Raw genomic sequence first — 446,976 nt, forward strand, 5'->3', positions numbered from 1 at the left:
CAACCCGGTGTGGCCGACGGATCCGAACAAGTGCCTGCGGACGCGCGACGTCGCCGAATGCGACGGAGCCCGCGCCGACGTCCTCGTCGCGGAGGACCCGCTGAGGGACGCCGCGGAGGGTCTCGACGGAGTCACCCTCATCGACGCCACGGACGCGTTCTGCGATGACGAGGTGTGCTGGCCGGTCGTGGGCGGTGCGAACATCTACCGCGACCAGGATCACCTCACGGTCACCTTCGCCGATTCGCTGGCCCCGCAGTACGCGGCGGCGATCGAGGAGGCGCTCCGCGCTCGCGCACCGTAGGGTTCGGTCATGACGATCGCCCCCGATGCCACCGTCCGCGCCGTCTCCGGCCGCGAACCCGCGCTCCATCCGACGGCCTTCCTCGCGGACGGCGCCCGCGTGATCGGGGGAGTGGAGCTGGCCGAGGGAGCGAGCGTCTGGTTCAACGCCGTCCTCCGCGCGGACGGCGACACCATCACGGTCGGTGCGGGCTCGAACCTGCAGGACAACGTCTCCGTTCACGTCGATCCCGGTCATCCCGTGGTCATCGGCGCGGACGTCTCCGTGGGACACAACGCCGTCGTCCACGGCTGCACGATCGACGATGCCTGCCTCATCGGGATGGGCAGCGTCATCCTCTCGGGCGCGAAGGTCGGTCGCGGGAGTCTGGTCGCGGCCGGCGCCGTCGTGCTCGAGGGAACCGTCGTCCCGCCCGGATCGCTCGTCGCCGGTGTCCCGGCGAAAGTGCGCCGGGACCTCACCGAGGAGGAGCGCGCCGGGATCCTGCGGAACGCGCGGAACTACCGGCGGCATGTCGCCGATCACGTCGAGGCGCTGAGCGCCGATGTCGGTCGATGAGAAGGTGGAGGGGCTGACGAGAATCGAACTCGCATCATCTGTTTGGAAGACAGAGGCTTTACCACTAAGCTACAGCCCCGCATTTTGAGTTATCGGTCGGGGTTCTCGGATGGGGCCCGCGACCTCCCACAGTCTACGTCACCGTGCGCGCGACTCCGAACCGCCGGGCGCCGGGCGGCGGTCGGCTAGACTGCACGGGGTCATCAGGCGCACGCGAACGTGCGGATCCGCCGGGGCGTAGCTCAGCTTGGTAGAGCGCCCGCTTTGGGAGCGGGAGGCCGCAGGTTCAAATCCTGTCGCCCCGACCACGATGCCGGCATCGATCCGGTCGACACGGGCCGATTCGGCCGCATCGGATAGACTTGCGGGCGGCCCTCGTCGCGCTCCTCGCTCCGGCATGGAGTTCCGCGCGAGCCCCAGAGGCCGCAGGCTCCGATCCTGTCGCCCCTCCCGGCCCCGCAGATCCCGCGAACAGACCTTCCCACGCCGCGCACGCGCGCGGTCCGATACGAGGAGAACGAACAGGCATGGTCAACAGCACCGTCGAGAAGCTGAGCCCCACCCGGGTCAAGCTGCACATCACGGTCACCCCGGACGAGCTCCGTCCGAGCATCACCCACGCGTACGAGCACATCGCGCAGGACGTGCAGATCCCCGGCTTCCGCAAGGGCAAGGTGCCCGCGCCGATCATCGACCAGCGCATCGGCCGCACGGCGGTCCTGGAGCACGCGGTGAGCGAAGGACTCGACGGGTTCTACCGCGAGGCCGTGACGGCCAACGAGCTGCGAGTCCTCGGGCGCCCGAGCGCCGAGGTCACCGAGTGGCCGAGCGACAAGGACTTCTCCGGCGACCTGGCCGTCGAGGTCGAGGTCGACGTGCGGCCGGACTTCGAGCTGCCCGCACTCGAGGGGACCACCCTCGAGGTCGACGCCGTCGAGGTGGACGAGGCCGCCGTCGAGGAGGAGCTGGACCGCCTGCGCGCCCGCTTCGGGACCCTCGTGACCGTGGACCGCCCGGCCGCGAAGGGCGACTTCGTCGAGCTCGACCTGGTCGCGACGATCGACGGCAACGAGATCGACCGCGCCGAGGGCGTGTCCTACGAATTGGGGTCCGGCGAGCTGCTTGAGGGCATCGACGAGGCCATCGACTCCCTCACCGCGGGCGAGGACACCACGTTCCGCTCGAAGCTCGTCGGCGGCGACCACGCCGGCGAGGAGGCCGAGGTCTCCGTATCGGTGAAGGCCGTCAAGGAGCGCGAGCTGCCCGAGGCGGACGACGACTTCGCCCAGATCGCCAGCGAGTTCGACACGATCGCCGAGCTCCGCGAGAGCCTGGTCGAGCGCGTCAGCCAGCAGTCGGTCTTCACGCAGGGCTCCGCCGCGCGTGACAAGCTCATCGAGCACCTCCTCGCCAACGTCGAGATCCCGGTTCCGCCGCAGCTCATCGAGGACGAGGTGCACAACCACCTCGAGGGCGAGAACCGCCTGGAGGACGACGAGCACCGCGCCGAGGTGACCGAGGCCAGCGAGAAGCAGTTCAAGACGCAGATGCTCCTGGACAAGGTCGCCGAGACGTTCCAGGTCCAGGTGTCGCAGGAGGAGCTCACCCAGTACCTCGTGCAGTCCGCCGCCCAGTACGGAATGGCGCCGCAGGAGTTCGTCAACGCGCTCCAGCAGGGCAACCAGCTGCCCGCCATGGTCGGCGAGGTGGCCCGGAACAAGGCCCTCGCCGTCGCCCTCGGCAAAGTGACCGTGGTCGACACGAACGGCAAGACCGTCGACCTCACCGGGTTCGTCGCCGTCGAGGACGACGCGGAGGCCGAGGAGGACGTCGTCGAAGAGGCGGAGGAGATCGCGGACGCCGCGGCCGACGCCGACGCCGTCGTCGAGGCCGAGGAAGCCGCCGCCGAGGAGGCTCCGGCCAAGAAGGCACCGGCGAAGAAGGCCGCAGCCAAGAAGGCACCGGCGAAGAAGAAGGCCGCCGACAGCAAGTGATCACAGTTCGAAGGGGCGGGTGCCGCGGCATCCGCCCCTTCGGCGTTCCGCGACCTCGACCGGTGCGTCCGCGGGCGGCACGGACACGCCCGATCCGCCCGCGGCGAACACGGCATCCGCCCTCGAACCGCGCCGGTAGATTCGTTCCAGATCACCGGAAGAGGAGCACACATGCCCGAACCCCTTATGGCAACGAGCGTCTTCGACAGACTGCTGAAGGACCGCATCATCTGGCTCGGTTCGGAGGTGCGCGACGAGAACGCGAATGAGATCTGCGCGAAGATCCTTCTCCTCGCCGCCGAGGACCCCGAGCGGGACATCTACCTCTACATCAACTCCCCGGGCGGCTCCATCACCGCCGGCATGGCCATCTACGACACGATGCAGTTCGTCCCGAACGACATCGTGACCGTCGGGATCGGCATGGCCGCCTCGATGGGCCAGCTGCTGCTGACCAGCGGCACCAAGGGCAAGCGGTACATCACCCCGAACGCCCGCGTGCTCCTCCACCAGCCGCACGGCGGATTCGGCGGGACCTCCAGCGACATCCAGACGCAGGCGCAGCTGATCGTGTCGATGAAGAACACCCTCGCCCAGATCACGGCGGCCCAGACGGGGAAGTCCGTCGAGCAGATCAACGAGGACGGCGACCGCGATCGCTGGTTCACCGCGACCGAAGCGTTGGAGTACGGCTTCGTGGACCACATCCGCGAGCACGCCGCCGACGTGGCCGGTGGCGGCGGAACCGACGCCAAGTGACGGATGCGAAGGCGAAAGGAACCTACACGCACATGAACACGCCCACCGCCGGCATCCCGCAGGGAATCGCCCTGCCCCACAGCCGCTACATCCTTCCCCAGTTCGAAGAGCGCACCGCCTACGGGTACAAGCGCCAGGACCCCTACAACAAGCTGTTCGAAGATCGCGTGATCTTCCTCGGTGTCCAGGTCGACGACGCCTCGGCGGATGACGTCATGGCGCAGCTGCTCGTCCTGGAGTCGCAGGACCCCGAACGCGACATCGTCATGTACATCAACTCGCCCGGTGGCTCGTTCACCGCGATGACGGCGATCTACGACACGATGCAGTACGTCTCACCGCAGATCTCCACGGTCGTCCTCGGACAAGCGGCCTCCGCCGCTTCCGTGCTGCTCGCGGCCGGCGCGCCGGGCAAGCGTCTGGCGCTTCCGAACGCCCGCATCCTGATGCATCAGCCCGCGATGGGGGAGGCCGGCCACGGTCAGGCGTCCGACATCGAGATCCAGGCGCAGGAGATCCTCCGCATGCGCACGTGGCTCGAGGAGACGATGGCCCGCCACACCGGCAAGGATGTCGCGAAGATCAACAAGGACATCGACCGCGACAAGATCCTCTCCGCGAGCGAGGCACTCGAATACGGCATCGTCGATCAGGTTCTGACGACGCGCAAGCGGACCACCGCGGCGCTGACCTCCTGACCGACCTCGACGGCGGCCCGGTCCTCGGACCGGGCCGCCGTCGTCTTCGGCATCACGACATCGTCCGACGCAAATCCCGTCGCGTGTCGCCGCCACAGGTTAGGCTCGGAGCATCGCCCGGATCTGACCGGATACGACTGGAGGAGCCTGATGGCACGCATCGGTGAGAGCGCCGACCTCTTCAAATGCTCCTTCTGCGGCAAGAGCCAGAAGCAGGTGCAGCAGCTGATCGCCGGTCCCGGCGTCTACATCTGCGACGAGTGCGTCGAGCTGTGCAACGAGATCATCGAAGAGCGCATGGCGGAGTCGTCGGACGGCGAGGTCGCGGATTTCGATCTGCCGAAGCCTCGCGAAATCTTCTCCTTCCTCGAGGAGTATGTCATCGGGCAGCGCGATGCGAAGCGTGCGCTGTCGGTGGCCGTCTACAACCACTACAAGCGCGTCCGGGCGCGCGGCACGATCCAGTCGGCCGAACAGCGCGCCGACGAGATCGAGATCGCCAAGAGCAACATCCTGCTGCTCGGCCCGACCGGGTGCGGCAAGACCTACCTCGCGCAGACACTCGCGAAGCGGCTGAACGTCCCGTTCGCCGTGGCGGACGCGACCGCGCTGACCGAAGCCGGCTACGTCGGCGAGGACGTGGAGAACATCCTCCTCAAGCTCCTGCAGGCGGCGGACTTCGACACCAAGCGCGCCGAGACGGGGATCATCTACATCGACGAGGTGGACAAGATCGCGCGCAAAGCGGAGAACCCGTCGATCACGCGTGACGTGTCGGGGGAGGGCGTGCAGCAGGCCCTTCTGAAGATCCTCGAGGGCACGGTCGCCTCGGTGCCTCCGCAGGGCGGCCGCAAGCACCCCCACCAGGAGTTCATCCAGATCGACACGACCAACGTGCTCTTCATCGTCGCCGGAGCCTTCGCGGGGCTCGAGGAGATCATCTCCTCCCGCGTGGGGAAGCACGGCGTCGGGTTCGGTGCTCCTCTGCACAGCAAGGGCGATGACCTCGACCTCTTCAGCGAGGTGCTGCCCGAGGATCTGCACAAGTTCGGGCTCATCCCGGAGTTCATCGGTCGCCTTCCTGTCGTCGCTTCCGTCTCGCCCCTTGACCGCGAGGCACTGATGGAGATCCTCACGGAACCGAAGAACGCCCTGGTGAAGCAGTACCAGCGGATGTTCGAACTCGACGATGTGACCTTGGAGTTCGACACCGGTGCCCTCGAGGCCATCGCGGAACTCGCCGTCGCACGGAAGACCGGCGCGCGTGGTCTGCGGGCGATCCTCGAGGACGTGCTCGGCCCGATCATGTTCGAGATCCCCTCGACCGATGACGTCGACAAGGTCGTGGTCACTCGCGCTTCCGTCGAGGAAGGCGCGGCACCCACCTTCGTCCTCCGCGAGAAGCGCAAGAGCGCCTGACACTGTCGGACGTCGGGGTTACCGTGCCGGTATGGGCACGATCCGTTACGACACCGCCAGCACGTTCACCGGCTATATCGCCGATGACGCTCACTCCCTCGACTGGCTCTTCGCCGTGCCGGGGGGCGAGGAACCCGATCCGAGCCTGATTCCCGACGCAGCCGTGTTGGTGATGGGCTCGACGACCTATACGTGGGTCCTCGAGCACACCGGTGCGCGGAACGACCCGCAGTCCTGGCTCGCCGAGTTCGGCAACACGTCGGTGTTCGTGTTCACCACCCGGGATCTCGACGCTCCGGAGGGTGCCGACGTGCGCTTCGTCTCCGGCACGGTACGCGACGTCCTGCCCGCGATCCGCGCCGCCGCGGGGGACGGGGACATCTGGATCGTCGGCGGTGGCGATCTCGCGGGGCAGTTCTACGATGCCGACGCCCTCGACGAGATCGCCGTGTCGATCGCACCCGCCGCCCTCGCATCCGGCGCCGCTGTCTTCCCGCGGCGGGTCGGCGCCGACCGCCTTGCGCTCATCGAGGCGCGGGCGGTCGGCGCCTTCGCGCGGGTGCGCTTCAGGGTCGCACCGGCGTCCTGACGCCTCCCGTCAGCCCGTCAAGCCGCGACGCTCGAGGAGCGGAGCGATCTCGGCATCCCGTCCTCGGAAGTCGCGGTAGGCCTCGAGCGGATCCTTCGATCCCCCGACACCCAGCAACCGTTCCCGGAATCGATCGCCGTTCGGGCGCGTCAGGCCGCCGTTCTCTCGAAACCATTCCACGGTGTCCGCGTCGAGGACCTCGCTCCAGATGTAGGAGTAGTACCCCGCGCTGTAGCCGCCGGAGAAGACATGGGCGAAGTACGTCGAGGAGTATCGGGTGGGAACCGCGGGATCCTCGAGCCCGATCTCCGCCAAGGCGGCGGCTTCGAACGCCTCGACGTCGTCGATCTCCTCCGCCTGCCCGGCCGACAGGGAGTGCCACGCCTGGTCCAGCCAGGACGCCGCGAGGTACTCGCTGGTCGCGAAACCCTGGTTGAATTGTTCGCTCGCCGCAAGGCGCTCGACGACGTCCGCCGCAAGCGCCTCGCCCGTGTCGACGCGCTTCGCGTACGAAGCCAAGACCTCCGGCCACGAGATCCACATCTCGTTGACCTGACTGGGAAACTCCACGAAGTCGCAGAAGACGTTCGTCCCGGCGAAATGAGGGTACGTCACGGTCGCGAACAGCCCGTGGAGCGCGTGCCCGAACTCGTGGAAGAGCGTCGTGACCTCGTCGAAGCTGAGGAGCGTCGGCCGGCCGTCGCCCGGTCGGACGACGTTGAGGTTGTTCACCACCACCGGTGCGGTTCCGCGGAGGCGCGACTGATCGACGATCGAGTTCATCCATGCGCCTCCGCGCTTGGTGTCCCGTGTGTAGAGGTCGAGCACGAAGAGACCGAGAGCCGAACCGTCCTCGTTGAAGACTTCGAAGACGCGCACATCCGGGTGGTACGCGGGGATGTCCGTTCTCTCGGTGAAGGTCACGCCGTACAGCTGCGTCGCGGCGAAGAACACGCCGTCTCTGAGGACGCGTTCGGCCTCGAACCACGGCCGCAGAGCCGTGCGGTCGAGGTCGTAGGTCGCCGCGCGGACGCGCTCCGCGTAGAACGCCCAATCATGGGCGGCCAGGCGGAAGGGGGCGGCCTCCGCGTCGATGATCGCCTGGAGTGCAAGAGCCTCCTTGCGGGCGTTCCGCGCGGCCGGTCCGGCGAGCTCGCGGAGGCGGGCGTGAACGGCCTCCGGCGAGCCGGCGGTCTCATCCGCGGTGATGTACGCCGCGTGCGAGGCGTATCCGAGCAGCTCGGCCCGTCGCGCGCGAAGGCGGGCGATCTCCAGAACGACGGGACGGTTGTCCCAGGCGTTGTCGCGGCGCCCTCGGACGCGAGAGGCCTCCATGATGCGACGCCGGCTCTCCCGGTCCGTCAAGGAGGACAGGTACGGATGCCCGGTGAAGAGGGTGAGCGTCACCACGAACGCACCGGAGAGCCCCCGTTCCTCGGCGGCACGTGATGCGGCGGACAGCTCGCCGTCCGTGAGGCCGTCCAGCTGCTCTGCCGAGTCGAAGACGACCGCGAGGTCGTTCGTGTCGGCGAGGAGGTTCTTCTCGAAGGTGTTGCTGAGCGTCGACAGGCGCGCGTTGAGCTCGGTCAACGCCTCCTTCTCCGCGGCATCCAGCGACGCACCGGCGTGCGTCATCTCCCGGTAGTGGCGCTTGACGAGATAGCGCTGCTCTGGGTCGAGGCCCATGTCATCCAGGCCCGCGTGCAGCGTGGAGATCCGACCGTAGAGAGCCGCGTCGAGCTGAATCGCATCCTGGTGAGCGGACATCAGGGGCGCGAGTTCCGCCTCCACGTCCTGGATTGCGGGAGTCGCATCGGCCGAGGAGACCGTGTAGAAGGCGCGTGCGACATCCCCCAGGAGCCGTCCGCTGCGCTCCAGCGGGATCATCGTGTTCTCGAACGTCGGCATCGACCGCACCCGGGTGATGGCGTCGATTTCGGCGCGATGCTGCGCGAACGCGGCACGGAACGCCGGCAGATAATGCTCCGGCTCGATGGCAGGGTAGTCGGGCATCCCGTACGGGTGGGGGGAGGGATGGAGGAGGGGGTTCTCGGTCGACACCATGCGCTCCACCCTAGGTCGCCGGAGGGCAATCACCAAGACCCGTTTGCAAACACAGTGTTGCAACCTTTTGTTTGCACCGTTACGCTCGACGCATGGACATCTCGGATCACGACGATGCAGCCCGGAGTGCTGCGCGCCACGAGCAGGACCGCGTGCTGGACACCAGCGCCCTGCGGGCCCTTGCTCACCCCCTGCGGGTTCGGATGTACGACATCCTGAGCCAGTACGGCCCGCAGACCTCGTCGTCGCTCGCCGTGCGGCTGGGGGAGTCCAGCGGTTCCATGAGCTACCACCTGAGGGCCCTCGCCAAGCACGACCTCATCCGTGAGATCCCGGACCGCGGCACCGTTCGGGAGCGATGGTGGGAACGCCCACCCGGGGGCGTCACGTTGGGGCCTGTCGAAGCAGCCGGCACACCCGCGGGTCGAGCGGCCGTGCAACTCGTCACGCACGAGGTGATGCGCAACCGGAATCAGCAACTCGCGGACTTCCTCACCAGCGGTATCGATGACGAGGATGAGACGTGGCGGGATGCCGCACTCGTCTCCACCGCCACGACCCGCATGACGCCGGCCCAGACCGCGCTCCTGCGCGGACGCATCATGGCGCTCATCGACGACGCCGTGGACACGTACCGCGATCAGACCGGCGACGATGTGCGTCCGGTGACCATCCGCGCGGACATCTTCCCGCTCCCCGACCTCGGAGGCGACGTATGACCACCCTCACCGCACCGCACCGCGTCCCCGGCCTCTCGCTGCCGGACCGGGCGCTCCTCGACCTGGCCCGACGGCTGGAGGCCTACGTCGCACGTCGCGCACATCGCGACCGCGACGGCGCGCGCGAGGCCGCCGAAGCGGCGTACGCCGAGGTCCGGGCAGCCGCCCGGGCATCCGGCTCGCTCGGGCTCCTCCCGCGCTGAGCAGTCGCTCAGGCGAAGTCGTCCTCGTCGTCGTGCCGCACGACCGCGGTGCCGTCGTCGTCCAGTTCGACGATGACTCCGGTGTCGAGTTCCGCGATCGGACGCCCCTCGAGCCAGGTCAGCGTCCAGCGCGGCCGAGGCTGACCGAGGTCATCGACGGGCAGGAGCGCGTCGACCCCCCGGATGCCGTCGCGCAATGCCGCCGGCACCGCCCGGGGCGGTTCGTCTCCGGATGTCCAGCGCGTACCGACCTGCATCTCACACCTCCGTCTGAGCGAGCTCGATGCCGACCACGGCGGTCGTCTCGCCCTCGATGAACTCGATCTCCTCGATGCGTCCGACGGCCTTGAGGTCGCCTTCTGCAGAAGCGAGGGCCCGCAGCGCAGCCGGTGCGCCCGCGATGACCGCCCGCCGAACCGGGGTCTTCTGCGAGGCCTTCGCCTCGGTCTTCGCACGACGGATGCCGACGAGTGCCTCCCCGACGGCGGAGAGCACCGCGGGGTCACCGGCGACGCCGGACTCCACCGGCCAGGCCGCACGGTGCACGGAGCCTTCGTTGAACCAGGACCAGGCTTCCTCCGCCGCGAACGCCAGGACCGGCGCGAACAGACGCAGAAGCGTCGAGAGTGCGGTGCGCAGCGCGGCGACCGCCGACGCCTGTCCAGGGTGGCCGGCGTCGTACGCCCGCTCCTTCACGACCTCGAGGTAGTCGTCGCAGAACGTCCAGAAGAACGCCTCCGTGACCTCCAGCGCCCGCGCGTGATCGTACGCCTCGAACGCACGGGTCGCCTCGCGTACCACGCCGTCCAGCGTCGCGAGCATCGAGACGTCGATCGGCTCGGTCGCGGTTCCCTCTTCGTCCGACGGGAACGACAGGACGAACTTCGCCGCGTTCAGGACCTTGATGGCGAGCCGGCGACCGATCTTCACCTGCGTCGGGTTCTGCGGATCGAAGGCCGCATCCGCGCCGAGCCGGCTGGACGCCGCCCAGTAGCGCACGGCATCCGTTCCGTGCTGGTCCAGGATGTCGGCCGGTGTGACGACGTTGCCCTTCGACTTCGACATCTTCTTGCGGTCCGGATCCACGATGAACCCCGAGATCGCGGCATCCGACCAGGGAGCACGACCGTCTTCCAGGGCGCTTCGGAGCATCGTCGAGAACAGCCAGGTCCGGATGATGTCCTGACCCTGCGGGCGGAGATCGAAGGGGGCCACGGTCTCCCACAGCTCAGGGTCGCGCTCCCATCCCCCGGCCAGCTGCGGGGTGAGAGACGATGTCGCCCAGGTGTCGAAGATGTCCCGTTCCGCGTCGAACCCGCCGGGCACGCCGCGCTGATCCGCGGAGTATCCGGACGGCACGTCGATCGTCGGGTCGATCGGGAGATCCGCGACATCCGGGACGATCACCCTCGCGTAGTCGCGCTCGCCGGCGTCGTCGAGGGCGTACCAGACCGGGATCGGCACGCCGAAGAACCGCTGGCGGGACACCAGCCAGTCACCGGTCAGACCGTTGGTCCAGTTCTCGTACCGCACGCGCATGAAGTCCGGGTGCCAGGACATCCCCGCGCCGAGGGCGATGAGCTTCTCGCGCAGCTCCGCGTCGCGCGCCCCGTTGCGGAGGTACCACTGACGGGTGGAGACGATCTCGAGGGGACGGTCGCCCTTCTCGAAGAACTTCACCGGGTGCGAGAACGGCGCGGACACGGCGCGCAGCTCGCCGCTGTCCTGCAGGAGCTCCACGATCCGCTTCTTCGCGCTGAACACCGTCTTGCCGGCGAGTTCGCCGTACGCCGCCAGGCCCGTCTCGGAGACGATCGCGTCGGGTGCGTCGGCGACCACGCGACCGTCAGCCCCGAGGATGGTGCGGTTGGGAAGATCGAGCTCCCGCCACCAGATGATGTCGGTGACGTCGCCGAACGTGCAGATCATCGCGATGCCCGAGCCCTTGTCGATCTGGGCCAGCGGGTGGGCGAGCACCGGCACCTCGACGTCGAACAGCGGGGTGCGCACGGTGGTCCCGAAGTACGGGGCGTACCGTTCGTCCTCGGGGTTGGCCACGAGCGCGACGCACGCCGGGAGCAGCTCCGGACGAGTGGTCTCGATCTCGATGTCGCCCGACCCGTCACTCTTGGCGAACGCGATGCGGTGATACGAGGCCTGCTGATCGCGGTCTTCCAGCTCGGCCTGCGCGATGGCGGAGCGGAAGTCGATGTCCCACAGCGTCGGTGCGAGGGCCTGGTAGGCCTCGCCGCGCTCGAGGTTGCGCAGGAACGCGAGCTGGCTCGTGCGGATCGTGTCGTCGGAGATGGTCCGGTAGGTCTGCGTCCAGTCGACCGACAACCCCAGCTGACGGAAGAGGTCCTCGAAGGTCTTCTCATCCTCGACGGTGAGCCGCTCGCACAGCTCGATGAAGTTCCGGCGGCTGATCGGCACCTGGTCCGCGGCACGGCTGGACTTGTTGTCCCCGCCCTCGAACGGCGGGGTGAAGTCGGGGGTGTAGGGGAGCGAGGGATCGCACCGTACCCCGTAGTAGTTCTGCACGCGGCGTTCGGTGGGCAGGCCGTTGTCGTCCCAGCCCATGGGGTAGAACACCGTCTTGCCGCGCATCCGCTCGAAGCGCGCCTTCAGGTCGGTGTGGGTGAAGGAGAAGACGTGACCGATGTGCAGGGAGCCGGATGCCGTCGGCGGCGGGGTGTCGATCGAATAGACGCCGTGGCGACCAGAGGCGACCGCGGCCGCGCGATCGAAGAGGTAGGTGCCGGCATCCGACCAGGTCCGGTCCCATTTCGACTCGAGGCCTTCCAGGGCGGGCTTGTCGGGGATCTGCGCTTCGGCCATGGTGCTCCTCGAGCGATATGTGCGGCACTGTGTGAGCGTGCCTGAGTGTGGGACGCCCCCGATTCTACGGGAGCACAATGGTCGGCATGCCGCGCTTCCCGCCCTCCCGCGCCGAATGGTCGGCCGCGCAGGGACGGCACCGGACGCACTAGAATCGTCCTCACAGACATCGATCCGGCCATCACCGGGGAGTCTTCGGAAGAACCGGGCGCGAGCCCCCAGTAGAACCGAACGGGTCAGGCCCGTCACAGCCGCAGTGAAAGTGGGTGGGTGTTCCCGCCAAGGCAGGGTGGTACCGCGGCTCGCGAGAGTCGTCCCGGCGTGATCCGTCCGACCGGCTGCGAGAGTGCGATGACCTACCCACAGAATTCCGACGAATTCGTCGTTCCCAGCCCGCGCCTGCCCGAGATCGAGGCCGACACGCTCGCCTTCTGGCGGAGCGACGACACCTTCCGCGCTTCGATCGCCGCGCGCGAGGGCGCTCCGGAATGGGTGTTCTACGACGGCCCTCCGTTCGCCAACGGACTTCCGCACTACGGCCATCTGCTCACCGGCTACGCGAAAGACCTCTTCCCCCGCTTCCAGACCATGCGCGGCAAGCGCGTGGACCGGGTCTTCGGCTGGGACACCCACGGTCTTCCGGCCGAGCTCGAGGCGATGAAGCAGCTCGGCATCACGGAGAAGAGCGAGATCGAGCAGATGGGGATCGCGACCTTCAACGCGAAGGCGCGCGACTCGGTGCTGGCCTACACGCGCGAGTGGGAGGACTACGTCACCCGACAGGCGCGCTGGGTGGATTTCGAGCGCGGGTACAAGACGCTGGACACCGGATACATGGAGTCCGTGCTCTGGGCGTTCAAGAGCCTGTACGACAAAGGGCTGGCCTACGAGGGCTACCGGGTCCTTCCGTACTGCTGGCGCGATGAGACCCCGCTCTCCAGCCACGAGCTGCGCATGGACGACGACGTCTACAAAACCCGCCAGGATCCCTCCGTCACGGTGACCTTCCCCCTGGTCGGCGCGAAGGCCGAAGCCCTCGGGCTCACCGCGGTGCGCGCACTCGCCTGGACCACGACCCCGTGGACCCTGCCGACCAACCTCGCCCTGGCCGTCGGTCCGGACATCGTCTACGCGGTGGTGCCCGGAGGACCGCTCGGCGCCGCCGACGTCCACCGAGACGCCGCCGGGCACCCCGATGAGGCGATCGAGGCGACGGCGCACGAGTACCTGCTCGCCGAAGACCTGCTAGCCGGGTATGCGAAGGATCTGGGCTACGAGACCGCCGAGGAGGCGCGGGCCGCCGTCACCCGCACGGTCCGCGGCACAGACCTCGACGGCGTGTCGTACGACCGCCTGTTCGACTACTACGCGGATGCCGAGACCTGGGGCACCGGTTCGGCATGGCGGATCCTCGTCGACGACTACGTCACCACGACCGACGGCACCGGCATCGTCCACCAGGCACCCGCGTACGGTGAGGACGACCAACGGGTCGCCGAGGCCGCCGGCATCCCGACGATCCTCTCCCTCGATGACGGCGGACGTTTCCTCCCCGCCGTCGAGGATGTGGCGGGCCGGCTCTGGATGGACGCCAACCGCCCGCTCATCCGGATCCTCCGCGACGCCGGTCGCCTCCTGCGCGAAGCCAGCTACGAGCACTCCTACCCCCACTGCTGGCGCTGCCGGAACCCCTTGATCTACAAGGCCGTGTCCAGCTGGTTCGTCCGGGTCACCGAGATCAAGGACCGACTGCTGGAGGTCAACGAGCAGATCACGTGGGCTCCCGAGAACGTCAAGCACGGGCAGTTCGGCAAATGGCTCGAGGGTGCGCGGGACTGGTCCATCAGCCGCAACCGCTACTGGGGATCGCCGATCCCGATCTGGAAGAGCGACGACCCGACGTATCCGCGCGTCGACGCCTACGGGTCGCTGGAGGAGCTCGAACGCGACTTCGGAGACCTGCCGCGGAACGAGGCCGGCGAGGTCGATCTCCACCGGCCTCACATCGACGCGTTGACGCGGCCGAACCCCGACGACCCCACGGGCCGGTCGCGCATGCGCCGGATCGAGGACGTCTTCGACGTCTGGTTCGACTCGGGTTCGATGCCCTACGCGCAGGTGCACTATCCGTTCGAGAACCGCGACTGGTTCGACGAGCATTCGCCCGCCGACTTCATCGTCGAGTACATCGGCCAGACGCGCGGGTGGTTCTACGTCATGCACGTGCTCTCGGTGGCGCTGTTCGACAGGCCGGCGTTCACGGGTGTCAGCTGCCACGGCATCGTGCTCGGCAGCGACGGACAGAAGATGTCGAAGTCGCTGCGCAACTACCCCGACGTGTCGGAGGTCTTCGACCGTGACGGGTCGGATGCCATGCGATGGTTCCTGATGTCGAGCTCCGTCCTGCGCGGAGGCAACCTCGTCGTGACCGAGGAGGGGATCCGCGCCGGTGTCCGGGAGTTCCTCCTGCCCCTGTGGAACGCGTGGTACTTCTTCGCCACGTACGCCAACGCGGCGGGAGGCGCGGACGGCTCGGGCTACACCGCGACATGGCGGACGGACTCGACCGACGTCCTTGACCGGTACATCCTGGCTCTCACCGGCGACCTCGTCACCGCGGTCGCGGCCGACCTCGAGGCCCTCGATTCCACCAGTGCGGCCGAGAAGCTCCGCGACTTCACCGAGGCCCTCACCAACTGGTACATCCGCCGCTCCCGCGATCGGTTCTGGGAAGGCGTGGGGGAGGACCCGACCAGTCGCGACGCGTTCGACACCCTGTTCACGGTGCTCGAGACCGTCACTCGCGTCGCCGCGCCCCTCATCCCGCTGATCGCCGAGCGCATCTGGCAGGGCCTCACGGGCGGGCGGAGCGTCCACCTCCAGGATTGGCCGGATGCCGCCGCGTTCGCCCCGGCATCCGACATCCGTCGTGCGATGGATGCCGTCCGCGATGTCTCGCGGGTGGCCAACGCCCTGCGCAAGAAGGAGGGCAAGCGGGTGCGACTGCCCCTGCCGCGACTGACGGTCGTCCTCCCGGACGCGGCCGCACTCGCGCAGTTCGAGGCGATCATCCGCGACGAGCTGAACGTGAAAGCCGTCGGGCTCGCCGACCTCACCGACGACACCGCGGGGGAGTACGGCATCACCCATCGCCTCGCCGTCAACGCACGCGCGGCCGGACCCCGTCTCGGGAAGAACGTCCAGCAGGTGATCCGCGCCGCGAAGGCCGGTGAGTGGACCGAGGAGGGCGGTGTCGTCACGGCCGGGGGGATCCGACTCGAGCCGACGGAGTACGACCTCGTCCTCGAGACCACGGGACGGCCCGAGGGCGAGGCGCTGGCGCTCCTGCCCGGCGGAGGCTTCGTGCTCCTGGACACCACGACGACGCCCGAGCTGGAGGCGGAGGGACTCGCCCGCGATGTCATCCGCGCCATCCAGGACACACGCAGGGCGGCGGGCTTCGACGTCAGCGATCGCATCCGCCTCGCGCTGGTCTTCCGCGATGCCGAGGACGGCGCCGCGGTCGAGAGCGCCTTCGTGTCCGCCGACATCGCGGGCGAGACCCTCGCGGTCGAGCACTCGGTGTCGATCGCGGGGCGCGACGAGCTCGCGTGGACCGCGACCGAGCCGAGCCCCGACTCCGCGCCGGCCTTCTCGACCGAGGTGGCGGCCGGCACCTACGCCAACCGGGGCGGGTTCCTCGTCTCGGTGACCCGAGTGGAGAACGTCCGATGAGTGAACGCGCCCGTGCCGACGAGGTCTACGCCGAACTGCTGACGCGCCAGGGCGAGCAGTGGGTCGAACCGCGCATCGAGCGTACGCGACGTCTGCTGGAGTATCTCGACGATCCGCAGCGCACCTATCGGGTGATCCACATCACCGGCACCAACGGCAAGACCTCGACCGCACGCCTCATCGAGAGCCTGCTGCGGAGCCTGGGATTGCGAACGGGTCTGTTCACCAGCCCGCACCTCATCCGGTTCACTGAACGCATCGTGGTGGACGGAGAACCGATCGCCGACGCCGCCGTCGTGGCGGCCTGGGACGAGATCGCACCGTTCGTGTCGCTCGTGGACGCGCAGCTGGCGGAGGCCGGCGACGCCCCGCTCACGTTCTTCGAACTGCTCACCGCCCTCGCCTTCGTCGCCTTCTCCGACGCCCCCGTGGACGTCGCCGTGGTCGAGGTCGGAATGGGTGGCGCGTGGGACTCCACCAACACCGCCGACGGCGATGTGGCGGTCTTCACCCCGGTGGGTCTGGACCACACAGACCGTCTCGGCGGAACCCTGGTCGAGATCGCGTCGGTGAAGTCCGGCATCATCAAGCCGGACGCCGTCGTGGTGTCGGCCCGCCAGGATCCCGAGGTCGCGGCGGTTCTGCGCGACGCCGCCGCGGAGGCCCCCGCACGCATCGCCTTCGAGGGCAGCGACTTCGGTCTCGCCGAGCAGAAGCTCGCCGTCGGCGGCCAGCTTCTGACGGTGCGCGGGCTGGCGGGGGAGTACCCCGAGCTCTACCTGCCGCTGCACGGAGCCCACCAGGGACAGAATGCCGCGCTCGCCGTCGCGGCCGTCGAGGCCCTGATCGGCGGCGGGAGCCGAGAACTGTCGGCAGACGCGATCCTCGAGGCCTGGGCGGAGGTGTCCTCCCCGGGTCGACTGCACCTCGCCGGCATCGACCCGACGGTCCTCATCGACGCCGCCCACAATCCGCACGGAGCGGCGGCGCTGGCTGCGGCCCTGCGACAGTCCTTCGACTTCCCGGAGTGGGGTGTCGTGCTGGGCGTCCTCGACGACAAGGACGTGGACGGCATCGTCGACGCCCTCGCGCCTGTCGCCGCACACGTGTTCGCGACCGCGCCGTCCTCGGATCGCGCCTCCGACGAGGACACCGTGGCGGACGCGGTGGAGCGGAGGGGGCTCGCGGTGACTGTGCATCGTGATCTCGACGACGCCGCCACCGCCGCACGGGAATGGGCGGCATCCGCCGCCGGGCGCGCGGTGGTCGTCGCGGGTTCGGTCGTCCTGGCCGGAGAAGCGCTCGCCTTGGCCGACGCGCAGTCGTGGAAGGGCGCCGCCGATGGCGCGTGAGAGGGAGCCGCGGATGCGGCGGGCTCGGGGAGCGCAGGAATCGCTCGCCTCGATCGTGCTGTCCTTCGAGGCGGTGATCGCCTTCCTCGGCGGCCTGACGATCTTCGGGCTCAGGGCTCTTCCCGAATCGGTCCCGGCATGGTGGGGCATCGTCGCCGGTGTCGTCGTCGCCGCACTGATGATCGTCACCGCTCGACTGGTGCGCCACCGGTGGGGGATCGGACTCGGGTGGGCGCTGCAGGTGCTCGTTGCCCTGGGGGCGTTCCTGGTGCCGGCGCTGGCGCTCGTCGCGCTCATTTTCGGCGGCATGTACGCGTATGCGACGATCAAGGGAGGCGCGCTGGACCGACGCAACGCACGGCTCGCCGCCACCCACGACGAAGACGGAACACAGGAGAACACTGAGCGATGACCACCGAAGAGACCCTCGTCCTCATCAAGCCCGACGGTGTCGCCCGCGGCCTCACCGGAGCGATCCTCGCCCGCATCGAGGCGAAGGGCTACGCCCTCGTCGACATCCGTCTCGTCGAGCCCGATCGCGGGCGACTCGAGCGCCACTACGCCGAGCATGACGGCAAGCCCTTCTACGAGCCGCTTCTCGAGTTCATGATGTCCGGCCCGTCCGTCGCGATCCGCCTCGCCGGAAACCGCGTCATCGAGGGCTTCCGATCGCTCGCGGGCACCACCGACCCCACCACGGCCGCTCCCGGGACGATCCGCGGCGACTTCGGACGGGACTGGGGCCTGAAGGTGCAGCAGAACCTCGTCCACGGATCGGACAGCCCCGAATCGGCTGCGCGGGAGCTCGGCATCTGGTTCGCCTGAGCGGGATCAGCCGAACAGGGTCTGCAGGATGTTGGGTATGGCGTCCATCTCCACCTGTGCCAGCAGCAGGATCACGGCGTAGCTGACGATCGCGGCGAGCGGGATCCACGCGCCGAGGCCTCGGGTCGTTCGTCGCGTGCGCGCAGACCCCGGAATCACGCCTCCGGCGAACAGGTGCAGGATCACGGCGTAGAACGTGGGGATGGTCACGGCCCACGTGACCATGCACCAAGGGCAGAGGGTGTTGAGCTCGAAGATGCTCTGACCGATGAGCCAGATCACGAATCCGAACGCGAACGCCATTCCGGCGGCGAACGCGACCCAGAACCAGCGCGCGAACCGCGCGCCGGCGAGAAGCGCGGCGCCGACGACGATCGGTGCGATCCATCCGCTGAGGCCGAGCAGCGGGTTGGGGAAACCGAACACGCTGCCCTGCCAGGAGTCGAGGTTCGCGGTGCACTGGACCAGCACGCTGAAGTCGCAGGAGGCGCCTTCGCCCGGGTTCGTGAGGGCGTGCAGCTTCTCAAGGGTGAGCTGGAACGCCGCCCACCAGCCGACCGCACCCGCCAGGATGAGCCAGACCGCGAGGACCGTGGGACGTGAGCGCGCAGTGTCGGACATTCGGGGATTATTTCACCGCGTGCCGGATGTCCGCTCCGGACGGGCCGTGAGAATGCCCTGCGCCCCTCGCGGCGCTGCCGACCCGCCTGCGCCGCGTGTGGGCAATCGAGACGGGATAGTGCGATAATGGCTCCCGATGTACCACGGCCGCGCCGTGACGTACATCACCGAAGACTTCAAGGGCGACGAACGCCCTTCGCAACGGCAGGTCCCGCCGCGACAGCCGGGATCCCGTTGTAGACCGAGTGAGTTCGCGGCACCGCAGGTGCGGCACCGCACGAGATTTCGCCGGGCGACGCGCGGTGTCGCCCCGCTGGGAGTACGGCAGCGATGGCCGATGGCACATACGACGAAACCGACAACAATTCCGAGACGGGGAGCGAGGCACCCGCGGCATCGGGAGATGTGACGTCCTCGACACCTACGGCGACCGACTCGACATCTACGGCGACCGACGAGGTCGCACCGACCACGTCGGAGGTCAGCCCCGAGACCGCACCGACAGAGACCGAGCAGCCCGAGGCGGAGCAGGCCGAGACCGAGCCGAGCGGCCCGCCGACCGCGGTCAGTCTCGGACTCCTCCCGGAGACATTCGTCTCCGCCGTCAGCACACAGCTGCACTTCTACGCCCCGACCGTCGCGCCGTTACCCGCCCTGCCGAACGATGAGCCCGACTCCGAGGAGCCACGCTCGTCCAACCGCCGTCGCAGCCGTCGACGCGGCGGTGCCGACGGGTCGGAAGACCGGGTGTCCTCCCCTCCCGCACGCCAGCGTCCGGTCGAGGTGATCACCGAGCCGCAGCGGATCAAAGGCTCCACGCGCCTGGAGGCAAAGAAGCAGCGTCGCCGCGACGGCCGTGAAGCCGGTCGTCGTCGCGCCGTCGTCACGGAGGCGGAGTTCCTCGCGCGCCGCGAGGCGGTCGACCGTGAGATGATCGTGCGCTCCAAGAGCGGCCGGATCCAGATCGCCGTGCTCGAGGACAACGTCCTCGTCGAGCACTACGTCGCGCGCAACCAGGATGCCTCCCTCATCGGCAACGTCTACCTGGGACGCGTGCAGAACGTGCTCCCCAGCATGGAGGCGGCCTTCGTCGACATCGGTCGCGGGCGAAACGCCGTGCTGTACTCCGGCGAGGTGGACTGGGACGCGGTCGAAACGGGGAACCAGCCCCGGCGGATCGAACTCGCTCTGAAGTCCGGCGACCGCGTGCTCGTCCAGGTCACCAAGGATCCCGTCGGACACAAGGGCGCACGCCTCACCAGCCAGATCTCGCTGCCGGGCCGCTACCTCGTCTACGTCCCCGGTGGCGCGATGAACGGCATCTCGCGGAAGCTCCCGGACACGGAGCGCGCGCGACTGAAGAAGATCCTCAAGGAGGTGCTCCCGGAGTCGTCGGGCGTCATCGTCCGCACGGCGGCCGAAGGCGCCACCGAGGAGCAGCTCACCCGCGATGTCCAGCGCCTCACCACGCAGTGGGAGCACATCAGCAGCCAGGTGCAGTCGATCTCGGCACCGGCGCTTCTGCACTCCGAGCCCGACCTGCTCGTCAAGATCGTGCGCGACGTCTTCAACGAGGACTTCACCCGCATGCTCATCCAGGGCGACGAGGCGCTGCAGACCATCAGCCGGTACCTCGAGTCGGTCGCCCCGGATCTGCTGGGGCGTGTCGTCGCCTACGAGGGGAACGGCGACCCGTTCGACGAGTTCCGCGTGACGGAGCAGATCGAGAAGGCGTTGGACCGCAAGGTGTGGCTTCCCTCGGGAGGCTCGCTCGTCATCGACCGCACCGAGGCCATGACCGTCGTCGACGTCAACACCGGCAAGTTCGTCGGTTCCGGCGGCAACCTCGAAGAGACGGTGACCAAGAACAACCTCGAGGCCGCCGAGGAGATCGTCCGTCAGCTCCGCCTGCGCGACATCGGAGGGATCATCGTCGTCGACTTCATCGACATGGTCCTGGAGTCGAATCGCGATCTGGTCCTCCGGCGGCTGGTGGAATGCCTCAGCCGCGATCGCACGAAGCACCAGGTCGCCGAGGTGACGTCGCTCGGTCTCGTCCAGATGACGCGAAAGAAGCTCGGCCTGGGTCTTCTGGAGACCTTCAGCGAGGCCTGTGACGTCTGCGCCGGGCGGGGCGTGATCGTGCATCACGATCCCGTCGTCAAACACCGCACGGGCCCCTCGAACGGCACGTCGTCGAACCGCCGCTCCCGCGGAGGAAACGGCTCCGCCTCCAACGGCGCCGCCCCCTCGTCGTCGCAGGGAACGCACGTGATCACGGAGGGCGTCAAGTCGGCGCTGGCCCAGATCGCCGCGTCCACGATCCACCACCCGGAGGAGGAGGTCGCGGTCCACGAGCCCGCCGGGACCGACACCGTCGAACCCGAGGCGGCCCGCGTCGACGCCCCGGCGGAGCGCCCGAAGAAGGCACGGAAGAAGCGGTCCGACTCCGGCGGCCCCAAGACCGAGAAGGACCTGCTCCTGGACTCCGTGCTGAGCGCCCTCCCGGAGCCCAAGGCGCCCGGCCAGGGACGCGGACGTCGTCGTGTCACCACAGCGGCGCTCACGGGCACGCCGGTCGTCCACGACCCCTCGGCCGGCACGGGGGCGTCGAGCTAAAGCCCGCGCCGCTGGCGCGCCGTCACCCTCAGACCCGAGGCGATCAGGCGGCGCACCAGTTCGCGCCCGCCGATGTGTTCCGCGCCGGCGGCGACCAGGCGACGATGGGCCTCGGCAGGGACGTCGTAGTGGTCCCGGTCGAAGCCTCGTCGGGGGATGCCGTTGCGTGCCGCGAATGCATGCAGCTCCTCCAGGTCGGTGTCACTGACCAGGTGTGCCCACAGTCGATCATGCGCGGGCCACATCGGGTCATCGATCAGGATCGCCATGGCCAGATCGTATCCAGCAGGATGTGGAGATACCGCCGCCCGCGACACGCGGGCGGCGGCTTTTGCGGCCGGGCGCGGCATCCGGTAACCTAGACCCTTGGTGCGTCCCGGTCCGTCCTCACCGTCGGTCGAAAAGAGCTTTGCTTCCGCACCAGTGACTTCCCAGTCTCCTAAAGACAACCGGAGCCGAGCGCTCCCAAGACGAAACAGGTGTGAAGTGGTTTACGCAGTTGTGCGCGCCGGCGGCCGGCAGGAAAAGGTCGAAGTGGGCACCATCGTCGTGCTCGACCGTCAGGCCGCCTCGATCGGCGACAAGATCCAGTTGCCCGCAGTGCTGCTCGTCGACGGCGACACCGTCACGACCGACGCCGACAAGCTCGCGAAGGTGTCCGTCACCGCCGAGGTTCTCCGCGAAGAGCGCGGCCCGAAGATCGTGATCCAGAAGTTCAAGAACAAGACCGGCTACAAGAAGCGCCAGGGGCACCGTCAGGACCTCACGCGCGTCAAGATCACCGGCATCAAGTAACCGCGAGGAGACGCAGAGATGGCACACAAAAAGGGCGCAAGCTCTACCCGTAACGGTCGCGACTCCAACGCACAGCGCCTGGGCGTGAAGCGCTTCGGCGGCCAGGTCGTCAGCGCCGGCGAGATCCTCGTCCGCCAGCGCGGCACGCACTTCCACCCCGGCGCCAACGTCGGACGTGGCGGCGATGACACGCTTTTCGCCCTCTCGGCCGGCGCGGTCGAGTTCGGCAACAAGGGCGGCCGCAAGGTCGTCAACATCGTCGCAGCCGCGGAGTGATCCGAGGTTCCACGAACCACATCGGCGAGGGGCGGGCTTCGGCTCGCCCCTCGCTTTTTCCGTACAGACAGCGGCTCGGGCTCGAGCGCAACAGGAAGGAGATGCCATGGTCACCTTCGTCGACCGTGTGACCCTGCATCTGCGCGCGGGCAAGGGCGGCAACGGCTGCGTGTCGGTGCGTCGAGAGAAGTTCAAGCCGCTCGCGGGCCCCGATGGCGGAAACGGCGGCAACGGCGGGGACGTCGTGCTCGTGGCTGACCCCCAGGTCACGACATTGCTGTCGTACCATCACTCGCCGCACCGCTCCGCGGGCAACGGCGGGTTCGGCATGGGCGACAACCGTTCGGGGGCCGCCGGCGAGCACCTCGAGCTTCTCGTCCCGGTGGGGACCGTGGTCAAGGACGCCGACGGGACGCCCCTGATCGATCTCGTCGAGCCCGGAACCCGGTTCATCGTGGCGCCCGGCGGCCGCGGGGGCCTCGGCAATGCCGCGCTCGCGAGCCCCAAGCGCAAAGCGCCCGGCTTCGCCCTCCTGGGCACGCCCGGGTGGGAGGGCGACGTCCTCCTCGAGCTGAAGACGGTCGCCGATGTCGCCCTCGTCGGCTTTCCGTCGGCCGGGAAGTCCAGCCTCATCGCGGCCGTGTCCGCGGCGCGCCCCAAGATCGCCGACTACCCGTTCACGACGCTGCATCCGAACCTCGGCGTCGTCGAGGCCGGTGACGTGCGCTTCACCGTGGCCGATGTGCCCGGCCTGATCGAGGGTGCGAGCGAAGGCCGCGGTCTCGGTCTCGAGTTCCTGCGACACGTCGAGCGCTGCAGTGTCCTCGTGCACGTCCTCGATTGCGCGACCCTCGATCCCGGCCGCGACCCGCTCACCGACCTCGACGTGATCGTCGCCGAGCTCGCGGCCTATCCCGTCCCCGACGGGCAGAGTCCCCTCCTCGAGCGGCCTCAGGTCGTTGTCCTGAACAAGGTCGACGTCCCCGAGGCACGCGATCTGGCGGACCTCGTCCGGCCGGACCTCGAGGCGCGCGGCTACCGCGTCTTCGAGATCTCCACCGTCAGCCGCGAAGGCCTTCGTCCGCTCTCGTTCGCCCTGGGTGAGCTCGTCGCCGCGCATCGTGTGGAGCAGGCCGCGGCTCCGGCACCCGAACGCATCGTCATCCGGCCGACCGGCGCCGACAGGGCGTTCGACGTCCGCGTGGAAGGCGGAACCTGGGGCAACATCTACCGCATCCTCGGTGAGAAGCCCGAGCGTTGGGTGCAGCAGACCGATTTCACCAACGATGAAGCGGTCGGCTACCTCGCCGATCGGCTGGATCGCATCGGCGTCGACGATGCTCTCTACCGCGCTGGTGCGACCCCCGGGGCGACCGTCGTGATCGGGGCCGGCGACGGCGTCATCTTCGATTGGCAGCCGGCGTTGAGCTCGGCCGCGGAGCTGATGACCGCCCCGCGCGGCACCGACCCCCGCCTGTACCAGGGTGGGCGCCGCACGACGAGCGAGCGGCGCGAGAAGTATCACGAACAGATGGATGCCAAAGCACAGGCGCGCGCAGAGCTGGAGGCCGAGCGTCGCGCCGAGCAGCACGGGTGGGATGTGGAGGACGACGCGTGAGTGCTCTCCTCCGCACCGACATCCCGGGCGCCCGTCGCGTCGTGGTGAAGGTCGGCTCCTCGTCGATCAGCGGTGAGAACGCGCACAAGATCGGCCCGATCGTCGACGCGCTCTCCGTGGCCCACGCGCGGGGGACCGAAGTCGTCCTGGTCTCCTCCGGAGCGATCGCCACGGGGATGCCGTTCCTCGCGCTCGACGAGCGGCCGAGTGATCTCGCGACGCAGCAGGCCGCCGCGGCGGTCGGTCAGAACATGCTGATCTACCGCTACCAGGAAGCCCTCCGCCCGTTCGGGATCGTCGCCGGCCAGGTGCTCCTGACCGCCGGAGACCTCGAGAACTCCACCCACCGGTCGAACGCCCGTCGAGCGATGGAGCGTCTCCTGGGGCTGCGGATCCTCCCCATCGTGAACGAGAACGACACCGTCGCCACACACGAGATCCGCTTCGGCGACAACGATCGACTCGCCGCCCTCGTCGCGCAGCTGATCGGCGCCGACGCCCTGGTCCTCTTGAGCGACATCGAGTGCCTGTACACCCGCCCGCCGGGTGAACCGGGCGCACGTCCGATCACGGACGTCGACGTCGGCGACGATCTGCGGGGCTACGAATTCGGCTCCGTCGTCGTCAACAGCGTCGGCACCGGCGGGGCTGCGACCAAGGCGTCGGCCGCGCGCCTGGCCGCGACGGCCGGGGTGGGTGTGCTGGTCACGAGCGCGGATCTGGTCGGTCCCGCTCTCGACGGCGCCCCGGTCGGTACCTGGTTCCACCCTGATCCCACCCCGCGCCCCACGTCCATGACCGGCTCCGTCCGCGCCGTCGATAGGCTCAAGGGATGAGCGTCACCGTGACCACCGCCCGTGAACGGATGGAACTGGCCAAGGCGGCTTCGCGCGGGATCGGCCTCCTGTCGGACGAGCGCAAGCGTGACATCCTCCGCTCGCTCGCCGATTCGATCGTCGCCCGCACCGACCGGATCGTCGCCGAGAATGCCGAGGACCTGTCCCGGGGCCGCGCGAACGGTCTGAGTGACGGCCTGCAGGATCGACTCCGACTGGATGCGCCGCGCGTCGCTGCTCTGGCCGCCGCTGTCCGTGACGTCGCCGAGCTCCCCGACCCGGTCGGCCGCGTCCTGGACGAGCGGGTCATCGGTGGCGGTGTCCGATTGACGAAGGTGAGCGTGCCGTTCGGCGTCGTGGGGTCCATCTACGAAGCCCGGCCGAACGTCACCGTCGACATCGCAGCCCTCGCCCTCCGGTCAGGCAACGCCGTCGTGCTACGCGGAGGGACGGCTGCGGAGCGGACCAACGCCGCACTCGTCGACGCGATGCGCGACGCACTGCGCGCGCAGGACGTGGATCCCGAGGCCATCCAGACGCTCGACGATCTCGGTCGCGACGGTGCACGCGACCTGATGCAGGCGCGTGGGCTGGTCGACGTGCTCGTGCCGCGGGGAAGCGCGCAGCTGATCGAGACCGTCGTCACCCAGTCCCAGGTGCCGGTGATCGAGACGGGCGCCGGCGTGGTGCACATCGTGGTCGACGCCTCCGCGCGCGAAGACTGGGCGCGCGAGATCATCGTGAACGCGAAAGTCCAGCGGCCGAGCGTCTGCAACGCCGTCGAGACCATCCTCGTCCACCGGGATGCCGCCGACCGGCTCGTCCCGGTCATCGTCGCCGACCTGCAAGAGCAGGGCGTGACCGTGCACGGCGACGCCGGTGTGGCGGCACGTGCGACGGATGTCGTGCCCGCCACGGACGCCGACTGGGCGCAGGAGTACCTCAGCCTCGACGTGGCGATGCGGATCGTGGACGACGTCGACGACGCGATCGCGCACATCCGGACGTTCTCGACGCAGCACACCGAGGCGATCATCACGGAGGACGAGGGCAACGCCGAGCGCTTCCTCGCGGAGGTCGACGCCGCCGTCGTCGTCGTCAACGCCTCGACCCGTTTCACCGACGGCGGCGAGTTCGGTTTCGGTGCGGAGGTGGGGATCTCGACGCAGAAGCTCCATGCGCGCGGACCGATGGGGCTTCCCGAGCTCACGAGCGTGAAGTGGCTTGCGCGAGGCGCCGGGCACGTCCGGGCCTGAACGCCTAAACTGAATACGACTGCGCCCCGCGCGGCCGACACTCGAACGGAGCACGCATGACACTCGCCACGATCCTCACCCTCGCAGCGGAGGAAGCCGAACACGGGAACGTCGCGCTCGAAACCGTGGGGTACGGGATCGTCGCACTCGTCGTCTTCGGCGCCCTGGCGCTGGTGACCGTGTCGTATCGCAATGTCGCCAACCGCCACTCGCACAAGGCCGAGGCCTACGCAAAGGCCCACGCGAACGACATCCAGCGTGCAGGACACGGGCACTAAGCCCACCGCATGACGGCGACACGAGCCCCGCGGATCGGGGTGATGGGCGGCACATTCGACCCCATCCACCATGGTCACCTCGTCGCGGCGTCCGAGGTCGCTCAGTCCTTCGATCTCGATGAGGTCGTCTTCGTCCCGACGGGCGAGCCCTGGCAGAAGACCGAGGTCTCGCCCAGCGAGCACCGGTACCTCATGACGGTGATCGCCACGGCCTCCAATCCGCGCTTCACCGTGAGCCGCGTGGATATCGATCGCGCAGGACCGACGTACACGATCGACACGCTCCGCGACCTCGCCGCGCAGCGTCCCGGGGCGGAGCTCTTCTTCATCACCGGCGCGGATGCGGTCGCACAGATCTTCAGCTGGCGCAATCACGACGAGCTGTGGGCGCTCGCCCATTTCGTCGCGGTCTCACGTCCAGGCCACGTGCTGAACACCTCGGGACTCCCGAGCGAGGACGTGAGCCAGCTCGAGATCCCCGCCCTTGCGATCTCTTCCACCGACTGTCGCGATCGTGTCGAACTCGGACACCCCGTGTGGTACCTGGTCCCCGACGGCGTCGTCCAATACATTGCCAAGCACCACCTCTACCGGAGCAAGGAATGAACACACCCGAGCAACCGGCCACCCCGCCCCTCACCCGCAAGCAACTGCGCGAGATCCGGAACACCGGTGCGACACCGGTGATCCTCCCCGCGGAGGCCGACGCGCACGCAGCCGCCACCCGGGAGGAGGCGGCCCCTGCGTCGTCCGAAGACCGTGATCTGCCCGTCGATGGCGATGTCCCCGAGACCGCAGACGCCGGTCCGATCGAGCAAGAGAACGACCTCGATTCCGACTCCGCACCGGCACCGGTCGCGGTGCCGGTGATCGAGGCCATCCCCGCCCCTCTCCCGCGTGCGGCCGACGAGGCGAAGATCGCCGAGACGCCCGCGCCCGATTCCTCGGTCGACCTCGGCGCCGCACCACTGACCCGACGGCAGGCACGTCAGCAGGAGCGCATCCGCACGGCATCCGTTCCCGTCATCACGCCTGAGATCGCCGCCGCCTCGCTCGCCGGCTCCGCTGCGCGCGCCGAAACCGAGCGAGCGTCGGAACGCGCCGACGAGCCGGCTTCGCAACACGACGCCGATCAGCGGGACGCTTTCGGCCAGAAGCTCGACGATGCGGGTGATGCGACAACCGACACCGAAGACCGTCCGGTCGTCGGCGCCGCCTTCGGCGCGGACCTCCTCGCCGGGGAGACCCCCGCCGTCGAGCTCCCGCCGTCGTTCGACCAGCTGCTCGCGCGCTCGTCCAGCGGATCGGCGACGGCGTCCAATGCGCTCATCATGACGCAGACTCCCGAGGTCTCTGCGCTCGTGGCGCCGGTGACCGCCACCGGCGAAGTGCTCATCACGGGAACCTTCAATCTGCCCGAGGGGCTGGGCTCCACCGGACACGCACTCGGCACGGCCGACGGCAAGGATGTCGATGCCGTGCTCGTGGACGGGGAGCTGCCGGCGCACTCGTCACCCACACCGATCGCCGCCAGCGCCGCTGTCAGCACGGTCAAGACGCCGGGAGAGATCATCACCCCGCCGGCGCCCGAGAAGGGCAGCCGTCTGACGCTGATCCTGACAATCGTCGTCGGTGCCCTTGGCCTCGCACTTGCGGGTGTCCTCATCCTCGCTTTCGTCACAGGAGTCTTCGCATGACCGACCGAACCGTCCCCCGCGAGATGCTCGCCGTCGCCGCCGCCGCCGCCGATTCCAAGGGCGGCGAGGACCTCGTCGCGCTGGACGTCTCCGGGCCGCTGCCGCTCGTCGACATCTTCCTCGTCGTCACCGGACGCAACGAGCGGAACGTCGCCGCCATCGCCGACGAAATCGAGGACCGTCTGCTGGAGCACGGCTTCAAGCGCCTGCGCCGCGAAGGACGCCAGGAGTCGCGCTGGATCCTGCTCGACTTCGGTGATCTTGTGGTGCACGTCTTCCACGAGGAAGAGCGCATGTACTACGGTCTCGAGCGTCTGTGGAAGGACTGCCCGGTGGTACCGATCGACCTTCCCGCCACGTCCACGGCGGACTGACGCCGGTTCGGCGGAGCGCTCCGGATGTTGTAAGCTGGGGGAGTTGCCCCGGGAGATCCGGGAAGACGTCAGGGCCTGTGGCGCAGCTGGTAGCGCACCTGCATGGCATGCAGGGGGTCAGGGGTTCGAGTCCCCTCAGGTCCACCGAACGATCCCCCCGGAACACCGGGGGGATTTCGCTTTGCGCAAACGAGATGAGCGTTGCGTCCGTCCACTACGGTGAGCACGTGATCACCACGCAGCCGCGCTGCCCGCACTGTCGCGGGTTCGTCTACCTCGACACCCTGATCTGCCCTCGGTGCGAGGGCGAGCTCGGCTATCACGTCCTCACCCGTCAGTTCTACGGCATCCGTCATGGCCGCGTGGTGATCGACGGCACCCAGTGGTACGCGTGCTCGAACCGGGAGTGGGCCTGCAATTGGCTCGTGAGCGAAAACGCCCCGGCAGGACGGTGCCTTTCGTGTCGACTCACCCGCCGGCGACCGGAATCCGACGACACCGTGGCCCTGGACAAACTCGCGCGCACGGAGGAAGCCAAGCGGAGACTCCTCCTCCACCTCTCCGACCTAGGGCTCCCGATCGTGCCGTGGCACGCGAAAGAGGGGGGACTGGGGTTCGACCTCCTCTCGAGCCTCACAGACGGCAGACCGGTGACGATCGGGCACGCGAACGGCATCATCACCCTGGATCTCGCCGAGAGTCTCGATGATCGGCGCGAGGCGCTGCGAATTCGTCTGGGCGAGCCGTACCGGACGATGCTGGGGCATCTCAGGCACGAGTCCGGCCACTACTACCAGAGCGTCCTCCTGACCGACGACCGCGCATGGCGGGCCTGCCGCGACCTCTTCGGCGACGAACGGTCCAGCTACCGCGATGCCCTCGACCGGCACTACCGGCTCGGCGCCCCCGAGAACTGGCACGAAACGTTCATCTCGGAGTACGCGACCATGCACCCCTGGGAGGACTTCGCCGAGACCTTCGCGCACTACCTCCACATCACCGGCACCCTCCAGACCGCAGCGAGCCTCGGCATCCACCTGGATGCCGAGGCGACGACCTTCCGCGACACGGACATCGTCCCCCTGGCCTCGTATCGGGACGAATCGGTCCAGCGCCTGCTCGATGACTGGGAATGAATCGCGCAGGCCCTCAACCGGACGAATCGGTCCATGGGGCACGGCGACCTGTACCCGTTCACCCTGGTGGCTCCTGTCCGCCGGAAGCTCTCCTTCATCCACGATCTCGTAACGCGGGCACCGCTGGACCCCGACGCTCAGATGGCGATCGCGACGGCGGTATCGGTGGACACCGAGCGGGCGTGATGCGGCGCGCGTACTCTGAAGGGATGCCGTCACCGATCCGCGCGGTTCCCGTCGGACTCTTCCTCGCTGCGAGCGTCGCGCTGGGCTCCCTCAGCCCCGTGCACGCCGCGGAGGACCCGCCGGACGCCACCGCGACGACGGGGGCGCGCGGTACCGCGGTCGCGGGGACATCGGATGATCTCACCGCGCACGCCGAGGCTCTGGTGGCGCGGATGGACACCACCGAGCGCGCGGCGAGCGTCGTGATGGGGCACCTGCCGACGACGGACCCGGTGGCCCTCGAGCAGTACATGCGTGAAACGGGCATCGGAGGGTTCATCCTCATGGGTGCGAACATCCCCGGGTCGGAGGGCGAGCTGCGCGCCATCACATCCGCGTTGCAGGTCGATCCGGAGCTTCCACCGCTCATCGGCATCGACCAGGAGGGCGGCGACGTCTCCCGACTTCCGTGGGACGACAATGCCTCCGCGCGGACCCTCAAGAACGCGCCGATCGCCGACGCGGGCACCGCGTTCGCCGCCCGTGCCGCCCTCGTCGCTCGCGCGGGCGCGACCGTCAACTTCGGCGTCGTCGCCGATGTGACCGACGATCCCTCCATGTTCATCTATCCGCGCGCACTCGGCACGACACCGCAGTCCGCCGCGGATCACGTCGGTGCCGCCGTCCGGGGTGAAGCGGGCCTCGTGCTGTCCACTGCGAAGCACTTCCCCGGCCATGGAGCAGCCCCCGGGGACTCCCATCGGGGGATCCCGGCCACCTCCCTGACCCGCGCAGAGTGGGAGTCCCACGACGGTGCGCCGTTCCGCGCGGCCATCGACGCCGGCGTCCCGCTGGTGATGCTCGGCCACCTCGCCTACACCGACGTCGACACCGCGCCGGCATCTCTCTCCTCCGCATGGCACGACATCCTGCGAGACGACCTCGGGTTCACCGGTGTCGCGATCACCGACGATCTCGGCATGCTCCAGGCCTCTGGAATCGCCGCATACGACGATCCGGTCGCCAACGCGGTGTCCGCGCTTGCGGCGGGGAACGACATGGTGCTGTCGGTGATGTTCACCACGGCCGACACGGCGCCGGCCATGGTGGCCGGGATCACCGCCGCGGTGGAAGCGGGAACCCTGTCCGCAGAGCGGCTGGAAGAGGCCGCCACCCGAGTGATGGCGTTGCGTCTGTCCACCGCCGCGCAGGGCGACACTCTCATGCCCTGCGCGGAATGTACCGCGGTCCTCTAAGAGGGCGCCGACGCGGGAGACGCCGCGATCTCGATCAGGTGGCCTCTCAGAACCGCGCCTCGCTCCGCGAAGATCTGCTGCCGTCGCCCGTACTCGGCTTTTCCCGCGGCCGTCTCGACGGTGATCGCTGCGTAGCCCCAGTCGGTCAGGTCGTAGGGGGAGGCCCGCATGTCGACCTCGCGGATGTCGCGGGCCAGCGCGAAGCAGTCGAGGAGGAGCTCACCCGGGACCAGAGGTCCGAGTTTGACGGCCCACTTGTAGAGGTCCATTCCGGCGTGGAGGCATCCCGGCTGCTCGGTGTCGATCTGGGTGTCACGCGTCAGCGGGAGGGGATTCCGAGGCGCCGCCGCCGGGGTGAAGAACCGGTAGGCGTCGAAGTGCGTGCACGCCAGATCACTCGACTCGACGACCGCGTCGGTGGTCGCCCGACCGAGCCGGAGGGGGATGTCGTGGCGGATGTCGGGGGAGCGGTAGACCATGGCCCACTCGTGCAATCCGAAGCAACCGAACCGCGGTCGCCTGCTCGCCGTGGCGACGAGGAGCGCGTGGATGCCGCCGATGAGCGCGGCCTTCTCGCTTCGGAGCGCGTCCCCGTCCACCACGAGGTCCTCGGCGGAGTCGGCGCGGCGATACCACCGCCACGACGATCGCTCGGTGTCGCCGGCGTCCCGGAGGACGACACCCGCGCCCGGATGCCAACGGCGCAGCAGCGCGGGCTTGTACCCGTAGTAGCGGAAGAGGAAGTCCATCACGGGATGCCGCTCGCCCCGGGCCGCCCGTTCCCGGTGCGCCCGGGTCATGGCGTCCGCGCGCTCCTCATGGCGGCGCTCGAGGTCGCGCCACGCGTCCGGCGCGAGCGACACGGCCGCCCTGCCGTCGACCGCGACGAGGCTCATGCGGCGTCCGGTGCCGGCCGGATGAGCTCGGGACCGTTGTTGCGCACGTTCCCCACAGCGGCCCCGACCACGCGAGCGTCGAGAGTGTCCACCATGCTCGGCGCGGCATCCATCGCGGCGTCCAGGACGTCGCCGACGTTCTCCGTCGACGGGTCCAGCCACGCGTCGGCATGATCGGCGTCGACCATCAGCGGCATCCGGTCGTGGATGTCCGCCAGCGCACCGGCGGAGCTGCGGGTGAGGATGGTGAAGCTCAGCACCCAGCGGGCCGGATCATCGTCGGCGCGACCAGGATCCCGCCACCACTCGTAGAGTCCCGCGAGGAAGATCGGGGCGTCGTCGGCCGCGTGGAGGTAGTGGGGGACCTTGCCCGCAGGACCCGTCTTCCACTCGTACCACCCGGAGCACGGCACGATCGCCCGGCGGGAGACGAGGGCGTTGCGGAACATGGGCTTCTGCTCCACCTCCTCGGCCCGGGCGTTGAATGCACGCGCGCCGATCGAAAGGTCCCTCGCCCAGCCCGGGACGAGGCCCCACCGCGCGGCCTCGACCCGGCGCAGCGGCGGCTCGGACTTCACCGAGTCGAGCACGATCGCCGCACGATCGGTCGGCGCGATGTTGAAGGACGGGACGGGGAGGTCATCGGCGATCACGTCCGCACGGAGCACCGACACCAGCTCTTCACCCGCTCGGGCCACGACGAATCGACCGCACATGCCGGAAAGCCTACGCGCGGGTGCCGACGTCGATCAGCGCGAGACGATCCCCACCTCGCGGAGACGGTCGAGAAGACCCGCGCCGTCGGATTCACTCACCCACGGGACCTCCGCCGCGGCGTGGTCGTTGACCGCGGTGCGTCCACCGGCGAGGACGGCTTCGGCCGGGGAGAGCTTGCGGATCGCCACCGCCGCCACGTTCGCGGGATGCTCGTCCGTGAAGGTGGTGTAGATCTCATCGTCGTGCTGGCCGTCATCGCCGACCAGGAGCCAGCGGACGTCGGGGAACTCCTCGGCCAAACGGCGGAGGTTGGCGAGCTTGTGGGCCATTCCGCTGCGGAACCACCGGTCGTGCGTCGGGCCCCAGTCCGTCAGGAGGAGAGACCCCGGCGGGAACAGGTGTCGGCGGAGGAACCGGTTCAGCGTGGGCGCGACGTTCCACGCGCCCGTGGACAGATAGATGACCGGGCATCCCGGATGCTCGCGGACGACCCGCTCCATCATCACCGCCATCCCCGGCACGGGCTGACGGGCGTGCTCGTCGAGGACGAAGGAATTCCACGCGGCGACGAAAGGCCGGGGGAGCGCGGTCACCATCACGGTGTCATCGACATCCGACACGACGCCGAAGCGCGTGTCGGCGCTCACCACGAACACGCGCAGGGGGATCGGGTCGCCGCCCTCGACCGTGACTTCCACGTTCTGCCATCCGGCGGGGAGCGATGCGGGCAGTCGGGTGTCGATGACACCGCCGCGATCGGCCACCACCTCGTGCGTGCGATCCCCGATCCGGACGGTGACCTGCGCGTAGCCGACGGGGACGGCCACGAAGCTCCGCCACCCCCGCACGCTCTCCCAGCCGCCGGAACGCCGCGCACGGCCGCCCGCCCTCGGCGGAACGATGAGGACCCTCCCGAGCACACGCACCCAGTCCTCTCCGCCGTACCCGGGGAACGGGGTCACGGTCGGGGTGAGTCCGCGCGCACGCGCACGCCGTTCGCGCCACGCGTGGAAGCGGTACTCCCACCGGGCGAGCCAGAGGATGTTAGGACGATCGGGGCGGGGGGCGCGCGAAGCCATCGCTTCAGTCTTCCATGCTCTCGCGCAGCGTCGTGGACGCCTCCGAGCCGTCGTCCCCCGTGTCGAGGTGCTTGCGCTCGACGCGTTCGATGATCTTCTTCGACACGAACACCAGGACGAGGAAGACGAGGATCACTCCGACGAAGAGGTATCCCGCGAAGTGGATCCGGTCGGCGAGTTCGCGGTACGTGCCGGCGGCAGCGGCGGCGACACCGACGTAGAGGAACGCCCAGATCGTGCACGCCGGCACCGTCCAGGCGAGGAAGCGGCGGTAGGGATACCCGCTCATCCCCACGGTGAGGGGGACGAGCGAATGCAGGACCGGAAGGAATCGGGAGAGGAAGATCGCCGGCCCCCCGCGACGTCGGAGGTAGCGCTCCGAACGGACCCAGTTCTCTTCGCCGATACGGCGACCGAGCCGGGACCGGCGGATCGCCGGGCCGAGCCACCTCCCCAGGAAGAACCCGATGGTCTCCCCGGCGAGCGCACCGACGACGACCACGACCCCCAGGAAGATCCCCTCTCCGACCGACGCCACGGCCGTGCCGGCGACGATGACGATGGTGTCGCCGGGAACGACCAGTCCGATCAGCACGCTCGTCTCGAGCATGATGGCGATCCCCGCGACGATGGTGCGGATCGCGGGATCGACGGACTGCACCGTGTCGAGCAGCCAGGTGAGGATCTCGTTCACACCCTCGAGCCTAGATCGCCGGCATCGCCCCTAGCCTGGAGGACGTGACGGCGTCGACGACGGTGGAGCTCCCCGAGTGGGCGGACCCTGAAGCGGTCTTCGCGGTCTGGGAGCAGCGCTCGGACGATGTCTTCTGGCTGGATGCCGGGCCTGACGCGACGACCGGATGGAGCTGGGTCGGGACGGGTAGCCGCGCCTCGGACGAGGCGGTCGCCGCGGTTCCGGCGGGCGGCGAGGTGTCCGCGTCCGTCTCGGCGGGTCCGCTCGCCGGTGGATGGGTGGGGTGGATGCCGTACGACCGGGCCGCCGCGCTGGCCGGCGCTCCCGCGACGGAGGAGCCCGGACTCGCCGCCGGCCGCTGGGTGCACGCCGACGCCGTGGTCGGTTTCGATCACGCTCACCGCCGTGTGCGGATCCGCGCGACACCCGCCGATCTTCCGGATCTCATCGACCTCGTGCGGCGGGCGCCGTCGCCCGCGCCACCGCCGCCCGCGGCGGCGTCACAGGCACGGACACGCCACACTCCGACCCGTTACCGCGCGCTGATCGCCGCGTGCCGCGATGCCATCCGCGAGGGCGACGCCTACCAGCTCTGCCTCACCACACGTTTCGACGTCGACGGCATCGAGGATGCGGCATCCGTCTACCGCCGGTTGCGCGCGCTGACGCCGGCACACCACGGCGGATTCATCCGCATCGGCGACACGAGTCTGCTCAGCGCGAGTCCGGAGCAGTTCCTCGGTGTCCACGGCGGACGGGTCCAGACCCGTCCGATCAAGGGCACGCGCCCGCGAGGTGCCACCCCGGAGGAGGACCGGGCGCTGGCCGCGGATCTCGCGGCGGACCCGAAGGAGCGCGCGGAGAACGTCATGATCGTCGACCTCATGCGCAACGACCTCGCGCGCGTGTGCACGCCCGGCTCGGTGGGCGTGGATCACCTCCTCGAGGTCGAGACGTATCCCGCGGTCCACCAACTGGTGAGCACGGTCTCGGGCGCCCTGCGACCGGACGTCACCGTGGGCGCTCTGATGGCCGCCACCTTCCCGGCCGGCAGCATGACCGGCGCTCCGAAGCTCTCCGCCATGACGCTGCTGCATGACCTGGAGGCGGCGCCGCGCGGCGTGTACTCGGGCGCGTTCGGGTGGGTCGGGGCCGATGGTGCGCTCGATCTCGCCATGACCATTCGCTCGATCGTCGTCACGGGCGCTCGCGCGTACGTGGGTGCGGGCGGCGGGATCACGTGGCGATCGCGGCCGGATGCCGAGGTCGCCGAGGTCGGCATCAAGGCGCGCGGGCCCCTCTCCGCGCTCGGCGCCCCCGTCCCTGACGGCTGGTGAACGGCCCGTTCCGCTAGCCTGGACGTTGCGCTCTCGCGCGACACCCGGCATCCCCCACGATTGGTCTTTCTGTGTCTCACAGCTCCGCACCGCTGCCCGCCGCCGACGGCGGAGGCTACGACGCGCACGCCGTCCAGACGAAGTGGCAGCAGCGATGGGAGGCCGCAGACCCCTTCCGCGCCGGTGGGCCCGAGGACACGCGGCCGCGCAAGTACGTGCTGGCGATGTTCCCGTACCCGTCGGGCGACCTGCACATGGGGCACGCCGAGAACTACCTCTACTCCGACATCGTGGCCCGCTTCTGGCGTCACCGCGGCTACAACGTCCTGAATCCGATCGGATGGGACTCCTTCGGGCTGCCCGCGGAGAACGCCGCGATCAAGCGCGGCGCGGACCCCCGCGAGTGGACCTACGCCAACATCGAGCAGCAGAAGGCGGGTTTCCGTCAGTACGGGGTCTCGTTCGACTGGAACCGGGTCCTGCACACCAGCGACCCCGACTACTACCGCTGGAACCAGTGGCTCTTCCAGAAGCTCTACGAGCGTGGCCTGGCCTATCGGAAGGCCAGCCCGGTCAACTGGTGCCCGAACGACCAGACCGTCCTCGCCAACGAGCAGGTCGTCGACGGACACTGCGAGCGATGCGGCCATGAGGTCGTGAAGAAGAAACTCACGCAGTGGTACTTCAAGATCACGGACTACGCCGACCGGCTCCTTGACGACCTGAACCAGCTGGAGGGCTTCTGGCCGTCGAAGGTGCTGCGCATGCAGCGCAACTGGATCGGCCGCTCCGTCGGCGCCGACATCGACTTCGAGATCGAGGGGCGCGCAGAGAAGGTCACCGTGTTCTCGACACGACCGGACACGCTGCACGGGGCCACCTTCATGGTCGTCGCGCCCGACAGCGACCTCGCGGCCGAACTCGCCGCCGGCTCGACGGCGGAGGTGCGGATGCGCTTCCAGGACTACCTCGAGCGCGTACAGCGCGAGACCGACATCGAGCGCCAGAGCACCGATCGTCCGAAGACCGGCGTCTTCCTCGACCGCTTCGCGATCAACCCCGTCAACGGTGAACGGCTGCCGATCTGGGCGGCCGACTATGTCCTGGCGGACTACGGACACGGTGCGGTCATGGCCGTTCCGGCGCACGACCAGCGCGACCTCGACTTCGCCCGCGCGTTCGATCTCCCCGTGAAGGTGGTCGTGGACACCACCGCACCCATCACGGGTGCCATCCCGGTCATCGAGCTCGACGAGAACGGCGACCCGATCGACCCGACGCTGGACGACCCGTCTCTCGACGACCTCGACCCCGCCCGCACCGGCATCGCCCTGACGGGCGAAGGCCGACTCATCAATTCGGGTTCGCTCAACGGACTCTCCAAGCGCCACGCGATCGCTCGGATCGTCGAGGAGCTCAGCGCTGCCGGGACCGGCCGCGCCGCGAAGTCGTACCGCCTGCGCGACTGGCTGATCTCGCGCCAGCGCTTCTGGGGCACCCCCATCCCGATGATCCACACCGAAGACGGCGGGATCGTCCCCGTACCGGAGGACCGGCTGCCCCTCACGCTGCCGGATGCCGGGGGGATCGATCTCACGCCCAAGGGCTCCTCCCCGCTGGGCGCGGCCTCCGCGTGGATGCAGACGCAGGATCCCGAGACCGGTGCGCCCGCACAGCGCGACCCCGACACGATGGACACGTTCGTCGACAGCTCGTGGTACTTCCTGCGCTTCCTCTCGCCGGGCGATGCCACGCAGGCGTTCGACCCGGCGCAGGCCGCACGCTGGGCGCCCGTCGACTTCTACATCGGCGGCGTGGAGCACGCCATCCTGCACCTGCTGTACGCCCGCTTCATCACCAAGGCCCTGTACGACATGGGTCACCTGGACTTCACGGAGCCGTTCTCGAGTCTCATCAACCAGGGGATGGTGATCCTCAACGGCGCGAAGATGTCCAAGAGCAAGGGCAACCTCGTCCTCTTCCAGGAGGAGCTGGACGCCCACGGCGCGGACGCGCTGCGCGTCGCGCTCGCCTTCGCCGGTCCCGTCGAGGACGACAAGGACTGGGCGGATGTCTCGACGACCGGCGCGACGAAGTTCCTCTCGCGGGCGCTGCGCGTCGCCCACGACGTCTCGAGCGAGCCGGATGTGATCTGGGCCGAGGGGAACCCGGCATTGCGTCGCGTGACCCATCGCCTCCTGGCCGATGCACCGGGCCTGGTCGAGCAGACGAAGTTCAACGTGGTCGTCGCGCGACTCATGGAGCTCGTCAACGCGACGCGGAAGGCGATCGACTCCGGGCCCGGCGCCGCCGACCCCGCTGTGCGCGAGGCAGCCGAAGCGACGGCCATGATCCTGGATCTCTTCGCACCGCACGTCGCCGAGGAGATGTGGGAGGTCCTCGGATACGACGGCTTCGTCGGTCTCGTGACGTGGCGGCAGGCGGATCCCATGCTGCTCGTCGAGGACAGCGTGACGACCGTCGTGCAGATCGACGGCAAGGTCCGGGCGACCCTCGACGTCTCGGCGCGGATCGACGCGGCCGAACTGGAGCGCCTTGCCCGGGCGGATGCGCGCATCGTCAAGGCTCTCGGCGACCGCGACGTCGTCCGGGCCGTGGTGCGGCCGCCGAAGGTGGTCAGCTTCAGCACCCGCTGACCCTCCTCCCCAGCGGGGGATCCGCGCGATGCCGTCCACGGACAGGGGAGGGCGACGGATGCCGTGGCCGCATCCGCTTAGCGTGAGAGCGTGTCCGCCCCTCGCCCCGCGTCCGAAGCGGCGCCGAGCGCGCGACGATGGGGATGGGGAGCGGCAGTCGCGCTGGTCCTGGTCATCCTCGTCGTGACGATCGGGATCGGCATCGTCCGCTCGGCGAGCGCGCCGACGGCGGTGGTGCCGGCCGACCCGCCGGCGGCATCGCACGTCTCCGACCCGACCGGAGACCCCGCCCGCGTGGACGATTCGGAGATCTTCGTCCACGTCTCCGGACAGGTGCAGAGCCCGGGACTCTACGTCCTCGCCGACGGAGCGCGTGTCGTGGACGTCGTCGCCGCCGCCGGGGGTTTCGCCGAGGGCGCCGACCGTGCCGCGGTGAATCTCGCCCGTCCCGCGGTCGATGGGGAACAGGTGCACATCCCGGCACCGGGCGAGACGCCGCCCGACGGCGCCGCGGCCGGCGGCGGGTCCGCGGAGGGCGGGCCTGCGGGCGACGGACCGCTCGACCTGAACACGGCGGATGCCGCGGCGCTGGACACCCTGCCCCGGATCGGGCCCGCGATCGCGCAGCGGATCATCGAGTGGCGAGAGCAGAACGGTCCCTTCTCCAGCGTCGAGGATCTGCTGGCGGTGCCGGGGATCGGCGAGAAGCTCCTGGCCGGGCTCCGCGAACAGGTGCGGGTGTGACGGACGCCGTTCCGCGCCGCCGTCGCGCTCTGCGTCGTCTGCGCGTCGTGCCCGCCGCGGCGTCGGTCTGGGTGACCGCGGGCGTGCTCGTCCACCATCCGGATGGGGCCGCCGGGGCATCCGTCGCGCTGTGGACCTGCACCGTCGTGGTCGTGGCGGCCGCCGTGCTGCGCGTCCGCGCGGGACGGACGGGGGTGGCGCCCGTGGTGCTGGCCCTCTCCCTCGCGCTGGCCGCGGCCGCTGCGTCCCACGTGGCCCTGGCGGAGCCTCAGCGCGACGCGGCTGCAGGGCTCCTGCTCGACGCTCCAGGCCGGCTGGAGGTCACCGCGGTGGTCGTCGGGAAGATCGAGCCCTCGGCCTACGGCGCCTCCTTCGTCGCCCGCGCGACGTCGGCATCGGTGTCGGGTGATGAGCGGCCGCTCGGCGCCGACGTCGTCGTCGCGCTGAGTCCCCAGGATCGCGCGGTTGCCGGCCCCCGGCTCGACGTCGGTGCGACGGTGCGCGTCGTCGGCAGCGCGGCGCCGGCTCGGAGCGGCGAGCGTGCGGTCGTGCGTCTGCGCGCCGTCGAGGCACCGCAGATCCTACGAGCACCGACGGGGGTCACCGCCGTCGCCTCCGGCCTCCGGCACGGCCTCGTGCGGGCGGGTGAGCCGCTCCCCGCGCCCGGAGCGGGTCTGATCGCCGGCCTCGCCGTCGGCGACACCTCAGCGGTCTCGCCCGAGCTCGACGCGGCGATGAAGGCCACGTCGCTCTCGCACCTCACGGCTGTGTCCGGCGCCAACTGCGCGATCGTGGTCGGGATCTCCTTCGTCCTCTCCGCGGCGCTCGGCGCCGCCCGTCGCACCCGAGTCCTCGTCGGCGTGACGGTGCTGGCGGGCTTCGTCCTGCTCGTGACCCCCGAGCCGAGCGTCGTGCGGGCGGCGACCATGGCCGCGGTGTCGATGCTCGCCCTTCTGCTCGGTCGTCCCGCGGCCGGGATCGGGATCCTCACCCTCACGGTCGGCGTCCTGCTCGTCCTCGATCCGTGGCTGTCGGCGTCGCTCGGCTTCGCGCTCTCCGCCGCGGCGACGGGCGCGCTCCTGCTGTTCGCCCGCCCGCTCGCCGAGGGGTTGTCGCGGGCACTCCCGCGATCCCTGGCGCTGGCCCTGGCGGTCCCTCTGGCCGCACAACTCGCGTGCGGACCACTGTTGATCCTGATCACCCCCGAGGTGCCGCTCTGGGGGGTGCCGGCGAACCTCCTCGCCGCACCCGCCGCGCCCGTGGCGACCGTCGTGGGTCTCCTCGCCTGTCTCGCCGCTCCGTGGCCGACGCTGCAGAACGGGCTCACGATGCTCGCGTGGCTCCCGGCATCCTGGATCGCCGGGACGGCGACGGCGCTGTCGGACCTGCCGGTGGGCACCCTGGGCTGGATGGGCGGGATCGAAGGTGCGGCCTCCCTCGCGGTTGTCGGCGTGTGCGTCGGGGTCGTCATCGCGGGCATCCGGGGATCGACGCGCCTCGCGAGGGCGACACGGGTCCTCACCGGCGCCGTCCTGGCGGTCGTCATCGGTCTCGCGGGCGGACGCATCGCCCTCGAATCGGTGATCGGGCCGTGGACCCTGCCTCGCGACTGGACGATCCTCGCGTGCGACGTCGGCCAGGGCGACGCCGTGCTCGTCCGCTCCTCCGGCGTGGTCGCCCTCATCGACACCGGCCCGGATCCCGAGCTGCTGTCACGCTGCCTCGCGCGAGCGGGAGTCACCCGCATCGATCTGCTCGTCCTCACGCACTTCGACCTCGACCACAGCGGGGGGATGGACGCGATCGTCGGGCGCGTGGGCCGCGTCCTGCACGGGCCCGTGGAGTCCCAGGATGCAGTGACCCTCGCGGCACTGGAGGCGGCTGGCGCACGGGTGACCCGCACCGGCAGGGGCGACACGGGTCTCCTCGGCGGCGCCCGGTGGCGCACGGTGTGGCCCGTCCCCGGCGCCGGTGCCGGCGACCCCGGCAACGACGCCAGCGTCGTGCTGGAGATGTCGGGTGGGGGAGTCCCCGACTCCCTGTGGCTCGGCGACCTCTCGGCCGCCACGCAGCGCGTCCTCGGGGCCTCGGGAGCGCTCGATGCTCCGTACGCCCTGGTGAAGGTCGCGCACCATGGGAGCGCCGACCAGGATGCCGGTCTGTATGCGCTCGCCGCGCCCGCCATCGCCCTCGTCCCCGTCGGCGCGGACAACACCCACGGGCATCCTCGCGCCGAGACCCTCCGCATCCTCGACGAGATAGGCGCAACCGTCGCCCGGACCGACCGGGCGGGAGTCGTCGCGATCATCCGCGTCCCCGACGGATGGCGGATCTGGAGCGAGCGGACGGTCGGCTGACGGTCGGACGTCGGCCCCCGCTTGTAGGCTGAGAACCATGCCCGCCGCGCGTCGTCCCGCTGCCCGAGGGCCGAAGAGCGCGATCCCGCAGGTCTCGTGGCGCAGGCCGCAGCCCGCCCCCCTCGTCCTCGTGTCCGGCCCCGAAGAGGTCTGCGCCGAGCGCGCGATCGCCGGCGTCCGCGACGTTCTGCGGGCGGAGGATCCGAGCCTCGAGGTCTCGGATGTCCGCGCGGACGACTACGCTCCCGGCACCCTCCTGTCGCTGACGTCACCCTCCCTGTTCGGCGAACCCCGGCTCATCCGGGTGAGCGGCGTGGAGAAGTGCAGCGACGCGTTCCTCACCGAAGCCCTCGGGTATCTCGAGGCGCCCCAAGAGGGAGCGACCGTCATCCTGCGCCACACCGGTGCGACCGTGCGCGGGAAGAAGCTGCTCGACGCCGTGCGCAGCGGGCGCGGCGGCGGTGTCGAGATCTCCTGCTCCGCGGTCAAGAGGGATTCGGATCGCTTCGACTTCGCCGCGGACGAGTTCCGGTCGGCCCAGAGGCGCATCGCACCCAGCGCTCTGCGGGCGCTGGTGTCCGCGTTCGCGGACGACCTCACCGAACTCGCGGCGGCGTGCCAGCAGCTGATCTCCGACGTCCCCGGCGACATCACCGACCAGGTGGTCGAGCGGTACTACGGCGGGCGCGTCGAGACCTCGGCGTTCGTCGTGGCCGACACCGCCATCGCCGGCCGCTACGGCGATGCGCTCGTCGCCCTGCGGCACGCCCTCGCCTCCGGGGCGGACCCGGTGCCGCTGGTGGCGGCGATCGCCTCCAAGCTGCGCACGATGGCTCGCGTGGCTGGCCATCGAGAGTCCTCGAGCGCCCTGGCTGCGCGCCTCGGGCTGAAGGACTGGCAGGTCGATCGCGCACGGCGAGACCTCAGCGGGTGGAACGAGACCACGCTCGGAATGGCCATCCAGGCCGCCGCGCGCGCCGATTCCGAGGTGAAGGGAGCCTCACGCGACCCGGTGTTCGCCGTGGAGCGTCTGGTCACGGTGATCGCCACGCGGAGCCCGTTCGGTCAGTGAACCGAGGACCCGCGAACGACGAAGGCCCGCTCCGTGGGGGAGCGGGCCTTCGTCGTTGCTGCAGGACGTCAGAGGGACGCGACCTGCTTGGCGATCGCCGACTTGCGGTTCGCAGCCTGGTTGGCGTGGATGACGCCCTTGCTCACGGCTTTGTCGAGCTTCTTGTTGGCCTTGCGCAGAGCGGTCTCGGCCGCGGCCTTGTCGCCGGAGGCGACGGCCTCGCGGGTGCGACGCACCTCGGTCTTCAGCTCGCTCTTGACCGCCTTGTTGCGCTCGCGGGCCTTCTCGTTGGTCTTGTTGCGCTTGATCTGCGACTTGATGTTCGCCACGTGTGGACGTTCCTTCGCTCGGAGTGATGGTGGAGTGCCGGTGACGCGAGAGGGGCGCCGCGGCGGTCGTGCGGTGAACCCACACGCAAGCCAAACAAGGATTCTACCAGGTCTGCTCGACCGTCGCGATCGCCAGGTCCAGCACGGCGTTGAAGACGCGCGGCCGCATCGCGGTGACGAGGTGGCTCGTGCGCGGGACGACGATGAGCTCGGCGTGCGGAGCGACCCGCGTGAACAGACGCTCGTTCACCCTCAGCTGGTCGAACTGACCGTTCACGAACCACAGCGGAACCTCGATCCGCGCCAGGGCCGACAGCAGATCCAGCACCGACAGGCTGCGGAGGGCGACATCCTGGGTGTCGAAGGCATAGCCCCCCGCCCCGAAGTCGGCGCGAGTGTCGCCGGGGAGCGTGAGATCGAGCACCCGATCGGTGAGCCACATCCCGCGGTCGGGCAGCGCGTCGAAGCGGCGCGCGAGGAATCGGTAGGCCGCGAGGCCGGGTCCGCGGGGGATCGCGGTGCAGGATGCCGCGATGAACGCCGCCAACGGCGGCCGCTCCTCCGCGCCGGCGTACTCGATGCTCAACAGTCCCCCCATCGAATGTCCGACGAGGACGACCGGACCCCGCGTCGCGGCATCGCGCACGGCGTTGTCGATGGTGGCGAACGCGCCGGCGACGGAGAACTCCTCCGACATCCGCGATCCGTGGCCGGGGAGGTCCACGGCGATCGCGCCGACACCACGGTCCTGGAGGTGGGCCACTTGGGCGCGCCACATCGTCGCGGACGTACGGATGCCGTGAACCATCACCACCTGGACGACCATGCCGTCAGGCTAAGCCACCACCCCCGTAGAATCGACGAGACATGTCACCTCGCGCCCTGAAGCCTCTCGAGCCGTCCGCCACCCCGCCGGAGCTCATCCGCAACTTCTGCATCATCGCCCACATCGACCACGGCAAGTCCACCCTGGCCGACCGGATGCTGCAGATCACGGGCGTCGTCGCCGACCGCGACATGCGCGCCCAGTACCTCGACCGCATGGACATCGAGCGCGAGCGCGGCATCACCATCAAGTCCCAGGCCGTGCGGATGCCGTGGCAACTGGGCGATTCCGCCTACGCACTGAACATGATCGACACGCCCGGGCACGTCGACTTCACCTACGAGGTCAGCCGGTCGCTCGCGGCCTGCGAGGGGGCCATCCTCCTCGTCGACGCCGCTCAGGGCATCGAGGCCCAGACGCTGGCGAACCTGTACCTCGCCCTCGAGAACGACCTGCACATCATCCCGGTGCTCAACAAGATCGACCTCCCGGCCGCCGACCCCGAGAAGTTCGCCGCCGAGCTCGCCGGACTCATCGGCGGCGATCCCGCGGATGTGTTGCGCGTCTCGGGCAAGACGGGGATGGGTGTGGAGGCCCTGCTCGACCGCATCGTCGAGCAGATCCCGGCGCCGACCGGCAACGCGGACGCGCCGGCCCGCGCCATGATCTTCGACTCGGTCTACGACGCCTACCGGGGCGTCGTGACGTACGTGCGCATGGTCGACGGACAGCTGTCGCCCCGCGAGCGCATCCAGATGATGTCCACTCGCGCGACGCACGAGCTCCTCGAGATCGGCGTCTCCAGTCCTGAGCCGACGCCCACCCGCGGACTCGGCGTGGGAGAGGTGGGCTACCTCATCACCGGCGTGAAGGACGTCCGTCAGTCCAAGGTGGGCGACACCATCACGCACCACCGCGTGCCTGCCACCGACGCGCTCCCGGGGTACACGGATCCGAAGCCCATGGTGTTCTCGGGCATCTACCCGATCGACGGGAGCGACTACGGCGACCTCCGCGAGGCGCTGGACAAACTGAAGCTCTCGGACGCGTCCCTGCAGTACGAGCCGGAGACGTCTGTCGCGCTGGGATTCGGCTTCCGCTGCGGGTTCCTCGGACTCCTGCACCTCGAGATCATCACCGAACGCCTCGCGCGCGAGTTCGGCCTCGATCTGATCACCACGGCCCCCTCTGTGACGTACGAGGTCACCACCGACACCGGTGAAACGGTCACGGTGACCAATCCCAGCGAGTATCCGGACGGACGGGTCGCCTCGGTCTCCGAGCCGATGGTCAAGGTCGGCATCCTGCTCCCGAAGGACTATGTGGGCACCGTCATGGAGCTCTGCCAGGCCCGACGCGGCAGCCTGCTGGGCATGGACTACCTCAGCGAGGACCGCGTCGAGCTGCGCTACGACATGCCGCTCGGCGAGATCGTGTTCGACTTCTTCGACCAGCTGAAGTCCAAGACGCAGGGCTACGCGAGCCTCGACTACGAGCCCAGCGGGCAGCAGGAGGCCGACCTGGTGAAAGTCGACATCCTGCTCCAGGGCGACAAGGTGGACGCGTTCAGTTCGATCGTGCACCGGGAGAAGGCGTACGCGTACGGAACGATGATGACCGAACGCCTGCGGAAGCTCATTCCGCGCCAGCAGTTCGAAGTGCCGATCCAGGCCGCCATCGGCGCGCGCATCATCGCGCGCGAGAACATCCGCGCGATCCGCAAGGACGTTCTCGCGAAGTGCTACGGCGGTGATATCACCCGCAAGCGGAAGCTGCTGGAGAAGCAGAAGGAGGGCAAGAAGCGCATGAAGATGGTCGGACGCGTCGAGGTCCCCCAGGAGGCGTTCATCGCCGCGCTCTCCGGGGATGTCGAGGGCAAGGCCGCGAAGTAGGCTGGACCCCATGCGTCGAGGAAGCTTCCGGGACGACACCGTCGACTATGCCGCCGTCGGAGCCACCCAGGCCCCCGATCTCATGCAGTATCCGCCCGAGCGCAGCATCCCTGCGGAACAGGCGTGGCGCATCGGCAGCGGTGAAGCGCGGTTCCGCTCCGCGGGCGAGGCGCTGCTGTCGTGGACGGCGCAGCGCGGGGCGGGACTCGCCCTGAGCGACGTGCGGCCGGCCGCCGGGCCCACCTACGCCGGTGTCAGCTTCGACCCGGAGGGGGTGCCCGTCGCTCCGAGCAGGAGCGAATCGGACGTCCGATACGACGCCGACGGCACCCCGTACGTCGCCGGGGGGACGACGGTTCGCGTGGCCGGGCGCGTAGGTGGAATGCGGGCGGATGCCGAGCTCCGCGTCATCTTCGCCGTCGACGAGCCGCGCCGGATCGGTTTCGCGATCGGCACCGTCGGCGATTCCGTCGTCAGCGGCGAGGAGTCGCTCATGCTGGACTGGCACGACAACGACGAGGTGTGGTTCACGGTTCGCGCATTCGACGCTCCGAAAGCCTCTCTCCACCGCCTGTTCCCCGCGTTGACGCGACGCCGCCGTCGCGCGCTCTTCTCCGGCTACCTCCGCGCCATCTCGCCTCTGTACAAGACGTCGGCCTGACGTGGGGGCTGCGCTTCCGCTCGGTGACCCGATCCCTGCGGCGGGTCCGCTCGGGGAGGACGCGACGTGGTCGGCGGACGCGCCGTTCAGCGTGTACCTGCACGTTCCGTTCTGCCGTGTCCGTTGCGGCTACTGCGACTTCAACACCTACACCGCTCAAGAGCTGCACGGCGCACCGCAGGACGCGTACGCCGACACCGTACGGCGGGAGATCGCCCTCTCGGCCGCGCAGCTCGCCGCGCGCGGTCCGCTGCGCCCCGCGACGACGGTGTTCCTCGGGGGCGGAACCCCGACCCTTCTTCCCCCAGGCGACCTCGGGCGGATGCTCCACGGCGTCGCCGAGGAGTTCGGAATCGCTCCGGACGCCGAGGTGACCGTGGAGGCCAATCCCGACACGGTCGTCGACGGCACCGCGGAGGCGCTGGCGGCGGCCGGAGTGACCCGCATGTCCGTCGGCATGCAGTCGGCGGTCCCGCACGTGCTGGCGAGCCTCGACCGCACGCACCGCCCCGAGAACGTGCGCTCCGCGGTCGACTCCGCGCGGTCAGCGGGCCTCCAGGTGAGCGTCGACGTGATCTACGGTGCGCCGGGCGAGTCGCTGGAGGATTGGCGGCGCTCGCTGGACGCCGCTCTCGCGCTGGAGCCCGATCACATCTCCGCATACGCCCTCATCGTGGAGGACGGGACGAAGCTGGCCCGTCAGATCCGCCGCGGCGAGGTCGTTCCGCCCGACGACGACCTGCAGGCGGACATGTACGAACTGGCCGACGCGCTCCTCGGTGAAGCCGGATACGACTGGTACGAGGTGTCGAACTGGGCGCGGAACCCCGACAGCCGCTCACGCCACAATCTCGCGTACTGGGAAGGTACCGACTGGTGGGGCTACGGCCCCGGCGCGCACAGCCACATGGCGGGCACCCGGTTCTGGAATGTGCGGCACCCGGCGGCATACGCCGCGCGCCTCGCCGCGGGGGAGTCGCCGGCGGCGGGTCGCGAGACGCCGGACGCGACCGCACGCCGGTGGGAGGAGGTGCTCCTCCGCACCCGCATCCGCGAAGGGCTCCCCGTGGAGCGTCTGTCGGCATCCGGGCGACATGCCCTCGCCGCTCTCATCGCCGACGGTCTGGTCGAGGGCGTCGCAGCGGTCCATGGTCGGGTGGTGCTGACGCTCCGCGGACGACTCCTCGGCGACACGGTCGCCCGCGCGCTGACCTCCTGAGCGCCTCCCGACCCGATCCGGGGCCATCGAGTAGAATTGGCACTCGATTCCGGTGAGTGCCAACGATCGTCCGAGGAGGTGGCATGGTCAGCGAGCGGGGGCTCCAGGTACTGCGCGCCATCGTCCAGGACTACGTCGATACGCGTGAGCCCGTGGGCAGCAAGGCGATCGTCGATCGTCACGCCTTCGGTGTGTCCGCCGCGACGATCCGAAACGACATGGCCCAGCTCGAGGACGAGGAGCTCATCGCGGCTCCGCACACCTCCTCCGGCAGGGTTCCCACCGACAAGGGGTACCGCGTCTTCGTCGACCATCTGGCCGAACTCCGCCCCCTGAGCACCGCTCAGCGGAGCGCCATCGCCTCCTTCCTGGAGGGGTCGAGCGACCTGGACGACGTCCTCACGCGCACGGTGCGGGCTCTGACCAGTCTCACCGGGCAGGTCGCGATCGTGCAGTATCCCTCGTTCGCCCGGGCACGCGTCACCCATGTCGAGCTCGTGCAGCTCGGCGGCGGACGGATGCTGGTCATCATCGTCACCGACACCGGACGGGTGTCGCAGCGCGTCGCCTCCGTGCGCGACGAGTTCGACGACAGCGAGCTCGGCCGGATCCGCGCGGAGCTGGGAACCCTCCTCGTCGGCAGGCCCGTCCGGGAGGGACTCGAGCGCATCGCCGCGCGGATCGCGACACCCGATGAACCCACGATCCCACGGGAGACGGCCACGATCGTCATCGCGAAAGCCGTGGCCGAGGAGCTCGAGCACTTCCGGCAGGACCGCCTCGTCATGGCCGGCAGCGCGAACCTCGCCCGCAGCGAAGCGGACTTCCGCGGCAGCATCTATCCGCTCCTCGAGGCGATCGAAGAGCAGGTGACCATCCTTCGACTGATGGGCGAGATGGTCGCGGACGATCAGGGCCTCGCGGCGAGCATCGGACGCGAGAACGAGCCGTTCGGCCTCGCCGAAGCATCCGTCCTGGCCAGCGATTACGACGTGACCGGTGCGCGCACCCGTGCGCGCGTCGGCCTCCTCGGTCCGACGCGGATGGATTACCCGACCAATCTCGCGGCGGTGCGGGCCGTGGCCCGATACCTCACGCGGATCCTCGAAGAAGACGAGAGCGGCCGCTGACGCCGCTCACCCGACCCCGCGTTCCCCGCGGGCAGAAAGGCCACCGTGACTGACCACTACGAGGTCCTCGGCGTCGCGCGCGACGCCAGTCCGGATGAGATCAAGAAGGCGTACCGGCGCCTGGCCCGCCAGCTGCACCCGGATGTGAATCCGGGAGACGACGCGGCCGAGCGCTTCAAGCTCGTCACTCACGCGTACGACGTGCTGAGCGACCCCGATCAGCGTGCCCGCTACGACATGGGCGGCGACGGCGGCGGATTCGGCGGTGCCGGGTTCGGCGGCTTCGGCGACATCTTCGAGACCTTCTTCGGCGGCGGCGGAGCCCGCGCCGGGCGTCCGCGCTCGCGTCGGGAGCGCGGGCAGGACGCCCTCGTGAAGGTCTCCCTCGAACTCGGCGACGTCGTCTTCGGCGTGCACCGCGACATCGAGGTCGACACCGCCGTGGGGTGCGAGACCTGCGAGGGCTCGTGCTGCCAGCCGGGCACCGCACCGGTGACATGCGACATCTGCCATGGATCGGGGCACGTCCAGCGTCAGGTCCGCAGCCTCCTCGGGAACGTCGTCACGAGTCAGCCCTGCTCGGTCTGCCAGGGATACGGCACGACGATCCCGTATCCGTGCGCCACCTGCCAGGGGCAAGGACGGGTCCGCTCCCGCCGAACGGTCTCCCTCGACATCCCCGCGGGCGTCGAGACCGGTCTCCGCCTCCAGCTTCCCGGCTCGGGAGAAGTGGGGCCCGCCGGCGGCCCGAACGGCGACCTGTACATCGAGATCTCCGTCGCCCCGCACGATGCGTTCAGCCGCGAGGGGGACGATCTGCTCGCCACCCTCGAGGTGTCGATGCCCGACGCGATCCTGGGGACGACCACCTCCATCACCTCGTTGGACGGCCCGGTCGATCTCGAGATCCGTCCTGGAGTCCAAGCGGGCGACGTGCTGACCATCAAGGGACGGGGTATCACACCGTTGCGCGGTTCTCAGCGCGGTGACCTGCGCGTGGGAGTCCACGTCGTGACCCCCACGCGACTCGACGCGAAGGAGCGCGCGCTGATCGAGGAATTCGCTCGACGCACGAAGGCGCCCGCGCCGCGGCTCTCGGAGTTCCATCAGGGTCTGTTCGCGAAGCTCCGCGATCGGTTCCGCCACTGAGATGGCACTGCACTTCGTGACGGATGCCGCCTCCGATGCCGCCGTCGGCGACGACCTCGTCCTCACCGGCACCGAGGCGCACCACGCCGCGACGGTGCGCCGGGTGAAGACCGGAGAGTCCGTGACGATCGGGGACGGCCGGGGCGTCTGGGCGGAGGGCACCTGCACGGAGGTCGGGCCCGGGCGCGTGGTGGTCGAGGTCACCGCGCGCCGCGAGGTTCCGACTCCGCGCCCGCGCGTGGTGCTCGTCCAGGCGCTGGCGAAGGGCGATCGGGACGAGCTCGCCGTTCAGGCGTCGACGGAACTGGGCGTCGACGAGATCGTCCCGTGGCAGGCGGAGCGCAGCGTGTCGCGCTGGGATGCGGCGAAGGCGATCAAGGGTCGTGCGCGCTGGACGACGATCGTCCGGGAGGCGGCCAAGCAGGCGCACCGGGCCTGGATCCCCGCCGTCGCGTCCCTCGCGACCACGCGCGAGGTCGCGGCCGCATTCGCCGGGGCCCACCTCGTCGTCCTCGACCCCGGGGGGTCGGAGCGCGTGAGCGAGCTGCGCTTCGCCGGCGATGAGGACGTCGTCCTCGTCGTCGGGCCCGAAGGCGGCATCTCCGAGAATGAGCTCCGCACGTTCTCCGACGCGGGGGCGACGGTCGCGCGCCTCGGCGACACGGTGCTGCGCACCTCCACCGCGGGGCCCGCGGCGCTTGCGGTCCTGAGCGCATCTCTCGAGCGTTGGTGACGCCGCCGGTCCTCGCAACCCGCGCGGATAGACTGGCCGCTATGGCCGAGCCGTCGATCTTCACCCGCATCCTCCGCGGAGACATTCCCGCGGAGATCCTCGCCGAGACCGAGAACGTCTTCGCCATCCGCGACATCGCGCCGCAGGCACCCCTGCACCTCTTGGTGATCCCGAAGTCTGAGGAGTACCGCAACGTCGTGGAGCTCGCGGCCGGTGCACCCGACATCCTGGCCGAGATGATCGGTCTCGCGTCCTCCCTGGCCGCGGAACACGGCGAGGGCGATTTCCGACTGGTCTTCAACACCGGCGCCGGCGCCGGTCAGACGGTCTTCCATGTGCACGCACACGTCCTGGCCGGTGGGCTGGGGGAGAAGAGTCTCGGTGGCTGACGACACCTCGACAGAACGCATCTACGCCGACGGGGTGGCGATGGTCCAGCTCCTCGGTCCACAGGATCGGCTGCTCCGCGTGGTGGAGCGGGAGCACCCCGGCGTCGACGTGCTCGTCCGCGGGAACGAGATCACCCTCTCAGGGGCGACCGACGACGTCGCGGCAGCGCGGCGACTCGTCGACGAGCTGCTCGAGATGACGCGTGCGGGGCACGACCTCGCTCCCTCGGACGTCTCCTCGTCCAACCGGATTCTCCGCAGCGACGGCGGTCCCCGCCCGTCCGAGGTGCTCGGCGAGGCGATCCTCTCCTCGCGGGGCAAGGTGATTAGACCGAAGACGGCGGGGCAGAAGGCCTACGTCGACGCGATCGAGGATCACACGATCGTGTTCGGCATCGGTCCGGCCGGGACCGGGAAGACCTACCTCGCCATGGCGAAGGCGGTTCAGGCCCTGCAGCGCAAGGAGGTCAACCGGATCATCCTCACGCGGCCTGCTGTCGAGGCGGGGGAGCGGTTGGGATTCCTCCCCGGGACGCTCACCGACAAGATCGATCCCTACCTGCGCCCGCTCTACGACGCACTCAACGAGATGATGGATCCCGAGCTGGTCCCCAAGCTCATGGCGACCGGGACCATCGAGGTCGCGCCGCTTGCGTACATGCGCGGACGCACTCTCAACGACTCCTTCGTCGTCCTCGATGAGGCGCAGAACACGACGCCGGAACAGATGAAGATGTTCCTCACGCGACTGGGATTCGGCACCCGGATGGTCGTCACCGGCGACGTCACCCAGGTCGACCTCCCGCAGGGGGCGTCCGGGCTCCGCCTGGTGACCCGCGTGCTGTCGGACATCGACGACATCCACTTCGCTCATCTGACGTCGGACGATGTCGTCCGGCACACGCTGGTCGGACGCATCGTCGACGCCTACAGCGCCTACGACGAGAAGCGGCTGGCGGCTCGACGCGAGCGCGATGAGGCGAGCGAGTTCGCCAACCGCGCCGACCGACGGGGAGGACCGCGCGGCGCAGGCCCGCGCGATCGCCTGGGCAAGAGGGGGCGTTCATGACGATCGAGATCAGCAACGAGTCGGGAATCGACGTCGACGAGACCGTCCTCCTCCGCCTCACCGAGCACAACCTGTCGGAGCTGCGCGTGAGTCCGGACGCGGATGTCGCCATCCTCCTGGTCGACGAGGGCGCGATGGAATCGCTCCACGTCCAGTGGATGGACGAACCGGGACCGACCGACGTCCTGAGCTTCCCCATGGACGAGCTCCGCCCGGGGACCGAAGACATGCCCACGCCTCCCGGACTCCTCGGCGACATCGTCCTGTGCCCGCAGGTCGCCGAGGCGCAGGCGGTTGCGGCCCGGCACTCGACAGCCGACGAACTGATCCTGCTCACCACCCACGGCCTGCTCCACCTCCTCGGATTCGACCATGCCGAGCCGGAGGAGGAACGGGAGATGTTCGGCCTGCAGCGCGAGCTCATCGCAAGTTTCCACGCGGCCGAACGTCGTCGGCCTCGCACATGACCGAAGCGCTCCTGCTCGTCGGGGCCGCACTGCTGCTCGGCTTCGGCTTCCTGATGGTGGCCCTCGACGCCGCGCTCGGCGTGACGTCCCGCGCCGACCTGGCCGAGCTCGGCGTGGAAGGCCGCAATGCCGTGTCGCTGCGGCGCATCGCGGTCGACCCCGAAGCCCATGCCAACGCCGTCATCTTCATCCGGGTTCTGGCGGAGACGACCGCAGCCGTCCTGGTGACCGTGGCCCTCACCCTGCTGTTCGACAGCATCTGGTGGGCGATGCTCGCCGCGGCCGTGCTGATGACGGGGATCTCCTACATCGTCGTCGGCGCGAGCCCGCGCAGCGTGGGACGACAGCATGCCCGCGGCCTGCTCCGCGCCGCGGCACCCGTCGTGCGCGGCGTCCGCGTCCTCCTCGGTCCCCTCGCACACGGCCTCGCCGCCATCGGCACGCGGGTCGCTCCGGGAGGCGCACGGACGGGCTCCTTCGCGTCGGAGGAGCAGCTGCTGAGCATCATCGACGAGGCCGCCGAGAACGACCTGATCGAGGAAGACGATCGCGAGCTCATCCACTCGGTGTTCGATTTCACCGAGACCTACGTGCGCGCCGTCATGGTGCCGCGCACCGACATGGTGACGGTGGATGCCGCGGCGTCGACGCGCGAGGCCATGGCCATCTTCCTCGACAAGGGCGTCTCGCGGGTGCCGATCGTCGACGACGAGGCCGACGACGTGATCGGGGTCCTCTACCTGAAGGATCTCGTGCAGTTCGGCTTTCGCGACGAGGTCGGATGGCGCGATGCACCCGCCGCCCGCGTGGCGCGGCCGGCGGTGTTCGTCCCCGAGTCGATGCGCGCCGAGACCCTCCTCCAGCAGATGAAGCGCGATGCCGTGCACGTGTGCCTCGTGGTGGACGAATACGGGGGCGTATCGGGCCTGGTCACCCTGGAGGATCTGATCGAGGAGCTCGTGGGCGAGATCGCCGACGAGTACGACCCGCGGGCGGACGAGATCGAGGAGATCGAGCCCGGACACTACCGCGTCAGCGCCCGCCTCGGCGTCGACGAGGTCGGGGACCTCTTCGGGATCGACATCGAGGACGAAGACGTGGACTCCATCGGCGGTCTGCTCGGCAAGGCCCTCGGGCGCGTTCCGCAAGCCGGCGCCACCGCCGAGTACGCCGGCCTCGTCATGATCGGCGGCGCGTCGCGCGGCCGCGGGCGCGGAATCGCGACCGTGTTCGTCGAACGCGCGCCGTCGCCGGTCGACGAGCTCGCGGGGGAGCGGCATCCGCGTACCGGAGAACTGCGCACGGTGGGCACCGGAGGTGCGGAGACCCGCAGCGACGACCCCCGCGAAGGGAAGAACTGAGATGACCACCGACACGTTCCGTTCGGGTTTCGTGACCTTCGTCGGGCGACCGAACGTCGGCAAGTCGACGCTGACCAACGCCCTCGTCGGCGAGAAGGTCGCGATCATCAGCGACAAGCCCCAGACCACGCGTCGGGCGATCCGCGGCATCGTCACCCGACCGGACGGTCAGCTCGTGATCGTCGACACGCCGGGTCTCCACAAGCCCCGCACGCTCCTCGGGCAGCGCCTGAACGATCTCGTCGAGTCGGTCCTCGGCGACGTCGACGTCATCGGATTCTGCGTGCCGGCCACCGAGAAGGTCGGGCCCGGCGATCGTCGCATCGCGGAGTCCCTGTCGGGATATCCGCGGGCCCGCAAGGTCGCGATCGTGACCAAGACCGACGCGGCTTCGCGGGAGCAGATCACCGATCGCCTGGTCGAGGTGGATGCCCTCCGCGAGGACTGGGATGCCGTCATCCCGCTGTCCTCCCTCACGCGCGATCAGCTGGATGTGCTCGCCGACGAGCTTCTGATCATGATGCCGACGGGGCCCGCGCTGTACCCGGAGGGTATCGTCACCGATGAATCCCGCGAGGATCGCATCGCGGAGATCATCCGGGAATCCGCCCTCGACGGCGTCCGGGACGAGCTGCCCCACTCGATCGCGGTCACCATCGAGGACATCGCACGCCGCGAGACCGGCGACATGACCGACATCCACGCCAACGTGATCGTGGAGCGGGACAGCCAGAAGGCGATCATCATCGGCCACAAGGGCTCACGCCTCCGCGACGTCGGGGCGCGCGCCCGCGCGCAGATCGAGCCGCTGGTGGGCACGCGTGTCTTCCTGAAGCTGCATGTGCGTGTCGCGAAAGACTGGCAGCGCGATCCCAAGCAGCTCGGGCGCCTCGGATTCTGAGCCACGAGCCTGCTACCATAGACGCATGCGCTTCGGCGGGCTTCTCCTTCTTAGTCGCCGCGACGAGTCCTCGTTCTAGGACCCTCCTCGTCGCGGAGCTTGTCGTCGGTCCGCACCCATCGGCATCCAGCCGGCCCCTCCTCGGGCCCACGATCTGAAGCGACGAACCATGGAAAACACCCAGCGCCCCTCGGGCATGCCCATCCACAAGTACCGCCCGTTCCACGAGCAGATCCGGGTGGAGCTGCCCGATCGCACGTGGCCGGACCGCCGGATCACCGCCGCCCCGCGGTGGTGCGCGGTCGATCTCCGCGACGGCAACCAGGCGCTCATCGACCCGATGAGCCCGGAGCGCAAGCGGATCATGTTCGATCTGCTCGTCGGGATGGGCTACAAGGAGATCGAGGTCGGCTTCCCGTCGGCGAGTCAGACCGATTTCGATTTCGTCCGTCACCTCATCGAAGACGATGCGATCCCGGGTGACGTCACCATCCAGGTCCTCACCCAGGCTCGCGAGCACCTGATCGAGCGCACGTACGAGGCGATCGCGGGCGCCAAGCAGGCGATCGTCCACCTCTACAACTCGACGAGTGTGCTGCAGCGCGAGGTGGTGTTCCGCACCGACAAGCAGGGAATCATCGACATCGCCCTCGAGGGGGCGCGGCTGTGCCGCGAGTTCGAGAAGCGCATCCCCGAGACGAAGGTCTTCTACGAGTACTCCCCGGAGAGCTACACCGGCACCGAGCTGGAGTTCGCGGTCGACGTCTGCAACCAGGTGATCGGGGTCTTCGAGCCCACGCCCGAACGCAAGGTCATCATCAACCTGCCCGCGACCGTGGAGATGGCGACCCCCAACGTGTACGCCGACTCGATCGAGTGGATGAGCCGGCATCTCGCGCACCGCGAGAACGTCATCCTGTCCCTGCATCCGCACAACGACCGCGGCACGGCCGTCGCTGCGGCCGAGCTCGGCTACATGGCCGGCGCCGACCGCATCGAGGGGTGCCTGTTCGGCAACGGCGAGCGCACCGGCAACGTCGACCTGGTGGCGCTGGGGATCAACCTGCTGACGCAGGGCGTGGACCCGCAGATCGACTTCAGCGACATCGATCATGTCAAGCGGACCGCGGAGTACTGCAACCAGCTGCCGGTGCCGGAGCGCAGCCCGTGGGCCGGTGACCTGGTGTTCACGGCATTCAGCGGCTCCCACCAGGACGCGATCAAGAAGGGCTTCGAGGCGATGGAGTCCCGTGCGCAGGCGCAGGGCGTCACCGTCGACGAAATCGAGTGGGCGGTTCCCTATCTGCCCATCGACCCGAAGGACCTCGGTCGCTCCTACGAGGCGGTCATCCGGGTCAACTCCCAATCCGGCAAGGGGGGCGTGGCGTATCTGCTGAAGAGCGATCACGCCCTGGACCTGCCCCGTCGCCTGCAGATCGAGTTCTCCGGTGTCGTCCAGGCCAAGACCGATGCCGAGGGAGGCGAGGTCACGAGCGAGCAGATCTGGTCGGTCTTCACCGACGAGTACCTGCCCGCGGCCCACGACGACCACCGCTGGGGCCGGTTCGAGCTGCTCTCGACCCGGTCGCAGAGCGACCTGTCCGCGGACGTCGCGCTCGATGTGACCCTCCGCGACGGCGGCGAGAGCGTCGAGGCGTCCGGCCGGGGCAACGGCCCCGTCGCCGCGTTCCTGGAGATCATCCGCGCCCAGGGATTCGACGTCACGCTCTACGACTACGTGGAGCACGCGCTGAGCTCCGGCGGCGACGCGCAAGCCGCTGCTTATGTGGAGCTCCAGGTCGACGGCGAGCGCCTGTGGGGCGTGGGCATCGACAACGACATCTCCACGGCATCCCTCAAGGCCATCGTCTCCGGCGTGAACCGGGCGATCCGCACGCGGACCCACGCCGCGGAACTCACCGCCGTCTGACCCCCCCCCCCCCCGACCGCGAGACTGCATCCTCCGGTCGAGACTGCACGCCGCGCACGCAGTCTGGACGGGAGGATGCAGTCTCGCGGCCAGTGGGGCGGGGATCAGGGCTTGGGGAGGGCGATCGACGAGGTCTCCACGGCCACCTTGCGCCGGTACAGCGCGCGCTGCTCGGGGAGCGAGATGTCGAACACCACCGCGAGCACCCGGATGACCGCGGTCACCGCCACTCCCGCGATCGCGGCGACCCCGGCCGCTCCGCCGAGTTCCGTGGTGGTGGCCAGGGTGGCGCATCCGGCGGCCGCGGCCACGGCGTAGAGCGATCCGACGTGCATGATCGCCACCGGCAGGCCCATGATGATGTCGCGCAGGATGCCGCCGCCCACGGCCGCGCATACCCCCACGAACACCGCGGGGACCGGCGGAAGACCGAGCGCCAGCGCCTTGGTGGTGCCGAAGGCGCCGAACAGGCCGATCACGACCGCGTCGAGACCGACGATGAGTGCGTTCAGGCGTCGGAAGACTCCGGCCAGCAGCATCCCCACGAGCGCAGCGGCGGTCGCGGTGAGCAGGTACCAGTTGCTCTGCAGGGTGACGGGCGGAACGTTCAGCAGCAGGTCGCGGATGAGTCCGCCGCCCATGCCCATGACGATGCCGATGATGGCGACGCCGAGGAGGTCCAGACGACGCTCGCCGCGGAACCCCGACGCGAACAGCGCCCCCTGGATGCCGCCGAGTCCGACGGCGAGGAGGTCCGCCCACAGGGGGATCACGAAGATCGGCTCGTCCACGCCTCCATTGTGCGCGGTCGCAGGGATAATCGAGCAGTGCCCACGTATCGCGACGAGGTGGTGATCCTGCGCACCCACAAGCTGGGTGAGGCGGACCGCATCCTCACGCTCCTCTCCCGCCGACACGGCAAGGTCCGCGCCGTGGCCAAGGGGGTGCGACGGACCTCGTCTCGCTTCGGAGCGCGGCTGGAGCCGTTCATGGTGGCCGATGTGCAGCTCTACAGGGGGCGCTCCCTCGACATCGTGCAGCAGGCGGAATCCCTCGGGTCCTACGGCGCCGACATCGTCGCCCACTACGACCGCTACACCTCCGCCCACGCGATGGTGGAGGCCGCAGATCGGCTGAGCGAGGCGGACGCCACGACGCAGCAGTACTTCCTCCTCGTCGGCGGGCTCCGTGCTCTCTCCCGCGGCGAGCACGCTTCCCGCGCAATCCTGGACTCCTATCTCCTGCGCGCCATGGCGCTGTCGGGCTGGGCACCGGGGCTCGACGAGTGCGCTCGGTGCGGTACCCCGGGTCCGCACGACGCCTTCGTCGCGCAGCTCGGCGGGATGGTCTGTGGGGCGTGCGCGCCCACCGGGTCCGCGCGCATCGACCGTTCGACGGCCGTGGTGCTCCGCGCCCTCATGTCCGGGGACTGGGATGCCGTCGACACGGCGACAGCGGGTGCGACCAACGCCGCGTCCGGTCTGGTGTCGGCCTACGCGCAGTGGCACCTCGAGCGCGGCATCCGCGCACTGTCCCATGTCTCCTCTCGCGGAACGGTCTCATGACACCCAAGCCCTACACGCATCGCGACGCCGTCCCGTACCGCCCGATCGACTGGACCGGCATCCACCCTCCGGCCTTTCCGAAGAAAGGGGTGCCCCAACATGTGGCCATCGTGATGGACGGCAACGGCCGCTGGGCGAATCGACGCGGCCTCACGCGCGTCGAGGGCCACCGCGCCGGCGAAGCGGCTCTTTTGGATGTCGTGGCGGGCGCGATCCAGGCGGGGGTCCGCCACCTCTCGGTCTACGCCTTCTCCACCGAGAACTGGTCGCGCTCGCCCGACGAGGTCCGCTTCCTGATGGGATTCAACCGCGACGTCCTGCACCGACGCCGCGATCAGCTGAACGAGTGGGGCGTCTGCGTGCGCTGGGCGGGGCGCACACCCCGCCTGTGGGGCTCGGTCATCAAGGAGCTCCGATACGCGGAGGAGCTCACCCGCGACAACTCCACGCTGACGTTGACGATGTGCGTGAACTACGGTGGGCGCATCGAGCTCGTCGACGCGATGCGCTCCATCGCCGACGACGTCGCAGCGGGGCGTCTGCGTCCCTCCGCCGTCAGCGAGAAGCTCATCGCACGCCGGCTCTACCTGCCGGACATGCCCGACGTCGACCTCTTCGTCCGCTCCAGCGGGGAGCAGCGCACTTCGAACTTCCTCCTGTGGGAGTCCGCCTACGCAGAGTTCGTCTTCCTCGACACGCTGTGGCCGGACTTCTCCCGCGCCGATCTGTGGCGCGCGATCGAGCTGTACCTCGACCGGGACCGACGCTTCGGCGGCGCGGTCGACACGCCCGAGCCGCCGGCTCTGTGAGCGCGTCGGAGCACGAGACGCCGTCACCGTCGCCGCCGTCACCCAGCTCGCGCCGAGCCGACCGGGAATAGACGCACGCGTTCCCGATGTTCGGTCGAGGGTGACGGAACCCATCAGAATCGACGTGTGGAGCGACATCGCCTGCCCGTGGTGCTACATCGGCAAGCGCAACCTCGAGACGGGGATCGCTCAGGTCGCGGAGGACGGCGACGCGCCCGAGGTGCAGGTCGTCTTCCATTCGTACGAGCTCTCGCCCGACACCCCCGAGGACTTCGACGGGGGTGAGGTCCAGTATCTGACCGCCCACCGCGGCGTGTCCGAGGAGCAGGCCCAGCAGATGCTCGACCGCGTCGGCGCGATGGCGGCCGACGCGGGCCTCGAGTACCGCTTCGACATCCTCCGGCACACCAACACCCTCAAGGCCCACGAGCTGCTCCACTTCGCACGGGAGCAGGGTCGACAGGGTGATGTCGCCGAGCGTCTCATGGCGGCGTACTTCACGGAGGGGCGTCATCTCGGACGCATCGAGGAACTCGCGACCCTCGCGGGGGAGGCGGGGCTCGACTCTGCGGCCGCGGCGGAGGCGCTGCGATCGGAACGGTTCGCCCCGGCCGTCGCCGCCGACAAGGCACAAGCAGTCGCGTACGGCATCACCGCCGTCCCCTTCTTCGTCATCGACGAGAAGTACGGAGTGGCGGGCGCGCAGCCCGCGGACGGGTTCGCCCAGATACTCCGTCGGGTGCGGGACGAGCGATCCGACGAGGTCGTCGCACCCGCGTGAGCGTGTTCGCACGGCGTCGCGGGCCGGTGACGCGACCCTCTGCCGACCTGGGAGAATGGGGCCCGTGAGTATTGCGACCGCGCCGCCGAGCACGTTGCGCATCGGGCCGATCGCCCTGGATGCGCCCGTCGTCCTCGCCCCGATGGCGGGGATCACCAACACCGCGTTCCGACGCCTGTGCCGCGAGTACGGCGCGGGTCTGTATGTGAGCGAGATGATCACCTCGCGGGCCCTCGTCGAGCGCAACGCCACGACGATGCGACTGATCACCCACCACGAGTCCGAGACCCCGCGCTCGATCCAGCTCTACGGCGTGGACCCCGGAACGGTCGAGGCCGCCGTCCGGCTGCTCGTCGAGGAGGACCGCGCCGACCACATCGATCTGAACTTCGGATGCCCCGTCCCCAAGGTGACGCGCAAGGGCGGGGGAGCGGCGCTCCCGTGGAAGCTCGGTCTGTTCCGGGAGATCGTCGAGCGCGCGGTGCGCGCGGCGGGTTCCGTCCCCCTCACGGTGAAGATGCGCAAGGGAATCGATCCCGACCATCTCACCTACCTGGAGGCCGGCCGAATCGCCGAGGGCGCCGGGGTCTCGTCGATCGCGCTCCACGCCCGCACGGCCTCAGAGTTCTATTCCGGCCATGCCGACTGGGCCGCGATCGAGAAGCTCAAATCCGCCGTCACCTCGGTCCCCGTCCTCGGGAACGGCGACATCTGGTCGGCCGAGGACGCGGTGCGCATGATGGCGGAGACCGGGTGCGACGGCGTGGTGGTCGGGCGCGGATGCCTCGGTCGACCGTGGCTCTTCGGTGATCTCGCCCGGGCTCTCGGAGCACAGGATGCCGGGGCCCCCGTCGACGCGGATCTGCGCTTCGTCGCCGCGGCGTTCCGCCGACACGCAGAGCTCCTCACGGAGTTCTTTGAAGACGAGCAACGCGGATGCCGCGATATCCGCAAGCACGTCGCGTGGTACTTCAAGGGCTATCCGGTCGGCGGCGACGTCCGCGCGCGACTGGCGACGGTCTCCTCGCTCGACGAGATCGACGAGCTTCTGGCCCTGCTCGATCTGGACGCGCCGTACCCGGGGGCGGCCGCCGAGGGCCAGCGCGGCCGCGCGGGAACTCCCAAGCGCCCTGCTCTGCCCGATGGCTGGCTGGAGTCCCGTGAGCTCACCGGTGCCGCCTCCACCGCGCTCGCCGAGGCCGAGACGGATCACAGCGGTGGGTGACGCGCAGCCGGCCTCTGTCGCCGGGCCGCCGTCCGGCTATGTCGCCGCCGATGCCGAGCGGTTCCATCCCGAGCAGCACCGGTCGCAGCGTGACGGCTTCGCCCGCGACCGCGCGCGCGTGCTGCATTCGGCGGCCTTGCGCCGGCTCGCCGCGAAGACGCAGGTGCTGAGTCCCGCGAGTCCGGTCGACTTCGCGCGCAACCGTCTCACCCATTCGCTCGAAGTCGCCCAGGTCGGCCGCGAGCTGGCCACCGCGCTGAACCTGTCGCCCGACGTCGTGGACACCGCGTGCCTCAGTCACGACCTCGGCCACCCGCCGTTCGGACACAACGGCGAACGCGCCCTGAACGACTGGGCCGAGCCGTTCGGAGGGTTCGAGGGGAATGCCCAGACCCTCCGCATCCTGACCCGCCTGGAGCCCAAGGTCATAGCCGAGGACGGCCGGAGCCACGGCCTGAACCTCACGCGGGCGAGCCTGGACGCCGCGTGCAAATATCCCTGGACCGTGGACCAACCGCTCCCGGACCCCGGTGGCCGGCTCAAGTTCGGGGTCTACCCCGAAGACGAAGCGGTGTTCCGCTGGATGCGGGAGGGTGCACCGGGGCGCGTCCGCTGCATCGAAGCGGAGGTGATGGATCTCTCCGATGACATCGCCTACTCGGTGCACGATTTCGAGGACGCCATCGTCAACGGCTACCTCGACCCGGCACGGCTGGCCGACCCCGGCGAGCACGACGCACTGCTCACGGCCGTACAGACCTGGGTCGGGTACGACTTCGCCCGCGACGAGCTCGAGGACGCTCTGTTCCGTCTCATGCGGCTGCCCGAGTGGGTGCAGGAGTTCGACGGCACACGGGCGTCGTCGGCACGTCTGAAGAACCTCACGTCCGATCTGATCGGTCGGTTCGCGCGCGCCGCGACCGCCGCGACGCGGGCAGCGGCACCCGAACGCGAGCTCACCCGCTACCGCGCGCACGTGGTCGTCCCCCGCGTCGTGGAAGCCGAGATGGCCGTCCTCAAGGGCATCATCGGGGCGTTCGTGGTGTCGATCGACGGTCGCAAGGAGCTGTACAAGGAGCAGCGGCGTCTCCTGAAGCGCCTGGCGAGCGCGCTGTGGGACTCGCCCGGCGAACTGGACGCGGTGCATCGAGAGGATTTCGCCGCGGCGGAGACGGATGACGCACGCCGACGCGTGATCGTCGATCAGGTGGCGAGCCTCACCGATCAGCTCGCGATCGCCTGGCACACCCGGCTCGTCGGCGAGGTCGGCCCGGCATCCGTGGGGCTCTGGTCCCCTCATATGACGGCGCCGCGCGACGGGAGGCGGTGATGGCGGGCCGCATCCGTCAGGCGGATGTCGAAGAGGTCAAGGCGCGCACCGACATCGCCGACATCATCGGAGAGCGCGTCGCCCTCCGCCCGGCCGGCGTCGGATCCATGAAGGGCCTGTGCCCCTTCCACGACGAGCGCAGTCCGAGCTTCAACGTCCGACCGCAGGCGGGGTTCTACCACTGCTTCGGATGCGGCGAATCCGGCGACGTGTACTCCTTTCTCCGCCGCATGGACCACCTGTCCTTCTCGGAGGCCGTGGAGAAGCTCGCCGGCCGCATCGGCTACGCCCTGCACTACGAGGACGGGGGAGCGGCCCCGGACACCACGGGACGCACGCGGCTTTATGCCGCGAACGCGGCGGCGGCGGAGTACTTCCGGGGGCAGCTCTCCTCCGGGGAGGCGGAGATCGCCCGGCGTTTCCTCGGCGAGCGCGGCTTCGACGCCGGAGCGGCGGCGCACTTCGGCGTGGGCTACGCCCCGCGCGGCTGGTCCGGTGTCCTCACGGCACTCCGGGAGAAGGGCTTCCGCGATGATGAGCTGTCGGCGGCGGGCCTCGTCTCCCAGGGACAACGCGGCGTGTACGACCGGTTCCGCGGTCGTGTCGTATGGCCGATCCGGGATGTCACCGGCCAGGTCATCGGGTTCGGCGCCCGTCGGCTCCATGAGGACGACAACGGACCGAAGTACCTCAACACCCCCGAGACCGCCGTGTACCGCAAGGCGAACGTCCTGTACGGATTGGATCTCGCGAAGCGCGACATCTCGCGCGAGCACCGCGTGGTGGTCGTCGAGGGATACACCGACGTGATGGCCTGTCACCTCGCCGGAATCACCACCGCGATCGCGACGTGCGGCACCGCTTTCGGCGCCGACCACATCTCGGTGCTCCGCCGCGTGATGGGTGACGATTCCGCGGCGGGTGAAGTGATCTTCACCTTCGACCCGGATGCCGCGGGCCAGAAGGCCGCCCTCCGCGCGTTCGCCGACGCGAAGCGGTTCAACGCCCAGACGTACGTCGCGACCGGTCCCGAGGGTCTCGACCCCTGCGACCTCCGGCTGCAGCGGGGCGACGGAGCGGTCCGCGCGATGGTGACGACCAAGGCGCCGATGGTCGAGTTCGTCATCGGTCAGCGCATCGCGGGCTTCGACCTCGCCACCGTCGAGGGCCGCGTGGGCGCGCTGCGGGTCGCCGCACCCGTCGTCGCCGAGCTCCGGGATCCGCTCCTCCAGCCGGAGTACGTTCGCGTGCTCGCCCGACGCCTCGGGATGGACACCGAAGACGTGCGCCGCGAAGTGACGCGTGCGGGCCGGTCCTCGGGAGAGTCCCCTCGCACGGATTCCGCCCCCTCGGGGGCCCCGGAGGGGACCGCCGATGCCCTGCGGCCGACCCTGGCGACGCTGCCCCGCACCCGCGATGTGGCAATGGAACGGGACGCGCTGATGGGGGTCCTCCAGTTCGGTCACCGCATGGACGGTGACATCGTCGCGCGTGCGATCGGCCTCCCGTTCCGGCATCCGGGGCTCGATGCGGTTCGCCAGGCTGTGGCGGGGGTGGACGATCTCTCCCGCCCGGGGTGGGCCGCCGACGCGATCGGGAACGTCCGTGAGCCCTTCCGGGGGCTCGGTGCCGAGCTGCTCGCGGCGAACTTCCCCGCGCAGAACGACGACGAGGCGGTGGCGTCGGCCACGGACCTGAGCAGACGCCTGGTCATGCGCGCGCTGGAAGCGGAGAAGCACGAGCTGCTCGGTGCGATCCAGCGTGTCGCACCCGACTCCGACGGCGGGCGCAGCATCCGCATCAGACTCCGGGAGATCGACGCCGAGCGGGAGCGGATGCTCGTCGAGGAGTGACGGCGCCTTTGGCCGGTCGCTCGGCCTCGGGCATGATGGCACGATGGCCCGACCCCGCGAGACCGACACGGCGATCCGCTGTTCCGACCTGTCCGTCGCCCGGTCCTCCCGGGGGGTCCCATCTCAACGGGTCGTGGACGGGGTCTCCTTCGTCCTCCCGCGTGCGTCGGCGCTGACCGTGATGGGGCCGACGGGATCCGGGAAGTCGAGTCTTGCGACCGCGCTCTCGGGCATCGAGACGGCAGGGCTGTCCATCGACGGCGGGGATGCGGAGGTCGAGGGCATCTCGGTGCGACGCCCCGGACGTTCGCGGCGGGTTCTGACCTACGTCGCCGCCCACCTGCCTCAGGCCGCCGGCGCTCGCCTTCCGGCCCGCCTCACGGTGTCCGAGGTGATCGGTGAGCCGATCACCTCTCGGGATCGCCGCGTGAATCAGCGTGCCCTCGCCGTGCGGGTGGCGGCGTTGCTGGACGAGCTGATGCTGCCGCTCGGCGCCGCAGCGAAGTACCCGTACGAACTCAGCGCCGGGATGCGGCAGAGGGTCGCCTTCGCCCGCGTCCTGGTGCTGCAGCCGAAGGTGCTCATCGCCGACGAGCCCTTCGCGAACCTCGACGTGGAGGTTCGACGGGCGGCGAAGGATGCGATCCTCGACAGACAGAAGGCGTACGGGCTCTCGGCGGTCATCGTGTCCAACGACGCCGATGTGATCGAGGATCTCGACACCGACGTCCTCGTCCTTCGGGGCGGACACACCGTCGCCTACGGTCACGGCTCCGACGGACTCCTCTGGACGCCGGACGAGGGCGACACGCCGAGCCCGGTTTCGCCCTGAGTTCACGAGCACCCTCCGGGTGTTGCTAGGATGATGGGGTTGCCTGCTCCGGCGGGCATATTCCTCGGTAGCTCAATTGGCAGAGCAATCGGCTGTTAACCGATAGGTTCTTGGTTCGAGTCCAAGCCGGGGAGCGAGAAATCCGCGTTCATCTGACGCGGCTCTCACCGAAAGCCCGGGCTTCCACCCCGGGCTTTCCTCGTTTCTCAGGCGTCGAGGTCGTCGACCCCCGGCATCCAGGACTTCCCCGGCCGACCCCAGCCCCGCTTGCGCGCGATCTTCCCCACGATCCGCGCGTCGCCGTCATCGAGCCGATCGACGTAGAGGACACCGTTGAGGTGATCGAACTCGTGCTGCAGGATGCGGGCGCGCCACCCGTCGACCTCGATGCGCACGGGAGCCCCGTCGAGGTCCGTTCCCCTGACCACGGCCCGGTCCGAACGACGCAGCGGGAAGCGCTCACCCGGGAACGACAGGCATCCTTCGGACTCGTCGTCGGGATCCGGATGCCCCGGCTCGGGAGGTGTCATCCACAGCTCGGGATTGATGACGACGCCGCGCCACGGAAGCCCGTCGTCGTCCTCGTATGAGTAAGTGAAGATCCGCAGACCCACCCCGACCTGCGGTGCCGCCAGGCCCACGCCGGGAGCGGCATCCATCGTGTCGTACATGTCCGCCACGAGCTTCCGGATGTCGGCGTCGACGGTGTCGACGGGCGCAGCGGGAGCGTGGAGGACGGGATCACCCATGATGCGAATCGGCAGAACGGCCACGCCTTGAGCCTACCCAGCGGGGTGCGCGGCTAATGTCGTTACGTGATCTGGACCGCGAACGAGCTCGAAGAGTACGGCGAGACCCTCGTCGGGGCGTTCCAGAATCCCGGCATCCTGATCGGGATCCCGTTGGCGCTGCTGGGCGCCGTCTTCATGTCGTTCGGAGCTCAGTACCAGCACCGCGGCGTCACCAAGGTCGAACAGCTCAGCGGCACCGCCGCGCGCCAGGGCCTCTCCGGTTCACACGTCGCGAAGCTCCTGGCGCGGCCGTCGTGGGTGCTCGGCACGGTGATGCTCGGCCTCGCCATCGTCTGCCAGCTCGCCGCCCTGTCTTTCGCCCCCCTGATCGTGGTCCAGCCGCTCGGCGCGATCGCTCTGGTCATCACGACGCTGCTGAACGCGCAGATCAGCGGTCATCGGCCGACCAGACGGTCGCTCGTGGCCATCGCGGCGTGCGTCGGCGGCATCTTCGTCTTCGTCACGATCGCTGCGCTCTTCGCCACGGAGAAGCCTGTGACCGACCTGCAGGTGATCACGATCCTCGTGATCATGGCCGTGGTCACCGTCGTCTTCGCCGGTCTCTGGGTGTGGCTGCGTGCCCGGATCGGGGCACTGTTCTACATCATGGCCGCGGGGATCATCTACGGCTTCGTCGCGACGCTCGCCAAGACCGTCATCACCCGGCTCCAGGCCGGAGACATCGGATGGTTGACCTTCGCGGCCCTCGCCGCGCTCCTCATCGGCACCGCCGTCGGCGCGTACTTCGTGCAGACCGCCTACTCGTCGGGGCCGCCGGATCTCGTCATCGCCGGACTCACCGTGATCGATCCGATCGTCGCGGTCTTGATCGGCTTGTTCGTGCTGCGCGAAGCCGTGGGCGCCCCTCTGTGGGCGTACATCGGATTCGGTGTCGTCGGCGCCGTCGCCGTCTGGGGCGTCTTCCAGCTGGCGCGACACCACCCGCAGATCGTCAGCGACTCGCAGGAACTGCCCATCCCACGGGGAAGCACGGGCGAACCGGCCGCTTCGACCGGCTCGATCCGCATCGCGGAAGCCGTGTCGAAGGTATGGCCGGAGCCGCCGGTGAAGGATCCGGCGGACGATCCCGACCGGACCTGATCGGTAGGGCGGGTGGGACTTGAACCCACGATCGTCGGGTTATGAGCCCGCTGCCTTGACCAGCTTGGCCACCGCCCCCTGCATCGACGAGCCTACCGCCCGGCGATCTCCTGCATGGCTTCACCGATGTAGGAGTACTTCACGAAGACCTCCGGGGCGATCCCGGCCTCGTCGAGAACGCCCTGCACGGCACCGAGCATGTAGCTGTAGTCCCAACCCATGTACAGGTGGTGCCCGTCGTCGAGCGCGTCCCAGTCGCCCGTCCACGACGCCTCCGTGTAGACCGGTCCGCCGTTGCGTTCGCTGAACGCGACGACAGCGGGACGCGCGTCGGCCCAGAGTCGCTTGAAGATCCGGTTGAACAGGTAACGGGCATCCGGCACTTCCCAGTGCTCGCCGCGGTACTCGACGTACGACCACTCGCGCTGCCAGCCGCGGGGCCAGCCACGACGACGGACCGCGTCGAGGATGGGAGTCAGGCCGTCGTCGTCGATCGGGCCGAGGTCGGGGCGCGCCCAGGTGCGGACGACGGCGTCCGCGAGGTGCTCTGAGCGTCGCGATACCGCCGCCGTGCTCCAGACGGCGATGCCCGCGATCTCACGGGTCTGCGGGACCCGGCTGCCGGCGTACGCATCGCGTTTGGCGGGGAACGCGGCGTCGAACACCGTCGCCGCGCGCTCCTCCTCCAGCAGCGCGAGGTTGCCGAGCGTTTCGGACAGCGCCCGGTGGCTGTTCTGCTCGTCCTCGCTGAGCGCAGCCCATACGCGTCCGTCGCCGCCCGTCCAGGCCTCGCCCGGCACGACGGGCGCGATGTGATCGACGTCGTACCCTTCCGCCGAGTCCAGACCCGCGAGTCGGGCGAGAACGAATGCGGGGTGGGGGAGGGGGGAGAACTTCAGCGCCACGCGGATGCGTTCGTCGGACGGGGTGACCCGCGCGATCGACTCGCGGAGCGCCCCATGTCCCTCGTCACGCGCACGGCACAGACGAGGAACGATCCGGTCCATCGACACGGAGACGACAGCCCGCCGGAAGGAGAGCGTCTCGGCGAGCTGCAGGGTGTCGCGGAGCTCGTCGTCCGAGGTCGCCCCTCGGCGGTGGTCGTAGAGGGCGCGCAGAAGCAACGGATGCAGTGCGGAGCCGAACGTCGACAGGCCCGCGAGCCGGGAGGCGAGGGCGGGATCGGCGTGCGTCCGCGGGGAGAGCAATGCGCGGTAGAGCTCGGAATACACGCGCCACTCCTCGGCGACCTCACGGAGCGCGTGGATGTCGAGGCGCGGGAACAGCTGGCGGAACACGTCGTAGACCGCGCGCTGACCGGGTGCGATCTCGCGCCCCGTGCGCTGGACCAGATAGTGCCGCCAGAACGCGGCGATGGACTCGCCCGTGTTCTCCTCGAGTGGGAGCCAGAAGGCCTCCTCGATCTCGCGCTGCTCCGCGTGCGAAAGGCCCATGAGGACGTAGTTGTGGATCAGCTCGTGGTCCCGGAGCGGCTCTCCGGTCGAATTGAGGCTTTCGAAGATCTGCTGGGCGTTCGCCCCCGGGCCGAGCGTGATGGCGACGTGCTCCAGCTTCTGCAGCCCCCGCCAGATGCGAGGTGCCTCGCCGAGACTGATCTGGCTGCGGAAGAAGGAGTAATTGTCGGCGAACCGGGAGCCGAGCCCGTTCTCGGCCTGCGCGAACACGACGGCCTCGAACTTCTCCGCCCACGCGCGATGAGGGCGCAGGCGCGTGCGCGTGGGATCCGAGGGGGAGACCAGCAGCCGCGTGAGTGAGGCCGCGAGGTCATCGACCTGACCGCGCACGGTGTGCTGAAGCGCCGCGGCGAGGAGCATCAGCGTCGTCAGCCTCTGCTGACCGTCGATCAGGACCAGGTCCTGGCCTTCGGCACCGCTCGACGACAGGACCGATCCCAGGAAGTGCATCCGGGAGTCGTCCAGATCCGCCACGGCGCGGATGTCGCTCAGGAGCTGCTCGCACGCCCCGATGTCCCAGCGGTACTGCCTCTGATACACGGGGACGACGATCGAGCGTGAGCCCGAGGAGAGCCATCCGATGGTGTTGACCGCGGTCGCCTCGACATTGGTGGCTGTCACCATCAGCTGTCTCTCACCCTTCCCACGCCGTCCGCGCCACTCGGCGCACCCGGTCGATTCTACGCGGCACGCCCTCCGCCCCCGGGGAGGGGAGACCACCCGGAGTAGGCTTGCCTAAGTTGGGCCTGTAAAAACTTCGCTGGCCCGCTGACGAAAGGCAACCCATGGGTTACATCAAGTCTGCCGCTCTCGAAGAGACCGGCTTCGTCGTCCTCGACAGCTACGATCGCGAGATCGACCCGAAGGAGTGGCTGGAGGTCGAGTACGTGGACTGGAAGTCCTCCGGCGACACCCGCTTCGCCCCGATCGCGTCCGCGAAGGGCGAGATCGAGTGCAACGGATTCTGGAACCACACGCCCCCGCGCACCGACAAGGACGGCGTCTGGATTCCCTCGCAGATGGAGAAGGCGCCCACGCTGACCGAGCGCGCGCAGGAGCCCGGAGCGAACGTCGGACGCTGCCGTATCATCGAGCTCCAGCCCAACTCGTACGCCGATGCGCTCTACAACCTCCACCAGGACGACAACAATCGTCTGAACCCCGACGGGACCGGGTGGGTCGTCCGCGGCTTCTTCAACCTCACCGACGACAAGAACAGCTACTTCGTGCTCCGCGAGAACCGCACGGACCCGAGTATCGAGTATCGCGTGGCCCTGCCCGCCGGCGCCCAGCTGATCGTCGACACCCAGCGCCTGTGGCATGCGGTTCACCACGACGGAGACGAGCCCCGCTACTGCCTCATCACCTCGTGGACCTCCGGGCCGGAACTGGACGCGTTCATCGAGAAGTACCACGGCCGGCCGACGACCGAGTACGTCGACGTGCCGCAGGACGTCCTCGACGCCGGCCAGGCCGAGCAGGCGCGACGCGATGCCGCGCGCGCGGCGTACTACGCCGCGAAGGGCAAGGCGGAGGTCCAGGCGATGAGCGAAGCCTGATCCCAGGCGACTCACGTCCAAGGGGCGGGGGAATCACAGGCTTGTGATTCCCCCGCCCCTTGGCGATAATGGCGGGAGAACTGAAGAGCAGCGCCACAATCCGGTCAGGTCGTTGGGGAAGACGAACCTGACGATCGGAGAAATGATGGCGACAGCACAGACGCGCGGAGTGATCTACGTCCACTCCGCGCCGCGGGCGTTGTGCCCGCATTTGGAGTGGGCCGTAGGCCGCGTTTTCGGCCGCCCGCTCTCTTTCGAGTGGGCGGATCAGCCCATCCTGGCCGGTAGCCGACGCACGGAGCACTACTGGGAGGGCCCCGCGGGTACGGGGGCGGCCCTCGCGACAGCGATCCGCGGCTGGGAGCACCTGCGGTTCGAGGTGAGCGAAGATCCCTCTCCGCGCAGCGACGGAGGTCGCTGGCTTCACACCCCCGGTCTCGGCATCCACTACGCGCAGACGGACTCGGCCGGCAACATCGTCGTGGCGGAGGATCGCATCCGCTATGCGATCGAGGTCGCCGCGGGGGACCCGCGAGAACTCCAGCGCGAGCTCGACGTGGCCCTGGGCGCCGCGTGGGACGAGGAGCTGGAACCGTTCCGTCACGCCGGAGACGACGCACCCGTGGTCTGGCTGCACAAAGTCGGCTGATGCCCAGCGGGCCATGCCCGCCTGAAACCTGCAGCGATCGTCGAGGAAGGGATCGCTGTGAGGACGTAGGAGACGAGGCGCGCGTACCGAACCCCGGAGAGAACTCCCGGGGAGTGGGAGAGCGAATCGGCCCCTCAGAGGAAAGGCCCCGCGCGATGCGCGGGGCCTTTCGATCGTCGACCGCTCAGACGGTCGTGAACGCGGCGACGGCGTTGTGGCCGCCGAAACCGAAGGAGTTGCTGATTGCGAGCTGCGGCCCACTCCCGAGTGCCTGCTTCTCGCCGGAGATCCGGAACGGCACCTCCGGATCCTGCGTCGTGATGTTGATGGTCGGCGGGGCGACGCGGTCGCGGATTGCGAGGATCGTGAACATCGCCTCCAAGGCACCGGTCCCGCCGAGCAGATGACCCGTCGACGCCTTGGTCGCCGAGACCGGGATCTCGTCGACACGGTCGCCGAGCACGGCTTTCAACGCCTGGTACTCGTTCGGGTCGCCCACCGGCGTCGATGTCGCATGGGCGTTGATGTGCGTGATGTCGGCGGGGGAGGCATCCGCCATCGCGAGGGCCATCTCGACGGCGCGAGCCGCACCGTGACCTTCGGGATCGTTCGCGGTGATGTGGTACGAGTCCGCGGTGACGCCACCGCCGACGACGGCGGCGTAGATCTTCGCCCCGCGGGCGCGCGCGTGCTCCTCGGTCTCGAGGATGAGCACCGCCGCGCCCTCGCCCATGACGAACCCGTCGCGGTCGATGCTCCCGGGGCGGGACGCGGTCGCCGGGTCGTCGTTGCGCCGCGACAGAGCCTGCATCGAGGCGAACGACGCGATGGTGATCGGGTGGATGGCGGACTCCGTCCCACCGGCGATCACGACGTCGGCGAGCCCCGCACGCAGGTGCTCGACCGCGTTGACGATGGACTCCGTACTGGAGGCGCACGCGCTGGCGACGGTGCGTGCGTACGCGCGCGCGCCGAAGTGCAGCGACAGATTGCCCGCCGCGGCGTTCGGCATCAGCATCGGCACCGTCATCGGCATCACCCGACGCGGCCCCTTCTCGCGCAACACGTCCCACGCGTCGAGCAGGGTCCACACGCCGCCGATCCCCGTCGCGAAGTCTACGCCGAGCCGCTCGGGAGCGACCTCCGGGGATCCGGCATCCTCCCACGCCTCCTGGGCGGCCACCATCGCGAACTGCGACGCGGGGTCCAGGCGCTTGGAGACGGGCCGGGGCAGGACGGTGTCCGGGCGGACTTTCGCCTGCGCGGCGAAGGTCACCGGGAGCTGGTACTTCTCCACCCAGTCGTACTCGAGGGTCCGGGCGCCGCTGGCGCCGTCGAGGAGGGCGTCCCAGCTCTCCTGTGCGGTCGCGCCGATGGGCGACGTCGCGCCGATGCCGGTGACGACGATGCGGGGGGTGCTCATGGGTATGGGAATCCTCACAACGGATCCGGTGGGGGCATATGCCCCCACCGGGACGGTCTCACGCCTGGTTGGACGTGATGAAGGTGACGGCGTCGCCGACGGTCTTGAGGTTCTTGACCTCGTCGTCGGGGATGGTCACGCCGAACTTCTCCTCGGCGTTGACGACGATCGTCATCATGGAGATCGAGTCGATGTCGAGGTCGTCCGTGAAGGACTTCTCCATCGCGACCTCGTCGGCCGAGATGCCCGTCTCGTCGGTGATGAGCTCGGCAAGACCGGCGAGGACCTCGTCGTTGGTGAGTGCCATGGGTTTCTCCTGTTTCTTCGGGGTTCACGGTCCCGGGCGGGCCGGGAACAGTCTACGGAAGGGGACGCTCGGACTACGGGAGGACGACGACCTGCGCGCCGAACACGAGACCGGCGCCGAAACCGATCTGCAGGGCGAGTCCTCCGCTGAGCTCGGGGTGCTCCGTGAGCAGCCGGTGCGTCGCGAGCGGGATCGACGCGGCGGAGGTGTTGCCGGTCGTCTCGATGTCGCGGGCGATCAGGACGTTCTCGCCGAGGCCCAGCTGCTTGGCGAACTCGTCGATGATGCGCATGTTCGCCTGATGGGGGATGAAGGCGGAGAGATCCTCGGCACGGACACCGGCGGCATCGAGCGCCTGCCGGGCGACCTTGACCATTTCCCACACGGCCCAGCGGAAGACCGTCGGGCCCTCCTGGCGAAGCGTCGGCCACGGCGCGGCACCCTCGCGGAACTCGACGAGCGTGTGGTTCATGCCGACCGCGTCCGCCTTCGAGCCGTCCGACCCCCAAACCGTCGGGCCGATGCCGGGGGTGTCGCTGGGACCGACGACGACGGCGCCCGCCCCGTCGCCGAGCAGGAACGAGATCGATCGATCGGTCGGGTCGACGATGTCGCTGAGCTTCTCCGTGCCGATCACGACGGCGTATCGCGCTGCGCCGGCACGGATGAGCGCGTCGGCCTGCGCGACGCCGTAGGCGAAGCCCGCACAGGCCGCGTTGAGGTCGTAGGCCGCCGCCGGATTCGCCCCGACGCGGTCGGCGACGATCGCCGAGACCGACGGGGTCTGCTTGGGGTTGCTGATGGTCGCGACGATGACGGCGTCGATGTCGGCGGCGGCGACACCGGACGTCGCGATGGCCTCGGCCGCGGCATCCGTCGCCAAGTCGATCGCGTCCGTCCCCGCGTCCGCGCGCATCCGGGTCACGATCCCCGTGCGCTGTCGGATCCACTCGTCGCTGGAATCGATCGGCCCGACGAGGTCGTCGTTCGGCACCGCGTTCTCACCCCGGGCCGCGCCGTACGCGTAGATGCGGGTGTGCGCGGGGCCCGTGGCCTGAACGAGGGTGGGTCGCATGGAGATTCTCCGATCAGGCGCCGCGCGCGAGGTCCGCCGCCGCGGGAAGGTCTTCGGGGGAGGTGACGGCCACGCTCGGCACACCGCGGAGGGCGCGCTTGGCGAGCCCCGTCAGCGTACCCGCGGGGGAGAGCTCGATGAGACCGGACACTCCCGCATCCGAGAAGGCGGCCATGCAGAGATCCCACCGCACCGGTGATGCCACCTGCGAGACCAGCGTCTGCATGAACTCGACGCCGGAGGCCACTGCGGAGCCGTCCCGGTTGGTCCAGATCCGCCGGACGGGATCGGCCGGACGGACCCCGGACGTCGCGTCCCGGAGCGTGTCGACCGCCGGCGCCATGAAATCGGTGTGAAAGGCTCCGGCCACCTGCAGCGGGATCACGCGCGTCTTGGCGGGCGGGTCCGCGGAGAGCGCCGTCAGCGCCTCGGCCGCGCCGGCGGCGACGATCTGGCCGCCGCCGTTGTGGTTCGCGGGGGTGAGCCCGAGCTCGGCGAGTCGCGTCAGGACGGCCTCGGCGTCGCCCCCCAGCACGGCGGTCATGCCCGAAGGCTCGGCCGCTGCGGCCTCGGCCATCGCCCGGCCGCGGATGCCGACCAGGCGGAGAGCGTCCTCGTCCGACAGGATCCCGGCGGCCGCGGCGGCGGCGAACTCTCCGACCGAGTGGCCGGCCACGCCGGCGATGGCGTCCCGATCCTCCAGCGCCCGCCAGGACAGCAGGCTCGCCGCCACGATCAGCGGCTGTGCCACTCGGGTGTCGCGGATGCGATCGGCGTCCCACTCCGTTCCTGCGGCGAGGAGATCGACGCCCGCCCACTCGGAGTAGGCCGACAGTCGCTCCCGCGCGTCCGGCAGGGCGAGCCACGGGGTGAGGAAGCCGGGCGTCTGGGCGCCCTGACCGGGGAAGACGGCGATGATCACCCGTCTATCCTGCCAAGGAACCACCGTGGGCAACTGGCGCACCTCTCCGAAGAATGCGGGGATGCTTTGTCGATGAACGACGATCAGGCGCCGCGTCGAGGTGCTCCGCCCCGGCGCCGCGTGGCGTCCGTGCCGATCGATCCGAGCACCAGCGCCGTCTGCAGGATGAGAGCCTCCCGCGGACCCGTCGCGTCCCAGCCGATGACCTCGGACACGCGTTTGAGGCGGTAGCGAACCGTGTTCGGATGCACGAAGAGCTCTCGCGCCGTGGCTTCGAGGGAACGCCCGTTGTCGAGATAGCTCCACAGCGTCGCCACGAGGTCCGTGCTGTGCGCCTGCAGCGGTCGGTAGATGCGCTCGACGAGGGTGAGCTTGGCGAGGGGATCGCCGGCGAGGGCGCGCTCCGGGAGGAGATCGTCCGCCTCGACCGGTCGGGGCGCGTGGCGCCACGCCCGCGCAACGGCGAACCCTGCGAGGGCGGCACGCGCACTCTGGCCAGCGTCGACCAGGGCGGGAACGGTGGGTCCGAGCACGAGGTATCCGGACCCGAAGCCCGGTTCGAGCTGTGACGCGATATCCGCAAAGGGGAGCTCCGCGGGCAGATCCTCTGCGCGCGATGCCGGTTCCGCCCGGCCGACGACCAGGACGAGCCTCGACCCCTGAACGCCGATCAGGACGTCGACGCCGAGTTTGCGGGCGGTGCGGCGGAGCTGATCGACGTCGAACTGCGGCGGAGTCGTCCCCACGATGACCGCGACCTCGCCGTGGCCGTGCCAGCCCAGGGCGGCGATGCGGCTCGGGAGTTCCTCGTCCGCTTCCCCCGTGAGGATCGAGTCGACGACGAGGGCCTCGAGACGCGCATCCCACAGGCCGCGAGCCTCGGCGGCGCGGGCGTAGACGTCCGCAGCCGCGAAGGCCACCTCGCGGGAGTAGAGCAGGATCGCCTCCCGCAGACGGTCGTCCTTCCCCGCCACCCGCTCTTCCGTGACCTCCACGGTCACGCGGATGAGCTGGAGCGTCTGCTGGAGGCTCACGCTGCGCAGCAGCTCACGAGGGGCGGCGGCGAAGATGTCCGCGGCGATCCAAGGGGTCGAATCGGGGTCGTCGAACCACTGGATGAACGAGGTGATGCCCGCCTGCGCGACCAATCCGACGGCGGATCGGCGCGCAGGCGGCATCTCGGCGTACCAGGGGAGGGAATCCTCGAGGCGTTTGATCGTGGCGGTCGCCAGATCACCCGAGATGCGGCGCAGCCACGCCAGCGTCTCAGCCCGATCCATCGAGGCTTTCCGCGACATCGCGACGGGTCAGCTCTCGCCGCCCGCGTTGCCGCTCGTTCCGGCACTGACGTCGTGCAGGCGGTACTTCTCGATCGCCTGAGCGGACAGGCTCCGGTCGACCTTGCCCTCGGCGGCCAGCGCCTGCAAGGTGCGGACCACGACGGACGGGCCGTCGATCTTGAAGTAGCGCCGTGCCGCGGCGCGGGTGTCGGAGAAGCCGAAGCCGTCCGCCCCGAGCGTCACGAACTGCTGAGGCACCCAGGGACGGATCTGATCCTGGACGGCGTGCATGAAGTCGCTGACGGCGACGACGGGACCTTCGGCATCCTTCAGCTTCTCGGTGACGAAAGCCGTCCGCGCTTCGTCCTCGGGGTGGAGGAAGTTGTGCTCGTCCGCGGCGAGACCGTCGCGGCGAAGCTCCGTCCAGGACGTCACAGACCAGACATCCGCCTGGACACCCCAGTCGTCGCGGAGCAGCTGCTGCGCCTCCATCGCCCACGGCACACCGACGCCCGACGCGAGGATCTGCGCGCGCGGGCCCTCTCCCTCCGGCGAGGAGATGCGGTGCATGCCTCGGACGATGCCGTCGACATCGACCCCCTCGGGCTCGGCGGGCTGAACCAGCGGCTCGTTGTAGACGGTGATGTAGTACATCACGTTGGGGTCCGGGTGCTCGCCGCCGTACATGCGCTCGATGCCGGAGCGCACGATGTGGGCGATCTCGTAGCCGTAGGCGGGGTCGTAGGACACCGTCGCCGGGTTGGTCGAGGCCAGGAGGTGGGAGTGCCCGTCGGCGTGCTGGAGCCCTTCGCCCGTGAGCGTCGTGCGCCCGGCGGTGGCGCCGATGATGAATCCTCGGGCCATCTGGTCGCCGGCAGCCCACTGCGCGTCGCCGGTGCGCTGGAAGCCGAACATCGAGTAGAAGACGTACACCGGGATGAGCGGTTCGCCGTGGGTGGAGTAGGACGTGCCCGCCGCGGTGAACGCCGCGAGCGCACCGGCCTCGTTGATGCCGACGTGCAGGATCTGGCCCTGCGGGCTCTCCTTGTACGCCAGCAGAAGCGACCGGTCGACCGAGGTGTAGTTCTGCCCGTGCGGATTGTAGATCTTCGCGGTCGGGAAGTAGGCGTCCATGCCGAAGGTGCGTGCCTCGTCCGGAATGATCGGAACGATGCGGTGGCCGAAGTCCTTGGCCTTCAGCAGGTCCTTGAGCAGCCGGACGAACGCCATCGTGGTGGCGATCTCCTGCGTGCCCGAGCCCTTCTTCGGGAGCGCGTAGGCGCTTTCGTCGGGGAGAGTGAGCCCCACGTGGTGCGAGCGGCGCTCGGGGAGGAATCCGCCGAGCGAGCGACGACGCTCCTGCATGTACTGGATCGTCTCGTCCTCGGCACCGGGGTTGTAGTACGGCGGGAGGTACGGGTTCTCTTCGAGCTGGGCGTCCGAGATCGGGATGCGCATCGAGTCGCGGAAGTGCTTGAGGTCTTCGAGCGTCATCTTCTTCATCTGGTGCGTCGCGTTGCGCCCCTCGAAGTGGTGACCAAGCCCGTAGCCCTTGATGGTCTTGGCGATGATGACGGTCGGCTGACCCTTGTGCTCGGCGGCGGCCTTGTACGCGGCGTACACCTTGCGGTAGTCCAGCCCGCCGCGGCGCAGGCGACCCCAGATGTCGTCATCCGACCAGTCCTTGACGAGGGCAGCGGTCCGCTCGTCGCGCCCGAAGAAGTGCTCGCGGATGAATCCGCCGTCCTCCGCGCGGTAGGTCTGGAAGTCGCCGTCCGGCGTGGTGTTCATCAGGCGGACCAGCGCACCGTCGGTGTCCTTCGACAGCAGCTCGTCCCAGCCGGAGCCCCACACGACCTTGATGACGTTCCAGCCGGCGCCGCGGAAGAAGCTCTCCAGCTCTTGAATGATCTTGCCGTTTCCGCGGACGGGACCGTCGAGGCGCTGCAGGTTGGCGTTGATGACGAAGGTTAGGTTGTCCAGGCCCTCGTTGGCGGCGACCTGGAGCTGTCCGCGGCTCTCGACCTCGTCCATCTCGCCGTCGCCGAGGAAGGCCCAGACGTGCGAGTTCGAGAGGTCCTTGATGCCGCGGTTGGTGAGGTACTTGTTCGACATCGCCTGGTAGATGGCGTTGATCGGGCCGAGACCCATCGACACCGTCGGGAACTGCCAGTACTCCGGCATGAGGCGAGGGTGCGGGTAGGAGGGGATCCCCTCCGGCGCCTTCGACTTCTCCTGCCGGAAGCCGTCGAGCTGCTGCTCGCTGAGGCGGCCTTCGAGGAACGAGCGGGCATAGATGCCGGGGGAGGCGTGCCCCTGGATGAAGATCTGGTCTCCGCCGCTCGGGTCGTCGAGGCCGCGGAAGAAGTGGTTGAAGCCGACTTCGTAGAGCGACGCCGAGGACGCGTAGGTGGAGATGTGCCCGCCGACGCCGATGCCCGGGCGCTGCGCGCGGTGCACGGTGATGGCGGCGTTCCACCGGATCCAGCGTCGGTAGCGACGCTCGAGCTCCTCGTCGCCGGGGAACTCCGGCTCGTTCTCCGGAGCGATGGTGTTGATGTAGTCGGTGGTGGGCACCTGCGGCACATTGAGCTGCAGGTCACGCGAGGCCTGCAGGAGGCTCAGCATGATCTCTCGCCCTCGCCCCGGCCCCTTGGCCTGGACGAGCTGGTGGAGTGACTCCTGCCACTCGGACGTCTCGTCGGGATCGCTGTCCAGCGGGTCCTGCGAGTACGGATCCTGATCGTTGACAGTCACAGAAGACCTTTCGTCGTCCGGCAGATCATGCCAGGGGAACGGCAACACGGGCGGGCACCCGCGTTGTCTCGCGCGTGCGGCACACCCAGAACAGCCTAGCGAGTCGTGCGCCCCGCGGATGCTCCTGTGGCGGGGAGGCGTGCGGTGGGCCCTGCCGGGATCGAACCGACGACATCCACGGTGTAAACGTGGCGCTCTACCAGCTGAGCTAAAGGCCCTCTGCGACCATCATATGGCCGCGCCACGTCGGCGCATCGGCGCCCGTCCCACGGACGAGAGGCCGGCAGCGGGTAGCGTGGAGCCTGTGAACGCCGACCCCGCCGACCAGCGCAAACTGCTCGATCTCGCCGACCTCGACGCCCGGATCCGGCGCGACGAGCACGTCGCGGGCAACCCACCGCAGGCGGCGCAGGTGCGGGAGCTTCTCGCGCAGCGGACCATGTTGGCCCACGAGCTGGCGTCGCGGGCCAACGCACGCGACGACCTGAAGGCGGAGCTCGCCCGCGTCGAGTCCGACGTGAACGTGGTCGACGCGCGCATGGCCCGCGACTCCGAACGCCTCGCTACGGCGACCAACCCCAAGCAGGCACAGGGCTTCGAGAGCGAGCTCGCCTCGCTCGCGCGACGAAAGAGCGACCTGGAGGATACAGAGCTCATCCTGATGGAGCAGCTCGAGGCGGCGGACACCGCCGTCGCCGAGCAGGAGGCGAAGATCGCCGACGCCAACGCACGGGGAGCGGAGCTCAGCTCCGAGGCCAAGCGTGTCGTCGCCGAGGCCACCGAGCGCCTCGAGGCATCGCGCCGCGATCGGTCGGCGATCGCCGGCGGCATCCCCGCGGATCTCCTCGCCCTGTACGACCGTCTGGCCTCTCGCGGGATCGGCGCAGGGCTGCTCCGCGGCGGTGCCTGCGAGGCCTGCCGCATGGTCCTCCCTCCCAACGACCTGGCCGTCGTCCGCCGCGCGCAGACCGACGAGGTCGTGTTCTGCCCGGAGTGCGGTGCGATCCTGGTCCGCACCGAAGAATCGCGGTGACGGACGCTGGCGTCGTCACCCGCTGAGGTCGTCCTCGGGCGGTCGGCAGCAGGCGACGTCGCGCTGATCGACATCGACGCCGCCGGCACACCGGTGTCCACCGTCGACATCGACGCGCTGCCTGCCGCGGTCGCTGCGCGCGAAGGGGCCGGCGACGTCCGGTGGATCTGGAGCGACACGCCGACTTGGTACCCGCGACTGCTGTCGGCGGGGGTCCGTGTCCGCCGTGCCTGGGATCTTCGACTCGTCCACGCGATCCTCCGTGACGCCGCATCCGTCCACGACGATCAGGGTCTCCGCGGACAGACATCGTGGGATGCCGCGGCAACGGCGCTCGACGACCTGGACACGCTCTTCGCCTTCAGCGACCGCGTCGGGCCGCCCGAGGGCGCGGATGAGGCGCTGGCCGAGTACCGGCGTCAGCGCGCCGCGATCGCGGCCGCCCGGACTGCCGGGAGCCTTCGCCTGCTCGCAGCCGCGGAGTCCGCCGGCGCACTGATCGGCGCGGAACTCCACGCCGCGGGGCTCCCCTGGAGCGTCGAGGCGCACGCACGCCTGCTCGAGGATCACCTCGGCCCCCGTACAGCGGGTGGACTCCCCGCCCGCATCGCGGACGCCGCGGCGGCCGTCCACTCCGCCCTCGACGACCCCGGCGCCTCCCTCGACTCGCAGCCCAAGCTCCTCCGTGCGCTCCACCGCGCCGGCATCCTGGTCGAGTCGACCAGTCAATGGGACCTCGGCCGCCACGATCATCCGGCGGTCGCGCCTCTCATCGCGTACAAGAAGCTCATGCGGCTGTACACCGCGAACGGGTGGGCGTGGATGGACGAGTGGGTGCGCGACGGCAGGTTCCGGCCCGTCTACGTCCCGGCCGGCGTCGTCACCGGCCGGTGGGCGTCCTCGGGTGGGGGAGCGCTGCAGATCCCTCGCCGGTTGCGCACGGCGGTGCGCGCCGATCCCGGGTGGACTCTCGTCACCGCCGACGTCGCACAGCTCGAGCCGCGCGTGCTGGCGGCGATGGCGCGCGACACCGCGCTCGCGACTGCGGCATCGGGCCGTGACCTCTACGCCGGAGTGGTCGACTCCGGCGCCGTCGCCACGCGCGCGGAGGCGAAGGTGGCGATGCTGGGCGCGATGTACGGGGCGACGACCGGGGAGAGCGGCCGGCTCGTCCCCCGCCTCCGACGAGCGTTCCCCCGGGCGATGGGACTCGTGGACGACGCCGCGCGGATCGGCGAGGACGGCGGACGGGTGAGCACGTGGCTCGGGCGGACCTCTCCCGCTCCGGAGGACGCATGGTTCGCTCTGCAGTCCCGCGCGAGCGGTGCGGAAGCCTCGGGCGGTGATGAGACGAACGCCCGTCGCGCCGCGCGGGATCGTGGTCGCTTCACCCGCAACTTCGTCGTCCAGGGGACGGCTGCCGAATGGGCACTGGCGTGGCTCGCGGAGCTGCGCCAGCGACTGAGCACGCTCGCAGCGGTCGAGGCGCCCGACGCGGCACCGCGGTCCGGTCCGGCGTTCGCACGGTCACCGCACCTTGCGTTCTTCCTGCACGATGAGATCATCGTGCACACGCCGCTCGTGCACGCCGACGCCGTCGCCGATGCGGTCCGCACCTCCGCGGCATCCGCCGGTCGACTTCTCTTCGGGGAGTTCCCGATCGATTTCCCCCTCGACCTCAAGATCGGGCCCACCGCCGAGAAGGAGTGAGCGGCCCGCGTAGACTCCATCCTGCGAATGGGTCGGCTGGACGGTCGCGTGGCGGGAGACCGCACCGAGGAACGTCCGGGCTCCACAGGGCAGGGCGGTGGGTAACACCCACCCGGAGTGATCCGCGAGACAGTGCCACAGAGAGCAGACCGCCCCGGCTTCGGCCGGAGTAAGGGTGAAAGGGTGGTGTAAGAGACCACCGGGGTCGCGGTGACGCGGCCCGCAGGGTAAACCTCGCCCGGAGCAAGGCCAGACAGGGGATGCCGACGCGGCCCGCCGAGTCCCCGGGTAGGCCGCTGGAGCGTCACGGCAACGTGACGCCGAGAGAGATGACCGTCGATGGGGCGAAAGCCCCGGGACAGAACCCGGCGTACAGGCCGGCCCATTCGCCTCTCAGCCGAGCGCCAACGCCGCGGCGCCGATGATCCCGGCGTTGTTGCGGTGCTTCGCGGGGACGATCGGCGTCTTCAGGTCCAGCAGGTGAAGGAACTTGTCGGCGTGCTTGGACACGCCGCCGCCGACGACGAACAGGTCGGGGGAGAAGAGGAACTCCACGTGGCTGTAGTACCACTGCAGCCGCTCCGCCCACTGCTCCCAGCTGAGCTCCTCACGCTCCATCGCGGAGTACGCCGCGTACGCCTCGGCATCCTTCCCGTGCTTGGCGCGCTGGAGGTGTCCGAGCTCGGAGTTCGGGATGAGGACGCCGTCGTGCAGGAGGGCCGAGCCGATACCCGTCCCGAGAGTCGTGAGGATCGTGAGTCCCGCCACCCCGTGGGCGGCGCCGAAGCGCACCTCGGCAATACCGGCGACGTCGGCGTCGTTGGCGAAATGGATGTCGCGCCCCAGGCCGGTTTCGAAGAACGCCTCGGCGTCGAACCCGATCCAGGTGTCCGACACGTTGGCGGCCGACAGTGTGCGCCCGCCCTTCACGATCGCGGGGAACGCCACACCGAGGGGGACATCGGCGTCGTCCGCGACATCCAATCTCGTGAGCACCTCGCGCACGGCGTCGAGCACGTCGCCCGGTTCGGCGCCCCGGGGCGTGGGGACCTTCACCCGGTCGCTCAAGAGCGTGCCCTCCTTGAGATCGACGATCCCCGCCTTGATCCCGGTCCCGCCGATGTCCACGCCGACCGCGCGCGCCTGTGCTGCCATGTCGTCCACCCTAGCGATGGCGGCGTCCGTGCGTTCCTGTTCCACGGCGGGCGCCGTCACTAGGATCGGAGCACACCACGCCGACGTGCATCGGAGGAGCACCCGTGACGAGCGACAGCGACAAGTTCTGGTACAACCTCAAGACCGGGAAGGTCGAGAAGGGCTTCGAATCCCCCGTAGCCGACCGAGCCGGCCCCTTCGACACGGCAGAGGAGGCGGCCGCCGCACCGGAGAAGCTCAAGGAGCGCTCCCGGCAGTGGGACGAGGACGACGCGGCCGAGGCCGAATGGGGCGACGGTCCCGCATCGGAGCAGCCCGACCGGCACTAGTCTGAGAGGCACGCGCGCGCCCCACCCCGCGGCGCCGCGCGAGACCGGGTAACCCGCGGAGAGGATGCGATGGACAAGCAGCGTGACTTCGTTCTGAGGACGATCGAGGAACGCGGGGTGAAGTTCATCCGACTCTGGTTCACCGATGTCATCGGCACCCTGAAGTCCGTCGCCATCGCCCCCGCCGAGGTGGAGGGGGCGTTCGCCGAGGGCCTCGGCTTCGACGGATCCGCTATCGAGGGTCTCACCCGGTCCTACGAATCCGACCTCCTCGCCCACCCGGACCCGACGACGTTCCAGACGTTGCCCTGGCGGGGGGAGATCGATCCGACCGCACGGATGTTCTGCGACATCACGACGCCCGACGGCCAGCCGGCCGTGGCCGATCCCCGTCACGTGCTCAAGCGCTCGCTCGCGCGCGCCGCCGACGCCGGATTCACCTTCTACACCCACCCCGAGATCGAGTTCTACCTGCTGAAGTCTTCGACCTACGGACCCGATGGACCGGAACCGGTGGACTCGGCGGGCTACTTCGACAATGTCCCCGGCGGCACCGCTCACGACTTCCGCCGACGGTCGGTACGGATGCTGGAAGACCTGGGGATCTCCGTGGAGTTCAGCCACCACGAGGGCGGGCCCGGTCAGAACGAGATCGACCTGCGCTATGCCGACGCTCTCGCGACCGCGGACAACATCATGACCTTCCGCACCGTCGTGAAAGAGGTCGCCATCGAGCAGGGCGTCTACGCGACGTTCATGCCGAAGCCCCTCAGCGGCAAGCCCGGCAGCGGCATGCACACGCACATGTCGCTCTTCGAGGGCGATCAGAACGCCTTTTACGAAGAGGGTGGGCAGTACCAGCTCTCCAAGGTCGGACGCCACTTCATCGCGGGCCTCCTGCGCCACGCGAACGAGATCTCCGCGGTCACCAACCAGTTCGTCAACTCCTACAAGCGTCTGTGGGGCGGCGACGAGGCGCCGAGCTTCATCTGCTGGGGACACAACAACCGTTCCGCCCTGGTGCGCGTCCCGATGTACAAGCCCAACAAGGGCCAGTCCTCCCGTGTGGAGTACCGCGCCCTCGATTCCGCCGCCAATCCCTACCTCGCGTACGCTCTGCTGCTGGCCGCGGGGATGAAGGGGATCGAGGAGGAATACGACCTTCCGCCCGAGGCCGAGGACAACGTCTGGTCGCTCACGGACGGCGAGCGCCGCGCGCTCGGCTACGCGCCGCTGCCTGCGAGCCTGGACGTCGCGCTGGAGTACATGGAGGAGTCCGAGCTCGTCGCCGAGACCCTCGGGGAGCAGGTGTTCAATTACGTCCTGCTGAACAAGCGCCGCGAATGGCAGGAGTACCGCTCGCAGGTGACCCCCTACGAGCTCAAGAGCAACCTCGAGATGCTCTGAGCGCGATCCTGTGACCGGCTCGGAGCGCTCGGGTGCGCGGACTCTCCTCGCACGACTGGGATTCAGCCGGTTGGGGGAGGCGGAGGCGCTGCTCACCGAGCTCACGGCCCTCACCGGTCTGACCCGCGACGATCTCCTGGCTGACGTCGCCGTGTCCGCCGACGCCGATGAGGCACTCGCGGCTCTCACGCGGATCGCGCGCCGTGACGCTGCGCCGGTCCGCGCAGCCCACGAGGATCCGCGCGCACGACGCGCGGTCTGGGCGCTTCTCGGCGCATCGGACGGTTTCGCGGACTTCTACTTCCGGCACCCCGATGAGCTGGCCGACTTGGCCTCCGCGGGAGTTTCCCTCCCGACGGATGCCGAGATGCGCAGCTGGCTGGCGGACGCGATCGACGCGACCGCCGACGGCTTCTCCGCGACGGGTACGGAGAGCGCCTGGGTCTCGTTGCGTGTGCGCTACCGCCGTGTCCTCGCCCGCATCGCCGCCTACGACCTCCTGAGTCCGTCACCGATCGACGAGATCCCGAAAGTGACGGCGGCACTCGCCGATGCGGCCGGCGCGGCGTTGGAAGCGTCGTTGGCGGTCGCCCGCACCCGCGTCTCCCAGGGCGCCGCCGGAGCGGGGCTGTTCCCGCGCGCCCAGGTCGCTGCGACGCGTCTTGCGATCATCGGGATGGGCAAGACCGGTGCGCGGGAGCTCAACTACGTCAGCGACGTCGACGTGATCTTCGTCGCGGGGGTCGATCCGGAGCAGTCCGACGCGCTCAGCGAAAGCCGCGCGGTCGACATCGCAACCCGTCTCGCGGTGCAGACGATGCGAGGGCTCTCCGAGGTCGAGGTCGAACCTCCGCTGTGGGAAGTGGATGCGAACCTCCGTCCGGAGGGCAAGCAGGGAGCGCTGGTGCGGAGCCTCGACTCCCATCTGGCCTACTACGAGCGATGGGCCAAGAGCTGGGAGTTCCAGGCTCTCCTGAAGGCGCGGCCGATCGCCGGTGACCGCGAGCTCGGCGACGCCTACGTGCGGGCCGTGCAGCCGAAGGTGTGGACGAGCGCCGCGCGCGAGAACTTCGTCGACAGCGTCCAGCGCATGCGCGAGCGCGTCACCGACCACATACCCGCGGGAGAGGTGCCCTTCCAGATCAAACTCGGTCCGGGCGGCATCCGCGACATCGAGTTCACCGTGCAGCTCCTTCAGCTCGTCCACGGTCTGTCGGACGACCGCATCCGGCAACGCGGCACGCTCGAGGCTCTGGACGCCCTGGTCACGCAGGGTTACATCGGGCGCACGGAAGCGGCGACTTTCGCCCGCGACTACCACGTCCTGCGTCTCCTGGAGCATCGCGTGCAGCTTCGCCATCTGCGCCGGACGCACCTCATGCCCGCGGATGCCGAGGACCGGCGGATGCTGGCACGCTCGACGCGGCTGGCGGAGTCCGGGGCGCAGATCTGGGACATCTGGGAGGGGATCAAACGCGAGGTGCGGGACATCCACGTCCGCCTGTTCTACCGGCCGCTCCTCTCCGCGGTCGCTGCCCTGCCCGCGGAGGAGAGGGTGCTCTCCACCGAACAGGCGCGCGATCGGCTGGCTGCGATCGGATTCAGCGACCCCGCCGGGGCGCTGCGGCACATCGCCGCCCTCACCAGCGGCCTCAGCCGCAAGGCCAGCATCCAGCGGCACCTGATGCCGGTGATGATCCGATGGTTCGCCGACGGCGTCGATCCCGATTACGGCCTGCTGGCCTTCCGGCGCCTCAGCGAGCGGCTCGGCGACACCCCGTGGTTCCTGCGGATGCTCCGAGACTCCTCCGGAGCGGCGGAGAGCCTCACGCGTGTGCTCTCCGGCTCCCGCTACATCGGCGAGCTGATGGAGTGGATCCCGGAATCGGCGGCCTGGCTCGACGACGACACCCTCCTGCGTCCTCGCAGCGGCGTCGCCCTCCAGCAGGAGGCGCGCGCGATCCAGACACGTCATGCGGGGATCGAGGACGCCATGCGCGCGGTGCGCGCCCTTCGTCGCCGCGAGCTGCTGCGGACGGCGATGTCCGGCATCCTGCAGACCGTCACCATCGAGGAGGTCGCACAGGCGCTGACGACGATCACCGAAGTGACCATCCAGGCCACGCTGCGGGCTGTTCGCCGCGAGGTCGTCCCCGCCGAGGACGACGCTCTCGACTTCTCGGTGATCGCGATGGGCCGATTCGGGGGAGCGGAGCTCGGCTTCGGCTCGGATGCCGATGTGATGTACGTCTACCGCGCCAATGGCATCGACGCCGACCGCGCGCAGCGACTCGCGACGAAGATGGTGTCGGAGCTGCGTCGCCATTCGGAGGACCATCGGGTGCCGCTCGATCTGGATGCCGACCTCCGCCCGGAGGGCCGCAACGGACCGATCGCGCGCTCCCTGGACTCCTACGCCGCCTACTACCGACGCTGGTCCCTCTCGTGGGAGGCGCAGGCGCTCCTTCGCGCGCGCGGCATCGCCGGCAGCGTGAAGCTCATCCGCGCCTTCACCGAACTCGCCGACCAGGTGCGCTACCCGCAGACACCCGACCCCCAGGGCCTCCGCGAGATCAAGCGCATCAAGGCGCGCGTGGAGTCCGAGCGGCTCCCGCAGGGCACGGATCCCTCGCGCCACCTCAAGCTCGGTCCTGGGAGCCTCAGCGACGTCGAGTGGCTCGTCCAGCTGCTCCAGCTGCAGCACGCGCACGACGTGCCGGCGATGCGGACGACCTCGACCATCGAGGCGCTGCGGGCCGCAGAGGCCGCCGGCCTGATCCCCACGACAGCCGCGGATCGGCTCGCGGCCGCGTGGCGACTGGCGAGCCGCCTGCGCTCGGCCAACACGCTGCTGTCGGGGCACACGAGCGATGTCCTCCCGACCGATCGGGGCAAGCTCGACGGCATCGGACGTCTTCTGGACTACCCGCCGCGCTCGGCGACCCAGGTGGAAGAGGACTATCTGGCCACCACCCGACGCTCGCGGCGCGTGTTCGAGAAGCTCTTCTACGGGTGAACGGAGAAGGCCCCGGCGGGTCGCCGGGGCCTTCTCGTTCGCCTGGTGTCAGACCCCGAAGTACAGCTCGTACTCCTCCCGCCCTGTTGGTCGACACTGACAACCGCCGAGATCCGCGTGATTCCGCGGAAGTAGACACCGGGACGTGATGGGCGAGATTGGGCTCCGTGGGACATTCTGCGGACTCGCTGCGGACTGGAGGCGGACCCGTGACCACCACGATGAAGACCTGGCACACCTACGCATCGGCCGCTCGCCGAGTCCGGTCCACCGAGCGCACCATCCACCGGTGGCGCGCCGACGGGATGCCGATGACGTGGCGCGTCACCGGCGATGGCACCCGCGAGCGTGTCGTAGAGGAGTCGATCCTGCTCGAGTGGTGGCGGGAGAAGCTGAAAGCGTCGCCAGCTGCTTACTACCGTCGGCGCCGAATCGCACGGGAGAGGGGTCTGCCCGACCCTGAGCGGCCCGAGAGGTCTGTCGTCCGGTCTACGCGGGCGCACGACGCCGGAGACGCGGCCGAATCCGACAGCGACGACGTCGCTCCGGATGCCGAGTGGATCAGGGAGCAGGCCCGCGCACGTCGCGAGGCGTGGCACGCGGTCCTCGAGGCGAACCGGTTGAGCGCCGGCGGGCCGGAGTACTGGGCGCTGCAGGAAGCGCTCCGACACGAGACGCCCGCGTGCGACGGCGTCACCGCGTTCACCGACACGGCCGTCGACGTCGAGCACCACGAGCAGATGGAAGCGATCTGCTGGCGATGCCCCGTCCGGGATCTCTGCGCCGCTTTCGCCGACGTCGCGCAGCCCGCAGGGTTCTGGGCCGGTCAGCGGCGCTGAGAGTCCACCCACGCCGCGACGACCGCTTCGTCGTACCGCACGAGGCGCCCCATCTTCACCGACTTCGGACCGATCCCCGCGACGCGCCAGTTCGCGAGCGTCCCGACGGCGAGGCCGAGACGGTCGGCGACCTGCGCGGGCGTCAACCAGCGGCGGCCGCGGTCGCGGTCGCGGTCGGCGAGCACACGCTCTACCTCCGCGCGGACCCGCGCCTCGAAGTCGTCACTCTCGGTCGTGGCCACGGCGCCAGCCTACGACCCCCGGTGCGGCTGTGTACGGCGCTGAGGCGGACACTGGACGCGGCGCTCACCGCCCTGTGGACCCGGAATGGGGGTGATCTCAAGGGGTGCTTTTCGTCACACTCGTCACCCCGGAATCCGCAGAATCTCGGGGCAGAACGGCCCTCGCGCGCGCGACCCCCCGGTAGAAACCGTTCGAAGCCGGGGAGGGAGAGCCCCCTTCCCGGTGGTGGTCCCCCTTCCAGTGGTGTGCTGGATTTTAGGCGCGGTGGGGGTCGTGTGAGTTGGGTCGTCAGTAGGCTCGGGCGTCATGACCGATGCGCCCGGCCTCAATCAGTTCACCTGTCCTCGATGCAAAGTGATGAGCCATCATGAACGGCGGCAGCTGCTCATCCAGACGACCAGCAGCAACATGACTATGGACGTCCCCTTCTCCGATGAAGCGGGTCCATTCCGTGTCGACGGCACGCTGATTCGACTAACCAGATCTCAGCCGGAGAACGTCTGGGAGATGACCCTCTGCGTAGCCTGCTCGCAGGCATCTGTATGGCGCGGGGACGTGCTCATCTACCCGCGCGAGAGTGCCGTCCCTCCGCCGCATCCTGATATGCCGGACGCGGCGCGTGAGCTGTACGAGGAGGCGCGTCGCGTACTGCCGGACTCGCGTCGTGCGGCGGCGGCGCTCGCGCGGGCTGCGCTCGAGTCGTTCCTGAAGTCTCAGGATGAGAGCGGCAAGCGCATGAACCTGCAGACCCGGATCGGGAACCTTCGCGGCCTCGTCAACGAGCCATTGTGGAAGGTGCTGACCGCGCTCCGCGTCGTGGGCAATGACTCGCTACACGGCGACGACGACGAGCTCGTGACGATGTACCTATCCGGCGAGGACGGCGGCATAGTCGAGCCGCTATTCGGGGCGCTGAATGCGCTCGTGGAGGAGATGATCACGCTTCCGAGGAAGGCCGAAGCGCTCTACAGCATGATCCCCGACGCAAAGCGATCGGCCGCCGAGTCCGCCGGCTCGTGACCAATAGCGACGCCCCCGGCGCCGCCTCGAGATGAGGGGCGCCGGGGGCGTCTAGGGCCGAACATATTGATGGTCTCGTTCGGGTGGTGAAGACAGACGCGTCAGGCGGCGTAGCTAGACCGGACCCCAAGCGCACTGTCCATGAATGCGACCATTGTGCCCGCCTGGCTAGCGATAGACGCCGTCGAGTGGCCCCCCGTGACCTCCACTCGCGTGACGTTTGCCACTTCCGATGCCGAAGCGTAGAGCGCCTGACCGTTGGCGACCGGATCAATCACGGCGTCATCGGTCGCTATCAGCATCCACATCGGGATGCCGCGGAAGGCAAGGGGGTTCATCAACGCCGGGTCTCGACCTGCCGTCTGAGCGGCGTAGTTGCCTCCCGAGATGCCATAGGCCGATGTGATCGCAGATGTGAAACTGCTGTTTGCGTAGTTCTCGGCGAGGTCAAAGGTCGGCACTGTGCCTACCCATGCGGCAACCCCGGGAATGCCGTCCTGCGAGAGCGCATTGAGCGACTCGATGCTGCCCATGCTGTTTGCATAGAAGCCAAGCGCACCGATGTTGTAGTGGTCGCGCGCGTATTGCCAGGCCCGGGTGTAAGCGTCGATCCCGGCCTGCGCTCCCCAGGTAGACAGGAGTCCCGTGTTTGCCGCTGCGACAACGACGTATCCGCCAGCGACAAACGCGTCCGCGACTGCTCTGGCGTTCCCATTGCTGATCCACGTCTTCTCGTCAGACCCATGCCCGTGGAACATCATCACGGCGGGGTATGACCGCCGTGCGTCATATCCGACTGGCGTCATGATGAGAAACCCGTCACCGTGCACGCTTCCGTGGTGGAGCCCAGGGGCGGCTACCGCCGGGCTTTGTGTGAGCCCTGTCACAAAAGCGTCATAGTCGTCGTTGCCGATCGTCGCTTCATTGATCGCCTCGACGGACATACCGGAGACACCCCGGCTGTCGTTCACCATGATCGAGAGGTTGTTCAGGGGCATCGTTGAATCGTTGCGTGCCCACCGGATTGTTCGCCGCTGTCCCCCGCCGGCCGCTGTCGCCAGCGCGATGGAGAGGTAGTTCTCGTCCACAGTGATCGTGACAGTCCACGTCGAGCTACCAAGGGATGAGTACACGGGGTTCGGAATGTCCTGTACGCCATCGTTGATCGGGTTCACGACACCATCGGTGCTCCCCGAGCCCTGCCGAAAGTAGACGCCAGTGCTATTTGCCGCGCCGGAGGCCGGGGCGCTACCGGCGGAGTCGTGATTGAACCCGACGAAAAGTCCCTGACCGGAGGTCCCACCACTGAGGTAGTTGACAACGAGGACGACTCGAGCAGTCTTACCGGGAGCGACACGGAATGACCGATTCGCGCCGCCTCCGCCGGATACGCCGTATAGCTTGCCGCCGAACACCTGAACAGATGTCCCGCTGACCGCCCATGCAGATAGGTTTGCCCACGATTCCGAGACACGTGTTGCCTTACTCGCTGCCACGGCGCATCGGCCGGAGGAGAGTGCAGCGTCGTAGGCTGCGCGTGCTGCCAAGCGCTGGCGCGTCAGGGCAGAAATCGGTCCGGCTTCCGCAGCGATCGAGGCTCTTTGTTGCGTCGCGAACGCGGAGTCCGGGTCGGCCGCCACGGCGGTCATGATCGCATCGTTCGTGGTCCCGACCGCTTCGGCGGCTTCCTTCGCGGCGAGAGCCTCGTCGCGCGCCGTCTCCGCTCCGCCCTTCGCGGCTTCCGCGCCCGCGACCGCATCGACCGCTGCTTGCACCTGGTCGGCGTCGAATCCGGCTTCGGCGAAGATCCCGAACCGGGACGACAGGAGCGTCGCGAACGATCCGGAACGGATCACGACCTCCGGGAGGTCCCCGGCGACTCGAAACGGGGGCAGGACACCGATGTTGCTCGAACGGAGTGTCGGGATGTTCACGCCTGACGCCGGCTCAGTGAGCGCGAGAGGGTTGGTGAAGGAAACGTCGTCAGGTGCATACACCTGGAACACCGCGTCCGACACGAGCTGCCCCGTGTCGGGGTTGTAGGCGATCTGGGAGGTGTAGAGGTCCGTGATGACCATCAGTTCTGCTCCTCTTCCTGGTCGTCGGTTGTGTCGTCAATGTCGTCGGGAGGTTCAGGTGTTGTGATGCCTGCGAACGCGATGCGCATGATGATCTCTCTGTTCGTTGTTGGGGTGTTGAGGGGCTGACCCCGCCCAGCGTCAGCCCCTCAGGTGTGGGTGCGAGCGTCCCGCGGTGGCGGTCGACCGATGCTCAGCACCCGACCGGATCTCGTAGGCCCCAACCGGAAAGGAACGGCGGGCGGGCCACGAGCCCGGATGATCGGTCAGCGGAGCCCTGCGGCCCGCTCGAGCGACGCGATGCGCGCATGGGCGCTCGCCGCTGATTCGCCCTTGGGGAGTGCGGTGCGCTGCGCGGCGACGCGCGCCCTGATCTTCTCCTCCACCTCCGCGGGGCTGTTCAGGCGCAGGCCGCCGGCGGCGAGCGCGAGCCAGTCGATGTGCGTGCGGTGCTGGTCGAGAACGTACCCGTCGTCGAGTGACCAGTTCTCGCCTTCCGCGAAGCACACCGAGTAGTTCACGGAGAACTGTCCGAACGCCTGCAGGCTCGACGCCAGGGTGTCCCGCGTCGGCGCGATGTCGAAGACTTCCGAGATGCTGCGCCGGAAGCTCACGACCGGAAGCAGTGCCGCCTCGGCGTGACGCAGGTTCCTCCACGCGGCCGCGGCGCCCTCGTCGGCGCGCTCGATCACTTCATCCGACGTCGTCGCGTGGGTGAACCCGTACTCGCGAGCGGCGGCCACGAACGGCCGGGCTGCTTCGTCGAAGACCGGTCGGAGGTCAGCGACCACCTGCTCCAGCTCGGGCAAGACAGCCGTGCGCATCTCGATGAGGAGCTGCTCCGAGAACTGCGCGGCACCTGCGCCGAGACCGTCAGGCGTCATCTCGCTACGGCCTGCGTGGCGGCGAATTGAGAGGTCGACGAGGAGGGGAGCGATCTCGTCGGGAGACAACGACAGCAGGTTGCTGAGCTTCCGGTCTGCGGCGTGGTCGTCGGCGGCGTCGAGGAGCTCAAGGCCTCTGATCAGCGATGCCGGCGGTGCGACGTCGAATGCGCGGCACTCCTCGACGAACTGCTCTACGAATCCGCGGTGCAATCCCTGGGGGCCGCTCTTGCGTGCCATGATCAGGCGCTCTCGGCGGTGTGACCGAACACGCGGCCCCAGAGCGCGTCGTCAGACATGTCGACCGGCTGAGGCGCGGCCGGCTCGCCGCGGCCGTTGATTCGATCCCACAGCTCGTCTTCGTACGACCGTGCCGGGGACGCGGCCGGGGTCGGCGATGCCTTCGTGAGACGCGCGTCGACGGCGGCCAGGACCTCGTCGTTCGATGCATTCGCCGGCAACCCGAGGCGGTCGGTGAAGTCCTGGCGCGTGACCTTCCGGCGCGCGACAGCGGCGCTCGCTTGGTGCGCGATCGGCTGGCCGTTGATGCGGAGGGTGGGATCGAAGTCGATCCCGAGATAGGTGGGGTGATACATGGTGACTCCCGATGGTGAGTGATCCACCTGCCGCGCCGGTCCCAGACCTGTCGCGCGTTGCCCTCGGGGCTCCGTGGCTTCGATCTGAACCAGACGGTGGCTCACGATCGTGCCTTCATCCACTGTAGCGCCGACGACCCCCGCGGCCGGGAAGCGACATCCATCACCGCGTAGTGCGGGCGCTCGTCGAGCAGCTCGTCGACGAGCACGTCCACGCGTCCCCACAGGATCCGGCCGGCGGGGTCGACGAGCTGCTCGATCGGCACCAGGTGCAAGAAGTCCCGCGGATCCTGCAGCCACTCCCGGAGGTAGTAGATCACCAGCGTCCGGTTCGCCTCGGCGAGCGCAGCGCGCGTCTCAGCGTGCCGGCTCTCCTCGTCGCGCAGGGACAGCCGCCACCGCTTCGCCTCATCCGAGAACCGCTGCTCAGGCGTGCGGGTGTCGCAGCGATGCGCGTGCCGGCTCACGGCGTCTCCTCCCGGCGGCCGAGGCGCGCGAGGCGCCGTCGTTCGCACGCCTCGTTGTGACGCCGCCGGAACTCCGCATCACCGTGATACCGGCGCCGATGACGATCGGCGTCCGCTGCCTTCCGCTCGGGCTGCCTGTCACGCCACCGATACCGGCACGTGTCCGAGCAGAACCGACGCCGAGACGAGGCCGATGATGGCAGCGCACCGGCGCACTCGACGCACCGGCCGGTCACCGGCGGACCTCCCGCGCGTGCCGTGGTCGCGCTGGGCGCCCCCGCACGTCGCCGGTCTGAGACGGACCGGAGGCCAGCGAGGTCACCCAGCCACCCTCCTGCTCGCCATCATCAGCCAGCGGCGCCGGGAGGCGGCGCAACAGCGACCACACGGTCACCGCGACCTTGCGGGGAGCGACCGTCGCGGGTCGTTCCCCCCTCCCGTCCCCCTCCGGGGGAGCGTCGAACGGCAGAGCCGTCCGACCCGCGATGGATGATCCGAGGATGGTCATGATCATGGTCAGCGAGCGGAGCGAGCGGCGAGCGCCCGGGAGGGCGCGCACAGCCACGGCAGAGCGTCCTCCGTGACATGTTCTTACTTCGTGACCGGCTGGCGGGCTAGTTGCGAACCTCGAACTAGCCCCGTGAATCGGTCTAGTTGATCGCGTACAACTGGCCCGACTGCCGGGCCAGTTGGGGCACCTCGCCGATTCGGTATCGCGCCGACCGGCCTTGACGTCCGGGCTCGTGCTCTGAGATGGCGTGCACCTCGACGAGACGAGCCAGCGCAAGCTGGACCGTCGAGCGCGCGATGCCGAGATCGGCCGCGATCGTGTACTGCGACGGCCACGCGATCCCGTCGGAATCGGCGCGGTCGACGAGTGCCACGAGCACCCATCCCTCGTGCATCGTGAGGCCGAGCTGGCGGAGGCCTCCGCGCGCGAGCCAGCGGGTAGTGATCCTTCGGGCCACACGCTCACACCTCCCCGTCGACGGGGCGCGCATCCGACGGTGTGCGCCCCGTGAGCGTGAACGGCGCCCACGTCGACGCCCGTGACAGGGTGCCCGCTGGTGTCCGCCACCCTGACGGCCGTGCGACCGGCCACGAGAGCATGACCATCGCGCACCCCGAGCACGGCGGCCGCACGCTCGCGAACCCGTTCTGAGCACCCCACGCGCACTGGGCCGCACACCGGGAGCACAAGCCCGCGCCCTCCGCGTTCCGGCAGACCTGATTCCACGACGCCGCCTGAGACTGTGACTCCGGCTTCGGCGCGCTCACGCGGTTGCCCCCAGTTCGGGGTGAGCGCCGGCAAACTCACGCATCGCCGCGCGAGCCTCCGCGAGCAGGGCAAGGTACTCGTCGATCTCGACGTCAACCTCAGAGAAGCCGATCTCCCAGTCGTCCCACCCGTCGATCGTGAAGCTGGGCGGCTCCACCTCGGGAAAGGACAACGTCGGCTCCTGCAGCCAGAACCGCAGAACGAGCTCCCCCCGCGGACCGACGATGCGCGCCACGGTGCCGAAGTGCGCGGCGATGTCGTCCAGATTCGTCACCCTGGCATGTCCCGTGCACCACGTGAACCGAGGGCAGGGGGCGATGTTGGGGTCGACGGCGGGGGATTCTGCGATGATCGTCATGGCTGGTTCCTCTGCAGGGTTCTGGTTGCTGCCCTCGGCCGCGGTTGCCTCCGCGCCGAGGGCTCCTTCGTTCGACGTGGTGGCCATCAGGACGCCGCCTCGTCGAACGCGGCGCTAATGAATCGGTCGAGTTCGTCCGCGGCGACGACGACGCGGCCGCCGAGCTTGCCGGTCTTGAGTCGCCCCGTGTGGATGAGCCAGCGGACCGACGCCTCCGAGCGTCGGAGTTCGGAAGCGACCTCGGCGACGAAATAGAACCGCGGCCGTACGGTGATGTCAGACATGTCAATCCTCTCCAGTAACGCACCTAGTTGCGTTAGTGGAGACAGTATTGCCAGTTACGCCCTAACGCAAGTAGTCTCGTTACGTGTCCGATCAGAATTCGCGCGAACGCCGCAACCCCATCGGCCCCACGACGCGAACCGTCGGGGAGAACGTCCGTCGCGTCCGCGAAGCATCGCGCCTTACTCAAGCGCAGCTCGCGACGCGACTTGCCGAGAACGGGCATCCAATCCCGGTGTCGAGCATCGGCCGGATCGAGAGTGGCGGCCGGCGCGTCGAGGTCGATGATCTCGTGGCGCTGGCGATCGCGTTGGGCGTCGGCCCGCTGGCGTTGCTTCTGCCTGACTCCCGGCTACCGTCGGATGCCGTCGAACTGACCGGTTGGGGAACGGTGCAGGCCGCGGAAGCATGGATGTGGGGCGCGTCCGCGGTCCCGCTCGTTCTCGACGGGAGCGTCGAGGACATGGAGAGCGAAGTGCACGCCGCTCACCGGATGTCGGGACCATGGTGGCTGGAGGCCCCGTACGTGCGGGTTGCCGACGTCACCTCGCAGGTTCAGAAGGTCCGTCTGAGTCTGCACGACGAGACCGCCGAAGAGGTCTTCCTGCCCGGGCTCAAGGTTGAGGCTCCACAGACGCCGAAGGAGTGACACTGTGGCGTCGATCAAGCAGCGCCCTGACGGAAAGTGGCGGGCAAGGTACCGCGACGACACCGGCAAGGAGCACGCCCGGCACTTCGCGACGAAGCGCGACGGGCAACGCTGGATCGACGAAAACACCGCGGCGCTCGTCACCGGCACCCACGTGGAGCCGTCTCGGGCACGGATGACGCTGGGGGAGTGGGCCGACGTCTGGATCCGTGGGTACGAGCGCAATCGCGCGTCGACGGTCCGACAGGCGCGCGTGCATCTCCGGGTGATCGTCGCCGATCTGGGGGCGCGCCCCTTGCGCGCTGTGCGCCCGTCTGAGGTGAACACGTGGGTCGCGTCACTCGCAGCCCGCGGTTACGCCCAGTCCACCGTGTACGCCCTGCACCGGCGCCTGTCGCAGCTGTTCACGGACGCTGTGCACGACGGTCTCATTCCGCGGTCGCCGTGCTCGAGGCGGACGTCCCCGCCGGCGGCTAAGCAACGCCCCTACGTCGCCACCACAGAGCAGGTGTGGGCGCTCCACGACGCGCTGCCGCCGCACTTCCGACCGGTGGTCCTGCTCGGCGCGTTCGCAGGCCTCCGCGTCGCTGAGATCGCGGCGCTCCGCGTCAGCGACGTCGACTTCATGCGGGGCATCATCACCCCGGCCGTGCAGTACCCGGGTGAGCCGCTGAAGTCGGAGACGTCGAAGACTCCCATCCCGATCCCGACAGAGCTCGCGGTGATGCTGAACGCGAACCCCGTCGAGTGGGGGAGCGACACCATCGTCGTCGGCGCGTTCGGGCGCCCCGTCGCGCCGTACACGATCGAGACGGCATTCAAGGACGTCCGCGACACGATCGACGTGCTCCCGGAGGGCTTCCGCATCCACGACCTGCGGCACTACTTCGCGAGCCTGCTGATCGCCGCGGGCCTCGACATCAAGACCGTGCAGGCCCGACTCCGCCATGCGTCAGCGAAGACGACGCTCGACACCTACGGGCACATGTGGCCCGACCGCGACGAGTCCTCGCGCGCGGCCGTCGCCGCAGCGCTGCGGCCGTCAGTACCCGACGAGCGTCTCGACTTCGCCTAGCTCCAGACCGAACTCGATCGTCACCGACACGTGGTGAGAGACGTTCGAGTTCGACACCGGCGGCTGAGCAACGACGTCGATCGCGCTGACCCTCCCCTTGCCGACGTCGAGCCCGCGGGACTCGGCGAGCAGGGCGAGGAGCTTCTCATCACTGACCGGGACTTGAATGGATGCCATGCCCGGATGCTACCGACAGCAGAAGGCCCGCCAGCGGCATGCCGGCGGGCCTTCTGGGAGATTCTGCGGACTGCCTGCGGACTAACCCCAGGAAAACCGCGGAATCTGGCTACACTCCGAAGTACAGCTCGTACTCGAAGGGGTGCGGACGGGCGTTGATCGGCTGGATCTCGTTCTCGATCTTGTACTCGATCCACGTCTCGATCAGCTCGGGCGTGAACACGTTGCCGCGCGTGAGGAACTCGTGGTCGGCGCGCAGCGCCTCCAGCGAGTCGAGAAGCGAGTTCGGCACCTGCGGGATGTTCTTGGCCTCCTCGGGAGGAAGCTCGTACAGGTCCTTGTCGACCGGCTCGTGGGGCTCGATGCGGTTGATGATCCCGTCGAGGCCCGCCATCATCTGGGCGGCGAAGGCGAGGTACGGGTTGCCGGACGCGTCCGGCGCGCGGAACTCGATGCGCTTGGCCTTCGGGTTCGAACCGGTGATCGGGATGCGAATGGCCGCGGAGCGGTTGCCGGCCGAGTAGACCAGGTTGACCGGCGCCTCGTACCCCTTCACCAGACGCTTGTAGGAGTTCAGCGTGGGGTTCGTGAACGCCAGCACCGCAGGAGCGTGGGCGAGAAGGCCGCCGATGTACCAGCGCGCCGTGTCGGACAGTCCGCCGTAGCCCGCCTCGTCGTAGAAGAGGGGCTTGCCCTCGAGCCACAGCGACTGGTGCGTGTGCATGCCCGAGCCGTTGTCGCCGAACAGCGGCTTCGGCATGAAGGTGGCGACCTTGCCCCACTCGTTCGCGACGTTCTTGACGATGTACTTGAACTTCAGGATGTCGTCCGCCGCGTGCACCATCGTGTCGAAGCGGTAGTTGATCTCCTGCTGTCCACCGGTGCCGACCTCGTGGTGAGCGCGCTCGAGGATCAGTCCCGACTCGATGAGGCGGAGGCTGATGTCGTCGCGGAGGTCCGCGGTCTTGTCGACGGGGCTGACGGGGAAGTACCCACCCTTGTAGGGGGTCTTGTTCGAGAGGTTCCCGCCCTCCTCGACACGGCCCGTGTTCCACGCGCCTTCCTCCGAGTCGACGGAGAAGAACGCGGAGTTCTGCTTCACCTCGTAGCGGACGTCGTCGAAGATGTAGAACTCGGCCTCGGGCGCGAAGAAGGCGGTGTCGGCGATGCCGGTCGAGGCGAGGTACTTCTCGGCCTTCTTGGCGACCTGGCGGGGGTCCTTCGCGTAGATCTCACCCGTGCGCGGGTTGTAGATGTCGAAGACCATGATCAGGGTCTTCGCCTCGCGGAAGGGGTCGAGGTACGCGGTCGAGACATCCGGGATCAGCTGCATGTCCGACTCGTGGATGTTGGCGAAACCACGGATCGAGGAGCCGTCGAACAGCTGCCCCACCGTGAAGAAGTCCTCATCGACGGTGGAGGCCGGGATGTTGAAGTGCTGCTGCACACCGGGAAGATCCGTGAATCGGATGTCGAGGAACTTGACGTCCTCGTCCTTGATGTACTTGAGCACCTCGGATGAATCTTTGAACATGAAGGCTCCAGAGATAGGGCATCGGGAATTGCCACCCGCGTCGCGGGATGGTGGAACGGTATCGACAGGGGATTGCCCGGCAGTGACACCTATGTTTCGGCCATGTTACAGAGGCCTGGATACGCTGGAAGGGTGACCCCACTGTCCGAACCGTATCCCGGCGAACGCCTCGGCCTCCCGCGTGAAGGGCGCGGCGCCATCGGCGGCCTGGGCCGCCGGGTGGGTGCCCTCTTCGTCGACTACGGCGCCGCGTACCTGCTGTCCGGCTTCTTCGGGTGGGATGCGCTGGCGATCCTCATCATCTTCGGCGCGATCCAGATCGTCTTCCTCCCGACGCTGCAGGGGAGTCCCGGCCATCGGCTGTTCGGCCTGACCCTGCGGCGATCCGACGGCGGCTGGGTGGGCCTGTGGCGCCCCGTCGTCCGGACGATCCTGCTGATCCTCGTCATTCCCGCCGTCATCTGGGACAGCGACCACCGTGGTGTCCATGACAAGGCTGCGGGCACGGTCCTCGTCCGCTCCTGAGGTCGGATCGGGTCGGCGGTGCCGACTCAGCGAGGACGCTGCGCCCGCACCTTGGTCGGATCGATGCCCTTCGGAATGGGCAGCGACGTCAGCGACTGCGAGACCGACTCGACGCGCTTGATGACCGCTGCCATCGTCGCGCGGTCGACCGCCTTGGGCAGAGCCTTGATCGTGGAGGCGAGCTTGCCGATGGGGACCTCATCCTCGCCGTGACCGATGTAGAGCACCGTGATCGGAACGCCGGACGCGACACGCTGGACCTTCGTGCGCTCGTCGGCGACGAGCCGGGTCAGTCGGCCGCGCGCGCCCTCGCCGACGATCACCACCCCTCCGCGACCGATGGCCCGGTACACCGCATCCTGGGTCTTCGGGTTGACCCCGACGGGCAATTCGCTCGCCTGCCACCGACGTCCGAGCGAGGTGGAGATGACGTGGCCGGTCGCACCGGGCATCCCGTCGAGGCGGCGGTACATCGCGCGCGTCGACAGCCGCGTCATGGTCATGAGGGACGCCAGGACACCCAGAAGCAGACCGGTGATGCCCCAGAGGATCACGCTCCAGATCGCCACGGGCGGAAGCAGGAAGCCGATGCCGACACCCAGCGCGATCCCGACCAGGAGAATGCCGACCAGAAGGAACGGGAGCCAGGGGAACGCCTTCTGGGTGAAGGTGTAGAGCGTGCGGAGCTGGGAGAAGAACCCCGGACGCTTCTCGGGGCTGGTGGTACGCGCGGCCATGGATCCAGACTACCTTTTCGGCGCCTTCCGCCCCTCCTCCACAGCCGGCGCGCACCTGTGCCGCATCCACAGATGACGTTCCCACCCCGTCGCCGGCCCGCGCGTCGGCTCACGCTGGGGGAGTGAACATCGCACGTGAGCGCCTCCTCTCGCCCTACCGCGCGGTGCGCCGCGTGGGTGCGGGCACCGAGGGACCCTGGCCGGGCCTGGGAGTCGCACTGCAGGACGGGGGCCGAGGGCTCCTCGTCGACGCCCAGATCCTCGGATCCACCTGGCCGGGCTGGGCGGCACGGGACGACGGCCACCTGCTGAGTCCCCTCGACGTCGTACGACGCCCCGATGGACACGATGCGCTCCTTCCGATCTGCCGGCGCCTCGACCGGATGCTGTCGGACCGCGTCTCCGCGGGGGAGAACTTGCCCGCGGGGGAGGCGGTGACCCTCGCCCTCAGCCTTCTGCGCGGACTCCGCGAAGCGGGCGAGCACGCGCGCCTGCCCGGCTCCTGGTGGGTCGATGCGGGCGGACGCCCGGTCCTCGCGATCGGCGACGGCGCCGGCGAGGCGGACGCCCGCACCGCCACCCGACGCTGTCTCGAGCTCGGCGGCGCCTCGCCCGCGGACCCTGTCTGGGCACCGGTGTTCGCTGATCTCGAACGGAGTCGATCGTCGGCTCGAGAGATCCGTGCCGTGGAGGACGGGCTCTTCGCGATCGCCGAACCTCAGCCGCTGTCCCACCCGGGGACGGCACCTCGGCCGATGACGTCCGTCCGCCCGGAACACGACGCCATCGCGACCGTGGAGGACGCACCCCCGCGGATGGTCGCATCCTGGGCGCGGTTCCTCGATGCCGATCTCGCCGATCTGTTCTCCCGGTGGACGACCGAGGTCTGGCGCCGAACTCGACTGCCGCAGAGATCGCGACGATTGCCCGTCGTCCTCGCCGGCGTCACCGGAGCCGGCGTGCTCGCCGCGGGCCTCCTGTGGCCGGCTGCGGGCGCTGCGACCTCGGGCGACGCGCCCGCAGCCACGACGGATGCCGTCGCGTCCGACGCGCCCGCGGAGGTTCCGCAGGAGTCCGCGTCCGCGGCGCCCGCCGCCTCGGACGGCGCGACCGAGACCACGGACATCCCATCCGTGGCCGATTCCCTGATCCAGGGACGCCTGACCTGCGCGGGAGATCCGTCGTGCCTCGCGGGCGTCGTCCTCGACCCGGCGACAGCCTTTCCCTCAGGGGCCGTCGATGCGCCGTCGACCGAGCGGCGGATCACTCCGCTCGATGATCTCGGCGGGGTCGCCGTGCTCCGTCTCGATGTCGACGGACACGCTCCCCAGCTGGTCGTCATCGCTCTCCGAGACGGAAAGTGGCTGTTGCGGGACGTCCACGACGTCCCGCAACAGCCCGAACCGTGATCCGGAGCGGATCAGATCCCGAGGTCGGCCTCGAACTCCGCCGCTTCGAGACGCGCCTTGACGGCGCCGAGGAAGCGCGCGGCATCGGCACCGTCGATGATGCGGTGGTCGTAGGACAGCGCGAGATAGACGTAGGAGCGGACCGAGATCGCGTCCTTCCCATCAACCGTGACGACGCCCGGCTTCTTCACCACGGCCCCGAGACCGAGGATCGCCGACTGCGGCAGGAAGACGATCGGGGTGTCGAACAGGGCACCGCGCGAGCCGGTGTTGGTGAGGGTGAACGTGCCCCCGGCCAGCTCGTCCGGCTTCAGCTTGTTGTCGCGCGTCCGGGCGGCCAGATCGGCGATCTCCCGCGCGAACTGGGCGAGGTTCTTCCCCCCGGCGTCCTTGACGACCGGCGTCAGGAGACCGCGCTCGGTGTCCACGGCGATGGAGATGTTCTCCGTAGCCGGGTAGACGATGTCGTTGCCGTCGACCGTGGCGTTGATGATCGGGAACTGCTGGAGAGCCTCGACGGCGGCCACCGCGAAGAAGGGCAGGAAGGACAGCTTGTCACCGGTCTTGGAGTGGAAATCCGCCTTGACCGCGTCGCGGAACGCCGACAGGCGCGTCACGTCGACCTCGACCACGGTGGTCAGCTGCGCGGTCGCCTGCATCGAAGCCACGGCACGCTCGGCGATGACCTTCCGAAGTCGCGACATGGGCTGGGTCGTCCCGCGCAGTTCGGAGACGACGGGCTCTCGACGCGCCGGTGCGGCAGCCGCCTCGGTCGCCGACGCCGCGGGGGCCTCGGCAGCCTTCAGGACGTCTTCCTTGCGGATGCGGCCGCCGACACCGGTGCCGGTGACCCGCGTGAGGTCGACGCCCTGCTGCTGCGCCAGTCGACGCACGAGGGGCGTCACGTACGGCGTCGCGTCGTCCGCGGAGGGCGCGACGGCGGCGGGGGCCGGCTCCTGGACCGAGGCGGGCTCCGGTGCGGGCGCGGGCGCCTTCTCGGGCTCCGGTGCGGGTGCGCTCGCCTTCGCCGGCTCCGGCGCCTCCTCGGGCTCGGGCTGAGGCTGGGGCTCCGGCGCGGCCTCGGCGGGGGCGCCGTCACCGATGCGGGCCAGTGCGGCGCCGACCTCGACGGTCTCGTCCTCCTGGACGAGGATCTCCTGAAGCGTGCCGGCGAAGGGCGAGGGGATCTCGGTGTCGACCTTGTCGGTGGAGATCTCCAGGAGCGGCTCGTCCACGGCGACATCATCGCCCACCTGCTTCAGCCAGCGCGTGACGGTACCCTCGGTCACGCTCTCGCCGAGTTCGGGGAGGACGACGTCCTTGCCGCCACCGGATGCGGCCGGCGCGGCCGCCGGTTCGGGTGCGGTCTCCGCGGGCGCCTGCTCGGCGGGCTCAGCCTCGGCGGCGGGTGCCTCGGCTTCTTCGGGCGCGGATTCCGGCGCGGCGTCACCGGCGGGTGCACCGGATCCGTCGCCGATCTTCGCGAGGACGGCTCCAACCTCCACCGTCTCGTCCTCTTGGACGAGGATCTCCTCGATGACCCCGCTGACGGGGGAGGGGATCTCGGTGTCGACCTTGTCGGTCGAGATCTCGAGCAGACCTTCGTCGGTCTCGACGGTGTCGCCGACCTGCTTCAGCCAGCGGGTGACCGTTCCCTCGGTGACGCTCTCTCCGAGCGCGGGGAGGACCACGGAAGTGCTCATGGGCTTGTCTCCTTCAGGATTCCTGATGTCGTTCTTAGCTTAGTGATGGGTTGGTGCCGGAATGGTCAGAGCGCGTGCAGCGGTTTTCCGGCGAGAGCGAGGAAGGCTTCGCCCAGCGCTTCGCTCTGGGTGGGGTGTGCGTGCACGAACGGAGCGATGTCCTCGGGGTGGGCCTCCCAGCCGACGGCGAGCTGCCCCTCGCTGATGAGCTCACCGACGCGGTCTCCGACGAGGTGGACGCCGACGATGGGCCCGTCCACGATCCGGACGACCTTTGCGACGCCGCCCGTGCCGATGATCTCGCTCTTGGCGTTCCCCGCGAGGTTGTACTCGTACGCGGCGACGCGGTCTCGTCCGTGCGCGTCGGCCGCCTGTGCCTCCGTGAGGCCGACAGAGGCGACCTCGGGGTGGGAGTAGGTCACGCGAGGGATCTGCGCCTCGGGGACGATGACGGGATCGAGGCCCGCGATCTCTTCGGCGACGAAGACGCCCTGCTGGAAGGAGCGATGTGCGAGCTGGAGCCCGGGCACGATATCCCCGACGGCCCAGACATGCGCGGCATCCGTCCGCAGACGATCGTCGGTGACGACGAATCCGCGATCGAGCGCGACCCCGGCCTCCTCCAGTCCGAGACCGGCGGTCGCCGGTCCTCGGCCGACCGCGACGAGGAGGTAGTCGGCGGTGAGCGACGTGCCGTTCTCGAGGCGCACCGAAACCTCGGCGGGGGAGGCGTCCACACCCGCGACGCGCGCGCCGAGGTGCGACACGATCCCGCGCTTGCGGAACGCACGCTCCAAACCCTTGCTGAGGACGGGATCCTCGTTGGGGACGAGGTGGTCCAGCGCCTCGACGATGACGACGTCGACGCCGAGGGAGCGCCACAGCGAGGCGAACTCGACACCGATGACGCCGCCGCCGAGGACGATGACCCGACGCGGCACCTCCGGAAGCTCGAGCGCGGTCTCGCTCGTGAGGATCCGTCCCCCCACCTCGACACCGGGAAGCGTGCGCGAGTACGAGCCGGTCGCGATGATGACGTCCGCCCCGCGGTAGATGTCGTCTCCGACCGCGACCGCCGGACCGGATACGAGCGTCCCCTCGCCCGCGACGACCGTGATTCCGCGCGCCGCCAGCAGGCCCTGGAGGCCCTGATGCTTCTTGGCGACGATCCCTTCCCGGTAGGCGCGCATCCGGTCGGGGTCGAGACCCTGCACCTCGGCGATGACGCCGACGGATGCCGCATCCCGCGCGACATCGGCAACCTCCGCGACGTGCAGCAGCGCCTTGGTCGGGACGCACCCCCGGTGCAGGCACGTCCCGCCGACCTTGTCCTTCTCGATGAGGGCGACGGAACGTCCGAGCTCGGACAGCCGGATCGCGGCGGCGTAGCCTCCGCTGCCCCCGCCGAGCACGACCGCGTCGAAGACGTGCTCGCTCATCGGGCGGCCTGCGCTTCGATCAGGCGGATGATGCTGCGCACGCTCGCCCCGGTGGCGCCCTTGTCGGTGAAGCCGTGGCCGCCGCCCTTGTTCATGCCTACCCCCGCGATGTCGAGGTGGACCCACGGGATCCGACGCTCCTCGTCGCCCTCGCCGACGGTTCCGACGAAGTGCCGGAGGAACAGGCCCGCGAAGAGCGATCCGCCGGCGGGGTCGCCGACCTTGGCGTTCTGGAGGTCGGCGATGGGGGAGTCGAGCTCCTCGACCATATGGTCGGGCAGGGGGAGTGCCCATGCGGGCTCACCTTCATCGGCCGCCGCGTCGAGGAACGACGCGACCGCGTCATCCTCGCCCATGACTCCGATGTGCCGGGTGCCCAGCGCGATCGTGATGGCACCGGTGAGCGTCGCCACGTCGACGAGGAGGTCGGGGTGCTCGCGGCTGGCAGCGACGAGCCCGTCCGCGAGCACGAGGCGTCCCTCGGCATCCGTGTTGAGAACCTCGACAGTCGTGCCGTCGAGCATGCGCAGGACGTCGCCGGGCCGTGTCGCACGCCCGGACGGCATGTTCTCCGCCAGACACAGCCACGCGCTCACCCGCACCGGCAGCTGAAGCTGGGCAGCTGCGCGCACCACGGCCAGAGCGGTGGCGGCGCCGCACATGTCGTACTTCATCCCCACCATCGAAGCGGGGGGCTTCAACGAGAGACCGCCGGTGTCGAACGTGATGCCCTTGCCGACGACGGCGACGTGACGCGTCGCGTCGGCGGGTGCGTAGTCGACCCGCACGAGTCGGGGGGGACGGTCCGAGCCTCGGCCCACGCCCAGGATCCCGCCGTACCCTCCGTCCTCGAGTGCGACCTCGTCGAGCACGTCGACGGTCACATCGAGCCCCTGCAGCAGAGCGCCCGACCGCTCGGCGACATCGGCGGGTCCGAGACGGTCGGCGGGGATGGAGACGAGGTCCTTGACCACGGCCACCGCTCCGGCGAGGGCCTCGGCGCGGGCGAGGGCGGCGGCGTCCTCGGGTGCGGACGCGTGGACGCTGACGCGGGACGCGCGGGGCTTCGGGGCCTCGCTCTTGTAGCCGTCGAAGCGGTAGCCGCCGAGCCCCGCCCCTTCGGCGATCGCCGGCCAGGTCTCCGAGGCGGCGGCCGGGGCGTGCACCGCGACGTGCGCGAAACCGACGAGCTGACGGATGCCGCTGCCCGCCGCCTCCCTCAGGGCCGAGGCCCCCGGAGCGGGCCCGGTTCCGACGACGGCGACGGGGAGGGGACCGAGCGTCGGCACGTACACGCGCTGGAACGCGCCCTTCACGCCGGTGAACCCGACCGCCTCGAGGGCGTCGGACAGACCGGGCCATCGATCGGCGTCCGGGGTCCAGCTGGACGACGGCGGCAGGAGGAGGAGGACCGCATCGGCGTCCGTGTCTCGAACGGGAGTGGATCGGTGCGCGACGACGGGAAACGACATGCGCTCCATCCTAGGTACCCCGACGTGTTCGCCCTCAGCGGCAGGCCGACAGCCCCTCGGGCGCACCTCGGCTCGTAGCATGGAGCCATGCCGCTGAACGCACCCCTGTACGAGCGATCGGCCTCCGCCCCGCCCGTCCCCCGCGGGATCCCCCTCGTGATCGCCCTCACCGGCTTCACGGACGCCGGCAATGCGGTGAGCCGTCTGGTGCAGTACTTCCGAGACGAAGCGAACCCCGTGCCGATGGTGCAGTTCACCAACGACGTCCTCCTGGACTACCGCGCGCGACGCCCCATCATCACTTTCGACCGCGATCACCTGTCGGAGTTCCGGATGCCCCGACTGGAGCTCTCGCTCGCACACGACGCTTTCGGCACACCCTTCCTCCTCCTCGCCGGATACGAGCCGGACTTCGCGTGGGACGCGTTCGCCGACGCCGTCGTCGCGCTCGCCGACGAGTACGGCGCGTCCACCGTGACGTGGGTGCACGCCATCCCGATGCCGGTGCCCCACACGCGGCCGATCGGCACGACGGTGAGCGGCACGCGCACGGAACTCACGAAGGCGCACTCGGTCTGGCAGCCGCAGACGCAGGTGCCGTCGACGGCAGGCCATCTCCTGGAGTATCGGTTCGCGGCGACGGGCGCGCGCGTGTCCGGGTTCGTCCTGCTCATCCCGCACTACCTCGGCGACACCGACTACCCGGCGGCGGCCCTGGCGGCACTGGACAGCCTCACCGCCGCGACCGGCCTGGTGTTCGCGGGGGAGGACCTCCGGGACGAGAACAAGGAGTATCTGTCGAAGGTCGAGGACCAGGTCGAGGGCAGCGACGAACTGTCGCGGATGATCCACACGCTCGAAGAACGCTACGACGCGTACATGGCCGGGGCGACGCAGGCGACGCCGATGATCCACACGGGCGATCTGCCGAGTGCGGACGAGCTCGCCGCGGAGTTGGAGCGCTTCCTCGCCACGCGGCCGCCGGATGACGACAAGCGCGGCTGACGCCGGGGAATGTCGGTCCGGGCCGAGGCGTTAGGAGAAGAGCGCCCCGCCAGCCGCTTCGTGCGGATGCGCGCGGCGAGTATGAGACAATTGGAGTTCTCGACCCGTTGTCGCCCCGTGTGCAGGCCCGTCCTTCACATCTCGGGGACTTGACAAGGGTCTTACTAGTGTCCGAAATCTCCCGGAGGGCATCGCCCGACGCGCTCCGGTGAAAGGCGAAACGTGACCTCAGGGACGAAGACCACAGCGGCCCCGACCGCAGCGACGGACACGGAGCTGGACGAGGCCGAGAAGGTGACGACGACCCCGAAGGCGTCGCCCAAGAAGCGTGCCGCGTCCACGGCGACCAAGAAGAAGGCGGCGCCGAAGAAGGCGGCCGCCGCGGAGGAGCCGGAAGAGGACGACGAGGTCGACGATGACGTCGAGATCGACGCCGACGACGACAGCTCCGACGACGACGCCTCGGATGACACTGCGGCGAAGAAGAAGTCCGACGGTGACGACGACGACGACGAGAGCAACACCAAGCCCGCCGCCGCTGAGCCGCTGCCCACCGGGGCCATCGTCATCTCGACCAGCGACGAGGACGACGTCCCGGTTTACTCGACGCAGATCACCGGCGCGACCGCGGACCCCGTCAAGGACTACCTGAAGCAGATCGGCAAGGTGCCGCTCCTCAACGCGGCCGAAGAGGTCGAGCTCGCGATGCGCATCGAGGCGGGCCTGTTCGCCGAGGAGAAGCTGTCGCAGATGTCGGCGGCCGAGAAGTCCTCGCAGCTCGGACTCGATCTGCAGTGGGTGGCCCGCGACGGCCAGCGCGCCAAAAGCCACCTTCTCGGCGCGAACCTCCGCCTGGTCGTGTCGCTGGCCAAGCGCTACACCGGCCGCGGCATGCAGTTCCTCGATCTGATCCAGGAAGGCAACCTGGGCCTCATCCGTGCCGTCGAGAAGTTCGACTACACCAAGGGGTTCAAGTTCTCGACCTACGCCACGTGGTGGATCCGGCAGGCCATCACCCGGGCGATGGCGGACCAGGCCCGGACGATCCGCATCCCCGTCCACATGGTCGAGGTCATCAACAAGCTGGCCCGCGTCCAGCGCCAGATGCTCCAGGACCTGGGTCGTGAGCCCACCCCCGAGGAACTCTCCCGCGAGTTGGACATGACCCCCGAGAAGGTCATCGAGGTGCAGAAGTACGGCCGTGAGCCGATCTCACTGCACACCCCCCTCGGCGAAGACGGCGACAGCGAGTTCGGCGACCTCATCGAGGACACCGAGGCGGTCGTGCCCGCCGATGCGGTCGGCTTCACGATGCTCCAGCGTCAGCTCGAGTCGCTTCTGGATTCGCTGTCCGAGCGCGAGGCGGGCGTGATCCGCATGCGCTTCGGCCTCGGAGACGGTCAGCCCAAGACCCTCGACCAGATCGGCGACACGTTCGGGGTCACCCGCGAGCGGATCCGCCAGATCGAGTCGAAGACCATGGCCAAGCTCCGGCATCCGTCACGGTCGCAGTCGCTGCGGGATTATCTCGAGTGAGCGAGGCGAACGACGGCAAGGCGCTGACGGTCACGCTCGAGGGCGCGTCGTTCTCGCGCATCCCGATCCGCACACGGGTCGTGATGCCGGGTGATGACCTGGACGCGTTCATCCGCGAGTATGCGGCTGATCAGGTGCGGGCGGGAGACCTGCTCTTCGTGACGGAGAAGATCGTCGCGATCACGCAGGGGCGGTCCTACCTCGTCGAGGAGATCCAGCCTCGCCGTCTCGCGCTGTTCCTGTCCAAGTACGTCACCCGCACGCCCTACGGCATCGGTCTCGGGATGCCCGAGACGATGGAGATGGCCTTGCGCGAGTGCGGGACTCCCCGCATCCTCCTCGCCGCCGCCGTCTCCGCGGTGACGAAGGCGTTCGGGCGGAAGGGCGACTTCTACCGGATCGCCGGCGACAAGGCGCGCGCCATCGACGGCCCCACGAGCGGAACCATCCCGCCCTACAACAAGGCCGTGGTCCTCGGACCCGAACGGCCCCGCGACGTGGCGCAGCGCCTGAAGGCGCTTCTCGGATCCGTCTGCGAGGTCGCCGTCGTCGACATCAACGACCTCGGCGGGAACATCCTCGGCTCAACCGTGGACAAAGCGACCGAGCGGCGTCTGCTGGCGATCCTGAAGGACAACCCCCTCGGCCAGGGCCACCAGTCCACGCCGCTGGGAATCGTCCGCACCGCCTGACCGTCCCGATCGCCGCACTCCCACCTCCTCGATGAACCTCGCACGGGCGACCTCCCTCATCGCCGCAGGCACGCTCGCCTCGCGTCTGACCGGACTCGTCCGCACCGTCGTGCTGGTCAGCGCCATCGGCGTGTACGCGGCCGGTGATGCCTTCTACGTCGCCAACCAGCTGCCGAACACGGTGCTCACGCTCATCTCCACCGGCCTGTTGACCGGTGTGATCGTCCCCCGGGTCGTCGCGGTGAGCGCCCAGGCGGACGGCGGTCGCGTGTTCCTGCCGAAGCTCCTCACGGCCGGGGCCAGCATCCTGATGCTCGCGACCGTCGTGTCGATGCTGCTCGCGCCGTGGCTCATCTGGGTGCTCGCGAACGGCTTCTCCGACGAGCAGCGCGCTCTCTCCACTGCGTTCGCGTACTGGTGCCTCCCGCAGATCTTCTTCTACGGGATGTTCGCCCTCATGGGGGAGAGCTTGAATGCACGCCGCATCTTCGCGCCGTACGCGTGGGCACCTGTGCTGAACAACATCGTGTCGATCATCGGCTTCGGTGCCTTCATCGTCGTCTTCGGCAGCGATCGGAGCGATCTGGTCGGGTGGACCCCCACCGCGGTCGCGCTGATCGGCGGGACGGCGACGCTGGGGATCGTGGTGCAGGCCGTCGTCCTCGCGATCGTCTGGCGTCGATCCGGCATCCCGCTCAAGCCCGACTTCCGTTGGCGCGGCGTCGGATTCGGCGGCATGGGCGCCCTCGCCTCCTGGACCTTCGGCATGGTCCTGGTGACCCTGTTCGCCGGAATCGTCCAGGTGCGGGCGATGTCCGAAGCCTCCGGAGACAACGTCTCGGTCACGGTCTGGGGGAATGCCTGGCTGGTGTACATGGTGCCGTACGCCCTGATCGTCCTGTCGATCGGAACGCCCTACTTCACCCGGATCGCCGAGCATGCCGCCGCCCAGCGCGACGTGGCCCTCCGGGAGGACATCTCCGCCGCCATCCGCACCCTCGGGCTCTTCGTCGTGATCGCCGCCGCCGCCCTCATCGCCGCGGCCGTGCCGGCGTCGCGGATCTTCACCAACGCCGCCGTCGACGCCCTCCTCGCCGCACCCGTGCTCGTGGCCTTCCTGTTCGGCCTCATCCCCATGGCCGTCCTGTTCATCATCCAGCGCACGTTCTACGCCTACGGCGACACGCGCACGCCGTTCTTCTTCACCCTCGCCCAGGGGATCCTGGTCGTCGCGCTGACGATCACCGCGGTCGCCACGGTGCCGCGCGAGCACCTGACGGCGTCGGTCGCGGCGGTGCAGACCCTCTGCGGGATCATCGAGCTCCTGCTGGCCATCTGGCTGCTCCGCAGGAAGCTCGGTCCGCTCGGACTCCGTCGTCCGACGCTGGCGCTCGTGCGCTTCGTGCTCGCCGCGGTCCCCGCGGGCGCGCTGGGGTTCGGTGTGTACGTGTGGTCTGGAAGCGCAACGGGATGGATGCTCGCGAACGTCTTCGCCGCAGCCGCGGGGACGTTCGTCATCTGCGCGGTGAGCGCGCTGGTCTATCTCGGCATCCTCGCCGCCCTCCGCACCCCGGAGCTCGCGATGGCGATCGGCATGGTCCGATCGCGGTTCTCCCGCTGAGTCAGCCCCGTCGGTCCAGGACGCCCGCGCCGACCGCATCGCGATACCGCGAGAGCAGGCCGGTGCGGATTCCCGAGACGCTCGGCTTCATCTGGAACACGCTGGAATTGTGGTTCGCCTCGATGAGCGCGGGACCGGACGGCGTGATGGCGACGTCCCACCCGACATACGGCACGGACGGCAGGCGCCGGGCAGCCTGCTCGACCATGGCGAGCGCCTCGGCGTAGAAGGGCACGGCGAAGCCGGCGATCTCCACCCCGGTCACCGGATGCCGCTCGAAGACGTGGGAGTTCTTGTCGACGCCCGCCCACCGGGCCACGCCCTCATCGTCGAGCATCGTGAACATGCCACCACCGGCGAAGTTGTCGACGACGCCGCCGTTGCCGATGCGCAGCACCGAGGCGATGATGTGGAAGGTGTCATCGGGAGCGCGATAGGTGATGATCCGCAGCGTGTTCACGCTCCCGCCGTAGAGCTCGGACAGGCGCGCGTGCTGAGGCAGGATCTCTTCGACGAGCGTGCCGCCCTCGTGGATCAACCGCGATCGCCAGGCGGCGACATCCGTGATCTCGGACGCGTCGAACGCGGAGATGCCCCGCCCACCCTCGCCGCGGGCCGGCTTGACGAGGACCCGGGGATGCCGCTCGAGGAACGCCGAGACGTCCTCGACCGTGGCATCCTCCACGTCGATCCACTCCCGACCGACCATCTCGGCGAAATCACGGTAGAACCGCGGCTTGTCGCCGAGCAAGGCGGCGGAGTCCGGTCCGTTGAGGGTGTTGTTCAGCCGGATGGCCTTGGGATGGGTCATCCACGTCGCGCGTTCGCGGCGGTTCAGTGTGCGGATGTCCCACACCGCGTAGTCGCGGAAACCCATCTCGTAGCGCACGGAGCACCAGAGCATGTCGGCGACGATCACGGGCAGCGGTGCCCGCGACACGCGCTGCGATTGGCGAGCGAACTCCGTCACGTTTCCGAGGTTCAGGCGCCGGGCCCGCTGGAGCAGATAGCGCACGCGCAGGGAGACCTGTGACACGTCCTCACGCTAACACAGCGCCCTCCGCCGTCTTCGGGGGACGCCAGGCCGCACCCTCGTATAATCAGTCCTTCTATGGACATCTCGCTGAAAGCCCGCGCGGGCTACCTCTTCAAGCGCGCCACCGCGTTCCGTCCGAGTCGCGTGTGGGGCTTCGCGCGGCAGATCTCGCACGAGCAGGGTCGGTGGGCGGTGCCCGTGTTCGTCGACATGCTGTGGTCGGCGGCCTTCCGCGACACCGCGTACATCGACTACTACGAGGCCGACTTCGCGCTCCTCAATCGACGCGAGCGCGCGACGTTCATGACCTCGCTCCTGCAGCACCACCTGGCCAACGCCCTGAACGACCGCGAGGTCGCGAAGACGCTCGAGGACAAGATCCGCTTCAACCGCGCATTCGAGCCGTTCCTCGGGCGCGAGTGGCTCGCCCTGGAGGAGACGGATGCCGCGGGCCTGCGCGAGTTCGCGCAGCGGCATCCGGTGATCATCGCAAAGGTCCCGGTCAGCCGCGAGGGCAAGGGCGTCTTCCGCTACGACACCGCCGAGGTCGAGGACTGGGACGCCTTCCGCTCGGAGCTGGTCGAGAAGGGGCAGATCCTCATCGAGCAGCCGATCGTGCAGCATCCGTACCTGTCCTCCTACTGTGCCGGGACGGTCAACACGACGCGGATCACGACGTACTTCGACGGTGAGCGGGTCCACCCGCTCGTGATGGTGCAGAAGTTCGGCCGCGGGGCCGTCAGCGACCAGTTCACCTGGGGCGGCTTCTTCACGATGCTCGACGACGACGGCCATTCGGTCGGCCCCGGTCACACCGGCAAGCACAAGAGCCGCTACCTCGAGCACCCCGACTCGCACATGTCGATCGTGGACTTCGCCGTCCCGCTCTGGGATCAGGTGCTCGACCTCGTCGACCGCGCCGCCCGGCAGATCCCCGCGGTTCCGTACGTGGGGTGGGACGTCGCCGTGGGCCCGGACGGTCCCGTCCTGATCGAGGGCAATTGGACGCCCGGCCTGTACGAGACGAGGGTCAGCGCCACCGGCATCCGTGAGGGGTCGCGCCCCCGGCACGAGCGCGCCATGGGGTCTGCGCTGCGCCGATGAACCCCGTCGCACGGATCCGGATCGACGCGCTCCGCGACAACGCCCAGCGGGCACCCCTCGCCGACGCTGTTCTGGACCTTCGGTGGGACGCGTGGGGGCACGGTGCCGCGTCGGTCGCGGCCACGTTGCGCCCCCTGGGCCTGCATGCCGTGCGCGCCGATCCCGGCACCGGCGCCGACCTCGCCGCGCTCGGCATCCGCGTCGTCGACGCACGCGAGAACGCGGATGATCTCGTGGATGCCCGGCAACTGTACGGGCTCGCGGGTGCCGCGACCCCCGTCATGCGCATGAGCGGCACGGTGCTCGGCACCAAGGTCCTGCGACGCGGCGAGGGCGTGTCCTACGGGTACCGGTACCGGGCACCGCAGGACACCCGGGTCGCGCTCATCTCGGGAGGTTACGGACAGGGAGTCGTCCGTGCGCTCGGCGGCGCGGCGCACGTGAGCATCGAAGGACGGGCGTGCCCCATCCTCGGGCGTGTGGCGATGGACGTCTGCGTGGTCGACATCGCCGGCGCCGCCGTCGCACGCGGCGAAACCGCGTGGTTCTTCGGAGACGAGAGGGAGGGTCACCCACGCTTGAGGGAGTGGAGCCGCGTCACCGGAATGGACGTCGCAGAGCTGGCCGCCGCGGTCGGCGCCCACGCTCGGAGGATCATCGAATGACCGCGCGCCTCATCGTCGACCTTCACGCGCTGGACGCCAACATCCGCCGCGTCCAGACCGGCCTCGCTCCCGCGGAGCTCATGCTCGTTGTCAAGAACGACGCGTACGGGCATGGGATCTCTCGCGTCGTCCCGCGCGCGTCTGCGCTCGGTGTGGCCTGGTTCGGCGCGTTCGATGTCGTCACCGCCGCAGCGGTCCGACGCGCGGCGGGGGACGGTCCTCGCATCTTCGTCTGGCTCGTACCCGGCCGACAGGAGATCGGCGACGCTCTCATGTTGGACACCGACATCGGCGTCGGAGACGCGGATGTGCTCGAGGACGTCGCGGCGGTCGCCGCGGACCGATCCCGGCGAGCCCGTGTACACCTCAAGATCGACACCGGGCTGCATCGCAACGGCATACGCCCGGAGGACTGGGCCGACGCCGTCGGGCGGGCGCGTGCTCTTCAGGATGCCGGGCTCATCGAGGTCGTCGGCATCTGGAGTCACATCGCCGAGGCCTCCGACGACGAAGACGACGCCGCGCGGGCGGCGTTCGACCACGCGGTCGGGGTCGCACGGTCGGCCGGCCTCACCCCGACCCTGCGGCACCTCGCGGCCAGCGCCGCCGGCACCATGAGGCCGGAGTTCCGCTACGAGATGACGCGCGTGGGCGCCTTCTGCTACGGCATCGCACCCGCGGGCGGGCCATCTGCGGCCGACCTGGATCTGACGCCGATCGGCACCCTCGCGGCATCCGTCGTCGCCGTCGACGCCGACGCCGACGCCGCAATCATCGATATCGGCGTCTTCGACGGACTGCCGTCGCTTCTCGCCGGCCGGGTGGACGTCGGGACCCCGGGAGGTCCGCGCCGTCTTGTGACCGTGGGGGAGGACTCCCGCGTGGAGGGGTGGCCGGGAATGGCCGTGGGGGATGAGGTCGTCATCTACGGCACGGGCTCACGCGGGGAACCGACCTCCACGGATCTCGCCGAGACCCTCGACACGATCGGCGAAGAGATCGCCGTGCGACTCTCGCCGGCGGTACGGCGCGAAGACGACGACGCCCGATCTGCTCGGCAGAGCTGATCGGGCGTCGGTAGGCGCCCCGCGTTGATGCCGACGGGGCGAGAGCGTGTCGTCAGACGGCTTCGTGGAGCCTTGCGGTCTCATCGTGCCAGGAGGTCGCGACGGCGCGGAGCTTCTCTTCATACTTGCGACCGTGGTGGGCGCAGAAGAGCAGTTCGCTGCCGTTGACCTCCGCGGCGATGTAGGCCTGCGCGCCGCAGGAGTCGCAACGGTCCGTGGCGGTGAGGCGGTGCTCGAGGACGGTACCGGGCTCGGTCGGGGTCGAAAGCGTGTTCATCTCAGTGCCTCCTCGTGCAGAAAGTCGATCGTCGAGTCTCTGAATCCAACCACGGGATTGTTTCGAGAATGCCGCGTGGCGGTCACATTTCGCTGAGCGCGTACGGTGCGCCGCCGTTGATGCGTGTCGACCCCGACCCCGGTGGGGCGGCGGATAATCTAGACGATTGTGACCTCCGAGTACTCCGCCCACCACCTCCAGGTGCTCGAAGGCCTCGAGGCCGTCCGCAAGCGCCCCGGTATGTACATCGGTTCGACCGACTCCCGCGGTCTGATGCACTGCGTGTGGGAGATCATCGACAACGCGGTCGACGAGGCCCTCGGCGGCCACGGCGACAAGATCGAGATCATCCTCCACTCGGACGGCAGCGTCGAGGTGCGCGACCGCGCCCGGGGCATTCCCGTGGACGTCGAGCCCCGCACCGGCCTCACCGGCGTGGAGGTCGTGTTCACGAAGCTGCACGCCGGCGGCAAGTTCGGGGGAGGGTCCTACGCGGCGTCGGGTGGACTCCACGGGGTCGGCGCCTCGGTGGTCAACGCGCTGTCCGAGCGCCTCGACGTCGAGGTGGACCGCGGCGGCAAGACCCACGCGATGTCCTTCCACCGCGGCGAGCCCGGCATCTTCGCGGGACCCCAACCGGATTCGCCCTTCTCACCGTTCGAGAAGTCTTCGGAGCTGCGGGTCGTCGGCAAGGCGCCCCGGGGCGTCACGGGGACGCGCATCCGGTACTGGGCGGACCGTCAGATCTTCACCAGGGATGCCGCCTTCGCCCTGGACGAACTCGAGCAGCGCGCCCGTCAGACAGCCTTCCTCGTGCCGGGACTCGAGATCCTGATCGTCGATGAGCGCGGCGACGAACGCATCGAGACCAGCTACCGCTACGACGGCGGCATCTCGGAGTTCACCGACTTCCTCGCCCCCGACCCCGCGGTCACCGACACGTGGCGGCTGCAGGGCGAAGGCCGGTTCACGGAGACCGTGCCCGTCCTGCAGCCTTCCGGCGCGATGGTCCCCACCGAAGTGGAGCGCACGTGCATCGTCGACGTCGCCCTTCGCTGGGGGACCGGGTATGACACGGTCACGCGATCCTTCGTGAACATCATCGCCACCCCCAAGGGCGGCACGCACCAGGCCGGGTTCGAGCAGGGACTGATGAAAGTCATCCGCGATCAGGTCGCTCAGAACGCTCGGCGTCTGAAGGTGGGCGCGGGCGAGAGGCTGGAAAAGGACGACATCCTCGCCGGGGTCACCGCCGTCCTCACCGTGAGCTTCCCCGAGCCGCAGTTCGAGGGGCAAACCAAGGAGATCCTCGGGACTCCGGCCATCCGCGCGATCGTCTCGAGCGTGGTGGGCAAGGAGCTCGCGGCGCGGTTCTCCTCGACCAAGCGCGACGACAAGGCCCAGACGGCCCTGGTCCTCGACAAGGTCGTGTCGGAGATGAAGGCGCGCATCTCCGCGCGGACGCACAAAGAGACACAGCGCCGGAAGAACGCGCTCGAATCCTCGTCCCTGCCCGCGAAGCTCGCCGACTGCCGGACGAGCGACGTGGACCAGACGGAGCTGTTCATCGTCGAGGGCGACTCCGCACTCGGGACGGCCAAGCACGCCCGCAACAGCGAGTACCAGGCGCTCCTGCCGATCCGGGGGAAGATCCTCAACGTGCAGAAGGCGTCGGTCAGCGACATGCTCTCCAACGCCGAGTGCGCCGCCATCATCCAGACCATCGGCGCGGGCTCCGGGCGCTCCTTCGACCTCGCCGCGGCGCGCTACGGCAAGATCATCCTCATGAGCGACGCCGACGTCGACGGCGCACACATCCGCACCCTCCTGCTGACCCTGTTCTTCCGCTACATGCGTCCCCTCATCGAAGCGGGCCGCGTGTACGCTGCCGTCCCGCCCCTCCACCGCGTGATCGTGATGAATCCCGGCTCGAAGCCGAACGAGACGATTTACACGTACTCGGAGAAGGAATTGCACACCTTGCTCACGCGTCTGCAGAAGTCCGGCAAGCGGTGGCACGACCCCATCCAGCGGTACAAGGGTCTCGGCGAGATGGATGCCGATCAGCTCGCGACGACCACGATGGACCGCAACGGGCGAACGCTGCGGCGCGTGCGCGTCGAGGACGCCGAGGCCGCGATGAACGTGTTCGAGCTGCTCATGGGCTCGGAGGTCGCGCCGCGGCGCGACTTCATCGTCTCTTCGGCGGATCGCCTGGATCGCGAGGCCATCGACGTCTGATCGCCGCGCGCGACGATCAGACGCGACCTCAGAGAACGGCCGTACCCACGGCGGCGATCACCGCGTCGAGGGGCTGCCCTGAGGCGTCACGCTTCGCGCCGACGTCGGGGAGCGCGCGCACCGCCCCATCCGCCGCGACCGCACGCGGATCCACTCCGACCCACGCCAGAGTGAGCGCGTCCTCGCCGCGAAGGAAACGCTGGGCCCGGACACCGCCGGTCGCTCGGCCCTTGGCCGGGAACTCCGAGTACGCCGACACCTTGCCGCTGCCGGCATCGGTGCCCGGCAAGGCGGTCGTCGTCCCCGCGATGGTGACCACGACGGCCTCCTCGGACGAGGAGAGAGCGGTGAAGGAGATCACACGAGCGCCGTCGCCCAACCGGATCCCCGCCATCCCGCCTGCGGCACGGCCCTGGGGGCGGACCGACGCCGCGTCGAAGCGGAGCAGCTGGGCGTCGGATGTGACGAAGACGAGCTCCGCACCATCGGCCGCGGGCGCGGCGCCGACGACCGTGTCGCCGGGCTTCAGCGAGATGATCTCCACGTCCGGTTTGCCGGCGATCTCGTCAGCCGCGACCCGTTTGACCACCCCGTCTCGGGTGCCGAGGGCGATGACCGGGTCCGCGACGAGCGGCACGATCGCGACGACGTGCTCACCCGAGGGCACGCCGATGTACTGGTCCGCGCGGACTCCGGCGGCCATCTGGATCGAGTTCCCGGGAACCGACGGCACGTCGACGGGGGAGAAGCGCACCAGTCGTCCGGACGACGTGACCGCACCGAGATCGCCTCTGGTGGTGGTGTCGACCGCACTCCGGATCGCATCGTGCTTCGAGCGGCGGGCCGGAGGAACGATGCCGCCGTTCGGCGCGTCGGCGATCAACTCGGCGCGCACCATCCGTCCCGTCGCGGAGAAGAACACCCGGCACGGCGCGTCGGCGATCTGCAGATCGGCCGGGGCGGCGGCGCGCGACCGCGAGGGCACCGGCCCGCCGTTGAGGAGCAGCGTCCGCCGCGGCGTGCCGTAGGCCTCGGCAGCGGCTTCGAGCTCGCGCGCGACCTGCGCCCGGAGCAGCCGATCACTCGCCAGCAGTTCTTCGAGCGCGGCGATCTCGGCCTTCAACTCGTCGCGTTCCGCTTCCAGCTCGATCCGTGAGAAGCGGGTGAGGCGACGCAGCTGCAGCTCGAGGATGTAATCGGCCTGGAGCGTCGAGAGGTCGAAGACGTCCATCAGACGCTGACGCGCCTGCGCGGTGTCGTCGGAGCCACGGATGAGCTGGATGACCTCGTCGATGTCGAGGATCGCGATCAGCAGACCTTCGACGAGGTGGAGGCGGGCCTGGCGTTTGGCGAGCCGGAAGCGACTGCGGCGGGTGACGACCTGGATCCGGTGGTCGAGATACACCCGGAGCAGATCCTTGAGCCCGAGCGTCTGCGGCTGTCCGTCGACGAGCGCGACGTTGTTGATGCCGAAGGAGTCCTCCAGCGGCGTGAGGCGGTACAGCTGCTCGAGGACGGCGTTCGGGTCGAACCCGGTCTTCACCCCGATCACCAGGCGGAGGCCGTGATTGCGGTCCGTGAGGTCGGTCACATCGGTGATACCGGTGAGCTTCTTCGCCCCGACGGCATCCTTGATCTTCTCGATGACGCGCTCGGGCCCGACCATGTAGGGCAGCTCCGTCACCACGAGTCCGGTGCGGCGCGGACCGAGCGACTCCACCGAGACCTTGGCCCGCGTGCGGAAGCTCCCGCGTCCGCCGGCGTAGGCGTCCTTGATGCCGTCGACCCCGAGAATCACGCCGCCGCCGGGGAGATCGGGGCCGGGGACGAACTCCATCAGCTCGTCCAGCGTGGCGTGCGGGTTCTCGAGCAGGTGGATGGCGGCGGCGACCACCTCGATGAGGTTGTGCGGCGCCATGTTCGTGGCCATCCCCACGGCGATCCCCGTCGTGCCGTTCACGAGGAGATTGGGGAACGCCGCAGGCAGAACCTCGGGCTGCTGGAACTGCCCGTCGTAGTTCGGGATGAAGTCCACGACGTCCTCGTCGAGGTTCTCCGTCAGCGCCAGCGCGGCGGGAGCGAGTCGCGCCTCTGTGTACCGGGCCGCCGCGGGGCCGTCATCGAGGGATCCGAAGTTCCCGTGTCCGTCGACGAGAGGCACCCGGAGAGCGAAACCCTGCGCCAGGCGCACCAGAGCGTCGTAGATCGCGGAGTCTCCGTGCGGGTGCAGCTTGCCCATGACCTCGCCCACGACGCGGGCGCTCTTGACGTGGCCGCGGTCGGGTCGCAGGCCCATGTCGGCCATCTGGTAGAGGATGCGGCGCTGCACGGGCTTCAGACCGTCGCGCGCGTCGGGGAGCGCGCGCGAGTAGATGACCGAGTAGGCGTACTCGAGGAACGATCCCTGCATCTCGGCCGAGACATCGACGTCCTCGATGCGGCTGAGGTCGGGCGGCGGCGAATCGGTGCGGGATGCGGGCATGACAGAAGGCCTCGGGTCTCGGGCGTAAGAACGGGGCCGCGTCTCGCGTGTGCGAGACTGGCCCGGATGTCCCTCAGCCTACCCGCGGACCCCTCTTCGGCCCGGAGCCTCACCGATGTCGCACGGGAAGCCATGGCCGCCCTGGACGGGCGTTCGCAATGGTTCGCTCCGGCCACCAGCACCATCGTCTTCGTCATCGACGGCCTCGGTGCCGCGAACCTCGCGGCACGTTCCGGCCATGCGCGCTTCCTCTGGGCGCACCGCGGGAAGAGGGATGTCGCACGCTCGGTGTTCCCGTCGACGACGGCGGCGGCCCTGACGAGCCTGCTCACCGGAACCGCGCCGGGGCATCACGGGATCGTCGGCTACCGCGCCCGCGTCCCCGAGACCGGAATCGTCGCCAACCAGCTGCGCGGATGGGAGGCGGGGGAGTTGCCCGCCGACTGGCAGCGCGCCGAGCCCCTCACCGCGACCCGGCGGAGCTTCGTCGTCACCCGACCGGAGTACGTCGGAAGCGGATTCACCCGCGCCTCCGTCGGCGGTGCGGACGTCGAAGCGGTGAGCGACCTCGAGGAGCGGGCGGCACGAGCGGCCGAGCTCGCGGCGCGGCACCCCGGTTCCTTCGTCTACCTCTATGCACCGGACCTGGATGCGATCGGACACAAACACGGCTGGGAGTCGGACGCGTGGACGGCGGCGTTGGAGCGCGTCGATGCCGTGGTCCGCGATCTCGCTCGGGACATCACACCGAGCACCGGTCTGATCGTCACCGCGGATCACGGCATGGTCGACGTTCCTCGCCACCGCCACGTCCTTCTCGAGGAGGGCGACGGGCTGCTGCGCGACGTCGAGGACATCGGTGGCGAACCGCGGATGCTGCACCTCTACACCGCGCCCGGCACGGCGGCGGATGTGGTCCGGCGCTGGGCCGAGGCGGAGTCGAGCCGTGCGTGGGTGATGACCCGGGACGAGGCGATCGCTTCGGGACTCTTCGGCCCGGTGGATGCCGCGGTCGCGCCTCGGATCGGTGATGTCCTCGTGGCCGCGCGCTCCGCGATCGCGTACTACGACGATCGTGTCGAGGACAAGGCGCCCCAAAGGATGGTGGGCCAGCACGGCTCGCTCACCCCGGAGGAGCGGATCGTTCCTCTGGTCAGGCTGGGCGCCTTCGCCTGAAGCTCACTCCTCGGAGCGTGCTCCGAAGACGATCTCATCCCAGGACGGCATGGAGGTGCGTCCCTTACGTCGCCCACCCTCGGCGACCGCGGGCGGGGCCTGCTCGCGCGGCGCCTCGGGCTCGACATCCTCGTCCGTCTGCTCGTAGCCGGGCTCGAGGGCGTCGAAAAGGGCCACCGGGGCGTGCGGTCGAGGCGACTCCTCCTCTTCGGCGGCGGGCAGCGGCTCGCGCTGGCCGCGGCGTCGACGAAGCGCCTCGAGCAGGTCGGCGGTCTCGGACGACGTGAGCGCGGGCTCGTCGGCGCGCTTGATCGCCGCTTTGGACACCGCGGGCGCGACGGGAGTAGGCAGCTCGGGCGACGCGATCGACGCGTCGAGGTGGCGAGGTCCGAATGCTCCGCTGTCGAACTTCGAATCGTCCGCCGACGCCTGCGCCGTCTCCAGCGCCCGCAGTCGCGGGATGAGCCCTTCCGGCAGCGGACCCTGACGCGAGAGCTGAATGGCATCCGCGTTGAGCGGAGAGAGCGTGCTGCGCCGGGGGTCGAAGCCCCAGCGTGCGTCGTGGTCGATCTCGGCGGCCGTGAACTCCAGCTTCACCACCCAGCCGGTCGGCTCCTTCCAGCTCGTCCACCGCTCGCGGGAAGCACTGACCTCCGCGAGCTTCGCGCGCACGGCGGCACCGAACGTCGTGTTCGCGTCCCCGTCGAAGTCGTTGCCGAGCAGAACGGGAACGGCGAGCGCCTGTCCGACGACGTGCTCGCGCTCCGCGAGCACGGGCCCTTCGAAGCGGGCGACATCCTCGACCCGCGCGCCGAGCAGCTCGGCCACCTCCGCCGCGCTCAGACCGGCGCGGATGTGCGACTGGATCTCGCGAGGACTGGGGCGGGGCGCACCCGCATCGGGGTCGCGTTCGCGCCGGGCGCGACGCACCTCCGCGCGCAGCACATCGTCGATGGCGAGAGAGAAGCGGTCGCCCGACTCGTTCGCCAGGACGATGCGATCGTCCTCCGCGGCGATCACCTTGAGCTGTTCCATGCGGAAGCCCCTCCGATCAGAGTGTCGGTCCATGCTGACACGCACTTCCGGGGGGCCCGGGAATATCCTGCGCGCGCCGCGAGTTTGATCGGTTCGCAGCATCCGCCGGCGAGCGGCCCGCATTTGCGAATCGGACCGTGGTCATGCAAACTATGGCCGCCCGTCAGGGCACGCACAGCGACCCACCCGAGAGAATCACCCGGAAGTAGAGACGTCCACGCATGGCCACCGATTACGACGCCCCCCGCAAGACCGAGGACGACAGCGAGTCGATCGAGGCGCTCAAGGAGCGCGTTCCCGACAAGATGTCCGGCGCGGTGGACGTGGAGGACGCCGACAACCCCTCGGGCTTCGAACTCCCCGGTGCCGACCTCTCCGACCTCGATCTCGACGTCGTCGTCCTGCCCCCGCAGCAGGACGAATTCACCTGCGCGAGCTGCTTCCTCGTGAAGCATCGCTCCCAGGTCGACCACGACAGCGCCGACGGTCCTATCTGCCGGGAGTGCTCCTGACCTGCGCGTGACGGATGGCCGCCGCGAGGCGGTCCGGCGTCCGCGTCGACATCACCCACGACGGAGTCGGATCGTTGGGGTCCACGACGTCGACCGTCACCGTCGCATCGATCCCCCCGCGGATGAGATGCCAGGAGTCGCGTGCCAGACGCGCTCCGCGCGCCAGACGCGCATCCTCCCCTTCGTCCACCCGCGGGTCTGCCAGGTGATGGACCTCGATTCGCGCACGCCCCGCGCGGAGGGTCCCGTCACGGACTTCGATGACCGGGGAACCGGCGATCATCAGTGCCACGACCGCCACACCGACGGCGAGCCCGGCGATCAGGGCGACGGTCGTGTCGATCGGAACGAAGACCAGTGAAGCCATGGGGGCGACGACGGCCGCGGAGACGAGGATCCACAACGACGGCGTGAGCCTCTCGCGGTACACGCCTTCGCCGATGTTCTGTGTGTGCTTCTGCATTACCCTCGATGGGTGACTTCAACGGTGGACATCCCCATTATCGCGGCAGAGCCGCCGCGCTACGCGCACCCCGGCGATGCGGGGGCGGATCTCGTGTCCGCGGAAGCGGTCCGCCTGGATCCCGGACACCGCGCACTGGTCCGTACCGGCGTGCGGATCGCCCTCCCCGACGGGTTCGCGGCCTTCGTCGTCCCCCGCAGCGGTCTCGCCGCCAAGCACGGCATCACCGTGGTCAACGCGCCGGGAACCGTCGACGCGGGGTACCGTGGCGAAATCATGGTCACGCTCCTGAACACCGATCGGGAGCACCCCTACGACGTCTCGGTCGGCGATCGGATCGCGCAGCTGATCGTGATGCCGGTCGCCCGGGCGCAGTTCCTCCCCGTCGAGGAGCTCCCCGGCAGCGTCCGCGGCGCAGGAGGCTTCGGCTCGACCGGATACACCCAGGATGGAGAATCCCGATGACCGATCCCACCTCCGCCGGCGACCCGATTCCGGCATCCGGTGACCGCGCGTCGACCGGACCGTTCGACGAGAGCGAAGCGAACCCGGTCCGTCCCTACATCGACCTCGGCGGGATCAAGATCCTCCCGCGGGAAGGACTGAACCTGCGGCTGGAGGTCGAGGAGCAGACCAAGCGGATCGTCGCGGTCGGTCTGGACTACGCCGACTCGACCCTGCAGGTGCAGCCCTTCGCCGCGTCACGATCCCAGGGACTGTGGGAGGAGACCCGCGAGCAGATCCGGACCCAGATCCGCCAGCAGGGCGGACGCGTGGAGGAGCGGGAGGGACCGCTCGGACCGGAACTCCTCGCCGAGGTTCCCGTCGTCGCGGGCACCGACGGCGTCGCGGGCAAGCGCCTGGCGCGCTTCGTCGGGGTCGACGGGCCGCGCTGGTTCCTCCGGGGTGTCATCGGAGGCGCGGCGACGGCGGATGTCGACGCCGCTGCCAGGGTCGAGGACCTGTTCCGGTCGATCGTGGTCGTCCGCGGAGGCACGCCGATGCCGCCCCGCGATCTCATCCCGCTCCGCATGCCGGCGACCCCGGGTTCCGCGTGATCGATCCGGACCGTGATCCCCGCGTCGGCGCGACCGACGACTCCGAGCCCGCGGATCGCGCCGGCGCGGACCGGGACGTCCCCGGGATGACGCCGCCCCCTGCTGCTCGCGCCTCGGAGGTGCTGGGCGCCGCGCTGGGTGACGCCGCCCGAAGGGCCGGGCTCGACCCCAACTCCACCGAGGACACACGGCACGCCGTCTGGAACGCCATGGGAGGCTGGCGCGGCATCCTCGAATCGGTGTTGCCGAGCCTGGCGTTCGTCGTCCTGTTCACCTTCACCCAGAACCTGGTCCTCGCCCTCGCGATCTCGGTGGGATCGGCGGCGGCGTTCACCCTGGCTCGTCTGCTGCAGAAGCAGCCGCCCTCGGCGGCGCTCGGGGGCTTGATCGCTGCGGCCGCGGCTGCCGCACTCGCGCTGTGGACCGGACGCGCAGAGGACAACTTCCTCTGGGGATTCCTGACCAACGGCGTCTACGGGGGTGCGTTCGCCGTCTCGGCGCTGGTGGGGTGGCCGCTGATCGGCCTCGCCGCCGGGTTCCTGCTCGGTGAAGGCACCGCATGGCGCCGGGATCGGCGGAAGCGCCGGACGTTCTTCTGGCTCTCCATCGGCTGGGCGGCGCTCTTCGCCACGCGCTTACTGGTGCAGGTGCCGTTGTACTTCGCCGGCGATGTGACGGCGCTCGGAACAGCGAAGCTTCTGATGGGTCTGCCGCTGTTCGCGCCGATGGTCGCCGTCACCTGGCTCGCCGTCCGCGCTCTCTACCCCGCACAGCCCAGGTGATACATTTATCTTGACATCAAGATAAATACGCTCCGCTCGTTCTAAGGCGAACCTCACTGGCAGCCGGGATCCGAGCAGAGGAAGATGGGGGAGCCGGCCCATCGGCCGTCCCGCCGCCGACGAAGGAGACATGACGTGTCCACGGTTGACAGCTTCGGTGCGAAGAGCACCCTGACGGTCGGCAGCACCGACTACGAGATCTTCCGCATCGACACGGTCGAGGGCTACGAGAAGCTTCCGTTCAGTTTGAAGGTCCTCCTTGAGAACCTTCTCCGCACCGAAGACGGTGCGAACGTGACGAAGGCGCAGATCCAGGCCCTTGGATCGTGGGATGCTGCGGCGGAGCCGGACACCGAGATCCAGTTCACCCCCGCCCGCGTGGTCATGCAGGACTTCACGGGTGTGCCGTGCATCGTCGACCTCGCGACCATGCGCGAAGCCGTCACCGCGCTCGGTGGCGACCCCAAGCGCATCAACCCCCTCTCGCCCGCCGAGATGGTCATCGACCACTCGGTCATCGCCGACCTCTTCGGCCGCGAAGACGCGCTCGAGCGCAATGTCGAAATCGAGTACGAGCGCAACGGCGAGCGCTACCAGTTCCTGCGGTGGGGCCAGACGGCCTTCGACGACTTCAAGGTCGTCCCCCCGGGCACGGGCATCGTCCACCAGGTGAACATCGAGCACCTCGCGAAGGTCATCTACGACCGTTCCGTCGACGGCGTCCTGCGCGCCTACCCGGACACCTGCGTGGGCACCGACTCCCACACCACGATGGTCAACGGCCTCGGCGTTCTCGGGTGGGGCGTCGGCGGGATCGAGGCGGAGGCGGCCATGCTCGGCCAGCCCGTGTCGATGCTCATCCCGCGGGTCGTCGGCTTCAAGCTCACGGGCGAGATTCCCGCCGGCGTCACCGCAACGGACGTCGTCCTCACCATCACCGACATGCTCCGCAAGCACGGGGTCGTCGGGAAGTTCGTCGAATTCTACGGCGAGGGCGTGGCATCGGTGCCGCTGGCCAACCGCGCCACGATCGGCAACATGAGCCCGGAGTTCGGGTCGACCGCCGCGATGTTCCCGATCGATGACGTGACGCTCGAGTACCTGCGTCTGACCGGTCGCGACGAGCAGACGGTCGCGCTCGTCGAGGCGTACGCCAAGGCGCAGTCGCTGTGGCACGACCCGAGTCGCGAACTCGTCTTCAGCGAGTACCTCGAGCTCGACCTCTCCACGGTCGTCCCCTCCATCGCGGGGCCGAAGCGTCCTCAGGACCGCATCCTTCTCTCCGAGGCGAAGGCCCAGTTCGAGAAGGACATCGTGGGGTACGCCTCGCCTTCCGTGTCCAACGACATCGTCGACCTGGAATCCAAGCACTCCTTCCCGGCATCCGATCCCGGCACCGCTCCCGGCGACGAAGAGGACGAGACCCGCGACGTCCACATCTCCAGCGGTGCGCCGGCGGATGCCTCCAACCCGGTGCGCGTGACGCCGCCGACGGGATCCGCGTACACGCTGGACAACGGCGCGGTCACGCTGGCGGCGATCACGTCCTGCACGAACACGTCGAACCCCTCGGTGATGATCGCCGCCGGTCTCCTCGCACGGAAGGCGCGGGAGAAGGGCCTGAAGCAGAAGCCGTGGGTGAAGACCACGCTCGGCCCGGGGTCGAAGGTCGTGACCGACTATTACGAGAAGTCGGGCCTCGACAAGGATCTCGAGGGACTCGGCTTCTACACCGTCGGCTACGGCTGCACGATCTGCATCGGCAACTCGGGTCCGCTCATCGAAGAGGTCTCCGCCGCGATCAACGAGCACGACCTCGCCGTGACTGCGGTCCTCTCGGGCAACCGCAACTTCGAGGGGCGCATCAGCCCGGACGTGAAGATGAACTACCTCGCGTCGCCGCCTCTCGTGGTCGCGTACGCGCTCGCGGGCTCGATGCACTTCGACTTCGAGACCGACCCCCTCGGTCGCGACGCCGACGGCAACGACGTCTTCCTGAAGGACATCTGGCCTGCGCCCGACGAGGTGCAGGAGATCATCGACTCCTCCATCTCGCGTGAGCAGTTCATCACCCAGTACGCCACCGTCTTCGAAGGCGACGAGCGTTGGAAGAACCTGCCCACTCCCACCGGGCCGGTCTTCGCGTGGGACGAGGATTCGACCTACGTGCGGAAGGCGCCGTACTTCGACGGCATGACGATGGAGCTCACCCCGGTGAGCGACATCCGCGGCGCGCGCGTCATGGCTGCGCTCGGTGATTCCGTCACCACGGACCACATCAGCCCGGCCGGCAACATCAAGGCCGGCACCCCGGCGGCGCAGTACCTGACGGAGCACGGGGTCGCGCAGAAGGACTTCAACTCCTACGGCTCGCGCCGTGGAAACCACGAGGTGATGATCCGCGGCACCTTCGCCAACATCCGGCTGAAGAACGAGCTCGTCGCGGCGGTCAACGACGGTCAGGTCATCGAGGGCGGGTACACGCGAGACTTCACCCTCGAGGGTGGCCCCCAGTCGTTCATCTACGACGCGTCGATGAACTACCAGGCGCAGGAGACGCCCCTGGTGATCTTTGGCGGCAAGGAGTACGGTTCGGGTTCGTCGCGCGACTGGGCGGCGAAGGGAACGCGCCTCCTGGGCGTGAAGGCCGTCATCACCGAGAGCTTCGAGCGCATCCACCGCTCCAACCTCATCGGCATGGGCGTCGTCCCGCTGCAGTTCCCGGCGGGGGAGAGCTGGAAGTCCTTGGGCCTGGACGGCACGGAGATCATCTCGATCACCGGTCTTGAGCAGCTGAACGAGGGGGTCACCCCGAAGACCGTTCGCGTGGTCGCCGAGCCGAGCGAGTTCTCGCCGGCGGGCAAGGAGACCGTCGAGTTCGATGCGACGGTCCGCATCGACACCCCCGGTGAAGCGGACTACTACCGCAACGGCGGCATCCTGCAGTACGTTCTCCGTTCGCTCGTCTGATCCCTGAGGGAAAGGGCCGGTGCCATCGAGGCCCGGCCCTTTTCCTTTTCCGGCCATTACACTGGGACGACCCCGCCCGGGGGCGGAAAGGAGCTCGCCATGTCGTTGCTCTCATCGATCGGCGGACCTCGTGATCTGGATGCACTGAACGAGGACCAGCTCGCCGATCTCGCAGACGAGATCCGCACCTTCCTCATCGAGAACGTCGCGCGGACGGGTGGGCATCTCGGCCCGAACCTCGGAGTCGTCGAGCTCACGATCGCGATCCACAAGGTCTTCGACTCTCCCGAGGATCCGGTCATCTTCGACACCGGCCACCAGTCGTATGTGCACAAGCTGCTCACGGGGCGGCAGGACTTCTCGGGCCTTCGCGCACGCGGGGGGCTCGCCGGCTACCCGCAGCGGTCCGAGAGCCCGCACGATGTCGTGGAGTCCTCCCACGCGTCCAGCTCGCTGAGCTGGGCCGACGGCGTGTCCCGCGCCATGACCCTCACCGGTCGGAAGGACCGCCACGTCGTCGCCGTGGTGGGGGACGGCTCTCTCACGGGGGGAATGACGTGGGAGGCGCTGAACAACATCTCCGACGACAACGACCGCAACCTCGTCATCGTCGTCAACGACAACGGTCGCTCCTACGCCCCCACGATCGGCGGCATGGCCCGCTATCTGAACCGCGTCCGGACGGGGGAGACCTACCGTCACCTCCGTCGCGGTTCGGACGATCTCTTCCGCAAGCTCGGCCCGGCCGCCCGTGCGGTGTACCGCGGTGTCCGCGGCGGCACCCGTGGGTTCCTGTCGCGCTTCACGAACAACGGCGATCTGTATTCGAATCTCGACATCAAGTATCTCGGGCCCATCGACGGACACGACCTCACGGCCCTCATCGAGACGCTCGAGCAGGCCAAGCGCTACGGCGCCCCGGTGATCGTCCACACCATCACCGAGAAGGGCCGCGGCTACGAGCCCGCTCGCAACGACGAGGCTGACCAGTTCCACGCCGTGGGCAAGATCGATCCCGTCTCCGGCGTCGCCCTCGGCGGTGGGGGAGCACCCGCGTGGACCGACGTGTTCGCGGAAGAGCTGCTCGCCGTCGGTGAAGATCGCTCGGACGTGATCGCCATGACCGCCGCGATGCTCCGCCCGACGGGACTCCTGCCGTTCGCTCAGAAGTTCCCCGATCGCGTCTACGACGTCGGCATCGCCGAACAGCACGCAGTGGCCTCGGCCGCGGGCCTGGCCTACGGCGGCCTCCATCCGGTCGTGGCCATTTACGCGACCTTCATGAACCGTGCGTTCGATCAGGTGTTGATGGATGTCGCCCTCCACCGCGCCGGCGTGACGTTCGTCCTCGACCGCGCCGGCGTCACCGGTCCCGACGGCCCCAGCCATCACGGCATCTGGGACCTCGCCATGCTCCAGCTCGTGCCTCACATCCGGATCGCCGTTCCGCGCGACGGCGAGCGGCTCCGCGAAGAATTGCGCGAAGCGGTGGCGGTGGAGGATGCGCCGACCGTCGTCCGCTTCCCTCGAGGAGGCGTGAGCGCGGACCTGCCCGCCGTCGAGCGGCTGCGCGACGGCGTCGACGTGCTCGCACGCGGAGACTCCGAGGACGTGCTCCTTGTCGGCATCGGACCGATGGCGCATGTCGCTGTCGAGGTCGGCGAGCGGCTACGTGCCCAGGGCATCGGCGCCACCGTCGTCGACCCCCGCTGGGTGGTTCCGGTGCAGCCGTCGATCGTCGATCTGGCCGCCCGCCACCGTCTCGTCATCACAATTGAGGACGGCATCCGCGTCGGAGGTATCGGCACCCGTGTCCGTCAGGTTCTCCGCGAGTCCGGCGTCGACACGGCGGTCGACGAGCTCGGTGTGCCGGACGAATTCATCGACCACGCCAGCCGCGAGCAGATCCTCGAGGATGCGGGGCTCACTGCGGCGAAGATCGCCCAGGACGTCGTGGCTCAGGTCGTCGGCACGCGCATTCCAGTTGCGCGGGCATCCGCTGAGGCCGACGGCGTCGGCGATGTCCCGCACTGGAGCGACGCGCGACCGCGCTGAGCGCCCCAAGAAGGGGAAGGCGGGTGGGGATGCCGTACGGCTTCCCCACCCGCCTTCCTGTTCGCCTGCGCGTCAGATGGCGCCCTTGAACGTGAACGCCCGGATGATGTTGACCAGGCCGAGCACGATCAGGGAGATGCCGATCAGCCACCAGAGCACGACGGCGCCCCAGATCGGCGAGAACAGCAGCACCAGACCGGCGATGATGCTCAGGATGGCGAACGCGATCGACCACCCCTTCGATGCCGCGTCTCCGAGGGTCGACAGCGCGACGATCCCCTCGACGATCCACATGATGCCGACGAGGATGCCGAGGAACAGCGCGAGCCAGACGGTCGTCTGACCGAGGTTGAACAGCGCGACGACGCCCGCGATGATGAACAGCACGCCCAGCGCGATGTGGCCGACGCGCGCCCAGCCGCCCTTCGTCTTGGCGAAGATGCCGAGCCCCGCGTAGACGAGACCGGCGACGATGGCGTAGATCGCGATGATGGCGGTGACGACCATTGCGGTCTTGCCCGGCCAGGCGAGGATGAGGATGCCGACGATGACCGCGAGGACACCGCCGATTCCGAGCGCCGCGCGGATTCCGTTGACGGCCGACTTCTCGACCGTTGATTCAATGGACATGTCCGTCCTTTCTGAGAGTTCCCTGGGAAGGGTCGGTTGCATTGTAGACCCGCGGTCCAACGCTTTCCCTCAGCCGCGCAGAATGATATCCCTGTGTGACGCCGGGGGAGGAGTCACCCCAGAAGCAGAGTCACAGCCAGAAGCACGGGGATGCAGCCGATCGTCGTGAGGAAGACGGTGTCTCGGGCGATCGGTTCGCCGACGCCGTACCGCTGCGCGTAGTTGAACACGTTCTGGGCGGTGGGCAATGCGGCGAGCACGACGACGATGAGCACATCCTGTGCCGACAGCCCGAAGACGAACTCCGCCACCGCCCACGCCGCCGCGGGCATGACGAGGAGTTTCAGACCGCTCGCGAGGATCACGTCGCGGCGGTGCCCGCGCGCGCCGAGCACCCGCTGCCCGTGCAACGAGATCCCGTAGGAGATGAGCAGCACCGGCACGCAGGCATTGGCGATCAGGACCGCGGGCTCGAGGACGACCGGGGGAAGCGGCACCCCGCTGACGGAGACGGACGCGCCGAGTGCGGATCCGAGCACGAGCGGGTTCGTGATCGCCCGGACGAACGTGCGTCGCCACGACGAACGGGCGGTGGTCGCGGCATCCAGGATCGCGAGTGTGACCGGGGTGAACAACAGCAGTTGCATGAGGATCACCGGCGCGGGGAAGGCGGCGCTCCCGAGAAGGTAGAGCGAGAGCGGGATGCCGATGTTGTTGGAATTGACCTGCCCGGCCGACAGTGCGCCGATGACGGTCTCACCGACGTTCCGGCGCCAGATCGCACGCGCGAGCACCGCGTGCAGGGCGATCACGGCAAGAGCGGCGATCAGCGACACGGGGAGCAGGGCGGAGAACAGCGTCCGCACGTCTGCCTGCGCGAGCACGACGAACAGCAGGAAGGGGGAGAGGACGAAGAACGTCAGACGAGCGAGGACCGGACGCGCATGTTCTCCCAGGAGATCGATCCGGCCGATGATCCATCCGACGACGATCGCCACACCGACGACGACGAATCCCGTGAGCGACTCCCACACCCTTCGAGCCTAGAGAGTCGAGAGGTTTGTTAGGGTTGCCGCACGCTCCTCGCCCCCCACCAGCCGATTCTGAGCGCGGAGACACGAGATGACCATGACCGAGCCTGCGACGCGGCCCCCCGGTGCCGCGTCCTCAAACCGTGACATTGCGCGACGCCGTTCGCGGCGGAAGCTGCTGTCCTGGATACCGATCACCGTCGTGGCTCTGCTGTGCGTGGGATTCGTGGTCGCGGCGGTCGCCATCCAGAACTCCTGGTGGGTCGACGCCGATCGCCCGGCATCCGCAGATCAGGAGGCAGCGGACGGGATGTCGATCTTCACCGGCGCGGGGATCGATTACATCGGCCGCCAGGGTGTGATGAAGATCCGCGTCACGGAGGACGCGTTGGCCGCCGACGAGCTCGGCCTGCCGGCCGACGGCAGCGAGCGGTTCGAACCCATCGTGCCGGTCACCGCGATCATCCTGGGCGGGGACGGCGTCTTCAGCATGGACCTCGTCCGCTCCTTCACCGTCACCACCACCGACGGACGCGTGGAGGCGATCGAGCTCTCGCGCGTCAGCGACGGCGCGTGGCTCACCGTCTTCCCCTACCTGAACTCCGTGGCAGAACGATGGGGTTTCACGGCGGCCGACGTCGCAGCCCTGCAGAAGGATCTGACCGCCGCATCACGCGAGGACGGCGCCGATCAGTACTCCGCCGCGATCGAGCCCGTCCTGCACAACGGTGCCCTTTCGTCCGCCGAGATCACCGTCGACACACAGTCATCGCAGGTCACGGTCACCTTCGAGGTGGCCGTCGCGGACTCTCCGTGAGCACGCCGCCGTCCGGGACGGCGCACCCGGGCCGTGCGGACGACCTCGACGACCTCTCGGAATGGATGAGCCGTCCGGCGTCGCCTGAGAGCGATGCCGAGATGCGAAGAGCACGGGCGATCGGACGCGCGGTCGCCCGCATCTTCTGGAGTGTCGTCCTGAGCGCGCTCGCGGCGGGGACCGGCTACACGATCTGGGCGTTGTCCGCGCCCGTCCCCGAACCGACCATCGAGGCCGTCGCACCCGCCGTGGATCCTGCGACGCCCGCGGAGTTCGCCGTGCCGACGGAGGGATCATCGATCCTCAGTCTTCGCGGCGGCTCGGAGTTCCTCGGACCCGACGCGGCGGGGGAGGGGATGCTGGTGGAGAGCGGCTCGGGGGAGCAGCGACCGATGGCGAGCATCACGAAACTCATCACCGCCCTCGTCATCCTGGAGGCCTACCCCCTCGAAGGTCTCGACGACCCCGGTCCGACACTGACCTTCTCCGAGACCGATCACGATCTGTACGACGCCTACTACGTGCAGGGCGCGACCGTCGCGGCGATGCCGGCAGGAAGTCAGATGACGTTGCGAGGCGCTTTGGCGACGATGCTGATCCCTTCCGCGAGCAACTACGCCGAGGCGGTGTCGACGTGGGCCTTCGGTTCGCAGTGGGCCTTTCGAGACGCAGCCCGGGCGTGGCTGGAAGCGCGGGGGCTGGCGGACACGGTGCTCGTCGAACCGACCGGCCTGGATCCGCGGAACGTGAGCACCCCGAGCGATCTCATGGCACTTGCCCGGATCGCCGCCGAGCATCCCGTCATCGCCCGCATCTCCGCGACACCGGCGGTGTCGTTCCCGGGCACGGGCACCGTCTACACCACGAACACCCTCCTCGGACAGAACGGGATCACCGGGCTCAAGACGGGGAACCTCGGGCCGGGGACGTTCGGGCTGGTCTACACGGCGACTCTCGAGATCGCACCGGATGTGACGCTCGACGTGACGGGCGTGAGGCTCGGCGCGCAGACGAGGGATTCCCTGCACACGGACGTTCTCCGCCTCCTCGACAGCGTCGAAGCCGGCTTCCACTCGGTGCCTCTCGCGCAGGAGGGACAGCGGGTCGGGACGGTGAGCACGCCGTGGGGAGCGACCGCCGAGGTCGTCATCGCGGAGGACGCGGAGGTCTTCACGTGGTCGGACACGCCGATCGACGCCCGGATGGAGAGCGTTCCCCTCGACGCTCCGCGCGACGGTGCGACCGTCGGCGTGATCACGTGGACGGCCGGACCCGAGACGGTGTCGGCGAGCGTCGTCGTGCGCGGCGATGTCGAGCCGCCGTCGGCGTGGTGGAGGCTGACCCATCCGGCGGAGCTGGGGTGACTGCCGTCGACCCCGTGACCCTCCGGCGACCCCGACGGTCCGACGCCGACGAACTCGCCCGGCTGCACGTGCGGACCTGGGAAGAGACATACACCGCGCTGCTTCCCCCGGGCTTTTTCGATGAGGCCCATCGCAAGGGGAGACGCGAGATGTGGCATCACCTTCTCGGCGAGGGGCTACGCCACGGCCTGGTGACCCGTGTCGCGGTGCTCGACGATGCGATCATCGGGTTCGGGATGACGGGGCCCATCGAGCCCCGTGACGACGGTCCACCGGAGATCACCCGCCAGCTGTACATGCTGTACGTGCTCCAGGCGCACCACGGCCGTGGCGTCGGTCAACGTCTATTGGACACGGTCGCAGGAACGGACGCGATGACGTTGTGGGTCGCGAAGGAGAACCCGCGCGCGATCGCGTTCTACCGGAAGAACGGGTTCGTCCTGGACGGCACGGAGAAGTCCGACCCCGGGGCGCCCGCCATCACCGACGCGCGGATGGTCCGCCCCGCCCGCGCCTAACTCCTCCTATCGGCGCCCTGGAACCGGTTCCATACGGAGCGTGACCAGAAAATCGGGCGACTCGGAGGGTTCGGCCCGGGGCGACTCTAAGCATCCGACTCGGCAGCGTTCGGCGCGGCGCGGTCCGGCGCCGCGGGGCGATCCGTGCCGAATTCCTCAGATTCGGCGCACCCGCGGCCGGGACGCCGCGGTCACGCGGCGCGTCGCGTCGGATCAGAGGAGTTCGGCACGACGGATGTCGACCCCGATCGAGGCTGCCCCAAGAAGACCGTATTTGCCGATAATGCACATTATGTCAGCTAACTGATGGTCGGCGGGCGCGGACCACGCCCCCGCTCGACGTCCTCACCGAAGGGTGCGTGCGTCATGAATGCGCCTTCTCCTGAGGCTGGGGGCTGAGTGCCCTGCTGCATCGATCGTCAGAACGGATCCGGCACGAGCCTCAGCGCGAGAAGGATCGCGCCGGGCCGCATGCGCAAACTGTCCAAAAGGCCGAGGTTCTCACGGACCACCGCCGCCGCAGTCACCACCGGGCAGGACCAGGGCGGCCGTGCCCGCGATCTCCGCAAGCCCTCCTCCATCGAGAGTCGGAAACGAGAGAACTGGTACGTTGCGCGGGGCCACTTCCCCGCCGGACGCGTATCGTGTGGACAGCGAGCAGGATGCTCGCGGAAGGACGTTCACCGCCTCATGTCAGCCGACTCCTCCCCGAAGAAGCGCGAGATCGACCAGCGCCCGTTCCTCGAGGCGACTTCGGAGGCGAAGTCCCGCTACGGGCGATTCAACCTCGCGGTCATCGGCGGCACGGGGGTCGGCAAGTCCTCCCTGGTGAACGCGGTCTTCCAGCGCGACTGGGCGGCGGTCGGGAAGGGCCTCCCCGTCACGAAAGGCGTGCGCTACTACCACGACGATTCCCTCGGCATCTGGGACATCGAGGGCTTCGAGATCGGCTCGGCTGTGCCGCCCCGGGATCAGCTCCGAGACCATCTGAAGACGATCGAACAGCACCCGCGCAACGAGCAGATCGCTGTGGTCTGGTACTGCGTGAAGGCGAACGACGACCGGCTCACCCGCGCCGACATCGAGATGATCCAGGAGCTGGATGCTCGCGGACTGCCCGTCATCCTGGTGTTGACGAAGGTGGACTGGGAGCGCAACGGCCTCACGGGAAGCCGGCGCCCCACGAGGGGCACACGGGAGTTCATCTCCTGGCTCGAGGAGCCCGTCGACGAGAACGGCCAGCCGATCACGATCCCGTTCGCCCATGTCATGCCCACCTCGACGCGCGAGAGAGATGGAAAGGGCACGGGCCACGGGCTCGGTGATCTCGTCGCGGAGACCCTCGCGCTGTCTCCCGCCGACGTCAAGGACGCCTTTCGCATCGCGCAGCGACTCAACCTCCCCTGGAAGCGCGAGATGGCGCGCCCGATCATCAACGGCGCCGCAGGACTCGCCGCCGGAGTCGCGGCGACGCCGATTCCCGTCGGCGATGCGCTGGCCCTCGCGCCGATCCAACTCGGGATGATGGGGCGGATCGCCGCGATCTACGACCTCGAGCTGACGACGATGATGTCCGCGGGCGCGCTCGCTCAACTGGGAGTCCAGATCTCCGGCCAGGCTCTCGCGCGAAGCGTCCTGAAGCTGATCCCCGGCGCGGGGAACGCTGTCAACGCGAGCGTGGCAGCGGCGTTGACGGTGGCGATGGGCGAGGGGTGGATGCGCCTGTGCGAGCAGGTCCACACCGGAAAACTCGACCTGGCGAAGGTCGGTGACTCGTGGGGAGACTACGTTCCCGGCGCCCTGGATGTGATGCGGAAGATGACGATGCAGCGGGTGGGGAAGAAGTAGGCCCGGGGTGTCGACCGACGAAACGCTCTGGGGAGAGCCGCACCCGATCGACGGGGTCATCGAGCCACTCCTGTGGGGTCGCTCTCAGTACACGATCCTCCGGATACCCCCCGTCCTCGTCGACGCGGCAGCCCATGCCGGAACACGCCGGGTCGCCGGCCACCTCGACGGCGTGGAGGTGAATCTCGCGCTGACGCGCGCGCCGGTCATCGCCGACACGTTCGTGTGGACGGGCGCGTCCCTCCTGCGGCGGGTGGAGCTCGAAGCGGGCGATCCGGTGCGCGGCCTGCTCGCACCGGTCGATCCGGACCACGTCCCGCTCCCCCACGATTTCGCTGAGGCGCTGACCGCGCAGGGCCTCGTGCGGCGGTGAGACGCGCAGGCGCCGAGCGCACGACGACGCATGCTGGTGCCGATCGAGTCGGCGGTCACCGACGCCACCCGTCGGCGACGCATCGCGGCCGCTCTCGGCGAGATCGATCGCTGACCCGTCGTGACGAGCCCCGACACACCCCGCACATCCCCCGTGCCCACGGGCGACAACCGTCCTAGGATCAGCGCATGACGGGACAGCGGCACGGCACGCGCATCGTCGCGACAGCGGGAACCCTCGCGGTCGTCGCGTACGCTGCGGTGGCGATGGTGCAGATCCTGGTGTGGAACCCTCTGGCGGCTGCGCCGGGCCTCTCGCTGACGGAGATCCACGAGGCGATGTCCGCGGCCGGCGAGGGTGTCTTCGCCCCGGGCGTGATCGGGTTCCTCCTCGTGGGACCTCTCATCGCGGTGTTTTTGCTGATCGCCGCCCGCCGACCCGATGCGACACCGACCGCGACGACGCTCGGCTACCTCGGAATCCTCGCCGCAGGCGCGGGGGCGTACTTCCTCGCCTCTTTCGGCCCGGGGATGGCGCTCGCGGACACGTTCCTCATCAGCGGAGCGGATGGCGCACCCGCCGGGTGGATCCTTGTCGGCGTGAGCACCGTGTCCGCGCTCGCGTTCGTGGGATTCGGCGTGCTGGTCGCTTTCCGCGGGCGGATCGGACGCCGCACGCTGCCCGCCACCTGACGCTCCAACCCTCGCCGCCGGGCGGGACTGGCGTACGCGGCGGAGTACCGTGGACACCGTGTCCTTCCGCGCCGCCCTCCCGCACTCGGACGGCCCGGGATGGCGCGCCTGGCTGATCTGGGGTGTCGGTGTCGCGGCGTACATGCTCGCCGTCATCAACCGCAGCTCCCTGTCCGCCGTCGGTGTGGACGCGGCGGAGCGCTTCACCGCGGATGCCGCGACCGTGTCGATGTTCGCCGTGATCCAACTCGCAGTGTACGGCGGTATGCAGATCCCGGTGGGGCTTCTTCTCGATCGCTACGGGGCGCGGCCGATCATGACGATCGGGATGATCCTGATGGCGGTGGGGCAGCTCACCCTGGCCCTCTCCCCCAGCGTCGGCGTGGCGATCCTCGCCCGAGCACTCCTCGGCGCCGGGGACGCCGCCGTGTTCCCGAGCGTCCTCCGCCTCGTCGCCACCTGGTTCCCCGCCCAACGCGCGCCGGTCATGAGTCAGCTCACGGGGCTCGTGGGTCAGGCGGGGCAGCTCCTTGCGATCGCACCGCTGGCGGCGCTCCTGCACGCCACGAGTTGGGAGATCGCCTTCGGCTCGATCGCCGGCCTCTGCGTGCTGTTCGCGATCCTCGTCGCCCTGCTCATCCGCAACCACCCGCCGGACCGCGCCGCGGACGTCTCGGTGAACACCGAGACCGGGGCGATCAAGATCGTCCGATCCTCGGTCGATACCGGGGTCGGCATCCGCGCGGCCTGGGCGCATCCCGGCACGCGGCTGGCGTTCTGGTCGCACTTCACCACGCCGTTCGCCGGCACCGCCTTCGTCCTCCTGTGGGGAATGCCGTTCCTCACCACCGGCGAAGGGCTCTCCCCCGCACAGGCGGCGTCGCTCCTGTCGTTGTATGTCGTGATCGGAATGGTGATCGGGCCGCTCGTCGGCGACCTCTCCCGGCGCATTCCGCATCTTCGTTCACGCGCGCTCGTGCTCCCCGCCGTCGGTATCCAGGCCCTGGTGTGGACCGTGGTGATCGCGTGGCCGGGCCCCGCGCCGATCTGGATCCTCTATGCCCTCGCGTTCGCCCTTGCGATGGGCGGCCCGGCGTCGATGATCGCGTTCGACCACGCCCGCACTCACAATCCGGCGCACCGCCTCAGCACGGCGACCGGCATCACGAATGTGGGCGGCTTCCTCGCCGCGCTCATCGCGATCTTCGCGATCGGGCTCGCGCTCGACCTGCAGGGCGCCGGCACGCCGTCGACCTACTCGCTCGACGCGTTCCGACTCGCCTTCCTCACCCAGTTTCCCCTGTGGGCGATCGGTGCGACGTTCATCGTCATCGAGCGGCGCCGCACACGCGTGCACATCGGGTGGGACGATCCCCGGCCGAAGCGGCGCTGAGCTTCATCGGTCCTGCCGCCGCGCGGAACGACGAAACTCCCGTGGGAGCAGTGCCCACGAGGGTTTCGTGCCGACGGTTGTGCGGTGTCAGAGACCCGCGGCGTCGTCGCTGGCGCTGGTCGAGCGACGCGTGACGCGCTCGCCGCCGGCGGAGTCGGTGGTGCGCGTGACCGAATCGACCGAACGGCGGCGCATCATCAGCACGAGACCGATCACGAAGATCACGGCACCGGCGGCCATGAGGATGTAGCCGATCATGTCCAGGTTGACCCACTGGACATCGACGTTCACGGCGAAAGCGAGGATGGCGCCGACGGCGAAGAGGAAGATTCCCGCTCCGATGCTCATGCGAGGTTCCTTTCCGGGGCGGGGACGTACGCCCTCCCCTGTACGAGACGGATGTCGTCCCTCCACGAGTGTGGCGCTTCCCGCGTGTTCACTGGGAGGCCTTGACAGCGTCTCGTGTGTGTGGATCAGACGTCGGAGCCCGGGGCGATCGTGACCCACTCGGCGAACTTCGGCATCCGCCCGTCTCCGGATGACGTGCGGGAAAGCCGTCGACGCACCCACGGCGCGACGTGCTCGCGGTAGTACGCCGCTCCCCGCGCGCCGGTCGGAGCGAGCTCCGGGAGCGACCACCACGCCGCCGGCGGCTCGAAACCCAGTGTCGAGAGAACCCGCGCGGCGACACGATGGTGCCCCCGGGCATTCATGTGCAGCCGGTCCTCCGACCAGTAGGGCGGCGTGGCCAGTTCGCGATCCGGCCAGTTCAGCGCGCGGAGCACATCGGAGTGCGCCGAGAACCGTTCGACCACGGCGACAGAGAGGACGTCACCGCGCTGTCGCACCAGCCGTCCGAGAGGCAATTGCCCCGAGGGATTCGCGCCCGACAGCAGGATGAGCTGCACTCCCTCCTGTGCGCAACGCAGACGCACGCGGTCGAAGGCCTCGACGATCGCTGCGATGCTCGTGCGGGGGCGCAGCATGTCGTTGCCGCCGCCGTTGAACGACAGGTGGGTGGGCTTCAGTGCCAGCGCGGGCTCGAGCTGCTCGTCCACGATGGGCCAGACGAGCTTGCCGCGAATGGCGAGGTTGGCGTACTCGACCGGCGCACCGGAGGCGTTCGCCCAGCCCTCGGCGACGAGATCGGCCCACCCGCGCACCGTGCCGTCCGGCAGTTCATCACCCACCCCCTCGGTGAAGGAGTCGCCGATCGCCACGAAGCGCACAGAAGACATCCCGACAGCCTACGACCGCTCAGCGATCATCGAGGCTCGCGCCGCGACGATCCGCCAGTCCCCACGCGGCGATCGCCGCGACGGCGAAGAAGGCCCCGAAGACGACGAACAGCAACGGCGCGCCCCCGCCGGCGAGCAGCGGCGGAACCGTGAGGGGCGCGATGATCGAAGCGATCCGGCCGACCCCGGCCGCCCAACCGGCGCCCGTCGCCCGGAGGGAGGTCGGATACATCTCCGGCGTCACCGCGTACAGTGCTCCCCACGCCCCGAGGTTGAAGAACGACAGGGCCATTCCCGCGCCGATGATCATCGCGACGCTGTCGGCCGTACCGAAGACGAGAGCGGATGCCGCGGACCCGACGAGGAACACGGACAGCGTCGCGCGCCGGCCCCACACCTCCACGAGCCACGCGGCGACGGCGTAGCCCGGGAGCTGCGCGAGCGTGATCACGAGGGTGAACCCGAACGAGCGCACCAGGTCGTAGCCCTGCGACACCAGGATCGACGGAATCCAGATGAAGGCACCGTAGTAGGAGAAGTTCACGCAGAACCACACGATCCACAGGCTCGCCGTGCGTACACGGAACTCCCGGCGCCACAAACCGGACACGCCGCTCCCGGCATCCGGACTCGCGTTCTCGCTCGCGCTCTCGACGACGCGACTCGTCGCCGGTCGGGTCCGTCCCGCGGCGGCAGGGATGCGCCGCGCCGTATCCTCGAAACCGCGCACCACGCGATCGGCGTCGTCGTGACGGCCGCGGCGCGCGAGCCATCGCGGCGACTCCGGCAACCCCCATCGCACGGCGAGGGCGTAGGCGGCGGGGATGGCGCCGATGGCGAACGCCCATCTCCACCCGTCGTCGGTTGCCGGGATCACGAGGAATCCGATGACGGCGGCGGCCGTCCAGCCGACGGCCCAGAACGCCTCCAGGATCACGATGACGCGGCCGCGGATGCGCGCGGGCGCGAACTCCGAGACGTAGGTCGATGCGACGGGAAGTTCCGCGCCCAACCCGAGCCCCACCAGGAAGCGGAACACGAGCAGGGCCGCAAGACCCGTGACGAGCGCACTCGCACCCGTCGCGATCCCGTAGACGAGAAGAGTGAGCGCGAAGATCTGGCGACGCCCGAACCGGTCGGCGAGCAGCCCGCCGAGGGTGGCGCCGATCGCCATGCCGACGAATCCGATCGACGCGATCCACGCGGTCTGAGACGGCTCCAACTGCCACTGCACGGCCAGCGCCGCGATGATGAACGAGATGAGCCCGACGTCCATCGCGTCGAGGGCCCAGCCGATGCCGGACCCCGTCAGAACGCGGAGGTGGCGTCGGGTGAACGGCAGCGCGTCCATCCGCGCCGATGTGTCGGAGGCGCTCGGGGTGTCGGTGCTCACCGGCTCATGTTAGAGCGCGATCGGCACCGCGTCGCGCTCGCGGGCCTCGGCGACCAGCTCGCGAACACGCGGGATCACCTCGGTTCCGAACAGCTCGATGGATCTCATGAGCTTCTCGTGCGGGAGCGTTCCGTTGGAGTACTTCAGGTCGAATCGATCCAGTCCGAGGGCGAGCACCGTGTCGGCGATCTTGCGAGCGACGCGTTCCGGCGAGCCGGAGTAGATGGCGCCCTCGCCCACGTCCTGCTGGAAACGGAGACGGTTGTACGGGGGCCAGCCGCGTTCACGACCGATGGTGGAGAACATCACATCGAACGCGGGGTAGGCCTCTTCCCACGCCTGCTCGTCCGTGTCGGCGATGTGCCCCGGGGAGTGCACGCCGATCGGCCGCGTGTCGTGGCCGAACTGGGCGAGGGAACGACGGAACAGGTCGGCGTAGGGCGCGAAGCGGGCGGACGGACCGCCGATGATCGCGAGCATGAGCCCGAACCCGTAGCGGGCGGTGCGGACGACCGACTCCGGCGAGCCGCCGACGCCGATCCAGGCCGGCATGCCGTTCTCCGTCCTGGGGAAGACCTCGGCGCCCTGAAGCGGCCGCCGCGTGGTTCCCTGCCACGTGACGGGCTCCTCCTTCAACAGTGCCGCGAGGAGGTCCAGCTTCTCCTCGAAGAGAACCTCGTAGTCCTTCAACTCGTAGCCGAAGAGCGGGAAGGATTCCGTGAAGGAACCGCGTCCGAGGATCGGCTCGGAGCGTCCGTTCGAGACCGCATCCAGCGTCGCGAAGCGCTGGAAGACACGCACCGGATCATCGGAGGACAGCACCGTGACGGCGGTGCCCAGACGGATGTCCTTCGTGCGCGATGCGATCGCGGCGAGCACGATCTCCGGGCTCGACACCGCGTACTCCGGGCGGTGATGCTCCCCCACACCGAAGAAGGCGATCCCCAGATCGTCGGCGAGGGCAGCCTGGTCGACGACATTGCGCAGCGTCTGCGCGTGGGAGAGCAGCTCGCCGTCGGAATCGACGGTGACGTCCCCGAAGGTGTGCAGTCCGAACTCGATCATGGATCGTCCTTTCTATTCGCACGAATAGAACATGTGCGGGTTCAGCCTATTCCCTCGGAGACGCCACCGTCGTCACCGCTACGTCGCAGGTTCGCCGATCAGCGGGCCAGCGCCTCGCGCAGAGTGTCCAGACCGACACCCCCGACGTCGAGCGCGCGCTTGTGGAAGTCCTTGATCGAGAACTCCGATCCCTCGCGCTCGGCGACATCGTCGCGCAGCTGCTCCCAGATGCGCTGTCCCACCTTGTAGGACGGCGCCTGCCCTGGCCACCCGAGGTAGCGGTTGACCTCGAAGCGCACGAACTCGGCGGGCATGTTCACGTTCTGGCGCATGAACTCCAGCGCGAACGGCGCATCCCAGGCGGCCGCACCGTCCGGACGCTGCTTCTCGAGGTGGACGCCGATGTCGAGCGCGACGCGCGCGGCGCGCATGCGCTGCCCATCGAGCATGCCCAGGCGATCGGCGGGGTCATCGAGGTAGCCCAGCTGCTCCATCAGGCGTTCGGCGTACAGCGCCCACCCCTCCGCGTGACCGGACGTTCCCGCGAGAAGCCGGCGCCAGGAGTTCAACTGGCCGCGGTTGTACACCGCCTGCGCGATCTGGAGGTGGTGTCCCGGAACGCCCTCGTGGTAGACCGTCGTCAGTTCCCGCCAGGTGTCGAACTCCTCGACCCCCTCCGGAACCGACCACCACATGCGTCCCGGTCGCGAGAAGTCGTCCGTCGGTCCGGTGTAGTAGATGCCGCCTTCCTTGGTCGGGGCGATCATGCATTCGAGCTTGCGGATCGGATCGGCGATGTCGAAGTGCGTCCGCCCCAGCTCCTCGACCGCGCGATCGCTGACCCGCTGCATCCATTCCTGGAGCTGCGCCGTGCCGTGGAGCTTGCGCGCGTCGTCCTTCTCGAGGAAGGCCACCGCCTCCTCGACGCTCGCCCCGGGCAGGATCTCGTTCGCGATCGACTCCTGCTCCGCGACCATGCGCGCGAGCTCCTCGACACCCCACTCGTAGGTCTCGTCGAGATCGATCTCCGCACCGAGGAATCGGCGGGAGTGGAGGGCGTAGAGGTCGCGTCCGACGGCGTCCTTCTCTTCGGCGACGGGAGCGAGCTCCGAGGTGAGGTAGGCGGCGAGCGTGTCATAGGCGACCCGCGCGGCGCCCGCGCGATCGGCGAGATCACGCGCGAGGGATGCGGGGAGCTGCCCTTCCGCCGGCGCAGCCTCCGCGGTGAACTCGGCGAAGAAGCCGGAGTCGTCGGTGTACCGCGCGATCTGGGCCGCGACCTCGACGACCTGTCGTCGCGCCGGGACGACGCCGCGCGCCGCACCTTCGCGGAGCGTCGCGACGTATCCCTCGATCGCGGCGGGGAGCGCGCCGAGCCGCTCCGAGATGACCGACCAGTCCTCGGGCGTGTCGGTGGGCATCAGATCGAAGACGGCGCGGATGTCCTGTGCCGGCGAAGCGATGACGTTGAGGTCGCGCAGGTGCCAGTGGGCGTCGGCGAGCTCCAGGTCGAGCTCGAGCTCTCGCGAGAGGTCGGCCTTCGTCACGCGGTCGATGTCGTCGACGGGCTCCGCGGCGGTGAGGTCCGCAAGCGTGGACCGCGCGGCGGCCACGACCCGGTCGTGTCCCTCGGGGCTGTAGTCGCCGTACCGGCCGTTGTGCTCGAATCGACCGATGTAGGTCGCGACGGTCGGTTCCAGCTCGGCGATGGTGTCGACCCACGCGTCGGCGATCGTGTCGATCGGCGTGGGCGTCCGGGAGTTCTCAGTCATGGATTCGAGCCTAGGCAGGCGCGTGCGACCGCGCCAGCCGCCCACGCCGCGTGGACGTTCCCGACTCAGTGCCCGGCGGTGTCCCAGTCCCCGCCCCGCCCGATCTGCACGTCCAGCGGAACGGTGAGGTCCGCAGCATCCGCCATCCGGACCCGCACGATCTCCTCGACCCGATCCCACTCCCCCGCGGCGACCTCCACGACGAGCTCGTCGTGGATCTGCAGAAGCACGCGCGAACCGAGGCCCTGGCTCATCAGCTCCTCGTGGATGCGGAACAGCGCGATCTTCATGATGTCGGCGGCACTCCCCTGGATCGGGGCGTTCAGCGCGGCGCGCTCCGCATTCTCGCGAAGGACGCGGTTCGGGCTCGCGAGATCGGGGAAGGGCCGGCGACGACCGAAGATCGTCTCCGTGTAGCCGTCGATCCGGGCCTGTTCGACCGAGGACCGGAGGTAGTCGCGCACCGCGCCGAAGCGCGCGAAGTATTCCATCATCAGCTGTTTCGCCTCCGACTGCTCGATGCGCAGCTGCTTGGACAACCCGAACGCCGACAGTCCGTAGACCAGACCGTAGGACATGGCCTTGACCTTCGTGCGCATCGCAGGGGTCACCTCTTCCGGAGCGACCGCGAACACGCGGGCACCGACGAATCGATGCAGGTCTTCGCCCGACCGGAACGCCTCGATGAGGCCCGGGTCCTCCGACAGGTGCGCCATGATGCGCATCTCGATCTGCGAGTAGTCCGCGGTCAACAGCGACTCGTACCCTTCACCGACCTCGAACGCGGCGCGGATGCGGCGACTCTCATCGGTGCGGATGGGGATGTTCTGCAGGTTGGGGTCGGTCGAACTCAGACGACCGGTTTGGCTCCCGGTCTGGACGTACGTCGTGTGGATGCGGCCGTCGGTGGCGATGGCGCCGTCGAGGGACTCGATGATCTGGCGGAGCTTCGTCGCCTCCCGGTGCTGCAGGAGAAGGCTGAGGAAGGGATGCGGGTGGGATTCCTGCAGATCTGCGAGGACGGCCGCATCCGTGGAGTACCCGGTCTTGGTCTTCCGGGTCTTCGGAAGCTCGAGCTCATCGAAGAGCACTTCCTGCAGCTGCTTCGGCGAGCCGAGATTCACTTCGCGCCCGATGGCCGCGTACGCCTGCTGGGCGATACCGTCGGCGCGCGCGGCGAGTTCCGCGGAGAAACCCGAAAGCTTCTCGTGCGACACCGCCACACCCGCGAGCTCCATGTCGGCGAGGGTCGACAGGGTCGGCAGCTCGATGTCGGTGAGCACCGAGGCCACGGATGCCGGCAACTCGGCGCGCAGGGCATCGGCGACCCGCAGGGTGAACCAGGAGAGCTGACCGGGAGTCGCTCCCTCGTTCTCGGGAACCAGTTGCGATGGATCGGCTTCGGGGAGCTTCTCGTCGAGATAGCGGTCGACGAGGTCGGCGAGGGTCTTGTCGGGGAGACTCGGGCGCAGAAGCCACCCGGCGATGACGGTGTCGAACGCCAGGTTCGTCACTGTGATCCCGGCGCGGCGCAGCGCCTTGATCTGCGTCTTGGCGTCGCTGAACGCCTTCGGGGTCTCGCTCGCGAACCAGTCGCGGAGACCGTCCGCGAGATCGTGGGACCAGTCCGCCTCGACGGCGGCAGACGTCGTGGCCAAGCCGATGCGGTGCGGCAGACCGCCTTGGACGATCACCGTCACACCGATGACGCCTTCGGCGGCGGCGAGCCACTCCGTCACCGCGCCGACATCCATGGTGGGCGACGCCGGGAGGGGCTCCGCGTCGGCGGCCGGGGCCGTTCCCATCGACGGGTCGAGGCCCGCGACCTCGAACACCCGCGGGAGAAGGGTGCGGAACTCCAGCCGCGCGAAGATGTCGCGCACCGCCTGAGCGTCCATCGGCTGGACGGCGAGGTCGGCGGGCGTCACGGGAAGCTCGACGTCGCGCATGAGACGGTTCAGCATCCGGTTGCGGCGCACGTCGTCGAGGTGCTCGCGCAGGTTCCCGCCGACGACACCCTTGATGGTGTCGGCGCCGTCGAGGAGGGCGTCGAGCGAACCGAACTGGGTGAGCCACTTCACCGCGGTCTTCTCCCCCACCTTCGGCACACCGGGGAGGTTGTCGCTCGTCTCGCCGACGAGCGCTGCGATGTCGGGGTACTGCTCGGGCGGGACGCCGTATCGCTCGATGACCGCCTCGCGGTCGTAGCGCTTCAGCTGGGAGACACCCTGAACGTTCGGATAGAGCAGGGTCACGTCGTCGTTGACTAACTGGATGGTGTCGCGGTCGCCCGAGCACACGAGGACGTGGAAGCCTGCCGCCGCGCCCTCGGCGGCGAGGGTGGCGAGGATGTCGTCGGCCTCGATGTCCTCCTGCTGGAGCACCGGGATGCTCATGGCGGCGAGACATTCCTGCAGGAGCGGAATCTGCCCCTTGAACTCCGCCGGGGTCTCCGAACGGTTCGCTTTGTACTCGGGGTACTCACGGGTCCGGAACGACTGTCGCGAAGTGTCGAAGGCCACGGCGAGGTGCGTCGGGCGCTCGGCCTTGATGAGGTTCACCAGCATCGACAGGAAGCCGTAGATGCCGTTGGTGTGTTGACCGTCTTTGGTCGAGAAGTTGTCGACCGGCAGCGCGTAGAAGGCCCGGTATGCCAGCGAATGGCCGTCGACGACGAGGAGGGTAGGCTTTGCGGAGTCCGTCACCCTGCAAGCCTAGACGGGGCATCCGACGGCCGATTCTCCGCAGACGGAAGGCGTCGTGATGACCGCAGACTCACCCCGTGACGACGGCCTGGAGTGGGCGCTCAGCCGAGGGATCGGCGCCCTCGCCGAGAAGATGGGGTTCGAGTGGGTGACGTTCACGGCGGATCGCGCCGTGGCGAGGATCCCGGTCGAGGGCAACACGCAGCCGGTGGGCCTCTTCCACGGCGGAGGCTACGTCGTCCTCGGGGAGTCGCTCGGCTCGATGCACGCGAACTTCCTCGCCGGCCCCGGGCGACTGGCCGTCGGCGTGGACATCAACGCCACCCATACCCGCTCGGCGACCCGCGGGTGGGTCACCGGTGAGTGCATCCCCCTGCACGCCGGACGAACCCTCACTGTGCACGAAATCGTCGTGCGCGACGACGATGGCCGGCGTTGCTCCACGGTCCGAATCACGAACATGATCCGCGACCTCGCGGGCTGATCAGCCCTTCTTGGGAGCCAGCTGCTCGATGATCGCCTTCGCGACGTCCTGCATCGTCAGGCGGCGGTCCATCGATGCCTTCTGGATCCAGCGGAACGCCTCCGGCTCCGACAGACCCATCTTCTCGTTCAGCAGCCCCTTGGCCCGATCGACGAGCTTGCGGGTCTCGAAGCGCTCGACCATGTCGGCGACCTCGGTCTCGAGCGTGATGATCTGCTCGTAGCGGGCCAGGGCGATTTCGATCGCCGGGAGGAGATCGTTCGGGGTGAAGGGCTTCACGACGTATGCAAGGGCTCCAGCCTCGCTCGCACGCTCGACGAGCTCCTTCTGGCTGAAGGCGGTCAGCAGCACGACCGGGGCGATGTGGTTCTTGCTCAGCTTCTCGGCGGCGGAGATGCCGTCGAGCTGAGGCATCTTGACGTCCATGATGACGAGGTCGGGACGCAGCTCGGTGGCAAGGGCCACGGCGGTCTCCCCGTCACCGGCCTCGCCGACCACGTCGAAACCGTTGTCGCGGAGGATCTCGACGATGTCGAGTCGGATGAGCGACTCATCCTCTGCGACGACGACGCGACGGGGGGTGGGTGCCGTGGTGGTTTCCTGCTCAGTCACCATTGAATCCTACGGTATGGTCGTTCGCGGACCAGCCGGTGTGGCGGAATGGCAGACGCGACCGACTCAAACTCGGTTGCCCGCGAGGGCGTGTGGGTTCGACTCCCACCACCGGCACGTGCCGGAGGCCGCGACCCGCCAGGGTTGCGGCCTTCTCACGTCTCCTGAGTCGTCACGCCGAGAACGACGACGCGGCCGCCGGAGAACCGGCGGCCGCGTCGTCGTGTCTCACGCTTCTGCTTTGTAGATGGGCGCGTTGCCGTTGACGGCGTCACCGACCTTGTGGATGCGGATGTCGTTGGTGGACCCGATGATCCCGGGAGGGGATCCGGAGATCACGACGACCTTGTCGCCGACCTCGGCGAGCTTGTTGTCGAGGAGGTAGTTGTCCACCTGGATGAACATCAGGTCGGTGTGGGCGACGTGCTCGACGAGCGTCGACTGCACACCCCAGGTGAGGGCCATGCGACGACGGATCGCCGGGTCCGGCGCGAACCCGAGGATCGGGATGTTCGGGCGCAGACGCGACATGCGCCGCGCCGTGTCACCGGACTCGGTGAACAGGCACAGATACTTCGCGTCGACGAACTCCGCGACCTCCATCGCCGCCAGGGTGATCGCACCACCCTGCGTGCGGGGCTTCGTCGTGAGCGGCGCGATGCGCTCGAGACCGTGCTCCTCGGTGGAGGCGATGATGCGGGCCATGGTCTCGACCACCACGACGGGGTACGCCCCGACGCTGGTCTCACCGGACAGCATCACCGCGTCGGCACCGTCGAGGACGGCGTTGGCGACGTCGCTGGTCTCGGCCCGGGTGGGGACGGGGCTGCTGATCATCGACTCGAGCATCTGGGTCGCGACGATGACCGGCTTGGCCATGCGGCGGCAGAGTTCCACCGCACGCTTCTGCACGATCGGGACGGCCTCGAGCGGGAGCTCCACGCCCAGGTCGCCGCGGGCGACCATGATGCCGTCGAAGGCGTCGATGATCTCCTCGAGATTGTCGACCGCCTGCGGCTTCTCGATCTTGGCGATGACGGGGACGCGGACGCCCTCCTCCGCCATGATCTCGTGGACGCGCTGGATATCCTTGGCGTCCCGCACGAACGACAGGGCGATGAGATCCGCCCCTGCCCGCAGGCCCCAGCGCAGGTCGGCCTCATCCTTCTCCGACAGGGCGGGGACGTTGACGGCGACGCCGGGGAGGTTGATGCCTTTGTTGTTCGAGACGGGGCCGCCGACGATCACCTTGGTGGTGACGACCGTGCCGTCGGTCTCGACGACCTCGACGCGGACCTTACCGTCGTCGATGAGGAGGAAGTCGCCGGGCTTGACGTCCTGCGGCAGGCCCTTGAAGGTCGTCGAGACGATCTCCTTGGTGCCGGGGATGTCCTCGACCGTGATCTTGAAGATGTCGCCGGGTGCGAGCTCGTGCGGACCGTTCTCGAACCGCCCGAGGCGGATCTTCGGGCCCTGCAGGTCGACGAGGGCGGCGACCGCGCGGCCGGCATCCTCTGCGGCCTTGCGCACGTTGGCGAAGTTGTTGTCGTGGACCGAGTAGTCCCCGTGGCTCAGGTTGAAGCGGGCGACGTCCACACCGGCGTCGATGATGGCGCGAACCATCTCGTACGACGATGTGGCCGGACCCAGCGTGGCGACGATCTTGGCGCGTCTCATCCGTGGATTCTCCGGGTGGGTAGGGGGCGAAGTGCCGGGGCCAGCCTACGCGGGCTGCAGACCGATCGCGACATCATGCGGTCCGACCGGGGCGGGCAGCTCGGTCTCCCCCATGAGGAAGCGGTCGACGTGCGCCGCGGCGGCGCGACCCTCGGCGATGGCCCACACGATCAACGACTGGCCGCGGCCGGCGTCGCCGGCGACGAACACGCCGGGAGCGGTGGTCTGGTAGTCGTTCTCGCGGTGGACGTTTCCGCGGTCGGTGAACTGCGCACCCAGCTGCTCTTCGAGGTGCGTCCGCTCGGGGCCGGTGAAGCCCATCGCGATAAGCACGAGGTCGGCGGGGATCTCGCGCTCCGTGCCGCTCTTGGGCACGCGGCGACCGTCGACGAACTCGGTCTCGGCCACGCGCAGCGCGCGGACCTCGCCGACGTCGTTGCCCAGGAACTCCACCGTCGAGGCGAGGTAGCTGCGCTCGCCGCCTTCTTCGTGCGCGGAGGCGATCTCGAACAGCGTCGGGCTCATCGGCCAGGGCTGGTTCTCCGGGCGCTCCTCGGGAGGGCGCCGTCCGATGGCGAGGTTGGTCACGCTGAGCGCGCCCTGGCGGTGCGCGGTGCCGATGCAGTCCGCACCGGTGTCACCGCCGCCGATGACGACGACGTGCTTGCCTTCGGCGAGGATCTGGTTGGCCGGGGCATCTCCCGCCACGGCGCGGTTCGACTCGACGAGGTACTCCATGGCGAAATGGATGCCGTCCAGGTCGCGCCCCGGGATCGCGAGCTCCCGGGGAAGCGTCGCTCCGGTCGCGACCACGACCGCGTCGTACCGGGCACGCAGGTCGCTCCACGAGATGTCACGGCCGACCTCGACGCCGGCGCGGAACCGCGTGCCCTCGTCCTGCATCTGCCGCAGCCGGGACTCGAGGTGACGCTTCTCCATCTTGAAGTCGGGGATGCCGTACCGGAGGAGTCCGCCGATTCGGTCGTCGCGCTCGTACACGGCCACGGTGTGGCCGGCGCGCGTCAGCTGCTGGGCGGCGGCAAGTCCAGCGGGGCCGGAACCGACCACGGCGACGGTCTTCCCGGTCAGGCGACCCGGCGGCTCGGGCTCCACCCAGCCTCGGGTGAAGGCCTCGTGGATGATCGACACCTCGACCTGCTTGATGGTCACCGGCGGCTGATTGATCCCCAGGACGCACGAGCTCTCGCACGGTGCCGGGCACAGACGCCCGGTGAACTCGGGGAAGTTGTTCGTGGCGTGGAGGCGCTCGATCGCCGCGCGTCCCTCGCCACGCCACGTGAGGTCGTTCCACTCGGGGATGAGGTTCCCCAACGGGCAGCCCTGATGGCAGAACGGCACGCCGCAGTCCATGCACCGACCCGCCTGACGGCGGAGGACCGCGCTGTCACCCGGCTCATAGACCTCTTTCCAGTCCATGATGCGCACCGGCACGGGCCGCCGCGGGGGCAGCTCTCGGTCGGTGACTTTCAGAAAGCCTTTGGGATCAGCCACCGGTCACCTCCAGGATGCGGCTCCAGACGACGTCGCCGTCGGGGTCCAGCCCCTCGGCGGCCGCCGCCTGGCGGGTCTGCAGAACCGCGGCGTAGTCGCGCGGCATGACACGGACGAAGTTGTCCAGTTCGGTCTCGAAGTCCGCGAGCATCGCCGCGGCGAGGGTCGAGTCGGTTTCGGCGACATGCTGCTGCAGCAGGTCGCGGAGGATCTCGGCGTCGCCGGAGCCCAGCGGACCGAGTTCGAGCTCTCCGCTCGCCAGCGCCTCGCGATTCACCAATGCCTCATCGAGCTTGTACGCGTATGCGGTTCCTCCCGACATACCGGCCCCGAGGTTGCGCCCGGTCGCGCCGAGGATGACGGCGAGTCCGCCGGTCATGTACTCGAGCGCGTGGTCGCCGACACCTTCGACGACGGCGGTGGCACCGGAGTTGCGGACGAAGAAGCGCTCCCCCACCACGCCGCGCAGGAACATGGTCCCCTGCGTGGCGCCGTAGCCGATCACGTTGCCCGCGATCACGTTCTTCGAGGCGTCGAAGGTCGCTGCGCGCGGCGGGCGGACGACGATCTGTCCGCCAGACAGCCCCTTGCCGACGTAGTCGTTGGAGTCGCCCTCGAGCCGCAGGGTGATCCCTGCCGGCATGAAGGCGCCGAACGACTGGCCGGCGGAGCCGGTGAGGTTCACCTCGATCGTTCCCGACGGCAGCCCGTTCTCCCCCTGCACGCGCGTGACATGGTGGCCGAGCAGCGTGCCGACCGCCCGCGCGGTGTTGCGGATCGGGAGGTCCACGACAAGATGGCCGCCGTGGGCGATGACGTCCTGTGCCCGCTCGATGATCTGCATGTCGAAGTGTTCGTCGAGCTCGTGATCCTGCGCCCGGCCGCTGCGGCGCGGTTCGGAGTCCGCGAACGCCGGCCCCTCCAGAACGGGGGCCAGGTTCAGCCCGCTCGCCTTCCAGTGCTCCACGGCACCCTCGATGTCGAGGAGCTCGGTGTGGCCGATGATCTCGTCGAGCGAGCGGTAACCCAGCGCCGCGAGGTACTCCCGCACCTCTTCGGCCACGAACTCCATGAAGTTCACGACGAACTCGGGCTTGCCCGTGAAGCGAGCACGCAGGGTCGGGTTCTGCGTGGCGACGCCCACCGGGCACGTGTCCAAGTGGCAGACGCGCATCATGATGCACCCGGATACGACCAGCGGCGCGGTGGCGAAGCCGAACTCCTCGGCGCCGAGCAGAGCGCCGATCACGACGTCGCGACCGGTCTTGAGCTGACCGTCGACCTGCACGACGACCCGGTCGCGCATGCCGTTGAGCATGAGGGTCTGCTGCGTCTCGGCGAGACCCAGCTCCCAGGGCGTCCCCGCGTGCTTGAGGGAGTTCATCGGGCTCGCACCGGTGCCGCCGTCGTGCCCCGAGATGAGGATGACGTCGGCGAGCGCCTTGGCGGTACCGGCGGCGACCGCGCCGATCCCCGACTGGCTGACGAGCTTCACGTGGACCCGCGCGACCGGGTTGGCGCGCTTGAGGTCGAAGATCAGCTGCTTGAGGTCCTCGATCGAGTAGATGTCATGGTGCGGAGGCGGCGAGATGAGACCGACACCGGGGGTTCCTCCTCGCGTCCGGGCGATCTGCGGATACACCTTCTGGGGCGGGAGCTGACCTCCTTCGCCGGGCTTGGCGCCCTGGGCGAGCTTGATCTGGATGTCGTCCGCCTCGGTGAGGTACAGGCTCGTGACGCCGAACCGTCCGGAGGCGACCTGCTTGATCGCGCTCCGACGCTCCGGGTCGAGGAGACGCTCGACGTCTTCTCCGCCCTCGCCGGTGTTCGACTTCCCGCCGATCCGGTTCATCGCGATCGCCAGCGTCTCGTGAGCTTCCTTGGAGATCGAGCCGTAGCTCATGGCTCCGGTCTGGAAGCGCTTGACGATGGAGGCCACCGATTCGACCTCGTCCAGCGGCACGGGTGTCCGGCCCTCGGTGCGCAGCCGGAACAGGCCGCGGAGGGTCTTCAGCTCTTGCGCCTGGTCGTCGACCATGCGCGTGTACTCGCGGAAGATGTCGTAGCGGCGCGTCCGAGTGGCGTGCTGGAGGCGGAACACCGTCTCGGGGTTGAACAGGTGCGGTGCGCCGTCCCGGCGCCACTGGTACTCGCCGCCGGTCCATAGGCGCTCGTGCGCGCGCACCGCGCCGTCCTCGGGGTACGCGTAGGCGTGGCGCGAGGCGTTTTCGGCCGCGATGACGTCCAGGCCGATGCCGCCGAGCTTGGACTCGGTGCCCGTGAAGTACGTGTCGACGAAGTCCTCCGACAGGCCCACGGCCTCGAAGACCTGCGCACCGGCGTAGGAGGACACGGTGGAGATGCCCATCTTCGACATGATCTTCAGCACGCCCTTGCCGAGCGCGTAGATGAGGTTCTTCACCGCCTTCTGCGGGGTGACACCGGTGATGAAGCCGGCGCGGACGAGGTACTCGACCGTTTCCATCGCGAGATACGGGTTGACCGCCGATGCGCCGTAGCCGATGAGCGTGGCGACGTGGTGCACCTCGCGGACGTCACCCGCTTCGACGACCAGACCGCACTTCATTCGCGTCTGCTTGCGGATGAGGTGGTGGTGGACGGCTGCGAGCATGAGCAGGGACGGGATCGGTGCGAGGTCCTTGTTGGAGTCGCGGTCGCTCAGGACGATGAACTCCGCCCCGTCCTCGATGGCCTGGTCGACCTCGGCGCACATCTGCTCGAGGCGCTTCTTCATGCCCTTGTGCCCGGCCTCGACGCGGTACAGACCACGGATGGTCACCGACGTCCGACCCGGCAGCGCCGTGTCGATGTGCTGGATCTTCGCCAGCTCATCGTTGTCGATCACGGGGAAGTCGAGGGTCACCGTGCGAGTGTGCTCCGGCCCCCACTCCAGCAGGTTCCGCTCCGGCCCGAGACCGAGCGACAGGGAGGTGACGACCTCTTCGCGGATGGAGTCCAGGGGCGGGTTGGTCACCTGCGCGAACTGCTGCGTGAAGTAGTCGAAGAGCAGACGCGGGCGCTCGCTGAGGACCGCCACCGGGGTGTCACTGCCCATGGCGCCGAGCGGCTCGGCACCGGTCTGCCCCATCGGGGTGAGCAGGATCCGGACCTCTTCCTCGGTGTACCCGAAGGTCCGCTGGCGACGCGTGATCGACGCGATCGGGTGCACGATGTGCTCGCGTTCGGGGAGGTCGGCCAGACGCACACGACCGGCGTCCAGCCATTCGCGCCATGGGTGGAGCCGCGCCAGCTCGCCCTTGATCTCCTCGTCCTCGATGATGCGACCCTGAGCAGTGTCGACCAGGAACATGCGTCCGGGTTGGAGGCGCCCGCGGCGCTTGATGCGCTCGGGGGCGAAGTCCAACACTCCGGTCTCGCTGCCGATGACGACGAGGCCGTCGGTCGTCTCGGTCCAGCGCCCCGGGCGCAGACCGTTGCGGTCGAGGGTCGAGCCGACGACGGTGCCGTCGGTGAAGATCAGCGCCGCCGGTCCGTCCCACGGCTCCATCTGCATGGAGTGATACTCGTAGAAGGCGCGGAGGTCGGGGTCGACATCGGCCTGCTTCTCATAGGCCTCGGGGACCATCATCATCACGGCGTGCGGCAGGCTCCGCCCGGTGAGGGTCAGGAGCTCCAGCACTTCGTCGAAGGATGCCGAGTCGCTGGCGCCGGGGGTGCAGATGGGGAGCAACGGGTCGATCTGGCCGAGGAGGTCGGACTCCAGCTGCGACTGTCGCGCCCGCATCCAGTTGCGGTTGCCCTTGACGGTGTTGATCTCGCCGTTGTGCGCGAGCATCCGCAGCGGCTGCGCGAGCGGCCACGACGGGAACGTGTTCGTGGAGTAGCGGGAGTGCACGACGGCGAGTTCCGACGCGAAGCGCTCGTCCTGCAGGTCCGGGTAGAACGGCTCGAGCTGCAGGGTCGTGACCATGCCCTTGTAGCCGAGGGTGCGCGCGGAGAGCGTCACGAAGTACGCGTCGAGCTCGGTCCGCGCGCGCTTGCGCAGACGGAACGTGCGGCGGTCGAGGTCGATTCCGGAGAGAGCCGGCGCATCGCCGACGGCAGGGCGGGAGACGAACAGCTGCTCGAAGACGGGACGCGCGGCGAATGCGAGCTTGCCGAGGTTGTCGTCCTCGGTGGGGACCTCGCGCCAGCCGAGGACGGTGAGTCCCTCGGACGCGGCGACCTTCTCGATCCCCGCCTTCTGCGACGCCCGTGCGTCGTCGTCACGCGGCAGGAACACCATTCCGGCGGCGTACTCCCCCGCAGCCGGCAGGGCGAAGTCCACCACCGCGCGGAGGAATGCGTCCGGCATCTGCGTGAGGATCCCCGCTCCATCGCCGGTACCGGCGTCGGAGCCGATCGCGCCGCGGTGCTCGAGGTTCCGCAGCGCCGTGAGCGCCAGGTCGACGATGTCGTGACCGGGTTCGCCGCGCAGGGTGGCGACCATCGCCAGACCGCACGCGTCCTTCTCGAAGTCCGGGTTGTACATTCCCTGCTTCTGCGGGAACCCGGACAGCCCGGATGCCGGGGTGCTCGCCTCGGGGGCGTTGCGACGGGGGCTCGATGCCATACCAACCGTCCTCACGTTGATGCTCAAAATGGGACGACGTCGGCCCGGGACTCGATGAACTGCCTTGTGCGGGTCGTTCGGTGAGCGCTATTTCGTGGCGGGTGTGCTTGTGGCGCTGCCCCCGACCGGCTCGGACGTCGGCGGTTCGCTGACGTCGACGAAGTCGTCGGTGTCCTGCGATTGTACAGCCCCATCCGGGTGCCATTCGCGACCCGGAACGTACGGCGAAGGCTCGCGTCCGGGGTGACGGCGGTTCTGCACGATCATGATCGCGATGCCGACGACGACACCGAAGATGGCCGCCCACACGTTCGTACGCAGTCCCAGGATGATCTCGCTGGGGTCGATGCGGATGGACTCCCACACGATGCGGCCGGCGCTGTACCAGATGAGGTAGAGGCCGAACAGGCGTCCCCACTGGAGCTTCAGCGCCCGCCCTGCCGCCACCAGCACGACGACGCCCGCGACGTTCCAGATGACCTCGTAGAGGAAGGTCGGGTGGAACAGCGTGCCCTCCGGAAGCCCGACCGGCCACGCGGCGTTGGGGTAGTCGATCTCCAGCCCCCAGGGCAGGTCGGTGGGGAGCCCGTAGAGCTCCTGGTTGAACCAGTTGCCGAAACGACCGATCGCCTGCGCCAGGAGGAGTCCGGGGGCGAGCGCGTCGGCGAACGTCCAGAACCGGATGCCGGTCCACCGGCATCCGAGCCATGCGCCCACGGCCCCGCCGATGAGCGCACCGTAGATGGCGATGCCGCCCTCCCAGATGTAGAGCGCGCTGAGAGGGTTGCGTCCCTCACCGAAGTAGAAGTCCCAGTGCGTGAGGACGTGATAGATCCGCGCGGTGACGATCGCGAGCGGGACGGCCAGGAGCGCGATGTCGATGACGACCCAGGGCTCCGCACCGCGCTTGGTGAGGCGGGCGTTGGTCCACAGTACCGCCGCGACGATGCCGGCGATGATGCACAGCGCGTAGAAGTGGATGCGCAGGGGCCCGAGGTCGATGTAGCTGATCGATGGGCTCGGGATGCTGGCGAAGACGCCCGCGGCGACGGTGATCATGAAGAGCAGTGTCCTTGCTGAGGGGATGCCGGCGCGTCGCCGACGTGTGCAGTCTAGTTCGACGCGCGCGCGGTGCCCGCGGAGAGGGCCCTCGCGGTCTCGCCGAGGGACTCCAGTCCCCCGTCGCGCAGCGCGCGGACCAGAGCGGTTCCGACGATCGCGCCGTCCGAGTACTCCACGACACCGGCGACGTGATCGGCGTTGGAGATTCCGATGCCGACGCACGCGTGCGCGGCGCCGTGCTCCCGCAGACGCGACACCAGATTCCGGGCGGCGGCGTCGAGGTCGGCTCGCTCACCGGTGATGCCCATCGTCGACACGGTGTACACGAATCCGGTCGACGCCTCGACGATCATCTTCAACCGCTCATCCGTCGAGGTGGGCGCCGCGAGGAACACCCGGTCCAGACCGGTGCGTTCGCTGGCGCGGATCCACTCCTCTGCGGCATCCGGAGTGATGTCGGGAGTGATGAGCCCCGCGCCGCCGGCCTCGGCGAGCCCATCGGCGAACCGGTCGATCCCGAACTGGTAGATCGGGTTCCAATACGTCATCACCAGGACGGGCACGCTGGTGCGTCGAGTGATCTCGCGGACGGCCTCGAAGGTGTCGCGCAGCCGGAAACCCGCGGCGAGGGCCGCCTGTGTCGCCTCCTGGATCACCAGCCCGTCCATCACCGGATCGGAATACGGCGGACCCAGTTCCAGGATGTCCACGCCGTTCTCCGCGAGCGTGACGGCCGCATCGATGCTGGTCTGCAGGTCGGGATACCCGATGGGCAGGTATCCGATGAGCGCACCCCGGCCTTCTGCACGGGCCGCGTCGAGCGCCGCCGACACGCGCGAGGTCACTCGGATGCTCCCTCGTCGTAGAGGCCGAAGTACTTCGCCGCCGTGTCCATGTCCTTGTCACCGCGCCCGGAGAGGTTGACGGCCAGAATGGCGTCCGGGCCGAGTTCGCGGCCGATGCGCAGAGCCCCGGCGAGGGCATGCGCGGATTCGATCGCGGGGATGATGCCTTCGGTCTCGGAGAGGAGGCGGAGCGCCTGCATCGCCTCGTCGTCGGTGGCGGGGATGTACTCCGCGCGTCCGATGGCGGCCAGCCACGCGTGCTCGGGACCGACACCGGGATAGTCGAGCCCCGCGGAGATCGAGTGCGACTCCGTGGTCTGACCGTCCTCATCTTGCAGCACGAACGTCTTCGCGCCGTGGAGGACTCCGGGCCGGCCCCGGCCGATCGAGGCGGCGTGGCGCGGCGTGTCGACACCGTCGCCGGCGGCCTCGACGCCGTAGAGCTTCACGCCGTCGTCGTCGAGGAAGGCATCGAACATGCCGATCGCGTTGGATCCTCCGCCGACGCACGCGAGGACGGCGTCGGGGAGCCGGCCCGTCTCCTCGAGCAGCTGGGCGCGTGCCTCTTCGCTGATGATCTTCTGGAAGTCGCGGACCATGGCCGGGAACGGGTGGGGTCCGGCGGCCGTGCCGAAGATGTAGTTCGTGGTCTCGACGCTCGAGACCCAGTCGCGGTAGGCCTCGTTGATGGCGTCCTTGAGGGTGCGCGATCCCGTCGTGACGGGGATCACCTCGGCGCCGAGCAGGCGCATGCGCGCGACGTTCAACGCCTGCCGCTGCGTGTCGACCTCGCCCATGTACACGGTGCAGTCGAAGCCGAACAGCGCCGCGGCGGTGGCGGTGGCCACGCCGTGCTGGCCAGCGCCGGTCTCGGCGATGACGCGGGTCTTGCCGAGGCGCTTGGTCAGCAGCGCCTGGCCGATGACGTTGTTGATCTTGTGCGAACCGGTGTGGTTCAGGTCCTCGCGCTTGAGGAAGATGCGCGCCCCGCCGGCGTGCTCGGCGAACCGCGGCACCTCGGTGATCGGCGAGGGGCGGCCGCCGTAGGAGTGGAGAAGGCCGACGAATTCCGCCTGGAAGGCGGGGTCGACCTTCGCGGCGTCGTAGACCTCCGTCAGTTCGTCGATCGCCGCGATCAGGGACTCGGGCATGTACCGCCCGCCGAAATCGCCGAAGAACGGCCCGGTCACTTCGCGAAGACTCATCAGGACTCTCTTCCTCCGGGGAGGGTGTCCGCGCCCGCCTCGAGGAAGGCACGCAGGGTGGTGACGGGGTCGCTGGTGACCAGCGCCTCGCCGATGAGGACGACGTCCGCGCCCGCGGCGCGATAGTGCGCGACGTCGGCCGGGGTGAGGACGGCGGACTCGGCGATCTTGATCGTCCCGGCGGGGATGCGCTCGACCAGCCGGCCGAAGAGATCCCGGTCCAACTCGAACGTCGACAGGTCACGGGCGTTGACACCGATGAGGTCGGCGCCGAGGTCGACCGCACGATCGACCTCCTCCGCCGAGTGCGTCTCCACGAGTGGGGTCATACCGAGCTCGCGGGTGAAGGCGTGGATCCGCGCGAGGGTGTGCTGATCGAGAGCGGCGACGATGAGGAGGACGAGATCTGCTCCGGCGGCTCGAGCTTCGAGCACCTGGTACTCGTCAGCGATGAAGTCCTTCCGCAGGACAGGGAGGTCCACCGCGCCGCGCACCGCCTCCAGATCCGCCAGGCTCCCCTTGAAACGGCGTCCCTCCGTGAGGACGGAGATCGCAGCAGCTCCCCCTTCCTCATACCGTCGCGCCTGCAGCGCCGGGTCGGGAATGAGCGCGAGGTCGCCGCGCGAAGGACTCGCGCGCTTGACTTCGGCGATGATCTTGACGCGATCGTCCGGCGCGAGCGCCGCCAGGACGTCGAGAGCCGGGGTACGCGCGAGGGCGGCGGCCTCCACCGCGGACCGAGGTGTCGCGCGTGCGCGCGCCTCTGCATCCTCCACCGCGCCGGCCGTGAGGTCGGCGAGCACGCTCAGTGCTCTTTCGCGATGTACTTGGTGCCGTTCACGCCGTATCCGGCCTTGGCCATGATCCAGCCGGTCAGGAGGCCCACGACGAGGAGACCCGCCGACGCCCAGACCAGGACCGGCATGTCGAACCAGTAGAACAGTGTGCCCAGCGCGACCGCGACGAGCATGATCGTGACGGCCGTCCAGGCGGCGGGAGAGTGGCCGTGGCCGGGGTCACCGATCTCGTTGCTCATGGGGGTTCCTCCTGTCAGCGCGGGTTTTCTCAGTCTAGCGGTCGGCGGTCGGGTCTTCTCCGCGCGACAGGTCGTCCCACGAGTCGATGGCCGTGTCCCGAGCCGCATCGGCCGGTCGCGCGTCGTCCGCGCCCGCTGCCCGTGCGGGCGCGTCGCCCTCGGCACGATACCGGCGATCCGCGCTGCGCCATCGGCGCGCGGTCACCAGGATCAGGATGCCGCCGGCGGCGAGGACCACCCAAGCGACCAGCGTGATGAAGGGCCAAGGAGTGGGTGTGAGTGAGGCCACGAGGTCGCTCACCGCCCGGGACCCCGTGATGCCGGTCGCCTCGGTGACACTCGCCGACACGGCCGAGATCGGTGTGGCGAAGGCGGTGCCGGCCGTCAGCGCACCCAGGAGCACCGCGATGACGACCGTGAGCGCGCCGAAGACGTACCGCAGGACGACCCCGACGATCGACAACGCTCCGCCGAGGGCGAGGACCGTCAGGCTCAGGGGGGTCAGGAGCGCCAGCGCGCCGTCGCCGGGAACGAGGAGGGGCTCGGCCGCTCCGTCGTCGAGGAGGACCGTGAACCAGGTCTGCGTCGCGGAGATCACGCCGACGGCCCCGCACGCGAGGAGCGTCAGGACGCTGATCAGACGGGATCGCGCGGTCACGCGCCCGTCTCCGGCCCGCGCGCGGGTTCGAGGTCGAGCGTGTCGAAGCAGGATCGCAGGCCGGTGTGGCAGGCGGCCCCCACCTGCTCGACCTCGACGAGGATCGCGTCGCCGTCGCAGTCGAGGCGCGCTCCGCGGACGAGCTGGATGTGACCGGACGTGTCGCCCTTCCGCCAGTACTCGCCGCGCGAGCGCGACCAGAAGGTCACACGACCCTCCGTCAGCGTCCGGCGGAGAGCCTCGGCGTCCATCCATCCGAGCATCAGGACCTCGCGGGTGTCCCATTGCTGGACGATGGCGGCGACGAGGCCGTCCGCGGTGAAGCGCACGCGGGAGATCCGCTCGGCGACGGCGTCCTCCGAAATGCCGCCGGGGTCGACGTAGCTCATGCGGCGGACTCCCCCGGGAGGAGGCTTTCGCGCACGGCGATCCCCTGCCCGGCCATGCTGCGCTTGACGTCGCCGATCGTGAGCTGACCGGTGTGGAACACGGACGCTGCGAGGACGGCATCCGCCCCCGCGGCGATCGCCGGACCGAAGTGCTCGGCCGCTCCCGCGCCCCCAGAAGCGATGACGGGCACCCGCGAGGCCTCGCGCATGAGCCGGACGAGCTCGAGGTCGAAGCCCTCTCTCGTACCGTCGGCGTCGATCGAGTTGACCAGGAGCTCTCCGGCCCCCCGCTCGATGGCCTCGCGAGCCCAGGCGAGCGCGTCGATGTCGGTCGCGGTACGTCCGCCGTGGGTGGTCACCACGAACCCGGAGGGGATCTCGTCGGTCGGGCCCCCGGGGCGCCGCATGACGTCCAGGGAGAGGACCAGGACCTGGGCCCCGAACCGGTCGGCGATCTCGTCGAGGAGCGCGGGGCGCGCGATGGCGGCCGAGTTCACGCCGATCTTGTCGGCCCCCACGGCGAGCAGACGCGCGACATCGTCGACGGAGCGCACTCCCCCGCCGACGGTCAGCGGGATGAAGACCTCCTCGGCGGTGCGGCGCACGACGTCGTACGTCGTCGCACGCTCGTCGACGGTCGCGGTCACGTCGAGGAAGGTGATCTCGTCGGCGCCCTGCCGGAAGTACTCGCGGGCGAGCTCCACCGGATCCCCCATGTCGCGGAGGTTCTGGAAGTTCACGCCTTTCACCACGCGGCCGCCGGCGACGTCGAGGCACGGGATGACGCGGCAGACGAGGCTCATCAGAGTCTCGCGTTGTCGATCGCGGTCACCAGGATCGCGCGCGCCCCAAGGGCGTAGAGGTCGTCCATCGCCTGGTTGACCTTCTTGCGCGCCACCATGACCCGCACGGCGACCCAGTCGGGGTCTCGCAGCGGAGAGATGGTCGGCGATTCGATGCCGGGCGTGAGCGCCACGGCGTCATCGATCAGGGCCACGGGGAGGTCGTAGTCGACGAGGACGTACTGCCGCGCGACGAGGACTCCGCGCAGGCGGCGGAGGAGCGTCTCGGTCCCGTCGGCGTCGCTCGGTCCCGTGATGAGGACCGCTTCGGAACGCAGGATGACAGGGCCGAAGACCTCGAGCCCCGCCTGGCGGAGCGTGGTGCCGGTCTCGACGACGTCGGCGACGGCATCCGCGACTCCCAGCCGCACCGCGGACTCGACCGCGCCGTCCAACGGCACGAGGTCCACCGCGATCCCGTGGCGGTCGAGGAACGCGTCGACGAGTCCGGGATACGACGTCGCCACCCGCTTGCCCTCGAGGTCCGAGAGCTCGGAGAACGTCCCGGTCGGAGCGGCGAAGCGGAAGGTCGACCCCGCGAAGGCGAGGGATTCGATCTCGCGCGCGCCCGGCATCCGGGCATCCAGGAGCAGGTCGCGACCGGTGATGCCGACGTCGAGCGCCCCGGAGCCGACGTAGGTGGCGATGTCCTTCGGGCGCAGGTAGAAGAACTCCACGCCGTTGTCGGGATCGAGGACGTGGAGGTCCTTCGGGTCGCGGCGGCCGGTGTACCCGGCCTCCTGGAGCATCTCGGACGCGGTCTCGGCGAGCGAGCCCTTGTTCGGCACGGCGATTCGCAGCATGTCGGGACTTTCGATGGGGGTGAGCGGTGGGACGGAGCGCTCAGAGATGTCGGTAGACGTCCTCGAGGGTGAGGCCCTTCGCGAGCATCAGGACCTGCAGGTGGTAGAGCAGCTGCGAGATCTCCTCGGCAGCGGCATCGGTCGACTCGTACTCGGCCGCCATCCACACCTCGGCGGCCTCCTCGACGATCTTCTTTCCGATCGCGTGCACACCGGCGTCCAGCTGCGCGACGGTCCCGGATCCTTCGGGTCGCTCGGCCGCTTTGGCGGAGAGCTCATCGAACAGCGCATCGAACGTCTTCACCATGCAAGGGTAGCGCGCCGCGGGAGGGTGATCCGGCGCCGTGGTCAGTGCGCGTGCGCGGCGGCCTGGCCGCGAAGAGCCGCGATCGCCGCTCCCGGATCGTCGGCGCCGAAGACCGCCGAGCCGGCGACGAACGTGTCCGCTCCCGCTTCGGCCGCCTGCGCGATGGTCGCGGCGCTGATCCCGCCGTCCACCTGCAGCCAGACCGCCGACCCGCGCCGCGCGGCTTCGTCGGCGAGGAGGCGGAGCTTGGGCATCGTCTCGGGTATGAAGGACTGGCCCCCGAACCCGGGTTCGACGGTCATGACGAGGATCTGATCGACCTCGCCCCACAGCTCATCGAGAGCGGATGCCGGTGTCCCGGGCTTCACCGCGACACCCGCGCGCGCGCCGATGTCGCGCAGTCGCCGGGCGAGGGCGATCGGGTCGCGCGCCGCCTCGAGATGGAAGGTCACGGACGCCGCGCCGAGCTCGGCGTAACCGGGGGCCCAGCGATCGGGGTCCTCGATCATGAGGTGCACATCCAGCGGAATCGGGCTCGTCTGCTGAATCCGCTCCACCATCTGGGGGCCGAAGGTGAGGTTCGGCACGAAATGGTTGTCCATGACATCGACGTGCGCGAAGTCCGCGGCGGCGATCCGGGCGAGCTCGGTCTGCATGTTGACGAAGTCCGCCGCCAGGATGCTGGGGTTGATGCGGATCTCGCGCGCGGGCTGAGGGACGTCACGGGCGGGCACGGGTCCATTATGGTCGAGCCGTGGATCCCATCACGGCACTGCTCGACGACCTCCTCGACGAGATCAGACCGATGGACGACGGCGCGCCGGCCGCATACATCCCCGAACTCGCCGCGGCGGACCCCGATCGACTGGCGTTCGCCGTGGTCGGACCGCGCGGTCGTGTGCGGGTCGTCGGCGACGGCGAGCACGAGTTCACCATCCAGTCGATCTCGAAGCCGTTCGTCCTGGCACTGGCTCTCGAGGAATGCGGGCGCGAACGGGTCCTCGAGTGCGTGGGCGTGGAGCCGAGCGGCGAGCCCTTCAACGCGATCAGCCTCGCCCACGACACCGGGCGTCCCGCGAACCCGATGGTCAATGCCGGTGCGATCGCGACGACGGCGCTCGTCGGAGAACCGGAGAGCGACATCGACGAGCGCACGGCACGTATCGTCTCGAAGCTGTCGGCGTTCGCGGGCCGCTCCCTGTGGGTCGATGAGGCGGTGTACGCCTCCGAGTCGGCGACGGGCGATCGCAACCGCGCCCTCGGGCACCTGCTGCGCTCCTACGGCGTGATGACCGGGTCCGTGGAGGCGGCGGTGGAGACCTATTTCCGCCAGTGCTCGCTGCTCGTGACCGTCCGCGACCTGGCGGTGATGGCCGGGACCCTGGCGTTCGGCGGTGTGAACCCCGTGACCGGCGTCCGGGTGGTGAGCACCCGCGTCGCGCGCGATGTGCTCTCGATCATGTCGTCCTGCGGGATGTACGACTACTCCGGCGAATGGCTCCTGCGCGTGGGCCTGCCGGCCAAGAGCGGCGTGAGCGGCGGGCTGCTGGCCGTGGCACCCTCGCAGTTCGGCGTTGCCGCCTTCAGCCCGCGGCTCGACGCGCACGGCAACAGCGTGCGGGCCATCGCCGCCGTCGAGACCGTGTCGGACCGCTTCGACATGCACCTGCTGGAGTCGCACGAGAACGTCGCGGTCCCGGCGCTGCGGATCGAACGCACCGGCGAGGGCCGCGTGGTCCACCTGGGCGGCGAACTCGGCTTCTCCGGCACGGAGCGGGTCATCGGGGTGCTCCGGGAGATCGCCGCCTCCGTTCCCGACGGCACCGAGGTCGTCGTCGACGCGTCGGAGCTCGCCCGCACGCACCCGGCCGCGCTCATCGCGCTCCGCGCGGAGTTCGAAGTGATGCCGGAGGGCTTCAGGCTCGCGGAGTGAGCCGGGAAGCGGATGCCGCCCCTAGGCCTTGCGCAGGAGAGTGATCGACATCGCGTCGGTGCCGTGGCGATGCGGCCAGAGCTGAGCCCGGAGAGTCCCGTCGGTCTGCGCCGGCAGGTCGGTCCGTGACGACGCGATGCCCGCGATCACGTCGCGCGCGGGGAGCTCCTCGACCGCGTCGCCCCAGGACGCGCGGACGTCCGCGACGACCGCCGTGGTCTCGGCGAGATGCGGTGAGCACGTCACGTACGCGACCACGCCGCCCGGCGCGCACGCCACCAGCGCGGCATCCAGCAGTTCCCGCTGGAGGGACGCGAGCTCGGGGACGTCCGCCGGGGTCTTCCGCCACCGCGCCTCCGGGCGCCGCCGCAGCGCGCCCAGCCCCGTGCAGGGCGCGTCGACGAGGACGCGATCGTAGGCCCCGGGGTCGCGAGCCGCGCGGGAGCGACCGTCCTCTTCGGAGACGGGAACCTCCATCGGCACGCCGGCGACGGCTTTGCGTACGAGACCCGCGCGGGCGGGAACGATCTCGTTGGCCTCGACGCGCGCGTCGACCTTCAGCGCCTCCGCGGCCAGAAGGGCGGTCTTGCCTCCGGGCCCCGCGCACAGATCGAGCCAGCGCTCCCCCGCCTTCGCCGGCAGCGCCCGGGCGAGCGCCAGCGCCGCGAGCTGAGAGCCCTCGTCCTGCACGCGGATGCGGCCGTCCGACGCGGCCACCGTCGCTTCGGGGTCGCCGCCCTCGGAACGGAACCCGAACGGTGACAGCGGCGTGGCACGCCCATCCGCGGGTCGGTCGGCGAGACCCGGCAACGCGATCATCGTCACGGCGGGTGCCGCGTTGTCCGCGGCGAGCAACGCGTCGAGTTCGTCGGCGCGCCCCTCGGCGGCGAGGGCCCGACGGAACGCGCGCACGACCCACACCGGATGGGAGGTCAGCAGACCGATGCGCTCGTCATCGGACCGTGCACCCTCGGCGATGCGCGCCATCCACTCCCCCGGCGTGTCGCGCGAGACCCGCCGCAGCACGGCGTTGACGAAGCCGCTCGGGCCCCGGCCCGCCGCCGCCCGCGCGAGTTCGACCGACTCGTTGACGGCGGCGTGGGACGCGACGCGGGTGGACAGCAGCTGGTGGACGCCGAGCCGCAGCGCGTCGACCAGCGCCGGATCGATGTCCGCAACGGCCCGATCGGCGGCCACGCCGATGATCGCGTCGTACGTTCCCTGACGCCGCAGAGTGCCGTAGGTGAGTTCCGTCGCCAGCGCGGCATCCGCACCCGAGACGCCGGCCCGTGCGAGGGACACCGGCAGGAGCAGGTTCGCGTACGCGTCGGACTCGTGCACGGCCCGCAACGTCTCGTAGGCGATGCGACGAGAAGCGGAGGCGCTCACGAGCCGGCCACCGCGGAGGTCACGCGCAGCCCACGCCACCAGTCGGCGGCGTTCATCGCCGATCGACCCGCGGGCTGCACCCGGTCGAGGACCACCGGAGCGTCGGCGGTGCCGACGAGGAGGCGTCCTTCGTGGAGGGACAGCGTGCCGGGATCCAGGCGCGGCGACGGATCGGGCGAGCGTCGCGCGGTCAGGATCTTCAGCCGCATCCCCGCCACCTCCGTGTGCGCGCCCGGCTCGGGCGTCGTCCCTCGGATGCGACCGAGGACCGCGGCAGCCGGGGCGTCCCAGCGGACGCGTCCGTCGTCGATGGAGAGCTTGGGCGCGTACGTGACGTCGCCCTCCTGCGCGCGGGCGACCGCCGTGCCGGAGGCGAGGGCGTCGACCGCCGCGAGGAGGACACCGGTCCCGACGTCCGCCAGCGTCGAAAGGAGCTCCCCCGCGGTGACGTCCTCCGGCGTGCGCATCGCCTCCTCGGCGATGACGTCCCCGGCATCCAGCTCCGCGACCAGGTGGAAGACGCTCACTCCGACCTGCTCGTCGCCGGCGATGAGCGCGTGCTGCACGGGAGCCGCGCCCCGCCACCGGGGCAGGAGGGAGAAGTGCAGGTTGATCCAGCCGAGACGCGGCGCGCTGAGCAGCGGCTCCCGCACGAGGCCTCCGTAGGCGACGATCACGCCAAGGTCGGGGCGACGCGCGCCGATCTCGGCGGTCGCGGTGTCATCGAGGCGTGCGGTGCGAAGCGTCTCGATGCCGAGCTCTTCCGCGGCGGCGGCCACGGGAGAGGGCGTCAGCACGCGTCGTCGGCCGAGGGGGGCGTCGGTGCGGGTCACGACCAGATCGACCTCGTGCGCGGAGGCCGCGAGGGCCTTCAGGGATGGAACCGCGACCGCCGGGGTTCCGGCGAAGACCAGACGCATGGAGCTCCTCACAACTCGAGATCGGGCACATCGACCCGCACTCTGAGTGTATTCCGGCGCACCTGGCCCCTCCCGCGCGGCGGCCGGCGGCCGGACACCGCATCGCTCACCACGGACGCGCGCAGGCTCTCGGCCACCCGCGCCCCGCGCGCGTAGTCGAACCGGACGAGCGCACGCGCGCCGTCCTCGCCGTCCACCGGACCGAGGATCGCCTCGGCGTCGAGCTCGGGGACATCCTCCCGCAGCTTCTGCAGCGCGGTGTCGACCGAACGCCGCGCGCCGCTGAGGGCCGCGACCCGGACGGTGGGCGGCATCCGCAGGGGCAGGCGAGCCGCGAGCTCGGCGCGCGCGTAGGCGGGCTGCGTCCATGTCGCCAGTGCCCGCGCGACCGCCCCGGTGACCCCGACGAGGTGGACCGGCGCACCGGGCGCGGCCAGCGCGGCGGCGTTGGACCACCACCGGAGGCAGGACTCGCCGATGCGCAGATCGTCCGCCATCAGCATCCGATCTCCGTCGAGCAGGATGACGGCGCGGTAGCCGCCCCGAGCGATCGGTTCTCCGCCGCGGGTGGCGACGACGAGTGCGGGCCGGTCGTCGACCCGCAGGACCGGATGATCGCCGTCGGCGACGATGACCCGGGTTCCGGGAAACGCACGACCGAGTTCGTCGGCGGTCCTTTCGCTGCCGGAGGAGGCCATCCGCACCCGATCCGAATCGCACTCGGAGCATCGCCAGGCGTGGGCGCTGCGCCCGCACCACGTGCACACCGGGACGGCTCCCGGGCCCCGCGCATGCAGCGGACCCGCGCAGTGGCGGCACCGCGCCGGATGCCGGCACTCGGCGCACACGAGGACCGGCGCGTATCCCGGTCGGGCGACCTGGACCAGGACCGGCCCGTGCGCGAGCGCCTCGCGGGCGGCGGCGTACGCGGTGGAGGGGACGCGCGTCCCGCGGGACTCCCCCTCGCGCGTCGCGCTGAGGACCACCCGCGCCCCGACGCGGCGTCGCGCCGGCAGATCCCGTACCCACCCGACCGCGACCAGACGCTCGACATCCGTCGTTCTGGTGTGCCCGGCGAAGACGAGGGCACCGCCCTCGAGCTCCTGGCGCAGGAGCGCGGCGTCCCGAGCGTGCACGCCCGGTGAGAGCGGCTCTCCGAGGAGCGGGTCGCCGTCGTCCCAGATCGCCACGAGCCCGAGGCCACGCGCCGGGGCGTAGACGGCCGAGCGGTTCCCGACGACGATGCAGGGGGCTTCGGCGAGCGTCCGCAGATACGCCGCGTACCGAGCGGGTGAGGACTGCGCGGCGTCGTGGCGGACGACCGCGGCGGGCGGGACGCGACCGACCAGCGCCTCCTCGACCTGCGCGCGGTCCCGATGGTCGGGGACGACGACGACCGCGGTCCGCCCGCGCGCGAGGGTGTCCACCGCGAGTGCCGCGAGAAGATCCGCCCACGCCCCGACGTCGTCGCCCGCCGGGAGGCGCACAGGATGCGGCGGCGCGTCGAGTGCGATCCGCGCATCCGCACGCATCGCCTCATCGAGGCCGGGGAACCCGGACAGACGCATCCTCGCCCACTCGCGCACGGTCTCGTCGATCGCAGGGGCCTCCGGAGCCTCCGAGGCCAGCCAGACCTTCTCGGCCCGCACCATCCGTTTCGGGATGGCCAGGCGCAGGATGTCGGCCGCCGAGCCCGCCGCACGATCTGCGACGCGACGCACGAGTCGGTACAGATCCGGTGTGAGGACCGGAACGGAGGAGACCACGTCCTCGATCTCGGACAGCGGCCGTCCCCCCTCTTCGGCGACCGCGCGCTCCACGAGAAATCCCTCGACGACCCGGCCCGCGCTGCGCAGGGGCACCTTCACCCGCACACCGGGTTGGGCGAGCGCGTCGAACTCCCGTGGGATCGCGTAGTCGAAGAGGCGATCGAGCTGCGGCAACGGCGAGTCGATCAGGACCCGGGCGACCGGGAGGCTCACGTCGTGCACCCGCGCAGCCGGAGCCGGTCGGGCACCGCCCTCACAAGCCCGCGGCCGCGCGGAGGTCGTCGGCGCGGTCGGTGCGCTCCCATGTGAACTCCGGGAGTTCGCGACCGAAGTGGCCGTAAGCGGCCGTCTTGGCGTAGATGGGCCGCAGCAGATCCAGCTGATCGATGATCGCCTGCGGACGCAGGTCGAACACCTCCAGGATCGCCCGGGTGATCTGATCGTCGGAGACGTGACCGGTGCCGAAGGTCTCGACGTACATCCCCACGGGGGCCGCCTTGCCGATCGCGTAGGCGACCTGGACTTCCAGCCGATCGGCGAGGCCCGCCGCGACCGCGTTCTTGGCGACCCAGCGCATCGCGTACGCGGCTGAACGGTCGACTTTCGAGGGATCCTTGCCGCTGAACGCACCGCCGCCGTGGCGGGACGCGCCGCCGTACGTGTCGATGATGATCTTGCGACCCGTGAGTCCGGCATCCCCCTTGGGGCCGCCGATGACGAACGGGCCGGCGGGGTTGATGATGAAGTCGGTGCCCGAGATGTCCAGGCCCGACTCCGCGATGACGGGTTCGATGACTTCGGCACGCACCGCGGCGCGGAGCGCGGCGAGCGAGATGTCCGGGTGGTGCTGGGTCGACAGCACGACGGTCTCCACCGTCCGCGGCACGACGCCGTCGTAGCCGAGCGTCACCTGCGTCTTGCCGTCGGGGCGGAGGAACGGGAGGGCGCCGGAGCGGCGCGCCTCGGACAGGCGCTCGGCGATGCGGTGCGCCGTGTGGATGGCGGTCGGCATGAGCTGCGGGGTCTCGTTCGTGGCGAACCCGAACATGATGCCCTGGTCGCCGGCACCGAGCGCGTCGACGGGATCGAGGGATCCGCCTTCCCGGTGTTCGATCGCGGTGTCGACGCCGGCGGCGATGTCACCGGACTGCTCGCCGATCGACACCGTCACTCCGCAGGAGTCACCGTCGAACCCGGTCTCGCTGGAGGTGTAGCCGATGCGGTTCACCACGCCGCGCACGACGCCGGGGATGTCGACGTATCCGTCCGTGCGCACCTCGCCCGCGACGTGGACGAGCCCCGTCGTCACGAGGGTCTCGACCGCCACGCGGCTTCCCGGGTCCTGCGCGATCAGCGCATCGAGGACGGCATCCGAGATCTGGTCGCAGATCTTGTCCGGATGCCCTTCCGTGACCGACTCGGACGTGAACAGGCGCAGGGCGGACATCGATCCTCCAGATCGCGGGACGGGGCGGGGCGGGAACAAGTATGCCCCTGATCGCGGACACGGCCGCGATCAGGGGCACCGGGCCGTCACACGACGGCCGAAAGCGGGATTACTCCGCGTGACGCAGACGCAGCTTGTCCTCGTGGATCTCGTGCATCGCGATCGTGAGCGGCTTGTCCTCGACCGTGGAGTCGACCAGCGGACCCACGTTGTCGAAGAGGTTCCCCTCGTGCAGGTCGGAGTAGTAGTCGTTGATCTGGCGCGCGCGCTTGGCCGCGTAGATCACCAGCTGGTACTTCGAATCGACCTTCTCGAGAAGGCTGTCGATGGGGGGCTCGATGATGCCCTGGTTCGTTCCGGCCATGGGAACCTCCTCGGTTCGGCGGATGGGAAAAATGAGGTCGGCGGCGCGCTCGGCAGAACGCGCATCGGATCAGTCTACCGCGACGGACCGTCAGGACGCGGACGGACGGCTGATCAGCTGTCGCTTGGAGCTGAGGACGCCGGTGTCGAACCCGGCGAGGTGCAGTCCGCCGTGGAAGCGGGCGTGTTCGATCTTCACGCAGCGATCCATCACGACGCGAAGACCCGCGTCCTCCGCGATCCGAGCCGCATCCTCGTTCCACGACCCCAGCTGGAGCCACAGGGTCTTCGCCCCCGCCTCCACGGCCTCCTGCGCGACACCGGGGAGGTCGTCGTGGCGGCGGAAGACATCGACGATGTCCGGCGCGTACGGCAGGTCCGCCAGCGAGGGGTACGCGGGGCGGCCGAGGATCGAGGACGCACGCGGATTCACGAAGAACACCTCGTAGGGGGCGCTCCCGAGCAGGTACGAGCCGACGAAGTAGCTGGCACGGGCCGGGTTGTCCGACGCGCCGACGACCGCGATCGACCGCGCGGAGCGCAGGATCTCGAATCGCTCCTGAGCGTTCGGACCCACCCAGGTGCGGCCGGTGTCGACGACGGGCGCACCGGGAAGCGCGCACGCCTCTCCGACGGAGGGCTGCGGGAGGGCGCAGGAGTCGCTCATCGGGTCACCCCCGTCGCGGCGGTGAGCGCCTGATCGAGGTCCCACAGGATGTCCTCCGGGTCCTCCAGCCCGACCGAGATGCGGATGAGATCCGCGGGCACGCCCGCCCGGACGAGCTGATCGGCGGTGAGCTGGCGGTGCGTGGTGGACGCCGGGTGGATCACGAGGGTCCGGGCGTCGCCGATGTTCGCGAGGTGCGACGCGAGCTGGAGGGCGTCGATCACGGCCTCCCCCGCCCGGCGCCCGGCATCCGGGTCGTCGCCGTCCGCACGGACGCCGAAGGCGAAGACCGATCCCGGCCCGAGCGGCAGGTAGCGCTCGGCGCGGGCGTGGTGCGGGTGGTCCGCGAGTCCCGCCCACGTCACGAAGGACACGCGGGGATCGTCGCGCAGCCACTCCGCGACGATCCGCGCGTTGGCCAGATGGGCATCGATGCGCTGCGGCAGCGTCTCGACGCCCTGCAGGAGCTGGAACGCCGCCTGCGGGCTGAGCGCGGGTCCGATGTCGCGCAGCTGCTCGCTGCGCAGCCGCGTCAGGAAGCCGTACTCGCCGAAGTTGTCCCACCAGCGGATGCCGCCGTAGGACGGGACCGGCTCGGTCATCTGCGGGAACTTGCCGTTGCCCCAGTCGAAGGTGCCCTTCTCGATGACGACGCCGCCGAGGGTCGTGCCGTGGCCGCAGAGGAACTTCGTCACGGAGTGGATGACGATGTCGGCCCCGTGCTCGAGCGGGCGCGCGAGATAGGGCGTCGCCAGCGTCGAGTCGACGACGAGCGGGATGCCGGCCGCGTGGGCGATGTCCGCCAGGGCGGCGATGTCGGCGATCTCGCCGGAGGGGTTGCCGATCGTCTCGACGTAGAGCACCTTCGTCTCCGGTCGGATGGCCGCGGCGTAATCGGCCGGGTCGCTGGAGGGGACGAACGTCGTCTCGACGCCGAAGCGTCGCAGGGTCACGTCGAGCTGCGTGACGGTCCCGCCGTACAGCTGGGCCGAGGCCACGACGTGGTCGCCCGCCCCCACGAGCGCGGCGAAGGTGATGAATTCCGCGCTCATGCCCGACGCGGTGGCGACGGCGCCGATGCCGCCCTCGAGGGACGCCAGTCGCTCTTCGAGGGCGGCGACCGTGGGGTTGCCGATGCGCGAGTAGATGTTGCCGTACTTCTGCAGGGCGAAGAGGTTGCCCGCATCCGCGGCGTCGTCGAAGACGAAGGACGTCGTCTGATAGATGGGGACGGCCCGGGCGCCGGTGGCGGCGTCGGGGGTCCCGCCGGCGTGCAGGGCGCGGGTGCGGAAGCCGAACCGGTGATCGTCGCTCATGCTGCTCTCTCTGTGGGGGCGTTCGGGATGATGCCGCTCAGGCGTCGGCGAGGGCGTCGGCGATCTGGGTGACGGCCCAGGGGTTCTGCAACGACGTGGTGTCGCCGAGGGGGCTCGGGGCACGCCCCGCGCGGCGATCCTGCTCAGCCTCCCACAGCTGTCCGAGGAGGCGGCGCAGGATCTTGCCGGAGCGGGTTTTGGGCAGCTCCGGCACGACGATGAGGTGACGGGGCTTCGCGATCGGCCCGATCTCCCGCGCGACCTGGGAGCGCAGCTCCGCCGGCTGCGGGGCGGCGGCGCCCGAGGCGACGACGAACGCGGCGACCGCATGGCCCGTGACCGGATCGGCGACCGCGGTGACGCCCGCCTCGCCGACGCTCTCGTGCGCGACGAGCGCGGACTCGATCTCGATCGTCGACATGCGATGCCCGGAGACGTTCAGGACGTCGTCGAGCCGACCGAGGATCCAGATGTACCCGTCGGCGTCGATCGTCGCGGAGTCCCCGGCGACGTAGTAGCCGCCGTGGGCTCCGTGGCCGGCGTACTGCGCCCAGTACGAGTCGCGGTAGCGGGCCGCGTCCTTCCACACCGTGCGCGCCATCCCGGGCCACGGTCGTCGCACGACGAGGGTCCCCGAGCGACCGGGGGCCACCTCGCGGCCATCCTCGTCGACGACGGCCGCGTCGATCCCCGGGAAGGGAACGGAGGCCGAGCCGGGCTTGAGGGTCGTGACGCCGGGGAGCGGCGCGATCATGGCCGCGCCCGTCTCGGACTGCCACCAGGTGTCGACGACCGGCAGGGAGTCGCGGCCGAATGTGCGCCGGAACCAGACCCAGGCGGCGGGGTTGATCGCCTCGCCCACGGTGCCGAGGAGGCGGAGCGAGGACAGATCGTGGCCGGGGGGCAGCTCGTCGCCGAACCAGGTCATGAAGGTGCGGATGAGGGTGGGCGCGGTGTAGTACACCGTGACGCCGTACCGCTCGATGATCTCGAGGTGCCGGGTGCGCACCGGCGTGTCGGGTGTCCCCTCGTAGATCACCTGGGTGAGCCCGTTGGAGAGCGGGCCGTAGATCTCGTAGGTGTGGGCCGTGACCCACGCGAGGTCCGCGGTGCACCAGTGCACGTCGTCCTCGTGGGCGTCGAAGTGCGCCCAGTGGGCGAAGCTCGCGTGGGTGAGATACCCGCCGGAGGTGTGCACGAGCCCCTTGGGCCGGCCCGTCGTCCCGGAGGTGTAGATGATGAAGAGCGGATGCTCGGCATCGAACGCGTCGGGCCGGTGCTCCGGTGACGCGGCGTCGACGACGTCGTGCCACCAGATGTCCCGGCCCGGCGTCCACGGGACGTCCTGCCCGGTGCGACGGACGACGAGGACGTGCTTCAGGTGGGCGAGTCCGTCCGCCGCCTCATCGGCGGCGGTCTTGACCTCGACGGCGGCCCCGCGGCGGTACTGCCCGTCGGTGGTGACGAGGAGCTTCGCCTCGGTGTCTTCGAGGCGGAAGCGGAGCGCCTCGGCCGAGAAGCCGCCGAAGACGAGCGAGTGGACCGCCCCGATGCGCGCGCACGCGAGCGTGATCACGACGGTCTCCACGAGCACGGGGAGGTAGATCACAACGCGATCGCCGGGCCCGATGCCGAGGGACAGGAGAGCGTTCGCCGCCTGCGCGACGCGACGCTGCAGATCAACGTAGGTGACGGTGACCCGGTCACCGGGTTCGCCCTCGAAGTGCAGGGCGACCTTCTCGCCGCAGCCCGTCGCGACGTGCCTGTCGACGCAGTTCTCCGCGACGTTCAGGCGCCCGCCGACGAACCAGCGCGCCGCCGGGACCGACAGCGTCCCCTCGGCATCCCGGACCGGCGGATCCCACTCGTGGGCGGTGTCCCACGGGCGTGCCCATGTCAGCCTCTCGGCCGCGCGCTCCCAGAAGGCGATCGGGTCCGCCGCCGCCGTGGCGTACACGTCGGCGGCCACGTTCGCGCGCGCCGCGAGCTCGGCGGTCGGAGGGAACGCCCGGGTCTCCACGAGGCGTCCCTCAGAACCGGGAGCGCTGCTCCCGTCATCGACTCCGCTCATGTCAGATCCACCGCCGGAGCAGGTATTTCTGCACGATGCTCAGGATGCCGTTGGTCAGGGTGCCGAGGACAGCGAGCAGCACGATGGCGAGGAGGATGCGGTCCACGCGCCCGTTCGACTGCGAATCAGTGAGGAGCCAGCCGAGCCCCATCGACGCGGCGATGAGCTCGGCGGCGACGAGGAAGAGCCAGGCCTGCGCGAGAGCGAGTCGCAGTCCGGCCATGATCGAGGGGACGACGGCGGGAAGCTGAACGGTGCGGAACAGAGCGAATCCGCGCAGGCTGAACGACCGCGCCATCTCCACCGACCGCGCATCCACCTGACGGAGCGCGAGGCTCACGGTGGTGAAGACGGGGAAGAACGCCCCGATCGCGATGAGGGTCACCTTCGAGTCCTCCCCGATCCCCATCCACAGAAGGAGGAGCGGGACGAGCGCGAGAGAGGGGATCGCCCGGAAGGCGGCGAGCGTCGGACTGAGCAGGATGTCTCCCGCCCGCGTCAGCCCCACGATCGCCGCGACGGCGAGACCGATCACGGCGCCGACCGCGAAGCCGAGGAAGACGCGCTGCACCGAGATCGCGATGTGGATCCACAGGTCACCGCTCTCCGCCAACTGCACCGCCGCATCAAGGACGCTCGCGGGGGGCGGGAGACGATACGCCGGCACCAGACCGGACACCGTTACGGCCTGCCATACCGCGAGGATCGCCAGCGGCACGAGCGCTCCGCCGACGATGCGGACCGAGCGGCGGCTCCAGAACGCGCGCGCCGACGACCCCGGACGCGCGGTGGCGTCCGGGGTCGTGCGGCTCTGCGCGGGCGCGGAGGTCATCGCCCCTCGGTCGCCTGCACGGCGAAGGTGTCGTTGACGATGGTGTCGAGCGCGTCGTTCACGGCGCTCTCGCCGCCCTGCACCGCGTCCGATGCCACGAGGACCGGCGCGATCACGCGGAGGACGTCGAGCTGGGCCTCACCAGGGACACCCGAGACGTCGAGGTTCGAGCGCTCCTGGATGACGGTGCTCGCGACCTCGATGTCGATCGCCGCGACCTCCGCCAGGAGCGCGGCGGTCTCCTCGGGGTTCTCCAGCGCCCAGGCGCGCGCCTCCTCGTACGCGTCCACGACCACCTGCGCGACATCCGGGTGGTCGGTGAGGAAGCTCTCGGTGGCGTTGAGGAAGCCGTAGGAGTTGAAGTCGACGTTGCGGTAGATCAGCTGCGCGCCGGACTCGACCTCCGCGGCCGCCATGATCGGGTCCAGGCCCGCCCACGCGTCGACGGAGCCGGCCTCGAGCGCCGCGCGCCCGTCGGCGTGCTGCAGGTTCTGCACCTCGATGTCGTCGACCGACAGACCCTCGGTCTCCAGGGCCTGCAGGAGGAAGAAGTAGGGGTCGGTACCCGTGGTGGCCGCGACGGACTTCCCGGCGAGGTCGGCGACGGACGTGATGTCGCTCCCCTCGGGCACGACGATCGCGGACCACTCGGGCTGCGAGTAGATGTCGATGACGTGGATGGGCGACCCGTTGGCCCGGGCGAGGAGCGCCGCCGACCCCGCGGTCGAGCCCACGTCGAGGGAGCCGGCGCGCAGGAACTCGTTGGCCTTGTTCGAGCCGGCGGACTGCACCCACTCGACGGTGACGTCATCGCCGAGCACGTCCTCGATGAGTCCCTGGTCTCGCACGATCAGGCTCAGCGGGTTGTAGGTGGCGAAGTCGATCGACAGCGTGTCGGTGGACCACTCCGAGGCGGTGCCTGCGGTGTCGCCGTCGGACTGCGCGGAGGCGTTCTCGCCCGAGAGGCACCCGGTCGTGGCCATCATCATCGCACCGGCGAGGACGATCGCGGGTACGGTGCGGCGGATGACGGTGCTCATCGGGTCTCCTCGAGAGTCTGGTGATGGGTGGGGACGCCGAGTCCTTCGAGGAGCTCGGCGCGCAGGTCCGCGAAGACGTGATCTGCACGATCGCGGGGACGGATGCCGGGGACGTCGACAGTGCGGGCGACGGAACCGGACGCGGGGTCGTCACCGAGGGTGCGCAGGAGCACCACGCGGTCGGCGAGGTAGAGGGCCTCCTCCACGTCGTGCGTCACGAGGACGACGGTCGTGGGTCGGGAGGCGTGGATGTCCAGGAGCAGGTCCTGCATGCGCAGACGCGTGAGGGCGTCGAGCGCGCCGAACGGCTCGTCGAGGAGGAGCACTTCGGGTCCGCGCGCGAGGGCGCGTGCGAGCGACGCGCGCTGCGCCATCCCGCCGGAGACCTCCGCGGGCCGGCGATCCGCGGCCTGGTCCAGCCCCACGAGACGGAGCAGATCGGCCACGCGGTCGCGTCCCTCGCGCTTCGCCGTCCCGCGCGGGAGACCGAGCGCGACATTCTGCGCGATCGTCCGCCACGGCAGCAGGCGCGGCTCCTGGAAGGCCACTGCGGTGCGGTCGTCGGTGTCGCGCACGGCCGAGGAGTCCAGCGTGATGGTTCCGCGGGATGGCTGGTCCAGACCCCCGAGGAGCTTGAGCAACGTGGACTTGCCGCACCCGGAGGGTCCGACGATCGCGAGGATCTCCCCCGCGGCGAGGTCGAGGTCGACGTCTCTCAGCACGGCGTGCTCCCCCTGCGGGGTCGCGAAGGCGCGCGACAGACCCGTCAGGCGGACGACACCGCGGGCGGTCTGCGCGGACGCTGCGGGCACGGCGGGCGCGAGGAGGGTGGACACGTCTTCGATCATGCCGACTCCATGACCACCCCCGCGTCACGGACGTAACGTGACGAAATGCAGCGTCAGGAGCCGAGCGCGGCGATCTCCGTGGCAGCACGCGCGACGTCGTCGTTCACGACGCGGTAATCGAACTCCGCCTGCGCCGCCAGCTCGCCGCGCGCGGTGCGCAGGCGTCGCGCCTGCTCCTCCGGACCCTCGGTGCCCCGGCCGATGAGCCGGTTGACGAGCTCGTCCCAGCTCGGCGGCAGGAGGAAGACGAGCGTCGCCGTCGGCTCGGCGGCCCGCACCTGGCGCGCACCCTGCAAATCGATCTCCAGGAGCACCGTCCTGCCCTCGGCGAGAACCTGCTCGATCGGGCCACGGGGCGTGCCGTACCGGTACGCGTTGTGGACGGTGGCCCATTCCAGGAGCTCCCCCTCCGCCACGAGCCGGTCGAACTCCGCGTCGTCGACGAAGTAGTAGTGCTCGCCGTGGACCTCACCCGGACGCGGTGCACGCGTCGTGGCCGAGACCGAGAGGTGGATGTCGGGGTGGTGCTCCTTGATGTGGGCGGCGACGGTGCCCTTGCCGACCGCCGTCGGACCCGCGAGGACGAGGAGGCGGCTGCGGCCGGACCGCGGAGCGGGCTCGGGGAATCGGGCGTCGAGGAAGGCGCGCAGCGCCTCCCGCTGGCGCGCACCGAGACCACCCAGACGCTTCACCGGCGAGATGCCGAGGTCGGCGAGGATGCGGTCGCGCTTCCCGGCGCCGATCGCCGGCACACTCGTCAGGAACTCCGTGATGCGCATCGCGCCCGCCGGTGAGGTCGGGGCGTCCAGCGCGCGCCGCAGAAGCTCTTGGGGGGTGATCACCCGCGTGGCGACGTCGTTCTTCAGCGCGGCACGCTCGCGGCGCGCGGCCACGGCCCGCCGGGATGCGGCGACCCGGTCGACCTCGGGAGGAGTTCGCGAATCAGCCATCGTGCGTTGCTCCCCCGCGGCCGCGCGCGATCCCCGCCTCCCGGTAGAGGGCGGAGCGCTCGTCGATGCGCGCGGTCAGGCCCTCAGGACCCGCCGAGAGGACGCTCCGGCTCTCCGACGCGAGGACATGCGCCGCGACGGCGCCGAAGAGCCGCGGCAGATCGGCTGGAGACGCACCCTGCGCGCCGAAGCCCGGTGCCAGCAGCGGGGCGCCGGCGAGCACGTCGTCCGTCAGGCCGAACTCGTGCCGGTCGACGGTCGCCCCGACGACGAGTCCGATCGGGCCCAGCTCTCCGCCGAAGGCGGCGGAGCCGTTGACCCACGCGATGTCCCGTGCGACGCGGCGGGCGACGGACTGGTCCTCTTCCGCTTCGACATCGACCGTGCGCGCCGTCTGTAGCGCCGCGGCCTCCGGATTGCTGGTCGCGGCGAGGACGAACACGCCCTTGCCGAGTCGCACCGCTCCGGTGAGGGTCGCGCGCAGCGACTCGGGCCCCAGGTAAGGGCTCACGGTGAGGGCGTCGGCCTCGAGCGGCGAGCCCGGCGTCAGCCAGGCGGCGCTGTACCCGTCCATCGTCGATCCGATGTCGCCGCGCTTGGCGTCGGCGATCACGATCAGTCCCGCGGCCCGCGCGGACGCCAGCACGGACTCCAGCGCGGCGAACCCCGCGGCGCCGAAGCGCTCGAAGAAGGCCACCTGGGGCTTGACGACCCCGACGCGTCCCGCCGCCGCGTCGACCACGCGGAGCCCGAAGTCGCGGGCACCGGCCGGTGTGTCGCCGAGCCCCCAATCGCTCAGCAGGTGCGGGTGAGGGTCGATCCCCACGCACAGGGGTCCGAAGCGATCCAGCGACTCCCTGATGCGGCGTCCGAACGAGCTCACGCGCGCCCAGCCCGATCGACGGCGTACTCCTGGAGGCTGCGGACCTCGAATCCGCGACGGAGCACGGGAATCGCGCTGACCGCCGCGCCGAGGACGGCCATCGTGGTGAACAGCGCTTTGTCTCCCGCGACCGCGGCGGCGCGGATCTCGTAGCCGTCAGCCCGAGCCATCCCGCCCGACGGGGTGTTCACGACGATGTCGATTTCCCCCGCGTTGATGAGGTCGACGATGTTGGTCTCCCCCGACTCCTGCGTGGACGAGTACTTGTTCACGACCGTGACGCGGATGCCGTTCCGCGCGAGGATCTCCGCCGTCCCCTCGGTGGCGACGAGCTCGTAGCCGAGCTCGGCGAGCCGATGGGCGGGCAGGATGACCGCACGCTTGTCGCTGTCGGCGACGGAGATGAACACGCGACCGCTCAGCGGCACGCCGCCGTAGGCCGCTTCCTGCGACTTCGCGAACGCGGTCGGGAAGTCGCGATCGATTCCCATGACCTCGCCGGTCGAACGCATCTCGGGGCCGAGGACGGAGTCGACGGTCTGTCCGTCCGCGGTGCGGAAGCGCTTGAAGGGGAGCACCGCCTCCTTCACCGCCACCGGGGCGTCGAGCGGCACCCGCGACCCGTCGCGTTCGGGAAGGAGGCCCTCGGCGATCAGGTCGGCGATGCTCGTGCCGGCCATGATGCGGCTCGCGGCCTTTGCGAGGGGGATGCCGAGCGCCTTCGAGACGAAGGGCACCGTCCGGCTCGCCCGCGGGTTCGCCTCGATGACGTAGAGGACCCCCGCGCTGACGGCGAACTGGACGTTGAGCAGACCCCGGACGCCGATGCCGCGCGCGATCGCGCCGGTGGCCTCGCGGACGCGGTCGATTTCGGTGCGCCCGAGGCTCACCGGCGGAAGGGTGCAGCTGGAGTCGCCGGAGTGGATACCGGCCTCCTCCAGGTGCTCCATCACGCCGCCGACGTAGAGCGTCTCGCCGTCGAAGAGCGCGTCGACGTCGATCTCGACCGCGTCATCGAGGAAGCGGTCGACGAGAAGAGGGAGCCCCGGACCGATGATGGCCTGATCGGCGATGCGCAGGAAGTAGTCGCGGAGGCTGTCGGTGTCGTAGACGATCTCCATGCCGCGGCCGCCGAGAACGAAGCTCGGACGCACCAGCACCGGGTACCCGATGTCCTCGGCGACGGCGACGGCGCCCTCGACGTCGATCGCGGTGCCGTGGCGCGGTGCCACGAGGCCCGCCTCCTCGAGGATGCCGCTGAACAGCCCGCGCTCCTCCGCGAGGTCGATCGCCGCGGGCGACGTGCCGAGGATCGTGTAGCCGGCCTCCTCGATGCCCTTCGCGAGCCCCAGCGGCGTCTGCCCGCCGAGCTGGCAGACGACGCCGAGGATCGTGCCCGACTGCGCTTCGGCGTGGAGCACCTCCAGGACGTCCTCGAGCGTCAGCGGCTCGAAGTACAGGCGGTCGGACGTGTCGTAGTCGGTGGAGACGGTCTCCGGGTTGCAGTTGACCATGACCGTCTCGAAGCCGGCATCCGACAGCGCGAACGAGGCGTGCACGCACGAGTAGTCGAACTCCACGCCCTGGCCGATCCGGTTCGGCCCCGAACCGATGATGACCACCTTCGTGCGCTCCGACGGGCTCACCTCCGTCTCGGCGTCGTAGCTGGAGTAGTGGTAGGGCGTGAGCGCGGGGAACTCCCCCGCGCACGTGTCGACGGTCTTGTACACCGGACGGATGTCGAGTCCGTGCCGGACCGTCCGCACGGACACCTCGTCGACGCCCCGGAGCTGGGCGATCTGGGCGTCGCTGAAGCCGTGCTCCTTCGCGATGCGCAACACACGGCCGTCCAGTTCGGCCGCCGTGCGGACGAACTCCGCGACCTCGTTGATGAGGACGATCTGGTCGATGAACCACGGGTCGATCGCCGTCGCCTCGAAGGCCTGCTCGGGCGTCGCGCCCAGGCGCAGGGCCTGCTGGAGGACGACGATGCGTCCGTCGGTCGGGATCTTCGCGATGTCGAGCAGCTCGTCGACCGAACGGGACTCCTCGCCCCAGTGGAAGCTCGAGCCGCGCTTCTCCAGCGACCGCAAGGCCTTCTGGAGGGCCGTGGCGTAGTTCCGACCGATCGCCATCGCCTCGCCGACGGACTTCATGGTCGTGGTGAGGGTGGTGTCGGCGGCCGGGAACTTCTCGAAGTTGAACCGCGGCACCTTCACGACGACGTAGTCGAGGGTGGGTTCGAAGCTCGCCGGCGTCACCTTGGTGATGTCGTTCGGGATCTCATCGAGGCGATACCCGATGGCGAGCTTCGCGGCGATCTTCGCGATCGGGAATCCCGTGGCCTTGGATGCCAAGGCCGACGAGCGCGACACGCGCGGGTTCATCTCGATGACGATGATGCGGCCGTTGGTGGGGTCCACGGCGAACTGGATGTTGCACCCGCCGGTGTCCACGCCCACCGCGCGGATGATGTCGATGCCGATGTCCCGCATCTTCTGGTACTCGCGGTCGGTCAGCGTCAGCGCAGGAGCGACGGTGATGGAGTCGCCCGTGTGGACGCCGACGGGGTCGACGTTCTCGATCGAGCAGACGACCACGACGTTATCGGCGTTGTCGCGCATGAGCTCAAGCTCGTACTCCTTCCACCCGAGGATCGACTCCTCCAGCAGCACCTCGGTCGTCGGCGAATCGCGCAGGCCCGCGCCGGCGATCCGGCGCAGGTCCTGCTCGTCGTAGGCGAAGCCGGACCCGAGACCGCCCATCGTGAAGCTCGGGCGCACCACAAGCGGGTATCCGAGCTCCGCGGCGCCGGCGAGCACCTCGTCCATCGTGTGGCAGATGCGGCTGTCGGCGACGTCCGCGCCCGAGTCGAGAACGAGCTGCTTGAACAGCTGCCGGTCCTCGCCCTTGTTGATCGCCTCGAGGTTGGCGCCGATCAGCTCGACCCCGTACTTCTCGAGGACGCCGTGCTTGTCGAGCTGGATCGCGGCGTTCAGCGCCGTCTGCCCGCCGAGGGTGGGCAGGATCGCGTCCGGCTTCTCCTTGGCGATGATCGTCTCGATGGTCTGCCACGTGATCGGCTCGATGTACGTGGCGTCGGCGAAGTCCGGGTCGGTCATGATGGTCGCCGGGTTCGAGTTGACGAGGATGACGCGCACGCCCTCCTCGCGCAGCACGCGGCAGGCCTGGGTGCCGGAGTAGTCGAACTCGCACGCCTGGCCGATGACGATCGGGCCGGACCCGATGACCAGGACACTGGTGATGTCGTCGCGCTTGGGCATCAGTTGTCGTCCTTGCTGTGGGCCGCGAGCACCATGTCGCGGAACCGGTCGAAGAGGTAGTTGGAGTCGTGGGGGCCCGCGGCCGCCTCGGGGTGGTACTGCACGCTGAAGGCGGGGATGTCGAGGGCGCGGAGTCCTTCGACCACGTCGTCGTTCAAGCCGATGTGGCTCACTTCGACGCGCCCGTACCCGTTCGGGCTCTCCACGATGCCGTCGGTGGGGGCGTCGACGGCGAACCCGTGGTTCTGCGAGGTGATCTCCACTCGGCCCGTCGCCTTGTCGAGCACGGGCTGGTTGATGCCGCGATGGCCGAACGGGAGCTTGTACGTGCCGAAGCCGAGCGCGCGCCCGAGGAGCTGATTGCCGAAGCAGATCCCGAAGAAGGGCAGACCGTCGTCGAGGACGGCGCGCAGCAGCTCCACATGCTGGTCCGACGCCGCCGGGTCGCCGGGGCCGTTGGAGTAGAAGGCCGCGACGGGCTCGATGGCCCGGATCTGCTCGATCGTCGCCGACTGCGGGAAGACGTGCACCTCGAACCCGCGCGCGGCGAGGTTGTTGATCGTGGCGGTCTTCACACCCAGGTCCAGCACCGCGAGGTTTCCGATGCGCTCGCCGACGGCGGGGGTCACCTCGACCTCGCTGACCGACACCTCCGCGGAGAGGTTGCGCCCGCGCATGTCCGGGGCCTCGCGGACGAGGCGCAGCTGCTCCTCGGCGTCGAGGCCCGCCGCGTCACCCGAGAACACGCCGCCGCGCATGCTGCCCTCGGAACGGATGCGGCGGGTGACGGCACGCGTGTCGATGTTGCTGATGCCGACCACTCCGTCGCGCACGAGCGCGTCCGGGAGGCTCTCGTCGGCGCGCCAGTTCGACACGACGCGCGACGGGTCGCGGACGACGTAGCCCGACACCCAGATGCGGCGGGATTCCGGGTCTTCGTCGTTCATGCCGGTGTTGCCGATGTGCGGCGCGGTCTGCACCACGATCTGACCGGCGTAGGAGGGGTCGGTGATGGTCTCCTGGTAGCCGGTCATGCCGGTGGCGAAGACCACTTCGCCGAGTGTCGTGCCCCGGGCACCGTAGGCGTCGCCCGGGTAGCGGGTCCCGTCCTCGAGGACGAGGACGGCGGGGTCGAGGTCGAAGGGAGAGGTCATGCGTCGTGTCCCGTCTTGTTCTTCGGAAGGAGGGCGCCCAGAGCGTCGGCGAGGGCTCGCGCCGAGGCATCCTGCGGGCGGAAGTAGGAGTCGACCGTCGTGTCGTCGTCGATGAGCCACGAGACGCGCACGAGCCCGTCCCGCTCGACGACGCGGTCGATGGCGACGGTGGCCTGCGCGACGGCCGTCACGCGCGCCGCGGGGAGGAAGATGGGGGCTTGCCCGGTGAGGCCGATCGCGACGCCCGCCGAGGCCACGCGGACCTCGCCGCGGGAGCGGAAACCCAGACCCCGGACCGCGAGGCGCTCGAGCGGATCACCGTGGCGCGTCGTGGCGACGTACAGGACGGGGAAGGATGCCGCGACCTCGGCACCGGCCGGCAGATCGCCGAAGGGCGCCGACCACCCGGCATCGCGGCGGGTACGTCGTCGCCACGCCCAGCCGAGGAGCGCGACGACCAGGACACCGACCCCCACCGTGATGAGGAGTGCCCCCTCGCGGGTCACGCGCACACCCCGTTCATGAGCGGGCCCCGGGACGGTCCAGGACCGCGCCGTCGGCCACGGTGACGAGACCGCCGTGGACGGTCCAGCGGATCGCGCCGGGGAGTTCTCGGCCCACGTAGGGCGAGTTGACGCTCCGCCCCTCGAGGTCGGCGGTGCCGAAGGTGCGGACCGGTGCGGGGTCGTGGAAGACGAGGTGCGCGGGATGCCCGACGGTGATCGGCGTGCCGTGTCCGGCGAGGCGGCCGATGCGCGCGGGCTCCCGTGACATCACCCGGGCGACATCCGCCCACGTGAGCATCCCGGTGTCGACCATCGCGTGCTGGACGACGCGCAGCGCACTCTCCAGCCCCACCATGCCGTTGGCCGCCGCACCCCACTCGCAGGCCTTGGCCTCCGTGGGGTGCGGGGCGTGATCGGTCGCGACGATGTCGATCGTCCCGTCGGCGAGTCCCTCGCGCACGGCGCGCACGTCCTCCTCGCGACGCAGCGGCGGGTTCACCTTGAAGCGCGGGTCGTAGTCGCGCACCAGATCCTCGGTGAGCAGCAGGTGGTGCGGGGTCACTTCCGCCGTCACGTCCACGCCGCGCTTCTTGGCCCACCGGATGATCTCCACCGATCCCGCGGTGGAGAGGTGGCACACGTGGAGGCGCGAACCGACGTGCTCGGCGAGGAGGACGTCGCGGGCGATGATCGACTCCTCCGCCACCGCCGGCCACCCGGTCAGTCCGAGTTCGGCCGAGACGGCGCCCTCGTTCATCTGGGCTCCCTCGGTGAGCCGGGGATCCTGCGCGTGCTGGGCGATGACGCCGTCGAAGGCCTTGACGTACTCCAGCGCCCGGCGCATGATCAGCGGGTCCCACACGCAGAAGCCGTCGTCGCTGAACACGCGGACGCGGGCGCGGGAGTCGGCCATGGCGCCGAGCTCCGCCATCCGCTCGCCCTTCTGCCCGACCGTGACGGCTCCGATGGGCTGGACCGTGACGAAACCGGCGGCTTCGCCGAGCGCGAGCTCCTGCTCGACGACCCCGGCGGTGTCGGCGACGGGAGAGGTGTTCGGCATCGCGAACACGGCCGCGTACCCGCCCGCGGCGGCTGCACGCGAACCGGTCAGGATCGTCTCGGACGCCTCGTACCCCGGCTCGCGCAGATGGGTGTGGAGGTCGACGAGACCGGGCAGGGCCACCAGACCGTCGACATCGATCTCGGTCGCGCCGCTGCGGCTGAGGCCCGCACCGACCTCGACGATCAGACCGTCCGCGACCAGGATGTCGGCGGCGGCGGCACCGTCGATGCGTGCGCCGCGGAAGATCAGCCGTTCGGGGGTGGCGGTCGGCGGTGACTGGGTCATCGGGGGCTCTCCTCGTCTGCGGCGTTCCGGTCGTCGGGTCCCGCGCCCGCCAGAAGCAGGTAGAGCGCGGCCATGCGCACCGAGACGCCGTTGGCGACCTGCTCGAGGACGGTCGAGCGGGCGCTGTCGGCGGCCTCTGCGGAGATCTCCAACCCCCGGTTCATGGGGCCCGGGTGCAGAACCATCGTATCGGCCGGGAGGGCCGACGCTCGCCGGGCGTCGAGCCCCCAGATCCGCGAATACTCCCGTTCAGTGGGGAAATACGCCGCATTCATCCGTTCGAGCTGGATGCGCAGCATCATCACCGCATCCGGTTCCCGCGCGAGAGCCTCGTCGAGGTCGTACAGGACCTCGACCGGCCACCGGCTGACGTCTTGCGGGACGAGCGTCGGCGGACTCACCAGGGTGACGTGCGCTCCGAGCGCCGTGAGCAGCCAGACATTGGAGCGCGCGACGCGCGAGTGCAGGACGTCGCCGACGATCGTCACGCGGATGCCGGCCAGATCCCGGCCGCGGCTGTCGGTGCCGAATCGGCGCTTGCGGATCGTGAAGGCGTCCAGAAGCGCCTGCGTGGGGTGCTCGTGGGTGCCGTCGCCGGCGTTGACCACACCGGCGGAGATCCACCCGCTCGTGGCGAGGGTGCACGGCGCGCCGGAGGCTCCGTGGCGGATGACGACGGCATCCGCCCCCATGGCCTGGAGGGTCTGCGCCGTGTCCTGCAGAGACTCCCCCTTGGACACGCTGGAGCCCTTGGCGGAGAAGTTGATCACATCGGCCGACAGGCGCTTGGCCGCGGCCTCGAACGAGATCCGGGTTCGGGTGGAATCCTCGAAGAAGAGATTCACCACCGTCTTGCCGCGGAGGGTCGGGAGCTTCTTGACCTCGCGGCGCTGGGTGTCGGCCATGTCCTCGGCGACGTCGAGAATGCGCAGGGCGTCCTCGCGCGACAGGGTGCGGGTGTCCAGGAGGTGCCTCATGACTCGATCGTCACCTCCTCGACGCCGTCCACTTCCCGCAGGCGGACGTTGACGCGTTCTTCTCTCGCGCTGGGGAGGTTCTTGCCGACGAAGTCCGGCCGGATCGGCAGCTGCCGGTGCCCACGATCGACGAGCGTCGCCAACCGCACCGCGGAGGGGCGTCCGATGTCCTGGAGCGCATCGAGGGCGGCACGGATGCTCCGGCCGGAGAACAGCACGTCGTCGACGAGGACGACCGTGCGTCCGTCGATGCCGACCGAGGGGATGTCGGTGGGCTGCGGGGTGCGGGTCGGGTTCCGATGCAGGTCGTCGCGGTACATCGTGACGTCCAGGGCGCCGACCGGGACGGCGATGCCGCCGAAATCGCCGACGAGCGCGCCGATCCTCTGCGCGAGGGTCGTACCCCGCGTCGGGATGCCGAGGAGGACGAGATCCTCCGGTCCCTTGTTGGACTCCAGGATCTCGTGGGCGATCCGAGTCAGGGCACGCGAGATGTCGGCCTCGTGAAGCACGATACGTGTGCTCATCCGCCGCTCCCTTCTCCGCCTCACAGGACGGGATTAAAGGTTGCTGTGGTGATCGCAGGACAGCCTATCGGACGGCGGCATCCTCGGTGACGCGCTGCGAGCGGATCGGGTGGCCGGTCGTGGTCAGGCAGCGTCCGGTTGCCAGGTCCCACTTCCAGTCGTGCAGTGAGCAGGTGAGGACGCCGTCCTCGATCTTGCCGGTCTTGGTGAGGTCCGCCCGCAGGTGCGGGCAGCGGCGCTGGACCTGCCAGCCGTCGATCTCGGCATCCTCCGTCTGATCGGATTGCTCGGCGTACCAGTTCTCGACATACTCGATGCGGTCCCGCGAGAGGCACTTCAGGAACGTCGTGAGGAACTCGTTGAACTTGCCCGAGCGCCCCACCTCGAACTGCATCGAGAGGAAGATCGAGTTCGACCAGTCGATCTCGTGGTCGCGGATGTTCGTCGAGACCAGGTCGGCGGGAATCGTGTACCAGTACACGCACTCCTCCCCCGCGTACTCCCGGAGCTTGGCCTTGGGGAAGTCCACGACCATGTCGAGCTCGCCGATGCGGAAGCGCACCATCCCGCCGACGCCGTTTCGGATCGTCCGCGCCCGCCGCAGCAGCGGCTCCCACCACTCCTTCAGGGCGGCCAGCATCTCTGCGGGCGGGATGATGTCGGCGCGGGTGGCCTCTTCCGCCGCGATCTCGTCCTGGCGGCTGTCGCGCTGCGCGGCGAGGTACTCCCACTTGTCCTCGAAGATCCGGGCGATCTCCGCCTCGGAGAAGAGCGTCTGTGTGACCGTCACGTCGCTCCCGCGCACGTCGACCACCGTACCGGGGAGGAACAGGTGGCCCTTCTGCTCCGGGCGGACCTCCGCCATGTGCTGGAGGAACTGGTGCTGGTCGGTGAAGATCGAATCGTCCTCGAGTCCCGTGCCGTTGTACCGGAACAGCGCGTCGCGCAGGAACATCGGCGGCCCGGCCATCGGGAAGACGTGCGCGGCGTCGACCTTCTCGATGTAGTACATCGCGCGCTTGTTCTGGGCGTCGCGCTTCAGCTGGGCGAAGTTCTGCTTGGCGTCCTGAGGCAGGTCGTAGACCATCGGCCACCAGATGGCCCCCGAGACCTGGGTGAAGTAGGCGTCGGGCTTACCGAAGTCGAACAGCTTCTCGAGGTCCAGCGGGTGGGAGTCGTTCTGGTTCAGCACCGAAGCGGTGCCGTCGTCGACCGAGAGCGACGAGTCGCCGATGGGGCCGTCGCTCGGCGCGCGCAGCGGCGTCACCATGAGCCTCAGCGACCCGAACTCCAGGGGGACGCCGGCCTCGGTCCGCACCAGATTGGTGTAGCCGAGGGCGATCAGGTCCTGCTCGAGATCGTCGGTGGGGTACTCCGGCAGAAGCACGCGGATGTCCTTCGAGACGTACCGCTCGAGGAGTGCCGGGTCGAAGTGGTCGCGGTGACGATGCGAGATGTAGAGGAAGTCCGCGGCACCGTACCGCTCCCAGTCGAGCGCGCGGTTGTCCGGGAACGGAAACCACGAACCGAAGAAGCTGGGGCCGATCACCGGGTCACAGAGGATCGAGCCCCCCGCGGTCTCGATGAACATCCCGGCGTGCCCGAGGCCTGTGATCTTCATGTCGCTCCTGTCGGAAAAGAACTCTCCGAGTCTACGCGGGCCCCTCTTGGGCGCTCCGTGAGCGAGCCGGGGATAATCACGACTCCAGCAGAGCGCGGATGTCGGACGCGTCCAGAACGTCGGCGAACGCGGCACCGTCGTCGAGCACCCCGCGGATGAGCTCGGCCTTGCGCTGCTGGAGTGCGCGCACCTTCTCCTCGATGGTTCCGGCGGCGATCAGCCGGTAGACGAAGACGCTCCGACTCTGGCCGATGCGATGCGCGCGATCGACCGCCTGCGATTCGGCAGCCGGGTTCCACCACGGATCGAGGAGGAAGACGTACTCCGCCTCGGTGAGGGTGAGACCGAACCCGCCCGCCTTCAGGCTGATGAGGAAGACGGGGGCCCGACCGGAGCGGAACTCCTCCACGACCTCGTCCCGGCCCCGGGTGGTGCCGTCCAGGCGCGTGTGGACGATGCCCGCCTCGCTCAGCCGTGCGCCCGCGAGGTCGAGGAAGGAGGTGAACTGACTGAAGACCAGCACCCGGTGACCTTCCGCCCGCACCTCGGCGATGCGCTCGACCAGGACGTCGAGTTTCGCCGAGCCGAGCCCCGCATCGCGCTCGTCGATCAGAGCCGGGGCGAGGCTCAGCATGCGCAGAAGCGTGAGGGAGCGGAAGACGATGAAGCGCTGGCGGTCCAGGTCGTCCAGCAGCCCGAGGATCTTCTGGCGCTCGCGTTGGAGGACACGGTCGTAGAGAGCGCGATGCGCCGGGGAGAGCCGCACCTCGATCTCCTGTTCCTGCTTCGGGGGCAGCTCCGGGGCGACGTGCTCCTTCGTCCGCCGGAGGAGGAAGGGCCGCGTGCGCCGGCGGAGGTTCTCGCGCTGTCGCGCGCGATGGGAGCGACCGGCGGCGACAGCGAGGGGGGTCGGCGCGTCCCCGTCCGTCCGGGTGAGCGGTCGGACGTACTCCTCCCGGAAGCGACGGCGCGACGGGAACAGACCGGGCGCCGTGAGGGAGAGCAGCGCCCAGAGGTCCTCCACACTGTTCTCCATCGGGGTGCCCGTCACGGCGAAGACGCCGTCGGCGCGGATCGCCGCGACGGCGCGATGGATCCTGGTCGCCGGGTTCTTCACGAACTGCGCCTCGTCGAGGATCAACCCCGCCCAGGTGAGCGCGGCGAACTCGTCGGCGTCGATACGGACGACGCCGTAGGACGCCACGACGACGTCTGCCGTGGCCGCGATGTCGAGGACTGTGCGATCACGCCGGGCCGCTGTGCCGTCGACGAGGGCGACACGAAGATCCGGGGCGAATCGCGCCGCCTCCCGACGCCAGGTGGTGACCACCGAGGTGGGCCCGACGACCAGCCACGGTCGCCGTCCCCCGCGCTCCCGGTCGCGGGCCACCAGGCTCAGAAGCTGCAGGGTCTTCCCGAGACCCATGTCGTCGGCGAGGATCCCCCCGAGCCGATGGTCGTGCAAGCGCGCCAGCCACGACAGTCCGTCGCGCTGGTAGGGACGGAGCTCCGCGCGGATCCCGGCGGGGACATCCGCCGGGGCTGTCGGCGACCCTTCGTCGACGAAGGCGGCGACGAGCGCGCGCCATTCGTCGGCGGCATCCGACTCGTCCGCGAGGTCCTCGAAATCCGCCCACAAGCTGATCTGGCTCCGCGCGATCCGCGGACCGGTCTCCCACTCGTCCAGGTCGCCCGCCTCGTCGAGGAGGTCTTTCAGGCGTCGCAGCGCGGGGTGACGGAGGGAGAACCATCCGCCGTCGGCGAGCTTCATCCGCGCCCGTCCCCGCGAGAGCGCGCGGAAGAGCGCCCCGAACGGAACGGGCCTGCCGTCGATCCACACGAGGATCCCGAGATCGAACCAGTCCGGATCCGACGACGGGACGGCGGTGATCCGGATGCGCGGGTCCCCGCGGAGGGCCTCGGCCGTCGGAGGCGTCCCTTCGACGATCACGACGATCTCTGGGTGCGCGTCCAGCTCCGGGAGGATCGCGGTCGCGAACGCCGCGGCGTCGGCATCGTCGAGGACGGCCGACGGCTGGAACACGGCATCCGTGGCGCTCCACAGACCCTCGAGGAAGACCATGATCCGCGCTTCGCCCTCGGCGTCACGGACGATGTCGGAGGACGCGGCGTCATCGTCGAAGGCGACGGTGACCCCGGGGTAGCGCCAGCGCATGTCGTACTCGACGACTCCGTCGTCCCGGTAGGTCACGTCGATGCCCAGCGTCGGTCGATTCTCCGGGGGCGGGGGCACCCCGTCCGCGATCGAGAGCGGCGCCGACCGCGCCAGCCGCGGGTAGGTCTCCACGAGGAACGCGTCCCTGTCGTCGGCGGGCACGTCGACGGCACCGTCGAGGAGCAGACGCGGAAGGGGCGTCGGCAAGGGCACCGCTGCGAGGGCCAGCCGGACCACGTCGCCGCGAGCCACGGCGGCGTACAGACCGGACTGCCCGACCGGACGGATCACGGCCGCGTCCAGCAGGAGTCCCGGGAGCTCGATGTCCGCGGACAGGCGAAGTCCTCCCCCGCGACGCGGATCCACCGCGACGCGCGCGCTCGCCGCCTCGGCCAGCGTCACCTCCTGGTGCCCCGTCGACGACACGAGGGGCACGCCGGCATCCGGCGCCGCCCGGAGGTGAGGCCACACGTGGGTCGACACGATCTCGTCGAGCACGACCACATCGCCGGTCGTGGGCAGGGGCGCCTCGGGCCGCGCCACCCGGGAGAGGGCGTGCAGCTCGGCGAACCACCGCACCTGGTCGGGCCGGAAGCGGGACGGGCCACGGCGCAAGGACTCCCAGGACACGTCTCCCCGGATCCAGTCTCCGCGGGATCCCCGAATGAGCGGTCGAAGGGCCACGTGGAGATCTCCCGCCACGCCGGTCAGCGTCGCGGTGGTCACGGTGGCCACACCGCGCGGCTCCCACCGCGCGGGATCGTACGGCTCGCGGCGGCGCAGCTCGAGGCCGAGCGCGAGCGGCTCAGCGCGATGGTCGTCGCGCCCGCCGGTGCCGAGGAGGTCACGCCAGTCGGAGGTCACGGGATCATCCTCGTCGCCGCCGCCGACATCGGCGCGCACCGATCAGGGCTGCCGCCCCGTCACGAGGAGCGGGCGATCCGCCCCAGGATGCCGTGCACGAACGACCCGGAATCGTCCGTCGAGTACTCCTTGGCCAGCTCCACGGCTTCGTCGATCGCGACCGCCGAGGGTACGGCGTCGTTGAAGAGGATCTCCCAGACACCGATGCGCAGGACCGCGCGGTCCACGGCCGGCATCCGTGCAAGGGACCAGTCCTTCGCATACGTGGTGATCTGCTCGTCGATCTCGTCGCGGTTGTCGACGACTCCGTCCACGATCTCGCGCGCGTAGAGCCACGAGGCCTCGCGCGCGGGCTCTGCGGCGGCGCGCTTGGCTTCGACGGCGAGCATCACGGGGATCTCCTCGCCGCGCACGTCGGCTTGGAAGAGGATGTCGAGGGCGCGCTTGCGCGCCTTGCTGCGGGCGCTCACGCGTCAGTTGACGCGGCCGAGGTAGTCACCGCTGCGGGTGTCGACCTTGACCTTCGTGCCCTGCTCGACGAACAGGGGCACCTGGATCTCGTACCCGGTCTCGAGCGTCGCGGCCTTGGTCCCCGCCGAAGAGCGGTCGCCCTGCAGGCCCGGCTCGGTGTAGGTGATCTCGAGCACGACGGAGGCGGGAAGTTCGATGTAGAGGGGGTTGCCGTTGTTGAGCGCGATCTGGACCTGCTGGTTCTCGAGCAGGAAGTTCGCCGCGTCGCCGACCGTGGCCGCCGCGACCGTGAGCTGGTCGTAGTCGGCGACGTCCATGAAGACGAAGCTCTCGCCGTCGTTGTAGAGGTAGGTGAAGTCGCGGCGGTCGACGTTCTCGGTCTCGATCTTGGCGCCCGCGTTGTAGGTCTTGTCGACGACCTTGCCGGTGACGACGTTCTTGAGCTTGGTGCGCACGAACGCACCGCCCTTGCCGGGCTTCACGTGCTGGAACTCCACGACGCTCCAGAGCTGACCGTCGATGTTGAGGACGACGCCGTTCTTGATGTCTGCGGTGGATGCCATGAGAGGGAATGTCCGTTCGTTGGGATTCGGGGCACGCGCCGAGCGCGGCCGACAGTCGATTCTACGGGACGCCTCCCGCGGCCTCGTCCCCCGCGATCAGGGCGATCAGCGCGTCGGTCGCGCGGCCGTACCCGGCGATCCCCTCACCGATGACATGGACGACGGCGACATCCCGCACGTAGGAGAAGTGACGGAACGACTCCCGAGCCATGACGTCGGAGATGTGCACCTCCGCGACGGGGAGGGAGACGCCGGCGAGGGCGTCCCGCAGAGCGACGGAAGTGTGGGTCAATCCCCCGGGATTGATGACGATGCCGGCGCAGTCTGCGCGTGCGGCGTGGATCGCGTCGATCAGGACGCCCTCGTGATTGCTCTGGAGCGCGCGGATGTCGAATCCCCGGTGTCCCGCCCGACCCCGGACGAGGTCCTCCACATCGGCGAGGGTCTCGCGTCCGTAGACCTCCGGCTCGCGGGTGCCCAGGAGGTTCAGGTTCGGGCCGTTCACGAGCAGCAGGCGGCGTTCGGTCACGCGTTCACCCTAACCGCGCACCATCGCGGAGATGTGCAGAATCACGGATGCCGGAGGCCTCATCGATCCGCGATCTCGCACATCTCCGCGGTCTCGCGCGCCGGCGGACTCGTTCGTCACCCGGCGACCTCCTGGTACGCCGCGAACAGCAGCGACTCGTCCGGCGCACGCAGCACGGTGGGCCGGGCGATGCCGTCCAGCACGATGAAGCGCAGCATCCCGCCACGGCTCTTCTTGTCGCGCTGCATCGTGGCCAGGAGCTGCGGCCAGGCGCCCGCGCGATAGGTCGTCGGCAGCCCGAGGCTCTCGAGGATCGTCCGGTGCCGCTGCGCCGATGCGTCATCGAGCCGACCCGCCAGACGCGACAGCTCGGCGGCGAAGACCATGCCGATGGAGATGGCGGCACCGTGACGCCAGCGGTAGCGCTCGGCGTGCTCGATGGCGTGCCCGAGCGTGTGCCCGTAATTGAGGATCTCGCGGAGCCCCGCCTCGCGCAGGTCCTCCCCCACCACGCGTGCCTTCATCTCGATGGCCAGCTCGACGCAGCGACGGAATCCCGCGCTGTGCGGATCGACCGCGGCGACGGGGTCCGCTTCGATGATGTCGAGGATCTCGGGCGCCGAGATGAAACCCGCCTTGACGACCTCGGCGAAACCCGCGGTCCGCTCGTTCGCCGACAGCGAGTCGAGCAGGTCGAGATCGCACACCACCGCGCGCGGCGGCCAGAACGCGCCGACGAGGTTCTTTCCCTCGGCGGTGTTGATGCCGGTCTTGCCGCCGACCGCCGCGTCGACCATCGCGAGCACCGTGGTGGGCACCTGGACGACGGCGACCCCGCGCAACCACGTCGCGGCGACGAATCCAGCGAGATCCGTCACCGCTCCCCCGCCGAAGCCGATGACGGCGTCGGTGCGGGTGAAGTCCGCCTGCCCGAGCACCTGCCAGCAGAACGCGGCGACCTCGACGCGCTTGCCCTGCTCGGCGTCGGGAATCTCCGCGAGCAGGACCTCCCGCCCGCCCTCGAGCAGCTGCTGGCGCAGTGTCGCCGCCCGCTCGGCGAGGGTGGGGGCGTGGACGATCAGGACTTTGCGGGCGGCAGCCGGCAGAGCATCTCCGACGCGGTCCAGGATGCCGCGACCGACGAGGATGTCGTACCCGTCGTCACCGGCGACGGTGATCGTGGTGGTGTCGGTCACAGACTCGGTCACGAGGACTCCTTGGAAGAGCGGGACGACACGGCGGTCGTCGGGGAGGTCGAGGGGGCGACGGTGCCGCGCGCCCAGGCGGTGACGGCATCCACCACGCGCGAGAGGGGGCCGCGCGAGGTGTCGAAGGTCACGTCGGCGACGCTGTCGTACAGCGGACGCCGCTCGGTCCAGATCCGGTGCCAGCGCTCCAGGGCGTCGTCGCCCGCGAGAAGCGGTCGGTCGTCGCCGTGCAGGCGCCCGGCCACCGTCTGCGGGCTCACGGTGAGGAGGACCACGCGATGGGTCTCGAGGAGGGATCGGGTGCGCGCGTCGAGGATCGCACCGCCCCCGAGCGCGACGACACCACCCGCGCGGAGCGCCTCGATCACGGCGTGATGCTCGAGCTCGCGGAAGTGCGCTTCGCCGTGCTCCACGAAGATCTGCGGGATCGGCCCGTGGTCGCGCACCACGATCTTGTCCGTGTCAGCGAAGCCCACGCCGAGGTCGCGTGCGACACGACGCCCGATGCTGGTCTTGCCGGCTCCCATCGGACCGACGAGGACGATCGTCCCGGTCTCAGGAGAGGTCATGCGTGGCGAGGACCGCGTCGACGTCCGCGCTCGAGCGGAGCGTCTCCGGGATCGCGGCGAGGTAGGCCTCGAGGTTGCGACGCGTCTCGCCGATGCTGTCGCCGCCGAACTTTTCCAGCACCACGTCGGCCAGGACGATGGCGACCATGGCCTCCGCCACGACCCCGGCAGCCGGGACGGCGCAGACGTCCGAGCGCTGGTGGTGCGCGGCGGCGGTCTCGCCGGTGGCGACGTCGACGGTTCGAAGGGCTCGCGGGATCGTCGCGATCGGCTTCATCCCCGCGCGGACGCGCAGAGGCGTGCCGGTCGACATCCCGCCTTCGGTGCCGCCCGCCTTGTCCGTGGCGCGGGTGATCCCCTGTGCTGCGGCGAAGAGCTCGTCGTGCGCGTCGGATCCCCGGCGCGTGGTGGTGAGGAAGCCGTCGCCGACCTCGACACCCTTGATGGCCTGGATGCTCATGAGGGCGTGCGCGAGCTTGGCGTCGAGGCGGCGGTCCCAGTGGACGTGGGATCCGAGCCCCGGGGGCAGGCCGTAGGCGAGCACCTCGACGATGCCGCCGAGGGTGTCGCCGTCCTTGCGCGCGGCATCCACTTCCGCGACCATGCGTGCGCTCGTCTCGGGATCGAAGCACCGCAGCGGGTCCGCGTCGAGACCGTCCACGTCCTCCGGCATCGGCACCGGCCGGCCCTCGGGGACGCGGACCGGACCGATCGAGAGCGTGTGACTGACCAGACGGATGCCGAGCTCGCCGAGGAAGGCCCGGGCGACGGCGCCGAGGGCGACCCGGGCGGCGGTCTCGCGGGCACTCGCGCGCTCGAGGATCGGGCGCGCCTCGTCGAAGTCGTACTTCTGCATCCCGACGAGGTCGGCGTGGCCGGGACGCGGGCGGGTGAGGGCCGCCCCGCGTCCGCGGGAGCGTTCGGTGAGCTCGGTGGGCTCCGCGCTCATCACCTCGACCCACTTGGGCCACTCGGTGTTCCCGATGCGCAGCGCCACGGGGCTTCCGAGAGTGCGTCCCTGGACGATCCCCGACGAGATGGACAGATCGTCCTCCTCGAACTTCATCCGCGAGCCGCGACCGTAGCCGAGCTTGCGGCGCGCGAGATCCGCTTGGATCGCGGCACGCGAAACGGGGATGCCGGAGGGAAGGCCCTCCATGATGGCGACGAGTTCGGGGCCGTGCGATTCGCCGGCCGTGAGCACGCGGAGCATTGGACTAGTCTCCCACGTCGTCCGGGTCGGATGACGCCTCGAGCGGACCTTCGGCGGCAGAGCGCATCGCCGACAGCACGGCCTCCTCCTCCGGGAGGGGCGTCTCGGCCTCACCGGAGGAGAAAACGCGCACCTGTCGGATGGCCTGGTGCAGCAGCATCCCGAGACCCGACAGAGCGGTTCCTCCCTCGTTCTGCCAGAGCCCCGCCAGAGGCGTGGGCCAGTGTCCGTAGACGACGTCCAGGAGGAAGCCCCCGTTCCGGGCCAGCCGGATGCCGTCGGCCTCGGGCACCGCGGCATCGCCCGGGAGCGTGGCGACCGTCACCGGAACCGGTGTCCGCGCAGCGGCGTCGAACGGGACCCCGACCACGCGGGCGCCGAGCGCCTCGCCCAGGACGGTCAGCGGCTCGACCGCGTCGGGGCGCCGCGCGACGATCTCGATCCGGCGGGCACCCATCTCCGCCAGCGCGACCAGCGCGGACGTCGCGGTGGCGCCGGCTCCGATGATCCGCGCGGCGGTCACCGCGTCGATGCCGGACTCGGTGAGAGCCGCGACGATGCCACCGACGTCGGTGTTGAATCCGCGCGGTCCCCCGGCATCCAGGAGCAGGGTGTTCACCGCACCGGTGAGCTGCGCATGTCGATCGTGGGTCACGGCGGTGCGGTGCGCGATCGACTTCAGCGGCATCGTCAGCGACAGCCCGCGCCACCGGGCGTCGAGCCCCGCGAGGGCATCCGCGAACCCTGCCACGTCGACCCGGCGACGCGAGTAGCGCCAGTCGAGACCGAGCACCCGATAGGCCGCGGCGTGCAACTGGGGCGACCGACTGTGGGCGATCGGATCGCCCCAGACCGCCAGCCGGTCGGCGGTGATCAGCACCCCGAGTCCGGGTTGTCGCGGCACCACGCCTGCCACTGCGCCACGGCGGCGTTGTGGTCGGCGAGGTTGTTCGTGAACACCGTCTCCCCCGTGTCGAGGTTCACGGTGACGAAATACAGCCAGTCGCCGTCGGCGGGGTTCAGAGCCGAGGCGATCGCGACGTCGCCGGGGTTGGCGATCGGTCCGACGGGCAGGCCCGTCCGCACGTAGGTGTTCCACGGGTTGTCGTCGAACTGCGCCTCGGCGGAGGTGCTCGCGCTTCCCGCGTGCATCTCGCCGTACCCGTACTGCGCCGTGGAGTCCATCTGCAGGAGGCCGAAGGTCTCCTGGTTGGTCGGATCCAGTCGATTCTGGATGACGCGCGAGACCTTCTGCATGTCGGCCTCGAAGCGTGCTTCGCGCTGGATGATCGACGCGATGGTCAGGATCTCCTCGCGATCCTCCACGGGCACGCCGGCGGAGTCGAGCGACTGCACCGTCCGGTCGACCAGACGCTGGATGACTTGGGGGGCGGTCGTCCCCGGGTCGAAGGTGTACGTGGCCGGGAAGAGCCAGCCCTCGAGCGTGTCCGCCTGCACCCCGTACGTGGACGGGTCGGCGACCGCGGCTTGGAACTCCTCCAGCGGGATGCCGGTTCCGTCGGCCAACCGCGTGAGCGACTGTTCCACCGTGAGGCCCTCCGGCAGCTGCGCGGAGTCTTCCATCTTGTTCTCGGGGTTCAGAAGCGCCTCAAGCGCCGCCTCCGAGGTCATCTGCCGTTGCAGCGCGTAGACCCCGGGCTGGAACGGGGGGTTCTGCGCTGTCGCGATGAGGTAGTCGTAGAAGGCGCCCGGGGTCTTGGTGACACCCGCTTCGAAGAGCGACTGGGAGATCGGTCCGCCGCTGTCACCGCTGGCGATCGTCACGAACGCCTCGCCGTTGGCCATGCCGGGCTCGAAGTCCTTCGGCTCCTCCCACCCCATGACCGCGCGGATCTGGCTCTCGTAGGTGTTCCACACCCACAGGCCGCCCGCGGCGACACCTCCGACGACGACGAGCACGAGGGCCAGGGCGATCCACGCGCCGACCCGTCGGCGACGACGGGGAGCAGGGGGCGTGGGTCCCATCTCCTCGGCCGCATGCTCCCGCGCGAAGAGGTCTTCCAACGTGGCCGTGCTCGCCGAGCTTCGCGCTGCGCGCGCGGGTCGATCCGCGGCGGCGGGAGGCGATGACGCCGTCGCAGCGGACCCTCGACCCGGCGTCGCCGGCGCCGGCGGACGAGTGATCGCGGGCGTCGACGCGGATGCGGACTCCCCGGGGCTCGCCGCCGTCTTCGGCTCATCGGCGCGAAGCGGGGGCTTGGCACCCGCATCCGGAATCCTGCGAGCCTGGCGCCGCGTGAGCGGAGGGTCAGCGGATGCCGGGGGCTGTCCGATCGGTGTCTGGCCGGTCGGGGTCGGCACGGGGTCCGTCCCGCGCGCGTCGGCGCGGCGCTCCGCGGGGACGTCTCGCCCCGCGGCCGGGCCGGTGCCGTCGCCGGTGGATCGGGTCCGCGGGTCGGGCAACTTGCCGAACAGGTCCGCGAACGGATCGGTGTCGTGGGGCATCAGGGAGACTCCTGGGGGACGGGTGTGCCAGGTGGGCGCCCCGTGCTCTTCTCCACATCGAGTGCATGCTGCAGGAGCACGACCGCGGCGACCTGATCCACAATGCTACGAGACGAACGCTGGCCCTTGCCTGCATTGCGCAGAACGGCGTGCGCGCTCACCGTCGACAGGCGCTCGTCGACGAGCCGGACGGGAAGGGCGGAACGCGCGGCGAGCTCCGCCGCGAAGCCTCGCGCATCGGTCGTGGACGCGGTGTCCTCACCGCGCAGATTGGTGGGAAGGCCCACCCAGATCTCCGTCGCGGAGTACTCCTCCGCCAGGGCCGTGATGCGCGCCACCGCGGCGTCGTCGCGCGGCACGGTCTCGATCGGGGTCGCGAGCAGTCCGTCGGGGTCGCATCGCGCGACACCGACGCGGGCGCGGCCGACGTCGATGCCGAGCCGCACACCGCGGCGGAAACCGCTCACGCGCTCAGGGCCTCCGTCACGGCGGTCAATGCCGCCGGCAGGGCCGCGGCATCCGTTCCTCCGCCCTGGGCGACGTCGTCGCGTCCACCGCCACCGCCGCCGAGGACCCCGGCGGCGATCTTCACGAGAGCACCCGCCTTGGCGCCCGTCGCCCGCGCGGCGTCGTTCGTCGTCGCGATGACCACGGGGCGTCCACCGACCTCCGCACCGAGCACGACGACGGCGGCGTCGCTCCCGAGGCGGTCGCGCACCTGCAGCGCGAGGGTCCGCACGTCGTCCGCGGAGGAGGCCGTCCCGAGCGACTCGGCGACGACCGTGACCGCACCGACCCGACGCGCGGCGGCCTGCAACGCGGGCGCCCGCTCACCCAGCGACTTCGCCTCGAGGACCGCGATGCGCTTCTCGGCGGCCTTCAGGTTCGCGGTCAGCTCGGCGATGCGTGCCGGGAGCTGCTCACGCGGCGTCTTGAGCGTCGAAGACAGCTGGGAAACCAGGGCGCGCTCCGCCGCGAGCGAGCGGAACGCGTCGAGACCGACCAGGGCTTCGACACGACGGTTCGACGCGCCCACCGAGGACTCGCCGATCAGGTTGATCAGCCCCACCTCGGAGCTGCGGGACACGTGCGTGCCGGCGCACAGCTCACGCGACCAGGGTCCGCCGATGTCGACCATGCGGACGCTGTCCCCGTATTTCTCGCCGAACAGGGCCATTGCGCCCAGCGCCTTCGCCTCGTCGAGCGGGAGGACCCGGGTCTGCACCTCGAGGTTGTCGCGCACGGCGTTGTTGGAGATCTCCTCGATCTCGGTCCGGGTCGCCTCCGACAGCGCCTGGCTCCACGAGAAGTCGAAACGCATGTAGCCGGCGCGGTTGAGCGATCCCGCCTGCGTGGCGGTCTTGCCCAGCGTGTCGCGCAGCGCCGCGTGGACGAGGTGCGTCGCCGAATGCGCCTGGCGTGCGGCGCGACGGTTCGCCGCGTCCACCACCGACGTCGCGGGCTGGCCCACCCCGACCTCGCCGGAGAGCACCTCGACGGTGTGACTGGTGAGTCCGGGGACCGGCCGCTGGACGTCGAGCACCTCGAGCTCGTACCCGGGCCCGATGATGACGCCCTTGTCGGCGACCTGACCGCCCGACTCGGCGTACAGCGCCGTCTCGGCGAGCACCACCTCGGCGATCTGCCCGACCGTCGCACGGTCGGCGGGATGGCCGTCCACGAGGATGCCGAGCACCCGCGACTCGGTCTCCAGGTCCGAGTAGCCGGTGAACACCGTCTCGCCCTGCGCGCGCAGGGCGCGGTAGACACTCGTGTCGGCGAGCTGCTTCTTCCTTGAGCGCGCGTCGGCCTTCGCTCGGTCGCGCTGCTCGGCCATCAGCGTGTCGAACGCCGCGCGGTCGACCGTCAGGCCGGCCTCCTCGGCGATCTCGAGCGTGAGGTCGATCGGGAATCCGTAGGTGTCGTGCAGCAGGAAGGCTTCGGAACCGGCCACCGAGGATCGACCGGCGGCCTTGGACGCGGCGAGCGAGTCGTCGAGGATCGCCGATCCGGACGCCAGCGTGCGCAGGAACGTCGCCTCCTCCGCGAGGGCGTACTGGGAGATGCGCGCCCAGTCCGTCTCGACCTCGGGATAGGCATCCTTCATCGCATCGCGGGATGCCGCGAAGAGCTCGGCGAAGGTGGGCCCGTCCACACCGAGAAGGCGCATCGAGCGGATCGCGCGCCGCATCAGGCGGCGCAGGATGTACCCGCGCCCGTCGTTGGAGGGGGTGACGCCGTCGGTGAGCAGCATGAGCGAGGAACGCACGTGGTCGGCCACGACGCGGAAGCGCACGTCGTCCTCGTGGACGGCACCGTAGGTGCGACCAGACAGCTCGACCGCCTTGTCGAGGACCGGACGCACCTGGTCGGTCTCGTACATGTTGTCCACGCCCTGCTTGATGAACGCGACGCGCTCCAGCCCCATGCCGGTGTCGATGTTCTTCGCGGGGAGTTCGCCGACGATGTCGAAGTCGTATTTCGACCGGACGTTGGTGATCTCGTACTGCATGAACACGAGGTTCCAGATCTCCACGTATCGGTCGTCGTCCGTGGCCGGGCCCCCGTCGACGCCGTATGCGGCACCGCGATCGAAGAAGATCTCCGAGCAGGGGCCTGCGGGGCCGGGAAGACCCGTCGACCAGTAGTTGGTGTCCTTGCCCAGGCGCTGGATCCGCTCCTCGGGGAGGTCGGTGAGCCGCAGCCACAGATCGTGCGCCTCGTCGTCCTCCTCGTAGACCGTCACCCAGAGATCGGCCGGGTCGAAGGCGAGGCCGCCCTCCTCCTCGGGCGAGGTCAGCAGGCCCCACGCGAAGCGGATCGCCCCCTCCTTGAAGTAGTCGCCGAACGACCAGTTGCCGAGCATCTGGAAGAACGTCCCGTGACGCGGGGTCTTGCCGACTTCCTCGATGTCGAGGGTCCGGATGCACTTCTGGTTGTCTGCGGCGCGCTTGTAGGGCGCGGGCACGTCACCCGACAGATACGGGATGAACGGGACCATCCCGGCGACGGTGAACAGCAGCGCCGGATCATCGGTGACCAGGGAAGCCGAGGGAACGATCACATGGTCGTTCTTGCGGAAGTAGTCGAGGTAGCGCTGGGCGATCTCGGCGGTCTTCATGTGGGGTCCTTGCAGCACGGGCACACGCGTCCCCCGAAAGGGCACGGATGCGGTTCAGTCGGTGAGCTTCTCGGCGGCCTTGCCCGCCGCGGTGACGGCGTCGTCCACGGCGCCGGCGAAACGGGCTTCCTGCTCGCGGTACGCGTCGCCGATGCGATCGGTGAACTCGGAGATCCTCGCATCGACCTCGGCGAGCACCTCGTGCCCGCGCGGGTCCTTGTTGACCAGATGCGCGAGCACGAACCCGCCCGCGATGCCGAACACGAACCAGAAGACGTTCTTCATGTCACCACTTCCTCGCAGCCCCCATCCGCCGGGCCGCGGCATCCCCATCGTAGGCGGAAACGGCGGAGGGCGCCGGGTTTCCCCGACGCCCTCCGGCCTGTTGACGGTGCGTCAGCGGGCCGCGTAGTACTCGACGACCAGCTGGACGTCGCAGACCACGGGAACCTCGGCGCGCTTCGGGCGACGCACGAGACGCGCCTGCAGCTTGTCGAGCTCGACCTCGATGTAGCCCGGAACGGGGGGCAGCACCTCGGCGTGCCCACCGGCGGCGGCGACCTGGAAGGGCTCGGTGCCCTCGCTCTTCGCCTTCACGTGGATGAGCTGACCCGGCTTCACGCGGAACGACGGGCGGTCCACGAGCTCGCCGTCGACGAGGATGTGGCGGTGCACGACGAGCTGGCGGGCCTGCGCGGTGGTGCGGGCGAAGCCGGCACGCAGGACGAGCGCGTCCAGACGCATCTCGAGCAGCTCGACGAGGTTCTCACCCGTCAGGCCGTCCTTGCGACGGGCCTCGTTGAAGGTGTTGCGCATCTGCTTCTCGCGGATGCCGTACTGCTCGCGCAGACGCTGCTTCTCACGCAGACGGACGGCGTAGTCGCTGTCGGCCTTGCGCTTGGTGCGACCGTGCTCACCCGGAGCGTAAGGACGCTTCTCGAGGTAGCGGGCGGCCTTCGGGGTGAGGGCCACGCCGAGGGCGCGGGACAGACGGACCTTGCGGCGGTCCTGGGACTTCGTAGCCACGAAGACTTCCTTCCGATACGCGGCCGTGCGAGTCACGGCCTGCGGGCGTATCCCCCCTCGTCGCCCGTCTGGACTGCACGCCGGAGCACGCCAGAAGGTCTGTGTCAGAAGAGGGGGATGCCCGAAAACTCGGTTTCGAGCCGTCCCATGCTACCAGAGCCACCTCCGCCGCCCCGGTGGAGCGCTCAATCCCCGTCGACGATGCGGCGGATCTTCTCCAAGCGCGCGCCGATGTCCCGCTCCTGGCCTCGCGGTGTCGGGTCGTAGTAGCGACGGCCGCGAAGCTCGTCGGGAAGATATTGCTGCGCGACGACGCCCACCTCGCTGTCGTGCGGGTATCGATAGCCCTTCCCGTGGCCGAGCCGCTTGGCACCGGGATAGTGCGCGTCGCGAAGGTGCAGCGGCACGCGGCCGAATCCCCCGGCGCGGACGTCGGCGATCGCGCGATCGATCGCGAGGTACGCCGCGTTCGACTTCGCCGTGGTGGCGAGGTACGCGGTCGCCTCCGCGAGCGGGATCCGTCCTTCCGGCATTCCGACGAACTGCACCGCATCGGCGGCGGCGACCGCGATCACCAGCCCCTGAGGATCGGCGAGACCGATGTCCTCCGAGGCGGAGATGATCAGACGACGGGCGATGAAGCGCGGGTCCTCCCCCGCCTCGATCATCCGGGCGAGGTAGTGCAGCGCCGCGTCGGGGTCCGACCCCCGGATGGACTTGATGAAGGCGCTGATGACGTCGTAGTGCTCATCGCCCTGACGGTCGTAGCGCAGCAGAGCACGATCCACCGCCTGCGCGACGTGATCGGCCGTGATCTCCGGGCGCCGATCCGCGTCACCCTCGCCGTCCTCACCGTCGGGAGCCTCGGCGAGGGATGCCGCCGCCTCGAGTGCCGTCAGGGCCCGGCGGGCATCGCCGGAGGCCAGTCGCACGAGGGCCTCCCGCGCCTCGGCGAGCAGCGCCACGGCGGCGTCGAGGCCTCGGGGATCCTCGACGGCGCGGTCCAGGAGCGACCCGAGCTGGTCGTCGGTGAGGGGACGCAGGGTGAGAAGAAGCGAGCGTGACAGCAGGGGGGAGATCACGGAGAACGACGGATTCTCGGTCGTGGCGGCGATGAGCACCACCCACCCGTTCTCGACCCCGGGGAGCAGGGCATCCTGCTGCGCTTTCGTGAATCGGTGGATCTCGTCGAGAAAGAGGATCGTCGATTGTCCGTAGAGGTCGCGCTGCGTGACGGCCTCCTGCATGACCTCGCGGACGTCCTTCACACCGGCGGTGACGGCCGACAACTCCACGAAGCGTCGACCGGAGGATCGCGCGATCGCCTGTGCCATGGTCGTCTTGCCGGTTCCGGGCGGCCCCCAGAGGATCACCGAGGACGCCGTCCGCCCGGTCGTCCCGGCGTCGGCGAGCATGACGAGAGGAGACCCCGGCCGCAGAAGATGCTCCTGACCCGCCACTTCGTCGAGCGACGCAGGGCGCATGCGCACCGCCAGCGGCGTCTGCCCCTGGAAGAGGGCGGCGGAGGTACTCACCCGCCCAGGCTAATCGCCGGCACGGACACCGTCGCTCAGGTTTGGGCACTCCCCCGCCCGAGCCGTAGGATCGGGCCGATCGAGCAGGCCCGTGCTCGTCGTAGAGGAGAACCGGTGGCCCAGGCGAAGGACCGACAGGCGCGAGAGCGCGCGCGGCTGTATCAGGCGCGGACGGAGTTCCACCTTTCTCAGGGCGCCCGGCGCCGCCGCGACAACCTCATCGGCGTCGTCGTGGGCGGCCTGCTGATCCTCGCCGCCGTCGGCGTGCAGACGGTGTACTTCACCGCGGGGCCGGGTGCTCCCGCGCCGATCGAGACCCCCGCACCCGGGGAGTCCCCCGCGCCGACGCAGACCCCCGAACCCTCGGACGAGACCACACCGGCACCGTCCGAGGACGCGCCGACGCCGACGCCCGCACCCACCGAGTGAGTCGACCTCCGGCCGGGCGGACCCGCGTACTAGGCTGAGGAGCCGTTCATTCCCCCACAGGCGGAGAGATCCGCGATGAGGTGCATCCCGTGACTGCCGAAGCAGAATCCCGATCCGAAACCGCCAACGACGCCGCGTCGACCGAGCCCTGGGGACGCGTCGACGACGACGGCACCGTCTCGGTCCGTGAAGCCGCGGGGTGGCGCGTGGTCGGCCAGTATCCCGACGGCTCGACCGACGAGGCGCTCGCCTACTTCGAGCGCAAGTACGCTGACCTCGCTTCCGAGGTGACGCTGCTGGAGGTTCGGCACCGCCGAGGCGGCGCGTCCGCCTCCGACCTGCGTTCCGCGGCGAAGACCGTCGCCGGCAAGCTGGACGGGGCGGCCGCCGTCGGCGACCTCGCGGCGCTCGAGGCGCGCGTGGCCGCGCTCGTCGACGCACTGGCCGCGGCATCCGAGACCGAAGCCGCCGCCGCGCGCGAAGCGGTCGACGAGGCCGTGCGCGAGCGCACCGCGGTCGTGGAGGCTGCCGAAGCGCTCGCCGCCCGCGACCCGCGGACCGTGCAGTGGAAGCAGGCGTCCGCCGAGATGACGGCACTGTTCGATCAGTGGCAGTCCCAGCAGCAGACCGGCCCCCGTCTCCCGAAGGCGACCGCTCAGCAACTCTGGAAGCGTTTCCGCGATGCCCGTGCGAGTGTCGACAAGCACCGGCGCGAGTTCTTCGCCGAGCTCGATGAGGCCCACAAGGCCGTGCGCGACCGCAAGACCCGGCTCGTCGAGCGCGCTGAAGCCCTCGCGCCGCGCGGCGAAGAGGGTATCCCCGCGTACCGCGACCTCCTCGACGAGTGGAAGGGCGCCGGTCGTGCCGGCAAGAAGGCGGACGACGCGCTCTGGGCGCGCTTCAAGGCCGCCGGTGACGCCCTGTACTCGGCGCGCGGCGAGCGGGAGGCGGCCGACGCCGAAGCCTCCCGCGAGAAGATCGAGGCGAAGCGCGCGTTGCTCGTCGAGGCCGGCGCCGTCGCGGACGAGCGCGACATCGCCAAGGCCCGCCAGCTCCTCACCGGCATCCAGCGGCGCTGGGACGAGATCGGTCGTGTGTTCCCGCGCGATGCCGAGCGCGCCCTCGACGACGATCTCCGCAAGATCGAGCAGGCGCTGCGCGGTCGCGAAGAGGTCGACTGGAAGCGGAACAACCCCGAGACGAAGGCGCGGGCCAACGACATGACCCGCCAGCTCACCGACGCGATCGCCAAGCTCGAGGCGGACGTGGCCACGGCCGAGGCCTCCGGGGACAAGAAGGCCCTCGCGCGCGCGACCGAGGCCCTCGAAGCCCGGCGCGCCTGGCTCTCCGCCCTGGGCCTCTGACCCCTCACTGACCGCGAGACTGCATCTTCCGGTCGAGACTGCGTGCGCGGCGCGCAGTCTCGACCGGGAGATGCAGTCTCGCGGGAGATATCCACAGGAACGGAGCCGGGGTCGCCGCGTTGTGGCGGCGCAGGGCACACTTCGAGGGTGGGATCTCGACTGCTGTACTTCGCCGGTGACCGCCTCTCGCATGCGGAACTGACCGCGGCCTGCCTCGACGGTGACATCGTCGAAGTCGGCGAGGGCTACGCACCGGCGGACACCGTGGAGACCGTCGCGCTGCGGGCGGCATCCCTCCGTCCGCTGCTCGGCGACGATCTGGCCGCCACCCATCTGTCCGCCGCATGGATCCACGGCGGTCTGGTCCACCCGCCCAGTCGCCACACCGTGCAACGCACGAGCCCGCGGCGGCGGCATACGCTGGTCTCACGGCGCCTGCAGTATCGCGACATCCGCGTGGATCCGGACGATCTGCTCCGCTGCGGGGGCACGCTCGTCACGTCCCGGGCCCGCACACTCGCTGACCTCCTGCGCGAGGAATCCCCCGTCTACGCGGACGCCGCCCGGGCGTTCGCGACAGCCGTCCCCGCGGTTCTCGATGAGACGCGAGCGTGGTTGGAGGCCAGCTCCCTCCCCCACGTCCGCCGGGCGCGGGCGGCACTGACCGCCCTGAGCGATCAGCTCGACGTGACCCGATAGACGTCGTAGACGGCGTCGATACGCCGGACGGCATTCAACACCCGGTCGAGGTGGACGGTATCGCCCATCTCGAAGACGAAACGACTGATGGCGAGGCGGTCGTTGTTGGTGGACACCGTCGCCGACAGGATGTTCACGTGATGCTCGCTGAGCACACGCGTCACGTCGCTGAGCAGACCCGAGCGGTCCAGGGCCTCGACCTGGATCTGAACGAGGAAGAGGCTCTTCGTCGTCGGCGCCCACTCGACGTCGATCAGACGCTGCGGGTCCTGTTTGAGGGAGGCCACGTTGGTGCAGTCCTCGCGGTGGACCGACACCCCGCTCCCGCGAGTGACGAAACCGACGATCTCGTCGCCGGGGACCGGCGTGCAGCACTTGGCGAGCTTCACCAGGATGTCGGGGGCGCCCCGCACGAGGACACCGGAGTCGCCGCTGCGCGGCTGGCGGGCGCGTCCGACCACGGGGATGTCGATCGGCCCGGTCGAGGTGTCCTGGGCGCTGACGAGCGCGGTGACCTTCTCGATCACGGACTGGGTCGACACATGCCCTTCCCCGACCGCCGCATAGAGCGCGGAGACGTCCTCGTACTTCAGCTGCTGCGCCACCTCGCCGAACGAGTCCTGGCTCATCAGCCGCTGGAGGGGCAGGTTCTGTCGCCGCATCGCGCGGGCGATGGACTCCTTGCCCTGCTCGATGGCCTCTTCGCGCCGCTCCTTCGTGAACCAGCCTCGGATCTTGGAGCGGGCGCGCGTGCTCTTGACGAAGCTCAGCCAATCCTGGCTGGGACCCGCATCGGGGTTCTTCGACGTGAAGACCTCGACGACGTCGCCGCTCTTCAGCTCGGATTCCAGCGGCACGAGCCGACCGTTCACCTTGGAGCCCATCGTCCGGTGCCCGACCTCGGTGTGCACCGCGTAGGCGAAGTCGACCGGTGTCGCGCCTGCGGGGAGGCCGATCACGCGACCCTTGGGCGTGAAGACGTAGACCTCCTTCGCGCCGATCTCGAAGCGCAGCGAATCCAGGAACTCCCCCGGGTCGGCGGTCTCTGCCTGCCAGTCGGAGATGTGCGCGAGCCAGGCCATGTCGGTGTCCATGGCCTTCGCGTCGGGCTTCGCGCCCGCCATCTGCTCCTTGTACTTCCAGTGGGCGGCGACGCCGAACTCCGCCTGCTGGTGCATCTCGTTGGTGCGGATCTGAATCTCGACGGTGCGGCCGTTCGGTCCGATGACCGTGGTGTGAAGCGACTGGTAGAGGTTGAACTTCGGGGTCGCGATGTAGTCCTTGAACCGGCCCGGAAGCGGCGTCCACCGCGCGTGGATGGCCCCGAGGACCGCATAGCAGTCACGGACACTGCCGACGAGGACGCGGATGCCGATCAGGTCGTAGATGTCGTCGAACTCGCGACCGCGCACGATCATCTTCTGGTAGACCGAGTACAGTTGCTTGGGCCGCCCCACGACCCGTCCGCGGATGCGCAACTCGCGCAGGTCCGCATCGACGGACTCGATGACGTTGCGCACGTACTGCTCGCGCTGGGGCGTCCGCTGACGCACGAGGCTCTCGATCTCGGCGTACAGCTTCGGGTGGAGCACCGCGAAACTCAGGTCCTCGAGTTCGGATTTGATCGCCTGGATGCCGAGCCGGTGCGCCAGGGGCGCGTAGATCTCGAGGGTCTCCGTCGCCTTCTTCCGCGCCTTCTCCGGCGGCACGAAGCCCCAGGTCCGGGCGTTGTGGAGTCGATCGGCGAGCTTGATGAGCAGGACGCGGATGTCGCGCGACATCGCGACGATCATCTTGCGGACGGTCTCGGCCTGCGCGCTCTCGCCGTACTTGACCTTGTCGAGTTTGGTGACGCCGTCGACCAGCATCGCGACTTCGTCGCCGAACTCCGCCGACAGGTCGTCGAGCCCGTAGGAGGTGTCCTCGACGGTGTCGTGGAGGAGCGCCGCGGCGATCGCACGCGGTCCGAGCCCCAGGTCGGCGAGGATCTGCGCTACCGCGAGCGGGTGCGTGATGTACGGCTCGCCGCTCTGGCGCGTCTGGCCGCTGTGCGCCTTGTCGGCCACCGCGTAGGCGCGCTCGAGGATGACGAGGTCGCCTTTGGGATGGTGCGTCCGCACCGTCCTCAGCAGCTGCTCGACATCATCCCGTCGTGCCGACCGCGAGAAGATCCGCGGCACGAGTCGTCGAAGCGACGATGTCGACGCGGGGGGAACGGTCTCTGCCAATCGACGCCCTACCCTCCGGTGAAGATCATCATCCTACGCCGCCCGAGGGCGGGTCGAGTCAGGCGGGGGTGCCGGCCAGCTCGCGGGCCTCGAGCACACGCTGGTCGCGTGCGACCAGGTTGGGCTCGCGCTCCCGGAGCAGCGAGTACAGCGGCGCGGCGACAAACAGGGTGGAGTACGCGGCGACGATCGTTCCGACGAAGATCGCCAGCGAAAGGTCCGTGAGCGTCTGGGCGCCCATCCAGATGACACCGATGATGAGGATGGCGGCGGTCGGGAGTGCGGCGACGACCGTCGTGTTGATCGACCGCACCAGCGTCTGGTTCACCGCGAGGTTCACGGATTCCCCGAAGGTGCGACCCGATATCTCGCCGTCCTCCGTGGTGTTCTCCCTGATCTTGTCGAACACCACGGTGGTGTCGTACAGCGCGTACGAGAGGATCGTCAGGAAGCCGATGACGCCGGCCGGCGAGATTTCGAAGCCGAAGAGCGCGTACACGCCGATGGTGATCACGAGCACATCGACCAGACCGATGATGGCTGCCACCGACATCTTCCACGTGCGGAAGTACAGGGCGAGGATCATGAAGGTCAGGGCGAGGAAGATCGCCAGCCCCCAAAGCGACTGCCGCGTGACGTCCGCACCCCAACTGGGACCGATGAAGGACTCGCTGATGTCGGCGACGGGGACGTCGTACGCCTCGGAGAGGGCGGCGGAGACGTCGCGGGTCTCGGCATCCGTCAGCTGGTCCGTCTGAACGCGGATCGTGTCTTCACCGACGGTCGCCACGCGTGTGGTCGCGGTCGGGACGACCGACCGCACCGCCTCATCGGCGATCAACTGGTCGGTGTCGACCACGTTGTTCACCGTGAACTGCGAGCCTCCGGTGAACTCGATGGAGAACTGGATCGGACGGAACAGCGGAACGAGGGCCGCACCGATGACGAGGATCGCCGCGATGAGGAACCACAGACGCCGGCGGCCGACGAACGGGAAAGAGACCTTACCGGTGTAGAGGTCGTTGCCGAGCTGATTCATGGAGCGCATCAGCGGTCTCCCTCCTTGCCGGTGGTCGACGATGTCCGGTCCGCACCCGCGGCCTGCAGCTCCGCCTGCTTGCGTTCGGCGATCGTCTGTCGTCGCACTGCCTCACCCCGTGCACGGCCCGCACGCTTGGCCGCTCCCGCGGATCCGGCGGCGACGGGGCTGCGGAACTGGGCGCGTCCGCGGTACACCGCGCCGAGCGCGTCGGGGTCGAGTCCGGAGAGCGGATGCCCGGAGCCGAAGAACGTCGTCCTCGCGAGGAGCTGGAGCACCGGGTGGGTGAAGAGGATGAAGATGAGGATGTCGATCAGCGTGGTGAGACCCAGCGTGAAGGCGAAGCCCTTCACGCTCGCGTCGGCCAGGACGTACAGGACGACCGCGGCCAGGACGTTGATGGACTTCGAGATGTAGATGGTCCGCTTCGCCCGCGCCCAGCCGTCCTCGACGGCACTGGTGATCGACTTCCCGTCACGCATCTCGTCTCTGATGCGTTCGAAGTAGACGATGAACGAGTCCGCCGTGAAGCCGATGGTCACGATGATGCCCGCGACGCCGGCCAGCGAGAGGCGGAAGCCCATGCGCCAGGCGAGGATCGCCAGCATGACGTATGTGAGCACCCCCATCACGATGAGCGACGCGACGATCACGAAGCCGAGGGCGCGGTAGACGACGACGGAGTAGATCGCGACGAGCAACAGGCCGATGAGACCGGCGATGAGACCGATCTGGAGCTGCTGGGAACCGAGGGTCGCCGAGACGGTGTTGGAGCTCTCGACGTTGAAGCTGAGCGGGAGCGCACCGTACTTCAGCTGATCGGCGAGCACCTGCGCGCTCTCCTGGGTGAAGCTGCCGGTGATGCTCGGGTCTCCGCCGACGATGATCGCGTTCATCGAGGGCGCCGAGAGCACCGATCCGTCGAGGACGAAGGCGAACTGGTTCAGCGGCGGCGTCGCACCGTAGAGGCGCTGGCTGATCGCGGCGAAGGTCTCGGTGCCCTCGGCGTCGAGGCGGAGGTTGACCGCCCACTGACCGTTGGTGGACTGCAGGCCGAAGGTGGCGTCGTCGATCGCGGATCCGTCGAGCTCGACGGGGCCGAGGATGTACTTCTGCGCGCCGGTCGGGTCGCAGGTGATGAGCGGCTGGTCGGCCGGGGCCTGAGCGGGGTCGTTGGCCGGGTCCGCGCAGTCGTAGGCGAGGAACTCCGCCTCGAGGGCGGGGGTGATCCAGGCGAGGTCGCTGCCGTCCGTCGGCGATGCCGTCGGAGTCGCCACCAGCGAGGGGTCCGGGGTCGGATACGGCGTCTCCGTACCGTCCTCGCCGACGAAGCTCGTCGCGGGGCTGCCCGCGAACAGGACGGCGCGGAGCTGGAGCTGTGCGGATGCCTCGATCCGGTCGCGCGTCTCCTGGTCGGCCTGGCCGGGGATCTGGACGACGATCTGGTTGCCGGCCTGCGTGGTGACGTCCGCTTCGCTGACGCCGGAGGCGTCGACGCGCTGGCGGATGATCGTGACCGCCTGGGCCATCTGCTCCTCGGAGGGCGCGACACCGTCTTCGGTCTGCGCCTCGAGGACGATCTGCGTGCCGCCCTGGAGGTCCAGAGCGAGCTCCGGGACCCAGGAGCTCTGCTGGAAGACGTGGACACCGAGGGCGTTGATGCCGAACAGCACGGCGGTGATCGCCAGCAGTCCGGTCAGCGCGCGCCAGGCATTGCGAACGGGGGTGGAAGTCGCCACGGACTCAGCTTTCTGGTGGGGACGTCCCGGAGGACGGGTCAGGCCTGGGGCTTGCCGGGCTCGGCGTCGGGGTCGATCGCCTCGTGAGCGCCCGCGGCACGACGGTCGTCGCTGACCGAGGTGATCTCGCCGTCGGCGACGGCCTCGGCGTACTCCTCGTGGCTCTGCTCGGCCGCGAGGTAGTCGTCCTCGGTCACGGCACCCTCGGTCGGGGAGACGACGCGGAGGATCGCCTGGCTGTGCACCTTGATCTCGACACCGGGGGCGAGCTCGACGATCGCGGGCTGGTCGAGGTTCTCGGGGTCGTACTCCACGATCGTGCCGTAGAGCCCGCCCTGCAAGAGGACCTCGGCACCGGGCACGGTCTGGCGGGCCCGCTCCTCCTGCTCGAGCTTCTGGCGCTGCATGCGCCGGCGGGAGCTCCAGAACATGAACACCAGGAGGGCGATCAGCAGGATGAGCAGGCCGTAATTGGCGAGGAAGTCCATGAAGAAGGAGGGGCCTTTCGAGAGGGCGTGGCCGGGGCGGCACTGCCGAGGGGTCGGCGCAAGCCTTCAGCGATTATAGGTCATCGAGTTCGAGCGTCGATTCGGGGCTGCGGACGCCCAGGTGCGCATAGGCCTCCGGAGTCGCGACGCGTCCTCGAGGCGTACGCCCGAGGAACCCGATCCGCACCAGGTACGGCTCGACGACGGATTCGATCGTCTCGGCCTCTTCCCCCACGGTGACCGCGAGCGTGCTGAGACCGACGGGACCGCCGCGGAACCGGCGCACGACGGCGTCGAGGACGGCCCGGTCGAGCCGGTCGAGACCGATCGGATCGACGTCGTAGAGGTCGAGCGCCGCATCGACGATCGCGTGGTCGGCATCCGCTCCGTCGCCGTGGACGATGAGGTAGTCGCGCACCCGCCGGAGGAGCCGGTTGGCGATTCGGGGTGTTCCGCGGGAGCGCCGCGCGATCTCGGCGCGAGCCTCCGGCGGCACCGCGACGCCGATGAGGTGGGCCGAGCGCTCGATGACGCGCTCGAGCTCCACGGGTTCGTAGTACTCCAGGTGCGCGGTGAAGCCGAACCGGTCGCGCAGTGGATTGGGGAGCAGTCCGGAGCGCGTGGTCGCCCCCACCAGGGTGAACGGCGCGAGATCCAGCGGGATGCTCGTCGCCCCCGCTCCCTTGCCGACCATGATGTCGATACGGAAGTCCTCCATCGCGAGGTAGAGCATCTCCTCCGCGGAGCGCGCCATGCGATGCACCTCGTCGATGAACAGCACCTCGCCGGGGGTGAGGCTCGACAGGAGAGCGGCGAGGTCCCCCGCGTGCTGGATGGCCGGACCGCTCGACAGTCGCAACGGCCTGTCGCTCTCGTGCGCCACGATCATCGCCAGCGTCGTCTTCCCGAGCCCCGGAGGGCCCGACAGGAGGATGTGGTCCGCCGGACGCTGCTGGATCCGCGCCGCATCGAGGAGCAGCTGCAGCTGACCGCGCACCTTCTGCTGCCCCACGAACTCCGCCAGGGACGACGGGCGCAGGGCGCCTTCGATCGCCAGCTCGGACTCGTCGACCGGCTCGTCGACGTCCCTCAGATCATCCACCGACGGCCTCCTTCCGGCGCGGGCCGAGCTGCGCGAGTGCCAGGCGGAGAAGCGCCGGCACCGATGCACGATCCGCCTCGGAGACGTCGGCGAGCACCTCCTCCACGACAGGCGTCGCAGTACGCTCGGGCCAGCCGAGTCCGACGAGGGCGGCCACGACCTGCGCGGCGACGCCCGGCGCCACCGCCGATCCCACGCCCGGCGCGCCGGAGGAGACGACGTGGTCGAGTTTTCCCGTCAGCTGGACCACGATGAGCTTGGCGGTCTTGGGCCCGATGCCCGACACGCGGCGGAACGGCGCATCGTCCTCCGCGGCCACCGCATCCGCGATCTGCCCCACCGTCAGCGAGGACAGCACGCCGAGCGCGGACTTCGGGCCGACGCCGGTGACGCCGAGGAGCTGGGTGAACACCCGCAACTCTTCGCGGGTGTCGAACCCGAAGAGCGACAGAGCGTCCTCTCGGACGATCAGCGTCGTGTGAAGCATCAACTCCGCGCCGATGTGGGCGGACCGGCCGACCGCGGGGGTCACCGCGACCGCGAGCCCCACACCGCCCACTTCCACCACGACGCCGTCATCGTCGGCGTGGGTGACGCGTCCTCGGAGTGAAGAGATCATCCTCCGACCTTACGTGGTATCGCATGTTTGTTCGAGCAACACGCTCAGGAGCGCGCACGACGTTCCGCCTGTGCCCAGGCGCGCTGCGCGGGGGTCAGTGCCGCGCCTCCCCCGACGGGGCCGAGGGGCCGACGCCAGGCGTGGCAGAGAGCGATGGCGAGCGCATCGGCGGCATCCGCGGGCGTGGGCAGCGCGTCCAGTCGCAGAACGCGCGCGACCATCGTCTGCACCTGCCGCTTGTCGGCGGAGCCGTACCCGGTGATGGCCGCCTTCACCTCGGAGGGCGTGTGGGTCGCGGCGGGGAGGCCTCGCTCCCCCGCCACGAGCAGGGCGATGCCGCTGGCCTGAGCGGTGCCCATGACCGTCTGGCGGTTGTGCTGTGCGAACACCCGCTCGACGGCCACGACCTCCGGCGCGTGGGCCTCGACGGCCGCTCTGATGCCGGCCGCGATCGCCGCGAGACGCACCTCGATCGGCTCGGCAGGATCCGACCGCGCGACCCCGACGTGGACGAGGGAGGCCGAGCGGTCGGCGCGCACGTCGACGATGCCGATCCCGCAACGGGTCAGGCCGGGATCGATCCCGAGCACCCGCACCGACGACGTCACCCGTCCACGCTACGCGCGGACATGACGGATGCCGCGACGCCGGGCCGAGGACGGGCGATCAGTCGTCCTGCTCGAGCTCGGCCTGCACGTCGGCCGTGAGGTCGAAGTTGCTGAAGACGTTCTGGACGTCGTCGCTGTCCTCGAGCGCGTCGATGAGGCGGAAGACCTTGCGTGCCGTCTCGGCGTCGATCTCCACTTTGAGGTTGGGGACGAATTCCACGTCGGCCGATTCGTACTCGATCCCGGCGTCCTGGAGGGCGCTGCGGACGGTCACGAGATCGGATGCCTCGGTGAGGACCTCGAATCCCTGCGCGTGCGGCTCGACCTCTTCGGCACCGGCCTCGAGGACCGCCAGCATGACGTCGTCCTCGCTGGTCTCCTCGCCGGAGACGACGATGACACCCTTGCGGGAGAAGTTGTAGGCGACGCTGCCGGGATCGGCGAGCGTGCCCCCGTTGCGGCTGAGTGCGGTGCGGACCTCGGCGGCGGCACGGTTCTTGTTGTCGGTCAGACACTCGATCAGCAGGGCGACGCCGTTCGGGCCGTACCCCTCGTACATGATCGAGGAGTATTCGACGGACTCGCCGCCGATCCCCGCACCGCGCTTGATCGCGCGGTCGATGTTGTCCTTCGGCACCGACGTCTTCTTGGCCTTGAGGACCGCGTCGAACAGGGTCGGGTTGCCCTGGAGGTCGGGACCGCCGAGCTTCGCGGCGACTTCGATGTTCTTGATCAGCTTGGCCCACGACTTGGCACGGCGGGAGTCGATGACCGCCTTCTTGTGCTTGGTCGTGGCCCATTTGGAGTGTCCGGACATGCGCTCGATCCTACCGGCGAGACTCAGCGGGCGCGGAGCGTGCGGAGGAAGAGCGCGTGGAAGCGGGTCTCCCCGCTGACCTCGGGGTGGAACGCGGTCGCGAGGATCGCCCCCTGCCGGACGGCGACGACGCGGCCGTCGGTGAGCGCGGCGAGGGGTTCGACGCCCACGCCGCAGTCGACCACCACGGGAGCACGGATGAAGGCGGCGTGGACGGGCGGCGCCCCGAGCACCGGCACCTCCAGCGCGACCTCGAACGATTCGACCTGTCCCCCGAACGCGTTCCGGCGGACCGTCGCGTCCAGCCCGCCGAAGGTCTGCTGACCGGCGATGGGGTTCTCCAGACGATCGGCGATGAGGATCATGCCCGCGCAGGTGCCGTACACCGGGAGCCCCCCGGCGATCGCCTCACGGATCGGCTCCCGCATCCCGAAGGCACGCGCCAGCTTGTCGATGACGCTCGATTCGCCGCCGGGGAGGACCAGCCCGTCGACGAGGGAGAGATCTTCCGGCCGGCGGACGAGTCCGACATCCGCATCCAGCTCTGCGAACACGCGCGCGTGCTCGCGCACGTCTCCCTGGAGGGCGAGGATGCCGACGCGGGGCCGGTGCGTCACCAGCCGCGCTCGGCCAGGCGGTGGGGCGCGGGCAGGTCGGAGACGTTGATGCCCACCATCGCCTCGCCGAGCCCGCGGGAGACGTCCGCGATGACCTTGGGGTCGTCGAAGAAGGTCGTCGCCTTCACGATGGCGGCGGCCCGCTCGGCGGGGTTGCCGGACTTGAAGATGCCCGAGCCGACGAACACGCCGTCCGCCCCCATCTGCATCATCATCGCGGCATCCGCGGGCGTGGCCACGCCGCCGGCGACGAAGAGGACGACGGGGAGCGCCCCGGTCTCGGCGACCTCGGCGACGAGCTCGTAGGGAGCCTGGAGCTCCTTCGCGGCGACGTACAGCTCGTCCTTGGTCAGCGCGCCGAGCGCTGCGACCTCGCCTCGGATCTTGCGGATGTGCTTCATCGCCTCCGAGACGTCGCCGGTGCCGGCCTCGCCCTTCGAGCGGATCATCGCCGCGCCCTCGTTGATGCGGCGGAGCGCTTCGCCGAGGTTCGTCGCTCCGCAGACGAAGGGGACGGTGTACTTCCACTTGTCGATGTGGTGGACGTAATCCGCGGGAGAGAGGACCTCGGACTCGTCGATGTAGTCGACACCGAGCTCCTGGAGGACCTGCGCTTCGACGAAGTGGCCGATCCGCGCCTTCGCCATCACGGGGATGGAGACGGCCTCGATGATCCCGTCGATCATGTCGGGGTCGCTCATGCGTGACACCCCGCCCTGGGCGCGGATGTCGGCCGGGACACGCTCGAGGGCCATGACGGCCACGGCGCCGGCGTCCTCGGCGATGCGCGCCTGCTCCGGCGTCACGACGTCCATGATGACGCCGCCCTTCAGCATCTCCGCAAGGCCCCGCTTGACGCGGGAGGAACCGGTGGTGGAGGTGGACATGGCGCTCCGTTTCGACGGGTGAGGACAGCCTGGCGATTGGCCTAGGCCAAAAGGTAGCACGGGGCGGACGCGCGACGGCGCCCGCATAGACTCGCAGCATGCTCCGCAACGACCGCGACGCCCTTTGGGGAATCCGGGGCGCGACGGCGAACGAGATCGCCGAGAGCCTTCGTGAGCGCATGGAGCGCGGCCTGCTCGGCGCGGGCGACGCCCTCCCCCCGGTGCGCTCCCTCGCCGAGGCCCTCGACGTCAACCGCAACACCGTCATGGCGGCGTATCGACAGCTCGCCCAGGCCGGGCTCGTGGTCTCGCGCGGGCGCGCAGGAACGCACGTGACGGGCCCCGCGGCGGTCGCGCAGGACGGATTCGCCGCCGACACCGTGCTCCGCGACGTCGGCACGGGCAATCCGGATCCCGCGCGGATTCCCGATCCGACGTCGGCTCTCGCGCGCATCGTCGGCCGGCCCGTCCTCTACGGAGAGCCCGTGATCGATCGCGACCTCGAGGCGTGGGCGGGCGAGTGGATGCGCGCCGCGCTGCCCCCGGAGAAGCCGATGCGACTCACGATCACGAGCGGCGCCTCCGACGCGATCGACCGTCTCCTGTCCACCTACCTGACCCGTGACGACGCTGTGGCGCTGGAGGACCCGTGCTTCCTGGCGAGCCTGAACACCGTGCGCCTCGGGGGGTATCGCCCCGTGCCGGTCCCCGTCGACGACGAGGGCATGACGGTGGACGGTCTGCGGGCGGCGCTCGCCGACGGCGTCCGCGCGGTGGTCTGCACGCCGCGCGCACAGAACCCGACCGGAGCGAGCATCACCGAGCGCCGGGCGGAGCAGCTGCGCGCAGAGCTCGCCGCCCACCCGTACGTACTCGTGATCGAAGACGATCACTTCTCCCTCCTCTCCCGGATGCCGCATGCCTCGGTCATCCCGAGCGACCACGAACGGTGGGCCCTGGTCCGGTCGGTGTCGAAGTTCCTCGGTCCCGACATGTGCCTGGCGGTGACGGCATCCGATCCCGAGACCGGGTCGCGACTGGCGCAGCGGCTGAGCCCGGGCACCACGTGGGTGAGCCACCTCCTGCAGCGCCTCACCCATGCCCTCGTGACGGACCCGGAGGTGCGGTCGGGCATCGAGGAGGCGGCGGTCCACTACGCCGAACGGAACGCCGCGTTCGCCGAAGCCCTGCGGAGCGAAGGGCTGACGGCGTCGACGGGTGACGGGCTGAACCTGTGGGTGCGTGTACCGTCGCCCGCCCGCGACGTGTCCGGGCAGCTCATGCGCCGCGGCTGGCTCGCCCGACCCGGCGACGAGTTCCTCCTGGGCGACGACGCCGCCCGCTTCCACCTGCGCCTGACGGTGCATGATCTGACCGAGACGGATGCCGCATCTCTCCGGCGCGACCTCCTCGCCGCCGTCGAGGCGACCGCGGGCACCCGGGCAGTGGGATGACCGTCCGGTGAAGATCCTCTCGATCCAGTCCGCGGTCGCCTACGGCCATGTCGGCAATTCGGCCGCCGTCTTCCCCCTTCAGCGCATCGGGGTCGAAGTACTCCCGGTGTACACCGTGAACTTCTCCAATCACACCGGATACGGCGCCTGGCGCGGCCCGCTCATCGCACCGGACGACGTCGCCGCCGTCATCGAGGGCATCGGCGAGCGGGGCGTCTTCGGCGACATCGACGTCGTGCTGTCGGGGTACCAGGGCGGCGAGGGGATCGCGGACGTGATCCTCGATGCCGTCGCACGTGTGAAGGAGGCCAATCCCGCTGCGGTCTACGCGTGCGACCCGGTGATGGGCAACGCCAAGAGCGGCTGCTTCGTCGCCCCGGCGATCCCCGTGCTCCTGCGGGAGAAGGTCGTGCCGGCGGCGGACATCATCACCCCGAACCAGTTCGAGCTCGGCTTCCTCACCGGTACCGAGCCCGCGGACCTCGCCTCGACCCTGGAATCCGCCGACCGCGCACGCGCGATGGGTCCCCGGACGGTGCTCGTCACGAGCGTCGAGCGACCCGACCGCCCCGAGGGGACGATCGAGATGCTCGCCGTCACCGACGACGGCGCGTGGCTCGTGCGGACCCCGCACATCCCGATGAAGGCGAACGGCTCGGGCGACGTCACCGCGGCGCTCTTCACCGCTCACCTCACCGCCACGGGGAACACCGCCGACGCGCTCGCCCGGACGACCTCGAGCGTGTTCGATCTGCTGCAGAACACCTTCGATTCGGGCGAGCGGGAGCTGCGCCTCATCGAGTCGCAGGAGGCCTACGCCCACCCTCGGATGCAGTTCGCCGTCGAACAGGTTCGCTGAGGACTCTCAGCCGTACACCTCGGTGTAGGCGGCATCCCACTGCTCCGCGTCCGAGGGACACACGAACGACATCCCGAACACCATGATGCTCGCGAGCCCCTGCTCGGCGGCCGCATCACCCCGGGCGACCTGGGCGAACAGCGGTGACGATTCCACGTGCGTGGCGAAGATGCTCGCGTCGGTGCGATGGTTGTTGAGGATCGCCGTCTCACAGGCGTCGAGCGTCGTCGCGAGGAGGAGCGACTCCGTCTCGGGCGCCCACGTCGCGCCTTGGGACTCGAGATAGGCCCGCTGCTGCGCGATGAACTCCTGCTGCTCGGGGGTCTTCGCCGACAGCAGCGAACCGTCGCGGGGCTGCTGCTGGGCGTCGAAGAACTCCTCACGCTCGAGAAGGGCCGCCTCCATGTCGAGCGTCGGACTCTCCTCGCCCGCCGCGGGACCCGGCGGCGTCGCCGTGGATGCCGTCGCGCTCGGCGCGGCGGAAGCCGAGGGAGCGGGCGCGGGCGCGCACCCCGCCAGCGTCGCGGCGAGCACGGTCGTCGTCAGAACGACGACGGGAAGACTCTTCAGGAAGGGGGAGATCACCCGCACGACCCTACCCATGCGGCGGTGGAAGAACCCTGCGTTGTCCACAGGTACCCCGTCAGCGCGGCCAGGCCTCAGCCAGCGTGTGTCGCACGTCTCCGAGGAGCTGCGGGAGCGCCTTGGTCTTGGCGATGATGGGGAAGAAGTTCGCGTCCGACGACCACCGCGGGACGATGTGCTGATGGAGGTGGCCGTCCACTCCCGCACCGGCCACGGCGCCCTGGTTCATGCCGAGGTTGAATCCCTCGCACCGCGAGGTCTCGCGGAGGACCCGCATCCCCACCTGGGTGAGAGCACCGATCTCGGCGACCTCGTCGGGCGTCGCCTGATCGTACGTCGAGATGTGGCGGTACGGGCAGACCAGCAGGTGACCGGAGTTGTACGGGAAGAGATTGAGCAGGACGTAGGCCGTACGGCCGCGCGCGACGATGAGGCCGTCCTCGTCGGACTTCTCCGGCGCCGCGCAGAAGGGGCACTCCTCGTGGTGCGGCTCGCGCCCGGCCTGGATGTACGCCATCCGGTGTGGGGTCCACAGCCGCTGGAACTCGTCCGGGACGCCCGCGAAGGCATCCGATCCGGTCACCGAGGCGTCGGCATCCGTGTCCCGCCCGTTGCTCACCCGAGGTCCTCCGCGGTGTTCACGAGCACGCGACCCTCGATGGCGCCGAGGATGCGGGACACCGCCTCGGCGATCGGGATGCCGTTGCGCTGCGAGCCGTCCCGGAAGCGGAAGGACACCGTGCCGCCGGCGCGGTCCTGCTCGCCCGCGATGAGCTGCAGGGGAACCTTCTGCGTCGTGTGGGTGCGGATCTTCTTCTGCATCCGGTCGTCGGAACGATCGAGCTCCGCCCGCACACCGCGCTCGCGCAGCTCCCGGACGATCTCCCCCAGGTAGTCCGCATACTCGTCGGCGACGGGGATCGCCACGACCTGGACCGGCGCGAGCCACACCGGGAACGCCCCGGCGTAGTGCTCGAGCAGGATCGCGAAGAACCGCTCGATCGACCCGAACAGCGCGCGGTGGATCATGATCGGGCGGTGCTTGTCGCCGTCGGGACCGGTGTACTCGAGCTCGAAGCGCTCCGGCTGGTTGAAGTCGAGCTGGATCGTGGACATCTGCCACGTGCGTCCGATCGCGTCGCGCGCCTGCACCGAGATCTTCGGCCCGTAGAACGCCGCCCCGCCCGGGTCGGGAACGAGCTCGAGACCCGACGCCTCGGCGACCTCCCGCAGGGTCTCCGTCGCCTGCGACCACAGGGCGTCGTCGCCGATGAACTTGGGGTTGCCCTCCTCCTTCGTCGACAGCTCGAGGTAGAAGTCCTCGAGACCGTAGTCGCGGAGCACCGAGAGGACGAATTCGAGGTTGCTCGTCAGCTCGTCACGCACCTGGTCGGAGGTGACGTAGATATGCGCGTCGTCCTGCGTCATCCCCCGCACGCGGGTGAGACCCGCCAGGGTGCCGCTCTTCTCGTAGCGGTACACCGTGCCGAACTCCGCGAGGCGGAGCGGCAGCTCGCGGTAGCTGCGCCCGCGCGAACGGAAGATCAGGTTGTGGAACGGGCAGTTCATGGGCTTGAGGTAGTACTCCTGACCCTGCCGCGTCACGTGCCCGTCGGCATCCACCACCTCGTCCAGCTCCATCGGGGGGTACATGCCGTCGGCGTACCACTGCAGGTGCCCGCTCGTCATGAACAGGTCGCCCTTGGTGATGTGCGGGGAGTTGACCATCTCGTAGTCCGCGGCGAGGAGGCGACGACGCATGTACTGCTCGATCTCGTAACGGATGATGCCGCCCTTGGGGTGGAACACCGCAAGCCCCGGGCCGATCTCGTCGGGGAAGGAGAAGAGATCCAACTCGGCGCCGAGCTTCCGGTGGTCGCGACGCGCGGCCTCCTCGAGCCGGTGCTGGTACGCACGCAGCTCGTCCTTCGTCGGCCAGGCCGTGCCGTAGATGCGCTGGAGCTGGGGGTTTTTCTCGCTCCCGCGCCAGTAGGCGCCCGCCACACGCTGCAGGTCCCAGCCGTTGCCGATCATGCGGGTGTTGGGCATGTGAGGACCGCGGCAGAGGTCCTTCCACGCCGTCTCACCGTCGCGCGAGACGTTGTCGTAGATGGTGAGTTCGCCGGCGCCGACCTCCACCGACGCCCCTTCGGTCTTCTCCGCGCCCGCGCCCTTGAGCCCGATGAGTTCGAGCTTGAAGGGCTCGTCGGCGAGCTCCGCGCGCGCCTCATCGTCCGAGACCACCCGGCGGACGAAGCGCTGGCCCTCGCGGACGATGCGCTCCATCTCCTTCTTGATCGCCTTGAGGTCTTCCGGGGTGAAGGGCTCGTCGACACCGAAGTCGTAGTAGAAGCCGTCGGTGATGGGCGGACCGATCCCGAGGTTCGCCTGGGGCCGGATCCGCTGCACCGCCTGCGCGAGGACGTGCGCGGCCGAGTGACGGAGGATGTCGAGCCCGTCGGCGCTGTCGAGGGTCACCGGCTCGACGGCGTCCCCGTCGTGCACGACCGTCGCCAGGTCCTTCAACTCGCCGTTGACCCTCAGGGCGACGACGGAGCGGTCGGGGAAAAGGGCGAAACCGTCGGCGGGCCGAGCGGCGTCCGAGGGCAGGGCGGCATCTGTCACAGCGTTCTCCTGAAGGGTCGCGATCAAGGCTACCGGCCGCATCCCGGCCGGTCGGACACGGCGGGCCTTCCGGTGGCCCAGTATGGAGCGGTGACTCTGGCGATCATCGGCGCGGCGCTCGCCGCTCTCGCCGCGATCGCGGTGGTGGCCGGCATCCTTTCACCCGCGGAGCTGACTGTCGTGGCCGACCGCGTCTGGCCCGTCCTCGTCTTCGTCGTGTCCGTCACCGTCGTCGCCGAGCTCGCGGCGAAAGCAGGACTCTTCGACCTCCTCGCCGGCAGGCTGGCCCGCCTCGCGCGTGGGCGGAGCGCGGTGCTGTGGGTCCTCATCGTCGCGCTCGCCGTCACTGCGACGGCGTTCCTCTCCCTCGACACCACCGCGGTCCTGCTCACGCCGGTCGTCGTCGCGATGGCGGTGTCGAGGCGGCTCGATCCGCTGCCTTTCGCGTTCGTCACGGTCGTGCTGGCCAACACCGCGTCGTTGGTCCTTCCCGTGTCGAACCTCACCAATCTGCTCTCCCTGGACCGCCTCGGCACCGGCCACGACCCGGCGGCCTTCCTCCGGCTCCTCGGGCCGTCGGCCCTGCTCGCGATCGTGGTCTCGGTCGCAGTGCTGTCGGTGGTCTTCCTGCCGCGGCTCCCCCGGACGCACCCGACCGCGTCCGAGCCCGTCGGCGCCGATCGTCCCCTCCTGATTGCGGCCGGTGTCGTCACCGGCGCTCTCCTCCCCCTTCTCGTGAGTGGTCTGGAGCCCTGGATCCCCGCGACGGCCGCTGCGCTCGCGCTGACCGTGATCTTCGCCTGGCGCGCACCGAAAGCGCTGTCGGTGCGGCTCGTCCCCTGGTCGCTGCTGATCTTCGTGCTCGGTCTCTTCACCGCCGTCGCGGCGCTCGAGTCGCTCGGAAGCGGACGCGTGCTCGGGGCGATCGCCGGCACAGGCGAGGATCTGTTCACGCTCTGGCAGCTCGCGGGAGCCGGCGCGCTCCTCGCGAACGGCATCAACAACCTCCCCGCCTATCTCGCCCTCGAGGCGGTGGCGGACTCCCCCGCGCGTCTGGCCGCTCTGCTCGTCGGCGTGAACGCCGGGCCCCTCGTCACCCCGTGGGCGTCGCTCGCGACCCTGCTCTGGGCGGACCGGCTGCGCGCCGCCGGGGTGCCGGTGCGGTGGCGGACCTTCGTGATCCTGGGCCTCGTGATCGCCCCGATCACCCTCCTTCTCGCGGTGGTCCCGCTCGCCCTCGGGGCACCCCGCTAGATCAAATGACGCGCCGCCTCCCGGCGCGACAACGCTCGGAGGTCGTGAGCGTCGAGGTGGGCGCGCACCCAGTCCGGGTCCGTGCGCGCATAGTCGCGGAGCGCCCAGCCGATCGCCTTCGCGACGAAGAACTCCGCGTCCCCGCGGCTGGGCTCGATGACGTCGGCGAGGAGCGCGCGATCCGTCCTGTGCTTCCTGCCGAGCTGGGAGATGATCGCGAGCCGCCGGATCCAGAGGTCCTCGTCGACGCTCCACGCGCGGACGACACGGGCGGTGGTCACGGCATCCGCGTCGAGCATGTCGGCCACGCGGTGGCTCAATTCGTCCGTGATGTCCCACGATCGCCCGGACCGGACCATGGCGGTCACGACCTCGAGCGTGTCCGGCGCCCGTCGAAGCCCGGGGAGCCCGCGGAGGGCCATCGCGGCGTACCACTCCTCACGGTGCGTGACGGTGTCCCAGAGAACGGATGCCGCTTCCGCCGCGACCGGGATCTCGTACGATCGCGCGGCCGCACGTGCCACCGCCCGGACCTCGGGAAGGCGCACCCCGTAGAACGGGAGGACGGACGTCATGTACGCCTGCTGCGCCACCGCCCTCTCGGGGTCGGCCCGTGCGCGGAGCGCGTCTCTGATCTCCCGCACGAGGTCGTCGGATCCCATGCCGAGACGATAGTCCCACTCGGGACGCAAGCCACGCGTCGCGAGAGGCATTCCCCTTCATGTCTTCCTACTCGTCGTAGCCTGCTGCCCGTGATGTACGCCACCACCCCCCTCCGACTGACCGCCGCGGTGCTGCTTCTGAGCACCGCGGCGGTGAGCGCGGCCGCGTGCGCACCCCGCCCGCCCGTTGAGGACAGTGCACCGGCCTTCGCGCTCACATCCGCTGACGCCGTCATCCCCGACGACCGCGTCGAATATCCCCTCAACTTCATCTTCATGGCCCCCGAGGGCGACACCATCTGGACCGACCTCACCGGCCTGACTTTCGGGGAGTTCGACTTCGCCCCGGGCGAGTTCTCCGTCACGCAGGGTGAGGGCACCGACGGCTATCTCCTGGGGAACCTCAGTGTCGAGATCACTCCACCCGACACGGCGGTCACCTTCGACACGGTCGAGCTGTTCTACGACGGGCTCACTGAGCCACGCACGTCCGACGTCGGATCCTGGACGATAACCACCGCACCCGCTGAGGAGTTCGCGACCACCACAGCCGGCGCGGAGGTCGCCGCGATCGCCGGATGCACCAGCGCGAACCTCCCGGTCGCCGCCGACGTCACCGCGGTGTCCGACGTCACGACCGGCGTTCCAGACGTTGAAACCTCGAGCGTGGAGTTCCTCCCCGAGGAGCGGGCGGTCCGGATCGGGCTGGACTGCATCGACACCGCCGACTTCTACATCATCAGCCCGTCTGCGACCCTCACCACGGGCGGGACCGACACGGCTGCCCGCTTCGCACCCATCGCCATCGGGTACCAGGACATCGACGACGAGGACCTGCAACGCATCCGGAGCCGCGTTGGCTGACGCGTCACTCTCCCCGGCCGGCGTCGACGCGCACTGCCCGGCCGCTGACATGCCGCGCCGCCAGCGTGAGCGTCGAGGGCGGAACCGCACTTCCCTGACTCCCGCCGTGTCGCGCGAGCGACTGTGGATAGCCCCGGCCGACGCGCGGAGCCCGTCCGTATACTCTCCGGATGCCTCGCTACGCCATCGACCTGAGCGCCACGGTCGCGCTCACCGAGGCCGTCTCCACCGACCTCACGGATGCGGGTGAGTATGCGACGAGGGCGCTGAGCGCCAGCAGTGCCGCGGCGGGCTCGCTCGGGTCCTTGGCCGGTGTTGCCGCGCTCGTGGAGGGTGTGACCGAGGCGCGGCGCACCTCAGCGACAGCGGCCACCCTGCTCGGCACCGAAGCGGTACGCGCGGTTCGCTCGGGTGTGCTTGCTTTCGTGCAGGCCGACGAGGAGATGACGGCGACGACCTCCTCCGCGGAGGCGCCCATCCGCGGGCGTGGATTCGGGCCGCAGGCGCTGTGACGCTCATCTCCCTAGAGGCCGTTCCGGAGCTCCCCGCGGACCCCGAGGCGTTGGCGTCGGCGGCGTCGGAGATGACGGCGGCAGCGCAGCTCCTCGCATCCGTCGCGGACACCCTGGGGGCGGAGTGGGGAAACCTCCCCGTGGTCTACGACACACCGGAGACCGGCTCACTGGCCTCAACGCTTCATCCCGTGCGGAACGCGGCGCAGGACACCGTGGACACGGTTCGGACCATGGCGGGTGCGCTGGATGACCTGGCGTCGACCTTGGCGTCGGCGAAGTACCGGCTGGAGCAGTTGCGGCCCGAGGTGCCGCTGCTCCGTGCTCGCGCGGCAGAGCATCAGCGGGAGCTGGAAGAGCTGTACGACATCCCCGTCGAGGCGGACGCCCTTCCCAGCCACCTCTCGCTGTGGAATGACCGCCTCTGCTCCGAAGCGGTCACGATTCGCGCTCTCATCGAGGACGCAAGGGACCGTTGCGAACGGCGGCTTCGTGCCATCGGGGATGCCCCGGCGGTCCCGCGGGTGACGAGCACCCTCACCGACCGTGCGCCGGTGATCGAAGCTCGGACGCAGGAGGCGTTCACGACCGCTGTCGGGATGGCCATTCTTCGACAGTTGAGCGGTAGCGACGGTGCTGCTGCCGCGAGGCTCCTCGCAGTGAATCCGGACTGGCTGCTGCTCCTGCAGGACTACCCGCCGCCACCGGACGAGGTGAACCGGTGGTGGGTGGGACTTGTGCCGGCTGCCGCGTCCGCTCTGGTCGCGGCGGCACCCCGGCTCGTCGGGAATCTCGAGGGTGTGCGCTACGCCGACCGGGACCGCGCGAACCGGCTGTCCCTCGCCTCCGACCTCTCCCGAGCGGAGGATGCCCTGGCCGCGGCGGAAGCGGCGACGACATCAGCGGCGGTGCTTCTCGGTGGTCCCGGAGCCGCCCAGGCCGCCGCGGAACGCGTGTCGGACGCGCGGGCTCAGCTGGATGCTCTGCGCAACATCAAGGCCGCCCTCGGGGTCCGAGCGAACGGGGCGCCGGTGACGCTTGTGAGTCTCACGTCGGACTCGCCTCCCCTCGCAGCGGTTGCCATCGGTGACCTCGACACGGCCGACAACGCCACCTACCTCGTGCCGGGGATGGGAACTACGACCGCAGGGATGCACGCCTGGACGACATCTGCACGGAATCTACATTCCACCCAGGAGAAGGTTCAGCCTGGGGTGACGCACGCGGTCGTGGCGTGGGTGGGGTACGAGACACCTCCGGTTCCCGGGGAGCAGGGCGGGTTCGACGTTCTGCAGAACGAGCTTGCCGAAGCCGGCGGCACCCGACTGAACTCCGCCCTGAACGGCTTCGGCGCCACCCGGGCGACAACCGCCCCCGCGCTGAATGTCGTCGCGCACTCGTACGGCACGACCACAGCTGCGTTCGCGCTCCAGGAGTCCGGAACCCGCGTGGACACGTTCGTCAGCGTCGGCTCGGCCGGACTGCCCGAATCAGTTGCACACGCGAGCGACCTCCGCGCCGAGACGGTGTACGCAGGGCAGGCCCGGAACACCCTGCCCTTCGTCGAACCCGGCCAAGGCGACAGCTGGGCGTGGGTGGGCCGGACCGGCGAACACCCGGTCAACCCCGTTAGCGCAGACTTCGGGGCCACCACGTTCGGTGTCGACGGAACCGACGGCCTCCTCCCCGTCACCGACCACGCCACCTCGGTACCCAGCGAGGACGGCGCCGGGTATCTCGACCTCGGTACCGAATCGCTACGCAACATCGCGCGGGCGACAAGCGGACAAGAGCAGACGCTTACCCCGCACTCACCGAAGGGCCCGACAGCTCTGCAGGAGGCACTACTGCGCGGGCTCGTGAGAGAGTCGACGCATGCGCGCTAGAACGATGATGGTGACGCTGGCGGCGGCAACGGTCCTCCTCGCCGGTTGCTCCCCGCAGGAAGGCACGGACATGACGCCCGACCAGGCACGCGACAACCTCATCGCCCTCATCGAGTCCACCGCCGCTGAGCTCGGAGGGGCCTGGGAGGATCCCATCCAGCCGTATCCGGAGGGCTGCACGATGAGCGGGGGCGCCTCGGGTGTTCGCTACAACTCCGGGGCGGGCAGTGCACCTTCAGCCGACCCGGAGGTCGACGCTGAGCGCGTTGCGGAGTATTGGCGGAGCCTCGGCATGGAAGCACGCGTGGTCTTGGACCCACCCGCGGCGGTGTTCGCAACGGGTGGCGCGTCCACGAACATCTCGTTCGACGCGGGCCCGCAGTCCTCATCCATCCTCGGCAGCTCCGTGTGCGTACCGGGTGACCCTATCGAGGAGCAGGAGCGCAACAGCTGACAACCGTGGGGATCGAGGCCTCAGCATCGGCCCGCGATCTCCACCCTAGACGCCTATAGGGCAGCTTGTGGCTGAGTTCTCTGGTGACCCACGTGGTGTTCTGTGTGCAGCAGATCCTGACCGCTGCGCATATGGGTGTCACCGGCAACGAGAGGATCCCTACGCCTGCCCAGACGATCCCGTACCTGTTCCTCGACGTGGACGACGTACCGCATGGTCCACGCGTGAAGCAAGGGCACGAGCGGACCGCCGTCATCGAGGAACGCCTCCCCGTATTGCGGCGCATCATGACGTCACGCGGAGTCCCCGACGCCGCCGTGGGCGACGTGCCCCTTACTCGTGGTCCGGAAGCCTCTTGGGCGCCATCCCGGGCATGAATCTCCCGAGACGGGCGAATCCTTATGGTGCATGGATGGTGCAAAACACTTCCGAAGCGTCCAGAAAACCAGAAAACCCCCGGAATTCCGGGGGTTTCTCTCGTGCGCGATACTGGGATCGAACCAGTGACCTCTTCCGTGTCAGGGAAGCGCGCTACCGCTGCGCCAATCGCGCCCGTGTGGGCTATGAAGTTATGAGCGAGGTGGCGACGGGATTCGAACCCGTGTAAACGGCTTTGCAGGCCGGTGCCTAGCCGCTCGGCCACGCCACCGCGTGTGGTTTGACCCCACGTGCTGGTTCCAGGAACCACTGCACTCGAGCGGATGACGAGACTCGAACTCGCGACCCTCACCTTGGCAAGGTGATGCGCTACCAACTGCGCTACATCCGCATGCTCCCGGATTTCCCCGGGCGCTTGAATGACTTTAGCCCAGGACGGGCCGAGTGCAAAACCAGCCGCGCCCCGGGTGTGTCCCGGGCGCCGGTGTCGTTGGCGACCGTCCGCGTCGGGTAGGATCGGTAACCGGCCACACGGCCATGGGCGATTGGCGCAGTTGGTAGCGCGCTTCCTTCACACGGAAGAGGTCATCGGTTCGAGTCCGGTATCGCCCACTCCTGACCCTCGCCTCGGCGGGGGTCTTCTGCGTGGGGCCGGGTCCGCCGGTTCCGGCAACGTCAGGCTCCGGCATCCCATCCGTAGCGCTGCTGCAACGCCCGCGCGACGCGGGTGAACCGATCCAGGTCGAGAGCGGCGGCCTCTCGGCGCATACCGTTCCGGTGGACGAGGTAGATCTGCTCGATGTCCACCCAGGAGGGCCGCCCCTGCGAATCCCATGCCCCCGAGCCGAGCGGGAGGAAACCGCGGTCTCCGTCGTGAGCCCTGCTGGTCAGCCGCACGCCGTACACGTGGTCGTCGTCGCGCCGACCGATGACGAGCACAGGACGATCCTTCCCCCGCCCGTCGTTCTCGACGTAGGGCACCCACGTCCAGATGACCTCGCCCGCGTCAGGGTCGCCGTCTGCATCGGGGGCGTACGCGAGCCGCAGGTCCGCGGGCCGCGGCGGTCGGATCTGCCGAGTGGTGTGCGGAACGGACGCCGGCGCCTCCGCGTGGCGGGAGGTGCGCGCTCGCGGCGGCACGAGCAGGCTCAGGGCTTTCGAGAACAGCGACGAGAGGCGACTCACCCGCTCACCCTACGACGAGCGGCAGGGGCGCCGCGGAAGATCCGCGACGCCCCTGCCGGGCACTGCTGCGATGTCAGACGCGCTCGTCGATGAGGTAGCCCTCTTCGCCGTGCACGCTGGTGTCGACACCGGCGAGCTCGTCCTCGTTCTTGACGCGGAAGCCGATGGTCTTCTGGATCGCGAAGCCGATGATGAAGGCCACGACGAAGGAGTAGACCAGGACGCCCACCGCGGCGATGACCTGGACGATCAGCTGCTCCCAGCCGCCGCCGAGGAACAGGCCGGTCTCGGTCGCGAAGAAGCCGAGGTAAACGGTTCCGATGAGGCCACCGACGAGGTGGATGCCCACGACGTCGAGCGAATCGTCGTAGCCGAGCTTCCACTTCAGCTCGATCGCCAGGGCGCAGACGGCACCGGTGACGACACCGAGGAGGAGCGCCCAACCGGGGGTGAGGTTCGCGCAGGCCGGGGTGATCGCGACGAGACCGGCGACGGCACCCGAGGCGGCGCCCACCGAGGTGGCCTTGCCGTCCTTGAGCTTCTCCACGATCAGCCAACCGATGATGCCGGCGGCGGTGGCACCCAGGGTGTTGATCACGATCAGACCGACGACGCTGTCCTCGGTGCCCAGCGCGCCCAGACCTTCCGCTCCGCCGTTGAAGCCGAACCAGCCGAACCACAGGAGCGAGGCGCCGAGCAGGACGAGCGGGACGTTGTGGGGCTTCTGGATGCCCTTCTGGAAGCCGATGCGCTTGCCGAGGACGAGCGCCAGGGCGAGTGCCGCAGCGCCCGCGTTGATGTGCACCGCGGTACCACCCGCGTAGTCGATGACCTCGGCGGTGAACCCGAGCGAGGTGCCGAGGTTCAGGATCCAGCCGCCGCCCCAGACCCACGCGGCGACGGGGAAGTACACCACGGTGGCCCAGATGCCGGCGAAGATCATCCACGCGCCGAACTTCGCGCGGTCGGCGATCGCGCCGGAGATCAGCGCGACCGTGATGATGGCGAACGTGGCACCGAACAGGGCGCCGACCAGGTCATCGCTGCCGAGGCTGCCGAGACCGAGGTCCGAGAAGGGGTTTCCGGCGAAGGCCCAGACGTTGCCCTCGGGCACCGCGCTCATATTGAAGCCGTAGATGATCCAGAGCACGCCGATGAGCCCCATCGAACCGAAGCTCATCATCATCATGCTGACGACGCTCTTCGCTTTGACGAGGCCTCCGTAGAAGAACGCCACGCCTGGCGTCATCAGAAGCACCAGCGCTGACGCGGTGATCAACCAGGCAAGATTTCCGCTGTCCATGAGATTCCTCATCCATGTGTCGTGTTACACAAAAAGCCCCTGCCGGCGCCGAGTCGGGTCACGGCTGTCGGGCACGCCCAGTTTCCCGAGCGGGGGTTTCGAGCGCCGTGCACCCCGTGTTTCGCGTTGGTTACGCGAGGGAACGCGAGGTAAACATCACGTTTCGCGCCGACGCGAGAGCACCGGGAACGCCCGGAGCGCGCTCGACGAGCGGATGCCGAGGTGTCAGGCGAGCGTCGAGGCGACGAGGCGCGACATGGCGCGCAGGTACTTCTTGCGGTAGCCGCCGGAGAGCATCTCCTCGGGGAAGACGCCGTCGAGGGAGACTCCGGTCGCTCGGATGGGGATTTGCGCGTCGTAGACGCGGTCGATGAACGCGACGAATCGCAGCGCCGCGGATTGGTCGGTGAAGACCTCGACGTCCCGGAGCCCCACGGTGTCGACGCCCTCGATCAGTCGGATGTACCGCGAGGGGTGCACACGGGCGAGATGCGCGATGAGATCTTCGAAGCGGTCATCGGTCGCGGTCCCCACGGCCGCCGCGTCACCGATCGCGGCATCGTACTCGGAGGTGCTGAGTGATACCGCGTGGCCGTCGACGGCGCGCTGGCGATAGTCGGTCCCGTCGATGCGGACCGTCTGGAACCTCTCCGCCATCGCGTGGATCTCACGGAGGAAGTCCTGCGCGGCGAAACGCCCTTCCCCGAGCGCGTTGGGCGGCGTGTTGGAGGTCGCGGCGAAACGCGTGCCCCCTGTGACGAGCTCTCCGAGCAGCCGCGTCATCACCATCGTGTCGCCGGGGTCGTCGAGCTCGAACTCGTCGATGCAGAGGAGATCCGCACCGCGGAACAGCTCGACGGTGTTCTTGTAGCCCAGGGCGCCGACGAGCGCGGTGTACTCGATGAACGAGCCGAAGTACTTCCGTCGCGCAGGCATGTCGTGGTAGATCGCGGCCAGCAGGTGGGTCTTCCCCACACCGAAACCGCCGTCGAGGTAAACCCCCGGACGTGGAGCGGGTTCGCGCTTGGCGCGACGGAAGAGTCCGCCCTTCGCCGGCGCCGGTCCTCCTCCGGCGAACCGGACGAGGAGATCCTTCGCCTCCTGCTGCGAGGGGTACGCGGGATCCGCACGGTAGGTGTCGAACCGAGCGGTGGTGAACTGCGGCGGCGGCACGAGGGCGGCCACCATCTCGGCGCCGGAGAGCTGCGGCGTGCGGTCGACGAGGTGCACCACCCCGGCGGCGGCGCTCATCGGGCATCCTCCGAGGGCTGCTCCTGAGGCGTGAGACCCCGGCCGTCGAGCCAGTCGGAGATCGCCGAGCTCCAGCGCTCCTGGTCGTAGTTCCAGAGCTTCGTGTGTCGCGCCACTTCGAACACCTCCATGCGGACGAGATCCGGGCGCGCGACGAGGAGATCGTGCGAGGCGTCGGAGGGGACGAAGCCGTCGTCGTCGCTGTGCAGGATCAGGATCGGATGCCGCAGCTCCGCGGCGCGGGCGATGACATCCAGACGGTCGAAGGGGATCCGACCTCCGCTGTGCACGAGAGCCGACCCCCAGTCGGTCTCGAGCGCGTGGATCGCCAGCGAGCTGACCGGGGCAGGTACTTTCATCATGCCGGCCTGGTAGTCCAGCACGACCCGCCAATCAACCACGGGCGAATCGAGGATCAGCGCGGCGATGCGGTCGCGGTGAGCGGAGTTGAGCGAGACCTGCAGCGCGATGGCGCCACCCATGGACCAGCCCATGAGGATGATCCTCTTCGCGCCGCGACGCCGGGCGAAGCCGACGGCCGCGTCGACGTCGCGCCACTCGGTGGCTCCGAGGGCGTATGTGCCCGCGCGGCTCCGTGGCGCCTCGCCGTCGTTGCGATAGGACACCACGAGCGAGGTGATCCCGAGGCCGTGGAACAGCGGGACGGCGCGGAGGCATTCCGCCCTCGTCGTGCCGCGCCCGTGCACCTGGATCACCCAGACGTCGCCCTCGCCGGCGGGGAACAGCCACGCCGGGCAAGGGCCGATGCCGGATCCGATGAGCTCGGGCGTGTAGGGGAGGTGCAGGTCGGAGGGATGGTCGAAGTACCAGCCGCTGAACGCCGCCGCACTGTCGAGACGGGCATCCGCGCCGATGTGGGTGAGGAGCTTGCGCGTCACGCTGTCGGCGTCTTCGGCGAGAACCGTCCCCAGCTTGAGGTACGGCTCGGACCCGCGCGTGAACAGTCCGTACCTCCCCGGGAGCGCGGTGTCCTCCGTCTTCGAGAGTCGGATGGTCTGCGCGGTGGTGTCGAGATCGAGGATCTGCGTATCGGCCACGCGGGCTGCGGGTGTCACGACCCGTCGCGCCATCCGCAGGGCCGTCAGGGCCCACAGACCCAGCACCGCCGAGAGCGCACTGCTCAGGACCGTGATCAGGACGCGGATCGCGGATGCCGGGGCGGGGAAGGCGCCGCCCGCAGCGGCGCGCCTGGAGGAGACCATCGGGGCCTCACTCTAGTCTGTCCGGGTGGAAGATCACCGCCCTCCGGCGTCGCCGACCTTCGCGCAGGTCGCGGAGGATGTTCGCGCGGTCGACTACCGGGACGATTTCTCCGTCCGCGAGATTCCGGCCCCCGCCGGCCTCGCCCCGGACTCGATCGCTTTGGCCGGAGATGTGCGTCCGAACGCCACGACGGGCGACTCCGTCTTCGGGACGGGGCGCTTCATCCTGTTGCACGACGACAGCGAGCCCGCGTCCTGGGAAGGACCCTGGCGGATCGTCTGCTTCGCCCAGGCACCGCTCGAATCCGACATCGGCGTGGACCCGATGCTCGCCGATGTCGCCTGGTCCTGGCTGGTCGATGCACTGACGTCCCGCGAGGCGTCCTTCCACGCAGAGGCGGGTACCGCCACGAAGACGCTGTCACGCGGGTTCGGCTCCCTCGCCGCCGAGGGCGACGGATCGCAGATCGAACTGCGCGCGTCGTGGTCGCCCACGGGCCCCATCGAGCGACACGTGGAAGCATGGGCGGAGCTCGTGTGCATGCTGGCGGGGCTCCCGCCGGGTTCAGAAGGGATCGAGATGCTGGGATCGCGCAGGTCGCTGCAGTGACGGCGTACGACGTGATCGTCGACGATGCGGGATTGCAGGAGGCGGCGCGTGCCCTCGCGGCCGGCACGGGTCCCGTGGCCATCGACGTCGAACGCGCCTCCGGATTCCGGTACTCGCAACGGGCTTATCTGATCCAGGTCTTCCGGCGCGGGGCCGGCGTGTTCCTGTTCGATCCCCCGCCGATCGCCGACTTCTCTCCGCTCCAGGATGTCCTCGTCGACGAGGAGTGGGTGCTGCACGCCGCCAGTCAGGACCTGCCGTCGCTACGCGAACTGGGTCTGGAGCCGGAGCGGATGTTCGACACCGAGCTGGCGGCCCGCCTGCTCGGCCACGAACGCGTGGGTCTCGGCGCCGTGGTGGAGCACACGCTCGGCATCACGCTGGCCAAGGCGCATTCCGCCGCTGACTGGTCCACCCGCCCCCTCCCCCAATCCTGGCTGGAGTACGCCGCGCTCGACGTCGTGCATCTGATCGATGTCCGCGATGCGCTCGTCGCCGAGCTCGAGGAGCAGGAGAAGACGGAGTTCGCGGAGGAGGAGTTCCTCGCCGTCCTCCTGCGTGAGCCCAAACCTGCGCGCGAGGAGCCCTGGCGTCGGATGAGCGGGCTCCACGCGGTACGCGGCCGCCGCGGACTCGCCGTCGCTCGCGCTCTCTGGACGGCGCGGGAGGAGTACGCCCGCGAGGAGGATGTCGCGCCCGGCCGTCTGGTGCCGGACCGTGCGCTCGTCGCGGCGGTCATCGCCGATCCCCGCTCGAAGCAGGAGCTCGCCGCGGTCAAGGAGTTCACCGGTCGAGCCAGCCGCTCGCAGCTCGATCGCTGGTGGGCCGCGTTCGACGCAGGCCGTGCCGAGACCGATCTGCCCCGCGAGCGCGTCTCCCACGGCGACACACTCCCGCCGCCTCGCGTCTGGGCCGATCGCAACCCCGACGCCGATGCCCGATTGAAGACGGCCCGTCCGCGGGTGGAGCAGCGGGCGGAAGAGCTCCGGATGCCGACGGAGAACCTCCTGACGCCCGACCTGCTTCGGCGCGTGGCATGGGCTCCGCCCGCGGTGATGAGCGTCGACGCGATCGCCGCTGCGTTGCTGACCCTCGGCGCGCGCGGTTGGCAGGTTGACCAGACTGCACAGCTGATCGCGGATGCCTTTGTGGATTCCGTGCAAGAGCCGGCGGAGGCGCCCCCGACCGATTCGTAGGTATCCGCCACCGGGTTCTGCCCGCCCTCGCGGGCCTCCTAGGCTTGCGGCGATCCCAACCATTGGAGGCAGAGTGGCCGATATCTCGGACGTTTTCTTCGTCGACGGAATGCGCACCCCGTTCGGGCGCGCCGGCGAAAAGGGCATGTACTGGAACACCCGATCCGACGACCTCGCGGTCAAGGCGACCATCGGCCTGATGGAGCGGAACGCGGCGGTGCCGAAAGACAGGATCGACGATGTCGCCATCGCGGCCACCTCGCAGACGGGCGACCAGGGACTCACCCTCGGCCGGTCCGTGGCGATCCTGGCGGGCCTCCCCCAGACCGTTCCCGGCTTCGCGATCGATCGCATGTGCGCCGGGGCGATGACGAGCGTGACGACCATGGCTGCATCGATCGGCGTCGGGATGTACGACGTCGCCCTCGCGGGCGGCGTCGAGCACATGGGTCGCCACCCGATCGGGACGAACGCCGACCCCAACCCGCGCTTCGTCGCGGAGAAGATGGTGGACCCCGGCGCCCTGAACATGGGGGTGACGGCAGAGCGCATCTTCGACCGCTTCCCCCACCTGACGAAGGAGCGGTCCGACCGCTTCGGCATGCTCAGCCAGCAGAAGGCGCAGCGCGCCTACGACGCGGGCAAGATCCAGCCCGATCTCGTCCCCGTCGCCATCAAGGACGCCGACGGCGCCTGGGGTCTGGCCACGGAGGACGAGGGGCGGCGGCCGCAGACCACCATGGCCGACCTCGCCGGCCTCAAGACGCCGTTCCGTCCGCACGGCCGTGTGACCGCGGGCACATCGTCTCCGCTGACCGACGGCGCCACCATGTCGCTGCTCGCGGGCGGTGGCGCGGTGAAGGAGCTGGGCCTGACCCCCAAGATGCGGATGGTCTCCTTCGCGTACGCGGGAGTGCAGCCCGAGATCATGGGCATCGGTCCGATCCCGTCCACGGAGAAGGCCCTCCGCAAGGCGGGGCTGACCATCTCCGACATCGGTCTGTTCGAGCTGAACGAGGCGTTCGCGATCCAGGTCATCTCGCTCCTCGACCACTTCGGCATCGACGACGACGACCCGCGGGTGAACGCCTGGGGCGGCGCCATCGCCGTCGGGCATCCGCTCGCGGCATCCGGCGTGCGCCTGATGATCCAGCTCGCCGCACAGTTCGCGGAGCGCCCCGACGTCCGATACGGCCTCACCGCGATGTGCGTGGGTCTCGGCCAGGGCGGCTCGGTCATCTGGGAGAACCCGCACTACGACGGCAAGAAGCGCAAGTGAGGACGCACAGCATGACCGACTACGACTCCATCGATTTCTCCCCCCTCCACGCACTCACCGACGGCGAGGTCGTGACGCACTCCCGCGTGCGCGACGTGACGCTGGCGTCGGGGAAGACGCTGGCACTGATCACGCTCGACAACGGACGAGACCACACGCGCCCGAACACCCTCGGGCCCGCCACGCTCACGGAGCTCGGCGACGTCCTGGACGCGCTCGCGGTGCGGGCCGGTTCGGGCGAGATCGATGCGGTCGGCATCACCGGCAAGCAGTACATCCTCGCCGCGGGTGCGGATCTCAGCGACATCACGCGCGTGGGCTCCAAGGACAACGCCCGGTTGGTGGCGCAGCTCGGACACAAAGTCCTCGGGCGGCTCGGCGAACTCGGCGTCCCGTCCTTCGCCTTCGTCAACGGGCTCGCGCTCGGCGGGGGTCTGGAGATCGCGCTGAACTCCACCTATCGGACCGTGGACGCCTCCGCGGCGGCCGTCGCGCTTCCCGAGGTCTTCCTCGGCATCATCCCGGGTTGGGGAGGCGCCTACTTGCTGCCGAACCTCATCGGGATCGAGAACGCGCTCGAGGTCGTCATCTCCAATCCGCTGAAGCAGAACCGCATGCTCAAGCCCGCGCAGGCCTTCGAACTCGGCATCATGGATGCGATCTTCCCGGCCGCGTCCTACCTCGAGGACTCCCTGCGGTGGGCGGACGGTGTCCTGACCGGCAGCATCGCCGTCGAGCGGAGGAACACCCCGGGCAAGATCGAACGTGCCGTGAAGTGGCCGGTCGCGATCAAGATGGCACGCGGCATGCTCGAGTCGAAGATCGGCACTGTGCCCGCGTCGCCCTACGTCGCCCTCGATCTCCTCGACAAGGCACGGTCGGGAACCAAGGCCGAGGGCTTCGCCCGGGAAGACGAAGCCCTCGCCGATCTCGTCGTGGGCGACCAGTTCGCGGCGTCGATGTACGCGTTCGACCTCGTGCAGAAGCGGGCGAAGCGACCGGTCGGCGCCCCGGACAAGGACCTCGCGAAGAAGGTCACCAAGGTCGGCATCATCGGCGCGGGCCTCATGGCCAGCCAGTTCGCGCTGCTGTTCGTGCGGAAGCTGCAGGTCCCGGTCCTCATCACGGACCTCGACCAGGCGCGGGTCGACAAGGGTGTCGCGTACATCCATGAGGAGATCGGGAAGCTCGAAGCCAAGGGGCGCCTGGACGCCGATGCGGCCAACAAACTGCGCGGCCTCGTCACGGGGACGACGGACAAGACCCTGTACGCGGACTGCGACTTCGTGATCGAGGCGGTCTTCGAGGAGGTCGGTGTCAAGCAGGCCGTGTTCGGCGAGATCGAGAAGATCGTCGCGGAGGACGCGATCCTGGCGACCAACACGTCGTCCCTCTCCGTGGCCGAAATCGGCAGCACCCTCGCCCATCCCGAGCGACTGGTCGGCTTCCACTTCTTCAACCCCGTGGCCGTGATGCCCCTCATCGAGATCGTCTCCACGGATCAGACCGCGGATGCCGCGCTGTCGACGGCCTTCGTGGTGGCGAAGGCGCTGGGCAAGAACGGCGTCCTGACCGCGGACGCCCCCGGCTTCGTCGTGAACCGGCTGCTCGCCAAGGTGATGGGCGAAGCGGCACGCGCGGTCTACGAGGGCACCCCGGTGGCGGACGTCGAGCGCGCCTTCGCGCCGCTCGGACTGCCCATGGGGCCGTTCCAGCTGATCGACCTCGTCGGATGGAAGGTGGCGGCGCACGTCCAGGACACCATGACGCGCGCCTTCCCCGACCGCTTCTTCTCGCACGAGAACTTCCATCGACTCGCGGAGCTCGACGAGGTCGTGGAGAAGGACAAGGGCGGTCGCGTGACGGGGTTCACCAAGGCGGCACTGAAAACGGTGAAGCCGCACGTCGGATCGCAGTCCGTTCCGGCCGAGGAGATCCTCCGCCGCGTGCAGGACGGCCTGGCGCAGGAGATCCGCATCATGCTCGATGAGAAGGTGGTCCCCGAGGTCGAGGACATCGACCTCTGCCTGATCCTCGGAGCCGGGTGGCCGTTCATCGACGGCGGAGCCTCCCCGTACCTCGATCGCGAGGGAGCGTCCGAGCGCGTGTTCGGCTCCACGTTCCACCAACCGCCCATCCGCGGCATCGCACAGCGATCCTGACGGAATGACGAAGGCCGGGTCCGCGATGGGCCCGGCCTTCGTCATTCGTCCGTCACGTCACCGGGAGGTGTCGATTCCACCACTGGACGACGGCGTCGAAGCGTTCGACCCGATGCCTCGGCCGGCCCGCCCGCGTCAGCTCATGGTCCTCACCCGGGAAGATGAGCATCTCCGCCGGCACACCGTGCCGGCGGAGGGCACTGTAGTAACGCGTGGACTGCTCCAGGGGACAACGGAAGTCGAGCTCGGAATGGATGACCAACGTGGGCGTCCGCACCGTCCCGACGACCTCCAATGGACTCTGCCGCGCGATGTCCTCGGCGTCGACTCCGACGTACTCGTCGCCGAAGAAGCTCCCGATGTCGCTCGTGCCCTGCATGGAGATCGGGTCCAGGAATCCGCGCTCGACGATCGCGCCGGCGAAACGGTGATCGTGGGCGATTGTCCAAGCGGTGAGATAGCCGCCGTAGGAGCCGCCCATGATGCCCAGTCGATCTCCGTCGAGGCGCGCATCGCCCTGGACCGCGGCGTCGAGGAGTTCGAGGACGTCGGTCATGTCGACCGTGCCCATCGCCTGTCGGATGCTGCGTCCGTGCGCGCGACCGTATCCGGCGGAGCCGCGGGGATTGCCGTAGACGACGGCGTAACCCGCGTCCACCAGCACCTGCGTCTCATCGAAGAGGTGGACACCGTACGCGGCGTACGGACCTCCGTGGATCTGGAGGATCACCGGGAACGGGCCGTCGCCGGCCGGCGTCGCGACCCACCCGTGCAGCGGATAGCCGTCGCCGGCGATCGCCTCGATCTCCCGCGGCGCGACGATGCCCCGTTCGCGGACGGGGGCGCCGAAGTCGGTGACCATGGGGCGGACACCTCCCGCGACGAGGACGAGTTCGCCGAAGGAATCCGCCGTCGCCACCGCCGCGACGATCTCTCCCCCCGCGGTCGCGTGGCCGAGCACCTCGACGTCGCCGTCGAGGACGACGTCGATCCCACCCTCGCGGTCGACGCGGAGGAGACGGACGCGACCCCGCGTGCGGTCCTGCACCAAGAACGCACCGTCGACGACGGTGATGTGGCTCCCGACCTCGCCGAGGTCGATGGACTCGGCATCGGTGAGCATTCGCGGTCCGTGCTCATCGAGGACCCACAGCGCGACCCCGGGCGCGACGAAGTCGCGACCGTCGCCGCCGACCTCGTATGCGAGCAGCGCGATCAGTCCATCGGCGGCGACCGCGATGTCGTTGACGGCCAGACCGGCGGTGGTGGAGAGGATCTCGCGCGTCGAGGATCCGTCGACGGCGATCGCGACGACGCTCGTGCGCAGGTCGCGTCGGGACTCTTCGATGCGTTCGGGCACCACCAGGATCTCCGCCCCGTCCGCCGTGAAGACGGGTGACGAATACGACGCGTCGTCGGCCGTGAGGCGTCGGGCCTCCCGCGGGACGACAGCCCGCTCCGGGGTGTCCCCCGATGTCGTCACGGCAGGCGGATACGTCGGTTCCGCATCCAGCTCGGGCGCGGCGACCACGAAGAGCTGCGCCGGGCGATCGGCGATGTAGCCGAGTCCGTTCGCGTGCCAGCGGATGCCGGTGATGCGGCGGGCGGGCTCCGCCTCGGCCGAAAGGCCTTTCACGGTGCCGTAGCGCCCGGGCTCGGGGATGCGCGCGGTGAAGGCGAGCGACCGCGCGTCGGGCGCCCACGCGTATCCCGAGACGCCCAGCGGGGCATCCGTCACCTGGATCGGCTCTCCGCCGCTCGCCGCCATGACGAAGATCTGCGTGCGTCCGTCGGCGTCGGCGCGGAGGAAGGCGATCGCCGCGCCGTCGGGTGCGATTCGCGGCACCGTATCGGAGACGCCCCGCGTCAGGCGGCGGTGAGCACCGGATGCCGTGTCGAGGCGCCAGATCTGGCCGACCGTGCGGTCGGCGGAAAGGTCCGGCCGCGACGTCGCGAAGACGACGAAGGATCCGTCGGCGGCGATGTCCGGTCGGCTGACGGCGACGAGGGCCTCGATGTCACGAGCCCGCACGGTTCACTCCCCCGCGAACGAGCTGGTGTCCCCGACGAGGCGGGTGTTGTCGGCGGGCACGGGAACCAGCGCGGCGCGCGCGACCTCCGCGGCGAACTCCGACACGTTGTAGAGCTTTCCCGCCGACTCGCGTCGCGAGGCGATCGCGCCAGGGTTGGCACGCTCGAGCAGCGTCGCGGTGATCGTGCCTTCGATCATGTCGCCCGACACGACGACGAACTCGATGCCGCGCTCGTTCAGGGCCGGGATGCGCTCGCGCAGAGCGTCCTCGCCGGCTCGCTTGGAGAGTGCGACGGGCTCGTACTCCGGCATGGTCGGGGTGGTGCGGATGAAGTGCGCCTGGTGGCTGGTGACGAAGACGACCCGCGAGCCGGCCGCCAGCAGCGGCAGCGCGGTGTCGAGGACGCGCACCTGCGCGTCGCGGTTCAGCGCGAGCGCGTAGTCCTCGGCCATCCCTGCCTCCATACCGCCCGACGCGTTGAGCACGAGGATGTCGAGAGAGCCGAACTCGCGCTCGACCTCCGCGAACATCTGCTGCACCGAGGTCGCGTCGGTGAGGTCGGCGCCCACGACGAGCGCGCGCACACCCAGTCCGCGCAGCTCGTCCGCGAGCTTCTGGGCGCGCGGAGCCTTGTTGCGATAGTTGATGACGACGTCGGCGCCCGCCTCGGCGAGGTATCGCGCGGTGTCCGCGCCGATTCCCCGGGAGGAACCGGTGACCAGGGCGACACGGCCCTTCAACGAATCGACGGGAAGTGTCTGGGACATGGGGGCTGCTCCTGGATCGATCGGTGTCCGGGTGTGGTTCCGGGCCGGAACGACCCTATCAACGCGATCCGCCGGGCCCCCGGAACCAGCCCGTTGGTAGGCTCGGGGAACGGGACGAAGGGGTGGCGATGCTGCCGGATCTGATTCAGTACATGTGGATCGCGTGGCTGGTGCTCGCGTTCCTCTTCATCATCATCGAGCTGCTCACCCTCGAGTTCACGTTCCTGATGCTCGCCGCGGGATCGCTCATCGGCGGCCTCGGCGTCAACCTCCTCGGCGGCCCCTGGTGGCTGCAGATCGGCATCGCCGCGGTGATCTCCGCGCTGCTGCTGTTCACCATCCGGCCGCTTCTCCTTCGTGCGCTCCACAAGGATCAGCCGTTGGCGCGAACGAACGTCGATGCCCTATACGGCATGGAAGGGCGGGTGGCCAGCCCCTTCGTGCAGGATGCGGGCTCGGTGAAACTGGACAACGGGGAGACGTGGACGGCCCGTCTCGCCTCGGCGTTCGAGGGCACACCCCTCGTCCCCGGAGACCGCGTCGTCGTGGAGACCGTACGCGGTGCCACCGTCGATGTCATCCCCGCCTCCGCGGCGCGCGGAGCGGGAGAGGAAAGGACCCAGACCCATGATTGACGTCGGCGCATTCGCCGGGCAGATCTTCGTGATCGTTCTGCTCGTCGTTCTGGCGATCTTCGTGATCGTCGTGATCTTCCGCTCCATTCGGATCATCCCCCAGGCGTATTCCGGCGTGGTGGAGCGGCTCGGCCGCTACCAGCGCACGCTCCAACCCGGACTGAATCTGCTGGTGCCGTTCGTGGATCGGCTGCGTCCGCTCGTCGACATGCGCGAGCAGGTCGTCTCCTTCCCGCCGCAGCCGGTGATCACCGAAGACAACCTCGTCGTGTCGATCGACACCGTCGTCTACTTCCAGGTGACGGATGCCCGGGCGGCGACGTACGAGATCGCCAATTACCTCAGCGCCGTCGAACAGCTGACCACGACGACGCTGCGCAACGTCGTGGGCGGGCTGAACCTCGAGGAAGCGCTGACCAGTCGCGACAACATCAACGGTCAGTTGCGCGTCGTCCTCGACGAGGCGACGGGCAAGTGGGGGCTGCGGGTCTCGCGCGTCGAGCTGAAGGCGATCGACCCGCCCATGTCGATCCAGGACTCGATGGAGAAGCAGATGCGCGCCGAGCGCGATCGCCGCGCGGCGATCCTCACGGCCGAGGGCTCGAAGCAGTCGCAGATCCTCGAGGCCGAGGGCCGCCGACAGGCGGAGATCCTCCGTGCCGAGGGGGACAAGCAGGCCGCAGTCCTCCGTGCACAGGGTGAGGCCGAGGCGATCGAGATGGTCTTCGAGGCCATCCACGCCGGCGAGCCGGACGAGAAGCTGTTGGCCTACCAGTATCTGCAGACGCTCCCGAAGGTGGCGGAGAGCTCCTCGAGCAAGCTGTGGATCATCCCGAGCGAGCTGACCGAGGCCCTCAAGGGCATCGGACGCGGCTTCGGGGGCGCCCCGACCGACATCTCCGACAGAGGCCCGGGTGGTGACGATGCCCCTCGTTCGAAGACGTCGCGCACGCGGACGGGGGCCGTGTCCACCGCCGCCGATGCGGCGGTCGCGGCCGCTCGGGAAGCCGCCTCTGCCGCAGATGACATCGCCTCGGAAGCGCGAACGCGCCCGACCGCCGGTGACGCGACCCTCTGACCCGGCGCGGGCGCCGCACCCCTGGTTCACGGCGAGCGAGGCCCCGCGCGTCCTTGCGCACCGCGGGCTGGTGAGCGCGGATGCCGCGCGGGACGGCGTCGTCGAGAACTCGTTCGCCGCGGTCGCCGCAGCCCACGCGGCGGGCGTCGCCTACGTGGAATCAGACTGCCACCTCACCGCGGACGGCGCCGTCGTTCTGTTCCACGACGACGATCTCGCCCGGGTGGCGGGCGATCCGCGGCGGATCGCGGACGTGCGCGTGCGCGAACTCGAAGCCCTGATGAGCGACCGCGGCGGCCTGCTGACCCTGACGCAGGCGCTGGAGGCCTTTCCCGATCTTCACTGGAACCTCGACGTCAAGGCGGCAGCCGCCGCGACACCCGTCGGGGTCGGGGTGGCAAGAGATTCCGAGCGCGTCCTGATCACCAGCTTCTCCGATGATCGACGCCGCGAGGCTCTGGCCGCCGCCATCCGCCCGGGAGCCGTCCGTCCCGCAACCTCCGCCGGGCGGTCCACGATCATCCGTCTGCTCGCCGCGGTCGCCTCGGGGTCATCGGCGCTCGTGGCGCGCGTGCTCAGCGGGATCGACGCCGTTCAGATCCCCGAGCGCCATGCCGGCGTCGCGGTCCTCACCGATCGGCTGCTCCGCCTCACCGCCGCCGCGGGCGTCGAGGTGCATGTGTGGACCGTGAACGACATCACGACCATGCAGGAACTCGTACGACGAGGAGTGCACGGCATTGTGACCGATCGCGCCGACGTGGCGCTCCGTGCCCTCGACGCGCCCGACCGACCTCGGGGCTGAACATCGGCTGGGAAAGGCTCGCGCAGACCGTCCGTTCGGATGATCCATCCAGGTCTTTTCGTTATACCTGAACAGCGACGAGAGGACCACACAATGGCAGACCGCAGTTTGCGCGGCATCCGACTCGGCGCCCAGAGCCTACAGAGCGAAGAGGGCGTCGTTTTCCATGAGCGTGCACAGCACGTCTATTCCTGCACCGCCTGCGGGCGCGACACCACGCTGACGTTCGCGGCCGACGCCGAGGTCCCGGAGGCATGGGAGTGCCGCACCTGCGGCGCCGAGGCCCTTCTCCGGATCGGCGACACCACGGCGACGGTCGACCACTCCGGGGACAAGACTCCCCGCAGCCACTGGGACATGCTGCTCGAGCGGCGCACGATCCCGGAGCTCGAGGAACTCCTCGAGGAGCGTCTCGCCTACGTGCGGGCGCGTCGCGGCGCGGGTGGCGAGTCCACCGACAAGCTCAGCGCCTGAGCATCACTTCTCGATGACGCCGGCCCCTTCGGGGGTCGGCGTCTTCGTCGTACCCCCGCGGCGGAGACGGCGCGCAAGGATTCCGAAGCCCGCGAGGGCCAGAAGGCTCCCCCACCCGAGCAGCATCTGCACCGCCGGCCCGACGACGACCGCCGGCGTGATGCCGGTGCGCAGGGGCACGTCGGTCAGCATGTGCCCGGAGACGCCCGCGTCGAGCGAGTCCAGTGTCGCGCCGTCCGGCGCGATCACCTGACTGGTCCCCACCGTCGAGATGTTCACCACGGAGCGCCCGGTCTCCACCGCCCGCATCCGCGCGAAAGCCAGCTGCTGAAGATTCTCGTCGGTGTCGCGGAAGTCGGCGTTGTTCGTCTGGAACATGTAGACCTCGGCGCCTTCGCGCGCTCCCTCCCAGATGACGTCGTCGTAGATCACGTCGAAGCAGATCGCCAGGCCCACCCCGACACCGCCGACATCGAAGAAGGGCGCGTTGCTGCCCGGGGTGTACTCGCGCTGGATCAGACCCACCAGGTCCGGCACCAGGGCCTCGAAGAACCAGCGGTCCGGCACGTACTCCCCCATGGGAACAGGGTTCACCTTGTCGTGCAGCTGCGTGGCCCCCTCGCCCTGTTCCCAGAGGAGGGACGTGTTGAACGTCGACCCCTCGCGGTCGGTGGCGGCGTTGACGATCAGCGGTGCATCCACCCGCGCCGCGAGAGAATCGAGGGTCCGCGCGGTGCCGGTGTCCACCAGCGGATCGGAATCGATCCCCCCCTCGGGCCAGAGGAGCAGATCCATGTCCTCCCCGAGGAGCGGAGCGGTCGCCGCGAGCTGGGCGTTGAGGATCGCATCCGGGGAACGCTCGTCGAAGTACCCCGAGGGGCCGTTGCCCTGAACGCTGCCCACACGGAGAATGCCCGCGTCCTGCGTGGGGAACGCGGGGACGAGGAACAGGAGGGCCACCATGACCGCGGCGGGCACGGCCGTCCTCCAGCGGGAGAGCAGGCCCCGGCGCGCCCATTCGATGGCCGCCGCAGTGAAAGCGACCATCAGGAAGGTGAGCCCGGCGACTCCGATCCACGACGACACGTGGGCGAGCGGACTCTCCGACTGGCTCATGCCGATCCGGCCCCACGGGAACCCCGTGTAGGGCCAGGACCCCATGAAGAGCTCCCGAGCCGTCCACAGTCCGCCGACGAGGACGGGAAGCACGAGCAGGCGACCCCAGGGCCCTCCGAGCACCCGCGGAACCCATCGGTAGGCGAGGGCGATGGGGACGGCGCCGACCGACATGAACACCGTCTCGAGGCCCGCCAGGGCGAACCACGGGATGACGCCCAGATACCGCGTGATCCAGACGATGTGGATCAGATAGAACGCCGCCCCGAAGACGAATCCGACCAGGAGTGCACCGCCCACCGACCGGCCGATGAGGGTCAGCAGCGACGCCGCGACGCCGACGAAGGCGAGCGGCCACCATCCGACGGACGGGAAGGCCAGGTCGAGGATCGCACCGCCCGCCGCGGCCACCCCGACGGCCGCCCACAGGGGCAGAAGAGGACGCGGCGAGGCGAGGGCGGTCACGCCACCACCCTAGATCGCGAACGCTGGGAGGCGGATCAGACCGTCGAGTGGGCGACGATCCCGCGCCGCACCGACTCGAGCGCGCGGCGGGCCGTCGTCGCGACGTCCGGCTCCGCGACGAGAGACAGCTGGTCGAGGAGATCGATCGTCTGCTTCGCCCAGCGCACGAAGTCGCCCGCCGCCATGTCGGCGTCCGCCAGGACCCGGTCGAGCATGGCGCCCCGGACCCAGGCGTGCATTGCGGTGGCCAGTCCCGGCGCGGGCGGCTCCGATCCGGGAAGGTGGTGATCGCGCTCGAGATCGTCGAGGTTCGCCCACAGCTCCGTCGTCTTCTCGAACGCCACACGGAACGCACCGCGCGGCAGACCGCGCTCCCCGGGCCCGTTGTCGTCTCGCCGAGGCTCATAGACCAGGCAGCAGGCGAGGGCCGCCAGCGACGGCGCATCCATCTGTCGCCACAGGCCACGCCGGAGCGCTTCGGCGATCAGGAGGTCGCGCTCGCCGTAGATGCGGCGCATGGTACGCCCCGCCGGCGTCAGCGTCGTCGCGCCCCCGTCGTCGACGGCGACGTAATCGAGCGCCGCGAGCACGTCCACGACACGGTCGAACACGCGGGCAACCGTCCCCGTGCGCGTCTCGATCTGCCGCCGCGTCTTGTCGACCGACCGCTTGAGCTTGGCGTATCGCTCCCCCCAACGCGCGTGGCTCTCGCGGTCCGGGCACCGATGGCAGGCATGGCGCTGCATCCGCCGTCGCAGCGCGTCGATCTCCCGCAGACGCGCATCGCGGGTGGCGCGACCTGCCGTGACATCGCGACGATTCAGCTTCTCCAGCTCGCTGAGCTGACGACGGATGTCGGCATACTCGGGGAAGTCTCCCCGGTCGCACGACATCGCCGCAAGATAACCCGCGAGGGACTCCTCTTCCTCCTTGACGCGTCGGGCGAGGCCCACCACGGCGCGGTCGGCCTGGAACTGGGCGAACGACGACTCGAGGATCTCCCGGGCCCGGCCGCGTCCGAACTGATCGATCAGATTGACCGCCATGTTGTACGTCGGGCGGAAGCTCGAGTTGAGCGGGTAGGTGCGGCGCGAGGCCAGCGCAGCCACGGACTGCGGATCCATCGCCTCGGTCCACTGGATGACCGCGTGGCCCTCGACGTCGATGCCGCGCCGTCCCGCACGGCCGGTCAGCTGGGTGTATTCGCCGGAGGTGATGGCGACGCGCGCCTCGCCGTTGAACTTCTCGAGCTTCTCGAGAACCACGGTGCGTGCGGGCATGTTGATGCCCAGGGCCAGGGTCTCTGTGGCGAAGACGGCCTTCACGAGCTTCCGCTGGAAGAGCTCCTCGACGACTTCCTTGAACGCCGGGAGGAGTCCCGCGTGATGGGCGGCGACGCCGCGCTCGAGATTCTCCCGCCATTCCCAGAAGCCGAGGACCGCCAGATCCTCCTCCAGCAGGGTGCGCGTCCTCTCTTCGACGATCTCCCGGATCTCCCGACGCTCCTCGGGCGTGGTCAGCCGGATGCCGGAGCGCCGGACCTGCTGCACCGCCGCGTCGCATCCCACGCGGGAGAAGATGAAGAAGATCGCGGGCAGCAGGTTGGACCGGCCGAGGAGCGAGACGACCTCGGGGCGGTCGATCCGCTCCAGCCGCGCGGACGTCGACGGGCGGACGGCGCGCCGTCCTCCCCGATGCGGTCTCCGCTGTCCGTCACCCCCGCTGTGACGGGCGCTCGAGGCGCGCTGCGCGTCGCGGTTCCGCTCGAACGCCTGCCCCTTCAGCGAGCGGAGCCGCAGCAGCTCCTGGTTCACCTGCGCCGTCGCCACCCCAGCGCGATCGTCGAACAGCGGAAGCAGGTCGCCGCGGACCAGCACATGCTGCTCCAGGGGCACGGGGCGCGTTTCGGACACGATGACCGCCGTGTCGCCGCGGACCGTATCGAGCCAGTCGCCGAATTCCTCCGCGTTGGACACCGTGGCCGACAGCGACACCAGCCGGACGGATGCCGGAAGGTGGATGATCACCTCTTCCCAGACCGCGCCGCGGAAGCGGTCTGCGAGGTAGTGGACCTCGTCCATCACGACGAAGCGCAGCCCCCGCAGAGCCGGGGAGTCGGCGTACAGCATGTTGCGGAGGACCTCGGTGGTCATCACCACGATGCGTGCGTTGCCGTTGATGTTGGTGTCGCCGGTGAGGAGGCCGACCTCGTCGGCACCGTACACGGCCTGCAGCTCGCGGAACTTCTGGTTCGACAGCGCTTTCATCGGCGTGGTGTAGAACGCCTTGTCGCCCGGCTCCATCATCGCCAGATGGATCGCGAATTCTCCGACGATGGTCTTCCCGGCACCCGTGGGCGCCGCCACGAGGACGCTGCGTCCTTCCTCCAGGGCGCGGCATCCGGCGATCTGGAAGGGGTCGAGTTCGAAGCGCTGTGCGGCGGCGAAGGCCGCGGTCTCGGGGAATGCCCGCTCAGTCTCCTTGCGTTCGCGCGCGCGCGCGTAACGCTCGGCCGGACTCGCGTCGTTCACGCGGCGGTCTCGGGCGGAAGGAGGGCCTGGTCGCGCCGCGCGCGGCGGCGGTCGAAGAGCAACGACAGCCCGGCGGCGGCGAAGAAGAGCACCGTCATGATCCCCGCGAGGATGAACGTGGACGCCACATCGGCCGGCGGTGTGGCGAGGGCGGCGAAGACGACGGCGACGATCACGGCGATCCGCCATCCGCCGAGGATCGCGCGACCGGACATGATGCCCGCGAGGTTGAGCGCCACCAGGAAGACCGGCAGCACGTAGGCGACGCCGACGAAAAGGAGGAGTTTGAAGACGAAATCGTAGTAGTAACTGGCGTCGTAGAACGCTGCGGCACCGTCCGGCACGAAGCCGGCCATCAGCGTGACGATGTTCGGCATGACCCACAGTCCGGTGGCACAACCGGCGAAGAAGAGCGGTACGGCGGCGCCGACGAAACCGACCGTGTAGCGGATCTCCTTACGCGTGAGACCGGGAGTGACGAACGCCCAGATCTGCCACATCCAGATCGGCGCGGCCATCAGGATACCGAGGGCGAACGCCATGCGCAGGCGAAGATCGAAGCCCGAGGTGACGGTGCTGAACATCAGCTCGACCCGCCCGGATTCACCGCGGGCCTCGGCCACGCGACGGATGGGCTCGGTGATGAGGGAGAGCACCGGATCGGTGATGAGGAACGCCACCACCATTGCCGCGACCAACCCGATCGCGGAGATGATCAGACGCTTCTTGAGCTCGACAAGGTGCTGCCCCAGGGACATGCGCTTGTCTCGCCGCGGGACGTCGGGATCGTCGACGCGCGGCGGCGGAGTCGAGACCATAGGCCGACTCAGGGGGTAGCGGAGGGCGGGCCGCTGCCGTCGGACCGCTTCGCGTCCGGCGCGGGGGGCGCGACGGCCGACTCTGCCGTCGGCTTCTCGTCCTCCTCCCTCATCGCCTTCATTTCTCCCTTGAACGCGCGCGCAGATTGGCCCATGCTCTTGGCGAGCGCGGGCAACTTGGCGGCACCGAAGAGCAGCAGGATCACCAACAGGATCAGGATCCACTGCCAGCCTTGGATTCCCATGTTCGTCCTTCCGAGGGGCGTACGCGCCATCCTACCCCCGCATATCGTCACCGATACTGGGCGAGCCCCGCTTCGGCCCATTCCGCCGCGGCGCGCCGCGCCTCCACCGGGGCGAGGATCTCCAGCTCGCCGCCGCGCCGCGCCGCCAACCGCCGGAGGCTGTACGCGTCGGCCACCCGCATCGTCGCCTCCGCGGTCACGCCGTCGGACGCGACCTCGATGTGCGCGCGATCCAGATAGTCGCCGAGCAGCGGAGCGGAGTGCACGGGGAAGCGGACCCGCGCCGGCACATCGCCACCGGCGCCCTCCAGCCATCCCGGGACCGAGTCCGGAACATGGGTGACGGGGATCTCCGTCACCGTCAGATCGCTCACCCGGTCGAGGTGGAAAGTTCGCATGCCCTGGCGCAGATGGCACCATCCCTGCAGATACCACTGGCCGTCGGCGATGTGGACCTTCACCGGATCGACGGTGCGGGTCGTGGGTGCGGCGTCGGGAGCCTTGTAGGTGAAGGAGACCGCCACCGCACGGTCCAGGGCTTCGGCCACGGCTGACCGGGCGTCGTCCACGGGGCCGGGCACCATCACGAGATCCGCCGGTGCCGCCGACGCGCCGCGGGCGAGCTTGGCGAGGAGTCCGTTGAAGACCTCCGAGTCGCCGACGCCCGGAATCGAACGCGCCAGCTGGAGACCCGCCAGGAGCGCCGCCGCTTCGCGCGCGGTCAGGCGGGGGGCCCGCTCCAGACCGACGGTGTTGGTGATGACGATGCGATCCTGCTGCTCGAGCAGATCCCAGTCGATATCGAACAGGTCGTTGGACATCTGCCAGAAGCCCTGATCGCCGGGCAGCCCGATCACAGTGAGCTTCTGCACCATCGCCCGCATCTGCTCCGGCGCGACATCGAAGGCCTCCGCCGCCTCGAGGACGGAGACCTCCCCCTTCCCGACGAGGTACGGCACCAGCTGGAGCATGAGCGCCGCCCGATCGGTGGCGAGCTGCGGCCGCGCGCTCACGAGGCCACCTCGTGCCGGTCGCGGACGGCGATCAGTCGCGCCACGACCTGGTCGCGGAGCGCATCGGGCTCCACAACCCTCACCTCCGGACCGTAGGACGCGAGCTCGTCGGCGAAGACGTGCAGATCGACGAACGGCACGCGGATGCCCTGCTCCGCCGGGAGGGCGCGGCGCGCGAGGCGCAGCGCGGCCTCGGTTCCGGGGTCGACCTCGAGGAGTGCGACATTGCGGGACGCCACCTGCTCCAGGCCTGCGCGCGCGCGTGCGCCGGCGCCCTCGCGCATCGCCGGATCGAACCGCTCGCGGGTCGGGACGGCATCGCCCACCACCCGGGAGAGGAGGAAGGTGCGTTCGGCATCCTGGTCCAGGTCCCAGCCGAAGACGTGCCAGCGTGCCTCGTAGTCCACGAGAGCCAAGGGCCGGATGCGGCGCCGTCGGGGTGCCCGCTCCCCCGGCTTGAGGTAGTCGAAGGCGATGACCCGCGCGCTCTCGATGGCCTGCTGCATCGGTGCGAACGCGGGGTCTCGGAGGCTGATGCGGGGGGCGAAGCCGACGATCGGCGCGTCGACGGCGATCCCGAGGGCGCGGATCTTGCGCAGCGCGCCGCGCGCGCCGTCCGACATCGAGCTCTCCCCCCAGACCTCGGCGGCGAGATTGAGCAGCGCGATCTCATCGGGGCGGAAGTCGATGTCGGCGGGGAGCTCGTACTCGGAGGTCGGGATGCGGTAGCGGGCCTCACGGAGGTCATCCGGATCGAGCCAGTCCCCGATGGTCTCGATCGGCACGCCCAGCGCGCGAAGATTCTCCTTGTCACGCTCGAACATCTTCTCCAGCGCATCCTTGGACGCGCCGGCCATACCCTGCTCGCGATAACCGGCGACCGACGCGAGGACGGCGTCCTTCGTGAGCCCTTGCTCGGTGGCGAGGAGGGCGACGACCAGATTGACCAGTCGCTCCTCGGGCGGGATCTTCGCGGACGGGGCTGACATCGCCTTCATCCTACGGTCGTGCCACCGGACGGCCGATCCCCTCCGATCACGGCGCGGCGTCGAGCCCGAGGATGTCGATCACGAAGACCAGGGTCGACCCCGCGGGGATGTCACCCTGCGCGGTCTCTCCGTACCCCTGGTCGGGCGGGATCACCACGAGCACCTGGGATCCCACGGTCTGCCCCTCGAGCGCAGCAGCGAATCCGGGCACCACCCCGTCCAGAGTGAGGGAGACCGGAGCCTCGCCCCACGACGAGTCGAACTCCTCGCGCTCGGCCCACGTCACACCGGTGTAGTGCACGCGCACGGGTGCGTCACCCGTGACGACGGGCCCGTCGCCCTTCTTCAGGGTCTGCACGACGAGGTCGCTCGGCGGCGCACCCTCCGGGATGATGAGGCCCGGCTGGCCGTCCGGAGCACGGACGACAGAGGGCAGCCCGAAGCCGTCGGTGTACTGGTCGGCGCCGTCGGCCTTCGCCAGGTAGACCTTCCGGACGTCCACGATCGCGAGGGCCGACTCGTCGGCGGCGAGCCCGAGCCCTTCCGCCGCGCCCTCGGCGATGTCGCCGGGCGCCAGCGCCACCGTCACCCGCGATCCCTCCGTCGCGCACGAGAGCGCGTCGGAGAACGCCGGGAACGTGTTGACCCACTGGGACAGCGTGGTCACCCGCGTCAGATCGCCGTCGTACGGCGTCGCGATGACGGTCTCTCCCGAGTCGCCGCCGATGAGGGCGATGTCGACCACGACGAGCTGGTCGTCCGTCGTGATGGGCGTGCCCTCGCCCGTGACGTCGTCGCGCGCGGCCCACTCGTCCGTCCGGAACGGGGTGTAGACGTCCACCTCCGGCAGCGCGTCGGCCGCTCCGGACACGGAGACCAGATCGAGCACCCCCGCTTCTCCGGCGGGCCGGTCGCAGGTGGTGTCCGCCGGAGCGGCGCAACCGGTCAGGCCGACAGCGGCCAGACCCAGGATCGTCAGGGCAGCGGAGAAGGTACGCACCCGACGATTCTAGGCGGAAGCGTCGGGTGCCCCCTCGCGGCGCTGCGCCTCGATCGCGGCGTCTGCCGCACGGCGGGCCTCCCGCACGCGCTTGCGCAGATTCTTGTCCGTGATCTCCCGATCGCCGACGGCGCCGGGCGTCCACAGCTCCACGTCCTCGTCCGAGTAGCTGGACTTGGACGCGCGGCGCTTCTGCTCCGGTGCGACGGCGCCGGGTGCGAGGCGCCGCGCCCAGATCAGGAACCCGGTGTGGGCGATCATGCGGTGGTCGGGACGCACGGCGAGTCCCTCGACATGCCACCCGCGGACCATCGTCTCGCTCGCCTCGGGATCGGTGAACAGTCCGGTCCCGCGCAGATACTCCGCCACGCGGCTCAGCTGCGTGGCCGTGGCGACGTAGCAGAGCACGACCCCGCCCGGCGTGAGGGCATCGGCCACGACGTCGATGCATTCCCAGGGGGCGAGCATGTCGAGCACGACCCGGTCGACGGATGCCGCGGGCAGCGTCTCCGGGAGTGCGGCGGCCAGGTCGCCGACCACGACCTCCCAGTTCTCCGGGGTGTCCCCGGCGAAGGTCTCCACGTTCGCCCGCGCGACCTCGGCGAAATCCTCGCGCCGCTCGAACGACACGAGCCTCCCGTGCGGACCGATCGCACGCAGGAGCCAGAGCGAGAGGGCGCCGGACCCGACGCCCGCCTCCACGACGACGGCCCCGGGGAACACGTCCGCTTCCGCGACGATCTGCGCGGCATCCTTCGGATACACGATCGCCGCACCCCGCGGCATGGACATCACGAAATCCCGGAGCAGCGGTCGCAGGGCGAGGTATTCGTGCCCCCCGCTGCCGGTGACGACGCTGCCGTCGGGGAGGCCCACGAGATCGGCGTGACGAAGCACTCCGTGATGCGTGTGCATCTCTCCCCCCTCGCGGAGGGTGATGGTGTGCAGGCGTCCCTTCGGACCGGTCAGCTGCACCCGGTCGCCCAGCCGGAACGGACCGCTCGGCCGCCCGCTCATGCGGAGGCCTCCGTCCGACGACGTGCGGCGTGGGCGGCGTGGACGGCCCGGAGGTCGTCCACCGACCGTCCTTCGAGGCTCGGCCACAGCGCATGCGCGCCGGCGCCTTCGAGGGAGACCATGAGCGGGACGCCGATGGACGCCGCTCCGGAGGCGACCGCGGAGCGGAGTCCGTTCGGGGAGTCCTCGATGGCGACCACCTCGGTCGGGTCCACGCCGAGCGCGGCGCAGGCCTGCAGGTACGGGTCCGGATGTGGTTTGGGGCGGGTCGCGTCATCACCGGCGATGATCACGTCGAACGCGTCGAAGTCGATCAGATCGACCACGGTCGTCGCCATCCGACGCATCGACATCGTCACGAGAGCCGTGCGGATGCCCGCCTCCTTCAGTGCGGAGAGCATCTCGCGCGCCCCCGGGCGGAAGGGCACGCCGGTCTCGGCGAGCTGGCGCATCACGTCGTCGGTGAGGTGGTCGATGATCTCGTGCACACCCATGCGGACGCCGGCTTCCTGGAAGATGCGGGCGGAGTCCTCGAGACCGAGCCCGACGAGGCCCAGGGCCTGCTCGTGCGACCACGAACCGCCGTGAGCCTCCACGAGCGGTGTCTCGGCGTTCATCCAGTAGGGCTCGGTGTCCACGAGCGTTCCGTCCATGTCCCAGAGGACCGCGGCGAGGGTGGGAGACGTCATCCGCCCCATGGTACGGGCCTATCCTGGAGACAGCCCGCGCCGGCGGGCAGGAGGAGGTCGCGTGGACGGACTGGGACGCCGGGTGCTCGTCGCCGCGTTCGACGGCTGGAACGACGCGGGCGAGGCCGCCTCGTCCGCGCTCGCGCACCTGCGGGACGCCGGGGAGTACGAATCGGTGTTCTCGGTCGACCCCGAGCTGTACTTCGACTACCAGTACACGCGACCGCACATCGCCGCCGATGCGGAAGGCAAGCGCACCCTCCGGTGGCCGGAGGCCACGCTTCTGCGCCCGACCACCTCGTCCGGCGGCACCGAGCTCCTACTGCTCACCGGCGTCGAGCCGGCACGCGCGTGGCAGGCGTTCGCGAACGAGTTCGTCGACATCGCGCTCCGCGAAGACGTCACCGGGTTCGTGGCGCTCGGGTCGATGATGTCCGATGTCCCCCATACCCGGCCGATCTCGGTCTTCGCCGGCAGCGACAACGATCAGCTCCGTGCCGCCCTCGATCTCGAGCGCAGCTCCTACGAGGGACCGGTGGGGATCCTCAGCGCGCTCGCGCACGCCGCGGACGCCGCCGGCATCCCCGCGGCGAGCCTCTGGGCGAGCGTGCCCCACTACGTGGCCGGGCACACGCCGTCGCCCAAAGCCACCCTCGCCCTCCTCGACCGCCTCGAGGACCTCACCGGCGCGGACATCTCCCACGGGTCCCTGCCGACCGACGCCGCGGCGTGGGAGGCATCGATCGACGCCGCCGCGGCGGACGACGAGGAGATGACGGAGTACATCCGCCAGCTCGAGACCACCCGCGACACGTGGGATTCGCCCGAGGCGTCCGGCGACGCGATCGCGCAGGAGTTCGAACGCTATCTGCGTCGCCGCGGCGACGGACCCGGCAAGCCGGGTCGCGACGATCCCCGCCGCTGACTCCGGTCAGTACGCCGAGAGGACGCCCGTCGAGAGCAGCACCAGGACCACCGACCCCAGAGCGATCCGGTAGATCACGAAGGGCAGGAAGCTCCGCTTGGAGATCCAACTCATGAAGAAGGCGATGACGGCGAGGGCGACGACGAACGCGACGACGGTCGCCGCGCCCGTCTCGACGAGGGTGAACGGCCCCTCCTGGTTCCAGCTCTTCCCGAGCTGGTAGAACCCGCTGCCGAAGACCGCGGGGATCGCCAGGAGGAAGGCGTAACGAGCCGCTGCGGCGCGCTCGTAGCCGAGGAACAGCCCCGCCGTGATCGTTCCGCCCGAACGGGACACCCCGGGAATGAGGGCGAGCGCTTGCGCGAATCCGAACACGACACCGTGCCCGACGGTGAGCTGGTCGAGCTTGCGACGCTTGGCACCGACGTAGTCGGCGATGCCGAGCAGGATGCCGAAGGCGATCAGCATGACCGCGATGACCCACAGCGAGCGGAAGGTGGTCTCGATCTGGTCTTCGAAGAGCAGCCCCAGAACGACGATCGGAAGGCTGCCGATGATGATCAGCCAGCCCATGCGGGCGTCGGGGTCGTTCCGCGGCACCTTGCCCGCCAGGGAGCGGAACCAGGCGGTGATGATGCGGACGATGTCGCGCCAGAAGAACACCACCACCGCAGCCTCCGTGCCGATCTGCGTGATCGCGGTGAAGGCGGCGCCGGGGTCCTGCGCGGACGGCATGAACTCCCCCACGATGCGCAGGTGCGCACTGGAGGAGATGGGGAGGAACTCGGTCAGCCCCTGGATCAGGCCGAGGAAGATCGCCTCGAACAGCATGGGCGCCTTTCGTGGGGAGGCGGATGCCGCGGCATCCGGATGCGTCGGGAGATGCGGGTGCGTCAGTAGGTGCGGATGAGGTCTGCCAGGACGGTCTGGCCGAAGACGAGGGCGTCGATCGGCACGCGCTCGTCCACGCCGTGGAACATCCCGGTGAAGTCGAGGTCGGACGGCAGGCGCAGGGGCGCGAAGCCGAAGCCCGCGATTCCGAGTTCGGCGAGCGCCTTATTGTCGGTGCCGCCCCCCATGAGGTAGGGGATCACCGGGACGCCGGGGTCGTGGCGCCCGAGCGCTCCGACCATGGCATCCACGAGGTCGCCCGCGAAGGGGACCTCGAGCCCGATGTCCCGGTGGACGACCTCGATCGCGATCTCGTCGCCGACGATCTCCTGGATCGCGGCCAGGACCGCGTCCTCCGTCCCGGGGAGCACGCGGACGTCGATGAGCGCCTCCGCGCGATCGGGGATGACGTTGTGCTTGTAGCCCGCCGCGAGCCCGGTCGGATTCGTCGTCGTACGGAGGGTGGAGCGGAGGAATCCCGATGCCGCGCCGGTCGCGGCGGCGACCGCGTCGGCGTCGGCCGCATCCATCCCGGAGAGTCGTGCGAGATCCTCGACCATGCGCGCGGTGGCCGGGGTCAGCTCCACGGGCCAGGCCGTGCGGCCGAGACGGGCGACGGCGTCGGCGAGCGCGGTGACGGCGTTGTCCGTGTGGAAGCTCGAGCCGTGGGCGGCGCGCCCGCGGGCCACCAGGCGGATCCACACGAGGGCCTTTTCGCCCACCTGCAGAAGGTAGGCCCGGCGGTCGTCGACGGAGATCGAGTACCCGCCGACCTCGCTGATGGCCTCGGTCGCCCCGGCGAACCATTCGGGCTTGTCACGGACGACCAGCGCGGAGCCCTCGACCCCGCCGTTCTCCTCATCGGCGAAGAACGTGACGATGAGGTCGCGCTCGGGCTGTTCACCCGCGCGCACGAGATCCCCGACGGCCGCGAGGATCATCGCGTCCATGTCCTTCATGTCCACCGCACCGCGTCCCCAGAGCATCCCGTCGCGGATCTCCCCCGCGAAGGGATCGACGCTCCAGTCCTCGGCGACAGCCGGGACGACATCGAGGTGTCCGTGCAGGATCAGGGCCGGCTTGTCGGGGTTGCGGCCGGGGATCCGGGTGGTGAGGTTCGTTCGACGCGCGATGGGCTCGTAGTACTCGACGTCGAGGCCGAGCGACTCGAGGTAGGCACCGGCGTACTCCGCCGCCTCCCGCTCGCCCTGCGCGCGACCACCGCCGTGGTTCGTGGTGTCGAAGCGGATCAGGTCGCGCGCGAGAGCGGCGACGTGCGGGATCTCCGGACCGAGCGAAGGCATGGGCTCCAACCTACCCTCCGGACGTTTCGCGGCCGTGACAAGCGAAAGGCCCCCGTTTCCGGGGGCCTTTCGTCTTCTGTGCGCGAGGGGGGACTTGAACCCCCACGCCCTATACGGGCACTAGCACCTCAAGCTAGCGCGTCTACCTATTCCGCCACCCGCGCGAGTGGTTTTTCCGGTTTCGCAACCGAGGAACGACACTATCACGTCAACGGTGCGGTGCCGAACCGGGCTCACCCCACGGTGACGCCGAACAGCAGCCCCAGCACATACGTGATGGCCGCGGCACCGTAGCCGATGAGCAGCTGACGGATGCCGCGGGTCAGGGGCGACGCGCCGGAGAGGACACCGACGGTGGCCCCCGTGATCAGCAGCGCGACACCTACGAGGGCGAGCGCGACGATCACGGCAGCCGTCCCGGTCATCCCGAAGATCCAGGGCAGGACGGGGATGATGGCGCCCGACGCGAAGAAGAGGAAGCTCGAGATCGCGGCTCCCCACGCCCTGCCGACGATCTCGTGCTCGTCGACGTCCACCGTGTGCCGGTGCGCCTCGACACGGAACGGCAGCGCACGGTCGGCACGCTGCGCGGACGCGACGACCTCGTGCGCCCGCACGCGTGCGTCGGACTCCGACATCCCCCGGGTGCGGTAGACGAGGGCGAGCTCGTTGGCGTCGAGGTCGAGGTCGGGGATCACATGGTCGGCGTCCTGGTTCGACTCCGTCGCGCGCAGGAGCTCCCGCTGGGATCGCACCGATACGAACTCGCCCGCACCCATGGAGAGGGCTCCCGCCAGGAGTCCCGCGATGCCGCTGAACAGGACGACCTGACTGCCGACGCCGGTGGCCCCGATCCCGAGGACCAGGGCGAGGTTGGAGACCAGTCCGTCGTTGGCGCCGAAGACCGCCGCGCGGAAGGTCCCCGACAGTCGGCGTCGCCCCCGCGCCGCGAGACCGCGGACGACCTCGTGATGGATCTTCTCGTCCGCGGCCATGGCGGCCGTCGCGAACGGCTCCGCTTCGTAAGGCGAGCGCGCTTCGGCGCGCTGGGCGAGCGCCAGGACGAAGATGGACCCGAATCGTCGGGCGAGGAACGACAGCAGCCGCGTCCGCGCGTCCGGACGCGGCAGCCGCTCGGGTTCGCCGCCGAGGAGGGCGAGCCAATGAGCCTCGTGGCGCCCCTCCGCGTCGGCGAGCGCGAGCAGGATCGCACGCTCCTCGCCGGTACGGCGCACGGACAGATCCCGGTAGACGCGCGCCTCGGCGCGTTCGTCGACGAGATACTGCGCCCACCGCCGTCGATCCCGAGCGGTGGGGTGGGCGGGCGCGGGCGCGGTCATGCGGAAGCCTTCCGAGGCGGCGGTGGGGGGACGCCTCCACGCTACTGACGCGTCCCCGCCGACAACGGCGAAAGCCGAGGATTGCCAGCATTTCGGGCCTCCGAAGCGGGACCGCCCCGACCGCCCGCACGGAAAGCGGAGAGCGGTCGGGGCGGGGTTCGTGTCACCCGTGACGCGTCATCGGGTGAGGGTCACCGACCACGCCGAGGTCGCTCCGTCGGCGATGCGGTACCACGCGGTGGGTACTGCGACGATCTCGGCGGTGGCGCCGACGCGGACCTTCCCGCTGGGGTGGGTCACTCGCTCGCCGTCGACGTACCAGGCGATCCCCGGCGTCGCCTTCACCTGCACCTCGTCCTTCCCGCGCCCCGGACGATCGTGCACCTTGGGGGCGCGCGGGACGACCTCGCGGGTGAGGACCGGAACGGCGGAGAAGTCCATCCCCGTGCCGAGATGCCAGCCGGTGTAGGACGGCTGGTTGTACGTGGTCTGCTGACGGGCGACCTCCGCACGGTACTGCGGGTCGTGCATCAGCGTCGCCAGCTGGTGCGGGGTCTCCTCGGTCGAGACGTAGACGCGCATCGCCGCGGAATCGGCGGTCCGCACCAGGAGCTCCTCCCGCCAATCGCCGAGGATGTCGGCGACGAGCGCGGGGTTGCCCTTCGTGCCGTTGTTGGTGCGCGTCCCCTCTGCTCTCAGCAGCGTCCCGCGCCGCCGATCGTCGATGGTGGGCACCGCGTCGCCGCTGCCGTTCACGATCTGGGTGGTGAGGTCCCCCGCCCAGCGGATGGACATGTTCGTGCCGAGGCCGGTGGCGGCTCCGAGTTCCGTGCCGTTCGCGGCGCGCAGCCGAGTCGCCCACGTCTCCAGTCCCGGGACCGTCGGGTCGACATCACCGATCATGCCGCGCCCGGTGTCACGTCCGGTGTAGTCGCCGTACAAGATCTCCCCGTCCGCCGCACCCCGCAGGACGTAGCCGTAGGGCGCGTATGCGCCCCCTTCGTGGACCGTGAAGATCTCCAGTCCCGGACGCGCCGGATCGATGTCGGTGACGTGCATGGCGTCCCCGTGGCCGAGGCGTGCCTGCTCTCCCGGCTGCGCGCTCTGCGGGGGCATCTCCGCGAAGGAGCTGTACAGGAGGCTGCCGTCGTCGTCGATGGTCGCGGAGCCGTAGACGATCTCGTGCTTGCCGTCCGCGTCGACGTCGGAGGCGCTGAGCGAATGAAACCCCTGGGTGGTCAGCGTCCCGAACTCGGGGTCGGTGCCGTCGCGACCGTGCGGTCCGTCGTTGAAGGGGTTCGTGAGTGGCGCGTGACCGCTGTCGACGTACCAGCGCTCCCTGAGGCGCTTGCCGTCCCAGTCGTAGGCCACGAGCGTCGAGCGGGTGTAGTAGCCGCGCGCGAAGACCGCCGAGGGCTCCGTGCCGTCGAGGTAGGCGACACCCGACAGGAACCGGTCCACGCGGTTTCCCGGTTCGATGCGGGACATCGCGTAGTCGCCCCAGAGCAGCCCGTCGTCGCCGCGTCCCGGCTTGTACGGGATCGTCTCCAACTCCGCGCCCGTCTCGCCGTCGAACACGGTCAGGTACTCGGGTCCGTCCACGATGAAGCCCTCGAAGTTCCAGAGACGGTTGTTGCCGCTGCGGGACGGGGCGTAGACGTCGATGAAGTAGTCGGTGAGCTCCGCCGCGGCATCCGGCGACAGCGGGTAGTCGTGCCGCACCTCGGTGCCCCACGCCTCCTCGAGCGTCGCCGGCCACTGCCCGGAGACGACCTCGTCCCGCTCGTGCCACGTCAGGAACATCTCCGTGAGGTGCGCGCGGAAGTCGTCGTTGCTCATGCGGTAGTCGTCACCGTGCGACACGCCCGCCCGGACGTCCCGACGCGGCAGGGTGATCGCGCTCTCCTCGACCAGGTCGCCGTCCCGGTAGGTCGCGGAGGAGGTCCCCGGAGCGGTCTTCATCATCAGCTCGCTGCGCCCGTCGCCGTCGAAGTCGTACGCGAGGAACTGCGTGTAGTGCGCGCCCGCGCGGATGTTCTTCCCGAGCGAGATGCGGTTCAGCAGCTCACCCTCGAGCGTGTAGGTGTCCACGAACACCTCACCGGTGTATCCGACCTGGGAGACGTCCTTGGAGTTCGACGGATCCCACTTCACGATCAGCTCGTAGCGGCCGTCGCCGTCGACGTCGGCCACCGAGGCGTCGTTGGCGGAATACGTGTACGCCTCGCCGACCGGGGTGACCCCGTCCGCCGGGCGGACGAGGGGGATGTCGAAGTAGCCGTTCCCCTGGACCGGAGCCGGCGCGCTCGCCTCCCCCGCGATTCCCGAACGAACCGGGGTCACGGTGTACTGCGCCTCCGCGTGGCCGTCCGGGTCGAGGTAGGAGGTCACGTCGGAGACCGTGGCGATCTCGTCACCGTCGCGTGCGACCCGCCAGGCGGGGCCTGCCTGGCCCGTCTCGGTGGCTCCGGAGACCTCCGAGGCCAGGAGGCGCCAGGACAAGAACGTGCCCTCCGTCGTGCCGAGGGCGACGAGCCCCCGGTCCAGATCCTCGAGCTGGGTCAGTCCCTTCGGGGTGTGGTCGCGGGCGAACGGCCCGCGTGGCTCGTCTCGGGCGGAGGCGGGGTGGGCCATGCCCACCACGAGACAGCCGGCCGCGAGCGCGGCGACAGGCAGACGGAACGATCGGATGTGGGGAGTCATCTTCGAAACCTCGTCACAGATGTGTGTCCCGAGCGGTCGAACGTCGACCCTCGGTTGGATAGCGCTTTCCGTGCGTGGGGACCACGGTAGCCCGGCATTCTCAAGGGGTCAACCCGCGGTCAGGAGTGCACGCGGCGACGAAGCAGATCGATGCGCGACTGCAGCTGTGCGACCGTCGCGTGCGAGACGGCGGGCCCGCCGCACAGACGCCGGAGCTCGGCGTGCACGGCGCCGTGCGGCTCGCCGGACTGACGCGCGTAGAGGCCTACCAGGCTGTTCAGCAGCTGCCGCTGCTCCTTGAGCGTGCGGTGCAGGGGCGCGGGCAGACCATCGTCCTCTTCTGCCGCGGGGGCCTGCGCCTCGCGGTCCTTCCGGTGCCGGCTCTGCCGCGCCTGCCGCTGCATGAGCAGGTCGTGGACGTGCTCCGGCTCGAGCAGCCCCGGCAGACCCAAGAACTCCTCCTCCTCGGGCGTTCCCGGAACGGCCAGCTGCCCGAACTCCCGACCGTCGTAGAGGACGCGGTCGAAATGGGCGAGGGAGCCGAGAGCCTGGAAGCTGAACTCCTCGGTCAGCGCGTCCGACGCCGAGTCCTCGCGCTCGGCGGCGTCCATGAGGTCTTCTTCGGCGTTCCAGTCGTCGCCGTCCGACTCGCGGTCCAGGGCGTGATCGCGCTGCCGCTCGAGCTCTCCCGCGAGCGCGAGGAGGACGGGGACGTTGGGGAGGAAGACACTCGCCGTCTCTCCTCGCTTGCGCGCCCGCACGAAGCGTCCGATGGCCTGCGCGAAGAACAGCGGCGTGGAGGCGGAGGTCGCGTAGACCCCGACGGCGAGCCGAGGGACATCCACCCCCTCGGAGACCATCCGAACGGCGACCATCCACCGGCTCGTGCCCTTCGAGAACGTCTCGATCCGAGACGACGCCTCCGCCTCGTCGGAGAGCACCACGGTGGGCGTCTCTCCCGTGAGGGCGGCGAGGATCTCGACGTAGGCGCGCGCGGCGGTCTGGTCGGTGGCGATGACCAGTCCCCCGGCATCCGGAACCTGTTCGCGGACCTCGCTGAGACGACGGTCGGCCGACCGCAGGACCGCGGGGATCCATTCGCCCTGCGGATCGAGCGCGGTGCGCCATGCCTGGGAGGTGATGTCCTTCGTGTTGTCCTGGCCGAGCTGTGCCTCCATCTCGTCCCCGGCCTTGGTGCGCCAGCGCATGCTGCCGGCGTAGACGAGGAAGAGCACCGGGCGGACGACGCCGTCCTCGAGGGCCCGGCGGTACCCGTAGCTGTAGTCGGTGCGGGAGAGCCGGATCCCCTTGGCATCGGGGTGGTATTCCACGAACGGGATGGGGGCGGTGTCGCTGCGGAACGGCGTGCCCGAAAGCAGCAGACGTCGCGTGGCGCGGCTGTAGGCCTCGCGGAGCGCATCGCCCCAGCTCAGCGCGTCGCCCCCGTGGTGGACCTCGTCGAGGATCACGAGGGTGCGGGCATCGAGGACGAGCCTCTGGTGCACCGAGGCCTTGACCGCCACCTGGGCGTACGTGACGGCGACCCCGTGATACTGCCGCGCCGGTGCCGCGTGACGGTTGCTGAACGCCGGATCCAGTCGGATGGACACGCGGGCCGCGGCATCGGCCCACTGCGTCTTGAGGTGCTCGGTCGGAGCGACCACGACGATCCGGTCGACGACCCCGCGGCGCAGCAGCTCGCTGGCGAGCCGCAGAGCGAACGTCGTCTTGCCCGCCCCCGGTGTCGCGGCGGCGAGGAAGTCGCGGGGGCCTTTGCCGGGACCGTCCGGGCCGTCCGACCCGAAGTACAGGTCGAGTGCCTCCGCCTGCCAGGCGCGCAGGCGCTGCGCGGTGCCCCACGGCGCGCGCTGCGGGTAGGTCGGGGAGAGGTGCTCGGCGGCGAAGCTTCCGAAGTGGGGTTCTTCGAGGATTGCGGCCTCGTCCATCACACCTCCCAGCCCTCTCGACGCACGCCGGACGCTCGACGCGCACGACGACTCACCACCCTAAACGAGCCGTCCGACACCCGGGCTACCCTGGGGAACGGTCACGAACCGCGAGGAGAGCCATGCCGGACACCACCGAGACACCCGCCCCGTTCGCCTCCGACCCGAACGCCCACCCGTGGCGGCGCTACGTGGCCCTCGGGGACTCGTTCACCGAGGGCGTGGGCGACCCCGAGCCCTCCCTTCCCAACGGTCTGCGCGGATGGGCGGATCGCGTCGCCGAGGTGCTCGGCGCGCAGGTGGACGACTTCGCCTACGCCAACCTCGCGGTGCGAGGACGCCTGATCGGACAGATCGTCGCCGAGCAGGTCGAACCGGCACTCGCCCTCAAGCCCGATCTCGTCACCTTCTCCGCCGGCGGGAACGACGTCATCCGCCCCGGCGGGGATCCGGATGCGGTCGCCGAGCTGTTCGAGGATGCCGTGGTGCGGCTGAGCAGCGAGGGAGCGACCATCGTGGTGTTCACCGGCATCGACACCCGATTCACGCCCGTCTTCCGGGGGATCCGCGGCCGCGTGGCGATCTACAACGAGAACATCCGGGCGATCGCGGACAAGTACGACTGCATCGTGGCCGATCAGTGGGCGCTGAAGGAAGTGCAGGACATGCGCTTCTTCGATGACGATCGACTGCACATGAACACCCTCGGCCACCACGAGGTCGCCCGCATGGTGCTGCGCGCGCTCAACGTCCCCAACGACCTCGCCCCGATGCAGCCGGATCCGCTGCCGTCTCGGACGTGGCGCGCCGCACGGCAGAACGATCTCGTCTGGGCGCGCACCCACCTCGTCCCCTGGGTGCTGCGACGACTGCGTCAGCAGTCTTCGGGCGACACCGTCCACGCCAAGCGCCCTGAGCCGATGCCGGTCGTGCGCGCCACGAGCCCACTCACGGATGAGGACGCAGAGCCCACAGGGTGACCGCACTCGCGGCGGCGACGTTGAGGGAATCCACTCCCCCGGCCATCGGGATCCGCACGATCGCGTCCGCCGCATCGAGTGCGGCGGACGACAGGCCATCCCCTTCGGCCCCGAACGCGACGGCGACGCGCGCCGGTGCCGTGGCGGCGAAGTCGTCCAGAGCGACCGCATCCTCGCGGAGGGCCAGAGCGGCCAACGTGAACCCCGTCTCGCGGAACAGCACACGCGCCTCGCCCCACTCCGGCAGCCGTGCCCACGGCACCTGGAACACCGTGCCCATGCTGACCCGGACGCTCCGCCGGTACAGGGGATCGGCGCACCGGGCGCTGACCAGGACGGCATCCGCGCCGAGACCCGCCGCCGAGCGGAAGATCGCGCCCACATTGGTGTGGTCGACGATGTCCTCGAGCACCACGACGCGGCGCCCCGCCGACAGGAGGGCGCGGGGATCGACGGGCGCCGGGCGCGTCATCGCCGCCAGAGCACCACGGTGCACGGCGTATCCGGTCACCGCTTCGGCGACCGCGTCCTCGACGAGGAGGATGGGCGCCTCGACATCACCGGCGAGGAGCGCTTCGACCTCGGCGAGCCACTTCTGCTGCACCAGAACCGACCTCGGGCGATGGCCGGCCGCGATCGCCCGAGCGATGACCTTCGCGGACTCGGCGATGTACAGCCCCTCTTCCGGTTCGCGCACCCGACGCAGCGCCACGTCCGTGAGGTCGCGATAGTCGCGCAGGCGCGGATCGGCGGGGTCCCTGACGCGGAGGATCGGCATCCCTCCACTCTGGCACCTCGCGTAACGCGCCGGAAAAGCGGGCGGCCTACACTCGTCACTCGGAAGGGGTGCGCGTGACGACGCTGACCGGAGGCGATCCGCAGACGCAGGCCGCGATCGAGGCGGCGACCTCGGTGCTGGCCGGGCGTCGCATCGCCGTGCTCACGGGCGCGGGGGTCTCGACCGATTCCGGCATCCCGGATTACCGCGGCCGAGGAGCACCCGTGCGCACCCCGATGACGGTCGAGCAGTTCCTCGCCAGCGACAGCGCCCGCCGGCGGTACTGGGTCGGCTCTCACCTCGGATGGAACGCCTTCGCCGCCGCCGCCCCCAACGCCGGGCACCGGGCCCTCGCCACGCTCGAGGAGCGGGGGCTGCTCACCGGCGTCGTCACCCAGAACGTGGACGGTCTGCACGTGCGGGCGGGGAACCGACGCGTGGTCGAGCTCCACGGGACGATGCGCCGGGTGTTCTGCGTGCACTGCGGGCAGGTCTTCGACCGGCGTGACCTCGCCGCCCGTGTCGAGGAGGAGAACCCGTGGATCCGGGTGCCGGAGCGCATCGCCCTCGGCCCCGACGGGGATGTGCTCCCCGAGAGCACCGACGGGTTCCGTATCCCGGTGTGCACCGTCTGCGCGGGGATGCTCAAACCGGACGTCGTCTTCTTCGGCGAGTACATCCCGGCGGAGAAGTTCCGTGAGGCGGAACAGCTCGTCCTCACCAGCCAGGCCCTGCTCATCGCGGGGTCGTCTCTCGTGGTCAATTCCGGCATCCGCCTCCTCGAACGCGCGCGGCGGCGACGGATGCCGGTGGTCATCGTGAACCGCGGAGCCACCCGCGCGGACGCGAGGGCCACCGTGAAGATCGACGGCGGGACCAGTGAGGTCCTCGGCGTCCTCGCCGAGGCCCTTCCGGCGCTGTCCTCGTGATCCACGCCGTAGGCTCGTCCCGTGACGCACCTGACGATGATCCGGCACGGTCAGACGGACTGGAACCGGGATCTGCGCATCCAGGGTTCCACCGACATCCCCCTCAACGACACCGGCCGCGCGCAGGCCCGCGAGGCCGCTCACGTGCTCGCCCTGCGCCCCGAGGCACCCACGCGTGTGGTCTCGAGCGACCTGTCCCGTGCGCGCGAGACCGCCGAGATCATCGCCGATATCCTCGACCTCGAGCCTCCCCGCGTGTATCCGGCGCTCCGCGAGCGCGCCTACGGCGAGGCCGAAGGGCTGGAGACCGCGGAATTCTTCCAGCGGTTCGGTGACTGGCACACCGCCGAGGTCCCCGGCGCCGAGCCCTGGCCTCAGCTGCGCGCGCGGGCCCTCGGCGGACTCGCCGAGGCGGTGGCGGACATTCGCCGCGACACCGCGCCGGCACCGGCGTCACTCATCGTCGTCAGCCACGGAGCACTCATCCGCGAACTCCTGCGGCACGCCACGGCGGGCGCGTTCCCGCCGCCGGGCCAGCGGCTGCCCAACGCCTCCGCCTACGACCTGCGGTACGAGCGCGAGCGACTCAGCCTGCTCTCCTACGCCGGCGCCTGAGCGTCCCCCGCCCGCGCGAGCACCGCGCGGGCGTGCCGGAGCACCGGCTCGTCCACCATGCGACCCTCGAACGTGAAGACGCCGCTGTTCCCGGCCGCGGAGGCCAGGACGCCGCGCGCCCACCGCAGGGTCGCGGCATCAGGTCGATACGCGTCGCGGATCACGGGGACCTGTGACGGGTGGATGCACGCGGTCGCGGCGAAGCCGGAGGCCGCGGCATCCGTCGCCTCGCGCGCCAGACCTTTGGCGTCCCCGATGTCCAGGTGCACGGCGTCGATGGCAGCGACTCCCGCCGCTCCCGCGGCCAGCAGCACGCGGGAGCGGGCGTAGCGGGCGATGTCGCGGTAGCGTCCGTTGGGCTTCCTGCTGGAGGTGCCGCCGAGCGAGGCGACGAGATCCTCCGCGCCCCACATCAGCGCCTCCACCCGCGGGAGCTCGGCGATGCGATCCGCACGTGCCACCCCCCGCGCCGTCTCGCACAGCGCGATGAGTCGGAATCGGGCGTCGATCCTGGCCAGTCGCTTCGGTGATTCCGCCTTCGCGACCACGATCCGCCGGAAATCGGTCTGCGACAGGGTCGCCATGTCGGCCACGAAATCCGCGGACCCGACCGGGTTGACCCGGACGATCACGCGTTCCGGATCGACGTCGGTCTCGATGAGGGCGCCGCGGGCATCCGCTTTCGCCTGCGGCGCGACGGCGTCCTCGAGGTCGAGGATCACGGCGTCGGCACGTGCGAGCGCGGCGCGGAATCGATCAGGACGGTCGGCGGGGCAGAACAGGAGCGCGGGGCCGAGGGCGAAGGTCATGGTGTCTCCGTCGGAAGGGTTGTGGACGTCGCATCGGCATCGATCGGGCGACACCACATCAGTGCGACCCGCGTCGCCGTCGCGACCACCTCATCGTCCTGTTTCCGCCCGACATGCGCGAGCGTCACCACCCCCTGGCCGGGACGCGAGGCCGACAGCCTGCTGTCGACGACGCGCGTTTCGCAGTACAGGGTGTCCCCCGCGAACAGCGGCGCGGGGAAGGTCACGTCGGACAGTCCGAGCTGTGCCACGAGGGTGCCTTGGGTGATCTGGGCGACCGAGGCCCCGACCATCGTCGCGAGCGTCCACATCGAGTTCATCAGACGACGTCCGTAGGGCTGGGTCGCGGAGAACGCCGCATCCAGGTGGAGCGCCTGCGTGTTCATCGTCAACGACGAGAACAGGACGTTGTCGGCCTCCGTGGCCGTTCGCCCCGGCCTGTGGAAGAACACCGCGCCGACGGGCAGTTCCTCGACGTAGCGTCCGCGTTCGACGATCGGCTCCATCCCGCTCACGCTACCGCGCTCACACCAGACCGAGCGAACGCGCGATCACGAGGAGCTGGACCTCGGTCGTCCCCTCGCCGATCTCGAGGATTTTCGAATCGCGGTAGTGCCGCGCCACGGCGAACTCGTTCATGAACCCGTTGCCCCCGAAGACCTGAGTGGCATCGCGGGCGTTGTCCATGGCCGCGTCGCTCGCGGTCAGCTTCGCGATGGCCGCTTCGGTCTTGAACGGTCGTCCCGCGTCGCGCAGCCGCGCGGCGTGGTGCCACGCCAGCCGCGCGTTGAGCACCCTCAGCTGCATCCTCGCGATGAGGAACTGCATGCTCTGGCGGCTCGACAGGGGCGAGCCGAAGACGTTCCGGGACCGGGAGTACTCCACCGCAGCCTCCAGGCATCCTTCCGCCGCACCGGTCGCCAGCGCGGCGATCGCGATGCGCCCCTCGTCCAGGATGTGGAGGAACGCGGCGAATCCCCGCCCGCGCTCGCCGAGCAGGTGGTCCTCGGGCACGCGCACGTCGTCGAACGCGAGGGGGTGGGTGTCCGAGGCGTGCCACCCGACCTTGTCGTAGGCCGGCAGCACGTGGAAGCCCGGGGTGCCGGAGGGGACGATGATCGTGGAGATCTCCTTCTTCCCCTCGCGCTCGCCCGTGACGGCGGTGACCGTCACGAAGCGGGTGATGTCCGTGCCGGAGTTGGTGATGAACTGCTTCGAGCCGTTGACGACCCAAGCCCCGTCGTCCAGACGCGCCGTGGTGCGGGTGGCGCCGGCATCGGAGCCCGCCTCCGGCTCGGTGAGCCCGAAGCCGGCGAGCGCGCGGCCGGCGACGAGGTCGGGCAGCCACCGCTCGCGTTGCTCGGCAGAACCGAAGCGGAAGATCGGCATGGCGCCGAGGCTGACGGCGGCCTCCAGTGTGATCGCCATCGACTGATCCACGCGACCCAGCGCCTCCACGGCCAAGCAGAGGGAGAAGTAGTCGCCGCCCTGCCCTCCGACCTCCTCCGGGAAGGGCAGCCCGAAGAGCCCGAGCTCCCCCATCTCCGCCACCACGTCGAGCGGGAGCGTGCGGGTGCGATCGGCCTCGTACGACCTCGGGGCGACGACGTCGTCGGCGAAGGAGCGCAGCATCGCGGAGAGCTCGCGCTCTTCGTCGGTCAGCGTGGGATCGGTGAGGGTGTTCTCGGACATGGTTCTCCTCGGTTCTCAGTCCGCCGGAGCTGCCTCGTGGGCGTTCCGGACGATGGCGATGGTCTGGTCTCGTCGCACCTGGTCGCCGACGGCGACCTTCAGATGCACGGTGCCCGCGTGCGGGGCGAGGACGGGGTGCTCCATCTTCATGGCCTCGATCGTCACGATCCGCTCCCCCGCCTCCACCGGGTCGCCGTGGGCGACGTGGACGGCGGTGACGGCGCCGGGCATCGGTGCGCCCACCTCGGGGGACGACGCATTCGCCGCCCTCCCCGTCCGCGCGAGGCCGACGAACGTCGCCTCGCGGCGGGTGAGCGGACGCAGGCGCTGGGCGCCGGAGCGCGCATGGACCCACACCGCACCGTCGGAGTCCACCGCCGCGGGTCCGAGGCCGGGTATCCGCTCGTCCTCTCCGCCCTCGAGGCCGACCTCGTGCACCGCGTCGTCATCGTCCAGGAAGGACACGGTGCGCGCGGGGCGGGGTCCCCCGGCCCGCCACCCCGACCCCGATCGCCAGAGGGCAGACGCGTGCGCGGCATCCGCATGACGCGCGCGGCCGTCCGGGAGCACCCCGGCCGCAGCACGGAGGATCGCGGGCGTCGCGGGCACGGACGACGGGGTGGGGAGGCGGTCGATCAGTGCGGTGTCGATGCGACCGGCCCGCACCTCCGGATCCTGCAGGAGCGAGCGGAGGAAGGCGATGTTCGTGTCGAGGCCGAGGATCACCGTGTCGGCGAGCGCGGCGTCGAGAGCGGACAGCGCCGCGTCCCGGTCGTCGCCGGAGGCGATCACCTTCGCCATCATGGGGTCGTAGTCGGAGGTGACGACCGATCCCGTCTCCACCGCCGCATCCGTCCGCACGCCCGGGGCGGGGCGCCACTCCAAAACGTCGCCGGTGGCGGGCAGGAACCCGCGCGCGGGGGTCTCGGCGTAGACGCGCGCCTCGATCGCATGTCCGCGGATGCCGACGTCGGGCTGACGGAGGGTCAGTTCCTCCCCCGCGGCGATCCGGATCTGCTGCTCGACGAGGTCGACGCCGGTCACGATCTCCGTGACGGGATGCTCGACCTGCAGACGCGTGTTCATCTCGATGAAGAAGAAGTCCTCGGTGCGGTCTCCGGCGACGAGGAACTCGACCGTTCCCGCTCCGCGGTAGTCGACGGAGGCGGCGGCCGCGCAGGCCGCCTTCCCCAGGAGCTCGCGTGTGGCGGCATCCACGACGGCGGACGGTGCCTCTTCGATCACCTTCTGATGCCGACGCTGCAGCGTGCACTCCCGCTCACCGAGATGGATGATGTTCCCGGCCTCGTCGGCGAGGACCTGCACCTCGATGTGACGCGGACGTTCGACGAGGCGCTCGACGAGGAGCGTGTCGTTTCCGAACGCGGACCGGGCCACGCGGCGCGCCGTCTCCACCGCCGTCGCCAGTTCGTCGGCGGCTCGGACGATCTGCATCCCCTTCCCCCCGCCGCCTGCGGAGGGCTTCACCAGCAGGGGGAAGCCGGTGTCGACCGCGGCCCTCGCGAGGGCGGCGTCGTCCATCCCGATCGCGCTGAACCCCGGGACCACCGGCACTCCATGCGCGGCCACGTGCTCCTTCGCGCGGATCTTGTCCCCCATCACCTCGAGCGCACGGATGCCGGGGCCGATGAAGACCAGCCCTTCGTCCGCACACGCGCGTGCGAAGGCGACGTTCTCCGAGAGGAAGCCGTACCCGGGATGCACCGCCCGGGCGCCGCTCTCCCGCGCCGCGGCGAGGAGGGCGGGGATGGACAGGTACGACTCCGCCGCCGCGGCCGGACCGATCCGGACCGCGCGATCGGCTTCGCGCACGTGGGGGGCACCGGCATCCGCGTCGCTGTAGACGGCGACGGAGCGGATGCCCAGAGTGCGGAGCGTGCGGATGACGCGCCGGGCGATCTCGCCGCGGTTGGCGACGAGGACGGTGTCGAAGAGCGCGACGGTCATGAGGGTCACATCCGGAAGAGGCCGAACCGCGGCTCGGGAAGAGGAGTGCGGGAGACGACGTCCAGGGCGAGGCCGAGGACGTCACGGGTCTGCACCGGGTCGACGATGCCGTCGTCCCACAGGCGCGCGCTGGCGTAGACCGGGTCGCCCTGGCGTTCGTACTGCTCTCGGATCGGAGCCTCGAAATCGCTCCGGGCCGCGGCGTCGAAGACTTCGCCGCGAGCAGCCAGCTGATCCGCCTTCACGGTGGCGAGGACCGAGGCGGCCTGAGCACCGCCCATCACCGATATCCGGCTTCCCGGCCAGGTCCAGAGGAACCTCGGTCCGTACGCCCTGCCGCACATCGCATAGTTGCCCGCGCCGAAGGAACCGCCGATGACCACCGTGATTTTCGGGACGCGGGTCGTGGCGACGGCGGTCACCATCTTCGCGCCGTCCTTGGCGATCCCGCCGGCCTCCGCGTCGCGTCCCACCATGAAGCCGGAGATGTTCTGCAGGAACAGCAGCGGGATGCCGCGCTGGTCGCACAGCTCGATGAAGTGCGCCCCCTTCTGCGCCGACTCGCTGAAGAGCACCCCGTTGTTGGCGATGATCCCGATCGGGTGTCCGTGCAGACGGGCGAAGCCGGTGACGAGGGTCTCGCCGTACGACCGCTTGAACTCGTGGAAGTCGCTTCCGTCGACGAGGCGCGCGATGACCTCTCGGACGTCGTAGGGCTGGTTGACGTCGACCGGCACGACCCCGTAGAGCTCGTCGGGGTCGGCGAGAGGGGGCCGGGTCGGCGCGATCTCCCACGCGGGCGACGGCGGCGGTGGAAGGGTCGCGACGATGTCCCGCACGATCTCGAGCGCGTGCTCGTCGTTCTCCGCGAGATGATCGACCACGCCGGATCGCCGGGCGTGCAGTTCGCCGCCGCCGAGCTCCTCCGCGCTGACGTCCTCGCCGATCGCGGCCTTCACCAGAGGAGGACCGCCGAGGAAGATCGTTCCCTGCCCGCGAACGATCACCGTCTCGTCGCTCATCGCGGGGACGTACGCTCCCCCGGCGGTGCAGGATCCCAGGACCGCGGCGATCTGCGCGATGCCGGCCGCCGACATCCGCGCCTGCTGATAGAAGATGCGCCCGAAGTGATCCCGGTCCGGGAAGACCTCGTCCTGCTGCGGGAGAAAGGCACCCCCGGAGTCGACGAGGTACACGCACGGCAGCCCGTTCTCCGCGGCGATCTCCTGGGCGCGCAGGTGCTTCTTCACCGTGAGGGGGAAATAGGTTCCGCCTTTCACGGTCGCGTCGTTGCAGATGACCATGATGTGGCGCCCATGGATGAGGCCGACCCCCGCGATCACCCCGGCTCCGGGGGCCTGTCCGTCGTACATGTCCTCCGCCGCGAGCGGCGCGATCTCGAGGAACGGGCTGCCCTCGTCGAGGAGCCGGTCCACCCGATCGCGCGGCAGGAGCTTGCCGCGCGATCGATGACGTTCCCGTGCGCTCTCCGTACCGCCGCGGGCGATGCGGGACAACCGATCGCGCAGCGCGGCGGCGAGTGACGACTGACCGTCGCGCGCGTCCGTGAACGCCTCATCCCGATCGATTGCGCTCTTCAGGACACTCATGTCATCTCCGTCGACGTCACGATCCGGTCACATCCGTTGTCCGGACGTGACGAATTTGGTTAGGGTTCATTAACCGAGTCTTAGGTTAGCGAGGATTAACTGAGATGACAAGACCCCCCACCGAGCGCGGACGGGCCAAGGCCGATCGGCACGACGCGCTGCTCCGCGAAGCCGCACGCCTGTTCGCCGAGCGCGGCTTCCACGGGGTCAGCCTCGAAGACATCGGCGCGGCGGTCGGGGTGAGCGGACCCGCGGTCTACCGGCACTTCGCCGGAAAGCAGGCCCTCCTGGGCGCGCTGCTCACCGCGGTGAGCGAACGCCTCCTCTCCGGCGGTTCCGGCGTGGTGGCCGCAACGGAAGACCCGCGGGAGCAGCTGCGCGGTCTCGTCACCTTCCACGTGGACTTCGCCCTCGCGGACAGCGACGTCATCCGAGTGCAGGATCGCGATCTGGCGAGCCTCGGAGACGGGGATCGTCGCACGGTTCGTCGGCTCCAGCGCGAGTACGCCGAACTGTGGGTCAGCGCCCTCGCCGCGGACGCCCCGGACGCCGACCCCGACGAGCTCCGTACGCGCGCGTACGCCTGCTTCGGCCTGATCAACTCCACTCCGCACAGCGTGCGCCGCCGTGCCGGCAGACCATCGGATGCCGCCGTCCGGCGGCTCCTGACGGATATGGCCCTCGCCGCCCTGGGCATCGGGGATCGCGGGGTGCCATAATCGGCCCCGATCATGAAGAAGAAGCCGCGCTCGACGCCTCACTCCGTCTCGCCCGACCCACCCTCCGAGGACACGCGGACGTCACGGCGTGACTTCCTCACGCTCGGCGGCATCGCGGCAGCCGGCGTGGTCGCGGCGGGAGGCGGCGGGGCCGCCGTCGGCGCGACGATCGGGCACCGCATCGGCTACGAAGAGGGATCGACCGATTTCGGTGCCGTTCCGCCGCGAAGCGCACCCGGGTTCGACCACGTCGTGGTCCTCATGGGCGAGAACCGCTCCTTCGACAACATGCTCGGCTGGCTGTACACCCCCGAGACCCTCCCGGCCGGACAGCGCTTCGACGGTCTCGCGTTCGGCGACTACGCCAACACGACCTCCGACGGCGAGCGCATCCCCGCGCACGTGTACGACGGTCCGACGGACGAGCTGATGGGTCGCCCGAATCCGGACCCCGGTGAGGAGTTCCCGCACGTCAACACGCAGCTGTTCGACCGCGTGGAGCCGGCGGGGAACGCCACCGTGGGCGTCGGTGCGATGACGGCGCCGTTCAACGCCCCTCCGCCCGGGACCGCGCCGACGATGTCGGGATTCGTCCGCGACTACGAGAACAACGTCCGCGAACTCCGCGGCGGCGCGGAACCCGAGCCGGGAGAGGTCCGCCACATCATGGGCGGATTCTCGCCGCAGCAGCTGCCCGTGCTGTCCGAACTCGCGCGCGAATTCGCCGTCTTCGACGCGTGGTTCGCCGCCGTCCCCTCCCAGACCTACTGCAACCGGTCGTTCTTCCACGCCTCCACCTCGCACGGCTACGTGTCGAACAAGCACGGCGGCGGCTACGAGAAGTGGTTGGAGGCGGAGCCCACCCCCACCATCTTCAACCGCCTCGAGGAGGCGGGGATCTCGTGGAAGATCTACTTCGACGAGCAGCAGTTGGTGTCGTTGACCGGCATCATGCACGCGCCGGTCCTCCAGCAGTTCTGGCGGACGAACCGCTTCGGGCACATGGACGAGTTCTATGCGGAGGCGGAGGCCGGGACCCTCCCCGCCTACGCGTTCATCGAGCCGCGCCTCGTGTACAACCACAACGACTTCCACCCCCCGTTCGGGGTCCTCCGCGCCAGCGACGTCGACGGCGAGGAGATCGTGGATTCGGCCGTGTCCGACGTCCGCGCGGGCGAGAAGCTCGTCGCCGACATCTACGACGCGGTCCGCACCAGCGCGACGCCGGGCGGATCCAACGCGATGAACACGCTCCTGCTCATCACCTTCGACGAGCACGGCGGCACGTACGACCACGTTCCTCCCCCGGCCGCCATTCCCCCGGTGGCCGATGCCGAGCCGGGAGAGATGGGCTTCACCTTCGACCGACTGGGATGCCGGGTCCCCGCCATCGCCGTGTCGGCCTACACGCGAGCGGGCACGATCCTGCACGACGAGATGCATCACGGCGCCGTCATCGCGACGTTGTCCCGCCTGCACGGGCTGCGCCCGTTGACGAGGCGGGACGCCGAAGCGAACGACCTGTTCGCCGTGGTGAACCTCGACACCCCCCGACCGGCGTCGCAATGGCCCCGCGTGCACCCCATGTACGTGCCCGCCAACCCGCACGAGGACGACCTCGACGATCTCGCGGAAGGCACGCACAAGGACAAGCCGATCAGCAATCCGGGACGTGGTCTCCTCGGGCTTCTTCTGGCCCGCTATGCGCCGGGCACGCCCGAGCCCGAGACGTACGCGGATGCATTCCACACCCTCCGGACGCACGGGCTCGGGCTGTTCTACCCGAAGATCCGCTGACGCCGTCAGGCGAGCATCAGTCCTCGCGCGGGATCGCGCAGCAGGTCTCCGACGAACGCGAGGAATCGCGCGCCCTGCTCGCCGTCCACGAGCCGATGGTCGAACGACAGCGCGAGTGTCGTCACCTGGCGGAGTGCCACCTCGCCCCGGTGCTCCCACGGCTGGCGGCGCACCGCGCCGAGCGCGAGGATCCCGGCTTCACCGGGGTTCAGGATCGGGGTTCCGGCGTCGATGCCGAACACCCCCACGTTGGTGATGGAGAAGGTGCCGCCGCTCAGCGCACCGGGCGCGGTGCGACCTGAGCGGGCGGTGTCGGCGAGGTCGCGGATCGCCCGCGACAGCTCGAGGACCGACATCCGCTCGGCATCGGCGACATGGGGCACGAGCAGTCCTCGGGGCGTCGCGGCGGCGATCCCCAGGTTGACGTAGTGGTACTGGATGATCTCTCCGGCGTCCTGATCCCATCGCGCGTTCAGTTCCGGGTGCCGGCGGAGGGCGAGACAGACGGCCTTCGACACGACGGCGAGGATGCCGATCTTCTCCTCGCCCAGCTCGCGGTCCTCCCGCAGGCGCGCGAGGAGCTCCATCGTCTCGGTGACGTCCACGGTCAGGAAGGTCGTCACGTGCGGCGCGGTGAAGGCGCTGCGCACCATCGCCTCCGCCGTGTGCTTGCGCACCCCGCGGATGGGTATCCGCGTCGTGGGTGCACCCTCGTCGGGAGCGGCGAGCGCGACGGCGGACACCGCATCCCGCCGGCCGCTCGGCGCCACCGCCTCGGCATACGCCTCGACATCCTCGCGCGTGATGATGCCCGTGACGCCGGAGGCTTCGACGAGCGAGAGGTCCACGCCCAGCCGCTTCGCGAGCGCCCGGACGGGGGGCGTCGAGCGCGGGCGCTCCCGGCCGGGCTCCTCCGCCGGCTCGGGACGGGGTCGGGCATCGTGGGGAGCAGCCTCCAGAACGGCGGTGTCGACGTCGCTTCTCCGCGCCCCGTGCGTTCGCGCGCGACGGCGTGGCGGCCCGGCGCGGCGCGCCGCGGCACCGTAGCCGACCAGGTTGGGGCCCGACTCCTCCTCACCCGGCGTCTCCGACGCGGGTGCGGAACCGGGGGCGTCGCCGGAGGCGTCCGCGGCGATCTCGAAGGAGATCAGCGGGGCGCCGACGTCGACGACCTCGCCCGCAGCGGCATGGAGCGAGCGGACGACACCGGCGTGCGGCGAGGGGATCTCCACGATCGCCTTCGCGGTCTCGACCTCGGCGATCGTCTGGTTGAGGACGACGGCGTCCCCCTCGGCGACGTGCCACTGGACGATCTCCGCCTCGGGAAGACCTTCTCCGAGGTCGGGCAGCAGGAACTGCTCGATCACGACCCCACCACCTCCGAGCGACTGTTCGGACGGTCCAGGACGCGGTCGACCGCGTCGAGGATCCGGTCGAGGTCGGGAATGTGATGCTTCTCGAGCTTGGCCGGCGGGTACGGGATGTCGTGACCGGTGACGCGCACGGGCGGCGCCTCGAGATAGTGGAAACACCGCTCGGTGAGACTCGCGATCACCTCCGCCCCGACGCCGGCCTCGCGGGCCGCCTCGTGCGCGATGACCACGCGACCGGTCGTGCGCACCGACGTCTCCAGCGTCCGGTAGTCCACCGGAGACAGCGAGCGCAGGTCGATGACCTCGATCGAGATCCCCTCCGCCTCCGCCGCCTCGGCGGCATCCACGGCGGTGCGGACCATCGCGCCGTATGCGAGCAGCGTCACGTCCCGGCCCTCCCGCACGACGCGTGCGAGCCCGAGCGGCGCCGCGTCCGCCAGATCGGTGGAGAGATCGACCTCGCCCTTGAGGTGGTAAAGCCGCTTGGGCTCGAAGTAGACGACAGGGTCATCGGAGGCGATCGCCTGACGGAGCGACACGTACGCATCCTGCGGATCGGAGACCGCGACGACGCGCAGTCCCGACGTGTGCACGAAGTAGGCCTCGGGGGACTCCGAGTGGTGCTCGGCGGCTCCGACACCACCGGCCCACGGGATGCGGATCGTGATCGGCATCCGCACGGCGCCTCGCGTGCGATAGTGCAGCTTCGCGACCTGGCAGACGATCTGGTCGAACGCCGGATAGACGAAGCCGTCGAACTGGATCTCGACGACGGGGCGGAAGCCCCGGAAGGCCAAGCCGACGGCCGTGCCCATGATGCCCGATTCCGCAAGCGGGGTGTCGATCACCCGCTGCGCGCCGAACTCGGCCTGCAGGCCGTCGGTGACGCGGAAGACGCCGCCGAGCGAGCCGACGTCCTCCCCCATCACGAGGACCTTCGGGTCATCCGCCATCGCGCGGCGCAGTCCCGCCGTGATCGCTTTCGCCATGGTCAGCTCGGTCATGCCTCCTCCTCTCCCGCGAAGCCGTCGAGGTAGGCGGCGAACCAGCCGCGCTGTTCGTCGAGACCGGTGTGCGGCTCGGCGTAGACGTGGTCGAACACCTCCAGGGGCTCGGGCGTGCGCGCCCCGAGCGTGGCGGCGCGCACGGCCGCGCCCAGGATGTCCGCGTCCGCGGCGACGGACGTGGTGAAGGCGTCGTCGAGCTCTCCCTGTCCGCGCAGGAACGCCTCGAGACGGTCGATCGGATCGCGGCGACGCCAGCGCTCGACCTCCGCCTCGTCGCGATATCTGGTGGGGTCATCCGAGGTGGTGTGCGGCCCCATGCGGTAGGTCACGGCCTCGATATAGGCGGGTCCCTGACCGGTCCGCGCCCGATGCGTGGCCCACCGCATCGCCGCGAGACACGCCAGCACGTCGTTGCCGTCTACCCGGAGGCTCGGGATGCCGAATCCGGGCGCACGCCCCGCGATCGGGTACGCGGCCTGGACGGAGACGGGTTCCGAGATCGCCCACTGATTGTTGGAGCAGACGAACACGACCGGCGCGGAGAAGGACGACGCGAAGACCATCGCCTCGTTCACATCACCCTGGCTCGTCGCCCCGTCGCCGAAGTACGCCACCGAGACCTGATCGGCACCGTCGCACTGGATCCCCATCGCGTACCCGACGGCGTGCAGCGCCTGCGCGCCGATGATGATCTGCGACGTGGCGGTGTTGGTCGCGTAAGGGTCGTTCGCGGAGTGCGTCACGCCGCGCCACGCGAGCACGAAGTCCTGCGGCGCTGCACCCCGCACATGGTGGACGCCGACCTCCCGGTAGCTGGGGAAGACGAAGTCGTCCGCGCGCAGGGCCCGTGCGGTACCGACCTGCACCGCCTCCTGGCCGCGACACGGCGCCCAGAGTCCGAGCTGCCCCTGGCGTTGCAGGGCGACACCCTCCCTGTCGATCCGGCGGACGAGGACCATGTCGCGGTAGAGCCCCCGCAGGGTTTCGGCATCGACGTCGGCGATCCAGCGCTCCAGTTCGGGGTCCGTCACGCGGGTGCCGTCGGGGCCGATCAGGCGCGCGACATCATCGATGTCGGTCGCGATGTCGGCCGTCGGGTTCAGGGTGTGCGTCATCGTCATCCCTCCTCGGCCGGAGGACCTCGTGAGTCGTCCGGCAGTGGCGTCGACCGGCGTCGTCGCCGGTCAGGGCCACGCTACGTCCAGTCGTCACGACGCTCAACCATTCGGCATCCGATTGAGCATGATGCCTCACGCACCGCTGAGATACCTGCTAATGTTCAGCACTATGAGTGGGCTGGATCACGTCGACCTCGAGCTTCTCGCCGCCTTGTCCGCCGATCACCGGGCCACGGTGGTCGCCCTGGCGGATCGGCTCGGCCTTTCGCGCAACACCGTCCAGGCCCGCATGGCCCGCCTGGAGCGGACGGGCGTGTTCCTCTCGTTCGAGCGCGCGATCTCCGCCGAGGCTCTGGGGTTCCCCATCGAGGCGTTCATCAGCGTGACGGTGCGACAGGCGGACCTGCCGAGGATCACCGCGGAACTCGCACGGGTACCGGAGATCGTCCACGCACACGGACTGTCCGGATCGGTCGACGTCCTGGTCCGCGTCGCCTGCCGCGACACGCAGCACCTGTTCGACACCGACGCGCGCATCCTGGCGATCGACGGCGTGGAGCGCACCGAGACGTCGCTCGTGATGGGAGAGGTCATCGCCCATCGCGTCCTGCCCCTCATGGAGCTGGCACGACGGGAACGATAGCGGCCTCCCCCTTCGGCTCCGCGGCCGACTCCGCGTCGGCGCGGACGAGGACGACGCCGAGCAGGATGAGCGCTCCGCCGACGAACTGGACCGGGGCCGGCACCTCGGCGAGGAAGATCCACGCGAACCCGAGCGCGAACAGAACCTCGGACAGTCCGACGAACGACGCCACGCGCGACCCGATCCGCGGCACCGCCATCACGCCGAACGCGTAGCCGATGCTCGTTCCGGCGAGACCCACGAACAGCAGCGGCACGAACCACGGCACCTCCGCCCCGGCGAGGACCACCGTCACTGCGGGAGCATGCCACGGCATCACCCCCACCGCGAGGAAGAGCCCGATCACCGCGGCACCGACGAACAGGCCGCCCGAGGCCAACGCCAGCGGCGGCAGGGTGTCGCCCGTCCGCTCCGCGATGAGGAAGTACGCCATCACGCAGACCGCGGCACCCAGCGCGAGCAGGGTCCCGAGGAGGTCGAATCCGGCGCCGGAGATGTCGACGACCAGGACGAGCCCGACCACCGCGAGCACGGTGCCGACGAGGACGAGCCGGGAGGGGCGACGACGCGTGCGCACCCACACCAGCGCGACGAGCATCACCGGCGCGAGGTACTGGATCAACAGCGCGACGGCCACGGGCATCCGCTGCATCGCGGCGAAGAAGAACAGCTGACAGCCGAGCACCGCCGTCAGGCCGAAGCCCACGATCAGGCGGCCGTGCAGGCGGACGAATCCACGCTGACGGCGGATCGCGATCCACAGCGCCGGCGACAGGACGAGACCCGCCAGCGCCATGCGCACGAGCAGAGCCGCGCCGAGCGACCAGCCTTGCTCCAGGAGGGGCTTGATGAAGGGTCCGCTCGAGGAGAACGCGAGCGCCGAGGCGACGGCCATGAGCAGACCCGCCGTGCGGCGGGGAGCCCCGCGCTCCGGGGCGATGAGGGGGATGGGCGCGGTCGCGGCGGTCATGGGCATCCGACTGTCAGGGGCGAACTGTGTCTACACTCGTGACAGTAGGGGATCCCGAGGTCAGGAGTCAACGTGGTATTCATTCATGACACCAAGCGCACGCTGATGATGGTCGTGGACCTGGTCAACACCCTCCCGGACGGGGATCGGGAGGACGACCTCGTGACGATCGACGACCTCAAGGCCCTCCTCTCCCGGCATCCGTACAGCGGCGTCGTGCGGCTCGACGACGCGGAGCTCGCCGCGGTCCGGCACGTGCGCGCACGCCTGGACGCGCTTTGGGACGTGGACCGCGCCGGCGCGGTGCCGCTGGTCAACGCCATGCTCGAGGACGGCGGAGCCCTCCCCCGCCTGGTCATCCACGACGAGTACGACTGGCACATCCACGCGACCTCCGACGACTCCCCCCTCGATGTGCGGATGCTGGTGGAGTCGGCGATGGCGTTCGTCGACGTCATCCGCGCCGACGAGTACGACCGCATCCGTCGCTGCGACGCCGACGACTGCGACGCCGCATACGTGGACTACTCGAAGAACGGATCCAAGCGCTACTGCGACACAGGCAACTGCGGCAACCGCATGAACGTCATCGCGTATCGCCGTCGGAGGGCGTCAGGAATCGGGTGACGGCCGCGGCCGCGACACCCGGAGTCTCGTAGTGGATCAGATGCCCGACATCGGGGATCTCCACCAGCGCGGCATCCGGGAAGAGTGTCGCGAGATGACGCTCGGCCTCGATCGGGGTGATGTCGTCCTTCTGGGCGGCGATCAGCAGGGTCGGCTGCGCGATGGCGGGCGCGAACTCGCGCACGTCGTGCGACACCGAGGCGACGAACGCGTCATGCAGCACATCGCGATCGGCGAACCGGGAGAAGTACGTGTCGTGCTGGTCGTGGATGAAGCGACGCAGGTCGGCGTCGCGCGTCTTGGCCATCGACACGCTCATCACACGCACGATCGCGCCGTTGCGCAGGAGCGCGTCGCCGATGGGCTTCGGCAGCCGCGCACCGCTCCAGTAGTAGAACACCGCGAGTCGGGTCAGGATGCCGCGCGGGCCCTCGAGGGCGGGGGCTCCGATCGGGTTCACGAGGATGACGCGCGGTGTCTCGAGCCCGCCCGCGACGGCGGCCGCCACGACGATCGAACCGAACGAATGCCCGAGGATCACCGCCCCCGGCGCCACGGCACCCGCGAACGCGCGCAACCATCCCGCGTAGGTCGCCAGGTCGTGGCGCACTCCGGGCAGCGGGGGCGTCTCGCCGAAGCCGGGAAGATCGGGCGAGATGATCCGGACGCCGTCGAGGTGCGCGACGACCGGCTCGAGACCGTGGTGCTCGCCGCGGAAACCGTGCACCGCGAGGATCGTCGTCGCCGCATCGGCGGGGCCGTAGACCCAGTAGGCGGTGGCGCCCCCCTGCACCTCGACCTCGTGCCGCTCGACCGGAATCGCGTCGAGGAGCTCGGCGTAGGGGTGGGGTGCGGGCATCCCCCGAGTCTACGAGGCCACCGTGCGCCGCCCGCGTGAACACGATCGCGGCGATGTGCCGGATGACGGATGCCCGGGGCCCACGGCATCCGTCATCTCGCACATCTCCGTGATCCTGCGTGCCCTGCCGGCGGTGTCGGAGGAGAGCCCTACCGTGGGCGCCATGGACTCGCAGCTCGCCTTGTTCGACACCCCCGCATGGACCCGGGTGATCGGCGTGTTCGACCTCGAGACGACGGGGGTCGATGTCGCATCCGACCGCATCGTCACCGCGCACGTCGGTGTGCTCGACGCCTCGGGACGCGTCCTCGAGGCCCGCGACTGGCTCGCGGACCCCGGCATCCCCATCCCCGACGGCGCTGCGGCCATCCACGGGATCACCACCGCGCGCGCACACGCCGAAGGCCGACCGGCGCGCAAGGTCGTCGCCGAGGTGCTCGACGCGCTTCGGGCGCTCTTCGCGGCCGGGACCCCCGTCGTCGCCTACAACGCGCCCTACGACTTCTCACTTCTGAAGAACGAGGCACGGCGGCACGGGCTCGACCCGATCGTCGCGCCCGCCCCCGTCATCGACCCGCTCGTCGTCGACAAGACCTACGACCGGTGGCGGCGGGGCAAACGGACCCTCTCGGCGGTGGCCGCGCACTACGCAGTGCGCCTGGACGACGCGCACGAGGCATCCGCCGACGCGATCGCGGCGGGACGCGTCGCCCAGGCTCTCGCCGAACGCTTCGCGCCCTGGCTGCCCGAGACCGCGGCCGAACTCCACACGCGCCAGATCGCGTGGGCGCGTGCGCAAGCGGCCGGCCTGACCGAGTACTTCATCTCGATCGGACGACTCGAACCCGACGCGCGCCTGGACGGGAGCTGGCCCATCCGCTGAGCGGCCCCCCGCAAACGACGAAGACCCCGCCGAAGCGGGGCCTTCTCCGTGCGGCTTACTTGGAGCCGAAGTTCTTGAAGCGCTGGTTGAACTTCTCGACGCGACCGGCGGAGTCCATGATGCGCTGCTTGCCCGTGTAGAACGGGTGCGAGGCGGAGGAGATCTCGACGTCGATGACGGGGTACTCCACGCCGTCCAGCTCGATGGTCTTGTCGCTGGACACGGTCGAGCGCGTGAGGAAGGTGTCGCCCGAACCGAGGTCGCGGAACACGACGGCCTTGTAGTCGGGGTGGATGTCAGTCTTCATGATGGTCCTTGCAAGAGGCGTCGGAAAGTCTGTGGTGCGCGTGCACCAAGGGACGAGTCTATCAGGAGGTCAGGCGATCGCCGAACCGGAGGCACGGGCGGCGAAACGCCCCTCGTCCTGCGTGAGGGTGATCGGCACGCCGAAGGCCTCGGTCAGCGCCGCCGCCGTGAGGGTCTCGGGAATCGGACCGGCCGCCACGGCACGGCCCTGAGCGAGGAGCAGCACGTGCGTGAAGCCGACGGGGATCTCCTCCACGTGGTGGGTGACCATCACCATCGCGGGCGTGCTCGGCGCCAGCGCGTATCCGCTCAGAAGCGCCAGAAGCTCTTCCCGCGCGCCGAGATCGAGGGATGCGGTGGGCTCGTCGAGAAGGAGGAGCTCGGGATCGGTCATGACCGCCCGCGCGATCTGCACGCGCTTCTGCTCGCCGTCGCTGAGAGTGCCGAACGTCCGGTCCGCCAGATGATCGAGACGCCACTCGGCGAGGACGCGGAGGGCGCGCCGCTCGTCGATGTCCTCGTAGTCCTCGCGCCACCGACCGACCACGGAGAACGCGGCGGTCAGCACGACATCCAGCACCGTCTCCTCGGGCGGCACGCGGCGCGCCATGGCCGACGAGGCGAAGCCGATCCGCGGGCGCAGCTCGAACACATCGGTGCGCCCGAGCTGCTCGCCGAGGATCGACACGCGCCCCGACGTCGGGTGCAGCAGCGTGTCCGCGAGCTGGAGGAGGGTCGTCTTGCCCGCACCGTTCGGTCCGAGCACCACCCAACGCTGGTCGTCCTCGACGGACCAGTCCAGGTGATCGACGATGTTGCGGGCGTTTCGGCGGACGACGACATCGGAGAACTCGAGCACCTGCGGCATGCCGCCCAGCCTATCTGCCGGAGGCGCGCAACTCGGTGTAGAGCTCCTCCGTCTGCGCGGCGATCGATGCCCAGCTGAAGTCCTGGCGCGCCCGGGCGCGACCCGCCTCGCCGTATGCGCGGGCACGGTCGGGGTCGCTCACCACCTCGGTGAGCACGCGGGCGAGATCCGCGACGAAGGCGTCGGGATCCGTCGGCGTCCCGGTGCCGTCCTGCACCTGATCGATCGGGACGATCCGGCCCGTGACGCCGTCGACCACGACCTCGGGTATTCCCCCGGTGCCCGTCCCGACGACCGCGGCACCGCACGCCATCGCCTCGAGGTTGACGATACCGAGCGGCTCGTAGACCGAGGGGCAGACGAACGTCGTGGCGGCCGTGAGGATCGCGCAGAGCTCGCGACGCGGCAGGAGGCGGTCGATCCAGACCACACCGTCCCGCGTCGCCTGGAGTCCGCGGACGAGCTCTTCGACCTCCGCCAGGATCTGCGGGGTGTCGGGGGCCCCGGCGCACAGCACGAGCTGCACCTCCGGCGGCAGCGACTCGGCGGCACGCAGGAGGTAGGGCAGACCCTTCTGCCGCGTGATGCGCCCCACGAACACGACGGAGGGCCGTTCGGGGTCGACGCCGAGCTCGCGGAGGAGCCCGGGGTCGTCGACGGGATGCCAGCTGTCGGTGTCGATGCCGTTGTAGATGACCCGCACCTTCGCGGGGTCCAGGGCCGGGTAGCTGCGGAGGATGTCGGCACGCATCCCCTCGCTCACCGCGACCACCGCCGCGGCGCCCTCGTAGGCGGTCTTCTCGATGTAGCCGGACACGGCGTATCCGCCGCCGAGCTGCTCCGCCTTCCACGGTCGGAGCGGTTCGAGACTGTGCGCGGTGACGACATGGGGGATGCCGTGGAGGAGCGCCGCGAGGTGCCCCGCGAAGTTGGCGTACCAGGTGTGGGAATGGACGATGTCCGCTCCGGCGACGTCGCCGACGATCTCGAGATCCGTGCCGAGCGTCTGGAGTGCGGCGTTGGCGTCGCGAAGGCCGTCCGGGACCGCGTACGAGGTGGTGCCCTCCTCGTCGCGCGCCGCGCCGAACGCGCGCACGCGTACGTCCACGTTCTCGCGGAGGGCGCGCACGAGTTCGGTCACGTGAACGCCCGCTCCGCCGTAGATCTCGGGCGGGTATTCCTTCGTGATGATGTCGACGCGCATGATCGAACGCTAGTACACCGACCCAACGCGCCATAGTGTGTTCCCATGCCTGCAGCGCCGAAGGTCTTCGCCATCATCCTCGCCGGCGGCGAGGGCAAGCGTCTGATGCCCCTCACGGCGGATCGCGCGAAGCCCGCCGTCCCGTTCGGGGGCCAATACAGACTCATCGACTTCGCCATCTCGAACCTGATCAATTCGGGTCTGCGACAGGTCGTGGTCCTGACCCAGTACAAGTCCCACAGCCTCGACCGTCACATCTCCCAGACGTGGCGGATGTCCGCGTTGCTGAACTCCTACGTCGCCTCGGTGCCGGCGCAGCAGCGTCTGGGCAAGCGGTGGTTCTCCGGCTCCGCCGATGCGATCCTGCAGAGCCTCAACCTCATCAACGACGAGCAGCCCGACATCGTGATCGTGATCGGTGCCGACCACGTCTACCGGATGGACTTCCAGCAGATGCTGGACGCCCACATCGCCTCGGGCGCGAAGGCGACCGTCGCCGGCATCCGCCAGCCGATCTCCCTCGCCAACCAGTTCGGCGTCATCGACGTCGACGCCGACGACCCCACCCGGATCAAGGACTTCCTCGAGAAGCCGCAGAACCCGACCGGGCTCGCCGACTCCCCGGGCGAGGTGCTGGCGTCGATGGGCAACTACATCTTCGACGCCGACGCGCTCATCGCCGCGGTCGAGAGCGACGGCGAGCTCCCGACCTCCAACCACGACATGGGCGGCGACATCGTCCCGTACTTCGTCGCACGCGGCGAGGCCGGCGTCTACGACATGAAGCGCAACGAGGTCCCCGGGTCCACCGACCGCGACCGCTCGTACTGGCGGGACGTGGGCACGATCGAGTCGTTCTTCGACGCCCACATGGACCTGATCTCCACCCTGCCGGTGTTCAACCTCTACAACACGGAGTGGCCGATCCACTCGCAGGCGGTGAACTCCCCGCCGGCGAAGTTCGTGCGCGATTCCGTCGGGCGCATCGGCAACGCGATCGACTCGATCGTCTCGCTCGGGTCGGTCCTGTCCGGCACGCACTTGGAGCGCAGCGTCGTGGGTCCGTGGACCCTCGCCGACGGTGGGTCGACCATCACCGATTCGGTGCTGTTCGACCACGTGCGCGTCGGCACCGGGGCGCGGATCCACCGGGCCATCCTCGACAAGAACGTCGTCCTCGGAGAAGGCGCGACCGTCGGTGTCGATCGCGAACGCGACCTCCAGCGCGGATTCACGGTGACGGAGACCGGCATCACGATCGTCGGCAAGGGCGTCCACGTCGACCGATGACGGACGGCGCACCCGCGAGCGATAGCCTCGAGGGATGCCTGACGCCCGCGCGCGACTCCTCGTCGTCCTGGATGCCGACTCCACCCTGATCCGCAATGAGGTGATCGAACTCCTCGCGGACGAGGCGGGTCGCGGTGACGAAGTCGCCGCCGCGACCGAGGCCGCGATGCGAGGAGAGGTGGACTTCGCCACGAGCCTCCGCTCCCGCGTCGCGGCGTTGCGGGGTGTTCCTGTCTCGGCGTTCGCCCGCGTCCGTTCGCGGGTCGAACCCACCCCGGGCGTCCGGGAGCTGATCGCCGCCGTGCACGCGCGCGACGGTGTCGTGGGCGTGGTGTCCGGGGGCTTCCACGAGATCCTCGACCATGTCGCACCCGATCTCGGCGTCGACCGCTGGCGGGCCAACCGACTCGGCGAGCGCGACGGCGTCCTCGACGGAACGGTCACCGATGAGGTCGTCGATGCCACGGCGAAGGCCCGCACCCTGTCGGGGTGGGCGGACGACCTCGGCGTCCCCTACGGACGGACCATCGCCATCGGCGACGGCGCGAACGACCTGGAGATGATGGGAGTCGCGGCGCTCGGTCTCGCCTTCAATGCCAAGCCGACCGTCCGGACCCACGCAGACCTCGTCATCGGCCCGGTCGACCTGCGCGAGGTCATCCCGCTCCTGCCCCGCTGACCGGCGCCGGCGAGTCTCGCGTCAGTGCCCCATACCGAGACCGCCGTCGACCGGGATGACCGCACCGCTGATGTAGGCGGCATCGTCCGAAGCGATCCATGCCACGACCCCCGCCACCTCATCGGAGGTGGCGAAGCGGCCGGCGGGGATGTTCTTCTTGTACTCGGCCTGCGTCGCTTCGGGGAGTTCGGCGGTCATATCGGTCTCGATGAAGCCCGGCGCGACGACGTTCGCCGTGATCCCGCGGCCGCCGAGCTCACGGGTGAGGGAGCGCGCGAATCCCACGAGGGCGCTCTTGGATGCCGCGTAGTTCACCTGACCGGCCGAGCCGTAGAGCCCCACGACGCTGGAGATGAGCACGACCCGACCCCACCGCGCGCGGAGCATGTTCTTGGACGCGCGCTTGACGACCCGGAAGGCACCGCCGAGGTTCGTGGCCACCACACTGTCGAAGTCGTCCTCGGTCATCCGCATCAGCAGGGTGTCCTTGGTGATCCCCGCGTTGGCGACGACGATCTCGACGGGACCGAGGGCTGCCTCGACCTCGGAGAACGCGGCATCCACCGCGGCGGCGTCGGTGACATCCGCACGGACCGTCAGCGTCCCCTCCGGCCCTTCGCCGGAGCGCGCCGTGACGGCGACCCGGTATCCGAGGCGCACGAAGCGCTCCGCGATGGCACGGCCGATGCCGCGGTTTCCACCGGTGACGAGGACGACGCGGTCAGTGGACATGAACACTCCTGAAGCAGGTTGCGGGGGGAACCGCCCCAGCCTAGCGTCGGGCGGTTTGACACGCCCACCCGCCGCTGGAACGCTGGAGTCACACTCGACGAAAGGCTGACCGTGAGCGACAACTCTCCGGGCTCCAACCCCGCCGCTGAAGGATCGGCAGCGACCCCTCCGCCCGCGCCCGGCTACGCGCCGCCACCGGCATACGGCCCGCCGGCGGGTGCCGCGCCGAGTTACCCCGCTCCCTCCGGCTACGCCGCCCCCGCCTACCCGCAGGGAGCGTCGAGCCCCCAGGGGTATGGCTACCCGTCGGCGCCCAAGACGAACACGCTCGCGATCGTCTCGCTGGTGTCCTCTCTCGCCGCTCTGGTCGTCCTCCCCTTCATCGGTTCGCTCGTCGGGGTGATCACCGGCCACATGTCGCTGTCGCAGATCAAGCGGACCGGCGAGAACGGGCGCGGCCTCGCACTGGCCGGCACGATCGTCGGTTGGGTGGGCCTCGGCTTCATCGTCCTCGGCCTGCTGCTCTTCCTGCTCCTTTTGCTCCCCGCGATCCTGGTCAGCGGCTCCACCTCGTACAGCTGACCGCGCGCAGAACAGACGTGCGCATCCGGAGCCGCATCCACCCCACGGGCGTACCCTGGTACCACCGTGAGAAACCGTCGCCACGCCCCATCCACCACGTCCCTGCCGCGATCGCCGCGGGACGCCGCGGACGCGCGGTCGACGCGGTATCTGATCATGATGGCGGCGCGCATCCTGTGTTTCATCTTGATGGTCGTCATCACGCCGTACGGCTGGTACACGTGGATCTTCGGTGCGGCCGCGGTTCTCCTGCCGTACTTCGCGGTGGTCGACGCGAACGTCGACGACAAGCCGCTGACCGAAGCGCGGGTGGACCCGGAACGAGCGCTCCCCGCGGCGCCCTCGGAGCGGCCCGTCCGTCCGGAAGGACCGATCGTGATCCGGCTCGAGGAAACGCACGGAACCACGGACGTGTTCCGTATCCAGGAGAATCCGCCGCCCGAACCGCCGACGCGTCCGTGAGCGCGGCGGTCGTTGCAGACTGCTCGCGGGCAGGATGCCGGACCGCGGCGCGCTGGCGGATCGACTGGCGGAACCCACGCATCCACGGCGCCGACCGCACGAAGACGTGGGTCGCCTGCGACGAGCATCGCGACTATCTCCGCGACTTCCTCGCCGCCCGCGACTTCCCCGTTTCGGTCTCGACGCTCGGCGCGACCGACGAGACGGAGCGGAGGATGTCGTGAGCGGCGACCGCGGAGTGAGCATGCAGTCGCTCCCCCGCGCCGGGCGGTGGAGCATCTACATCGGCTTGGCCGTCGTCTTCGCGATCGCCTGCGTCTGGCTCTCGAACTGGCAGTTCTCCCGCAACGACGACCGGGCGGCGCAGCTCGCATTGGTCGAGCAGAACTACGACGCCGCGCCCGTTCCGCTCGAACAGGTCATCCTGCCCGGTGACGGACTCTCGGCCGACGACGAGTGGCGTCCGGTGGTGCTCGAGGGTGAGTACCTCGCGGACGAGCAGATCACGGTCCGCAATCGCCCACACGGCGGAACCTCGGCCTTCGAGGTGCTCGTGCCCTTCCGTCTCTCCGACGGCCGTGTCGTGATCGTGGACCGGGGCTGGGTGCCTCCCGCCGAGGAGGGCACGGGGCCGGCGGTCGTGCCCGATCCACCGCTCGGCGAGTCCGCCGTCGTCGTGCGCCTGCGCCCGGAAGAGGCCGCGCCGACATCCGGACGATCCGCCCCCGAGGGGCAGGTCCCGACGATCAACGTCGACCTCATCGGGGGTGAGCTCTCGCCCGCGGCGGCGGACGCGCTCATCGGGGGCGTGTACGGCATCCTCGTCTCGGAGACCCCCGCGGTGGCGGACACCCCCGCGGCACTCCCCTCTCCGTCGCAGGACCCCGGGCCGCACCTGTCCTACGCGATCCAGTGGATCCTCTTCGCCCTGATGGGCTTCATCTTCATCGGATACGTGATCCGCACCGAGCGCCGCCACCGTCTCGAGGACGAACAGGATGCCGGAGACGACGCCGTGGCGCTGCCTCCGGACCGACGCCGTCGACGCGATCGCGACGCCGACGACGAGGACGCCCTCCTCGACGCGGACCGCGCACGGACCGCGCGCGGCGCTCAGGCCAGCGAGATGAGCTCCGCGTAGTCGCGACCCCAGATGTCCTCGACCCCGTCGGGCAGGATGAGGACGCGCTCCGGATTGAGCGCCTCGACCGCGCCCTCATCGTGGGAGACGAGGACGACCGCGCCCTCGTAGTGCGCGAGGGCACCGAGGATCTCCTCGCGGGAAGCCGGGTCGAGGTTGTTGGTCGGCTCGTCGAGGAGGAGCATGTTCGCCGACGAGACCACGAGCGTCGCGAGAGAGAGGCGCGTCTTCTCGCCGCCGGAGAGCACCCCGGCAGGCTTCAGCACGTCGTCACCGGTGAAGAGGAAGGATCCCAGCACCTTCCGGGCTTCGGTCGCCGTGATGTCCGGAGCGGCGGACATCATGTTGTCCAGCACCGACCGGGAGACGTCGAGGTTCTCGTGTTCCTGGGCGTAGTAGCCGATCTTCAGACCGTGCCCCGGTTCGAGCTGACCGGTGTCGGGCTGATCGACCCCGGCCAGGATGCGCAGCAGCGTGGTCTTGCCCGCACCGTTGAGTCCGAGGATCACCACCCGCGACCCTCGATCGATCGCGAGGTCCACGTCGGTGAAGATCTCCAGTGACCCGTAGGACTTCGACAGTCCCGAGGCCATCAGCGGGGTCTTGCCGCACGGCGCGGGCTTCGGGAACCTCAGCTTCGCGACGCGGTCCTCCTGGCGAACCTCCTCGAGACCGGACAGGAGCTTCTCCGCGCGCGCGACCATCTGGTGGGCCGCGGCCGCCTTGGACGCCTTCGCGCCGAAGCGCGCTGCCTGCTGCTGCAGGGCGGTGGCCTTCTTCTCGACGTTCGCCCGCTCCTTCTTCCGGCGCTCCTCGTCGGCCACCCGCTGGCGCAGGTAGTTCTTCCAGTTCATGTTGTAGACGTCGATGACCTGACGGTTGGCGTCGAGGTAGAACACGCGGTTCACGGTCTCCCCGACGAGCTCCACGTCGTGGGAGATGACGATGAGTCCGCCCTTGTACCCCTTCAGGAACTCCCGCAGCCACACGACACTGTCGGCGTCGAGGTGGTTGGTGGGCTCGTCGAGGATCATCGTCTGGGCATCCGAGAACAGGATGCGGGCGAGCTCGATGCGACGCCGCTGCCCACCCGACAGCGTCTTCAGCGGCTGGTCGAGGATGCGGTCCGGCAGCGAGAGGTTGTGCGCGATGGAGGCCGCCTCCGCCTCGGCGGCATACCCGCCCTGCGCCTCGAAACGTTCGGTGAGCGATCCGTAGCGCTTCATCGCCTTGGCGGCGACGGCGGGGTCGTCATCGCCCATGGCGAGGGATGCCTCGTGCATTCCGAGCGCGAGCGTGCCGAGGCCACGGGCGTCGAGGATCCTCGTGCGCGCGAGCATCTCCGGATCACCCGAGCGCGGGTCCTGCGGGAGGTAGCCCATCTCGCCGATGCGGTCGACCGATCCCCCGGCGGGAAGGAGGTCGCCGGCGAGAACCTTCGTCAGCGTGGTCTTGCCGGCGCCGTTGCGGCCGACCAGTCCGATCTTGTCGCCCCCGGAGACGCGGAAGGACACGTCCGACATGAGCACACGGGCGCCCACGCGGATCTCGAGTTCGTGCACGGCGAGCACAGCGGAGGTCCGTTCGATCGAGGGTGGAGGATGGCCGACGGCCAGCCGCCCAGTCTACCGCCTGACCGCCCATACAAAGATTCCTCCGTTCCTCCGTCGGAACCCGACAGCGCCGCCGGGGCGCGTCGCCCTAGAGTGAGATCCGGGATGCCGCCACCGGCGCGGTGCCCTCCCCTGACGCCGAAGGAGACCCATGTCCTCGCTCGCCGCCCCACACCGCCGACGCGTCCTCGCCGACGCTCTCGGCCGTCCCGCAACCCGTTCCCGCGCCTTCGCCGTGGATGCCGCCCTGGTCCTGTCCGGCGTGGCGCTGGTCGCGCTCCTCGCGAAGGTCTCCTTCTTCATCGGACCGATCCCGATCACCGGCCAGACGCTCGGCGTCATCGTCGTCGGCGCCGCCCTCGGAGCCCGTCGCGGCGCGGCGGCGTTGACGACCTACCTCCTCGTCGGGCTCGCGGGGCTTCCCGTCTTCGCCGGTCCGGTCGCCGGCCCCGCGTACGTCCTGTCACCGTCCTTCGGGTTCATCGTCGGGTTCATCCCGGCCGCCTTCCTGGCCGGGTGGTTCGCCGAACGTGCCTGGGACCGGAAGCCCTGGCTGGCGTTCGTGGGCTTCGTCGCGGCCAGCGTCGTCCCTTTCCTGATCGGCGTCCCCTACATGGCGCTGATCCTCGGCACCGTGCTCGGTCAGCAGGTGACCGCGGCCTCCGTCCTCGCCGCAGGCGTCGTGCCGTTCATCCTGCCGGGCCTGATCAAGGCCGCCGCCGCGGCCGTCCTCGTGCCCCTCGCCTGGGTGGGAGTGCGCGCGGTCGACCGACGTCGCGACGCGTGATCGCCTGACGGAATGGGAAGAGCCCCCGACCGTGCGGTCGGGGGCTCTTCTCGTATCGGACGACGCCGGTCAGCCCTGCGCGACCGCCGTCGCCGCGGCGAGCTTCTCCGTCAGCGTGGGAAGGATCCACGGGAGGGTGAGCGGCGTGGGGGTGAGCGCGGAGATCTCCTCGACGCCGACCAGGCCGGCCACCGCCCCCTTCGCCACCGCGGGCATGAGCTGGGCGGTGGACGAGCCGAGGAAGCCCTCGAACGCCTCCTCGCTGTCCACGAAGGTCAGCACGACCTCGGAGTTCACCTCATCGAGGTTCTCCGGGCTCACCGTGGTGTAGAACGTCGACTCACCGGTGTCGAGGTCGGTGACGCTCGGCGGCGTGACGAAGCCGAGGTCCTCGAGGATCTCCACACGCGGGTCGGCGGGCAGGTACAGGTACCAGGTTCCCGCGGAATCGCTCGGCACGGAGATCGAGACGCCTTCGAACTCGGGGTGCGCGGCAGCGGCATCGGCGACCTCCGCATCGAGCGACTCCAGCACCTCGTCGGCCTCGGCCTCGAGTCCGAGCGCCTCCCCCGTGATGGTCACCACGTCGCGCCACGGTGTCGTCCACGGCGCCTCGGGGTACGCGACGACCGGGATCCCCGCTCCGGTCACCGCGTCGAACTCCTCCTGGGTGAGCCCGGAGTACGGGGCGATCAGCACGTCGGGGTCGGCGGCGAGCAGCTCCTCGACCTGGAGTTCGTACGCGGAGTTGTCCAGGATCACCGGAGTCTCGGCATCCATCTCCTCGAGCGCGTCCTCGATCCACGGGGAGATCCGGGACTCGCCGCCGGAGTAATCGTCCGAGGGGATGGCGACGGGCACGACGCCGAGGGCGAGCACCGCGTCCGTGGCGCCCCAGCCCCAGGTCGCGACCCGCTCCGGGGCGGACTCAAGGACGGCGTCCCCGAGCGCGGAGGGGATCGTCAGCGGGAAGGCGGCGCTGTCGCCGGCGGCGGGCGCGGAGGTGTCGGACTCCTCGGCGGCGGAGGCGCAGCCGGCGAGGGAGAGCGCCAGCGTCGTGGCGGCGGCGAGGGCGAGGACCGGGCGCAAGCGGGTCATCGGGTTTCCTTTCTGATGGTGATCCACGGATGCCGGGATCAGGCGGGGTCGGCGGTGACGTGCGCACCGCCGGGCACGGGGACGACGAGCGGAGTCGCCGTGAGCGGGTCGGGGATGACGAGGGCGTCGAGCGCGAACGCCTCGGCCACGACCTCCGTGGTGAGGACATCGACGGGCGCGCCCTGCGCGATGAGCCGGCCTCCCGAGAGGACCACGAGCTCGTCGGCGTAGCGGGCCGCGAGGTTGAGGTCGTGGAGCACGGCGACGATGGTCGTGCCGCGGGTGGTGTTCAGCTCGCGCAGCAGGTCGAGGACCTCGATCTGGTGGCTGAGGTCGAGGAACGTCGTCGGCTCGTCCAGCAGCAGGATGCTCGGATCCTGGGCCAGCGCCATGGCGATCCAGACGCGCTGCCGCTGGCCGCCGGACAGGTCGCCGACCGGACGTGCCGCGAGCTCCGCGGTGCCGGTGCGCTGCAGCGCGTCATCGACGACGGCCGAGTCCTCCGCGCTCCAGCGACGGAACAGTCCCCGGTGCGGATGCCGCCCCCGCGACACCAGCTCGGCGACCGTGATCCCCTCGGGAGCGATCGGATGCTGGGGCAGGAGGCCCACGGCACGCGCGTACGACGCGCGCGGGATCCGAGCCACGTCTTCGCCGTCCAACTCCACCGCGCCGGACAGCGGCGCCCGCAGGCGTGCGAGAGCTCCGAGCAGCGTGGACTTGCCGCAGGCGTTGGCGCCGATGATCATCGTGATCCTGCCGGGGGCCAGCTCCAGGTCCAACCCGTCGATGACGGTACGCCCCGGATAGCCGGCGCGCAGCGCACGGGCGGTCAGCCGTCGCGCCTCGACGCGGGTGGTGCGGGCGGATGTCGTCATAGTGCGCGTCCCTTCGACGTCGCGAGCAACCACAGCAGGAACACGGCGCCGAACGCCCCGGTGACCACACCCGCCGGCATCGACACGTTCGGGAGCGCGTACTGCGCGACGAGGTCAGACAGCGCCAGCAGCGCCGCGCCGACCAGCGCACTCGGCGCCAGGGCGACCGACCCGTGACCGGTGAGGGGCCGGGCGATTGCGGGCGCGCACAGCGCCACGAATGAGATGGGGCCCGCGAAGGCGCACGTCACCGCCGTCAGGATGACCGCGACGACGACGCCGGCGGTGCGGACCCGCCCCGAGTGCTCGCCGAGACCCGTCGCCGTCTGCTCGCCGAGCATCAGGACGGGAAGGCGACGCGCCAGCGGAAGGAGCAGGGGCAGCACGAGCAGCCACACCACGGCGAGGACGATGACCTGCCACCACGGCGTGCTGGCGAGGCTGCCGGTGAGCCAGACGAGCGCCGCCTGCGTCTGCTGCAGCTGCGCGCGGGTCATGAGGAAGCCGACGAGGGCCGCACAGAAGAAGGACACCCCGATCCCGGCGAGGATGAGGCGGTACCCCGCGGCGCGCCCCCGCGCCACGGCGAGGAGGAGAGCGGATGCCGCGAGCCCTCCGACGAGGGCGAAGGCGGCGAGCACGGGCCCTGTCAGTCCGAGGACGAGAAGGCAGAACACCGCGGCGAGCGTGCTCCCGCCGGAGATCCCCAGCAGGTCGGGACTCGCGAGCGGATTGCGCAGGAGGGCTTGGAGCAGGGCACCGGCGACTCCGAGGGCCGAGCCGACCAGCAGGGCCATGGCCAGTCGCGGCAGACGGGACTGCAGGACGACGTACTGCTCCACCGGCTCGCCGCCGCCGAACAGGACGGCGAGCACCTGTCCCGGGCCGAGCGGATAGTCGCCGATCATGAGCGCCGCCGCGGCGGCTGCGACCGTGAGCGCACCGAGGGAGACGAGCACGATGCCCCAGCGACGCCGGGCCAGGCGCCGGACGTCCGCGACGGCGATCACAGCGACACCCGCTCTCCGCGCACGACCAGCGCGATGAGCGCCGGCGCGCCGATGATCGCGAGGACGACGCCGGCCTGGACTTCGCCGGGGGGCGCCGCGACCCGGCCGAGGACGTCGGCGACGAGCAGCAGCGTCGCCCCCACCGGCATCCCGATCCAGAGCAGCGCCGCGTAGCCGGCGCCGACGAGGAAGCGGAGAAGGTGGGGCACGACGAGTCCGAGGAAGACGAGCGGGCCGGCGATGGCCGTCGCTCCCCCGGCGAGGAGGACCGCCGCGAGGATGCCGATGGCGCGCGTGCGCGGAACACTGTGTCCGAGGCCGGTCGCCGTCTGCTCGCCCAGCGCGAGGAGGTCGAGGCCGCGCGCAGAGGCCAGAGCGAGGACGGCGCCCACCGCGAGCGGGACGACGACCAGCGCGACCGTGTCCAGGCCACGCGCGGTGAGGGCACCCACCGACCAGTAGCGGTACACGTCGAGGGCCGCAGACTGCGTGGTGAGGATGAGGAGCGTGATCGAGGTGAGTCCCGCGGTGACCGCGGCCCCCGTGAGGGCCAGCTTGGCCGGCGACGCGGCATCCGGTCCGCGGGAGCCGATGACGGCCACGAAGACCGCCGCGACCGCCGCGCCGGCGAACGCGAACCAGACGAAGCCCGCGGGCTGACGGATTCCCGCGAACGTGATGGCCGCGAGGACGCCGACGGATGCCCCGGCGTTGACACCGAGGAGTCCCGGGTCGGCGAACGGGTTTCGCGTCAGACCCTGCATGGTCGTGCCCGCGAGCGCCAGCGCGGCACCCGCGAGGAGGCCGATGAGGGTGCGGGGCACGCGCTGGGTGAGGACCACGACGTGGTCGTTGAGGCTCGGATCGTAGGCGAACAGCGCGTCGACGACGACGGCGGGCGCGATCGGCCGCGCGCCGACGGCGATGCTCAGGACGACGGCGGCCAGCGTCAGCGCCGCCGCCACGACGGCCGTGACGGCGATGCGACGTTGCCCCGCGGACCGCGGGGCGCGGGTCATCCCGTGCGCTCTGACTGTCCGAGGCGCCAATAGCCCATGAAGGCGACGCGCTTGCGGTCCACACCGCACTCCGACACCAGCAGACGACGCGCGGTCTTGACCATCGCGGCCTCGCCGGCGATCCAGGCGTAGAACTCGCCTTCGCCGTCGAGCGGGGAGTCCCACAGGAGTTCCGCGTCGACATCGACATCGGCGAGTGCCTGCGGTCGGGGCGCGGAGGCGCGGGCGAGCAGATCGGACGATTCCCCCGTCCATGCCCGGAGCGCGGCAAGAAGGCCGGATCCGTGCTCTGCGCCGCCCCGCGCGATCCAGTGGACGCGCGTACCCGCGCCGACGACGAGGTCCTGCGCGTCCGCCGCGGTCGGCACCTCCAGGAAGGCCTCGGCGGTGCATCGCGCGGGAAGCGCCTCGAGGATGCCGCTGATCGCGGGCACCGCCGTCTCGTCGCCCGCCAGCAGCACGCGCCTCGCCGTCCCGGGGTGCCAGTCGAGGCCCGCGCGCGAATGCGGGCTGCGCTCGTCGGGCCCGACGACGATCAGGGGGTCGCCGACAGAGGCGACGCTGACCCATGCTCCCGCCGGACCGGGGTCCTCGTGGACGACGAAGTCGATCTCAAGTACCCGCCGGATGGGGTCGATCCGCCGGACCGTGTAGGTCCGGAAGGGGTTCCGCGACGCGTCGGGGAGTGCGCGCCACCGGTCGTACCAGTCGCCCGCGCCCTCGTCCTGGCCGACGTCGGCGAAGGCGCCGCGCGCGTCGGGGAAGAGGATCTTCACACGCTGGTCGAGTCCCGCGGTCCCGAAGTGCTCCAGGTCGTCGCCCGTGAGCCGCACGCGCGCGAAGTGCGGCGAGAGCCGTTGGACTCCGGCGACCTGCAGGATGTACGGGCGGTACGCGGGTCGGACCTCGGTAGCGATGGCGGGCACGAAGTAAGGGTAGCCTCACCTTCCCCGATTGGCCAAACGCGCGATCGCGCCCCCGTCACACCGGCACGGTCGACGCGCGCACCTCCGCTCCGTGTCCGAGACGGAGTCCGGGCACCAGAGCCGCGAGGGCCACGAGCGTCCCGAGCGCGAAGACCCAGGCGAAGGCGAGGATGCCGCCACCGAGACCCGTGTAGACGAGTCCCATCGCGGCGATGGTGGTCGCCGCGCCGACGGCATCCGAGATGGAGAGCGCGGCGGAGTTGAAGCCCTGGTTCTGCGTCGTCGAGTACGCGAGGGTGAGAACCGTCAGGCGCGGGTACATCAGCCCCATACCGGCACCTGAGAGCCCCCATCCGGCGATGAGGATCACCGGATGGGCGTGCGTCACCGCAACCAGGCCGACGATCGCCATCGACGACGCCAGGAACGCGATCCCGATGAGGGTGATGCGCCGGTTTCCCAGCCGATCGCCCACGCGCCCCTGCACCTCGGCGGCCGCCGCCCAGGCCAGCGCCGCCGCGGTCAGCCCGAGCCCGGCCCAGGTCGCGCTGAAGCCGTATTCGTCGATGAGGAGGTAGGGCACGTAGATCTCGGCGCCGAAGAGGGCGCCGGCGATGACGCCGCGCATGAGGATCACGCTGGGCAGGCCCCGGCGCGCGCGGAGGGCACCCGACGGCAGGAGCGGTCGGACCGTCACCGCGATCGCGATCACCGCCACGGCGATGATCGGGATCCTCGCGGGCCCCGCCTCGCCCGCGAGGCCCAGGGCCACCGCGGAGACCGCGAGCGCCGTGGCCCACGCCAGCCGGCGTCCGACGTCGGTCGCACCGCGCTCCGGCGGGTCCAACGGGAGCCCGCGCAGACGCGCGACGACCACGGCGAAGGCCGAGAGGGTCAGCGCCGCCACGCCCAGGAACACCCAGCGCCAGTGGAAGAACTCGGCGACGGCGCCGGCGAGCAGCGGACCGACGAGGGAGGGGATCACCCAGGCCGCCGAGAACGCGGCGAACACCCGCCCGTGCACCATCGCCGGGTACACGCGAGCGACCACGACGTACAGGGACACCGTCTGCCCACCCGTCCCGAGCCCTTGGATGAGACGGCCGATCACCACCCACTCCATGCTCGCGGCCGCGCCGGCGACGACGAGCCCGAGGACGAAGAGCATCACCGACGTGGACAACGGTGCCAGCACTCCGCCGCGGTCGCACCAGGCTCCGGCGGCGACCATGCCGATCACGCTGGTGGCGACCGTGGCCGAGAACGCCACGGCGTACAGCGCCTCGCCGTCGAGATCGGCACTGACCAAGGGCATGACGGTCGTGACGGCCAGCGCCTGCGTCGCGGCCAGGAAGATCATCGCGACCGCTCCGAGGGTGACCCAGAGGTACTCCCCGCTCCAGATACCGGTGGAACGGGAAGAGGAGCTCATCGCCTCGCCAGTGTACCCATCCTCTCGACGGCCTCGGCGAGGATCTCGGGCGCGCATCCGATGTTGATACGCACGTGTCCTCGCCCCTCGGACCCGAACAGGGGCCCGTGGTGGAGCGCCACACGCGCGTCGCGGCGGATCCGGGTCGCGGGGTTGTCGCCCCAGCCGTAGGCGGAGACGTCGACCCACGCCAGATACCCGGCGTCGGGTTCGAGGTACCGCGCATCGGGAAGGTGCGTCGCCAGGAGATCGGTCAGCAGTCGACGCTGGTCATCCAGCGCCACGAGGAGAGAGTCGAGCCACGGGTCGCTCTCGGGCGACATCGCCGCGACACCCGCCAAGGCCCCGAACAGACCCGTGCGCCAGCCGACCTCCGGGGGCAGCGCGCGCAGCAGGGAACGCTGCGGTTCCGCACCGCCGATCATCAGGGCGCACTTGAGCCCCGCGAGGTTGAATGTCTTGCTGGCGCTCGTCACGCAGTAGCCGACGGATGCCGCCTCCTCCGAGACGGAGAGGAATGGCGTGAACCGCGCCGGTGCGTGAGTGAGCGGCGCGTGGATCTCATCGCTGATGACGACCGCGCCGTGGCGGGCCGCGAGCGACGCCAGCGCGGCGAGATCGTCGCGGGAATGGACGGTCCCGGTGGGGTTCTGGGGATTGCACAGGAGCACGGCGCGCGCGCCCTCATCGAGCGCGCGGCCGACACCCTCGAGATCGATCCGCCATCCGCGGTCCGACACCGCGAGGGGAACGCGCTCGGCGACGCCTCCCGCCTCCTCCACACAGTCATAGAAGGGCGGGTAGACCGGCGGCATCACCACGACCCGCTCCCCCGGCGCGATGACCCGGCGGAGGATCTCCACGACCCCCATCATCACGTCGCACGTCGACCAGACGGATGCCGGGTCCACGGTCCATCCGAAGCGGCGTCGGGCGAATCCCGAGAACGCGTCGCCCAGCCCCGGATCAGACGGGGTGTATCCGGTGTCGCCGAGCAGCACCGCGCGCGTGAGGGCGTCGGTGATGGCGGGCGCGAGCGGATAGTCGGTTTCGGCGACGAAGAGCGGCAGGACGTCGTCGGGGTAGCTGCGCCACTTCGTGCTCGTGCGTTGCCGCAACTGATCGAGGGGAAGTGCCTGCACCGGGACGACGCTCATGGCCCGAGCCTAGGACGCAGGCCTGTGGCATGCGCGCTCGGGCGTCACGGGACGAAACGACGCGGGCCGGAGCGGTCCGTCGTCAGATGGCGAAGCCGAGGGCGCGCATCATGTCGCGTCCGTCGTCGGTGATCCGCTCGGGGCCCCACGGCGGCATCCACACCCAGTTGATGCGGAAGCGATCCACGACGTTGTCGAGAGACTGCGCGGTCTGCTCCTCGAGCACATCGGTGAGCGGGCAGCCGGCCGAGGTGAGAGTCATGTGGATGACCAGGGCGTCGTTCTCGTCGTCCCAGCCGAGGTCGTAGATCAGCCCCAGATCGACGACGTTGATCCCCAGTTCGGGGTCCATGACGTCCTTCAGGGCCTCGGTGACCTCGTCGAACTTCTCGGGCGAGAGGGTTGCGGTCATGTAACGATCCTACGCGCCGGCCGCGGCGGGCGCGTCGGCAGGCTCGGAATCACCGGTCGGGAGGTAGCGGTCGTACCCCTCGGCTTCCAGGCGATCGGCCAGTTCCGGGCCGCCCTCCTCCGCGATACGACCGGCGACCATGACGTGGACGTGGTCGGGACGGATGTAGCGGAGGATCCGGGTGTAGTGCGTGATCAGGAGCACACCGAGGTCGGTGGCCTCCTTGGCGCGGTTGACCCCCTCGGAAACGACCTTGAGCGCGTCCACGTCCAGACCCGAGTCGGTCTCGTCGAGGACGGCGATGCGCGGCTTCAGCAGCTCGAGCTGCAGGATCTCGTGCCGCTTCTTCTCGCCGCCGGAGAAGCCCTCGTTGACGTTGCGCTGGGCGAACTTCGGGTCCATGCGCAGGTCTTTCATCGCGCCCTTGACGTCCTTGGTCCAGGTCCGGATCGAGGGCGCCTCGCCGTCGACGGCGGTCTTGGCGGTGCGGAGGAAGTTCGTCACCGTGACACCCGGGATCTCGACGGGATACTGCATGGCCAGGAACAGACCCGCACGGGCGCGCTCGTCGACCGACATCTCGAGCACGTCCTCGCCGTCGAGCGTGATGGAGCCGCTCGTGACGGTGTACTTCGGGTGCCCGGCGATCGTGTACGCCAGGGTGGACTTGCCCGAGCCGTTGGGGCCCATGATCGCGTGAGTCTGACCGGTGCTGATCGTCAGGGTGACCCCGTTGAGGATCGGCGTGGTTCCGGCATCCGTCTCCACGGTCACATGGAGGTCGCGGATCTCGAGAACAGACATAGTGGCTACCTTCTTCAGTCGACTGCTTTGGTCACGGCGGGATCGATGAGCACATCGTCGCCGTCGATCGTGACCTCGTAAACGGGAACCGGCTCGTACGCCGGCAGATTCAGGGGGCGCCCGGTGCGGAGCGAGAACGCCGATCCGTGAGCCCAGCACTCCAGCGTCTCGCCCTCGACGAAACCGTCCGAGAGGGAGATGTCGCCGTGGGTGCAGGTGTCGCCGATGGCGTGGACGACTCCCTCGCCGTCGAGGACCACGGCCATCGGCACGCCGTCGACCTCGACCCGCACCGCGGTGTCCTGCTCGAGCTCGCTGAGATTCAGCACCTTCTGCGCGCTCATGCCCGCTCCTCCGCGGCCAGCTCGGCCTCGATCGCGGCCATCAGCTCTTCTTCCAGCGACGGGATGCCGGTCTTCTGGATGATCTCGGCGAGGAAGCCGAGGACGACGAGGCGACGGGCCTCTTCTTCGGAGATGCCGCGGGCCTGCAGGTAGAACAGCTGCTCGTCATCGAAGCGCCCCGTGGCGCTGGCGTGTCCGGCGCCGACGATGTCGCCGGTCTCGATCTCGAGGTTCGGGATCGAGTCCGCCCGCGCCCCGTCGGTGAGGACGAGGTTTCGGTTCGCCTCGTAGGAGTCGGTGCCGACGGCGTCGCGACCGATCAGGACATCGCCGATCCACACCGTGTGCGCGCTCGCACCCTGGAGCGCCCCCTTGTACAGGACGTCGCCGACGGTGTGAGGCCCCTTGTGATGGAGGTAGACCTGGCTCTCGAGGTGCTGCTCCGCGTCCGCGAACGACAGTCCGTACAGGCGTCCGTCCGCGCCCGCACCGGCGAGCTCCACCGAGGGGTTCACGCGCACGAGCGCCCCGCCGAGGCTCACGACCGTGTGGCGGAGGGTCGCGTCGCGATCGACGCGCGCCTGGTGCGACGCGGCGTGGACGGCGTCGTCGGCCCACTGCTGCACCGAGACCACGTCGAGGGCGGCCCCGTCACGGACGATGATCTCGACGTTCTGCGCGAGAGTCGCCGAGCCGCGGTGACGCAGGAGGACTGTGGCGCGCGAGTGCGGCAGCGCCTCCAGAACGATGTGCGCGTGCGCGCGACCACCCTGTCCTTCGATGTCGAGGACGATCGGCGTGTCGATCACCGTGTCGACGGGGATGCGCACGAGGTGCGCGCTCCGCCCCTGCGACCAGGCCACCGCGGCGACGCGATCCTCGGGTCGGAAGACCTCCCCGCGCGGCGCCTGGCCGACCTCGAGTTCGGCACTCTCGACTCCGTCGGGAAGCGTGGCGCCGACGCGCACGGCACCCTCCTCGCCCTCGACGTCGTCGAAGAGCGCCTCGAGAAGCCGGATCGGCGTGTGCTTCCAGTTGACTTCGCGCCCGGTCGGGACGCCGAAGTCCTCCGGGGCGAACGAGGTCAGCCGCTCTGAGCGGGTCTGCACCGGCACGAACGCGGCGGCAGGGTCGATGTGGCCCTCCGCCGCGGCGGGGGCCTGGGTCGCTGTCGTCATCAGCCGACGGATCCTTCCATGCCCATCTCGATGAGCTTGTTGAGTTCGAGGGCGTACTCCATCGGCAGCTCGCGTGCGATGGGCTCGATGAAGCCGCGCACGATCATCGCCATCGCCTCGTCCTCGGGGAGTCCCCGGCTCATGAGGTAGAAGAGCTGCTCCTCGCTGACCTTCGAGACCGTGGCCTCGTGTCCCAGCTGCACGTCGTCGACGCGGATGTCGATCGCGGGGTAGGTGTCCGAGCGCGAGATCGTGTCGACCAGGAGCGCATCGCACCGCACCGTGTTGGCGCTGTGGTGCGCATTCGCGTCGACGCGGACCTCGCCGCGGTAGCCCGCGCGGCCACCGCCGCGGGCGATGGACTTCGACACGATCGAGGACTGCGTGTAGGGCGCCATGTGGATCATCTTGGCGCCGGCATCCTGATGCTGGCCGGGGCCGGCGAAGGCGACCGACAGAGTCTCGCCCTTGGCGTGCTCGCCCATGAGGAAGATCGACGGGTACTTCATCGTCACCTTGGAGCCGATGTTGCCGTCGACCCACTCCATCGTCGCGCCCTCGTGGGCGACGGCGCGCTTGGTGACGAGGTTGTAGACGTTGTTCGACCAGTTCTGGATGGTCGTGTAGCGCACGCGTGCGTTCTTCTTCACGATGATCTCGACGACCGCCGAGTGGAGGGAGTCCGACTTGTAGATCGGCGCGGTGCAGCCCTCGATGTAGTGGACGTAGGACCCCTCGTCGGCGATGATCAGCGTCCGCTCGAACTGACCCATGTTCTCGGTGTTGATGCGGAAGTACGCCTGGAGGGGGATGTCCACGTGTACGCCGGGCGGCACGTAGACGAACGACCCGCCCGACCACACAGCGGTGTTCAGCGCCGCGAACTTGTTGTCGCCCGCGGGGATCACCGTTCCGAAGTACTCTTCGAAGAACTCCGGGTGCTCGCGGAGCGCCGTGTCGGTGTCCATGAAGATGACGCCCTGCGCCTCGAGGTCCTCACGGATCTGGTGATAGACGACCTCGGACTCGTACTGCGCGGCGACACCGGCCACGAGGCGCTGACGCTCGGCCTCGGGGATGCCGAGCCGCTCGTAGGTGTTCTTGATGTCCTCGGGCAGGTCTTCCCAGGTCTGGGCCTGCTTCTCCGTGGAGCGCACGAAGTACTTGATGTTGTCGAAGTCGATGGCGGAGAGGTCGGCCCCCCACGTCGGCATCGGCTTGCGGCCGAAGAGCTGATAGCCCTTCAGCCGGGTCTTCAGCATCCATTCGGGTTCGGACTTCAACGCGGAGATCCCGCGAACCACGTCCTCGTTGATTCCTCGCTGAGCCACCGCGCCGGCCGCGTCGGTGTCGTGCCAGCCGAATTCGTAGACCCCCAGGCCGTCAAGCTCTGGGCGGTCGATCAGCACATCAGACATCGTCTCGTCTCCTCCGGGTCTGGCGGTGTCATCCGCTCCGGCCCCCTGATCCACCGGTGGAGTTACCGGCGGGGAAAGCCGCTGGGTGGACCCTCTCCTGGCGTCATCGTGGGCGCCTAAACTGTTCGGAAGGGGTTGCGCCCGACGGCGCGCGACCGAACCCCTCGATTCTACAGGTTCCGCCTTCCCTCCGGCCCGCGCCGGGCGCCCGGCGGCATCCGACCCAGGAGGTCCTCCCATGTCCGCGCCCGCGACCGTCACCCCTCGTCCGCGTCGACTGCCGGGGCGGATCGGCGGTCCTCTGCGTGTTTTGGCGTGGCTGTCGTTCCTCGCCGAAGTCCTCATCATCGGCACCGGCGGGGCCGTCCGGCTGACCGGCTCCGGGCTCGGATGCCCCACGTGGCCTCGGTGCACGGCCGATTCGATCGTCCCCACCCCGGAGATGGGAATCCACGGTGTCATCGAGTTCGGGAACCGGACGCTCACCGGTCTCGTGGGCATCCTCGCGCTCGCCGTCGTGATCGGGATCATCGTCCGCACCGGCGGGCGCCGGGCACTGACGCCGACCCTGTGGTTCGCGCTCGGCGGAATCCTGGGGGCCGGCGCCGCCGTCGCACTCGGCGTCGCTCTGGACATCCCGGCCGGCCCGCTCGCGAACGGCATCCTCCTCGTCGCGGTCATCGCGACCGCCGTGCGCTCCGTCCGGACCACCCCGACACGTCGAGACCTCGTGGTGCTGGCCTGGCTCGTCCTGATCGGCGTCGTCGCGCAGGCCCTCGTCGGCGGCATCACGGTCCTGACGGGACTGAACCCCTTCATCGTCGGCTTCCACTACGTCGTGTCGGTGGGTCTGGTCTGCATCACCGCCGCGTTCCTCGTCAGGATGAATCGCCCCGACCTGCCCCGCGTCTCCGCCGTCGCGTCGTGGTTGCGATGGACGGCTCGCGGCGCGGTCGCCGCCCTCGTCGTCACGATCGTCTTCGGCATCCTCACCACCGGCGCCGGGCCTCACTCCGGCGACCCGAACGCCGGCCGGAGCGGATTCGACGCGGAGCTCCTGGAGCACATCCACGCGTGGCCCAGCTACGTCCTCTTCGCCCTGACGATCGCCCTCGTGATCGGCGCGTGGCGTCAGCGCGACCGGACCCCCCTCCTCGCCCGCTGGAGCATCGCGCTCCTCGCGGCGGAACTGGTCCAGATCGCGGTCGGTCTGTTCCAGGCTCGGAATGGTCTGCCCATCCTCGCCGTGGGCATCCACATGGTGCTCGCCGCGCTCACGGCGGCCGCTATGACCGCGGTGGTGCTGCACCTGTCCCGTCCGGCGAACGGACTCCCGGATGCCGAGTCCCGGGTCGCGGCGGACGACCACGTCGAGGTCCGCGCCTGACGCGTCCGGCGCGGCCCTCACAGCCGATTCATCGACGACGCACACGAACGGCGGAAGCGCGCCGTTCAGACTGAACGACGCCGTGACCCCCTCACGGCCCGATCAGGAGGATGACGCATGACCACCAGACCCCCGCTCGCCCGCAGCATCCCCTTCTGGGTGCTCCTCGTCGGATCGGTCGCGACCACGGCCGTCGGCGCGTGGCTGGTCTCCGACCGGCTCGGCATCATGACCGCCACCCTGAACGACGGCACCGCGACCGGCGTCGAGGTGTACGTCGGACAGTCCGTCGCCGTCCTCGGCGCCATTCTCATCGGCGCCGGCGTGATCGGCATCCTGCTGGCTCTCGCCGTCGCCGCCGCCGCGACGCTCCGCCCGCACGCCGTCACCGCGCCGCCCGCCTACGTCGCGCCGGACACCGCGACGCCCACCGGCCCCGCCGTCGTCGCCGACGAGCCGGTGACGACGGCCCCCTTCGCGGATGCCGCGGACCTCGACGACGCCGCACGCGACGGAGACGCCCCGGGCGCGGCGAACGCCGGCGACGCGCCCGCCGCGGAAGATGCCGATCTGGAGCAGACCTCCACGTCGCGCTGACGCGTCGCACCACCGCGCCGTGCACGAGGAAGGGCCGGGCATCCGAACGGATGGCCGGCCCTTCCTCGTGCCGTCTACGAGGTGGTCACCAGGGAAGCAGCGGGTCCACGGCGATCGCGACGAAGAGCAGGGTCAGATAGGTGATCGACGCGTGGAAGACGCGCATGGGACGCGGCTCGGTCCCGCGCACCGCGCGCGTGTACAACCGGTGGGATTCGTAGATGAACCACCCGCCGAACACGAGGGCGGAGACGGTGTAGACGACGCCCATGCCGGCGACCGGGATGAGCAGCAGCGAGCAGGCGACGGTCGCCCAGGCGTACAGGATGACCTGGAGACCGACCTGCGACCCGGCGCGGGTGGCACCGAGCATGGGGACCTCGACGGCTTCGTACTGGTCCTTGTACTTCATCGACAGCGGCCAGTAGTGCGGCGGGGTCCAGAGGAAAACCAGGGCGAACAGGATGACCGGCGGCCAGGCGAGCGAACCGGTGACGGCGCTCCAGCCGATCACCACCGGGAAGCATCCGGCGATCCCTCCCCAGACGATGTTCTGCTCGGTGCGGCGCTTCAGGATCATCGTGTAGATCACGACGTAGAAGAAGATCGCCCCGGCGGACAGAGCGGCTGCGAGCGTGTTCGTCGTGGCCCAGAGCCACACCGTCGAGAACACCGCGAGCGACCACGCGAAGATCAACGCGGCACGGGGCGACACCTCGCCCGTCACCAGCGGGCGATTCACCGTCCGCTGCATGTGGGCGTCGATGTCGCGATCGAGGTACATGTTGAACGCCGCCGCGGAGCCGGCGCTCGCGGTGCCGCCGATCACCGTCGCCAGGACCAGCCAGATGTCCGGCAGGCCACCCTGCGCCAGGATCATCACGGGCACGGTCGTCACGAGCAGCAGCTCGAGCACGCGAGGCTTCATCAGGGCCACATACGCGCGCACCGTGCGACCGAAGGAGGGGCGCGTGTCGCGGACCGTGGCGTCCGTCCCGACCGTCGACGTGATGTCCATCTCCCCCGCAATCACCGCATGTCAAATCCTCCCAAGTCTATGGCATGCCGCCGAGGTGACCGGCGGGGGCGGTCGTCACACGGCGGCACGCATGACGGCGGGCGCATACCCCTTCGCTATGCTGAGGACCACACGCGCGCCCAGCGCCGACTCCTCCTTCTCCTCACGGAAATGCCATCGAGGATCGACCACGTCCGGGCGCAGCTCTCGAGAAAGGCGGCCCGGTGTCGGAACTGCGTTGGGATGAGATCGATCGGCGCGCGGTGGACACCGCCCGCGTCCTCGCTGCGGATGCAGTCGAGAAAGTGGGCAACGGGCACCCGGGGACGGCGATGAGCCTCGCCCCCGCCGCGTACCTGCTGTATCAGCGGGTGATGAACCACGACCCGAAGGACGTGCACTGGGCCGGCCGCGACCGGTTCATCCTGTCGGTGGGCCACTCGTCCCTGACGCAGTACGTGCAGCTGTACCTCGGTGGGTTCGGGCTCGAGCTGGACGACCTGAAGTCTCTCCGCACCTGGGGATCCAAGACCCCCGGACACCCGGAGTTCGGCCACACGGACGGCGTCGAGATCACGACCGGCCCGCTCGGCCAGGGCCTCGCCTCCGCGGTCGGCTTCGCGTACGCAGCCCGTTTCGAGCGCGGACTGTTCGACCCGGATGCCGCTGCCGGCACGTCGCCCTTCGACCACCACGTGTACGTGATCGCCGGTGACGGCGACCTGCAGGAGGGCGTGACGAGCGAGGCCTCGAGCCTCGCCGGCCACCAGCAGCTCGGCAACCTGGTGGCGATCTACGACTCCAACCAGATCTCGATCGAGGACGACACGAACGTCGCCTACACCGAGGACGTCGCCGCCCGATACGAGGCCTACGGGTGGCACGTGCAGACCGTGGACTGGAAGCGCACGGGCGAATACGTCGAGGACGTCGCCGAGCTGTACGCGGCCATCGAGGCGGCCAAGGGCGAGACCGCCAAGCCCTCCCTCATCATCCTGCGCACGATCATCGGCTGGCCCTCCCCCGGCAAGCAGAACACCGGCAAGATCCACGGCTCGGCGCTCGGAGCCGACGAACTCAAGGCCACCAAGGAGGTGCTCGGGTTCGACCCCGAGCAGTCCTTCGTCGTCGCCGATGATGTGATCGCTCACACCCGCGCGCTCGCCGACCGTGCGGCGGAGGCGCGCGAGGCGTGGCAGCAGAAGTGGGATGCGTGGGCCGATGCCAACCCGGAGCGCAAGGCGCTGTGGGACCGGCTCGAGGCTCATGAGCTGCCGACGGATGTCGCCGCTGCGCTCCCTTCGTTCGAGTCCGGCAAGGACGTCTCGACCCGTGCCGCCTCCGGCGTGGTGCTCAACGCCCTGGCCGAAGTCCTCCCCGAGCTCTGGGGCGGATCGGCGGACCTGGCCGAGTCCAACCTCACCACCATCAAGTCCGCGAAATCGTTCATCCCCGCGGAATGGTCGACGCACGAATGGTCCGGCGACCCCTACGGCCGGGTGTTGCACTTCGGCATCCGCGAGCACGCCATGGGCGCGATCGTCAACGGGATCGTGCTGCACGGACCGACCCGCGCGTTCGGCGGCACGTTCCTGATCTTCAGCGACTACATGCGCCCTGCGGTGCGCCTCGCCGCCCTCATGAACATCCCGAGCCTGTTCGTCTGGACGCACGACTCCGTCGCGCTGGGCGAGGACGGGCCGACCCACCAGCCGATCGAGCAGCTCGCGTCACTGCGCGCCATCCCGAACTTCACGGTGGTGCGTCCCGCGGATGCCAACGAGACCGCGGTGGCCTGGCTCGAGCTGCTGCGCCGCAACGAGGGCCCGGGTGGACTCGCGCTCACGCGCCAGAACATCCCCGTCTTCGAGCGCGGCGACGGTGAGGCGTCGGGCGACGTGTTCGCCAGCGCTCAGCTCGCCACGAAGGGGGCCTATGTCCTCGCCGACGCGCCGAACGGCAGCCCCGACGTCATCCTCGTCGCCACCGGCTCCGAGGTGCAGCTGGCCGTCGAGGCCCGCGCGACTCTGGCGGGCGAGGGTGTGAACGCGCGCGTCGTGTCCGCTCCGTCCCTGGAATGGTTCGCCGAGCAGGACGAGGCGTATCGCGAAAGCGTCCTGCCCCGCACCGTGAAGGCGCGCGTGTCGGTCGAGGCCGGACTCGCCCTCGGCTGGCGCGACATCGTCGGCGACACCGGACGCTCGGTCTCGATCGAGCACTTCGGGGCCAGCGCCGACTACAAGACCCTCTTCCAGAAGTTCGGCATCACCGCCGAGGCCGTCGTCGCGGCGGCTCGCGAAACGATCCAGGAGAACGCATGAGCACCCCCACCGAACAGCTCGCCGCCGCCGGCGTGAGCATCTGGCTCGACGACCTCTCGCGTGAGCGCATCACGTCCGGGAATCTGACCGAGCTCATCACCACCCGCAACGTCAGCGGGGTCACGACCAACCCGACGATCTTCGCCACGGCCCTGTCCAAGGGCGAGGCGTACGAAGAGCAGGTGTCTTCGCTCGCCGCCCGCGATGCCGTGGCGGACCAGGCCATCTTCGAGATCACGACCGACGACGTGCGCGAGGCGGCGGACATCTTCCGCCCCGTCTACGACGCCACCGGCGGGGTCGACGGACGCGTGTCGATCGAGGTCTCCCCCGACCTCGCTCACGACACCGCCGCCACGGTCGACCAGGCCGTGCAGCTGTGGGAGCGCGTCGACCGCCCCAACGCGCTCATCAAGATCCCTGCGACGAAAGCCGGCCTCCCGGCGATCACCGCGGTGATCGCGAAGGGCATCTCGGTCAACGTCACGCTGATCTTCAGCCTGGAGCGGTACGCCGAGGTGATCGATGCGTACCTGACCGGACTCGAGCAGGCCCAGGCCGCCGGGCATGACCTCGCCGGGATCCACTCGGTGGCGTCGTTCTTCGTCTCGCGGGTGGACACCGAGGTCGACAAGCGCCTCGCGGCGATCGGCGGCGACGCCGAGCAGCTCAAGTCCAAGGCCGGTGTCGCCAACGCCCGTCTGGCGTTCGAGCTCTTCCAGAAGGAGTTCGCCACGGGCCGCGCCCAGGCGCTGGTCAACGCCGGCGCGAACCTCCAGCGTCCGCTGTGGGCGTCCACCGGCGTCAAGGACCCGGCGCTCCCGGACACCCTCTACGTGACCGGGCTGGTCGCGCCGGGCACGGTCAACACCATGCCCGAGAAGACGCTCGAGGCCACGTTCGACCACGCGGAGATCACCGGCGACACCATCACGGGCAACTACGGCGACGCGCACGAGGTCTTCGACCGTCTCGCCGACGCCGGAATCGACCTCGTCGAGGTGACCCAGCTGCTCGAGGACGAAGGCGTGGAGAAGTTCATCGCCTCCTGGCACGAGCTCCAGCAGACCGTTACGGAGGCGCTGCGCTCCGCCCAGGAGACATCCGCATGACCTTCGACATCCACCTGAGCGGACACGTGAAGGCGGTCGTCGACGCGACGCTTCCCACCCTCGTGTCCGAGCTGGTGGCGTCGGGCCTCACCGCGGGCGATTCGTCGCTGTGGGGCCCGACGGCCGAGGCCGAGGCCTCCGAGCGACTCGGATGGCTGCAGGCCGTTTCCGTCTCCCGTCCGCTGGTCGGAGAGATCCTCGCCCTGCGCGAGGGACTCGTCGCCCGTGGCGTGACGCGCGTCGTCCTGGCCGGCATGGGCGGCTCGTCGCTCGCACCCGAGGTCATCACCCGTACCGCGCACGTGCCGTTGGTCGTCCTCGACTCGACCTCGCCGGCGCAGGTGCTGTCGGCGATCGACGGCGACGCCGAATCCGGCGGACTCGAGCACACCGTGCTCGTCGTGTCCTCGAAGTCCGGCGGCACGGTGGAGACGGATGCCGCGAAGCGCGCGTTCGAGGCGGCGTTCCGCGACCTCGGCATCGACCCCGCCGAGCGCATCGTCGTCGTCACCGACCCGGGCTCGCCGCTCGATACCGCGGCCCGGGCCGACGGTTACACCGTCTTCCACGCCGACCCGACCGTCGGCGGCCGGTACTCGGCGTTGACCGCGTTCGGGCTCGTTCCAGCGGGACTCGCGGGTGCCGACATCGCCGCTCTCCTGGACGAAGCCGAGGCGACGCTGCTCGAAGTCGCGATCGACAGTCCGGACAACCCCGCGCTCGTCCTCGCCGCGGCGCTGGCCGGCGGCGACCCGCGCCGCGACAAGCTCGGGCTCGTCACCGACGGCACGCACATCGTCGGCCTGCCGGACTGGATCGAGCAGCTCGTCGCGGAGTCGACCGGGAAGGACGGCACCGGCATCCTTCCGGTGGTCCTGCTCCCCGTCTCGCCCGAGGTCGAGGCGACCCCGGAGGACCTTCAGATCGTGCGCCTGGTCGACGAGGCGCGCCGCTTCCACCTGTTCGAGCACCATCCCGACGAGATCCTCATCAGCGGATCCCTCGGCGCCCAGTTCGTCGTGTGGGAGTACGCCACCGCGATCGCGGGACGGATGCTGGGGATCAATCCGTTCGATCAGCCCGACGTCGAATCGGCGAAGGCGGCCGCCCGCGCACTGCTGCGCGACCGGCCCGCACCCACGGCGCCGGCGTTCACCGTCGACGGAGTGGAGGTCCGCGTGTCGGACCTCGCGCTCGCGGCATCCGGCACCATCGCCGGCGTGCTGGACGCCCTGTGGGGCGAGATCCCGAAGGACGGCTACGTCTCGGTTCAGGCGTACGTCGACCGGACCTCTCTGCCGCATCTGCAGGGACTGCGCGAGCTCGTCGCCGCCGACTCGGGGCGGCCCGCGACGTTCGGCTGGGGTCCGCGTTTCCTGCACTCCACCGGGCAGTACCACAAGGGCGGTCCGGCCAACGGCGTGTTCCTGCAGATCCTGGAGGCCACGGACGTCGACCTCGAGATCCCCGGGCTGCCGTTCACCTTCGGTGAGCTCATCGCGGCTCAGGCGGCGGGCGACGCCCGTGTCCTCGCCGACGGCCACGGCCGTCCCGTCGTGACCCTCACCCTCACCGATCCGCAGATCGAGATCCTGTCGCTTTTCGAAGCGGCACAGTAGGAGTTCCAGTTCGATGACCGTCGAGATCTCACGCGGGAAGAACCCGCTCCGCGCCGCCGACGACCGCCGCCTGAATCGCATCGCGGGGCCCAGCGCCCTCGTGATCTTCGGCGTCACGGGCGATCTGTCGCGGAAGAAGCTCATGCCCGCCGTCTACGACCTCGCCAATCGCGGCCTCCTTCCGCCGGGGTTCGCGCTCGTCGGATTCGCGCGTCGCGACTGGGAGGATCAGGACTTCGCGAAGGTCGTCTACGACGCCGTCCGGCAGAACGCGCGCACGGAATTCCGTGAGGAGACCTGGCAGCAGCTCCTCCAGGGGATCCGTTTCGTCTCGGGCGAGTTCGGCGACCCCGACGCGTTCCGGCGCCTTCGCGAGACCGTCCAGAAGCTCGACACCGAGCGCGGCACGATGGGCAACCACGCGTTCTACCTGTCGATCCCGCCCAAGGACTTCCCGCAGGTCGCGGAGCAGCTGAAGGCATCGGGGCTCGTCGACGACACCGCCGACAGCCCCGAGCGCTGGCGCCGCGTCGTGATCGAGAAGCCCTTCGGGCACGACCTCGCCTCGGCGCGCGAGCTCAACGACGCCCTCCGGTCGGCGTTCCCGACCGACTCGATCTTCCGGATCGATCACTACCTCGGCAAGGAGACGGTGCAGAACATCCTCGCGCTGCGCTTCGCCAACGAGCTCTACGAGCCGATCTGGAACCGCAACTACGTCGACCACGTCCAGATCACGATGGCCGAGGACATCGGCGTCGGCGGACGGGCGGGCTACTACGACGGCATCGGCGCGGCGCGCGACGTCATCCAGAACCACCTGCTGCAGCTCCTCGCCCTGACGGCGATGGAGGAGCCGATCTCCTTCGACGCGAAGGATCTCCGCGCCGAGAAGGAGAAGGTCCTCGCCGCCGTCACGCTTCCGGACGATCTGGCGCGCTCGACCGCGCGCGGTCAGTACGCCGGCGGCTGGCAGGGCGGCGAGAAGGTCCTCGGGTTTCTGGAAGAGGACGGGATGAACCCCCAGTCCCCGACGGAGACGTACGCCGCGATCACCCTCGAGATCAATACGCGGCGTTGGGAAGGCGTCCCCTTCTATCTGCGCACCGGCAAGCGCCTCGGGCGACGCGTCACCGAGATCGCCGTGGTGTTCAAGCGTGCACCGGAGATGCTCTTCCCGCGCAGCCAGACCTCGGGGCAGGGCCAGAACGCCCTCGTCATCCGCGTCCAGCCCGATGAGGGTGTCACCATCCGATTCGGATCCAAGGTTCCCGGAGCCGGCGCGCAGGTGCGGGACGTGACGATGGACTTCGGGTACGGCCACGCCTTCACCGAGGCGAGCCCCGAAGCATACGAACGTCTGATCCTCGATGTCCTGCTCGGTGACCCGCCGCTGTTCCCGCGCCATGAGGAGGTCGAGCTCTCCTGGAAGATCCTCGATCCGATCGAGCAGTTCTGGGAGGAGCAGGGCGGCCCGCTCGAGCAGTACGCCCCGGGTTCCTGGGGCCCCGATTCTGCGGACGAGATGCTCGCCCGCGATGGACGCATCTGGAGGCGCCCGTGATCGTCGACCTTCCCGACACCACCGTGAGCAAGATCTCGCGGGCCCTGGTGAGCGTGCGCGAAGAGGGGGGTGCGGTCGCGCTCGGCCGCGTCCTGACCCTCATCATCATCACCCGGCTCGGCGCCGAGGAGGCCGTCATCGAGGCGGCGAACGACGCCTCCCGCGAGCACCCGATGCGCGTGATCGTGCTGATGATCGGCGACAGCGCCCAGACCGACTCCTGCCTGAATGCGCAGATCCGGGTGGGCGGCGACGCAGGCGCGAGCGAGGTCGTCACGCTGCACGTGGTCGGCGATGCGGGGCGCGCTCCTCTGGAGTCCCTCGTGACCGGGCTTCTCCTCCCCGACGCGCCGGTCGTGGTCTGGTGGCCCGACGCGACTCCGCCGGTAACGGCGAAGACCTCCATCGGTCGGATCGCGCAGCGCCGCATCACGGATGCCGCGACCAAGCCCGATCCCACCGCCTGGGTCGCGGGGCTCGGCGCCTCCTACGCCCCGGGAGACACCGACCTCGCGTGGACCCGCCTCACCCGTTGGAGGGAACAGCTCGCGGCGATCCTCGATCAGCCTCCGTACGAGACCGTGACCGCGGTCACCGTGCGCGGAGCGGCGGACTCCCCTTCCACGGCACTGCTCGCCGCGTGGCTCCGGCTGGCTCTGGACGTGCCGGTGGACTGGGCGTACCTGCCCGCCGAGGACTGGCCGCACGGGATCAAGTCGGTGTGCCTGCACCGGGACAGCGGGGACATCGTCCTCGAGCGACCCAGTTCGGATGTGGCGATCCTCACCCAGCCCGAGCAGCCGAGTCACGACCTCGCCTTCCCCCGGCGCACGCTGCGCGAGTGCCTCGCCGAGGAGCTCCGCCGTCTCGATCCGGACGTCCTGTATGGTCGAGTGATCACGGAGGGGTGGGAGCTCCTGGGCCCCCCGGGTAACGCGAAGGCGCAGGACGAAACACGGAAATGAGCGGCATGGTCGAAGTCTGGTCCGAGAAGCGCGTCATCATCAGCACGGACCCGACGGCCCTCGCCCGTTCCGTCGCCGACCGTTTCCTCCGCAAGGTCGCCAAGCGGCTCGAGTCCAGCGACATCGCCCATGTCTCCCTCACCGGGGGGTCGATGGGATCGGCCGTCCTCGCTGCGGTGTCACGGCATCCGAAGCGGGAGCGTGTCGACTGGTCACGAGTCCACTTCTGGTGGAGCGACGAGCGCTACCTCGACCGCGGACACGCCGATCGGAACGAGACCCAGGCGCGGGAGGCGCTTCTCGACTCCCTCCCGGTGCCGGACGCGAACATCCACGCGATCGCCGCGGCGGACAGCGGGATCGGGCTCGATGAGGCCGCGGAGGCCTACGCGGCGGAGCTCGCACGTTTCGGAGCCGACGGCGCCGCCTGGCCCGCATTCGACGTCTGTTTCCTGGGCGTCGGACCCGATGGCCACATCGCATCGCTCTTCCCCGACCGGTCGGAGATCCGGGTCACGGATCGCGCCGTCGTCGCCGTCCGCGACTCCCCCAAGCCTCCGCCGGAGCGCGTGAGCATGACCCGACCCGTCATCAACAGCGCTCAGCGCGTGTGGATGGTCCTCGCCGGTACCGATAAGGCGTCCGCCCTCGGCCTGGCGCTGGCCGGCGCGAGTTACGCGAGCGTCCCCGCGGCCGGCGCCAAGGGCCGCAGACAGACCATGTTCTTCGTCGACGAGGACGCCGCGGGCAACGTCCCGCCGGAGCTCATCGACCGCGAGTGAACGACAGAGCCGGACCCGCCTCCAGGGCGGATCCGGCTCGCTCGTTCACACTGAGCGGGTCAGTCTTGACCGCGACGATCCCGCAGCTGCGCGAGCGCGTCGTCGAGGAGCGCCTCGGCTTCCTCCTCCGTGCGGCGCTCCTTCACATAAGCGAGATGCGTCTTGTACGGTTCGGTCTTGGCCAGCGCCGGCGGGTTGTCCTTATCGCGACCGGCGGGCAGACCGGAGTGGGGCGAATCGATCGTCTCCGGGATCTCCTCGTCGGGGATGCCCGCAGCGAAGTACCGCACTGTCTCGTTGCCGAGGGCATCCCAGTAGGACACGGCGACACGATCGGCGTGGAAGCCGTGATCCTGCTCCCCCATGGGGCCCGCGCCCACCCGCGTACCGCGGATGGCGTTTCCTCCGGTTGCCATCAGATCCCCTGGAACTTCGTGATGAGCCCGAGCGAGACGATGGCGACGAACCACACCAGCGCGAGCACGATCGTGAATCGATTGAGGTTGCGCTCCGCGAGCCCGGACGAGCCGAGTGCCGAGGTCATGCCCCCGCCGAACATGTCGGACAGACCCCCGCCACGCCCCTTGTGGAGCAGGATGAGGAGGGTCAGCAGGAGACTGGTGATGCCCAGCATGACCTGCAGGACGAACTCGAGGATCTGCACGGAACTTACGCCTTTCACCGCGCCCGTCGGGGCGCACGATTTCCCAGTATAGGCGGGGTCAGACGCCGACGTGCTTCTGGAAACGGATGATCGAGGAGAACTCGTCGACCAGCAGACTCGCGCCGCCGACCAGGGCTCCGTCCACGTCGGGTTCCCGCATGAAGCCGGCGATGTTCGCCGCCTTCACCGACCCGCCGTAGAGCACACGCGTGCGCGCGGCCGCGTCGGCGTCCATCGCCTCGGCGACGACGTCGCGGAGCTTCGCGCAGACATCCTGCGCCTGGTCCGGGGTCGCGGCCTGGCCGGAGCCGATCGCCCACACCGGCTCGTACGCCACGACGATGTCCGCGTCCGCAGCAACCCCGTCGAGGGCCGCACGCAGCTGGGACACGGGAACGGCGCTGGCGCCGAACTTCTCCAGGTCCTCGCTGGTCTCCCCGACGCAGATGACGGGGACGAGTCCGTGACGGAGGGCGGCCTGCACCTTCGCGGCGACGACGTCATCGCCCTCCGCGTGGTACTCGCGCCGTTCCGAGTGTCCGATGATGACGTAGCGCGCGTCCAGCTTCGACAGGAAGGCACCCGAGATCTCGCCGGTGTAGGCCCCCGAATCGTGCGTGGACAGGTCCTGCGCGCCGAGGGCGAAGGGGATCTTGTCCGCGTCCAGAAGCGTCTGGACCGTGCGCAGATCGGTGAACGGCGGGAACACGGCCACCTCGACGGTGCTGTGGTCGTGTCCGGCGTCCTTGAGGGTCCAGTGCAGCTTCTGCACGAACGCCACAGCCTGGAGGTGATCCAGGTTCATCTTCCAGTTGCCCGCGATGAGCGGCATCCGTGTGGTCATTGCCATCCGAGGACCTCCAGTCCGGGGAGCTTCTTGCCCTCGAGGAACTCGAGGCTGGCGCCGCCGCCGGTCGAGATGTGACCGAAGGCGTCGTCGGTGAATCCGAGCTGACGGACCGCGGCGGCGGAGTCGCCGCCGCCCACGACGGACAGCCCGTCCACCGCGGTCAGAGCCTCGGCGACGGCCTTGGTCCCCGCCGCGAACGCCGGCATCTCGAACACGCCCATCGGGCCGTTCCAGAACACCGTGCGGCTCGATCGGACCGCATCTGCGAAGATGCGGGCCGTTTCCGGACCGATATCCAGACCGAGGCCGGACGCGCCGAACGCCGTCTCCTCCAGCGCGTCGGCCGCAGCCACGACGTGCTCGGCGTCGGCTGCGAAGGCGGACGCCATCACCGCGTCGACCGGCAGGACGATCTCGACGCCGCGTTCGGCGGCAGAGGCCATGTACCGGGTGACGGTGTCGATCTGGTCCTTCTCGAGGAGGCTGGAACCCACTCGGTAGCCCTTCGCGGCGAGGAAGGTGAACAGCATGCCGCCGCCGACGAGGATGCGATCGACGCGCGGGAGGAGGTGCTCGATGACGCCGAGCTTGTCGCTCACCTTCGATCCGCCCAGAACCACGGTGTACGGGCGCTCCGGGTTCTCGGTCAGGCGGTCGAGGACGTCGACCTCCTTCTCGATGAGGAGTCCCGCAGCCGACGGAACGAGCTCGGCCAGGTCGTAGACCGAGGCCTGCTTGCGATGCACGACGCCGAAGCCGTCTGAGACGAGCACGTCGCCGAGCGCGGCGAGCTCCTCCGCGAAGGCGCGGCGCACCGCGTCGTCCTTCGCGGTCTCTCCGGCGTTGAAACGCAGATTCTCGATGACGGCGACATCCCCGTCCTCGAGCGCCGCCACGGCGTCACGCGCAGACTCGCCCACGGTGTCCCGCGCGAACGCGACGGGCGACCCGAGGAGCTCGGAGAGTCGCTGGGCCACCGGCTCCAGGCTGTACTTCGCATCCGGCGCCCCGTCGGGGCGACCGAGGTGCGAGCAGACGACCACGCGTGCGCCGGCGTTGATCAGGGCATTCAGGGTCGGAAGCGCCGCCCGCACGCGGCCATCGTCCGTGATCCGACCATCCTTGAGGGGGACGTTGAAGTCGGCACGGACGATGACGCGCTTGCCGGCAAGCGAACCCAGCGACTCGAGGGTGCGCAGTGCCATGACGATCAGAGCTTGGAGGCGACGAGAGAGGTCAGATCGACCAGACGGTTGGAGTAGCCCCACTCGTTGTCGTACCAGGCGGAGACCTTGACGAGGTTGCCGCTGACGTTGGTCTGGCCCGCGTCGAAGACGGAGGACGACGGGTCGTGGACGATGTCGGTGGAGACGATCGGGTCCGTGTTGTACTTCAGGTAGCCGACGAGGGCACCCTCGGCGGCGGCCTTCTCGTACGCGGCGTTGATGGTCTCCTTGGTCAGACCCTCGGTCGGCGTGATGATGGTGAGGTCGACGATCGAGCCGGTGGGAACCGGAACGCGGTAGGACGAGCCGCTCAGCTTGCCGTTCAGTTCGGGCAGAACCAGTCCGATGGCCTTGGCGGCACCGGTCGCGGCAGGGACGATGTTCAGCGCCGCGGCACGCGCACGGTGCAGATCACCGTGAGGGCCGTCCTGCAGGTTCTGGTCGGCGGTGTACGCGTGCGCGGTCATCATGAAGCCGCGCTCGATGCCGAAGTTGTCGTTGAACACCTTCGCGAGGGGGGCGAGGCAGTTCGTCGTGCACGAGGCGTTCGAGATGATGTGCATCGTCTCGGGGTCGTACTCGCCGTCGTTGACACCCATCACGAACGTGCCGTCGACGTCCGTACCGGGAGCCGAGATGAGGACCTTCTTGGCGCCGCCCGCGATGTGCTTGCCGGCATCCGCGGCCTTGGTGAAGCGTCCGGTCGACTCGATGACGATGTCGACGCCGAGCTCACCCCAGGGGAGGTTCGCGGGGTCGCGCTCTTCGAACACCTTGATGCTCTTGCCGCCGACGATGATGGAGTCCTCGGTGTAGGACACCTCTTCCGACAGACGTCCGCCGACGGAGTCGTACTTGAGGAGGTGCGCGAGGGACTTGTTGTCGGTGAGGTCGTTCACCGCCACGATCTCCAGGTCCGCGCCCTGTTCGAGGGCCGCGCGGAGGAAGTTGCGTCCGATACGGCCGAAGCCGTTGATACCGATCTTGACAGCCACGGAGTTTCTCCTGAGAAGTGTCGTGCGCGAGCGCGCGGTTGGTGCGATTCAGACAGTGGACAACGGCGTCCCGGCGGGGAATCCCGCCGGGACGCCCACACCGTTTACGACAGTACCAGCAGGCCCGCGGTCTTCTCACGAGCGGCATCGAGGCGCTGCGCCACGTTCTGCCAGTTCGCGATGTTCCAGGCCGCGGAAACGTAGTCCGCCTTGACGTTGAGGTAGTCGAGGTAGAAGGCGTGCTCCCACATGTCGAGCTGGAACACCGGGATGGTGCCCTGGGCGGTGTTGCTCTGCTGATCGAAAAGCTGCTGGATGATCAGCTGCTCACCGATCGGGTCCCAGCTCAGCACCGCCCACCCCGAGCCCTGGATGCCGGTGGCAGCGGCCGTGAAGTGCGCCTTGAAGGTGTCGAACCCACCGAAGAACTCGTCGATCGCCGCACGCAGTTCGCCCTCGGGCTCTCCCCCGCCGCCGTCGCCCGCGGGCGCGAGGTTGGTCCAGAAGATCGAGTGGTTGACGTGACCGCCGAGGTTGAACGCGAGGTCCTTCTCGAGCTTGTTCACGTTCGCGAGGTTCCCGCTCTCGCGGGCCTCCGCGAGCTGCTCCAGCGCGGTGTTCGCGCCGGTCACGTACGCCTGGTGGTGCTTGTCGTGATGCAGCTCCATGATCTTGCCGCTGATGTGCGGCTCCAGAGCCGCGAAGTCGTAGGGGAGGTCGGGCAAGGTGTACTTCGCCATGTTCTCTTCTTCCTATCGGCGCGGCGCCGACGATCCTCGACGCCGCGAGGGTGACGGGTTCATCCTATTGAGCGCCAACCGCGCGCGGCGGGACTTGCTTCCCGCGGGAGCGTGGTTTATGCGTCAGTCCTCGACGCCGGCGGGCACGGCGGACTCGGTGCTCGGGATGCCTTCTGCCTCGGCCTTCTTGTCGGCCATGGCCAGGAGTCGCCGGATGCGCCCCGCGACGGCATCCTTCGTCAGCGGAGGGTCGGCGTGGTGACCGAGCTCGTCGAGAGAGGCGTCGCGGTGGGCGAGTCGCAGGTCTCCGGCCTGTCGGAGATGCGCGGGGATCTCCTCGCCGAGGATCTCCATCGCCCGCTCCACACGGGCGCACGCGGCGACGGCGGCCTGGGCGGACCTGCGCAGATTGGCGTCATCGAAGTTGACGAGACGATTGACGCCGGCGCGCACCTCGCGCCGCTGACGCATCTGGTCCCATTCCTCCGCGGCCTTGCGGGCCCCCATCGCGGCGAGGGTGGAGCGGATGCCCTCCCCTTCGCGGACGACGACACGGGGCACCCCGCGGACTTCCCGCGCCTTGGCGGGGATGCCCAGACGGTGCGCCGCACCGACGAGCGCCATCGCGGCCTCGGAGGACGGACAGGAGATCTCGAGCGCCGCCGACCGACCGGGTTCGCTCAGCGCACCGGCCGCCAGGAAGGCACCCCGCCAGATGGCGGCCAGGTCCCCCCGGTTCCCGGTGGTGAGCTTGTTGGGCAGTCCGCGGACCGGACGCCGCCGCTGATCGAGGAGTCCCGTCTGGCGGGCGAGCGTCTCGCCGCCCTCGATCACCCGGACGGCGTAGTGGCTCCCCCCGCGGCCGCCGGACCCCTGGACGTGCACCAGCTCCGGGCGCACACCGTAGATCTCCATGAGGTCGCGCGCGGTGCGACGGGCGAGCACGTCGGAGTCCACTTCCGCCTCGACGGCGACGCGGTTCGCGATGGAGTGGAGGCCTCCCGAGAACCGCAGCAGCGACGTGAGTTCGGCGACCCGAGCCGTCGGGCGCGGGTCGCGCACGGTGATCAGCTCGGCCTTCACATCGGCGGTCAGCGACACGGGGCTCCTCGTCGTTCAGGGGTGGGGACGATCGACCAGCCTACTCGCGCGCGCCCGATCCTGCCGCCGCCCTCATTCACGGCCGAGGTCGCGATCCCGTACCCGTACGGCGACACCGGGGAGGGTTTCGAGTCGCTCGGCGAGCTGTCGGGCCATCACCACCGACCGGTGCTTGCCTCCGGTGCAGCCGACGGCGATGACCGAATGACGCTTGTTCTCACGCTGGTAGCCGGCGAGGACCGGAGCCAACGCGCCCGCGTAGGCGTCGAGGAATTCCACGGCCCCCCGCTGCCCGAGGACGTAGTCGCGCACCGCGGCATCCTCTCCGGTCAGAGCGCGCAGCGGCTCCTCCCAGAAGGGATTGGGGAGAAAACGCATGTCGGCGATCATGTCGGCATCCGGGGGTACGCCGTACTTGAAGCCGAAGCTGAGGATCGTCAGGGTGTGGCGCGCATCGCCTTCGTCGGAGAAGAGCTCCACCACCCGCGTGGCCAGCTGGTGGACGTTGTACCGCGTCGTGTCGACGATGACGTCGGCACTCTCCCGCACCGCCGCCAGTCGTTCGCGCTCGCGGCGGATGCCGTCGACGATCGTCCCCTCGCCCTGGAGAGGGTGGGGCCGACGCACCGCCTCGAATCGGCGCACCAGCGCTTCGTCGGAGGCATCCAGGAACATCAGCCGCATCTCCCGCCGCTCCCGGAGCGCCCGCAGCGCTTCCGGGAGTTCGGAGAACAGATCGCGTCCTCGCACGTCCACCACGACCGCCACACGAGGGAGGACACCTCCGGCGAGGCTCGTCAGTTCCAGGAGCGGCCGCAGCATCTGCGGCGGAAGGTTGTCCACGACGTACCACCCGAGGTCTTCGAGGGCATTCGCCGCCGTCGAGCGACCCGCCCCGGACATTCCCGTGACGATCAGCACCTCGCCGGTGTCGCTGCGCTCGGTCTCGCTCATGGATCTGACCTCCGTCGTCGCTGCGCCCAGCCTATCCGCCGGAAAGATGCGTGCGAATCGATGCCGCGAGCTTCGGGCCGATGCCGGGGAGCTCCGCGATCTGCTCCTCGGTCGCCTCGCGCAGCGCCGTGACCGACCCGAAGTGTCGGAGCAGGGCGCGGATCCGCGCGTCACCGAGTCCGGGAACCTCGGCCAGCACCGATTGGATGTCTCGTCGGCGACGCTTGCGCTGGTGGGTGATGGCGAATCGATGCGCTTCGTCGCGCAGACGCTGCAGGAGGTACAGCGCTTCCGAGGTGCGAGGGAGGATGACCGGATACTCCTCCCCCGGCAGCCACACTTCCTCGAGTCGCTTGGCGATCCCGCACAGCGCGATCTCCTCGCGACCGGCGTCGCGGAGCGCGCGCTCGGCTGCCTGCACCTGAGGTTGCCCGCCGTCGACGACCAGGAGCTGGGGCCGGTAGGCGAACCGCGGGCGCTTGGGTGCGGTCCCGTCTGCCGCGACCTCGGTGTCCGGCTCGGGTCGATCGAGATGGGCCAGTCGGCGCGTGAGCACCTGGTGGATGGAGTCGGTGTCGTCCGTGGTCTCCGCCACCGAGAACGACCGGTACTGGTCTTTGCGGGGAAGCCCGTCCTCGAAGACGACCATGGAGGCGACGACGTTGGTGCCGCTCAGGTGGGAGACGTCGAAGCACTCGATGCGCAGCGGCGCCTCCTCGAGGCCGAGCGCCTCCTGCAGGTCTGTCAGCGCTCGCGTGCGGGCGACGTAGTCGCTCGTTCGGCGGGTCTTGTGGACCATCAGCGCCTGCTGCGCGTTCAGAGTCGCCGTCTTCATGAGGTCGGCCTTGCCGCCGCGCTGGGCCACCTGGATCGACACGTTCTTCCCGCGACGCTCCCGCAGCCACTCCGTCAGCTCCGCGGCATCCTCCGGCAGCGCCGGGACGAGGACCTGCCGGGGGATGTCGGCGCCCGACGCGTTGCCGTACGTGCGCTGGATGACCTGGTCGACGAGATCCGCGCCGCTGATGTCCAGTTCCTTCTCGATGGTGCTCGCGCGCACACCGCGCACGCGCCCGCCGCGGATGACGAAATGCTGGACGGCCGCGGCGAGCTCGTCCTCGGCGATGCCGAAAAGATCGGCATCCGTGTCCTCCGCGAGGACCAGGGCACTCTTGTTGAGCACGGCGTCGATCGCCTGCAGCCGGTCGCGGTAGACAGCCGCCGCCTCGTAGTCCATCGCCGCCGCGGCCGCGCGCATACGGGCGGTCAGGTCTTTGGTGAACCGCTGGTCTCCCCCGGCCATGAACGCCACGAAGTCCTCGACGATCGCCCGATGCTCCTCGATGGTCACGCGCCCCGAGCACGGCCCGCCGCAGCGGCCGATCTGGCCCGGAAAGCAGGGGCGCCCCGACTGCATGGCCTTCTTGTACGACGCGTCGCTGCAGGTGCGGATCGGGAACACCTTGATCATCAGGTCGATCGTCTCGTGCACCGCCCACACCTTCGGGTAGGGCCCGAAGTACTTCGCGCCGCGGATCTTGCGGTTGCGGGTCACGAGCACCCGCGGTGCCTCGTCGGCGAGGGTCACGGCCATGAAGGGGTAGGACTTGTCATCGCGGTAGCGGACGTTGAAGGGCGGGTCGAACTCCTTGATCCACTGGTACTCCAGCTGCAGCGAGTCGACGTCCGTGGGCACGACCGTCCACTCGACGGATGCCGCCGAGAGCACCATCCGGCGCGTGCGTTCGTGCAGGGTGTGCAGCGGCGCGAAGTAGTTCGACAGCCGCGCCCGCAGGTTCTTCGCCTTTCCCACGTACAGCACGCGCCCGTCGGCGTCGCGGAAGCGGTACACGCCCGGGTTGGTCGGGATTTCACCCGGACGCGGCTTGTACGACACGGTCGGTGCCGCACGACCGCGCCCGGTTTCGGCGCGCGCCACGTCAGCCCGCCTTACGGACCGCCGCGCCGCCCGGAAGGACCTCGGCCAGGAACTGGCCGGTGTGGCTCTCAGCGACGCGCGCGACCTGCTCGGGGGTTCCCGTGGCGATGATCTGTCCGCCGCCGGAGCCGCCTTCGGGGCCCATGTCGATGATCCAGTCCGCGGACTTGATCACGTCGAGATTGTGCTCGATGACGATGACGGTGTTGCCCTTGTCGACCAGCCCGCCGAGCACCTCCAGGAGGCGTCGGACATCTTCGAAGTGCAGGCCCGTGGTGGGCTCGTCGAGCACGTAGATCGAGCGACCGTTGGATCGTCGCTGCAGCTCCGTGGCGAGCTTGACGCGCTGCGCCTCGCCGCCCGACAGCGTCGTGGCCGACTGACCGAGCCGGACGTATCCGAGGCCGACGTCGACGAGCGTCTTGAGATAACGGTGGATGGCCTGGATCGGCTCGAAGAACTCTGCCGCCTCGGAGATCGGCATCTCCAGGACCTCGGCGATGTTCTTCCCCTTGTAGTGCACGCTCAGGGTGTCGCGGTTGTACCGCTTGCCGTGGCAGACCTCGCAGTCGACGTAGACGTCCGGAAGGAAGTTCATCTCGATCTTGATCGTGCCGTCACCCGAGCACGCCTCGCACCGCCCGCCCTTGACGTTGAAGCTGAAGCGCCCGGGCTGGTAGCCCCGCGCCTTGGCCTCGAGCGTCTCGCTGAAGAGGGTACGGATCCGGTCGAACACCCCCGTGTAGGTCGCGGGGTTCGACCTCGGCGTGCGTCCGATCGGCGCCTGGTCGACGTGCACGACCTTGTCGAGGTTGTCGAGTCCGGTCACCCGCGTATGGCGCCCCGGGACCGTCCGGGCTCCATTGAGCCGTGCGGCGAGCACCTGGTAGAGGACGTCGTTGACGAGGGAGGACTTCCCCGAGCCGCTCACCCCGGTCACCGCGGTGAGGACGCCCAGGGGGAACTCCGCCGTCACGTTGCGCAGGTTGTTCTCGCGGGCACCGACCACCGATATCTGACGCTTCTTGTCGATGCGTCGTCGCTTCGCCGGCGTGGGGATGGCACGACGCCCGGCGAGGTAATCGCCCGTGATCGAGGACCGGTCCTCGAGCATCTGCGCGAGGGGGCCCGAGTGGACCACCTCTCCTCCGTCGACGCCGGCACGTGGGCCGATGTCGACGACCCAGTCGGCGGCATGGATCGTCTCCTCGTCGTGCTCGACGACGATCAGGGTGTTGCCGAGATCGCGCAGCGTGATGAGCGTGTCGATGAGTCGGCGGTTGTCGCGTTGATGGAGACCGATGCTCGGTTCGTCCAGGACGTACAGGACGCCGGTCAGCCCCGAGCCGATCTGGGTGGCCAGACGGATGCGCTGCGCTTCGCCGCCGGACAGGGAACCGGCCGAACGGCTGAGATTCAGGTAGGTCAGGCCGACCTGGATGAGGAAGTCGAGGCGCAGTCGGATCTCCCGCAAGACCTGCGCGGCGATCTTCGCCTCGCGATCGGTCAGTTCCAGCTCGGCGAAGAAGGCGTGCGCGTCGGCAAGACTCAGACGCGAGGCGTCGGCGATGGAGTGTCCGTGGACCTGGACGGCGAGCACCTCGGGCTTCAGACGGGCGCCGTCGCAGACCGGGCAGGGGACCTCGCGGAGGAAGTCCGCCCACCGCTGCCGCTGGGTGTCGGACTCGGCCTGCAGGTACTGGCGTTCGATGTACGGCACGACGCCCTCGAAGCCCGACGAATAGCGCATCTCGCGGCCGTAGCGGTTCTTCCACTTGACCGTGACCTTGTAATTCTCACCGCGGAGGACGGCTTCCCGCACCTGCTGCGGCAGCTTCCGCCACGGCGTGTCGAGCGAGAACCCGAGGTCGGCGGCGAGTCCTTCGAGGAGACGCTCGTAGTACTGGAAGAGGCCCTTGCCCTGCGTCGTCCAGGGGATGATGACCCCCTCGCGAATGGACAGTTCCTCGTCGCCGAGCATGAGATCCACATCCACCGACATCCGCGTCCCGAGCCCGGAACACGCGGGACACGCACCGAAGGGTGCGTTGAAGGAGAAGGTGCGGGGCTCGATTTCGGTCAACTGCAGCGGGTGGCCGTTGGGGCAGGCCAGCTTCTCGGAGAACGACTGCCACGCGTCGTCACCCTCCTCGTCGACGAAGTTGACCTGCATGACGCCACCCGCGAGTCCCAGCGCCGTCTCGACCGAGTCGGTGATCCGCGTCAGGATGTCGGGACCGGCGACCAGACGGTCGACGACCACGGCGATGTCGTGCTTGTAGCTCTTCTTGAGTGTGGGGGGCTCGGCCAGTTGGATCAGGTCTCCGTCCACGACGGCACGGGCGTACCCCTTCGCCGAGAGCTCCTTGAAGAGGTCGACGAACTCGCCCTTCTTCTGAGTGACGACCGGGGCGACGATCTGATAGCGGGTGCGATCGGGAAGCTCCATGAGCTGGTCGGCGATCTGCTGCACCGTCTGGCGCTGGATCGGCGCACCGCAATCCGGGCAGTGGGGCACGCCGATGCGGGCCCACAGCAGTCGCATGTAGTCGTGGATCTCGGTGATGGTGCCGACCGTCGATCGCGGATTGCGGTTCGTCGACTTCTGATCGATCGACACGGCGGGGCTGAGACCCTCGATGAAGTCGACGTCCGGACGGTCGACCTGCCCGAGGAACTGGCGCGCGTAGGCGCTCAGCGACTCGACGTATCGGCGCTGCCCCTCGGCGAAGATCGTGTCGAAGGCCAGACTCGATTTCCCCGAACCGGAAAGCCCCGTGAACACCACGAGCGAGTCCCTCGGGATCTCGAGGTCGACGTCCTTCAGATTGTGGACGCGGGCTCCCCGGACGGACAGAGTTCCGCTCGAGTGGGCATGGGAGGAGACGGGGACGATGGGCACCCGTCAAGTGTAGGCGGGGCCTCCGACACCGGCTCCGGGGTGGCTCCGCTCTCCGCGAAGCGCTACGCGCTCAGGCGTGACCGGCCCGTTCCATCGCCCGCAGTTCCTTCTTCAGGTCCTGCACCTCGTCCCGCAGACGCGCGGCCAGTTCGAACTTGAGCTCGGATGCCGCCGCGAGCATCTGGTCGGACAGATCCGCGATCGTCGCCTCGAGCTGCGTCGCCCCCTCCGCCGCGATGCCCTCACGGCGCAGACGCGGGGTCGGGCTCTTCCCCTTCCCGTTCTTGGACGCCGCGGCCTCCTTCCGGCCGAGGAGTGCCTTGGTGTCCTCCCCCTCCCGGATGAGGGCATCGGTGATGTCGGCGATCTTCTTGCGCAGGGGGGTCGGATCGATGCCGTGCTCGAGGTTGTAGGCCATCTGCTTCTCGCGGCGGCGTTCGGTCTCGTCGATGGCGTTGCGCATCGAGTCGGTCATCTTGTCGGCGTACATGTGCACCTCGCCCGAGACGTTCCGCGCCGCGCGACCGATCGTCTGGATGAGCGAGGTGCCGCTGCGGAGGAACCCCTCCTTGTCGGCGTCGAGGATCGACACCAGCGACACCTCGGGGAGGTCCAGGCCCTCGCGCAGGAGGTTGATGCCCACGAGGACGTCGTACACGCCGGCGCGGAGCTCGCTCAGCAGCTCGACGCGACGCAGGGTGTCGACGTCCGAGTGCAGGTAGCGCACGCGCACCCCGTGCTCGGCGAGGAAGTCGGTCAGCTCTTCGGACATCTTCTTCGTGAGCGTGGTGACGAGGACCCGCTCGTCGCGCTCGACGCGCAGGCGGATCTCCTCCAGCAGATCGTCGATCTGACCCTTGGAGGGCTTGACGATGATCTGCGGGTCCACGAGACCGGTGGGGCGGATGATCTGCTCCACGACGCCGTCGGCGATCCCCATCTCGTACCGCCCGGGCGTCGCCGACAGATAGACGGTCTGACCGATGCGGTTCTTGAACTCGTCCCACCGCAGCGGGCGGTTGTCCATCGCCGAGGGCAGGCGGAAGCCGTGCTCGACGAGCGTGCGCTTGCGCGACGCGTCGCCCTCGTACATCGCGCCGATCTGGGGCACGGTCACGTGGGACTCGTCGATGACGAGCAGGAAGTCGTCGGGGAAGAAGTCCAGCAACGTGTGCGGCGGATCGCCGGCTGCGCGCCCGTCGAGGTGGCGCGAGTAGTTCTCGATGCCGGAGCAGAACCCGAGCTGCTGCAGCATCTCCAGATCGAAGGTGGTGCGCATGCGCAGCCGCTGCGCCTCCAGCAGCTTGTTCTGCTTCTCCAGCTCGCCCAGCCGATCGGCGAGTTCGGTCTCGATCGTTCCGATCGCGCGCTGGACCGTGTCGGTTCCGGCGACGTAGTGGGAGGCGGGGAAGATCGGCACCGCATCCATCTTCTGAACGACATCGCCGGTGAGCGGGTGCAGCATGTACAGCGCTTCGATCTCATCGCCGAACATCTCGATGCGGATGGCGTACTCCTCGTACACCGGGATGATCTCGATCGTGTCGCCTCGGACGCGGAAGTTGCCGCGCGAGAAGTCGACGTCGTTGCGGTTGTACTGCATGGAGATGAACTTGCGGATCAGCGCGTCGCGGTCGTAGGCCTCGCCGACCTGGAGCGCGACCATGGCGCGCAGGTACTCCTCCGGAGCACCCAGGCCGTAGATGCACGACACGGTGCTCACCACGACCACGTCCCGCCGGCTCAGCAGGGAGTTCGTCGTGGAGTGGCGAAGGCGCTCCACCTCGGCGTTGATGGAGGAGTCCTTCTCGATGAAGGTGTCCGTCTGGGGGACGTAGGCCTCAGGCTGGTAGTAGTCGTAGTAGCTGACGAAGTACTCCACCGCGTTGTTCGGCATGAGGTCGCGGAACTCGTTGGCCAGCTGAGCGGCGAGCGTCTTGTTGTGCGCCAGAACGAGCGTCGGACGCTGGACAGCCTCGACGAGCCAGGCGGTGGTCGCCGACTTGCCCGTGCCTGTCGCACCCAGCAGGACGACGTCGGTCTCCCCCGCGTTGATGCGCGCGGCGAGCTCGGCGATCGCATGGGGCTGATCGCCGGACGGAGAGTACTCGCTGATGACCTCGAAGGGCCGGACGGATCGCGTGGTCTGCACGTCTCCAGCGTAGGCGCGGCCTCCGACACACCGCCGGGCGTTCGCGGGAGGCGGACGTGCGAGGTCGCGCCGGCGCAGGTTCCGTAGGCTGGCGAGGTGCTGGAGTTCATGGTCGGATCGAGCCTCGCCGCCGCGGCGGGGCTGAACGCGTGGATGCCGCTGCTCGTCCTCGGACTGGCGGACCGCTTCCTGCCTGCGGTCCAGCTCCCCGCCGCGTGGTCCTGGCTCTCCTCCGACGTCGCGCTCTGGATCGTCGGGATCCTCCTCCTCCTGGAGATCGTGGCCGACAAGATCCCCGCGGTGGACTCGATCAACGACGTCGTGCAGACCCTCATCCGGCCCGCGGCGGGCGGGATCGTCTTCGGCGCCGGAGCCGGCGCCGAGTCGCTCGCGGTCGAGGACCCGGCCGCGCTCGTGGCGGACGGCGGCTGGATCCCCCTCGCCCTGGGCATCGCCATCGCCCTGGGCGTCCACGCCCTCAAGGCCCTCTCGCGCCCGGTCGCCAACGCCGCGACCGCGGGGATCGCCGCACCGCTCGTGTCCTCGGTCGAGGATGCCTCGGCTCTCACCCTGTCCGTGCTCGCCCTGCTCGCGCCGCTCCTCGGGTTCGTCCTGCTCGTGGTCGGTCTCGTGGCCGCGGTGTGGGGGGTTCGGCGAGCCCGACGTCGTCAGCGTCGGCGGGCGGCGATGAGCGACGGAAGGCCGTCCCACACCGCGTCCACCTGACGCAGGGTGTGAGAGAGGTCGCCACCGGTGTCGATGACGACGTCGGCGAGAGCACGGCGGGCCGCGTCGTCGACCTGCGCCGCGACGCGGGCCGCGGCATCCGTCTCGTCCATGCCGCGGAGCTCGACCATGCGTCGGATGCGGAGGTCCGCCGGTGCGTCGGCGACGAGGACGAGATCCCAGGGATCGTCCGATCGGGCTTCTGCCAGCAGCGGGACGTCGTAGACGACCACCCGGTCGGGATCCGCCGCGAGCGCGGCACGGAAGCGGCGCGCGGACTCCTCGCGCACCGCCGGGTGGACGATCGCGTTGAGATGCGCGCGGGCGTCGTCGTCGGCGAAGACCAGGGCACCGAGCGCGGCACGATCGAGGGTGCCGTCGGGGGCGATCACGCCGTCGCCGAAGGCGGCGGCGATGCGATCCAGCACGGGTGAGCCCGGCGCCTGCACGTCGCGGACGATCCCGTCGGCGTCGACGATCTCCGCTCCGTGCTCCGCCAGCCGGGCGGCGATCGTGGACTTGCCGGAGGCGATCCCCCCGGTGAGCGCGACAAGAGGCATGGATCGAGCATGTCACGTCCGCCCTGTGCACCGCGGACGGGAGATGATCTGGGATATCCTGACCGTCGTTCGGGCGCCGGACCTCTCACGCGGCGCCGAGGGAGTGTGCTGTGGACCCGTCACGTGTCGCCGTCGTCGTCGAAGATGAGGACGATATCCGAGCTCTGCTCTCGACCATCCTCGCCCAGGCCGGATTCGATGTGTTCGAAGCCGCGACCGGCGCGGAGGGGATCGAGCTCGTCCGTCAGCACGACCCCCTCGTCACCACGCTCGACGTGAACATGCCCGGCATGGACGGGTTCGAGACGACGAAGCGGATCCGCAGCTTCAGCGCGACCTACATCGTCATGCTCAGCGCACGGACCGAGGAGATCGACGCCCTCCAGGGACTGGAGGCGGGAGCGGACGACTACATCGCGAAGCCGTTCCGCCCGCGGGAGCTGCGGGCGCGGATCGACGCCATGCTCCGACGCCCCCGCCACCGTGCCGACGGTGCCGGCGCCGACGCGGACGGCGGCGAGGAGTGGCGCGAGCATCGCGGACTCCGCCTGCACTCCGCGATGCGTGTCGCCACCGTCGACGAACGCGACCTCGAGCTCACGCGCAGCGAGTTCGACATCCTCGCCGATCTCCTGGCATCCGGACGCCGCGTACGCGCGAAGTCGGATCTCGCGTTGATGCTCCGGGGCGAAGAGCCCGGCGGCGGCGAGTTCGTCAGCGAGAGCGACGCGCGCGCGATCGAGGTCCACGTCGCCAATCTCCGGCGGAAGCTCGGCGAGTCCCCGACGCATCCGCGGTGGATCGAAACCGTTCGGGGCGTGGGATACCGCCTGACGGCCGATCAGGCCTGAGTCGCCTCCCGCGACTCGACGCTCACGACCGCCGCGTCCACCCGCGTCGCAGCGGTGAGCGCCGCGTCGCGTGCGGCGACGATCAGCGCGTGGGGATCGTGGCCGACGATCGTGCTGTCGGCCACTCCCACTCCGACCACCGGGATGATGCCGTGCGTCGCCGCACCGAGTCGGTCGAAGACCCCCCTGTACACGGCCGTCGCCGCGCTTCGGGCGCCGCGGGCGTCGTCCACGACGCATCCCACCAGGAGCCCGGCGCGGGAGTCCTCCCCGAGGATCGCGCCGGCCGGAGCGGATGCCGCGACACCGCGTCGCCAGTCGTCGACCACGAGCCCCGTGACGTCGCCGCCGAACGCCGTCGTCATCTGCGCGAGATCGTCGATGCGCACCGCGACGAGGGCGACTGTCGCGCCCTGCTGCCGAGCCCGCACGCAGAGCGCGCTCCACATACCGGCGAACACCCCCTCGGCGACGATGCCGTCACGCGCGATGTCCGACAGCGTCGCTCCCGTCGGATCGAACAGCGGCACCCTCGTCGCCCGCAGGACCGACAGGATCACCACGGCCACGACGGTGAGGATCACCGTACCGAAGCTGAGCGCGATCGAGCCGAACGCGTACCGGAACAGGGCGCTCTCGGGCCCCGCGAGGAGGAAGACCACCGTCCGCCCGACGTAGAAGCCGCACTGCAGCCCGAACACGACGGCCAGAACCCACGCCGACCGCGTCCCTCCGAGCATCCCCCGCAGGCACTCGACGGCTGCCGCCGACGACAACACCGTGAGCGCGACGAACATCCACACCGCTCCCGCCCAGTCCCCCGCGGGGAGCCCGTCGACCACGACGGCGACAGCCGCACCGCCCGCACCTACGGCGACGAGGAGACCGTCGCGCCGGATCCGGCGGCCGTTGAACCGGCGGCAGCCGAGCCACATGCACCCGGTCGCGGTCACGAAGGTCGCGTTCCCCGCGGCGAGGGCCCACAGATCGACCCCCGAACGCGCCCAGAGCACGTAGGCCAACGTCGTGAGCATCGCCGCGAGGAATCCCAGCGCCCACACCCGGCCCGCCCCGTCGTCGCGCCGGAGCAGGGTCTCGACGATGAAGACGATGCCGCTGACGTTGACGACGACGCTGGAGACGACGAGGACGCTGAGGAGATCGAGGGTCATGACAGCCTCTCCGAAGGTTCGGACGCGGGCACCTTGACGACGAACGTGGAACCGACGCCGATCGTGCTCTCCACGGTGATCTCGCCGCCCAGCTGGCGCACGATGTCGCGGCTGATGGCGAGTCCGAGACCCGTCCCCGCCGTCTGCGAGCCGGCGCGGTAGTAGCGCTGGAACAGGCGCGCGCACTCGCCCTCGGACATGCCCGGCCCCGTGTCGCGCACCACGATGCGGGTCCACACCGTGTCGGCGTCGGTCGCCAGGTGCACGTGCCCGCCCTCCCTGTTGTAGATCACCGCGTTCGCGACCAGGTTGTCCACCACCTGACGCAGCCGATCGGGATCGGCCCATCCCCATGCGGGACGCACCTCGTCGAGATGGACGGCGACAGCGCGTGCGTCAGCGCGCGGGCGAAGCGCCTGCGCGGAGGCCGCGACGACGTCCTGCACCGCCACCATCCGCGGCTCCACCGAGGTGGCCCCCGGCGCCGCGCTGCTGGACGCGGAGAGGATGTCGCCGACGATGAGCAGCAGGCGCTCCGCGTTGCGCTCGGCCACCTGCAGGTCGCGCCGCACATCTCCCGGTGTCTCGGGGGCGTCGAGGGCGAGATCGAGGTAGCCCATGATCGACGTCAGCGGTGTACGGAGCTCGTGCGACACCGACGCGACCAGCTCGTCGCGCGCGCGGAGGGCCAGCAGCTCCGTGGTCACGTCCCGCGACACCACCACGGCGCCGGCATCCGCGCCCGTATCGTCGATGAGACGACGCGCCGTGATGCTGAGCGCGCGACGCGTCGCGGGGTCACCGCCGAACCACACCACGGCATCGTCGAAGCCCTCGCCGCGCAGCGCCCGTTCGAGGGGACGCTCGTCCTCGGGCAGAGGGGTGACGCCGTCGTCGCGGAACGCCGGCGCCGTACCCTCGCCGCCGACGGCGCGCTGCAGACGCGCATGCGCGTCGTTGGTCACGGCGACGCGTCCGTCGCGGTCGACGCGGATCACGCCGAAGTCGACCGCATCCAGGACCTCGGTGACCGTCTGCTCCTGCAGGCGAGTGGTCTCCAGGAGGCGGCGCAGGAGGTCGGACTGCGTCACGAGCAGGTTGCGCTGCGCCGTGCTCCTGCGGGCGGCCACATGACTGCCCACCGCAACGGCCACGAGGACCACGGGGACGAGGATCGTCATTGCGGCGAGCGGGTCCCCCGTCGAGACGAAGACGAGGAGGTTGACGACGATCATCGCGCCGACCACCCCCCACAATCCGACGAGGCCGAAGGAGGCGGCGAGCCACGTCGCAGGGAAGACCCACAGGAGTCCGAGCGTCGTGCCGGGCGCGGCGAACTGCATGAGGGTGATCGCCACGCCGTCGAGCGCGGGAACGACGGCGACCCATCCCTGGTGCAGCCGATTCCACGGAACCAGCAGGGTCGCCCCGGCCACGGCGAAGACCAGGACGACCCCCAGGAAGAACAGCGCGGTGTCGCCGGCGAACGATCCGATGACGGCGAGTCCCGCGACGATGAAGACGACCGCGGTGAGCAGGATCTGGTTGAGCAGGACGGCGCGGTCGCGCGCGAGATCGCTCACGTCGGACGCGCCTCGTGCGGAGCGCGCGCCGCGGGGCCGGCCGAGGTGGGGAGTCGCCGGCCCGGTCGGACGCCGGGTCATACCAGGACGTTAACGGATGCCGGGCCGTGCGCGTGGTCGGATGACGTCGCGACACGCCTCCCGCTCATGTCGCGTTCCAGAGGTCGCGGTAGAACGCGAGCCGGACGGTGTCCGGTGCGACCCCGTAGGCGGCGAAGAACTCGGAGTCCCAGCCGGGTCCGTAGTTCCATTCCAGGCTCATGCTCGCGACTGCGATATCGGCCCATCGGTCGGCGACGCCCAGTGCGCCGACGTCGACGTGACCCGCCCAGCGGCCGTCGCGGTCGATCAGGGTGTTGGGGGCGCACGCGTCGCCGTGGCAGACCACGAGGCGGTCGACCTGCGGCGCATCGTGCAGCGCCGGAGGTACGACGATGCCCCGCTCCCGCGCCGCGGCGATGCGGCCGGCGACATCCCATGTGAAAGGGCAGTCCGACGTCGGCAGCCGGTCGTGCCACGCCCGGAGCCCTTCGCCGATCGCCCGGACCGCCTGTCGCGGTGCGCGCATACCGCGTGGCGAGACGGCGCCCTCGCCCGCCATCCCGAGGGTGACCAGCCACTCCTCGTCGCCTTCGGCGCCCCACTCGCGGACGCGGGGCACGGCGGTGTACGAAGCGGCCCAGAGCAGGCGCTCGACCTCCGCCGCGACCGGGGTCTCGCCATAGCGGGGCTGCAGCTTCACGAAGACGGTCTCGTCCTCCCGCACCCCGCGGAAGGTGACGCCGCCGGCGTCGTTCACCCAGACGGCCGTCAGGTCGGCGCCGGGGGCGAGCGCCCGCACCCGGTCGGGGATCCGCACCGGGTGCGCCGGGATGCTCATCGCCCGGCATCCGCCTTCTCGTACGAGGCCACGAGCTCCAGCTCGCGATCCTTGCGCGGGAGGAAGATGCCGACGACCACCGCGCCGATCGCGATCGCGATCGCCCCGACGGCGTATGCCGCAATCGCTCCGTCCACCAGACTCTGCTGCGCGGCCTGCACGATCTCATCCTTGTACTGGGGATACTGCTCGGCCACGTGCATCGCGGAGGCATAGGACGCCTGGAGGGCGGCGACGACCTGTGCGCTGATCGAGTCGGCTTCATCGGAGCCGGCGATGAGGGTGCCGAAGGAGCGGGCGAATCCGGCGGCGAGGATGGCCCCGAGGACGCCCTGCATGATCGACCCACCCAGGTCGCGCTGCAGATCGGCGGTGGCGGATGCCATCCCGACGCGTCGCACCGGGGTCGACTCCGTGATCGCCCGCGAGGCGGGGGTCATCGCGAAGCCGGCCCCGATGCCGATGACCAGATACGCCACGCTCACCCACCAGAACGGGGTGTCGGCGTTCCAGAAGAGCATCGTGACGAACCCCAGGAGGACGAATCCGTAGCCGAGCAGCATCGTGAAGCGTGAGCCGCGCGCGAGCACGAGACGAGCCGAATGCGGTGCCACGATCAGAAGCCCGACGCCCGCCGGGATGATCGACAACGACGCGTCCAAGGTGGAGTACCCGAGGATGTTCTGCTGGAACTGCTGCCCCACGAACATCGCGCCCATGAGAGAACCGAAGACGATGAGACCCCCGGTCGCCGGCGCCCAGAACATGCGACGACGCGCGACGCGCAGGTCGTAGAGGGGAGAGCGCGCGCGGCGTTGGCGCCACCCGAACAGGACGAGGAGCACCGCTCCGCTGACCAGGAGCACCAGCCCGAACAGGGCCGTGGTGGGGACGAAGACCGTGGACAGTCCGAGCACGAGGCTCGCCACCATGAAGACCGACAGCACTCCGCCGAGGTGGTCCACCCGATCGGAGTTCTCCGCCACGTGGGAGGGGACGAACAGCACCACCAGGATCAGCGCGGCCACGGCGAACGGCACCGCGAGGAAGAAGGCGGCCCCCCACCAGAGCCACAGGAGCAGGATGCCGGCGAGCACCGAGCCGATGACCGTCGCCGTCGCCGAGACCGCCGACCACAGCGCGATCGCGAGCGTCCGCTGCCGTCCCGGCGCCCACAGCGCGGTGATGAGCGACAGGGTCACGGGATACGCCATCCCCGCGGCGATCCCGGTGCAGATCCGAGCGATGACGAGCATCTCGACGGAGGCGGCGAACGCGGCGAAGAAGCTCACCACGATCGTCAGCGCCAGACCGAGGACGAGCAGCTGCTTGCGGCCGTACCGGTCGGCCACCGCGCCGAGGTAGAGCACGGACATCGCGAGCCCCAGGGAGCAGCCGACCGCGACGAGGTTGAGGGCCGTCTGCCCTGCACCGAACGCGTCGCCGATGTCCGGGAGGGCGATGTTGGCCGCGGCGAGGTTGATGTTGCACACCAGCGCTCCCAGGATGAGCGCGGTCAGCACGAGCTTCGGGCGGGCCGGAGCCGCCTCAGCCGCGGTGGGCACGGAGGATGCGTCGGCGCCGGTCACCTGCTCACTCTAGCGACGCCCGGTACCCGGCATCCGTAGGACGAAACGGCGAAGGGCCGGAACCTTTCGGTTCCGGCCCTTCGCGCGGATGCCGATGATGTCATCGGCGCGGGTCTCAGCGACCCGAGAGCTTCTCGCGCAGGGCGGCGAGCGCCTCGTCGTCGGCGAGGGTACCGACCGAGCTGCTGTCGGAGGCGAACGACGAGCCGCCGACGCCAGCGGTCGCGACGGCCTCGGCCTCGGCCTCGAGGGCCTTGGCGACGGCAGCCTTGTGGGCCTCCCAGCGCGCGTGGGCCGCAGCGTACTCCTGCTCCCACTTCTCGCGCTGCTCGTCGAATCCTTCGAGCCAGGCGTTGGTCTCGGGGTCGAAGCCCTCGGGGTACTTGTACTCGCCGTTCTCGTCGTACTCCGTGACCATGCCGTACAGGGCCGGGTCGAACTCGGTGCCGTTGGGGTCGACCGACTCGTTGGCCTGCTTGAGCGACAGCGAGATGCGGCGACGCTCGAGGTCGATGTCGATGATCTTGACGAAGACCTCTTCACCGACCGAGACGACCTGCTCGGCGAGCTCGACGTGCTTGCCGGAGAGCTCCGAGATGTGGACGAGGCCCTCGATGCCGTCGGCGACGCGGACGAACGCACCGAACGGAACGAGCTTGGTGACCTTGCCCGGCGCGACCTGACCGATCGCGTGGGTACGGGCGAACACCTGCCACGGGTCTTCCTGAGTGGCCTTCAGCGAGAGCGACACGCGCTCGCGGTCCAGGTCCACCTCGAGGATCTCGACGGTGACCTCCTGGCCGACCTCGACGACCTCGGACGCGTGCTCGATGTGCTTCCACGAGAGCTCCGAGACGTGGACGAGACCGTCGACGCCGCCGAGGTCGACGAACGCACCGAAGTTGACGATCGAGGAGACCGTGCCCTTGCGGACCTGACCCTTGTGGAGGTTGTTGAGGAACGTGGTGCGCGACTCGGACTGCGTCTGCTCGAGCAGGGCGCGGCGCGAGAGCACGACGTTGTTGCGGTTCTTGTCGAGCTCGAGGATCTTCGCCTCGATCTCCTGGCCGAGGTACGGCGTGAGGTCGCGGACGCGACGGAGCTCGATCAGCGAGGCGGGCAGGAAGCCGCGCAGGCCGATGTCGACGATGAGGCCACCCTTGACGACCTCGATGACCTGGCCGGTGACGACACCGTCGGTCTCCTTGATCTTCTCCACGTCGCCCCACGCGCGCTCGTACTGCGCACGCTTCTTCGACAGGATGAGGCGGCCTTCCTTGTCCTCCTTCTGGAGGACCAGCGCCTCGACCTCGTCGCCGACCTTGACGACCTCGTTGGGGTCGACGTCGTGCTTGATGGAGAGCTCGCGCGAGGGGATGACACCCTCGGTCTTGTATCCGACGTCGAGGAGGACCTCGTCGCGGTCGATCTTCACCACGGTGCCCTCGATGAGGTCGCCGTCGTTGAAGAACTTCAGGGTCTTCTCGACCGCGGCCAGGAAGTCTTCGGCAGATCCGATGTCGTTGATCGCGACCTGCTTGATGGCCGGGGCGGTCGTTGCGGTAGTCATGTAGTGGGTTGTCCTTGGAGGGTTGGGGTGTCGGGGCCCGACGGTGTGGGTCTCTCCGGATGCCGGAGGCAGGCGGATGCCCTCGCCGAGGCCGGGTGGATGGGGTCGTACACGTCATTCTCTCGTCCGGAGACGGCGGGCACGCCGAAGCGTGTCCTGAGAATGACACTTCAGGCTATCAGAGAGCCCGGTCCGTGCGCGATGCGGCGCCCTCCGTCCGTTTCGGAGCAGGAGATCGTGCCGGAACAGCCGATCCAGCCGACACCGTCCTGTTTCCGCCGGATCTCCTGTGCCCGACACCGTCGCCCTGATAGCGTGCGACGCAGCCGAGCGACCAGCGAAGGACGGTACTCATGAGTTCAGCAGCCCGTGGAACCTCCGCCCCCGACGCCGTGGAACGGCCCCGGGAGGAATGGACCGGCCAGCTCGGATTCATCCTCGCCGCGATCGGCTCCGCCGTCGGCCTCGGCAACATCTGGCGCTTCCCCGGTGTGGCGTACGAGAACGGCGGTGGGGCGTTCCTCATCCCGTATCTCGTCGCGCTGATCACGGCGGGCATCCCGATCCTCTTCCTCGACTATGCGATCGGCCACCGCTTCCGCGGCGCGGCACCGACGGCGTTCCGCCGGCTGGGAGGTCCGCGCCACGGCCGCTGGCTCGAGGGGCTCGGGTGGTTCCAGGTCACGATCGCGTTCGTGATCGGCCTGTACTACACGGCGGTCATCGCGTGGGCGGCGAGCTTCTTCATCTTCTCCTTCGACCTCCGCTGGGGCGATGACACGCAGGCCTTCCTGCTCAACGAGTACCTCCAGGTGGGCGAGCCCGGCTTCAGCCTGGAGTTCGTCCCCGGCGTGCTGATCCCGCTCGCGATCGTCTGGATCGCGGTGATCGCCGTCCTCGCCGCGGGGGTGGCCAAGGGCATCCAGCGGGCGAACCTCATCTTCCTGCCGCTGCTGGTGGCTGCCTTCCTCATCCTGGTGGTGCGTGCCCTCTTCCTCGACGGCGCCGCCGACGGCCTCAACGCGCTGTTCACGCCCGACTGGGCGGCGCTGGCGAACCCCGATGTGTGGATCGCCGCCTACAGCCAGATCTTCTTCTCGCTCTCGATCGCCTTCGGCATCATGATCACGTACGCGTCCTACCGCCGCCGCCGCGCGAACCTCACCGCGCCGGGTCTCGTCGTGGCCTTCTCGAACTCTTCGTTCGAGATCCTCGCGGGCATCGGCGTCTTCGCCACACTCGGGTTCCTCGCGTTCGAGCAGAACGTCTCGGTCGCAGACCTCGAGGGCCTCACCGGAGTCGGGCTGTCCTTCATCACCTTCCCGGCGATCGTTTCGCAGATGCCGGGAGGCCCGATCTTCGGGGCGCTGTTCTTCGGCTCACTGGTGATGGCCGGGTTCACGTCGCTGCTGTCGGTCCTGCAGGTCGTGTCGGCGGCCATCCAGGAGAAGACGGGGCTGTCGCCGCGGCGTGCCGCGGTCGCGCTCGGCGTGGTCTCGGCGATCCTCTCGATCCTGCTGTTCTCCACCACGACCGGCCTCATCGCGTTGGACACCACCGACCACTGGGCCAACAACATCGGCATCGTCGCGTCGGCGATCGCGACGTCCGTGCTCGCGATCTGGGTGCTGCGCAAGGGCGGCGAGCTGCGGTTCCACCTCAACGCCGTCTCGACGTTCCGCGTCGGCAAGGTCTGGGTGTTCCTCGTCGGCGGACTCGCGCCCGTCGTCCTCACCTACATGCTGGTGACGCGGATCATCGCGCTCCTCATCGACGGCTACGAGGGATACCCCGGCGAATACCTCGCCGTGGTCGGGTGGGGCACGGTGCTCCTCCTCGTCGTCGCCGCCGTCGTCCTGCCGCTCGTGCCGTGGAAGAGGCGACCCGATGACTTCACCGCCTGGCCTCCGGTCGACGAAGCCTCCGCGACGACCCTCCTCGCCCGCCGAAAGGACGCACGATGACCCCCATCGCCATCACCTTCCTCGTCCTCGCCATCGTCGTCGTCTGGGGCGGACTCACCGCGAGCGTCATCTTCCTCTCGCGGCAACCGGAGCGGGCCGAGTTCCCCGCCGGGGGCACCGACGACCACCGCGAGGATGCCGGGCCCGTCGAGCGCGACACGTGACCCGGGCCGCACCGCGCGTCAGTTGAGTGCGCGCGTGCTCTCGGGGACGACTCCGTCGGCGTAGAGGTCGGAAGCGACATCCTGCAGCGCCGTCAGCGCGACACGCTGCGTCATCGGGCCGTAGGAGATGCGCGCCACCCCGAGGGCCTCATACTCCCCCGCCGTCAGCGCCCCCGGCAGTCCGATCACGCTGATCTTGCGCTCGCCGATGCCGTCGACGAGCGCGCGGGTGACATCCGCCGACAGGACACCGGGCACGAACACCAGGTCGGCTCCCGCGTCCAGGTAGGCGCGACCGCGCGTCACGGCGTCGTCGATGGACTCGCGCACCGGTCGGTCGCCGCCCCGCACGAACGCGTCGGTACGCGCGTTGAGCACGAAGGGTACGCCCTCCGCCGCACCGGCTGCGATCACCGCTTCGACCGCGCGCACGGAGTCCGCCAGCGGCCGAAGGCGGTCCTCCATGTTGGCGCCGACCACGCCGACACCGATCGCGCGCCGCACCGTCTCGCCGGGGTCGCCGAAGCCCGCATCGAGGTCCGCGCTGACGGGCAGGGCCCCCGCGGTCTCGACGATGCGCGCGACCATGTCGAGCATGAGGTCGCGGGGGATGTTCTCACCGTCGGGGTATCCGAACGTCGCCGCGATCGAGTGACCCGCGGTCGCGATCGCCCGCGTCTCCGGCAGGGCCGCCACGGTCGCCGCGGAGACGGCGTCCCAGACGTTCACCACGCGGAGGATCTCGGGGGCGTGGTGCAGATCGGCGAGCGTGCGGGCTTTGTCCTGTGAAGTGGTCATTCCCTCACGCTAACGACCGCCCCGGTCGGGGACCGGGGCTTGCGCCCGACGCCTCTCAGGGCGAGGATTCGACCTCGCGGGAGGTCAGCCCGTGACGTCCACGGTGAAGGTCACCGGCTGAATGCCGCCGTCGGAGTTCTCCAGCACCACCGTGGTCGAGCCTTCGGCGAGCGCGGTGACGCCGGGGTTGAACACCGTGCCGCCCTCTTCGCGACCGGCCGTGAACTCCGCCACCGCGGTGTCGGACACCTCGCCGCTGTAGCTGTCGACCGCGAGGTCGCCGGTGTTGATGTTGAGCACCTGACCGACGACCAGATCGACCGTCTGCCCCTGGAGGTCTCCGACATCGAGGGTGACCGGCGCGATCACCGGCGTGGGAGCGGGTTCCTGCTGCGCGCAGGCCGCGAGGGAGAACAGGCCGACCGCCACGACCGAAGCCGTCAGGACTCTCGAGATTCGCATGCGCTCAGCATGGCATCGCGCAAGGCGGCGAGCGAAGCGACGCGCGGCATCCACCCTGTGGATAACCGATCCGCCCCGGAGCCGCGGCGGTTACCGTGGTCGCGTGATGACTCGCTGGACCGGCACGCTTCTCCTCGCCCTCGCGACGGGGGCGCTCCTGACCGGCTGCGCGCCCGACGCGTCCGAGCCGACGCCGACACCGTCGTTCTCAAGCGACGAGGATGCCTTCGCCGCCGCCGAGGCGACCTACCGCGCCTACGTCGACGCCCTCAACCAGGTCCGCGCGGATGACGCGGCCTCACCTGCGCCGATCGACTTCCTGTCCGGAGAAGCGCTCGAAACGGAACTGGAGACTGCTCGACAGCTGGACGACTTGGGGCTGACAGTGCGAGGAGAGACCCGGATCGCTGCGGTCAGCCCTGTGGAGCGCACTGGGAACGACACAGTGACTATCGAAGTCTGCCTCGACTCGGCCGACACGATGGTCTACGACACGAACGGTGACGACGTGACGCCCCCCACCCGTGAGACCCGACTCCGACTCACGGTAGATCTCACCAAAATAGGAGACACGCTCGCCATCGTCCGAAGTGATCGCGCGTCGGAGGAGCCGTGCTAGTCGAGGCTTTGGTAGCGATTATGTTTATCTCAGCCGGCCCAGTGCCTACAGGGCCCGCATGCAGCCCTGATCTTGCGGCCGCGGGCGCATGCGGTTGGGCGTCGACGGACGGGACACAGGTCGACATCAGCGCGGGAATCACCACCCCCAGCGGCGGCGGGGGTGGGGGGAATTCCGAGGGCGGCGCTCCCCCACAGGACGCGGCGCAGCCTGGCGCCGCGGTCGAGCCGGAGGACTGCGGACCGCTCGGATGCCGCGGCAACTACACCGTCGTCACTCCACCCGACGTCACGATCGATGATCTCGCCTCCTTCCGCCCGGCGTCACCGAGCATCAGCGGACAGCCCGACGGCTTCGGTGTGACGGGGATGCCGACCAACGTCGTGGCGGCGGCATCCGAGCAGATCATCCCGGGCACGATCCTCGGCTGGGACGTCGTGGTCCGATTCACGCCCTCCGGCTACGTGTTCGACTACGGCGACGGCACCCGGGCGCGCGCGACCTCGGGCGGATCGACCTGGGAGAGTCTCGGGCAGGGTCAGTTCACGCCCACCTCGACCAGCCACGTCTACCGCTCGCGCGGCGTCTACCCCGTCGTCGTCGCCGTGGAGTACGCCGCGGCGGTCGACTTCGGCAGCGGCACCTGGCGCTCGGTCGACGGGGTCGTCACGGCACGCTCGGGCGCCTACCCGGTCGAGGTCGTCGACGTCCGGACGGCGCTCGTCGACCGCTCCTGCGCCGAGGATCCCCTCGCGGCGGGCTGCTGACGATCGCTCCACGCCGCCGCACGGTTGCGCACCCGGCGCGCCGTACGCACGACCGCGCGGACCGGGATCCCGACGACGGTCGCGAGGCGACCCGCCGCCGAGGTGTCGAGCGGGCCGAGGACGACCTTCCGATCCCAGGCGGCCCGCAGGGTCCCCCCGCGTCCCGCGATGGCCGGGCGCGGGTCCAGCTCGCCACGACGGCGAGCGCGGACAAGCCTCGCGGCCTGTTCCTCCCAGTCGTCCGCGGACGGGTCGTGGAAGTAGTTCTCCTCGAGCCATCTCGGCGCCGGATGCCGGTATCGCCGCGCCTCGACATCCGCCTCCGACCCGAGGAGACCGGCGTCGGCGAGCACCTCGTTGATCAGTTCGGCCGACACCCCGAAGCTGTCGAGCGCGATCACCGGGACGCCGCGCGCGATCGCCTCGATCGCCGCGGTGGAGCTGACCGTGACGAGGCCCTCGGCGCTGTCGAGCGCCCGCGCCATCGGCGCCGTCGAGAACACCAGGTTTCCCGGCACCGGCCCGAGTTCCGCGACGAGATCGCGATAGCCCGTCTCCTCGAGGTGCGTCTGGCTCTCGCCGGGCGCGGCTCGCAGCTTCACCACGACCCGGCGATCCGGGTGCACGCCGGCTGCCCGCACGAGCAGCCGCGCGACGCGCCGCCGATCCGCGGCGAGCGCCGGAACCTTCGCCTGCGCGGCGAAGACCAGGTCGGCTCCCGCGGCAGCCGCCCCGGCCTCGCCGACATCCGCCGCATGCCCTCTCGTCACGCCGCCGCGCGCGAAGGGGAGGGTGGCGAGCGCGAAGCGATGCGGAATGTCCTGCTCCCGCGCGAGGGCGGTGAAGTCGCGGCGTTCGCGCTGCGAGTGCACGACGAACAGGTCACACTGCGCCCGGTAGAGAAGCGCTTTGCGCGTGGCCGGGATGGAGATCCCGGGCAACCCTGTGACGATCACCGGCCGCGGGGCGATGTCGGCCACCACCGACGCGAGCAATCGGACGAGGGGGCCGCGGCCGGCCACCAGCACGACGTCGGGCGGGTCCGCACGAAGACGCTCCATGACGGCGTCGAGGTCGCAACGCTCCACGTCGAGTGCGGCGAGACCGCTCCCCGCGAGCGCACTCCTCAGCTGCGCCTCGCTGACGACGAGTGGCGTCTTCACCACCGTCAGGACCGGAGACCACGCGGGTCCGAGCCCGCCCAGCAGATGCGCCGCCCACTTCACGTACGAGTCGGTGTCGGCGAGTGCGACGATCCGAAGCGGTGCGGCATCCGCTCCGCTCACGCGGGGACGCGGCGGAGCTTCGCCATCGGCGCGAGCTCGCCCGGGTACACCCGCTTGACCCCGTCACCGAGCGCCGACTCGATGACCCGGATGTCGCGAACGAGGTGCGTCAACCCGGTGGGCTCCAGTGATGCGGCGTGATCGGAGCCCCACATCGTGCGGTCGAGGGTGATGTGCCGCTCCACGGCCACGGCGCCGAGCGCGACCGCGGCGAGGGAGATCTGCAGTCCCCGCTCGTGACCGGAGTAGCCGACGGGGACACCGGGGAATCGCTCGCGCAGCGCGGGGATCATCCGCAGGTTCGCCTCCTCGGGCTCCATCGGGTAGGTCGACGTCGCGTGCATCAGCACCAGCCGATCCGTGCCGAGGACGCTGACAGCCGCGTCGATCTCGACCATCGTCGACATCCCCGTGGAGAGGATGACGGGCTTGCCGGTGTCGGCGAGCGTCCGCAGCAGGGCGTGGTCGGTGAGACTCGCCGAGGCGACCTTGTGCGCGGCGACGCCGAGGTCCTCCAGGAACGCCACGCTCGGCACGTCCCACGGTGACGCGAACCACTCGAGACCCCGCAGCAGCGCGTGATCGGAGATCTCGATGTACTGCGTCCGGTCGAACTCCACGCGCCGCCGGTAGTCGAGGTAGGTCATCGTCCCCCACGGCGTCTCCCGCGGGATGTCGCGCATGTGCTCGGGGGTGGCGATCTCCGGCGTGCGCTTCTGGAACTTCACCGCGTCTGCGCCGGCGTCGGCCGCGACGTCGATGAGACGCTTGGCGAGGTCGACGTCGCCGTTGTGGTTGAGGCCGATCTCGGCGATGACGTAGGCGGGGCGCCCGCCGCCGATGACACGGGATCCGATGGTGACGGTCACGGGTTCTCTTTCGTCGGGGCTGCGGCGACGCCGGAGCCGGGGAGGGATGCCGCCGGGGCGGCGTCGCGCGCGGACAGCACGCGCTCGGCGAGGTCGCGAACGGCCCCGTCACCGCCTTGGGTGTCGAGGACGACACGGGCGGCTGCCCGCACGCGCGGGGGCGCGTCGGGGACCACCACCGGCCAGCCGACGATCTCGAGGCACGGCAGGTCGTTGACGTCGTTGCCGAGGTAGGCGATGCGGGACAGCGGGAGGCGGTGCTCCGCCGCCCATGCGCGGAGGGCCGCGGCTTTGTCGTCGCAGTGCTGCACGACGTCGACTCCGAGCTTGCGGGCGCGCGCCGTGACCACCGGGTTCGCCTCGGTCGACAGGATCAGCATCGGAACGCCCGCGCGACGCAGGAGCGAGACGCCCATGCCGTCCGACCGACTCACACGGACCGTTTCGACGCCGTGCTGATCGAGCAGGGCCGTGTCGTCGGTGTGGACGCCGTCGAAGTCGGTGACCACACCGTCGACGTCGAGCGGCTCCGGTCGGTCCACGAGCGGAGCGAGCGCACGCGCGACGGCCAGCTCGTCCTCGGTGTCGATCTCGATCGCCGTGCGGGCGGCGACCTCGGTGATCCCGACACTCCCGAAGAAGCGATGACGGGTCACGCGGAAGGCCTTCGCGCGGAGCACATAGAACGCCCCCGTCTCGAGGAAATGCGGTTCGCGATCCTGCCGTCGCGGACGCGCGGAAGCCTCGTGGTTGACCGCCTCCGCGGCGTCGCCGACCGCGCGACGCCACAGGAATCCGTACGTCTCCACCGCCGAGAAGACCACGTCGCGTCGACGCGACCGGACCAGCCGCACGGCATCCCCGAGCGCCGCGACGTCGAGGAACGGGCTCGTGGCCTGCAGGAGCACGACCACGCCGATCGCATCGGCATCCGGGTCCAGCGTCTCCAGAACATGGAGCACCGCGCTCTCCGAGCTGGCCTCGTCGCCGGCCAGCTCGACGGGCCGCTCGACGACCTCCGCGCCCCACTCCGCCGCCACCGCGGCGATGTCGGCGTCATCGGTCGAGACGACCACCCGGTCGATCTCGGGGCATCGGCGTGCGGCGGCCACGGCGCGGGCGACGAGGGGCACGCCGCCGACGCGCCGGAGGTTCTTCCGCGGCACGCCCTTCGATCCCCCGCGGGCGGGGATGACGGCGACGACGGCGCTCACCGGTCTCGGCCGATCGTCGCGGGTGCGGCGAGGCACGGACCGACGTCCTCGGGCCCGACGTGCAGTCGCGAGCCCGAACCGCCGAGGATCGGCGGCAGGGTCGTGGTCGTGCTCGAGGGGAGGGTGAACAGGGTGAGCGCGCGAGTGGTCCCGGCCAGCAGAACCTCGATCGGGAGGGCAGGCTCGACGATCCGAATGCCCGGGACCGCGGCCACAGCAGTGCGTTGCGCGGACGAGGCGCGACGGTGAGGGACGTAGACCGCCGGGCTCCGGTCCGCGACGCGACCGATCCATTCCCGGTACTCCGACAGCGGCATCCGACCGTCGGTGGGTCGCGCGCTGCCGAGGATGATGCGCGCGCCAAGGGTTTCGCGGAGCGCACCGGTCGCCGCGCACGGACGGGTGCGGCGGATCCCGGCGAACCGGTGGCGCCGGATGCGGTAGCCGCGTTCTTCCAGCGCCGCGCCGCGTGAGTCTCCGAGGTCGAAGGCGGTGAAGATCTCCACGTCACCGGCCACAGCCCGACGGGCGATGCGCTCATGCGCGACTGGTCCGAGGAGGCGGTGCAGACGCCCCTCGCGGTGATGCGGACGCTCGTACGGGCGCTCGCCGGCGAGCGTGGCGGCGTAGGCGAGCGCTCCCGCACCGTCGTCGAGGAACGACAGCCGGCGCGGACGGAGCACGGTCGCCGCGAGCCGGAACTGCCCCGAGAACCCGTCGCCGATCAGCCAGTGTCCGTGGCGCACCAGCATCGCCCACGGGATGCCGACGTACGGTTCCAGGATGCCGAACCGCGCCCCGCGGGAGAGGAGCTCCTCCGCGGTCTCGGACATCTGCGGCGTGAGCCTTCCGGCCACGTCCACGGTCCGGCCGTGCGCCTCGGCCCACTCGGCGGCGCCGAGGAGCTGGAGCGGGGACTCCACCCACGCCATGACATCGGTTCGTCCCATGTCGCCTCCTGCCCTCGCCGTTCGCGCCACCTTCCGCGCCGAAGGCGACCGGAGCGTGGCGCGGGCGAGTCCGTCACACGTCCATTCGGTGAACTCCCGCCACCGGAGGGCGCGTGACAGGATGAGGGCGTGACCGACCGCCTGCTGCTTCTGGACTCCGCTTCCCTCTATTTCCGGGCCTTCTACGGTGTTCCCGACTCGGTGCGCGCAGACGACGGAACGGTCGTCAACGCCCTCAGAGGCTTCCTCGACATGGTCGCCAAACTCATCCCCCTCTCGGAGGCCACACACGTCGTGGCGTGCTGGGACGACGATTGGCGTCCGCAGTGGCGGGTGGATCTTCTCCCGACCTACAAGGCGCATCGCGTGGTGGCGGTGGTGGCGGCCGGACCCGACGTCGAGGAGGTCCCCGATCCCCTCGAGGCGCAGGTTCCGCTCATCCGCGCGGCGCTCGGGCGTTTGGGCATCCCCGTGGTGGGAGCGGCTGAGCACGAAGCCGATGACGTGATCGGCACCCTCGCGACGCGCGCACGCATGCCCGTCGACATCGTCACCGGCGACCGCGATCTCTTCCAGCTGATCGATGACGCCCGTGACGTGCGCGTCGTCTACACGGCGCGCGGCATGAGCAACCTCGAGACCGTGACCGACGACGTCGTGATGGCCAAGTACGGCGTGCGCGCCGCGCAGTACGCCGACTTCGCGACGCTTCGCGGCGATGCCTCCGACGGCCTCCCCGGGGTCTCCGGCATCGGCGACAAGACCGCGGCAGCACTGCTCGCCGCGCACGCCGACATCGCCGGTATCCGTGCCGCCGCGGATGCGCCCGACAGCGGCCTGAGCGCGGGAGTGCGGGCCAAGATCATCGCGGGAGCCGACTATCTCGCGGTGGCCCCTCGGGTGGTCGCCGTCGTCCGCGACCTGGATCTCCCCGAGGTCGACGCGCGCCTGCACACGCCGGATGCCGGTTCCCGCGCGGAGGCGGAGGCCTTCGGACGCCGGTGGGGCGCGGCGGCGGCGATGGGGCGCGCGTTGTCGGCGGTCTCGACAGCGGCCGGCTGAATCAACGCCGGGCGCGGCCCGCCGCGGCCACCGCCGTCGACAGGGCGACGCAATACACGATCGCGAGCGCCAGGAGCAGGACGAGTCCGCCGGTCCAGCGGCCGGTGACCTCGTGGATGAGGCCCATGGCCGGGCCACCGAGCGCTCCGACGGCATAGCCGCCGCCCTGGATGAGCGCCGACATCCCGGCTGCCTCCCGGTCATCCCGGGCGACGGCGACGAGCGCCGAGAAGATCACCACGAATCCTCCCGAGTGACCGATCGCCCCGGCGATCAGCCACACCCACAGCAGGTCGGGAGCGAGGAGCATCCCGCCGGTGACGAGGATCCAGCACACGCAGATCACCATCGGGGCCACCGCGCGCGGGGCGTAGCGCGCGAGGAGTGGGACGAGGAACGCGCCGGCCACCCCCACCCCCTGATAGACGGAGGCGAGAGCGCCCGCCGCGGTGGCGCCGAGACCGAGGGTGTCGGCGGCGAGCGTGGGCAGCCAGGTGGTCAGCGCGTAGTAGATGGTGCACTGCGCGGCGAAGGCGGCCAGGAGCAGCCAGGTCACGGGGCGACGGGCGAAGGGTCGCTCGCGCCGCGCGACGACGACCGGGAGCGGCCCCGTGAGGCGGGCGACGTCCCGACCGGCGCCGCCGGATGCAGGAGATGCGACGGTCGCTGCTCCCGAGAACCGGTCGCCGGATCGTCGGGCTCGGCGGAGATGCACGCTCCACAGCGCGATGCCCGCCACGGTCAGGATCCCCCAGGCCAGCAGAGCCGCGGGCCACCCGATGAGCGCGGCCAACGGGGCGGTCGCGAGGGAGGTCAGGAGCGATCCGACGTTGAGCATCGCCACGTAGGCCGCGGTCACCACGGCGACCTTCGGCCCCGGGACGTCCCGTCGGATGATCACCGGAATCACCACGTTGCCGACCGTCACGGCCGCTCCGATGACGAGCATCCCCGCGAGCATCCACTCGAATCCGGGAACCGCCCGGATGAGCGTGCCGCACAGGACACCCGTGAGCGAGATCAGCAGCGCGATCTCGGCGCCCGCCCGGCGGATGACCAGCGCCGCCACCGGAGTGAGGAGCGCGAACATCAGCACCGGTGCGGTGGTGATCAGCCCCGCCGCGGCAGAGCCGATTCCGAGGTCGCGCTCGATGTCGCGGAGCACGGGCGTCGGTGCGACGATCGGCCCGCGCAGACTGATCGCGGCCACGAGGATGCCGACCACGACCAGGGCGATCCCCGTTCCGGGGACGAACGGTCGGTTGCCGGCGGTCACGCGCCGAGTCTAGGCGGCGGTCCGGATCACGCCCGGCCGGGCCGTCGCCCCGCGATCCACTCCCGCAGGCGCGGGAGTGACCACGTCGTCACGATCCGGTCGGCGGGAACCCCCGCATGCTCCGCCCTGCGCGCGCCGTGGTCAAGGAGCGAGAGCTGACCCGGCGCGTGGGCGTCCGAGTCGATCGAGAACAGGCAGCCCGCGGCGATGGCGGCCGCGATCAGCTCCTCCGGCGGGTCCTGTCGCTCAGGCCGGGAATTGATCTCGACGGCGACGCCGTGGGCCGCGCATGCGTCGAAGACCGCCGCCGCATCGAACACCGACGGAGGGCGCGTGCCGCGGGCGCCCTCCACCAGCCGGCCGGTGACGTGCCCGAGCACGTCGACCTGGCCTCCGGCGACGGCGGCGACCATCCGCCTCGTCATCGTGTCCGCATCCATCCGCAGCTTCGAATGCACCGATGCCACCACGACATCCAGCTGAGCGAGCAGCTCGGCATCCTGGTCCAGGTCGCCGTCGTCGAGGATGTCGACCTCGATCCCCCACAGCATGGTGAAGGCGTCCGTTCCGAGGCCGCGGACGACGTCGCGCTGGGCGCGCAGCCGATCCGCAGTCAGTCCGCGGGCGACGCGCAGACGCGGAGAGTGGTCGGTGAGCGCGAGGTACTCGTGGCCGAGTTCCCGCGCCCCCTCTGCCATGAGCGCGGGAGAGGTGAGCCCGTCCGACCAGTCGCTGTGGGCGTGCAGATCCCCTCGAAGGAGCCCGCGCAACCGGGATTCCTGCTCGATCCCGGCACGCGTGCGGAGATCCGCGAGATAGTCCGGCACGGCTCCCGCGCGCGCTTGGAGGATCACCGCGAGGGTCGACTCCCCGATCCCCTTCGTTCGTCGGAGCACCGCCACGTCGTCCAGCTGGGCGTCGGGGAGGCCGGCGACGGCATCCGCCGCCACGCGGAACGCGCGCGACTTGTACCGGGACGATCGCTCGCGCTCGAGCAGACCCGCGATCTCGTTCAATGCCGCGCGCGGGTCCATCGTGTCCGCCCGGTCAGCCCGCGAGGTCGCGCGTGGTGTCGACCCAGCGCTGGAGCGTCGACGCCGCCGCGCCGGAGTCGATCGCGGATGCGGCGTCGTCGCGCGCCTCCGCGAGCCGCTCGAGGATCGGACGCTGCACCTGCCCGGCGTCGCGGAACAGTCGGTAGGCCACCAGCCCCGCCGCGGCGTTCAGCAGAACGATGTCGCGGACGGCGCCGCTCTCGCCCTGGAACGTGCGGTGGACCACCGCCGCGTTGTGCATCGGATCCCCGCCGAGGAGATCGGAGATGTCGGCGAGCGGAATGCCGAGATCGCGCGGATCCAGATCATGCTCGTGGATGTCACCGCGGCTCACCTCCCACAGGCGGCTGTGACCGGTGGTCGTCAGCTCGTCCAGCCCGTCATCGCCGCGGAAGACGAGTGCCGTCGCGCCGCGGGTGCGGAAGACACCGGTGATGAGGGGCACACGATCGAGATGGGCGACACCGACCGCGTTCGCCTCGGCCCGGGCGGGGTTGCACAGAGGCCCGAGGAAGTTGAATACCGTCGGCACCCCGAGCTCCTTCCGGGTGGCTGCGGCGTGACGGAACCCGGGATGGAAGGCCGCGGCGAAGGCGAAGGTGATCCCCGCCCGGGGCAGCACCTGCGCGACGGCCTCCGGGGAGAGACTCAGATCCACGCCGAGGGCGCCGAGGACGTCGGAGGATCCCGAGGAGGAGCTTGCGGCGCGATTGCCGTGCTTGACCACGGGGACGCCGGTCGCCGCGGCCACGAGCGCCGCCATCGTCGAGACGTTGACCGTTCCGAAGCGATCCCCGCCGGTGCCGACGATGTCGAGGACCCCCGGGTCGACCGGGAGCGGAAGCGCCGCCTCCAGGATGGCGTCGCGGAATCCGACGATCTCGTCGACCGTCTCACCCTTCGCACGCAGTGCGATCAGGAAGGCGGCGAGCTGGGACGGCGTGGCCGTGCCGCGCATGATGCCGCGCATCGCCCAGGTCGACTCCGAAACGCTCAGGTCGCGCCGGTCGAGGAGGGTGGTCAGGACGTCCGGCCAGGTGTACAGCTCCGCCATTCCACCGAGCCTACTGGCGACGGCGAATCGAGATCGATCCGTGACCCGGATGCCGCTCTCCGGTGTTCAGCGCTCTCGTCGGCGGTTCTCAGGCGATTCCCGGCCCGCGCGAAGGACCGTCCGAGGTGCATGACCCGCGAAAGGATCTTCGTCGGTGCGATCCAGCGGGCCGGGTATCGGCCATAATGGTGAGCGTGACGACCTCCACTGCGACCTACTCCCAGGCCATGCGGTCCGTCAAGCGGCCGGATCCGGTCGCCGTCGGAACCATTGTGTGGCTCGGCAGCGAGGTGATGTTCTTCGCGGGTCTCTTCGCGATCTACTTCACCTTGCGCAGCACCTCGCCCGAGCTCTGGGCCCAGGAAAGCGCGCTGCTGAATGTCCCATTCGCGACCGTGAACACGATCATCCTGGTCATGTCCTCCGTGACGTGCCAGATGGGCGTCTTCGCCGCTGAGCGATTCCAGCCGTACTCGACGAAGAAGCGCGGCATCCTCGGCTGGGGAATGGTGGAGTGGTTCTGGCTGACCTTCGCGCTCGGCGCGGTCTTCGTCTCCGGCCAGGTGTGGGAGTACGCGCAGCTCGTCGCCGAGGGCGTCTCGATCGACACGAACGCCTACGCCTCCGCCTTCTACCTGACGACCGGCTTCCACGCCCTGCACGTCACGGGTGGTCTGGTCGCCTTCCTCCTCGTCATCGGCCGCGCCTACGCGGTGAAGAACTTCGGCCGCAAGGAGATGACCTCCTCTATCGTCGTCTCGTACTACTGGCACTTCGTCGACGTGGTGTGGATCGCTCTGTTCCTCGTCATCTACTTCCTGAAATAGGAGCTGATTCCCGACATGGCACGCACCACACAGCGCCGCAATCACGGACGTCGCAGCCCTTGGGCTGCCGCCGCGCTGATCGGCATCGGCCTGCTCATCACGGGCGGGGCCTACGCGGGCGCATCCGCCGCGATGGCGTCGACGACCGAGCCGACGATCAACTCCGCACTGACGATCGACGACGGCAAGAAGCTCTTCCAGGCGAACTGCGCCACCTGCCACGGACTCGACCTCCAGGGAAGCCTCGAGGGTCCCGCGCTCTACGGCGTCGGCGAGCTCTCGGTGCACTTCCAGATGAGCACCGGACGCATGCCGCTGCAGATGCAGGGCCCCCAGGCTCCGCAGAAGCCGGTCCAGTTCACCGACGAGCAGATCGCCGCCATCGGCGCCTACGTCCAGTCCACCTCCCCCGGACCGTCGTTCCCCGCGGACGCCGTGCTGGACGGAGAGGGCGACGTCGCCCACGGCGGTGAGCTGTTCCGCATCAACTGCGCGATGTGCCACAACGTCGCCGGCGCCGGTGGCGCACTGACCGAAGGCAAGTACGCCCCGGCGCTGCACACCACCACGCCGCTGAACATGTACGCCGCGATGGTCACCGGCCCGCAGAACATGCCGGTCTTCAACGACCTGAACCTGACGCTCGAGGAGAAGCGGGACATCATCTCCTACCTTCTCTACCTGCAGGAGAACGAGTCCGCCGGTGGATTCTCGCTCGGCTCCCTCGGTCCCGTGTCGGAGGGCCTGTTCATCTGGATCTTCGGGATCGGATCTCTGATCGCGATCACCGTGTGGATCACGGCGAAATCCAACTGACCGAATCATGAACACCAGCACGAACGAGGAGCAGCATGGCACACGAGGTTGACGCCCTCGAGCACGAGAGGGAGAGCTGGAAGCCCTCGTCGGGGCTCGCCGTCGTCGTCAGCGACCCGGTGCGCAACCCGGAGCTTCCTCCGCACCGCGAGCGGATGACGGACAAGGACCCGGCGGCGATGACGCGCGCGGTCCGCACCATCTACACGCTGTTCTACCTCTCGGTGGCCGGGAGCATCTGGGCGATCGCCGCCTACATGCTCTTCCCCATCGAGAGCGGCCAGATCGTCGACATCCGGGCGAACAATCTGTTCATCGGTCTCGGAATCGCCCTGGCACTCCTCGCCATCGGCATCGCGGCCATCCACTGGTCCAAGGCGGTCATGCCCGACAAGGAGCACGTCGAGGATCGGCACGCGACCCGCGGTCGGGACGAAACCCGTGCCGCTGCCATCGAGGTCTTCGAGGTCGCGAACGAGGAGTCCGGCTTCGGCCGCCGCACGATGGTGCGCAACTCCCTCATCGCGGCGCTGGTCGCTTCCGTGGCGCCCGCGGTCGTCCTCTTCCGCGGCCTCGCGCCGTTCAACACCCCGACCAACCCGATCGCGGGCAACCCGGTCGCCCTCCTCAGCCACACGATGTGGGAGCCGGGCATGCGCCTCGCGCACGACCCGACCGGTGAGCCGATCCGCGCCGCCGACGTGACCATCGGCTCGGCGGTCCACGTCATCCCGCAGCCGCTCGCCGCCCTGTCGCACGATGACGGCTACCTGGAGGAGAAGGCGAAGGCGATCGTCCTCCTGATGCGTCTTCAGCCGGAGGACCTCAACCAGCTCCCCGAGCGCGAGGACTGGTCCTACGACGGGATCGTCGCGTACTCCAAGGTCTGCACCCACGTCGGGTGCCCCGTGGCCCTGTACGAGCAGCTGACGCACCACCTGCTCTGCCCGTGCCACCAGTCGCAGTTCGATGTGGCCAACCACGCGGAGGTCATCTTCGGGCCGGCTGCCCGCCCGCTGCCGCAGCTTCCCATCACCGTGGATGCCGACGGTTACCTCGTCGCCCGCAGCGACTTCACCGAGCCCGTGGGCCCGAGCTTCTGGGAGCGTCATTGAGTACCGCAACCACTGATCCGCAGGGAACGCCGGCCGAGGCCGGCACCCGCGACAAGCCGCTCGGCGGCCGCTTCGTCGGCGCCGCCTCGAACTACATCGACGAGCGCACCAGCCTCTCGGGCATGGTCAAGGAGCTCGGTCGCAAGATCTTCCCCGACCACTGGTCGTTCATGCTCGGCGAGATCGCCCTGTGGAGCTTCGTCGTCGTCCTCCTGTCGGGGACGTTCCTGACGTTCTTCTTCCAGGCGTCCATGGCCGAAGTGCACTACACCGGCGCCTATGAGCCGATGCGGGGCATCGAGATGTCGGCCGCCATGGCGTCGGCCCTCGAGATCTCCTTCGACACCCGCGGCGGTCTCCTCGTCCGTCAGCTGCACCACTGGGCCGCCCTCGTCTTCGTCGCCGGCATCGGCGTGCACATGCTGCGCGTGTTCTTCACCGGCGCGTTCCGCAAGCCGCGCGAGATCAACTGGGTGATCGGATTCGTCCTGTTCATCCTCGCGATGGCGGAGGGCTTCACCGGATACTCGCTTCCGGACGACGTGCTCTCCGGCAACGGCCTCCGCATCATCGACGGCATGATCAAGGGCATCCCGCTGATCGGCACCTGGACGTCGTTCCTGCTGTTCGGCGGCGAGTTCCCCGGCACCGCGATCGTCGGTCGCCTCTACGCCCTGCACATCCTGATCCTGCCGGCGATCCTCGTGGCCCTGCTCGCGGTGCACCTGATGCTGATGATCATCAACAAGCACACGCAGTTCGCCGGCCCCGGCCGCACGAACAGCAACGTCGTCGGCTACCCGATGATGCCGGTCTACATGTCGAAGATGGGCGGCTTCTTCTTCATCGTCTTCGGCGTCCTGGTCCTGATCGCATCGCTCTTCACGATCAACCCGATCTGGAACTACGGCCCCTACGACCCGTCACCGGTGTCCGCGGGAACGCAGCCCGACTGGTACATCGGCTTCGCCGACGGTGCTCTGCGCCTCATCCCGCCGCATTGGGAGTTCGTGCTCTTCGACCGCACCTTCTCGATGAACATCCTCGTCCCGCTCGTCGGACTCGGCGTCTTCATCGTGCTGGTGATGATCTACCCCTTCATCGAGGCGTGGGTCACGGGCGACAAGCGCGAGCACCACATCGCCCAGCGTCCGCGCAACGCCGCGACGCGCACCGCCATCGGCGCCGCCGGCGTGACCTTCTACGCCGTGCTCTGGGCCGCTGCATCCTCCGACATCATCGCCACGCACTTCTGGCTGACGATGGAGGGGGTCATCCACGGACTCCAGGCGGCACTCATCCTGGGCCCGATCATCGCCTACTTCGTCACCAAGCGCATCTGCATCGCGCTCCAGAAGAAGGACCGCGAGATCGCGCTCCACGGATACGAGTCCGGACGCATCGTCCGCCTCCCCGGCGGCGAGTACATCGAAGTGCACCAGCCCGTCGACGAGTACGAGCGCTGGAAGCTCATCGACTACGAGACCTACGAGCCGCTCGTCGTGCGTCCGAACGCCAAGGGAAGCATCCCCTGGCACCAGAACCTCCGGGCCGCCGTGTCGCGTTGGTTCTTCGAGGACCGCCTGACCCCGGTCACGCAGTCCGAGCTCGACGCCGCGCTGGCTCACCAGCACCATGAGCTCGAGCACATCGCCGAGGAAGAGGATCGCGAGCTGCAGGCCGCCCACGAGCGAGCGGGCGTTCCGGACGCACCCCACGTCCCGATCGACGACGGTCACCAGTCCGAGACCGCCGTCCGTCCGTCGAACGTGATCATCCCGGAGGACGACGGCAAGAAGTCCTGACGTTCAAGCGCATGTGAGAACGGCCCCTCTTCCGAGAGGGGCCGTTCTTCTGCGCTCGCCGGATGGCAGGCTCTACGGCGGAGAGAATGGCGCTCGTCGTACGCCCCATGGCGGTCCCCGGAGGCCGCACAACGACCCCGCGTCGCTACGGTGGACGCATGCCCACGCCAGAAGATGCTGTCTCCTACTTCCGCCGTCGCCTGCAGCACGAGACCGATCCCGCGGACGTGTATGCGGCACAACGCGCCGGGGACAGCTTCGTGATCATCGATGTGCGGAACGCCGAGGCGTGGGCCCAGGGCCGCATCCAGGACGCCACGCACATACCGCACGCAGACCTCCCCGCCCGCGCACCCCGAGAACTCGATCCCGCCGTGCCCGTGGTGGTCTACTGCTGGAGCCCCGGCTGCAACGGCGGCGTACGCGGCGCCCACGCCCTCGCCTCTCTCGGATACGACGTGAAGGAGATGATCGGCGGCTTCGAATACTGGGCGCGCGAAGGCCTCCCTACCGTCGACGACGACGGCCCACTCCCCCGCATCTTCGATCCCCTCGTCACCGTGGTGCGTCGCTGACGGGAAACGGCAGAGAAGGAGAAGGCCCCCACTGATGTGTGGGGGCCTTCTCCTTCGGAAGTGATGATCAGCGGGTGAAGTATCCGCGGTAGTACTCGTACACCCAGCCGACGATGGCGACCAGGAAGACCGCGACACCGATCGGGAACATCCACACACCGACGGCGAGACCGAGGATCGCCAAGGCGGCGGACGCAGCAAGGACGATGGGCCACCACGACCACGGGCTGAACTCGCCGAGCTCGGGATCGCCGTCGTCGATGTCGGCCGTCAGCGTGTCCTCGGGAAGCTCACCGCCCTGGGCCTTGTGGACCTTGCCGATGTAGAAGGCGATCAGTGCCGCCATGAAGGCCAGGAAGACCAGTGCCACGCTGCCCACCCACTCGACGGAGTTGGTGAAGATCGTCCAGTTGTTCGCGCCGGGGTTGGCGGCGGCCTGAGCCGGCCAATGGGCGATGAGGTTCCAGCCGATGTAGAGGGCGGCGACGACGGCGGAGAAGACGGTCAGCAGCCACCACAGTCCGGTATTGGTGCGCACTTACTTGACCTTTCCTTCGGCGACGTCAACCACGGGCGCCTCGGGCGCATCCTTCGCCGGCCCCACACCGACCGGGATGCCGGCCTCGGGGTGGTTCAGGTCGAACGCGGGACGCTCGCTGCGGATGCGGGGAATCGAGGTGAAGTTGTGACGCGGCGGCGGGCAGGAGGTCGCCCACTCGAGCGACGCACCGTAGCCCCACGGGTCGTTGACCGTCACGCGAGGCGCCTTGCGCGCCGTGATCCAGACGTTGAACAGGAACGGGATCATCGAGGCCGCCAGGACGATCGACCCGATCGTCGAGAGCTGGTTCTGCCACGTCCAGTTGTCGAAGCTCGAGTAATCCGCGTATCGGCGGGGCATTCCGTCGACACCCAGCCAGTGCTGGACGAGGAACGTCATGTGGAAGCCGATGAACAGGAGCCAGAAGTGCACCATGCCCAGACGCTCGTTGAGCATCTTCCCGGTCCACTTCGGCCACCAGAAGTAAAACCCGGCGAACATCGCGAACACGACCGTGCCGAACACCACGTAGTGGAAGTGCGCCACGACGAAGTAGGAGTCCGAGAGGTGGAAGTCCAGCGGCGGCGACGCGAGGATCACGCCGGTGAGACCACCGAAGACGAACGAGATGAGGAAGCCGAGGGAGAAGACCATGGGCGTCTCGAAGGTGACGGACCCGCGCCACATCGTGCCGATCCAATTGAAGATCTTCACGCCGGTCGGTACCGCGATCAGCATCGTCATGAGGGCGAAGAACGGGAGCAGGACACCGCCGGTGACGTACATGTGGTGGGCCCACACGGCGACCGACAGGGCGGCGATGGCGATGGTGGCGTACACCAGCGTCTTGTATCCGAAGATCGGCTTCCGGCTGAAGACCGGGAAGATCTCGGAGACGATGCCGAAGAACGGCAGCGCGATGATGTACACCTCGGGGTGTCCGAAGAACCAGAACAGATGCTGCCAGAGTAGGACCCCACCGTTCTGCGGGTCGTAGATGTGCGCGCCCAGCACGCGGTCCGCAGCGGCGGCGAAGATCGCTGCCGCCAGGACCGGGAATGCCATCAGGATCAGGATGCTGGTGACGAGCGTGTTCCAGGTGAAGATCGGCATCCGCCACATCGTCATGCCGGGGGCGCGCATCGTGATGATCGTGGTGATGAAGTTCACGGCGCCGAGGATGGTGCCGAAACCGCTCATGCCCAATCCGAGCATCCAGAGATTGCCCCCGACGCCTGGCGAGAAGCTGGCATTCGCCAGGGGTTGATAGGCGAACCATCCGAACGCCGCGGCGCCCTGCGGGGTGAGGAAGCCCGCGACGGCGATCGTGGATCCGAAGAGGAACAGCCAGAACGCGAACGCGTTCAGGCGCGGGAAGGCGACATCCGGCGCACCGATCTGCAGGGGCAGCAGCGCGTTGGCGAATCCGGCGAACAGCGGCGTCGCGAACATCAGCAGCATGATCGTGCCGTGCATCGTGAACAGCTGATTGTACTGATCCTTGGTCGGGATGATCTGCATCCCGGGCTCGAACAGCTCGGCACGGATGATGAGCGCCATCACGCCGCCGAGGAGGAAGAACGTGAAGGACGAGATCAGGTACATGTACCCGATCGTCTTGTGGTCTGTGGAGGTGATCCACTTGACGATGATGTTGCCCTTCTGCTCCGTGCGATTGCGGCTCAGCAGAGCGGCCTGGCGCGGAGGGAGGGTGGTGGGCCTGCTCGGGCCCGATTCCTGGAGCGGGAACGTCGTCGCCATGGTCAGTCCTGTCCCTCGGGAGCGGAACCGCCCGTACCGGGCAGGTTCTGAAGTCGGTCGTACTCGTCGTTGATGTCGCCGGTCTGACCCGCCGCGCGCAGGGAAGCGAGGTAGCTGTCGTATTCGGTCTGGCTGACGACCTCGACGTTGAAGAGCATCATCGAGTGGTACTCACCGCAGAGCTCGGCGCACTTGCCTGCGTAGGAGCCCTCGCGGGTTGGAGTGAAGGACCAGTAGTTGTCCTTCCCGATGTACATGTCCTTCTTGTAAAGGAAGTCGATGATCCAGAAGGAGTGGATGACGTCGCGCGACTGGAGCTTGATCTTCACCGTCTGATCGACGGGGAGGTAAAGCGTCGGCAGCTCGGAGACGATGTCGCCGCGGGCGTCGGTCTGCGCCTGGACGCCCATGCTCCACACGGTGTCCGCGTCGGTGTCGCCGTCGTACTGGAAGTCCCATGCCCACTGCTTGCCGATGGCGGTGATCGAGACGTCGGGGTCTTCGGTCTGGGTCTCCAGGATCGCCTGGTCACGCGCGGTGAAGGCGAAGAAGCCGATGACGAGGATGAGCGGCACGATCGTGTAGAAGATCTCGATCGGCATGTTGTACCGCAGCTGGACGGGGAGCCCGACCTGCCCGCGGCGTCGGCGGTACGCGATCACGGCCCATCCCATCAGGCCCCAGGTGATGAAGCCGACGGCGAGGAGCACGATCCAGGAGTTCACCCACAGGCCGGACACCATCTCGGTGTGGTTCGTCGCGGGCGTGCCGTCTTCGACGAAACCGGGCAGGAAGCCGTTCAGCTCCGTGGGCGTGCAACCAGCGAGGACTGCAGCCGCTGCGATCCCGACGGGGAGAACGGCCCAGCGGATTCGACGTTTCGGGGGCACGATGCACCTTTCGGGTCGCGGATATTTCATCCGCCAGTCTAGGGCAAGCGCCCAGGGTATTCAGGCCATCCACCCAGGTTCCACGGCGCATCGGGGACCGGAAACACCGGGTCCGGCATCCTTTCGGAGCACGCGTGGAGGGCCGGGATTCCGGCCGGATGGGTCAGTGGAAGCTGTCGCCGCAGGCGCAGCTGCCGGCGGCGTTGGGGTTGTCGATCGTGAAGCCCTGCTCGGAGATCGTGTCCTTGAAGTCGATCGTCGCTCCGTCGAGGTACGGGACGCTCATGTCGTCGATGATGACCTCGACGCCGTCGAAGTCGACGGTCTTGTCTCCGTCGAGGTAACGCTCGTCGAAGTACAGCTGGTAGATGAGACCGCTGCAGCCGCCGGGCTGGACGGCGACGCGCAGACGGAGGTCGTCACGTCCCTCCTGCTCCAGCAGCGTCTTCACCTTGAGCGCAGCGGCGTCGGTCAACAGGACGCCGTGTTCGCGGGCGGTCTGATCGGTGGTCAGCGCGGTGTCGGTCATGGCACTCCTCGTCGAAGCCGCCGTTCATGGCGGATGCCATCGATTCTACGCGTCCCGTCTCCGCGCGAGGGTCGCCGAGCGGGCGACGCCGCGATCAGTCGGCGACACGCCGGTCGAGGCGTTCCAGCAGCAGCGCCTCGGAGAGCACCGCATTGCGGAACGTGTCCAGGTGGAGCGACTCGTTCGGACTGTGTGCGCGGGAGTGCGGGTCCTCCACTCCCGTCACGAGGATCTGCGCCGACGGGAACTCCCTCACCAGGTCCGCGATGAAGGGGATCGAACCGCCGACCCCGATGTCGACCGGGTCCACGCCGTATCCGCGCGCGAGCGCGTCCCGCGCATCGGCGACCGCCCACCCCCCGGTGTCCACCAGGAACGCGTCGCCGAAGTCGGCATCCGTGAACTCCAGCTCGGCTCCCCACGGAGCCCGCTCGCTCAGGTGTCGCTCGATGGCCGCGTACGCCTCCCGCGCCGGCTGGCCGGGAGCCACTCGCGCGCTGATGACGAAGGACACCTCGGGAGTGAGGGTGTTGGACGCGTTGGCGAGGCTGGGAGCGTCGGTCCCGGTGATCGTGATCGAGGGCTGGTTCCAGATGCGCGAGAGGATGCTCCCCCGCCCGACTGGCTGGACGCCCGACGGGAGTCCGGCCTCGTCCCGCAGCGTCTCCTCCGAGTACGGGGGCGTCTGTGCATCTCGGGCACGGAGACCTTCGACCGCGACGGCGCCGTCGGCGTCCCACAGGGTCGAGAGTAGCGTCACGCCCGCCATCATCGCGTCGGGCACGGCACCCCCGAACATGCCGGAGTGGGATGCGTGCTCCAGGGTGCGCACCCGGAGGGTGAACCGCGTGTTCCCGCGCAGCGACACCGTGAGCGCAGGGGTCCGCGCATCCCAGTTGCCCGAGTCGGCCACCACGATCACGTCTGATCGGAGGATGTCGGCGTTCTCGGCGAGGAAGGCGGCGAAGGAGCGTGACCCGGCCTCCTCCTCGCCCTCGAAGAAGAGCGCCACACCGAGATCCGGATCCTCCGACACCTGCGCGAGCGCTCGGAGCGCCGCGATGTGGGCCATGATGCCCGCCTTGTCGTCCGCCGCACCGCGCCCGTAGAGACGTCCGTCCCGCACGGTGGGCTCGAAGGGGGGCGATTCCCAGAGCGCGTCGTCGCCGACGGGCTGCACGTCGTGGTGGGCGTAAAGGAGGATCGTGGGGCGCCCGTTCTTCGCCGGGCGGCGGGCCACGACGGCGGGCGCTCCGATCTCGTCCGAGTCGGGGACGGCCGCGCGACGGATCTCCACCGTGTCGAACAGGCCGACCGCGCGAGCGAGGTCGGCGACCGCCTCCGCGCTCCGCTCCAGCTGACCCGGGTCGAACCCCGGGAAGGCGACGGAGGGGATGCGCACGAGAGCGCCGAGATCGGCCAGAGCGGAGGGGATGCCGGAGTCGACTGCCTTGTGGACAGCGGACTCCCGGGTGTGTTCGGAGACCATGCGGGTAATCTTAAGCGCACCCCTGACCGCTTCCCCGAGGATGATCGTGGCCAAGACACCCGCTGCCCCTGCACCGAACGACGCGACGAGCGGCGAGACGGGCGACTCCGTCTCGGGGAAGGGCCGGCCCACGCCCACCCGCGCTGAACGCGAAGCGGCCCGCAAGCGTCCACTCGTCGCGGACACGAAAGAAGCGAAGGCCCGTGCGCGCGCCGAGCTCCAGGCTCAGCGGGAGAAGGCCCGTCAGGGCATGGCCAACGGCGATCCGCGCTACCTCCCCGCCCGTGACCAGGGACCGCAGAGGAAGCTCGTCCGCGACTTCGTCGACGGCGGCTGGCACCTCGGCGAGGCCGTCATGCCCGCGATGATCGTCGTGATCCTCGCCACCTTCATTCCGGTGGCGGCCGTGCAGTTCTACTCCTTCGTCGGGCTCTGGATCTTCATCCTCTTCGTCATCGGGGACATGATCATCACGTCCATCCGGGCCAAGGCGGTCGTCAAGGAGCGCTTCGGCGCCGATCGGATGGAGAAGGGCCTCGGCTGGTACGCCGCTATGCGGACCATCCAGATGCGGTTCCTCCGTCTGCCGAAGCCGCAGGTCAAGCGCGGCCGGAAGCCCTGAGCCGGGCGAGACCCCGGTTGACCTGCCGGGCCCACAGCGGGCCTCGGTAGAGGAACGCGGTGTATCCCTGGATGAGGTCTGCTCCCGCGTCCAGTCGTTCCTGCACGTCGTCGGCGGTGTCGACTCCGCCCACGGAGATCACGCAGAACCCGGCGGGGACGTTCTGCCTCACCAGACGCAGAACCTCAAGGGAGCGCGCGCGCAGCGGTGCGCCGCTGAGTCCTCCCGCGCCCGCCGCGGACACGACGTCCCCGGGAGTGCGCAGGCCCTCCCGGGAGAGGGTCGTGTTCGTCGCGATCAGCCCCGCGAGGCTCAGATCGACGGCCAGTCGCGCCACCGCGACGACCTCGTCGTCGGGGAGATCGGGAGCGATCTTCACCAGCAGAGGTGTGGTGCCCGCCGTGTCGCGCACCGCTTCGAGGAGAGGACGTAGCGTCTCCACCGCCTGGAGGCCACGAAGGCCCGGCGTGTTCGGCGAGGAGACGTTGACGACGAGGTAGTCGGCGAGAGGCGCGAGGAGCGACGCGCTCCGGACGTAGTCATCCGTGGCCGCGTCGACGTCCACCACACGGCTCTTGCCGATGTTCACACCCAGCACGGGACGACGACGACGTCGACGAAGGCGCTGCAGCCGTGCGGCGGCCGCCTCCGCCCCGCCGTTGTTGAAGCCCATCCGGTTGATCACCGCGCGATCCGGCACGAGACGGAACAGTCGAGGCCGCGGGTTGCCCTCCTGCGGCACCGCGGTGATGGTCCCCACCTCGACGTGCCCGAACCCGAGCGCATGGAGCCCCGAAGCACCGATGACGTCCTTGTCGAAACCGGCGGCGACGCCGAAAGGCGAGGCGAAGCGCAGGCCGAGGGCCGTGGTGGCCAGCTCCGGCGCGGGAGCGGTCAGGCCGCGCGCGATCCATGAGAAGGGCGGGATCCCGAGGACGCGGATCACCGTCATCGCACCGTGGTGCGCGGTCTCCGGGTCGAGACGGCTGAGAACGGTCCGGAAGAAGAAGGGATACATCCGCTCCAGAGTATCGTCGGGGACGACTACTCCCGATCGTCGGTGATGCTGGGATCGTGCGCGCCCCGGGCATGGTCGATCCGCAGCTGCTCGATCGCTGCTTCGAAGTCGTCCAGCGAATCGAAGGCCTGGTAGACGCTCGCGAATCGGAGGTACGCGACCTCGTCGAGGTCGCGGAGGGGGCCGAGGATGGCGAGCCCGATCTCGTTGGCGTCGATCTGCGAGGCGCCGGTCTGGCGGACCGTCTCCTCGACCCGCTGCGCCAGAAGCGCAAGGTCCGCCTCGGTCACGGGGCGCCCCTGACATGCCTTGCGCACCCCCGACATCACCTTCTCACGGCTGAAGGGCTCGATCACCCCGGAACGCTTGATGATGTTGAGGCTCGCCGTCTCGACCGTCGTGAACCGTCCGCCGCACTGCGGACACTGACGACGGCGACGGATGCTGAGACCGTCGTCACTGGTCCGCGAATCGATGACGCGCGAGTCCGGGTGGCGGCAGAACGGGCAGTGCATGACACCCGAGCCTACGTCGTCGCCTGCGCGTCACCCTCGAAACGCGCGGTGACCGCCTCCCCGTGCGCGGGCAGGGCTTCCGCCTCCGCCAAGGTGACGATCGCCTCGTGGACGGTCCGAAGCGCCTCCCGGTCGTACTCGACGACCTGCTGCGGGCGGAGGAACGTCGCTGCGGAGAGCCCGGGGGCATACCGGGCCTGCCCCCCGGTCGGAAGCACGTGATTGCTCCCGGCGAGGTAATCACCGAGACTCACGGGCGTGTGCGCGCCGACGAAGACGGCGCCCGCGTGCACGAACTCCTCCGGTCGAGGGTCGTTCATGTGCAGTTCGAGGTGCTCGGGCGCATACGCGTTGCTGAACGCCGTCGCCGTCTCGCGATCGTCGACCAGGACGATGGCCGACTGCTCGCCGCGGAGCGCCTCCGTCACACGCGCGGAGTGCCGCGTGCGCGGTGCGCGCTCCGCCACCTCGCGGACGACCGCGTCGGCGAGATCCGGCGACGTCGTCACAAGGACCGCCGAGGCCTGTTCGTCGTGTTCGGCCTGGGAGATGAGATCGGCGGCGATCAGCCGAGGGTCGGCAGCCGCGTCGGCGACGATGAGGATCTCGGTCGCCCCCGCCTCCGAGTCGGTTCCGACCCGACCGGCCACCGCACGCTTGGCTGACGCGACGAAGTTGTTGCCCGGGCCGGTGACGACATCCACGGGCGCGAGTCCCAGCGACGGAACGCCGTAGGCGAAGGCGCCGATCGCACCGGCCCCGCCCATCGCGTACACCTCATCGACTCCCAGCAGACGCGCCGCCGCGAGGATGACGGGGTGGACCCGGCCGCCGTGAGCGCTCTGCGGCGGGGAGGCGAGGGCGATCTCCTGGACACCGGCGACCTGGGCGGGGACCGCGTTCATGACCACGCTCGACGGATACACGGCCTTCCCGCCCGGAACGTAGAGTCCCACGCGACGGACGGGTTGCCACCGCTGGTGCACGCGTGCGCCCGCCGCGATGTCCGTGGTCACCGGCGCGGGGATCTGTGCCGCGGAGCCTTTGCGGATCCGGGCGGTCGCCTCCTCCAGCGCCGCGCGAACCGCCGGATCGAGGTTCGCCAGTGCCTCGTCGATGTGGGAGGCGGGAACACGGATCGCGTGGTCGCTCACGCCGTCGAAGCGGGCGGCTTGTTCACGGAGTGCGGTTTCCCCGCGCTCGGCGACGTCGTGGACGACGGCCGTCGCGACCGCGAGGGCTTCCTCACGCGCGACGGTGGCGCGCGGAACGAGGGCCGTCAGGTCGGCAGGCGAAAGGGCGCGCCCGCGCAGATCGATGGTGCGAAGCATCCTTCTACGCTAGCGCGCCCCTTCGACTCGGGCCGCGCGCGGGAATCAGCCGCGGGTCACATCCGTCACGTCGTGCAGGTAGCCGACCCGTCCGTCCTCGTGGCGGATGACGAAGACCTCGCCCCGATCCTCGATCACCAGCGCCCAGGCGGTGGGCCCGATGCGGAACAGCGGGATTCCGATCTCGTCGACGACATCGCGCTCCTCCGGCGCGAGCGCCCAGAACGCCTGATTACTGACGGGGGTGCCCGTCGCGGTGTCGGTGTCCTCGACATCGTCCTCGAGGGGCTCGGCGACGGGCTCCTCCTCGACCGTGTCCACGACGGTGACGGGCTCGTAGGTGTCACGGGTCTGGACGGGCTCCCACACGGCGGTCTCAGAGAAGTCCGCGTCGGTGCGCGCATCGGTCTCATCGGCGGTGACCACGGGAGACTCGTCGATCTCGGTCGCGACCGCCGGCTCCGGGCGCACCGGGGCCGGACGGGGCGAGACGGGACGGATGGGCCGGGCGTTGCGGTGCGCGGGAATTTCGCGACGACAGCGGAAGTCCTCACTCAGCGGCGGGATGAGTGGCGCGAAAACCGTGAGGACGACGCCCGCGAGCATCAGGACAGCCATGATCCAGGTCACCCAGTTGCGCACCCACGGGCCGCCGTCGATCGCGATCGCGACCGTCTCCCACAGAAGCTGGATCCACAGCACGGTCGCGACGGAGAACGCCACGGAGGCGAACTGGTCGATGCCGAGCGAGCCGACGCGACGGATCCCCTGCGGCGAGAGCCGACGCAGGGCGATCAGGAACACCGCCACGGTCGGAACCCCGATGGTCAGCACCCAGAGCAGACCCGAGGTCCAGACCGAGTTGAATCCCACCGTCGTGATCGACAGGAAGGACAGGATGAAGGCCACCAGCCAGACGGCCCCGATCGCGACCTCGCGGATGGAGAAGGGACCGACGCCGTACTGCGGGTCCTCGGTCGTGCTCGTGGTGACGTCCTCCGACTCGGTGGTCGTGAGATCCCTCTGTTCGTCCGTCACGGTGTTCCCTTCTGCGTTCCTTCGACGCGGCGCGCGCCGTCGCCGATCCTACCTTCGGCGGATGAGACCACCGTGAGATCACCCGAGGCACTGCGGCCCGAGCAGCCCCTTCAGCTCCCCGTACAGATCAGCGGTGACCCGAACCGGATGGGGCACCTCGAACACCTTGGCCGCACGACCTCTGTGGAGCTTGAGCGTGACCTCTGTGCCTCCCGGATGCCGCCCGAGGACGGCGGCGAGTTCTCCGACGACACGCTCGGTGGCACGGTTCTCCGGCATGAGGAGGGTCAGCGCGCCCGTGATGTCGACGGCGCCGAGGTCGGGGACGAAGGCGGACTGCGCGTGCAGGTTCAGCCCGTCGTCGCGGCGCGAGACACGCCCGCGCACCACGAGGATCGAATCCGCCTGCAGCATCGAGGAGAACTCGGTGTAGGTCTTGCCCATGAACATCACGGTCACTTCGCCGTCGAAGTCCTCGACGGTGATCATCCCGTAGGGGTTGCCGCTCTGTTTGGCCACGCGGTGCTGGACGCTGGTGACGAGCCCGGCGACGGTGACCTGATCGCCGTCATCGATCGTCTCCGACGCGAGGAGATCGTGGATGCTGGTCGATGCGTGCTTGGCGAGTGGGATCTCCAGACCCGCGAGGGGGTGATCGGAGACGTACAGGCCGAGCATCTCGCGTTCGAACGCCAGCTTGTCCTTCTTCGTCCACTCGGGGCGGTCGGGCACCTTCTGCGCCTGCGCGGGTTCGTCGTCCCCCCACAGCGAATCGAAGTCGAAGCCGACCTCACCGTGCGCCTCGCGGCGTTTGTCCAACACGGCGGCTTCGGTCGCATCCTCGTGGATCTCCATGAGCGCGCGCCGCGTCGACCCGAGCGAATCGAACGCGCCCGCCTTGATGAGGGACTCCACCGTGCGCTTGTTGGCCACGTGCACCGGGACCTTCGCCAGGAAGTCGTGGAAGCTCGCGAATCCCCCGTCGCCCCGCGACGCGACGATTCCGTCGACCACGTTGGTGCCGACGTTCCGCACGGCACCGAGACCGAAGCGGATGTCGTCGCCGACGGCGGCGAAGAATCGGATCGACTGACCGACATCCGGCGGGAGCACCTTGATGCCCATGCGGCGGCATTCGTTGAGGTACACCGCCATCTTGTCTTTGGAGTCACCGACGCTCGTGAGGAGCGCCGCCATGTACTCGGCGGGATAGTGGGCCTTCAGATATGCGGTCCAGTACGAGACCAACCCGTACGCCGCAGAGTGGGCCTTGTTGAAGGCGTAGTCCGAGAACGGCAGCAGGATGTCCCACAGCGCCTTGATCGCCGCCTCCCCGAACCCGCGTTCCTTCATCCCCCCGGAGAAGCCTTCGTACTGCTTGTCGAGTTCGGACTTCTTCTTCTTTCCCATCGCCCGACGGAGGATGTCGGCCTGCCCCAGGGAGAAGCCGGCGACCTTCTGCGCGATCGCCATCACCTGCTCCTGGTAGATGATCAGGCCGTAGCTGATGTCGAGGATCTCGCGCAGCGGTTCCTCGAGCTCTGGGTGGATCGGGGTGACCTCCTGCTGTCCGTTCTTACGCAGCGCGTAGTTGATGTGCGAATTCGCACCCATCGGACCGGGTCGGTACAGCGCGATGACGGCGGAGACGTCTTCGAAGTTGTCCGGTTTCAGCAGGCGCAGGAGCGATCGCATCGGACCACCGTCGAGCTGGAAGACACCGAGCGTGTCGCCGCGGGCCAGCAGCTCGTAGGCGGCGCGGTCGTCGAGCTCCAGGTGCTCGAGATCGAGCTCCTCCCCGCGGTTGGTGCGGATGTTGTCGAGGGCGTCGGAGATGATCGTGAGGTTGCGCAGCCCCAGGAAGTCCATCTTGATGAGCCCGAGGGATTCGCACGACGGGTAGTCGAACTGGGTGACGATCTGCCCGTCCTGCTCGCGGCGCATGATCGGGATGATGTCGAGCAGGGGCTCGCTCGACATGATGACGCCCGCCGCGTGGACACCCCACTGGCGTTTGAGGCCCTCGAGCCCCAGCGCACGGTCGAAGACGGTCTTCGCCTCCGGGTCGCCGTCGATCAGCGCGCGGAACTCGCTCGCCTCCTTGAAGCGGGGGTGCTGGTTGTCGTACATGCCGCTCAGGGGCATGTCCTTGCCCATCACGGCGGGCGGCATCGCCTTGGTCAGTCGCTCCCCCATGCTGAAGGGGAATCCGAGGACCCGGCCGGCATCCTTGAGCGCCTGCTTCGACTTGATCGTGCCGTAGGTGACGATCTGCGCCACGCGCTCGGAGCCGTACTTCTCGGTCACGTAGTCGATGACCTCGCCACGGCGCCGGTCATCGAAGTCGACGTCGAAGTCGGGCATCGACACACGGTCGGGGTTGAGGAAGCGCTCGAAGATGAGGCCGTGCTCGAGCGGATCGAGATCGGTGATACGCATCGCGTAGGCGACCATCGAGCCGGCACCCGAGCCTCGACCGGGACCGACGCGGATGCCGTTGTCCTTGGCCCAGTTGATGAAGTCGGCGACCACGAGGAAGTATCCCGGAAATCCCATCTGCAGGATGATGCCGGTCTCGTACTCGGCCTGCTTCCGCACCCGATCGGGGATGCCGCCGGGGTACCGGTAGTGAAGACCCGCCTCGACCTCCTTGACCAGCCAGCTGTCCTCTGTCTCCCCTTCGGGCACGGGGAAACGGGGCATGTAGTTGGCGCTGGTGTTGAACTCCACCTCGCAGCGCTCCGCGATGAGCAACGTGTTGTCGCACGCCTCGGGATGCTCGCGGAAGATCTGGCGCATCTCCTGCGCCGTCTTGATGTAGTAGCCGTCGCCGTCGAACTTGAACCGGTTCGGGTCGTCCAGCGTGGAGCCCGATTGGACGCACAGGAGCGCCGCGTGGGCATCGGCCTCGTGCTGGTGCGTGTAGTGGGAGTCGTTCGTGGCGACCAGGGGGATGCCCAAGTCCTTCGACAGACGGATCAGATCGGTCATCACCCGCCGCTCGATCGACAGACCGTGATCCATGATCTCGGCGAAGTAGTTCTCCTTGCCGAAGATGTCCTGGAACTCCGCTGCGGCCGCGCGCGCCGCGTCGTACTGCCCGAGGCGCAGACGCGTCTGCACCTCACCCGACGGGCAGCCCGTCGTGGCGATGAGTCCCTTTCCGTACGTCTGAAGCAGCTCCCGGTCCATCCGCGGCTTGAAGTAGTACCCCTCGATGCTCGACAGAGAGCTCAGACGGAAGAGGTTGTGCATGCCCTCCGTGCTGTGGCTCCACATCGTCATGTGCGTGTAGGCACCCGAGCCGGAGACGTCGTCGCTCTTCTGCTCCGGGCTGCCCCACGCGACGCGGGACTTGTCGCTGCGGTGCGTCCCCGGCGTGACGTAGGCCTCCAGGCCGATGATCGGCTTCACCCCCGCCGCTCTCGCCGCATTGTAGAACTCGAACGCGGCGAAGGTGTTGCCGTGGTCGGTGACGGCGATGGCGGGCATCCCGTACTCGGCGGCAGCCTGGGTCATCGCGCCGATCTTCGCCGCTCCGTCGAGCATCGAGTACTCGCTGTGCACGTGCAGGTGAACGAAAGAGTCGGCAGCCACCCCTCGAGTCTACGAACGTCGCCGACATGCTCCGCGGCCCGTCCTCGCCTGCCGCGGAATCCCGCGCCCAGGTCACCTGACGCTCAACCAGAGGGTGAGACTCCCCACGCGGACACCCTAGGGTGAGGGGATGGCGACCCCTGACTTCGTCCTCGATCTGCGTCGGCGTATCGGAACCCGTCCGCTCCCGCTGGTGGGCGTCACTGCGGTGATCTTCCGGGACGAGAAGGTCCTCCTCGGCCGACGCAGCGACAACGGCGCCCTGACACCGATCACCGGCATCGTGGATCCCGGCGAGGAACCGGCGGATGCGGCCGTGCGCGAGGCGCGGGAGGAGGCGGGCGTCGTCATCCACGTCGATCGCCTGGCCTGGGTGCATCAGATCCCGCGGATCACCTACGGGAACGGCGACCAGGCGGACTACCTCGATCTGACCTTCCGCTGCACGTGGGTCTCCGGCGCACCCGAGCCGGTGGACGGGGAGATGACGGACGTCGGCTGGTTCGACCTGCACGACCTCGACGCGGTGTCCGCGGAGATGCGGCGTCGCATCGCGCACGCGATGGCCGAAGACGACCCGGCCCGCTTCGAAGGCGGCCGCTGACGCCCTCGGAGTGTCATCCGTTGCGCAGGATGTCCAGCGCGCCGGCGAGGTCCGCCGGGTAGGGCGACTCGAAGGTGGACCACTTCCCCGTCGCCGGGTGGGCGAAGGCCAGCCGGTGCGCGTGCAGCCACTGCCGCGTCAGTCCGAGCCGCGCGGCCTGCGTCGGGTCTGCTCCGTACAACGGGTCGCCGACGCACGGATGCCGGTGCGCCGCCATGTGCACCCGGATCTGGTGGGTGCGTCCGGTCTCGAGGTGGATCTCGAGGAGGGCCGCGCCGCGGAAGGCCTCGAGCGTCTCATAGTGGGTCACCGAGTCCTTGCCGTCCGGCGTGACCGCGAACTTCCATGAATGCGACGGATGCCGTCCGATGGGTGCGTCGATGGTGCCGGACAGCGGGTCCGGGTGCCCCTGCACGACTGCGTGGTAGATCTTCTCGACCTCGCGCTCCTTGAACGCGCGCTTCAGAGCGGTGTACGCCGACTCGGTCTTGGCGACCACCATCAGCCCGCTCGTTCCCACGTCGAGGCGGTGGACCACGCCCTGACGTTCTGCCGCTCCGGTCGTCGCGATCCGATATCCGCCGGCGGCGAGGGCCCCGAGGACCGTCGGCCCGTCCCAGCCGACGGACGGGTGCGCGGCGACCCCCGTCGGCTTGTCGACGACCACGATGTCGTCGTCGTCGTACACGACGCCGAGGTCCGGAACAGCGACCGGAACGATTCGGGGCTCGGCACGGGGGGTCCAGGAGACCTCGAGCCACGCTCCGGCGCGCAGACGGTCCGACTTGGACATCGCACGGCCGTCCATCCGCACGCCGTCGCCGTCGGCGACCTCTGCAGCGAAGGAGCGGGAGAAGCCGAGCATCTTGGCCAGCGCGGCGTCGACGCGTGCGCCGTCGAGCCCGTCGGGGATCGGAAGACTCCGGGATTCCATGTCAGCCGGCCCGACCCGCGGGGTCGGCGTCCGACGCCGGATCCTCTTCGCCGGCCCGACTCTCCCTCGTGCCGTCCATCCGGAGGCCGGAAACGACGAGGATGGCGACACCGATCATCATGGAGACGATGAAGATGTCGGCGATGTTGTAGATCGCGGGAGGGAATCCGAGCCACATCCACGGGGTGTTGATGAAGTCGATCACGTGCCCCACGGCGAACCCCGGTTCACGGATGACGCGATCGGTGAGATTGCCGAGGACGCCGCCGAGAAGGAGGCCCAGCCCGACCGCCCAGAGACGGGACGACACGCGCGTCGCCGCGAGCCAGACGATGATGACGGCCACGACGGCGAGTGCCAGCGTGAACACCCACGTGGCCCCCTCGCCGAAGGAGAAGGCGGCACCGGGATTGCCGATGAGGTAGAACGACAGGAAGTCACCGAGGACCGGCACGGTCTCCGCGTACGGGAGGTTCTCGAGGGCCAGGTGCTTCGTGAACTGATCAGCGGCCAGCACCGTCACCGCGAGGATCGCGATGAGGGCGCCGGCCGCCGAACGACGAAGCGGTCTTTTCGCCGCCAAGTTCTTACAGGCCGATGGCAGACACCGGCTGCGCGCCGGAGGTCGTCGCCGTCGTCTCGAGGTCGCGGAGCTTGCCCTCGATGTAGCTGCGCAGCTGCGAGCGGTAGTCGCGCTCGAACTGACGGAGTTCGGAGATGCGGTTCTCGAGCGTGGCGCGCTCGCGGTCGAGGCGGGCGACCTCTTCGCGTCCGCGGGTCTCGGCCTCCGAGATGATCGATGCAGCCTGCGCCTGTGCGTCGGCGATCAGCTGATCGCGCTGTGCGCGACCCTCTGCGACGTGCTCGTCGTGGAGGCGCTGAGCGAGCTCGATGATGCCGGCGCTGGCGGCACTCGGAGCCGTGGAGCTCGTCGCCTCCGGAGCCGGGGCGACCTCGGCGGCGGGCGCGGGCGTCTCTTCCTCGGCGGGGGCGGACGGCTCCTCGGCGGCCTGCTCCGGGGCGGAGCCGGATTCGTACGCGGCGAGCTTGGCCTTCAGCTCCTCGTTCTCCGCGATCGTCTTGCGCCACTCCACGACGATCTCGTCGAGGAAGTCGTCGACCTCGTCCGGGTCGAAACCCTCCTTGAAGCGGACGTGCTGGAACTGCTTGGTGACGACGTCATCCGGGGTCAATGCCATGGTGGTTCCTCTTTCGAGCGCTCTGGTCGCTGGCCGATGTCCGGGCGGCCGACCTGGGCGGCCGGTCGTATCTGGAAAGCATAGTCGCCGGGTGCGGATGCTGTCGAAGACGCCGCCCCGGCGCGGCGGTCAGCCCGCTCCGGCGATGCTCCGGGTGACGCTGAGCAGGATGAAGCACAGCAGCATCGTCAGCGCGAAGCCGAAATCGATGGCGATCGTGCCCACACGCAGCGGCGGGATGAACCGACGGAACGTGCGGATCGGAGGGTCGGTGACGGTGTACACGACCTCCGCCGCGATCAAACCCGCACCGCGCGGGCGCCACTCCCGATTGAAGATCGGGATCCACTCCAGCACGAGTCGGGCGAACAGCACGAAGACGTACAGGAGAAGGAGGAAGTTGAGTATCGATGCGATGAGTTGGACGACGGCCACGTAGCCAGACTACGGCTGTGTGAAGGGCACGGCGTCCGCGTCGGCGTGGGCGACGGCACCGTCGCCCGACACCGCGACGTTCTCCGGCGAGAGCAGGAAGACCTTGCTGGTGACGCGCTCGATCCGCCCGTACAGCCCGAGGGACAGCCCACTGGCGAAGTCGATGAGACGGCGCGCGTCGGCGTCGCTCATCTGCGACAGGTTGATGATGACGGGGATCCCGTCGCGGAAGTTCTCGGCGATCGTCTGCGCGTCCCGGTACTGCTTCGGGTGGACAGTCAGGATCTCGCTGACGGTCGTGGGCGCGGGCTGACGGACCACGGCGGGACGGTGGAGAGGGGTCACGGGAGCGGCCTTTTCGACGGTGGCGGTCTTGTTCCGGTTCGTCGGCTGCGGAGCCGGCTCCTCGTAGACCTCTTCTTCGTCGGCGAGACCCAGGTACACCATGGTCTTCTTGAGCGGGTTCGACATCGCATCCTCCGTTGTGCTCATCTGTTCTGAGGTTAACCGCGGAGCGGGCGCGGACCCGTGATTGCCGAGCCGATGCGCAGGTGTGTCGCACCGGCGGCGATCGCCTCTTCGAAATCGCCCGTCATCCCCGCCGAGATCGCGGAGGCGGACGGCTCCACACCACGGACGGACTCGGACATCCGGGCGAGACGGGCGAATGCACGCGCGGGCTCTTCGTCCAGAGGCGCCACAGCCATCACGCCGCGCAGGCGCAGGGAGCTGAGGCCCACGACATGCTCGGCCAGGGACAGGAGGCCATGGGGATGGACACCGCCGCGTGCTGGATCGTCGGTGAGGTTGATCTGGAGGAAGACGTCGAGGACATCGTCCTCCGGCGTCTCGGCGGCGGCATCCAGAGCGTCGGCGATCCGCGGACGATCCACCGAGTGCACGGCGGAAGCGACCGACCGGATCGCGCGCGCCTTGTTCGTCTGAGCCTGCCCGACGAAGTGCCAGCGCATGTCGGCGAGGTCGCCGAGGTCGCCCGCTTTCGCACTCAGCTCCTGCTGGCGGTTCTCGCCGACGTCCCGGACAGCCGCCGCGTAGAGCTCCCGTACGAGAGAGGCGGGGTGGAACTTGGTCACCACGATCCGGATGATCTCCGCCGGGTCCCGGCCGTGCGCGCGTGCCGCCGCGGTGATGCGCGCGTCGACGGCGCCGAGACGACCGGTCAGGGTCTCGGCGCCGTCGGGCGCGGAAGCATCGATCACGGCGGGATCGGCGTCACTTCAGGAAGTCGGGGATGTCGAGGTCGTCGTCGCCGAAGGCGGAGTCGTAGCTCGTGTCCGCGGTGACGCTCACGGGCACAGGGGCCGCTTCGGCGCGCTCGGGCGCCGGGGCCTCGGGGACGGCCGCCGGCATGGCGGGAGGCGTCATGACGCGGGCCGCGGTGATCGGCTCGATCCGCGCCTGGGGCTCGCCGCCGTCGAAGCCGGCGGCGATGACCGTCACGCGCACCTCATCGCCGAGCGTGTCGTCGATGACGGTTCCGAAGATGATGTTGGCCTCGGGATGCGCGGCCTCTTTGACCAGCTGCGCGGCATCGTTGATCTCGAAGATGCCGAGGTTCGACCCGCCCTGGATGGACAGCAGGACACCGTGCGCGCCCTCGATCGAGGCCTCGAGCAGGGGCGACTCGACCGCCAGCTCGGCAGCCTTGATCGCACGGTCCGCACCGCGGGCGGAGCCGATGCCCATGAGGGCCGAACCCGCACCCTGCATGACGGACTTGACGTCGGCGAAGTCGAGGTTGATCAGACCCGGCGTGGTGATGAGGTCGGTGATGCCCTGCACACCGGCGAGCAGCACCTGGTCCGCCGTGGCGAAGGCCTCGATCATCGAGATCCCGCGGTCGCTGATCTCCAGAAGGCGGTCGTTCGGGACGACGATGAGGGTGTCGACCTCTTCCTTGAGTCGCGAGACACCCGCTTCGGCCTGGCTCTGGCGGCGGCGTCCCTCGAAGGAGAACGGCTTCGTGACGACGCCGATCGTGAGAGCGCCGATCGACTTGGCGATCTTGGCGACCACGGGCGCCCCGCCCGTACCGGTACCGCCCCCCTCGCCCGCGGTCACGAAGACCATGTCGGCGCCGCGCAGAGCTTCTTCGATCTCCTCGGTGTGGTCCTCCGCGGCGCGGCGACCGACCTCGGGGTCGGCACCGGCGCCGAGACCGCGCGTGAGCTCGCGTCCGACGTCGAGCTTCACATCCGCGTCGCTCATCAGCAGTGCCTGAGCGTCGGTGTTGATCGCGATGAACTCCACTCCGCGCAACCCGAGCTCGATCATGCGGTTGACGGCGTTGACGCCGCCTCCACCCACGCCGACCACCTTGATGACAGCGAGGTAGTTCTGGTTCTGGCTCATGCCGGCCTCCGTAGCGCCCTAAACCTGCGTAACCTTCAACTTCTCGTTGAGGTATAAAGAATTACCCGGTATGCAATTCCTAGGTCGAAGGTAGGCCGCGCTCCCCACCGCGCCCGGAGCGACCTGGGCGTGTCGCGACATCGCCCCCGGATGTCCCCGCTCCCGTCAGCTGAAGACGACGGATGACGGGGACGAGACGTCGTAGACACGGACGTCCGCCGGCGGGCGGGCGGTCATCGCCGCCTCGAGGACCACGGCCTTCAGCCCGGAGTCCTCGGCGCTCCCCCACACGACCCGCGTGTCGGTCGCGCCCAGAACGAGGGTGACGTCGTCCGCGGTCGATGCCTCCACCTCGGTCACCTGTGCGGCGATGTCCGCCGGAAGGGAGCGGACCACACGTCCGGCCGCATCGAACGCGTCCCCCTGCGCACCCCCGTCGATCCGCAGGATCGGGGTCCCGGGCCCGGACTCGGCCGTCGTGGACAGCACCACCCCGGCCGCGTCCACGAGGGTGAACCCGGAGGAGCTCTCGAAGACGCCGATGGGCGTGCGCTCCACGACGCGGACCACGAGCTCATGCGGCGGACGCGCCTCGATCGCGTAGGTCTCGATGAGGGGGAACTCCGCGAGCACCTCATGCACGGCATCCGCGTCCACGAGGGGCAGCGGTGTCCCGATCTGATCGCCGAGGGCGGCCTCGACCCGTGCCACGTCCAACTGCTCGGCGCCGATCACCCGCACCTGCTCGACCGCGAACAGCGGGCTGTAGGCGACGCCGAGGGTGGCGAGACCCAGGAGGAGCACCGCACCGCACGCGCCCAACCACACCGCGCGCCGTCGCCGCTGCCGCACCGTGAACCGGCGGACCTCGGCGCGCAGGGCCTTCCGCCGCGCTCGCGCGGCACGCCACACGTCCCTCATGCGCACCGGACCGGGGGCCTGCACCCGCACATCCTCCGAAGACGTCGGCGGCGGGGCCGACGGCAGCGAGGACGGCGCCGCCTCCAACGGGATCACCGTGGCGAGGATCGACTCCTCCGTCGGCGTGCCGGCACCCTCTAGGGCGCCACTCTCCGCCGTCGGGGAATCCTCCGGCCGATCGCGCCGAACGCCGCCGTCGTCGACCGGCGGCGGAAGGGGCGTCGGCCGGCGCATGCCTCAGCGCCCGCCTCGGTCGCCGACGTCCTCGAGCGCACCCAGGACCTGGGGGATGATGAGGTTCACGTTGCCGCACCCGAGGGTGATGATGAAATCGCCCTCGCGCGCCACGGACGCGGCGTAGTCGGCCGCCTGCTGCCAATCGGGCACATAGTGCACCGCCGAAGGGTCGCGGAATGCGCCACTGACGAGCTCGCCCGTCACACCGGGCACGGGGTCCTCGCGGGCACCGTAGACATCCAGCATGACCGTGTGATCGGCGCACGCCTCGAGCACCTGCGCGAACTCGCGGTACATCTCCTGGGTCCGCGAATACGTGTGCGGCTGCTGGATCGCGATGATGCGGCCGTCGCCGACCACGCTGCGCGCACCCGTCAGGGCCGCCTCCACCTCGGTCGGGTGGTGGGCGTAATCGTCGTACACGCTGACACCGCGACGCACCCCGTGCAGGTCGAACCGCCGCACCGTTCCGGCGAAGCCTTCGACGGCGCGGACGGCATCCTCGAACCCGATACCGAGCGCACCGAGGACCGCCACCGCGCCCGCGGCGTTGATCGCGTTGTGGACTCCCGGCACCGGCAGCGCCGCGTGGACCGTGTGTCCGTCCGCCGTCACGGAGAAGCGGAGCCCGCCCTCGGTGACGACGTCATGGACGCGTACCGTGGCGTCCTCCGACTCGCCGAAGGTGATCACCCGCCCGTGGGACAGGAGAGCCCGCACCTCTCGCGCGCCGGGGTCGTCCGCCGAGATCACCACCGCCTCCGACGCGCGGTCGGCGAAGCGCACGAAGGCGTCGAAGAACGCCTCGCGCGAGCCCCAGTGGTCGAGGTGGTCAGGGTCGACGTTCGTGACGAGGGCGACCGCCGTGTCGTAGAGGAGGAACGTCCCGTCGGACTCATCCGCCTCGATCACGAACAGATCGTCCGATCCTGTTCCGCTGGAGACCCCGAGCTGCGCGATCACACCGCCGTTGACGAAGGTCGGGTGCACGTCGAGGCCCTGGAGGGCGGTGACGACCATGCCGGTCGACGTCGTCTTCCCGTGCGCCCCCGCGACCGCGACCAGGCGTCGACCGCCGATGAGCCAGTGCAGCGCCTGGGAACGGTGGATCACGGCCAGTCCGCGCTCCCGGGCGAGCAGGAGCTCGGGATTCTCGGGCCAGATCGCGCCGGTGTGGACGACCGTGTCGGCATCCGTGGGCAGGTGGGCGGCATCGTGACCGATGTGGACGTCCGCGCCGAGCGCCGCCAGCTCGCGCAAAACCGCACTGTCGGCACGATCGGACCCGGAGACGCGGATGCCGCGCGCGAGGAACATGCGCGCCAGTCCGGACATGCCCGAACCGCCGATCCCGATGAAGTGGGCGGCATCGATGCGATCGGGGATCGGAAGGCTGAGGTCGGGTCTGATCATGGCCCGACAATCCTAGGTCCGCTCGCTCCGCCTCCCCTGTGGGCGCGCGGAGAGCGATGCCTGTATCGACACATTGATACATGGATGGTACAAAAGAGTCATGGCCATCGATCTCGGCGACCCGATCCAGGCGCATCGACTGTCGGAACGCGCGCGACTGCCGTTCGGGTCCGATTCGGCGCACGGCGCCGTGATCGCGCGGGTGCGGCGCGGTCCGGTCGTGAGCCTGACCTCGACCCTCGTCGCCGTCGTGCTGACCACCGCCGTATGGCGGACGTGCACACCCGATGTGCTCCTCGTCTCGGCCGGCATGACCGCCTCCATGCTCGCGGCCGGCGTCCTCGGACTCGTCCCGCCGGTCTGGTCCGGCGCGGGACTCCTTGTCTTCGGCCTGTTCCCCTGGTGGGGCATTCCGGCGCTCCAGGTGCTGTACTCGGTCGGACAGGGCCGACTCCGCGCGGATCTCCTCCCCCGCGCGCCGCGAGCGACCGCCGACGGGAGACAGGCGTGATCGTCATCGACCCGCGCTCCCCGGTGCCTCCGTTCGAGCAGCTCCGCACACAGATGACCGACGCGATGGTGTCGGGCGAGCTGGCGCCCGGATCCCGACTCCCCACCGTCCGTCGTCTCGCCGAGGATCTGGGCATCGCTCCCGGCACCGTCGCGCGCGCCTATCGCGAACTCGAGTCGACGGGCTTCATCGAGACGCGAGGCCGCAACGGAACCTTCGTCGCTCCCCGCGGCGACGAGATCGAGAGACGTGCGCAACGCGCAGCCGCCGACTTCGTGGCGCAGATGCGGGCACTGCGGGTGGATGCGGCCACCACGGTCGACCTGGTGACCGCCGCGCTGCGATCGCCCGCCGCGGACGGCGGTCCCGTCACTTCTTGACGCGCGCCGCGAGGACCTCGTCGACCAGCGCGATCAGATTCTCCGTGCCGTTTCGGGTGCCCACGCGCGCTGCGGCGTCGGCCATCGCGGCGCGACGTGGGGAATCCCGAAGCAGAGGCAGGATGTCGCGCCGAACCGAGTCGCCGTCGAACCCCGCGTCGTCCACGAGGACGGCGGCGCCGGCGTCCACGGCAGATGCCGCGTTGAGCGCCTGCTCCCCGTTCCCGACGGCGTAGGGCACGTAGACCGCGGGGAGGCCGAGCGCACTGATCTCGCTCACCGTGGCCGCGCCGGAGCGCGAGACGACGAAGTCCGCCGCCGCGAAGGCGTGGTCCATCCTGTCGATGTAGCGGCGGACGACGTAGCCGCGGACACCGGGATCGGTGAGTTCGGACCGCTCCCCCGTCACGTGCACGAGCTGCCACCCGGCGTCCAGGACGTCCCGCCACGCGGCGTCGTGTCCCTCGCCGAACGCCTCGTTCAATCGCTGCGCGCCGAGAGATCCGCCGAAGACGAGCAGCGTCGGGCGGTCGAGGTCGAGCCCCAGATCCATGGCCGCGCGCGGGCGCACGGCCTCGACGTCGAGATCGACCAGCTCGCGCCGGAGCGGCATCCCGACGAAACGACCGCCGCGCAGCGGCGTCCCCTCGAACGCAATCCCGACGGCGGCGGCCCGGCGGGCGCCCAGCACGTTCGCAAGGCCGGGCTTGGCATTGGCCTCGTGCACGACGACGGGGATGCCGGCCCGACGCGCGGCGACGTAGGCCGGAGCCGCCGCATAGCCGCCGAACCCGACGACGACGTCGACCCCATGCGCGCGGATGTGCTCGCGGACCTGACCGATCGCGCGACGGAAGCGCGCGGGGAACCCGACGGCGGCGCGATCCGGGCGGCGCGGGAAGGGCACCTTGTCGACGATCAGCAGCTCGTACCCGCGCGCCGGCACGAGGCGGGATTCCAGACCCTCCCGGGTCCCCAAGACGAGGATCCGCGCGTCGGGTTCCCGCTCGCGCAGACCGTCCGCCAGGGCCAGCAGGGGGTTGACATGTCCGGCTGTCCCGCCGCCGGCCAGAAGATACGTCGTCACCGCATCGACCCTACCGGCGGGACGATGTGAGCTCAGCGCGTCCGGGGGCGTCGTGCCGCCGCGATCGCGGCTTCCCGCCGACGTGCGACGTCCGGCAGCGTTCGGGAGAAGGCCAGCAACACGCCGCTCGCGAGCAGCACCGACATGAGGGACGTGCCCCCCTGCGACATGAAGGGCAGCGGGACTCCGAGGACGGGGAAGACGCGGAGCACGACGCCGATGTTGATGAGCGCCTGTCCGACGATCCACACCGTGATCGCCCCCGAGACGATCCGCACGAAGGGGTCGTCGGTCTTGCGGATGATGTGGAAGGCGCCCACCGCGTAGAGGGCGAAGAGACCGAGCACGACCGCGCAGCCGATCAGGCCGAGCTCTTCGCCGACGATGGCGAAGATGTAGTCGTTCGCCGCCGCGGGGAGCCAGTCGTACTTCTCCCGCGAGTTCCCGAGCCCGAGCCCGAAGACTCCGCCCCCGGCCAGCGCCCACATGCCGTGCAGCGGCTGGTAGCAGTCGTTCAGGTAATCCGAGAGGCAATCGGTGTTGAGGAAGCTCATGAAGCGCCGCATGCGGTCGGGGCTCGCGACGGCGAGGTATGCCACCGCCGCTGCGGCGCCGAGCGCGGGGAGGACGAAGATGCGCAGTCGGACCCCGGAGAAGAACAGGGCGCCGAGGACCAGCAGCGCGAGGATCATCGCCGTGCCGAGGTCGTGACCGGCGAGAACGGTGGCGATCACGAGCACCGCCACCGGCACGAGCGGGATGTAGACGTGACGCCACAGCGCCATGAGCGTCTGCTTGCGATAGAGCACGTACCCCACCCACAGCGCGAGGGCGAGTTTGAGGAACTCCGACGGCTGCGCCTGGAGGCCGGCGATGTTGATCCAGTTGCGGTTTCCGTCGTTCGAGACGCCGAGGGGTGTGAACACGAGGAGCTGCAGCACCGTCGCGCCGATGAGCGCCGGCCACGCCATGCGCTTGAGGAAGGCCAGCGGCAGCCGACTGGCGATGAACATCAGCGGAATGCCGAGCGCCGCGAAGACGAGCTGTTTGACGGCGGCGTCCCACGGCGCCACCCCCGCCGCGGTCGTCGTCGCCGAGGTCGCCGACAGCACCATCACGAGCCCGAACAGGGTCAGCAGCAGCGCCGTGGAGGCGATGAGGAGGAACTCGCTCGGCACGGGCGCGAACACGCGGCCGAGGCTGACCCGGGCGGAAAGCCCGCGACGCTCGGGCTCAGGGGCCGAGGTCGGGAGGTTCCGGGGATGCGTCGTGCTCACCCTGCGCTCCCGTCCGGATCCGATCGTGCACCGCCGCGGCGAATCTGCGCCCGCGGTCTGCATAGGAGGAGAACTGGTCGAAGGAGGCCGCGGCCGGCGCGAGGAGGACCACGTCGCCGTCACGCGCGATCCCGGCGGCCAGTTCGACGGCCCTCGCCATGACGTCTTCAGTCTGAGCGGCGACCACCTCGAACAGGGGCACCTTCGGCGCGTGTCGCGCGAACGCGTCGACCACGGCGGTACGGTCCTCCCCGATGACGACCACCGCGGTGATCGACGACGCGCGGGCGGCCACCAGCTCGGAGATGTCGACGCCCTTGAGGAGTCCCCCCACGATCCAGACCGCTCCCGGATAGGCGGCGAGCGAGGACCCCGCCGCGTGGGGATTCGTCGCCTTCGAGTCGTCGACCCAGGTGATCCCGGCGTGCCGCGCGACGATCTCGATGCGGTGAGGATCCAGCCGGAAGGAGCGGAGGGCGTCGCGGATGGCGGCGGGCTCGACGTCGAGTGAGCGTGCCAGGGCCGCCGCGGCCAGGATGTTCGAGACGATGTGCGGGGCCGCCAGCCCCGCTTCGTCGAGCTCGGCGACCGTGGTGAGTTCGAGAGCGCTCGTCCGCCGCTCCTCGAGGAAGGCACGGTCGACCAGGATGCCGTCGACGACGCCGAGGTCGCTCGGGCCGGGGACTCCCAGATCGAAACCGATGGCGCGCGCACCCTCGACGACCTCGGCGTCCTCCACCATGACGCGGGTGGCGGCATCCGCCTTGTTGTAGACGCACGCGACGCGGGTCCGGTCGTAGACATGGGCTTTGGCGTCACGATACGCGTCGTAGGAACCGTGCCACTCCAGGTGATCGGCAGCGAGGTTCAGGCACACCGCGGCGTGCGGTGAGACCGGCTCGGGAGAGTCCTGGCGACCGAGGTACCACAGCTGGTGGCTCGACAGCTCGACGACGAGGACGTCGAAGCCTCCGGGGTCGCGGATCGCGTCGAGGACCGGAGTCCCGATGTTGCCGACCGGAGCGGCGCGCAGGCCGCCGGCGACGAGCATCGTGGCCGTGAGACGCGTGGTCGTCGTCTTCCCGTTGGTGCCGGTGATGAGCACCCAGTCCGCCGGGCGCCCGTCCGGACGGACGACCTTGTCGCGCACGCGCCAGGCGAGCTCGACGTCACCCCAGAGGGGGATCCCCGTCTCCTCCACCCATCGCACGAGTGGATGGTTCGGCGCGAATCCCGGCGAGGCGACGACCACGTCGGGGGCGAACGCCACGAGGTCGTCCGGAACCTCGTCGAGCGGTCCGGTCCATGCCGCGACACCGATGACCGGAAGGAGGCGCGCGTACTGCTCGTCGGCGCCCTCGCTGACGACCAGCACCTCGGCGCCGAGTTCGGCGAGGGTGTCGGCGACGGAGAAGCCGGTGACCGAGAGACCGAGGACGGCGACGCGCAGACCCGTCCAGTCCGCGTACCAGCTGGTCAGCCCCTGCAGACGCTCGGCGCTCATGTGCGGGTCAGCCATTCCACATAGAAGAAGCCGACGCCCGAGACGGCGAGCAGCCCGGCGATGATCCACATCCGCACCACGATCGTGATCTCGGGCCAGCCGCGCATCTCGAGATGATGGTGGAGGGGACTCATCAGGAAGAGGCGTTTTCCGCGGGTCACCTTGAAGTACGCGCGCTGGAGGATCACCGAACCGGAGGCGATGACGTAGACGCCGGCGACGAGGACCGCGAGCAGTTCGGTGCGGGTGAGGATCGCCATGGCGGCGAGGACGCCGCCGATCGCCATCGAGCCCACGTCTCCCATGAAGACCTTCGCCTTGGGCGCATTCCACCAGAGGAAGCCGACGAGCGCACCGACGAACGCGGCGGAGACGATCGCGAGGTCGAAGGGGTCCCGTACCGCGTAGCACGCGGGTTGGGCGCTCGCGGAGAGTGCCTCACCACCCCAGCACGCCTGGTTGAACTGCCAGAAGGCGATGAGGCTGTATGCGCCCGCGACGAAGATGCCCGCGCCCGCGGCGAGGCCGTCCAGGCCGTCGCTGACGTTCACGGAGTTCGAGAACGCCGTGCCGATGAAGGATATCCACGCGAGGTACAGCAGCCAGCCGAGGATGGGTCCGAGGACCATGAAGGACAGCACGGGCACATCGCGGAAGACCGAGATGTACGGGGATGCCGGCGTCTGACCCCACTGATTGGGGAAGTTCAGCGCCACGATCGCGAACGGCACGAGCACGAGGATCTGCCCGACGATCTTCCGCCAGCCTGAAAGACCCAGGCTCCGCTGCTGCCGCACCTTCATGTAGTCGTCGATGAACCCCACGGTGCCGAAGCCGAGCATGAGCCAGAGGACGAGGAGACCGGAGATGGTGGGCGGGTTGTTCCCGGTGTAGCCGCCGACGAGGTAGCCGACGATCGTGCCGACGATGAAGATCGTGCCGCCCATGGTGGGCGTTCCGCGCTTCGCCCCGTGGCTGGGGTTGTGCAGGTTCTCGGGGGTCCGGATCACCTGTCCCCAGCCCCACCGTCGGAAGAGCCTCAGGAAGACGGGGGTGAGGAAGAGGGTGAATGCCAGCGAGATCGCCGCCGCGGTCAGAAGGGATCTCACGAGAAGGATTCTCCCAGACGGTCGCCGAGGAACCGCAGCCCCACCGAGTTGGAGGACTTCACCAGCACGCGATCCCCGTCTCGCAGCTCGCCGAGCAGGTAGTCGTACGCCTCGTCCGCCGTGGCGAAGAAGACCGCCTCGCCATCCCAGGACCCCTGTGCGATCGCCTCGAGGTACATGCGTCGCGCCTCGGGTCCGACGATGACGATGCGCTGGATGCCGAGGCGGACCGCGAGGAGCCCGATCCGGTCGTGCTCGTCCTCCGCATACTCGCCCAGCTCGCTCATCGCGCCGAGGACGGCGACCGTGCGCTCGCCGGGGCGGGTGATCTGCGCGAGGGTCCGCAGCGCGGCGGCCATGGAGTCGGGGCTGGCGTTGTAGGCGTCGTTGATGATGCGCACCCGCTCGGACCCGAGGGGCTGCATACGCCAGCGCTCGGCGAGCTCGAGCGTCTCCACGCGCGCCACGGCGTCGGTGAGACTCACCCCGAGAGCCGTTGCCGCGGCGATCGCGGCGAGGGCGTTCATCACGTGGTGCTCGCCGAGGACGCGCAGGTGCAGGGGCGCCGAGACGCCGTCCGCCACCACCGTGCAGTGGGTGCCGGATGCGGTGACCTCGACGGCTTCGGCGCGGACGTCGGCGTCGGCGCCGCGGCCGAACCACCGCACGTTCACCTCGCCCTCCGCGGCGATGGGTGCCATCGCCGCGACACGGGCGTCGTCCGCGTTGAGGACGGCGAGTCCGCCGGCCCGGACCGCGCGGACGAGTTCGGACTTGGCGTGGAACGTGGCCTCGATGCCGCCGAACCCGCCGGCGTGCGCCATCCCCACCATGAGCACGATGCCGACGTCGGGGTGGACGAGACCTGCGAGGCGGGCGATCTCGCCCGGCGCGCTCGCACCGAATTCGCTCACGAGATACCGGGTGTCCGCACCGACGCGGAGCATCGTCAGCGGCGCCCCCACCTCGTTGTTGAACGAGGCCCGGGGCGACACGGTCTCTCCTTCGCCCTCGAGGATCCGGGCGAGAAGGTTCTTCGTCGTCGTCTTGCCGTTCGATCCGGTGATGCCGACGATGCGCAGATCGCCGCGCTGCCGGACGTCGGCCACGACGGCGCGGGCGAGATCCGCCAGCGCCGCCACGGCGTCCGCGACGACGATCTGCGTCAGCGGAGCATCCACGGGACGTTCGACCAGCGCGAGCGCCGCCCCCGCCTCGGCCGCCGTCGCCACGAAGCGATGCCCGTCGGTGGTCTCCCCCGGCTTGGCGACGAAGACGTCGCCCGGGCCGATGAGGCGGGAATCGGTGTCGACCGCCCCCGACACGACGGTGTCGAGGATGTCGTCACCGGAGAGGAGTGGGTCGCCGGCGGTGGCGCGGGCGATCTGGGCGATGGTGAGAGGGATCATGTGTTCTCCGGCCGGGTCGGAGTGCTCATCCGAACTTCGGCAGAACCTCGGGCGACGTCGTGGAGGGCATGACGCGATAGGTCTTGAGGACCTGGGTCATGGCCTTCTGGAACGCCGTCGCGTTGGCCGCAGACGATGTTACCTTCGTCGGCTCGTCGAGGGTGACCACGACGAGGTACTCGGGGTCGTCGGCGGGGGCGAATCCCACCATCGAGGTGTAGTAGACGCCGGACTTGTAGCCGCCGGTCACGGGGTCGACCTTCTCACCCGTTCCGGTCTTGCCGGCGACCCGGTATCCGGGGATCGCGACCTGCGGCGAATAGGAGGCCTGCAGGAAGACGTTCTCGAGCATCGCCCGCACCTGCGACGCGGAATCCTCGCTGATGACGCGCTCCGGCGCGGGCAGGTCGGGCTTCGTGACCGTCCCGTCGGCGGCGGTGCACGATTCGACGAGGGAGAGCGGCACCCGCACGCCGTCGTTGGCGATCGCCGCGTACGCCCCGGCGAGCTCGGGCATCGTCGTGGTCAGACCCTGTCCGAACGACGTGTTGTAGAGCGTCTGGTTGTCCCACTGGTCGGACGGGCGCAGAACGCCCTGTTCCTCGCCGTAGAACGAGACGGCGCTGCCTTCCCCGATGCCGAACCTCTGGAAGTAGTCGTACCGCGTCTGCGCGTCCACCTTCTCGCTGAACTTCGAGATGCCCGCGTTGGACGAGTCGATGAGGACGCCGGTGAGGGTGTAGGCGTAGGCGGGGTGGGCGAAGGCGTCGCGCACCCGCGCCCCGTTCGCGAAGGTCTCCTGGCTCGACGCGACGACCGTCGACTCGGTGTTCTGCCCCCCGGCGTCCACGACCGTGGCGGCGGTGAGGGCTTTGAAGGTCGACCCCGGCTCGAACGTGCCGCGGAAGATCCAGTTGCCTCGGTCGTCGGGCCCGCTCGCGAGGGGGTCGTTGGGATCGACGCTCGGGTACTCCGCCGCCGCCCGGATCTTCCCGGTCTTCGTCTCCACGACGAGGATGCCACCGCGCTGTGCGCCCATGTCCTGCACCTGCTCGCCGATGAGCTGCTGGAGATACCACTGGAGGTCGCGGTCGATGGTGAGGGCGAGGGTGCCGCCGTCCTCGGCGGGCTGCACCTTCTCGGTGCCCGGGATCAGGACGCCGTCCTTGCCCCTCTGGAAGGTGCGCGACCCCTCGGTCGGGGCGAGGCAGGAATTCGCGGAAAGCTCGTAGCCCTCGAGCGCGGTGCCGTCGGATCCCACGAATCCGATGAGGTTGCCCGCCACCGCGCCGTCGGGGTAGGCGCGGGCCGGGTGCGGCACGCACACGATGTACGGCATCGAAAGGTCGGCCAGCGACCGGTACTGCTCGGTGGTCACGCGGCGCTCGAGGTAGGCGAAGCGCGAGTCCGGGTTCTCCGCCAGCGCATCGGCGACGATGGCGCGGACGGCCGCGACATCCTGCCCGGTGATCTCCGCGACGTCCTCGGAGACCTCGATCCACGGGCGTCGGGAGGAGGTGCCGTCGAGGATCTGGGTGTCGATCTGCGTGATGAGGAGAGGGTCGAGCTGGCAGTCGTACAGGAGGATGCTGCCGGCGAGGGTGTCTCCCTGCTCGTCGACGATCTCGCCGCGCGCGCCGTAGAGCGTCTGCGAGCCGCCGAGGGCGTTCTCGATCGAATCAGCGACATGCTCGTCGGCGTTGACGATCTGGATGTCGACCAGACGCACGATGAAGCCCGCGAGCACCGCGAGGACCACGGCGAGCGCGACGACGGTGCGCCTGCGCGGGCTGCGGGTGGTGCGGGTGGTCATGTCTCTCGCATCGTCGTGGCGGGCCGGTGGGATCAGTGTGTGGTCGGTGTGGGCAACCCGTCGGTGATCGGCGGCGGCGTGTCGGAGACCGTGCCGTCGGCACCCATGACCGCGTCCAGCACGGGGGCCCCGGCGATCGTGGCGTCCGGATCGGTGACGAGCGGGGTTCCCGTGATCAGGGCGTTGGGCACGCTTCCCCGCGTGGCGGCATCGATCGAGGCGGATCCCCCCGCCATCTCCCCTGCCCCGAGGAAGGCGCCGTCGCTCAGCCGGAGGTAGCTGGGCGCGTCGCCGATCACCATGCCGAGTGCCGAGGCGTTGGCCGCGAGGTACTGGGGCGAGGACAGGCCCGCGACCTCGTCGTAGAGGATCTGTGACTGGTAGGTCAGATCGCGCTGCTGCTGAGTGAGGGCGGCCACTTCGTACGCGCCCTGGGTCGTGAGGATCGACAAGGCCATCTGCGCCCCGGCGATCACGAAGGCGCCGACGACGGCGATGACGCCGAACGCACGCCGCGGGCGACGGCGACGCGCGGGCGCGTCCACGACGCGGAGCGGGCGGATGCCGTCCGGTCGGGCGTCGGGGGCGCGGTGAGGAAGCGCCGACCCCCACGGCTGAGCGGCGGCACTCATGCGTCCTCCCGGATTCTGACGGCGGTGCGTAGGCGCACGGGAGTCGCGCGGGGGTTGACCGCCCGCTCCTCCTCGGTCGCGAGTTCTGCGCCCTTGGAAAGCAGCCGGAAGCGGGGCGCGTGCTCGGGCAGCTCGACGGGCAGGCCACGCGGGGCGGTGGACGCCGAGACCGCCGCGAACTCGCGCTTGACGAGGCGGTCCTCGAGGGATTGGTACGACAGCACGACGATCCGGCCGTCGACGGGCAGGATCTCCAGCGCGGCGGGAATCGCTCGCTCGAGGACGGCGAGCTCACGGTTGACCTCGATCCGCAGCGCCTGGAAGACGCGCTTGGCGGGGTGCCCGGCCCGCTGGACGGCGTGCGGGGTGGCGGCGACGAGGATGTCCACGAGCCGACCCGACCGTTCGATGGGTTCCTCGTTCCGCGCGGCGATGATCGCGCGCGCATACCGTCCGGCGAGCTTCTCCTCCCCGTACCGCTCGAAGATCCGGCGAAGATCCCCCTCGCCGTAGGTGGCGACCACCTCGGCGGCGGTGATCCCGGCGCTCTGATCCATCCGCATGTCCAACGGTGCATCGCGGGAGTAGGCGAAGCCGCGGTCGGCGACATCGAGCTGGAGGGAGGAGACGCCCAGGTCGAAGAGGATCGCCGTCGGCGCGCCGAGGCCCACGGACGCCACTGCGTCCCCGATGCCGTCGTACACCGTGTGCACCAGGTGCACGCGGTCGCCGAAGCGCGAGAGCCGCTCCCCCGCGATCCGCAGAGCATCGAGGTCCCGGTCGAGTCCGATCAGACGGGCGCGCGGGAAACGGTCGAGGAAGGCTTCGGCGTGTCCTCCCATGCCCAGGGTGGCGTCCACGAGGAGCGCGCCGTCGGGCTCGAGGGCGGGGCCGAGGAGCTCGACGCAGCGCTCGAGGAGGACGGGGGTGTGGATGTCGCGGAGATTCATGGTGAAAGGGGTTCCGTTCCTCGGCCCTGATCCCCATCCGCTCTGACCTGGCGCCGGGGAAGTGCGTCAGGGCGAAGCGGCTGGGAGTCACGGTCGAGGGCTCAGAAGAGTCCCGGGATCACCTCCTGCTCCAGCTCGGCGAACGTCTCTTCATTCGCTTCGGCGTAGGCGTTCCAGGCCTCTGCGTCCCAGATCTCCGCGTGCGCACCGACGCCCGTCACGACGAGGTCCTTTCCGAGACCCGCGTATGCGCGGAGGGGCACGGGGATCGTGATGCGGTTCTGCCCGTCCGGCTTCTCCGCGCTGGCGCCGGAGAGGAACATGCGCAGGAAGTCCCGCGCCTGCTTGTTCGCGAGGGGGGCCTCGCGGATGCGTTCGTGCACGCGCTCGAACTCGGCGGTGGAGAAGACGTAGAGGCAGCGGTCCTGCCCGCGGGTCACCACGACGCCGTCCCCGAGGTCGTCGCGGAATTTTGCCGGAAGGATGACGCGACCCTTGTCGTCGAGTTTGGGAGTGTGCGTGCCCAGCAGCATCGGCTCATCCCACCCCCTTCGTCCGGCCCCGAAGTTTCACGCCACTTTACTCCACTTTCCTCCACTTTGATACCCAATCCCACCCCGAGATCCACCCCCTCCCTCCACGGCGCACAAAAAAGAGCACCGACCCGAAGGTCGGTGCTCTTTTCGTGGGAGCGAGGAGGGTCAGCGTCCTTCTTGACGCTTGTCCCAACGGTCGTTCATGCGGTCCATGAAGGATGCCGAACTCTGCTTCGGCGCTCGGGCTCGTGAGACATCGGGTTCGACCGGCGCCTTGCCGGACGCCTTGCCCGGAGTGACCGCGAAGATCACACCGCCCAGCATGACGACGAACCCGATCACGCCCACCACGATCAGCTGCTGCGAGACGCCGACGATGAGTCCGCCGAGGCCCAACAGCACGAGGATCGTGCCGTAGACGATGTTCCGGTAACTGAGCGTGCGTCCGTCACGAGGCGCACTGACGACGTCGGCGTCGTTCCGCATGAGATGGCGTTCCATCTCATCGAGCAGGCGCTGCTCCTGTTCGGAGAGTGGCATGCGTCCCCCTCTAAAGGCTGTGGTTCGTCGATTCTACGTGGCCCGTAGATCACTAGGCTAGGCCCGTGTCACCCTCTCGCGCTCCGATCGAAGCCATTTCCCAGCGTCTGGACACATTCCTGGGCCTCCAGCGCGCGACGACGGCCGAGTTCGGCCCCGAAGCGCGCCTTCTGACCGACGCAGCCGGCGACGCTCTGGCGGGCGGCAAGCGCCTGCGCGGCAGGTTCTGCGTCGCGGGATGGCGTGCCGTGGAGGCACTGCGCTCGCCTGTGGACGACTTCCCCGACGCCCTGATCGGCGTCGCCGCGTCCCTCGAGGTCTTCCACGCCGCAGCCCTCGTCCACGACGACGTCGTCGACAACTCCGACACCCGTCGGGGGCACCCTTCCGCTCACCGGGCACTGGAGGCCGCGCACCGCGCAGCGCAGTGGCAGGGCGACGCGGAGGCGTTCGGCCGTTCCGGAGCGATCCTCCTCGGCGACCTGCTCGTCGCGTGGAGCGACGACCTTCTCGAAGAATCCGTCGGGTCGGTGGACGCGTCGCGCGCCCGCGCCGCCCGGGCCGAATACGCCAAGATGCGGAGCGAAGTCACGATCGGCCAGTTCCTGGACGTCGCGGAGGAGTCCGCCTTCCGGACCGAACCGGACGAGCGACACGCCGAGCGTGCCCTGCGCGTCGCGTCGCTCAAGTCGGCCCGGTACAGCATCCAGCAGCCCCTCGTCATCGGCGCGGCGATCGCGGGAGCCGATCAGGCGCAGTCCGCCGCGCTGGCGGCATTCGGGCACCCCCTCGGCATGGCCTTCCAGCTCCGCGACGACGTCCTCGGCGTCTTCGGCGACGAGAAGGAGACCGGCAAGCCGTCCGGCGACGACCTGCGCGAGGGCAAGCGCACCGTTCTCATCGCATACGCACGGGAGGCTCTGCCCCTCCCCGCGCGACGCGTCGTCGATGATCTCCTGGGCGACCCCTCTCTCGACGACGCCCAGATCGCCTCGCTGCAGCAGACGATCATCGACGCCGGCGCTCTGGAGCGCGTGGAGCAGCTGATCGCCGACTACGCCCGACAGGCGGAGCGGGCGTTGTCCGGCGCACGCCTGGACAACGCGGCCGTCGGAGACCTGCGTGAGCTGGCACGGGCGGCGACCGTCCGGGTCACCTGACCCGACGGAACGAGCCTGATCGGATGGTGAGGACGCTCAGGCCAGAGCGCGCGCCACTCGGCGCACCTCGCTCTTGCGGCCGGCGCGGAGCGCCTGGATGGGCGCCATGCCGATGGTGTCCTCGTCGGCGAGCAGCCAATCGATCGCCTCATCGTCGCTGAAACCCGCGTCGTGCAGCGCGATGACCGTGCCCCGGAGAGAGGGCAGCGGTGCACCGTCCACGACGAAGAGCGCAGGCACCTTCAGGGATCCGTCGCGTCGCGTTCCGACGAGGTGGTGATCGTCGAGCAGGCGCCGCACCCGGCCCAGCGGTTCGTCGAGGACCTCGACGAGCTCAGGGAGCGTCAGCCACTCGGTGTCGAGGGGGGAAGCATCGGCAGTCACCCGTCAACTATCTCACTGCGACGATCGACCGGCGGTTCACAACTCTCACACTGTCCTCATGAACCTCTTTCGTCACACATTTAACATGGGAGAGCTCGACGCCCGCGCGCGACACGCATCGTGTGCCCTCGACGAAGGAGACCTCATGCGTCATCTCACCGCCCCCACCCGCGGCCCCGCCCTCCCCCTCGCCGTCGTCGGCTCACTCGCCGTCGCCCTCTCCGCCGCTCCCCCGTCGCACGCGGACACCCTCCGAACACACGCCGCGCCGAAGAGCGCCTCGAATCCCGTGGACGGCGTCCGCGCTGCCGCGGCATCGGTGATCGGCAGCGTCGAGACGGGTGCCGAGACCCGCCACACGGTCGTCGCCGGCGACACCGTCAGCGGCATCGCCTCCCGATTCGGCGTCCGCACCGAGGACGTCCTCGCGCTCAACGGTCTCGCGTGGGACTCCGTGATCCACCCGGGGCAGGAACTGGTCGTGCGCGCCGCCGCCGCGCCGTCCCCCACCCCCGAGCCGGCCCCCGCCGCGTCGCACACCGTCGTCGCGGGCGACACCATCAGCGGGATCGCCGGGCGCCATGGAGTGAGCGTGGAGAGCATCCTGGCGGCGAACGGGCTCCAGTGGTCGTCCATCATCTATCCGGGTCAGACACTGGCGCTTCCGCTGGCGGCGACGCCCGCGGCCGCGACGGCGCCCGCCCCCATCGCCCTGTCGGTGCCGTTGGACGACGAGCAGTCCACCCATGCCCGTCACATCATCGCGGTCGGACGCGAACTCGGGGTTCCCGATCGCGGCATCGCGATCGCCCTGGGCGCGGCGATGCAGGAATCCTGGATCCGGAATCTCGACTGGGGTGACCGCGACTCCCTCGGGCTCTTCCAGCAGAGGCCGAGCACCGGGTGGGGCACGGAAGCTCAGCTTCGGACGCCCGACCACGCGATCCGCGTCTTCTACGGCGGCCCCGCCGATCCGAACGGAACCGCGACGCGTGGTCTGCTCGACATCCCCGGTTGGGAGCAGATGTCGTTCGCGGACGCTGCCCAGGCCGTGCAGATCTCGGCGTACCCCGACCGCTACGGAGCCTGGGAGCACGCGGCGTACGAATGGCTGGCCGCGCTGGGGTGAGCCGCTCCGCGGACTCACGGCTCGGCGTCCGTAGACTCTGAGCGTGAGCACGAGTCAGCAGACCGACCCGCTGATCGGCCGTCTCGTCGACGGCCGGTATCGGGTGCGTGCTCGTATCGCCCGTGGCGGCATGGCGACGGTCTACGTCGCGACCGACCTGCGGCTCGAACGGCGCGTGGCGTTGAAAGTCATGCACGGCCACCTGAGCGACGACAGTGTGTTCCAGAGCAGGTTCATCCAAGAGGCCCGCTCCGCCGCCCGTCTGGCAGACCCCCATGTGGTGAACGTCTTCGATCAGGGCCAGGACGGCGAGATGGCCTACCTCGTCATGGAGTATCTGCCCGGGATCACCCTGCGCGACCTGCTCCGGGACCAGCGGCGTCTGACCGTTCCCCAGGCGGTGACCATCATGGACGCCATCCTTTCGGGGCTGGCGGCCGCGCACCGGGCCGGCATCATCCACCGCGACGTCAAGCCGGAGAACGTCCTCCTCGCCGAGGACGGTCGCATCAAGATCGGCGATTTCGGCCTCGCGCGCGCGACCACGGCCAACACCGCGACCGGCGCTCAGCTGCTCGGGACCATCGCCTACCTCGCCCCGGAGCTGGTCACGCGTGGGACGGCGGATGCGCGCAGCGACATCTACGCCCTCGGCATCATGCTCTACGAGATGCTCGTCGGCGAGCAGCCCTACAAGGGCGAGCAGCCGATGCAGATCGCCTTCCAGCACGCGACGGACTCGGTTCCCCGGCCCAGCGTGAAGAACCCGGCCGTGCCGGAGCCGCTCGACGAGCTGGTCCTGTGGGCGACCGAGAAGGTCCCCGATGACCGACCGGCCGATGCGAAGGAGATGCTCGACCGCCTGCGCGAGATCGAGCGCCACCTCGACATCACCCCTGTCGTCACGCGGACCGGTCCGATCTCGGTGACCCGCGGCGAGGGGATAGCCTCGGGCGACCTCACGGCGGTGCTTCCCGCCACGACCGGCGGCGCACCGGCGGCCTCGTCCGAGGGGACCGACAACGCCGCGCGCCTGCGTCGCGCCTCGCGGCGCCGGCGCGCGGCGGGTGGTTGGGTCTTCCTCCTCGTCGTCCTGCTCGCGACCGCGGCCGCAGGCGCGGGATGGTGGTTCGGGTCCGGCCCCGGGAGCCTCGTCGCCGTCCCCGACGTGGCCGGACTCACCTTCGAGACGGCGACCGAGCGACTCGCCGATGAGGGACTGGTGGCCCGGGAGCGAGGCGAGCACAGCCTCGACGTCCCGGCAGGCCAGGCCATCGGGACCGATCCCGAGGCGGGAACACGCCTCGAGCAGGATGCCTCGGTGGAGGTCATCGTCTCCCTCGGTCCCGCGCAGGTGCAGGTTCCCGCCCTCATCGGCACGTCCAAGACCGAGGCGATCGACACGCTCGCCCAGCAGAACATCACCGCGGACGGCGAGTCCGGCTTCTACACCGACGCCGCGCGCGACAGCGTCGTCGGTGTCGTGATCCGCCCGAGCGCAGGCGGCGAAGAGGTGCCGTGCGGCGACGGTTGCACCGCTACGCAGGGCGACGCCGCCACACTGTGGGTGTCGCTCGGCACACTCCCCAACGTGCGTGGCATGAGCGCCGATGACGCGCGTGCCACGCTGACCTCGTCAGGTCTCGAGGTGGCTGAGGGCGCGCTCGAGCAGTCCAGCGAGGACATCGCCGCGGGGCTCGTGGTCGGCACGACCGACCGCGAGGGAGGCGGGTGGTGGCGTCCCGGAGACGCCATCTCCCTGATCGTCTCCACCGGTCCCCCGCTGTTCGAGGTCCCCAACGTGGTCGGACAGACCCGCGACGAGGCCATCGGAACCCTCGAGGACGCCGGTTTCCAGGTCGATTACTCGGCGCTGTGGGCGCCGTTCCCCGACGCGATCACGCGGGTGTCGAGCTCGAACCCCGCGGCGGGCTCCTTCCTGCTGCGGGGAACGCGCGTGTACATCGAGATCTCCGTCAGCGGCTGACGGCGCCGTCCCCGGTGATCCGGGTCGGCGCCGTCGCGGCCGATCAGCGCTTCTCGAGCTCCTCGGCGACCAGGAACGCGAGCTCCAGCGACTGCATGTGGTTCAAACGCGGGTCGCACAGCGATTCGTAGCGTGTGGCGAGGGTGGCCTCGTCGATCATCTCCGAGCCGCCGAGGCACTCCGTCACGTCGTCGCCGGTGAGCTCCACGTGGATTCCGCCGGGGTACGTCCCGACGGAGCGGTGGGCCTCGAAGAATCCGCGGACCTCGTCGACGACGTCATCGAAGCGACGTGTCTTGTAGCCGGTGGGCGTGGTGATGCCGTTGCCGTGCATCGGGTCGGTGACCCAGACCGGCGTGGCACCCGAATCCTTGACCGCTTCCAGCAGCGGCGGGAGCGCGTCTCGGATCTTGCCGGCCCCCATGCGCGTGATGAACGTGAGGCGGCCGGGCTCGCGCTCCGGGTCGAGCTTGTCGATCAGCTGGAGAGCGACCTCGGGCGAGGTCGACGGTCCGAGCTTGACGCCGATGGGGTTGCGGATGCGGGAGAAGTAGTCGATGTGCGCACCGTCGAGCTCGCGCGTACGCTCCCCCACCCACAGGAAGTGGGCCGAGGTGTTGTAGGGCGTGCTGGTGCGCGAATCGATGCGCGTCATGGGGCGCTCGTAATCCATGAGGAGCCCCTCATGCCCGGTGTAGAACTCCACACCGCGGAGCTCGTCGAAGTTCGCTCCGGCGGCTTCCATGAACTTGATGGCACGGTCGATCTCGGTGGCGAGACGCTCGTAGCGCTGGTTCGCCGGGTTCTCCGCGAATCCCCTGTTCCAGGAGTGCACCTCGCGGAGGTCGGCGAACCCGCCCTGCGTGAAGGCGCGGATGAGGTTCAGCGTCGATGCCGCGGTGTGGTAGCCCTTGAGCAGACGAGCGGGATCGGCTTGACGGGAGTTCTCGGTGAAGTCGTATCCGTTGACGATGTCGCCGCGGTAGGCCGGCAGCGTGACATCGCCGCGTGTTTCGGAATCGCTCGAGCGGGGCTTGGCGAACTGCCCCGCCATGCGCCCCATCTTCACGACCGGCATCGATGCCCCGTAGGTGAGCACCACGGCCATCTGGAGGACGGTCTTGATGCGGTTGCGGATCTTCTCGGCCGTCGCGCCGGCGAAGGTCTCGGCGCAGTCGCCGCCCTGGAGCAGGAAGGCGCGACCTGAGGCCACGCGCGCGAGCCGGTCGCGGAGATTGTCGACCTCTCCGGCGAAGACGAGGGGCGGGAGGGTCGCCAGTTCTGCGGACACCGCGGCGACCGCCTCGGCGTCGGGCCACGACGGCTGCTGCTTGATGGGCAGGGTCCGCCAGTGATCGAGGGGATCGAGCTGCTGGAGCATCCGCCAAGTCTATCCGCGCCGACGCGCGGGCAGATGCACGTTTCAGCGTCGACGCGGCCGCGCGACGAGGCGGTCCTTCACCGTGGACGCGTAGACGTCTTCGTACTCCTGCTCGCCGAGTCGCTGCAGCGCGACCATGATCTCGTCGGTGATCGAGCGGAGGATGTAGCGGTCCCCCTCCATCCCCTCGAAACGGGAGAAGTCCAGCGGTTCGCCGATGACCACCCCGACCCGGGCGACGCGCGGGATGCGGGTGCCGATCGGCATCATGGTGTCGGTGTCGACCATCACGACGGGGACGACGGGGACGCGCGCTTCGAGCGCCATCCGGGCGATGCCGGTGCGGCCGCGGTACAGCTTGCCGTCGGGGCTGCGGGTGCCCTCCGGGTAGATCCCGAGAAGCTCCCCTCTCCCCAGCACCTGGAGGCCGGTGTTCAGGGACGCCTCCGACGCCTTGCCGCCGGACCTGTCGATCGGAAGCTGCCCGGTCGCCTTGAAGAAGACCCGGGTGGCCCACCCCTTCAGCCCTTTGCCGGTGAAGTAGTCGCTCTTGGCGAGGAACGCCACCGGCCTGTCGATCATGAGCGGCAGGAAGATCGAGTCCACGAACGAAAGATGGTTGCTGGCGAGGATCGCACCGCCTTCAGCGGGGACGTTCCGGCGGCCGACGATCCAGGGTCGGAAGATCGCCTTCACGATCGGCCCGATCACCACGTACTTCATCAGCCAGTAGAACATCGGACTAGGCCTGCTCCCCCGCGAGGTCGGCGACGCCGATCACGCCGGCGTCGTTGACGAGCTGGGCGATGGCGAAGCGCGCCACCGGGCGGTCGCCGTAGCCCGGCAGAGAGGTCTCGTAGGCGATGCGCACGGGTTCCAGCAGATCATCTCCCAGCTGGGCGACGCCACCCCCGATGACGAAGAGCTCGGGGTCGAGGACCGCCTGGAAGCCGCCGCACGCCTCCCCGAGAGCCGTGGCGACCCGGCGCAGTGCTTCGATCGCACCCGCGTCACCCGCGAGGACCAGGCGCGAGACCGCCGGCCCGCTGATCACCCCGTTCTCCTCCCGGAGCTGGGCGAGGGCTTCTCCGATGCCGCCGCCGTCCGCGATCGCATTCGCCTCCCGCTGGAGCGCGCGTCCGGAGGCGTACTGTTCGAGGCATCCGTTCTGACCACAGCCGCAGGCGCGTCCGTCCCGGGCGAACCGCGTGTGGCCGAGTTCGCCGCCGATTCCGTGTCCGCCGCGGAAGAGCGCACCGTCGAGGACGACCGCTCCACCGACCCCGGTGCCCATCGTGAGCATCACCATGTGGTCGACGTCGCGCCCCGCCCCGAACCGGAACTCGGCCCACCCCGCGGCGTTGGCGTCGTTCTCGATGGTGACGGGCAGACCGATGCCCCGCTCGAGGATCGCCTTGAGCGGCTCGTTGTGCCAGGCGATGTTCGGGGCGTGGATGACGACGGCGCGGTCGCGGTCGATGAAACCGGCGGCTGCGACACCGACAGCGGAGATCTCGTGCGCGGCCCGGAAGTGGGCGGCCATGTCGATGACCGCCCGCGCGAGCGCACCGGTGTCCTTGGGCGTGTCGACGCGCAGCTTCTCCACGATCCGCCCCTCGGCATCCACCACGCCGCCGGCGATCTTCGTGCCGCCTATGTCGATTCCGACCTTGAGCACCGCGTTCCTCTCCGCCGGCGCACGCGCGACGGCGCCTTGAAGTCTAGTGGCGCGTCGAGATCGCCCCCGCGGCATTCCCGACCCCGCCCACGCGCGAGCGGCCATCGGTGTGCCCGACCCATGCTCTGATTAGACTCGGTACGAACGAACCCGAGATTCCGTACCGGTACCGAAGGAGCTGCCGTGGCACAATTCGACGTCCCCGCGATCGTCCCCGCCGATCCCACCGCGAACGTGAGTGACCTGCTGGTCGACCGCGTGAACCAGACCCCGCAGCGTGCACTGTTCGCCGTGCCCGACGGAGACGGCTGGCGCGACATCAGCGCCGCGCAGTTCCACGCGCAGGTGATCGCCCTCGCGAAGGGATTCGCCGCCGCCGGAATCCAGCCCGGCGACAAGGTCGGCTTCATCGCCCGCACCACGTACGACTGGACGCTGGTCGACTTCGCGCTGTTCTTCGCCGGCGCGGTCATGGTCCCCATCTACGAGACCAGCTCCGCAGCCCAGATCGGATGGATCCTCAGCGACTCCGGTGCGGTGGCCTGCATCACCGAGTCCGCGGACCACTCCGCACGGCTCGCCGAGGTCCGTTCGGACGTTCCCCTCGTGACCTCCGTGTGGGAGATGCACGCGGGCGACCTGGACACCCTCGTCGCTCAGGGCTCGGCTGTGACGGATGCGGAGATCGAACGCCGGCGGAAGATCGCCGTCGGCTCCGACATCGCCACCCTCATCTACACGTCCGGGTCGACCGGTCGCCCCAAGGGCTGCGTCCTCACCCACAGCAACTTCGTCGAGCTCGCCCGCAACTCCGGGAAGGCCCTGCAGGAGGTCGTCGCCGAGCCGGACGCGTCCACGCTGCTCTTCATCACCACGGCGCACGTGTTCGCCCGGTTCATCTCGATCCTCAACATCCATGCTGGCGTGAAGACCGGACACCAGCCCGACACCAAGCAGCTGCTGCCGGCTCTCGGCTCCTTCAAGCCCACCTACCTCCTCGCCGTCCCGCGCGTCTTCGAGAAGGTCTACAACTCCGCCGAGCAGAAGGCCGAGGCCGGCGGCAAGGGCAAGATCTTCCGGGCAGCGGCCCACACCGCGATCGAGCACTCTCGCCTGTTGCAGGAGGACGCGCGCATCCCCCTCGGCATGCGGCTGAAGTTCGCACTGTTCGACAAGCTCGTCTACAGCAAGCTGCGCACCGCCATGGGTGGCCGCGTCCGCCACGCCGTGTCGGGATCGGCGCCGCTCGGGCCGCGGCTGGGGCACTTCTTCCACAGCCTGGGAGTCGTCATCCTCGAGGGATACGGCCTCACCGAGACGACCGCGCCCGCCACGGTGAACCTCGTGACGAAGTCGAAGATCGGCACGGTGGGCCCGGTCCTGCCCGGCGTAGGCGTCCGGATCGCGGACGACGGCGAGGTCGAGGTCCGCGGCATCAACGTGTTCAAGGAGTACTGGCGCAATCCCGAGGCGACCGCGGCGGCATTCGACGGCGAATGGTTCCGGACGGGCGATCTGGGCGAGTTCGATCAGGAGGGCTTCCTGAAGATCACCGGGCGCAAGAAGGAGATCATCGTCACCGCCGGAGGCAAGAACGTCGCCCCCGCCGGGCTCGAGGACCCCATCCGCGCCAACCCGATCGTCGGCCAGGTGGTCGTCGTGGGTGATCAGAAGCCGTTCATCTCGGCCCTCATCACCCTCGACCCGGAGATGCTCCCGACCTGGCTCGGGAACAACGGCCTCCCCGCCGACATGTCGTTGGAGGATGCGGCGAAGAACGACGCCGTGCGCGCCGAGGTGCAGCGGGCGATCGACGTCGCCAACAAGAGCGTTTCGCGCGCCGAGTCGATCCGGAAGTTCGTCATCCTCCCCACCGAGTGGACCGAGGCGAGCGGGCATCTCACACCGAAGATGAGCATCAAGCGGAACGTCATCATGGACGACTTCGCGGCGCAGATCGAGGAGCTCTACACGGTTCCCGTCAACACGACGTCCACGTCGATCAGCTGAGGATCGCGACCAGGGCGGACCGGAGCTGACGTGATCCGGGAGTCTGAGTGGTTCTGACCCGCAGGGTCAGAACCACTCAGACTCCCGGATCTGCTTCATCGCCTGTCGTCGGTCCTCCGGCGCCAGGCGCTGCAGATACAGCATCCCGTCGAGGTGATCGGTCTCGTGCTGGAGGGCCTGGGCCATGAGTCCCTCGCCCTCCAGAACGACCTCGTCGCCGTTCAGGTCGATGCCGACCACCTTCGCCCGCGGGTATCGCAGGGCGTCGTGCCAGAGACCGGGCACCGACAGGCATCCTTCGCCGATGCGCGAGGGCTCCCCCGCCACCTCGACGAGAACGGGGTTGAGCACGTAACCGATGTCGCCGTCGATGTTGTAGCTGAAGGCGCGGACGCCCACACCGATCTGCGGTGCGGCGACACCGGCGCGGCCGGGGACCGCGACGGTGTCCAGCAGGTCCTGGACGAGGGCGCGCACCCCGTCGTCGATCGTGTCGATCGACGCGCACGCGGCACGCAGCACGGGGTCGCCGAAGACGCGGATGGGTCGTACGGCCATGCTCAGGCCGCCGACGCCAGGGCGCGGAGTCCCTCGACCACGGTCGCCGCCATCTCGCGCGCGGCCTGCCGTGTCTCGGGCTGCAGATCGCGGAAGGTGATCGCGCTCCCGGCCGCGATGAGCGGGTCGTACGGCATGCGCACGACACTGCGCACACGCGAGCGGAAGTGGGCTTCCAGCTCCTCGAGCTGGACGACCGGGCGCCCGGGCCGGGAGTTGTTCAGCACCACGACGGCGGAACGCACGCGCTCCGCGTACCCGTTGGTCTCGAGCCATGTGAGGGTCTCCGACGCCAACCGCGCTTCATCCACGCTGAGCCCCGCGACGATGACCACCTGATCGGCGAGGTCGAGGGTCGCTCCCATGACCGAGTGGACGATTCCGGTGCCGGTGTCCGTGAGGACCACCGAATAGTAATGGGCGGCGAGTTCGGCCACCTGCCGGTAGTCGACGTCACTGAAGGCTTCCGAGACGTGCGGGTCGGTGTCCGACGCGAGGACGTCGAGGCGGGTCTCGTCGCGCGCGACGATCGCCGACAGGTTGTTGTACCCGGAGACGTCGGCGCGGGAGCGCACGAGATCGCGGACCGTGCGGTTGCTCGTGCGCGAGATCCGCTCCGCGAGCGTCCCGCGGTCGGGGTTCGCGTCGACGGCGATGATCCGGTCGTCGCGCGCGTCCGCGAGGGCCATGCCGAGGAGGGTGGTGATGGTCGTCTTCCCGACCCCGCCCTTGCGCGAGAGCACGGGGACGAACCGCGCACCGCCGGCCAGAGGTGCGGAGATGCGCCGGTCGAGCTCCTTGCGCGCCCGCGCGCGTTTGCCGTCGCCGAGATTGATGCGACGACCGGAGAGCGAGTAGATCAAGTGCTGCCACACGCCGTCGGGCTCGGGACGCGTGGTGCGGCTCGGATCGAGCAGACGGTCGGCGGTGAGGAGGTCGGCGGTCTCCCGGTCGGGCTCGAATTCGCCGAGCCGCTTCGACGTCAAGGTCACCTCGGAGCGACGACGAGGCTTGTCGTGGGCCGCGGCGGCGTGGGCCTCCGCGCGCGTCATCGCCGGCGCGGGCGTCGTCGCCGGCGCCGGTGCGGGCGTCGTCTCCGGCGCGGAACCCGGGGCGACCGTTTGCGCTCCCGTGACGGGGCCGCCGGAGGGCTGCACCGGCACGGATGCGCCGGAGGGCTGCACCGGCACGGATGCCGTGGCCGGAGCCGCGACGACGGTACCGGTCTCGACGATCTCCGCGTCGTGGATGTCCTCGTCGTCGTGAGGAGAAAGGGCGACGTCGCTCTCCCCGTCCTCGACGACGGGTGCGGATTCGACATCCTCAGCGGTGGAGAGATCCGCACCCTGGTCGATGCCGGGGTGTTCCTCCCCGGGCTCGTCGATCGCGGAGTCGCTGCCGTCAGCGTCGTCCACGATTTCCGCCTCGGCCGTGTCGGCCGGGATCTCGACCACGAAAGGCACTTCGCCGCTGATGACCTCGTCTTCGTCGAGGTCATCCTCCTCGGGTTCGCTCGGAAGCTGCACGGGGACGTGCGCTGTCGGGGTTCCGAGGAGCCCGAGGGGTGCGGAGTCGATGCTGCCCGTGTCGGCGAGGATGCCGTTCTCGGCGTCGTCGGCAGGGTGGTCGGGGTGGTCGGGCGTCACTGCGGGTGTCTCCAAAAGCCAGGGGGCGGCGATCTCGCCGCGCTCCAGGCTACTGGGCGGGGCGGATGACGACCAAAAGGTCTCCGGCCTCGACCTGCGCGGTCGGCCCCACTGCGAGCCGCTCCACCACCCCGTCGACGGGGGCGGTGATCGCCGCCTCCATCTTCATCGCCTCGATCGACGCCACCGCGTCGCCGGCGCTCACGCGCTCACCGACACCGGTCTTGAGCGTGACGACACCGGAGAACGGTGCGGCGATCTGACCGGGTCGCGTCGTGTCCGCCTTCTCCGCCTGCCGCGCCTCGACCTGGATGCTGCGGTCGCGGACGAACACCGGTCGCAGCTGACCGTTCAGGGTGGTCATGACGGTCCGCATGCCCTTGTCGTCAGCCTCGCCGATGGCTTCGAGCCCGACGAACAGCTGCACGCCGCGCTCGATCTCCACGACGTGCTCGGTGCCCGGCGCGAGCCCGTACAGGTAGTCCGCGGTGTCGAGGACGCTCACGTCACCGAACACGTCGCGCACCTGCGCGAAGGCGCGGGTGGGCCCGGGGAAGAGCAGGCGATTGAGAGTCTGCCGGCGCGTGGCGCGGTCCTCGGTCAACGCCCCGGCCTCGGCATCCGTCAGCGGGGTGACGGCGATGCGGACGTCGCGGCCCGCGAGCACCTTACTGCGGAAGGGCTCCGGCCAGCCGCCCGGGAGGTCGCCGAGCTCGCCGGCCATGAAGCCGATCACGGAATCGGGGATGTCGTAGGCGCCCGGGTTCGCCTCGAAGTCGGCCGGGTCGGCCTTGACCGCGGCGAGGTGCAATGCGAGGTCGCCGACCACCTTGGACGACGGGGTGACCTTCGGCACACGGCCGAGGATGCGGTTCGCCGCGGCGTACATGTCCTCGATGAGCTCGAAGTCCTCGGACAGACCGAGCGCGATCGCCTGCTGGCGCAGGTTGGACAGCTGCCCACCCGGGATCTCGTGGTGATAGACCCGACCGGTCGGCCCGGGCAGCCCGGACTCGAACGGGGCGTAGAGGTGCCGCACGGCCTCCCAATAGGGCTCGAGATCGCCGACCGCGTCGAGGTCGAGCCCCGTGTCGCGCTCGGTGTGGGCGAGGGCGGCCACCAGCGCCGAAAGCGACGGCTGACTGGTCGTGCCCGACATCGGCGCGGCGGCTGCGTCGACCGCATCCGCTCCGGCGGCGCTGGCGGCGAGGAGCGTCGCGAGCTGACCACCCGCGGTGTCGTGCGTGTGCACGTGGACGGGGACGTCGAAGCGCTCGCGCAGCGCCGACACCAGGCGGCTCGCTGCGGCCGGCCGCAGCAGACCCGCCATGTCCTTGATCGCGAGGATGTGCGCGCCGGCCTCGACGATCTGCTCCGCGAGCCGGAGGTAGTAGTCCAGCGTGTACAGGTCCTCGGCGGGATTCAGCAGATCGCCGGTGTAGCAGAGGGCCACCTCGGCGACGGCGGTTCCCGTCGCGCGCACGGCGTCGATCGCCGGACGCATCTGAGCGACGTCGTTGAGCGCGTCGAACACCCGGAAGATGTCGATGCCGCTCGCGGCCGCCTCGGCGACGAACGCATCGGTGACCTCCGTCGGGTACGGGGTGTACCCGACGGTGTTCCGGCCGCGCAACAGCATCTGGATCGCGACGTTCGGCAGGGCCTGCCGCAGGCGGTCGAGGCGCTCCCACGGGTCTTCGCCCAGGAACCGCAGCGCGACGTCGTAGGTCGCGCCGCCCCATGCCTCGACGCTCAGGAGCTGCGGGGTCAGTCGCGCCACATAGGGCGCGACGGTGACGAGGTCCTTCGTCCGCACGCGCGTGGCGAGGAGGGACTGGTGCGCATCGCGGAACGTCGTCTCGGTGACGGCGAGGGCGGTCTGCGCCCGCAGGTCGCGCGCGAATCCTTCGGGTCCGAGCGCGAGAAGACGCTGACGCGATCCCTCAGGCGCCGGAGCCGTCAGGTCGAGGGCGGGGAGCTTCAGGCGCGGGTCCACGGTGAGCGGGTTGTCGCCGTGCGGCTTGTTGACCGTGGTGTCGACGAGCCAGTTCAGGATCTTGGTCCCGCGATCCTTGGATTCGCGGCCGCGCACGAGGTGCGGCCGCTCGTCGATGAACGCGGTGCTGACATCGCCGGCGATGAAGGATGCGTCATCGAGGACCGCCTGCAGGAACGGGATGTTCGTGGACACTCCGCGGATGCGGAACTCCGCCAGGGCGCGCCGGGCGCGGACCACCGCGGCACCGAAGTCGCGTCCGCGGCAGGTGAGCTTGGCGAGCATCGAGTCGAAGTGGGGACTGATCTGCGCACCGGCGGCGGTCGTTCCGCCATCCAGGCGGATGCCGGCACCGCCCGGCGAACGGTAGGTGGTGATCTTGCCCGTGTCGGGTCGGAACCCCTGGGCCGGATCCTCCGTCGTGATGCGGCACTGCAGCGCCGACCCCCGGAGATGGATGCGATCCTGCGTGAGCCCGAGGTCCTGGAGGGACTGGCCCGCCGCGATGCGCATCTGGGCCTGGACGAGGTCGACGTCGGTGACCTCCTCGGTGACGGTGTGCTCGACCTGGATGCGGGGATTCATCTCGATGAAGACGACCTCCCCCGCGCGGGGACCCGCCGTTTCGAGGAGGAACTCCACCGTCCCGGCGTTCTGGTAGCCGATGGAACGGGCGAACGCCACGGCGTAGGTGTGCAGCGCGTCGCGGACAGCCGGGTCGAGGTTCGGAGCCGGCGCGATCTCGATGACCTTCTGGTGCCGACGCTGCAGCGAGCAGTCCCGCTCGAACAGGTGGACCGTCTCCCCCGCCGCGTCGGCGAGGATCTGGACCTCGATGTGGCGGGGCCGCTGCACGGCCTGCTCGAGGAACACCCGGGCGTCACCGAAGGCGCTCCCCGCCTCGCGCATCGCCTCGGCGAGAGCCGGCGCGAGCTCCCCGGCGGTCTCCACTCGGCGCATGCCCCGACCGCCGCCGCCGGCGACCGCCTTGACGAAGATCGGGAAGCCGATGTCGTCGGCCTGGCCGAGGAGGACGTCGACGTCGTCGGAGGCCTCGGTCGAGCGGAGCACGGGAACGCCCGCGGCGACGGCGTGCGCCTTGGCCGTGACCTTGTTGCCCGCCATTTCGAGAACGGATGCCGGCGGCCCGATGAACGCGATCCCGTGGGCCGCGGCCTTCTCGGCCAACTCGGGGTTCTCGGAGAGGAAGCCGTAGCCCGGGTAGACCGCGTCCGCGCCGGATTCGAGGGCGACACGGATGATCTCGTCGACGTCGAGGTAGGCGCGGACGGGGTGCCCCTCCTCGCCGATACGGTACGCTTCGTCGGCCTTCAGCCGATGGAGGGAGTTGCGGTCCTCGTACGGGAACACCGCGACCGTGCGGGCTCCCAACTCGAACGCCGCGCGGAAGGCGCGGATCGCGATCTCTCCACGATTGGCCACCAGGATCTTGCGGAACATTCGACCTCCGAGCGGTGAGGTGCGGACGGGCTGAGTGTGCTCTCAGCCTAGGGGACGGTAACGTAGGGCCTTGTGCACGTACTTTCCGTCAGCTCGCTCAAAGGCGGGGTGGGTAAGACGACCGTGACGCTGGGACTCGCTTCCGCCGCATTCGCGCGGGGAGTCCGGACGCTCGTCGTCGACCTCGACCCGCAGTCCGACGTGTCGACGGGCATGGACATCCAGGTGGCGGGGCGCCTGAACGTCGCCGACGTCTTGGCGAATCCGAAGGACAAGGTCGTCAAGCAGGCGATCACCTCCAGCGGCTGGGCCAAGGTGCACCCGGGCACGATCGACGTGATGATCGGGAGTCCGTCCGCGATCAACTTCGACGGTCCGCACCCCTCCGTCCGCGACGTATGGAAGCTCGAGGAAGCGCTCGCGACGATCGAGAACGAGTACGACCTCGTCCTCATCGACTGCGCCCCGTCGCTCAACGCGCTCACCCGCACCGCGTGGGCGGCATCCGACAGGGTCGTCGTCGTCACCGAGCCCGGCCTGTTCTCCGTCGCCGCCGCCGACCGTGCGCTGCGAGCGATCGAAGAGATCCGCCGCGGCCTCTCCCCGCGCCTGCAGCCGCTCGGGATCGTCGTCAACCGCGTGCGCCCCCAGTCGATCGAGCACCAGTTCCGCATCAAAGAGCTTCGCGACATGTTCGGCCCGCTCGTGCTGACGCCCCAGCTGCCCGAGCGCACCTCGCTCCAGCAGGCTCAGGGGGCGGCGAAGCCGTTGCACATCTGGCCGGGCGACTCCGCTCAGGAGCTTGCGGCCGACTTCGACGCCCTCCTCGACCGCATCATCCGCACCGGACGCATCCCGGTCCCCGGCGCCGCGACCGCCTGAGGGCGTGCGGCGGAGCCGCCCCGAGACGGGGCGAGGCGACAGCCGGTCAGGCCGTGCGGGCAGCGCGACGGGCGGAGAGCTCGTCCATGATCTCGGGAGTCTGCGCGTCGAAGTCGACGAGTGTCGACTCGACCTCGCGCAGCACCTTCCCGACGGCGATGCCGAACACACCTTGCCCGCGGCTGACCAGGTCGATGACCTCGTCGTTCGAGGTGCAGAGGTAGACCGATGCCCCGTCGCTCATGAGCGTCGTTCCGGCCAGGTCGCGGATGCCCGCGGCCCGCAACTGGTCGACCGCGGTGCGGATCTGCTGCAGGGAGATCCCGGTGTCGAGGAGTCGCTTGACAAGCTTCAGAACGAGGATGTCGCGGAAACCGTAGAGACGCTGCGACCCTGACCCGCTCGCACCGCGGACGGTGGGCTCGACGAGTTCGGTGCGGGCCCAGTAGTCCAGCTGTCGGTAGGTGATCCCCGCGGCCCGTGCGGCGACGGCCCCGCGGTATCCGACCTCGTCGTCCATCTGGGGCAGACCGTCGGTGAAAAGGAGGTCGGCGACGAAAGGCTGTTCGTCGGCCGCTTCACGAGCGCTCATGCTCGTCCCCCCTCAGATTCGGATGTCTCCACGTTAGGTGAGCCGGAGCCCTCCGGCAACGACATCCGGCGATCGGGTCTCGGCGTGTCGCCCACCACGGTCAGGACAGCAGCCTGTCGAGCGCCGCGCGCACGAACGTGGAGCGCACTTCGTCGAGACGTCGGGTCAGCTCTCCGGCGACTTCGCCCGCGCGGCCGCGGGAGGCGGCGTCGGCGCGGCGCAGCATGGGCGCCAGCGCCTGCTCGACGAGGGCCACATCGCGATCGGCGTTCTGGCGGAGGGCGCGGACGTGGCGCGGTTCGATGCCGTGCCGGTCGAGCGCGACCAGCGATCGCATCAGCGCGACGGTCTGATCGGAATACGACTCCGCGGCCGTGATGATCCCGGTGCTGATCGCGTCGTTGAGCAGCTGCGGGGCCGCGCCGGAAGCTGACAGCAGCTCGTCCCGACGGTAGCGACGGGGCGCCGGGACGATGGACGGCGGTGGCACGGCCGTGGGCGTCGCCGGGTCGCGGCCCGCATCGACGTCGGCGAGATAGTCGCGGATCACCGAAAGGGGCAGATAGTGGTCGCGCTGGAGAGTGAGGGCGAGGCGCAGCCTCTCGAGATCCGCCATGGAGAACTTGCGATATCCCGACTCGGTGCGCATCGGGGTGACGATCCCCTGAACCTCGAGGAAGCGGAGCTTGCTGGAGGTGAGCGCCGGGAAGTCCGGCGACAGCCGGGCCAGCACCTGGCCGATGCTCAGGAGACCCGCGGACGACGAGCGTTCGCGGGCGGCGGCGGCGGGCATCAGCCTTCCGAGGATGCGGCGAGGTCGATGGGTGAGACGAAGAAGTTCAGGCGGAACTTCCCGACCCGCACCTCTGCGCCGTTGGTGAGCGTCGCGCGATCGACCCGTTCGCCGTTGACGTAGGTGCCGTTGAGGGAGCGCTGGTCCACGAGCTCGAACGCGGCCCCCTGGCGGGTGATCTCCGCGTGGCGACGCGACACCGTGACATCGTCGAAGAAGATGTCGGCCTCGGGATGCCGCCCCACCGTCGTCACGTCCGAGTCGAGGAGGTAGCGTGCGCCGGCGGTCGGACCCGACCGGACGATCAGGAGCGCGGCGCCCGACGGCAGTGCGTCGATCGCCTCGAGCTCGGCCTCGCCGAGGTCGCTGCCGAACGGCACGAACGACAGATCGGAATCGTGCCCGAACGTCTGGGTGATGTCGCTTCCGCGATCGGAGCCGACGATGTCGCCCCGTGCATCGGCAGAGCGACGGATGTCGTCCGGCTCTGGCCGGCGGTAGTCCTCCACGTGGTGCTCCTTTCGAGGTGCCAGCCTAGCCGATGCGCGGACCCGGATGAGAGCCGGACGATGAGCGCGAGCCGTTGCGTGGCCACCTCGTTCAGGTTCCGTGGAACGAGGGTCGATACCCTCGTCCGCGTGATGACCGCACCCGCCTCCCTTCCTGCCCGCCGTTCCGCACGACAGACCCTCGCCGCCGTGTGGTTGGCGTTCGCGGTCCTGCTCGCGACGGTGCTCCTGCCCGCGACGCCGGCCGCAGCGCACGACGAGTTGATCGGGAGCGACCCCGCTGCCGGATCGGCCGTCGAGACGCTTCCGGCGGCTCTGACGCTGACATTCAGCGCGGAGATCGCGCCCGACGAGGGTGCGTCCGAGATCCAGGTGACGGATGCCGCCGGCACGACCCTGAACGACGGGGCCCCCGTCGTCGAAGGCACCACCCTGACGCAGGCGCTGGCGGGCACGGCATCCGATGAGGTCACGGTCCTGTGGAAGGTCGTCTCCAGCGACGGCCACCCCATCTCCGGCGAATTCTCCTTCACGGTGACCGCTCCCCCGGCGCCGAGCCCCACCGAGTCGGCGTCGCCGACGCCCACGACGGAGCCGACCCCGACGGCGGAGCCGACGGTGACCCCGGTGGAGTCGACGACTCCGGAACCGGTGACGACCGAGCCGGCGGCCTCGGCCACCCCCTGGATCATCGGCGGTGTCGTGGTCCTGCTCCTCGTCGCCGCCGCTGTGGCGTACCTGATCGTGTCCCGCGCACGGCGGACCCGGCCGGGCGCGCGCGACGGTTCCGACGCGGCCGCCGGGCGATAGGCTGGGAGTCATGCCTCACTACGACGTCGCCATCCTCGGCGCAGGCCCCGGCGGGTACGTCGCGGCCGTCCGCGCCGCTCAGCTCGGCCTCACGGTCGCGATCATCGAGGAGAAGTACTGGGGCGGTGTGTGCCTGAACGTCGGGTGCATCCCCTCGAAGGCTCTCCTGAAGAACGCGGACCTCGCTCACACGTTCCACGACAAGGCCGAGCTGTTCGGCATCTCGGGTGACGTGCACTTCGACTTCGGTGTCGCGTGGGACCGGAGCCGCAAGGTCTCGGACACCCACGTCAAGGGCATCCACTTCCTCATGAAGAAGAACAAGGTGACCGAGTACGACGGTCGCGGCACCTTCACGGGCCCGAACGCCCTCACGGTCGCCAAGAGCGACGGCTCCACCGACGAGGTGACCTTCGACAACGCGATCATCTCGACCGGCTCGAAGGTGCGACTGCTGCCGGGCGTCGAGCTCAGCGAGAACGTCGTGACCTACGAAGAGCAGATCATGACGCGCGAGCTTCCGGAGTCGATCGTCATCGTGGGCGCCGGCGCCATCGGCATGGAGTTCGCCTTCGTGATGACCAACTACGGCGTGAAGGTCACGATCATCGAGTTCCTCGACCGTGCTCTGCCGAACGAGGACGCCGACGTGTCCAAGGAGATCGCCCGCCAGTACAAGAAGTATGGCGTCGACATCCTGACCTCCACGAAGGTCGAGACGGTCGTCGACTCCGGCGACAAGGTCACCGTCACCTACACCGGCAAGGACGGCGCTCAGGGCTCGATCGAGGCCGACAAGGTCCTGATGTCCATCGGGTTCGCGCCGAACGTGGAGGGCTTCGGACTGGAGACCACCGGCGTGAAGCTGACCGACCGCGGCGCCATCGAGATCGACGACCACATGCGCACCTCCGTGCCCCACATCTACGCGATCGGCGACGTCACCGCGAAGCTCCAGCTCGCGCACGTGGCCGAGGCACAGGGCGTCGTGGCCGCGGAGACCATCGGCAAGGCCGAGACGATGACCCTCGGCGACTACCGCATGATGCCGCGGGCGACGTTCTGCTCGCCGCAGGTGGCGTCCTTCGGCCTCACCGAGCAGCAGGCGCGCGACGCCGGCTACGACGTCAAGGTCGCGAAGTTCCCGTTCTCCGCGAACGGCAAGGCCAACGGCCTCGGCGAGCCGATCGGCTTCGTCAAGCTCATCGCCGACGGCGAGCACCTCGAGCTCCTCGGCGGACACCTCATCGGACCCGACGTCTCGGAACTCCTGCCCGAACTGACGCTGGCGCAGAAGTGGGACCTCACCGCCCTTGAGGCGGCCCGGAACATCCACACCCACCCCACGCTGTCGGAGGGCCTTCAGGAGGCATTCCACGGCCTCGCGGGGCACATGATCAACCTCTGATCAGACACGCAGAAGGGGCGCGGGCAGCCAGCCCGCGCCCCTTCTGCGTGTCTGCCGTCAATAGCCGAGGGCGCGCGCGAGCTTCGACGCGGATGCCGCTTCCCGGCCGCCCGCTGCGGTGACCGCCTCCACGACCGCCGCGAAGAAGGCCGCGCGCTCGTGGTCGTCCGCGGGCGCCGCGGGGCCGAGTTCGACCTCCCACTCGCGCCAGCGACGCTCCGCGCCCGTACGGGCGTCCAGCGCGGTCACGTGGTCGTCGACGACCTCCGCCACCATGCCGCCCGCGGCATCCGTCAGGGCGTACGCGGTGCGCGTGTTCCGGAGACGGGCGATGGGACCGACCGTACCGGTCACGATCTCCGCGACCGCCGCACGAACGGCATCCGGAACCGCCGGAACCACGCCGATGCCCTGGGCATCCGCCCCCGAAGGCTCGTCCGCATTCAACGGCCAGCCGATCTCGACGCGCGCCCCGCGCACACGCGGTCCCTTGATGTGCCAACCGGCATCCGGGCCGCCGAGGCGACGCCGCAGGGCGTACCCGCTCTGCGCGAGCGCGAAGTCGAGGGTGTCGAAGTACAGGGCGTCGAGGTCGCGGAGCTCGGGGGCGCCGACCGCGCTGACCCCGGGCAGAACCGTCCAGTCCGGGAGGTCGACGGTGTCGTCCACATCGAACTTCAGCTCGATCTCCACCGTCCGCGACGGTCCCCCGTCGGCGGAGGGCTCGGTCGAGGGGTCGACAGCCGCACTCACACCGAGTCGCTCGCCGGATCGATGTCGTCCTGCGCCTCGATGAACCAGTAGTTGATCTCGGTGGGTCCGTCGCTGTCCCCGGTGTGCTCCGGCTCGCCCTTGCGTTCGTAGACGACCTGGGTCTCGCTGTAAGGGACGATGAGGCGCTCGAGGTCGTCCTCCTCCAGCGGGATGAGCTGTCCGTCGAGGGGTCCGTGGTGCAGTCGTGCGATAGCCATGCCGCGAGCATAGTCCGCCCCCACGGCGGGATCAGGCACTTGCGAACGGCCGACTATCGTGGTCATGTGAAGCCCTTCGTCCTCCTGGCCACCCGCGCCGAGGACGTGCCCGCCGACGAGGAGTACGCGCTGTTCCTGCGCTACACCGGCCTGGAACAACAGGACCTCCTCCGGGTGCGGCTGGAATCCCGCTCGATGCCCGCGTTCGACCTCGATTCCCTTTCGGGCATCTTCGTCGGCGGCGGCCCGTTCAACGCGTCCGATCCCGCGGAGCGGAAGTCGGGCGTGCAGGTGCGGGTGGAGCGCGAGTTCGCCGCGCTGCTCGACGACGTCGTCGCGCGCGACATCCCGTTCCTGGGTGCGTGCTACGGCGTGGGCACGCTCGGCGCACACCAGGGTGCGGTCATCGACCGCGTCCACTCCGAACCGATCAGTGTGGTCGACGTGATGCTCACGGACGAGGGCCGGGTGGATCCGCTGGTGGCCGGGATGCCGGCATCCTTCTCGGCCTTCGTCGGACACAAGGAGGCCATCTCGCGGCTTCCGCCGTCGGCGACGCTGCTGGCGTCGTCTTCGACCTGTCCGGTGCAGATGTTCCGCGTCGGCCGCAACGTCTACGCGACCCAGTTCCATCCGGAGCTGGACCTCGACGGGATCACGACCCGCATCCACGCCTACGCGGACTACGGGTACTTCGCGGCGGACGAGCTCGACCTCACCCTCGCCGCCGTCCGGCGCGCTCCCGTCAGCGAACCCTCTCGGATGCTCCGGACCTTCGTCGAGCGCTACGCCCGCTGACGCCGACGGGACTCGGCATCAGCGGGCGTTGCGCGCGGCGGCGCTCACAGCATCGGCGGCGTGTGCCAGATCCGATCGATGTAGTCGCGGATGGAACGGTCCGACGAGAAGAAGCCGCACCGCGCGATGTTGAGGATCGCGGCCTTGGTCCAGGCATCCTGGTCGGCGTACGCGGCGTCGACGCGGTCCTGCGCCCGCATGTACGAGGCGTAGTCGGCCAGCACCATGAAGCGGTCGTCGTACAGCAAGTTCGACACGATCGGTTCGAAGACCGTGCGGTCCCCGCCCGAGAACGCACCCGACGCGATCAGGTCGATCGCACGCCGGAGGTCGTCGTCCTGCTGGTAGAACTCCGCGGGCTTGTATCCGCGCGTCCACAGCTCCTCGACCTCGGGCTCGGTCATGCCGAAGAGGAAGAAGTTGTCGTCTCCGACGAGCTCGCGGATCTCGACGTTCGCCCCGTCGTCCGTGCCGATGGTCAGGGCACCGTTGAGGGCGAACTTCATGTTGCCCGTGCCCGAGGCCTCCTTGCCGGCGAGCGAGATCTGCTCGGACAGGTCGGCGGCGGGGATCACGCGCTCGGCGAGGGTGACGTTGTAATTGGGCGGGAAGAGGACCTGCAGACGTCCCTGGACGCGGGGGTCGTTGTTGACGACCTCCCCCACGGCGTTGATGAGGTGGATGATGCGCTTGGCCATGACATAGCCCGGAGCGGCCTTCGCCCCAAAGATGAAGGCGCGCCCCTGAACGTCCTCCGCCCGCACACGGCCGGAGACGATCCGCTCGTAGGAGGTGACGATGTGGAGCACCTTCAGCATCTGCCGCTTGTACTCGTGCAGACGCTTGACCATGACGTCGAGCATGTGCCCGTCGCTGACCTCGAACCCGTCGCGCGCGCGCAGCACCTCGCTCAGCACACGCTTGTTCGCAGCCTTGACCTCGGCGAAGCGGGCGCGGAACTCCGGGTCCTCCGCGAAGGACTCCAGCCCTCGCAGACGTTCCAGGTCGACGGTCCAGCCCGCACCGAGCGCGTCGGTGATGAGGCCGGCCAGGCCCGGATTCGCCAGGCGCAGGAACCGCCGGGGCGTGACGCCGTTGGTGACGTTGGTGAACTTGCCCGGGTAGAACTCGTCGAAGTCGGGGAGGACCTTCTCGCGCAGCAGCTGCGAGTGCAGCTCCGCGACGCCGTTGACCTTCGCACCGGCCACGGTGGCGAGGTACGCCATCCGCACCGAGCGCTCGGGGAACTCCGCGATGATCGACATGTTCCGGATGCGCATCTCATCGTCGCCGAAGCGCTCGCGCACCTCTTCGAGAAAGGCGTCGTTGATGCGGTAGATGATCTCCAGATGCCGCGGCAGGAGCCGGCCGAGCAGCGCCACCGACCACACCTCGAGGGCCTCCGGCAGCAGCGTGTGGCAGGTGTAGGCGAAGCACTGCTGCGTGATCTCCCATGCCGCATCCCACTCCATGTGCTCCTCGTCGACGAGGACGCGCATGAACTCCGGGACCGCGATCACGGGATGGGTGTCGTTGAGCTGGAAGATCACCCGGTCGGGGAGCTTGGACAGATCGAAGCCCGGGGTGAGCATGTGGTCCAGGAAGTCGCGGATGGACGCGGCGACGAAGAAGTACTGCTGCTGCAGGCGCAGCTCCTTCCCCTGAGGCGTGGAGTCCTCGGGGTAGAGCACCTTGGAGATGTTCTCGGCGTAGGTCTGCGCGCGAACGGCCTCCTCGTAGTCGCCGGAGTTGAAGATCCGCAGGTCGAAGGCGTCGGTGGCGACGGCCCGCCACAGGCGAAGGGTGTTCACGCGTCCGTTGTGGTACCCGGGCACCATGTAGTTGTACGGCACGGCCTGGACGTTCCAGCCCGGCACCCAGCGACTGCGGAGGACCCCGTCGTCGTCGTACGTCTCGGTGTATCCGCCGAACGAGATGGTCTGCGCGGCCTCCGGGTGGGCGAACTCCCACGGGGACCCGAGCGTGAGCCACGCGTCCGGCTGCTCGACCTGCTGGCCGTCCACGAAGGTCTGCCGGAAGATGCCGTACTCGTACCGGATGCCGTAGCCGATGCTCGGGACGCTCATCGTCGCGAGCGAATCGATGAAGCAGGCGGCGAGGCGACCGAGTCCGCCGTTGCCGAGGCCCGGCTCGACCTCCAGTGCGCGCAGCTCGTCGATGTCGATGCCGCACGACGCGAGCGCCTCGGTCGCGATGTCGGTCAGACGTGTGGCGAGGAGGTTGTTGTCGAGCTGACGGCCCAGGAGGTACTCGGCCGAGAGGTAGCAGACGCCCTTCGCCTGCGCCTCCTTCTGCCGCCGGATGTCCTCGAGCCATCGCGCGACCAGGAAGTCGCGCACGGTGGTGGCGAGCGCGATATACCGGTCGTTCGGGCTCGCGGCGGAGAGGGTCACACCCCGCTCGAGGTTGAGGTTCTCCAGGAACTGCTTGACGAAGCCGTCGACCGTGCTGGGGGGCGTGGGGACGGGGGCGAGCGCGAGCGCGTGAGACGGCTTGCTCGAGACAGGCGAGATTTGATCGGGCACGACAAGAAAATAGCGGTGCGAGGGCCCCGACGCATACCGGCAGGGAAAGATCCAGCAGACCTTAATGAACTCGACACGTCGCGTGAAGGCGTCTCGCGCGACGGGACGACGCCTCAGCCGCTGACGACGGCGCTGATTTCCGCGCTCCCCACGGCGTCGTCGGGTGGGAGGTCCAGCCCCAGGTCGACCAGGATGACGCGTCCTACGACCGGAGCACCGTCGTCGCCGACGAGTCCCGCCTTCACCCCGCCGAATGTGACGGTGACGGATGCCGGGAGAACGACATCGTCGTGCGCTCCGGTGTCGGGGTCCACGCCGCTCGGCAGGTCGACCGCGACCACACTCGTCCCGGCGCTCTCCGCGCGCGGGCGGAGGAGCCGAACGGCTTCGCGTGCGGTCCCGCGCAACGCCGCCGAGGCTCCGATGCCAACGATCCCGTCGAGGATCAGGGTGTACGCCGATGCGGAATCCCGCGCCGCTGACATCTCCACCCGACGGACCCCTGCGGCGAGCGCCGCAGCGAACGCCGCCTCGTGGAAGCGGTCGCTGACGAGGAGGACGTCGACGTCGGCTTCCGCGGTCAGCTCGACGGCCGCGTACAGCGCATCGCCGCCGTTGTCGCCGGGTCCGGCGAGGACGAGGACACGAGGACGTCGGACCTGCGTGCCGCTCGGGATCCGCTCGCCCGCCGACGCGAGCTCTGAGTGAGCGACCGCCGCCAGCGCCGCTGCCGCGCGACGCATGAGCGGCTCTCCCGCATCGAGGAGCGGCTTCTCGGCCTTCCGGATCGTGTCGGCGGAGAACAGCGGCACGATCGCTCGAGCCTCAGCCACGGGTGTCGTCCTTCGCTGGGCCGACCGCCGCGGCATCCGTCGTCCGGGCAAGGGTCGCTTCACGCTCGGCATCCGCCGCTTCCCGTGCCGCGGCGAGCTCCTCGGTCGCCACACGGATGCCGTCCTCCGCCTTGCGCACACGTCGCAGGATGAACGTGGGTGCGCCGTGGCGCTCGCGGACCCGGTCGGCGTCCTCGGCGACGCCCAGGATGATCCAGGAGGAGGCGAGGAGGATCACCTGCGCCGACAGGTTGAACCAGAGCAGGAGCGCGATGAGCGCGGCGAAAGAGGCCAGAAGCGGGTTGGAGCCGGCGCCTCCGACGAAGAGTCCGGACAGCTGTTGCAGGACGACCAGCCCCACGCCGCCGATGGCCGCTCCCCCGATGATCGTCCGCGGGCGCGCCTTCACCCCGGCGAGTGTCACGAAGGCGAGGGCGATCAGCCCGGCGTCGAGGAGGAACACCACCAGGATGGAGAATCCTCGGGTTGCGATCTCGGCGAAGGTACCGTCGCCGATGCCGATCCACTCCCGGACGCTGCCGATGAAGGCGGTGCCGGCGAATGTCGCCGCGGCGGAGAGCACAAAGCCCCCGCCGATCGCGACGGCCAGGGCGAGGTTCCGCAAAACCACCCAGATGAACAGCGTGTCCTCGGCGACGCGGTCGGCGAGCGCCCGCAACGCCGACCGGAGCGATCCGATGGCGCCGATCGCCGCGCCGACGAGACCGAGGAGCGACAAGATGCCGGCGACCGTCAGTCCCGCGGGGGCGGTGATGTCGTTCACGTCGATCAGGCCGTCCTGCCCCAGCAGACCGGGGATCGCGGAGTCGACGGCGCTGATGAGCGACTGCCACGCGACGGGGTTGTCGCTCAGCCACAGCGCCGCGAAGGAGAACCCGAGCAGAACGCCGGCGAAGACGGAGAACAGCGCGCGGTACGTGATCGAGTCCGCGAGCATCGCGCCGCGGCGTTCGGAGTAGTGCAGGAACGTCCGCACGAGTCGGAGCGACAGCGCCCAGGCGGTCACTTTCGCGATCAGGTCTGCCATGTGCGCCACGATACCGACGGTCGGTCACGTGTCCCGGGGCTCGACATGCCCGTCGATGTGTGAAAGGGGTCAGAGCGGAGCGTTCCCCTGCAGCAGGGGTGGGAGGAGACCCAGCCACGCACCGAGGAGCATCCACGGGCCGAAGGGGATCGCGGTGTGCCGATCGGCGCGACGGAGAAGCAGGAGCACGATCGCGTAGAGGCCGCCCGCGACGAACGCCGATGCCGCGCCCACCAGGAGGCTCCCCCATCCGGCGAATCCGAGGACGAGTCCGAGGACGCCGGCGAGCTTGACGTCGCCGCCGCCGAGTCCGCTGCCCCGGACGCCTCGGAGCACGGCGTAGGCGCCGAACAGGACGAGCCCCCCGAGGAGCGCGCGGAGGAACGCGTGCGCATCGCCGTCGGCGACCGCCAGCAGCCCGAGCGCGGCGATCGCGATCGGGTAGGCGGGGAGCACGAGGCGGTTGGGAAGCCGGTGCGTGCGCACATCGATCACCGCGAGGACGGCACCCCACCCGAGGAAGGCGAGCAGGATGCCGCCGCGGAGGATCTCGATGAGCACGAGCAGAGGCTAACCGCCGCTCGACGTCTGCGCGGGCGGCCTGTGGACAACCGCGTGCGCAGACCGGTCACCACTGGGGGTGGATGTCCTCGCGCAGCCTCTCGTCGTAGACGCCCCGGACGGCCGCATCGAAGGCGGCGAGGTCGAACCCGCCCTCGAGCAGATCCGCGGCGGCGGCGTTGGAGCGCGCCTGCCGGACGTTCCGCGCGCCCGGGATGACGCTCGTGATCCCGGTCTGCGCCGCGATCCACGCGAGCGACGCCGCGGGGAGGGTCACACTCTCCGGCAGCGCGGCCGCGAGCTCGGACGCGGCGGCCACCCCGGTGTCGTAGTCGACGCCGGAGAAGGTCTCGCCTCGATCGAAAGCCTCGCCGTGGCGGTTGTAGCTGCGGTGGTCGTCGGAGGAGAAGGCGGTGTCGGAGGTGTATCGCCCCGACAGCAGACCCGATGCCAGGGGCACACGGGCGAACACCGCGACACCGGCGGTCGCCGCGGCCGGGAGGACCGCGTCGAGGGGCTTGAGCCGGAACGGGTTGACGATGATCTGGACGTTCGTCACGCCGGGTCGGGAGATCGCGGCGAGCGCCTGCGCCACCGTCTCCACCGAGACCCCGTAGGCCGCGATCGCGCCGTCCGCGACCAGGGCGTCGAGGGCGTCGAACGTGCCGTCCGCCTCGATGACCGCGGACGGAGGGCAGTGCAGCTGGACGAGGTCGAGCGTGTCCACGCCGAGATTGCGCCGCGAGCGCTCGGTCCACGCGCGGAAGTTGTCCGGGCGGTAGTTCTCCGGTTCCTGGGGCATCCGCCGCCCCATCTTCGTCGCGACCGTGATGTCGTGGCCCGGCCGCTCTGCGAGGAATCGCCCGATGATCGATTCGCTGCGCCCGTCGCCGTAGACATCGGCTGTGTCGAAGAGGGTCACGCCCTGCTCGACGGATGCCGAGAGCACCGCGGTGGCGTCCTCTTCGGTGACCGCTCCCCAGTCCGCGCCGAGCTGCCAGGTGCCGAGTCCGATCACCGAGACGTTCCGGCCGGTGTGCCCCAAGGGTCGCTGCTGCATGGATCCTCCTCGATAGTCCTCGCCCAGCATGTCACGCGCGACGGGGCCGGCGGACCACGCGATATTCACGGCCCCGGCGCTGGCGGCATCCGGGCGGGCGGGAGCACACTCGAGGTGTCGGCGCATCCCAGCTGCCTTCGGCATCGGCGCCGGATGGAAATGGAGGACGAAAGCATGACACGCACGATCGTCATCACCGGTGCCGCGAGCGGAATCGGGCGGGCCACGGCGGAACTGCTCGCAGAGCGGGGGAACCGGATCGTCGGCGTCGACCTGCGTGGGAGCGACATCGATGCGGATCTCACCACGCCGGAGGGGCGGAGAGCTCTCGTCGACGGCGTCCGAGACCTCTCCGGCGGCGCCGTCGACGGGGTGATCGCCAACGCGGGCCTCGCGTCACCGACCGTCGCCACCGCGGCCGTCAACTACTTCGGCGCCGTCGCCACGCTCGAAGGACTCCGACCGCTGCTGGCTGAATCCCCCGCGCCACGCGCCGTGGCCACGGCGTCCATGGCGTCGCTGTATCCACCGGACGACGCGCTCCTCGAGCGACTGCTCGCCGGCGACGAGGACGCGGCGCTCAGCCGGGCGGGTGAACTGGCGGCAGGCTCACCGGAGGAGGCGAACGCGATCTACGGCACGACCAAGCGGGCCCTCGCGCGCTGGGTCCGACGCCACGCACCGACCCCCGAGTGGGCGGGTGCGGGGATCGCCCTGAACGCGATCGCCCCGGGGGTCGTGTCCACGGCGATGACGGAGCAGTTCACCAGCACGCAGGAGGCACGGGACGCGATCCTGCAGATGGTGCCCATGCCGCTCAACGGGATCTTTCCGCCGCGCGACGCCGCCTACCTTCTCGCGTGGCTCGTCAGCGAGGAGAACGCGCATCTGTGCGGCCAGGTGATCTTCATCGACGGCGGCTCCGACGCGGTCATGCGAGGCGATTCCACCTGGTGAGCGACAACACCGTCACGGATTGATCAGGACCGGGGTTCCCTCCGGCAGCTCGGCGAGCGCGGCGATCGCGGCGGGATCCACCCGCACGCAGCCGTTGGAAATCGCTCCCGAGCGCTCGTCGTGGTAGTGGAACGCCGTGACCGCGGCATCCGCTCCACCGAAGCCGTCGAGCGTCGGGGACTGCACCGACAGGTACACGATGGGGTGCCCGCGGGTATAGCCGAACTCGGGCACGACGCGCGTGGTCATGATGTACGACCGCCCGAGCGGGGTCGGTGTCGCGTCCGTGCCCCAGGCGAAGTCCGTCGCGATCGTCTGCCGCTGCCCGCCCCGCACGATGTCGATCGTGCGGGCGCCTATGGCGACCTCGACGTGCGCGTCTGAGGGGACGACGTCGACGTCGGCGGCTCGGATCCACCCGGCGACCTGCGCGGCGGTCCCCTGAGAGGGAAGGGCCTGGCGTCCGACCAGGAGCACCTTCAGCCAATGCTCCTGCCGCTCGACGACCGGAACCGAGGTTCCGTCGAACGGGAGGGTCGCCGGGAGGAAACCGATCGGCTCAGCCGTCGGATCGGCGAAGACGGGAGCGCCCCCGGCGCGCGGGGTCGCGATCACCTCGTTCGGCACCGCGTACGGGTCGTCGTCGACGGGAAGCCCCGCGTTGACGGCGAAGACATCCACCTGCGCCAGCTCGGCGGAATCGTAGACGACGGTGTTCGCGGGGAACTCCGCGACCGTCGGGCTCGGTGTCGGAGTCGGGGTGGGCACGGGCGCCGGGGTCGCCGCCGCCGTGGGCGCGGACGTCGGTCCCGCGTCCGGCGCCGCGGTCAATCCCGACACGGCGAGCGCCATACCCACCGCAACCGTCAGGGTCGCGATTCCACCGACGACCCACAGCCACCGGCGTCGCGAGGGCACGGACGTCGCGTGGTCACCGGCGGGGTCGGGCGCATCCGTCATACGTCCATGCTCACCCGGGCGGGGCCTGCCTGCAAGCCGGCGTCGCCGCCGCTCAGGGACCGCACCGATCGAGGTCGGTCTCGGCGAGGGGCTGACCCTCGGGGATGACGTAGGTGACCCACAGGACGACGGGCTCATCGCCCTCGTTGACACCCTCGTGCGGGTAACCCGCTCCCTCGATGATCGCCTCCCCCGTGGCGTAGACACGCACGCCATCGGGATGTGTCGCGGCATAGTGCGTGAGCTCCCCCGCCTGGACCACAGCGATGAGCTGCCCGTGATGGCAGTGCACGCCGGTCCCGGCTCCGGGAGCGATCGTGATCTCGCGGAACGTGACCCCGACCCCGTCGCCGGCGTCGGGGACGTCGACCACAACCCCCTCGTCGATCTCGCCGGCCGCCACGTCCACGGCGGAGACGGGAGCCGCGGACGACGGCACCGTCACAGAGGGAGCGGCACCCGCGGTGCTCCCCGGCGTCGGCGAGGTCACCGCCGGGGCGGCACAGCCACCGACGGTCATCAGCAGCGCCACGAGCGGGGCGACGACCAGCGTGCGCACGGACCGATTCCTCATGGGATCCCCTCCCGGATGCCGCCAGCCTAGGGTCTGCGCCCCGCGCGCGTAAGAATCGGCTGAGAACCCGGCCGGCATCCGGCCCCGCAGCCACGGGACGCGGGATGATGCGGGCATGGATCTTCGTGACATCCCCATCACCACCATCCGCGGCGAGGAGACGACCTTCGGCGAACTGGCGGACGGAAGGGCCGCGCTGGTCGTGAACGTCGCCTCGCGGTGCGGCCTGACGCCGCAGTACGAGACCCTCGAGGCGCTGCAGAAGGAGTACGGCCCGCGCGGCTTCACGGTCATCGGATTCCCGAGCAATCAGTTCCTGCAGGAGCTGAGCTCGGAGGAGAAGATCGAGGAGTACTGCTCGACGACGTGGGGTGTCACTTTCCCGATGTCCGAGAAGGTCCGGCTCAACGGCAAGAAGGCCCACCCGCTCTATCAGCAGCTCACCACCGTTCCGACGGACGACGGCAAGGCGGGCGGGATCAGCTGGAACTTCGAGAAGTTCGTCATCAGCCCCGACGGCGAGGTCTCGCGCTTCTCCCCCCGCACCAAGCCCGACGCGCCCGAGGTGATCGCGGCGATCGAGAAGGCGCTGCCCGGCGGGGACTCGTCCGCCTGACCCGCGACCCGTCGCGCCCGTCACACCCCCGCGGCGCTCCCTCGCCGTGGACTTGACCTTCACACCGTGTCAAGGTCGATCGTGGTCGACATCATGTACACCATCGGAGAATTCGCCGCGCTCACGCGGGTGAGTGCACGGATGCTGCGGCACTATGACGCGATCGGGCTCCTGCGCCCTGCCCGCGTCGACGACCGCACCGGCTACCGCTCGTACACGATCGATCAGCTCCCGCGGGCGCTGAGGATCGCGGAGTTGCGGGACCTGGGTGTGGGCCTTGAACGCATCGCCGGCCTGCACGCCGACGCCGAGGGCGAGACCGCGCTGCGGACGCTGCTCGCCGAGCGTCATCGTGAGCTGTCGGCATCCGTCGACGAAGACCGGCGGCGCCTGGCCCGCATCGAGCGGAGACTCCGTCAGCTGGAAGGAACCACCATGCCGGATGTCTCCTACGCGGAGCTTGCGCCCGTCACCGTCTACGCCACGGACGGCGTGGCTCCGGGCGTGGGTCCCGAGAACGTCTCACCCACGATCGGATCGCTCGTCGACCTACTCGATCACGCGCTGGCGCAGGCCGGTCGGCGTGTGATCGAGCCCGGAATCTTCTGGTACGAGCCCCGAGACGACGGTCGGCTCGGTGTGCACGTCGCGTACACCGCGGAGGCCGACCCCGAGCCGGGAGTCGGATACGACGTGGTCACGCTGCCCTCGGTCCCACTCGCCGCCACACTGCGTCATCACGGCGATATGACGGGAATCGGGGAGTCGTGGGGGATGCTGATGGGACGGGTCGTCGCAGACGGCTACCGCATCGTCGGCGATTGCCGGGAGGTGTACCTCCAGGCCGATGGGCACGTGCCGGGTCCCGATTGGGTGACCGAGCTGCAGGTGCCGGTCGCCCGGTGACTCGACGGTGATCAGATCAGCGGGATGACCCGGATTCCCCGGCATCCGCCCCGGTCTGCCCCATCCCGGGTCGCACCGCGGCATCCGGTTCGATGTCGATCCGCCGGATGCCGTCGTGTTCCGTCACCCGGATGCGGGGCGCGGCGTCCTCCTCGGTCGCCTCCGGCGCGGTGGTCAACTGGTCGTACCGATCCTTCGCGCGCTGCGCGTCCTGCTCGGAGGGTGTGTCCATGCCCTCACGGTAGGGCTCGTCTTCTCCGGAGGCGGCGGGGTTGACAGGGCGCTCTCAGGAATAGCGATCCCGACCCGATCGTTGTCCCGGCCCGGAACAATGGTCAACGAAAGGACATTCTCCGTGACGCTCTTCTCCCCCACCACCGTCGGCTCCACCACCGTGCGCAACCGCGTCTCGCTCGCGCCGATGACCCGCCTGCGGGCGGACGAAGCCGGTGTCCCGGGTGATCTGGTGGCGCAGTACTACGCCCAGCGCGCCGGAATCGGCCTGCTCGTCACGGAGGGCGTGTTCCCGAGCACCGAGTCGCGCGCGTACCCGGGGCAGCCCGGCATCGCCACCGACGCCCAGGCCGCGGGATGGGCCCGCGTCGCGGACGCCGTCCACGCCGCAGGCGGCACCATCTTCATGCAGGTGATGCACGGGGGCCGGGTGTCGCACACCGGCATCACCGGCACCTCGCGGATCGTCGCGCCGTCCGCGATCGCCATCGAGGGCCAGACGCGCCTCGCCGACGGATCGAAAGTCGACTTCCCGGTTCCGCACGCCCTGGAGACCGCGGAGCTGGCGACGGTGCGCGACGAGATCGTGCGCGCCGCGCGCCGCGCCGTGGACGCGGGCATCGATGGCGTCGAGCTGCACTCCGCGAACGGCTACCTCCTCCACGAGTTCCTCTCCCCCGCCTCCAACCGACGCGAGGACGGGTACGGCGGTTCCCCCGAGGCGCGCACCCGGTTCGTCATCGAGGTCGCGCGCGCCGTCGCCGACGAGATCGGCGCCGACCGGGTCGGCATCCGCATCTCCCCCGCCCACAACATTCAGGACGTCTGGGAGCGCGACGCCGACGAGACCCGCGCGACCTACCTGGCTCTGGTCGAAGGGCTCGCACCGTTGACGCTGGCGTACCTGAGCATCCTTCACGAGGACCCCTCCGGCGCCCTCCCGCAGGAGCTGCGCCGCGCCTTCGGCGGCACCGTCATCGCGAACTCCGGCTTCGGACGCGTCACCACGCGCGACGAGGCGATCCGCGTGATCGACGAGGACATCGCTGACCTCATCGCCGTCGGCCGTCCCGCCATCGCGAACCCCGACCTCGTGGAGCGCTGGGAGCGCGGGGCCGAGGAGAACCCCGTCGACCAGGCCACCGTGTACGGTCCCGACGCCCGCGGCTACACCGACTACCCCACCCTGGCGGCGTGAGGAAGACCCGGAGGAACGCCGCATCCGCCGCTCGACCCGAGCGGCACGTCATCACGCTCGTGGTGAATCTGCCCATCACCAAGCTCGATGCCCTCGACGCGATCGCCTTCGCGGCCGACGGTACCGTCGAGGGTGCGGGCACGGCGTTCCCCCGGGTCCCGCTGGGGGCCTCGGCGTGGGCGGAGGTGGAGCTTCCCCGCTTCGGCGAGCCGCCGCCGTTCGCGATCGACGTCTGGTCGACGGCATCTCTGACGGATGCCGCGGATCAGGCCGAACGTCTGCGCGCCGCTCTCGAACGCCTGGGGTGGCGCGTACGGATCTCGGCGCTCTGAGGTCTCTCAGCCGACCGCGCGGTCGCGCCAGGCGACGGCGGTCTCGGCGAGGACGGTCGGCCACGGCGAGGGACGGATGCCGAGGACCGCGGTCGTCTCCTCCGTGTCGACGAGGAACGGCCGGTCGAACTGGTACAGGACTCCCTCGAGCTCGCGGAGGATCGGCACCACCCATCCGCCGACGCGGACGAGTGGGCGCGGAAGCGTGCGCAGGCGTGGAGGCGGGGCGCCGGACAGTCGGGAGAGTTCGCTCAACACGTCGCGGACCGTCGTCGGCGGGCTCGAGGGGACGATCCACGGACACCCCCAGGCCTGCTCGTTCTGCGCCAGCGCGAGGAGGGTCGCGGCGATGTCGTCGACCGCGGTCCATGCGTGCGGCTGGTCGGGGTCGCTGAAGACGCTCGCGGGTTTTCCCGCGAGCGTGGCGGCAGCGTAGCGGGCGAGGATCGAGCTCGTGGTCGGCGCGGTCGGACCGATGTAGTCGGACGCCCGCGCTTCGGTCGCCCGCACCCGCCCCGCCTCGTGCGCGGTCCGCGCCTCCTCCCACATGCGCGCACGCAGAGCGCCCTTGTGGTCGGAGGGGCGCAACGGCATCGACCGCGTCATCGGCTCATCGACCGGACCGTAGCCATACAGGTTGCTCAGCGTGACGAGAACCGCGCCGACATCCTCCGCCGCGCCGAGGATCGCCGAAGCGAGCGGGGGCCATTCTCTCTCCCAGGCCTGGTACGAGCCGGGGTTGGCGCAGTTCACGATGACGTCGGCTCCGGCGGATGCCGCACCGAGCGCCGCGCGGTCGGTCGCGTCGAGGGCGATGTGTCGCACACCGTCGATCTCCGTTCCGGCGCCGGAGCGGGTGACGACAATGACCGAGCAGCTGTGCTCCGCGGCCCGTCGGGCGACGGCTGTTCCGATGGGGCCGGCGCCGATGATCACGAAGCGCTGAGTCTGCATGCTGCGAGCATGCCAGGTCGGGCGGGGCGGGAGATGACGACGGCGCGTCGTCGGGGTGAAGAGTTCGCGTTGACACGCGGGTGTCAACCCCGGTGGGTATCCGGTCCGCCGCGCGTAGCGTCGGGCGTCACGAGACAGGAGACGAGATGAGCAACGAAGAACGCCCCGGCGACCACGCCAACCCGACCGCCAAGCCCGGCGGTGTAGGCGAGGACGGCACGATCCCCGCCGACCCCGACGGCGTCGCCGCCGGTCACACCGGCGAAGCGTCGACCTTCGAGCCGGAAGAGGACGAGCAGGCCGACGACGCCTGATTTCTCGATCGGCACATTCCGGTCGGGATGCGCCCCACCGTCACTCCACACGCCGCTGCGCGCCGCGCGGAGCCTCCGACGGCGTGGGCCCGCCTGGATAACCCACTCGCGGGAATGAGAAAAGGGCCCGCCTTCGGCGAACCCTCTTCCCATTCCGGTCGGGATGACAGGATTTGAACCTGCGACCCCTTGACCCCCAGTCAAGTGCGCTACCAAGCTGCGCCACATCCCGGAAGGCCGCGCATGCGCGGACAACTCCCCTATCCTAGCCGGTCGGAACGGCATCCGCGAACGCGTGCGGTGCCCGGGCATGGCGAGGGGCGGGTACCGCGAGTAGGGTCGCGCGCATGAGCCGGGTCACCGTGGAAGCCGCCAGCGCCGATCGCTTCGCCGACGTGCAGCACGCCCTCACGGGCGGAGGCGACGGAGCGAGCTGTCAGTGCCAGTGGTGGACACTCACGAACGCGCAGTTCTCTGCCGCTACGGCCGAGGAGCGGCTCCGGATGCTCCACGACGAGATCGGTGCCGGCCCGCCGCCCGGGCTGATCGCCTACGTCGAGGACGTCCCCGCGGGATGGGTGCGTGTCGGGCCGCGCGTGCGTCAACCTCGGCTCGAGCGTACGCGCGCGTTCGCATCAGTATCCGAGCAGCCGTGGGACGACGCATCCGTCTGGGCCGTCACCTGCTTCGTGACCCGTAAGGAGCACCGTGGCGAAGGGCTTAACGCAGCATTGCTCGACGCCGCCGTCACGTTCGCGCGAGCGCGCGGGGCGCGTGTCCTCGAGGCGTATCCGATCGACCCTGAGGCCGGCCGACGGCACACCGCGAACTCGCTGTTCCACGGGCTCCTGTCCACGTTCCTCTCCGCCGGCTTCCGAGAAGTCGGGCGGTCCCGTCCCGATCGCGTCGTGGTCGCTCTCACGCTGGAGAAGTGACGCGTCCGGACGGGAACGCCCCGCTGTTTGACATCATGGACGGATGACCACCACCGCCCGTGTCGATGCCTGGCTGTGGGCGGTCCGGGTGTACAAGACCCGTTCCGCGGCGACCACCGCGTGCCGCGCGGGTCATGTGCGCGTGAACGGCGAAAAGGCGAAGGCGGCTCAGACCGTCAAGCCCGGCGACGAGGTGCGCGTCCGGATCTCGGGATTCGACCGGATGCTCGTCGTCCGCCAGACGATCGTGAAGCGTGTCGGCGCGAGCGTCGCGGCGGAGGCGGTGGAGGACCGCACGCCGCCACCACCGCCCCGGGAGCTCACCGCGTTCGTGCCGGTGCGCGATCGTGGCGCCGGGCGCCCGACGAAGCGGGAACGCCGCGACATCGAGAAGCTCCGCGGGCGCTGACCTGACCGGTGAGTCACTCTGCCGCGAGGAACGGGCCGAGGACGGCGACCCACTCGTCGAACGCATCCAGATGCGCGTCGTGGGACGCACCGACGAGATCCACCCGCGCCGCGCGTCGTCCTCGAGCGACGAAGTCGGCCTTCTGCTCCTCGGTGAACATGCCGCCGTCGGCGTAGACCACGAGGGTGGGGACGCTGACGCTCTCCCACTCACTCCGATTCGGTTCGCTCATCCCGTCGAGCACGCGAACCATCACATCGGAATCGAACCGCGGATGCAGTCCGTCACTCCGCTGCTCGAGATCGGCGATCCACGTCCGGGCGAGCGCGCCGTCGCCGAGAAACTCTCGTGCTTCGGCGCGATCAGCGAAGGGAACAGGCCACGACCGGAAGAATGATCCGATCGCGGCATGGTCGTCGGCAGACCCTCCGCCGGCGCCGCCCTCGAGCATCACCAGCCGCCGGACCAGGTCAGGTCGGTGCGCCGCCACCAACATTGCCGTGTGCGCCCCCATCGACTGGCCGACGAGGTCGACCGGCTCGTGCCCCTCCGCTTCGATCACCCGCACGACGTCATCGACGAACGCGAGCCGCGACACATCGGCGGGCGTCCGCGTGCTGGCGCCGTGACCGCGCTGATCCACGAGGATCACCGGTCTCGGCGAAAGAGCCTCGGCGGTCGGGACGAACTCGCGCCCACTCCCGGCCAGTCCGTGCAAGACGACGACCATGGGCCCCACACCGGGGAAGACCGTGTACGAGATCGTCGCGCCGTCGAAGGCCGTGATCGCACGATGCTCTGCCGCCATCGAGTCACCGTACCTCAAGGCGGAGATTACGTCATTATCTTCGATTATTTTTTCCATGTGGCAGACGTTGCCCCGTCGAATGTCGTATCTCTGTTCTATCCTGGAGTCATCGACCGTTGAACGAATCGAGAAACCATGGACGAGACTCCGGATGCCGCGCCCGAGGCGTCGTGGGAGGAGCGGACCGCGGCGCACGTGGACGAGTGTGTGGCGTGGCACCGGCTGGAGGCGATCGTCCAGGCGGGGAAGGCTCGGGCGCTCGCCGCAGCGCAGGCGACCGCGTTGGAGCGGATGGCGGAGTCGCCGTCGGCGCAGTCGCGGGCGAGGGAAATGCCCATCCGCGGGATGGCGGCGGAGCTCGGCGCCGCCCTTCGCGTGAATGACCGGTCGGTGCAGACTCAGATGGATCAGGCCCACCGTTTGTGCACGGAGTACCCCGCGACGTGGTCGGCGTGGAAAGCGGGGAGGATCGACAGATCCCACACCCGGGTGATCGTCGACACCGGCGCGGCGATCCGCGATCCCGAGGCGCGCGCCGCGTATGAACGCGACGTACTGGACTACGCGGTGAAGACCACACCCGGGCGCGTGCGCCCCTATGCGCAGCAGGTCGCAGACAAACACCACCCCAGGACGATGCAAGAACGGCATGATGAGGCGCTCCCGTCCCGGCGGGTGTGGGTGGAAGACCTCGACGACGGCCTCTCGATGCTCGGGATGATCGGACCCTCCACCGAGATCCACGGTGCGTACGACCGCGCCACCCAGCAGGCAAAGGCCCTGAAGGGACATGACCTCCGCAACCGCCGCGACGCCGCTGAACGCGCCACGATCGACTCGCAGCTCGACGGCACCCAGAACGACTCCGCGTGCACCTGGTTCGATGACCGGACCCGGGACCAGATGCGCGTCGACATCATCCTCGACATGCTCCTCACCGCGGCCCCCTCCGTCGACCCCACCGGAGGCGACCTCGGCGCCATCAGAGGTGTCGTGCAAGTCACCATCCCCGCCACCACCCTCACCGGAACCACCACCGGCGGCGCGGAGCTGAACGGGAAGTGCGCGATCGACCCCACCACCGTCCGCACCCTCACCGGCACAGCCACCGGATTCGACCGCGTGTTCCTCCACCCCGTCACCGGAGCCGTCCTCACCGTCGACCGATACACCCCCAACGCCGCCCTCAAACGACTCCTGCTGGCAAGAGACGTGCGCTGCGCGTTCCCCGGATGCCGCCACCCCGCCCTCCGATCCGAGATCGACCACCGCAAAGAGCACGCGAAAGGCGGAACCACCGACGAGGACAACCTCGGCCCCTTCTGCCTCCGACACCACACCGTCAAACACACGGAAGGATGGACCGTCACCCAGCTCCCCGGCGGCAGACTCCACTTCACCGCACCTTCCGGCAAGACCTACACCGAAGACCCCCCACCCCGGGTCATGTTCCTCCCCGAACCCCAACCGGCATCCGCGCCCTTCTGAGGCAACGCACGGAGCCGCGCTCCACGTCACCGGGGACCAGGACGACCGACAACGCGGGGTCCGCGCCGAACTACTCCGCCGCGTCGCGGGAGAGGTGCGCGCCGAGAGGTGCGAGTCCGGCGATCACCTCGCGGTAGATGCCGCCGGCGCTGGCGGCATCGCCGAGCTCGGACCGCCGCACCCACTCACCGAAGACGACACGGATGATCGCGTCCATCGCCGCGACCGTCGCGCGGATCGTCAGGACATCGGCGTGAGCGCCCGCCGCGTCGACGGCGGCATCGATGAGCTCATCGGCATTGTCGATGTCATTCGTCACCGCGCGCGCGAGAAGCATGGGCTCCGACTCGATCACGCGGCGGACCCGCAGCACTCGTGCACGGATCTCCGGCCTGCGGTCGAAGTCGTCGAAGAGGCGCACCCACGCGTGCTGGATCGCCGCAGCGAGGTCCGCGCCGCCGCGCACATCATCGAGGAGTCCCACGCGGATCGCGCGGTATTCCGCATCCTCGTGGAAGAGCGCATGCTCCTTCGTCGGGTAGTACCGGAAGAACGTCCGCGGAGAGATGCCCGCGGACGCGGCGATCTCATCCACCGTCGTGGCTGCGACGCCCCGCTCCTCGAAGAGCGTGAGCGCGGCATCCGCCACCTCGCGCAGGGTTTCGCGGCGACGCCGCTCGCGCAGGCCGACCGGCGGGTTCTCCTCGGCTGTCATGTGAAGAATTGTACACGCGACGCCAACTTGGCAGTCACTGCCATGTACTCGACGAGTCCTCACCCGCATGTCACCGTGCGGTGCGCCCCGAACGAGAAAGAGCGTGCGCGTGACCCTCGAGAAGAACCTTCCTCCCCTGTCGTCCGAAGACCCGCGTCCCGCACGCGCCGTCCGTCCCGGCACCGTCATCGCCCTCCTCGTGGTGTCGGCGTTCGTCGTGATCCTCAACGAGACGATCATGAGCGTCGCGCTCCCCCGGCTGATGGAAGACCTCGGCATCACGGCTGCGACCGCCCAGTGGCTGACCACCGGCTTCCTCCTCACCATGGCCATCGTCATCCCGCTCACGGGATACCTCCTGGCCCGTTTCCCGCTTCGCGGCCTCTACCTCACCGCGATGAGCCTTTTCACGGTCGGCACCCTCGTCGCCGCCCTCTCCCCGGGCTTCGAAGTCCTGCTCCTCGGTCGCATCGTCCAGGCCTCGGGCACGGCCATCATGATGCCGTTGCTGTTCACGACGGTGCTCACGATCGTCGCTCCCGAACGCCGCGGACGCATGATGGGCGTCATCTCCATCGTCATCGCCGTCGCCCCGGCGATCGGCCCGACCGTCTCGGGCATCATCCTGTCCGTCCTCGACTGGCGCTGGATGTTCTGGCTCGTGCTCCCGATCGCCGTCGTCACGCTGACCCTCGGCGCCCTGTGGGTGCGGAACGTCACCGAGACCCGCGCGGCGAGCTTCGACATCCTCTCGGTGATCCTGTCCGCCCTCGGCTTCGGCGGACTCATCTTCGGCCTGAGCTCCATCGGCGAAGCGGCCTCCGGGCACGCCCCCGTCCCGGTATGGATCCCGATCACCGTCGGCGCCGTTTCCGTCGTCGCCTTCATCCTCCGCCAGATCCGCCTGCAGCGCACCGACTCGGCCCTGCTCGATCTGCGCACCTTCCGGTCGCGGCCGTTCGCTCTGGCGACCGTTCTCGTCGCCGTGGTCTTCTCCGCGCTCTTCGGATCGCTCATCCTGCTGCCGCTCTACCTGCAGCAGGTCCTGGGACTCGACACCCTCACCGTGGGCCTCATGCTGCTCCCGGGCGGCATCGTCATGGGCGCCATCGCTCCGGTGGTCGGCGCGCTCTTCGACCGATTCGGACCCCGACCGCTCGTCCTCCCGGGCATGATCGTCGCCGCCGCCGCGCTCTGGGGCATGACGACCTTCGACGCCGGCACGCCGATCGCCTGGATCATCACGGTGCACGTCGCCCTGAACCTCGGTCTCGGCTTCGTCTTCACACCGTTGCTGACCTCCGCACTCGGGTCGCTGCCGCCGACGCTGTATTCCTACGGCTCGGCCACGGTGAGCACGCTGCAACAGCTCGCCGGCGCCGCGGGCACGGCGCTGTTCGTCACCCTCATGTCGGTGACGGCCGCGGCGGCGGCCTCGGAGGGGGCGAACCCCGTCGCCGCGACCGCGGACGGCGTGCACGCGGCCTTCCTCGTCGGTGCGATCGTCGCGAGCGCGGCGGTCCTTCTCGCCGCCTTCGTCCGCAACCCCGCGGTGGATGCCATGGCGCCGACCGAGATCGTGGCGCACTGACCTCGCGTCGGACACGCGACCGGACTCAGGGCAGCAGATCCCGCAGCCAGCGGGGACCGCGCACCGCGGCGCCGGTCTCCCGGCACCGGTCCGCCAGCTCCCGATCCGCCGTCACCACCGTCACCGAACGCCCGGCGTCCCCGAGACGTCGGGCTTCGGCGACGATCGCGTCATCTCCGGAACGATCCGCTCGGACGATGGAGATTCCGTCGACATCGGACGCCCCACGCCCCTCCCCTTCGACGACCGCCACCCACTCGGGGAACCACGTGTGCTCGGGAAGCGACAGCTCCGCGGCGGGGATGCCGTGGCCCGAACGCTCCGCCACTGCCGCCAGCAGGCGGTCCGCGGCGCCGGCCCGGTCGCGCCACCAGCCGTCCGGGACGGATCCCATCACGTTCGCGACATCGATCAGCACGGCCGGGCGCACCGCGAGCAGTTCGCGCAACCGCACCCAGGCGGTGGCGAACCCCGGATGCAGCGGCCGCTCCTGGACGACGTCGGCGGGGACCCATTGCAGGGCTGTGCTCTCGGGATCGCTGATCGTGGGTTCGAACGGCGTCTCGACGTCACCGACGAGCGTCGTGTACGACCAGTAGCCGAGGTCCAGCACGCTCAGCAGTCGCGGACGGATCGACCCCGACGGCACACCCGCCTCCTCGGCGGATTCGCGGAGTGCGGCATCCGTCGCCGACTCGTCCTCGTGACGTGCGCCACCCGGAAGCCCCCAGGTGTCGCCGAAGTGGCTCCACGACACGCGATGCTGCAGCAGGATGCCACGCGCCGCGTCCACGGCGAGAAGTCCGGCGGCGCCGAAACGCCCCCAGTACCGCGCACCGTCCGGAGCGAGCACCCACGCGTCACCGGGGTTCCTCGGCGTCGGTCTCGCGTTCGTCACCCCGCAAGCCTGACACACCGGCGGCGGGCCGGGGTCAGCGCTGGCGACGCTCCCGCACGCGCATGTTCGTCACGATCGGCGTCCCCTCAAAGCCGAAGACCTCGCGGAGGCGACGCTGAATGAACCGACGGTAGCCGGGGTCGAGGAAGCCCGTCGTGAACAGCACGAATGTCGGCGGACGCGTGGCGGCCTGCGTCCCGAACAGGATGCGCGGCTGCTTGCCTCCACGGAGCGGGTGCGGGTGCTCGGCGACGAGCTCGGCGAGGAAGGCGTTGAACTTGCCGGTCGAGATGCGCTGGTCCCACGACGCCAGAGCCGTCTCCAGGGCCGGGACGAGCTTGTCGAGGTGACGACCGGTACGCGCGGAGATGTTCACCCGCGGCGCCCACGCCACGTGCGCGAGATCCTGCTCGATCTCCCGCTCGAGGTAGCGACGCCGGTCGATGTCCTCCATGTCGTCGTCGTTCAGGCGATCCCATTTGTTGAAGGCCAGCACGAGCGCGCGGCCGGACTCCAGCACGAGGTCGATGATGCGGACGTCCTGCTCGCTGAGCGGCTCCGACACATCGAGGACGACGACGGCGACCTCCGCCTTCTCCAGCGCGGCGGAGGTCCGCAGCGACGCGTAGAAGTCGGCGCCCTGCTGCAGGTGCACGCGACGACGGATGCCGGCGGTGTCGACGAACCGCCAGAGCTTCCCGCCGACCTCCACGACCTCGTCCACCGGGTCACGGGTCGTGCCCGCGAGCTCGTTGACCACGACGCGCTCCTCGCCGGCGGCCTTGTTCAGCAGGGAGGACTTCCCCACGTTCGGGCGCCCGAGGATGGCGACGCGGCGCGGGCCACCGATCTCGTGCCCGGCGACGGCGGAGATCTCCGGCAGCACCTTCATGATCTCGTCGAGGAGATCCGCGACACCGCGACCGTGGATCGCGGACACCGGATACGGCTCACCGAGACCCAGGTTCCACAGCGCCGCGGCTTCGGGCTCCTGACGCGCATCGTCCACCTTGTTGGCGACGAGGAAGACGGGCTTCCCGCTCTTGCGCAGCAGCTTGACGACGTGCTCGTCGGTGGAGGTGGCCCCCACCATGGCGTCCACCACGAACAGCACGACGTCCGACAGATCGATCGCGACCTCGGCCTGCGCGGCGACCGATCGGTCGATCCCTCGGGCATCCGGCTCCCATCCACCGGTGTCGACGAGGGTGAACCGACGGTCCATCCACTCGGCCTTGTAGGTCACCCGGTCGCGCGTGACGCCGGGGGTGTCCTCCACGACCGCCTCGCGGCGTCCCAGGATGCGGTTCACCAGCGCCGACTTGCCGACGTTCGGGCGACCGACGATGGCGACGACGGGGAGCGCCGGCAGGTACTCGATCTCGCCCTCACCGGAGAGAAGGCCCTCCAGCAGTTCGGCGTCCTCCGCCTCGAGGGCGTAGTCGTCGAGGCCGGCGCGGAGGGCAGCGGCCCGCTGCTCGGCGAGGTCGTCATCGAGACCGGCCATGTGCTGGGCCAGGGTGTCGGATGCCGCGGCGTCGTCGGGGACGTCGAATTCGCGATCGTCAGTGTGCATGGGAAGCCTCCAAGGCTCGGTCGATCACGGCGAGGACGGCGTCCACCGTCTGGTCGAAGTCCAGGTCGGTGGAATCGACGACCTCGACGCCGGGCGCCGCGGCGAGGAAGTCGACCACCTTCGAATCGGCGGCGTCGCGCCGGTGCAGGGCCTCGGCGACCGCCGCGGCATCATGCGATGTCAGTTCCGCGCTCCGACGGGCGGCGCGCACCTCCGGCGCCGCGGTCAGCAGGATCCGCGCCGGCGCATCGGGGACCACGACGGTCGTGATGTCACGGCCCTCCACGACCACCGCGGGCAGGTCGGACGCGGCCACGAGGGCACGGAACAGTGCGGTGAGCGCGTGGCGCACCGCCGGCACCCGCGCCACGCCACTGACGGCATCCGCCACCTTCGGCTCGCGGATCGCCGCGGTGACGTCCGCGTCCCCCACCCGTACCCATCGGTCATCGGGGTCGAGCGAGATGGCGTAGTCGAAGTCGCCGAGCACATCCAGCACGGCGGACGAATCGGACGTGTCCGCCCCGTGCTCGAGCGCGTGCCACGCGAGCGCACGGTAGGCGGCACCGGTGTCCAAGAACCCGTAGGTCCGGCGACGCGCGACCTCCTGAGAGACGCTCGACTTGCCGCTTCCGGCGGGGCCGTCGATGGCGATGACCGCCGGCGTCCGGGGAGAGGAGTGGGTCATGGGGTGGTGCTCGCAATCTTCCAGCCGCGCGACTCGAGGCCGTCCACCGCACGGCGCACCGCGCTCGGGACGACACTGATCTCGGCGAGACCGAACTGGGCGCCGGGCGAATGCTCCAGGCGCAGGTCTTCGACGTTCACATCCAGCTCACCGAGCTCGCCGAACAGGCGGCCGAGCTGACCGGGTGTGTCGTCGACCATGACGACGACCTGCTCGAAACGGCGGTTCTGGCCGTGCTTGCCGGGCAGCCTCTCGACGCCGTCGTTCCCCCGTCGGATCGTGTCGGCGACGGCGCGACGTGCTCCGGGCGCGTCCGGTGCGCTCAGCGCCGCGGCCACGGTCGCCAGATCGTCGGCAAGGGCCCGGAGGACGTCGCGCACGGGCTCAGCGTTCGCCCCCAGGATCTGCACCCACAGTTCCGGCGCGGAGGCCGCGATCCTCGTGGTGTCCCGCAGCCCCTGTCCGGTCAGCTGCAACGAGCGGTCCGGCGCATCGGCCAGGCGTCCGGCGAGGAGGCTCGACACGATCTGCGGCACGTGGGAGACGAGGGCCACCGCACGGTCGTGTTCTTCCGGGGTCATCTCGATCGGGGTGGCACCCAGGTCGAGGGCCAAAGCCTCGACGATCGTCAGGTCCGCGGCGGAGGTCTCCTCGTCGCGGCACACGACCCACGGCCGGCCCACGAAGATGTCCGCGCGCGCGGCGATGGCTCCGCCGCGCTCGCGTCCGGCCATCGGGTGAGAGCCGATGTACCGGGTGAGGTCGGCGCCGCGTGCGCGCAGCTCTTTCAGAGGCTCGAGCTTGACGCTCGCGACGTCGGTGACGACGGCTTCCGGGAAGGCTGCGAGCTCACGCTGCACCACATCGGCGACGACGTCCGGAGGGACGGCCACGACGACGAGCACGGGGGTGTCCCCTTCGCGCGCCGGCCGACCCGCGCCGTAGTCGACGGCGAGGCGCAGCTGCGCGGGGGAGGTGTCGGCGAGCGCGACGTCGACCCCCGAGGCGGTCAGCGCATGACCGATACTCGATCCCAGGAGGCCGGCGCCGACGATGCGGACGGGTCCGCGCGTGCGCGTGGCCAGCACGGTGGCGTCGGTCACTCAAGTCTCCAGATGCTCGGAAGCAGTGGCGCCGCGGGCGAGGGTGAGCAAGGCGCCGCGCTCCACTTTAGTCAACTCGCGGCTCTTGCCCGCTGGCAGGGTTCCCAGGTGGAGGGGTCCGAACTGGCGCCGTACGAGTTCGACGACGGGATGCCCCACCTCGGCCATCATCCGTCGGACGATGCGGTTGCGTCCGGAGTGCAGCGTGAGCTCCACGAGCGAACCGGTCCCCTCCGTGCTGCGGGAGAGCAGCCGCGCCTTGTCCGCCGAGATCGGCCCGTCCTCCAGCTCGACGCCGGTGAGCAGGCGCTGAATCGTGGCCGGCGCGACGCGCCCTTCGACTTTGGCGATGTACACCTTGGTCACCCCGAACGAGGGGTGCGCGAGCACGTGCGCGAGGTCGCCGTCGTTGGTGAGGACCAGCAGACCGCTGGTCTCGGCATCCAGACGTCCGACATTGAACAGGCGCTCCGGATACGGCTCGACGAAGGGCCGCAGATCGGGGCGGCCGCGGTCGTCGCGCATCGAGCTGACCACCCCGGTCGGCTTGTTGAGGATCACATAGCGCTTGGTCTGGTCGAGCTGCACCGCGGTGCCGTCGACGTCGACGAGGTCCGACTCGGGGTCGATGCGGCGGCCGAGCTCGGTCACCACGACCCCGTTGATGCGGATCCGTCCGGCGACGATCATCTCCTCGACCACGCGGCGCGACGCCACACCGGCCGCCGCGAGGACCTTCTGCAGACGGACACCTTCGACATCGCTCATCGGCGCACTCCTTCGTCCAGACCCTCGGCGCGTCCGACCTCATCCGCCCCCTCCAGGAAGGGCGAAATCGGTGGGAGCTCGTCGAGGGAGTTGATTCCCAAGTGGACCAGCAGGGCGTCGGTGGTCCCGTAGTTGATGGCGCCGGTCTCGGCGTCGGCGAAGAGCTCGGTGATGAGGCCGCGGGCCAGGAGCGTGCGCACGACCGAGTCCACGTTCACCGCGCGGATCGACGCGACCTGCGAGCGCGTCACCGGCTGCTTGTAGGCGATGACGGCGAGCGTCTCCAGGGCCGCCTGGGACAGGCGCGCGGGCGCTTGGCCGCCGACGTACTCGGCGATGAGGTCGTCGTGGTCCTCGCGGACGTACATCCGCCACCCGCCGCCGACCTCACGGAGCTCGAACCCGCGACGCGGACCGCCCGCACGGCCGTCGTAGTCGGCCACGAGGGTCTCCACGGCCTGGCGCACCGCGGGGACAGGGGCTCCCACCGTCGCCGCCAGGGAGACGAGGGACAGGGGCTCTTCGGCGATGAAGAGGATCGCCTCCACGCGGCGGACGGTGTCGACGGCGGGAGACGCGTCGGTCACGGCGTCATCGGTCATAATCTGCTCCCAACGAGGCGAGATTCTCATCCGACCACCGCTGCGCGCTCCAACGGAGGGTCAGTTCTCCGAGCGGCTCGAGCTGCTCGAACGACAGGGCCGCGTGCCGGTACAGCTCCAGCACCGACAGGAAGCGGGCGACGACGACCCCGGGGGCGCTCACCCCGGCCACCAGCTCGCGGAACGACAGCGTGCCGGCATCGCGAAGAAGGGTGACAACGATCGCCGCCTGCTCGCGGATGCTCACGAGCGGAGCGTGCAGGTGGTCCAGGCCCACGTGAGGGATGTCCTTCGGGGTCATCGCGAGCAGGGCGAGGGCGGCGAAATCGTCCGGTGTCAGGGTCCATCGCAGGTCAGGGGCCGCGTGACGGTACTTGGCGTCCAGCCGCACAGACCGCGCGTGCCGCTGATCCTCGCGCCGCAGGCAGCGCTCGAACCACGCCGAGACCTCCTTGAACGCCCGGTACTGGAGCAGGCGGGCGAAGAGCAGATCGCGCGCCTCCAGGAGCGCCACGGACTCGGCATCCACCAGCTCGCCCTGCGGAAGGAGGCCCGCCACCTTCATGTCGAGCAGCGTCGCGGCCACCACGAGGAACTCTGAGGCCTCCTCCAGCTCCTGATCGGGGCCGAGGGCGCGCAGGTAGGCGATGAACTCGTCGGTCACCTTCGACAGCGACACCTCGGTGATGTCGAGCTCGTGCTGGGAGATGAGTCGCAGGAGCAGGTCGAAGGGCCCGTCGAAGACGCCGAGGGAGACCCGGAATCCGGCGGTGTCGTCGGCCGGCGCCTCAGGCGACGGCGCCACGGGCGACCAGCTCCCGCGCGAGTCGGAGGTACGCCTGCGCGGCGGCGTGCTCGGGTGCGAACTCGGTGATCGGCATCCCGGACACGGAGGCGTCGGGGAACTTCACCGTCCGACCGATGACCGTCTCCAGCACGTCGTCGCCGAACGCGTCCACGACGCGCTCGAGGACTTCGCGCGAGTGCAGGGTGCGCGCGTCGTACATCGTCGCCAGCACACCGTCGAGCTCGATCGAGGGGTTGAGGCGGTCGCGGACCTTGTCGATCGTCTCGATGAGCATCGCGACCCCGCGGAGCGCGAAGAACTCGCACTCCAACGGGATGAGGACCCCGTGGCTGGCGGTCAGCGCGTTGACCGTCAGAAGCCCGAGGGACGGCTGGCAGTCGACGAGGATGACGTCGTACTCACCTGCGACGCGACGCAGGGCACGGGCGAGGGTCTGCTCGCGCGCGACCTCGTTGACCAGGTGCACCTCGGCGGCGGACAGGTCGATGTTGGCGGGGATGACGTCCAGGCCCTCCACGCGGGTCCGGACGATGACCTCGTGCGGATCGCGCTTGCCGTCCAGCAGCAGATCGTAGATCGTCGGGATGTCGTGGGTCTGGATCCCGAGGCCCGCCGACAGTGCTCCCTGCGGATCGAAGTCCACCGCGAGGACGCGTCGGCCGTAGCTGGCCAGCGAGGCGGCGAGGTTGATCGTGGTGGTGGTCTTGCCGACCCCGCCCTTCTGGTTGCAGAGCGAGATGATGCGCGCCGGTCCGTGACCGTCGAGCTTCGGCGGGGTGGGGAAGCCTCGATAGGGTCGGCCGGTGGGGCCGATCGGGGTGTCGTCCTCGGACACCTTCGCCGCGCTCCGCTTACTGCCCGCCACCGATGCTCTCCACTTCCTGACCGTCCGGTCGATTGTAGCCCCGAGCGCGCGGGTGAGCCGTGACGTACACGTCGCGAAGCGCGTCGATCGAGACGTGGGTGTAGATCTGAGTCGTCGCCACCGAGGCGTGTCCGAGCAGCTCCTGGACGACACGCACGTCGGCACCGCCCTGCAGCAGGTGGGTGGCGAACGAATGCCGCAGGGTGTGCGGCGACACGTGCGCGGTCAGCTGTGCGCGCTCGGCCGCTGCACGGATCACCAGCCACGCGCTCTGGCGCGACAGCGGGGCCCCTCGGGCGCCGAGGAACAGCCGGGCGCTCCCCCGCCCCCGCCGGGCGAGTTCCGGGCGCGCGCGGGTGAGGTAGGCCTCCAGGGCCGCTCGAGCGTAAGACCCGACCGGCACCATGCGTTCTTTGTCCCCTTTTCCGCGCACGCGCACGACCTCGCGGTCGGCGAGGTCGTCGACGTCCAGCTGCACGATCTCGGACACTCGGGCGCCGGTGGCGTAGAGGAGCTCCAGGAGAGCGCGGTCGCGAAGGGGCACGGGACCCGTCGGCGACACCTCCGCGGGCGCGGGGCCGGCGGCATCCAGGAGATCCTCCACCTGCGTGATCGTGAGCGCTTTCGGCAGTCGTCGGGGCTGGCGGGGTGGACGCACCCGACGCGTGGGGTCCTCCGCCTCGACGCCCTCTCGCGTGAGGTGGCGGTGGAGCCCCCGTACGGACGACTGCAGCCGCGCGAGCGAGGACGGTGCCGGTGGCGGCTGAGAGGATGCGTGCGCGGCGACGAAGGCGGTGACGGTCTCGGCCCCGATGTCGGAGGTGTCGCCGATCCCCTGCTCATCGAGCCACGCGAGATACGTCGCGAGGTCACGGCGGTAGGCAGCGACCGTATGGTCGGACAGCCCCCGTTCGAGCGCCACATGGCGCAGGTAGTCGTCGACCGCTCGATCCGGGCGCACGTCAGCGCCCGTTCGGATCCGTCCGCCGCAGCCGTTCCGCGGCTGCCAGCACACCCACGGCGAGGATGCCGTTGCGCAACCGACCCTCGAGCACGCCGTCGACGGCGTCGGCGAGCGGAATCCACTCGATGCGGATGTCGGCTTCCTCGGCCTCGCGTGCGTGGGCGTGGCCGACGGCGGACAGCCCCCGGGCGAGGAACACGTGGACCACCTCGTCGTTGCCTCCGGGGGTGGTGAAGACCGAGACGAGGTCCTCCCAGCGCTCGGCGACGAGATCGACCTCCTCCGCGAGCTCACGGCGAGCCGTCTCGGCCGGCGGCTCCCCGGGCACATCCAGGAGCCCTGCGGGGATCTCCCAGTCCCGGTGGCGGATGGGATGCCGGTACTGCTGGATCAGCAGCACCCGGTCCTCATCGTCGAGGGCGACCACCGCAGCCGCGCCCGGATGGGCGACATACTGTCGGACGATCTCTTCGTCGCCGTAGCGGAGGGTGTCGCTGCGGACGTCCCACACCCGCCCCTCATAGACGAGCTCGCTGTCGGTGACCTCGGCTTCGACGGGCTCGTCTCGCAGCTGCTCAGCCATTGTCCACGTCGAACAGCTCACTGGAGCGGTGACGTTCCAGTGCCGCGCCGATGAGGCCGCGGAACAGCGGGTGCGGCGCGGTCGGGCGCGAGCGCAGCTCCGGGTGCGCCTGGGTGGCGATGTAATACGGGTGGACGTCGCGGGGAAGTTCGACGTACTCCACGAGGTTCCGGTCGGGTGAGAGGCCGGAGAACGTCAGCCCCGCCTCGGCGATCTGGTCGCGGAAGCGATTGTTCACCTCATACCGATGACGGTGCCGCTCGGACGCGGTCGCTGCGCCGTAGACCTCTTCGGCGAGGGATCCGGGCGCGAGGTCGGCCTGATAGAGCCCCAGACGCATCGTGCCGCCGAGATCGCCGCTTTCGAGGATGTCGACCTGCTCCGCCATCGTGGCGATGACCGGGAACGCGGTCTCCGGATCGAATTCGCTCGAGGACGCCCCCTCGAGACCGGCTTTGTTGCGGGCGTATTCGATGACCATGCACTGAAGGCCCAGGCAGATGCCGAGCGTCGGGATCCCCTGTTCGCGGGCGAAGCGCAGGGCGCCGAGCTTGCCCTCGATGCCGCGGATGCCGAATCCGCCGGGAACGACGATGCCGTCCAGGTCGCCGAGCGCGCGCGCAGCGCCCTCGGGCGTGTCGCACTCGTCCGACGGAATCCACCGGAGCGTGACGTGGGTCTCGTGGGCGAAGCCCCCGGCCTTGATGGCCTCCGTCACGGAGAGGTACGCGTCGGGGAGGTCGATGTACTTCCCGACCAGTCCGATCGTCACTTCGTGCTTCGGATTGTGGACCGCCTGGAGCACGCGGTCCCAGCGGGACCAGTCCACGTCCGCCGATCCGCCGAGGCCGAGTGCCCGCACGATGTACGAATCCAGTCCCTGCGTGTTCAGCATCGTCGGGATGTCGTAGATGCTCGGCACGTCGACCGCGTTGACGACGGCATCCTCGTCCACGTCGCACATGAGCGCGATCTTGCGCTTGTTCGACTCCGTGACGGGACGGTCGCTGCGGAGCACCAGCGCATCGGGCTGGATGCCGATCTGGCGCAGAGCCTGCACGGAATGCTGGGTGGGCTTGGTCTTCTGCTCCCCCGACGCGCCCATGAACGGGACCAGGGAGACGTGGACGAAGAACACGTTGCCGCGACCGAGCTCGTGACGGATCTGGCGTGCGGACTCGATGAACGGCTGCGACTCGATGTCGCCGACCGTGCCGCCGATCTCGGTGATGATGACGTCGGGGCGCGGCACCTCGGTGGCCTGCAGCCGCATACGACGCTTGATCTCGTCCGTGATGTGCGGGATCACCTGGACCGTGTCGCCCAGGTACTCGCCGCGCCGCTCGCGCGCGATCACCTGGGAGTAGACCTGCCCGGTCGTGACGTTCGCGGCCTGGCTGAGCTCGATGTCGAGGAACCGCTCGTAGTGACCGATGTCGAGGTCGGTTTCGGCACCGTCGTCGGTCACGAAGACCTCACCGTGCTGGAACGGATTCATCGTCCCCGGGTCGACGTTCAGGTACGGGTCGAGCTTCTGCATCACCACGCGCAGTCCGCGCGCGGTGAGGAGGTTGCCGAGGCTGGCGGCGGTCAATCCCTTGCCCAACGAAGAAACGACACCGCCAGTCACGAAAATGTGCTTGGTGGTGTCGCTGTTCTTGTCACCGTGGGAGGCCGTTTCAGGGACATCTCCAGAAGTCTGCATCACGGGCTTCGATCCTATCAGTGCCGGGATGCGCCGAGTTCGAGCAACTCGCGCGCGTGGGTCAGGGCCGCCTCGGAATCGGGCATTCCGGAGAGAAGTCGTGCCATCTCCGCCTCCCGTTCCGCCCCCGCGAGGCGTCGGACGTCGGACGAGGTGACCCCGCCGTCGCCGGCCTTCACCACGGAGAGATGATTGCCCGCGAATGCGGCGACCTGGGCGAGATGGGTCACGGCGATGACCTGGGATCCCTCGGCGAGGCGGGCGAGCCGTCGCCCCACCTCGATCGCCGCCGCACCGCCGATCCCGGCGTCCACCTCGTCGAAGACGAAGGTCGGAACCGGGTCGGTCGCCGCGATCACGACCTCGATGGCGAGCATCACGCGACTGAGCTCTCCCCCGGATGCGCCGCGGGAGACCGGACGGGGCTCGGCACCGGGATGCGGCGCGAGGAGGAGCGACACCTCGTCACGGCCCGCTGCTGTCGCCGACGCGGGCGCGACCCGCACCTCCAGGCGCGCGTCGGCCATCGCGAGCGCCTGCAACTCCGCGGTGACGGCCTCGGCGAGGCGTCCCGCGGCCTCCACCCGCGCAGCGGTGAGGGCGGCGGCCGCGGTGTCCAGGGCGCGTGCCGCGTCGTCCCGCTCCTCGGCCAGGCGCTCGGCGCGACCCGAGTCGTCGTCGAGTTCGGCCAGGCGCAACGATCCCGCCTCCCACAGCGCGAGCGCGGCATCGAGAGAACCGTGCTCGCGCACCAGCGCACCGAGGAGCGCGCGCCGCTCCTCGACGGCGGCGAGTTCATGGGGCCCGGATTCGTCCAGGTCCGCGAGGAAGCCGGCGAGCGAGGCCGCGATGTCCGCGACGCGGTAGCCGAGCTCGCTGATCTGTTCGCCGAGATCCGCGAGCGCTGGATCCTGGACGCGTTCGAGCACGCGACGGGCCTCCGCCAGCAGGATGCCGGCGTCCGGCGCGTCGCCGTCGCCGGAGAGGACCGCGTGCGCCGTGGCCGCTGCGAGCCGAAGCTCCTCGCCGTTCGCCAGACGCTCGGCGCGCACGGCGAGTTCGGCGTCCTCACCCGGCTGCGGCGCGACCTGCTCGAGGGTGTCGAGCTGCGACCGGAGAAGATCGGCTTCGCGCGCGCGCTGGTCGCGCTGCGCGACCAGGGTCGTCAGCGTCTCGTCCAGCTCCCGCCAGCGCGAGAATGCCGCAGCGTAGGCATCGCGTGCTGCGTGCACGGCAGCGCCGCCGAACCTGTCGAGCGCCTCCCGCTGGGCAGCCGCGGAACGCAAGCGGAGCTGCTCGGACTGCCCGTGCACGACGACCAGGTGATCGGCCAGCTCGCCGAGTACCGCCGCCGGTGCCGCTCGGCCTCCGACGGTGGCGCGCCCCCGGCCTTCGCGGGAGACGGTGCGCCCGACGATCAACTCGCCCCGACCGTCGCCGAGCGGGTCGATCTCGCCGCCGGCGTCCCGCACGCGGTCCGCGACCGGACCGTCGTCGTCGACGATCCAGACGCCGTCGACGGCGGCGCTGGCAGCGCCGGAGCGGACCGCGGACGAATCGGCGCGTTGCCCGAGGAGCAGGCCGAGGCCGGTGACCACCATGGTCTTGCCGGCGCCCGTCTCACCGGTGATCGCCGTGAAGCCCGGCCCGATCGGAAGCGTCGCCTCCGAGATCACACCGAGGTCCCGCAGCCGCATCTCCTCGATCACGACGCGGGGTCTTTCGTGCCGCGCCCGGCGGGCGCCGTCGGGCCGCGCCATCCCTCGACCGGAAGGCGGAATTTGCGAACGAGCCGATCAGTGAACGCCGCGGGGTGCAGGCGCGCGAGACGGACGGGCCGACGTGAGCGACGCACGACCACGCGCGCACCCGGCGGGAGATCGTGGGAGCGCCGCCCATCGCACCAGAGCACCCCGATGCCGTTGGTGCGTTCGAGCACCTCGATGGCCACGGCGTGCTCGGGCCCGACCACCAGCGGCCGGGCGAAGAGGGCGTGCGCCGAAAGCGGGATGACCGCGATGGCCTGGACGCTCGGCCAGATGACCGGTCCCCCGGCGGAGAAGTTGTACGCGGTGGAACCCGTGGGGGTCGACACGACGACACCGTCGCAGCCGAAACTCGAGAGGGGGCGTCCGTCGACCTCGATGACGACCTCCAGCATCCGCTCACGGCTGGCCTTCTCCACCGTGGCCTCGTTCAACGCCCAGGTTTCGTAGATGACCTCGTCCTGCGCGTTCTTGACGCGGACCTGCAGCGCGAGGCGTTCCTCGACCTCGTAGGCCCGATCGATGACGCGGCGGACCGCCTCGTCCATGTCGTCTTTGTCGATCTCCGCGAGGAAGCCGACGTGCCCCATGTTGATACCGAGGACCGGGGCGGTCCCCTCTCGGACGAGCTCCGCCGCCCGCAGGATCGTCCCGTCTCCCCCGAGCACGATGGCCAGCTCGATGTCCTCCACGGCGACGTCGGTCCCGAGGGCTGCGACGTCGTCGAACCCCGCGCGCGCCGCGACGAGCTCCGCCCGGTCGTCGGCCGCGAGCACCGGCGTCGCCCCCGCCGCGCGGAGAGCCCGCACCACCCTGTCCGCCGCGTCGACGGTGTCGTCGCGCAGCGCGTGAGCGACCACCAGGATGTGGCGCCTCACGCGGGCATCGTCGTTCATCGGCTCCCTGCCAGTCGGTTCACGGTGTCTGACCATTCTGACGGATCGGCCTCGCGCCCCGGCGCCAGATGGACGATGTACTCGACGTTCCCGTGCGTACCGACCAACGGCGACGCGAGGAACCCGCGGATGCCGAACCCCTGGTCCCACGCGGCCCAGAGCACCCGTTCCACGGCGTCCACCCGCGCGATCGGATCCGTCACGAGTCCGCCCTTCACGGCCGTGCGCCCCACTTCGAACTGCGGTTTGACCAGGAGCACGACATCTGCGTCGCGCTCGATGACCTGCGCCACCGCGGGAAGCACATGAACGAGGGAGATGAAGGAGAGATCGCCGGTCACCACGGTCGGAGCCTCGGTGCGCCCGGCCGCCTGGGCGAGGAGATCGGCGGTCATGTACCGGGCGTTGAAGCCCTCGACGACGACGACGCCCGGGTCGGCCGCCACGGAGGGATCCATCTGCCCGTGACCCACGTCGATCGCGAGCACTTCGCGGGCCCCGCGCTCGCGCAGGACCTGGGTGAAGCCGCCCGTCGACGCGCCGAGATCGAGCGCGAGTCGACCGGACACGTCCAGCGCGAAGCCGTCGAGCGCGGCGGTCAGCTTGTGCGCAGCGCGGCTCACGTAGTGATCCGCGCCCGCGACGGTGACCTCCTGGGTGGCCTCCACCCTTGCGGCGGCCTTGACGACGGGGCGCCCGTCGACGCTGACCAAGCCGGCGGAGATCAGCGTCGCCGCGTGGCTGCGCGACCGCGCCAGGCCACGCGCCGCGAGAGCCGCATCCAGTCGCTCCGTCATGAAGACGACGAGGTCGGCCCCGCGTCGAGTTCCCTCGCCAGGGCATCGTGCAGCGACGCGAAGGCGTCGGCACGGGACGCGAGAGGTTGAGCCTCGATCACCTCGAGCGCGGAGAGGAGGTCGGCGGTCTCGGTCACCTCGAAGCGGTCCATCGGCCCATGGTACGACGCACCTCAGGGACGGTGGAACGGATCGGCGTACAGCTGCTCGGGAACACGGAACCCGAAGATCGCACGGCCCGTCGACCAGATCGCCGCCGCGGCGGCGCGCAGGAGGTCGATCTGTGCGTCTCCGGCGCTGTCGATGCGGACGTCCACGCCGTCGATGCGCACACGTGCGCGCCCGGCCGTCGCGACGTCCCCACGCACGGTGACCTCCGGATAGGGCTCGTGGAGCTGGCGCAGATCCCCGAGGATGTACGTCGGGTGCGACCCCTGCGGCGCGGCCAACACGTGTTTCGGCCGGTCGATTCCGGTCAGCACGAGCGCGGACGGGATGCCCGCGCGGTTCGCCCCGAGGATGTCGGTGTCCAAACGATCACCGAGGAACAGTGCGCGCTGAGACCCGAAACGCGATATGGCCTCGTGGAAGATCGGGACCTCGGGCTTACCGGCGACGGTGGCGAGGCGGCCGACCGCCGTGTGCACGGCGGAGACGAGCGTTCCGTTCCCCGGCGCGATCCCCCGCGCCTGCGGGATCGTCCAGTCCGTGTTCGTGGCGATCCAGGGGATGCCGCCGTCCTCCTCCGGCACGGCCAGCGCGTAGGCAGCTTCGGCCAGATGCGACCAGCCGACCTCCGGCGCGAAGCCCTGCACCACGGCTGCGGGTGCGTCATCCGCGCTCCGGGTGACCCGGAAGCCCGCCTTCGTCACCTCGGTCAGCAAACCCTCGCCACCCACCACGAGCACGGTCGAGCCCGCCGGCACGAGTGTCGTCAGGAGGCGCATCGCCGCCTGCGGACTCGTCACCACGTCCTCCGGACGAGTGGGGATGCCCAGCTCGCTCAGGTGCGCCGCCACCGATGCATCCGTGCGGGAGGCGTTGTTGGTGATGAAGCCGAGGGCCCGCCCCTCACGCGCGCGCTGGAGACTGTCGACAGCGTACGGAAGCGCGCCGGCCCCCGCGTAGACCACCCCGTCCAGATCCGCGAGGACGGTGTCCACGCCGTCCAGCGGGGTCGCATCGCCACGACCGAAGAGGCGCTTCGCCGAAAGACCCATCAGGATCGATCGCCCTCGACGGCGTCGTCCTCGATCACCGCGTCCTCGACCACGATCGTCTCGAGGTCGGCCGCTCCGCTGGCGTCGTGCAGCGCCTCGGCGGCGATGTCGGCACGACGCTGCCACAGCGCGGCCTCGTCCGTACGACCGAGCTCCTCCAGGACGGCGGCGCGTGCCGCGAAGAGCGCCGGGCTCCACTCGAATGCGCGGTCAGGATCCAGTTCCGGAATGTCCAGCTCGGTCAGCGCGCGCTCGGTCTCACCAAGGTCCAGTCGTGCGCCGGACATGGCGATCGCCAGCTCCACACGCACCGGCACGGGAAGCGCGGAGCGATCGACGGCCCGCCCGACCTCGAGAGCCCGGTCGGGCCGCCCGACCCCGCGCTCGCTGTCCACGAGGAGCGCGATCTGGTCATCCTTGCCGGAGATCCGCCGATAGGTGCGCAGTTCCCGGAGCGCCAACGCGTAATCCTCGGTCGCATACGCCGTGATCGCGACGGTCTCCCGCACGATGGCGATCCGACCGGCACGACGGGAGGCGGCAAGGGCATGACGGTGAGCGAGGGCCGGGTCGTCGTCGATGAGACGCGCCGCCATCGCAAGGTGCCGCGCCACCTCCTCGGCATTCTCCTTGCTCAGCGTCTTCAGCTCATTGCGCGCCGGACCGTTGAGGTCGCGCGCGGTGATCTCCTGGGGGATCGGCGGATCATCGTGTCGCGGCCTATCCTCGCGTGCTGCTCCCTCCGGAGGACGCCGGTCCGGCCGGCCCGCGCCTCCTCGAACGGGACGGGAGCCGTCTCGACGCGGCGGCCGGCCACCCCCGCGACCGCGGTCTCGCGCGCTGTCATCGGATCGGCGCTCGGCCATGTCGACTCCTCGAAGGTCACTCTGTTCCTGTGTCCCCACGGCGTTCGGTTGCGTGTGGGTGTTGTTAACGCGAAAGGGCCACCCAGCGTTGGGTGGCCCTTTCGTTTAAAAGAAGTCCGGCGGTGTCCTACTCTCCC

Annotated in this window: 419 protein-coding genes, 13 tRNA genes, 1 other RNA gene and 2 pseudogenes (1 of these 435 cut by a window edge); 172 read left to right on the forward strand and 263 right to left on the reverse strand. The window is 69.6% G+C overall.

Annotation, left to right across the window (positions count from 1 at the left end):
- Both AB0O93_RS04915 and AB0O93_RS04920 read left to right on the forward strand, forming a co-directional pair.
- Positions 1-304, forward strand: the end of a protein-coding gene (locus tag AB0O93_RS04915) for an acyltransferase family protein (RefSeq protein WP_363341113.1). The gene continues 1,841 nt to the left of window position 1, outside the view; the window shows 304 of its 2,145 coding nt (coding positions 1,842-2,145); the start codon falls outside the window, past its left edge; it ends in the stop codon at positions 302-304.
- 9 nt (positions 305-313) lie between these two features.
- Positions 314-862: a gamma carbonic anhydrase family protein gene (locus AB0O93_RS04920; RefSeq protein WP_363341115.1), complete on the forward strand. Its 549-nt coding sequence runs from the start codon at positions 314-316 to the stop codon at positions 860-862.
- A gap of 5 nt (positions 863-867) precedes the next feature.
- Here AB0O93_RS04920 and AB0O93_RS04925 read toward each other — a convergent pair.
- Positions 868-941 (reverse strand) — tRNA-Gly (locus tag AB0O93_RS04925).
- Positions 942-1,093: 152 nt separating this feature from the next.
- Here AB0O93_RS04925 and AB0O93_RS04930 point away from each other — a divergent pair.
- From AB0O93_RS04930 to AB0O93_RS04955, 6 genes are all read left to right on the forward strand, one after another.
- Positions 1,094-1,170 (forward strand) — tRNA-Pro (locus AB0O93_RS04930).
- A 219-nt stretch (positions 1,171-1,389) separates the two neighbouring features.
- Positions 1,390-2,856, forward strand: a complete 1,467-nt coding sequence (gene tig, locus AB0O93_RS04935) for a trigger factor (protein ID WP_363341117.1) — start codon at positions 1,390-1,392, stop codon at positions 2,854-2,856.
- A gap of 171 nt (positions 2,857-3,027) precedes the next feature.
- The gene (locus AB0O93_RS04940) at positions 3,028-3,615 is read left to right on the forward strand and encodes an ATP-dependent Clp protease proteolytic subunit (protein WP_354000210.1); all 588 of its coding nucleotides are present in this window, start codon (positions 3,028-3,030) and stop codon (positions 3,613-3,615) included.
- A 32-nt stretch (positions 3,616-3,647) separates the two neighbouring features.
- Complete coding sequence (locus AB0O93_RS04945) at positions 3,648-4,313, forward strand: ATP-dependent Clp protease proteolytic subunit (protein WP_053548443.1); 666 nt, start codon at positions 3,648-3,650, stop codon at positions 4,311-4,313.
- A gap of 150 nt (positions 4,314-4,463) precedes the next feature.
- Entirely contained in the window at positions 4,464-5,732 is a 1,269-nt protein-coding gene (clpX, locus tag AB0O93_RS04950) for an ATP-dependent Clp protease ATP-binding subunit ClpX (RefSeq protein WP_301135388.1), read from the forward strand.
- A 31-nt stretch (positions 5,733-5,763) separates the two neighbouring features.
- Positions 5,764-6,321: a dihydrofolate reductase family protein gene (locus AB0O93_RS04955; protein WP_363341120.1), complete on the forward strand. Its 558-nt coding sequence runs from the start codon at positions 5,764-5,766 to the stop codon at positions 6,319-6,321.
- A 9-nt stretch (positions 6,322-6,330) separates the two neighbouring features.
- Here the strand turns inward: AB0O93_RS04955 and AB0O93_RS04960 are convergent, their stop codons facing one another.
- On the reverse strand, positions 6,331-8,385 hold the full coding sequence (locus AB0O93_RS04960) for a M3 family metallopeptidase (protein ID WP_363341122.1): 2,055 nt from the start codon (positions 8,383-8,385) through the stop codon (positions 6,331-6,333).
- 92 nt (positions 8,386-8,477) lie between these two features.
- Between AB0O93_RS04960 and AB0O93_RS04965 the strand changes: the two genes are divergently transcribed.
- Together AB0O93_RS04965 and AB0O93_RS04970 are read left to right on the forward strand one after the other, a co-directional pair.
- Positions 8,478-9,104 (forward strand): helix-turn-helix domain-containing protein, encoded by a 627-nt coding sequence (locus AB0O93_RS04965; RefSeq protein ID WP_363341124.1) that lies wholly within the window; start codon positions 8,478-8,480, stop codon positions 9,102-9,104.
- Entirely contained in the window at positions 9,101-9,307 is a 207-nt protein-coding gene (locus AB0O93_RS04970) for a hypothetical protein (protein ID WP_363341126.1), read from the forward strand. Before AB0O93_RS04965 ends, AB0O93_RS04970 begins: the two co-directional genes overlap by 4 nt.
- Positions 9,308-9,315: 8 nt before the next feature.
- Here the strand turns inward: AB0O93_RS04970 and AB0O93_RS04975 are convergent, their stop codons facing one another.
- Both AB0O93_RS04975 and valS read right to left on the reverse strand, forming a co-directional pair.
- Positions 9,316-9,564, reverse strand: coding sequence for a hypothetical protein (locus AB0O93_RS04975; protein WP_363341128.1), 249 nt, complete (start codon positions 9,562-9,564; stop codon positions 9,316-9,318).
- A 1-nt stretch (position 9,565) separates the two neighbouring features.
- Complete coding sequence (gene valS / locus AB0O93_RS04980) at positions 9,566-12,145, reverse strand: valine--tRNA ligase (protein ID WP_363341130.1); 2,580 nt, start codon at positions 12,143-12,145, stop codon at positions 9,566-9,568.
- A 351-nt stretch (positions 12,146-12,496) separates the two neighbouring features.
- On the opposite strand from valS, the gene ileS reads away from it, so the two are divergent.
- The 4 genes from ileS to ndk are packed head-to-tail and all read left to right on the forward strand — an operon-like array spanning position 12,497 to position 18,057.
- Entirely contained in the window at positions 12,497-15,880 is a 3,384-nt protein-coding gene (gene ileS, locus AB0O93_RS04985; RefSeq protein WP_363341132.1) for an isoleucine--tRNA ligase, read from the forward strand.
- Complete coding sequence (locus AB0O93_RS04990) at positions 15,877-17,232, forward strand: Mur ligase family protein (protein ID WP_363341134.1); 1,356 nt, start codon at positions 15,877-15,879, stop codon at positions 17,230-17,232. Before ileS ends, AB0O93_RS04990 begins: the two co-directional genes overlap by 4 nt.
- A 13-nt stretch (positions 17,233-17,245) precedes the next feature.
- Positions 17,246-17,644, forward strand: coding sequence for a DUF4233 domain-containing protein (locus AB0O93_RS04995; RefSeq protein WP_363341136.1), 399 nt, complete (start codon positions 17,246-17,248; stop codon positions 17,642-17,644).
- Positions 17,641-18,057 carry a nucleoside-diphosphate kinase gene (gene ndk, locus AB0O93_RS05000; protein ID WP_363341138.1) on the forward strand — a complete coding sequence of 139 codons (417 nt, stop codon included), beginning with the start codon at positions 17,641-17,643 and terminating at the stop codon, positions 18,055-18,057. Before AB0O93_RS04995 ends, ndk begins: the two co-directional genes overlap by 4 nt.
- A 6-nt stretch (positions 18,058-18,063) precedes the next feature.
- On the opposite strand, the gene AB0O93_RS05005 is transcribed toward ndk, so the two are convergent.
- Positions 18,064-18,678, reverse strand: a complete 615-nt coding sequence (locus AB0O93_RS05005; protein ID WP_363341140.1) for a vitamin K epoxide reductase family protein — start codon at positions 18,676-18,678, stop codon at positions 18,064-18,066.
- Positions 18,679-19,008: 330 nt separating this feature from the next.
- On the opposite strand from AB0O93_RS05005, the gene AB0O93_RS05010 reads away from it, so the two are divergent.
- A complete protein-coding gene (locus AB0O93_RS05010; RefSeq protein ID WP_363341142.1) occupies positions 19,009-21,297 on the forward strand; it encodes an Rne/Rng family ribonuclease in 2,289 nt (762 codons plus the stop codon).
- On the opposite strand, the gene AB0O93_RS05015 is transcribed toward AB0O93_RS05010, so the two are convergent.
- On the reverse strand, positions 21,294-21,566 hold the full coding sequence (locus AB0O93_RS05015) for a DUF4031 domain-containing protein (RefSeq protein ID WP_363341144.1): 273 nt from the start codon (positions 21,564-21,566) through the stop codon (positions 21,294-21,296). The genes AB0O93_RS05010 and AB0O93_RS05015 overlap by 4 nt on opposite strands.
- 217 nt (positions 21,567-21,783) lie before the next feature.
- Here AB0O93_RS05015 and rplU point away from each other — a divergent pair, with 217 nt between their 5' ends.
- The 12 genes and pseudogenes from rplU (at position 21,784) to AB0O93_RS05075 (ending at position 30,984) form a co-directional block, all read left to right on the forward strand.
- Positions 21,784-22,092 (forward strand): 50S ribosomal protein L21, encoded by a 309-nt coding sequence (gene rplU, locus AB0O93_RS05020; protein ID WP_053548269.1) that lies wholly within the window; start codon positions 21,784-21,786, stop codon positions 22,090-22,092.
- An 18-nt stretch (positions 22,093-22,110) separates the two neighbouring features.
- Positions 22,111-22,368, forward strand: coding sequence for a 50S ribosomal protein L27 (gene rpmA, locus AB0O93_RS05025; protein ID WP_053548268.1), 258 nt, complete (start codon positions 22,111-22,113; stop codon positions 22,366-22,368).
- A 106-nt stretch (positions 22,369-22,474) separates the two neighbouring features.
- A complete protein-coding gene (gene obgE / locus AB0O93_RS05030; protein ID WP_363341147.1) occupies positions 22,475-23,986 on the forward strand; it encodes a GTPase ObgE in 1,512 nt (503 codons plus the stop codon).
- Complete coding sequence (gene proB, locus AB0O93_RS05035) at positions 23,983-24,822, forward strand: glutamate 5-kinase (protein WP_363341149.1); 840 nt, start codon at positions 23,983-23,985, stop codon at positions 24,820-24,822. Before obgE ends, proB begins: the two co-directional genes overlap by 4 nt.
- Entirely contained in the window at positions 24,819-26,078 is a 1,260-nt protein-coding gene (locus AB0O93_RS05040) for a glutamate-5-semialdehyde dehydrogenase (protein ID WP_363341151.1), read from the forward strand. The genes proB and AB0O93_RS05040 overlap by 4 nt, the downstream gene beginning before the upstream one ends.
- Before the next feature lie 56 nt (positions 26,079-26,134).
- Positions 26,135-26,356, forward strand: coding sequence for a hypothetical protein (locus tag AB0O93_RS05045; RefSeq protein WP_053548264.1), 222 nt, complete (start codon positions 26,135-26,137; stop codon positions 26,354-26,356).
- Positions 26,357-26,365: 9 nt separating this feature from the next.
- Entirely contained in the window at positions 26,366-26,962 is a 597-nt protein-coding gene (gene nadD, locus AB0O93_RS05050; RefSeq protein WP_363341153.1) for a nicotinate-nucleotide adenylyltransferase, read from the forward strand.
- Positions 26,959-28,053, forward strand: coding sequence for a hypothetical protein (locus AB0O93_RS05055; RefSeq protein ID WP_363341155.1), 1,095 nt, complete (start codon positions 26,959-26,961; stop codon positions 28,051-28,053). The genes nadD and AB0O93_RS05055 overlap by 4 nt, the downstream gene beginning before the upstream one ends.
- A complete protein-coding gene (rsfS, locus tag AB0O93_RS05060) occupies positions 28,050-28,427 on the forward strand; it encodes a ribosome silencing factor (protein WP_301135355.1) in 378 nt (125 codons plus the stop codon). Before AB0O93_RS05055 ends, rsfS begins: the two co-directional genes overlap by 4 nt.
- A gap of 71 nt (positions 28,428-28,498) precedes the next feature.
- Positions 28,499-28,571: transfer RNA gene (locus tag AB0O93_RS05065), tRNA-Ala, on the forward strand.
- 83 nt (positions 28,572-28,654) lie between these two features.
- Positions 28,655-29,749 (forward strand): annotated as a pseudogene (locus AB0O93_RS05070) (putative zinc-binding metallopeptidase).
- A 23-nt stretch (positions 29,750-29,772) separates the two neighbouring features.
- The gene (locus AB0O93_RS05075) at positions 29,773-30,984 is read left to right on the forward strand and encodes a glycoside hydrolase family 3 N-terminal domain-containing protein (RefSeq protein ID WP_363341157.1); all 1,212 of its coding nucleotides are present in this window, start codon (positions 29,773-29,775) and stop codon (positions 30,982-30,984) included.
- On the opposite strand, the gene AB0O93_RS05080 is transcribed toward AB0O93_RS05075, so the two are convergent.
- The 4 genes from AB0O93_RS05080 to AB0O93_RS05095 are packed head-to-tail and all read right to left on the reverse strand — an operon-like array spanning position 30,981 to position 34,370.
- Entirely contained in the window at positions 30,981-31,880 is a 900-nt protein-coding gene (locus tag AB0O93_RS05080) for a 3-methyladenine DNA glycosylase (protein ID WP_363341159.1), read from the reverse strand. The genes AB0O93_RS05075 and AB0O93_RS05080 overlap by 4 nt on opposite strands.
- A complete protein-coding gene (locus tag AB0O93_RS05085; protein WP_363341161.1) occupies positions 31,877-32,596 on the reverse strand; it encodes an SOS response-associated peptidase in 720 nt (239 codons plus the stop codon). Before AB0O93_RS05085 ends, AB0O93_RS05080 begins: the two co-directional genes overlap by 4 nt.
- Positions 32,597-32,629: 33 nt before the next feature.
- The gene (locus tag AB0O93_RS05090) at positions 32,630-33,676 is read right to left on the reverse strand and encodes a phosphatase domain-containing protein (protein WP_363341163.1); all 1,047 of its coding nucleotides are present in this window, start codon (positions 33,674-33,676) and stop codon (positions 32,630-32,632) included.
- Positions 33,677-33,680: 4 nt separating this feature from the next.
- Positions 33,681-34,370 (reverse strand): DedA family protein, encoded by a 690-nt coding sequence (locus tag AB0O93_RS05095; protein ID WP_363341165.1) that lies wholly within the window; start codon positions 34,368-34,370, stop codon positions 33,681-33,683.
- 44 nt (positions 34,371-34,414) lie between these two features.
- Between AB0O93_RS05095 and pabB the strand changes: the two genes are divergently transcribed.
- The 5 genes from pabB (at position 34,415) to holA (ending at position 42,537) form a co-directional block, all read left to right on the forward strand.
- Entirely contained in the window at positions 34,415-35,707 is a 1,293-nt protein-coding gene (gene pabB / locus AB0O93_RS05100; RefSeq protein WP_363341167.1) for an aminodeoxychorismate synthase component I, read from the forward strand.
- 71 nt (positions 35,708-35,778) lie between these two features.
- A complete protein-coding gene (leuS, locus tag AB0O93_RS05105) occupies positions 35,779-38,364 on the forward strand; it encodes a leucine--tRNA ligase (RefSeq protein WP_363341169.1) in 2,586 nt (861 codons plus the stop codon).
- Between the two features lie 90 nt (positions 38,365-38,454).
- A complete protein-coding gene (locus tag AB0O93_RS05110) occupies positions 38,455-39,108 on the forward strand; it encodes a helix-hairpin-helix domain-containing protein (RefSeq protein WP_363341171.1) in 654 nt (217 codons plus the stop codon).
- Complete coding sequence (locus AB0O93_RS05115) at positions 39,105-41,465, forward strand: ComEC/Rec2 family competence protein (RefSeq protein WP_363341173.1); 2,361 nt, start codon at positions 39,105-39,107, stop codon at positions 41,463-41,465. Before AB0O93_RS05110 ends, AB0O93_RS05115 begins: the two co-directional genes overlap by 4 nt.
- A 37-nt stretch (positions 41,466-41,502) precedes the next feature.
- Positions 41,503-42,537 (forward strand): DNA polymerase III subunit delta, encoded by a 1,035-nt coding sequence (gene holA, locus AB0O93_RS05120; RefSeq protein ID WP_363341175.1) that lies wholly within the window; start codon positions 41,503-41,505, stop codon positions 42,535-42,537.
- Between the two features lie 68 nt (positions 42,538-42,605).
- On the opposite strand, the gene rpsT is transcribed toward holA, so the two are convergent.
- The gene (gene rpsT, locus AB0O93_RS05125; RefSeq protein WP_354000244.1) at positions 42,606-42,866 is read right to left on the reverse strand and encodes a 30S ribosomal protein S20; all 261 of its coding nucleotides are present in this window, start codon (positions 42,864-42,866) and stop codon (positions 42,606-42,608) included.
- A gap of 103 nt (positions 42,867-42,969) precedes the next feature.
- Positions 42,970-43,692 carry an alpha/beta hydrolase gene (locus AB0O93_RS05130; protein ID WP_363341177.1) on the reverse strand — a complete coding sequence of 241 codons (723 nt, stop codon included), beginning with the start codon at positions 43,690-43,692 and terminating at the stop codon, positions 42,970-42,972.
- A gap of 41 nt (positions 43,693-43,733) precedes the next feature.
- Between AB0O93_RS05130 and lepA the strand changes: the two genes are divergently transcribed.
- The 12 genes from lepA to leuA all read left to right on the forward strand — a co-directional run bounded on the left by lepA (position 43,734) and on the right by leuA (position 56,593).
- Positions 43,734-45,584, forward strand: a complete 1,851-nt coding sequence (lepA, locus tag AB0O93_RS05135; RefSeq protein WP_363341179.1) for a translation elongation factor 4 — start codon at positions 43,734-43,736, stop codon at positions 45,582-45,584.
- A 10-nt stretch (positions 45,585-45,594) separates the two neighbouring features.
- Complete coding sequence (locus AB0O93_RS05140) at positions 45,595-46,245, forward strand: DUF1990 family protein (protein ID WP_363341181.1); 651 nt, start codon at positions 45,595-45,597, stop codon at positions 46,243-46,245.
- Between the two features lies 1 nt (position 46,246).
- Positions 46,247-47,464 (forward strand): radical SAM family heme chaperone HemW, encoded by a 1,218-nt coding sequence (gene hemW / locus AB0O93_RS05145; RefSeq protein WP_363341183.1) that lies wholly within the window; start codon positions 46,247-46,249, stop codon positions 47,462-47,464.
- An 83-nt stretch (positions 47,465-47,547) separates the two neighbouring features.
- Entirely contained in the window at positions 47,548-48,594 is a 1,047-nt protein-coding gene (hrcA, locus tag AB0O93_RS05150) for a heat-inducible transcriptional repressor HrcA (RefSeq protein ID WP_363341185.1), read from the forward strand.
- 45 nt (positions 48,595-48,639) lie between these two features.
- A complete protein-coding gene (gene dnaJ, locus AB0O93_RS05155) occupies positions 48,640-49,743 on the forward strand; it encodes a molecular chaperone DnaJ (RefSeq protein WP_363341187.1) in 1,104 nt (367 codons plus the stop codon).
- Position 49,744: 1 nt separating this feature from the next.
- Positions 49,745-50,476 carry a 16S rRNA (uracil(1498)-N(3))-methyltransferase gene (locus AB0O93_RS05160; RefSeq protein ID WP_363341189.1) on the forward strand — a complete coding sequence of 244 codons (732 nt, stop codon included), beginning with the start codon at positions 49,745-49,747 and terminating at the stop codon, positions 50,474-50,476.
- A gap of 41 nt (positions 50,477-50,517) precedes the next feature.
- Positions 50,518-50,865 carry an HIT domain-containing protein gene (locus tag AB0O93_RS05165; protein WP_363341191.1) on the forward strand — a complete coding sequence of 116 codons (348 nt, stop codon included), beginning with the start codon at positions 50,518-50,520 and terminating at the stop codon, positions 50,863-50,865.
- A 40-nt stretch (positions 50,866-50,905) separates the two neighbouring features.
- Positions 50,906-51,934, forward strand: a complete 1,029-nt coding sequence (locus AB0O93_RS05170; protein ID WP_363341849.1) for a PhoH family protein — start codon at positions 50,906-50,908, stop codon at positions 51,932-51,934.
- On the forward strand, positions 51,931-52,401 hold the full coding sequence (gene ybeY, locus AB0O93_RS05175) for an rRNA maturation RNase YbeY (RefSeq protein ID WP_053548625.1): 471 nt from the start codon (positions 51,931-51,933) through the stop codon (positions 52,399-52,401). Before AB0O93_RS05170 ends, ybeY begins: the two co-directional genes overlap by 4 nt.
- Positions 52,398-53,762, forward strand: a complete 1,365-nt coding sequence (locus AB0O93_RS05180) for a hemolysin family protein (RefSeq protein WP_363341193.1) — start codon at positions 52,398-52,400, stop codon at positions 53,760-53,762. Before ybeY ends, AB0O93_RS05180 begins: the two co-directional genes overlap by 4 nt.
- A gap of 1 nt (position 53,763) precedes the next feature.
- Entirely contained in the window at positions 53,764-54,663 is a 900-nt protein-coding gene (era, locus tag AB0O93_RS05185; RefSeq protein WP_363341195.1) for a GTPase Era, read from the forward strand.
- A 169-nt stretch (positions 54,664-54,832) separates the two neighbouring features.
- Positions 54,833-56,593, forward strand: a complete 1,761-nt coding sequence (gene leuA / locus AB0O93_RS05190; protein WP_363341197.1) for a 2-isopropylmalate synthase — start codon at positions 54,833-54,835, stop codon at positions 56,591-56,593.
- 104 nt (positions 56,594-56,697) lie between these two features.
- Here leuA and AB0O93_RS05195 read toward each other — a convergent pair whose 3' ends face one another.
- Positions 56,698-57,384 (reverse strand): TRIC cation channel family protein, encoded by a 687-nt coding sequence (locus AB0O93_RS05195; RefSeq protein WP_363341199.1) that lies wholly within the window; start codon positions 57,382-57,384, stop codon positions 56,698-56,700.
- 36 nt (positions 57,385-57,420) lie between these two features.
- On the opposite strand from AB0O93_RS05195, the gene recO reads away from it, so the two are divergent.
- The 8 genes from recO to AB0O93_RS05235 all read left to right on the forward strand — a co-directional run bounded on the left by recO (position 57,421) and on the right by AB0O93_RS05235 (position 65,122).
- Positions 57,421-58,158, forward strand: a complete 738-nt coding sequence (gene recO, locus AB0O93_RS05200; RefSeq protein WP_363341201.1) for a DNA repair protein RecO — start codon at positions 57,421-57,423, stop codon at positions 58,156-58,158.
- Complete coding sequence (locus AB0O93_RS05205; protein WP_363341203.1) at positions 58,155-58,967, forward strand: isoprenyl transferase; 813 nt, start codon at positions 58,155-58,157, stop codon at positions 58,965-58,967. Before recO ends, AB0O93_RS05205 begins: the two co-directional genes overlap by 4 nt.
- A gap of 100 nt (positions 58,968-59,067) precedes the next feature.
- A complete protein-coding gene (locus tag AB0O93_RS05210; RefSeq protein ID WP_363341205.1) occupies positions 59,068-59,748 on the forward strand; it encodes a DsbA family oxidoreductase in 681 nt (226 codons plus the stop codon).
- Between the two features lie 55 nt (positions 59,749-59,803).
- Positions 59,804-60,973 carry a tRNA dihydrouridine synthase DusB gene (dusB, locus tag AB0O93_RS05215; protein ID WP_363341207.1) on the forward strand — a complete coding sequence of 390 codons (1,170 nt, stop codon included), beginning with the start codon at positions 59,804-59,806 and terminating at the stop codon, positions 60,971-60,973.
- Positions 60,966-62,303, forward strand: a complete 1,338-nt coding sequence (locus tag AB0O93_RS05220) for a deoxyguanosinetriphosphate triphosphohydrolase (protein WP_363341209.1) — start codon at positions 60,966-60,968, stop codon at positions 62,301-62,303. The genes dusB and AB0O93_RS05220 overlap by 8 nt, the downstream gene beginning before the upstream one ends.
- Positions 62,303-64,156: a DNA primase gene (gene dnaG, locus AB0O93_RS05225; RefSeq protein ID WP_363341211.1), complete on the forward strand. Its 1,854-nt coding sequence runs from the start codon at positions 62,303-62,305 to the stop codon at positions 64,154-64,156. Before AB0O93_RS05220 ends, dnaG begins: the two co-directional genes overlap by 1 nt.
- Positions 64,157-64,199: 43 nt before the next feature.
- Positions 64,200-64,988 (forward strand): ATP-binding cassette domain-containing protein, encoded by a 789-nt coding sequence (locus AB0O93_RS05230; protein ID WP_363341213.1) that lies wholly within the window; start codon positions 64,200-64,202, stop codon positions 64,986-64,988.
- Positions 64,989-65,049: 61 nt separating this feature from the next.
- Positions 65,050-65,122, forward strand: a tRNA-Asn gene (locus AB0O93_RS05235).
- A 72-nt stretch (positions 65,123-65,194) separates the two neighbouring features.
- Here AB0O93_RS05235 and def read toward each other — a convergent pair.
- Positions 65,195-65,761, reverse strand: coding sequence for a peptide deformylase (gene def / locus AB0O93_RS05240; protein WP_363341215.1), 567 nt, complete (start codon positions 65,759-65,761; stop codon positions 65,195-65,197).
- A 42-nt stretch (positions 65,762-65,803) separates the two neighbouring features.
- Between def and AB0O93_RS05245 the strand changes: the two genes are divergently transcribed.
- Positions 65,804-66,880 (forward strand): DMT family transporter, encoded by a 1,077-nt coding sequence (locus tag AB0O93_RS05245; protein ID WP_363341217.1) that lies wholly within the window; start codon positions 65,804-65,806, stop codon positions 66,878-66,880.
- A 4-nt stretch (positions 66,881-66,884) separates the two neighbouring features.
- Here AB0O93_RS05245 and AB0O93_RS05250 read toward each other — a convergent pair.
- Together AB0O93_RS05250 and AB0O93_RS05255 are read right to left on the reverse strand one after the other, a co-directional pair.
- Positions 66,885-66,958 (reverse strand) — tRNA-Ile (locus tag AB0O93_RS05250).
- Positions 66,959-66,972: 14 nt separating this feature from the next.
- Positions 66,973-68,979, reverse strand: a complete 2,007-nt coding sequence (locus AB0O93_RS05255) for a DUF262 domain-containing protein (RefSeq protein ID WP_363341219.1) — start codon at positions 68,977-68,979, stop codon at positions 66,973-66,975.
- 161 nt (positions 68,980-69,140) lie between these two features.
- On the opposite strand from AB0O93_RS05255, the gene AB0O93_RS05260 reads away from it, so the two are divergent.
- A complete protein-coding gene (locus AB0O93_RS05260; RefSeq protein WP_053548636.1) occupies positions 69,141-69,914 on the forward strand; it encodes a hypothetical protein in 774 nt (257 codons plus the stop codon).
- A 145-nt stretch (positions 69,915-70,059) separates the two neighbouring features.
- Positions 70,060-70,563 (forward strand): DUF3145 domain-containing protein, encoded by a 504-nt coding sequence (locus AB0O93_RS05265; RefSeq protein ID WP_053548702.1) that lies wholly within the window; start codon positions 70,060-70,062, stop codon positions 70,561-70,563.
- A gap of 184 nt (positions 70,564-70,747) precedes the next feature.
- Here the strand turns inward: AB0O93_RS05265 and AB0O93_RS05270 are convergent, their stop codons facing one another.
- The 7 genes from AB0O93_RS05270 to AB0O93_RS05300 form a co-directional block, all read right to left on the reverse strand.
- On the reverse strand, positions 70,748-71,986 hold the full coding sequence (locus tag AB0O93_RS05270) for a beta-ketoacyl-[acyl-carrier-protein] synthase family protein (RefSeq protein WP_053548637.1): 1,239 nt from the start codon (positions 71,984-71,986) through the stop codon (positions 70,748-70,750).
- 58 nt (positions 71,987-72,044) lie between these two features.
- Complete coding sequence (locus AB0O93_RS05275; protein ID WP_053548638.1) at positions 72,045-72,293, reverse strand: acyl carrier protein; 249 nt, start codon at positions 72,291-72,293, stop codon at positions 72,045-72,047.
- Between the two features lie 73 nt (positions 72,294-72,366).
- Complete coding sequence (locus tag AB0O93_RS05280; RefSeq protein ID WP_363341222.1) at positions 72,367-73,368, reverse strand: beta-ketoacyl-ACP synthase III; 1,002 nt, start codon at positions 73,366-73,368, stop codon at positions 72,367-72,369.
- A gap of 13 nt (positions 73,369-73,381) precedes the next feature.
- Positions 73,382-74,290 (reverse strand): ACP S-malonyltransferase, encoded by a 909-nt coding sequence (locus tag AB0O93_RS05285; RefSeq protein WP_363341224.1) that lies wholly within the window; start codon positions 74,288-74,290, stop codon positions 73,382-73,384.
- Positions 74,291-74,373: 83 nt separating this feature from the next.
- Positions 74,374-75,570 carry a PucR family transcriptional regulator gene (locus AB0O93_RS05290; RefSeq protein WP_301135246.1) on the reverse strand — a complete coding sequence of 399 codons (1,197 nt, stop codon included), beginning with the start codon at positions 75,568-75,570 and terminating at the stop codon, positions 74,374-74,376.
- 27 nt (positions 75,571-75,597) lie between these two features.
- A complete protein-coding gene (aceE, locus tag AB0O93_RS05295; protein WP_363341226.1) occupies positions 75,598-78,327 on the reverse strand; it encodes a pyruvate dehydrogenase (acetyl-transferring), homodimeric type in 2,730 nt (909 codons plus the stop codon).
- A gap of 145 nt (positions 78,328-78,472) precedes the next feature.
- Positions 78,473-78,545, reverse strand: a tRNA-Val gene (locus AB0O93_RS05300).
- A gap of 86 nt (positions 78,546-78,631) precedes the next feature.
- Here AB0O93_RS05300 and AB0O93_RS05305 point away from each other — a divergent pair.
- From AB0O93_RS05305 to rnpB, 3 genes are all read left to right on the forward strand, one after another.
- Complete coding sequence (locus AB0O93_RS05305; protein ID WP_363341228.1) at positions 78,632-79,360, forward strand: C4-type zinc ribbon domain-containing protein; 729 nt, start codon at positions 78,632-78,634, stop codon at positions 79,358-79,360.
- A 6-nt stretch (positions 79,361-79,366) separates the two neighbouring features.
- Complete coding sequence (locus tag AB0O93_RS05310) at positions 79,367-81,070, forward strand: bifunctional 3'-5' exonuclease/DNA polymerase (protein ID WP_363341851.1); 1,704 nt, start codon at positions 79,367-79,369, stop codon at positions 81,068-81,070.
- Positions 81,071-81,098: 28 nt separating this feature from the next.
- Positions 81,099-81,459: RNase P RNA component class A (rnpB, locus tag AB0O93_RS05315), an RNA gene on the forward strand.
- A 4-nt stretch (positions 81,460-81,463) separates the two neighbouring features.
- Here rnpB and ppgK read toward each other — a convergent pair.
- Positions 81,464-82,225: a polyphosphate--glucose phosphotransferase gene (gene ppgK, locus AB0O93_RS05320; protein ID WP_363341230.1), complete on the reverse strand. Its 762-nt coding sequence runs from the start codon at positions 82,223-82,225 to the stop codon at positions 81,464-81,466.
- 104 nt (positions 82,226-82,329) lie between these two features.
- Here ppgK and AB0O93_RS05325 point away from each other — a divergent pair, with 104 nt between their 5' ends.
- The 4 genes from AB0O93_RS05325 to AB0O93_RS05340 all read left to right on the forward strand — a co-directional run bounded on the left by AB0O93_RS05325 (position 82,330) and on the right by AB0O93_RS05340 (position 87,816).
- Positions 82,330-82,554, forward strand: coding sequence for an SPOR domain-containing protein (locus AB0O93_RS05325; RefSeq protein ID WP_363341232.1), 225 nt, complete (start codon positions 82,330-82,332; stop codon positions 82,552-82,554).
- A 69-nt stretch (positions 82,555-82,623) separates the two neighbouring features.
- Positions 82,624-83,961: a type I glutamate--ammonia ligase gene (glnA, locus tag AB0O93_RS05330; protein WP_363341234.1), complete on the forward strand. Its 1,338-nt coding sequence runs from the start codon at positions 82,624-82,626 to the stop codon at positions 83,959-83,961.
- 10 nt (positions 83,962-83,971) lie between these two features.
- Positions 83,972-86,977 carry a bifunctional [glutamine synthetase] adenylyltransferase/[glutamine synthetase]-adenylyl-L-tyrosine phosphorylase gene (locus AB0O93_RS05335; RefSeq protein WP_363341236.1) on the forward strand — a complete coding sequence of 1,002 codons (3,006 nt, stop codon included), beginning with the start codon at positions 83,972-83,974 and terminating at the stop codon, positions 86,975-86,977.
- Positions 86,978-87,186: 209 nt separating this feature from the next.
- Complete coding sequence (locus AB0O93_RS05340) at positions 87,187-87,816, forward strand: hypothetical protein (protein ID WP_363341238.1); 630 nt, start codon at positions 87,187-87,189, stop codon at positions 87,814-87,816.
- On the opposite strand, the gene AB0O93_RS05345 is transcribed toward AB0O93_RS05340, so the two are convergent.
- Positions 87,804-88,058, reverse strand: a complete 255-nt coding sequence (locus AB0O93_RS05345) for a helix-turn-helix domain-containing protein (RefSeq protein WP_363341240.1) — start codon at positions 88,056-88,058, stop codon at positions 87,804-87,806. The genes AB0O93_RS05340 and AB0O93_RS05345 overlap by 13 nt on opposite strands.
- Positions 88,059-88,365: 307 nt before the next feature.
- Between AB0O93_RS05345 and AB0O93_RS05350 the strand changes: the two genes are divergently transcribed.
- Positions 88,366-89,079, forward strand: coding sequence for a DUF4145 domain-containing protein (locus tag AB0O93_RS05350; protein WP_363341242.1), 714 nt, complete (start codon positions 88,366-88,368; stop codon positions 89,077-89,079).
- A 101-nt stretch (positions 89,080-89,180) separates the two neighbouring features.
- Here AB0O93_RS05350 and AB0O93_RS05355 read toward each other — a convergent pair whose 3' ends face one another.
- The 5 genes from AB0O93_RS05355 to AB0O93_RS05375 all read right to left on the reverse strand — a co-directional run bounded on the left by AB0O93_RS05355 (position 89,181) and on the right by AB0O93_RS05375 (position 94,072).
- Positions 89,181-91,157, reverse strand: a complete 1,977-nt coding sequence (locus AB0O93_RS05355) for a hypothetical protein (RefSeq protein WP_363341244.1) — start codon at positions 91,155-91,157, stop codon at positions 89,181-89,183.
- 266 nt (positions 91,158-91,423) lie between these two features.
- Positions 91,424-92,281, reverse strand: coding sequence for a hypothetical protein (locus tag AB0O93_RS05360; RefSeq protein ID WP_363341246.1), 858 nt, complete (start codon positions 92,279-92,281; stop codon positions 91,424-91,426).
- Between the two features lie 2 nt (positions 92,282-92,283).
- A complete protein-coding gene (locus tag AB0O93_RS05365) occupies positions 92,284-92,637 on the reverse strand; it encodes a hypothetical protein (RefSeq protein ID WP_363341248.1) in 354 nt (117 codons plus the stop codon).
- A gap of 101 nt (positions 92,638-92,738) precedes the next feature.
- On the reverse strand, positions 92,739-93,104 hold the full coding sequence (locus tag AB0O93_RS05370) for a hypothetical protein (RefSeq protein ID WP_363341250.1): 366 nt from the start codon (positions 93,102-93,104) through the stop codon (positions 92,739-92,741).
- A 650-nt stretch (positions 93,105-93,754) separates the two neighbouring features.
- Positions 93,755-94,072, reverse strand: a complete 318-nt coding sequence (locus tag AB0O93_RS05375; RefSeq protein WP_363341252.1) for a helix-turn-helix domain-containing protein — start codon at positions 94,070-94,072, stop codon at positions 93,755-93,757.
- 50 nt (positions 94,073-94,122) lie between these two features.
- Here AB0O93_RS05375 and AB0O93_RS05380 point away from each other — a divergent pair, with 50 nt between their 5' ends.
- A complete protein-coding gene (locus AB0O93_RS05380; RefSeq protein ID WP_363341254.1) occupies positions 94,123-94,266 on the forward strand; it encodes a hypothetical protein in 144 nt (47 codons plus the stop codon).
- Between the two features lie 112 nt (positions 94,267-94,378).
- On the opposite strand, the gene AB0O93_RS05385 is transcribed toward AB0O93_RS05380, so the two are convergent.
- A complete protein-coding gene (locus AB0O93_RS05385) occupies positions 94,379-94,828 on the reverse strand; it encodes a hypothetical protein (RefSeq protein WP_363341256.1) in 450 nt (149 codons plus the stop codon).
- Positions 94,828-95,025 carry a helix-turn-helix domain-containing protein gene (locus AB0O93_RS05390; protein ID WP_363341258.1) on the reverse strand — a complete coding sequence of 66 codons (198 nt, stop codon included), beginning with the start codon at positions 95,023-95,025 and terminating at the stop codon, positions 94,828-94,830. The genes AB0O93_RS05385 and AB0O93_RS05390 overlap by 1 nt, the downstream gene beginning before the upstream one ends.
- Before the next feature lie 83 nt (positions 95,026-95,108).
- Here AB0O93_RS05390 and AB0O93_RS05395 point away from each other — a divergent pair, with 83 nt between their 5' ends.
- Together AB0O93_RS05395 and AB0O93_RS05400 are read left to right on the forward strand one after the other, a co-directional pair.
- A complete protein-coding gene (locus AB0O93_RS05395; RefSeq protein ID WP_363341260.1) occupies positions 95,109-95,672 on the forward strand; it encodes a helix-turn-helix transcriptional regulator in 564 nt (187 codons plus the stop codon).
- Positions 95,673-95,676: 4 nt separating this feature from the next.
- Positions 95,677-96,747 carry a site-specific integrase gene (locus tag AB0O93_RS05400; RefSeq protein ID WP_363341262.1) on the forward strand — a complete coding sequence of 357 codons (1,071 nt, stop codon included), beginning with the start codon at positions 95,677-95,679 and terminating at the stop codon, positions 96,745-96,747.
- Here the strand turns inward: AB0O93_RS05400 and AB0O93_RS05405 are convergent.
- Both AB0O93_RS05405 and glnA (AB0O93_RS05410) read right to left on the reverse strand, forming a co-directional pair.
- Positions 96,715-96,924, reverse strand: a complete 210-nt coding sequence (locus tag AB0O93_RS05405) for a hypothetical protein (protein WP_363341264.1) — start codon at positions 96,922-96,924, stop codon at positions 96,715-96,717. The two genes, AB0O93_RS05400 and AB0O93_RS05405, sit on opposite strands and share 33 nt — an antisense overlap.
- A gap of 109 nt (positions 96,925-97,033) precedes the next feature.
- Complete coding sequence (gene glnA, locus AB0O93_RS05410; protein ID WP_363341266.1) at positions 97,034-98,458, reverse strand: type I glutamate--ammonia ligase; 1,425 nt, start codon at positions 98,456-98,458, stop codon at positions 97,034-97,036.
- A 102-nt stretch (positions 98,459-98,560) separates the two neighbouring features.
- On the opposite strand from glnA (AB0O93_RS05410), the gene AB0O93_RS05415 reads away from it, so the two are divergent.
- The gene (locus AB0O93_RS05415) at positions 98,561-98,983 is read left to right on the forward strand and encodes an RDD family protein (protein WP_363341268.1); all 423 of its coding nucleotides are present in this window, start codon (positions 98,561-98,563) and stop codon (positions 98,981-98,983) included.
- Positions 98,984-99,009: 26 nt separating this feature from the next.
- Here AB0O93_RS05415 and AB0O93_RS05420 read toward each other — a convergent pair whose 3' ends face one another.
- Positions 99,010-99,720, reverse strand: a complete 711-nt coding sequence (locus AB0O93_RS05420; protein WP_363341270.1) for a DUF4191 domain-containing protein — start codon at positions 99,718-99,720, stop codon at positions 99,010-99,012.
- A 122-nt stretch (positions 99,721-99,842) separates the two neighbouring features.
- Here AB0O93_RS05420 and AB0O93_RS05425 point away from each other — a divergent pair, with 122 nt between their 5' ends.
- Positions 99,843-101,129, forward strand: a complete 1,287-nt coding sequence (locus tag AB0O93_RS05425; protein ID WP_363341272.1) for a hypothetical protein — start codon at positions 99,843-99,845, stop codon at positions 101,127-101,129.
- Positions 101,130-101,140: 11 nt separating this feature from the next.
- Here the strand turns inward: AB0O93_RS05425 and sucB are convergent, their stop codons facing one another.
- From sucB to AB0O93_RS05440, 3 genes are all read right to left on the reverse strand, one after another.
- Positions 101,141-102,832 carry a 2-oxoglutarate dehydrogenase, E2 component, dihydrolipoamide succinyltransferase gene (gene sucB, locus AB0O93_RS05430; protein ID WP_363341274.1) on the reverse strand — a complete coding sequence of 564 codons (1,692 nt, stop codon included), beginning with the start codon at positions 102,830-102,832 and terminating at the stop codon, positions 101,141-101,143.
- A 65-nt stretch (positions 102,833-102,897) separates the two neighbouring features.
- The gene (gene lpdA / locus AB0O93_RS05435) at positions 102,898-104,271 is read right to left on the reverse strand and encodes a dihydrolipoyl dehydrogenase (protein ID WP_363341276.1); all 1,374 of its coding nucleotides are present in this window, start codon (positions 104,269-104,271) and stop codon (positions 102,898-102,900) included.
- A complete protein-coding gene (locus tag AB0O93_RS05440; protein ID WP_363341278.1) occupies positions 104,268-105,743 on the reverse strand; it encodes a leucyl aminopeptidase in 1,476 nt (491 codons plus the stop codon). The genes lpdA (AB0O93_RS05435) and AB0O93_RS05440 overlap by 4 nt, the downstream gene beginning before the upstream one ends.
- An 87-nt stretch (positions 105,744-105,830) precedes the next feature.
- Between AB0O93_RS05440 and AB0O93_RS05445 the strand changes: the two genes are divergently transcribed.
- The 4 genes from AB0O93_RS05445 (at position 105,831) to AB0O93_RS05460 (ending at position 110,597) form a co-directional block, all read left to right on the forward strand.
- Positions 105,831-106,748, forward strand: a complete 918-nt coding sequence (locus AB0O93_RS05445; RefSeq protein WP_363341280.1) for a PAC2 family protein — start codon at positions 105,831-105,833, stop codon at positions 106,746-106,748.
- A gap of 294 nt (positions 106,749-107,042) precedes the next feature.
- Positions 107,043-108,284 (forward strand): RNA polymerase sigma factor, encoded by a 1,242-nt coding sequence (locus tag AB0O93_RS05450; RefSeq protein WP_363341853.1) that lies wholly within the window; start codon positions 107,043-107,045, stop codon positions 108,282-108,284.
- Positions 108,281-108,976: a coenzyme F420-0:L-glutamate ligase gene (locus tag AB0O93_RS05455; RefSeq protein ID WP_363341282.1), complete on the forward strand. Its 696-nt coding sequence runs from the start codon at positions 108,281-108,283 to the stop codon at positions 108,974-108,976. The genes AB0O93_RS05450 and AB0O93_RS05455 overlap by 4 nt, the downstream gene beginning before the upstream one ends.
- Before the next feature lie 31 nt (positions 108,977-109,007).
- Positions 109,008-110,597, forward strand: a complete 1,590-nt coding sequence (locus tag AB0O93_RS05460; protein ID WP_363341283.1) for a lipid II flippase MurJ — start codon at positions 109,008-109,010, stop codon at positions 110,595-110,597.
- A 1-nt stretch (position 110,598) separates the two neighbouring features.
- On the opposite strand, the gene AB0O93_RS05465 is transcribed toward AB0O93_RS05460, so the two are convergent.
- Complete coding sequence (locus AB0O93_RS05465; RefSeq protein WP_363341285.1) at positions 110,599-111,633, reverse strand: sugar-transfer associated ATP-grasp domain-containing protein; 1,035 nt, start codon at positions 111,631-111,633, stop codon at positions 110,599-110,601.
- 75 nt (positions 111,634-111,708) lie between these two features.
- On the opposite strand from AB0O93_RS05465, the gene AB0O93_RS05470 reads away from it, so the two are divergent.
- The 3 genes from AB0O93_RS05470 to AB0O93_RS05480 are packed head-to-tail and all read left to right on the forward strand — an operon-like array spanning position 111,709 to position 114,469.
- On the forward strand, positions 111,709-112,737 hold the full coding sequence (locus AB0O93_RS05470) for a sugar-transfer associated ATP-grasp domain-containing protein (protein WP_363341287.1): 1,029 nt from the start codon (positions 111,709-111,711) through the stop codon (positions 112,735-112,737).
- Positions 112,734-113,402 (forward strand): alanine racemase C-terminal domain-containing protein, encoded by a 669-nt coding sequence (locus tag AB0O93_RS05475; protein ID WP_363341289.1) that lies wholly within the window; start codon positions 112,734-112,736, stop codon positions 113,400-113,402. The genes AB0O93_RS05470 and AB0O93_RS05475 overlap by 4 nt, the downstream gene beginning before the upstream one ends.
- Positions 113,399-114,469, forward strand: a complete 1,071-nt coding sequence (locus AB0O93_RS05480; RefSeq protein WP_363341291.1) for an alanine racemase — start codon at positions 113,399-113,401, stop codon at positions 114,467-114,469. The genes AB0O93_RS05475 and AB0O93_RS05480 overlap by 4 nt, the downstream gene beginning before the upstream one ends.
- A gap of 52 nt (positions 114,470-114,521) precedes the next feature.
- Here the strand turns inward: AB0O93_RS05480 and AB0O93_RS05485 are convergent, their stop codons facing one another.
- Positions 114,522-114,746, reverse strand: coding sequence for a hypothetical protein (locus AB0O93_RS05485; protein WP_363341293.1), 225 nt, complete (start codon positions 114,744-114,746; stop codon positions 114,522-114,524).
- 165 nt (positions 114,747-114,911) lie between these two features.
- Here AB0O93_RS05485 and AB0O93_RS05490 point away from each other — a divergent pair, with 165 nt between their 5' ends.
- Positions 114,912-116,987 carry a DNA topoisomerase IV subunit B gene (locus AB0O93_RS05490; protein WP_363341855.1) on the forward strand — a complete coding sequence of 692 codons (2,076 nt, stop codon included), beginning with the start codon at positions 114,912-114,914 and terminating at the stop codon, positions 116,985-116,987.
- A 28-nt stretch (positions 116,988-117,015) separates the two neighbouring features.
- Here the strand turns inward: AB0O93_RS05490 and AB0O93_RS05495 are convergent, their stop codons facing one another.
- Positions 117,016-119,469 carry a DNA topoisomerase IV subunit A gene (locus tag AB0O93_RS05495; RefSeq protein WP_363341295.1) on the reverse strand — a complete coding sequence of 818 codons (2,454 nt, stop codon included), beginning with the start codon at positions 119,467-119,469 and terminating at the stop codon, positions 117,016-117,018.
- A 66-nt stretch (positions 119,470-119,535) separates the two neighbouring features.
- Between AB0O93_RS05495 and AB0O93_RS05500 the strand changes: the two genes are divergently transcribed.
- Positions 119,536-120,645 (forward strand): nucleotide pyrophosphatase/phosphodiesterase family protein, encoded by a 1,110-nt coding sequence (locus tag AB0O93_RS05500; RefSeq protein ID WP_363341297.1) that lies wholly within the window; start codon positions 119,536-119,538, stop codon positions 120,643-120,645.
- A gap of 3 nt (positions 120,646-120,648) precedes the next feature.
- On the opposite strand, the gene sepH is transcribed toward AB0O93_RS05500, so the two are convergent.
- On the reverse strand, positions 120,649-121,680 hold the full coding sequence (gene sepH, locus AB0O93_RS05505) for a septation protein SepH (RefSeq protein ID WP_363341299.1): 1,032 nt from the start codon (positions 121,678-121,680) through the stop codon (positions 120,649-120,651).
- Positions 121,681-121,901: 221 nt separating this feature from the next.
- Here sepH and AB0O93_RS05510 point away from each other — a divergent pair, with 221 nt between their 5' ends.
- Positions 121,902-122,192 carry a DUF4193 domain-containing protein gene (locus AB0O93_RS05510; protein ID WP_053548679.1) on the forward strand — a complete coding sequence of 97 codons (291 nt, stop codon included), beginning with the start codon at positions 121,902-121,904 and terminating at the stop codon, positions 122,190-122,192.
- Here the strand turns inward: AB0O93_RS05510 and AB0O93_RS05515 are convergent.
- Complete coding sequence (locus AB0O93_RS05515) at positions 122,170-122,655, reverse strand: DUF3093 domain-containing protein (RefSeq protein ID WP_363341302.1); 486 nt, start codon at positions 122,653-122,655, stop codon at positions 122,170-122,172. The genes AB0O93_RS05510 and AB0O93_RS05515 overlap by 23 nt on opposite strands.
- A gap of 12 nt (positions 122,656-122,667) precedes the next feature.
- Here AB0O93_RS05515 and dut point away from each other — a divergent pair, with 12 nt between their 5' ends.
- The 5 genes from dut to dxs all read left to right on the forward strand — a co-directional run bounded on the left by dut (position 122,668) and on the right by dxs (position 129,520).
- On the forward strand, positions 122,668-123,120 hold the full coding sequence (gene dut, locus AB0O93_RS05520) for a dUTP diphosphatase (RefSeq protein WP_363341304.1): 453 nt from the start codon (positions 122,668-122,670) through the stop codon (positions 123,118-123,120).
- Positions 123,117-123,713 (forward strand): DUF3710 domain-containing protein, encoded by a 597-nt coding sequence (locus AB0O93_RS05525; protein WP_363341306.1) that lies wholly within the window; start codon positions 123,117-123,119, stop codon positions 123,711-123,713. Before dut ends, AB0O93_RS05525 begins: the two co-directional genes overlap by 4 nt.
- A gap of 86 nt (positions 123,714-123,799) precedes the next feature.
- Positions 123,800-124,495 carry a DUF3159 domain-containing protein gene (locus AB0O93_RS05530; RefSeq protein ID WP_363341857.1) on the forward strand — a complete coding sequence of 232 codons (696 nt, stop codon included), beginning with the start codon at positions 123,800-123,802 and terminating at the stop codon, positions 124,493-124,495.
- An 84-nt stretch (positions 124,496-124,579) separates the two neighbouring features.
- The gene (locus tag AB0O93_RS05535) at positions 124,580-127,465 is read left to right on the forward strand and encodes an aconitate hydratase (protein ID WP_363341308.1); all 2,886 of its coding nucleotides are present in this window, start codon (positions 124,580-124,582) and stop codon (positions 127,463-127,465) included.
- Between the two features lie 99 nt (positions 127,466-127,564).
- Positions 127,565-129,520 carry a 1-deoxy-D-xylulose-5-phosphate synthase gene (dxs, locus tag AB0O93_RS05540; protein ID WP_363341310.1) on the forward strand — a complete coding sequence of 652 codons (1,956 nt, stop codon included), beginning with the start codon at positions 127,565-127,567 and terminating at the stop codon, positions 129,518-129,520.
- A 72-nt stretch (positions 129,521-129,592) separates the two neighbouring features.
- Here dxs and AB0O93_RS05545 read toward each other — a convergent pair whose 3' ends face one another.
- Together AB0O93_RS05545 and AB0O93_RS05550 are read right to left on the reverse strand one after the other, a co-directional pair.
- Positions 129,593-130,150, reverse strand: a complete 558-nt coding sequence (locus AB0O93_RS05545; protein WP_363341312.1) for a DUF308 domain-containing protein — start codon at positions 130,148-130,150, stop codon at positions 129,593-129,595.
- Between the two features lie 113 nt (positions 130,151-130,263).
- Positions 130,264-131,184 (reverse strand): AEC family transporter, encoded by a 921-nt coding sequence (locus AB0O93_RS05550; RefSeq protein WP_363341314.1) that lies wholly within the window; start codon positions 131,182-131,184, stop codon positions 130,264-130,266.
- A gap of 94 nt (positions 131,185-131,278) precedes the next feature.
- Between AB0O93_RS05550 and AB0O93_RS05555 the strand changes: the two genes are divergently transcribed.
- From AB0O93_RS05555 to AB0O93_RS05590, 8 genes and pseudogenes are all read left to right on the forward strand, one after another.
- Positions 131,279-131,998: a hypothetical protein gene (locus AB0O93_RS05555; RefSeq protein ID WP_363341316.1), complete on the forward strand. Its 720-nt coding sequence runs from the start codon at positions 131,279-131,281 to the stop codon at positions 131,996-131,998.
- Entirely contained in the window at positions 131,995-133,362 is a 1,368-nt protein-coding gene (locus AB0O93_RS05560) for a D-alanyl-D-alanine carboxypeptidase (protein ID WP_363341318.1), read from the forward strand. Before AB0O93_RS05555 ends, AB0O93_RS05560 begins: the two co-directional genes overlap by 4 nt.
- Positions 133,359-133,880 carry an N-acetyltransferase gene (locus AB0O93_RS05565; RefSeq protein WP_363341320.1) on the forward strand — a complete coding sequence of 174 codons (522 nt, stop codon included), beginning with the start codon at positions 133,359-133,361 and terminating at the stop codon, positions 133,878-133,880. The genes AB0O93_RS05560 and AB0O93_RS05565 overlap by 4 nt, the downstream gene beginning before the upstream one ends.
- 690 nt (positions 133,881-134,570) lie before the next feature.
- Positions 134,571-135,728 carry a DUF697 domain-containing protein gene (locus tag AB0O93_RS05570; RefSeq protein ID WP_363341322.1) on the forward strand — a complete coding sequence of 386 codons (1,158 nt, stop codon included), beginning with the start codon at positions 134,571-134,573 and terminating at the stop codon, positions 135,726-135,728.
- A 7-nt stretch (positions 135,729-135,735) separates the two neighbouring features.
- Positions 135,736-136,101, forward strand: coding sequence for a hypothetical protein (locus AB0O93_RS05575; RefSeq protein WP_363341324.1), 366 nt, complete (start codon positions 135,736-135,738; stop codon positions 136,099-136,101).
- A gap of 12 nt (positions 136,102-136,113) precedes the next feature.
- A pseudogene (locus tag AB0O93_RS05580) lies at positions 136,114-136,215 on the forward strand (YdeI/OmpD-associated family protein); the annotation flags it as partial.
- Between the two features lie 74 nt (positions 136,216-136,289).
- Positions 136,290-136,793: a hypothetical protein gene (locus AB0O93_RS05585; protein ID WP_363341326.1), complete on the forward strand. Its 504-nt coding sequence runs from the start codon at positions 136,290-136,292 to the stop codon at positions 136,791-136,793.
- A gap of 142 nt (positions 136,794-136,935) precedes the next feature.
- Positions 136,936-138,186, forward strand: coding sequence for an MFS transporter (locus AB0O93_RS05590; RefSeq protein WP_363341859.1), 1,251 nt, complete (start codon positions 136,936-136,938; stop codon positions 138,184-138,186).
- Positions 138,187-138,273: 87 nt separating this feature from the next.
- Here AB0O93_RS05590 and AB0O93_RS05595 read toward each other — a convergent pair whose 3' ends face one another.
- The 6 genes from AB0O93_RS05595 to polA form a co-directional block, all read right to left on the reverse strand.
- A complete protein-coding gene (locus AB0O93_RS05595; RefSeq protein WP_363341328.1) occupies positions 138,274-138,534 on the reverse strand; it encodes a DUF6458 family protein in 261 nt (86 codons plus the stop codon).
- A gap of 125 nt (positions 138,535-138,659) precedes the next feature.
- Complete coding sequence (locus AB0O93_RS05600; RefSeq protein ID WP_363341330.1) at positions 138,660-139,424, reverse strand: SGNH/GDSL hydrolase family protein; 765 nt, start codon at positions 139,422-139,424, stop codon at positions 138,660-138,662.
- 19 nt (positions 139,425-139,443) lie between these two features.
- Complete coding sequence (locus AB0O93_RS05605) at positions 139,444-140,775, reverse strand: MFS transporter (protein ID WP_363341861.1); 1,332 nt, start codon at positions 140,773-140,775, stop codon at positions 139,444-139,446.
- A gap of 51 nt (positions 140,776-140,826) precedes the next feature.
- Complete coding sequence (locus AB0O93_RS05610; RefSeq protein WP_363341332.1) at positions 140,827-141,882, reverse strand: LLM class flavin-dependent oxidoreductase; 1,056 nt, start codon at positions 141,880-141,882, stop codon at positions 140,827-140,829.
- A 98-nt stretch (positions 141,883-141,980) separates the two neighbouring features.
- A complete protein-coding gene (locus AB0O93_RS05615) occupies positions 141,981-143,654 on the reverse strand; it encodes a DUF885 domain-containing protein (RefSeq protein ID WP_363341334.1) in 1,674 nt (557 codons plus the stop codon).
- A gap of 65 nt (positions 143,655-143,719) precedes the next feature.
- Entirely contained in the window at positions 143,720-146,359 is a 2,640-nt protein-coding gene (polA, locus tag AB0O93_RS05620) for a DNA polymerase I (protein ID WP_363341336.1), read from the reverse strand.
- A 58-nt stretch (positions 146,360-146,417) separates the two neighbouring features.
- On the opposite strand from polA, the gene AB0O93_RS05625 reads away from it, so the two are divergent.
- Positions 146,418-146,843 (forward strand): hotdog fold thioesterase, encoded by a 426-nt coding sequence (locus AB0O93_RS05625; RefSeq protein ID WP_363341338.1) that lies wholly within the window; start codon positions 146,418-146,420, stop codon positions 146,841-146,843.
- Here the strand turns inward: AB0O93_RS05625 and AB0O93_RS05630 are convergent, their stop codons facing one another.
- Positions 146,844-147,455, reverse strand: a complete 612-nt coding sequence (locus tag AB0O93_RS05630) for a response regulator (protein WP_053547513.1) — start codon at positions 147,453-147,455, stop codon at positions 146,844-146,846.
- Positions 147,456-147,489: 34 nt separating this feature from the next.
- Between AB0O93_RS05630 and AB0O93_RS05635 the strand changes: the two genes are divergently transcribed.
- A tRNA-Leu gene (locus tag AB0O93_RS05635) sits at positions 147,490-147,572 on the forward strand.
- A gap of 111 nt (positions 147,573-147,683) precedes the next feature.
- Here the strand turns inward: AB0O93_RS05635 and pyk are convergent.
- The 14 genes from pyk to rpe all read right to left on the reverse strand — a co-directional run bounded on the left by pyk (position 147,684) and on the right by rpe (position 163,119).
- Positions 147,684-149,132 (reverse strand): pyruvate kinase, encoded by a 1,449-nt coding sequence (pyk, locus tag AB0O93_RS05640; protein WP_363341341.1) that lies wholly within the window; start codon positions 149,130-149,132, stop codon positions 147,684-147,686.
- Between the two features lie 45 nt (positions 149,133-149,177).
- Positions 149,178-150,644: a glutamate synthase subunit beta gene (locus AB0O93_RS05645; protein WP_363341343.1), complete on the reverse strand. Its 1,467-nt coding sequence runs from the start codon at positions 150,642-150,644 to the stop codon at positions 149,178-149,180.
- The gene (gene gltB / locus AB0O93_RS05650; protein ID WP_363341863.1) at positions 150,637-155,157 is read right to left on the reverse strand and encodes a glutamate synthase large subunit; all 4,521 of its coding nucleotides are present in this window, start codon (positions 155,155-155,157) and stop codon (positions 150,637-150,639) included. The genes AB0O93_RS05645 and gltB overlap by 8 nt, the downstream gene beginning before the upstream one ends.
- Before the next feature lie 168 nt (positions 155,158-155,325).
- Positions 155,326-156,297: a prolipoprotein diacylglyceryl transferase gene (gene lgt / locus AB0O93_RS05655; RefSeq protein ID WP_363341345.1), complete on the reverse strand. Its 972-nt coding sequence runs from the start codon at positions 156,295-156,297 to the stop codon at positions 155,326-155,328.
- Between the two features lie 53 nt (positions 156,298-156,350).
- Complete coding sequence (gene trpA / locus AB0O93_RS05660; protein WP_363341347.1) at positions 156,351-157,145, reverse strand: tryptophan synthase subunit alpha; 795 nt, start codon at positions 157,143-157,145, stop codon at positions 156,351-156,353.
- Positions 157,142-158,350, reverse strand: coding sequence for a tryptophan synthase subunit beta (trpB, locus tag AB0O93_RS05665; protein WP_363341349.1), 1,209 nt, complete (start codon positions 158,348-158,350; stop codon positions 157,142-157,144). Before trpB ends, trpA begins: the two co-directional genes overlap by 4 nt.
- The gene (gene trpC / locus AB0O93_RS05670) at positions 158,350-159,153 is read right to left on the reverse strand and encodes an indole-3-glycerol phosphate synthase TrpC (RefSeq protein WP_363341351.1); all 804 of its coding nucleotides are present in this window, start codon (positions 159,151-159,153) and stop codon (positions 158,350-158,352) included. Before trpC ends, trpB begins: the two co-directional genes overlap by 1 nt.
- Before the next feature lie 2 nt (positions 159,154-159,155).
- Complete coding sequence (locus tag AB0O93_RS05675) at positions 159,156-159,386, reverse strand: DUF6704 family protein (protein ID WP_053547452.1); 231 nt, start codon at positions 159,384-159,386, stop codon at positions 159,156-159,158.
- A gap of 34 nt (positions 159,387-159,420) precedes the next feature.
- Positions 159,421-160,044, reverse strand: coding sequence for a Trp biosynthesis-associated membrane protein (locus tag AB0O93_RS05680; RefSeq protein ID WP_363341353.1), 624 nt, complete (start codon positions 160,042-160,044; stop codon positions 159,421-159,423).
- Positions 160,041-160,433 carry a phosphoribosyl-AMP cyclohydrolase gene (gene hisI, locus AB0O93_RS05685; RefSeq protein WP_363341355.1) on the reverse strand — a complete coding sequence of 131 codons (393 nt, stop codon included), beginning with the start codon at positions 160,431-160,433 and terminating at the stop codon, positions 160,041-160,043. Before hisI ends, AB0O93_RS05680 begins: the two co-directional genes overlap by 4 nt.
- Positions 160,430-161,236 carry an imidazole glycerol phosphate synthase subunit HisF gene (gene hisF, locus AB0O93_RS05690; protein WP_363341357.1) on the reverse strand — a complete coding sequence of 269 codons (807 nt, stop codon included), beginning with the start codon at positions 161,234-161,236 and terminating at the stop codon, positions 160,430-160,432. Before hisF ends, hisI begins: the two co-directional genes overlap by 4 nt.
- Positions 161,236-162,078 (reverse strand): ATP phosphoribosyltransferase, encoded by an 843-nt coding sequence (gene hisG, locus AB0O93_RS05695; RefSeq protein WP_310891723.1) that lies wholly within the window; start codon positions 162,076-162,078, stop codon positions 161,236-161,238. Before hisG ends, hisF begins: the two co-directional genes overlap by 1 nt.
- A 40-nt stretch (positions 162,079-162,118) precedes the next feature.
- Positions 162,119-162,382: a phosphoribosyl-ATP diphosphatase gene (locus tag AB0O93_RS05700; RefSeq protein ID WP_363341360.1), complete on the reverse strand. Its 264-nt coding sequence runs from the start codon at positions 162,380-162,382 to the stop codon at positions 162,119-162,121.
- A gap of 44 nt (positions 162,383-162,426) precedes the next feature.
- A complete protein-coding gene (rpe, locus tag AB0O93_RS05705) occupies positions 162,427-163,119 on the reverse strand; it encodes a ribulose-phosphate 3-epimerase (RefSeq protein WP_363341362.1) in 693 nt (230 codons plus the stop codon).
- Between the two features lie 20 nt (positions 163,120-163,139).
- On the opposite strand from rpe, the gene glsA reads away from it, so the two are divergent.
- Positions 163,140-164,318: a glutaminase A gene (gene glsA, locus AB0O93_RS05710; protein WP_301132300.1), complete on the forward strand. Its 1,179-nt coding sequence runs from the start codon at positions 163,140-163,142 to the stop codon at positions 164,316-164,318.
- Positions 164,319-164,339: 21 nt separating this feature from the next.
- Here glsA and AB0O93_RS05715 read toward each other — a convergent pair whose 3' ends face one another.
- From AB0O93_RS05715 to AB0O93_RS05880, 34 genes are all read right to left on the reverse strand, one after another.
- Positions 164,340-165,707, reverse strand: a complete 1,368-nt coding sequence (locus tag AB0O93_RS05715; RefSeq protein ID WP_363341365.1) for a transcription antitermination factor NusB — start codon at positions 165,705-165,707, stop codon at positions 164,340-164,342.
- Positions 165,704-166,627, reverse strand: coding sequence for a methionyl-tRNA formyltransferase (gene fmt, locus AB0O93_RS05720; RefSeq protein ID WP_363341367.1), 924 nt, complete (start codon positions 166,625-166,627; stop codon positions 165,704-165,706). The genes AB0O93_RS05715 and fmt overlap by 4 nt, the downstream gene beginning before the upstream one ends.
- Positions 166,628-166,635: 8 nt before the next feature.
- A complete protein-coding gene (locus AB0O93_RS05725) occupies positions 166,636-168,609 on the reverse strand; it encodes a primosomal protein N' (protein ID WP_363341369.1) in 1,974 nt (657 codons plus the stop codon).
- A 40-nt stretch (positions 168,610-168,649) separates the two neighbouring features.
- Positions 168,650-169,843 (reverse strand): methionine adenosyltransferase, encoded by a 1,194-nt coding sequence (metK, locus tag AB0O93_RS05730; protein WP_053547444.1) that lies wholly within the window; start codon positions 169,841-169,843, stop codon positions 168,650-168,652.
- Between the two features lie 109 nt (positions 169,844-169,952).
- Positions 169,953-170,207: a DNA-directed RNA polymerase subunit omega gene (gene rpoZ / locus AB0O93_RS05735; RefSeq protein WP_053547443.1), complete on the reverse strand. Its 255-nt coding sequence runs from the start codon at positions 170,205-170,207 to the stop codon at positions 169,953-169,955.
- A gap of 90 nt (positions 170,208-170,297) precedes the next feature.
- Entirely contained in the window at positions 170,298-170,873 is a 576-nt protein-coding gene (locus AB0O93_RS05740) for a CoA-binding protein (protein WP_363341372.1), read from the reverse strand.
- Entirely contained in the window at positions 170,870-172,189 is a 1,320-nt protein-coding gene (locus tag AB0O93_RS05745; RefSeq protein WP_363341374.1) for an O-acetylhomoserine aminocarboxypropyltransferase/cysteine synthase family protein, read from the reverse strand. The genes AB0O93_RS05740 and AB0O93_RS05745 overlap by 4 nt, the downstream gene beginning before the upstream one ends.
- A gap of 37 nt (positions 172,190-172,226) precedes the next feature.
- Positions 172,227-174,260 (reverse strand): acetate--CoA ligase, encoded by a 2,034-nt coding sequence (gene acs, locus AB0O93_RS05750; RefSeq protein WP_363341376.1) that lies wholly within the window; start codon positions 174,258-174,260, stop codon positions 172,227-172,229.
- A gap of 1 nt (position 174,261) precedes the next feature.
- Positions 174,262-175,092, reverse strand: coding sequence for an ABC transporter permease (locus AB0O93_RS05755; RefSeq protein WP_363341378.1), 831 nt, complete (start codon positions 175,090-175,092; stop codon positions 174,262-174,264).
- Positions 175,089-176,132 carry an aliphatic sulfonate ABC transporter substrate-binding protein gene (locus tag AB0O93_RS05760; RefSeq protein WP_363341380.1) on the reverse strand — a complete coding sequence of 348 codons (1,044 nt, stop codon included), beginning with the start codon at positions 176,130-176,132 and terminating at the stop codon, positions 175,089-175,091. Before AB0O93_RS05760 ends, AB0O93_RS05755 begins: the two co-directional genes overlap by 4 nt.
- The gene (locus tag AB0O93_RS05765; protein ID WP_363341382.1) at positions 176,129-176,980 is read right to left on the reverse strand and encodes an ABC transporter ATP-binding protein; all 852 of its coding nucleotides are present in this window, start codon (positions 176,978-176,980) and stop codon (positions 176,129-176,131) included. The genes AB0O93_RS05760 and AB0O93_RS05765 overlap by 4 nt, the downstream gene beginning before the upstream one ends.
- A gap of 53 nt (positions 176,981-177,033) precedes the next feature.
- Positions 177,034-177,930, reverse strand: coding sequence for a guanylate kinase (gmk, locus tag AB0O93_RS05770; RefSeq protein ID WP_363341384.1), 897 nt, complete (start codon positions 177,928-177,930; stop codon positions 177,034-177,036).
- Complete coding sequence (pyrF, locus tag AB0O93_RS05775; RefSeq protein WP_363341386.1) at positions 177,923-178,813, reverse strand: orotidine-5'-phosphate decarboxylase; 891 nt, start codon at positions 178,811-178,813, stop codon at positions 177,923-177,925. The genes gmk and pyrF overlap by 8 nt, the downstream gene beginning before the upstream one ends.
- Positions 178,810-182,097 carry a carbamoyl-phosphate synthase large subunit gene (gene carB / locus AB0O93_RS05780; protein WP_363341388.1) on the reverse strand — a complete coding sequence of 1,096 codons (3,288 nt, stop codon included), beginning with the start codon at positions 182,095-182,097 and terminating at the stop codon, positions 178,810-178,812. The genes pyrF and carB overlap by 4 nt, the downstream gene beginning before the upstream one ends.
- Positions 182,097-183,251: a glutamine-hydrolyzing carbamoyl-phosphate synthase small subunit gene (carA, locus tag AB0O93_RS05785; protein WP_363341390.1), complete on the reverse strand. Its 1,155-nt coding sequence runs from the start codon at positions 183,249-183,251 to the stop codon at positions 182,097-182,099. Before carA ends, carB begins: the two co-directional genes overlap by 1 nt.
- The gene (locus tag AB0O93_RS05790) at positions 183,248-183,757 is read right to left on the reverse strand and encodes a hypothetical protein (protein WP_363341392.1); all 510 of its coding nucleotides are present in this window, start codon (positions 183,755-183,757) and stop codon (positions 183,248-183,250) included. The genes carA and AB0O93_RS05790 overlap by 4 nt, the downstream gene beginning before the upstream one ends.
- 13 nt (positions 183,758-183,770) lie before the next feature.
- A complete protein-coding gene (locus tag AB0O93_RS05795) occupies positions 183,771-185,105 on the reverse strand; it encodes a dihydroorotase (protein ID WP_363341394.1) in 1,335 nt (444 codons plus the stop codon).
- Positions 185,102-186,082, reverse strand: a complete 981-nt coding sequence (locus AB0O93_RS05800) for an aspartate carbamoyltransferase catalytic subunit (protein ID WP_363341396.1) — start codon at positions 186,080-186,082, stop codon at positions 185,102-185,104. The genes AB0O93_RS05795 and AB0O93_RS05800 overlap by 4 nt, the downstream gene beginning before the upstream one ends.
- Positions 186,079-186,609 (reverse strand): bifunctional pyr operon transcriptional regulator/uracil phosphoribosyltransferase PyrR, encoded by a 531-nt coding sequence (gene pyrR, locus AB0O93_RS05805; RefSeq protein ID WP_363341398.1) that lies wholly within the window; start codon positions 186,607-186,609, stop codon positions 186,079-186,081. Before pyrR ends, AB0O93_RS05800 begins: the two co-directional genes overlap by 4 nt.
- A 64-nt stretch (positions 186,610-186,673) precedes the next feature.
- Positions 186,674-188,230 (reverse strand): Rieske 2Fe-2S domain-containing protein, encoded by a 1,557-nt coding sequence (locus AB0O93_RS05810; RefSeq protein ID WP_363341400.1) that lies wholly within the window; start codon positions 188,228-188,230, stop codon positions 186,674-186,676.
- A gap of 76 nt (positions 188,231-188,306) precedes the next feature.
- Positions 188,307-191,270 (reverse strand): DEAD/DEAH box helicase, encoded by a 2,964-nt coding sequence (locus tag AB0O93_RS05815; protein WP_363341402.1) that lies wholly within the window; start codon positions 191,268-191,270, stop codon positions 188,307-188,309.
- 59 nt (positions 191,271-191,329) lie between these two features.
- Complete coding sequence (gene nusB, locus AB0O93_RS05820) at positions 191,330-191,740, reverse strand: transcription antitermination factor NusB (protein WP_363341404.1); 411 nt, start codon at positions 191,738-191,740, stop codon at positions 191,330-191,332.
- A 3-nt stretch (positions 191,741-191,743) separates the two neighbouring features.
- Positions 191,744-192,304: an elongation factor P gene (gene efp, locus AB0O93_RS05825; RefSeq protein WP_354000353.1), complete on the reverse strand. Its 561-nt coding sequence runs from the start codon at positions 192,302-192,304 to the stop codon at positions 191,744-191,746.
- 61 nt (positions 192,305-192,365) lie between these two features.
- The gene (locus AB0O93_RS05830; protein WP_363341407.1) at positions 192,366-192,833 is read right to left on the reverse strand and encodes a type II 3-dehydroquinate dehydratase; all 468 of its coding nucleotides are present in this window, start codon (positions 192,831-192,833) and stop codon (positions 192,366-192,368) included.
- Positions 192,834-192,949: 116 nt separating this feature from the next.
- Positions 192,950-194,029: a 3-dehydroquinate synthase gene (aroB, locus tag AB0O93_RS05835; RefSeq protein WP_363341865.1), complete on the reverse strand. Its 1,080-nt coding sequence runs from the start codon at positions 194,027-194,029 to the stop codon at positions 192,950-192,952.
- 8 nt (positions 194,030-194,037) lie between these two features.
- Positions 194,038-194,610, reverse strand: a complete 573-nt coding sequence (locus AB0O93_RS05840; RefSeq protein WP_363341409.1) for a shikimate kinase — start codon at positions 194,608-194,610, stop codon at positions 194,038-194,040.
- Positions 194,597-195,823 (reverse strand): chorismate synthase, encoded by a 1,227-nt coding sequence (aroC, locus tag AB0O93_RS05845; RefSeq protein WP_363341411.1) that lies wholly within the window; start codon positions 195,821-195,823, stop codon positions 194,597-194,599. The genes AB0O93_RS05840 and aroC overlap by 14 nt, the downstream gene beginning before the upstream one ends.
- A 4-nt stretch (positions 195,824-195,827) precedes the next feature.
- Positions 195,828-196,727 carry a shikimate dehydrogenase gene (locus AB0O93_RS05850; RefSeq protein ID WP_363341413.1) on the reverse strand — a complete coding sequence of 300 codons (900 nt, stop codon included), beginning with the start codon at positions 196,725-196,727 and terminating at the stop codon, positions 195,828-195,830.
- Positions 196,697-198,289, reverse strand: a complete 1,593-nt coding sequence (mltG, locus tag AB0O93_RS05855; RefSeq protein ID WP_363341414.1) for an endolytic transglycosylase MltG — start codon at positions 198,287-198,289, stop codon at positions 196,697-196,699. Before mltG ends, AB0O93_RS05850 begins: the two co-directional genes overlap by 31 nt.
- The gene (ruvX, locus tag AB0O93_RS05860) at positions 198,289-198,756 is read right to left on the reverse strand and encodes a Holliday junction resolvase RuvX (protein ID WP_363341416.1); all 468 of its coding nucleotides are present in this window, start codon (positions 198,754-198,756) and stop codon (positions 198,289-198,291) included. Before ruvX ends, mltG begins: the two co-directional genes overlap by 1 nt.
- The gene (gene alaS / locus AB0O93_RS05865; RefSeq protein ID WP_363341418.1) at positions 198,753-201,410 is read right to left on the reverse strand and encodes an alanine--tRNA ligase; all 2,658 of its coding nucleotides are present in this window, start codon (positions 201,408-201,410) and stop codon (positions 198,753-198,755) included. The genes ruvX and alaS overlap by 4 nt, the downstream gene beginning before the upstream one ends.
- Positions 201,411-201,464: 54 nt before the next feature.
- On the reverse strand, positions 201,465-201,695 hold the full coding sequence (locus tag AB0O93_RS05870) for an ATPase (protein ID WP_363341420.1): 231 nt from the start codon (positions 201,693-201,695) through the stop codon (positions 201,465-201,467).
- A gap of 111 nt (positions 201,696-201,806) precedes the next feature.
- Entirely contained in the window at positions 201,807-202,436 is a 630-nt protein-coding gene (gene rpsD / locus AB0O93_RS05875) for a 30S ribosomal protein S4 (RefSeq protein WP_053547503.1), read from the reverse strand.
- A gap of 185 nt (positions 202,437-202,621) precedes the next feature.
- Positions 202,622-203,971, reverse strand: a complete 1,350-nt coding sequence (locus tag AB0O93_RS05880) for a replication-associated recombination protein A (protein ID WP_363341423.1) — start codon at positions 203,969-203,971, stop codon at positions 202,622-202,624.
- Positions 203,972-204,085: 114 nt separating this feature from the next.
- Between AB0O93_RS05880 and AB0O93_RS05885 the strand changes: the two genes are divergently transcribed.
- From AB0O93_RS05885 to AB0O93_RS05895, 3 genes are all read left to right on the forward strand, one after another.
- Entirely contained in the window at positions 204,086-204,400 is a 315-nt protein-coding gene (locus AB0O93_RS05885) for a dioxygenase (RefSeq protein WP_363341425.1), read from the forward strand.
- Between the two features lie 89 nt (positions 204,401-204,489).
- Entirely contained in the window at positions 204,490-205,764 is a 1,275-nt protein-coding gene (locus tag AB0O93_RS05890) for a DUF349 domain-containing protein (protein ID WP_363341427.1), read from the forward strand.
- A gap of 147 nt (positions 205,765-205,911) precedes the next feature.
- Positions 205,912-206,463 (forward strand): hypothetical protein, encoded by a 552-nt coding sequence (locus AB0O93_RS05895; protein WP_363341429.1) that lies wholly within the window; start codon positions 205,912-205,914, stop codon positions 206,461-206,463.
- Here the strand turns inward: AB0O93_RS05895 and AB0O93_RS05900 are convergent.
- The 10 genes from AB0O93_RS05900 to pdxS form a co-directional block, all read right to left on the reverse strand.
- Positions 206,442-208,691: a bifunctional (p)ppGpp synthetase/guanosine-3',5'-bis(diphosphate) 3'-pyrophosphohydrolase gene (locus AB0O93_RS05900; RefSeq protein ID WP_363341431.1), complete on the reverse strand. Its 2,250-nt coding sequence runs from the start codon at positions 208,689-208,691 to the stop codon at positions 206,442-206,444. The genes AB0O93_RS05895 and AB0O93_RS05900 overlap by 22 nt on opposite strands.
- Positions 208,692-208,749: 58 nt before the next feature.
- A complete protein-coding gene (gene secF, locus AB0O93_RS05905) occupies positions 208,750-209,739 on the reverse strand; it encodes a protein translocase subunit SecF (RefSeq protein ID WP_363341433.1) in 990 nt (329 codons plus the stop codon).
- Positions 209,739-211,469, reverse strand: a complete 1,731-nt coding sequence (gene secD, locus AB0O93_RS05910) for a protein translocase subunit SecD (protein ID WP_363341435.1) — start codon at positions 211,467-211,469, stop codon at positions 209,739-209,741. Before secD ends, secF begins: the two co-directional genes overlap by 1 nt.
- 38 nt (positions 211,470-211,507) lie before the next feature.
- Positions 211,508-211,957: a preprotein translocase subunit YajC gene (locus AB0O93_RS05915; protein WP_363341437.1), complete on the reverse strand. Its 450-nt coding sequence runs from the start codon at positions 211,955-211,957 to the stop codon at positions 211,508-211,510.
- A 73-nt stretch (positions 211,958-212,030) separates the two neighbouring features.
- Positions 212,031-213,059, reverse strand: a complete 1,029-nt coding sequence (gene ruvB / locus AB0O93_RS05920) for a Holliday junction branch migration DNA helicase RuvB (RefSeq protein WP_363341439.1) — start codon at positions 213,057-213,059, stop codon at positions 212,031-212,033.
- Positions 213,052-213,678 (reverse strand): Holliday junction branch migration protein RuvA, encoded by a 627-nt coding sequence (gene ruvA / locus AB0O93_RS05925; protein WP_363341441.1) that lies wholly within the window; start codon positions 213,676-213,678, stop codon positions 213,052-213,054. The genes ruvB and ruvA overlap by 8 nt, the downstream gene beginning before the upstream one ends.
- 44 nt (positions 213,679-213,722) lie before the next feature.
- On the reverse strand, positions 213,723-214,286 hold the full coding sequence (ruvC, locus tag AB0O93_RS05930; protein WP_363341443.1) for a crossover junction endodeoxyribonuclease RuvC: 564 nt from the start codon (positions 214,284-214,286) through the stop codon (positions 213,723-213,725).
- 58 nt (positions 214,287-214,344) lie between these two features.
- Entirely contained in the window at positions 214,345-215,103 is a 759-nt protein-coding gene (locus AB0O93_RS05935) for a YebC/PmpR family DNA-binding transcriptional regulator (RefSeq protein WP_363341445.1), read from the reverse strand.
- A gap of 23 nt (positions 215,104-215,126) precedes the next feature.
- On the reverse strand, positions 215,127-215,723 hold the full coding sequence (gene pdxT, locus AB0O93_RS05940; protein WP_363341867.1) for a pyridoxal 5'-phosphate synthase glutaminase subunit PdxT: 597 nt from the start codon (positions 215,721-215,723) through the stop codon (positions 215,127-215,129).
- Positions 215,717-216,607: a pyridoxal 5'-phosphate synthase lyase subunit PdxS gene (gene pdxS, locus AB0O93_RS05945; RefSeq protein WP_236968919.1), complete on the reverse strand. Its 891-nt coding sequence runs from the start codon at positions 216,605-216,607 to the stop codon at positions 215,717-215,719. The genes pdxT and pdxS overlap by 7 nt, the downstream gene beginning before the upstream one ends.
- A 98-nt stretch (positions 216,608-216,705) precedes the next feature.
- Between pdxS and AB0O93_RS05950 the strand changes: the two genes are divergently transcribed.
- Entirely contained in the window at positions 216,706-218,061 is a 1,356-nt protein-coding gene (locus AB0O93_RS05950) for an aminotransferase class I/II-fold pyridoxal phosphate-dependent enzyme (protein ID WP_363341447.1), read from the forward strand.
- A 7-nt stretch (positions 218,062-218,068) separates the two neighbouring features.
- Complete coding sequence (gene pdxY / locus AB0O93_RS05955) at positions 218,069-218,920, forward strand: pyridoxal kinase PdxY (protein WP_363341449.1); 852 nt, start codon at positions 218,069-218,071, stop codon at positions 218,918-218,920.
- A gap of 6 nt (positions 218,921-218,926) precedes the next feature.
- Here pdxY and AB0O93_RS05960 read toward each other — a convergent pair whose 3' ends face one another.
- From AB0O93_RS05960 to thrS, 3 genes are read right to left on the reverse strand one after another with little or no spacing between them, the layout of a single operon-like run.
- Positions 218,927-219,505: a hypothetical protein gene (locus tag AB0O93_RS05960; protein ID WP_363341451.1), complete on the reverse strand. Its 579-nt coding sequence runs from the start codon at positions 219,503-219,505 to the stop codon at positions 218,927-218,929.
- A gap of 58 nt (positions 219,506-219,563) precedes the next feature.
- Positions 219,564-220,124 carry an HIT domain-containing protein gene (locus AB0O93_RS05965; protein WP_363341453.1) on the reverse strand — a complete coding sequence of 187 codons (561 nt, stop codon included), beginning with the start codon at positions 220,122-220,124 and terminating at the stop codon, positions 219,564-219,566.
- On the reverse strand, positions 220,121-222,130 hold the full coding sequence (gene thrS, locus AB0O93_RS05970) for a threonine--tRNA ligase (RefSeq protein ID WP_363341455.1): 2,010 nt from the start codon (positions 222,128-222,130) through the stop codon (positions 220,121-220,123). Before thrS ends, AB0O93_RS05965 begins: the two co-directional genes overlap by 4 nt.
- Positions 222,131-222,220: 90 nt before the next feature.
- Here thrS and AB0O93_RS05975 point away from each other — a divergent pair, with 90 nt between their 5' ends.
- The gene (locus tag AB0O93_RS05975) at positions 222,221-223,384 is read left to right on the forward strand and encodes an SLC13 family permease (protein ID WP_363341457.1); all 1,164 of its coding nucleotides are present in this window, start codon (positions 222,221-222,223) and stop codon (positions 223,382-223,384) included.
- Here AB0O93_RS05975 and AB0O93_RS05980 read toward each other — a convergent pair.
- Positions 223,381-224,046, reverse strand: a complete 666-nt coding sequence (locus tag AB0O93_RS05980; protein WP_363341459.1) for a DNA alkylation repair protein — start codon at positions 224,044-224,046, stop codon at positions 223,381-223,383. The genes AB0O93_RS05975 and AB0O93_RS05980 overlap by 4 nt on opposite strands.
- A 90-nt stretch (positions 224,047-224,136) precedes the next feature.
- On the opposite strand from AB0O93_RS05980, the gene AB0O93_RS05985 reads away from it, so the two are divergent.
- From AB0O93_RS05985 to AB0O93_RS06005, 5 genes are all read left to right on the forward strand, one after another.
- Positions 224,137-224,910, forward strand: coding sequence for a hypothetical protein (locus tag AB0O93_RS05985; RefSeq protein WP_363341460.1), 774 nt, complete (start codon positions 224,137-224,139; stop codon positions 224,908-224,910).
- Between the two features lie 170 nt (positions 224,911-225,080).
- Positions 225,081-225,422 carry a hypothetical protein gene (locus tag AB0O93_RS05990; protein ID WP_363341462.1) on the forward strand — a complete coding sequence of 114 codons (342 nt, stop codon included), beginning with the start codon at positions 225,081-225,083 and terminating at the stop codon, positions 225,420-225,422.
- Positions 225,419-227,308, forward strand: a complete 1,890-nt coding sequence (locus AB0O93_RS05995) for an alpha/beta hydrolase (RefSeq protein WP_363341464.1) — start codon at positions 225,419-225,421, stop codon at positions 227,306-227,308. Before AB0O93_RS05990 ends, AB0O93_RS05995 begins: the two co-directional genes overlap by 4 nt.
- Entirely contained in the window at positions 227,298-227,762 is a 465-nt protein-coding gene (locus tag AB0O93_RS06000; RefSeq protein ID WP_363341466.1) for a hypothetical protein, read from the forward strand. The genes AB0O93_RS05995 and AB0O93_RS06000 overlap by 11 nt, the downstream gene beginning before the upstream one ends.
- A gap of 83 nt (positions 227,763-227,845) precedes the next feature.
- The gene (locus tag AB0O93_RS06005; RefSeq protein WP_363341468.1) at positions 227,846-228,139 is read left to right on the forward strand and encodes a hypothetical protein; all 294 of its coding nucleotides are present in this window, start codon (positions 227,846-227,848) and stop codon (positions 228,137-228,139) included.
- Positions 228,140-228,242: 103 nt separating this feature from the next.
- On the opposite strand, the gene AB0O93_RS06010 is transcribed toward AB0O93_RS06005, so the two are convergent.
- The 3 genes from AB0O93_RS06010 to AB0O93_RS06020 form a co-directional block, all read right to left on the reverse strand.
- Positions 228,243-228,314 (reverse strand) — tRNA-Val (locus AB0O93_RS06010).
- Positions 228,315-228,340: 26 nt separating this feature from the next.
- Positions 228,341-228,411 (reverse strand) — tRNA-Cys (locus AB0O93_RS06015).
- A gap of 47 nt (positions 228,412-228,458) precedes the next feature.
- A tRNA-Gly gene (locus tag AB0O93_RS06020) sits at positions 228,459-228,531 on the reverse strand.
- A gap of 148 nt (positions 228,532-228,679) precedes the next feature.
- On the opposite strand from AB0O93_RS06020, the gene AB0O93_RS06025 reads away from it, so the two are divergent.
- A tRNA-Val gene (locus AB0O93_RS06025) sits at positions 228,680-228,752 on the forward strand.
- 63 nt (positions 228,753-228,815) lie between these two features.
- Here AB0O93_RS06025 and AB0O93_RS06030 read toward each other — a convergent pair.
- The 4 genes from AB0O93_RS06030 to AB0O93_RS06045 form a co-directional block, all read right to left on the reverse strand.
- A complete protein-coding gene (locus tag AB0O93_RS06030; protein WP_363341869.1) occupies positions 228,816-229,280 on the reverse strand; it encodes a type II toxin-antitoxin system PemK/MazF family toxin in 465 nt (154 codons plus the stop codon).
- 118 nt (positions 229,281-229,398) lie between these two features.
- Entirely contained in the window at positions 229,399-230,628 is a 1,230-nt protein-coding gene (locus AB0O93_RS06035) for an ammonium transporter (protein ID WP_363341470.1), read from the reverse strand.
- Positions 230,629-230,853: 225 nt separating this feature from the next.
- Positions 230,854-231,879 (reverse strand): cell division protein ZapE, encoded by a 1,026-nt coding sequence (zapE, locus tag AB0O93_RS06040; RefSeq protein ID WP_363341472.1) that lies wholly within the window; start codon positions 231,877-231,879, stop codon positions 230,854-230,856.
- Positions 231,876-233,102, reverse strand: coding sequence for an alpha/beta fold hydrolase (locus AB0O93_RS06045; protein ID WP_363341474.1), 1,227 nt, complete (start codon positions 233,100-233,102; stop codon positions 231,876-231,878). The genes zapE and AB0O93_RS06045 overlap by 4 nt, the downstream gene beginning before the upstream one ends.
- A gap of 25 nt (positions 233,103-233,127) precedes the next feature.
- Between AB0O93_RS06045 and AB0O93_RS06050 the strand changes: the two genes are divergently transcribed.
- From AB0O93_RS06050 to AB0O93_RS06065, 4 genes are all read left to right on the forward strand, one after another.
- Entirely contained in the window at positions 233,128-233,712 is a 585-nt protein-coding gene (locus AB0O93_RS06050; protein ID WP_363341476.1) for a DUF3000 domain-containing protein, read from the forward strand.
- Positions 233,709-234,908: a ribonuclease D gene (locus AB0O93_RS06055; protein ID WP_363341478.1), complete on the forward strand. Its 1,200-nt coding sequence runs from the start codon at positions 233,709-233,711 to the stop codon at positions 234,906-234,908. The genes AB0O93_RS06050 and AB0O93_RS06055 overlap by 4 nt, the downstream gene beginning before the upstream one ends.
- 73 nt (positions 234,909-234,981) lie before the next feature.
- The gene (locus AB0O93_RS06060) at positions 234,982-236,187 is read left to right on the forward strand and encodes a thiolase family protein (RefSeq protein WP_363341480.1); all 1,206 of its coding nucleotides are present in this window, start codon (positions 234,982-234,984) and stop codon (positions 236,185-236,187) included.
- Between the two features lie 11 nt (positions 236,188-236,198).
- Positions 236,199-238,349, forward strand: a complete 2,151-nt coding sequence (locus AB0O93_RS06065) for a 3-hydroxyacyl-CoA dehydrogenase NAD-binding domain-containing protein (RefSeq protein ID WP_363341482.1) — start codon at positions 236,199-236,201, stop codon at positions 238,347-238,349.
- Between the two features lie 52 nt (positions 238,350-238,401).
- Here the strand turns inward: AB0O93_RS06065 and AB0O93_RS06070 are convergent, their stop codons facing one another.
- Both AB0O93_RS06070 and AB0O93_RS06075 read right to left on the reverse strand, forming a co-directional pair.
- Positions 238,402-240,381 (reverse strand): S9 family peptidase, encoded by a 1,980-nt coding sequence (locus AB0O93_RS06070; protein WP_363341484.1) that lies wholly within the window; start codon positions 240,379-240,381, stop codon positions 238,402-238,404.
- Positions 240,382-240,384: 3 nt separating this feature from the next.
- Positions 240,385-241,149: an SDR family oxidoreductase gene (locus AB0O93_RS06075; protein ID WP_363341486.1), complete on the reverse strand. Its 765-nt coding sequence runs from the start codon at positions 241,147-241,149 to the stop codon at positions 240,385-240,387.
- Between the two features lie 128 nt (positions 241,150-241,277).
- On the opposite strand from AB0O93_RS06075, the gene AB0O93_RS06080 reads away from it, so the two are divergent.
- The 4 genes from AB0O93_RS06080 to AB0O93_RS06095 all read left to right on the forward strand — a co-directional run bounded on the left by AB0O93_RS06080 (position 241,278) and on the right by AB0O93_RS06095 (position 244,141).
- Positions 241,278-241,784: an NfeD family protein gene (locus AB0O93_RS06080; RefSeq protein ID WP_363341488.1), complete on the forward strand. Its 507-nt coding sequence runs from the start codon at positions 241,278-241,280 to the stop codon at positions 241,782-241,784.
- Positions 241,777-242,862 (forward strand): SPFH domain-containing protein, encoded by a 1,086-nt coding sequence (locus AB0O93_RS06085; RefSeq protein WP_363341490.1) that lies wholly within the window; start codon positions 241,777-241,779, stop codon positions 242,860-242,862. The genes AB0O93_RS06080 and AB0O93_RS06085 overlap by 8 nt, the downstream gene beginning before the upstream one ends.
- On the forward strand, positions 242,846-243,667 hold the full coding sequence (locus AB0O93_RS06090) for a glycerophosphodiester phosphodiesterase family protein (RefSeq protein WP_363341492.1): 822 nt from the start codon (positions 242,846-242,848) through the stop codon (positions 243,665-243,667). The genes AB0O93_RS06085 and AB0O93_RS06090 overlap by 17 nt, the downstream gene beginning before the upstream one ends.
- 93 nt (positions 243,668-243,760) lie before the next feature.
- Positions 243,761-244,141, forward strand: coding sequence for an RNA polymerase-binding protein RbpA (locus AB0O93_RS06095; RefSeq protein ID WP_053547391.1), 381 nt, complete (start codon positions 243,761-243,763; stop codon positions 244,139-244,141).
- Between the two features lie 3 nt (positions 244,142-244,144).
- Here AB0O93_RS06095 and lnt read toward each other — a convergent pair whose 3' ends face one another.
- The 9 genes from lnt to AB0O93_RS06140 form a co-directional block, all read right to left on the reverse strand.
- Positions 244,145-245,722 (reverse strand): apolipoprotein N-acyltransferase, encoded by a 1,578-nt coding sequence (gene lnt / locus AB0O93_RS06100; RefSeq protein ID WP_363341495.1) that lies wholly within the window; start codon positions 245,720-245,722, stop codon positions 244,145-244,147.
- Positions 245,723-245,757: 35 nt separating this feature from the next.
- Positions 245,758-248,253 carry a DEAD/DEAH box helicase gene (locus AB0O93_RS06105; RefSeq protein WP_363341497.1) on the reverse strand — a complete coding sequence of 832 codons (2,496 nt, stop codon included), beginning with the start codon at positions 248,251-248,253 and terminating at the stop codon, positions 245,758-245,760.
- Complete coding sequence (tatC, locus tag AB0O93_RS06110; protein ID WP_363341499.1) at positions 248,250-249,011, reverse strand: twin-arginine translocase subunit TatC; 762 nt, start codon at positions 249,009-249,011, stop codon at positions 248,250-248,252. The genes AB0O93_RS06105 and tatC overlap by 4 nt, the downstream gene beginning before the upstream one ends.
- Before the next feature lie 68 nt (positions 249,012-249,079).
- The gene (tatA, locus tag AB0O93_RS06115) at positions 249,080-249,316 is read right to left on the reverse strand and encodes a twin-arginine translocase TatA/TatE family subunit (protein WP_363341501.1); all 237 of its coding nucleotides are present in this window, start codon (positions 249,314-249,316) and stop codon (positions 249,080-249,082) included.
- Positions 249,317-249,363: 47 nt separating this feature from the next.
- A complete protein-coding gene (locus AB0O93_RS06120; protein ID WP_363341503.1) occupies positions 249,364-250,329 on the reverse strand; it encodes a WYL domain-containing protein in 966 nt (321 codons plus the stop codon).
- Positions 250,326-251,318: a WYL domain-containing protein gene (locus tag AB0O93_RS06125; protein ID WP_363341505.1), complete on the reverse strand. Its 993-nt coding sequence runs from the start codon at positions 251,316-251,318 to the stop codon at positions 250,326-250,328. Before AB0O93_RS06125 ends, AB0O93_RS06120 begins: the two co-directional genes overlap by 4 nt.
- A 46-nt stretch (positions 251,319-251,364) precedes the next feature.
- The gene (locus AB0O93_RS06130) at positions 251,365-252,318 is read right to left on the reverse strand and encodes an FKBP-type peptidyl-prolyl cis-trans isomerase (RefSeq protein ID WP_363341507.1); all 954 of its coding nucleotides are present in this window, start codon (positions 252,316-252,318) and stop codon (positions 251,365-251,367) included.
- A gap of 9 nt (positions 252,319-252,327) precedes the next feature.
- Entirely contained in the window at positions 252,328-253,335 is a 1,008-nt protein-coding gene (locus tag AB0O93_RS06135) for a tRNA (adenine-N1)-methyltransferase (RefSeq protein WP_363341509.1), read from the reverse strand.
- Complete coding sequence (locus tag AB0O93_RS06140) at positions 253,332-254,024, reverse strand: HAD family hydrolase (protein ID WP_363341511.1); 693 nt, start codon at positions 254,022-254,024, stop codon at positions 253,332-253,334. Before AB0O93_RS06140 ends, AB0O93_RS06135 begins: the two co-directional genes overlap by 4 nt.
- A gap of 61 nt (positions 254,025-254,085) precedes the next feature.
- On the opposite strand from AB0O93_RS06140, the gene AB0O93_RS06145 reads away from it, so the two are divergent.
- Positions 254,086-254,949: a PAC2 family protein gene (locus AB0O93_RS06145; protein WP_363341513.1), complete on the forward strand. Its 864-nt coding sequence runs from the start codon at positions 254,086-254,088 to the stop codon at positions 254,947-254,949.
- A gap of 6 nt (positions 254,950-254,955) precedes the next feature.
- On the opposite strand, the gene AB0O93_RS06150 is transcribed toward AB0O93_RS06145, so the two are convergent.
- The 6 genes from AB0O93_RS06150 to AB0O93_RS06175 all read right to left on the reverse strand — a co-directional run bounded on the left by AB0O93_RS06150 (position 254,956) and on the right by AB0O93_RS06175 (position 263,133).
- Positions 254,956-255,780: an undecaprenyl-diphosphate phosphatase gene (locus AB0O93_RS06150; RefSeq protein WP_363341515.1), complete on the reverse strand. Its 825-nt coding sequence runs from the start codon at positions 255,778-255,780 to the stop codon at positions 254,956-254,958.
- A gap of 62 nt (positions 255,781-255,842) precedes the next feature.
- Entirely contained in the window at positions 255,843-257,144 is a 1,302-nt protein-coding gene (locus AB0O93_RS06155) for a M20/M25/M40 family metallo-hydrolase (protein ID WP_363341517.1), read from the reverse strand.
- 79 nt (positions 257,145-257,223) lie between these two features.
- A tRNA-Leu gene (locus AB0O93_RS06160) sits at positions 257,224-257,308 on the reverse strand.
- Between the two features lie 69 nt (positions 257,309-257,377).
- Positions 257,378-258,484 (reverse strand): VIT1/CCC1 family protein, encoded by a 1,107-nt coding sequence (locus tag AB0O93_RS06165; protein WP_363341519.1) that lies wholly within the window; start codon positions 258,482-258,484, stop codon positions 257,378-257,380.
- Positions 258,485-258,661: 177 nt separating this feature from the next.
- The gene (locus AB0O93_RS06170; protein WP_363341521.1) at positions 258,662-261,187 is read right to left on the reverse strand and encodes a rhamnogalacturonan lyase; all 2,526 of its coding nucleotides are present in this window, start codon (positions 261,185-261,187) and stop codon (positions 258,662-258,664) included.
- Positions 261,188-261,306: 119 nt separating this feature from the next.
- Positions 261,307-263,133: a DEAD/DEAH box helicase gene (locus tag AB0O93_RS06175; RefSeq protein WP_363341523.1), complete on the reverse strand. Its 1,827-nt coding sequence runs from the start codon at positions 263,131-263,133 to the stop codon at positions 261,307-261,309.
- A 122-nt stretch (positions 263,134-263,255) separates the two neighbouring features.
- Here AB0O93_RS06175 and AB0O93_RS06180 point away from each other — a divergent pair, with 122 nt between their 5' ends.
- Positions 263,256-264,113, forward strand: a complete 858-nt coding sequence (locus AB0O93_RS06180) for an SGNH/GDSL hydrolase family protein (RefSeq protein WP_363341525.1) — start codon at positions 263,256-263,258, stop codon at positions 264,111-264,113.
- Here AB0O93_RS06180 and AB0O93_RS06185 read toward each other — a convergent pair.
- Positions 264,082-264,891 carry an RNA methyltransferase gene (locus AB0O93_RS06185; protein ID WP_363341527.1) on the reverse strand — a complete coding sequence of 270 codons (810 nt, stop codon included), beginning with the start codon at positions 264,889-264,891 and terminating at the stop codon, positions 264,082-264,084. The genes AB0O93_RS06180 and AB0O93_RS06185 overlap by 32 nt on opposite strands.
- A gap of 83 nt (positions 264,892-264,974) precedes the next feature.
- Between AB0O93_RS06185 and AB0O93_RS06190 the strand changes: the two genes are divergently transcribed.
- Positions 264,975-265,820: a Sir2 family NAD-dependent protein deacetylase gene (locus tag AB0O93_RS06190; protein WP_363341871.1), complete on the forward strand. Its 846-nt coding sequence runs from the start codon at positions 264,975-264,977 to the stop codon at positions 265,818-265,820.
- A 21-nt stretch (positions 265,821-265,841) separates the two neighbouring features.
- Positions 265,842-266,435, forward strand: a complete 594-nt coding sequence (locus AB0O93_RS06195; protein WP_363341529.1) for a histidine phosphatase family protein — start codon at positions 265,842-265,844, stop codon at positions 266,433-266,435.
- Here AB0O93_RS06195 and AB0O93_RS06200 read toward each other — a convergent pair.
- The 5 genes from AB0O93_RS06200 to AB0O93_RS06220 are packed head-to-tail and all read right to left on the reverse strand — an operon-like array spanning position 266,420 to position 272,514.
- Positions 266,420-267,244, reverse strand: coding sequence for a CoA ester lyase (locus AB0O93_RS06200; protein ID WP_363341531.1), 825 nt, complete (start codon positions 267,242-267,244; stop codon positions 266,420-266,422). The genes AB0O93_RS06195 and AB0O93_RS06200 overlap by 16 nt on opposite strands.
- Positions 267,241-267,750, reverse strand: a complete 510-nt coding sequence (locus tag AB0O93_RS06205) for a MaoC family dehydratase (RefSeq protein ID WP_363341533.1) — start codon at positions 267,748-267,750, stop codon at positions 267,241-267,243. The genes AB0O93_RS06200 and AB0O93_RS06205 overlap by 4 nt, the downstream gene beginning before the upstream one ends.
- A 19-nt stretch (positions 267,751-267,769) precedes the next feature.
- Positions 267,770-268,936: an acyl-CoA dehydrogenase family protein gene (locus AB0O93_RS06210; protein ID WP_363341535.1), complete on the reverse strand. Its 1,167-nt coding sequence runs from the start codon at positions 268,934-268,936 to the stop codon at positions 267,770-267,772.
- Positions 268,937-268,951: 15 nt separating this feature from the next.
- On the reverse strand, positions 268,952-270,904 hold the full coding sequence (locus AB0O93_RS06215) for a biotin carboxylase N-terminal domain-containing protein (protein WP_363341537.1): 1,953 nt from the start codon (positions 270,902-270,904) through the stop codon (positions 268,952-268,954).
- A gap of 5 nt (positions 270,905-270,909) precedes the next feature.
- Positions 270,910-272,514, reverse strand: a complete 1,605-nt coding sequence (locus AB0O93_RS06220) for a carboxyl transferase domain-containing protein (protein WP_363341539.1) — start codon at positions 272,512-272,514, stop codon at positions 270,910-270,912.
- Between the two features lie 104 nt (positions 272,515-272,618).
- On the opposite strand from AB0O93_RS06220, the gene AB0O93_RS06225 reads away from it, so the two are divergent.
- Both AB0O93_RS06225 and AB0O93_RS06230 read left to right on the forward strand, forming a co-directional pair.
- Positions 272,619-273,233 carry a TetR/AcrR family transcriptional regulator gene (locus AB0O93_RS06225; RefSeq protein ID WP_363341541.1) on the forward strand — a complete coding sequence of 205 codons (615 nt, stop codon included), beginning with the start codon at positions 272,619-272,621 and terminating at the stop codon, positions 273,231-273,233.
- 12 nt (positions 273,234-273,245) lie between these two features.
- Positions 273,246-275,030: an alkaline phosphatase family protein gene (locus AB0O93_RS06230; RefSeq protein WP_363341543.1), complete on the forward strand. Its 1,785-nt coding sequence runs from the start codon at positions 273,246-273,248 to the stop codon at positions 275,028-275,030.
- A 5-nt stretch (positions 275,031-275,035) separates the two neighbouring features.
- Here the strand turns inward: AB0O93_RS06230 and AB0O93_RS06235 are convergent, their stop codons facing one another.
- Genes AB0O93_RS06235 through pdhA form a run of 3 tightly spaced genes read right to left on the reverse strand, consistent with a single transcriptional unit; the run spans position 275,036 to position 278,525 of the window.
- The gene (locus AB0O93_RS06235; protein ID WP_363341545.1) at positions 275,036-276,397 is read right to left on the reverse strand and encodes a dihydrolipoamide acetyltransferase family protein; all 1,362 of its coding nucleotides are present in this window, start codon (positions 276,395-276,397) and stop codon (positions 275,036-275,038) included.
- Entirely contained in the window at positions 276,394-277,407 is a 1,014-nt protein-coding gene (locus AB0O93_RS06240) for an alpha-ketoacid dehydrogenase subunit beta (RefSeq protein WP_363341547.1), read from the reverse strand. The genes AB0O93_RS06235 and AB0O93_RS06240 overlap by 4 nt, the downstream gene beginning before the upstream one ends.
- Positions 277,404-278,525, reverse strand: coding sequence for a pyruvate dehydrogenase (acetyl-transferring) E1 component subunit alpha (pdhA, locus tag AB0O93_RS06245; protein ID WP_363341549.1), 1,122 nt, complete (start codon positions 278,523-278,525; stop codon positions 277,404-277,406). Before pdhA ends, AB0O93_RS06240 begins: the two co-directional genes overlap by 4 nt.
- Positions 278,526-278,697: 172 nt before the next feature.
- On the opposite strand from pdhA, the gene AB0O93_RS06250 reads away from it, so the two are divergent.
- Positions 278,698-279,171, forward strand: coding sequence for an Lrp/AsnC family transcriptional regulator (locus AB0O93_RS06250; protein WP_363341551.1), 474 nt, complete (start codon positions 278,698-278,700; stop codon positions 279,169-279,171).
- Here the strand turns inward: AB0O93_RS06250 and AB0O93_RS06255 are convergent.
- Positions 279,143-280,141, reverse strand: a complete 999-nt coding sequence (locus AB0O93_RS06255; protein ID WP_363341553.1) for a DMT family transporter — start codon at positions 280,139-280,141, stop codon at positions 279,143-279,145. The genes AB0O93_RS06250 and AB0O93_RS06255 overlap by 29 nt on opposite strands.
- Before the next feature lie 72 nt (positions 280,142-280,213).
- Between AB0O93_RS06255 and AB0O93_RS06260 the strand changes: the two genes are divergently transcribed.
- On the forward strand, positions 280,214-280,768 hold the full coding sequence (locus AB0O93_RS06260; RefSeq protein ID WP_363341555.1) for a CGNR zinc finger domain-containing protein: 555 nt from the start codon (positions 280,214-280,216) through the stop codon (positions 280,766-280,768).
- On the opposite strand, the gene AB0O93_RS06265 is transcribed toward AB0O93_RS06260, so the two are convergent.
- On the reverse strand, positions 280,728-281,627 hold the full coding sequence (locus tag AB0O93_RS06265; protein ID WP_363341557.1) for an alpha/beta hydrolase: 900 nt from the start codon (positions 281,625-281,627) through the stop codon (positions 280,728-280,730). The two genes, AB0O93_RS06260 and AB0O93_RS06265, sit on opposite strands and share 41 nt — an antisense overlap.
- A gap of 163 nt (positions 281,628-281,790) precedes the next feature.
- On the opposite strand from AB0O93_RS06265, the gene AB0O93_RS06270 reads away from it, so the two are divergent.
- Positions 281,791-282,510 carry a 3'-5' exonuclease gene (locus AB0O93_RS06270; protein WP_363341872.1) on the forward strand — a complete coding sequence of 240 codons (720 nt, stop codon included), beginning with the start codon at positions 281,791-281,793 and terminating at the stop codon, positions 282,508-282,510.
- Between the two features lie 55 nt (positions 282,511-282,565).
- Here the strand turns inward: AB0O93_RS06270 and AB0O93_RS06275 are convergent, their stop codons facing one another.
- From AB0O93_RS06275 to glgA, 3 genes are all read right to left on the reverse strand, one after another.
- The gene (locus AB0O93_RS06275) at positions 282,566-282,817 is read right to left on the reverse strand and encodes a type B 50S ribosomal protein L31 (protein ID WP_053547359.1); all 252 of its coding nucleotides are present in this window, start codon (positions 282,815-282,817) and stop codon (positions 282,566-282,568) included.
- 69 nt (positions 282,818-282,886) lie between these two features.
- The gene (locus tag AB0O93_RS06280; protein WP_363341560.1) at positions 282,887-283,684 is read right to left on the reverse strand and encodes an ABC transporter ATP-binding protein; all 798 of its coding nucleotides are present in this window, start codon (positions 283,682-283,684) and stop codon (positions 282,887-282,889) included.
- Between the two features lie 10 nt (positions 283,685-283,694).
- Complete coding sequence (gene glgA, locus AB0O93_RS06285) at positions 283,695-284,888, reverse strand: glycogen synthase (protein ID WP_363341562.1); 1,194 nt, start codon at positions 284,886-284,888, stop codon at positions 283,695-283,697.
- A gap of 45 nt (positions 284,889-284,933) precedes the next feature.
- Between glgA and glgC the strand changes: the two genes are divergently transcribed.
- Both glgC and serB read left to right on the forward strand, forming a co-directional pair.
- A complete protein-coding gene (glgC, locus tag AB0O93_RS06290) occupies positions 284,934-286,178 on the forward strand; it encodes a glucose-1-phosphate adenylyltransferase (protein ID WP_363341564.1) in 1,245 nt (414 codons plus the stop codon).
- Positions 286,179-286,212: 34 nt separating this feature from the next.
- Complete coding sequence (gene serB / locus AB0O93_RS06295) at positions 286,213-286,857, forward strand: phosphoserine phosphatase SerB (RefSeq protein ID WP_363341566.1); 645 nt, start codon at positions 286,213-286,215, stop codon at positions 286,855-286,857.
- 21 nt (positions 286,858-286,878) lie between these two features.
- On the opposite strand, the gene fabG is transcribed toward serB, so the two are convergent.
- The gene (gene fabG / locus AB0O93_RS06300) at positions 286,879-287,589 is read right to left on the reverse strand and encodes a 3-oxoacyl-ACP reductase FabG (protein WP_363341568.1); all 711 of its coding nucleotides are present in this window, start codon (positions 287,587-287,589) and stop codon (positions 286,879-286,881) included.
- Positions 287,590-287,700: 111 nt separating this feature from the next.
- On the opposite strand from fabG, the gene AB0O93_RS06305 reads away from it, so the two are divergent.
- The 4 genes from AB0O93_RS06305 (at position 287,701) to AB0O93_RS06320 (ending at position 289,774) form a co-directional block, all read left to right on the forward strand.
- Complete coding sequence (locus tag AB0O93_RS06305; RefSeq protein WP_363341570.1) at positions 287,701-288,171, forward strand: DUF4190 domain-containing protein; 471 nt, start codon at positions 287,701-287,703, stop codon at positions 288,169-288,171.
- Positions 288,172-288,237: 66 nt separating this feature from the next.
- Positions 288,238-288,633: a DUF3099 domain-containing protein gene (locus AB0O93_RS06310; RefSeq protein ID WP_363341572.1), complete on the forward strand. Its 396-nt coding sequence runs from the start codon at positions 288,238-288,240 to the stop codon at positions 288,631-288,633.
- The gene (locus tag AB0O93_RS06315) at positions 288,630-288,857 is read left to right on the forward strand and encodes a hypothetical protein (protein WP_363341574.1); all 228 of its coding nucleotides are present in this window, start codon (positions 288,630-288,632) and stop codon (positions 288,855-288,857) included. The genes AB0O93_RS06310 and AB0O93_RS06315 overlap by 4 nt, the downstream gene beginning before the upstream one ends.
- Positions 288,858-288,877: 20 nt before the next feature.
- Positions 288,878-289,774, forward strand: coding sequence for an SURF1 family protein (locus AB0O93_RS06320; RefSeq protein WP_363341874.1), 897 nt, complete (start codon positions 288,878-288,880; stop codon positions 289,772-289,774).
- Here AB0O93_RS06320 and AB0O93_RS06325 read toward each other — a convergent pair.
- A complete protein-coding gene (locus AB0O93_RS06325) occupies positions 289,747-291,345 on the reverse strand; it encodes an ABC-F family ATP-binding cassette domain-containing protein (protein WP_310891658.1) in 1,599 nt (532 codons plus the stop codon). The two genes, AB0O93_RS06320 and AB0O93_RS06325, sit on opposite strands and share 28 nt — an antisense overlap.
- Before the next feature lie 193 nt (positions 291,346-291,538).
- Between AB0O93_RS06325 and AB0O93_RS06330 the strand changes: the two genes are divergently transcribed.
- Positions 291,539-292,174, forward strand: a complete 636-nt coding sequence (locus AB0O93_RS06330) for a biotin transporter BioY (protein ID WP_363341576.1) — start codon at positions 291,539-291,541, stop codon at positions 292,172-292,174.
- Positions 292,175-292,243: 69 nt separating this feature from the next.
- Here AB0O93_RS06330 and AB0O93_RS06335 read toward each other — a convergent pair whose 3' ends face one another.
- The 12 genes from AB0O93_RS06335 to sufB form a co-directional block, all read right to left on the reverse strand.
- Entirely contained in the window at positions 292,244-293,272 is a 1,029-nt protein-coding gene (locus AB0O93_RS06335) for an ABC transporter substrate-binding protein (protein ID WP_363341578.1), read from the reverse strand.
- A gap of 38 nt (positions 293,273-293,310) precedes the next feature.
- Positions 293,311-294,150 carry an ABC transporter ATP-binding protein gene (locus AB0O93_RS06340; protein WP_363341580.1) on the reverse strand — a complete coding sequence of 280 codons (840 nt, stop codon included), beginning with the start codon at positions 294,148-294,150 and terminating at the stop codon, positions 293,311-293,313.
- Complete coding sequence (locus AB0O93_RS06345; RefSeq protein WP_363341582.1) at positions 294,147-295,160, reverse strand: iron ABC transporter permease; 1,014 nt, start codon at positions 295,158-295,160, stop codon at positions 294,147-294,149. The genes AB0O93_RS06340 and AB0O93_RS06345 overlap by 4 nt, the downstream gene beginning before the upstream one ends.
- Positions 295,157-296,179 (reverse strand): iron ABC transporter permease, encoded by a 1,023-nt coding sequence (locus AB0O93_RS06350; protein WP_363341584.1) that lies wholly within the window; start codon positions 296,177-296,179, stop codon positions 295,157-295,159. The genes AB0O93_RS06345 and AB0O93_RS06350 overlap by 4 nt, the downstream gene beginning before the upstream one ends.
- Positions 296,176-297,105, reverse strand: coding sequence for a siderophore-interacting protein (locus tag AB0O93_RS06355; RefSeq protein ID WP_363341586.1), 930 nt, complete (start codon positions 297,103-297,105; stop codon positions 296,176-296,178). Before AB0O93_RS06355 ends, AB0O93_RS06350 begins: the two co-directional genes overlap by 4 nt.
- 55 nt (positions 297,106-297,160) lie before the next feature.
- Positions 297,161-298,537 carry an MFS transporter gene (locus AB0O93_RS06360; RefSeq protein ID WP_363341588.1) on the reverse strand — a complete coding sequence of 459 codons (1,377 nt, stop codon included), beginning with the start codon at positions 298,535-298,537 and terminating at the stop codon, positions 297,161-297,163.
- Positions 298,534-299,694 carry an aminotransferase class I/II-fold pyridoxal phosphate-dependent enzyme gene (locus tag AB0O93_RS06365; protein ID WP_363341590.1) on the reverse strand — a complete coding sequence of 387 codons (1,161 nt, stop codon included), beginning with the start codon at positions 299,692-299,694 and terminating at the stop codon, positions 298,534-298,536. Before AB0O93_RS06365 ends, AB0O93_RS06360 begins: the two co-directional genes overlap by 4 nt.
- Before the next feature lie 82 nt (positions 299,695-299,776).
- The gene (locus AB0O93_RS06370) at positions 299,777-300,106 is read right to left on the reverse strand and encodes a metal-sulfur cluster assembly factor (RefSeq protein WP_053547341.1); all 330 of its coding nucleotides are present in this window, start codon (positions 300,104-300,106) and stop codon (positions 299,777-299,779) included.
- Positions 300,107-300,115: 9 nt separating this feature from the next.
- Complete coding sequence (gene sufC / locus AB0O93_RS06375) at positions 300,116-300,910, reverse strand: Fe-S cluster assembly ATPase SufC (RefSeq protein ID WP_053547340.1); 795 nt, start codon at positions 300,908-300,910, stop codon at positions 300,116-300,118.
- A gap of 14 nt (positions 300,911-300,924) precedes the next feature.
- Entirely contained in the window at positions 300,925-301,254 is a 330-nt protein-coding gene (locus AB0O93_RS06380; protein WP_363341592.1) for a non-heme iron oxygenase ferredoxin subunit, read from the reverse strand.
- Positions 301,251-302,432: a Fe-S cluster assembly protein SufD gene (gene sufD, locus AB0O93_RS06385; RefSeq protein ID WP_363341594.1), complete on the reverse strand. Its 1,182-nt coding sequence runs from the start codon at positions 302,430-302,432 to the stop codon at positions 301,251-301,253. The genes AB0O93_RS06380 and sufD overlap by 4 nt, the downstream gene beginning before the upstream one ends.
- Positions 302,432-303,850: a Fe-S cluster assembly protein SufB gene (sufB, locus tag AB0O93_RS06390; protein ID WP_053547495.1), complete on the reverse strand. Its 1,419-nt coding sequence runs from the start codon at positions 303,848-303,850 to the stop codon at positions 302,432-302,434. Before sufB ends, sufD begins: the two co-directional genes overlap by 1 nt.
- Before the next feature lie 238 nt (positions 303,851-304,088).
- Here sufB and AB0O93_RS06395 point away from each other — a divergent pair, with 238 nt between their 5' ends.
- Entirely contained in the window at positions 304,089-305,237 is a 1,149-nt protein-coding gene (locus AB0O93_RS06395) for a COX15/CtaA family protein (protein WP_363341597.1), read from the forward strand.
- Between the two features lie 117 nt (positions 305,238-305,354).
- A complete protein-coding gene (locus AB0O93_RS06400; protein ID WP_363341599.1) occupies positions 305,355-305,834 on the forward strand; it encodes a dinucleotide-utilizing enzyme in 480 nt (159 codons plus the stop codon).
- A gap of 85 nt (positions 305,835-305,919) precedes the next feature.
- On the opposite strand, the gene AB0O93_RS06405 is transcribed toward AB0O93_RS06400, so the two are convergent.
- Complete coding sequence (locus tag AB0O93_RS06405; RefSeq protein WP_363341601.1) at positions 305,920-306,852, reverse strand: heme o synthase; 933 nt, start codon at positions 306,850-306,852, stop codon at positions 305,920-305,922.
- Between the two features lie 224 nt (positions 306,853-307,076).
- Here AB0O93_RS06405 and tkt point away from each other — a divergent pair, with 224 nt between their 5' ends.
- The 6 genes from tkt to pgl are packed head-to-tail and all read left to right on the forward strand — an operon-like array spanning position 307,077 to position 315,215.
- The gene (tkt, locus tag AB0O93_RS06410; RefSeq protein ID WP_363341603.1) at positions 307,077-309,173 is read left to right on the forward strand and encodes a transketolase; all 2,097 of its coding nucleotides are present in this window, start codon (positions 307,077-307,079) and stop codon (positions 309,171-309,173) included.
- Entirely contained in the window at positions 309,170-310,285 is a 1,116-nt protein-coding gene (tal, locus tag AB0O93_RS06415) for a transaldolase (RefSeq protein WP_363341605.1), read from the forward strand. The genes tkt and tal overlap by 4 nt, the downstream gene beginning before the upstream one ends.
- Positions 310,282-311,904, forward strand: coding sequence for a glucose-6-phosphate isomerase (locus tag AB0O93_RS06420; protein WP_363341607.1), 1,623 nt, complete (start codon positions 310,282-310,284; stop codon positions 311,902-311,904). The genes tal and AB0O93_RS06420 overlap by 4 nt, the downstream gene beginning before the upstream one ends.
- A gap of 13 nt (positions 311,905-311,917) precedes the next feature.
- Positions 311,918-313,468, forward strand: coding sequence for a glucose-6-phosphate dehydrogenase (gene zwf, locus AB0O93_RS06425; RefSeq protein WP_363341609.1), 1,551 nt, complete (start codon positions 311,918-311,920; stop codon positions 313,466-313,468).
- The gene (locus AB0O93_RS06430; protein ID WP_363341611.1) at positions 313,465-314,433 is read left to right on the forward strand and encodes a glucose-6-phosphate dehydrogenase assembly protein OpcA; all 969 of its coding nucleotides are present in this window, start codon (positions 313,465-313,467) and stop codon (positions 314,431-314,433) included. The genes zwf and AB0O93_RS06430 overlap by 4 nt, the downstream gene beginning before the upstream one ends.
- A gap of 5 nt (positions 314,434-314,438) precedes the next feature.
- The gene (gene pgl, locus AB0O93_RS06435) at positions 314,439-315,215 is read left to right on the forward strand and encodes a 6-phosphogluconolactonase (RefSeq protein ID WP_363341876.1); all 777 of its coding nucleotides are present in this window, start codon (positions 314,439-314,441) and stop codon (positions 315,213-315,215) included.
- A gap of 59 nt (positions 315,216-315,274) precedes the next feature.
- On the opposite strand, the gene AB0O93_RS06440 is transcribed toward pgl, so the two are convergent.
- The 11 genes from AB0O93_RS06440 to uvrB all read right to left on the reverse strand — a co-directional run bounded on the left by AB0O93_RS06440 (position 315,275) and on the right by uvrB (position 328,738).
- The gene (locus tag AB0O93_RS06440; RefSeq protein ID WP_236968490.1) at positions 315,275-315,631 is read right to left on the reverse strand and encodes an RNA polymerase-binding protein RbpA; all 357 of its coding nucleotides are present in this window, start codon (positions 315,629-315,631) and stop codon (positions 315,275-315,277) included.
- Positions 315,631-315,879, reverse strand: a complete 249-nt coding sequence (gene secG, locus AB0O93_RS06445) for a preprotein translocase subunit SecG (RefSeq protein WP_053547329.1) — start codon at positions 315,877-315,879, stop codon at positions 315,631-315,633. Before secG ends, AB0O93_RS06440 begins: the two co-directional genes overlap by 1 nt.
- A 58-nt stretch (positions 315,880-315,937) precedes the next feature.
- On the reverse strand, positions 315,938-316,729 hold the full coding sequence (tpiA, locus tag AB0O93_RS06450; protein WP_363341613.1) for a triose-phosphate isomerase: 792 nt from the start codon (positions 316,727-316,729) through the stop codon (positions 315,938-315,940).
- Positions 316,720-317,934 (reverse strand): phosphoglycerate kinase, encoded by a 1,215-nt coding sequence (locus AB0O93_RS06455; protein ID WP_363341615.1) that lies wholly within the window; start codon positions 317,932-317,934, stop codon positions 316,720-316,722. The genes tpiA and AB0O93_RS06455 overlap by 10 nt, the downstream gene beginning before the upstream one ends.
- 5 nt (positions 317,935-317,939) lie before the next feature.
- Positions 317,940-318,950 (reverse strand): type I glyceraldehyde-3-phosphate dehydrogenase, encoded by a 1,011-nt coding sequence (gene gap / locus AB0O93_RS06460; protein ID WP_236968493.1) that lies wholly within the window; start codon positions 318,948-318,950, stop codon positions 317,940-317,942.
- Positions 318,951-319,054: 104 nt separating this feature from the next.
- Positions 319,055-319,690, reverse strand: a complete 636-nt coding sequence (locus AB0O93_RS06465; protein ID WP_363341618.1) for a superoxide dismutase — start codon at positions 319,688-319,690, stop codon at positions 319,055-319,057.
- 123 nt (positions 319,691-319,813) lie between these two features.
- A complete protein-coding gene (gene whiA / locus AB0O93_RS06470) occupies positions 319,814-320,791 on the reverse strand; it encodes a DNA-binding protein WhiA (RefSeq protein WP_363341620.1) in 978 nt (325 codons plus the stop codon).
- A 72-nt stretch (positions 320,792-320,863) separates the two neighbouring features.
- A complete protein-coding gene (rapZ, locus tag AB0O93_RS06475) occupies positions 320,864-321,745 on the reverse strand; it encodes an RNase adapter RapZ (RefSeq protein WP_363341622.1) in 882 nt (293 codons plus the stop codon).
- A gap of 31 nt (positions 321,746-321,776) precedes the next feature.
- The gene (uvrC, locus tag AB0O93_RS06480; protein WP_363341624.1) at positions 321,777-323,684 is read right to left on the reverse strand and encodes an excinuclease ABC subunit UvrC; all 1,908 of its coding nucleotides are present in this window, start codon (positions 323,682-323,684) and stop codon (positions 321,777-321,779) included.
- Position 323,685: 1 nt separating this feature from the next.
- Positions 323,686-326,586 carry an excinuclease ABC subunit UvrA gene (gene uvrA, locus AB0O93_RS06485; RefSeq protein WP_363341625.1) on the reverse strand — a complete coding sequence of 967 codons (2,901 nt, stop codon included), beginning with the start codon at positions 326,584-326,586 and terminating at the stop codon, positions 323,686-323,688.
- 70 nt (positions 326,587-326,656) lie between these two features.
- On the reverse strand, positions 326,657-328,738 hold the full coding sequence (gene uvrB / locus AB0O93_RS06490; protein WP_363341627.1) for an excinuclease ABC subunit UvrB: 2,082 nt from the start codon (positions 328,736-328,738) through the stop codon (positions 326,657-326,659).
- A gap of 96 nt (positions 328,739-328,834) precedes the next feature.
- Between uvrB and AB0O93_RS06495 the strand changes: the two genes are divergently transcribed.
- Positions 328,835-329,464 (forward strand): DUF4126 domain-containing protein, encoded by a 630-nt coding sequence (locus tag AB0O93_RS06495; protein ID WP_363341629.1) that lies wholly within the window; start codon positions 328,835-328,837, stop codon positions 329,462-329,464.
- On the opposite strand, the gene coaE is transcribed toward AB0O93_RS06495, so the two are convergent.
- Positions 329,407-330,024, reverse strand: coding sequence for a dephospho-CoA kinase (gene coaE / locus AB0O93_RS06500; protein ID WP_363341631.1), 618 nt, complete (start codon positions 330,022-330,024; stop codon positions 329,407-329,409). The genes AB0O93_RS06495 and coaE overlap by 58 nt on opposite strands.
- A 110-nt stretch (positions 330,025-330,134) precedes the next feature.
- Here coaE and AB0O93_RS06505 point away from each other — a divergent pair, with 110 nt between their 5' ends.
- Positions 330,135-330,875 carry a response regulator transcription factor gene (locus AB0O93_RS06505; RefSeq protein WP_363341633.1) on the forward strand — a complete coding sequence of 247 codons (741 nt, stop codon included), beginning with the start codon at positions 330,135-330,137 and terminating at the stop codon, positions 330,873-330,875.
- Here the strand turns inward: AB0O93_RS06505 and AB0O93_RS06510 are convergent.
- The 5 genes from AB0O93_RS06510 to rpsA form a co-directional block, all read right to left on the reverse strand.
- On the reverse strand, positions 330,866-332,047 hold the full coding sequence (locus AB0O93_RS06510; protein ID WP_363341635.1) for a hypothetical protein: 1,182 nt from the start codon (positions 332,045-332,047) through the stop codon (positions 330,866-330,868). The two genes, AB0O93_RS06505 and AB0O93_RS06510, sit on opposite strands and share 10 nt — an antisense overlap.
- Positions 332,044-333,630, reverse strand: coding sequence for an ATP-binding protein (locus AB0O93_RS06515; RefSeq protein WP_363341637.1), 1,587 nt, complete (start codon positions 333,628-333,630; stop codon positions 332,044-332,046). Before AB0O93_RS06515 ends, AB0O93_RS06510 begins: the two co-directional genes overlap by 4 nt.
- Before the next feature lie 145 nt (positions 333,631-333,775).
- A complete protein-coding gene (locus AB0O93_RS06520) occupies positions 333,776-334,510 on the reverse strand; it encodes an aminoglycoside 3'-phosphotransferase (protein ID WP_363341639.1) in 735 nt (244 codons plus the stop codon).
- Positions 334,507-336,099: an MFS transporter gene (locus AB0O93_RS06525; RefSeq protein ID WP_363341641.1), complete on the reverse strand. Its 1,593-nt coding sequence runs from the start codon at positions 336,097-336,099 to the stop codon at positions 334,507-334,509. Before AB0O93_RS06525 ends, AB0O93_RS06520 begins: the two co-directional genes overlap by 4 nt.
- Before the next feature lie 115 nt (positions 336,100-336,214).
- Positions 336,215-337,669: a 30S ribosomal protein S1 gene (rpsA, locus tag AB0O93_RS06530; protein WP_354000475.1), complete on the reverse strand. Its 1,455-nt coding sequence runs from the start codon at positions 337,667-337,669 to the stop codon at positions 336,215-336,217.
- 353 nt (positions 337,670-338,022) lie between these two features.
- Between rpsA and AB0O93_RS06535 the strand changes: the two genes are divergently transcribed.
- The gene (locus AB0O93_RS06535) at positions 338,023-339,633 is read left to right on the forward strand and encodes a sodium-dependent transporter (RefSeq protein ID WP_363341643.1); all 1,611 of its coding nucleotides are present in this window, start codon (positions 338,023-338,025) and stop codon (positions 339,631-339,633) included.
- Complete coding sequence (locus tag AB0O93_RS06540; protein ID WP_363341645.1) at positions 339,630-339,797, forward strand: methionine/alanine import family NSS transporter small subunit; 168 nt, start codon at positions 339,630-339,632, stop codon at positions 339,795-339,797. Before AB0O93_RS06535 ends, AB0O93_RS06540 begins: the two co-directional genes overlap by 4 nt.
- A gap of 18 nt (positions 339,798-339,815) precedes the next feature.
- Here AB0O93_RS06540 and AB0O93_RS06545 read toward each other — a convergent pair whose 3' ends face one another.
- On the reverse strand, positions 339,816-340,595 hold the full coding sequence (locus AB0O93_RS06545) for an isocitrate lyase/phosphoenolpyruvate mutase family protein (RefSeq protein ID WP_363341647.1): 780 nt from the start codon (positions 340,593-340,595) through the stop codon (positions 339,816-339,818).
- 84 nt (positions 340,596-340,679) lie between these two features.
- Entirely contained in the window at positions 340,680-341,057 is a 378-nt protein-coding gene (locus tag AB0O93_RS06550) for a hypothetical protein (protein WP_363341649.1), read from the reverse strand.
- A gap of 103 nt (positions 341,058-341,160) precedes the next feature.
- Here AB0O93_RS06550 and AB0O93_RS06555 point away from each other — a divergent pair, with 103 nt between their 5' ends.
- Positions 341,161-341,676, forward strand: a complete 516-nt coding sequence (locus AB0O93_RS06555) for a hypothetical protein (protein WP_363341651.1) — start codon at positions 341,161-341,163, stop codon at positions 341,674-341,676.
- A gap of 41 nt (positions 341,677-341,717) precedes the next feature.
- Positions 341,718-342,443, forward strand: a complete 726-nt coding sequence (locus AB0O93_RS06560; protein ID WP_363341653.1) for a hypothetical protein — start codon at positions 341,718-341,720, stop codon at positions 342,441-342,443.
- Here the strand turns inward: AB0O93_RS06560 and AB0O93_RS06565 are convergent.
- From AB0O93_RS06565 to AB0O93_RS06580, 4 genes are read right to left on the reverse strand one after another with little or no spacing between them, the layout of a single operon-like run.
- Positions 342,362-343,729 carry a DUF6716 putative glycosyltransferase gene (locus AB0O93_RS06565; protein WP_363341655.1) on the reverse strand — a complete coding sequence of 456 codons (1,368 nt, stop codon included), beginning with the start codon at positions 343,727-343,729 and terminating at the stop codon, positions 342,362-342,364. The two genes, AB0O93_RS06560 and AB0O93_RS06565, sit on opposite strands and share 82 nt — an antisense overlap.
- On the reverse strand, positions 343,726-344,598 hold the full coding sequence (locus AB0O93_RS06570; RefSeq protein WP_363341657.1) for an N-acetylneuraminate synthase family protein: 873 nt from the start codon (positions 344,596-344,598) through the stop codon (positions 343,726-343,728). The genes AB0O93_RS06565 and AB0O93_RS06570 overlap by 4 nt, the downstream gene beginning before the upstream one ends.
- Complete coding sequence (locus tag AB0O93_RS06575) at positions 344,595-345,812, reverse strand: acylneuraminate cytidylyltransferase (protein ID WP_363341659.1); 1,218 nt, start codon at positions 345,810-345,812, stop codon at positions 344,595-344,597. The genes AB0O93_RS06570 and AB0O93_RS06575 overlap by 4 nt, the downstream gene beginning before the upstream one ends.
- Complete coding sequence (locus AB0O93_RS06580) at positions 345,809-346,762, reverse strand: hypothetical protein (RefSeq protein ID WP_363341661.1); 954 nt, start codon at positions 346,760-346,762, stop codon at positions 345,809-345,811. The genes AB0O93_RS06575 and AB0O93_RS06580 overlap by 4 nt, the downstream gene beginning before the upstream one ends.
- Before the next feature lie 129 nt (positions 346,763-346,891).
- On the opposite strand from AB0O93_RS06580, the gene AB0O93_RS06585 reads away from it, so the two are divergent.
- On the forward strand, positions 346,892-347,824 hold the full coding sequence (locus tag AB0O93_RS06585) for a 5'-3' exonuclease (RefSeq protein WP_363341663.1): 933 nt from the start codon (positions 346,892-346,894) through the stop codon (positions 347,822-347,824).
- A 1-nt stretch (position 347,825) separates the two neighbouring features.
- Here the strand turns inward: AB0O93_RS06585 and AB0O93_RS06590 are convergent, their stop codons facing one another.
- The 3 genes from AB0O93_RS06590 to trpD are packed head-to-tail and all read right to left on the reverse strand — an operon-like array spanning position 347,826 to position 351,209.
- The gene (locus AB0O93_RS06590) at positions 347,826-349,100 is read right to left on the reverse strand and encodes an MFS transporter (protein WP_363341665.1); all 1,275 of its coding nucleotides are present in this window, start codon (positions 349,098-349,100) and stop codon (positions 347,826-347,828) included.
- Positions 349,101-349,126: 26 nt separating this feature from the next.
- Positions 349,127-350,134: a PHP domain-containing protein gene (locus tag AB0O93_RS06595; protein WP_363341667.1), complete on the reverse strand. Its 1,008-nt coding sequence runs from the start codon at positions 350,132-350,134 to the stop codon at positions 349,127-349,129.
- 13 nt (positions 350,135-350,147) lie between these two features.
- The gene (gene trpD / locus AB0O93_RS06600; RefSeq protein ID WP_363341669.1) at positions 350,148-351,209 is read right to left on the reverse strand and encodes an anthranilate phosphoribosyltransferase; all 1,062 of its coding nucleotides are present in this window, start codon (positions 351,207-351,209) and stop codon (positions 350,148-350,150) included.
- 185 nt (positions 351,210-351,394) lie between these two features.
- Here trpD and AB0O93_RS06605 point away from each other — a divergent pair, with 185 nt between their 5' ends.
- The 5 genes from AB0O93_RS06605 (at position 351,395) to AB0O93_RS06625 (ending at position 356,347) form a co-directional block, all read left to right on the forward strand.
- Positions 351,395-352,036 carry a heme-copper oxidase subunit III gene (locus AB0O93_RS06605; protein ID WP_053547300.1) on the forward strand — a complete coding sequence of 214 codons (642 nt, stop codon included), beginning with the start codon at positions 351,395-351,397 and terminating at the stop codon, positions 352,034-352,036.
- A 15-nt stretch (positions 352,037-352,051) separates the two neighbouring features.
- Positions 352,052-352,852, forward strand: a complete 801-nt coding sequence (locus AB0O93_RS06610; RefSeq protein ID WP_310891617.1) for a cytochrome c — start codon at positions 352,052-352,054, stop codon at positions 352,850-352,852.
- A gap of 35 nt (positions 352,853-352,887) precedes the next feature.
- Positions 352,888-353,967, forward strand: a complete 1,080-nt coding sequence (locus AB0O93_RS06615; RefSeq protein ID WP_363341672.1) for a Rieske 2Fe-2S domain-containing protein — start codon at positions 352,888-352,890, stop codon at positions 353,965-353,967.
- Positions 353,964-355,772 carry a ubiquinol-cytochrome c reductase cytochrome b subunit gene (locus tag AB0O93_RS06620; RefSeq protein WP_363341674.1) on the forward strand — a complete coding sequence of 603 codons (1,809 nt, stop codon included), beginning with the start codon at positions 353,964-353,966 and terminating at the stop codon, positions 355,770-355,772. Before AB0O93_RS06615 ends, AB0O93_RS06620 begins: the two co-directional genes overlap by 4 nt.
- Before the next feature lie 158 nt (positions 355,773-355,930).
- Positions 355,931-356,347 carry a rhodanese-like domain-containing protein gene (locus tag AB0O93_RS06625; RefSeq protein WP_363341676.1) on the forward strand — a complete coding sequence of 139 codons (417 nt, stop codon included), beginning with the start codon at positions 355,931-355,933 and terminating at the stop codon, positions 356,345-356,347.
- Between the two features lie 67 nt (positions 356,348-356,414).
- Here the strand turns inward: AB0O93_RS06625 and AB0O93_RS06630 are convergent, their stop codons facing one another.
- The 5 genes from AB0O93_RS06630 to AB0O93_RS06650 all read right to left on the reverse strand — a co-directional run bounded on the left by AB0O93_RS06630 (position 356,415) and on the right by AB0O93_RS06650 (position 361,557).
- On the reverse strand, positions 356,415-356,885 hold the full coding sequence (locus tag AB0O93_RS06630) for a cytochrome c oxidase subunit 4 (protein WP_363341678.1): 471 nt from the start codon (positions 356,883-356,885) through the stop codon (positions 356,415-356,417).
- The gene (ctaD, locus tag AB0O93_RS06635) at positions 356,886-358,649 is read right to left on the reverse strand and encodes a cytochrome c oxidase subunit I (protein WP_363341680.1); all 1,764 of its coding nucleotides are present in this window, start codon (positions 358,647-358,649) and stop codon (positions 356,886-356,888) included.
- 2 nt (positions 358,650-358,651) lie between these two features.
- Positions 358,652-359,539 carry a cytochrome c oxidase subunit II gene (gene coxB / locus AB0O93_RS06640; RefSeq protein WP_363341682.1) on the reverse strand — a complete coding sequence of 296 codons (888 nt, stop codon included), beginning with the start codon at positions 359,537-359,539 and terminating at the stop codon, positions 358,652-358,654.
- Between the two features lie 163 nt (positions 359,540-359,702).
- Entirely contained in the window at positions 359,703-360,068 is a 366-nt protein-coding gene (gene erpA, locus AB0O93_RS06645; protein ID WP_053547292.1) for an iron-sulfur cluster insertion protein ErpA, read from the reverse strand.
- 94 nt (positions 360,069-360,162) lie between these two features.
- Positions 360,163-361,557 (reverse strand): dipeptidase, encoded by a 1,395-nt coding sequence (locus AB0O93_RS06650; protein WP_363341684.1) that lies wholly within the window; start codon positions 361,555-361,557, stop codon positions 360,163-360,165.
- Between the two features lie 46 nt (positions 361,558-361,603).
- Here AB0O93_RS06650 and AB0O93_RS06655 point away from each other — a divergent pair, with 46 nt between their 5' ends.
- Entirely contained in the window at positions 361,604-362,179 is a 576-nt protein-coding gene (locus AB0O93_RS06655) for a DUF3043 domain-containing protein (protein ID WP_363341686.1), read from the forward strand.
- On the opposite strand, the gene AB0O93_RS06660 is transcribed toward AB0O93_RS06655, so the two are convergent.
- The 5 genes from AB0O93_RS06660 to dnaE all read right to left on the reverse strand — a co-directional run bounded on the left by AB0O93_RS06660 (position 362,157) and on the right by dnaE (position 369,678).
- The gene (locus AB0O93_RS06660; RefSeq protein ID WP_363341687.1) at positions 362,157-363,197 is read right to left on the reverse strand and encodes a quinone-dependent dihydroorotate dehydrogenase; all 1,041 of its coding nucleotides are present in this window, start codon (positions 363,195-363,197) and stop codon (positions 362,157-362,159) included. The genes AB0O93_RS06655 and AB0O93_RS06660 overlap by 23 nt on opposite strands.
- Positions 363,198-363,223: 26 nt before the next feature.
- The gene (gene nrdR / locus AB0O93_RS06665; RefSeq protein WP_363341689.1) at positions 363,224-363,712 is read right to left on the reverse strand and encodes a transcriptional regulator NrdR; all 489 of its coding nucleotides are present in this window, start codon (positions 363,710-363,712) and stop codon (positions 363,224-363,226) included.
- An 11-nt stretch (positions 363,713-363,723) separates the two neighbouring features.
- Entirely contained in the window at positions 363,724-365,043 is a 1,320-nt protein-coding gene (hisD, locus tag AB0O93_RS06670) for a histidinol dehydrogenase (protein WP_363341691.1), read from the reverse strand.
- A gap of 45 nt (positions 365,044-365,088) precedes the next feature.
- Positions 365,089-366,081, reverse strand: coding sequence for a hypothetical protein (locus AB0O93_RS06675; protein WP_363341693.1), 993 nt, complete (start codon positions 366,079-366,081; stop codon positions 365,089-365,091).
- 78 nt (positions 366,082-366,159) lie between these two features.
- Positions 366,160-369,678, reverse strand: a complete 3,519-nt coding sequence (dnaE, locus tag AB0O93_RS06680; RefSeq protein WP_363341695.1) for a DNA polymerase III subunit alpha — start codon at positions 369,676-369,678, stop codon at positions 366,160-366,162.
- A 130-nt stretch (positions 369,679-369,808) separates the two neighbouring features.
- Between dnaE and AB0O93_RS06685 the strand changes: the two genes are divergently transcribed.
- Positions 369,809-370,282, forward strand: coding sequence for an NUDIX domain-containing protein (locus AB0O93_RS06685; RefSeq protein ID WP_363341697.1), 474 nt, complete (start codon positions 369,809-369,811; stop codon positions 370,280-370,282).
- A gap of 13 nt (positions 370,283-370,295) precedes the next feature.
- Here AB0O93_RS06685 and AB0O93_RS06690 read toward each other — a convergent pair whose 3' ends face one another.
- The 9 genes from AB0O93_RS06690 to murC form a co-directional block, all read right to left on the reverse strand.
- Positions 370,296-371,216: an RluA family pseudouridine synthase gene (locus AB0O93_RS06690; RefSeq protein WP_363341699.1), complete on the reverse strand. Its 921-nt coding sequence runs from the start codon at positions 371,214-371,216 to the stop codon at positions 370,296-370,298.
- Between the two features lies 1 nt (position 371,217).
- Entirely contained in the window at positions 371,218-371,799 is a 582-nt protein-coding gene (lspA, locus tag AB0O93_RS06695; protein WP_363341701.1) for a signal peptidase II, read from the reverse strand.
- Positions 371,800-371,803: 4 nt separating this feature from the next.
- Positions 371,804-372,415 (reverse strand): DivIVA domain-containing protein, encoded by a 612-nt coding sequence (locus tag AB0O93_RS06700; RefSeq protein ID WP_363341703.1) that lies wholly within the window; start codon positions 372,413-372,415, stop codon positions 371,804-371,806.
- A 129-nt stretch (positions 372,416-372,544) separates the two neighbouring features.
- Entirely contained in the window at positions 372,545-372,850 is a 306-nt protein-coding gene (locus tag AB0O93_RS06705) for a YggT family protein (protein ID WP_354000511.1), read from the reverse strand.
- A gap of 9 nt (positions 372,851-372,859) precedes the next feature.
- Positions 372,860-373,321, reverse strand: a complete 462-nt coding sequence (locus AB0O93_RS06710) for a cell division protein SepF (protein WP_363341878.1) — start codon at positions 373,319-373,321, stop codon at positions 372,860-372,862.
- A 32-nt stretch (positions 373,322-373,353) separates the two neighbouring features.
- Positions 373,354-374,070 (reverse strand): YggS family pyridoxal phosphate-dependent enzyme, encoded by a 717-nt coding sequence (locus tag AB0O93_RS06715; RefSeq protein ID WP_363341705.1) that lies wholly within the window; start codon positions 374,068-374,070, stop codon positions 373,354-373,356.
- Between the two features lie 13 nt (positions 374,071-374,083).
- On the reverse strand, positions 374,084-375,223 hold the full coding sequence (gene ftsZ, locus AB0O93_RS06720) for a cell division protein FtsZ (RefSeq protein WP_053547280.1): 1,140 nt from the start codon (positions 375,221-375,223) through the stop codon (positions 374,084-374,086).
- A 165-nt stretch (positions 375,224-375,388) separates the two neighbouring features.
- The gene (locus AB0O93_RS06725) at positions 375,389-376,378 is read right to left on the reverse strand and encodes an FtsQ-type POTRA domain-containing protein (RefSeq protein WP_363341708.1); all 990 of its coding nucleotides are present in this window, start codon (positions 376,376-376,378) and stop codon (positions 375,389-375,391) included.
- A gap of 3 nt (positions 376,379-376,381) precedes the next feature.
- Positions 376,382-377,794 carry a UDP-N-acetylmuramate--L-alanine ligase gene (gene murC, locus AB0O93_RS06730; protein ID WP_363341710.1) on the reverse strand — a complete coding sequence of 471 codons (1,413 nt, stop codon included), beginning with the start codon at positions 377,792-377,794 and terminating at the stop codon, positions 376,382-376,384.
- 100 nt (positions 377,795-377,894) lie between these two features.
- Between murC and AB0O93_RS06735 the strand changes: the two genes are divergently transcribed.
- Together AB0O93_RS06735 and AB0O93_RS06740 are read left to right on the forward strand one after the other, a co-directional pair.
- Positions 377,895-378,305 (forward strand): hypothetical protein, encoded by a 411-nt coding sequence (locus AB0O93_RS06735; RefSeq protein WP_363341712.1) that lies wholly within the window; start codon positions 377,895-377,897, stop codon positions 378,303-378,305.
- Positions 378,302-378,685, forward strand: coding sequence for a GntR family transcriptional regulator (locus AB0O93_RS06740; RefSeq protein WP_363341714.1), 384 nt, complete (start codon positions 378,302-378,304; stop codon positions 378,683-378,685). The genes AB0O93_RS06735 and AB0O93_RS06740 overlap by 4 nt, the downstream gene beginning before the upstream one ends.
- On the opposite strand, the gene AB0O93_RS06745 is transcribed toward AB0O93_RS06740, so the two are convergent.
- The 10 genes from AB0O93_RS06745 to AB0O93_RS06790 all read right to left on the reverse strand — a co-directional run bounded on the left by AB0O93_RS06745 (position 378,675) and on the right by AB0O93_RS06790 (position 389,542).
- The gene (locus AB0O93_RS06745; protein ID WP_363341716.1) at positions 378,675-379,772 is read right to left on the reverse strand and encodes a glycosyltransferase; all 1,098 of its coding nucleotides are present in this window, start codon (positions 379,770-379,772) and stop codon (positions 378,675-378,677) included. The genes AB0O93_RS06740 and AB0O93_RS06745 overlap by 11 nt on opposite strands.
- Positions 379,773-379,804: 32 nt before the next feature.
- Positions 379,805-381,049: a putative lipid II flippase FtsW gene (gene ftsW, locus AB0O93_RS06750; protein WP_236968543.1), complete on the reverse strand. Its 1,245-nt coding sequence runs from the start codon at positions 381,047-381,049 to the stop codon at positions 379,805-379,807.
- Entirely contained in the window at positions 381,006-382,553 is a 1,548-nt protein-coding gene (gene murD, locus AB0O93_RS06755; protein WP_363341880.1) for a UDP-N-acetylmuramoyl-L-alanine--D-glutamate ligase, read from the reverse strand. The genes ftsW and murD overlap by 44 nt, the downstream gene beginning before the upstream one ends.
- Positions 382,550-383,662, reverse strand: coding sequence for a phospho-N-acetylmuramoyl-pentapeptide-transferase (gene mraY, locus AB0O93_RS06760; RefSeq protein ID WP_363341719.1), 1,113 nt, complete (start codon positions 383,660-383,662; stop codon positions 382,550-382,552). The genes murD and mraY overlap by 4 nt, the downstream gene beginning before the upstream one ends.
- On the reverse strand, positions 383,659-385,071 hold the full coding sequence (gene murF / locus AB0O93_RS06765; protein WP_363341721.1) for a UDP-N-acetylmuramoyl-tripeptide--D-alanyl-D-alanine ligase: 1,413 nt from the start codon (positions 385,069-385,071) through the stop codon (positions 383,659-383,661). The genes mraY and murF overlap by 4 nt, the downstream gene beginning before the upstream one ends.
- A gap of 25 nt (positions 385,072-385,096) precedes the next feature.
- Positions 385,097-386,884, reverse strand: a complete 1,788-nt coding sequence (locus AB0O93_RS06770; RefSeq protein WP_363341723.1) for a penicillin-binding protein 2 — start codon at positions 386,882-386,884, stop codon at positions 385,097-385,099.
- Between the two features lie 32 nt (positions 386,885-386,916).
- The gene (locus tag AB0O93_RS06775; RefSeq protein ID WP_363341725.1) at positions 386,917-387,516 is read right to left on the reverse strand and encodes a hypothetical protein; all 600 of its coding nucleotides are present in this window, start codon (positions 387,514-387,516) and stop codon (positions 386,917-386,919) included.
- Positions 387,513-388,466: a 16S rRNA (cytosine(1402)-N(4))-methyltransferase RsmH gene (rsmH, locus tag AB0O93_RS06780; RefSeq protein WP_363341727.1), complete on the reverse strand. Its 954-nt coding sequence runs from the start codon at positions 388,464-388,466 to the stop codon at positions 387,513-387,515. The genes AB0O93_RS06775 and rsmH overlap by 4 nt, the downstream gene beginning before the upstream one ends.
- Positions 388,467-388,567: 101 nt before the next feature.
- Positions 388,568-388,999 (reverse strand): division/cell wall cluster transcriptional repressor MraZ, encoded by a 432-nt coding sequence (gene mraZ / locus AB0O93_RS06785; protein ID WP_053547267.1) that lies wholly within the window; start codon positions 388,997-388,999, stop codon positions 388,568-388,570.
- A gap of 168 nt (positions 389,000-389,167) precedes the next feature.
- Entirely contained in the window at positions 389,168-389,542 is a 375-nt protein-coding gene (locus AB0O93_RS06790; protein WP_363341729.1) for a DUF3040 domain-containing protein, read from the reverse strand.
- A 65-nt stretch (positions 389,543-389,607) separates the two neighbouring features.
- Here AB0O93_RS06790 and AB0O93_RS06795 point away from each other — a divergent pair, with 65 nt between their 5' ends.
- Complete coding sequence (locus AB0O93_RS06795) at positions 389,608-390,702, forward strand: polyprenyl synthetase family protein (RefSeq protein ID WP_363341731.1); 1,095 nt, start codon at positions 389,608-389,610, stop codon at positions 390,700-390,702.
- Between the two features lie 36 nt (positions 390,703-390,738).
- Here AB0O93_RS06795 and AB0O93_RS06800 read toward each other — a convergent pair whose 3' ends face one another.
- The gene (locus AB0O93_RS06800) at positions 390,739-391,086 is read right to left on the reverse strand and encodes an Rv2175c family DNA-binding protein (RefSeq protein WP_363341733.1); all 348 of its coding nucleotides are present in this window, start codon (positions 391,084-391,086) and stop codon (positions 390,739-390,741) included.
- A 145-nt stretch (positions 391,087-391,231) separates the two neighbouring features.
- Between AB0O93_RS06800 and AB0O93_RS06805 the strand changes: the two genes are divergently transcribed.
- Complete coding sequence (locus AB0O93_RS06805; RefSeq protein ID WP_363341735.1) at positions 391,232-392,215, forward strand: LysM peptidoglycan-binding domain-containing protein; 984 nt, start codon at positions 391,232-391,234, stop codon at positions 392,213-392,215.
- A gap of 43 nt (positions 392,216-392,258) precedes the next feature.
- Positions 392,259-394,202: a Stk1 family PASTA domain-containing Ser/Thr kinase gene (gene pknB, locus AB0O93_RS06810; RefSeq protein ID WP_363341737.1), complete on the forward strand. Its 1,944-nt coding sequence runs from the start codon at positions 392,259-392,261 to the stop codon at positions 394,200-394,202.
- Positions 394,203-394,245: 43 nt separating this feature from the next.
- On the opposite strand, the gene AB0O93_RS06815 is transcribed toward pknB, so the two are convergent.
- Genes AB0O93_RS06815 through AB0O93_RS06825 form a run of 3 tightly spaced genes read right to left on the reverse strand, consistent with a single transcriptional unit; the run spans position 394,246 to position 397,261 of the window.
- Entirely contained in the window at positions 394,246-395,583 is a 1,338-nt protein-coding gene (locus AB0O93_RS06815; protein ID WP_363341739.1) for a class II 3-deoxy-7-phosphoheptulonate synthase, read from the reverse strand.
- Positions 395,584-395,625: 42 nt separating this feature from the next.
- Positions 395,626-396,321, reverse strand: coding sequence for a lysophospholipid acyltransferase family protein (locus tag AB0O93_RS06820; RefSeq protein ID WP_363341741.1), 696 nt, complete (start codon positions 396,319-396,321; stop codon positions 395,626-395,628).
- Positions 396,322-396,325: 4 nt separating this feature from the next.
- On the reverse strand, positions 396,326-397,261 hold the full coding sequence (locus tag AB0O93_RS06825; RefSeq protein WP_363341743.1) for an ROK family protein: 936 nt from the start codon (positions 397,259-397,261) through the stop codon (positions 396,326-396,328).
- 183 nt (positions 397,262-397,444) lie between these two features.
- On the opposite strand from AB0O93_RS06825, the gene AB0O93_RS06830 reads away from it, so the two are divergent.
- A complete protein-coding gene (locus AB0O93_RS06830) occupies positions 397,445-399,271 on the forward strand; it encodes an AMP-dependent synthetase/ligase (RefSeq protein ID WP_363341745.1) in 1,827 nt (608 codons plus the stop codon).
- A gap of 66 nt (positions 399,272-399,337) precedes the next feature.
- On the opposite strand, the gene AB0O93_RS06835 is transcribed toward AB0O93_RS06830, so the two are convergent.
- From AB0O93_RS06835 to AB0O93_RS06845, 3 genes are read right to left on the reverse strand one after another with little or no spacing between them, the layout of a single operon-like run.
- The gene (locus AB0O93_RS06835) at positions 399,338-399,829 is read right to left on the reverse strand and encodes a peptide deformylase (protein ID WP_363341747.1); all 492 of its coding nucleotides are present in this window, start codon (positions 399,827-399,829) and stop codon (positions 399,338-399,340) included.
- Positions 399,830-399,831: 2 nt separating this feature from the next.
- Positions 399,832-401,475: an AAA family ATPase gene (locus AB0O93_RS06840; protein WP_363341749.1), complete on the reverse strand. Its 1,644-nt coding sequence runs from the start codon at positions 401,473-401,475 to the stop codon at positions 399,832-399,834.
- Between the two features lie 49 nt (positions 401,476-401,524).
- Positions 401,525-404,932 (reverse strand): pyruvate carboxylase, encoded by a 3,408-nt coding sequence (locus AB0O93_RS06845; protein ID WP_363341751.1) that lies wholly within the window; start codon positions 404,930-404,932, stop codon positions 401,525-401,527.
- A gap of 72 nt (positions 404,933-405,004) precedes the next feature.
- Here AB0O93_RS06845 and AB0O93_RS06850 point away from each other — a divergent pair, with 72 nt between their 5' ends.
- On the forward strand, positions 405,005-405,814 hold the full coding sequence (locus AB0O93_RS06850; RefSeq protein ID WP_363341753.1) for a ParA family protein: 810 nt from the start codon (positions 405,005-405,007) through the stop codon (positions 405,812-405,814).
- Between the two features lie 46 nt (positions 405,815-405,860).
- On the opposite strand, the gene AB0O93_RS06855 is transcribed toward AB0O93_RS06850, so the two are convergent.
- From AB0O93_RS06855 to AB0O93_RS06865, 3 genes are all read right to left on the reverse strand, one after another.
- Positions 405,861-406,406 carry a MerR family transcriptional regulator gene (locus tag AB0O93_RS06855; RefSeq protein ID WP_053547253.1) on the reverse strand — a complete coding sequence of 182 codons (546 nt, stop codon included), beginning with the start codon at positions 406,404-406,406 and terminating at the stop codon, positions 405,861-405,863.
- Positions 406,407-406,506: 100 nt separating this feature from the next.
- A complete protein-coding gene (locus AB0O93_RS06860; RefSeq protein ID WP_363341755.1) occupies positions 406,507-407,199 on the reverse strand; it encodes a MerR family transcriptional regulator in 693 nt (230 codons plus the stop codon).
- Complete coding sequence (locus AB0O93_RS06865) at positions 407,199-407,708, reverse strand: FHA domain-containing protein (RefSeq protein ID WP_363341757.1); 510 nt, start codon at positions 407,706-407,708, stop codon at positions 407,199-407,201. Before AB0O93_RS06865 ends, AB0O93_RS06860 begins: the two co-directional genes overlap by 1 nt.
- A 132-nt stretch (positions 407,709-407,840) precedes the next feature.
- Here AB0O93_RS06865 and AB0O93_RS06870 point away from each other — a divergent pair, with 132 nt between their 5' ends.
- Together AB0O93_RS06870 and lpdA (AB0O93_RS06875) are read left to right on the forward strand one after the other, a co-directional pair.
- On the forward strand, positions 407,841-408,518 hold the full coding sequence (locus AB0O93_RS06870; RefSeq protein ID WP_363341759.1) for a copper resistance CopC family protein: 678 nt from the start codon (positions 407,841-407,843) through the stop codon (positions 408,516-408,518).
- Between the two features lie 10 nt (positions 408,519-408,528).
- Positions 408,529-409,926, forward strand: coding sequence for a dihydrolipoyl dehydrogenase (lpdA, locus tag AB0O93_RS06875; protein ID WP_363341761.1), 1,398 nt, complete (start codon positions 408,529-408,531; stop codon positions 409,924-409,926).
- A gap of 57 nt (positions 409,927-409,983) precedes the next feature.
- Here lpdA (AB0O93_RS06875) and AB0O93_RS06880 read toward each other — a convergent pair whose 3' ends face one another.
- Both AB0O93_RS06880 and AB0O93_RS06885 read right to left on the reverse strand, forming a co-directional pair.
- Positions 409,984-410,679, reverse strand: a complete 696-nt coding sequence (locus tag AB0O93_RS06880; RefSeq protein WP_363341763.1) for a CYTH domain-containing protein — start codon at positions 410,677-410,679, stop codon at positions 409,984-409,986.
- Positions 410,676-410,897, reverse strand: coding sequence for a response regulator (locus tag AB0O93_RS06885; RefSeq protein ID WP_363341765.1), 222 nt, complete (start codon positions 410,895-410,897; stop codon positions 410,676-410,678). The genes AB0O93_RS06880 and AB0O93_RS06885 overlap by 4 nt, the downstream gene beginning before the upstream one ends.
- A 66-nt stretch (positions 410,898-410,963) precedes the next feature.
- On the opposite strand from AB0O93_RS06885, the gene AB0O93_RS06890 reads away from it, so the two are divergent.
- Positions 410,964-411,695, forward strand: a complete 732-nt coding sequence (locus AB0O93_RS06890) for a glutamine amidotransferase (RefSeq protein ID WP_363341767.1) — start codon at positions 410,964-410,966, stop codon at positions 411,693-411,695.
- A gap of 44 nt (positions 411,696-411,739) precedes the next feature.
- Here the strand turns inward: AB0O93_RS06890 and AB0O93_RS06895 are convergent, their stop codons facing one another.
- The 5 genes from AB0O93_RS06895 to AB0O93_RS06915 form a co-directional block, all read right to left on the reverse strand.
- Entirely contained in the window at positions 411,740-414,241 is a 2,502-nt protein-coding gene (locus AB0O93_RS06895; protein ID WP_363341769.1) for a glycogen/starch/alpha-glucan phosphorylase, read from the reverse strand.
- A 113-nt stretch (positions 414,242-414,354) separates the two neighbouring features.
- On the reverse strand, positions 414,355-415,074 hold the full coding sequence (locus tag AB0O93_RS06900; RefSeq protein ID WP_363341771.1) for an NAD(P)H-hydrate epimerase: 720 nt from the start codon (positions 415,072-415,074) through the stop codon (positions 414,355-414,357).
- Positions 415,067-416,122, reverse strand: coding sequence for a YihY/virulence factor BrkB family protein (locus AB0O93_RS06905; protein ID WP_363341773.1), 1,056 nt, complete (start codon positions 416,120-416,122; stop codon positions 415,067-415,069). Before AB0O93_RS06905 ends, AB0O93_RS06900 begins: the two co-directional genes overlap by 8 nt.
- Before the next feature lie 69 nt (positions 416,123-416,191).
- A complete protein-coding gene (locus AB0O93_RS06910) occupies positions 416,192-416,683 on the reverse strand; it encodes an A24 family peptidase (protein WP_363341775.1) in 492 nt (163 codons plus the stop codon).
- A gap of 67 nt (positions 416,684-416,750) precedes the next feature.
- Positions 416,751-417,743 (reverse strand): aldo/keto reductase, encoded by a 993-nt coding sequence (locus AB0O93_RS06915; protein ID WP_363341777.1) that lies wholly within the window; start codon positions 417,741-417,743, stop codon positions 416,751-416,753.
- Positions 417,744-417,917: 174 nt separating this feature from the next.
- Here AB0O93_RS06915 and AB0O93_RS06920 point away from each other — a divergent pair, with 174 nt between their 5' ends.
- On the forward strand, positions 417,918-418,700 hold the full coding sequence (locus AB0O93_RS06920) for an SDR family oxidoreductase (RefSeq protein ID WP_363341779.1): 783 nt from the start codon (positions 417,918-417,920) through the stop codon (positions 418,698-418,700).
- Positions 418,701-418,712: 12 nt separating this feature from the next.
- Here the strand turns inward: AB0O93_RS06920 and AB0O93_RS06925 are convergent, their stop codons facing one another.
- Both AB0O93_RS06925 and AB0O93_RS06930 read right to left on the reverse strand, forming a co-directional pair.
- Positions 418,713-419,660 (reverse strand): L,D-transpeptidase, encoded by a 948-nt coding sequence (locus AB0O93_RS06925; RefSeq protein ID WP_363341781.1) that lies wholly within the window; start codon positions 419,658-419,660, stop codon positions 418,713-418,715.
- A gap of 52 nt (positions 419,661-419,712) precedes the next feature.
- Positions 419,713-420,219, reverse strand: a complete 507-nt coding sequence (locus AB0O93_RS06930; protein ID WP_363341783.1) for a cupin domain-containing protein — start codon at positions 420,217-420,219, stop codon at positions 419,713-419,715.
- Between the two features lie 130 nt (positions 420,220-420,349).
- Here AB0O93_RS06930 and AB0O93_RS06935 point away from each other — a divergent pair, with 130 nt between their 5' ends.
- Both AB0O93_RS06935 and AB0O93_RS06940 read left to right on the forward strand, forming a co-directional pair.
- Positions 420,350-420,850, forward strand: a complete 501-nt coding sequence (locus tag AB0O93_RS06935) for a glutathione peroxidase (protein WP_363341785.1) — start codon at positions 420,350-420,352, stop codon at positions 420,848-420,850.
- Between the two features lie 66 nt (positions 420,851-420,916).
- Positions 420,917-421,756: a MerR family transcriptional regulator gene (locus tag AB0O93_RS06940; protein WP_363341787.1), complete on the forward strand. Its 840-nt coding sequence runs from the start codon at positions 420,917-420,919 to the stop codon at positions 421,754-421,756.
- Positions 421,757-421,772: 16 nt separating this feature from the next.
- Here the strand turns inward: AB0O93_RS06940 and AB0O93_RS06945 are convergent, their stop codons facing one another.
- Positions 421,773-421,988, reverse strand: a complete 216-nt coding sequence (locus AB0O93_RS06945; protein ID WP_363341789.1) for a multidrug transporter — start codon at positions 421,986-421,988, stop codon at positions 421,773-421,775.
- 123 nt (positions 421,989-422,111) lie between these two features.
- Here AB0O93_RS06945 and AB0O93_RS06950 point away from each other — a divergent pair, with 123 nt between their 5' ends.
- Positions 422,112-423,188, forward strand: coding sequence for an alkene reductase (locus tag AB0O93_RS06950; protein ID WP_363341791.1), 1,077 nt, complete (start codon positions 422,112-422,114; stop codon positions 423,186-423,188).
- Entirely contained in the window at positions 423,185-423,520 is a 336-nt protein-coding gene (locus AB0O93_RS06955) for a hypothetical protein (protein ID WP_363341793.1), read from the forward strand. The genes AB0O93_RS06950 and AB0O93_RS06955 overlap by 4 nt, the downstream gene beginning before the upstream one ends.
- Positions 423,521-423,526: 6 nt before the next feature.
- Here the strand turns inward: AB0O93_RS06955 and AB0O93_RS06960 are convergent, their stop codons facing one another.
- A complete protein-coding gene (locus AB0O93_RS06960) occupies positions 423,527-424,561 on the reverse strand; it encodes an NAD-dependent epimerase/dehydratase family protein (protein WP_363341795.1) in 1,035 nt (344 codons plus the stop codon).
- 59 nt (positions 424,562-424,620) lie between these two features.
- On the opposite strand from AB0O93_RS06960, the gene AB0O93_RS06965 reads away from it, so the two are divergent.
- Positions 424,621-424,788 carry a hypothetical protein gene (locus AB0O93_RS06965; protein WP_363341797.1) on the forward strand — a complete coding sequence of 56 codons (168 nt, stop codon included), beginning with the start codon at positions 424,621-424,623 and terminating at the stop codon, positions 424,786-424,788.
- Positions 424,789-424,946: 158 nt separating this feature from the next.
- On the opposite strand, the gene AB0O93_RS06970 is transcribed toward AB0O93_RS06965, so the two are convergent.
- Positions 424,947-425,020: transfer RNA gene (locus AB0O93_RS06970), tRNA-Pro, on the reverse strand.
- Positions 425,021-425,135: 115 nt separating this feature from the next.
- On the opposite strand from AB0O93_RS06970, the gene AB0O93_RS06975 reads away from it, so the two are divergent.
- Positions 425,136-425,723, forward strand: a complete 588-nt coding sequence (locus AB0O93_RS06975) for a GNAT family N-acetyltransferase (RefSeq protein ID WP_363341799.1) — start codon at positions 425,136-425,138, stop codon at positions 425,721-425,723.
- Positions 425,724-425,766: 43 nt separating this feature from the next.
- Positions 425,767-426,132 carry an RNA-binding S4 domain-containing protein gene (locus AB0O93_RS06980; RefSeq protein ID WP_053547215.1) on the forward strand — a complete coding sequence of 122 codons (366 nt, stop codon included), beginning with the start codon at positions 425,767-425,769 and terminating at the stop codon, positions 426,130-426,132.
- Between the two features lie 13 nt (positions 426,133-426,145).
- Here the strand turns inward: AB0O93_RS06980 and AB0O93_RS06985 are convergent, their stop codons facing one another.
- Entirely contained in the window at positions 426,146-426,940 is a 795-nt protein-coding gene (locus tag AB0O93_RS06985) for an alpha/beta hydrolase (protein ID WP_363341801.1), read from the reverse strand.
- A 135-nt stretch (positions 426,941-427,075) separates the two neighbouring features.
- On the opposite strand from AB0O93_RS06985, the gene AB0O93_RS06990 reads away from it, so the two are divergent.
- On the forward strand, positions 427,076-428,428 hold the full coding sequence (locus AB0O93_RS06990) for a DUF222 domain-containing protein (RefSeq protein ID WP_363341803.1): 1,353 nt from the start codon (positions 427,076-427,078) through the stop codon (positions 428,426-428,428).
- A 70-nt stretch (positions 428,429-428,498) separates the two neighbouring features.
- On the opposite strand, the gene AB0O93_RS06995 is transcribed toward AB0O93_RS06990, so the two are convergent.
- Positions 428,499-429,143: a TetR family transcriptional regulator gene (locus AB0O93_RS06995; RefSeq protein WP_363341805.1), complete on the reverse strand. Its 645-nt coding sequence runs from the start codon at positions 429,141-429,143 to the stop codon at positions 428,499-428,501.
- 136 nt (positions 429,144-429,279) lie between these two features.
- On the opposite strand from AB0O93_RS06995, the gene AB0O93_RS07000 reads away from it, so the two are divergent.
- Positions 429,280-430,734: an MDR family MFS transporter gene (locus AB0O93_RS07000; RefSeq protein ID WP_363341882.1), complete on the forward strand. Its 1,455-nt coding sequence runs from the start codon at positions 429,280-429,282 to the stop codon at positions 430,732-430,734.
- A gap of 25 nt (positions 430,735-430,759) precedes the next feature.
- Here AB0O93_RS07000 and AB0O93_RS07005 read toward each other — a convergent pair whose 3' ends face one another.
- The 17 genes from AB0O93_RS07005 to AB0O93_RS07085 are packed head-to-tail and all read right to left on the reverse strand — an operon-like array spanning position 430,760 to position 446,587.
- A complete protein-coding gene (locus AB0O93_RS07005; protein WP_363341807.1) occupies positions 430,760-431,632 on the reverse strand; it encodes an NUDIX domain-containing protein in 873 nt (290 codons plus the stop codon).
- A 34-nt stretch (positions 431,633-431,666) separates the two neighbouring features.
- Positions 431,667-433,208: a ribosome biogenesis GTPase Der gene (der, locus tag AB0O93_RS07010; RefSeq protein ID WP_363341809.1), complete on the reverse strand. Its 1,542-nt coding sequence runs from the start codon at positions 433,206-433,208 to the stop codon at positions 431,667-431,669.
- On the reverse strand, positions 433,198-433,896 hold the full coding sequence (gene cmk / locus AB0O93_RS07015; RefSeq protein WP_363341811.1) for a (d)CMP kinase: 699 nt from the start codon (positions 433,894-433,896) through the stop codon (positions 433,198-433,200). Before cmk ends, der begins: the two co-directional genes overlap by 11 nt.
- Positions 433,893-434,999 (reverse strand): prephenate dehydrogenase, encoded by a 1,107-nt coding sequence (locus tag AB0O93_RS07020; protein ID WP_363341813.1) that lies wholly within the window; start codon positions 434,997-434,999, stop codon positions 433,893-433,895. Before AB0O93_RS07020 ends, cmk begins: the two co-directional genes overlap by 4 nt.
- Positions 435,000-435,767 carry a pseudouridine synthase gene (locus AB0O93_RS07025; RefSeq protein WP_363341815.1) on the reverse strand — a complete coding sequence of 256 codons (768 nt, stop codon included), beginning with the start codon at positions 435,765-435,767 and terminating at the stop codon, positions 435,000-435,002.
- Complete coding sequence (gene scpB, locus AB0O93_RS07030) at positions 435,764-436,369, reverse strand: SMC-Scp complex subunit ScpB (RefSeq protein WP_363341817.1); 606 nt, start codon at positions 436,367-436,369, stop codon at positions 435,764-435,766. Before scpB ends, AB0O93_RS07025 begins: the two co-directional genes overlap by 4 nt.
- Complete coding sequence (locus AB0O93_RS07035) at positions 436,359-437,174, reverse strand: ScpA family protein (protein WP_363341819.1); 816 nt, start codon at positions 437,172-437,174, stop codon at positions 436,359-436,361. Before AB0O93_RS07035 ends, scpB begins: the two co-directional genes overlap by 11 nt.
- Positions 437,158-438,042 carry a ParA family protein gene (locus AB0O93_RS07040; protein WP_053547203.1) on the reverse strand — a complete coding sequence of 295 codons (885 nt, stop codon included), beginning with the start codon at positions 438,040-438,042 and terminating at the stop codon, positions 437,158-437,160. The genes AB0O93_RS07035 and AB0O93_RS07040 overlap by 17 nt, the downstream gene beginning before the upstream one ends.
- Entirely contained in the window at positions 438,029-439,003 is a 975-nt protein-coding gene (xerD, locus tag AB0O93_RS07045; protein ID WP_363341822.1) for a site-specific tyrosine recombinase XerD, read from the reverse strand. The genes AB0O93_RS07040 and xerD overlap by 14 nt, the downstream gene beginning before the upstream one ends.
- 1 nt (position 439,004) lies before the next feature.
- Entirely contained in the window at positions 439,005-439,589 is a 585-nt protein-coding gene (locus AB0O93_RS07050; protein ID WP_363341824.1) for an NUDIX hydrolase, read from the reverse strand.
- The gene (locus tag AB0O93_RS07055) at positions 439,582-441,294 is read right to left on the reverse strand and encodes a CTP synthase (protein ID WP_363341826.1); all 1,713 of its coding nucleotides are present in this window, start codon (positions 441,292-441,294) and stop codon (positions 439,582-439,584) included. The genes AB0O93_RS07050 and AB0O93_RS07055 overlap by 8 nt, the downstream gene beginning before the upstream one ends.
- A 17-nt stretch (positions 441,295-441,311) precedes the next feature.
- Positions 441,312-443,003 carry a DNA repair protein RecN gene (recN, locus tag AB0O93_RS07060; RefSeq protein ID WP_363341828.1) on the reverse strand — a complete coding sequence of 564 codons (1,692 nt, stop codon included), beginning with the start codon at positions 443,001-443,003 and terminating at the stop codon, positions 441,312-441,314.
- Complete coding sequence (locus AB0O93_RS07065) at positions 443,000-443,956, reverse strand: NAD kinase (RefSeq protein ID WP_363341830.1); 957 nt, start codon at positions 443,954-443,956, stop codon at positions 443,000-443,002. Before AB0O93_RS07065 ends, recN begins: the two co-directional genes overlap by 4 nt.
- A complete protein-coding gene (locus AB0O93_RS07070; RefSeq protein ID WP_363341832.1) occupies positions 443,953-444,753 on the reverse strand; it encodes a TlyA family RNA methyltransferase in 801 nt (266 codons plus the stop codon). Before AB0O93_RS07070 ends, AB0O93_RS07065 begins: the two co-directional genes overlap by 4 nt.
- Entirely contained in the window at positions 444,750-444,905 is a 156-nt protein-coding gene (locus AB0O93_RS07075) for a hypothetical protein (protein WP_197272954.1), read from the reverse strand. Before AB0O93_RS07075 ends, AB0O93_RS07070 begins: the two co-directional genes overlap by 4 nt.
- Before the next feature lie 21 nt (positions 444,906-444,926).
- Positions 444,927-445,973 carry an HAD-IIA family hydrolase gene (locus AB0O93_RS07080; protein WP_363341834.1) on the reverse strand — a complete coding sequence of 349 codons (1,047 nt, stop codon included), beginning with the start codon at positions 445,971-445,973 and terminating at the stop codon, positions 444,927-444,929.
- Positions 445,973-446,587 (reverse strand): hypothetical protein, encoded by a 615-nt coding sequence (locus AB0O93_RS07085; protein WP_363341836.1) that lies wholly within the window; start codon positions 446,585-446,587, stop codon positions 445,973-445,975. Before AB0O93_RS07085 ends, AB0O93_RS07080 begins: the two co-directional genes overlap by 1 nt.
- Positions 446,588-446,976: the final 389 nt, after the last annotated feature.

This window comes from Microbacterium sp. NPDC077184 (genome assembly GCF_040687055.1).
GTDB lineage: Bacteria > Actinomycetota > Actinomycetes > Actinomycetales > Microbacteriaceae > Microbacterium.

Bases quoted from the DNA above. Each gene is read 5' to 3' on its own strand.
- AB0O93_RS04920 (WP_363341115.1), top strand. From the start codon at position 314: ATGACGATCGCCCCCGATGCCACCGTCCGCGCCGTCTCCGGCCGCGAA.
- tig (WP_363341117.1), top strand. From the start codon at position 1,390: ATGGTCAACAGCACCGTCGAGAAGCTGAGCCCCACCCGGGTCAAGCTG.
- AB0O93_RS04940 (WP_354000210.1), top strand. From the start codon at position 3,028: ATGCCCGAACCCCTTATGGCAACGAGCGTCTTCGACAGACTGCTGAAG.
- AB0O93_RS04945 (WP_053548443.1), top strand. From the start codon at position 3,648: ATGAACACGCCCACCGCCGGCATCCCGCAGGGAATCGCCCTGCCCCAC.
- clpX (WP_301135388.1), top strand. From the start codon at position 4,464: ATGGCACGCATCGGTGAGAGCGCCGACCTCTTCAAATGCTCCTTCTGC.
- AB0O93_RS04955 (WP_363341120.1), top strand. From the start codon at position 5,764: ATGGGCACGATCCGTTACGACACCGCCAGCACGTTCACCGGCTATATC.
- AB0O93_RS04960 (WP_363341122.1), bottom strand. From the start codon at position 8,385: ATGGTGTCGACCGAGAACCCCCTCCTCCATCCCTCCCCCCACCCGTAC.
- AB0O93_RS04965 (WP_363341124.1), top strand. From the start codon at position 8,478: ATGGACATCTCGGATCACGACGATGCAGCCCGGAGTGCTGCGCGCCAC.
- AB0O93_RS04970 (WP_363341126.1), top strand. From the start codon at position 9,101: ATGACCACCCTCACCGCACCGCACCGCGTCCCCGGCCTCTCGCTGCCG.
- AB0O93_RS04975 (WP_363341128.1), bottom strand. From the start codon at position 9,564: ATGCAGGTCGGTACGCGCTGGACATCCGGAGACGAACCGCCCCGGGCG.
- valS (WP_363341130.1), bottom strand. From the start codon at position 12,145: ATGGCCGAAGCGCAGATCCCCGACAAGCCCGCCCTGGAAGGCCTCGAG.
- ileS (WP_363341132.1), top strand. From the start codon at position 12,497: ATGACCTACCCACAGAATTCCGACGAATTCGTCGTTCCCAGCCCGCGC.
- AB0O93_RS04990 (WP_363341134.1), top strand. From the start codon at position 15,877: ATGAGTGAACGCGCCCGTGCCGACGAGGTCTACGCCGAACTGCTGACG.
- AB0O93_RS04995 (WP_363341136.1), top strand. From the start codon at position 17,246: ATGCGGCGGGCTCGGGGAGCGCAGGAATCGCTCGCCTCGATCGTGCTG.
- ndk (WP_363341138.1), top strand. From the start codon at position 17,641: ATGACCACCGAAGAGACCCTCGTCCTCATCAAGCCCGACGGTGTCGCC.
- AB0O93_RS05005 (WP_363341140.1), bottom strand. From the start codon at position 18,678: ATGTCCGACACTGCGCGCTCACGTCCCACGGTCCTCGCGGTCTGGCTC.
- AB0O93_RS05010 (WP_363341142.1), top strand. From the start codon at position 19,009: ATGGCCGATGGCACATACGACGAAACCGACAACAATTCCGAGACGGGG.
- AB0O93_RS05015 (WP_363341144.1), bottom strand. From the start codon at position 21,566: ATGGCGATCCTGATCGATGACCCGATGTGGCCCGCGCATGATCGACTG.
- rpmA (WP_053548268.1), top strand. From the start codon at position 22,111: ATGGCACACAAAAAGGGCGCAAGCTCTACCCGTAACGGTCGCGACTCC.
- obgE (WP_363341147.1), top strand. From the start codon at position 22,475: ATGGTCACCTTCGTCGACCGTGTGACCCTGCATCTGCGCGCGGGCAAG.
- AB0O93_RS05040 (WP_363341151.1), top strand. From the start codon at position 24,819: ATGAGCGTCACCGTGACCACCGCCCGTGAACGGATGGAACTGGCCAAG.
- AB0O93_RS05045 (WP_053548264.1), top strand. From the start codon at position 26,135: ATGACACTCGCCACGATCCTCACCCTCGCAGCGGAGGAAGCCGAACAC.
- nadD (WP_363341153.1), top strand. From the start codon at position 26,366: ATGACGGCGACACGAGCCCCGCGGATCGGGGTGATGGGCGGCACATTC.
- AB0O93_RS05055 (WP_363341155.1), top strand. From the start codon at position 26,959: ATGAACACACCCGAGCAACCGGCCACCCCGCCCCTCACCCGCAAGCAA.
- rsfS (WP_301135355.1), top strand. From the start codon at position 28,050: ATGACCGACCGAACCGTCCCCCGCGAGATGCTCGCCGTCGCCGCCGCC.
- AB0O93_RS05075 (WP_363341157.1), top strand. From the start codon at position 29,773: ATGCCGTCACCGATCCGCGCGGTTCCCGTCGGACTCTTCCTCGCTGCG.
- AB0O93_RS05080 (WP_363341159.1), bottom strand. From the start codon at position 31,880: ATGAGCCTCGTCGCGGTCGACGGCAGGGCGGCCGTGTCGCTCGCGCCG.
- AB0O93_RS05085 (WP_363341161.1), bottom strand. From the start codon at position 32,596: ATGTGCGGTCGATTCGTCGTGGCCCGAGCGGGTGAAGAGCTGGTGTCG.
- AB0O93_RS05090 (WP_363341163.1), bottom strand. From the start codon at position 33,676: ATGGCTTCGCGCGCCCCCCGCCCCGATCGTCCTAACATCCTCTGGCTC.
- holA (WP_363341175.1), top strand. From the start codon at position 41,503: ATGCCCGCCGCGCGTCGTCCCGCTGCCCGAGGGCCGAAGAGCGCGATC.
- AB0O93_RS05130 (WP_363341177.1), bottom strand. From the start codon at position 43,692: ATGGTCGTCCAGGTGGTGATGGTTCACGGCATCCGTACGTCCGCGACG.
- lepA (WP_363341179.1), top strand. From the start codon at position 43,734: ATGTCACCTCGCGCCCTGAAGCCTCTCGAGCCGTCCGCCACCCCGCCG.
- AB0O93_RS05140 (WP_363341181.1), top strand. From the start codon at position 45,595: ATGCGTCGAGGAAGCTTCCGGGACGACACCGTCGACTATGCCGCCGTC.
- hrcA (WP_363341185.1), top strand. From the start codon at position 47,548: ATGGTCAGCGAGCGGGGGCTCCAGGTACTGCGCGCCATCGTCCAGGAC.
- AB0O93_RS05160 (WP_363341189.1), top strand. From the start codon at position 49,745: ATGGCACTGCACTTCGTGACGGATGCCGCCTCCGATGCCGCCGTCGGC.
- AB0O93_RS05165 (WP_363341191.1), top strand. From the start codon at position 50,518: ATGGCCGAGCCGTCGATCTTCACCCGCATCCTCCGCGGAGACATTCCC.
- AB0O93_RS05170 (WP_363341849.1), top strand. From the start codon at position 50,906: ATGGTCCAGCTCCTCGGTCCACAGGATCGGCTGCTCCGCGTGGTGGAG.
- ybeY (WP_053548625.1), top strand. From the start codon at position 51,931: ATGACGATCGAGATCAGCAACGAGTCGGGAATCGACGTCGACGAGACC.
- AB0O93_RS05180 (WP_363341193.1), top strand. From the start codon at position 52,398: ATGACCGAAGCGCTCCTGCTCGTCGGGGCCGCACTGCTGCTCGGCTTC.
- era (WP_363341195.1), top strand. From the start codon at position 53,764: ATGACCACCGACACGTTCCGTTCGGGTTTCGTGACCTTCGTCGGGCGA.
- leuA (WP_363341197.1), top strand. From the start codon at position 54,833: ATGGAAAACACCCAGCGCCCCTCGGGCATGCCCATCCACAAGTACCGC.
- AB0O93_RS05205 (WP_363341203.1), top strand. From the start codon at position 58,155: ATGACACCCAAGCCCTACACGCATCGCGACGCCGTCCCGTACCGCCCG.
- dusB (WP_363341207.1), top strand. From the start codon at position 59,804: ATGGGGCCCGTGAGTATTGCGACCGCGCCGCCGAGCACGTTGCGCATC.
- dnaG (WP_363341211.1), top strand. From the start codon at position 62,303: ATGGCGGGCCGCATCCGTCAGGCGGATGTCGAAGAGGTCAAGGCGCGC.
- AB0O93_RS05230 (WP_363341213.1), top strand. From the start codon at position 64,200: ATGGCCCGACCCCGCGAGACCGACACGGCGATCCGCTGTTCCGACCTG.
- AB0O93_RS05255 (WP_363341219.1), bottom strand. From the start codon at position 68,979: ATGGTGACAGCCACCAATGTCGAGGCGACCGCGGTCAACACCATCGGA.
- AB0O93_RS05260 (WP_053548636.1), top strand. From the start codon at position 69,141: ATGGGTTACATCAAGTCTGCCGCTCTCGAAGAGACCGGCTTCGTCGTC.
- AB0O93_RS05265 (WP_053548702.1), top strand. From the start codon at position 70,060: ATGGCGACAGCACAGACGCGCGGAGTGATCTACGTCCACTCCGCGCCG.
- AB0O93_RS05270 (WP_053548637.1), bottom strand. From the start codon at position 71,986: ATGAGCACCCCCCGCATCGTCGTCACCGGCATCGGCGCGACGTCGCCC.
- AB0O93_RS05275 (WP_053548638.1), bottom strand. From the start codon at position 72,293: ATGGCACTCACCAACGACGAGGTCCTCGCCGGTCTTGCCGAGCTCATC.
- AB0O93_RS05280 (WP_363341222.1), bottom strand. From the start codon at position 73,368: ATGCGACCCACCCTCGTTCAGGCCACGGGCCCCGCGCACACCCGCATC.
- AB0O93_RS05290 (WP_301135246.1), bottom strand. From the start codon at position 75,570: ATGGATCGGGCTGAGACGCTGGCGTGGCTGCGCCGCATCTCGGGTGAT.
- ppgK (WP_363341230.1), bottom strand. From the start codon at position 82,225: ATGGCAGCACAGGCGCGCGCGGTCGGCGTGGACATCGGCGGGACCGGG.
- glnA (WP_363341234.1), top strand. From the start codon at position 82,624: ATGGACAAGCAGCGTGACTTCGTTCTGAGGACGATCGAGGAACGCGGG.
- AB0O93_RS05350 (WP_363341242.1), top strand. From the start codon at position 88,366: ATGACCGATGCGCCCGGCCTCAATCAGTTCACCTGTCCTCGATGCAAA.
- AB0O93_RS05355 (WP_363341244.1), bottom strand. From the start codon at position 91,157: ATGGTCATCACGGACCTCTACACCTCCCAGATCGCCTACAACCCCGAC.
- AB0O93_RS05360 (WP_363341246.1), bottom strand. From the start codon at position 92,281: ATGGCACGCAAGAGCGGCCCCCAGGGATTGCACCGCGGATTCGTAGAG.
- AB0O93_RS05365 (WP_363341248.1), bottom strand. From the start codon at position 92,637: ATGTATCACCCCACCTATCTCGGGATCGACTTCGATCCCACCCTCCGC.
- AB0O93_RS05385 (WP_363341256.1), bottom strand. From the start codon at position 94,828: ATGGCCACCACGTCGAACGAAGGAGCCCTCGGCGCGGAGGCAACCGCG.
- AB0O93_RS05390 (WP_363341258.1), bottom strand. From the start codon at position 95,025: ATGTCTGACATCACCGTACGGCCGCGGTTCTATTTCGTCGCCGAGGTC.
- AB0O93_RS05405 (WP_363341264.1), bottom strand. From the start codon at position 96,924: ATGGCATCCATTCAAGTCCCGGTCAGTGATGAGAAGCTCCTCGCCCTG.
- glnA (WP_363341266.1), bottom strand. From the start codon at position 98,458: ATGTTCAAAGATTCATCCGAGGTGCTCAAGTACATCAAGGACGAGGAC.
- AB0O93_RS05415 (WP_363341268.1), top strand. From the start codon at position 98,561: ATGTTACAGAGGCCTGGATACGCTGGAAGGGTGACCCCACTGTCCGAA.
- AB0O93_RS05420 (WP_363341270.1), bottom strand. From the start codon at position 99,720: ATGGCCGCGCGTACCACCAGCCCCGAGAAGCGTCCGGGGTTCTTCTCC.
- sucB (WP_363341274.1), bottom strand. From the start codon at position 102,832: ATGAGCACTTCCGTGGTCCTCCCCGCGCTCGGAGAGAGCGTCACCGAG.
- lpdA (WP_363341276.1), bottom strand. From the start codon at position 104,271: ATGAGCGAGCACGTCTTCGACGCGGTCGTGCTCGGCGGGGGCAGCGGA.
- AB0O93_RS05440 (WP_363341278.1), bottom strand. From the start codon at position 105,743: ATGTCGTTTCCCGTCGTCGCGCACCGATCCACTCCCGTTCGAGACACG.
- AB0O93_RS05445 (WP_363341280.1), top strand. From the start codon at position 105,831: ATGCCGCTGAACGCACCCCTGTACGAGCGATCGGCCTCCGCCCCGCCC.
- AB0O93_RS05460 (WP_363341283.1), top strand. From the start codon at position 109,008: ATGAACCTCGCACGGGCGACCTCCCTCATCGCCGCAGGCACGCTCGCC.
- AB0O93_RS05470 (WP_363341287.1), top strand. From the start codon at position 111,709: ATGGACATCTCGCTGAAAGCCCGCGCGGGCTACCTCTTCAAGCGCGCC.
- AB0O93_RS05475 (WP_363341289.1), top strand. From the start codon at position 112,734: ATGAACCCCGTCGCACGGATCCGGATCGACGCGCTCCGCGACAACGCC.
- AB0O93_RS05480 (WP_363341291.1), top strand. From the start codon at position 113,399: ATGACCGCGCGCCTCATCGTCGACCTTCACGCGCTGGACGCCAACATC.
- AB0O93_RS05485 (WP_363341293.1), bottom strand. From the start codon at position 114,746: ATGAACACGCTTTCGACCCCGACCGAGCCCGGTACCGTCCTCGAGCAC.
- AB0O93_RS05495 (WP_363341295.1), bottom strand. From the start codon at position 119,469: ATGCCCGCATCCCGCACCGATTCGCCGCCGCCCGACCTCAGCCGCATC.
- AB0O93_RS05500 (WP_363341297.1), top strand. From the start codon at position 119,536: ATGTCCCTCAGCCTACCCGCGGACCCCTCTTCGGCCCGGAGCCTCACC.
- sepH (WP_363341299.1), bottom strand. From the start codon at position 121,680: ATGGAACAGCTCAAGGTGATCGCCGCGGAGGACGATCGCATCGTCCTG.
- AB0O93_RS05510 (WP_053548679.1), top strand. From the start codon at position 121,902: ATGGCCACCGATTACGACGCCCCCCGCAAGACCGAGGACGACAGCGAG.
- AB0O93_RS05515 (WP_363341302.1), bottom strand. From the start codon at position 122,655: ATGCAGAAGCACACACAGAACATCGGCGAAGGCGTGTACCGCGAGAGG.
- AB0O93_RS05525 (WP_363341306.1), top strand. From the start codon at position 123,117: ATGACCGATCCCACCTCCGCCGGCGACCCGATTCCGGCATCCGGTGAC.
- AB0O93_RS05530 (WP_363341857.1), top strand. From the start codon at position 123,800: ATGACGCCGCCCCCTGCTGCTCGCGCCTCGGAGGTGCTGGGCGCCGCG.
- AB0O93_RS05535 (WP_363341308.1), top strand. From the start codon at position 124,580: ATGGGGGAGCCGGCCCATCGGCCGTCCCGCCGCCGACGAAGGAGACAT.
- dxs (WP_363341310.1), top strand. From the start codon at position 127,565: ATGTCGTTGCTCTCATCGATCGGCGGACCTCGTGATCTGGATGCACTG.
- AB0O93_RS05545 (WP_363341312.1), bottom strand. From the start codon at position 130,150: ATGTCCATTGAATCAACGGTCGAGAAGTCGGCCGTCAACGGAATCCGC.
- AB0O93_RS05555 (WP_363341316.1), top strand. From the start codon at position 131,279: ATGACCGAGCCTGCGACGCGGCCCCCCGGTGCCGCGTCCTCAAACCGT.
- AB0O93_RS05570 (WP_363341322.1), top strand. From the start codon at position 134,571: ATGTCAGCCGACTCCTCCCCGAAGAAGCGCGAGATCGACCAGCGCCCG.
- AB0O93_RS05585 (WP_363341326.1), top strand. From the start codon at position 136,290: ATGACGGGACAGCGGCACGGCACGCGCATCGTCGCGACAGCGGGAACC.
- AB0O93_RS05590 (WP_363341859.1), top strand. From the start codon at position 136,936: ATGCTCGCCGTCATCAACCGCAGCTCCCTGTCCGCCGTCGGTGTGGAC.
- AB0O93_RS05595 (WP_363341328.1), bottom strand. From the start codon at position 138,534: ATGAGCATCGGAGCGGGAATCTTCCTCTTCGCCGTCGGCGCCATCCTC.
- AB0O93_RS05600 (WP_363341330.1), bottom strand. From the start codon at position 139,424: ATGTCTTCTGTGCGCTTCGTGGCGATCGGCGACTCCTTCACCGAGGGG.
- AB0O93_RS05605 (WP_363341861.1), bottom strand. From the start codon at position 140,775: ATGGACGCGCTGCCGTTCACCCGACGCCACCTCCGCGTTCTGACGGGG.
- AB0O93_RS05610 (WP_363341332.1), bottom strand. From the start codon at position 141,882: ATGATCGAGTTCGGACTGCACACCTTCGGGGACGTCACCGTCGATTCC.
- AB0O93_RS05615 (WP_363341334.1), bottom strand. From the start codon at position 143,654: ATGACTGAGAACTCCCGGACGCCCACGCCGATCGACACGATCGCCGAC.
- AB0O93_RS05625 (WP_363341338.1), top strand. From the start codon at position 146,418: ATGACCGCAGACTCACCCCGTGACGACGGCCTGGAGTGGGCGCTCAGC.
- pyk (WP_363341341.1), bottom strand. From the start codon at position 149,132: ATGAGACGCGCCAAGATCGTCGCCACGCTGGGTCCGGCCACATCGTCG.
- gltB (WP_363341863.1), bottom strand. From the start codon at position 155,157: ATGTACAACCCGGACTTCGAGAAGGACGCGTGCGGTCTGGCGATGGTC.
- lgt (WP_363341345.1), bottom strand. From the start codon at position 156,297: ATGATCACCGTCGCCGCGGGCGTCTTCGCCAGCATCCCGAGCCCATCG.
- trpB (WP_363341349.1), bottom strand. From the start codon at position 158,350: ATGAGTCTTCGCGAAGTGACCGGGCCGTTCTTCGGCGATTTCGGCGGG.
- AB0O93_RS05675 (WP_053547452.1), bottom strand. From the start codon at position 159,386: ATGAGCAACGAGATCGGTGACCCCGGCCACGGCCACTCTCCCGCCGCC.
- hisI (WP_363341355.1), bottom strand. From the start codon at position 160,433: ATGAGCTACGTCGACCCCGGCGGCATTTCGGAGGACGCCGTCGCCGAG.
- hisF (WP_363341357.1), bottom strand. From the start codon at position 161,236: ATGAGCCTCGTCTGCCGCGTCATCCCGTGCCTCGACGTCGCCGGCGGC.
- hisG (WP_310891723.1), bottom strand. From the start codon at position 162,078: ATGCTGCGAATCGCCGTGCCGAACAAGGGCTCGCTCGCCGAGACCGCG.
- fmt (WP_363341367.1), bottom strand. From the start codon at position 166,627: ATGCGTCTGGTCTTCGCCGGAACCCCGGCGGTCGCGGTTCCATCCCTG.
- metK (WP_053547444.1), bottom strand. From the start codon at position 169,843: ATGTCCGCCCTGCGCCTGTTCACGTCCGAGTCGGTCACGGAAGGGCAT.
- rpoZ (WP_053547443.1), bottom strand. From the start codon at position 170,207: ATGGCCGGAACGAACCAGGGCATCATCGAGCCCCCCATCGACAGCCTT.
- AB0O93_RS05740 (WP_363341372.1), bottom strand. From the start codon at position 170,873: ATGAGCGACTCCTGCGCCCTCCCGCAGCCCTCCGTCGGAGAGGCGTGC.
- AB0O93_RS05745 (WP_363341374.1), bottom strand. From the start codon at position 172,189: ATGAGCGACGATCACCGGTTCGGCTTCCGCACCCGCGCCCTGCACGCC.
- acs (WP_363341376.1), bottom strand. From the start codon at position 174,260: ATGAGCGGAGTCGATGACGGGAGCAGCGCTCCCGGTTCTGAGGGACGC.
- AB0O93_RS05755 (WP_363341378.1), bottom strand. From the start codon at position 175,092: ATGACCTCCGCGCCCGCGCAGAGCCGCACGACCCCGGACGCCACCGCG.
- AB0O93_RS05760 (WP_363341380.1), bottom strand. From the start codon at position 176,132: ATGAGCACCGTCATCCGCCGCACCGTACCCGCGATCGTCCTCGCCGGT.
- AB0O93_RS05765 (WP_363341382.1), bottom strand. From the start codon at position 176,980: ATGATCGAAGACGTGTCCACCCTCCTCGCGCCCGCCGTGCCCGCAGCG.
- gmk (WP_363341384.1), bottom strand. From the start codon at position 177,930: ATGGCTGATTCGCGAACTCCTCCCGAGGTCGACCGGGTCGCCGCATCC.
- carB (WP_363341388.1), bottom strand. From the start codon at position 182,097: ATGCCCAAGCGCGACGACATCACCAGTGTCCTGGTCATCGGGTCCGGC.
- carA (WP_363341390.1), bottom strand. From the start codon at position 183,251: ATGACCTCTCCCTTCGACCTCGACCCCGCCGTCCTCGTCCTCGAGGAC.
- AB0O93_RS05795 (WP_363341394.1), bottom strand. From the start codon at position 185,105: ATGACCCAGTCACCGCCGACCGCCACCCCCGAACGGCTGATCTTCCGC.
- AB0O93_RS05800 (WP_363341396.1), bottom strand. From the start codon at position 186,082: ATGAGGCACCTCCTGGACACCCGCACCCTGTCGCGCGAGGACGCCCTG.
- pyrR (WP_363341398.1), bottom strand. From the start codon at position 186,609: ATGAGCACACGTATCGTGCTTCACGAGGCCGACATCTCGCGTGCCCTG.
- AB0O93_RS05810 (WP_363341400.1), bottom strand. From the start codon at position 188,230: ATGAAGATCACAGGCCTCGGGCACGCCGGGATGTTCATCGAGACCGCG.
- efp (WP_354000353.1), bottom strand. From the start codon at position 192,304: ATGGCATCCACCGCAGACATCAAGAACGGCGTCGTCCTCAACATCGAC.
- AB0O93_RS05840 (WP_363341409.1), bottom strand. From the start codon at position 194,610: ATGACCTCTCCTGAGACCGGGACGATCGTCCTCGTCGGTCCGATGGGA.
- aroC (WP_363341411.1), bottom strand. From the start codon at position 195,823: ATGCTCCGCGTGCTCACGGCCGGCGAATCGCACGGCCCCGAACTCGTC.
- mltG (WP_363341414.1), bottom strand. From the start codon at position 198,289: ATGCCCCACGACACCGATCCGTTCGCGGACCTGTTCGGCAAGTTGCCC.
- alaS (WP_363341418.1), bottom strand. From the start codon at position 201,410: ATGAAGACCGCCGAGATCGCCCAGCGCTACCTCGACTACTTCCGCAAG.
- AB0O93_RS05870 (WP_363341420.1), bottom strand. From the start codon at position 201,695: ATGAAGAACGTCTTCTGGTTCGTGTTCGGCATCGCGGGCGGGTTCGTG.
- secF (WP_363341433.1), bottom strand. From the start codon at position 209,739: ATGCGCTCCATGAATCAGCTCGGCAACGACCTCTACACCGGTAAGGTC.
- AB0O93_RS05915 (WP_363341437.1), bottom strand. From the start codon at position 211,957: ATGGACTTCCTCGCCAATTACGGCCTGCTCATCCTGCTGATCGCCCTC.
- ruvA (WP_363341441.1), bottom strand. From the start codon at position 213,678: ATGATCTCTTCACTCCGAGGACGCGTCACCCACGCCGACGATGACGGC.
- AB0O93_RS05935 (WP_363341445.1), bottom strand. From the start codon at position 215,103: ATGTCCGGACACTCCAAATGGGCCACGACCAAGCACAAGAAGGCGGTC.
- pdxS (WP_236968919.1), bottom strand. From the start codon at position 216,607: ATGTCCACCTCCACCACCGGTTCCTCCCGCGTCAAGCGGGGCCTTGCG.
- AB0O93_RS05950 (WP_363341447.1), top strand. From the start codon at position 216,706: ATGCTCCGCAACGACCGCGACGCCCTTTGGGGAATCCGGGGCGCGACG.
- AB0O93_RS05980 (WP_363341459.1), bottom strand. From the start codon at position 224,046: ATGGGATCCGACGACCTCGTGCGGGAGATCAGAGACGCGCTCCGCGCA.
- AB0O93_RS05990 (WP_363341462.1), top strand. From the start codon at position 225,081: ATGCCTCGCTACGCCATCGACCTGAGCGCCACGGTCGCGCTCACCGAG.
- AB0O93_RS06000 (WP_363341466.1), top strand. From the start codon at position 227,298: ATGCGCGCTAGAACGATGATGGTGACGCTGGCGGCGGCAACGGTCCTC.
- AB0O93_RS06035 (WP_363341470.1), bottom strand. From the start codon at position 230,628: ATGGACAGCGGAAATCTTGCCTGGTTGATCACCGCGTCAGCGCTGGTG.
- zapE (WP_363341472.1), bottom strand. From the start codon at position 231,879: ATGAGCGCCGCCGCCGGGGTGGTGCACCTCGTCGACCGCACGCCGCAG.
- AB0O93_RS06045 (WP_363341474.1), bottom strand. From the start codon at position 233,102: ATGGTCTCCTCCAGGCGCGCCGCTGCGGGCGGCGCCTTCCCCGCCCCG.
- AB0O93_RS06065 (WP_363341482.1), top strand. From the start codon at position 236,199: ATGACCGACTACGACTCCATCGATTTCTCCCCCCTCCACGCACTCACC.
- AB0O93_RS06075 (WP_363341486.1), bottom strand. From the start codon at position 241,149: ATGTCCCAGACACTTCCCGTCGATTCGTTGAAGGGCCGTGTCGCCCTG.
- AB0O93_RS06080 (WP_363341488.1), top strand. From the start codon at position 241,278: ATGCTGCCGGATCTGATTCAGTACATGTGGATCGCGTGGCTGGTGCTC.
- AB0O93_RS06085 (WP_363341490.1), top strand. From the start codon at position 241,777: ATGATTGACGTCGGCGCATTCGCCGGGCAGATCTTCGTGATCGTTCTG.
- AB0O93_RS06095 (WP_053547391.1), top strand. From the start codon at position 243,761: ATGGCAGACCGCAGTTTGCGCGGCATCCGACTCGGCGCCCAGAGCCTA.
- tatC (WP_363341499.1), bottom strand. From the start codon at position 249,011: ATGTCCCTGGGGCAGCACCTTGTCGAGCTCAAGAAGCGTCTGATCATC.
- tatA (WP_363341501.1), bottom strand. From the start codon at position 249,316: ATGGGAATCCAAGGCTGGCAGTGGATCCTGATCCTGTTGGTGATCCTG.
- AB0O93_RS06125 (WP_363341505.1), bottom strand. From the start codon at position 251,318: ATGTCAGCCCCGTCCGCGAAGATCCCGCCCGAGGAGCGACTGGTCAAT.
- AB0O93_RS06135 (WP_363341509.1), bottom strand. From the start codon at position 253,335: ATGAGCGGGCGGCCGAGCGGTCCGTTCCGGCTGGGCGACCGGGTGCAG.
- AB0O93_RS06140 (WP_363341511.1), bottom strand. From the start codon at position 254,024: ATGACGTCTCCCACCCTCGCCGCGGTCCTCTGGGACATGGACGGAACG.
- AB0O93_RS06150 (WP_363341515.1), bottom strand. From the start codon at position 255,780: ATGCTGTTCGAGGCGATCTTCCTCGGCCTGATCCAGGGGCTGACCGAG.
- AB0O93_RS06155 (WP_363341517.1), bottom strand. From the start codon at position 257,144: ATGCCTTCGCTCGGTCCGGAGATCCCGCACGTCGCCGCTCTCGCGCGC.
- AB0O93_RS06165 (WP_363341519.1), bottom strand. From the start codon at position 258,484: ATGACCGCGCCCGCGCCCGCCCACCCCACCGCTCGGGATCGACGGCGG.
- AB0O93_RS06170 (WP_363341521.1), bottom strand. From the start codon at position 261,187: ATGACTCCCCACATCCGATCGTTCCGTCTGCCTGTCGCCGCGCTCGCG.
- AB0O93_RS06175 (WP_363341523.1), bottom strand. From the start codon at position 263,133: ATGGACGAGGCCGCAATCCTCGAAGAACCCCACTTCGGAAGCTTCGCC.
- AB0O93_RS06180 (WP_363341525.1), top strand. From the start codon at position 263,256: ATGCCGGACACCACCGAGACACCCGCCCCGTTCGCCTCCGACCCGAAC.
- AB0O93_RS06185 (WP_363341527.1), bottom strand. From the start codon at position 264,891: ATGCCGATCCTCCGCGTCAGGGACCCCGCCGATCCGCGCCTGCGCGAC.
- AB0O93_RS06200 (WP_363341531.1), bottom strand. From the start codon at position 267,244: ATGACCTTCGCCCTCGGCCCCGCGCTCCTGTTCTGCCCCGCCGACCGT.
- AB0O93_RS06205 (WP_363341533.1), bottom strand. From the start codon at position 267,750: ATGGAGCCGATCGTCGAACGCGGACGCTACGTCGAGGAACTGCCCGTC.
- AB0O93_RS06210 (WP_363341535.1), bottom strand. From the start codon at position 268,936: ATGTCCGAGAACACCCTCACCGATCCCACGCTGACCGACGAAGAGCGC.
- AB0O93_RS06215 (WP_363341537.1), bottom strand. From the start codon at position 270,904: ATGACCGTCGCGCTCTTCGACACCGTCCTCGTCGCCAACCGCGGCGAG.
- AB0O93_RS06220 (WP_363341539.1), bottom strand. From the start codon at position 272,514: ATGAGTGTCCTGAAGAGCGCAATCGATCGGGATGAGGCGTTCACGGAC.
- AB0O93_RS06225 (WP_363341541.1), top strand. From the start codon at position 272,619: ATGACAAGACCCCCCACCGAGCGCGGACGGGCCAAGGCCGATCGGCAC.
- AB0O93_RS06230 (WP_363341543.1), top strand. From the start codon at position 273,246: ATGAAGAAGAAGCCGCGCTCGACGCCTCACTCCGTCTCGCCCGACCCA.
- AB0O93_RS06240 (WP_363341547.1), bottom strand. From the start codon at position 277,407: ATGACCGAGCTGACCATGGCGAAAGCGATCACGGCGGGACTGCGCCGC.
- pdhA (WP_363341549.1), bottom strand. From the start codon at position 278,525: ATGACGCACACCCTGAACCCGACGGCCGACATCGCGACCGACATCGAT.
- AB0O93_RS06250 (WP_363341551.1), top strand. From the start codon at position 278,698: ATGAGTGGGCTGGATCACGTCGACCTCGAGCTTCTCGCCGCCTTGTCC.
- AB0O93_RS06255 (WP_363341553.1), bottom strand. From the start codon at position 280,141: ATGACCGCCGCGACCGCGCCCATCCCCCTCATCGCCCCGGAGCGCGGG.
- AB0O93_RS06265 (WP_363341557.1), bottom strand. From the start codon at position 281,627: ATGCCCGCACCCCACCCCTACGCCGAGCTCCTCGACGCGATTCCGGTC.
- AB0O93_RS06270 (WP_363341872.1), top strand. From the start codon at position 281,791: ATGGACTCGCAGCTCGCCTTGTTCGACACCCCCGCATGGACCCGGGTG.
- AB0O93_RS06275 (WP_053547359.1), bottom strand. From the start codon at position 282,817: ATGAAGACTGACATCCACCCCGACTACAAGGCCGTCGTGTTCCGCGAC.
- AB0O93_RS06280 (WP_363341560.1), bottom strand. From the start codon at position 283,684: ATGCCGCAGGTGCTCGAGTTCTCCGATGTCGTCGTCCGCCGAAACGCC.
- glgA (WP_363341562.1), bottom strand. From the start codon at position 284,888: ATGCGCGTCGACATCATCACGAAGGAATACCCGCCCGAGATCTACGGC.
- glgC (WP_363341564.1), top strand. From the start codon at position 284,934: ATGCCTGCAGCGCCGAAGGTCTTCGCCATCATCCTCGCCGGCGGCGAG.
- serB (WP_363341566.1), top strand. From the start codon at position 286,213: ATGCCTGACGCCCGCGCGCGACTCCTCGTCGTCCTGGATGCCGACTCC.
- fabG (WP_363341568.1), bottom strand. From the start codon at position 287,589: ATGTCCACTGACCGCGTCGTCCTCGTCACCGGTGGAAACCGCGGCATC.
- AB0O93_RS06320 (WP_363341874.1), top strand. From the start codon at position 288,878: ATGCAGTCGCTCCCCCGCGCCGGGCGGTGGAGCATCTACATCGGCTTG.
- AB0O93_RS06330 (WP_363341576.1), top strand. From the start codon at position 291,539: ATGTCCTCGCTCGCCGCCCCACACCGCCGACGCGTCCTCGCCGACGCT.
- AB0O93_RS06335 (WP_363341578.1), bottom strand. From the start codon at position 293,272: ATGACCCGCTTGCGCCCGGTCCTCGCCCTCGCCGCCGCCACGACGCTG.
- AB0O93_RS06340 (WP_363341580.1), bottom strand. From the start codon at position 294,150: ATGACGACATCCGCCCGCACCACCCGCGTCGAGGCGCGACGGCTGACC.
- AB0O93_RS06350 (WP_363341584.1), bottom strand. From the start codon at position 296,179: ATGACCCGCGCCCCGCGGTCCGCGGGGCAACGTCGCATCGCCGTCACG.
- AB0O93_RS06360 (WP_363341588.1), bottom strand. From the start codon at position 298,537: ATGAGCTCCTCTTCCCGTTCCACCGGTATCTGGAGCGGGGAGTACCTC.
- AB0O93_RS06365 (WP_363341590.1), bottom strand. From the start codon at position 299,694: ATGAGCGTCGTCCCGGTGCAGGCACTTCCCCTCGATCAGTTGCGGCAA.
- AB0O93_RS06370 (WP_053547341.1), bottom strand. From the start codon at position 300,106: ATGACCGCAACCCTCTCGCCCGAGAAGTTCGACGAGGTCACCGAGGCC.
- sufC (WP_053547340.1), bottom strand. From the start codon at position 300,910: ATGTCTGTTCTCGAGATCCGCGACCTCCATGTGACCGTGGAGACGGAT.
- AB0O93_RS06380 (WP_363341592.1), bottom strand. From the start codon at position 301,254: ATGAGCGCGCAGAAGGTGCTGAATCTCAGCGAGCTCGAGCAGGACACC.
- sufD (WP_363341594.1), bottom strand. From the start codon at position 302,432: ATGACGACAGCGACCCAGGCCCCCGCCGCGGCGGAGGGCCACATCGAC.
- sufB (WP_053547495.1), bottom strand. From the start codon at position 303,850: ATGTCTGATGTGCTGATCGACCGCCCAGAGCTTGACGGCCTGGGGGTC.
- AB0O93_RS06395 (WP_363341597.1), top strand. From the start codon at position 304,089: ATGTCCGCGCCCGCGACCGTCACCCCTCGTCCGCGTCGACTGCCGGGG.
- AB0O93_RS06400 (WP_363341599.1), top strand. From the start codon at position 305,355: ATGACCACCAGACCCCCGCTCGCCCGCAGCATCCCCTTCTGGGTGCTC.
- AB0O93_RS06405 (WP_363341601.1), bottom strand. From the start codon at position 306,852: ATGGACATCACGTCGACGGTCGGGACGGACGCCACGGTCCGCGACACG.
- tal (WP_363341605.1), top strand. From the start codon at position 309,170: ATGAGCACCCCCACCGAACAGCTCGCCGCCGCCGGCGTGAGCATCTGG.
- AB0O93_RS06420 (WP_363341607.1), top strand. From the start codon at position 310,282: ATGACCTTCGACATCCACCTGAGCGGACACGTGAAGGCGGTCGTCGAC.
- zwf (WP_363341609.1), top strand. From the start codon at position 311,918: ATGACCGTCGAGATCTCACGCGGGAAGAACCCGCTCCGCGCCGCCGAC.
- pgl (WP_363341876.1), top strand. From the start codon at position 314,439: ATGGTCGAAGTCTGGTCCGAGAAGCGCGTCATCATCAGCACGGACCCG.
- AB0O93_RS06440 (WP_236968490.1), bottom strand. From the start codon at position 315,631: ATGGCAACCGGAGGAAACGCCATCCGCGGTACGCGGGTGGGCGCGGGC.
- tpiA (WP_363341613.1), bottom strand. From the start codon at position 316,729: ATGGCAATGACCACACGGATGCCGCTCATCGCGGGCAACTGGAAGATG.
- AB0O93_RS06455 (WP_363341615.1), bottom strand. From the start codon at position 317,934: ATGGCACTGCGCACCCTCGAGTCGCTGGGTTCGCTTGCCGGCAAGCGC.
- AB0O93_RS06465 (WP_363341618.1), bottom strand. From the start codon at position 319,690: ATGGCGAAGTACACCTTGCCCGACCTCCCCTACGACTTCGCGGCTCTG.
- rapZ (WP_363341622.1), bottom strand. From the start codon at position 321,745: ATGAGCGAGACCGAGCGCAGCGACACCGGCGAGGTGCTGATCGTCACG.
- coaE (WP_363341631.1), bottom strand. From the start codon at position 330,024: ATGCCTCTTGTCGCGCTCACCGGGGGGATCGCCTCCGGCAAGTCCACG.
- AB0O93_RS06510 (WP_363341635.1), bottom strand. From the start codon at position 332,047: ATGACCCTCGATCTCCTCAGCGTCCTCGTCGTCTCCAGCGTCGTCGTC.
- AB0O93_RS06520 (WP_363341639.1), bottom strand. From the start codon at position 334,510: ATGAGCATCCCGGCGCACCCGGTGCGGATCCCCGACCGGGTGCGGGCG.
- rpsA (WP_354000475.1), bottom strand. From the start codon at position 337,669: ATGACTACCGCAACGACCGCCCCGGCCATCAAGCAGGTCGCGATCAAC.
- AB0O93_RS06535 (WP_363341643.1), top strand. From the start codon at position 338,023: ATGAGTTCAGCAGCCCGTGGAACCTCCGCCCCCGACGCCGTGGAACGG.
- AB0O93_RS06540 (WP_363341645.1), top strand. From the start codon at position 339,630: ATGACCCCCATCGCCATCACCTTCCTCGTCCTCGCCATCGTCGTCGTC.
- AB0O93_RS06545 (WP_363341647.1), bottom strand. From the start codon at position 340,595: ATGACCACTTCACAGGACAAAGCCCGCACGCTCGCCGATCTGCACCAC.
- AB0O93_RS06550 (WP_363341649.1), bottom strand. From the start codon at position 341,057: ATGCGAATCTCGAGAGTCCTGACGGCTTCGGTCGTGGCGGTCGGCCTG.
- AB0O93_RS06580 (WP_363341661.1), bottom strand. From the start codon at position 346,762: ATGGGACGAACCGATGTCATGGCGTGGGTGGAGTCCCCGCTCCAGCTC.
- AB0O93_RS06595 (WP_363341667.1), bottom strand. From the start codon at position 350,134: ATGGACCCGCGCGCGGCATTGAACGAGATCGCGGGTCTGCTCGAGCGC.
- trpD (WP_363341669.1), bottom strand. From the start codon at position 351,209: ATGGCGGAGCTGTACACCTGGCCGGACGTCCTGACCACCCTCCTCGAC.
- AB0O93_RS06605 (WP_053547300.1), top strand. From the start codon at position 351,395: ATGGTGAGCGTGACGACCTCCACTGCGACCTACTCCCAGGCCATGCGG.
- AB0O93_RS06610 (WP_310891617.1), top strand. From the start codon at position 352,052: ATGGCACGCACCACACAGCGCCGCAATCACGGACGTCGCAGCCCTTGG.
- AB0O93_RS06615 (WP_363341672.1), top strand. From the start codon at position 352,888: ATGGCACACGAGGTTGACGCCCTCGAGCACGAGAGGGAGAGCTGGAAG.
- AB0O93_RS06625 (WP_363341676.1), top strand. From the start codon at position 355,931: ATGCCCACGCCAGAAGATGCTGTCTCCTACTTCCGCCGTCGCCTGCAG.
- ctaD (WP_363341680.1), bottom strand. From the start codon at position 358,649: ATGGCGACGACGTTCCCGCTCCAGGAATCGGGCCCGAGCAGGCCCACC.
- erpA (WP_053547292.1), bottom strand. From the start codon at position 360,068: ATGACCGACACCGCGCTGACCACCGATCAGACCGCCCGCGAACACGGC.
- AB0O93_RS06650 (WP_363341684.1), bottom strand. From the start codon at position 361,557: ATGGTCTCCGAACACACCCGGGAGTCCGCTGTCCACAAGGCAGTCGAC.
- AB0O93_RS06660 (WP_363341687.1), bottom strand. From the start codon at position 363,197: ATGTATCCCTTCTTCTTCCGGACCGTTCTCAGCCGTCTCGACCCGGAG.
- nrdR (WP_363341689.1), bottom strand. From the start codon at position 363,712: ATGCACTGCCCGTTCTGCCGCCACCCGGACTCGCGCGTCATCGATTCG.
- hisD (WP_363341691.1), bottom strand. From the start codon at position 365,043: ATGCTTCGCACCATCGATCTGCGCGGGCGCGCCCTTTCGCCTGCCGAC.
- AB0O93_RS06685 (WP_363341697.1), top strand. From the start codon at position 369,809: ATGGCGACCCCTGACTTCGTCCTCGATCTGCGTCGGCGTATCGGAACC.
- AB0O93_RS06690 (WP_363341699.1), bottom strand. From the start codon at position 371,216: ATGGAATCCCGGAGTCTTCCGATCCCCGACGGGCTCGACGGCGCACGC.
- AB0O93_RS06700 (WP_363341703.1), bottom strand. From the start codon at position 372,415: ATGGCATTGACCCCGGATGACGTCGTCACCAAGCAGTTCCAGCACGTC.
- AB0O93_RS06710 (WP_363341878.1), bottom strand. From the start codon at position 373,321: ATGTCGAACCCGCTCAAGAAGACCATGGTGTACCTGGGTCTCGCCGAC.
- ftsZ (WP_053547280.1), bottom strand. From the start codon at position 375,223: ATGAGCCAGAACCAGAACTACCTCGCTGTCATCAAGGTGGTCGGCGTG.
- AB0O93_RS06725 (WP_363341708.1), bottom strand. From the start codon at position 376,378: ATGCGCCGGCCGACGCCCCTTCCGCCGCCGGTCGACGACGGCGGCGTT.
- murC (WP_363341710.1), bottom strand. From the start codon at position 377,794: ATGATCAGACCCGACCTCAGCCTTCCGATCCCCGATCGCATCGATGCC.
- AB0O93_RS06735 (WP_363341712.1), top strand. From the start codon at position 377,895: ATGGCCATCGATCTCGGCGACCCGATCCAGGCGCATCGACTGTCGGAA.
- murD (WP_363341880.1), bottom strand. From the start codon at position 382,553: ATGAGCGCCGAGCGTCTGCAGGGGCTGACCAGCTGGTACGCGGACTGG.
- murF (WP_363341721.1), bottom strand. From the start codon at position 385,071: ATGATCCCTCTCACCATCGCCCAGATCGCCCGCGCCACCGCCGGCGAC.
- AB0O93_RS06770 (WP_363341723.1), bottom strand. From the start codon at position 386,884: ATGACCACCCGCACCACCCGCAGCCCGCGCAGGCGCACCGTCGTCGCG.
- AB0O93_RS06775 (WP_363341725.1), bottom strand. From the start codon at position 387,516: ATGAGTGCCGCCGCTCAGCCGTGGGGGTCGGCGCTTCCTCACCGCGCC.
- rsmH (WP_363341727.1), bottom strand. From the start codon at position 388,466: ATGAATCTCCGCGACATCCACACCCCCGTCCTCCTCGAGCGCTGCGTC.
- mraZ (WP_053547267.1), bottom strand. From the start codon at position 388,999: ATGCTGCTGGGCACGCACACTCCCAAACTCGACGACAAGGGTCGCGTC.
- AB0O93_RS06790 (WP_363341729.1), bottom strand. From the start codon at position 389,542: ATGCCACTCTCCGAACAGGAGCAGCGCCTGCTCGATGAGATGGAACGC.
- AB0O93_RS06805 (WP_363341735.1), top strand. From the start codon at position 391,232: ATGCGTCATCTCACCGCCCCCACCCGCGGCCCCGCCCTCCCCCTCGCC.
- AB0O93_RS06815 (WP_363341739.1), bottom strand. From the start codon at position 395,583: ATGCTCCAGCAGCTCGATCCCCTCGATCACTGGCGGACCCTGCCCATC.
- AB0O93_RS06820 (WP_363341741.1), bottom strand. From the start codon at position 396,321: ATGTTCTACTGGCTGATGAAGTACGTGGTGATCGGGCCGATCGTGAAG.
- AB0O93_RS06835 (WP_363341747.1), bottom strand. From the start codon at position 399,829: ATGGCCGTACGACCCATCCGCGTCTTCGGCGACCCCGTGCTGCGTGCC.
- AB0O93_RS06845 (WP_363341751.1), bottom strand. From the start codon at position 404,932: ATGTTCCGCAAGATCCTGGTGGCCAATCGTGGAGAGATCGCGATCCGC.
- AB0O93_RS06855 (WP_053547253.1), bottom strand. From the start codon at position 406,406: ATGAGCGCTCGTGAAGCGGCCGACGAACAGCCTTTCGTCGCCGACCTC.
- AB0O93_RS06860 (WP_363341755.1), bottom strand. From the start codon at position 407,199: ATGCCCGCCGCCGCCGCCCGCGAACGCTCGTCGTCCGCGGGTCTCCTG.
- AB0O93_RS06870 (WP_363341759.1), top strand. From the start codon at position 407,841: ATGACCGCACCCGCCTCCCTTCCTGCCCGCCGTTCCGCACGACAGACC.
- lpdA (WP_363341761.1), top strand. From the start codon at position 408,529: ATGCCTCACTACGACGTCGCCATCCTCGGCGCAGGCCCCGGCGGGTAC.
- AB0O93_RS06885 (WP_363341765.1), bottom strand. From the start codon at position 410,897: ATGGCTATCGCACGACTGCACCACGGACCCCTCGACGGACAGCTCATC.
- AB0O93_RS06905 (WP_363341773.1), bottom strand. From the start codon at position 416,122: ATGGCAGACCTGATCGCGAAAGTGACCGCCTGGGCGCTGTCGCTCCGA.
- AB0O93_RS06915 (WP_363341777.1), bottom strand. From the start codon at position 417,743: ATGCAGCAGCGACCCTTGGGGCACACCGGCCGGAACGTCTCGGTGATC.
- AB0O93_RS06920 (WP_363341779.1), top strand. From the start codon at position 417,918: ATGACACGCACGATCGTCATCACCGGTGCCGCGAGCGGAATCGGGCGG.
- AB0O93_RS06925 (WP_363341781.1), bottom strand. From the start codon at position 419,660: ATGACGGATGCGCCCGACCCCGCCGGTGACCACGCGACGTCCGTGCCC.
- AB0O93_RS06935 (WP_363341785.1), top strand. From the start codon at position 420,350: ATGGATCTTCGTGACATCCCCATCACCACCATCCGCGGCGAGGAGACG.
- AB0O93_RS06945 (WP_363341789.1), bottom strand. From the start codon at position 421,988: ATGGACACACCCTCCGAGCAGGACGCGCAGCGCGCGAAGGATCGGTAC.
- AB0O93_RS06965 (WP_363341797.1), top strand. From the start codon at position 424,621: ATGAGCAACGAAGAACGCCCCGGCGACCACGCCAACCCGACCGCCAAG.
- AB0O93_RS06975 (WP_363341799.1), top strand. From the start codon at position 425,136: ATGAGCCGGGTCACCGTGGAAGCCGCCAGCGCCGATCGCTTCGCCGAC.
- AB0O93_RS06980 (WP_053547215.1), top strand. From the start codon at position 425,767: ATGACCACCACCGCCCGTGTCGATGCCTGGCTGTGGGCGGTCCGGGTG.
- AB0O93_RS06985 (WP_363341801.1), bottom strand. From the start codon at position 426,940: ATGGCGGCAGAGCATCGTGCGATCACGGCCTTCGACGGCGCGACGATC.
- AB0O93_RS06990 (WP_363341803.1), top strand. From the start codon at position 427,076: ATGGACGAGACTCCGGATGCCGCGCCCGAGGCGTCGTGGGAGGAGCGG.
- AB0O93_RS06995 (WP_363341805.1), bottom strand. From the start codon at position 429,143: ATGACAGCCGAGGAGAACCCGCCGGTCGGCCTGCGCGAGCGGCGTCGC.
- der (WP_363341809.1), bottom strand. From the start codon at position 433,208: ATGCACACTGACGATCGCGAATTCGACGTCCCCGACGACGCCGCGGCA.
- cmk (WP_363341811.1), bottom strand. From the start codon at position 433,896: ATGACCCACTCCTCTCCCCGGACGCCGGCGGTCATCGCCATCGACGGC.
- AB0O93_RS07025 (WP_363341815.1), bottom strand. From the start codon at position 435,767: ATGAGCGATGTCGAAGGTGTCCGTCTGCAGAAGGTCCTCGCGGCGGCC.
- scpB (WP_363341817.1), bottom strand. From the start codon at position 436,369: ATGACCGATGACGCCGTGACCGACGCGTCTCCCGCCGTCGACACCGTC.
- AB0O93_RS07050 (WP_363341824.1), bottom strand. From the start codon at position 439,589: ATGGCTGAGCAGCTGCGAGACGAGCCCGTCGAAGCCGAGGTCACCGAC.
- AB0O93_RS07055 (WP_363341826.1), bottom strand. From the start codon at position 441,294: ATGCAGACTTCTGGAGATGTCCCTGAAACGGCCTCCCACGGTGACAAG.
- AB0O93_RS07065 (WP_363341830.1), bottom strand. From the start codon at position 443,956: ATGAACGACGATGCCCGCGTGAGGCGCCACATCCTGGTGGTCGCTCAC.
- AB0O93_RS07070 (WP_363341832.1), bottom strand. From the start codon at position 444,753: ATGACGGAGCGACTGGATGCGGCTCTCGCGGCGCGTGGCCTGGCGCGG.
- AB0O93_RS07075 (WP_197272954.1), bottom strand. From the start codon at position 444,905: ATGGACCGCTTCGAGGTGACCGAGACCGCCGACCTCCTCTCCGCGCTC.
- AB0O93_RS07080 (WP_363341834.1), bottom strand. From the start codon at position 445,973: ATGGGTCTTTCGGCGAAGCGCCTCTTCGGTCGTGGCGATGCGACCCCG.